A 461373-nucleotide genomic window follows, 5' to 3' on the forward strand; every position below is an offset into this window, starting at 1 on the left:
TCAGCATAAATTGAATTTCCAGTCGCATCATATCCTCTCCACTCATACATGTAATAAGAATAAATTGGCTTGTCATTTGTAATAACTTGTGCATAAGCCCCTGATAAACCCTGACCGTTAATTCCACCTGTAGAAATAAACCCAGCAAAATTTGTCATTTTATTAGCTAAGAATGAAGCATTTCCAGAAACATCCCAAGTAAAATCTTCTTTCTCAATCACTTTATAGCTTAAAGAAACTTCAAAACCTTTATTGATTAAGTTTCCTGGTAAGTTTTTGAAACGTGGAGATGGAGGACCTGGTTGCGTTGCAGCAGCAGGAACTGGGAAGATTAAGTCTTTAGTATCTTTTTGGAAATAATCAACTGTACCAGTCAATCTGTTATTGAATAATTCAAAATCAGCACCTACTCCATATGACTTAGTAGTTTCCCACTTCAAATCAGCATTTGCATTACTATCTACATTCAAACTTCCGTTTAGACCATAAGCACCTCTTGAAATAGCCGAGTTAGGTGCAAATTCTTGGTTACCTGTTTTACCAAAGTTTCCTCTAATTTTGAAATCATTTACAACTCCGTCTTTGTTTTCAACTACTTTATAGGCGATACCTGCAGATGGGAAATAATCGTATTTGTTATTAACTCCTAATTTAGTAGAACCATCAGAACGCAACGTTCCAGTAAGAATTAACTTATTGAATAGAGTAGCATTTACTCTTGCAAAATAAGACTGTAATTCTGATCTGTTTCTATAAGAATACATTCTGAATTCATTTTGAAGACCACCTTCAATATTGTCAATTAAATTAGTTTGAGCCTTATCATACCCTTTACCTATTGCAACATGTCCATCTGCAGTATAGTCATAATAAGAATAACCAACTAAAGCATCTAAATTAAAATTATCACTAAAGTCATTGTTATAATTCAATGTGTGCTCAAAAGTTTTATTAAATTTATTTTGAGAATTAATTGATGCTTGACCATACTTAATATCTGTAGATCCAGGAACTGACGCTTGTGCCACATTCTGAATATCCATAGTTGGTAACAATTGACTTTTTCTACTAGAAGTAGAACTTTCAATACCAAATAAGAATTGGTATTTCAATTTACTGTTAATTTTCCAAGTAGTATTGATGCTTCCTAAAAATTTATTAGTGTTTGTAAAATCTTTATACGAATTCAACAATTGAACTGGATTCAAATACGTATTACTAACTACATTATACGTACCGTCAGCTTTATAGATAGGTAAAGTTGGATTCCAGTACAAAGAAGTACCAATGATGTTTCCAATATAACCAGCATCGTTAGACAAGATAGTAGTATCATCTTTCAATGAAGCATACATAATTCTTTCTTCTACTTTCAACGCCCCTCCAAAGAAGTCATTTGAGTTATAAACTGTAGCTGAATACTTATCTAAACCTGTGTTTTTAACAATACCATCTGTATTACTTGCACCCAAAGAGATTCTTGTACTAGAATTCTCAGTTGATTTTGTAAAAGATAAATCGTGATTCATAGAAAAACCTTTTTGCAAAACAGCATCTTTCCAGTTGTAACTTCTTGATCCTTTATCATCACCTCCTGCAGCAACGAATTGCTCCGGAGTCATTACGTCAAAATCACCTGCCATTTTACTAAATGTCACAGAAGAACTGTATGCTAATTGTGGTACTTTAGATTTTCCTTTTTTAGTTGTAATCACAATTACCCCATTAGCTCCACGAGAACCGTAAATCGCTGTAGAAGAAGCATCTTTTAATACACTGATACTTTCAATATCATTTTGATTAACGAAATTCAAAGGGTTTCTTGCAGAAGAAGCACCTAATAAATTATCACCACCACCAGAAACGTTTCCTCCATCTAATGGCACACCATCAATAACGATAAGTGGTCCATTACCTGAACGAATAGAAGTATTTCCACGAACTCTAATTGCAACTCCACCTCCTGGCTCCCCACTTGATTGTGTTACTTGTACACCTGCTACTTTACCTCTCAATAATTGAGCAGGCGAAGGAGATGCTACATTGTCAAAATCTTTTGCTCCAATTTGATCAACTGCACCCGTTGCATCTTTCTTTCTAACTGAACCGTAGCCTATAACTACAACTTCTTTTAATTCAGCTGAGTCTTCTTTCAATACTACATTAACTGTGCTTTTTCCTGCTACATTTACCTCTTGAGTTTTAAGACCAATGTAACTAAAAACTAAAACTGCGTTTGAGCCAACATTCTTGATAGTAAATTTTCCATCGAAATCAGTTTGCGCTCCATTTGTTGTTCCTTTAACTAAGATAGAAGCCCCTGGAAGCGGACCGCTAGCATCAGATACAGTTCCAGACACATCTTGCGAATATGTCAAACTTGTACATAGCATCGTTAGAAACACCATCAAGCCTTTAATTAGACTATTTTTCATACGTAATAAATAAGTTGGTTAATAATTTGTTTTAATGGTTTGTTTAAATATTAAGTTCAAACATAATTATAATTTTATGATAATATTAAGATTTTACTAAACTATAACGTTTTCGTTGTGCCGAAAACGTTTTCGATTTTAAAATTAATACTTTAAAAAATTAATACTAAAATTATAATAAACATAAAAAAAAGGCAATAAAAAAACCATTATAGTATTATTTACGCTTTTACATCGAAAAATCATTGCGTTTTAATCAAAAAAAGAGCCTAATAAGAAAGAACATTGCGAATTATTTAAAGCAATGTCGTTTTTTGCTCTAAATCAACAATCTGAATTTGACTAAATAAATATACCTCAAAACATTTGGCTAAAAAAACCACATCTACTTTATTTTCCATTTCATAACTCTAACAAAATAGTAATCTAACAAAAACGCATTAACATAAAGATTTAGATGCACTAACAATATATTTTATGCAAATATCAATCTGATTTACATTGCATCAAGTTCACAAACACATTTAAAAATTTAGTTTGTTTATGCCATGCCTTGATTACAATCCATAAAAGGGAATAAAAAAGCCACGGATACAGCAATTAAATCTATTACAAACAGATTGAATCCCGTATTCGTGGCAAAAAAAAATTCTTTAACGTATTATTTTATGACAATGGTTTTATTGTCAGCACCAATTCCAACAATCTTTAACGATTTCCATTGTTTTGGCAACAATCCTTTATTGTATTTCAATCCAAGGTCTGTTTGTTCCACTCCACCAAAACCATAAATAACAGCTTGAAGCATCGCTCCAGCCCCCGTAGCAAAATATGGATTATTACTATTTGCTGATTCCGAAAACACACCAAAAGGCGGACGGCTATTTGGTAAATAGGATTTTACAAAATAACTATAGGCTTTTTCTCTATCTCCTAAACGGGCATACAGCACTGATAAAACTCCAGAAGCCATTGCAGGACCATCTTTTTTATCAATTTTTTCAGCGTAATATTCTAAATCTTTTTCAATTTGCTCTTTGTCTGTGATTACGTGTAAAGGATATGCTAACAAGTTCACATCAGCTTGTTTGATCATTTGCCCTTGGTATCCTTTATAATTTTGAGTAATCCCATTCTCTCGATGAATGACTAATTTCTCCGACACTTCAATCCATTTCGGGTTAATCGGTTCGTTCAAAATTGTTGCGGCTTTGATCGTGTTTTTCAAAGACTCAATAGCTGATGCATTTGTAAAGGCATTATCATCTATATGTTGTGCATATTCATCAGCACCAACTACATTTAAAATAGAGAAACTTCCATCCAGATTTTTAACTACACGACTTACCCAAAAATCTGCAGTTTCTTTTAGAACTGCCCATTCTTTTCTCAACCAAGATTTATCTTGTGTATAGCTGTAATAATTCCAAAAGGCGATTGAAACATCCGCCGTGATATGTTGTTCAAAAATTCCAGTCAAGGCCCAAGTTGGAGTTGCTTCTTCACCCGTATCATCAGACTCCCAAGGATACATCGCTCCTTTATATCCATAAATAAAGGCTTTTTGTTTTGCTTTTTGCAAACGATCTGAACGATAATCCAAACATGATTTTGCCATATCCGGTTGCAGTGCTAAAAGTGTTGGATACATCCATAGTTCGGTGTCCCAAAAAATATGTCCGTTATAACCTTGCGAGGACAATCCCATAGGGGCAATACTTTGTCTGGTTTCAGGACGGATGTACGAATATAAATTATACAATGCAAAACGAACGCGTTGCTGCGCATCCAGATCACCTTCAATTTGTATGTCGCCCGTATTCCATAACTCAGCCCATGCTTGTTTATGACGGTTTAATAATTTATCAATTCCTTCTTGTAAAGCATAAATGGGCTGTCTTTCGGATTCATTCAAAGGATCCGTAACATCTTTTGAAGTGCAAATTCCTCCTGCAACTGCAAAACGGTATTTTTTACCCTTAACTAATTTTTTAGTAAAACCAACTTCATTTCCCGTTTGCTTTAAGGTTTCGGATAGCCCGTCAAAAAGAAATGTAGTTGAAGCCGCTACCGTATATTTCCCAGTTAGCGTTTTAGCTGTTGTTCCAAAAACTGGCATTAAATATTGATTATCTTTCAAAACCCTAAACTGACTTTTAGCGTCTTTCAATTCGTCAGGAACAACCATATAATTGTTAGCCGTAATTTCTATATCCTTAGTAGGAATGATTTCGACAATTGCCATCGCTGAAAAAGGAATAGCTCTATTGGCTAAAATCGTGTAATTAATAGTCGCCAAATCTTTAAATGAAAATGAAGTGGTACTCGTCCCTTCTTTCATAGAAACTACTTGGCTCCAGTTATCAATATTGTCTGATTTGATTTCTTGATTATTTATATTCAAGTGCAGATTCAAAAACTCAATTCCTCGAACTATTCTACTGATTCCATTTTCGGGACTTCCGTCATAAACGCCATTCAGAATAATTTCTTTTGTTTTTAAAGGCGTATCGTCTGTAACAATTCCTATTTGACCGTTTGCCATGGCAACACCATAATAATTTTCCCTGGAATTTGCGAATAAGTGCCACTCATCTGATTTGCTTTGGCTAAAAACGACTGTAGTTAGTAAGAGCATAAACAACAAACTTTTAACTGTAGAAATCATAGTTTAATTTTTTAATAATATTTCCAAACTTATATATTTTTTAGGTAATAATATTGAATAGTTTCATAATGTATATCGAATACAAAACGAAAACGTTTTCGACTTATCAAAAACGTTTTCGATAACTCAATTATGTTTAATTTAAGAATATAATTCTATTTTTATGAAGATAATATAATAATTAAACCTTATTTTAATGAAGTTCACAAATAAAATACTTCCCTTTTATTTAGTATTTGGAGCCTCTTTATTCTTGTTTTCTTGTAAAAAAGAAGCGGAAATTGGAGTTATTACAATAGCTTCTTCCGAAAGTATAAAAACTGATTCCACGGTGCAATACAAAGAACCCTATAGACCACAATTTCATTTTTCTCCAGAAAAAAAATGGATGAATGATCCAAACGGAATGGTTTTCTACAAAGGAATTTATCATTTGTTTTACCAATATTATCCGGACGACATTGTGTGGGGACCGATGCATTGGGGACACGCGACAAGTATGAATTTAATCCATTGGACACATAAAAAAATCGCTTTGTTTCCTGACAAATTAGGAATGATATTTTCAGGAAGTGCCGTGGTAGATTTAAAAAACACTTCCGGCCTTGGGACAAAAGAAAACCCACCAATGATTGCCATTTTCACCTATCACGACATGGCTGGTGAAAAAGCGGGAAGAACAAACTATCAAACGCAAGGATTAGCATATAGTCTCGACGAAGGCGAGACTTGGGTAAAATATGATGGTAATCCAATTGTTAAAAACTCTGGTATGAAAGATTTTAGAGATCCTAAAGTATTCTGGAATACCGATAGCAATCTTTGGAATATGGTATTAGTCGCCGGCGATCACGCACAATTTTACACTTCCGAAAATTTAATCAGCTGGACTCTTGAAAGTGAATTTGGAAAAAATATAGGAGCACATGGCGGTGTATGGGAATGTCCCGACATTTTTAAATTAAAAGTTTCAGGTACCAATGAAGAAAAATGGGTTTTACTTATCAGCATCAATCCTGGCGCCCCAAATGGAGGTTCTGGAACACAATATTTCATTGGTGATTTTGATGGAAAAACTTTTAAAACAACTCAAAAAGACATCAAATGGATTGACAATGGCGCTGATAATTATGCTGGAGTCACATACAACAACACACCAGATAATAAACGAATATTCATAGGCTGGATGAGTAATTGGTCATATGCGAGAGACACGCCTACAAAGAACTGGAGAAGCGCTATGACATTGCCAAGAGAACTTTCACTGGCTAAAATTAATGATAATTATGTCCTAAAAAACATTCCTGTTAATCAATTCAAAAAGCAACAAGCTACAGCTTTTTCCAAAGATAAAATCACCTTAAAACCGAATCAAAAAACAACATTTGATTACAAATATTTGAATCAATCTCAAGTACAATTGAATGCCAAAAATGAAAATTTAAAATTAGTTTTTTCCAATGAAATTAAGGATTCTCTGGTTATCAATTACGATACGAAGCTAAAGACTTTTACTATTGATAGAACGCATTCCGGAATAGTAAACTTCGAAAAAAGTTTTGGAGAAAAAATTCACAACACCAAAATTCCAAACATTATAACTGAAACAATTGATTATCAAATCATAGTAGATTGGTCCTCAATTGAAATTTTTCTGAACGGTGGCGTATATAGTTTTACGGAACAAATTTTCCCTAGCAAACCGTACACCAAACTTAGCATTCAATCAAATGAAAATCAGGAAATTAAAAACCTTACCATTTCTAAAGTAAAGGGAATCTGGTAGAAAAATTCTTTACAACAACCAAAATAATTAACCAAAAAACAAACTAATGAATAACAAAAAAATACTTTATTGGTCCATTGTCGTTGCATTTGCAGGATTTTTATTTGGATTTGACACTGTAGTAATTTCGGGAGCCGATAAACAATTGCAGCAATTATGGGGTTCTTCTGATTTGTTTCATGGACTAGTAGTGATGTCATCCGCATTATGGGGAACGGTTATTGGCGCTATTTTTGGTGCGTTTCCAACGAATATTTTAGGTCGGAAAAAGACTTTAATAATTATAGGATTGCTATTTTTTGTTTCTTCCATTGGAACTGCATTCGCAAATGATCCTATTTTCTTTTCCATTTTTAGATTTCTTGGCGGAATTGGTATCGGGGCATCTACTATTGCGGCTCCAACCTATGTATCTGAAATTGCTCCTGCAAAAGACCGCGGAAAATTGGTTGCTTTATACCAATTCAATATTGTTTTTGGAATTTTAATCGCTTTTACATCTAACTATTATTTACAGGATATTGGAGAAAATGCCTGGCGTTGGATGTTAGGAATACAGGCTTTCCCATCCTTTTTATACACAATTCTGGTATTTGGAATCCCGGAAAGTCCGCGTTGGATTTTAGAATACAAGAAAGACAGAGCAAAAGCAGTCGCTATTTTGAAACAAATTAACAGTGACGCAGCAGTAGAAGCAGAAATTGCAGCTATCGAAAAAGAAACTACTCATGAAGGGAAAAACGAATCCATTTTCATGGCAAAATACAGAAAACCATTACTATTGGCTTTTTTTATTGCTTTTTTCAATCAGCTCTCCGGGATTAATGCTTTTCTGTATTACGCGCCTAGAATTTTTGAATTGGCAGGATTAGAAAAATCAGCATCTTTTTTGAGTAGTATCGGAATAGGAGTGATTAATTTGATATTTACCATGATTGGAATCTCGCTAATCGATAAGTATGGAAGAAAAACATTGATGTATTTAGGTTCTGTAGGATATATAATTTCTTTAGGATTAGTGACAACTGCCTTTTATTTTGAGTGGAAAGGAATGGCTGTTCCGTTATTTTTCTTTTTGTTTATAGCCTCTCACGCGATAGGACAAGGAGCCGTAATTTGGGTATTTATTTCTGAATTATTCCCAAATAAACTAAGAGCGGCCGGAACCTCTTTTGGGACTTCTGTTCATTGGGTTTTAGCTGCATTGATTCCTTCTTTTATTCCGTTTTTGTTTAAAGAAATTGGGACTACAACTGTTTTTGCCATATTCTGCATAATGATGGTTTTCCAATTGCTTTGGGTATTCACAAAAATGCCGGAAACTAAAGGAAGAACATTAGAAGAACTATCTGAAAGTCTATCAAAAAACGAATAACCATGACTAAAAACATAATCTGTTTCGGCGAAGTTTTGTTTGATGTTTTCCCAACGCATAAAAAAATTGGAGGAGCACCATTGAACGTGGCACTGCGCTTGGCATCACTTGGTATCAATGCCCAAATAATAAGTCGTGTAGGAAATGATGAAATTGGAAAAGAACTCCTTGCTTTTATTAAAAAAAACGGAGTTGATACCGATACGATTCAAATAGACGAAAGCTTATCAACTGGGCAAGTTATTGTTCAATTAAACGAGAAGGGTTCTGCTTCCTACACCATCAATTACCCTGTTGCCTGGGACAAAATCATTTGTATTCCGGAAGACGAAATCATGGTCAAAAAAGCGGATGCACTTGTTTTTGGAAGTCTTGTATGCCGAGATTCTGTTTCGCAAGAATCACTTTTAGAAATAATAAACTATGCAAAATACGCTGTTTTCGATGTTAATTTACGCGCTCCTTTTTACACAAAAGAAATACTGATTAATTTGATGATGCAGTCAGATTTTATAAAATTCAATGATGATGAATTATATGAAGTAAGTGCTTTTATGAGTTCTCCTTACCATTCATTAGAACAAAATATACTTTTTATCGCAGAACAGACAAATACAAAACACATCTGTGTGACTAAAGGAAGTCATGGGGCTGTTTTGTATTACAATGAAAAAATGTATTACAATAGTGGCTATAAAATTGATGTTGTTGATACTGTAGGCTCAGGAGATTCCTTTTTAGCAGGATTGCTAAGCGAGTTGCTTATTAATAGTGACCCTCAAAAAGCAATTGATTTTGCTTGTGCATTAGGGGCAATTGTAGCAAAAAACGAAGGAGCAAATCCAAAAATTTCCAGTAAAGAAATCAATGTATTTATGAATCCTATACAAAACCGATAATTTTCTAACATTAATTTCAAATAACTTAAAACAGTAAAAAACTATTAATACAAACAACCATGAAAGCTATTCTCTCATTATGCTTGTTTTCTGCTCTTACAATATTTTTCACTGAGAGCATATCTGCTCAGAACAATTTTGTAAAAACAAGTCAAAAAAACGATTCAAAATGGTGGAAAGAAGCTGTTGTGTACCAAGTATATCCTCGTAGTTTCAAAGACAGTGACGGCGATGGAGTTGGAGATTTAAAAGGAATCATTTCAAAATTAGATTATATAAAAAGCATAGGTATCGATGCAGTTTGGCTTAATCCAATTTATACTTCTCCTAATGATGACAACGGATACGACATTAGTAATTATAGAGAAATCATGACCGATTTTGGGACCATGAAAGACTTTGATCTTTTGCTAAAAGAAATGCATGAACGCGGAATCAAACTCATCATGGATTTAGTTGTAAATCACAGCAGCGATGAGCACGAATGGTTCAAACAATCCAGAAGTTCGAGAGACAATAAATACCGAGATTATTACCACTGGTGGCCTGCGGAGAAAGGAAAACCACCTTACAGATGGAGTTTTTTTGATGTTAATAGCGATGCTTGGAAATACGACGCACAAACTAACGCATATTATCTACATTATTTCTCTCAAAAACAACCCGATTTAAATTGGGAAAACCCAAAAGTAAGACAAGAAATATATGAAATGATGCGTTTTTGGCTTGACAAAGGGATTGATGGTTTTAGAATGGATGCTTTTCAGTTTGCTTCAAAAGATACTGCATGGCCAGAATTACCTAAAGGATATGAGAGCAATATCATAAAATACTACGGAGTTGGCCCACATCTACATGATTATTTACAGGAAATGAACCGCGAAGTTTTTAGTAAATATGATATTATGACCGTTGCCGAGGGTGCTGGAAGTACTCCCGAAGATGCAATGCTATTTGTAGATCCAGACCGAAAAGAATTAAACATGGCCTATCATTTTGAAAGTGTTGACATAGGCAAGCACATCAATAATTTTGGTCTCGTTAAGTATAAAGACATTTTTTCAAGGTATGACGAAACCTTTAAAGACAAAGGATGGCTGTCAATTTTTTTAGCCAATCACGATCAACCCCGAATGGTAAGTAAATTTGGTAATGACACTCCTAAATTCAGAGAAATTTCTTCAAAGATGCTTTCTACTTTTGTAATGACCATGCGTGGAACTCCCTATTATTATTATGGTGACGAATTAGGGATGACCAATATTCGCTTCGATTCCATAGAGGATTATCACGATGTGGATACCCGTAATAAATACATTAGCTTAAAAAATAAAGGAGGTGATTTGAAAGCATTTTTGGAAGGGCAAAAACAAACTTCAAGAGAGAATGGAAGAACACCATTTCAATGGGATACAACTAAAAATGCAGGATTCACAACAGGAAAACCTTGGTTGAAAGTAAATCCAAATTATAATCTAATAAATGCCGAAGTACAGGAAAAAGATCCGAATTCAACGTTAAACTATTTTAGAAAATTAGTTCAATTACGCAAGAAAGAACCTGTTTTTGTTTATGGGAAATATACGCTACTAGACAGAGAAAACCCTAATATATTTGCATACACTAGAGATGTAGAAGGCAAAAAAGTATTGGTTTTATTGAATTTCTCAGAGAAAGAATCTTCATTCAACATAGGAATTCCCATCACTAAATCTAAAATTATTTTGGATAATTATACGAATACTAAAAATTTAAAAAAGAATATTTTACGTCCATTTGAAGCGGTAATAATTGAGATAAAATAGAAATTAACCCTTCAAAACAGTGTCGAATTAACAAACTGTTTTTTGAAAATTGATTTACAATAAATAAATAAATTGTAAATTCGTTTTCAGGAAGCAGTTTTTTTGGCTTTCACAAATAGAGTATTGCACTATGAATAATCCCACTCTCAAAGAAATTGCCGCCCAATTGGGAATTTCAATAACCACAGTTTCAAAGTCACTAAAAGGATATTCAGACGTCAGTGAAAAAACAAAAAAATCAGTTATTGAACTTGCTCAAAAATTACATTACACTCCTAATAGTTTTGCAGTAAATCTTAGAACGAAAGAATCAAAAACTATAGGATTGATAATCCCTACACTTGTTCATGATTTTTTTTCGAGTGTAATAAAGGGAATTCTGGAAGAAGCTGAGAAGCGGGACTACATGGTTATCATTTTACAATCCAATGAAAAATTAGAGTTTGAAAAAAAACAAATTGATTTATTATTGAACAAAAGAGTAGATGGTATTTTGATGTCTTTGTCTAATGAAACTGGTGATTTTGAACATTTAAAATCGATTATTGCTAATAGGACTCCACTGGTACTTTTTGATAAAATTGCAAAGCTTGTGAACTGCTCAAAAGTAACCATTAATGACAAAAAAGCCGCATACGACGCGGTTTGCTATCTTATAAAAAGAGGATACAAAAAAATAGCTCATTTTAGAGGTTCGTATTTACCTCAAAATGCGATTGATCGGTTTTTAGGGTACAAAAAAGCACTTGAAGATAATGGTATTCCTTATGATTCCTCTCTTGTTTTTGTGTGTGACAACAATTTAGATTTTGAAGATGGTTATGAAAATGCAAAAAAAGTGATTAAGGAGCATCCAGAAATCGATGCTATTTTTGCTGTTACCGATTTAGTAGCCATTGGAATTATTAAATACTTCAATGAAACAGGGATTTCCATTCCGCAACAAATTGCAGTTTTAGGTTTCAGCAATTGGTTTATGTCTAGCGTTATATCACCAAAAATTTCAACAGTTGACCAACCTGGTTTTGAAATTGGAAGAAGGTCAGCGTCGATTCTATTTGATGAAATCTATCTTAAAAAGAAGAACTTACCTGTTGTTTTTCAGTCAATTGAATTAGAAACAAGCATAATTGAAAGGGAATCAACATAAAAAAAATGAATCCTACAATAAACAACCAACGCTTCTTTACTTAATTTAACGAATAAATATTAATTTGTTTATTTTGACAAAAAACTCAGAAATAAGATAAAAATTAATATCTTGGTAAAGAATATTTTAAGTTAGAGTCATTTTTTACCGACATAAATTAAACACATGAAGACTTAAAAGAAAGTCATTTCTAAAAATATTTTCCTAAAATTAAATACGTAGAAATTCAATTCATGAAAGATATTACTCTTAAAGAAATTGCGACAAAACTGGGAATTTCGATAACTACTGTTTCAAAAGCGCTAAAAAACTATCCGGATGTTAGTGAGACAACTAAGAGAGCGGTAATTGAGCTTGCTCAAAAACTACATTATACCCCTAATAGTTTTGCTGTAAATTTAAGAACAAAAGAATCAAAAACCATTGGTTTAATTATCCCTGAAGTAGTGCATCACTTTTTTTCAAATGTGGTAAATGCCATTATTAATGAAGCCGAAAAAAATGGATATTTGGTTATTATTTTACAGTCTAATGAAACGTTGGCTTTAGAAAAAAAACAGGTAGAATTGCTTATAAACAAGAGAGTGGATGGCATAATTATGTCGCTATCCAATGAATCCAATAACGATGATCATATTAAGGAAATAATGAATAGAAATATTCCTTTTGTGATGTTTGATAAAATTGCGAAGCTTTCTAAATGTTCAAAAGTTGTAATTGATGACCAAAAAGCCGCCTTTAATGCTGTCCAACACTTAATTGATAATGGTTGCAGGAAGATAGCTCATATTCGTGGTCCATTGAATCCTCAAAACGCTATAGACAGATACATTGGTTATAAAAAAGCGTTAGAAAAAAACAACATCCCTTTTGATAATAAATTAGTCTATACTTGTGAAACCGTAACTTTTGAGGAAGGTAGAGATTTTGCCAAGCAAATTATAAATGAACACCCTGACATCGATGGTGTTTTTGCAATTACAGACTTGGTTGCAGTAGGAACACTTGCTTATTTTAATGAAAATAAAATCAACGTACCTGAACAGGTAGCTGTAATTGGTTTTAGCAATTGGTTCATGTCGCAAGTGCTGACACCAAAATTAAGTACTGTGGATCAGCCAAGCCATGAAATGGGGATTGAATCTTTTAACTTATTATTGGAAGAAATGAATTGCCATAAAGAAGGAATTCCTTTCACTCCAAGAACTGTTGAATTAGAAACTAAGGTTATTGTTAGAGAATCGTCTATAAAATTTAAGTAAAATGGAGTTCTATAATATCCTTATTTTAGAAAATCAATATTCCTCTTTAATCCTTGAAACTTAGCTCTTTTAAGAGGAGAATTTTTAAAAACTGCTTTAAATGTTTCTTCGGATATTTCTATCCAGTCCTTTTTTGACATGGAAAGTAATTCTGGATTTGGATTAAATAAAGGTTCGCTATGCGCTTTTGAGAACTTGTTCCAAGGACAAACATCTTGACAAACATCGCATCCAAAAGCCCAATCATCAAATTTCCCTTTCATATCCTGAGGAATGTTTTCTTTTAATTCAATCGTGAAATAGGAAATGCATTTACTACCGTCAACCACATAAGGCGCAACTATGGCCTCGGTAGGACAAGCGTCAATACAGGCGGTACAAGTTCCGCAGTGATCAGTTGTGGGATTGTCATAGTCTAAATCTAAATCGATAATGAGTTCTGCAATAAAGTAAAAAGAACCTACTTTTTGCGTCAATAAATTACTGTTTTTGCCTATCCAACCCAAACCACTTTTGGCAGCCCACGCTTTATCAAGTACTGGTGCAGAATCTACAAAGGCTCGGCCAGAAACTTCTCCGATTGTTGATTGAATAGAGAATAAAAACTCTTTAAGTTTTTCCTTGATTACAAAATGATAATCCTGCCCGTAAGCATATTTTGAAATTTTATAAGAATCCGAGTTTTGAAGTTCTTCAGGATAATAATTTAGCAAAAGCGAAACTACACTTTTAGCATCATCGACCAATAAAGTTGGATTTAAACGCTTGTCAAAATGGTTTTCCATATAGGACATTTGGCCATTTCGGTTGTTCTTTAACCAGTTTTCTAAACGAGGCGCTTCTTGTTCCAAGAAACCAGCTTTTGATATTCCACATGATAAAAATCCGAGACGTTGCGCTTCGGATTTGATAAATTGCGTGTATGTAGACTTGTGGTTTATAATCAGAAAATAGAAGTTGAAAAATGAAATTTACTAGCCCTGATAGCAGCGGCATCTTCCTATTTAGAAAAACAAGGCTTTTCTGCCGTAGTTATTGTCAATTGGGAATACAGCGAATAGCAGGAAATGGCTCCAAAAAAATTAAAACAATCCTCCTTGAATGTTTGTATTTAATTTTCCTAAATGTTTATACGCTTTATCGGTAACTTCCCTACCTCGTGGCGTTCTCATGATAAATCCTTCCTGAATCAAAAACGGCTCATAAACTTCCTCGATTGTTTCGCTACTTTCTGATACTGCTGTCGCCAAAGTAGTTAAACCAACTGGTCCACCTTTGAATTTATCGATGATTGTGGTTAAGATTTTATTATCCATTTCATCCAGACCATGAGCGTCAACATTAAGCGCTTTTAAGGCATAACGAGCAATTTCTATATCAATATTACCGTTTCCTTTAATCTGGGCAAAATCACGTACACGACGCAACAATGCGTTAGCTATACGAGGTGTTCCCCTACTTCTACCTGCTATTTCTATGGCTGCTTCCATTGATATTGGCATTTTAAAGATAGTAGCACTTCTTTCCACAATTGTGGTCAGCAACTCTGTTGTATAATATTGTAAACGGGACGATATTCCAAAACGAGCTCTCATAGGAGCCGTTAGTAGACCAGACCGTGTAGTGGCACCAATTAATGTAAATGGATTTAGATTGATTTGGACCGTTCTTGCATTTGGTCCTGATTCAATCATAATGTCAATTTTGAAATCCTCCATAGCAGAATACAAATATTCTTCGACAATAGGACTCAAGCGGTGAATTTCATCAATAAACAATACATCTCTTTCCTCTAAATTAGTCAATAAACCCGCTAAATCACCAGGTTTATCCAATACAGGACCCGAAGTAATCTTGATTCCTACTTGAAGTTCATTAGCAAGAATATTAGCTAAAGTCGTTTTTCCTAAACCGGGAGGGCCATGAAAAAGCGTATGATCAAGTGCTTCATTACGCTGATTAGCAGCTTGCACAAAAACTTTTAGATTTTCTAATATTTGGTCTTGTCCTGCAAAATCATCAAAAGAAAGTGGTCTTAATTTTTTTTCAAGATCAAGTTCTTCCGAATTGTAACCGTTTGATGTTGGGTCTAAATTTTCATTCATGTAACAAAGATAGCAAAGCAATTTTGAATTATAAATTTTAAATTTTAAATGCTATCAAAATTAAAAAAGTATCTATGCAATAGTATAGTAAGAAGAGAAAACAATAATAAACGCCACAAAAAAAACCTCTGCTTTAGCAGAGGCTTTTCTTATTATCTTTAGTGGTGTAAAACTTCTTCACCTTCTTTCATTGGAACATTTTGAGGTACAAAATCCACATCGTGTGCTGGATTACTGTAGTCATAAGGCCAACGATAAACGTGAGGAATTTCACCTGGCCAGTTACCGTGCATGTGCTCAACCGGTGCAGTCCATTCTAATGTATTCGATTTCCATGGATTCATTACAGATTTTTTACCGTAGAAAATACTAACGAAAAAGTTGTATAAGAAAACCAATTGAAATGCTCCACCAATTAATGCAAATGTTGTAATCAAAACGTTTACGTTTTGTAAATCATCAAACAATGGAAAGTTTGTGTTTGTATAGTAACGTCTTGGTAATCCAGCTAATCCAATAAAGTGCATTGGAAAGAAAACACCATAAGCACAAATTGCAGTTACCCAAAAGTGCACATATCCAAGGTTCTTGTTTAACATTCTTCCGAACATTCTAGGGAACCAGTGGTAAATTCCAGCAAACATTCCGTAAAGAGCTGAAATACCCATTACTAAGTGAAAGTGAGCTACAACGAAATAAGTATCATGGACATTAATATCAAGTGTACTGTCTCCAAGAATAATTCCAGTTAAACCACCAGTAATAAATGTAGAAACTAAACCAATTGAAAACAACATAGCTGGATTCAATTGTAAGTTACCTTTCCAAAGTGTTGTAATGTAATTAAACGCTTTTACAGCTGAAGGGATAGCAATCAATAATGTTGTAAAAGTAAATACTGATCCCAAAAATGGATTCATACCCGAGATAAACATATGGTGACCCCAAACAATTGTTGATAAGAAAGCAATAGCCAAAATTGACATAATCATCGCTCTGTAACCAAAAATTGGTTTACGTGAATTTGTTGCAATAACTTCCGAAGTAATACCCAACGCAGGTAATAAAACGATATAAACTTCGGGGTGTCCTAAGAACCAAAACAAGTGTTCGAACAATACTGGTGAACCTCCTTGATAATGTAAAACTTCTCCAGCGATATAAATATCAGACAAGAAGAATGAAGTTCCGAAACTTCTATCAAATATCAACAATAATGCTGCAGATAAAAGAACAGGGAAGGAAACGATACCGATAATTGCAGTTACAAAGAAAGCCCAAATCGTAAGAGGCAATCTAGTCATAGTCATCCCTTTAGTTCTTAAATTAATTACTGTAACAACGTAATTCAAAGAACCCATCAAAGAAGATGCGATAAAGATAGCCATTGAAACTAACCATAATGTCATACCTAAACCTGAACCAGGAATAGCTTGTGGCAATGCACTCAAAGGCGGATAAATTGTCCATCCTGAAGAGGCAGGTCCTGCTTCAACAAAAAGGGAACTAACCATAATTATACTAGACAAAAAGAACAACCAGTATGATACCATGTTCATAAAACCAGATGCCATATCACGTGCTCCAATTTGAAGCGGTATCAATAAGTTACTAAAAGTACCACTCAAAGCGGCGGTTAATACAAAGAACACCATTATCGTTCCGTGTATCGTAACTAAAGCCAAATAAATATCATTTGTCATTACTCCGTTAGGAGCAAATTTATCACCAAGTAAAATATTGAAAATTTTAAATGATTCTTCTGGCCATGCTAATTGCATTCTAAATAGCATAGACATCCCTACTCCTATAATTCCCATAATAATACCAGTAATTAGGTATTGTTTGGCAATCATTTTATGATCAATACTAAAAATATATTTAGTAATAAAAGTGTCTTTATGGTGATGTTCGTGTTCGTGATCTATTGCGTGATCGTGACCTTCTGCTGACATATATGTTTACTTTAAATTTTTCTTGTTAATTATTTCATGGCCATTACGGCAACTGCTGCAGTATCTTTTGCTTTAGTAGAATCTGTACCAGTTGCTCCATCAGTAGCAGCAGGTTCAGCCATTGCAGCTTTTACTTCACTTACAATTGTAGCTTTATCTTTCAACCATGCTTTATAGTCTTCAGGTGTATCTACAATAATTTTCATTTGCATATTATAATGAGATGCTCCACAAATTTTATTACAAAGCAATAAGTAATCAAACGTGTAAGGATCTAGAGCAGTTTCACCCTTAGCAACTAAATCAATACTTTTCTTAGATCTAAGAGCATTAATATTAGCTACTTTTTCTACCATAAATGGCAATTCTCTATATTCTGCTGTTGTGTATATCGGTTCAAAAGCAAATTGCGTAACCATACCAGGAACACAGTTCATTTGTGCTCTAAAGTGAGGCATATAAGCTGAATGCAAAACATCTTGAGATCTCATTTTAAAAAGAATCTTTTTTCCTTTAGGGATATGTAATTCTGTAACAACAATATCATCTTGTGAATAAGGATCCGCTAAATCAACACCTACAGCGTTAGCTCCTTCTATAAATCTAACATTAGCTTTCCCTAATACATTATCATTACCTGAATATCTAGCTTTCCAGTTAAACTGTTGTGCATATAATTCAATAACTATAGTATCCTCGTCTTCATCAACAAACATAATATTTGTCCAAGCAAAAAGACCATAAAGAATCAAACCTGCTAAAACTACAGCCGGAATAACACTCCAAATAGCTTCTAACTTATTATTATCCGCGAAATAAAGTGCTTTTTGATCTTTTTTACCTCTGTATTTGAAAGCAAAATAATGCAATAACACTTGAGTTATAGCCTGTACTATAAAGATAAGAACCCATGTAATATTCATCAAATTATCTACTTCACCACCATGGGCTGAAGCTGGAGTATGAAGAACAAGAGGTCCCCATTTAAACAATCCGTAAATTGAAAAAATATAAATGAAAGCCAAAAACCCAAACATCAAATAACCTTGAACGTTATTGTCGTTATCTGTAGCTATTTCTGAACTATCTGAATTAGATCCAACTTGCGTCAGGTCGAATATTTTAGTCAATTGCCATAAAGCAACAGCTAATAAAACTAAAACTATAATTACCAACAAACTTGTCATCTGTTTTTTTCTTTAAATATTAATAATGAAAATGTTTACTTTCTTCAATGAAAGGATTTCTTTTTGCTAACAAAGGAGCTTTAGTTAACGCTGTGAAAACAACATAAATAAATAATCCTAAGAAGAAAAGAACTGATGCTATTTCAGGTATACCAATAAACCATCTGTCTCCTACAGTTCCCGGCATAATCATATTAAAGAAATCAATATAATGACCAGCTAGTATTACAATTCCTGCCATAACTAGTACCCAAGTAATTCTCTTGAAATCTGTATTAATTAATATTAATAAAGGGAATAAAAAGTTCATTACTACAGCACCAAAGAATGGAAGATTATACAATTCAATTCTAGTGATAAAGTATGTTACCTCTTCAGGAATGTTTGCATACCAAATCAACATGAATTGTGAGAACCATAAATACGTCCAGAAAACACTTAATCCAAACATGAATTTTGCTAAATCGTGAATATGACTTGTATTTACATGCTCTAAATATCCTCTAGATTTTAAATATAAAGTAATTAAAGCAATAGTCGTAATTCCACTAACAAAGAAGCTAGCAAATACATACCATCCAAATAATGTACTGAACCAGTGAGGATCAATAGACATTATCCAATCCCAAGACATTATAGATTCTGATACGATGAAGAAAACTAAAAACATCGCTGAAATATTAAAGTTTTTTTTGTAAAATGAGTTATCATTTGCTTCGTCCTGTGCCAAACAGTTCTTTCTTGAAAAATATTGATATAAACTCCAACCAGTCAAAAATATAGCAGCTCTAATAATCCAAAAAGGAAAATTTAAATAACCAGATTTATTAGCAATCAGTTTGTCACTAGCTACAACTTCCGGATCTAACCATATAAAAATGTGATTAAGATGCAAACCACATAATATTAGAATAACAAAAAAGATAACAGAACCAACCGGTAAATAAGAAGTTATACCTTGCATAACTCTAAATAATACAGGAGACCATCCAGCCTGAGCTACTTGTTGAATAGCATAAAATACTAAAACACCAAGAGAGACAAGCATAAAGAAAATACAAGCAACGTATAAAGCAGACCAAGGTTTGTTTTGTAGTTGGTGTAAAACATGATTCAAATGCTCAGTATGTTCAGCCTCTTCACTAACTTCATGACCTTCTTTTTTAACAGCTGCCTCAGCATGTACTGGTTCAGCATGCGTTGCTTCAGCAACTTTAGTTGTATCATCTGTTAGAGCAACAGCTTCATGAGATTCTTCCAATTTTTTCTCTTCGGTAGCTTCACTATGACCAGCAGCAGCTTCATGTGACGGTTCAGCGGCAGTACTCGCTTCATGTTTAGCTTCACCATGACCACCATGACTTTCGGCCGCAAGAAGCTTTTCAACTTCTTGAATATCTTTAGGTGCAGTTAAAAAACCATATCCAATTCCTAAAAGACCTACAGCCATTAAGATGAAAGAAAAAGTTTTTAATTTACTTGAAAATGTATACATATCTATTACGATCAGTTTGTTCAACAATTATAATTCGCTTTTTAGTTTTAGAACATAGTCAGTAACTAACCAACGTTCATGGGCACTCAATTGGTTAGCATGTGAACCCATTGAATTTAAACCATAAGTTATAACATGAAAAATACTTCCTTCAGTGATAACTCTATCTTTATAACTAGGAACACCCAGAAATTTTTCTCTTTCTACAAGCTTTCCTTTACCGTTTCCAGAAGCTCCATGGCAACTGATACAATATATTTCAAAAAGCTCTTTTCCTTTATCAGAATCTCTGCTTAAAGAATCTAAAGGAGATTTAAGATTTGCTTTTGCCAACTCATACCCTGCAGTAGAATTTTCATATTCGAAAGGTTCAAATCCTCTATTGATAGTTCCTGCAGCAGGAAGCTGACCTTCTTTACCATCTTTAAATGCATTTGATTCAGAATAGGTTTCATACCCAACTGATTCGTACATATTTGGAAAATATTGATAGTTTGGTGCCGCATTATTATGGCATGATGAAACTAAAATAGTTATACCAAATAAAAGTGTTATTTTATATACGCTTTTCATATCTATAATTAATGCTTATCTATTACTTTAACTTCTACAGCTCCTGTACTCTGGAAAAAAGAAATCAATTCTTCTTCGTTATCATTTACAGCAACTTCCATTAAAAAATGGTCATCTGTAGTTCTTACATCTGGATTTTCAGCTTCTTTGAAAGGCCATAATTTACTTCTCATATAAAAAGTAATAACCATTAAGTGAGCAGCAAAAAACACTGTAAGTTCAAACATAATTGGAACGAAAGCCGGCATGTTTTCAATATAACTAAAACTTGGCTTACCACCAATATCTTGTGGCCAATCTTGAATCATAATATAATTCATCATAGCTGTTGCTACTGAGATACCGACACAACCATAAAGGAAAGCACAAATAGCTAATCTTGTAGGTGCAATTCCCATAGCTTTATCCAAACCGTGTACTGGGAATGGAGTAAAAACTTCTTCAATATGATGATGAGCTGCTCTGGTTTTTTTAACCGCATCCATCAATATATCATCGTCATTATAAATGGCGTATATTACTTTATTACTCATGATGTGAATCTTTATTTGCTTCTCTTTCTCTTTTGTAATTATCTCCAGTTCCTTTCAAAATTGTTTTTACCTCTGCTTGTGCAATTACAGGGAATGTTCTTGAATACAGTAAGAACAATACAAAGAAGAAACCTATTGTTCCAATGAAAATTCCAATGTCAACAAATGTAGGTGAAAACATTGTCCAAGAAGATGGTAAATAATCTCTATGTAACGAAGTTACGATAATTACAAATCTCTCAAACCACATTCCAATATTTACAACTATCGAAATTATAAACGAGAACATGATACTTGTTCTTAATTTTTTAAACCACATGAATTGCGGAGAAAAAACATTACAAGTCATCATTGACCAATATGCCCACCAGTAAGGTCCAGTAGCTCTGTTTAAGAAAGCATATTGTTCGTACTCTACACCAGAATACCATGCAACAAATAATTCAGTTATGTAGGCAACCCCAACAATAGAACCAGTAATCATGATAACTATATTCATCAACTCAATGTGTTGAATCGTAATGTAAGCTTCTAGATTAGATACTTTTCTCATAATGATAAGCAAAGTATTAACCATCGCAAATCCTGAGAAAACTGCTCCAGCAACAAAGTACGGAGGGAAAATTGTAGTATGCCATCCTGGAATAACAGATGTAGCAAAGTCCATCGATACAATAGTATGCACAGAAAGTACAAGTGGAGTAGCTAAACCTGCAAGTACTAAAGATACTTCTTCAAAACGTTGCCAGTCTTTTGCTCTACCGCTCCATCCAAAACTTAATATAGAATACACTCTTTTGTTGAAAGGAGTAATAGCTCTATCACGTAACATCGCAAAATCAGGTAATAAACCAGTCCACCAGAATACTAATGAAACAGAAAGATATGTTGAAATTGCAAATACATCCCAAAGTAATGGTGAGTTAAAGTTTACCCAAAGAGAACCAAATTGATTCGGAATTGGTAAAACCCAATATGCTAACCATGGACGACCCATGTGGATGATTGGAAATAAACCTGCTTGAATAACCGAGAAAATTGTCATTGCTTCTGCAGAACGGTTAATCGCCATTCTCCAACGCTGACGGAAAAGTAATAATACCGCCGAAATAAGTGTTCCCGCGTGACCAATACCAACCCACCAAACAAAGTTCGTGATATCCCAAGCCCATCCTACAGTTTTATTTAATCCCCATGTTCCAATACCTGTAGATACGGTGTAAATTATACAGCCAAGTCCCCAAAGGAAGGCTATTAATGCGATTGAAAATACAATCCACCAATGTTTGTTTGCTTTACCTTCAACAGGCGCAGCTACATCTACAGTTACATCGTGATAAGATTTATCACCTATAACTAAGGGTTTTCTAATGGTTGCTTCGTAGTGAGACGACATAATCCTTTATATTGATTCTTAATTAATTATTTTTTGTACTAGGTATTTCTAACTTTAACGTGGTAAATCACATTTGGTTTTGTTCCAACATGCTCCAATAAATGATACATTCTTTCGTCAGCAGCTAATTTAGTCACTTCCGCTTCTTTATCATTTACATCTCCAAAAATCATTGCTCCAGTAGAACAAGCATTTGAACATGCAGTTTGGAATTCACCATCAACGATTGCTCTTCCTTCTCTTTTTGCTTTCAAAATCGTCGCTTGTGTCATTTGAATACACATTGAACATTTCTCCATAACTCCACGAGAACGAACATTAACATCTGGATTCAATACCATACGTCCTAAATCATCATTCATATGATAATCGAATTCACTGTTTTTGTTATACAAGAACCAGTTAAAACGACGCACTTTATATGGACAGTTGTTAGCGCAATAACGCGTTCCAACACATCTGTTATAAGCCATATGATTTTGACCTTGACGAGAGTGTGAAGTTGCAGCAACTGGACAAACTGTTTCACAAGGTGCATGATTACAATGTTGACACATTACAGGTTGAAAAGAAACTTGTGGATTATCTCCAGCTTTTTCCATTTCATTAAATGTAGATAATGAACTTGATAAACCTGCGATGTTTTCTTTTCTTTCGTTATCTCCTTCAAAAGTACTTTCAGAAGAATAATATCTATCAATACGCAACCAGTGCATATCACGACTTCTTCTAACTTCTGATTTTCCAACAACAGGAACGTTGTTTTCAGCATGACAAGCAATTACACAAGCACCACAACCGGTACAAGCATTCAAGTCAATAGAAAGATTAAAATGATGTCCAGTTGAACGATCAAATGAATCCCATAAATCAACTTTAGTTGCTTCAACTAGTTTGTGATCCAATGAAACCATTGGTTGCTCGTTCCAAACTTTAGCATCTTTTGTATTGAAAATCTCTAAAGAAGTTTCTTTTATAATATCACCTCTTCCCATCAATGTTTTCTGACCTTGAACACAAGCAAACTCATGTTCTCCTCCAGCTTTCGCCAATGTTACAGACTGTACATTATCAAAACCTTTATATAAAGAGTAGGCATTTAAACCCACCATCATTTCTTCTTTCAAAGCCGCTTTACGACCGTAACCTAATGCTAGACCAATAGTCCCAACAGCTTGTCCTGGTTGAACTATTACCGGAACATTTTCTAATTTAATTCCATCAGCAGTAGTAATAGTAGCATAACTTCCGTTTAATCCACCATTTGCAACGATTTCATTAGAAAGTTCGTATTTCTTAGCATCTGCATTCGAAACAGTAACATAATTATCCCAAGATACTCTTGTAATTGGATCTGGAAACTCTTGTAACCAAGGGTTATTCGCTTGCTGTCCATCTCCCATACCTGTTTTAGTATATAAAACAAGTTCTAATCCTTGAGAAGCTTTTGATTTTGCTAAAGCATTTGCAGCAGCACTATAATCAGCAGAACCCGCAGATACCGTTGGAATAACTCCGACATAAACACCATCATGTAACACTTTATTCCAAGAAGAACCAGTAATTATTGTTGATGCATTAGCCTTAATATAATCGTAGAATGTACCTGTAGATCCATTTAAAGACAACAAGACATCTTGAAATTGTTTTGTTGCAAAAAGAGGACGAATAGTAGGCTGAGTAATTCCGTAAGTTCCTTTTGTGACACTTACATCATTCCATGATTCTAAATAATGAGGAACAGCAGCTGCAATAGTACTTACTAAAGCAGTTTCATCTTCTTTCAAAGAAAATGCCGCTGATGTTTTTACTTTTTTAAGTCCTTCAACAAAAGAAGCACTATCCGCTAAAGTATACACTGGATTAACACCACTCATTATCAAAGTATGAACGCTTCCCGCTTTCATATCGTTAATTAATTGAGTAACTTTTGCATCAGATCCTTTTCTGATTTGTCTTACTCCTGAAGTACTGAAAGCTTCACTTGCCAACACTTGGTTGATAGCTAAAACTAACAATTGAGCATTTTTATCTTGAATACCAGATACTAAAACTCCTTTTGAACCAGCAGCTTTCAATTGTTGAGCCGCTTTTGTAACTTCTGCTTTAAATTTATCTTCTAAACTTACAGCAACAGAAGAACCAGTTACAATATTATATATGTGTACTAATGCTTGTTTTTGATTAGCAGTAGACATTGGCAAACGCTTATCAGCAGCAGCACCAGACAAAGTCATATTTGCTTCTAATTGGAAATGACGAGACATCTTTCCTGCTTTAGGTATTCTTCCTTTAGCATAACCTGAATCAAATCCTCCACCTTGCCAATCCCCAAGGAAATCAGCTCCAACAGAAACAATAAGTGACGCTTTAGAAAAATCATAATCAACCAAAGCTCTTTCTCCATAAACCGCCTCAAAAGCATCTAATGCTTCAGATTCAGATATCGCATCATAAACAACATGCTTAGCATTTGGATTTTTACCGATAAACTCAGTAATCAATTTTTCAGTAGACGGGCTCGCTAATGTATTTGTCAAAAATACTACTTGACCACCTTTTGCAGCAGCATCAGCTATACTTGACTTAACTTTAGAATCAACAGCAGTCCAAGTTGAATTTTTACCTTCAATTTTTGGTTCTTTCAAACGCATACTATCATATAAAGATAGAATAGACGCATGAATTCTTGCATTAGCACTAAACTTAGCTCCAGCAATAGTATTATTATCTATTTTAATAGGACGCCCTTCACGGGTTTTTACCAAAAGATTAGCAAAATCAAAACCGTCAAAAACAGAAGTTGCATAATAATCCGCAACTCCAGGAATGATTTGCTCCGGCTGAAGTACGTAAGGTATTGATTTGTTCACAGGACCCTCGCAAGCTGCAAGCGTAGCCGCTGCAGTACTAAAACCAACGTACTTTAAAAAATCACGACGTGATGTTGATGAAGATGACAAAGCGTCATTATTTCCTAAAAACTCATCAGTAGGAATTTCTTCAACAAATTCGTTATTTCTAAGCGCCTCAACAATAGAACTATTTTTGTCTAGTTCCTCAACACTTTTCCAGTATTTTTTGTTTGATGACATATATAAATATTAAAATCTTAATAATTTGATTAATAGTGGCATTTACCACATTCTAAACCTCCCATTTGCGCTGCAGTCAATTTGTCTACACCGTATTTCTTAGAAAGTTCTTCATGAATTTTAGTATAGTATTCATTACCCTCCATCTTAACATCCGTTTTTCTGTGGCAATCAATACACCAACCCATTGTTAATGGAGCAAATTGCTTTTGAATTTCATACTCTTGAACTGGACCATGACACGTTTGACATTCAATTCCTGCAACAGTTACGTGTTGAGAGTGATTAAAGTAAACAAAATCAGGTAAATTATGAATACGAACCCATTTTACAGGCTGTGTTTTTCCAGTATAACTTTGAGTTGTTTTATCCCAACCAACCGCAGTATATAATTTTTGGATTTGCTCATCATAGAATGCTTTGCTGTATTCCGGAGTTGCAGTAGTTTCAGCAACTTCAGCAATATTCTTATGACAGTTCATACAAACATTCAATGATGGAATTCCTCCGTTTTTACTTACCCTAGCAGCAGAGTGACAGTATTTACAGTTAATTTCATTGTCTCCAGCATGTATTCTGTGAGAGTAGTGAATTGGTTGAATCGGAGCGTAATCCTGATCAACACCTACCTGCATTAAAAATCCGTACACAAAATAAGCACTCGCCAAAAGCAAGAATATCGCCGTAACTAAAACCAAAAACTGATTTCTCGCAAATGCTTTCCATATAGGAGTTGTTGGCGTTTTAGGAGCCGTTTCTATACCGTTTGCTTTTGCAACTTTAGATAAAACCTTGTTTACCAAAAATAGCATTACAACCAGAATAACCATAACAAGCGCTAAAGCACCTAATATAATATTGTTTGAAATACCACTATCAACAGCAGGCTTACCAGGAACTTCAGCACCACCAGTTGTTGGAGCTGCAGCTTCAGCTTTAGGCTCCGAAGTGTAAGCAATGATGTTATCAATATCAGCATCTGATAATTGAGGAAAAGCAGACATTACCGCTTTATTGTTTTCTTCAAACACTTTAACAGCCTGAGCATCGCCAGATTTAATTAAGTCTGAACTATTACGAACCCACTTATGAAGCCAAGCAGCATCATATTTAGCAGACACACCTCTAAGAGCTGGACCTGTTGCTTTAGCATCAAGTTTGTGACATGCCGCACAGTTTGCGTTAAAAAGCTCTTTACCCTTTACTGGGTCTGCACTTTGAGAAGTAGCTGAAGCATCCGGAGCTGCAGCATCGGCCGCAGGAGTAGCTTCTTGAGCAAATGAAGTAAAGGAAATAGATAGCATCAAAGCTATGCTAAAAAATAATTTCCTTGAGATCGAATTATGGTTACCCACCTTTTTCATATAGTATAATGATTATCTACTAAAAATTGGCACAGTTTTTTCTAATTGCATTATAAAAACTGATCCTTTATTTAAAAACTTGGACAAAAATACGACTTAAGAACTATTCTCAAAACCTTAAAATAATCTTAATTTCAATTTATATTAATTCTAAATAACATTTAGTATTTGCTATCAGTCATTAAATATTACTTTTGCACAAAAACAATCACATTATGAGAATTTTAGCCCTTAGAAAAGCATTTTTTATGTCTCTGATCTTATTTATTTCCTATTGCAATGTAAACGCACAAGACGGAAACATCAGAGTAAATCAAGACTCAAAATTTGAACAATTATTAAATGAAAAGAGAAAAACAAATGTTTCAAACACTGTAAATGACTATTATAAAATTCAAATTTTCAGTGGAGATAGCGAAAAAGCTAAAAAAACATTAAATGATTTCAAACAAGAATTCAGAGATATAGATGGCACTATTGTTTTCTTTACACCAAATTACAAAGTTTATGTAGGTAATTTTAAAACACGAATCGAAGCAGAACGAAATCTAATCGAAATCAAAAAAAGATACAGTAATTTACATTTAATAAAGCCTAACAAATAAAAAAAAGACACCTAATCAGGTGTCTTTTTTTATTGTCCCAAAGTTACTTGGTAATACTTCTTAATAATATCTTTTTTATCTCCACTACTTTTATTACCATCCTTAAATTCTTTTAAAAGCTCCGGATAAGATGACAACATCACTTTCATCTCACTATTAGATAAAAAGGATGGCTGCCCTGTATAACAATCAATAAGCATAGGAATTGATGCATCACCGGCCGCAGAAGCAATTGCAACTCCAATCAATCCAAACATCGCTCCCATAGCAATCGCATTATTAGAATTATAAATTACATTTTCAATGTAATACTTACCACTAATAATTTCCGTCTTGGCATAATGTTTTGAACTTGCATATTTTGAAACATTAATGTAAAAATTTTCTCCATCGCTAAATCCATAATAATTCAGTTCTCCTGAATTGGTAGCTTTATTAAGCAAATAAAACTTTTCATTTTTGTTCGTGATTTCAAACTTAGTACCATCTAATGGTTTTCCATTTAAAACATCAGCATAAGTCAAATAAACACCTTTGATCGGAACATCTGCAATCATTTTAGTTTTAATACTCTGATTAGCATCAAAAACTAAAGCCGTTTTATCGGTATCACTTGTTTTTATATAGTTATTCAAACAATCCTGTAAAACTTTCTTCAATCGTTCATCGTGTTTACCGGTAACATCCATACCGTTACTTTCTGTTGAAGCCGTATACGAACCTACAATATAATCCACACCTTCTTTAGACTCTATTACATCAATTGCTAAAGTTGCGTATCCTGTTTCGGACATTGCTCTTGTAAGTTCAGAAACATACAGATCATTAATTCGGATAGAAATTTTAGACTTATTTTCTTGCTTTGGACAAATAACAGCGAGGTAATCCAAAAACTCTTCTGCCAAAGGTTTTTCAAAATTAGCTAATACTTTTCTATTAAAACCTCCTTTTTGAACGGTTCCAATATTTTCTTTAAACTGCCTTCCATCATGAACATTCTCAACATAAAAATTAAAGCCAACAGCATTATCTTTTTTATCTTTTAAAGATACTTTGTGGAATTCCGTTTTATTTTGAGAAAAGGCAACCGTGCTAACTACAACAAAAAATAACGCAAGTAATTTATTCATAAATAAAAAAATTTAGTTTGCTATAAAAATAAAAAAATCCCGAATGAATCGGGATTTTAATTTTAATATAATGAAATTTTATTTCAGTTTCTTTTTAACAGCAACTTCATGGTACGATTCAATAACATCTCTTTCTTCGATGTCGTTGTATCCTTTCACTTGAATACCACAATCGTAACCTTTGGCCACTTCTTTCACATCGTCTTTGAAACGTTTCAGTGCTAAAAGCTCTCCTGTAAAGACAACTACACCTTCTCTAATAATTCTCATTTTAGCGCTTCGGACAATTTTACCATCCATAACCATACATCCTGCAATTGAACCCACTTTCGAGATTTTGAATATCTCTCTAATTTCAGCTGTACCCAGAATTTCTTCTTTCATCTCTGGAGCTAGCATTCCTTCCATTGCATCTTTCAAGTCATCGATAGCAGCGTAAATAATAGAGTAGTAACGGATATCGATTTCCTCTTTATCAGCTAATTGTCTTGCATTTCCAGCAGGACGAACATTAAATCCAATAATAATTGCATCTGAAGCAGAAGCCAACATTACGTCAGTTTCAGTAATTGCTCCAACACCTTTATGGATAATATTAATTTGAATTTCTTCAGTAGATAATTTAGAGAACGAATCAGACAATGCTTCAACAGAACCATCCACATCTCCTTTAAGGATAATGTTCAATTCTTTAAATTGACCCAATGCAATTCTACGTCCAATTTCATCTAATGTAATATGACGTTGTGTACGTACGGATTGCTCACGCATCAATTGAGAACGTTTTGAAGCAATTTGTTTCGCTTCTTTTTCATCTTCAAAAATATTGAACTTATCACCCGCAGTTGCTGCTCCATCAAGACCTAGAACTGAAACCGGAGTCGAAGGACCCGCAACAGTTACTATATTCCCTCTTTCGTCATGCATGGCTTTAATTTTACCATGATGCTTACCAGCTAACATATAATCTCCAATTTTCAACGTTCCGTTTTGAACTAATATCGTGGAAACATATCCTTTTCCTTTATCTAGGAAAGCCTCGACAACAGTTCCAGAAGCCGCTTTATTTGGATTTGATTTCAAATCTAAAAGTTCTGCTTCTAGCAATACTTTTTCTAATAATTCTTTTACACCTGTTCCTACTTTCGCAGAAATGTCATGTGATTGAATTTTTCCACCCCAATCTTCAACAAGTAAATTCATACCTGCTAATCTTTCTTTTACTTTTTCAGGATTAGCATTTGGCTTATCAATTTTATTGATAGCAAATATGATAGGAACTCCAGCTGCTTGAGCATGGCTGATTGCTTCTTTAGTTTGCGGCATGATGTCATCATCAGCAGCAATTACAATAATAGCAATATCTGTAACTTGAGCACCACGCGCACGCATCGCAGTAAACGCTTCGTGACCTGGTGTATCTAAGAATGCAATTTTTTGTCCGTTATCTAAAGTTACTCCGTAGGCTCCAATATGCTGTGTAATTCCTCCAGACTCACCTGCGATTACGTTTTCTTTACGAATGTAATCCAGTAACGATGTTTTACCGTGATCGACGTGACCCATTACCGTTACAATTGGCGCTCTGAAAACTAAATCTTCCTCTCTGTCTTCAACAACTTGAATTGCTTCTTCGATGTCTACAGTGATAAATTCAACTTCATAACCAAATTCATCAGCAACAATAGTCAAGGTTTCTGCGTCAAGACGTTGGTTCATAGTAACCATGATTCCAAGTGACATACACGTTCCAATAACTTTAGTAATTGGCACATCCATCATGATTGCAATTTCACCTACAGTAACAAACTCAGTAACCTTAATAGTTTTACTGCCTTCGTCAATAGCTCTTTGCTCATCATCAGATTTCTGACGATGTGTATCTCTTTTATCTCTTCTATATTTAGCGGCTTTAGATTTACCACCTTTACCTTGCAGCTTCTCTAAAGTCTCTCTAATTTGATTTTTAACTTCTTCCTCAGTAGGCTCCACTTTTGCAACAATGGCAGGTCTGTTTCCTTTTACAAAACCAGGCCTAGCACTTCTGTTTGCATTGAATCCACCACCACCAGTATTAGGTGTAATCTTGTTAGGGTTTGGCGCACCAGGAACTCCCGGTGTTGCAGGCGGTCTAGGAGCACCCGGTTTAGGAGCAATCCTTTTACGCTTGTTTTTATTTGCATTGGCTGCAGCCGAACCTGGAGCACCCGGTTTATTCGGAGTGATTTTCGGTTCTTCTTTTTTCTTTTTCGGTTTGTTGAATTGAGATAAATCAATTATCTGACCCGTTAAAGTAGTTCCCGATAGTTTTTGATATTGCGTGGTGATGGTTTCATCAACAGGTGCTTCATCAACTTTAACTGCCTCGGTTTTTGCAACCACTTTTGGTTCAGCAGGAACTTCTTTAGGAGTTTCTGTTTTAACCTCTTTAATCCCAACAATAGGTTTTACCTCTTTTTTGTCTGAAACAGGTTTCTCAGTTGACAGTTTTTCAGCTAACGGTTTCTCAGGTGAAACTTCTTTCGAGACAGCTTTTACATCAGGCACATCAGCTACGAGAGCTTCTACTTTTTCAGCTACTTTTACAGGAGCAATAATTGACGGTTTTTTTGGATTAAGATCAATCTTACCTACTTGAACCGGACCAGCTATAACTGCTCTCGCTTTTATAACTTCTTGTTGTTTTAAGCGCTCTTCCTCAATTTTACGTTTGTCTTCGATTTCTTTCTCTCGTTCTAAACGTAAAGCTTCTTTTTCTTTTCTTTTCTCTTCCCCTACTTCTTTAGAAGCCTCCTTATTCCCTTTGTCACCTGCAAACTGACCGCACAAGACATTGTATACATCATCAGAAATTTTTGCGTTTGGATTTGCTTCAATAGCAATCCCCTTATCTTTTAGATAATCCACAGCTCTTTCTAAAGAAATATTCAATTCCCTTAAAACTTTGTTTATTCTAATAATTCTCTCTTCAGACATAAAACCTTTTTATTATTACCTTTTTTGTTATTCCTCACTTTACTCCCAACCCGATACCTATCGAGCAAGAATTTATTGTAAAGTGGCATGTTTATCGTTGAAGATACTTTTGACTAACTGTCAAATTCTTCTTTCAATATTCTCATTACATCTAGAATTGTTTCCTCTTCTAGGTCTGTTCTTCTTACTAAATCTTCCACATCTTGTTTTAAGATACTTTTTGCTGTATCCAAACCAATTTTTGCAAATTCTTCAATAACCCAGTCTTCAATTTCATCTGAAAACTCAGTTAATTCAACATCATCCTCATCAGCTGTAGCACCTGCGACATCTCCTTCACGAATAACGTCTAGCTCATAACCAGTCAATAAACCCGCTAATTTAATGTTGTGTCCACCACGACCAATTGCTTTTGAAACTTCTTCAAGCTTCAAGAAAACTTCTGCTCTTTTTGTCTCTTCATTTATTTTAATAGAAGACACTTTTGCAGGGCTTAATGCTCTAGTTATAAATAACTGAATGTTACTTGTATAATTGATAACGTCGATATTTTCGTTTCCTAATTCACGTACAATTCCATGAATACGAGATCCTTTCATACCCACACAAGCCCCAACAGGGTCAATTCTGTCATCATAAGAATCTACGGCTACTTTTGCTTTTTCACCAGGGATTCTTACCACTTTCTTAACCATGATTAAACCGTCAAATACTTCAGGAATTTCTTGTTCAAATAATTTTTCCAAAAACTTCTCAGAAGTTCTAGACATAATAATTTGAGGTTTATTTCCTTTTAATTCAACGCTTTCTATTATTCCTCTAACGTTATCTCCTTTACGGAAAAAGTCAGAAGGGATTTGTTTTTCTTTTGGTAGAATAATTTCATTTCCTTCATCATCAACCAAAATAACGACTCTTGGACGCACATGGTGTACTTCAGCAGTATAAATATCACCTATTAAATCTTTAAATTGTTTGTAAAGATTTGTGTTATCATGTTCATGGATTTTAGAAATCAAATTCTGACGCAAAGCTAAAATTGCTCTTCTTCCTAAATCAATTAATTTCACCTCTTCGGAAACTTCTTCGCCAATTTCGAAATCAGGCTCAATTTTTCTAGCTTCAGTCAAAGTGATTTCAAGATGATCAAAATCCAAATCTTCATCCGCAACGATTACTCTTCTCTGCCATATCTCCATATCTCCTTTATCAGGATTTATAATGATATCAAAATTATCATCTGAACCGTATTTTTTCTTCAATGCATTTCTAAATACATCTTCCAAAATTGCCATAAGCGTTACACGATCAATAAGTTTATCATCTTTAAACTCTGAGAATGAATCGATTAATGCTAAATTTTCCATGCGAATTCTTTAATTAAAATGTTACTGTAACAATTGCTTCTTTTATATCTGCGTAAGGTAATTTAAGTTCTTTTTGAACCGTTTCTTTCCCTTTCCCTATCTTTTTAGGCTCTCGTGCTTTCCAAGACAAAATTACAAAATCATCATTAGCATCGGCTAATTCTGCTTCAATAATTTCAACCGAAGTCTTCACAATCAATGTTCGGCCTATATTTTTCTTGTATTGTCTTATTAATTTCAATGGTGATCCAACTCCTACTGAAGCTACTTCCAGAGAGTAATCTTGTTCCTCTCTATCCAGATTACTATCTATGAATTTACTCACATCTATGCAATCTTGAAGTGCCACTCCATTATCACCGTCCAAAGTCACAATAACCTTGAAAGCATCAGTAATGATAAGGTCTATCAAAAAAATTGATGGCTTTTCTAACAAGCCTTCCGTCAACAACGTATTTACTTTTTCTTTAAATGTCATATTTTTATAAAAAGAGGGGACATTTAGTCCCCTCATTATCTAGATTTTAATAAATAACGGTGCAAATATAGTGTTTTTTTTTATAAACTAAAATAATCGATTGCTCTAAAATAATTTCTTATCTTTATAGGAGCATTAAAATAACAGTTTTTATCATAATTTAACACTTTATAATTATGAAACGAATTTTAGTCCCTACCGATTTTTCTGAATATTCCGAAAACGCTTTAAATGTGGCTGCCATAATTGCAAAAAAAATAATTGCATAATTTTTTGTTGCATTTATTGGAATTACCAAACCAAATAAACGAGGCAGTAACTGGCGGAAGCAACACACCCGTAGTAATGTTGTTTATAAAAAAAACAAACGAAACACTCCAGAAAATCAAGAAACAGCCCTATTTAAAAGGAATTTCAACAAACGCATCCGTGCTATTCGAAAGAGCTTTTACCGGTATTTTATCTTTTAATAAAAAAAATGAAATTGATTTAATTGTAATGGGTTCAAAGGGAACTTCAGGCATCGAAGAAGTACCTATTTGATCCAACACAGAAAAAGTAGTTCGACTGTCAGAAATCCCAGCATTGGTTATAAAAAAGAATATTCGTGACTTTAAATTCAACAACTTTGTGTTTGCTTCTGATTTTTCAAAAGAAATTAAAAAACCTTTCAAAAAAATGATAGAATTTGCAAAAATATTCAATGTAAATCTATACTTAGTTGTGATTTGCACACCCAACAGCTTCAAAACCAAAAAAATGTCCGAGGAGATAATGAAAAAATTCATCGCCTCTTTTGAAATCGAAAATTACTCTACACACATCTACAACGACGTTAATATAGAAAACGGAATCATTAATTTCACCAATAGCATTGATGCTGATTTAATAGGCCTTTGCATACATGGAAGAACAGGATTTGCTCATTTCTTCAACGGTAGCATCAGTGAAAACCTAGTCAACCACACCGTCAAACCGGTAATAACTTTCAAGATTTAATTAATCCAAAAGGAAAATTAAATAAAATGACTTAAATCCAACCTCTCGTTTATCAGAGGCATTTCTATAGAATAAATCCCAAAAAACAATCTGTTAAATTTATTGCATAAAAAAACCCCTCAGAAATGAGGGGTTTTACGTTGGTCTACAAGGACTCGAACCTTGAAAGACTGCACCAAAAACAGTTGTGTTACCATTACACCATAGACCAGCATTGCTGCTAAGCGAGTGCAAATTTAAAATAAATTTTAGTTTGCACAAACTTTTTTGGCATTTTTATCAAAAAAAATTTACTTAAAATTAAACTCAACTTCAAAAAACCACCAAAAACCCTTACAATCAATGTGTTATTGAAATGCAATACTTTTCCAGAAAATATTGTTAATGCTATCAAGGTTAAACAAAAAAACATTTTCTTTGTAACTCAAAATTAAATTAAATTTTAGTACATGGATAAAGCAGCATTCAATTTCAATAAATGGAATACAATTATTGGTTGGCTTACATTTGTAATAGCATTATTAACATACACTTTAACCGTTGAACCTACAATGAGTTTTTGGGATTGTGGCGAATACATAGCCACAGCAGCAAAACTTGAAGTAGGCCATCCTCCCGGAGCGCCTTTATACCAAATGATTGGTGCTTTTTTCGCCATGTTTGCCTCAGACAATACAAAAATTGCATTAATGGTAAACATGATGTCTGTGTTTTCAAGTGCATTTACCATTTTATTCTTATTTTGGTCTTCATCGATAGTGTTAAAAAAAATAGTTTCTCGATTTTCAGAGACAAGTAAAAACAATGACATTGTTATTCTTGGAAGTTCATTCGTAGGAGCTTTAGCCTATACTTTCTCAGATAGTTTTTGGTTCAATGCTGTAGAAGCCGAAGTATATGCTATGGCATCTTTATTTATTGCTTTATTATTTTGGTTAGGTTTACGATGGGAACAAGACATGGACAAGCCAAGAGGAAACAAATGGCTTTTAATCATATCTCTTGTTGTCGGGCTTTCTTTTGGAGTCCATTTCATGGCATTATTAACAATTCCAGCGATAGGTTTCCTTTATTTTTTCAAAAACTATAAAGTAGTTACTCTCAAAAATTTCATCATTGCAAATGTTGTTGTTATTGCCATTCTATTATTTATTTTCAAATTACTTCTTCCTTTGACTATGGGATTCTTCGGTAAAACCGAAGTTTTCATGGTCAACAATTTAGGATTACCATTTGACTCAGGAACCATGTTTGTTGCTTTAGTCTTAATTGCTTTCTTTTACTTTGGATTAAAATACACCAAACAAAAAGGTTTCGCATTCTACAATACTATAATCCTTTGCGTATTGTTTATTTTAATTGGTTTCTCTACATGGATGATGTTACCAATCAGAGCAAATGCCAATACCGTAATCAACGAAAATAAACCTTCGGATGCAGCTGAAGTTCTTGCCTACTACAACAGAGAACAATACGGTGTAAATCCTTTGTTTTATGGCCCTCAATACACCGAAGCTTTTGCTGGTTTAGACAAGAACAATCCTTACTTAAATAAAGCGCCCAATTACGAAAGAGATTATAAAACAGGGAAATATATTATTACGAATAACTTCAAAAATGCGGAGCAAAATACCGATAACAATCATAAAACTATTTTGCCAAGAATGTGGAGCGGTGAGCACATCGAGAACTACATGAATTTTACAAATCCGCCTCAATTCAGATTAAATCCTGATTATCCATATGAGGATGATTTAGCTAAATACGGTATCGATCCGAGTCAATTGAGCGAGGAAGATTTCAACAAGGCTATTGCTCAACTGAAAAATGAAACTGAAAAAATTGTTACTGAATTCAGGCAAGCTTACGCTCAAAATCAAATTGACAACGAAGGCTATGTTACGTTCCTGAAAAGCTATGGTGATTATTTAATTGTTGAAAAACCAACAACTGCTGACAATTTAGGATTCATGGTTGAATACCAGTTTGGTTATATGTACTGGAGATACTTGATGTGGAATTTTGTTGGTAGACAAAATGATGTTCAGGGAAAATACGACTATCTCGATGGGAACTGGCTTAGCGGTATATCATTTATAGACGAATTACACTTAGGAAGTCAAGCCAATCTTCCTTCGGATGTATTAAACAATAAAGGTCGAAATGTGTATTTCTTTCTGCCATTTATTCTCGGCTTAATCGGTTTAATGTATCACGCCAATAAAGACTTAAAAAGTTTCTATGTATTACTCGCCTTATTCCTTTTTACGGGAATAGCATTAAAAATTTACTTAAACGAAAGACCTTTCGAACCTAGAGAGAGAGATTACGCCTTAGTAGGTTCCTTTTATGTATTTGCCATTTGGATAGGCTTTGGTGTTTATGCATTATATGAAAGTGCCCAGAAATATCTAGCTCCAAAACTGGCAGGTCCTATTATAATTGCAGCCAGCTTACTAGCAGCTCCAGTTCTTATGGCTTCACAAAACTGGGATGATCACGACCGTTCCGGGAAATACACTGCAGTTGCAATGGCAAAAGCATATCTGGAATCATGTGATCCGGACGCTATTTTATTCACGATTGGTGATAATGATACGTTCCCGCTTTGGTACGCACAAGAGATTGAAAAAGTGAGAACGGATATCAAAATTGTAAACACAAGCCTTTTCATGACAGATTGGTATATCGATCAGATGAAAACTAAAACATACGAATCAGATGCTCTTCCTATTTCATTTACACACGATGAATATGTAGGTGATAAACTGGATTATGTAGCTCACATTCCAAAAGTTGAAAGCCGTTGGGACATAAAAGACTTTATCAATTTTATCAAAAATCCAAAATCAACTGTAGAAATGCAAAATGGACAAACAATCCATTTTTACCCTACAAATAAGATTCGAATTCCTGTTGATAAAAATACAATCATCAAAAATAAAGTAGTTAATCCTAAACACAATGATTCTATTGTACCCTACATTGACTTGGACATCAAAGGAAATGCATTGTACAAAAACAGATTAATGATGCTTGACATTGTTGCCAATAACAATTGGAAAAGACCAATCTATTTTAGCGGCGGCGCATTTGACAGTGAAGATTATATCTGGATGAAAGAATACCTTCAATTAGAAGGAATGGTTTACAAACTCGTTCCAATAAGAACCGCTTTGTCAAAAGATGCAAGTCCACTTGATATGGGACAAATAGATTCTGATAAAATGTATGCTAAAGTAATGAAATGGGATTGGGGCAATGGCGAAAATCCAAAAATTTATCATGACCCTGAAACTCGCAGAAATAGCATAACATACAGAACCAACCTTTCAAGATTAATGAATCAGTTAATTGTTGAAGGACAAAAAGATAAAGCAAAAAAAATTATCGATTTGGCAATGACAAAAATGCCTGTGGAATATTTCGACTATTATTCTTTAGTAGAACCTTTCGCTGGAGGATATTATAAAATCGATGAGAAATTAAAAGCACAACAATTGTTGGATAAATTAATTCTAAAATACAGAGAGAACCTTAATTATTATGGCAATCTAAAATCTTCTGAGCAAACTAGTATTGCCATTCCTATTATCACTGATATTGAGCGATACAGAAGTCTTTTGACCGTAATGAAAGAAAATGGCGATTTAGATTTTTATAATAAAAACAGAATCGTATTTAACACTTACATTAAAATGTTTGACCGCTTTGGACGCGAAAAAGAATAATTTTAAACAAAAAAGATCCTGATTAGAAAAGGTAGCGATATTGAAAAATGTCGCTATTTTTTTTTAATTTTAAAACTAAAAAATGAAATTTTACTGGATAAAGACAAATTGGCTTATAAAAAAGATATTCTCAAATTATACTTGGGATTTTCCAAATGCTGGAAACAGCAATACAGTCTACCTCACATTTGATGATGGACCTATTCCAGAAGTCACAGAATGGGTTTTGGATGAATTAAAAAAGTACAACGTAAAAGCTACTTTTTTTTGCATTGGAGACAATATTGATAAAAACCCTGAAATATTCAAAAAGGTAATTAGCGAAGGTCACTCTATAGGAAATCATACTTTTAATCATTTGAACGGATGGAAAACGCCAACAGAAACCTATATTGAGAACACAAAACGATGCAAAGAAACGATTCAAAAAAATAGTTCCTCTAATCTAAAATCTACTCTATTTCGTCCACCTTATGGGAAGATAAAAGCATCTCAATCTAAAAAAATTAGAAAACTGGGTTACAAAATAATTATGTGGGACGTACTTAGTGCTGATTTTGATCAAACTTTATCGCAGGAAAAATGCTTAGAAAATGTACTATCAAATCTAAGACCAGGAAGTGTAATTGTTTTCCACGACAGCATAAAAGCTTTCAAAAACTTAGCATACGTATTGCCTAAAACATTAGCTTATTTAAAAGAAAATAATTTTAATTGTGAGGTGTTGTAATGAAATACGTTACAATTGTTCTTGAACAATACTAATAATAGTGTTCGCATCTAATTCTCCGGATTGTCTCCATATCATTTGACCTTGTTTGTAAATCATCAACGTAGGCAAACCTTTAATGCGCAAAGCATCGGCTAATTCTTGATTCTTATCCACATCAATCTTTATGACTTTTGCTTTATCGCCAAGAGCGGCTGCTACATCTCTAATTACAGGATGCATTGAAACTGAAGGCTCATTCCATTCTGTGTAAAAGTCTATTAACACAGGTACTTGAGCATTTATAAGTTCTCCAAATTTTGACATAAAACCAAAAATTTAATTTTTAAATTCACTAAAAAGAGATATTTATTTTACAAATGTAGCATTTTAAACGAATTATGCCACATTAACACCTTTTTTTAGTTCGATGACCGTTATTTCCGGCATGATTCCTACTCTACCCGGATAGGCATGAAAGCCAAAACCTCTGTTTACATAAACGTATCGGCCTAGATTTTCGTACAAACCAGCCCATTGTTTGTAAACATACTGCGCCAGACTCCATTTGAAATAACCTGGTATTTCGATTCCAAATTGCATTCCGTGTGTATGACCCGAAAGCGTGAGGTGATAATGCTTCTCATCATGTTGCACAACATGCTCCCAATGCGAAGGATCATGACTCATCAAAATCTTGAAATCTTCTTTCTTTAAAGACCCCGCAGCTTTGTTCAAATCTCCAGCCTGTTTGAAGTTATGACCCCAGTTTTCGACACCAACCAATGCTATTTTGGCATCTCCTTTTTCGATAAAAGTATGCTCATTCAGTAATAAATTGAAACCAATTTCCCCATACAAACTTTTTATAGCTTTAAAATTATCCTCTTTTGCCGCTTCTGATGGCCAAGTTACATATTCGCCATAATCGTGATTCCCTAAAACGGAAAATTTCCCGTATTCATGTTTTTTAATTCTGTTAAAGGTTTCTATCCAGGGATGCATTTCTTTGGCATCTGTATTCACAATATCTCCAGTAAACAAAATCATATCTGAATTTTGTTCATTGACTAAATCTATTGCATAATTAATTTTCTCCGGATTATCAAAACTTCCGCTGTGAACATCTGATATTTGAGTAATGGTAAAACCATCAAAAGCATCTGGTAAATCCGGGAAAAATATACGCTGCTTGATGACTTTATAATTGTATTTGCCTATGGTCACTCCATATATTAAAGATAAAAAAGGAACAGCTGCGAGCCCAAGACCTACCTGGCTGATAAATTTTCTTCTTGAATTTAGAAAGTCTGTGTTTTTATCATAATTAGCAAAATAGTTAACCGTTCCGGCACCTAATCTAAAGATGTCTTCTCCCATTAATATCAATGTCAAAATTAATTTTGGAACATAAACAATAAGCAACAAACCCATGATAACCATCAATTGCCTGGTTTGCCCTGAGTTACGATCAAATTGCATCAAAGAATAAACGATATATACTAAAACCAATATGCTAATACCCTGAATTGAATACAATACTGGCTTTGATTTTATTAAAGTTTTTAATACTTGAAAAGTATAAAGCTCAATAATAAGAAGGATTAAGCACAAGAATACGATACGAAAGATCATTTTAAAAAATTTTTAACAAAATAACAAATTAAGAAATAATAATAAATTTTTATTAATCTAAATTTAACTAAAATATTCTACTTTCATCTTAAAAAGTTATCTAAAAAATAAAAAGGCTGAAATATCACTATTTCAGCTTCTTATAATATTTAAAAATTTAAATGTTGCAAAACAAGATTTATTTTAAAGTCATGTTAAATGAAAAAGTATCCACATTTATCTTTGTACCTGTATTTACTCGCTTTAACCACACTTCAACTGACTCGTTTTGAGCTAGTGTAACAGAACCACTTACGGGAAAAGCTTGCGTATACCCACTGTTTGTATCAATATACGTTTCTGTTGCTGGAAGCGGTGTAATTGTACTTCCATTTGAGCCAACTTTCACAAAATAAAACACATATGTTGCGTTTGTTCCCGAAGTTGATTCTATGAAGGCAATTGATGAGTTAACTTGAAATGAACGTGTCTTTTTCCCTTTATAAGTAAGTCTACCGGAAGTACTTGAACTAAATCTTAGTAGTTCATCGGATGTAGTAACGTTTGTACTGACCTTATAACCTACATTTTGAGTAGTTGCTACAGTTCTCGTAGAAACTGTGTTACTGGGATCGTATAAGTTCCCTATGGCTGATGCATCTATTTCCGTTGGAATACCTGAACATCTTACATTCCAATTATTATCAAAATTATAGCCTAAATAAGTTGCAGGAGTATACCCATTTACATATTTCCCTCCAGAGACCGTACCTGTAAAAACAACTGATTCCATTACTGCATCACCTGTTATAATTGGATTTGCACTAACATCTACTCCCACGGCTCCGCCATTTACTTCACAGAAACCACCTTGTTTTTGGATCAATGAAAATGTACCTGTAAACTTTTCAAAAATCCCTGCATTATTACCAAACCAAGCCGTATTACTCAAAAGTACTCGAGTATTATCAGTGTAAGTTATCCCTGTTACATTTGCTACATAATTAATCACGGAGAAAAACACTAAGCCAAAACCACTAATTGTACCTACATTAGCAGAGTTTGCAACAATAGAATCTCTGAAAATAAAACTTTGTGTATTTCCACTTGCTACCAAATTAAAAACAGAACTTCCTCCAGAAATAGTAAGAGTTTTAATGGTCCCTCCCGTAGCTCCTTCAAACAGAAATCCACTGGATTTAAATAAAACATCTTCATTTGCATCTAGCCCCACTAAGTAAGCATTGTTTAGATCAATAGGTAAATCAAAATTTATTATCCCATTGATTTCATAGTAAGTATCAGCACTCAATTTATACTTCAAATTACTTCCCGCTATTTTCTCCGCTGCTAGAACAGTAGCCAGAACATCAGTAGATTTAATTCTTTTATACTTTAATCTACCCGTTGTACCACTAATTATTACATTCCATGATGTTATAGTTGAATTGTAGTAGTAAAACGATTTTAAATCCGTATCATAAACCATTAAACCATCAGCAGGAGAAGCAATGATTAAGCGCTGTGCTGTAGTCATTCTTGGCGTAAGCATGCCCTGAGTGGTTGATGACACATCTAATACTGAACTTGCATGAGGTGCAATAGTTCCTATGCCTACTTGAGCAAACACATTTGCAGTTATTATCATGAAAAATAACACACAGGCTTGTAATACCTTTTTAGAAAAATAATTTTTTCTCATAATATAACGAATTAAAGATTAAATAAAAAGAACCTCATGAACTCAAAACTTGATGTACAAATTTATAAAAAATAACGTTTAAATACATAAATAATCGATTAAAAGCATTATTTCTATTAATACTTATGTATATTCTTATAATTTAACACACAGCATTAAACTTTAAAAAAAAGATTATTAACTATTTTCTTACAAAATAATTGTTCGTAGTTTGTCAAGAGTTAAAGAATTGATTTCAAAAAAACAGGTGAAATTTTTTGGAAACTAAAAAAAGAGCTCTTGTGTCAATCACAAGAAATATTTCACTCCTTTATCTCACAAGTTTTGTACTTTTGAAAACTTTACAAAACCACAATTATGTCACAACAAAAAAGACTTTTCCTTCTTGATGCCTATGCTTTAATCTTTAGAGGTTATTATGCTTTTATAAAAAATCCAAGAATCAACTCTAAAGGAATGGACACATCAGCCATTATGGGTTTCATGAATTCCTTAATGGATGTAATTAAAAGAGAAAAACCAGACCATTTAGCCGTTGCCTTTGATAATGGTGGAAGTCAATTGAGAAATGATATTTTTCCAGAATACAAAGCCCATCGCGACGCTACTCCCGAAGCTATTAAAATTGCGATTCCTTATATCCAAGATTTACTAAAAGCCATGCATATTCCTATTATAGAAGTAAAAGGATATGAAGCTGATGATTTAATTGGAACTATAGCTAAACAAGCAGAAAAACAGAATTACAAAGTCTTTATGGTTACGCCGGATAAGGATTTTGCACAACTGGTTTCTGAAAACATATTCATGTATAAACCTGCCCGAATGGGTAATGGAATTGAAATTTGGGGAATTCCAGAGGTTTTGGCAAAATTTGAAATCGAAAGACCAGACCAAGTAATCGACTTTCTTGGAATGATGGGTGACGCTGCCGATAATATTCCAGGACTTCCTGGCGTAGGCGAAGTAACGGCTAAGAAACTGTTGAAGGAATTTGGAACAATGGAAAATCTTTTGGCAAATACTGACAAGCTAAAGGGGAAAATGAAAGAAAACATTGAAGCCAACAAAGAAAAAGGATTATTATCTAAAACCTTAGCGACAATTTTACTGGATTGCCCTGTTATTTTTGACGTAGCCGATTACGAATTATCAACTCCAGATGTCGAAAAAACAGATGCACTTTTCAATGAGTTAGAGTTCAGAAGAATGGCGGAACAATTTGACGCCATATTCAAAAAAGGCGGAAGTACAACCGACAACAGCAATCCAGTTGACGAAACTAAACTTTATAAAAAACCACAACCAAAAAACGAAGAGCAGTTCGACCTTTTTGGAAGTGCCATCCAAGACGATTCTTCGGAAGAAACCCGTCATCAATACTACAATTCATTAGAAAACACCGAACATTCTTATCAGATTATTCAAGGGGATTTAGGACTACGATTGTTGTTGCAAAATTTACAAAAACAATCTTCAGTATGTTTTGATACAGAAACAACCGGACTTGATGCTTTGCACGCCGAACTAGTGGGAATATCATTTTCGTATGAAAAAGGAAAGGGATTCTATGTTCCATTTCCGGAAAATCAAGAAGAAGCACAAGCTTTAATTGAAAAATTCATTCCTTTTTTCGAAAATGAAAACATCGAAAAAATTGGTCAGAATTTAAAATATGATTTAAAAATTCTTTCTAATTATAACATTTCCGTAAAAGGGAAACTATTTGATACCATGATTGCACATTATCTGATTAATCCGGATATGCGTCATAATATGGATATTTTATCGGAAACATATTTGAAATATTCACCTCAATCCATTGAAACCTTAATTGGTAAAAAAGGAAAAAACCAAAAATCAATGCGCGACGTTGAATTGGAAGAAATAAAAGAATATGCCGTTGAAGATGCCGATGTAACCTTGCAACTTAAGGAAATATTCACCTTAGAATTGGATAAAACCGGAACCAAGAAACTTTTTGAGGAAATCGAAATTCCATTAGTAAAAGTTTTGGCTGATATGGAAAAAGAAGGAATTCGTGTTGATGTAGATTTCTTAAAATCACTGTCAAAAACATTAGACGATGACATTAAAATATTAGAAGCAAACATATTTGAAACTGCAGGAGAGAAATTCAACCTAGCTTCCCCGAAACAACTGGGTGATGTTTTATTCGATAAATTAAAAATTGGAGGCGTAAAACAAAAGAAAACCAAAACTGGTCAATATGCAACCGGAGAGGAAATCTTAAGCTATTTAGCTGCTGAAAACCCAATTGTAAAAGATATTCTGGATTGGAGGCAATTAGTAAAATTACAAAACACTTATGTCGAGGCTTTGCCAAACCAAGTAGACAAAATCACGCAGCGCATCCATACCGATTATATGCAAACCGTTGCAGCAACAGGTCGTTTGAGTTCGAATAATCCCAACTTACAAAACATCCCGATTCGTACGGAGCGAGGAAGACAGATTAGAAAAGCTTTTGTAGCCCGAGATGAAAACTACACGTTGGTTTCTGCGGATTATTCTCAAATAGAATTACGTGTAATTGCTGCATTAAGTGGTGAAGAAAACATGATTAAGGCATTCCAAAATCATGAAGACATTCACAAATCTACCGCTTCAAAAGTCTTTAATGTACCGCTGGAAGAAGTAACTCGCGAGCAACGAAGTCATGCTAAAACGGTAAACTTTGGAATTATATATGGGGTTTCGGCTTTTGGATTGAGTAATCAAACTAACTTATCTCGCAAAGAGAGCGCTGATTTAATTGAGGCCTATTACCAAACCTATCCAAGATTAAAATCCTACATTCAAGAACAAATAGATTTCGCGAGAGACAATGGTTATGTACAAACAATCCTAGGGCGTCGTCGTTATTTGAAAGATATTAATTCGCAAAACGCAATTGTTCGCGGTGGTGCAGAACGAAATGCAGTAAATGCACCAATTCAAGGAAGTGCTGCCGATATCATCAAAATTGCAATGATCAATATTCATGAAAAATTAATTTCGGAAAACTGGAAAAGCAAAATGTTGTTACAGGTTCATGATGAACTTGTGTTTGACGTACATAATGATGAACTAGAAAAAATCAAACCAATGATTAAACATGAAATGGAACATGCTTTCAAGTTAGAAGTTCCTTTAGATGTTGATTTAGGAGCTGGAAAAGATTGGCTGGAAGCGCATTAAAATTAATCTCACTCAAAAAAAATCTCTAATCATTCAAAAACGATTAGAGATTTTTTTTGCTGTATATAAAATGAGTTGCTACAATTTTCTTGTTGACTCTCTTTCTTTCAATTTTGTTTTAATGACAACCGTTTCATATGGAATATGCTCTTCTTTAGATTCTAATCTGTCAATAAGTAATTTAGCGGCCACTTCACCTATTTCTATTCCGTGCTGACTTACCGTAGTTAAACTTGGAGACAATCTACGGGAAGCTAGAATTCCATCGGCAAAACCAATGATAGAAATATCTTCCGGTACTTTATATCCTTTTTTAAGCGCAATACGCAAAGCCGCTACGGAGTCATTTTCCTCAAGAGCAAAGATTCCGTCTATTTTGTTATCAAATACTTTTTTAATTTTATCCTTTAAATCATCTTCAGAATCAGTTCTTAAAATAATATCATTATTGACAGCAATATTGTTATTCTCCAATGCTTTCAAATATCCATCGGCCCTTAATTTACCCACACTCAAATTATCAATGGAGGACAACAAAGCAATATGCTTACATCCTAAATCAATTAAATGCTGAGTTGAATTTAAAGCCGAATCAAAATCATCAACAATTACTTTATCACAATCAACGCCGTCTGCAATTCGATCAAACATAACAATAGGAGTTCCATCATTAATGATTGCGGAGAAATGCTCGTAATCCTGGTTTTTTTGAGCTTCTTCAGAAACAGAAACAATAAATCCATCAATGGTTCCATTACTTAACATCTCTAGAGTATGGGCTTCTTTTTCTGCTGATTCGTTAGAGATACACATAATAACATTGTATCCCTTTTCATCAGCGATTTTCTCGATACCGCTAAATACTTTGGCAAAAAAGGAATTCAGAATATTTGGAATAATAACACCAATGGTTTTGGTTTTTCTGTTCTTAAGATTCAAACCAATTACATTCGGTTTGTAATTTTTAAGTTTTGCGTATTCTTTAATTTTAACCTTTGTCTGTTCGCTAATCTCCGGACTATCGTTCAACGCTTTAGAAACTGTAGAAACAGAAACATTCAGTTCTTTAGCGATTTGTTTTAAAGTAGCTTTAGCTTTCATAAGGAGATATTTGAAGTAATTTTAATAATAAAAAAAGTAACAAGATATGAATAATTAGAATATTACCCACTTAAATGACAAAAATAGCCAATAAAATGTAAAATTTGCTCCTGAAAATTAGAAATGTACAATAATATTAAATCAAAACGACAGCATATTGAATTCAACTCAGGCAGAAGTGAGAAACACAAATTCAATCTTAGAACATTATTTTAAATATACATTTGATAATCAGAGTAAAAACGAGAAAAAAATATTCATTTAAGGTATTTGTATTTAAAATAATTAATTGTACTTTTGCAACCCCTTTATTGGGGATGGAATGTTTAATTAAAAATATATTATGGACGCATTAAGCTACAAGACACAATCAGCAAGCAAAGCCACCGTTACTAAAGAGTGGATTGTTGTAGATGCTGATGGTCACAACTTAGGTCGTCTTGCTTCAAAAGTCGCTATGATTTTGAGAGGTAAGTACAAGCCAAGTTACACACCACACGTGGACTGCGGTGATAACGTAATCGTTATCAACTCAGAAAAAATTAACCTTACAGGTAACAAAATGGATGAAAAAACATACATCCGTCACACAGGTTATCCAGGAGGTCAAAGAACTTTAACTGCTAAAGTATTGCAATCAAAAAACCCTGCATTACTAGTTGAAAAAGCAATAAAAGGGATGTTACCTAAAAATAAATTAGGTGCTGAACTTTTTAGAAATTTAAATGTTGTTGTAGGATCTGAGCACAAACAAGGCGCTCAAAAACCTAAAACAGTTAACCTTAACGATCTTAAGTAATGGGAGTTATTCACAAAATCGGTAGAAGAAAAACCGCTGTTGCACGTGTTTATGTTTCAGAAGGAACAGGAGTAATCACTGTAAACAAAAAAGCATTCGAAACGTACTTCCCAACTGCAACTTTACAGTACAAAGTATTACAACCTATGTCTATGACAGAAAATGTAAGCAACTTTGACGTAAAAGTTAACGTTTACGGTGGTGGTTCAACTGGTCAAGCAGAAGCTGTAAGAATGGCATTGGCACGCGTTATGTGTGAAGTAAATGCTGAAAACAGAGCTATCTTGAAACCAGAAGGTTTATTGACAAGAGATCCAAGAATGGTTGAACGTAAGAAATTCGGTCAGAAGAAAGCTCGTAAGAGATTCCAATTCTCTAAACGTTAATATTACCTGTCTTGTTCAAATGGGACAAGACATCGTTCATTTATTATTGAATTTAAAAAAACAGTTGTTGTTGCTCTCCTACTGAGGTAGGAAATAGTTTAGCATCTAAATGTATAAAGCCGGGAAACCGCCATTTATTCATTGCTAATCAACAGAACGTAAACTAGAACAAAATGGCAAACAAAGTAGAAGTAAAAGAATTACTAGAAGCAGGTGTTCACTTCGGACACATGACTAGAAAATGGGATCCAAACATGGCTCCTTACATTTATATGGAGCGTAATGGTATTCACATTATCAATCTATATAAAACTGCAGCAAAAATTGAAGAAGCGAATGACGCTTTGAAAAAAATCGCTGCATCAGGTAGAAAAATATTATTTGTTGCTACCAAAAAACAAGCAAAAGACATCGTTGCTGAAAAAGCAAAAGCTGCAAACATGCCTTACATCACTGAAAGATGGCCTGGTGGAATGCTAACTAACTTCGTAACTATCCGTAAAGCTGTTAAAAAAATGGCTACTATTGATAAAATGAAGAAAGATGGTACATTCATGACCCTTTCTAAAAAAGAGCGTTTGCAAGTAGATCGTCTTCGTGCTAAATTAGAGAAAAATTTAGGTTCAATCGCTGACATGTCTAGACTACCAGCTGCATTGTTCGTAGTTGATATCAAAGCGGAACACATCGCTATAAAAGAAGCTCAAAAATTAAACATTCCAGTTTTTGCAATGGTTGATACAAATTCTGATCCTCGTGAAGTAGAATATGTAATTCCTGCAAATGATGATGCTTCTAAATCAATTGATAAAATTTTATCTTTAGTTACAGCTGCAATTGTTGAAGGACTTTCTGATAGAGGTTCTGACAAAGAAACTGAAGCTACTGCTGAAGTTGTTGCTCCTGCTGCTGAAGCTGTAGAAGTAGCTCCTGCTGTAGAAGCTGCTGCTCCAACTGCAACTGAAGAATAAATAAACATTTAATTCCAAGTTTTAAATTCCTCTCCAAAAATAATTAGAAACAATATGTTGATAATTTAATAAAATTGGAAATTGGATTTAACACTTGGAATTTTTTACTTTTAACCTTAAAAAATAATACAACATGGCAACAATTACTGCTGCAGACGTAAATAAATTAAGACAAACTACAGGTGCCGGAATGATGGACTGTAAAAAGGCTTTAGTTGAAGCTGATGGAGATTTTGACAAAGCTATTCAAAACCTTAGAGAAAAAGGACAAAAAGTAGCTGCTAACCGTTCTGACAGAGAGTCTTCTGAAGGAGCTGCTGTTTCTTTTATCAATGCTGATAAAACTAAAGGAGCTATCATCACTTTAAACTGCGAAACAGATTTCGTAGGTAAAAATGAATCTTTCGTAACTTTAGCTAAAGAATTAGTTGAAAAAGCGATTAACTTCTCTTCTAAAGAAGAATTTTTAGCTTCAGATTTTAACGGAATGACTGTTGCTGAAAAATTGATCGAGCAAACTGGTGTTATCGGTGAAAAAATCGAAATCGGTGGTTTTGAAATTTTAGAAGGTGCTTTTGTTGGATCTTATGTTCACGTTAACAAAATTGCTGCATTAACTGCTATTTCTACTGCTGTAGCTAACGCAGAAGTTCTTACTAAAGATATCTCTATGCAAGTAGCATCAATGGGAGCTGATACATTATCTTACAAAGATTTTGATCCATCTTTCGTTGATTCTGAACTAGCTGCTCGTATTGCTATAATCGAAAAAGAAAATGAAGAAGCAAAACGTTTAGGAAAAACATTGAAAAATGTTCCTAAATACATTTCTTTCTCTCAATTAACTGAAGAAGTTTTAAAACAAGCTGAAGAGGATGCTAAAGCTGAATTAAAAGCTGAAGGTAAACCAGAACAAATTTGGGATAAAATTATCCCTGGAAAAGTTCAACGTTTCATCTCTGACAATACTACTTTAGATCAAGAGAAAGCCTTATTAGATCAAAACTTCATCAAAGATGACAGTAAAAAAGTTAGCGATTATGTTAAAGGATTCAACGTTGAGATTACAGGTTTCAAAAGAGTTACTTTAGGATAATTTATTGCGAGGAACGAAATCACATTAGTAAATTTCACAACTCGAATTTATATAAAATCCCATCTTATTTGAAAAAATGAGATGGGATTTTTCTTTTAAAAATAAAACCCTAAATTTGAATACTAATTATTTTTTATGTTTAAAACCAAAAAAGAACTTGTCTTTGTTATTCTAGCAGGAATCTTCATTACTAACGCCGTTACCGCAGAACTCATCGGTGGAAAACTGATACAAATAGGTCCATTTGTAATGAGCATCGGTATTTTACCTTGGCCTATCGTTTTCTTGACTACAGATTTAATCAATGAATATTTTGGAGAAAAAGGAGTAAAAAAACTGTCTTTAATCACTGCTGGTTTAATCGCCTATGCTTTTATCCTCCTTTTTTTAGCCATAAGTATTCCCGCAGCAAAAGGAATAAGTCCGGTAAACGATGACCAATTTTTTGCAGTTTTTGGACAAAGTATGTGGATCATCGTTGGAAGTATCACTGCATTTTTAGTTTCACAATTGATAGATGTAACTATTTTTTGGTTTTTCAAAAACCGTACAGGAAATAATAAAATTTGGCTTAGAGCAACGGGTTCCACTATAATTTCTCAATTATTCGATTCTTTTATTGTCCTTGGAATTGCTTTTTGGTTACCCGGTAAAATTAACTTTGATACTTTTATCACATCTGCATTGACAGGTTATACTTTTAAAATCGGAATTGCCATTCTCTTGACTCCATTAATTTATTTGGGTCATTATATTATCAAGAATTATTTAGCCTCTGAAAAAGAATAAAAAATGGAAGAAAAAATAAGATGTAAATGGTGCGTTGGAATTGATATTTACGAAAAATACCATGATGAAGAATGGGGAGTTCCAGTTTATGAGGATCAAAAATTATTTGAATTCTTAATCTTAGAAACTTTCCAAGCAGGATTAAGTTGGATTACAATCCTTAAAAAGAGAGAAAACTTTAAAGTAGCTTTTGATGATTTTGACTATAAAAAAGTGGCCCTTTATACCGAAGATAAAATTCAGGAATTACTTCAAGACGCTGGAATAATCCGCAATAAATTAAAGGTTCGCGCAGCCGTTTCTAATGCCGTTGCCTTTATGAAAGTACAAGAAGAATTTGGTAGTTTTTCCAAATACATTTGGGAATTTACTAATGGAAAACCCATTCAAAACAACCGACAATCCTTAAAAGAAGTTCCTGCAACTACTGCGCTCTCAGATGAAATCAGCAAAGATTTAAAAAAACGCGGATTCAAATTCGTAGGCTCTACGGTTGTTTATGCACACATGCAAGCCACTGGAATGGTTGATGATCACGTAGCTGATTGCTGGAAGAAAAGTTAGTTTCCAGTGAGATAGAATCGTAAAATTCGGAATATGAATATTATATACTTTTCAGAATTTTCATAAAATCAACTCTTTCTATTTCCCTGCAGCCCAAACTTTCAAGATGCGGATTATAAACTTGGCAATCCAGCAGTTTGTAATTTTCTTTTTTTAATTGGTTGACCAAAGCTATAAAAGCCACTTTGGAAGCGTTCGAAACTTTTGAAAACATACTTTCACCACAGAAAATATGACCCAAATCGATTCCGTATAAACCGCCAACCAAAACCTCATCTTGCCAGACTTCAATTGATTTTGCAATGCCTAATTCATGTAGTTTACAATAGGCTTCAATCATGTCATTGGTAATCCAAGTCCCATTTTGACCGTCTCGTTTTATGTTTTGACAATTCGAAATTACGTCCCTAAAATTTTGATTAAATGTAACCTTGAAAATATTTCTATTGAGGATGTTGCGCATACTCTTAGAAACAATCAATTCATCCAGAAACAAAACCATTCTAGGATTAGGTGACCACCATGTAATAGGTTCACCATCTTCAAACCATGGAAAAATCCCATTCCTATAAGCAAGCTGTAAACGCTCAGTCGACAAATCTCCTCCAAGAGCAAGAATACCTGTAGAATTAGTCTGAGAAACAGGTGGAAAGAATAATGCTGTAGTTAAATAATACATTCTTTATCAAAAAATAAAACCCGACAGTGTTTTGAATACCTGTCGGGTTTGTTTTACTATATCAATCGAAAATCAAATGATTAAAAAGGTAAATCGTCTGCTTCTTCTTCGTTTAAGTTAGTTGCTGGTGCAAATGCTTCAGCAGCTGGCATTGGAGGCATTTGCGCAGCAGAAGGAGCTTCAGCTTGCAATTTTCCAATTCTCCATCCTTGGATAGTATTAAAATAAACTGTTTCCCCTTGAGGATTTGTCCATTCTCTACCTCTTAAATTAATATCAATTTTTACAGGCTCTCCTACTTGAAAACCGTTCAATAAGTCACATTTGTCCTGAACAAACTGAACTAGAATATGTTGTGGATACTGCTCATCAGTTGTAACTACAACATCTCTTTTTTTGAAACCTCCAGATCCAACTTCCTTAGTTTGATCGATCATTTTAATTTTTCCTGTAACTTCCATCTTCTATGTTTTAATTGTTTTGCTCTATTTTTTTCTTTCCGCTAAAAGTACTTTCCATGCTGAAAACACATCATTACTATCTAAATATTTTTTAGCTTCAAGATGCACTTTTAATTCATCATCGGAGCTTAAAACTCCTTTTACCGCGAAATTTTGTTTTACAAATATACTAACTTCTTCTTTGGTAGGCAAGGCTTCAATATTGCCTAAAATTCCTAAATCGTTACCATCAAAAACAGGACTTCCTTTTATAAAATCAGGAATCGCATCCACTCCAATTCCTAATGTGGATAATGGTTTTGGCACTTCAAAAAGACCTTTATTCGATCTGGAATACCAGTTACCTCCTAATCTGGAAACTAAGTCTATTTTATGTTGATCAATCGCTCCGTTTTCGTCTAAAATAGATTCATCAATATGAATGCGCAAGACTTCACAAAGAATCAAATTCCCTGCGCCTCCTTCTGTTCCCAAAGGAATAATCTGAGTGACTTTACATTCAAATTGAACAGGTGATTCTTTTACTCTAAAAGGCTTTACAACCTCTGAAGCAATTGGCGTCAAGCCAGATTTTATAAACTCATCAACTCCATCAGCATATTCTGTGCTTGCCAGAGAAGTTTGCTGCACCATGTCATAATTCACCACATTAATCACTACTTCCCGAGTTGCTTCGGCATTGATTAACGTGTGTTTTATTGAATTATCACGAACGCGTCTTGCTGGTGAAAATATCAGAATCGGAGGATTCGCACTAAACACATTAAAGAAACTAAAAGGCGATACATTAGGAATTCCATTTATACCAATAGTACTGGCAAAAGCGATAGGCCTTGGCCCAACAGAACTTTGCAAATACCCTTGCAATTTTGATGTTTCGATACTTTTAGGATCAATAGTTATCATACGTTTTTAATTTATTTCTGAAAGATACAAAAATAGACAAATGAATTAAGTTTAAGAAGTAGTAACCCTAAATTACAATAAAATAAAAGGTATGATTTTTCCAAAAAAAATTCTTTCCCTAAAACTAAAATACAAAAGCATTTATTTCGTTATATTTATACCTCTAAATTATATTTATGCAGTTTTCTGAAAGAAGAAATACGACTCGTTGGGTTATTATTTTTGCATCCTTTTTTATCATTTCATTAATTCTCTGGAACACTTATACTTTTTTTCAAATCTTCAAAAATGAAGAACGTTTAAAAATGAACCTTTGGGCAAAAGCTCAAAAAACGCTCAATAATGCCGGTGAAAATACCGATGTAGAACTTCCGCTTCAGATTTTCAGTAACAATACTTCCATTCCTATTATCCTTACTGAGAATGACCGTATCATAAACACTGTAAACATTGACGATGCCATTGTAAAAAATGAGCTCAAAGCCAAGGATTTTTTATCCAAATTAAAAAGCGAAAATGAACCAATAGTCATTGAATATGTACCAGGGAAATTTCAAAATTTATATTACGGTAATTCCGCATTACTGAATAAACTGAAATATTATCCTGTTGCTTTAGTACTTATCATTGTGCTTTTTGGCGCGCTCGTTTACAATTTTTACAGAAGCACCAAAATGGCCACGCAGAATAAACTTTGGGCGGGAATGGCAAAAGAAACGGCACATCAGATAGGAACTCCGCTTTCTTCCTTGATTGGCTGGGTCGAACTCTTGAAATCTGAAAATGTGGACGAAAGCATCACTTTCGAAATTGAAAAAGACATTGAACGTTTACAAACCATAACAGATCGTTTTTCTAAAATAGGTTCGGAACCAAAATTAGAAAATAAAGACATCGTAGCAGAAACGCTGCAGTCTTACGACTATTTGCAATCCCGATTTTCTAAACAAATTGAGTTTTCATTCAAAGCACCAAAATCTCCTATCCTTGTTTCTTTGAATCCAACTTTACACAGTTGGACCATTGAAAATCTTGTCAAAAACGCCATCGATGCCATGAAAGGAAAAGGAAGATTAGCGCTAGAGATTCAGCAAGAAGGCGATTCAGTAAAAATAAACGTTACTGATACTGGAAGCGGTATTCAAAAAAGTCAGTTCAAAAGCATCTTTGAACCTGGATTTACAACTAAAAAACGCGGTTGGGGATTGGGTCTTTCATTGACTAAAAGAATCGTGGAAGAATACCATAAAGGAACCATCAAAGTGCTGAATTCCGAAATTGGAAAAGGAACAACGATGCAAGTCAGTTTCAAAAAAAGCAATTTAGTTTAACGGAGCACCAAACCAAGAAACTTTAGAAAACATCGTTTTTCTAACTATTTTAGACTTACTCAGATAATTTTTTACAAACAATGAGTGCTCTTCGGCTTGTGCCAAAGCTGCTCCAATTGATGATTTAATCGACGCTACATTAGATGCATTTTTATTACCAACTGCACCAACGCTGTAAATATCGTTCTGACATTTGGCTAGTTTTGCTCTTGGTATTTCAATCATACTACTAATTTCATCATCTGAGAAAGTAGGCTTGAACTTATTGTTTCTGTAATGAATAAAATCATTCAGTAACACAACAGCCTCATTCATATCATTCACAATAGCATTCAATTTTTCAATATTGTTATTTTGTCGCAAATAAGTCAATTGTTGCTTTTTACCTTCATAGCGTTCGAGAATCATAGCATTTTTCAAGCCGTTTTTCTCTATTCTTTCTGCCGAAGCAAATAATTGATCAGCTTCAGACAAGTCATTATATTTGGTGATTTCTTTCTCAAAATCAAAGAATTTCTTAGTTTTATTGATTTGGATTTTCCCTTCATAAAACTCACCATTGGTAATAGGATAATTCGAAAATTGCCATAAATAATCAAATGGAATGTGTGAAGCGATTATTTTAGCGGGCTCAGCCTTAAAATAATAGTTGTTTATTTTTTTAGAAAACCTCCCGTTATTGACATAACCAGAACCCCAAGTTGGATCAAATACATACCACTTTTTATCAATTTTTGCAGCTGTCCAAGCGTGAGCTAAATCACCTACTTTTCCGTTTTGCTTTGTATATCCATCAATTATATAGGATTGGATTCCTATTTTTTGCGAAAGCTCATTAAAAACAACAGCATAATGAATACAAACCCCTTTTCTGGTTCGCAATGTCTTTGCGATTTTTTCTTGTTCGGTTTCATTAAAATTTACGGCAAACATATTAGCAACATCATAGCTGATATTTGTTGCGGTCCAATAAAAAACAGCTCTAATTTTATCTGTTTCTGTTTTGAAATTACTATTGATATATTTGGCAATTGCATCGGTAGAAGTAGTTGAACTAGCAGGAATAACAGCCATTTTGGCATCAACCAAAGAATAACCTGTGTTGACCTGTCCAAAACCCAGAATCGAGATAAAGAAAAAGAGTACTAAATAAATATTTTTCATAATAATAATGTAGGCTCAAAAATTAAAAGGGGATAGGTTTTCACCTATCCCCTTTCTAAACTAAAATCATACCAATTTATTTTATATACAACTATTATAAATTGGTTTTTATGCTTTCTGCCAAAGCTTCAAATTCTTCTTTTGAGAGCGATACTTTATTTTGAAAACGCATTTCATCCATTTCATTCAAGGGAATCAAATGAACGTGAGCGTGGGGAACTTCTAGTCCTACAACTGCCATTCCGATTCTTTTACACGGAACCGTTTTTTCCAGAGCAACCGCTATTTTTTTAGAAAACTGCATCAGTCCGATATACAAATCATCTTCCATCTCAAAAATCTTATTTATTTCTTGTTTCGGAATACAAAGTGTGTGTCCTTTTGCATTTGGATTTACATCCAAAAAAGCAAGAAAATTCTCATCCTCTGCAATTTTGTAACACGGGATTTCTCCGTTTATAATTTTTGTAAATATACTTGACATTGTTGAATTGGTTAATTGTTTGAATCCGTTAAACCTTTAACTATTTAATCGCGAGAAATCTCTAAAATTTCAAATTTCAACACTCCGTTTGGAACCGTGATTTCTGCCACTTCTCCAACTGATTTCCCTAGTAAACCTTTACCAATTGGTGAGGTTACAGAGATTTTTCCGGTTTTCAAGTCGGCTTCACTTTCAGCTACCAGCGTGTATTTCATCTCCATTCCATTGGCTTGATTCTTGATTTTCACATTCGACAAAACCAACACTTTAGAAAGATCTAAATGGGATTCATCAATTAATCTGGCATTCGAATGTACTTCTTCAAGTTTAGCAATACGCATTTCCAGCATTCCTTGCGCTTCTTTGGCAGCATCGTATTCAGCATTCTCTGAAAGGTCACCTTTATCTCTTGCTTCGGCTATATCTGCAGATGCTTTTGGACGCATTACGCTTTTTAAATAATCTAATTCTTCTCTTAATTTCTTCAACCCTTCTGCGGTGTAATACGATACTGTACTCATAACTTCATCATTTATATAAATAGAAAAAATCCCATCAGGACGGGATTTCTTTCCACAAAGATACTATTATTATTTTTTCGTCTATAAATATATGTTAATCATATATAATTCAAAGTTAAATAAATTAAATTTGTTTCACTAATACTTTGACACTATTTTAAAATGAAAAAATACCTGCTGCTTTCCGTTATAATTCCTTTCTTTTTTTCGTGTAGTGATTCTGGTTTTGATAATACAAATCCATTTGTGCCTAATTATACTTTTACCGTAGATATTAATATGAATTTGCCAGCGTATTCTAATTTAAAATATCCCAGCAATGCAATTTATTACGCAGGAGTGGGCGCGCGCGGTATTATTGTTTTTAATACGGGAAGCGGTTACAATGCTTTTGATGCAGCTTGTCCCAATCAAGCTATAAGCACTTGTTCTACTATGACCATAGATGGAATAAATGCAGTTTGTGGATGTGACAGTAAAGAATACAGCTTATTTACCGGACAAGGAACTTTACAATATCCCATGAAACAATATCGAGTTCAAGTAAACGGGACGGCACTTAGAGTTTATAATTAAACAAAAAATCCTGACAGCGAGCCATCAGGATTTCATCCAATAACAAATAATTTAATTCTTTAAAACTTCAATGTCAAACCAGCAAGGAAGTTAATCCCTGCTTGTGGGTAGTAGTATGGGTATATATCATACATGTATCCGTTAGAAACGTATTTTTTATCTAAAAAATTATTCACTAAACCAGTCAACACAATTTCTTTGAAGATGGTTTTAGGTTTAAAAGTGTAGGCAATATTTAAATCATTTACAAAATAATCAGCCAGCTTAGCAGCCGGTAATTCAATGTTATTCATGTATTGTTCGCCCACAAATTTTTGCATCCATGAAACATGAAGATTCTCAACTGGTGTATAGACCAAAATATTTCCGGCAATAATCGATGGTGAATATGCAATATCAGTTGTCCCATAATTCTGTCCCTCTACTGCTAAATCAGTATTTTTATTAGCACTCAAGGTAAAATTAGGGCGAATAATCAATTGATCTGTCAATGCTATTGTAGCATCTACTTCCAGTCCTAAACGGTAACTTTTTTCACTGTTAGAACGTATCGGAGCGCCTACATCATCTAAACTTCCCGTCAAAATCAATTGATCTTTATAGGCCATATAATACACATTGGTATTGAATTGTACTTTTTCAGCAACATATCGCCAACCCAATTCAAAGTCATTTAACTTTTCTGGCTTTACGTTTCCGCCTTCATAATCAGTTCTGTTTGGTTCTCTGTTCGCTCTTGCATAGGAAAAATACAAAGCATTATTAGCATTGATGTCATACGTCAATCCTGTCTTTGGATTAAAAAAATTAAACGTATCATCAACCACATCTGCCTGAACCCCGTTCGCTTTATAATTTACCGTACGGTATTGTAAATCTCCAAATAAACTTAATTTCTCTGTGATTTGGTAATTAGCTTTGGCAAAAAAAGTTCCATCAGTTTTAACGGCATAATCATCATAATAACGATCTTCTAATTCGCTCTGTGAAGCAAATCGCGCCCAAATAACTTTCCCAAAATGGCTGCCTTCATACTTATTCCATCCGCCACCAAAAATCACATCCAGTTTTTCTTTCTTGTAATTTGCAGAAAATGTTGTTCCGTAGAAATCGTTATCCAACCATTTTTGACGAATCAAATCAGTTGTTGTAACGGGACCAACTGGCTGTAATCCATAATCGGCTAAATCAGCGTCTTCTTTGTAATTTTCATAAAACCCTTTTCCTTTTGTGTAATGCAACGCAAAATTAGTACTCCAGTTTTCTGATATTTTTTCGTTCCAATGCAATTGAGAGTGATCTTGTTGGTAATTATCGGTTTCATTGTCATAAAAACGAGCATTTCCTTGTTCGTCCGTAAAAGCTCCTGCTGAATTAAAAGTGCGATCATTGTTCAATGTTTCGCCGTCAATTCCGTTCCAAGATTGATATGTTTTCTCTTTTCCTCCAAACACCAAGGCTTTTATCAAAGTAGTTTTGCCTACATAGGTACCCTGAAGAAAATAGGATTTTAAATCAGATGCACCGCGGTCCACATACCCATCCGAATTTAAAGCAGACAAACGTCCCGCAATTTCGAAATGATCGTTCATCAAACCCGTACTGAATTTTACGGTGTGTTTTCGAGTATTGAAACTTCCAAAAGAGTTGGAGATTTCTCCAGTGCTTTCTTTGGCAAAATTATCAGTAAGCATGTTTAAACTAGCACCGAAAGCTCCTGCTCCGTTAGTAGAAGTTCCTACCCCGCGTTGCAATTGCAAACTCTCCAATGATGAGGCAAAATCAGGCATATTTACCCAATAGGTTCCATGACTTTCAGAATCATTGTAAGGGATTCCGTTAATGGTAACATTTACTCGCGTTGCATCGCTTCCACGAACGCGAATTCCGGTGTAACCCACACCATTTCCGGCATCAGAAGTGGTAACCACCGAAGGCAAATAATTCATCAAAATAGGAATGTCTTGTCCTAAGTTTCGGAATTTGATTTCCTTTTTGCCTAAATTGCTAAAACTCACTGGAGTTTTTGTAGTCACACGAACCGCTGAAACCAAAACTTCATCGAGTTGGTTTACTTTGGTAGTGTCTTTGACTTGTGAGAAAGTGAAAAGTGAAAAGTGAAAAGTGAAGAGTATGAAAAATACTCTAATTAATTTTTTTGAGTTCTCGGTCATCGACTCTTGACCAATTTTGTAAAATAAAGTATTCATCCGTAAAAAGATTACGAATAAAAGGGGGAATTATTCTTTTGTTAAATTAAAAAATGATTGTTTCCTATGACAAATAAAGTAGCGTGCACACTATTTGTTTGTCATTTTTTCCCTTGACAACATTACTTGTCCAGGTTCTTTGGGTATAATCTCAGCTCGTTATTTAGAGCACCCCTTTGAGACAGCGCAAAACTAATTATAAATTGTGAATTATAAATTATGAATTGGAATAAATTTTAAAAATCAGGTTTTCTGCGTGTTTTTTTAATTTCAGAAATGTTCTTTTTATCCTTTATTCGCTTTCTAATAACAGACTTGGGAATTTTAGTTGGTTTACGTTCTTTAGGAATAAGCAACGCATTTTTTACAAGGTCAAAAAATCGTTTAGTTACAATTTCTTTGTTCCTTAACTGACTTCTATCTTCGTCACAATTCAATATTAAAACTAAATCAGTCGTTAATCTTGAAGACAATTTGATTTCGACCAAAAGTTTTTCTTCTTCGGTTAAAGCCTGAGAATTTTTCAAATCAAAAGTCAAAACCACTTTAGAGGAAACTTTGTTTACATTTTGTCCGCCAGCACCACTGCTACGAACAGCTTTGAAACTTAACTCTGATATGATTTTTTGTTTTTCCAATTTTATTGAGGTTGATGCGCTGATTTTAATAAATCATTTACGCTTTTTACCGGATTGAATGTAATTAAAGGAACTTGCACAAATATGGTGATCCAGTTTGCCATGGCGCCATTCCATAAACCAGGTAGTTCATAGGATTTAATAGCTCTTCCAAATGTAGTTTTCTCCACAATAAAACCACTATTATGATCTACAAACTGAGTCAGATCAAACTTCTCTTTTTTATAGTTCTTGATTCCGCAAACTATATCTACAGGATTAAAATGCGTAGAAGCATTCAGTATTTCTCTTTGATTATCATCTGATAAATCTACTTGGGAACTCTCAACAATTTGTAACGAAATTAAACCTTTTTTGTCTTTTACCCAAAATGGGCCACCACCGGCTTCGCCTTCATTTTTAACCATTCCACAAACTCTAATAGGTCTATTTAAAATAGTTTTAATTTCGATTATTTTATCTTCAAAACTAAGCTTGTAAAAGCTGTTTGAGATACTAATATTTAGTTTTTCCTGCAAAAAAAGTAAAATTTCCAAACCGTTTTCCTGTTGAATTTCATCAGCATCTATTGCATGTAAATACTTAAATACCTGCTGTTGCAATTCTATTAAAATTCCTGCCAATGCTTTTTTATACAAAGCTATTTTGTCAATATTATTTTGGATAACGTTGTCAATATTTTTTATAAAAACAATATCGGAATCTAGATTGTTTAAGTTTTCTATCAAGGCTCCATGACCGCCCGGTCTAAAAAACAGCTTCCCATTTTCATCTCTAAAAGGGTTGTTTTCAAAATCTACTGCAAGAGTATCCGTATTCTCATTTTGACAAGAATAACTGGTATGTATTGCTATTCCTGATTTTTTTTCTAATTTACCTTTAATGGCATTAATCATCGTTTCAAACTGTGTCAAATGTAATTCTGACACCGTAAAATGCAAGTTTGATTTTGAATTTGAATTTGCATAATGAATACATTCATTGAGATGCTCTTCTACTGGTGTATAAATATGATTTTGATATCTATGAAAAGGAAGTACACCTTTGGGCTTGCCGGCAAAATTGAAATAATCTGGAGCCAAAAGTAATTTTATAAAATAATAATTTTTATAATCTCGATGAAGAAAATCAAAGTCAATAAATTCCTCTCTAAGTTTTTTATCAACTGCTTTAAAGAATGGAAATTTTTCTAAACCAACTATAAAAACAGGAAGTTCTGTTTCTTTTTTTCTATTTATATAAGCATTAATCGTTTCATTTTCGAGATCAAAATCCTTCAAAAAGGCTAGTAAAAACTTAAACATTCTTGTTGCTGCACCAGATGCGGGAACAAATTTCTCCAGTTTAAAATTTGACTTATTCTCATCAAAAAAAATTGCCTTTTCATGGAAATCAATTTCAGATAATTTTAAAATACCATTGAATAAAGTTGCAGGCCCAACCAGATTACTTTTTGTAATTCCATTTCTAAAAAAATCAAGTTGCTGTTGGATGTTTTTTAAAGGAACACCTTTTTCATAAATCTGAACAAAATCAAGCGAAGAAAGTCCCATTTCTTTGGCCTTTGTTAGATCATTGATAATGGCAACTGCTTTCTTCAGCCGTAATTTTTTATCTCCTGAAAGAATTACAAATGGTTTTTTATTATCGATTAAGGATTGTTTAAAATTTGCAAACACCGACTCTCTTTCGTCTGGACGATCTCTTAAATCATCTTTCTCCCATGGAATATCAATGTCCGTAAGAAAAAACAAGTCATACTCATGTTCACGAGCTGCTTGATCTAATAATGGATCACAGTAATTATAATATACTTCAGAAAAAACCTTCGTAACTAATAAATTAGTATCACAAAAAAGATATTTATTAGCAATTAAAGTGCTTTCATTTTCTAATTTAGTTTGCCCAAAAGCAATGGGAAGCATGTCATCAATGCTACAAATTTGTTTATCTAAATCCCATTTTTCTTGCAGATATTCACGTGCATATTCAGGAACCCATTTGGTTTTATAATATTCCGCAAGCTGTCTAGCCAATGTTGTTTTGCCAGTGCTTTCGGGACCAAATAAGGCTACTTTTATTATTTTTGTAGCTCCGTTTGAGAGCTGTCTGAGATTTTCTTCCATTCTAAATAGCCAAAAATGGCAACTATTGTAAATACTACGTATTGAAAACTGGTAAAAGTAAAACCTTTTGAAAAATATAATGGAATTGAAATTACATCTCCAATAATCCAAAATATCCAATTTTCTACTTTTCTTTTGGCCATGAGCCACATTCCTACAAAGAAAATTCCTGTGATAAATGTATCTACATAAGCATACCAAGTGGTGAATTTTCCGAAATAGTGATACACCGAAACCACAAAAGCGACCGTAAATATAAAAAGAATTATCGCAATACGTTTTTCTGAACTCGAAATTTTTGAAATTGGGAACTCAATTGTATCATCTTTTTTTCGGGTCCAATGATACCAACCATAAATACTCATAACAAAATAGTACCCGTTGATCATCATATCACCCCATAAAGTCCATTTCCAAAGCAAATAAACATATATAAATGTACTTACTAATCCCGTTGGAAAAACCAAAATATTGTCTTTTTTAGCGTACCAAACACTTAATAAACCAAAAATAACCGCCACAATTTCTAAAACTATGTCTAAGGTTGGGTAATCTCTATATTGAGAAAAAAAGTATTCTATCATTAGTCAATCTAAAATTATTGATTAAAAAAGTTTATGTCATTTTCAAAAGCAGTTCCTATTACAACTAAATCCGCTCCGGAATCATAAGCGTTTTGAATTCCTTGCAAATCTACAATTCCGCCTCCAACAAGTATTGGAATTTCAATATTTTGAGAAACTAATGCAATCATTTTTAATGGGACAGCTTGTTTAGCGCCACTTCCCGCTTCCAGATATATTAACTTATTGCCTAACATTTCGCCGGCTTGCGCCGTAGCCAATGCTAAATCAAGATTATTTCTATCTAAAGGTTTGGTTTTGCTCACTCTTTCTACGGCGGTTTCAGTCCCGCTTTCAATGAGTATATAGCCTGTAGAAATAATCTCAAGTTGGGTTTTCTTTAAAACAGGAGCTGCTTTTACCTGATGTTCAACTAAATAATCTGGATTGCGACCAGAGATTAACGACAAAAACAAAATCGCATCGGCTTTATCTGAAATCTGGGATGGGTTTCCGGGGAAAAGAACGATAGGTAAATTACAGTTTTGTTTAATTTTCACAATTAATTCATCTAAAATATCGTTTTCGACGTGGCTTCCACCAATAAAAATATGGCTTGCCGGTGAATGATTGATTTTTGAAATCAAAATGGATAAATTCTCCAAAACTACTTTATCAGGATCAAGAAGAATGGCGAGTAATTTTGTATTCTCGCTTTTTGCTTTTAAAATGTCTTTATAAATATTTGTCATACTTTTTACCGCAAATTCGCAAATTTGCGGTTTGTTTTTAATTTTCGAAAGCGTAAACTAATGTAAAATCCTCTATTTCTTCAAAATGAATATTGAAATCTTTAACTAAATTATTAAAATGAAGTTTGGCATTAGTTAGTTTAGCGTTAACATGAAACTCCTCAACACTTATGTGGTCTTTGAAACTGATTCCTTTTTCGTTTCTAATTTTGAAAATGGATTCTTTTGCTCCCCAAATAACCGTTAATTTCCTGATGTATTCTTCACAATCCATATCTAAAAATTGAAATTCGGAGTCACAGAATTTATCGGCGATTCGAGTGATTTTATGTCTTTGCAATTCGATATCAATACCTACGGTTTCGTCACTGATAATAATTGCCGAAAAATTATGGGAATGTGTTATCGAAATATATTTCTCTCCTTGTAAATGTGGCTTGCCGAATTGATCGTAATACAAATCTAAATCGGTATGTCCCGTTTCCTGCAATAACTTGCGAACACTAAGGAATGCTCGCTGATGCATTTCAGATTTCATTCCGTTTAGTCGGATGCGATTGTTATCGTTTAAAACGACTTGGTCGAATAATTCTGAATAGGATTCGGTTACTTTCCAAACGAGAATTTGAGTTCTAGAATTAATATGTATCGTTTTGTAAAGCGGCATCGTGTTCTGGTTTCGTTTTTTAGCCCCGGTAGCAGCGGCATCCTTTTTTCACGCTTTTTTGCGTGTAAAAAGATATAGCGAATAACGGGAAATAGCTCCAGAAACTGAAACAAGATCAGCTTCATGAAATTATTTAGTTAATGTTCAAAAGATTAGCGAATTAAACAATTCATAAATCTTCTAGAAAATAGTTAAATTCTAAAGTTATTACGTAAATTTGCAAAAAAATTTACAATACAAATATACTATAAATGAGTACATCGACTATGCCTTTTGTGGCTTTCAAAGTTAAAGACATTTCTCTAGCAGCTTGGGGAAGAAAAGAAATTGAACTAGCAGAAGCTGAAATGCCAGGTTTAATGGCGCTTCGTGCGGAATATAAAAACGAACAACCACTTGCTGGCGCTCGTATTGCTGGATGTTTGCACATGACAATCCAAACTGCAGTTTTGATTGAAACTTTAATAGCTCTTGGTGCTGAAGTGACTTGGAGTTCTTGTAACATTTTCTCTACTCAAGATCAGGCTGCTGCTGCGATTGCTGCTGCAGGAATTCAAGTTTATGCTTGGAAAGGTTTGAATGAGGAAGATTTTGACTGGTGTATCGAGCAAACGTTATTCTTTGGTGAAGATAGAAAACCATTGAACATGATTCTTGATGACGGTGGAGATTTAACGAATATGGTTATTGACCGTTACCCTGAATTAGTTGCTGGTATCAAAGGTTTATCTGAAGAGACTACAACAGGAGTTCACAGATTATACGAAAGAGTAAAAGCGGGAACATTGCCAATGCCGGCAATCAACGTGAATGACTCGGTTACTAAATCTAAATTTGACAACAAATACGGTTGTAAAGAATCTGCAGTTGATGCGGTTCGTCGTGCAACGGATGTTATGCTTGCTGCAAAAAGAGTAATCGTTTGTGGTTACGGTGACGTAGGTAAAGGAACTGCAGCTTCTTTTAGAGGTGCTGGTTCTATTGTTACCGTTACTGAAATTGACCCAATTTGTGCTTTACAAGCTGCAATGGACGGTTTTGAAGTAAAAAAATTAGATACAGTTATCGCAACTGCTGATATTATCATTACAACTACTGGAAATAAAGATATCGTTTTAGGTTCTCATTTCGAGAAAATGAAAGACAAAACTATCGTTTGTAACATCGGGCATTTTGATAACGAAATTGATATGGCTTGGTTGAACACAAACCACGGTGCATCAAAAGTAGAGATCAAACCTCAAGTTGATAAATACACGATCGCTGGAAACGACATCATCGTTTTGGCTGAAGGTCGTTTAGTAAACCTTGGTTGTGCTACAGGTCACCCAAGTTTTGTAATGAGTAACTCATTTACAAACCAAACTCTTGCTCAAATCGAATTGTGGAAAAACAGTGCAGCATATAACAATGACGTGTACATGTTACCAAAACACTTAGATGAGAAAGTAGCAATGTTACACTTAGCTAAATTAGGTGTTGAATTAGAGACTTTACGCACTGATCAAGCTGATTATATTGGTGTTCCAGTTGAAGGTCCATTCAAACCAGAATATTACAGATACTAGTCTAGAATTAGATTTTTAGATTATTGGATTTTTAGAACCCTTGCAGTCCTGAAGTTTCGGGAGCAAGGGTTTTTTGTTTTAGAGCATGACCCTTCGTAAAAACTACGGGTCGGGCTATAGGCTGTATCTTTTATTGCGATGCGCTTCATAAAAGGATGCCGCTGCTATCCCTCATGCTAACAAGCTGAATTTTTTTTAATAGAAAGCTTTTCCAATACACTTTACAAAAGTAAATTTAATATTGTAGTTTTACGTAAGTACAAAACTAAAAAAAACTATTATGACTCCCATAAAACCCTATTTAGTCATACTGTTGTCAATTGTTTTTCAAAGTATAGTAGCACAAGATAACGACAGAAGCGCATACCAAACTCAATTGTTTAAATTAGCAATAAAAACGAGCGAGAGTGGTGACTATCTGGAAGCAATAAGAACGTTTGCAATTAGTAACAATATTATTCCTAAAGCTGAAATCGCAGCGTTTGCAGTAAAAAAAGGAGATTCCTTAAAAGGGATACTACGACAAAACAAAATCAACGAACTAATTGGAAAATAGAAATGGATCCCCAAAGAAGGCAATTGGGCAATACGAGAAGATAATTTAGTTGGCAAAATGATCCAGATTACTGTAGAAGAAATTCAGTTTTTTGAATTATATAAGAATGCCAAAGAATGGAAACTAGTACAAACCGACAAGAACCGATTTTCAGAAAATCCAGAATCGTATTCCTTTACTGAATTTTTAAGTTCTAATAATGAAGTGTGGGATTATAATATTGATTCCAATACTGGAGAATTAATTGCAACCTATATTGGAGAAAAAATCGAAAACAATTACACTGAATTAGTTTGCGGAAATCAAAAACTTAACTATTTCAAGTTACAATAGTTCCAAACCTTCAACCCAACAAAAACCATTCGTTTTTTTACTCAAAAACAGTTTTTAAACTGCACTCACAAATAAAAATCACAAATCAATTAAAAACAAAAAAACCGTCTCGTTATTCAAACGAGACGGTTTTTTTAAATAATTGAGAAAATCAATTATGCTTCAACTTCGAATGGAAGTATAGAAACATATGATTTGTTATCTCTTTTCTTTTGGAAGAAAACAACTCCATCTACTCTTGCGTGTAGTGTGTGATCTTTACTAATGTAAACATTTGCACCTGGATTATGTTTTGAACCTCTTTGTCTTACGATGATGTTCCCAGCAATAGCAGCTTGACCACCAAATATCTTAACGCCTAAACGTTTTGATTCTGATTCTCTACCATTCTTAGAACTACCGACACCTTTCTTGTGAGCCATGACGTATTAGTTTTATATTTGTTAATAAATTAATTAAACAGCTTTACCACCGTTTAATTCATCTTGTAATTTTTTTAATTCATCCATTTTACCATCTGCAGCTAATTGTGCTTGTTGAGCCCAAGTAGTTGGATCTAAATGAGATAATTTAGATTCTGATGCTTCTAAAATCGCTTTTACCGCATCAGCGCTTGTTTTTGCTAATTTAGAGAATGTAGTAATACCAGCTTCAACTAATGCTTCTGCTGCTTTAGGACCAACTCCTTCAATTAATTTCAAATCATCAGCTTTTTTTGCTGCTTTTGGAGCTTTTGCTTCAGCAACTTTTTCAGCTTTTGGAGCTGCTTTTTTTGTACCTGATGCAGAAATACCTTCAATTACAATTTGAGTAAGATACTGTCTGTGACCGTTTCTCTTTTTGTATCCTTTTCTTCTTTTCTTTTTGAAAACGATAACTTTATCTCCTTTTAAGTGTTGTAACACTTTAGCTTCTACTGAAGCACCTTCTATAGCTGGGGCGCCTAAAGTGATAGTTCCGTTATCATCTAATAAAAGAACTTTGTCAAAAGAAACTTTTGAACCTTCTTCATTAGTCAAACGGTGAACATAAACCTTTAAGTCTTTGCTTACTTTGAACTGTTGCCCTGCTATCTCTACGATTGCATACATACTGAATTGTTTTAATAATTTTTAAGGTTGCAAATATACAATTAAATATTTAACCTGCAATTAGTAAAACAAAAAATATTCTTCATCTCTAATGTCCTGATTTCTCATGCTTTTGAAGCCAATTAAGAAAAAAATGAAATGAACAGTTGTTAAAGTTTTATTCTGTACTATTTTTGATGTAACAATAACCGTTTTTCCGTTACTTATAGAAAATAAAATTATTAATCCAATTATGAAAAAATCAATAATGGCCTTAAGTACAGCGCTCATGCTTGGTGGAGTAGCTTCGGCTCAAAAAGTAGTTTTCGAAGAATATAATTTAGATAATGGCATGCATGTCATTTTACATAACGACCCTTCTGCGCCTGTCGTTGTCACTTCCGTGATGTATCATGTAGGTTCCAAAGACGAAAAACCGGACAGAACAGGTTTTGCCCATTTCTTTGAACATTTATTATTTGAAGGAACTGAAAACATTAAACGTGGCGAATGGATGAAAATTGTAAGTTCAAATGGAGGAACAAACAATGCGAACACTTCCGATGACAGAACCTATTACTATGAAGTATTTCCTTCTAATAATTTAGAATTAGCCCTTTGGATGGAATCCGAAAGATTAATGCATCCTGTAATCAATCAAATTGGGGTTGACACTCAAAATGAGGTTGTGAAAGAAGAGAAAAGAACCAGTTTTGACAATCGTCCTTATGGAAACATCCTTACGGTTGTAAAAGAAAATATGTTCAAGAAACATCCGTATCGTTGGAACACCATTGGTTCAATGAAAGATTTAGACGCTGCAACCTTAGAAGAGTTTCAGGCATTTAATAAAAAATTCTACATTCCAAACAATGCTGTTTTAGTCGTTGCCGGTGATTTCGAAAAAAATCAGGCTAAAGAATGGATTCAGAAATATTTTGGACCAATAAAAAAAGGAGCTGATGTAACGAAACAAACTTTTATTGAAGAACCAATTACTCAAACGTTAAAAGCAACATATCAGGATGCTAACATCCAGATTCCAATGTTAGTGGCTTCATACAGAACACCGTCAATGAAAACTAGAGATGCAAGAGTTTTGGATTTCATTTCTTCTTATTTAAGTGATGGAAAAAGTTCTAAATTGTATAAAAAAATCGTTGACGAGAAAAAAATGGCATTACAAATAGGCGCCGTAGGTTTTAGTCAGGAAGATTATGGAATGTATATCTTGTATGGTTTACCAATGGGAGCAAATACAGCTGCTGATGTATTAAAAGAAATTGACGAAGAAATTGTAAAAATTCAAACAGAACTAATTTCGGAAAAAGATTTTCAAAAATTACAAAATAAGTTTGATAATAATTTCGTGAATGCCAATTCAAATGTAGAGGGAATTGCTGAAAATTTAGCAACCTATTATATGCTTTACGGCGATATCAATTTAATCAACACCGAGATAGAACTTTTACATTCTATTACTCGTGAAGAAATTAGAGACGTAGCAAAAAAATATTTGAATCCAAATCAACGATTACTTTTGGATTATATTCCTTCCACAGAACAGACTAAAAACTAAGACATTCTAAATCATGAAAAAAACAAATATATTATTATTCATTTTGTTGGTAACAGGAATTATGCAGGCACAAGATCGCACACAACCAAAACCTGGAGTTTCACCAGTAGTTAACATCAAAAAACCACAAACTTTTGTTATGTCAAATGGTTTGAAAGTTATGATTGTTGAAAATCACAAACTGCCAAAAGTTAGTTTCAGTCTTTCATTAGACAATGCTCCTTATGCCGAAGGCAATAAAAAAGGGGTTGATGAATTAACGAGCAGCATGATAGGAAATGGAAGTAAAAAATTAGCCAAAGATGCTTTCAATGAAGAGATTGATTTTCTGGGAGCTGACATTAATTTTAACTCACAAGGAGCTTACGCAAGCACTCTTTCTAAATATTCTAAACGAATACTAGAATTGATGGCTGAAGGAGCTTTACATCCAAATTTTACTCAAGAAGAATTCGAGAAAGAGAAAGCAAAATTACTGGAGGGACTTAAATCTCAAGAAAAAAGTGTTCCTGCCATTGCAAATAGAGTTGTTGATGCGCTTGCTTTTGGAAAAAACCACCCTTCTGGTGAGTATATGACCGAAGAAACGATTAAAAACGTAACTCTTGCTGATATTCAAGCTAATTATGCTAATTATTTTGTTCCCGAAAATGCTTATCTAGTGATTATTGGAGACATTAAATACAAAGAAGCAAAACCAATTATAGAGAAACTATTTGGATCGTGGGAAAAAAGAAGTACGCCAAAACTGACCTACGCTGCACCAGAAAATGTACCGTTCACTCAAATCAATTTTGTTGATGTTCCTAATGCCGTGCAATCAGAGATTTCATTAGTAAACACTGTGAATTTAAAGATGAGTGATCCTGATTTCTTCCCTGCTGTAATCGCAACTTCTATTCTTGGTGGTGACTTCAATAGTTACCTTAATATGAATCTAAGAGAAAAACACGCATGGACCTATGGTGCCAGTTCCGTAATAGGAAGTGGAAAATACGTAACTAAATTAAGATCGACTTCAGCGGTAAGAAACGTTGTTACAGACAGTGCGGTAGTTGAATTTATAAAAGAAATCAAAAAAATACGTACCGAAAAAGTAAGCGAGGAATTATTGAGTAACACTAAAGCAGGTTACATCGGACGATTTGTGATGCAGGTAGAAAAGCCGCAATCAATCGCACGATACGCCTTGAATATAGAGACCGAAGATCTTCCAAAAGATTTCTATGAAAACTATATCAAAACCATCAATGCCGTAACTGCCGATGATGTACTTCGTGCAGCCAACAAATATTTCCTTTTAGATAACAAACGAATTATTATTGCCGGAAAAGGATCTGAAGTAATCCCAGCTTTGGAAAAGCTAAAAATTCCAATGTTTTATTTTGACAAATACGGTAATCCATTGGAAAAACCAGTTTTCAAAAAAGATATTCCTGCTGGCGTAACTGCCAAAAGTGTAATCGATAATTACATCAAAGCTATTGGTGGAGAAAAAGCGGCTTCTGCTGTAAAAACAATTGCGATGAACGGAACTACAACAATTCCGCAAGCGCCTTCACCTTTAAATTTTACTACAAAAATTGATGCTAAAGGCAAACTAATGGTTGAATTAGCGATGGGAACCATGAGCTTGATGAAACAAGTGGTAAATGAAAAAGGAGCTTATGTAATGCAACAAGGACAACGCCAAAACATCGAAGGAACGACGCTAACTGACATGAAAGCAAGCGCAACAACTTTTGAAGAATTATTACTTTCTAAAAAAGAAGGGTTAGTATTAAGCGGTATCGAGACAATAAGTGGAAAAGAGGCCTATGCCGTAAAAAACGGAAAAACAACATTCTATTACGATGTGACTTCAGGATTAAAACTAGCTGAATCCAAAGTAATAGAACAAGGCGGTCAAACCATAACGCAAACTACAAATTACGGAGATTACAAGGATGTAAAAGGCGTTAAAATTCCTTTTAATATTATTCAAAATATAGGATTTGAATTGGATATTAAAATATCTGACGTAAAAATCAATGAAGGTGTTTCAGATGCTGATTTTCAATAATCAAAACTTGGATTAATAAACAAAGGCTGTCTTTTTAGACAGCCTTTGTTATTTTATACTCTTTAAATTTTTCAAACTAAACACTGAATACTACTTCTTAGCCGATAAATACACTCCGATTAAAATAATGAAAGCCCCAAAAAACTGAACTGGCGTCAGCATTTCATTGTCTAATAATCCCCAACAGAAAGCAACTACGGGAATCAAATATGTCACTGAAGTTGCAAAAACCGGTGAAGACATTTGGATTAGTTTAAAAAATAAAATATTCGCAATTCCGGTTCCTACAACCCCAAGAACCATTATAAACAAAACCGACTCCTGAACTTTCACATCCTGAACCACTTCAAAGAAACCGGAGAAAAACAAGATTATAAATGCTGGAAAAAACAACACCATAAAGTTCCCTGTCGTAATGCTCAACGGACTCAAATCGTGTAAATATTTCTTGATTAAATTCACATTGACGGCATAACATATTGACGCTATTAAAACTAAAAAAGCATAATAATAATTTTGTTCCGGATGATGAATAGCACCATTCAAAATCAACAAAGCACTTCCTATTAAACCAATTAAAATTCCAAAAATCTGATTTTTTTTGAATTGCAATCCAAAAACCAAAGCTCCTAAAATCAATGTATTCAAAGGAGTCAGAGAATTCAAAATAGAACTCACAGAACTATCAATTTCGGTTTGGGCAATAGCAAACAAATACGCTGGTATAAATGTCCCAAACAGAGAAGTTAAAGCAATGTATTTCCATTTGTACATCGGAATTTTAGACAAGCTTTTAAATCCTATCAACAATAAAAAAATAGCTGCAAAAATAATTCGCAACGATCCCAATTGTAAAGCTGTTAAACCAATAAGCCCTTTTTTTATTAATATAAATGAACTTCCCCAAACTAAGGCAAGAACCATCAAGTATACCCATTTTAACTGCTTCGATTCCATAAAGATAATTTTACCCCAAAATTGTAATTATTTTATGAATTAGTCCTTCTTTTTTTAATTAATTTTGCAGTTCAGAAACACGCTTTTAATCTTTAAAATTTATATGATAATGAATTTCAAAAAATCAATCGTAACGCTAGTACTCACAAGTGTTTTATTTGTAGGCTGTAAAGAAAAAGAAACGAATTTAGTTTCAAAAGAAACTGCTGAAACAGCATCTCCAAAAGTTAAAAAGGAAATTGCTGCCGCTAATCTTCAAACAGCGAGTTTCTCTGTAGAAGGAATGACATGTGCTGTAGGTTGTGCCAAAACGATTCAAGAAGATTTGACCGGACTGGATGGCGTTCAAAAAGCAACGGTAGATTTTGATACAAAATTAGCCACCGTAACGTTTGACAAAACGGTTCAAACTCCAGAAAAATTGACTAAAGTTGTTGAAGCCGCTGCAGATGGTAAAACATACAAAGTTTCGAATATGAAGTCGTAATTCAGACTTTTAAATTGTATAAAAAAAGCATTCGTTACTGGCGAATGCTTTTTTTGTGAAATATTATTTCCATTTCAAGGTTTCCATCAATCGCTGCATGTCATTTTTGATATAACTCGCGGCCGGCATAATAGAATCATAATTGGGTTTTGCATAAAAGTAAACGGAACCCGTCACAAAATGCTTCGTGCTGTCCGTAGCATAAAACTGTGAATTTGTAGCCGCATTTCCTTCAACCTGATAAAACATACCGTACACTTTTTTATCGGGATTCAAATAAGGCTGTTCCAGAATATCATCTGCTTTTATCACGTGTTCATAAGTCAGTTTTTGCGCATCACGCAACAGTTCATTAATGTTTTTCGTGACTGGCTTATAGGTTAGATAAATAGTCGCTTTCATTTTTGGATACGTAATCGTAAAACCACAATTCGTCTCTTTTTTGATAATAGCATCTGAATTCATTTCAAAAGCAAAAGGACATTCGTTCTCAAAATTTACATATTTGGCCTCAGGATAATCCAATCGCAAATAGCTTGATGGCTTTGGTATAACATCGTCTTTACAACTAAAACTCAACAATGATGTTATTACTATTCCTGAAAAAGCGATTATTTTTTTTAACATTTTTACTTATTCAATTGTTACTTTTATTTGCTTCACCCTTTTTTGGTCCACTGCTTCTATTGTAAACAGGCAGTTTTCGAATGAAATTTTTTGATTTTTTTTCGGAAAATTTCCCAAAATTTCAAGAATAAAACCAGCCAGTGTTTCGGCTTCCCCTTTTTTGACTTCGAATAATTCTTCATCAACATCAATAATTCGATAAAAATCCTTGAGGTTTATTTTTCCTTCAAAAAGGTAATTTCTATCGTCAATTTGGGAAAAATTAATGTTTTCGTCGTCAAATTCATCACTGATATCACCGACAATTTCTTCAATAACGTCTTCCAAAGATACCAACCCGGAAGTTCCTCCATATTCATCGACCACAATCGCGAGATGACTTTTCATGCTCTGAAAGTCTTTCAGTAAATTGTCCAGTTTTTTATTTTCCGGAACAAAGAAAGGTTCTCGTAACAACGATTTCCAGTCAAATTCATTTGTATTAATATGCGGCAGCAAATCTTTGACATACAAAACGCCTTCAATCTGATCTATATTGTCCCGATAAACCGGAATTCTGGAATATCCTTTTTCAATGATTTTGGGGCAAATAACAGAAAAGGATTCGTCTATTTCTAAAGCAAAAATATCTATTCTGGGACTCATCACTTGTCTTGTATCGGTATTTCCAAAGCTTACAATGCCTTCTAATATTTTTTGTTCTTCGGTAGAAGTTTCATCCGAAGCGGTCAATTCTAAGGCTTGTGATAATTGGTCAACGGAGAAATTTGATTTTTGCTTTCCTAATTTATTGTGCAAATAAATCGTGGCAGCGCGCATAGGCAAACTTATTGGCGAAAGCAATTTATCGAGAAAAGCAATTGGATATACAATCAGTTTGGCAAACTTTGTATTATTTCTGCTGGCATATACTTTTGGCAAGACCTGACCGAATAACAAAATTAAAAAGGTTGCAGTCACTACTTCCAGAATAAATTTTAAAAGTGGCGCTGTTACAGCAGAAAAAATAGTTTTCCCAACAACGGAAAACAATAATACTATGGAAATATTGATAAAATTATTAGCAACAAGAAGAGTTGCCACGAGCTTTTTTGGTTTTTCTAAAAGTTCCGAAATAATTTTTCCTTTGGAATTATTTTCTTGTATCGTTTCGTCGATGTCTTTTTGTGACAACGAAAACAAGGCTACTTCAGCACCTGAGATTAATGCGGAACAAAACAACAAAATGGCAATTCCTATAAAGCCAAATACTACATTAGCATCAATAGCATAAGAAAAAAATAAACTGGGCTCTGGGTCCAAATTAGTCAAGATTAATTAAACAATCAAAATGGCAAGTCATTAATAGGCAGGACATTATTTTCCGGGTCAAAATTAGTGTTTTTAGGAACATCAGCTGCAGGAATTTGTTTGTTGTTTTCACTGTCTTTTTTTGTTGTAAGAAAAGTGAATTCCGTTACCTGAATTTCAGTGGTGTGTTTTGTACTTCCATCCTCTGATTGCCATTGACGGGACTTAATGCGTCCTTCCACATATATTTTATCTCCTTTAGAAAGGTATTTTTCACAAAGTTCAGCCGCTTTATTACGTACTACCAAATTATGCCACTCCGTAGAAGTGATTTTTTCGTTGGTAGTTTTGTTGATATAGACTTCGTTTGTTGCCAGCTGAAATCTTCCTATACAATTGCCTCCATCAAAATAATGCATTTTGATGTCGTCACCAAGAAAACCAATTAGCATAACCTTATTTAATGTTCCGTTCATTTTAGAATTTGGTATTTTATCAAAGATACATTTTTTTAGAAACTCTATAAATCCTTTTCAATAAAATTATGAATCACAATTGGGAACGGAAAAGTCTTCAAAGTTTCAGCATCAATTCCGTTTTCAATAGTTCCTTTTATTTTTACTTTCCAAAACTTGATGTGTAAATGCTGGTGTGACAGCTTATGAATAATACTTTTCTCGTTGTATTCTAACATACTTACGATGGTATTATCCTTAAAATAATCCGCTTGAACAGCTTCGCTAACACAATCAAAATCTTCCTCTTTTTCAGTTTCCATCAAAGGAAATTCATATAAGTTGTGCCAAATCCCTTTGTCCGTTCTTTTCTGGATTATAGTATTGTTATTTTCATCTGCTGCGACCATATAATTAAAGTATCGGTTTCTAACTTTTAGTTTTTTGGATTTTATAGGCAACTGATCAACTTTATTTTTTTGCAAAGCAGCGCAACTTTCGTTGAAAACACAAATACCGCAATTCGGACTTTTAGGAACGCATTGCAAAGCACCAAACTCCATAATGGCTTGATTGAACGTTGCCGGGTTGTCTTTTGGCATCAGTTCGAAAGCTAAAGCAGCGAATTCTTTTTTGGCGGAAGCTTGAGCAATATCCGTATCGATATCAAAATAACGCGACAAAACACGGAATACATTTCCATCAACCACAGGAACGGCTTCATTATAAGAGAAAGAAGCAATGGCCGCTGCAGTATATTCTCCTACACCTTTTAATTTCAATAAGTCATTATAAGTCCCCGGAAAGATTCCCGATAAATCAAAAGCGATATGCTGTGCTGTTTTATGCAAATTTCTAGCTCTGGAATAATATCCCAGTCCTTGCCAAAGTTTCAAAACTTGCTCTTCATTGGCTTTAGCCAAATCAAAAACAGTAGGAAAAGCGGTTGTAAAAGATAAAAAATAAGGCATTCCTTGTGCAACACGCGTTTGTTGTAACATGATTTCAGAGAGCCAAATGGGGTACGGATTGGTAGTATTTCGCCAAGGTAAATCACGTTTATTTTGTAAATACCATTGTATTAGCGAGTTAGAAAAAATCATGTTTTAATTATTTGTTAGCAAAAGTAAAAGTTTATGTGATTAAAATTTAATGAATTAGCTTGAATAATTGTTTTTTAAATTCCTATATTTGCAAACTCAAAAAAATAGTACAACATTATAAATAGGAAAGAAAATGACGAAAGCAGATATCGTAGCAAAAATTTCAGAAAAATTAGGTCTTGAAAAAGGAGATGTACAGGCAACTGTAGAGACCTTTATGAATGAAGTAAAAAATTCATTAGAAACTGGAGACAATGTTTATTTAAGAGGTTTTGGAAGTTTTATAGTGAAGACTAGAGCTGAGAAAACAGGAAGAAATATTTCTAAGAATACAACAATAAAAATTCCTGCACACAACATTCCTGCATTCAAACCTGCAAAAGTTTTTGTAGAAGGAGTGAAAACAAATAACGAAGCAAAATAACAATATTAATTAATCATAAAATCTACAAGATATGCCAAGTGGTAAAAAAAGAAAGAGACATAAGGTAGCAACGCACAAACGCAAGAAAAGAGCGAGAGCTAACCGTCACAAGAAGAAAAAGTAGTTTTAAACTACTTTTTTCTTTTTAAACGTTCATTGAAATTGAAAATTAGTAATCAGCATTTCGTTTTTAGTATCCATTCAACTGCGAACTTAACACTGCAAACTGCCAGCTAATTTTCCCCGGGTTCAATACCTGTTAAAATATTGTTTAATCCATTTGTTCGCCTTGGCGAATAGATAAAAATGTACAGCGTGAATAAAGAATTAATCATTAGATCTAGTTCTGAAGCCGTAGATTTTGCCTTATTAAAAGATGGAAAACTAATTGAATTACACAAAGAAGAAGAAAAAAGCAACTTCCAGGTTGGTGATATTTTTATTGCCAAAATCAGGAAACCAGTTGCCGGACTTAACGCTGCTTTTGTAAATGTAGGCTTCGAAAAAGATGCCTTTTTACATTATCATGATTTAGGACCTAATTTAGCTTCCCAACTGAAATTCATAAAACTTGTAAGCGCAGGTAAATTAAAAGATTTCTCCCTAAAAAACTTTCAGTTTGAAAAAGAAATAGACAAAGATGGTACCATTACTGATGTTTTGAGTTCCAATCAATCTGTTTTAGTACAAGTCGTCAAAGAACCTATATCTACAAAAGGACCTAGAATTAGCGCTGAGCTTTCTCTTGCCGGAAGATTTATAGTTTTGGTTCCGTTTTCTGACCGCGTTTCTATTTCACAAAAAATAGAAGACAAAAAAGAGAAAGAACGCTTGAAACGATTAGTACAATCCATCAAACCAAAAGGATTTGGTGTTATTGTTCGCACAGTAGCCGAAGGCAAAAATACAGCCGAATTAGAAAAAGATTTGCAGAACCTGCTCAGCAGATGGACTGCAATGTGTAAAAAATTACCAACTGCTCATCATCCGTCCAAAGTATTAGGAGAACTCAACAGAGCTTCTTCGATATTAAGAGACGTTTTCAACGATACCTTCAGTGGTATTCAGATAGATGACGAAGAGTTGTACAACCAAACAAAGGATTATTTGCAAGAAATTGCACCATCCAAACAATCAATTGTTAAGTTTTATCAATCAAAAGACACACCTATTTTTGAGAAATACAACATAGAGAGACAAATCAAAACTTCTTTTGGAAAAACAGTATCCATGAGTAAAGGTGCGTATCTTATTATCGAACATACTGAAGCTTTGCACGTTATAGACGTAAACAGTGGAAACCGTTCTAATAAAGCCACCAACCAGGAAGATACCGCCATGGAAGTCAATATGATTGCTGCTGCCGAAATCGCAAGACAATTACGTCTTCGGGATATGGGCGGAATCATCGTAGTTGATTTTATCGATATGTCAAATCCTGAAAATCGTAAAGTGTTGTTCGATTTCTTGAAAGAAGAAATGAGCGATGATAAAGCTAAACACAAGATCTTACCTCCAAGCAAATTTGGATTAGTTCAAATTACAAGACAAAGAGTAAGACCTGAAGTAAATATTAAAACTAGAGAAGAAGATCCAAACAATGAAAGCGGCGAAATTGAAGCGCCAATTCAAATCATTGATAAAATTGCTTTTGATTTAGAAAGAGTATTAAAAAACCACAAAGATGTTGTGCTTAATGTACATCCTTTTGTGGCCGCATACCTTACCAAAGGTTTTCCATCATTACGTTCAAAATGGTTTCTTGAACATAAAAAATGGGTGAAAATTATACCTCGTGATGCTTACACGTATTTAGAATATCATTTCTACGACAAAAAAGAAAATGCTGTCATAGAATAAATCACAAACCGCCTTTCGTGAGATTGGCGGTTTTTTTGTGCGTCATTGCGAGATTTTTCGAAGCAATCTGTAATTTATAATTTATTTATTTTTATGAGCTATTTCCAGCTATCCGTTACAATCTTTTCTTTTTTTAAGAAAAAAAAGAAAAGGATTTCCACTGCTATCTGGGCTAGGGCATTCGTTCACAACATCACTTCCTTCTCTCGACAAAAAATCGCTTCATCAACTCAGAAGCTTCATTTGCCAAAACACCTTTCACAACCGTAGTTTTAGGATGCAATTGCGTTCCCATTTTTACAAAACCCCTATTTTCATCGCTGGCTCCATACACAATTTTCGAAATCTGACTCCAGTATAAAGCGCCGGCGCACATCTGGCAAGGTTCCAGTGTGACGTACAGTGTACAACCTATTAAATATTTCCCGCCAAGGTAATTCGCAGCAGCAGTAATAGATTGCATTTCGGCGTGGGCCGTAACGTCATGCAGTAATTCGGTTAAATTATGACTTCGAGCAATAACTTTATTATCAATGACAATTAGCGCTCCAACAGGAATTTCGCCTTTTTCAAAAGCCATTTCGGCTTCCTGCAAAGCTTTTTTCATGAAATATTCGTCGGTAAATGGGTTTATCATACAGCAAAAGTAAGGATTTGAAATAATTTTCGTTAGTTTTATAATCAGAAACGTAAAGTATGGTAAGGAAATATAAAATCACAATTTCAGAACCTTGTCAAGAGGATTGGAACAAAATGACTCCAAATGACCAAGGTCGTTTTTGTATGAGTTGCGCTAAAACTGTTGTAGATTTCACTGCAATGTTACCTGAAGAAGTGCAGCATTTTTTCATCCAAAATCAAAATCAGAATATCTGTGGTAGAATGAGAAAATCGCAATTAGATTCGATTACCATTCAAATCCCGAGTCGTGCACTTTATATTCAAACTCAGTATCACAAAATGTTTTTGTTAGCATTGTTTATCACAATGGGAACCACTTTGTTTAGTTGTGCCGATAAAAATGGAAACAAACAAAAAATTGATAAAGTAGAGATTATTAAGGATACAACTGAAATCAAAACCATGACAGTTGGAATGTTATTACCTCAAAAATCAAATGACTCTTTACACCAAGTCGTACTACCGCCACCACCAAAAATTAATCAGTTGAAATTTAAACAACCGAAAACTATTAAATGTGGAGAGGTAAAATATAAAAAAGAAGAAAAAACTATAAATGAAACTAATGACATATACGAAGATAATACTGTATATGGTGGCATGGGAATTAGCGTATATCCAGATTTTAAAGGGGGTGTTTCTAAGTTTTATTCTTTTATTAAAGACAATTTCAAAGTCCCTAAAAATGATAAAAATTTACAAGGTGAAATTATCGCTTCTTTTAGTATTGAAAAAGATGGAAATTTAAAAGAAGTTAAAATTATTAAAGAACTAGGAGTTACAAGTAGTGAGGAATTATCTAGAGTTTTAAAATCATCTCCAAAATGGTATCCTGGAGAAGAGAATGGTAAAAAAAGAAATTGTGAATTTCAATTATCACTTACAATTGTACCAGACACCATTAAAAAGTCTTTTTTTAGGACCAAAATTATAATGAAAGTTGACACTTTACAAATTAAACGAATTACCAAGTACGAAAACGACATGTTCTAACATTAAAAATGTAATTTTGTTTTTTTGCAAATAATGAAAAATAGCCTTCTCTCTACTATAAATAACCCAACCGATTTACGCTTGCTTGACGAAGCGCAACTTCCTCAAGTTGCCCAAGAATTACGCGATTTTATTATCGACATTGTGGCTGTAAAAGAAGGTCATCTTGGCGCAAGCTTAGGAGTCATCGAATTGACAATTGCCTTGCATTATGTTTTTGACACACCAAACGATTTATTGATTTGGGACGTAGGTCATCAAGCATACGGCCATAAAATACTGACCGGTAGAAGAGAAAATTTTCATACCAATCGTCAACTCGGCGGTATTTCCGGTTTCCCAAAAAGAAGTGAGAGTATTTACGATGCTTTTGGCGTAGGACACTCCTCTACTTCTATTTCGGCAGCCTTAGGAATGGCAATAGCTTCTAATTTGAAAGGCGATTTTAACAAACAACACATTGCGGTGATTGGAGACGCATCGATCGCTTCAGGAATGGCTTTTGAAGGACTAAATCACGCCGGAGTTACTGATGCTAATTTACTGGTGATTCTAAATGATAATGCTATCGGGATTGATCCAAGTGTAGGTGCTTTGAAACAATACCTCACTGCCGTAAAAGAAGGAAAAAATCCGAGGCAAAACAACATGATTAAATCATTGAATTTTGATTATTCAGGACCTATTGATGGTCATGATATTTTTGCCGTTATTAAAGAACTGAAACGTTTACAAAAAATAAAAGGGCCTAAATTCCTTCACATCATTACCACAAAAGGAAAAGGTCTTCAACAAGCCGAAGAGGATCAAGTAAAATACCATGCTCCTGGGAAATTTGACGCTTTAACAGGAGAAATTCACATTAAATCCGAAGAAAATTTACCTCCAAAATATCAGGATGTTTTTGGCTTAACCGTATTGGATTTGGCTAAAAGCAACGAAAAAATAATAGGAATCACACCTGCTATGCCGTCAGGAAGTTCGCTGAAATTTATGATGGATGCCTTTCCAAAACGTGCTTTTGACGTGGGAATCGCAGAACAGCACGCGGTAACTTTAGCCGCCGGAATGGCAACACAAGGAATGGTAGTTTATTGCAATATTTACTCGACATTTTTACAAAGAGCATACGACCAAATAATCCACGATGTGGCGCTACAAAATCTTCCAGTAATTTTTTGTTTGGACAGAGCAGGTTTAGTGGGAGAAGACGGAGCAACGCATCACGGTGTTTTCGATTTGGCTTATTTGCGTTGCATTCCTAACATGATTATTCATGCCCCAATAAATGAAATAGCGTTGCAAAATATTTTATATACTGCTCAATTAGGATTAAATCACCCTATAGCCATTCGCTATCCGAGAGGTCGCGGAGTCATTCAAGATTGGCAAACGAAACATCTTAGAAACTATGAAAAAATAGCAATTGGAAAAAGTATTTGCATAAAACAAGGTTCAAAAGTAGCCGTTTTATCCAATGGAACTATTGGCAACAACGTCTCTTTGGCTATAGCCAAAATAAAACATCCAGAAAATATTGCGCTTTATGATTTTTCATTTGTTAAACCGTTAGACGAAAATGCATTGCTCACTATTTTTACAGAATTCGCAACAATAATTACTATAGAAGACGGAACTGTAAAAGGCGGTTTTGGAAGTGCAATTCTCGAGTTTGCCTCAGAAAATAATTATACCTCAAAAATTACTGTTTTGGGTATTCCTGATGAGTTTATTGAACATGGAACTGTAGCTGAATTACAACAATATTGCAAAATTGACGTTAAAAGTCTTGAAATACTTTTTTCGAGTTATTAAAATAATTATTTTGCAACCTTAAACACAACTAGCCCAAAATGAAATTATTAACCTACACTTTCCTTTTACTAACATTTACAATCTCATTCAATTGTTTCTCTCAAGAAGTAAGAATCACACCGTTATCTGACACACTTAGACCAATAACAACGCTATCAACAGCAAATAGACCGCTGAAAGTAGCACTGAAAATTCAAACCTTGACACATTACCTTCCGTTATCCTATTGGAGCAAAAAAAACAGTTTAGGCTTTGACATCTCTGAAGTTGCCTTTGTTAACTGGAGTGCCGGAGGAACAAGTTCGATTTCAGGATTGTTTAAAGGAAAATTTCATCGAGTTTATGCCCGTAGTAATTACAACTGGTCAAATGAGTTAATCGTTAAATATGGCTTGAATAAACAAGACGGAATTGATATACGAAAAACAGAAGACGCAATACAATTAAACTCTACATTTGGCTATAGAAGAGATACTCTTTCAAATTGGTATCATTCGGCTAAATTCAATTTTAATACGCAATTCACAAACGGTTACGCCTATCCAAATACTGAAAAAGCAATCTCAAAACCCTTTGCACCTGCCTATATATTTATGGGTGTAGGCGCTGAAAATATCGATAAGGATAAAAAAAGAACATTTTACATCTCTCCGTTTACATTTAAAACTACCTTAGTTTTAGATCAAAAATTAGCAAATCAAGGTGCTTTTGGAGTTGCTAAAGCCACCTACGACTTGGATGGAAATCTGCTTACCGAAGGAGAAAGATCAAAAATGGAACTTGGATTCTTAGTTACCAATAAATACAAAAAAGAAATCTTCAAAAACATTAATCTGGAAAATCGTTTAAGCTTATATTCTGATTACATAAACCGTTTTGGAAATATAGATGTAGATTGCGACTTTCTAGTAGAGCTTGTGGTAAATCAATATGTGAAAGCAAATATTGGAGCCCATGTTATTTATGATGATGATATCAAATCTAAAAGAGAAATCGAAGGAATACAAGTAACAGAAGGCCCAAAAACACAAGTACGACAAGCCATTGGTGTTGGAATCGAATATATATTCTAAAAATTAATTCTTCTTTCTGCCATTAATAGTTTCAAACAATTCAAGTGCATTCCCGTCAGTCAAAAGCGATACATAATGACAAATGTGAAGTAATCTTCCATAAAGATTCTCTTTTTCCAAATGGTGTTTCTCAGGCAACATTTTCAGAATCAAAGAGTCGTAATTAGAAGCAGTTCCGTTGAATTTATTATTGAAAGCCGTTATGAATTTATCCAACAAAGTTTGAATAATTTGATAACCAACAATTTCTTTCTCGATGACTTCTCGGCTTTGATAAATGTTTTTAACACTGATTTTGATAATATCATCCATCTGTGCTTTGTACTTACTTTTATCCATGATAGCAAACGGGAATTTACCATCCATAATTAATGCTTCATTTTCGATAAAAACTTTCACTGCATCATTGATCAAACTACCAATTGCCAAAGCACGCAAATAACTTATTCGGTCTTCTTTGGTTTCTAAAGTCTTGTATTTTGAAGTATCAATGCTGTCTTTCACCAATTTTATCAAATATTCCAACGCAAAATCTTCGGAAACTAATCCTAAATTAATACCGTCTTCAAAATCAATAATGGTATAACAAATATCATCTGCAGCTTCGACTAAATATGCCAAAGGATGCCTTTCGAAACCAATATTGTCTCCCGATTTATTTGGAATCAAACCCATATCAGAAGCCACGTCTTGAAAAAAGTTTTTTTCAGTTTGAAAGAAACCATATTTTTTATCGGCTATGTCTTTTGTTGGTTTTTTAGGTAAACTTTCTTTTGGATATTTCATGAAAGCTCCTAGAGTTGCATACGAAATTCGAAGTCCACCTTCAATTCCGGGACGACTGGCCGTCAGTACCGAAAAACCATTCGCATTTCCTTCAAAATCAATTAAATCCTGCCATTCTTTTGACGTAAGCTGGTCTTTGTATTGTTGCCCTTTTCCAATGGAGAAATATTCGCCAATTGCTTTTTCACCGGAATGTCCAAAAGGTGGATTCCCAATATCGTGCGCCAAAGATGCCGCAGCAACTATAGCCCCAAAATCATTCATATGATAGCCATGAACTTCTTTCAGATGTGGATATTTTTCGATGATTTTTTTTCCTACCAATCGTCCTAAAGAACGCCCAACAACCGAAACTTCTAAACTGTGCGTCAATCTAGTATGCACAAAATCAGTTTTTGACAAGGGAATAACTTGTGTTTTATCCTGCAAACTTCTAAAAGCGGACGAGAAAATAATACGGTCATAATCAACTTCAAAACCCAAGCGGGTGTCGTCTTGTTCTACACGCAATCTTTTGCCTTTGTCGCCTTGTCGTCTTAGTGATAAAAGTTGTTCCCAGTTCATGATTTCTTTTTAAAATTTCTTTCCAAAGATAGAAGAAATAGACACATTATCAAGTGAAATAAAGTCAGGTATGGCTTTATTTATATGAAAAATATAAAGTATCTCATCCTATTAATACAATATCCTAAAAATAACAAATTAACAAACCTATCGAAAAAAACTTCAAAGGATTAGTGTTACTTTTGTACCGAATTTAAGTTCTTAATTTATTTCTTCATCAACCGATAAGGGTTTTACTTAACTGTAGATTAATAGGGAATCGTGTGTAAATCACGAACTGTCGCGCAACTGTAAGTAACACAAAAAGTTTTTATCTGAAAAAAGATCCACTGTATGCCAATGGCAAATGGGAAGGATGATAAAAATGTTACAAGTCAGGAGACCTGCCTTTTATCGAATTGACAATGCTTTCGCGATTTGAAGCAATAGTCAGGTATGGTGCGTTTTGAACACAATGAGCATGACTATTTATGCCTTATTGTGCATTTCTCTTTTGCAACGTATTCTCCTTTCTACTTTTCATTTCTAACGAGCATTCTGAAATGCATCAAGAGCTTTTAATTGATTTATTCATCATTTAAAAAGCAACAAAATGCTAACAAACAATCTTGGCTACCCGCGAATTGGTAGCAACAGAGAATTAAAAAAAGCCTGTGAATCGTACTGGGCAGGAAAAATTTCAGTAGACGAACTTTTGGCTGTAGGCGCAACTATCCGCAAGGAAAACTGGCAATTACAAGTCGAGGCTGGAATCGATTTAATCCCCTCTAACGACTTTTCGTTTTACGATCAAGTACTGGATTTATCACTCACATTAGGTGTTATTCCAAAGCGCTATCAAGAATTAGCAAAAACTAACTCCACTATCGATTTGTATTTTGCCATGGCAAGAGGTTCACAAAAAGATGGACAAGATGTCGTTGCTATGGAAATGACAAAATGGTTTGACACCAATTACCATTATATCGTACCCGAATTCACAAAAGATCAAGAATTCAAGTTATTCTCCGAAAAATTAATCAACGAGTTCAAAGAAGCCAATGCCTTAGGAATCCCAACAAAACCAGTTCTAATAGGTCCCGTTACTTATTTACTTCTTGGAAAAGAAAAGGAAACAGGTTTCCATAGAATTGATCTTATCGAAAAATTACTTCCAGTATATTTTGAAATTCTTCAAAAACTGGAGAATGAAAAAGTAGAGTGGATTCAATTTGACGAACCATTTTTAGCTTTGAATCTAACTGATAAAGAAAGAAGTGCCATCACTTATGTGTATACCGAAATCAATAAACGTTTCCCTAAAATCAAATTGATTCTTGCTAATTATTTTGATTGTTTTGGCGAAAATCTTGACACTGTTCTCGCCTTACCTGTTCATACGTTGCATTTAGACTTGGTGCGTTGTCATTCTCAATTGGATGACATTCTGGAATCAGGACAATTATCAGCCAATGTAAATCTTTCGCTTGGTGTTGTAGATGGAAGAAATATCTGGAAAAATGATTTCAAAAAATCTTTAGCTCTTATCAAAAAAGCAACAGACACACTTGGCGAAAACAGAATTCTAATTGCGCCATCGTGCTCTCTTATTCACTCGCCGTGTGATTTGGAATTAGAAACCAACAACGCAACACTAACTCCTGAAATTAAGCAATGGCTAGCTTTCGCCAAACAAAAAACAGAGGAAATAGTACTGCTTAAATATTTTGCTTCAAATGAAATAGATATCAGTAATTCTATCCGTTTTAAAGAAAACACGATTGCCAATGAAAACCGAAAAACATCAAAATTAATCCATAACGATGCGGTAAAAAATCGTGTTGCCAGCATTACAACCGGCGATGACCAAAGACAAAATCCATTTTCCATTCGTAGAGAAAAACAAATAGATGTATTGAATCTTCCTTTGTTTCCAACGACAACTATTGGTTCTTTCCCTCAAACTGCCGAAGTGCGCAGCTGGAGAGCAAAGTTTAAAAAAGGCGTATTAAATCAACAGCAATACGATGATTTACTCCAAAAAGAAACCGAAGAAACAATTCGCTTTCAAGAAGAAACTGGCATTGATGTTTTGGTTCATGGAGAATTTGAACGCAATGACATGGTGGAATATTTTGGAGAGCAACTCGATGGATTTACGTTTACCAAAAATGGCTGGGTACAAAGTTACGGCAGCCGTTGTGTGAAACCCCCAGTTATTTATGGCGATGTTTCGCGTCCAAATCCAATGACTGTAAAATGGTCTGCTTTTGCACAATCGCTTACACCAAAATGGGTAAAAGGAATGCTAACTGGCCCCGTAACTATTTTGCAATGGTCCTTTGTCCGTAACGATCAACCGCGTTCAGAAACCTGTACTCAAATTGCATTGGCGATTAGAGACGAAGTTGTTGATTTAGAAAATGCAGGAATTAAGATCATCCAAATTGATGAACCTGCTATTCGAGAAGGATTACCTTTACGTAAAGAAGAATGGGCAACCTATTTGGATTGGGCGGTAAAAGCGTTTAGAATTTCGGCAAGTGGCGTAAAAGATGACACCCAGATTCATACGCACATGTGTTACAGCGAATTCAACGATATCATCCAGAATATTGCCGACATGGATGCCGATGTGATCACCATAGAATGTTCGCGTTCGCAAATGGAATTACTGGATGCTTTCGCAGATTTCAATTATCCAAACGAAATAGGACCTGGCGTATATGATATTCACTCGCCTCGTGTACCTTCCAGTACCGAAATGGTGAAATTATTAGAAAAAGCTTCTGCAGTGATTCCTGTTCACCAACTTTGGGTAAACCCAGATTGTGGTTTAAAAACCCGCCATTGGGACGAAACCAAAAAGGCTTTAATCGAAATGGTAGCCGCTGCTCAAGAAATGAGAATTACAGTAAATAACATTGTAACGGTATAATTCAATTGAAAAAACCCAGTAGATTTAAAAATCTATTGGGTTTATTTTTAGAAAAAAAATAATATCAAACTACGATTTCATCAGATGGATCAAGGAATTTCTTTTTGGCAACAAACTCATGCTTTTTCACCACATACGTAACCGATAATGTATCGTGCCATCCTCGCTCAGCAATTAAAAATGAAAAAGGCTCAAAAGGAATTAATCTAGAAAGTGTTCGTATAATAATGCTTTTCATATTGGGTCTTGAACCATCATACTTTACAACCATTGTTTTCGTGAAATACTTCCCGAAGGTTCTGGAGAAATATATTTCAGTCAATCCGTAGTAAAAAAAGAGTAAAACTAATCCAAAAAAGAAACTTTCAACTGCGCTTAATGAGGAAACCCAATTTGACGCTGTATCACTTCGAGTCAAATCTCCAATTAAAATTATGGTCGTACCAATAGTGATTTCAATAATATAGATAATCAACACATCGATTATAAAATTCAGCAGACGTTGGCTTTTGGAAGCTAATAAATCATCTGTAACAGTAAATTTTTTATTTTCCATGATAGTGATTTTATAATGATAACTATCTCAAATATAATGAATTATTCTTATAGTTTTAATTCAAATATTCATTGTTTAACATTTAGATTAGCTGCTATTTCGGTATAAATTAATAAAAAACAAAAAAGAGCATTTGACAGTTCAAATGCTCTTTTAATTTTAAATTCTGAAATCTTTAACTCCCACACATTTCACATTCGTCTGGACCAGCATTTTTAGACAATTCTAGCATCGCTCTGTATTCATCGGCAGTCATTTCTACTGCTTCTGCAACTGCAGGAACAGCGATTGATTGCTCTTTGATTTCGATAGGCTCTGCTTTTTTATCATTATTCAGTGTAAATTTAATCGCATCCACCGCAGCTTTTGTTCTTAAATAATACATTCCTGTTTTCAATCCGGATTGCCAAGCGTAGAAATGCATCGATGTCAATTTAGAATAATTGGCATTTTGCATAAATAAGTTCAACGATTGTGATTGATCGACAAAATAACCACGCTGACGTGACATATCGATAATGTCTTTCATAGACATTTCCCAGACGGTTTTGTACAATTCTTTCAAGTCTTGCGGAATATTAAGCGCTTGGACTGAACCGTTATTACGCATTAATTCTTGTTTCAAGTTCTCGTTCCACAAACCGCGCTCCACTAAATCGTGCAATAAGTGTTTGTTTACCACAATAAATTCGCCCGAAAGTACTCTTCTCGTGTAAATATTAGAAGTATATGGTTCGAATGCTTCGTTGTTACCCAAGATTTGAGAAGTCGAAGCTGTTGGCATTGGAGCTACTAACAATGAGTTTCTCACTCCGTGTTCCATTACTTCTTTTCTCAATGAAGTCCAGTCCCAACGTCCTGATAATTCCTCATCTTTCAATCCCCAAAGGTTATATTGAAATTCTCCTTGTGAAATTGGCGAACCTTCAAAACTAGAATAAGGACCTTCTTCTTTGGCCATTTCCATTGATGCGGTTACGGCTGCAAAATATAAGGTTTCAAAAATTTCCTGATTCAGTTTTTTCGCCTCGTCGCTAGTAAACGGCAAACGCAACATGATGAAAGCATCCGCTAATCCTTGCACTCCAAGACCAATTGGTCTGTGGCGTTTATTAGAATTTTCTCCTTCTATCACCGGATAATAATTCCTGTCAATTACTTTATTTAAGTTTCTGGTTACTCGTTTGGTAACGGTATACAACAATTCATGATTGAATTTTTTGTTTTCCACAAACATTGGCAACGAAAGTGAAGCCAGGTTACAAACTGCAATTTCATCTTTAGAAGTGAATTCCATAATCTCAGTACACAAATTCGAAGAACGAATGGTACCCAGATTTTTTTGGTTTGATTTTCTGTTGGCTGCATCTTTGTACAACATGTAAGGAGTTCCCGTTTCAATTTGCGATTCCAGGATTTTCTCCCACAATTCATGCGCTTTGATGGTTTTTCTACCTTTTCCACGTTTCTCGTAATCAATGTACATTGCTTCAAATTCTTCTCCATACACATCATACAATCCCGGACATTCATTAGGACACATCAATGTCCAATAACTGTCTTCCTGCACACGTTTCATGAACAAATCCGAAGTCCACATGGCAAAGAACAAATCTCTAGCACGCATTTCTTCTTTTCCAGTATTCTTTTTCAAGTCTAGGAATTCAAAGATATCCGCATGCCAAGTTTCGATATAAATAGCAAAACTTCCTTTACGTTTTCCTCCACCTTGATCTACATATCTTGCGGTATCATTGAAAACTCTTAACATCGGAACAATTCCGTTAGACGTTCCGTTTGTTCCACGAATATAAGAACCAGTCGCTCTTACATTGTGAATAGAAAGCCCAATTCCACCCGCTGATTGCGAGATTTTAGCCGTTTGTTTCAACGTGTCATAAATCCCGTCAATACTATCGTCTTGCATCGCTAAAAGGAAACAAGAAGACATTTGAGGTTTTGGCGTACCTGCATTGAACAATGTAGGGGTTGCATGCGTAAAGAACTTTTTCGACATTAAGTCGTAAGTTTCAATCACCGATTTCAAATCGTCTAAGTGAATTCCAACAGAAACACGCATCAACATGTGTTGCGGACGCTCCACGATTTTACCGTTTATTTTTAGCAAATACGATCTTTCTAAGGTTTTAAAACCAAAATAATCGTAGTTGAAATCTCTGTTATATATAATATGGGAATCTAAAAATTCCGCGTTTTCCATAATCACTTTATGCACTTCCTCAGAAAGTAACGGTGCGTATTGACCGTTTCTTGGGTTTACATAATTGAACATATCATTCATCGTTTCCGAAAATGATTTTTTAGTATTCGAATGTAAATTTGAGATTGCAATACGAGCAGCTAACTGTGCATAATCCGGATGCGCAATAGTCATTGACGCAGCAGTTTCGGCAGCAAGATTATCCAACTCCGATGTCGACACACCATCATAAAGTCCTTCAATTACGCGCATTGCCACTTTCACGGCATCAACCAAATCATTCAAACCATAACATAGTTTTTTAATTCTATCCGTGATTTTGTCGAACATTACCGGCTCTTTGTGGCCATCTCTCTTAATTACATACATACTTTTGTTTGTTTTTTTTAAAACAGAAAATCCCTTCACTGTTTTTCGTTATTTGTAAATTATACTGAACTTATTTCAGCATCTTTTTTTGGAGCTATTCCAGCTATCCATTGCAATCTTTTTATTTTTTAAAGAAAAAAAATAAAAAGGATTTTCATTACTATCTGGGCTAATCAGCATCTGAAACATAAAAAAATCAGTAAATCATTTAAGATTTAAAAAATTAAAATGTTTCTTTAACACCAACACTTTTAGATAAATTAAAAGTTGATAAACCTTAATTCCTTACTGGTTTAAAAAAATCAAAAATCAGCGTCAAAAGATATTTTCTGAGCATCTTCATCGGTATTCATAACACCTGCTTTTTGATATTCGGCTACTTTCTTTTCAAAGAAGTTTGTTTTTCCTTGAAGTGAAATCATATCCATAAAATCAAACGGATTTGTAGTATTGTATTCTCTGTCGCAACCTAATTCAACCAATAATCTATCAGCAACAAATTCTAAATATTGCGTCATCAACACCGCATTCATTCCTATTAAACTTACAGGTAGCGATTCAGTGATAAATTCTCTTTCAATATTCAAAGCGTCCACAATAATACTTCTGATTCTTTCTTTTGGCACTTTGTTTACCAAGTGATGGTTGTGTAAATGCACTGCAAAATCGCAGTGAACACCTTCGTCTCGAGAAATCAATTCGTTAGAAAATGTCAATCCTGGCATTAATCCACGTTTTTTCAACCAATAAATAGAACAAAATGCTCCCGAAAAGAAAATTCCTTCGACCGCTGCAAAAGCAATCAAACGCTCTGCAAACGAATCAGATTCAATCCATTTTAATGCCCAGTCCGCTTTTTTCTTAATTGCCGGAAAAACTTCTAAAGCATTAAATAATTCATCTTTCTCAGCTTCATCTTTCACATATGTATCAATCAACAACGAATACGTTTCGCTATGAATGTTCTCCATCATAATTTGAAAACCGTAAAAGAATTTTGCTTCAGCATATTGCACTTCGTTCACAAAATTTTCAGCTAAATTCTCATTTACAATTCCGTCAGAAGCAGCAAAAAAAGCAAGAATGTGTTTAACAAAATAACGCTCATCGTCCGATAGTTTGTTATTCCAGTCATTTAAATCTTGTGACAAATCGATTTCTTCAGCAGTCCAGAAACTGGCTTCCATACTTTTATAAAATTCCCAAATATCATGGTGTTTGATTGGAAAAATCACGAAACGATTTTTATTCTCTTGTAAAATTGGTTCAAGTTGTGCCATTATAGTAGTTTGTTTTTTTTGAAATTTTAACGAAATAAATTCCGTTTTGAGAGTTACAAAGATTGCGAAATATTGATGAAATTAAAAGCCAAACTTATCCACAATAAGCCATAGTTTTTAACAAAAGGGGAAATTAAATAGATTTTTTATTCAAACCATAAAAAACTGTAAATCAGTTTATTAAAATTTAAAAAAAAGCATAAAGCACCGTAATATATAGGGTTTTAAAAATAGAAAACAAGGGTTTTTTATTCTATTTTGAATTATTTTTATGCTCCTCGGCAACTGTCTCGAGCTCCGCATACCAGTCCTCGCCAAACTTTCTAACCAACGCTTCTTTGACAAATTTATACACTGGCACTTCAAGTTCCTGACCTAAGGAACAGGCCGGATCACAAATATCCCATTTGTCATAATTAACGGCAGCAAACTCCGTGAAATCTTTCACACGAATAGGATATAAATGACAAGAAACAGGTTTTTTCCAGTCAATAACACCTTGATTATACGCTTGCTCGATTCCGCATAAAGCCGTTTTGCCGTCAAACATTACGTAAGCACAATCTTTATTGTCAATAAGTGGCGTTTCAAAATCACCATCAGTTCCTTTTGTCCAAGTTCCTTGCGCTTCAATGGCAGCAATTCCTTGTTTGCGTAAAAATGGTTTTACTTTAGGATAAATTTCTTCTAATATTTTAGTTTCCTCAACGCTCAATGGAGCTCCCGCATCGCCATCAACACAGCAAGCCCCTTTACAGGCTGACAAATTGCAAACAAAATCTTTTTCGAGTATGTCTTCTGAGACGATGGTTTTTCCTAATTGAAACATTATTTTGGGGTACTGAGATTATAAAGTACAAAGGTAGTCAAAGTAAGTTGTAATCTTTTAGATAAAAATCAACTTTAACTTTTTTAAAAACCAATGAAACAATCGACTTTTAAAGTATACTAACAAACTAATAGTAAGCAACATACAATCTCAACAAACAAAAAATCAATTGAAAATCAGTCTATAAAAAAATGCATCAGAATTGTTGTAATAAAATTTAATTTTTATCAAAAATCTACCGAAAAGTTTAACTTTGCAAACAAAAAAATTATGTTTGAAATCGATTTTAGAGAAATAATTACGGTTGGAATGGTACTTTTCGCTGTAATTGATATCGTGGGAACTATCCCTATCATTGTTGATCTAAGATCAAAACATGGACATATCGAATCCGAAAAAGCTTCGATAGTAGCCGGTATAATCATGATTGTTTTTCTTTTTGTGGGAGAGGAATTACTGAATTTAATAGGGATTGATGTAAACTCATTTGCCGTTGCCGGTTCCTTTGTATTATTCTTTCTGGCTTTGGAAATGATTTTAGGTATTCGGCTTTATCGTGATGAAGAAGCGAGTTCCGCATCTATTGTTCCTTTGGCGTTTCCTTTGATAGCCGGAGCAGGAACAATGACTACTTTACTCTCTTTACGTTCCCAGTTTTTTACCATAAATATTGTTATCGCAATAATTTTGAATATTATACTGGTATATATCGTTTTGAAATCATCCTCTAAAATTGAAAAAATACTAGGAGAAAATGGACTTGGCGTTATTAGAAAGACTTTTGGCGTAGTACTTCTTGCAATTGCTGTTAAATTATTCGCTGCGAATGTTAAAGGTTTGTTCGTCTAAAATAAATTTTCATAAATTTACCCCCTAAGATACCTTTAAAAGGTAATCTGATTTTTGAACCGACAAGTGTTTCTAAAAAAAAAATCTGTTTCTTTTATATCAAAAACAAAAATGTATTATGAAAATTTTCACTAACATCTTGGTGTTTTTAGCAATAGCGCTAATCATATTTAATGTTACTTTGTTGGATTTTAGAAATCCTTTTCAAGGAGATAGCGTAGTTGCTTTTATTGGAATTGCTGCTTCTTTCTGTGCCGTTTTGATTCTTCTGATTTTTAAAATGGCAAAAAAGATTGAAGAAAAATCAAATGACCAACTGTAATAATGTTTGATGTTCTCATAGTTGGCGGTGGCGTTTCTGGAATATCCTGCGCACTCGTTTTGGGTTCTGCAAAAAACAAATCCTTTGTCACTGACAAAAGTATTGGCGTTTTCACCCATCAAAAAGCATCATCTCTTCAAGAAGCTCTGTTTAATAATGCTTATGGAATCGCTCCAGGCAAATTAGGCTCTGAATTATTGAAGGAAAGCACGGAACATCTTTCAAAAGCTTATCCTCATATCACTCAAATTCCAGATGAAAAAGTACTGAAAATTGAAGGGCAATTTCCGGAATTCACAGTCATTACAAACAGGAATTCTTACCAAACAAAAACAATAGTCATAGGCATAGGCTCCGCAAATACTTTTGCAATTGATGGATTGATGCATTATGTAGAGCCTCATCAAAAATCCCTTCCCGAAAAACAACGAATCCAACTTAAAAATAACGACCACAAAGTCGCCGATGGAATTTATGTCATAGGAACTTTAGCAGGATGGAGAAGCCAGCTCGCCATTGCTTCAGGAAGCGGTGCCGCTGTTGCAACAGATATTCTCACCTTATGGAATAACGGCGTGCAAACTCATGCTCACGATAGTATCAGGTAGAAAAATGAATGGATCTTAATCGTTAAATTCTAAACTATTTATTATCTCGGTAATAGAATCTTGATCCAATTCAACTTTCTTTAAAATAGCTTTAATTCCTTCAATATCTTTCTTTTTCACACAAGTATCAAAATCATTATAAAGTACACTAACATACAAGCGTTCATTTACAGTCATTCCAAAATAAACATTTTTCATACTTAGTATTATTCCGGTTTATTTCTGATTCAAAACTCTTTTTATCATCGCATCTTCTTTCAATACAATCTCATAATAATAGCTTTCTCCATACAATTGTCGGGCAAATTCAGCAGTCAAATATCTTTTTACCAACGACTTGCTCTTTCCAAAATTCAAATCCAATCCGTTTCCGAAAATAAACTTTTGAAACGAATTAAAATACAAATCCGTTTCATTCATTTTAGTTTTAAATTGTTCGAAATTAAGTCCTTTAAAAGCGCTTCTGTTTTTATCTAATTGTTCGAAAACAAAATTACCCACGATTCCGGATTGCAATAAATAAGCCGTACTTTCATTTCCGTGCTCTACTTCTAAGGGTACAAAAACATCAGGAACAATTCCGCCACCGCCGTATACAATTTTACCTTTTTTAGTTTTGAATTTTAAAGTATCCGAAACTTTTATACTGTCTTTTTCATACAACTCCCCATTTCCAAAACGAGCTTCTGATTCTTTAAAATACGCATCATTTCCTTTCGAATATGGTTTTTGAATCGAGCGGCCCGTTGGCGTGTAATACCTGGCAATAGTCAATCGAACGGCTGAACCATCGGCAAAATCCATTTCTCGTTGAACCAATCCTTTTCCAAAAGAACGACGACCAACAATAGTTCCCCTATCATTATCCTGAATGGCGCCCGCTAGAATTTCACTTGCTGAAGCACTGTTTTCATTGATTAAAACAAATACGTTTCCGTTTTCAAAACTGCCTTTTGCAGTTGCAAATGTCTTGTCTATATTCCCGTTTTTATTTTTGGTAAAAACAATCAACTGCTTGTCTATCAATAATTCATCGGCAATAGCAATTGCTTCTTCCATATAACCGCCACCATTATCACGAACATCAATTACAAGTGATTTTGCACCTTGTTTTTTCAGTTTAGTTAAACCCGCCATAAACTCTCTATAGGTAGTTTCGGCAAATCTATTTATTTTTATATAGCCCGTTTTATTACTCAAAAGTAAAGCGACATCAACGCTTTTTAGAGGAATAACATCCCTTTTTATTTTTACTTTTAATTTTTTGCCTTCGGATTTTCTGTAGATAGTAAGCTCAATATCAGAACCTATTGTTCCTTTTAATTTAGAATATAGACTGTCACTTGGCAATTTTCGACCAAATAATTTTGTTTTATCAGCATACAAAATTCGATCGCCAGCTTTTATTCCAGCTTTTGCCGAAGGGCCGTTCTCAACTGGTTTTATCACCGCCACTGAATCATTGTACATGTAAAAATTTACGCCTATTCCCACGAAGTTTCCTTTCATGCTTTCTACCACTTCCAGCTGATCGCTTGGTGGAATATAAACAGAATGTGGGTCGAGTTGCGCCAGAATATTATCTACGGTAAGGTTTACAATAGAATCTGTATTGACATCATCGACATATTCATTGTCAATAAAATCAATCAGTTTATTGAGCTTGCTCCTAGAATTATTTCTGTCTGCGAAATCAACTGCATTAGGAAAATTCAACATTCCACCCAGCACAACACCCAGAGCGAGTGTTGAGAAAATAAGAATGGGCAAATATTTTACGTTATATTTCATACGAAGACAATAATTATTCTTCTAATACGGGGATATGTTCTACCTCTACTCCTGCTTTTATAAGGAACTGAATTCCTGAATCATCACGATAACCATTCTGATATACCACTCTTTTTATTCCGGATTGATGAATCAATTTGCTGCACTCTTTACAAGGCGATAGCGTAATATACAAAGTCGCTCCTTCACAGGATTGCGTAGATCGTGCCACTTTCAGAATCGCATTTGCTTCAGCATGTAAAACATCCCAACGCGTTAATCCTTCTTCATCTTCACAGCAATTTTCAAAACCGGATGGCGTTCCGTTATATCCGTCAGAGATTATCATTCTATCTCGCACAATAATCGCACCAACTTGTTTGCGTTTACAATAGGACAGTAAACTCCATTCTTTAGCAATTCTAAGATACGCTTTATCGTATTTATTTAATTTTTTTTCGTTCATTTTATCTAATCCAGATTTCACTTTCAACAATCAATGGTATCACTACTCCTATTATAAATGCCGACATTACCAATGTCCAATCACGTTTAGAAAATCTAAAAACGGTTTGAACAATATACGACAAAATCAAAACCACAAAAACCACTACAATCTGTGCCGCTTCGATTCCTAATGCAAATTCTGATAATGGTACTATTTTAGAAACAGCATCGCCTCCAAGAATCGATTTGAAATAATTTGAAAAACCCAATCCATGAATTATTCCAAAGAAAAGCGTGATGAAAAATACCAAATTTATACTTTCTTTCTTGCTTGATTTTCCCGCCGTAAAAAGATTAAACAACGCCGTTATCAATATGGTTATTGGAATTAATAATTCGACCACATTCACTTTAATTGCAATTATACCAAAAACAGAAAGCAATAAAGCCATGGTATGTCCAATGGTAAAAAGCGTCACCAGAAGCACAATTCTCTTCCAATCTTTAAAAGAGAAAGGAATCGCCAAGGCTATCAAAAATAAAACATGGTCATACGCATGAATATCTAAAACGTGTTTTAATCCAATTTGAAAGTAAATCCAAAATTCTGACATGGGTAATATATTAGGTTGATAAAGGGATTGTAAACTTACGATTAATTTTGAAAATGATTGATTTGATTATTTAAATAAATGCAATTCAAAAGAGATCAAATTCAAAGAAAAAATATAAAAAAATTAAAATCATTAATTTAAAAATAGATTTATCTTTGTAAGATAAAAAAAACAATAATTATGTCATTTTCAGATTTATTTGATAGCGAATTCAAACAAAGAAATAAAGGTCATTTTTCAGCTATTGTTCGTGTAGCACTTGCTGACGATAAGTTTGCTCCAGAAGAGAAACTATTTTTGGACAAACTGGCTGTTCGATTAGAAATTTCTCAAGCAGAATATGAAGAAATTTTAGAAAATCCATTAAAATATCCCATAAACCCTCCTTATTTACATGAGCAAAGACTGGAGCGTTTGTTTGATTTAGCGAGAATGGTTCATGTGGATCATCAGTTAGGTGACACACAAGAATTATTATTAAGAAAAATTGGAGTAGCACTAGGCTTTAATGCTGAAAATGTAGATTATATTATACATAAAGCACTTAAATTAGTAGATAGAAAAGTAGATTTAGATACTTTCCTTTTCGAAATGCAAAACATGAACAAGTAATTGTAGTAATTGTAAAGTATAAAAAAAGCTCTCAGATATCTGGGAGCTTTTTTATTAAACCTACGTTTTTAGTATTTACTTAATTTTGCTTTATGCATGAATTCTTCCGCTTTTTCGACCATGTTATAGCTTCCGCAAAAGAACGGCACTCTTTCATGTAATTCTGTCGGTTCAATTTCCATGATTCTGTTAAATCCATCCGAAGCTTTTCCTCCGGCTTGTTCAGCAATAAAAGCTAACGGATTGCATTCGTAGAGCAAACGTAATTTCCCTTTTGGTGCTTTGGAACTTGTAGGATATAAATAAATTCCGCCTTTAATCATATTTCTATGAATATCAGAGACCAAACTTCCAATATATCTTGAAGTATAAGGTCTGTCTCCTTCTTCTAACTGGCAATATTTTATATAATCTTTTACTCCTTGCGGAAAATGAACATAATTCCCTTCGTTAATGGAATAAATATGACCGTCAGTTGGGAATTGCATTTTTGGATGCGATAAATAAAAGGTTCCAATAGCCGGATTCAGCGTAAATCCATTCACTCCGTGTCCTGTTGTATACACTAACATTGTCGAGGTTCCGTAAATAACATATCCTGCCGCAACCTGATTGATTCCCGGTTGCAAAAAATCTTCAATGGTAACTGGAGTTCCTATTGGAGTAACTCTTCTATAAACCGAAAATATAGTTCCAACCGAAACATTGACATCAATATTTGATGAGCCGTCCAGCGGATCCATTAAAACCACATATTTGTTATTATGACTGTTGTCACTTCCTTCTACAGTGATAAAATCATCATTCTCTTCGGAAGCGATTCCACATACAATTTCACGATTGATTAAAGTTTGAATAAAAATTTCATTGGCATAAACGTCCAGTTTTTGCTGGTCTTCCCCTTGTATATTTTGTTCTCCGGCTGCCCCAACAATATCAACTAATCCTGCTTTGTTTACTTTATAATTGACTACTTTGGCAGCCAATCGGATGGAGTTAATGATTCGGGATAATTCGCCTGACGAATATTGAAAAGCATTTTGGTTTTCAATGATAAATTCTCCTAGTGTTTTGTTGCGTTCTTCCATTACGAAATCGATGTAGTTATTTTGAAGTCACAAATATCGTTTTTTTTGTGAAAACAATTTGAATACTATTTATTTAGTTTGACAGTATTGTATATTTGCTGAATAAAACACAAAATTAATACGTAAAAATGCAATTTTATTGCATTTTTGAATCATTAAAATAAAAATTTATGAATATTAGAAGAGGAAACCCGCAAGATATGCAAGCTGTTTTAGGTCTTATCCAAGAGTTGGCTGAATTTGAAAAGGAGCCAGATGCTGTTCTTGTAACTGTTGACGATTTAATTCGCGATGGTTTTGGCCCTGTTCCTCTATTTCATGTTTTTGTGGCCGAAGTGGAAGATGATATCGTGGGTATCGCATTGTGGTATTACCGTTTTTCAACTTGGAAAGGAAAAACAATTCATTTAGAAGATTTAGTGGTAAAAGACAAAATGCGTGGAACCGGACTTGGATATGCTTTATATTCTGAAATTATAAAACAGGGTAAAAAAGATCAGGTTCGAAGAGTGGAATGGAATGTATTGGACTGGAATACTCCAGCAATAGATTTCTATGAAAAATCAGGTGCGAAAGTGCTTAGAGATTGGTATGTAGTACAAATGGATGAAATAGGAATCAACCATTTTGTGGAGAATAAATTGAAATAAAGTAAAGAATAATTTTTGTTTAAAAATATGAGAGTATTCAAATTTGGAGGAGCTTCTGTAAAAGATGCCGCAGGAATTAAAAACGTATATGACGTTTTACAAAAAGTGGGTTACGAAGATGTATTGTTGGTTGTTTCTGCAATGGGGAAAACGACGAATGCACTAGAACGTGTCATAAAAAACTATTTCGACAAATCGGCGGAGTTAAATTCATCAGTACAAGAAGTAAAAAAATACCACAATCAAATTTTGATGGATTTATTTGAAGATGACAAAAACGAAGTTTTTGCAGCTGTAAACACTCAATTTGCTGATTTAGAATATTTCTTGACACATAATAAATCGCCCAATTATAATTTTGTTTACGATCAGATTGTAAGTTACGGTGAATTAATTTCGACAACTATTCTTAGTCATTTCATGAATTTCATGGGAATAAAAACACAATGGCTGGATGTTCGCAATTTCATAAAAACAGATGCAAATTATAGAGATGCAGAAGTAGACTGGGAATTGACACAGAAAAATATTGCCAAAAACGTAAAACGAAAAATCCTGAACATCACACAAGGATTCTTGGGTTCAGATGATAATAATTTCACCACTACTTTAGGTCGTGAAGGTTCTGATTATACTGCTGCAATTTTTGCCTATTGCTTAAATGCCGAAAGCGTAACAATCTGGAAAGATGTTCCAGGAGTAATGAATGCCGACCCAAGATATTTTGAAAATGCAAGTTTATTAAATCAAATTTCGTATCGTGAAGCCATTGAATTAGCTTTTTACGGAGCAACGGTTATTCACCCAAAAACGTTACAACCTTTACAGAAAAAGGAAATTCCTTTATATGTAAAATCGTTTATAAATCCATTATTAAAAGGAACAAGCGTTTCTAAAGGAGTGGATTTAGAACCTTATTTACCTTGTTTTATTGTCAAAAGAAACCAGCTTTTAATTTCGCTTTCGTCAATAGATTTCTCTTTCATCATGGAAGAAAACATCAGTGAGATTTTTGCGTTGTTTCACCAATTCAAAATAAAAGTAAACTTAATTCAGAATTCTGCCATTAGTTTTTCTGTATGTGTGGAAGATAAATTTGACAATTTTAAAGCGCTGAATGCCATTTTATCTAAAAAATTTAAAGTCGATTACGACGAAAATGTAACCTTATATACAATCCGACATTTCAACGATAAAGCAGCGCAAACTGTTGAAGAAAACAAAGTCGTTTTATTGAAACAAGTCAGCCGTGAAACCATGCAAGTGATCACCAAAGAAGTTTAAAAACTATTTCAATAGTATAAAAATGGGAGTCAATAAATTTGACTCCCATTTTTTTTTGCTGTTCCAGAGCATGAAATCAATAGCTCAAAACCAGAATATATGGACTTAACTATTCCCAGATTTTCTGATTGGCACATTATCGAATTATAAATACTACTTTTGATACTTTCGAGTTATAGTATTTATGTTGAAAAAATTACTTTTTTGGATTGTAATAGGCTGTTTTTCTGGGCTCCATGCTCAGGAAATTAATTCGCTGTACAAAATCAAAAAAATCCTTCCTTCCCGCGACACAATTTATATCGAAAAAGAAAGTATTAATTCCAGCTTTTTCAAACTGCTTGACGCCAATGGAAAATCTATCGACAGCACTTTATTTAAAATAAATTTCAAAAAGGGAACTCTGATTTTAAAGGAAAACAGCGCTTTTAACTCCGATTCACTTACAGTACAGTATCTTAAATTTCCTGAAATACTAACCAAAGAATACCGCATTTACGATCCCAGCAGAGTCGTCAGTAATGAAGCCGGAAATGGAAATTTGTATAAAATTGAAGAGAAAAATCTAAAGAAAAACGTGCCTTTTGAAGGTTTGAATACTTCAGGGAGCATTACTCGTGGCATAACCATAGGAAACAATCAAAATGCAGTTTTGAATTCTAATTTAGATTTACAAATCACAGGAAAGATTTCCGAAAAAGTAAGTTTGAGAGCCTCGATTCAAGACAGTAATATTCCATTGCAGGACGGCGGCTATTCACAAAAGCTGGATCAGTTTGACAATGTTTTTATGGAATTATTCAGTGACCAATGGAACATTCGAGCAGGAGATATTTTTTTGGAAAACAAGAAAACCCAATTCCTGAATTTCAACAAAAAGGTACAAGGACTGGCGACTAATTTCAACTTTGGAACCGAAGAAAACAAAACGAATGTATTTGCATCAGCGGCATTAGTTCGAGGACAATATGCCAAAAGCAATTTTGTGGGACAAGAAGGGAATCAAGGTCCTTATAAATTAAAAGGGCAAAATGGAGAATTATACGTTCTGGTTGTATCGGGTTCAGAGCGGGTTTATGTAAATGGAATTTTACTGAAACGTGGCGAAAACAACGATTATACAATAGACTACAATGCCGGTGAAATTGTATTTACGCCTCTTTTTACCATCACTTCCGAAATGCGTATTGCGATAGAATATCAATATTCCGACAGGAATTACACTCGCTTTGTGACGTATGCCGGCGCTACGCATGAAAATGAAAAATGGAGTTTTGGAGGCTATTTATATTCGGAAAATGACTTAAAAAATCAACCGCTACAACAAAATTTATCACAAGAACAAGCCCAGATATTAGTCAATTCAGGAGACAATCCTAATTTAATGACAGCGCCTTCTGCTTATGCTGATTCCTATTCAGAGAATAAAGTACTGTATAGAAAAACGATATTTAACGCCGTTGAAATTTTCGAATATTCAAATGACGCTCAACAGGAACTATTCAATGTCCGATTTACTCTTGTTGGAACCAATAATGGGAATTATATCGTGACAAATTCGGCAACAATTACCCGAGTTTATGAATATGTAGAGCCAATAAACGGTATTCCTCAAGGAAATTATGAACCCATAATTCAGCTCATCGCGCCAACAAAAATTCAAGTTGCCACCTTTTTGGGAAAATACAAACCTAGTGAAAAAACGGCTGTCGACTTTGAAATTGGCCTAAGCAATAATGACCAAAATTTATTTTCATCCATTGATGACGCCAACAATCAAGGCTTGGCAGGAAAAATCAATGCCAAGCAACGGCTTTTTTCAAGAAAATGGCAGGTAGATGCTTTTGCAAATTATCAATTCATTCAGAAAGATTTCAGATCAGTGGAACGACTGTACAATATAGAATTTGACAGAGATTGGAATTTAGGAACTGCGGCTGTTGGGAATCAGAGTTTATTAGTTTCCGGTTTGCAATTGGATTTAAATCCTAAACCAAAATCCACCAACAAAGGATTAGTAGTGTATCAATTTGAAAAACTTGATTTCTCTGAAAATTTTTCGGGCAGTAGGCATGTTGTAAATGGTTTGTTTCAAATAAAAAAATGGACTTTTCAAAACCAAGGGAGTTTCCTAAAAAGCGATGGCAGTATTTCATCGTCAAAATTTTTAAGAAACCAATCTCAAATGCGTTTTCATTTTGATAAAAATTGGGTTGGTTCCAGCTTACGATTAGAAGACAATCAAGAAAAAAACAAAGCAACCAATCAGTTTTCAGCTTTAAGCCAAAAATTTACGGAGTATGGTTTTTTTACCGGTCGTGGCGATAGCACTAAAGTTTTTGTAGAATTGGGGTATTTAAGAAGAAACAATGACAGCTTACAATCCCGAAGTGTCGGGAGTTTGATTCAGCGGGTAAATTCTTCCCAGACTTTGATGCTGAAATCTAAATTAATACAAACCAACAGAAGTGATTTGTCCCTTTTTGCCAATTACAGAATCTTGGATTTTGTGGATGCGACAAGAAAAAGAGAGCCTACGTTAAATTCCCGAATAGTGTATACAGATCGTTTTTTCAATCAATTAATCCAAAGTACAACGGTTTATGAAACGAATTCCGGAACCATTCCGCAACAAGAATTCACCTATCTCGAAGTTTCTGCAGGTCAAGGCGTCTATACTTGGAATGATTATAACGGCAATGGAATTCAGGAATTACAGGAGTTTGAAGTTGCTCCGTTTATCGATCAGGCAAAATTCATCAGAGTATTTTTACCCAACCGGATTTATATAAAAACACATCAAAATAAGTTCTCACAATCCGTGACCTTAAACCCGAATCAATGGCAAAATGAAAAAGGAATAAAAAAATTACTTTCCTATTTTTATAATCAAACCGCCTTTATAATCGATCGAAAAACGAGAAGTGACGGAGACAATTTTGAATTAAATCCGTTTAGCGGTTCTAGTGAAAATGTTTTGGGGCTGAATTCCAGTTTACGGAATAGTTTGTTTTACAATCGCGGAAAGCAGAACCATTCGATCACTTATTCTTATCTACAGAATAAAACCAAAAACTTATTATCAATAGGTTCGCAAGAAGCTACAAACAGTTCACATCAATTGCAGTATGGACATTTGTACCAAAAAAGCTGGTTATTCGGTTTTTTTGCTAAAACGATTCAAACCACTATTAAATCAGAGAATTTTTCAGAAAAAAATTATGCTATAAAAGGATATCAATTGGCGCCAAAAATCAGTTATTTATTCTCTAAAAATACCAGTTGGGATCTCTTTTATGAATTACAAAGCAAAGAAAACCAGATTGGAGTTTTCGAAACGTTGTTGCAAAACCGTTTTGGAACTGCCTTTTCTTATGCCAGTGATAAAAAAATAACGCTGAATGGAGAAGTTTCTTTTTACCAAAATAAATTTGAAGGAAATGAGTTTTCTTCGGTTGGATTTCAAATGCTCGAAGGATTACAAACCGGGCAGAACTTGACTTGGAGATTGCTTTTACAGAAAAATATCACCCAGTTTTTAGATATTAATTTCAATTATCAAGGAAGAAAAAGTGAAACGAGCCAAGCCATTCACACTGGAAATGTTCAATTAAGAGCTTATTTTTAATTGTTGAATTTGGAATAATTTCATTGAACGACTTTCTAAATATGATTATTTTTTATTATTTTTATTATATAAAATTTAAAATCAAATCATTATGAAAAAATTACTGTTGTTGTGTTTTGTAATTATTTTGTCAGTAAACTTGCAAGCACAAGAAACTGCAGCTGAAAAGAAAGCAACAAAATCTAAAACTGAAAAATTGGCAAAAGCCAAAAAAGAAAAAGCCGAAGCAGCAAAAGAGAAAGCAGCTACAGCTAAAAAAACAACTAAAGAGAAAGCGGAAACTGCAAAAGAAAAAGCAGCTACAGCAAAAGAAAAAACAACCAAAAGCAAAGCCGAAACTGCAAAAGATAAAGCTGCTACAGCTAAAAAAACAGCAAAAGAAAAAGCCGAAACTGCCAAAGAAAAAGCAACTACAGCTAAAGACAAAGCCGAAACTGCAAAAGATAAAGTAGTTAAAAACAAGGCTGAAACTACTAAAGATAAAGCAGCTACGACTAAAGAAAAAGCAACTGCATCTAAAGAAAAAGCTGAAACTGCTAAAGACAAAGCAGCAACAGCTAAAACAACTGTAAAAGAAAAAGCTTCAAGTGCAAAATCAATAAAAAAAATCAAGGAAACTAACGAAAAAGCACCTAAAGTAGCCGACAAAATAACAGGGGAATACAATGGTAAAAAAGTGTATACTGGTCCACGAGGAGGGAAATATTATATTAACTCAAACGGAAATAAAACCTATATACAAGAATAATTTTTATAGAAAATATATTTGAAAGGCTATCTTTTTTATAGATAGCCTTTATTTATTTTAGTCCATTGTTGCGTCCTGAAATAGTATTTGATAACTTAATAGTTTAGTAATATTTTGCAAATATAAAAAAGGCCTTAACTTATGTATCTTTCAACTATAAAAACATTTGATACAATTAGAAATGGATATAAAAACCGCCCCTAAAACTATTTTGATTGCACCTTTGAACTGGGGTTTAGGCCATGCCACCCGCTGCATACCAATCATCAGGGCTTTACAAGAAAACAACTACATCCCGGTAATTGCTTCAGATGGTATTGCTCTTGAATTATTACGAAAAGAGTTTCCTAACATACAAACACTGGAACTCCCATCCTACCAGATTGAATATGCTAAAAATGGCGCCAATTTTAAATGGAAATTAATAAAGAATGGTCCAAAAATGATCAGAGCCATTCTGGAAGAAAAAAAAACAATTCAAAATTGGGTTGAAAAATATGCAATAGACGGAATTATTTCGGATAACAGATTGGGCGTTTTCAGCAAGAAAATCCCATCTGTTTTTATCACGCATCAATTGAATGTGATGACTGGAAATACCACTTGGATCACCAGTAAAATACATCAATCTATCATAAAAAAATATACGGAATGCTGGGTTCCTGATCTAATAGGAACTCCAAATTTAACTGGTAAACTGGGGCATATTGATAATCCAAATCTCAAGACAAAATATATTGGTCCTTTGAGCAGACTCCAAAAGATACTATTGCCAAAAAAATATGACTTACTAGTGATTCTATCTGGTCCCGAACCTCAACGTGGTATGCTAGAAAAACATTTAAAAAAAGAAATCGTTAAATACAATGGCAATGTAATTTTCATTGAAGGAAATATCGAAAAGGAACAAAAAACTACCACAATTAGAAATGTAACGTATTACAACTTCATGAATTCAACCGAACTAGAACAGGCTTTTAATGAAAGTGAAATGGTTCTTTGCCGTTCGGGTTACACTACAATCATGGATTTAGCACAACTGAGAAAAAAAGCTTATTTCATACCAACGCCAGGTCAATATGAACAAGAATATTTAGCCAAAAAATTAAAGAAAGAAGGTTTGGTTCCGTATGCAACGCAAGAAGAATTTAAAATGGAAAACATCCTAGAGATTGAAGAATATAAAGGATTACCTAGATTAGATTCTAAAATTGAATGGACTAATTTATTTCAAGTTTTTGAAAAATAATCAAACTTTGATTTACAGAAATAAAAAAACCGATTCACAAGAATCGGTTTTTAAACTGTTTTAATCTTTGATTTTATGTTGTTTTTTTACTTGTTTTTGTTTTTTCAAGTGTGAAAGAAAATTCAGATCCTATGCCAAATGTACTGTCTACATAAATTTTCTCATCATGAGCTTCAATAATATGTTTTACAATGGATAAACCTAAACCTGAACCACCTTCGGTTCTTGCTCCGCTCTTGTCAACTCTGTAAAAACGCTCAAAAAGTCTTGGTATATTTTTTTTCTCAATTCCTTCACCATTATCCGTGATTCGAACGATTACCTTTTCATCTGTCAAATCTTCAATACTAACTTCGGTAGAACCTTTTACTTTTCCGTATTTGATTGAATTTACGACAAGATTCATCACTACTTGCTGAATCTTTTCCTGATCTCCAACCACCATAACGGGCCTATTGTACTTCATGTCAAACATCAACAGAATATCTTTCTTGGAAGCTTTCATTTCGAGCAAATCAAAGACATTTTGAACTAATTTAACAATATCAAACTCGGCAATTTCTAAGTTCAAATCCCCAATTTCAAGTTTAGAAATCATATCTAAATCTTGTACGATATAAATTAGTCTTTCTACTCCTTTTTCGGCACGTTCTAAATATTTTTTTCGGATTGTTTTATCACTCATGGCTCCGTCGAGCAGGGTTGACAAATACCCTTGAACCATAAATAGTGGTGTTTTGAGCTCATGAGAAACATTCCCTAGAAACTCTCTTCTATATTCTTCACGAACTTTTAAAGTTTCAATTTCTAACTTTTTATCGGTGGCAAACTTTTTCACTTCACGTGTTAGTGTTGCCATATCTGTAGTAATGGGTTGATTTCTAAAAGTACTTGACTCTAATAAAGAAACGTCATCGTATATTTTTTTTACTTTTTTATAGATAAAGCGCTCCACTCTATACTGTATAACCAGAAATGAAAATGCAGCAATCGCAATGGCAAATACCAAACAAAATCGATAGGAAAAAGTAAAAAATAAATAGGTAAGAAAACCAACTAATCCTGTAGAAAAAAGAGTAATGTAAAGCGCTGACTTTACGGCAAAACGATATGTTTTTTTAAAATTTATTGTCATTTATACTTCAAACTTATAGCCAACTCCTTTTATTGTTTTAAATAATTCTTCTCCAATTTTTTCTCTTAGTTTTCTGATGTGAACATCAATCGTTCTTCCTCCAACAACTACTTCATTTCCCCAAACTTTGTCCAAAATCTCATCACGTTTGAACACTTTACCAGGTTTTGAAGCTAGTAGGTAAAACAATTCAAATTCTTTTCGAGGCAATGCGATTTCAATATTATCTTTAACGATTTTATATTCTTCGCGATTTATTTCTATTCCACCTACATTAAGTGTTTCGCTGTTCTGTTCTTTTTCTTTTAATCGGCGTAATAATGCTTTTACTTTACTGACTAATAATTTAGGTTTAATTGGCTTTGTGATGTAATCATCCGCACCAGCGTCAAAGCCTGCAACTTGGGAATAATCTTCGCTTCTGGCTGTCAAAAAAGTGATAATTACATTACTGAGTTCTGGAATCTTTCTAATGTTTTCGCAAGCCTCCATTCCATCCATTTCAGGCATCATAACATCCATTATAATAAGGTCTGGCATTTCTTTTTTAGCTTTCGCCACTGCCTCTCTCCCATTTGCTGCCGTAACTATTTGATACCCCTCTTGAGAGAGATTATACCCTACAATTTCTAAGATATCCGGTTCATCATCTACTAATAGAATCTTTGTATTTTTTTTCTTCATAAAGTGCCAAAAATTGTTTTTTGAATTGTAAATGTAATAATAAATGGAGTATTCAGATGGTGTTAACCATAATTTAATATTGGAGTGATTTTAAGACCCAAAACAAAACATAACCATAACAAGTCAGTAACTTACATTTTACATTTCTGGTGTTACTTTGCAAAAAATTTAAACCAAATGAAATTCAAGTTACTATTTTTCACGTTATTACTTACAGCGATCTCTTACTCACAAAGTAAAGGTACTATTACTGGAACGTTAACAGACAAAGATGCTAATAATCAGTCATTACCTTTTGCTAACGTTCTTATTAAAGGAACAAATATAGGAACTAATACTGATATTGATGGTAAATATACCATAACAATACTACCTGGAAGTTATACTTTACAACTTAGTTTTGTAGGTTATGAATCTGTAGAGATTCCTGTGACAGTAGTTGCTGATGAAACAGTAACTATTAACAAAGCACTAGGTTCTGGAAGTTATACTCTGAAAGATGTTATTGTAAGAAACACAGCAAGTAGAGAAAAGGAAACAGCTCTTTTATTAGACCAAAAACAAGCAGTTGTAATTAAACAAAGTATTGGTGCTCAAGAAATGGCCCGTAAAGGAGTTAGCGATGTTGAGGAAGGTTTGACAAAAATTACCGGAATCACTAAAGTTGACGGAAGAGGTTTGTTCATTAGAGGTCTAGAAGACCGTTACAATAACTTATTGATAAACGATTTACAATCCCCCTCAAACAGCCCTTTCAAGAAAATTATCCCATTGGATTTATTCCCTACTGATGTTGTGGGAGTATTAAATATCTACAAAACATTTAATCCTAATATTTCTGGAGATTTTGCAGGAGCAACTGTTAATATTGAAACACCTCAACCAAAAAATATCACTAAACTGAATATTGGTTTTGGATATACAACTAACAATAATCTTCAAGATTTTTTACTTTCTAATGATGCAAATTCAACGAAAGGTTCTTTAGGACTTATTGGTAATGACAGAGCGCTTCCTGGTATTTTTGGATCAGTTCCAAGCGGGCAAAAACTTTCTCCTGCGGAATATGAAGATGGATTTGGTAAAAAATCATGGGATGTTAACAATACAAAAAGTCCTTTGAATTCTAGCATTGGATTCTTACATGCTCAAAAATTCAGTCTTGAAAAAGAAAGAAATATTAGTTATATAATGTCTTTCAATTTTGACAATAAATATTCTTACAGAGAAGGTGTCGATAGAACTTTCAATCTTGGACAAGGAAACTACGACAATAATTTGTACAATACGCAATACAGCTACCAAACTACTTTTTCTGGTTTAGCAGGTTTGAAATACAAAACAAACCGTTTTAACTTGAACTTCAACACGTTCTTGATTAAAGCAACTGAAAGCAAAATCCAAGATCAATTAGGATACACAAACAGTTTAGCAAATCAGACAAATAATCTTATTAGATTAAATCAATACGAAGAATCTAACTATTGGAACACGCAATTGTATGGGGATTATAAATTGACTGAAGATGGAAAACAGACCTTAAAAGCTGGAGGTTCTTATGTAAAAACTTCTTTTCAACAACCGGATAGAAAATTTATCACAGGTGTAAAACTAGATGACACCCAAATAAATATGTCTTATGGTGGTAATAACTTAAACCGTCAATTCCTTGATGTAAAAGGAAACTTCTATTACTCTTCACTTTTAGAATATAATTTGAAATTTGGAGATAAAGAAGATTCTAACAAATTATCTATTGGATACAACAGCTCGCTGAATGACATGGAATCTTCTTACCGTTTCTTTTCTGGAAGAAGAAATTTAGAGAAAAACTACACTGCTGATTTAAGTACTATAAGCCAAAACATCAACGAAGATATCAACAACGGAATTGTTTATGTTCAAGAAGAATCAAATGGAGATTATAAAGTAAAATTGAATCAGTTTGTTAATGCAGGTTACTTCAATTTGTTTATGAATCTTGGAGAAAAATGGGATTTGAATGCTGGTATTAGAGGCGAAAGTTCTACTCGTACCATAAAATACAGACAACAAGGAGATCCTTTTGGAAGTGCTTACCGCAAAAAGACAGATGACAAGCTTGACATTTTACCGTCTATAAACGCGAAACGAATTTTGAATGAAAATAGCAATTTGAGAGTATCATTGGCAAAAACAATAACTCGTCCAGTTGCGATGGAGTTGTTACCAATAAATTACATCAATGCCGATGGAACTTCAGAAAGTGGAAACCCAGATTTAAAAGACAGTGAAAACTATAATGTAGATTTCAAATATGAATTATTCCCTAACAACAAAGAATTGTTTGCTGTAGGTGTATTTGGAAAAATGATTAATGATCCAATTGAAAGAGTTTTCAAACCAACTGCAAATAGCGGTGGTCAAATCACAACTTTCAAAAACTCAGAGCAAGCGGTTATTTATGGTGCCGAAATAGAAATGCTTTTCCAATTGAGCAGAATAAGTAAATCTCTTTCTAATTTCTCTTTAGGTTTTAATACATCATTAATGAGTACTGATGTTAAAATTGACCTTAAAAAACAAGGGAATGAATTAGAAAACAGTACAAACCGTAAGCTGCAAGGTGCTTCTAGCTGGTTAATCAATTCTGATTTGAAGTATGATTTCATCCTTAATAAAGATTGGAAAAACTCAATGACATTAGTTTACAACGTTTATGGAGATCGTATTTTTGCTGTAGGTTCATCAGGAATTGATCATATCTACGAGAAATCTTTTAGTAAATTAGATTTTGTTTGGACTAACTCAATTTCAAAAAGTATCGAACTTAAATTTGGAGTAGACAACATCTTAAATCCAAGTTATAAAAAAGAGCTAGGAAGCAAAAGCACTTTAAACATTACAGAAGACTCTTTAATTTTAAGAGAATTCAAAAAAGGTGTCGGGTTCTCCTTTAACATAGGATATACGTTTTAAAAACAACAATAGAAAAGAGCCGTAATGGCTCTTTTTTTTTGTTTACATAAGTAACATAAACTTTACATCAAATTCATTGTTATATAATACTTTAATAACAATTACATAACTAAATTTCAGAAGCTCGGGAGTACTTTTGACATAAATAATTAACAAAAAAACTTATAATTTTAAAATCATTAAAAATGAAAAAATTAGTATTCAGTCTTGCATTATTGAGCTTGGTTTTTACAAGTTGTACTTCAAGTGATGACGATGTAGTAACAACTCCACCGACTGCAACGGGTGAAATCACAGGAGACATCACAGCAGCAAAAACATATACAAAAGGGGTTTATACTATCAAAGGTACCGTTAGAGTAAAAAGCGATGCTACTTTAACTTTTGAAGCTGGTTCAGTTATTACTGCTGATGTAGCTGATGGTGCTGATGCTTTATTAGTTGAGAAAGGCGGAAAATTAAATATTTCTGGAACTGCAGCAGAACCTGTTGTATTTACTGAAAAATCTAAAACTGCAGGTTCTTGGGGTGGAATAATCATGTTTGGTGATGCTCCTATCGTTTCTGGAAAAACAGCTGACGGAACTCCTATTACAACTGCAACTTCTGAAGACGGAACAAACATTGTTTACGGTGGTACAAATGCTGCTCATAATGGAGGTTCTTTGAAGTATGTACGAGTAGAATATGCAGGTAAAAAAATCCTTGACGGAAATTCTGAAATGAATGGTTTCTCATTCTATTCAGTAGGTTCAGGAACAGTATTAGAAAATCTAGTTTCTTACAAAGGAGCTGATGATGGTTTTGAATTTTACGGTGGAACTGTAAGTGCTAAAAACCTTATTTCTTACGGAAACACAGATGATTCTTTTGACTGGCAAGATGGATGGCAAGGTCAAGCAAATACTAACTGGTATGCTTATCAAACTGGAGCTGGAAATTTTGGAATGGAGATCGAAGCAAAAAGTGTAAACAATGCATTCTTCCCTAAAGTATCTAACATTACTTTAAGAAGAGCTGCTGGTACTGCAACTGAAGCTGGTAATCCACTTGAAATTGATGCAATCCAATTCAAAAAAGAAGGTAACGGAGAATACAGTAATGTAGTAATTTCAGGATACACAAATACTGCAACTTCAGGAACAACTACAACAAATGCTGTTGCCGTAAGAATACAAGATGCTGCAACAAATACTAATCAGGTTGTTAATGGTAAAATAAAAATGTTGAATGTAAAAATTGCAGACAGTAATACTACTCAATGGGGTGCTGGTGCAGCTTTCACAGTTTCATTTTTACCTGTAAACTTCACAACTAGTACAACAGCAACTGGAGCTGCATTGACTCCTGGAGCTTGGGCAATTGTTGATGGCGTTAATTTATTATCAAATTTGTAATAAACAATCCATTTGATTTATAGTAAACATCCTGAGTAATCAGGATGTTTTTTTTTGGTATGCTTTTTGAATTATTTTTTGTATATTTACTATTCAAAATAATCTGATGGCAAAAAACTACTTTTATATTATTACTGTATTGGTTCTTTTATTTTCTCTGAGTGTTAGCGCTCAGGAAACTAAACCGCAACCAAGAACACAAGAAACCGCTACTATAGAAGGTTTAAGCTTGTACCCGAACCCTGTAAGCAATGGCAAAGTTTACATTTCTACGAAAAACGACTTGGATAAAGAAATAATTATATTTGATGTTTTAGGAAAAAAAGTACTTCAAACAATGCTTAGTTCTAGAGAGCTAAATGTCTCTAATCTAACTTCAGGTGTCTATATCATAAAAATTAATGAAAAAGAGGCATCTGCGACCAGAAAATTAATTATAAGATAATCCGTCAACATTTAAATACAAAAGCTCCAATACTATTGGGGCTTTTTTTACGCAGAATTGGATTGGAATGGATTCCAAAAAACAGACTATTGCTGTTTTGCTAATGGGTTTCCCTTAAAAAATTTGATTACTTTTGTAAAAAAAATTCTTGATTACATCCTCCGATATATTTGCTATTTCCAGTCAAAAACAGTTTGAGAAAATCGCCTTGAAAGTGTTTCGTTTCCAATATGAAAACAACTTGGTCTATCAAGAATTTTGTGATTTTTTGAAAATAGATCCTCGCAAAGTAAAGTCTTTACAGCAGATTCCCTTTTTACCCATTCAGTTTTTTAAAAGTCACGAAGTGGTTTCGAACACCAATCCTATTCAGGAAACCTTTACCAGCAGTGGAACAACCGGAATGATTACCAGCAAACATTTAGTTACTGATGTTACTTTATATGAAGAAAGTTACCGCAAAGGATTTTCAGAATTTTATGGCAATATTGAAGATTATGTTGTTTTAGCCTTGCTTCCATCCTATCTAGAAAGGGAAGGGTCTTCCTTAATTTACATGGTCAAGGATTTAATTGAACTTTCCAATCATCCTGAAAGTGGTTTTTACCTCCACAATCACGACGAATTGATTGCCAAGCTTATCGCTTTAGATGAAGCCGGTCAAAATGTCATTTTGATTGGTGTTACTTTTGCTTTATTGGATTTAATTGAAAAACACCAGTTTCAATTGCAACATACCATTATCATGGAAACGGGCGGCATGAAAGGCAAGCGCAAAGAAATGATTCGGGAAGAATTGCACGAACAATTGTGTAAAGGTTTTGGAGTTTCGGCCATACATTCTGAATACGGAATGACCGAATTACTTTCGCAAGCGTATTCTTTAGGAAACGGCGTATTTGAATGCCCTTCGTGGATACAAGTCCTCGTTCGTGACACCGAAGATGCCTTGACCTATATACAAGACGGAAAAACGGGCGGAATCAACGTGATTGATTTGGCTAACATCAATTCCTGCTCGTTTATTGCTACGCAGGATTTGGGTAAAAAAAATCCCAACAACTCTTTCGAGGTATTGGGACGTTTTGATAATTCTGATATTCGAGGTTGTAATTTGATGGTTCTTTAAACCACTCTCACCACAAAATAGTTTTTCTTTCCACTTTGCAACAATATAAATTGATTGTTGATTAAATCTTTCGTCGAAAACTCAAAATCTTCAGCAACTTTTTCTCTATTTACTGAAATAGAATTAGCTGTCAAAGCGCGTCTTGCTTCTCCATTTGATTTTAAGAACCCTGTTTTTTCGTTTAGAACGTCAACAATATTGATTCCCGCTTCGATTTCGGTTCTGCTGATTTCCGCTTGAGGAACGCCATCAAAAACATCTAAGAAAGTCGCTTCATCCAATTGTTTCAAATCATCTGAAGTAGAATTCCCGAACAATATATTCGATGCTTTTATCGCATTTTCTAAATCTTCCGCTGAATGTACCATTACGGTAGTTTCTTCGGCCAAACGTTTTTGCAACAAACGTAAATGTGGCGCTTCTTTATGTTTTTCAGTTAAAACTTCGATTTCTTCTTTTGATAAAAAAGTAAAAATCTTAATGTATTTTTCTGCATCAACATCCGAAGTGTTCAACCAATATTGGTAAAATTTATAAGGAGATGTTCTAGCTGAATCCAACCAAATATTTCCACCTTCAGATTTTCCAAACTTGGTTCCGTCCGCTTTTGTAATCAATGGACAAGTTAATGCATACGCTTTACCACTGGCAATTCTACGAACTAATTCGGTTCCTGTGGTGATATTCCCCCATTGGTCGCTTCCTCCCATTTGCAACGTACAGTTTTTTTCTCTGTACAAATGCAAAAAGTCATATCCTTGAACCAATTGGTACGTAAACTCTGTAAATGACATTCCTTCGGCAGCTTCTGAAGACAAACGTTTCTTCACAGAATCTTTCGCCATCATATAATTTACGGTAATATGTTTTCCTACATCACGAATAAAATCCAGAAAAGAAAAGTTCTTCATCCAGTCATAATTATTCACTAATTCTGCTGCATTATCCGAATTAGAAGTAAAATCTAAGAAACGAGCCAATTGTCCTTTTATCGCTTCTTGATTGTGACGCAATGTTGGTTCGTCCAATAAATTTCTTTCATTCGATTTTCCGGATGGATCACCAATCATTCCTGTTGCACCACCTACTAACGCTAATGGCTTGTGTCCCGATAGTTGAAAATGTTTCAACAACATCACACCTACTAAATGTCCTATATGCAATGAATCGGCAGTTGGGTCAATTCCCACATACGCCACACGCATTTGTTCCATCAAATGTTCTTCTGTGCCGGGCATAACATCGTGGAGCATTCCTCTCCAAGTTACTTCTTCAATAAAATTCTTCATCTTTTTAATCAATTTACTTTCGTCAATTCAGCCTTTAAGGCTTCGTGTGCACAAAGATAAAATTTATTGCGGATTAGGTTATTTGTTTAATAGGTTATTCGAAAAAAATTATTCGTATTTTCGTACCATGATTTTAGTCACAGGAGGAACGGGTTTAGTAGGCGCACATCTATTGCTTCATTTAATTGAATCCCGAAGTATCGGGACAGAAAAAGTGCGTGCTATTTATCGAAGTGTCGCTTCTATAGAGAAAACTAAATCGCTCTTCGCTACTTATAAAAAAGAATCGTTGTTCGAGCAAATAGAATGGATTCAAGCAGACATTACTGAAGTTCCTTCGTTAGAAATCGCCTTTCAAAATATTGATACGGTTTATCATTGCGCCGCTTTGATTTCTTTTGACCCAAAAGATGAAGATATATTGCGAAAAACAAATATTGAAGGTACCGCGAATATTGTAAATTTCAGTATCGCTTATCAAATAAAAAAACTGTGTTTTGTAAGTTCTATTGCCACTTTAGGCGACTTACTGCCTCATGAAAAATTCATCACCGAAGAAACCGAATGGAATCCGGAAAAGTACCATAATGATTATGCCATTTCTAAATATGGTGCCGAAATGGAAATCTGGCGCGGACAGCAAGAAGGTTTAGATGTGATAATTGTAAATCCGGGTGTAATTCTTGGACCAGGTTTTAGAGAGCAAGGAAGTGGACAACTTTTTACGAAAGTAAGAAATGGATTGAAATTTTATACGTTGGGCTCAACCGGATTTGTTGCTGTTAGTGATGTTGTTCGAATCGCTCACCAATTAATGCAAAGCGAAATTAAGAATGAACGCTTTACCTTGATTGCAGAAAATAGTGTTTTTCGTGACATTCTGAATTCTATGGCCGATTCATTGGGTGTAAAACCACCTGAAATTCATGCAAAACCTTTTTTGATGGAGATGCTCTGGAGATTGGATTGGTTTGTTTCGAATGTTTTTCAACAGAAGAGAAGATTAACTCAAACAACTGCAAAAGCTTCATATGCAACAACTATATTTTCCAACCAAAAGATTAAAGACACTTTGAAAACTGATTTTATAAATATTCACCAATACATTAAAGAAATCTCTAATCTTTAAGCTCTTTTCTTAGTCTAATTTTTTAGTATCTCTACTGATTGCAGCTTCTTTTTGTTTTTTGTCAACAACAGGACTCTTCTTCTTTTTTTTCAATTTGATCAAAGAATCTACACTCTTTGTTTTAGCTAGTAATCGCTTGTTGATTTGCTCAAACATGCTTTTGTATTCATTATAATCAGATGCATAATAGACATTGCTTTTAGCAAATTGAACACTGTCAATTTTATATTTTTTAAAAATATAATCTCTGGAATTTATTTTAAAAGTATCCAAGGAAGCCGGATTTTGATTTCTTATGGCTTCCAAAATAGATAAATCATACATAATACTTACCATAACGTCTTTCTCTATAAGTCGTTCCGGCTTACTCACCACTTCTTCTTTACAGCTTACAAATAGTGTTATGATTGTTAAAAGTACTATGATTTTTCTCATTGATGAAATTTTTATCTTTCGAATAATAAACGTTTTCCTGCACGAATATCTTTTACTTTAAAAGCAGTATAAACTAATTGTCCGTTGACAAAAGTATGGGTAATCCTAGATTTAAAAGTAAAACCTTCAAATGGAGACCAACCACATTTAGCCAAAATATTTTCTTTTTTTACGCTCCAAGGCAAGCCTGAATTAACGATAACCAAATCCGCATAATAGCCTTCTTTGATAAAACCACGTTTTTCTATTTTGAAGATTTTAGCCGGATTATGGCACATTTTCTCCACAATTTTTTCAATGCTTATTTTTCCTTGATGATGCGCTTCAAACATAGCCACTACAGCATGTTGCACTAATGGTCCGCCGGAAGGTGCATTCAAATACGATTGTTTTTTTTCTTCTAATGTGTGTGGCGCGTGATCCGTTGCAACCACATCAATTCTGTCATCCAGTAAGGCTTCCCAAAGCACTTTTCTGTCATTAGCCGTTTTTACAGCTGGATTCCATTTTATCAGATTACCTTTAGTAGCATAATCATCATTGGTAAACCATAAATGATGTACACAAACTTCGGCAGTGATTTTCTTGTCTTCCAAAGGAATTTTGTTCGTAAACAAATCCATTTCTTTGGCAGTGGAAAGATGAAAAATATGCAAGCGAGCACCTGTTTTCTTAGCCAACGCAACCGCTTTGGAAGACGAAATATAACACGCTTCCTCGCTTCGGATAAGGTGATGAACCGTAACTGGAACATCCTCTCCAAACTCTGCTTTGTATTTCTCTAAATTGTTTTTGATAGTCGCTTCATCTTCACAATGCACCGCAATAAGCATGGGTGTACTTGAAAATATTTTCTCTAAAGTTGCTTCATTATCCACCAACATATTCCCTGTTGAGGAACCTAAAAATATTTTTATCCCGGCAACATTCTTTGGATTTGTTTTTAAAACTTCTTCCAAATTATCATTAGTTGCACCCATCATAAAAGAATAATTCGCATACGATTTTTGGGCAGCCAACTCGTATTTTTGTTCTAATATTTCTTGGGTAGCCGCATTTGGAACCGTGTTAGGCTGTTCAATGTAAGAAGTAATTCCTCCTGCAACGGCCGCTTTAGATTCTGATTCTATGTCTCCTTTATGCGTAAGTCCGGGCTCTCTAAAATGCACTTGATCATCAATTGCACCCGGAATTAAATAATTCCCTTCGGCATCAATGATTTTACATTGAGAGGATTTCGCACTAATGCTTTCTGCAATTTCAACAATTAAGTCATTTTCAATTAACACATCGCCCTCAAAAATTACCCCTTCATTTACTATTTTGGCATTCTTAATTAAAACCCTGTTCATCCTGTCTTTTTCTTATAATGTGTTGACTAATCTTTTTATTCTAAGTGCAATAACTCCAAAAACGGCTTCAACAATTATTGAATTACTCATTTTGGATTGCCCTTTTGTTCTATCGGTAAAAATGATGGGAACCTCAGCAATTTGAAATTTCTTGCAATACGTTCTGTATTTCATTTCAATTTGAAAAGCATATCCAACAAATTTTATTTTATCTAAATTGATCTCTTCGAGCACTTGTCTTTTGTAACAAACAAAACCTGCTGTGGCATCATGAATTTTCATCCCGGTAATCATTCGTACATAAACCGACGCAAAATACGACATCAAAACGCGGCTCAACGGCCAGTTTACCACATTTACACCAGTTACATAACGGGACCCAATCGCTAAATCAGCATCGCCAAAATGACACGCATTGTATAATTTCTCTAAATCATTTGGATTGTGGGAAAAATCAGCATCCATTTCAAAAACGAAATCATATTTATGTGCTAATGCCCATCTAAAACCATGAACATAAGCCGTTCCCAGACCCGATTTTTTCTCTCTTTTTTCCAAAAATAATCTCCCTCCAAATTCAGATTGAAGTAAAACGACCTTATCAGCAGTATGATCTGGCGAATTATCATCAATAATAAGAACATGAAAAGATTTATGTTGCGAAAACACCGATCGAATAATGCTTTCTATATTTTCAATTTCGTTATAGGTAGGAATTATAACAATACAATCATTCATATTTTTAACTAATTTCACCGCAAAAGTAAACTTTTTATGCCATTTCATCCTTAATAAAATTATAATAAAAAGAATGATATAAAAATTAGTAATTTTGCAACGTTATGATCGAAAATATACTTCATCCAAGAATAACTGACAGCAAAGACTGGGCAACCGTGCTTTTTGTTCTGTCATTTGCTATTATTGCTGTTACAAAATCTGTTTTCGAAAATAGATTTGGTGATTTCGCCAATTTAATTTTTTCCAATAAATACAACAAAGTTTACAGAGACAGCAGCCACTTAAAAAGCGGTTTCACCATCTCCTTGTTTTTTGTCCAAGTGATTTCAATAGCTTTCTTCATCCAAATTTCGTTAAGTTATTTTGGCTATGGCTTGAAGACAGATTGGATACTTTACATTCAAATTTTTACTTTCCTAACTTTCTTTATTTTATCTAAATATTTGATTGAGAAAATAATAGCCACATCATTCAATATTGAAGAATTTATGGAGCATTTTAACCTCCAAAAGGTGACTTACAGAACCTATATTGGACTAATCATACTGCCATTGAATATTATTTTGTTTTATTACGACTCATTTTCAAGAAATATTCCACTGCTAATTATCTCTACAATATTGATAATAAATATATTAACTTATTTGATTTCAATAAAAAACTATCAAAATATAATATTCGGTAAGTTGTTTTATTTTATTTTATATCTTTGCGCTCTTGAAATAGCACCCTATTATTTTATGTATTATTGGTTTACAAAAGGGAGTGCTTAGAAACCGTTAAATATGAAAGTGAAAACAATTTTGGTGTCACAGCCTGAGCCTAAAGTGGAGAATTCCCCTTACTTTGAACTTCAACAAAAGCATAAAGTAAAAATTGATTTCAGACCTTTTATTCATGTAGAAGGAGTTAATGCAAAAGAGATTAGACTTCAAAAAATCGATCTTAATCATTACACCGCAATTATTTTAACGAGTAAAAATGCCGTAGATCATTTTTTTAGAGTGGCTGATGAAATGCGTTATAAAGTTCCAGAAGGATTAAAATATTTCTGCCAATCAGAAGCTATTGCTTTTTACCTGCAAAAATACGTTGTGTATAGAAAACGTAAAATCTACGTGGGACCAAAGGATTTTGCTGATTTATCTCCGCTGATAAAAAAATACAAAGACGAAAAATTCTTACTACCTGCTTCAGACCAATTGAATGCCGATGCGCCGATAACGCTAAACGCGTTAAAAGTAGACTGGACTCCAGCTGTTTTTTACAGAACCGTAATGAGTGATTTATCTGATTTAGCCGATGTATATTATGATGTTTTGGCTTTCTTTAGCCCAACCGGAATAAAATCATTGTTTAAAAACTTCCCAGACTTCGAGCAAAACAATACTCGAATTGCCGTTTTTGGAAGTACTACTCAAAAAGAAGCATTGGATCACGGTTTGAGAGTGGATATTCTTGCACCAACACCGGCAACACCTTCAATGACAATGGCTTTGGAAAAATACATTATTGAAGCCAATAAAGGAAAATAAAGAAAATACTTTTTAGATACAATTAAAGCCATTCGTAATCCGAATGGTTTTTTTTATGGCGTAAATTATAAAAAAGGCGGGTTATTCTTTACACTAATCGTTTTTTACTTAAATTTGGTTTTCAATTCAAACTGAATTCTATATTTTAGTTTAAAATAATAACTCATGAAAATCAATTCCCTAATAGTAGAAATTGACGGTATCGATAAAGAAATTTTACGCGACCTGATGGAAGATGCCCGAAAACCAATTCTTCAAATCGCCAATAAAATAGGGATTTCAGGAGCGGCAATTCATCAACGCTTGCGAAAACTGGAACAATCCGGCGTTATTTCGGGATCCAAATTCACCGTAAACAATAAAATATTAGGCAACAATACGATGGCTTTTGTTGGGATTTATCTGGACAAAGCAGCCCGAAATCCAGAAGCAGTTCGTGATTTAAAGAAAATTCCCGAAGTTTTGGAATGCCATTACACTACTGGAAACTGGTCGATTCTGATAAAGATTATCTGTCGTGATAACGAACATTTAATGCATTTACTAAATACCAAAATTCAAGCGATAGAAGGCGTTTCCAGAACAGAAACCTTCATTTCCCTAGACCAGCAAATCGACAGACAGATTCAGTTATAGTCTTTTGGTTAATCGTTGATTTGGTTATTTGATAAAAAAAATCCGCCTTGTTTTCGCAAGACGGATTTTATATTTCCTTCAAAAAAGTGTTAATCTCTCCTACTTCCGCCCATATAAATGGAAACATAATACAACAGCGTAGCAATTGATCCCAAAGCAGCCACGACATACGTTCTGGCAGCCCATTTCAAGGAATCCTTCGCTCCCTCTTGTTCTTGTTGCGTCAGCATTCTTTTGTTTTCTAACCAAGCCAATGCACGATTACTCGCATCATATTCTACTGGTAAAGTAACAATCGAAAATAAAGTGGTTGCTGCAAAAATGATAATTCCTACCAATAGCAATTGTGGAAAAGTTTTCATCATCAAGATTCCGGCAAGCAAAATCCATTGCATATACGTTGATGCCACATTCACCACAGGAACTAATTTAGAACGCATCGTCAGCCATTGATACCCCACAGCGTGTTGAACGGCGTGACCACATTCGTGTGCCGCAACAGCAGCTGCAGCCGCATTGCGTTGGTTGTAAACCGCCTCACTTAGATTCACTGTTTTATCTGCTGGATTGTAATGATCCGTCAAACGTCCCGGCGTAGAGATCACTCTTACATCGCGAATTCCGTTATCGGCAAGCATTTTTTCGGCTATTTCAGCGCCTGACATTCCGTTTTGTAATTGTAATTTAGAATAATGTTCAAATTTACTTTTTAGTCTTGAACTAACTAACCAGCTGAAAAGCATAATTGCTCCGGCAAGAATCAAATAACCCATTCCCATATTTTTGTTTTTTAATTGTATTATTAAAGTTATAAAAGATTTATCAAAATCTGAACCAATTTTTTATTTTGTCAATTTGGCATTGGTGAAATGGAACACGGATAACGCAGATGAAACGGATTTACGCTGATTTTCATTTATTAAAATAAAAAAATCCAAATTCTAAAAATAGAATTTGGATTAATATGATTATTGCAATATTGGATATTTATCCCACCAAATTGATGATTTTCCCCGGAACAATTATCACCTTATTAGGCGTTCTTCCTTCTAATTGTTTGATGGTTCTTTCGTCTTTCATAACAATTTCCTCGATTTGTTCCTTGGTTAAATCCAAAGGTAAAACCATCGTGAAACGCATTTTTCCGTTGAAAGAAACGGGATATTCCTTTTCGCTCTCTACTAAATATTTAGCTTCAAAAACAGGAAAATCAACTGTCGCAATCGAACCTGTATTTCCTAATAACGACCATAATTCCTCGGCAATGTGTGGCGCGTAAGGAGAAATTACAATAGCTAAAGGCTCCAAGATTGCACGAGAATGACAGTTTTGAGTGGACAATTCATTCACACAAATCATAAACTGAGAAACTGATGTATTAAAAGAGAAACCTTCAATATCTTCCGCTACTTTTTTAATCGTTTTGTGTACTGATTTTAAGTTGTCTTTGGTTGGTGCGTCATTGGTAACAATCAAACCGTTGTCATCAAAATACAAACGACACAGTTTTTTCAAGAAACCAAAAACTCCCGAAATTCCAGCCGTGTTCCAAGGTTTTGCTTGTTCCAATGGTCCTAAGAACATTTCATACAAACGCAACGTATCAGCACCGTATTCATTACAAATATCATCCGGCGTTACCACATTGTATTTTGATTTCGACATTTTTTCGATTTCGCGACCAACAATGTATTTTCCGTTTTCTTCGGTGATGAATTCTGCATCAGCATAATCCTCTCTCCAACTTTTGAATCTTTCAATATCTAATTCATCTGAAGAATTAACCATTGATACATCAACATGAATAGGCTGTACTTTTTGTCCGTCAATTTTATTTTTAGAAACATATGTATTTGTTCCGTCTAATCTATAAACAAACGCACTCATTCCCAAAATCATACCCTGATTAATCAGTTTTTTGAATGGTTCTTCAGTAGGTGCAAAACCTTTGTCTTTTAAGAATTTGTTCCAAAAACGGGAATATAATAAATGTCCGGTTGCGTGTTCGCTTCCGCCAATGTATAAATCCACACTTTCCCAATATGCCAAAGCATCTTTGCTGGCAAATTCGTTTTCGTTATGCGCATCCATATAGCGCATCCAATACCAAGAACTTCCCGCCCAACCTGGCATCGTGTTCAATTCTAATGGAAATATTGTTTTATTGTCAACCAAATCCGTATTAACTACTTCATTCGTTTCCGTATTCCAAGCCCAAACCAAAGCGTTTCCTAAAGGTGGCAAACCTTCTTCAGTTGGTAAATATTTTTCTACTTCCGGCAAGATGATTGGCAAATGTTGCGCATCAATCATTTGCGGCAAGCCATTCACATAATATACAGGAAACGGCTCTCCCCAATAACGCTGGCGAGAGAAAACTGCATCACGCAAACGGTAATTTGTTTTTCCTTTTCCTTGGTTTAATTTTTCTAATTCTTCAATTACTTTTTGGGTTCCTTTTTTGTAATCTAATCCATTTAGAAAATCAGAATCAACTAATTGAAAACCCTCTTTGGCTCCAAAAGCAGCTTCGGATATATCTTTATCAAAAATGTTTTTGATTTCCTGCATTCCGTTTTGACCTTTGAAGAAATTCGCAAAAGCATAATCTCTTTCGTCGCCACAAGGAACCGCCATAACTGCGCCTGTTCCGTAACCCGCCAAAACATAATCACCAATCCAAACCGGAATTGGTTCTTTAGTAAACGGATGTTCTGCATACGCACCTGTGAAAACTCCAGAAATTGTTTTGACATCGGCCATACGTTCTCTTTCGGAACGTTTTGATGTTTTTTCAATATAGGCATCCACTTCTGCTTTTTGCTCCGCAGTTGTGATTTGTGAAACCAATTCGTGTTCCGGAGCCAATGTCATGAACGTAACTCCAAAAATAGTATCAGGTCTTGTAGTAAAAACATCTATATGTTGTTGCTCACTTTCGACTTTTGACTTTTGGCTTTCGACTTTAAAAGAAACAGTCGCTCCAACGGATTTTCCAATCCAGTTTCTTTGACTTTCTTTGATGCTTTCGCTCCAGTCAATATGATTTAATCCTTGTAACAAACGTTCTGCATAAGCCGAAATTCGCATGCTCCATTGCGTCATTTTCTTACGCACCACCGTAAAACCACCACGCTCCGAAACACCATTTACGATTTCGTCATTCGCTAAAACGGTTCCTAATCCCGGACACCAGTTCACCTCAGTCTCGGCTAAATACGTCAATCTGTATTGCAGCAAAATTTTCTCCTGCTGTTCTTTTGCGAAAGCGTTCCATTCATTTGCTGAAAAACATTCGATATTTTCATCACAAACGGCGTTGACATTCGCATTTCCTTCTGTTGAAAAAATTGAAACCAAAGTCGAAATATCTTCGGCTTTATCGCTGTTTTTATTGTACCAAGAATTGAATAATTGGATGAAAATCCATTGTGTATGTTTGTAATAATCCGGATTTGAAGTACGCACCTCTCTGCTCCAATCGAAAGAGAAACCAATTTTATCCAATTGCTTTCTATATCCCGCAATTTTATTCCCTTCTTTATCCGTTCCACCGTCAATATTTACCGAAGTCGTATCTTCCGGACGCTGACCCGTTTGAATGGCATATTGTTCCGCAGGCAATCCAAAACTGTCGTAGCCCATGGGGTGCAAAACGTTAAAACCTTGATGCCTTTTGTATCTTGAATACACATCAGAGGCAATATATCCCAGTGGATGTCCCACGTGTAATCCCGCTCCAGATGGATAAGGAAACATATCAAGTACGTAATATTTAGGTTTTGTTGAGTTGTTTTCGGCTTTAAACGTTGCGTTTTCTAACCAATATTTCTGCCATTTGGCCTCTATTTCGTTCGGATTGTACTTCATTCTACTTTCTTAATTATTTTTTTAATGGAGTCATGCTGTCGCACACTCAAGTCATATTATAGGATTCAAAGTAACTCTGTTACTAAGTTGCTGTATTATAATTGGAGAAATCATTATTTCAAGGTGCCAAATTTACGTTTATTGTACGAAAGTTAAAACTTTGAGCGTTATTAACTTTAAATAAAGAAATTCTTTATTATTTTTACCCAATAATTTCAATAAACTATGAGTTCTTCCTTTGATAAATTTCAAAAACGCAGATTAATTTCCTCTTATTTTTCAGTAGTGCTAAGTGTATTCTTAGTTTTATTTCTACTGGGCGTATTGGGTCTTTTTATTATAAATTCTAAAAAACTTGCGGACGATTTCAAAGAAAATATTGCCATGACCGTTTTTTTCAAGAACGAAGCGAATGACAGTATTTTGAAGGCTTTTGGAACTGAATTAAAATCGAGCCGTTTTACAAAATCATACGATTATGTAACTAAAGAAGCTGCTGCAAAACAACATACAGATATTATTGGAGAAGATTTTATGGAATTTCTTGGTGAAAACCCATTGCAAAACTCTTACGACATTCACTTGAAAGCTGATTATGTAATCAAGGACAGTATAGCAAAAATTGAAACCCGCTTGCGTAAAAACGCTATGGTTTCGGATATTGTGTATGACAAGCAATTAGTGAATTTAGTGAATGATAACATCAAAAAAGTAAGTATGTGGATTTTGGTTATCAGCGGATTCTTGGCCGTGATTGCCGTATTACTGATTAATAGTTCGTTGCGTTTATCCATACACTCCAACCGATTTATCATTAAAACCATGCAAATGGTAGGCGCAACCAAAGCCTTTATCAGAAAACCATTTGTGATGCGAAGCATAAAACTGGGAATGATTGGCGCAGGACTTGCCATCATTGCATTAATTGGTCTTTTAATTTACGTTCAAACTAATTTTCCAAATCTTGGTATACTTGACGATAAAGCTTTAATTGGATTGGTATTATTAGCTGTTTTAGGAGTTGGAATATTGATCACTTGGTTAAGCACATATTTTGCAACACAACGTTTCTTGAATTTAAGAACAGACGATTTATACTAATATTTATTCGTTGATTTGGTTATTTGTTTATTCGAATTCTCACCATTCACCTTTTAAATTAACACCATAAAATGAAAAATAACGAACAGCAATCCGAATTTCTTTTTGACAAAATAAATTATAAAATCCTATTAATTGGGATTGGAGTAATTGCCTTAGGATTTATTCTAATGGCTGGCGGAGGAAGTGATGACCCAAATGTTTTCAATGAAGATATCTTCAATTTCAGAAGAATTCGATTGGCGCCAACTACCGTTTTAATAGGTTTTGGAATTACCGTTTATGCCATTCTTAAGAATCCAAAAAAATAGTAAACAGTGACGAGTAATAAATTGCAGTATTAAGCAAACTCTATCAACTGAACACTAAAAACTGAACACCGATCACTATATAATGAATACATTACAAGCATTTTTAATTGCTGTTATCGAAGGATTAACAGAATATCTTCCTGTTTCTTCAACAGCCCACATGGTTTTTCTAAGTTCTTATTTTGGAATTCAAGATGATGATTTTGTGAAACTATTTCAGGTTTCTATTCAATTTGGAGCCATTTTGGCCGTTGTTGCTTTGTATTGGAAGAAATTTTTCGATTTCTCTTCAAAAAGTGTTGCCATCAACTTTTACATAAAACTAATTTATGCCGTAATTCCTGCATTGGTTTTAGGAAAATTATTCGATGATAAGATTGAAGCCGTTCTTGGAGATCCAATTCCAATTGCGATTGTATTAATTTTAGGTGGAATCGTTTTATTATTTATTGACAGTCGTTTTCAAAGTCCAACGGTTCTTAAAGAAGAAGACATCACCATTAAAAAAGCAGTAACCATCGGTTTTTGGCAATGTTTAGCAATGATGCCCGGAACAAGTCGTTCTGCCGCTTCCATAATTGGCGGTATGCAACAAGGACTAACGCGTCACGCGGCTGCGGAATTCTCTTTCTTTTTAGCAGTCCCAACCATGATGGCAGTAACGTGCTATTCTGTATTCTTGAAAACCTACGAAACATCTCAAATGAAAGGCTACGAATTGATCTTAAAATCAAACGAAAACATACAATTGTTCTTAATAGGAAATGTTGTTGCTTTTATTGTTGCCATTATAGCCATTAAATTCTTCATTGAAATTATCAAAAAATATGGTTTCAAACCTTGGGGATGGTACCGAATAATAGTAGGCGTTTTTTTATTGATCTACTTTTCATACTTAAAATAATTTCCATTGAAAACAGCCGAAGATTTCCAAAACGGACAAATTTTACTCATTGACAAACCTTTGAATTGGACTTCTTTTCAGGCGGTAAATAAAATGAAATGGGCTTTAATCAGTAAAGCTAATCTTCCAAAAAAATTCAAGATTGGTCACGCCGGAACTTTAGATCCCTTGGCAACCGGATTACTGTTAGTTTGTACCGGAAAATTCACCAAAAGAATTACGGAACTTCAAGGTCAAGCTAAAGAATATACCGGAACGTTTTATATTGGAGCCACAACGCCTTCGTATGATTTAGAAACCGAAATCGATCAGACTTTCCCAACGGAACATATTGACACAGCTTTAATTCACGAAACCATAAAGCAGTTTTTAGGGGAAATAGACCAAAAACCACCCATTTTCTCGGCCATAAAAAAAGACGGTGTTCGATTATACGAACATGCACGCGCCGGAGAAACCATAGAAATTGCGACTAGAAAAACAACGATTCAAGAATTTGAAATTACTCGAATCGCACTTCCGGAAATAGATTTCAGAGTGGTTTGCAGTAAAGGAACTTACATTCGTTCCTTGGCTTTTGATTTTGGAAAAGCTATGAATTCAGGTTCGCATTTAACGGCTTTGCGCCGAACAAAAATTGGAGATTATAACGTAGCTGATGCAATGGATGTTACTTTATTCGAACAAAGTCTTACTGAAGGATTGTAATCAAAAGCAAAAACACATGACAAATCCAATATTAAATTGAATTTGCGATGTGTTTTTTCTAAAGTTAAAGTAGTTTTAATCCATACTCTATTTGTCTACTAGGCTTGCGCCGATTGTTTAATAATTAGTTGCTTTTTTACCTCCAAATAGTAAATGTGACAAATAATCATAAAACTTTTCAAATCGATTTTTCATGATGATGTTTTTTAAGTTGTGAAACAAAATTTAAACACCAATAAAAAAAGTAAATTAACAATAGACCTGGTTGGCAGTCACCAAGTTACGATTTTTTTTTCGATACGCAAAAAAAATAAACAAAAAAATAAATTTAATTATTTGACCTCAACAAACATAGAACTTCAGGTCTCTTTTACATTAAAAATTTCACACCAAAACAATGATATCTTGCTCTATCCTGAAGTTTTTTTGGCAATTAAAAGACGCTTAAAGTTATGAAAGTTGCCAATTTTTAAATTCTATCGTTCCAAATCAAGCATCATGTTAACCAACTCATTTTGGGTACTAATTCCTTTATCATGCAAATACCATAATTGTAAGTTGGTTTTTGCAGTTTCATCTATAACTCCAAATTCCTTTTTATAATCCGTAATTAAATCTGTTGCTCCTTTGGGTCTAGGACCCCATTTTCCAAGAACACTTCCTGTTTCTTTATCTACAACAATCACCACTGGAATTGATTTGTTTTTATTGGTTAAAAACAAACTCATCAATTCGTCATTTTCATCACGCAGAACAATTCTCAATTCTATTTTACCGGTATCAATTGCCATTTTATTAATAATTGGTAACAGTTGGGCTGCATCACCGCACCAACCTTCTGAAATTACTAACCAAATGTATTCGCTTTTTAAATTCTTTAATTTCAGAATATTTTCATCGGTAATTTTCATCGTTTTATCCAAACGATTCATTCGGGTTTCATTTAACTCACTGTAATGTTTTAAATCATCAGATTGTTCGTTACCGGTTGACTTTCCTTCGAGCAATAAATCTGAAATTAGTTTTCTATACTCAGAATAGGAATGACTATTAAACAATGCTTTAGCTACTGGAATTTTCATAATGAATTATTTATTTTCACAAAGTTACCACAAAATTGGAGCATAAATATGACATATGTCACTTTCAATTCCGCAAAAAGAGTAATTTTATCACAAATAAAAAAGATGGATTTAAAAACAAAATCGATAGGATTAGTACTTTCCGGCGGTGGTTCTAAAGGGATAGCCCATGCTGGTGCGATTAAATTTTTAGAAGAACAAAACATTCGACCATCTCAAATGGCAGGAACAAGCGCAGGTTCAATTGTTGGTACCATGTATGCTTGGGGGAAAACTCCGGAAGAAATTCTGGAATTTTTCAAATCAATATACCTTTTTCACTGGAAGCATTTAACATTTAAAAAAGCAGGATTAATTGATTCTGAATCGTTCAAAACTTATTTTCATAGTATTTTTAAGGATGCCACATTAGGCGATTTAAAAATACCGATTCAAATTACGGCAACTGATATGGTTCGAGGAAAATTAAAAATATTTGGACAGGAAACAAAAATAATCGATGCCATTTTAGCTTCGTCTGCATTTCCCGGAATTTTATCTCCGTATGAAATTAAAGGAAAAATATATAGTGACGGCGGGATATTAAATCATTTTCCCACTGATATTTTACAAGGGCAATGCGATACATTAATAGGTGTTTATGTGAGTCCGATTCAAAAAATTGAAGCTAAAGATCTCAATTCTATCAAAGCAGTAACCACACGAGCCTTTGATATTCTTTCGGCAAATTCAAACCTGCATAAATTTAATATTTGCGATTGGGTTATTGAACCAAAGGATTTGTGTCTTTACAGCACCTTTGAAACCAATAAAGTGAAGATGGATGCCGTTTTCAACATTGGCTATGAAGCCGCAAAAAAAGCGTACGAAAAACTTAATTTATAAAATTTCAGCAACATTATTTTAAAAAAAAAGAATATTCTATATTTGCACCAATCAACTCAACACACACATGAAATACAAAAGAATTCTTCTAAAACTAAGTGGCGAAGCTTTAATGGGCGACCTGCAATACGGAATTGATCCAAAAAGATTAGCTGAATATGCTGACGAAATCAAGCAAATTCATGAAAAAGGAGTAGAAATAGCCATTGTAATAGGTGGTGGGAATATTTTTAGAGGAGTTGCTGGCGCAAGCGCAGGAATGGACAGAGTTCAAGGAGATTACATGGGAATGTTAGCCACTGTAATTAACGGAATGGCTTTGCAAGGCGCACTAGAAGAAAAAGGAATGAAAACACGCCTTCAAACGGCATTAAAAATGGAATCCATAGCAGAACCTTATATCAAAAGGAGAGCAGATCGTCACCTTGAAAAAGGAAGAATTGTAATTTTTGGAGCCGGAACTGGAAATCCATATTTCACAACGGATACAGCTGCTGTTTTGCGCGGTATTGAGATAAATGCCAATGTGATTTTAAAAGGAACTCGCGTGGATGGTGTTTATGATTGTGATCCAGAAAAAAATGCATCGGCTGTGAAATTCGATTTTATTTCCTTTGAAGATGTCCTTAAAAAAGGATTAAATGTAATGGATACGACTGCATTTACATTAAGTCAGGAAAATAAATTACCAATCGTTGTTTTCGACATGAATAAAGTAGGAAACTTATTGAAAATCTGCGAAGGCGAAAATATAGGAACCGTAGTAAATATATAAATAGACAAATTAGATTGTTAGACTTTTAGGTTGTCAGACAGTCTAAAGATCTAAAAATCTAAAAATCCAAAGATCTAAATTATGACTGAAGAAATTGAATTTATATTAGATAGTACTAAAGAATCTATGACAGGTTCTATTGCGCATTTAGAAAAAGAATTTTTGAATATTCGTGCAGGGAAAGCATCTCCAGCTATGCTTGGAAGTGTTTTTGTAGATTATTACGGATCTGCTACACCACTTTCACAAGTATCAAAAATTAGTGTTCCGGATGCCAGAACTATTACATTGCAACCTTTTGAAAAAAATATGCTGCAAGTAATTGAAAAAGCAATTATGGTTGCCAACATTGGTTTTAATCCAATGAATAACGGTGATGTAATTATCATTAGCGTTCCCGCATTAACTGAAGAAAGAAGACGCGATCTTGCTAAGCAAGCCAAAGTGGAAGCCGAAGATGCTAAAGTTGGAATTCGAAATGCAAGAAAAGATGCAAATACAGATATTAAAAAATTAGAAAAAGAAGGAACTTCCGAAGACATTTGTAAAAGTGCAGAAGAAGAAGTTCAAAACTTAACTAATACGTTTATTCGTAAAATTGATGAACTTTTAGTAGTGAAAGAAGCTGAAATTATGAAGGTGTAATTTCCTTTCAAACTATATTAAAAATCCGTCTCGTTAGTTTAACGAGACGGATTTTTTTATTGTTATTTTTGCAATACCAAAATGAGATTATACCCGTTTTGTAGTAAACCCTATTTATGAAGCAATTGTGTTTGTTATTCTTTTTTTTAACGCTTACGCTACAGGCGCAATTTCAGGTCAATGGAATTGTAAAAGAATCTACTACCAACAAACCGTTGCCGTTTGCCACGATTGCCACAAGTAACGGTCTAAATTCCATTTCCGATGTCGATGGGAAGTTTAGTATTGTAGCTCCAATTCCCTTTACAGCTTTTGATATTTCGTATATTGGTTTTACCAAAGCTAGGATTGCCATCGAAAAAAACAAAAATTATTATGTGGTTGTTCTTTCCCAAAAAACGGATAATTTGAATGAAGTGAAAATTTCAAATGAAAACCCAGCTTTGGCAATTATCAGAAAGACAATCGAAAACAAAGACAATAATAATCCACAAAAAAAGCTCCGCAGTTTTGAGTTTAAATCTTATAATAAACTCATTGTAACCGCAAATCCTGACTCTATTGACGGAAGAATCGATTCTGTTTTTGTACAAAAGTCTTTTGGAAAACAATTCTCAAAAATTGACTCGTCTGATTATAAATTTAAAGACATCATTAGTAAACAACATCTGTTTCAAACCGAGAAAGTATCACAATATCAATTTGCAAATAGTACATTAAAAGAAACAATATTAGCCACCAAAATGGCGGGTTTCAAACAACCTGTTTATGAAATCATTGCTTTTAACTTGCAGTCTTTCTCTATTTACGATTCCAGCTACGAGCTTTTTGAAACCAAATACAATAGTCCAATTGCAAATGATGCGCTAAACGATTACAACTACAAACTCTTGGATTCACTCCTCATTGACGGTAGAAATACCTATATGATTTACTTTAAAAACAAGAAAAAAAGAAAAGCATCAGGACTGGAAGGCGTACTTTATATTGACCAAAATAACTTTGCTGTCGCCAAAGCGGTAATGCGCATAAAAGGCGTTCTTGACATTAGCGGAATTCATGATTTTAAGTACATTCCAAGTGAAAAACTATGGTTCCCAACGGACAAAACGTTTAAAATTGTAAAAGGCAAGAATGATGACGATATAAAAATCCTTGGCGGAACGATCCAATTTGATGGCGATGTAGAACAAGATTTTAAAGAAAGAAAAAAGGTTGCCTCAGATTTCACCTACTTACTTTCGCACACGAATAATTTTGAAATTCAGTATAATACTCCAATACAAATTAAAAAATCGGCGATTTATATCGAAATCAAAGACGATGCAATTAACAAACCAGAAGGTTTTTGGAACACCTACAGAAAAGACAGTTTAGACAGCCGAAGCCAAAAAACGTATTTGGCTCTGGACAGTATTTCAGTTAAAAAACGAATTGAAAGCCGCATCCGTTTTGGACGAAAAATCATTAATGGATACTTACCTATTGGGAAATTCGATTTAGACTTACGTAAATTATTTAGTTATAATAATTACGAAGGATTTAGATTGGGAATTGGCGGAGTCACTAATGAACAATTTTCAAGAAAATTCAGAATCGAAGGCTACACCGCTTATGGAACAAAGGATGGTAATTTCAAATATAATTTAGGAATGGCAACTCGTGTAGGTAAATTTTCTAATTCGTGGATTGGCGTTTCCTATACTGATGATGTTCGGGAAATTGCAAGCACTGTGTTTACAATTGATAAAAAAGCATTCAAAATCTATAGTCCAAGACCTATAAATATCAGTACATTTTACAATTATGTGAGTTGGAAAACATTTATAGAAACCAAAATTATTCCAAAAACAGAAAGCTTCTGGGAACTTTCCCGTGCCGCAATAGAACCTAAATTCAATTACATATACAACCTAAACGAGAAATTATATACGAGCTATGTCATGACCACCGCGATGGTTTCTCTGCGTTGGAATCCATTCAGCGATTACATGCAAACGCCTACGGGACGAATTGAAGTAGAAAAACGCTTCCCAAAATTCACTTTTCAATACACACAAGCCCTGCCTAAGGTTATGCAAAATGATTTTGAGTTCAGCAAATTCGATTTCAAAACAGAGTATGAAAAAAAATATTTAAACGGTCAAAAAACAAGCTTACTTTTTGAAGCCGGTTATGCTCTTGGCGATGTGCCGCTGACACATTTGTACAATACTTCTCCAAATAATATTACCAAAGAAACTATTATGCAGAGAATTACTTTTGCAGGAAAAAACAGTTTTGAAACTATGTTTTTTAATGAATTTTTCTCCAGTCAATATGCTTATTTTCAATTCAAACATGGCTTTAACCGGGTAACATTATTAAAAAAAGTAAAACCTTCCTTAGTTCTTGTTTCAAGAATGGCTTGGGGAAATTTACAAAAACCCGAACAACATGTTGGATTGGATTACAAAACCTTGAACAAAGGTTATTTCGAATCTGGAATAGAACTGAACCAAATTTACAATGGATTGGGATTAGGCGGATTTTACCGTTACGGACCCAATCAACTGAGTAAATTTCAAGATAACATAGCGGTAAAAATAAGTTTCGTTCTTAATTTAGGAATTTAAAAAGCACTACAATTTCAGAAAAAGTAGCGCTTTTTATTAACTATACTTATGGTTTAATAATCAATACTGACGGCGTATTGTTAAGCCAAATACTTTGAGAATCAATCAGTTTTTTCCAACTGGCTAAACTAATAATCATCAAATCCTGATTTTCTAAAAACTTTTTTTTAATTGTTCTTTCCTGCATAATCATAATATGGTTTGGCGCTATTTGCTCTATAGAACGAATGGCTTCTTGGATTTCCCTGCTGTTCCGTTTTTGTCCAATGACATCCAAAACCGTAATTTGTGAACCATTATTATGAATTAATTTTTGGGCAAATTGAATCAAAAAAGCATCATCATCACTGAAAATAGGTATAAAAACCCGATTGATTTCCTCCAATTTTTTGTCGACAAGAATTCCGACAGGCATTTTACTTTTAGCAATAATCTGTCTTGTTCTTTCATCAAAAGGAGAGTTTTCAAACAACCCTTCTTTTCCGGTGAATTTATCAATCAAGCGATCCGGATTAATAATTCTGGTTGTAAAACCAAGCACTTTCCCCAGCAACGTTCCTTCGAAAATAGATTGTCCCAAACCTACCAGCAACAAGTCATATTCCCCGTGGTTGGCAGTATCCGTGATATCAGAATCAATATCATTTGAGGCTTTAAAAAGGGTTATTATTTTTTGATTCAAATTTTCCGATTCGGAGATAACCGGCAAAAATGTTTCTCTTTCGTAATCTTTGATGTCAAAGGAATGCATCTCTGAACTTAATGATAAATGCATTGCAGTAACCACCGTATTGCCACTTTGTTTTTTGACAAAACTATTAGCAACTTTCAATAGTGTTTTTCCTCTTTCGGGAGTCGAAAAAGAAATCAGCACCTTATACTTACTTTTATTACTAATTTCTTCCGGGACAATACTGTCTTTATTTTTGAAAATATAATTGATTAAATCCAAAGCCGGACCCGTCATAAACGTCGTCGCCAATGCCATAATAACCATCATGGTGAAAATTTCGGTGGACAAAACCCCTAAATCGTATCCAATATTCAGCACCACCAATTCCATTAAACCTCTTGTATTCATAAGTGTTCCAATGGACAGACTGTCTTTCCAGTTGTGTCCTACGAACTTTGCAGCAAGTGCGCTACCAAAAAACTTACCGATTACAGCAACGAGAATAATCAAACCGGTAATTTTCCATAAATGTGGATCATCAATCAATCCGATTTGAGTTCTTAAACCCGTAAAAACAAAGAACAAAGGAAGCAAAATCACCACTGAAACATCTTCAACCTTTTCGATAAAAATAGTACGGAATTTATTATTTTCCGGCATAATTGCTCCAGCCAAAAATGCGCCAAATAAGGCATGAATCCCAATTAATTCAGACACATAAGAAGACAATAATAATGTCAAAAAGAAAATAGCCACAACCGGTTTGTTGAGACTTTCTTTTGTAGCATTCAAATCGCCAACTCTTTTTAGGAAAGGCCGAACCAATTTTAGCATCAGAATCACATAAAACACTGCCAATGCAATAACATACAACGAACTGTTGAATGAACCTGCTTTTACAATAGCAATTACTGCTGCCAGAATACACCAAGCTGTAATATCATCGGCGGCGGCACAGGTAATTACAATTGCTCCTAATTTAGTTTTATGAATTCCGCGCTCCCTAACTATCCCCGCCAAAACCGGAAAAGCCGTAATACTCATCGCAATTCCCAAGAACAATCCGAAAGAAAGAAACTCCACACCAGGAGGTGCAAAAGAATGGTATATAAAATAAGCAAGTCCTAAACCTAAGGTAAACGGAATAATAATACTGGCATGACTAATAACCACAGCATCATGCGCTTTATTTTTAAGCACTTTTAAATCGAGTTCCATTCCAATAACAAACATGAAAAGAATTAACCCAATTTGGCTCAAAAACTGCAAATTGCCTAACGAATCTTTTGGAAACAACATTGCTGAAAATTCAGGGAAATACATCCCGATTAAAGAAGGACCCAAAACAATCCCCGCTATCATTTCCCCAATTACGGTTGGCTGCCCAATTCTCCTGCAAACCCATCCAAAAAATCGAGCTACTAAAATAATAGTGACAATTTGCGCCAAAAGAATGGCCAAAGGGTGTTGCAAATTGTGGCTCATAGCCGTTATAAAATCATTCCAATGTCCGTTTTCTTTTTGGTGAGGAACAATATTTTGACCAATTTCCAACATTTTCCCTTTCAGAATAATCCAATACATTAGGGCAGAAGATACTCCTATAATTATCAAATAAAAAAACGAATTTTTAATACTTCTCATGTAATCTTTTTTAAAATTATCAATGCTTTACGATGCAAATATGGGAAGTGATTTTTTGGAAATAAAGAGAAACACACGCTAATTTTCGTTGAATGTAACAAGATTGGAAAACTTTGTAACAAGTTAGATTTTCACTTTTATCAAAAAATCAGAACAATAGGTTTCGCTCAAAATTAATATCGTGAATTTCCCATCCTTTTCCTGATGACTGAGTGTGATTTCATTGTGGTTGAAAAATTTCACCGCTGTTATTGCGATGATTTCTTTTTTATTTACCCTGCAAAAATCAACATTAGGAAGTTGGCTTAAAAGCGAATCAAAATTTATGTTTTTTAAAATCAGAGAACTGCCATCAACCAGAAATACTTCTTTGTCTCTGCTGTCAACCACGGCGGTTTTAATGTATTGAATTTGGTTAAAATACAACAAAGCCTTCCCTTTATCGGTGTTCAAATGAATAAATTTCTTTGCGGATGCAACTGTATTGAACCGCTCCAAAGCCTTTGCAACAGCTTTTTGCAAACGCTCTTTTGTAACCGGCTTTGTAATATAATCGACAGCGTTTATATCAAATGCTTCGGCAGCGTAATCCTTGTATGCAGTAGTAAAAATAACCAATTTGTTTTGCAATAAACTCGCAAGAGTCAACCCGTCTATTCCCGGCATTTCGATATCTGAAATACACAAATCAAAATCGAGTTCCGGAAGTTCTGCCAATAATGTTTCAGGGTTATTGAATGCTTTTACGATTTCTAGTTCCGGAATTTGCTCACACAGCATTTTCAGGTACGTCAATCCCGGCAATTCATCGTCCAGCAGCAAGCATTTGAGTTTTGTATTCAAGAAGATTGATTTTTAAGTGCGCAATATAAATGTCGTTTTCGACAAATTTATCCAGTTTAAACTGATTTTTATAGATAATTTTCAAACGTTGTTCCAATGTGTTTGCTCCTATACCGCTTCGTTCTTTTTTTAATGCTTTTTTATCTGATATTTTGTTAGAAACCGTCAAATAAAAACAGTTCTCTTTGAATTCAAATAAAACCGAAATAAAAGCATCGGCACTTTGCAAATCAGCATGTTTAAAGGCATTTTCTATTAAATCTATCGAAATCAAAGGCGCCAAAAGTCGCTGTTCATAAAGCATTTCGCCTTCATTGATTTTAGTTTTTACTTTCAATTCAAATAGTGGACTAACTTTAATTTTATTGATTTCTATCAGGTTCAGCGCAAACTCGATTTCTTCTTTTGGAGAAACAAACTTTTTTTGGCTTTCATATAAAATGTAATCCAGCACATTCGCCAGTTTATCCAACGCAAAATAGGTTTGGTAGGCATGTGACTGAATTGAATTGAGAATATTTTTAAAAAGATGTGGATTTAGTTTGGATTCTAAGGTTTCCAACTGCAAATTATTGACTTTCATTTCCAGAAAATGAAACTTTTCCTCTGCTTTTTCTTTCGCCTTTCCCGATTGGATTAATCGATATACAAGATAACAAAGCACGACTATCAGCAACAGAATAACCGTTAGAAACATATAAACCATACCATTGTTTTCTTGAACTTGATTCATATTTTATGTTTAAAATGCTTTAGGAAGCAAAAATCATTTTTTCGTATTTAATGACTCGAAACGAATTTCAGTCCAATAATAGAGCTGATTAAAGTGGTGATGAAAAATATGCGCCAAAAATCAGCCGGTTCTTTAAACACAAAAATTCCAACAAGAACTGTACCCACTGCTCCAATTCCAGTCCAAACGGCATAGGCCGTTCCAATAGGCAATGTTTGTGTGGCTTTATAAAGCAAAACCATACTTATTGTCAAGCAAACCAAAAATCCACCCAACCATAATGCTGATGTCGTTCCTGAAGTTTCTTTGGCTTTGCCTAAACAAGTAGCGAAACCCACTTCAAAAAGACCGCCAATAATCAATAAAATCCAATTCATATTACTGTTTTAAAATTAACACCGAAGGAACTCCACTCAACCAATCACTGCGGGAATCAACTAGTTCTTTCCAACTTTCGAGACTAATCAGCATTAAATCCTGCTGCGCCAAAAATTCCTCTTTAATTATTTTATCGGTTATCAAAACTATATTATTTGGATATTTTTGTTCCAAAGAATCAATAGCACTATTCATTACAAAATTAGTCGTAAGATGTCCATTTACATCCAAAAGGACAATTTTAGAGTTATTATTGTATACTAATTTCTGAATATAATCAATCACAAAAGAATCTTCGGGAGTGAAAATAGGGATAAAAACATGGTTAACGTGCTGTAAATCTTTATCAATCAAAATCCCAATTGGCATTTTGGTTTTAGAAATAATCTGTCTGGTTCTTTCGTCAAAAGGAGAGTTTTCAAACAAGCCTTCTTTTCCTGTAAACTTATCAATCAAACGATCCGGATTGATTATTCTGGTTGTAAAACCGATTACTTTTCCAAGAATGGTACCTTCAAATATTGATTTTCCTAAACCTATCAGTAACAAATCATAATCGCCTTGATTGGCGACATCAGCAATCTCAGTTTCAATATCCATCGTTGCTTTAAAAATGGTGGTAATATCCTGTTTTAACAATTGGGATTCTTCAACAATAGGATAAAAACTATTTTTTTCTTTGTCTTCCAAATTAAAAGTATGCACCTCATCACTCAAAGACAAATGCATCACGGTAATACTGGAGGTGCTTTTCTGTTTTTTCATCAAACTATTGGCTAATCGCAATAAGGATTTTCCTTTTTCATTATTACCAAATGAAATTAAAATTCGGTATTTATTATGGTTTGTTGGTTCCAAAACTTCAACTCCATCTTTCGTTTTGAAGATGTAATTGATTAAATCCAACGCCGGTCCGGTCATAAAAGTAGTAACAAGCGCCATAATTACCATCATTGTAAACACTTCTGGAGTCAAAACTTTAAGCTCTAAACCAATGTTCAACACAATCAATTCCATCAAACCTCTAGTGTTCATCAAAGCGCCAATTGTTAAACTGTCACGCCAACTCTGACCAACAAATTTAGCTGCCAAGGCACTTCCTAAAAATTTCCCAACTACAGCTACCAAAATAATAAAACCAGTAACTTTCCATAAATACGGATCGTTTAGAAGGCCAATTTCTGTTTTCAAACCCGTGAATACGAAGAATAAAGGCAGTAAAAGTATCAACGCCACATCCTCTACTTTTTCTATGAATATGGTTCTGAATTTTGGAACATCAGGCATAATTGCTCCCGCCATAAACGCTCCAAATAAGGCATGAATCCCAATCACTTCGGTAGCATAAGACGAAATAATAAGCACCAGAAAAAAGATAGCCACAACCGGTTTGATAATAGTGTCTTTTGAACCATATAAATCTCCAATTCGCTTTAGAAATGGCTTTACAATATAAATCATGGCTATAACATAAAGCACTGCCAACATAATGATGTATAAAGAACTAACGAAAGTTCCTGCTTTGACAATGGCAATTACCACCGCCAAAATACACCAAGCCGTAATATCATCGGCAGCAGCACAAGTAATGACAATCGCACCCAGTTTCGTTTTATGAATTCCTCGTTCCTGCACGATTCTGGCCAAAACCGGAAATGCGGTGATACTCAACGCAATTCCCATAAACAAACTAAAGGAAAGGAATTTAACACCTTCAGGAGCAAATCGATTGTACACAAAATATGCTAGTCCTATTCCGAGAGCAAATGGAATTACGATACTCGCATGACTGATGACCACAGCTTCATTAGCTTTATTTTTCAATACTTTCAAATCGAGTTCCATTCCGATGACGAACATAAAAAGGATTAATCCTATCTGACTTAAAAATTTTAAATTCCCTAAGGACTCAACGGGAAATAAAGCTAGAGAAAATTCCGGAAAATACAATCCCAATAAAGACGGCCCGAGGACAATTCCAGCAATAATTTCCCCAATTACGGAGGGCTGACCAATTTTCTTGAAAATCCATCCAAAAACACGGGCAACAAGTATTATGGTTATAATTTGGGCCAAAAGAATAGCCAAAGGATCTTGAAAATTGTGTTGCATCGAAGTTAGAAAATCGCCCCAAGAACCCTTTCCGCTTTCAGGTGTAACTATTGTTTCTGCCACTTCTAAACGTTTCCCTTGGGTTATAATCCAATACATCAAAGCAGTAAAACCGCCTGTTATCACCAAATAAAAAACTGTGTTTTTATAATTCTTCATATACTATTTTATGTAAGCATTCTCAACTGTCAACCATGACGATGAGAATTCAAATGTATTAATTATATCTCAAAAAAATATTTAATTACAAATAAAATAAAGTTGCGTTAATATTGGCATTTACATCTAAAAAGTTTCCGTTAAAACAAATGATTTATAGCGGTTTTAACTACCTTTACTGCCGTTAAATAGGAAATATGATCAAGTGGTTTAGTTTAGGATTTTGGGAATTAATTGCCCGAATTGTCCTTAGAAATAGAATTTTAATGTTATCCATTATTGTTGTGATAACTGGGCTTTTAGCACTGCAATGGAAAAATATCCACTTCACTTTTACCGAAGCCAATTTATTACCGGATGATAATATTGTAAATATCGAATACAACGCCTTTTTGAATAAATTTGGTGAAGAAGGAAATCTGGTCATCATCGGTGTAAAAGACGACGCCATATTCACCCCAAAGGCCTATGCTTCTTGGAGTAAAATGATGAATACACTGAAAGGAGACAAAGCGGTTGATTTAGTAGTTTCGTTAAATGACTTAAAGAAATTACAAAAAAATGATTCGCTGGAAACCTTTGAACTGGTTCCCTTCGTGGACCAAAGCAAAACCGTTGACCCCGAGTATCTTCAGAAAATAAAAAAAGAACTTTTTAATGATTTGCCTTTTTACGAAGGATTACTATTCAATAAAAGATCTGGCAGCATACGCTCAGCCGTTTACATGGATAAGAAAATTGTAAACACGGCAGCCCGAAAAGATTTTGTCCTTGAAAAATTAGTTCCCGCGGTTGAAACATTCGAAAAAGAAACCGGAATCGACCTGCGTGTCTCAGGAATGCCGTATATCCGAACGCTGAATGCAAAAACCATTACTGATGAAATTAGCATCTTTATTGGAGCTTCATTATTAGTTACTTCACTGCTTTTCTTTTTCTTTTTTAGAAGCTTTAGAGCGACGTTAATATCATTGATTATTGTTATTATTGGCGTGATGTGGTCTTTTGGATTTTTAGGCTTATTGAATTACGAAATCACGGTTTTAACAGCTTTAGTTCCTTCTTTAATAATTGTTATTGGGATTCCGAATTGTATTTTCCTGACCAATAAATACCATCAGGAATATAAAATTCACCACAACAAAGCCAAAGCATTACAGCGTGTCACCACCAAAGTGGGAATGGCTACCTTAATGACGAATCTAACTACAGCCATCGGTTTTGCTACGTTTGTGGCGTCAAATAATCAATTATTATTAGAATTTGGTGTGGTGACTTCCATCAATATTATGGCACTTTTCTTTTTGTGCATCATTGTCATCCCTATTTTCCACAGTTATATTCCCGCTCCAAAAGAACGTCATATTGAACACTTGGACCGCAATTACGTAAAGGTTTTCATGGATTGGATTCTGCGAAATGTAAAATACAATCGCTTTTCAATTTATGTAGTTGCAATTCTTCTTTTAGTAATTAGCATTATCGGGATATATGAAATGCGAATTTCCGGCAGTTTGATTGAAGACATGCCTAAAAAAGAAGCGTTTTTTGAAGACATTGTTTTCTTCGAAAAAGAATTTGATGGTGTTATGCCACTCGAAATTATGATTGACACCAAACGTAAAAAAGGAGTCATGAAATTGTCTACGCTTAGGCGAATGGACGAACTGGAAGAAACCATTGACGAAATCCCGGAATTATCAAAGCCTATTTCGATTGTGAATTTGGTGAAATATTCGAAACAGGCGTATTACAACGGAAACCCCGAATATTACGATTTACCAAGTTCACAAGAACAGTCGTTTATTTTGTCGTATGCTAAAAATGCCACCAAAAACTCGAAAGACAATCTGATGAAAAGCTACGTAGATTCCACGGGACAATTTGCCCGAATCACGACTTTCATGCGCGATGAAAACGGCGATAATATTGCCAAAATTGAAGCCGAAATTCGAAAGAAAGCTGATAAAATTTTCCCGCCAGATCAATATAAAGTCACGATCACCGGAAAAGCTTTGGTTTTTCAAAAAGGAACCGGATACCTTCTGGACAATTTACTTTCGTCGCTGGCATTTGCCTTTTTCTTGACTGCGCTTTTGATTGGTTTTATGTTCCGTTCGTTCAAAATGGTTTTGGTTTCCATCATTCCAAATTTACTGCCGTTAATGCTAACAGCAGGAATTATGGGCTTTTTAGATATTCCGTTGAAACCGTCGACGATATTAGTTTTCGGAATTGCGTTTGGACTTTCGGTAGATGATACTGTGAGATTCCTTTCCCAATACCGTGAGGAATTAAAGAAAAATAACTGGAAAATCCGCAAATCGGTTTACGCCACATTTACAGATGCGGGCTTGAGCATGTTCTATACTTCTATCGTATTGTTCTTTGGATTTTCGGTGTTTATGTTGTCTAGTTTTGGTGGGACTATTGCCCTTGGAGGATTGATTTCGTTGACATTATTGTTCGGAATGCTATCAAATTTGATGTTACTACCAGCTTTGGTACTAACCTTGAATAAAACACTAGCCAACGAACAGGATTTTATAGAACCAAAAATTGACATCATCGAACCAAGTGATGCCGAAATTGACGATTTAGAAAAGAAAAAATTGGATAATTAAGATCTATTTCTCCGCCCGAAGCTTGAAGATATGACAATTTTTCTGTTTTTCACAAAAAACAAAAACGTTTTCTACTTACTCTTAATGAATATCTAGGTAATCAAATTAGGGTGATTTTATTTTATTTTCTACAAAAATTGATAAATTAAGACCTCAAAATTTACGAGATATTTAAAGAAAGTTGCCATTGGTAGGTAATTAAACAATAGTAAACCGCTGATTTCGTACTACTAAAAAATATAACTTATTTTTACAAGCATAGAAGAACCGAAAACTTATAATAGAGTAAAAAACTCCTGTGCTATTTGTATAATAGCAACAGTTATGTTTTTTTAAGTTCAAAATAATACTAAGACTGCAAAATATGACGCACCACATTTCTGAGGAACAAAAATTAGCCGTTTCTGATAATTACAGAAATTGGAAAAAATGGGGGCCGTACTTAGCCGAAAGACAATGGGGAACTGTTCGTGAAGACTACAGCCAAAATGGCGATGCTTGGGAATTCATAAACCACGATAGAGCTCGAAGTAACGCCTATAGATGGGGCGAAGAAGGAATTGGAGGTTTTTGTGATTCTCGTGAAATACTATGCTTGGCTCCTGCCTTTTGGAACGGAAAAGATCCTATACTCAAAGAACGTTTATTTGGTTTAACCAATAATCAAGGTAATCATGGAGAAGATGTAAAAGAACTGTACTTCCATCAAGTTTCAACACCATCTCACTCCTATAACAAATACCTTTATAAATATCCTCAAAACGAGTTTCCTTACGAGGATTTAATTGTAAAAAATCAACGCAGTCGGGAAGAAACAGAATTTGAATTATTAGATACGGATAGCTTTACTGATAATGCTTATTTTGATTGTTTTATCGAATATGCAAAAGCAAATGTTGATGATATCTTGATGCAAATTACCGTAATCAATAGAGGTGCAACAACCGCTACAATTCATGTACTTCCACATTTATGGTTTCGTAATTTCTGGAAACACAACGATAGACATCCCCGACCAAATATGGAGTCTGTAGCAAATAACACAATCCTTTCTACTAGTAGCCGAAACGGATCCTATTATTTTTATCACCTCGAAGGAGAACAACTCTTTTGTGAAAACGAAACCAACAACAAGCGCATATACAATGCTCCCAATGAGTATGATTTTGTAAAAGATGGAATCAATAACCACGTAATTAGCGATGAACCTACTGTAAACCCAGAAAAATTTGGAACCAAAGCTGCCATTTGGCATCAGTTTGATTTAAAACCTGGAGAAGAAAAAAGCGTAAAAATACGGTTGAGTAATGTGCCGCTAGAAAATCCTTTTACTGATTTTGATACCGTTATTGAAGCTAGAAAAAAGGAGTGTGAAACATTTTATAGCGAAATAATAAGCGCGGAAATTCCAAAAGAGCAACAAAAAATTGTAAAAGCTGCCTTTTCAGGATTGTTGTGGACCAAACAATTTTATTATTATGATGTATTCAAATGGCTTTATGGAGGGCCAGGAGAGACACCACCAAATCGCTCAGACAAACGAAATACCAGTTGGAAACATTTGACAAACCGACACGTAATTTCGATGCCTGATAAATGGGAATACCCATGGTATGCCGCTTGGGATCTTGCTTTTCACATGGCTTCGTTTGTTGAAATTGACCCTTATTTTGCTAAGCAGCAGCTCCTACTAGTATTACAAGAAAGCTATATGCATCCTAATGGCCAAATTCCCGCTTATGAATGGAATTTTAGTGATGTGAATCCGCCGGTTCACTCTTGGGCAGTATGGACTGTTTATGAAAAAGACTTAAAACGTACCGGTAAAACCGACACTGAATTTTTAGAAACTGCTTTCCAGAAACTCCTCGTGAATTTTACGTGGTGGGTCAATCAAAAAGACACCAGTGGAACAGATTTGTTTGAAGGTGGCTTTCTAGGATTAGACAACATTGGTGTTTTTGATCGCAACCATATGCCGGAAGGAATCAAAAAAATGCAACAAGCAGATGCTACGAGCTGGATGGCCATGTTTTCCTTAAACATGTTGCGTATGTCACTTGAATTAGCCAAAACCAATAAAATTTACGAAGAAATATCAGCTAAGTTTTTCAGGCATTTCCTTAATATTGCATGGGCAATGCATCACATAGGGAAAAAAGATCTTTCCTTGTGGGACGACCAAGACAATTTTTATTACGATGTTGTTGAAATGTCAGATGGCAGCACAGAACGCTTGAAAGTACGTTCGCTAGTAGGCGTAATTCCAATGTTTGCTGTAGAAATTATGCACAAAGAGCTATTCGAACAATTGAAAGATTTTCAAAAAAGAGCAAACGAAATTATAAGAACTCGTCCAGATTTAGCCTCATTAATATCAAACTTAGAAACTGCTAATAAAGATGGTAATTTTCTATTTTCGATTATGCGTGGTTTTAGACTAGAGCATCTTTTAATACGCTTACTGGACGAAAAGGAATTCCTATCGGATTATGGAATTCGATCCCTTTCTAAATATCATAAGGGCAACCCTTTTGTTTTTGGAAGAGAAGGACATCATAAAATTCAGTACGAACCTGGCGAAAGCAGGTCTGGCATGTTTGGCGGAAATTCTAATTGGCGTGGACCTATCTGGATGCCACTGAATTATATGATCATACAATCTCTACGCAAATATTACACTTTTTACGGACCTACTTATTTGTATGAGTTCCCAACTGGCTCCTCAAATAAACTTAACTTAAACGAAATTGCAAACGAGTTAACAAAAAGGCTAGTCAAACTTTTTGAACGAGATGAAAATGGAAAATACCAGTACCATGCTGATGATTCAAATCATGTTTTCTCTAATGAAGAACATTTTAAGGACCAGCATTTTTTCTATGAGTTTTTTGATGGAGACACCGGTAAAGGTTTAGGCGCTTCGCATCAAACCGGATGGACCGCTCTTATTGCTAATTTAATTCTAGAAATGGACAATAATCAATAAAAAACTATAATCAATTACTAAAATTCCCGTTTTTCAGAGCGGGAATTTTTTTATGATCTGGGTTTGTTAAGACCACGATCATATAGAACAATGCTTCCTGCAACAGAAACATTCAAACTTTTTTCGGATTTGAATTTTACGAGGTAATGACATTTTGCAATAGCAGCTTTCGATAGCCCATTATCCTCAGCACCTAGCAGATATACACAACGTCTTGGATGTTCAAAAGTTTCTAAATCAGTTGCGTTTTCATCTAATTCGACACCTACTAGGCGAGCGCCTTTGGGTAAATTTTTATAGAAATCTTCGAAAGTTTCATAATGAAAATAAGGGATTGACTTTACTGCATTATGCGTATCGCAAGCCTGCTTCGCGTAGCGATTGCCTATGGTAAAGATATAACTTGCACCAAGATTTTGTGCTGTGCGCCATAATACACCCAAGTTCTCAGGAGTTTTACCGTTTTGAATCCCAATACCAAAATACTCTGTTACAAAATTGTCGTTCATAGGGCAAAAATACAAACTGTTAGTAGGTTTGTCAAGTTTTTAAAATATTTATCCCTGCAGTCTTTTGTTCATCGTGTCGTTTTTTATTGGGACAGCTTCTAATTTTGCTTGAAAACCTAAAATTTCACCGCAACCTAGCCCTGATTACTTCACCTTGCTTTTATTTTTATAGGAGTTCAGTGAACTGCGTTTGTAGCGGCATCCTTTGTGTTTTTTCTTTAAAAACACAAAGATATAGCGGATAGCGGGAAATAGCTCCTGATTACCCTATTTCTTACAATGACTTTTCAAACAAATCATTTATATTTGCAGTTCAGTCACGAGACAATTTTTAATATCAATTATATACATAAAATGAGACATACAAAAGTTAAAGACTTACTAAACAGTACCACGACGCTTCATGAAGTAAATGCAAAAGGATGGGTGAGAACTTTTAGAAACAATCAATTTATTGCCTTAAACGATGGTTCGACCATTGATAATATACAATGTGTTGTCGATTTTGAGAACACGCCAGACGAGACTTTGAAGAGAATTACAACTGGAGCAGCTATATCTGTGACAGGAACTTTAGTAGAAAGTAAAGGTGCCGGACAGAAATTTGAAATCCAAGTGGCTAAACTGGAAATCCTTGGAGATTCAGATGCAGAGAAATTCCCGATACAACCAAAAAACAAACCGAGCTTGGATTTCTTGCGTGAAAATGCGCATTTAAGAGTTCGTACTAATATGTTTGGAGCGATAATGAGAGTACGTTCAGTATTATCGTATGCGGTTCACAGTTATTTTCAAGAAAAAGGTTTTGTGTATGTGAATACGCCAATCATAACAGGATCAGACGCAGAAGGCGCTGGTGAAATGTTTAAAGTTACTGCTTTGCCATTTGACGGAACGCCAAGAACCGAAGACGGAAAAGTGAATTACAAAGAAGATTTCTTCGGGAAAGAAACGAACTTAACGGTTTCAGGACAACTGGAAGGAGAAACTTTTGCGATGGCTTTGGGTCAGATTTATACTTTTGGACCAACCTTTAGAGCTGAAAACTCGAATACTTCGCGTCACCTTGCGGAATTTTGGATGATTGAGCCGGAAGTGGCTTTCAATGATTTGAATGACAATATGGACTTGGCTGAAGATTTTATTCAATATGTAATCAAATACACGATGGACAAATGTCCTGAAGATTTGAAATTCTTGGAAACACGATTATTGGACGAAGAGAAATCAAAACCAGTTGCGGAAAGAAGCGAAATGGCTTTGCTAGACAAATTAAACTTTGTTTTGGAAAACAATTTCAAACGAGTTTCCTATACGGAAGCAATTGACATTTTAAGAGAATGTACGCCAAATAAAAAGAAAAAATTCAACTATATCATCAACGAATGGGGTGCTGATTTACAGTCAGAACACGAGCGTTACTTGGTGGAAAAACACTTTAAATGTCCGGTAATCTTGTTTGATTACCCGGCAAATATCAAAGCATTTTACATGCGTTTGAACGAAGACGGAAAAACAGTTCGTGCCATGGATATCCTTTTTCCAGGAATTGGAGAAATCGTAGGTGGTTCTCAAAGAGAGGAACGTTTTGATGTTTTGGTTGAAAAAATGAAAGCCTTAGGAATTGATGAAGAAGAATTGTGGTGGTATCTTGATACTCGAAGATTCGGTTCAGCGGTTCACTCTGGCTTTGGACTTGGGTTCGAAAGATTGGTATTATTTGTAACAGGAATGACAAACATTCGTGACGTAATTCCTTTCCCAAGAACGCCAATGAATGCGGAATTCTAAAAATTTGTTTCAAGTTTAAAGTTTAAGGTTGTTGAAAGTTCAGCAACCTTAAACTTTAAACCTTAAACTTTTAAACAATAAAAATGCTAAAGCAATTCTTAAATTTAAAGTTATCACAGAAATTATCTCCACAGCAAATTCAGCTGATGAAGTTAATTCAATTGCCTACGCAAGCTTTCGAACAACGTTTATTGGAAGAAATGAACGAAAATCCAGCTTTGGAAGCCGGAAAAGATGAAGATGAGTATGAAAAGGACGAGTTCGAAAACGAAGATTATGACGATTATGATGATTCGGAATCAGACAGAATTGAAGCCGAAGACATCAATATTGACGAATATTTAAGCAACGACGAAACACCGGATTATAAAACACAGGCTAACAATTACAGCGATGACGACGATGATCGTGAAACGCCTTTTGCAGCGCCGGTTAGTTTCCACCAGGATTTAATCAATCAGTTGAATACGTTCATCCTAAATGATGAAGAGCGTGAAATTGCAGAATTTTTGGTAGGAAGTATTGATGACATGGGTTATATCCGCAGAAGCGTTCCTGATATGGTAGACGATATGGCGTTTACCCAAGGCATTTACACTGATGAAAAAATGGTGGAAAAAATGTTGCAGGTGATTCATGAACTGGAACCTTCAGGCGTGGGCGCACAAGATTTACAAGAATGTCTGTTGTTGCAACTAAAACACAAAACACCAACAGAATCCGTGGAATTAGCTACTGATATTATCGAAAATCAGTTTGATGCTTTTACCAAAAAACATTACGATAAACTGTTACAAAAATACAATGTTTCGAATGAGCAACTGAAAAAAGCCATTCACGAAATAGAAAAACTGAATCCAAAACCAGGCGGATCGTTTACCGGAAACAACAAAGTAACTGAAAATGTGGTTCCTGATTTCGCCATCAGAATTGTGGACGGCGAACTGGAACTGACCTTAAACGGACGAAATGCTCCTTCCCTGCACGTTTCCAAAGATTATCAGGAAATGATGCAAACCTATAAGGATTCCCGTGATAAATCAGCACAGCAAAAAGATGCGGTGCAGTTTATCAAACAAAAACTGGATTCAGCTAAATGGTTTATCGATGCGATACGCCAACGTCAGGAAACGCTTTTTGTAACCATGAATGCGATTATGCATTATCAGGAAGAATATTTCCTCGATGGAGATGAAACCAAATTGAAACCGATGATTCTGAAAGATATTGCTGATATGGTAGGTCTTGATATTTCTACAATTTCACGCGTAGCCAACAGTAAATATGTGGAAACGCCTTATGGGACGAAACTGATTAAAGAATTCTTCTCGGAAGCGATGAAAAATGATCAAGGCGAAGATGTTTCGACATTGGAAATCAAAAAAATTCTTCAGAACACCATTGAAGAAGAAGACAAGAAAAAACCACTTCCAGATGATCAATTGGCCGAAATTCTTAAAGAAAAAGGCTATCCAATTGCAAGAAGAACCATTGCAAAATACAGAGAACAACTTGATATTCCGGTAGCTAGAATGAGAAAAAAGATGTAATTTAGAATTTAAAAATACTAAAAAGGGGAAATTTGTTTAAAACAAGTTTCCCCTTTTTTATAAAATAACCCTTTCAAAGTTTAAACTTTGAAAGGGTTTCTTCTAAATAATATTTTACTACTCCTGATCTTTTTTCATAGCGTGATAATACGCGGCACGGCTCAAAGGCTCGTATTCTTCGGTTTCCCCTAACATGACGAGCTTGTCATTGTCAGTTTTACGGAAACTGTAATTCGCCAGATTTCCGGTGCGGGTACATACGGCATGCACTTTGGTCACATATTCGGCAGTGGCCATTAATGCGGGCATAGGACCAAAAGGATTTCCCTTGAAATCCATATCTAATCCAGCAACAATTACCCGGATTCCCTGATTAGCCAAATCATTACAAATTTTGACAATTTCATCATCAAAAAACTGTGCTTCATCAATGCCTACCACATCGCAACCCTGTGCCAAAATAGCAATATTTGCGGCAGCAGGAACGGGCGTGGAGCGAATTTCGTTAGCATCATGCGACACCACCATTTCATCATCATAACGCGTATCGATTGCCGGTTTAAAAATTTCTACTTTTTGCTTGGCAAATTGCGCTCTTTTCAAACGACGGATCAATTCTTCGGTTTTACCCGAAAACATGGAGCCACAAATGACTTCGATCCAACCAAATTGTTCTTTATGATTTACTGTATTTTCGAGAAACATTTTGTATTTTTCTGACTTAAAAAATGAATAGTTTTTATTACTTTGTAATGGATAAAACCGACTTAAAAATTTTATACTTTTACGTCGTTTCAAAAGTATAACATTTTTATTAAATCGGAGATTCGCGAGCTCTTATTTAAAAAATAAATAACGCGAGCAAAGGTTCCTTCTTCCTTATCCTAAACAAAAACTAGGAAGACATTTATAAAAAAGACCCGCCTAACACACTATAATTTCAAAAGTTATGAAAAAAAAATTGGAAGCCGATTTAATCAGCATTGCACACAGAGTATTACAACTAAAAAATAAATCTGACATCAATCAATTATATCTGGAAACGCAGAAATTATATGAAAAACTTTCTGTCTTACGATTTGTAGACGAACACTTTAGTGAGGCAAAACCAACTATTGGCGCAGCTGAAGTGGAACAAAAAATTGAATCTATTTTTGATAAAACAGAATCAGTTCAACCGGAAATTAAAGCTATAGTCGAAGAAACTATTACCGAAGAAATTGTTGAAACGCCTTTGGAACAACCAACAACTGTTGATGCATCTGAATCTGAAACAAGTAGTGTGGAAGAAGAGACTGTTGAAGCTCCTTTGGAAGAAACAACAGCAACTACTGATGAATCTGAAACGAGTATTGCGGAAGAAGAAACCGTTGAAACGCCTTTGGAAGAAACAATTTCTAATGAAGAAGTAACTGCGGAAGAAGAAGAACCAATTATTGAGGAAGAACCTATCATTGAGGAAGAAATAATTGCTGAGGAAGAAGAAACTTCAGAACCTGAAACAGTTCCATTCACTCCGGCTTTTGAATTATCACAAGAAGAGGAAGTAGAAACAGAACTGGAAGTACCAAAGAAAATGGAACCGGTACAAATTTCTTTCGAAGATTTATTGGGCGGAAATTACCATGACACACAGTTTGTAAAAGTGCAACAAATTGAAAATATTCCTACTGCAGTAGTAATCGAAACTCCAAAAGAAATTATTGCAGAGGAAGAAAAAGTAGTACCAGTCAAAGAGGAAGCCGTTGAGCCAAAAACAGTTTCGTTAAACGAAAAACTAGCCAAAGGAATCAATATCGATTTGAATGACCGCATTGCTTTTATAAAACACCTTTTTGGAAACAGCAGCGAAGACTACAACCGCGTTTTAAATCAACTAATCACGTTTGATACCTTCTACGAAACCAGAGATTTTATTCAGGAAATGGTAAAACCGGACTATAACAACTGGGAAGGAAAACAGGATTATGAAGAACGTTTTATGGATATTATAGAGAAAAAATTCTTGTAAATTTCCTTGAATTTTTTCTGAATATACATTTGAACAAATACAAATTTTCTATAAAATTTGTATTCAATTATTTTATCTATGTCAAAATTATACATCGTTCCTACGCCTATTGGCAATCTCGAAGACATGACTTTTCGAGCGATTCGGATTCTTAAGGAAGTCGATTTGATTCTCGCTGAAGATACGCGTACGAGTGGAAAACTGTTAAAGCATTTCGAAATTGGCACGCACATGTACAGCCATCATATGCACAACGAACACAAAACCGTAGAGAATTTAATTTCTCGTTTAAAAGCAGGAGAAAATATCGCCTTAATCTCAGATGCAGGAACGCCTGCCATTTCAGATCCCGGTTTTTTATTGACTAGAGCTTGTGTTGAAAATGGAGTTGAAGTTGAATGTTTGCCCGGTGCAACAGCATTTGTTCCGGCATTAGTCAACAGTGGTTTACCTAATGATAAATTTGTTTTCGAAGGGTTTTTGCCTGACAAAAAAGGGAAACAAACCCGTTATTTGGCCTTAGCCGAAGAAACGCGTACAATGATTTTATATGTTTCACCGCATAAATTAGTAAAAACTTTATCGGAATTCATTACTTATTTTGGTGAAGAGCGACCGATTTGTGTTTGTAGAGAATTATCAAAATTACACGAAGAAAATGTTCGAGGAACGGTACGAGAAGTTTTGACTCATTTTGAAAAAATAGCTCCGAGAGGAGAAATTGTTGTGGTTGTAGGTGGAAAACCAATAACCAAAGAACCTAAAAAATCTAAATTCTCAGCTGAAGAATAATAATGAAAAAGGAAAAAGTTATTGTAATTGGTGCGGGACTTTGTGGACTCTACACTGCTTTTTTACTTCAAAAAAAGGGGATAGAAGTTCTGATATTGGAGGCTAATACCAGAATTGGGGGCCGCATAAAAACCATAACCGGAACAACAGCTGTCACTATGGAAATGGGTGCGACTTGGTTTGGAAACCAACACCTGCATCTTCTGGAGGTACTTCAAACTTTAGAACTCCCTTATTTTAGACAACATACAAAGGGCTTTTCATTATTTGAAACGATGTCTTTTGTGCCGCCGCAAAAATTTGAAATCTCAGATTCCGAAGAACCTTCTTTTCGCATTGAAGGCGGAACTGCAACACTAATTGATAGATTAGTCTCTGAGATTGGTCTACAACATATCAAAACACAAACTAGAATAACGGGGATAAAAGAGGGAAATAACCAATTAATCGTAATAGATGCAGCAGGAAATACCTATTCAGCCGATAAAGTAATCAGCACTATTCCACCTAATTTGCTGGTAAACTCGGTGCTTTTTGAACCCAAATTACCCGACAATTTTACACAACTAGCCAAAAAAACGCATACTTGGATGGGCGAATCCATAAAATTTGCTATGGAATATAAAACTCCTTTTTGGAAACAGAATAACTATTCTGGAACATTATTCAGTCAATCTAGTATTATTCAGGAAATGTACGACCACAGCACCGCCGATAATTCCGGTTTTGCGCTGAAAGGATTCCTAAATGGTGGAACCGCAGTCCTTTCCTTAGAGGAACGTAAAGAAAAAGTGATTGCACAATTAACTACTTTCTTTGGGCCAGAGGCTACCGATTATGTATGCTATTATGAGAACGTTTGGAGGGAAGAACCACTTACATTTGAACCGTATGAGCAACTCGTATTAGCCCACCAAAACAACGGACATTCCCTTTTTAAAACACCGTTACTAAACGAAAAATTATATGTTTCCGGAGCTGAAACAGCCAATCAAAACCCTGGTTATATGGATGGCGCTATTTTTGCCGCGAAAACAATTGCCTCACAATTCTAAATAATGAAAATCAATATGACTATAGCCGCTTTCTTAGAGAAATTAAAACAAACACCTGAAGCGATAGTATTTTCAGAAACCATTGCTACTATCGAAGAAAACTACGACTTTACACCCACAGCATTTGAGAATGGTTTGCAACACAATGCAGCAGGAGAAAATTCAGGATCTTGCAAATTATTTTCGTTCGCCGAAATTCAAAACTTATCAGAAGCAGAAACACTAGCCTGTTTTGGAGCCTATTATTACGAAGATGTTTTACAAAATCCAAACGGAACAGATCATCAAAACATTAGGAATTTTATGAAAACCGGTTGGGATGGAATTGCCTTTTACGGAAGTGCTTTAGTGTTGAAATAAAAATTAAAATTCGCTGTCAGGTCGAGCGCAGTCGAGACAAATCAGTTAGTCTAGAATGTGCTCGACCCAACAAAATTCCTAACACAATTCTATAATACCAAATCACTATGCGTTGGACCTTAAAACCAAAACCTTCCGAGGAGACTGTACAACATTTGGCGAAAGCGTTGAATGTAGAAGATTTTGTGGCCACTTTATTAGTGCAACGCGGTATTGAAACATTTGAAGATGCCAGAAGGTTTTTTCGCCCGAGTTTAGAGGATTTGCACGATCCATATTTGATGAAAGATATGGAAAAAGCAGTAACCCGAATTGAAAAAGCGATTGAAAACGAGGAAAATATTCTTGTTTTTGGTGATTATGATGTCGATGGGACCACTGCAGTTTCACTAGTTTCTTCCTATTTAAAAACCTATTATCCGAACGTGGCGACCTACATTCCGGATCGTTATGATGAAGGCTATGGAATTTCATTTAAAGGAATTGACTTTGCTGATGACAATGGATTTTCACTTATAATTGCTTTAGATTGCGGTATAAAATCCATCGATCATGTGGCTTACGCCAAAGCAAGAAACATCGATTTTATCATTTGTGACCACCACAGACCGGGAGAATTTTTACCCGAAGCTGTTGCTATTCTCGACCCTAAACGAGACGATTGTACGTATCCTTATGATGAATTATGTGGTTGTGGAATAGGTTTCAAATTGATTCAGGCTTTGGGCCAAAACCGAAATGAAACTATCGATGATTTGATTCCATATTTAGATTTAGTTTCAGCTGCGATTGCTGCTGATATCGTTCCAATGACTGGAGAAAATCGGGTGCTGGCTTATTTTGGATTGCAAGTAATCAATTCTGACCCAAGACCAGGAATCAAAGCCATCATTCACCAAATAAAAAAACAAACTTTAGATATTACCGATGTTGTTTTCATCATCGCACCCAGAATAAACGCCGCTGGACGCATTAAACACGGCAATCATGCGGTCGAATTGTTAACCGAATTTAATTTTGAGCAAGCCCAACAATTTGCTTCTGAAATCGAGGCGTATAATTCAGAGCGAAAAGATTTAGACAAATTAATCACCAAAGAAGCATTAAAACAAATTGAGGAAAACAACGAAAAAGAACGTTTTACCTCTGTAGTTTTTCAAGAAGATTGGCACAAAGGCGTGATTGGAATTGTCGCTTCTCGATTGATTGAAACCTATTATCGTCCGACACTTGTTTTTACAAAAAGTGGCGATAGATATGCCGCTTCAGCACGTTCCGTAAAAGGGTTTGATGTCTATAATGCACTCGAAGCCTGTACCGAACATTTGGAACAATTTGGTGGTCACATGTATGCCGCAGGAATGACGTTGAAGGAAGAAAACTATCAAATCTTCAAAGAGGCTTTCGAACAAGAAGTAGAAAGAACCATTCATCCGGACATGTTGACACCAGAAATTGCAGTTGATGCCGAAATTGATTTTGCTGATATCACACCAAAATTAATCCGAATTCTGAAACAATTTGAACCGTACGGACCACAAAATATGACCCCAATTTTCCTAACTAAAAACATCAAAGACACTGGTTATGGAAAACCTATGGGGCAAGAAGATGAACATTTAAAACTTTTTGTCAAACAAAATAACTCCGAAGGCATCGCTGCAATTGGATTTAATTTGGGAAACAAAATGGAACTGACTACTCATCAAAAACCTTTTCAAACGGTGTATTGCATCGATGAAAACGAATGGAAAGGTAAATTAAGTTTGCAATTGCGATTGCGAGATATTAAAGAATGATTATATTGTTATGAAAAAAAACGATCCTTATTCGGCACTGCGTTATAAAGAATTTAATATTTTTTTACTATTACGTTTTGCCATGGTTTTTGGCTGGTCGATGCAGTTTATTGTCATTGAATGGGAAGTATATAGTTTGACCAAAAATCCGTTATCATTAGGAATCATCGGATTAATGGAAGTTATTCCAGCGATTTCGATGGCTTTATTTGCCGGTCACATTGTGGATCAAAAGGAGAAAAAAGGATTGCTTTTCAAATGTATTTTAGGGTTTTCAATCATCAGTTTGGGTTTGTTCTTATTCACGTGGCCCCCTTTCATCAAAGATTTTTCTACCCAAACTATTTTATATTCCATTTACTTTTTCGTCTTTTTAGGAGGATTGGTACGTGCTTTTCTTGGCCCGACGATATTTTCTCTTTTAGCGTTAATTGTTCCTAAAAAATTATATCCCAATGCTGCCACTTGGAGCAGTTCCGTTTGGCAAATAAGTTCGGTTTTAGGGCCAGCAGTAGCCGGTTTTTCTATCAATTGGATTGGTGTTCATTGGTCCATGTCCATCGTTTTGGGATGTTCACTTTTAGCTTTGATTGCTTTAACCCGTATAGCAACAAAACCTATTTTGAATCCAAAAATTGGTGAACCCATTATGGAAAGCTTGAAAGAAGGCGTGAAATTTGTTTTCAACAATAAGACGATTTTAGGCGCTTTATCGTTGGATATGATTGCCGTTCTTTTTGGTGGTGCCGTCGCGTTATTGCCCATTTTTGCACAGGATATTTTGAAAGTGGGACCGCAGGGATTTGGTGTTTTGAGAGCTGCCCCTGCTGTTGGTGCTTTTTTGATGCTGATTATTTCCGCATACATTCCTTTTACTAAAAATGCAGGTATGAAACTGCTGTCGGCTATTTTTGCGTTTGGGATTTGTATTATCGTTTTTGGACTTTCTTCTATTTTTTGGCTGTCTGTTGCCGCTTTATTTTTAAGTGGTGTTTTCGATGGAATTTCGGTGGTGATACGCCAAACTATTTTGCAATTGAAGACTCCTGATCACATGCGAGGCCGTGTTGCAGCCGTGAATTCTATATTTGTGGGTTCTTCCAATGAATTGGGTGCTTTTGAAAGCGGATTAACTGCTAAGCTGATGGGAACTGTTAGCGCAGTGGTCTTTGGCGGAAGCATGACACTGATTACCGTGTTTATTACCGGAGCCATATCGCCTACTTTTAGAAAACTGGACTTGCAAAAAGATGTTGAAGAACACGAAAAGAGCGAGTTATAAATAGTTTTTTTCTAGAAAAAACACTTCTTACTATCCTTCAGTAAATTAATCTCAAGATTACTTACCGACTTTTTTTATGTCTTTTTTATGTTTTATTATTTAGAATAAATATAAATAATACTTATATTTGCTTCAAATTGATGACACATGCAAGAAATAAAACAAATATATCATAACAATTTAGGCACTGCTTTTTACTGGAGAAAAGATAATGATGTAGTATTGGACAAAGTCCAACTTGTTTTTAGAGAAATGGGTTTTTATTTTACCAAACAAGAACTGCAACTATTTAAGCGATGTATTGAGGACAGCTATACCCAAAATAAATGCTGCGACGATTGTGAACTGAAAAACAAATGCCACAAATTTTTACTAAAAACACCTTGTTCCCAAATTGATTTGGCTGTTTCCATGGAAGAGTTAGATGCCGTAAAAGACTTGGTGGAAGGCACTTTGTTTAAAATAAATTTGGATGATTATTTGTTTGGAGAGGGAATGAATTAGGGATTTGCTAAATATCATTTAACCTTTTTTTTATAAACACAAACGAAATACTCTCACCTCTCTTGAAAGAAGCTTACAGCATAACAAATTTGAATGTATAATTGTGTCGAGTTTGTTCAACTAACTACTCTTTAATCTGATTGGTATTTTTCTCTTTGTAAACTTTGTACAAGCCAATCATTAAAAATAAAGCTCCAAGGATGATATTTCTATATGGTCCTTTATTAATTTCAAATGAAAAATCATCTAAGTTTACAGATAACAGCCCCATTAGTAGCAATATTGAGCCAAGTAAAAAAAAGAATTTAGATACTTTATTGTCAGTTTTCATAATTTAATTTTTATGATGATTTTAATACTTTTTAATCTCAAAATTCTCACCATCAAAAACGCCATAGGTAAAATATGATATCCAGTCACCTAGATTCACATACTCGGCATTTTCTCCTACGGTTACTTTCATAGGCAAATGACGGTGTCCGAAAATAAGGTAATTGTAGTGTTTGGTTTCTAATTTTCTTTTGGAATAAAGAATCAGCCATTCGTTGTCTTCGCCAAGAAAAGTTACATCTTCATCACCAGAAATCAGTTTGTTTTTTACGGAAAGATATTGCGCCAGTTTCACGCCAATATCAGGATGAAGCCATCTAAAAAGCCATTTGAAAAACGGATTTGTAAATATCTTTTTCATTCGTTTGTAACCTAAATCACCAGGACCTTTTCCGTCGCCGTGGCCAATAAGGAATGTTTTATCTCCAAAAGTATATTCTTGATTGTCATGAAACACGGAAATATTCAGTTCTTTCTGAAAATAATCTTCCATCCACAAGTCGTGATTTCCCACGAAGAAATAAACGGGGATTCCACTGTCTTGGATTTCAGCGAGTTTGCCTAAAACACGAATAAATCCTTTTGGGACTACGGTTTTGTATTCGAACCAAAAATCAAATAAATCACCCAACAGAAAAATAGCTTCGGCATCGCCTTTAACTTCGTCGAGCCATGCCACGAATTTTTGTTCTCGAGGAAAACTCAATTCGGCTGTTGGTGCGCCAAAATGTTGATCGGAGGCGAAATATACTTTTTTATTATGGGGTAATTGCATGAAGTTACAGTATGGATTTCATATTATCACTAGCAAACCATTCTGCAAAAGAAGATTCGGTTTCTTGTAATTTTAAGGAAAAAAGCGTGATTCCTTCCGGTAATCGGCTGATAATTCTTTGAGAAAAATCAACGACCATGTTTTCGCTTGTTGGTTGGTAATCTACCAAAATAACATGGTGTCCGCGGCTCATCAATTCATTTGCCAATTCGATATGCGGCGTCGTTCCGTTAAAAACTGTCGCATGGTCAAATTGATCTACAATTTCTTCTTTTACAATTTTCTTTAAATCCGTGAAGTCAATCACCATTCCAAATTTCACATTGGAACGATCTGTGATTGGTGTTCCAATTACCGTTACTGACAATTTATAACTATGTCCGTGAACATTTTTACATTTCCCGTCATAACCGTATAAGGCGTGACCGGTTTCGAAACTAAATTGTTTTGTAATTCTGATATTGCTCATCGGAGTTTAATTTTGATACAAATTTAGCAAATTGATATGAGAAATGGGATGTAAATGTGGGGCAAACGATTTTAAGGAATTAAAACCCGAGTAAGCATAAAAAATGTAATAGTTAAACCATTAAGAAATGAAGAAAAATTAAGTTAAGGTCTTAATGAACCTTAATTTTATAATGGAAAAAAAATAATTTGGATTACACTGAGGCCTATCCCTGATGATCCCGAAGCTTCGGGAGATATCCTTTTTATAAGGTGATTTTTCTTGACCTTATAAAAAGATATAGTGAACAGCAGGAAATAGATTCAGAATAAGTCCTGAAAAAATTATTTTTTGAATTGGGACAACGCTTTTCTGGTAAAATCAGACAACACCAATTTACCCGAAATAGCAGCGCGTTCTAACAACAATGTATCCCAATGTTGCGTTCCTTCCCACAAAACCTTTTTCATTTCCAGTAAAGCTTCGGGATTATAACTGGATAATTTAGCGCTGAAATCAGCTATTGCGGCATCCAGTTCTTCGAGGGTTTCAAAAGTATTGGCGTACAATCCTTTGGCTGCGGCCCAATCAGCAGTTTTCCATTCGTGAGCTGCAAGGGTCATTTCGGCCATTGCTGTCTTTCCGATTTTTTTAGAAACTACGGGCTCGATCACAAACGGACCAATTCCTATTGCCAATTCTGATAATTTTATTGAAGCGTTTTTTGTAGCTAAGGTATAATCACAGGCAGAAGCAATTCCTACTCCTCCGCCAACTGCTTTTCCGTGAACACGACCCACAATAAGCTTGGAACACGAACGCATTGCATTGATTAAATGCGCAAATCCAGAGAAAAAATGGGCTCCTGCGGCTTCATCCGAAACGGCCAAAAGTTCATCAAAAGAAGCGCCTGCACAAAAAGCTCCAGAGCCTTCGCTTTGTATAACAATCACCGAAACAGTTGGATTTGAACTCAAAACAGCGAACTCATTCGTTAAACGATCTAACAATTCTCTTGGAAAAGAATTGCTTGAAGGGTGACCAAATGAAAGGGTTGCGATTTTATTTTCAATTGTTGTGAAGAGCGAACCTGTTGGGTTTTCTGATACCATAGCGGGGATTTTGATGTAAAGTTAAAAAAAGTAAAGTAGGATTTGGCATTTTTTCAAATAGAATAGATTTGTATTTTGAAATTTGCTTTTTGGAAAATTTATATGTTATATTTGCGAACACGTTTGGGGGATTAGCTCATTTGGCTAGAGTATCCCGAAAGCTTTCGGGAGTGCGATTGGTTCGAAGTTCTTAATTACTTATAAATAATATTGGGGGATTAGCTCATTTGGCTAGAGTGCTTGCCTGGCAGGCAAGAGGTGACCGGTTCGAATCCGGTATTCTCCACAAATTGACAATCAAGCCTTACAGAGATGTAAGGCTTTTTTATTTTAAAGCCTATGTTTTATACTTATATCATTTTCTCTAAAACTTTAGACAAATATTACACTGGTTCTTGTGAAAATATTGAAAACAGACTTAATGATCATTTAAATAGCAGAAGTGCTTACACAAAAGTGGCTAAAGATTGGATAATGGTTTATTTTGAAAGTTTTGATTCACGCTCATTGGCTGTACAAAGAGAAATGGAAATCAAAAAGAAGAAAAGTAGAAAATATATTGAATTTTTAATATCAAAAGAATCATCTGAATAGAGTGTCCCGAAAGCATTCGGGAAGGTGATCGGTTCGAATCCGATATTCTCCACCAGTAAAATCAAGCCTTACAGAGATGTGAGGCTTTTTTATTTTGAAGCATATGTTTTATACTTATATCATTTTCTCTAATACTTTAGACAAATATTACACTGGTTCCTGTGAAAATATTGAAAATAGACTTAATGACCATTTAAATAGTAGAAGTACTTACACAAAAGTGGCTAAAGATTGGATAATGGTTTATTTTGAAAGTTTTGATTCACGCTCATTGGCTGTACAAAGAGAAATGGAAATCAAAAAGTAGAAAAGTAGAAAATATATTGAATTTTTAATATCAAAAGAATCATCTGAATAGAGTGTCCCGAAAGCGTTCGGGAAGGTGATCGGTTCGAATCCGATATTCTCCACAAACAAAAACCGTAAAATCTTTTAAGTAAGACTTTACGGTTTTTTTATTTTTATAATAAAAGACAACTATTTCGAATAATCTATTTTTCCAACGGTTCGCATCACACGGACAATTTTAGCTTTTCGTCTGTTGATATATGAAGAAGAACTAGTCGCCGAATACTTTCTTGGATTGGGTAAAATCGCTGCAATTCCTGCTGCCTGCATCGGCGTGAGGCTGGAAGCATCTTTTCGGTACCAATGTTCTGCAGCCGCTTGTGCCCCATAAACACCATTTCCCATTTCGATACTATTTAAATACACTTCCATGATGCGTTCTTTTCCCCAAATGATTTCAATGAGAACCGTAAAATAAGCTTCAAGTCCTTTTCTCAAATAACTTCGGCCTTGCCAAAGAAATACATTTTTGGCTGTTTGTTGTGATATGGTGCTTCCACCTTTTATTCTTCGGCCTCTTTCATTGCTTTTATATGCTTTTTGCATCGCGACAAAATCAAAACCATTGTGTTTCAAGAACGTTCCATCTTCGCTGGCGATTACGGCTTTTTGAAGATTCATAGAGATATTTTCAATTGGTTCCCAGTCGTGACTGAAAAAAACTTCTTTTCCGGCAGCTTTATTTTCAATGGCGCGAATCACCATTAAAGGCGTAAATGGAACCGGAACAAATTTAAAAAGTACCACAAAAAACAAAGAAAGTCCGAGGAACCATAAAAAAACTTTGAATAAAAAACGTGTTAGTTTGCTCATAAAAGAAGTCGGTTCTTTTTTAACGGGTTGTCTTGATTTTCTTGGTGTTATTTTCGTTGCCATTATACTAAATCTGCTAATTCTGTTCCAATTAAACTTCCTATTGCCACTCCCATTCCGCCCAATCGAACGCCACAATAGACATTATCGGACAGTTGTGAAACAATTGGATTCTTGCTGTTGCCAATACCCATAATCCCACTCCAACGGTGTGCAATTTGGAAATCCTGCTGAGGCAAAATTACTTCTTTTAATAATTGTTCCAATTTATTTTGGACGATTTCTGTTTGCCCAAATTCAGTTGTATTTTCAGTTTCAAAATCGAGGTTTCTTCCTCCACCCAATAATATTCTGTCGCCAATATTCCTGAAATAATAATAGCCTCTATCTAAGTGAAAAGTCCCTTTTATGTCTAAATTTTTAATCGGTTCTGTGATTAAAACCTGGGCTCTGGCAGGTTTTACCGCTCCATTTGTCAATGCATTGGCAAAACCATTGGTAGCAAAAAGTATTTTGTTAGTATTGAAACTGAAATCGCCAAGCGCCACTTCCACTCCATTTCCCTTGTCATAATAAGAAGTGACGGCTTGTTGGTTTAGAATTAAAATGTTTTTAGAAATCGCTTCTTTCAACAAAGCCTGCATCATATTTCCGGTATCTATTTGTGCTTCAAAAGGATTGAAAACTAAATATTCCTGTATCCCGCTGAACCCAAAACGGTCGACTTCTTTGGCAAAAACATCAGCTTTAAAAAGTGGTCTTAAAATTTCATTGATAAATGGTAATTTCCCAACACACTCACTATAACAACTTTCATCGTCTTTTAAAAACAACTCATATCCACCATACGGTTTGAAATCTATCGCGTCATCACCGAGTCTTTTTCGCAACAATTGCAAGCCTTTCCATCGTTTTTGAACAAGATGAATCACTTCTTCTTCCGAATGGGATTTTAAATCGTCTATGATTTCTGAAAGACTTCCAAAACACGCAAAACCAGCATTTTTAGTACTTGCTCCTTGCGGTAACAATCCTTTTTCTAACACTAGAATTTTGCTTTCCGGGAATCTTTCGCGCAAGCGTATAGCAGCATGCAAGCCTACAATACCACTTCCTACGATGGTATAATCGACATCAGTAAACCAGTTTTTCAACTCCCAATAACTCAAATCCATGTTAAAATATTTTTCATAAAATTAATAATTTTTTGGAGCTAATCCCGCTATCCGTTGCAAATAAATTTACTGAACTCCAATTAAAACAAAAGTAGTGTGAAGCAATCTTTTATTTTTTAAACAAAAAAAATAAAAGGATTTCTCCCGAAACTTCGGGACTATCGGGGCTAAAAAGCAAGTGTTAAAAACGAAAAAACATTAATTTAAATTGGCTAATTTTATAGCTAGAAAAAATCAAATATTGCAATGAAAAAAATACTGCTTATACCCTTATTAATGATGAGTTTAAATGCTATGGCACAAAATGTAATGACTCCGGAATTGCTCTGGAAATTAGGAAGAGTCACTCCTTTAGGTATTTCCAAAGATGAAAAGAATGTAGTTTATAAAGTCACCACTCCTTCGGTCCAAGAAAACAAATCGGGCTCAAAATTCTACACTTTGCCCGTAAATGGAGGAAATCCAACTGAAGTAAAAGATACTAAAGAATTATTAAAAGATAAAAATGTTTCTCCAGACGGGAAATATATCGTTTATAATGAAGAAGTAAAAATTGAAAAAGTTCACGGAAAAGATTTTTATCCGGAACTTGAAAAATCCGACGTTCAAATCTATGACGGCTTAAATTACCGTCATTGGGACACTTGGAACGAAGGTAAATACAATCATGTTTTTTACAAAGAAAACAAAGAAGGCGCAACGGGAATTGACATTCTGAAAGGCGAAAATTTTGACAGTCCACAAAAACCTTTTGGTGGAGACGAAGATTATATTTGGTCGCCGGACAGCAAAAGCATCCTTTACGTAAGCAAGAAAAAAGCAGGAACGGATTATGCTGTTTCTACCAACACCAATATCTTCGAATACAATCTGGAAACGGGAAAAACTAGCAACAGAACTGAGGAAAATTTAGGTTATGATACGGCTCCACAATTTTCTCCGATAGGAAATTTGACTTGGTTGCAAATGAAAAGAGATGGTTATGAAGCCGATAAAAACGACCTGTTGGTTAGTTTCAAAGGAATGAAAATGAACTTAACGGCGAATTGGGATGGAACCGTGGATCATTTTATTTGGAGTCCTGACGGAAAAAAAATCTATTTTGTAGCACCTATAGACGGAACCAAACAATTATTTGAAGTTAATTTTCCCGGTCTGACCAATCCCGAAGCTTCGGGAGCAATCACTGTTCGCCAAATCACCACTGGCGATTTTGATGTCAATGACTTAGTTGGCTTTTCCGGTGATAACATCATTGTAACGAGAACCGACATGAATCATGCGGCGGAAATTTTTTCTTATAATTTAAAGAAAAATACTTGGAAACAACTTTCGAATGTCAATACGGCAACCTATAATTCTTTGGCGCTAAGCAAAACTGAAAGAAGATATGTAACGACGACGGATGGCAAAAAAATGTTGGTTTGGGTCGTTCTTCCGCCTAATTTTGATGCCACAAAAAAATACCCAACACTTTTATACTGTCAAGGTGGACCACAATCTGCGTTGACACAATTTTATTCCTACCGATGGAATTTGCAACTGATGGCTGCTAACGGATATATTGTTGTGGCTCCAAACCGTCGCGGAATGCCGGGTCACGGGGTGGAATGGAATGAGCAAATCAGCAAAGACTGGGGTGGGCAAGTAATTGACGATTACCTTTCAGCGATTGATGATGTGGCGATGGAAAAATATGTTGATGCCAGCCGTTTAGGATGCGTTGGTGCGAGTTACGGTGGGTATTCCGTTTTCTATTTAGCGGGAATACACAACAACCGATTCAAAACGTTCATTGCCCACGATGGAGTTTTCAATACCCAAAGCATGTTTGGAACTACTGAGGAAGTTTTCTTTTCCAACTGGGATTTTGGTGGTGCATATTGGGAGAAAGACAATGTTGTAGCTCAAAAAGCCTACACGACTTTTAATCCAATGACTTTAGTAGAAAAATGGAACAAACCTATTTTAATTATTCAGGGCGGAAAAGATTTTCGTGTACCAATTGGACAAGGTCAAGAAGCCTTCCAAGCAGCACAATTACGTGGCATAAAAAGTAGATTCTTGTATTTTCCGGAAGAAAACCATTGGGTGTTGAAACCTCAAAATGCTCAGGTTTGGCAAGGTGAATTTTTTAAATGGCTGAAAGAAACCTTGTAAATTAAAACTTAAAGAAATAAAACCTCACTTTTCAGTGGGGTTTTTTGTTTGTATCAAAACATTTTGAATAACTTAACTTTAAACGCTTTTGTAATTTTTATCTTTGAAAAATGGACAGTAAAAAAAGTTATATTCCGATAAAAGTTTTCATAAGTTACCTGGTGCTGGCGTTACTTTTTGTAAGCGTCGGGTGGTTTTTATATACTGAAAACAAGAGTTTTTCTAAAACAGAAAAGAGAATTACGGAGGAAAGCAGCACTATTTTGAAAGTGAGCAATTTACTATCTAATATGCATAAAACGGAAAGTTTAGCCCGAATAGCTATTCAATCCGAATCAGAAGAGGATTTTAAAAATTACATCAACAAAACTGCGGCTTTAAAATCAGATATTGATTCTTTAAAAGTATTGGTTTCTACTCCCTATCAAATCACTTTATTAGATAGTGTTAAATATTTATTGTCCAAAAAAACTAAAAACATTCAGCAACTAAAAACGATAAAAAACAAAACCGAAGACGAAACTTCTGTAAAAAACGCTATTGATGATTTGACAAAAATGGAGTCTTCGTTGCGAAAACTTCAATTGGAAGATTTTGTAAAATACCCTTCTGAGATGGGACAATACCAGCGAAATGTACTTAAAAAGTATGTGGCTTATTTGAATCAAAACATTCCCGATGACAGCACCAATACATTAAGTAAAAAAGCTTCGGATTCTATTTTAATGGCTTCCAAAAATTTGCTGAATGACGTAAAAAAAGAAACCGCTAAAAAGAAACAATTATTAAATCAGGAAGAAAATAAACTACTGCAAAATGAACTTTCGATATCCGACCAATTAAGAAAAGTACTCAATATTATCGAACGCGAAATTATTAAAAACACTACCAAAAGCTATTCAGACCGAGAAAATTCACTAAAAAAAACAAACCAAATTGTTACCACAGCCGCAATAATTGGATTGTTACTGACCTTATTCTTTTTGATTATTATTTTAAATGATTACTCCAAAACCCAATCTTATAAAAAACAATTGGAGGTCGCAAATTCAAAAACTAAAAAACTCTTAACAAGCAGAGAACAACTTATTTCGACAGTAAGCCATGACTTAAAAACACCATTGAGTACCATTGTTGGTTACACGGAACTGCTGGGAAATTCTGATTTGGATACCAAACAATTGTATTTCACCAAAAATATCAAAAGCTCCTCCGATTACATTTCACAATTAGTACAGGACTTACTTGATTTCACTCAAATTGAAGCCGGAAAAATTACCATAGAAAAAATTCCTTTTTCATTATACGACATCATTAACGAAGTTGGGAACAGCATTCAATCCGTTTATACGCAAAAACAAATTGAATTGATTATTGAAATTAATCCTAATCTTAAAAAAAGAATCATTGGAGATCCATTTCGAATGAGGCAAATATTGTCTAACATCATTGGGAATGCTTTCAAATTTACGGAAAAAGGATTCATAAAAATTAGAGCCAAAATTCATTCAGAAACGAATACCATAATTATCCTAATTGAAGATTCCGGCATTGGAATAGAAGAAAAAAATCAACAATTAATTTTTGAAGAATTCATACAAGCCGATGAAAATATTGAAAAAAAATATGGCGGAACGGGTTTAGGGCTTACCATCTCTAAAAAAATGACAGCTATTTTAGGTGGTGAATTAAGTTTGAAAAGCGAATTGGGCAAGGGAAGTATTTTTCAGCTCCAAATTCCATTACAATTTGACGATGCGATTCAAAAAGAATCAAATAAATACCCATCAGAAGAAGTATTTACTGCAGTTATTATTGATGATGATGTGAGTTTATTAAAATTGACAACAGAAGTTTTAAAACAGCATCACTTCAATGCAATCCCATTTAACAATGCACACGAAGCGCTTCATTGGGTCAAAAATAACAGTTTTGATTTCATAATTACGGATATTCAAATGCCGGTTATGGACGGTTTTTTATTTTTAAAAGAACTCCAAAACACACCCAACTCCAATTATCAAAAACAACCCGTAATAGCGGTAACCGGAAAAAGTGATTTGGATTTAGAGACTTATAGAAAAGCCGGATTCACAACCGTTGTCAGAAAACCATATTCGCCCAAAACTTTACTTAAAATTATAAACGCAATTTTGAATAATGATGAAATTCCTATTGGATTAAAAAATAGAACTGATGCTAAAAAAACAGACAAGCCTTATTCTTTAAAAGCTTTAAAATCATTTTTGCCCAATGAAAAAGAAGCTTTAAATGAGGTTTTAGAATCGTTTATTACAAGCACCAAAGAAAATTTAGAAAATTTAAATCGGGCAGTTTCAGCAGAAAATTTTATTGAGATTAAAAATATCGCTCATAAAATGGGGCCAATGTTCAAGCAAATTCAAGCCAACGAAATCAGCACCATATTAGATCAATTAGAGCTGGACGATTTTATAATTGCAGTAATTAAAATTCATTCTGAGAACTTAAAAGATAAAATTGACAGTCTTTTTACTCTTTTGCAAAAGGAATTAGACTAATTAATATCGTAACGATTTAATTTATTATACAATGTTTTTCTGTTAATTTTAAGCAATTTTGCGGCTTCAGATTTGTTGTTATTCGTTTGATTTAAAGCATCAAGAATGGTTTCTTTCTCATTTTCAAACAAAGAAAAATCGGTTGTTTTTTTGTCTTCATTTTGAAAAAACTCCATAGGAAGTGCCGTTTTTTCAATAAAATCACCTTGCGATAAAAGCGTGGCTCTTTTAATACAATTTTGAAGTTCTCGAAGATTTCCCGGCCATCTGTAGTTTTGAAAAATAGTCATAACCTCCGAAGAAAATCCGATGACATTTTTATTTAATTCCTGATTTGATTTCTCAAGAAAAAAATCAGAAAAAATCATCAAATCTTCATTCCTCTCGACTAATGATGGAGAATGAATAGAGAATTCGTTGATTCTATGGTATAAATCTTCCCTGAAATCTCCATTTTTAACCGCTTCACGCAAATCTTCATTTGTAGCGGTAATGATTCTGATATCTACATCTATTTCTTTATTACTACCTACGGGTTTTATTTTTCTTTCCTGTAAAGCCCTCAAAAGCTGAATTTGATTTTCATAAGACAGATTCCCTATTTCATCCAGAAAAATAGTTCCTCCATTTGCCGCTTCAAAAAAACCAATTTTATCCTGAATTGCTCCAGTAAAAGATCCTTTAATATGACCAAAGAATTCACTCGCGGCTAATTCTTTTGGAATGGAACCACAGTCAACGGCAATGAAATTAGTGTTTTTTCTGGAACTGTTTTCGTGAATACTTTTTGCAATAACTTCTTTTCCAGTCCCGCTTTCGCCAATAATTAAAACTGACATATTTGTCGGGCTGACTAATTGGATGTATTCAGCAAGTTTTTGGGACGCTTTAGAAATCCCTTTAACAAATTCGCTGGTAGTTTTTTTTACATTTTGTTTTCCAATTCTTTGAGTAGTGACAATTTGATTTGGCTCCTTGTCATTTGAAATTTGCAAAGCATTGGTAATAACCAATAAAACTTCTTCAGGATTAAATGGTTTGGAAATATAATCCGCAGCACCATTTTTTATAGCTTTTACAGCCGTACTCACATCAGAATATCCCGTCATTAGTATTATGGGAATATTTGGATGAGTCAATTTTATTTCTGACATAAGCACAATTCCATCACAATCTGGAAGTCTTAAATCAGTAATGATTAAATCGAATTTATCACTCTTAATTTTGGATTTTGCTTCTTCTGCTGAAAAGACTGCCGTTACATCATACAATTTCTTTATTAGAAATTTTTCTAATAATTTACAAAAGGCAACATCATCTTCAATCAATAAAATCTTAGCCATTACATTTTAACTTTAAGGCTAAAATAAAGTTATTAAATTTGTATTCTCATAATTTTATGCAAAAAAAAGAGAGACTGTTACAAACAATCTCTCTTTTTAAAAACAAAACTCACCTAAATTATTTATTTATCCAGTTGCCATTAGCATCTGAATAAACAGTAGCTTTCTGGCCTCCAACTGTAATCTCTAATTTGTATTCTTTCTTTGCATTTATATATGCTTTTCCAAGAACTGCTCCCGGATGTGCAGTTTCTAATGCTTTTTTCACAGCGTCTGGAACTGTTTCTACTTCAGCATAACCTTCTTGAAATAATGAGGATTGAACTTGAAAATTCTGATTTGGAACTGTAGTCGCAAATGCTGATAAACTTCCCAAAATAATTGCTGCTGATACCATTAACTTTTTCATACTATTTGTTTTAATTGATTATTTTAATTTTAATTTTATTTTTATTTTTTAATCCATTTTCCATTTGCATCCGCAAAAAGATTTCCTTTTTTATCCCCAATAGTTACATCTAGTTTGTATTCTTTGGCAGCATTTATATATGCTTTGTCCAGAACAGCATCAGGATAAGCCGTTTTTAATGCCGCTTTTATTGCCTCAGGAACTTCTTCCAGTTTTACTTCAGAATATTCTTCTTGAATTGATGTTGTTTTGACTTCCTCATTAGTTGCAGGAATAGTGCTTGCAAATGTTGATAAACTTCCTAATAAAATTGCTGCTGATAAGATTAACTTTTTCATAGTATTTAAATTTTAATTATTTATTTGTTATTGTTACTTAAGACAAAGAAATAATTATACCAATCTTTTAAAGCAACACACCGCGACTTTAAAGTGCTAAAAAACAGCCCCTTAAAAATAACTATTGAATTAAAACACATGAAAGATGTATAAATACGGGGGGCAAAGTGTATAAAAATTACACACTTTGCCCCAGAATCAAAATTATAATAAACAAAAAAACCTTGCATCGCTGCAAGGTTTTGTATTAAATAAAGTATTTTTTATTCCGGATCATTCATTTTGAAAGTATCCATAAATGCCGTAGTGTACTCTCCTGCTATATAACGAGGATCGTCCATTAATTGTCTATGAAATGGAATTGTCGTTTTTATTCCTTCGATTACAAATTCATCTAAGGCTCTTCTCATTTTACTAATGGCTTCCTCACGAGATTGAGCTGTAGTAATAAGTTTTGCAATCATTGAATCGTAATTTGGCGGAATAGTATACCCTGAATACACATGAGTATCTAAACGAACTCCATGTCCACCTGGCATATGTAATGTTGTGATTTTTCCTGGAGACGGACGGAAATCATTATAAGGATCTTCTGCATTAATTCTGCATTCGATCGCATGTAATTGAGGCAAATAGTTTTTACCAGAAATAGGTACTCCAGCGGCAACCATAATTTGCTCACGTATCAAGTCATAATCAATAACCTGCTCCGTAATTGGGTGTTCTACTTGAATACGGGTATTCATTTCCATAAAGTAGAAATTACGGTGTTTATCCACCAAAAATTCTACCGTTCCAGCGCCTTCATATTTAATGTATTCTGCTGCTTTTACAGCTGCTTCACCCATCTTTTCACGCAATTCATCTGTCATGAACGGAGATGGAGTCTCTTCCGTTAATTTTTGATGACGTCTTTGTACTGAACAATCTCTTTCAGAAAGATGACAAGCTTTACCGTAAGAATCTCCTACTACTTGAATCTCAATGTGGCGAGGCTCTTCGATTAATTTCTCAAGATACATTCCATCATTTCCAAAAGCTGCTGCAGATTCCTGACGAGCACCTTCCCAAGCTTTTAACAATTCATCTTCTTTCCAAACGGCTCTCATTCCTTTTCCACCACCACCAGCAGTTGCTTTAAGCATTACTGGATAACCAAAATCTCTTGATAATTGTAAGGCTTGTTCGTATGATTCTAAAATTCCAACTGAACCAGGAACACAAGGAACACCTGCTTCAATCATCGTAGCTTTTGCGGAAGCTTTGTCTCCCATTCTATCAATCATCTCTGGAGAAGCTCCAATGAATTTGATACCATGTTCTTGACAAATTTTAGAAAATTTAGAATTTTCAGAAAGGAATCCGTATCCTGGATGTATTGCATCTGCATTAGTGATTTCGGCAGCGGCAATAATATTTGACATTTTTAAATAGGACAAGTTGCTTGGAGGTGGCCCAATACAAACCGCTTCGTCAGCAAACTTTACATGTAGACTTTCGGCATCAGCAGTAGAATAAACGGCTACTGTTTTTATACCCATTTCCTTGCATGTTCTAATTACGCGTAACGCAATTTCCCCTCTATTGGCAATCAATATTTTTTTAAACATCTTTTTTTGAAATTTTAAATGTAGAATTTTAAATCTTAAATTATTTCAAATAACGAAAACTCATCATTCAAAATTTATAATTTATTATGATGGATCTACTAAGAATAAAGGTTGGTCAAATTCTACTGGCGACATATCGTCAACCAATATTTTTACAATTTTACCAGAAACTTCAGATTCAATTTCATTAAATAATTTCATGGCTTCAATTACACAAAGTACGTCACCTTTAGAAATTGTTTTACCTACTTCAACAAACATTGGTTTATCTGGAGATGGTTTTCTATAAAAAGTTCCAATGATTGGAGATTTTATGGTGATATAGTGCGCATTTTCTACTACTGGAACTTCTGGAGCTGCTGCAACCGGAGCAATTTGTTGCGGTGCTGCTGCTTGTGGAAGTGTAGCTTGAGCTGGCATTTGTTGAACATACGTGGTCTCAGTTACATTCCCCTCTAAAGTTGTTCTGATGGTGATTTTTACATCATCCATCTCTAATTTAACTTCTGCAACTCCTGAATTTGCTACAAACTTGATTAGATTTTGAATTTCTTTTAAATCCATAATTATTTGTTTTTAGTTTAAATTTATTTTTTATCGTATGCCCATTTTAGATATATAGATCCCCAAGTGAATCCACCTCCAAAAGCAGCTAAAATTATCGTGTCTCCTTTTTTGAATAAATGTTCAAAATCATTAAGGACTAATGGTAAAGTCGCAGAAGTTGTGTTTCCGTATTTTTCAATATTCATCAGAACTTTAGAATCTTCTAAATTCATTCTATTTGCAGTTGCATCGATAATACGTTTGTTGGCTTGATGAGGAACTAACCAATCAACATTTTCATTTGTTAAATTATTTCTTTTCAGAATTAATTCACTTGAATCAGCCATATTAGTTACAGCATATTTAAATACCGTTTTTCCGTCTTGAATAATATTGTGTTTATTATCTCTTACCGTTTCAAGAGAAGAAGGAAGTAAAGAACCACCAGCATCAATTTTTAAAAAATCTCTTCCGATTCCATCACTGCGCAAGTATTCGTCTTGCAATCCTAATCCTTCATAATTAGGCTCAAACAATACTGCTCCAGCTCCGTCTCCAAAAATAATACAAGTTGATCTATCCGTATAATCTACGATAGAAGACATTTTATCAGCACCAATTAAGAGTACCTTCTTGTATCTTCCGGACTGAATATAAGCTGCTGCCGTTGACATTCCAAATAAGAAACTGGAACATGCTGCTTGCAAATCATATGCAAAAGCATTTAAAGCGCCTATTTCGGTTGCTACATATACACCTGTTGCAGCCACTGGCATATCTGGCGTTGCAGTTGCCATTATCAACAAGTCTATTTCTAGAGGATCAATATTAGCTTTAGCTAATAAATCTTGTGCAGCTTTTATGGCTAAAAAAGAAGTCCCTTTACCCTCTTCTTTGAGGATTCTTCTTTCTTTTATTCCTGTACGAGAGGTTATCCACTCGTCATTGGTCTCAACCATGGCCTCAAGAGCTTTGTTTGTCAAAACAAAGTCTGGAACATAGGCTCCAACAGCGGTTATTGCGGCTGTAATTGTATTCATTATATGCGATTATTTTTTGTCAAATGTTGCCATTTGAAAAATTTTTAAAAGACTTGAAAATTACAAAAAAAATTCCATTTTCATTGATTTAGAACTTCTTATTTAACGAAAATTATAAACAACAAAAAAACTCTCACGATGTGAGAGTTCGAATATCATTTACAAAAATGTATTAAGCAACAGCTACAGATTTATCTATAACAACTTGCCCTCTGTAATACATTTTACCTTCGTGCCAGTAAGCTCTATGGTATAAATGCGCTTCTCCTGTAATAGGACAAGTAGCAATCTGTGCTACAGTAGCTTTGTAATGTGTTCTTCTTTTATCTCTTCTTGTTTTGGAGATTTTTCTCTTAGGATGCGCCATTTTACTATATTATTTATCCGTTAATAGTTGCTTTAATTTGTCCCAACGCGGGTCAATATTTTCTTCTTGTTTATTCTCTTTTTTTTCTTCTTTTACTATCAGTTCATTCAGTTTAGTCAAAGCTTCGGTTTTCAAACTTCCATCTTTAACTCCGGGATGAACTCGTCTTAGAGGCACTGACAACACTATCATTTCATAGATATATTGTGCAATATCTACTTCAAACTCTCCATGAGGTAAAATCAACAATTCTTCATTGTCATTATTATAATCCTCGCCAAAACGAACAATTAATTTCATTTTGCTTTTAACTGGCAGGTCAAAATCTTCGCTTGTTAAATCACAAGGAACATTTACAACACCTTTATGCTTAAAACTTAACTCTAATAGCGTACTTTTTTTCTCTAAAACTACATTTACTTTGATATTTGAATCTTGATATTCATTATAATCAAAGATTTCAAAGAACGAATTATTTATTTGATACTCAAAATGATGTTTTCCTAGCTTTAATCCTATAAAAGGTATTAAAAATTCTTTTGTCTTCTTCATTTCAACAACATTTTGACCCTAAACTTCGGGAGTGCAAAGATATAAAATTATTGCAAATCTAATAATGTTATTCACTTTTTTTTGTTCACAACTGTTTTTCTTTTGTTTTCAATGGCTTCACACTAATTTCGGCATATTGATTTCTCGAATGATAAATATCAATTGCCAGATAAACAGCCTCTTTAAATGAGTTAAAATCAGCCACTCCCTTTCCCGCTATATCATAAGCCGTACCATGATCTGGCGACGTTCTTATTTTATTCAAACCAGCCGTATAATTCACTCCATTCCCAAAAGATAATGTTTTGAAAGGAATCAAACCCTGATCGTGATACGCCGCTATAATAGCATCATATTTTTCATACTGATTACTTCCAAAAAAACCATCAGCAGCAAAAGGACCAAACACTAAAGTTCCCTTGTCAAATATTTTTTTCAATGTTGGTTTTATAATCAAATCATCCTCAGTACCAATAACTCCTCCATCACCACAATGCGGATTCAATCCCAAAACAGCTATTTTTGGCTTATTAATGCTAAAATCCTGTATCAATGATTGCTTAACCGTTTCGATTTTTCTTTTAATCAATTCTTCCGTAAGATGAGAAGCGACTTCACTTAACGGAATATGATCCGTCAAGAGCCCAACTCTTAAATTATCCTGAACCATCAACATAAGTGCATTTCCTTCAAGTTCTTGATCTAAATAATCTGTATGCCCCGGAAATTTAAACTCTTCCGACTGGATATTGTACTTATTTATAGGCGCAGTCACCAATACATCTACAAGACCATCCTTTAAAGCTTTGGTAGCCGCAACAAATGATTTTATAGCATATTCTCCTGCCTTTGCATCATTTACTCCAAGATTTAAATCAACCCCTTCTCTCCAAAGATTGAGAACATTAATCTTTCCCGGAACAATTTGATCCAGTTTATCAATTCCATGTAATAAAGAAGCCGATTGAAAGCTTTTCTTCACAAAAGACAACAACTTAACATTAGCAAAGATAACAGGAGTACATAACTCTAAAATACGAGAATCCTCGAATGTTTTTAAAACAACCTCGCTTCCAATACCGTTCAAATCTCCTATAGAAATCCCAACGATTATATTTTCTGCTTTTTTCATCATGATCTAACGTTATTTATTGCTAATTTTGAAGTGCAAATTTAGTAAAATAAAACAAGAAATGTTTACAGGAATTATAGAAACCCTTGGTATCATCCAAGAAATAAAAAAAGAGAACAGCAATGTTCACATAACGATGAATTCATCGATTACCAGCGAACTGCAAATTGACCAAAGTGTTGCTCATAACGGAATTTGCCTTACTGTTGTTGCTATCAACGATACTTTTTATACCGTGACCGCCATAGATGAAACGATAAAAAAAACAAATTTAGCCGATTGGAAAGTTGGAGATAGCGTTAACTTAGAAAGAGCGATGAAACTTGGCGACAGACTTGACGGACACATCGTACAAGGACACGTTGACCAAACAGGAACCTGCATCACCGCTGAACAAACTAACGGAAGCTGGCTTTACACCTTTGAATACGATGAAAAACTAAACAATATCACTATCGAAAAAGGTTCAATTACAGTAAATGGCGTAAGTTTAACCGTTGTGAATTCTAACAAAAATCAGTTTAGCGTAGCCATAATCCCTTATACACATGAGCATACCAATTTCAAAAACTTCGAAGTTGGCACAAAAATAAACCTTGAATTTGATGTGATTGGCAAATACGTTTCCCGATTATACTCAAACAAATAGAATTTAACCCTATTAAAACAAAAACCCCAATTTAAATTGGGTTTTTTGTTTTTAACATATTACTATAAACGATATAAATTCCAAATAACAATGCAATTGCAATTATAACAACACTATTTTCATCAATAGACAATCCTGGTGGTGGTGGTTTACTTTTTTGCGTAGGCGTAGGAGGTCCAGACCCACCAGGTCCAGCAAAAACATCCATAATCCCAAAAAGGAAAATGATTAAAAAATAAAATTTATTTGACTTAATCTTCATCGGTATCAAAAATAGTAAATTTACTGAAATAAAAAAATCTATTAAAGCATTAAACAGAAAGTACTTATCCCCAATACACAAAGATACGTGTTTTAGTCCAATTTGGTTTTTAGTAAAAAAAGAAAAACCCCTCAATATCAGCAAATATGAGGGGTTTTTTGTGGTCCCACCTGGGCTCGAACCAGGGACCACCTGATTATGAGTCAGGTGCTCTAACCAGCTGAGCTATAGGACCGGTTAACAGTGTGCAATATTACCACTATTTTTCATTTGCTCCAAATATTTTTGACTTAGATTTTAATATAGTTCAATTATTAGCTTTTTTCAAAGAGAAACCAACTGAATATTAGAACACTACCCATTTATGGGCACTTAAATTATTTTATTTCTTGACACAATTCAATCAATACACCATTGGTACTTTTTGGATGCAAAAATGCAACTATCTTATTATCAGCCCCTTTTTTAGGAATTTCATTCAAGACTATAAAACCTTCCATTTTTAGGCGTGCTATTTCAGCTACAATATCTTCTACATCAAAAGCGATGTGATGAATTCCCTCTCCCTTTTTTTCCAGAAACTTAGCAATGGGACTATCCGGATTAGTTGCAGCTAGAAGTTCAATTTTATTGGGTCCATTCATAAAAAAAGAAGTTGTCACACCTTCGCTTTCTACATCTTCAAATTTATAAGCCGGGGCACCAAAGAGTTTTTCAAAAACTAAATTTGAAACCTCTAAGTCTTTAACCGCAATCCCTATATGTTCTATTTTTCTCATTTTTTTTACTATCAATTCAACGTTGGTTTTAAACTCAAGCAGTAATTCAGCCGTACTAAAATTTATTTGACGTAAATTTAAACATTAAAAACAAAAAAAGGAAGCATTCTAGAAAAGTAAGCGGAATTCAGTCGCTCATAATAATTCTATAAAAAATTTCGATTGCATGAATTATAATTGTTATTTTGTAGATTCTAATTATGATTTGATATGTTGAAAAACAATTTAAAATATACCTTCTTTCTATTGCTTTTAATTACTATTGGATGTGCAAAAAGAGGCTCCATCACTGGCGGTTTGAAAGATACCATTGCACCGGTTTTAAAAGTAAGCTTTCCTGAAAATTTTAGCAAAAATTTCAAAGGAAACGAAATTAAACTAGTTTTTGACGAGAACATTAAACTCAAAAATCTTAACAAGCAATTGATTATTTCACCTCCCATGAAATACGAACCATCAATTCTGCCTACTACTCCAAGCAAAACGATTACAATAAAAATCAAAGATACATTACAACCTAATACTACTTACAGCTTTAATTTTGGACAAAGCATCGCTGATAATAATGAAGGAAATCCATTCAATCAATTCAAATATGTATTTTCAACAGGAGATTATATTGATTCTTTAAGCCTTGGCGGAACTGTAAAAAGCGCTTATGACAAAGAAGTCGAATCATTCGTTTCGGTTATGCTGTATGACGTGAATGACGCTTTTAAAGACTCGGTAGTCTATAATGAGAATCCAAGATATGTGACTAATACATTAGACAGTCTGAAGACTTTTCGTTTTGAAAATTTAAAAGCCGGAAAATATCTTCTTGTAGCCATGAAAGACTACAACAGCAATAATAAATACAATCCAAAAACGGATAAAATAGGATTCAGTAAAGAATTTATCACCATCCCAAATGATACGCTTTACGAGTTAGAATTATTCAAGGAAACGCTCCCTTTTAAAACTTTCAAACCAAGTCAAGCTTCTGGAAACAGATTGTTATTAGGATACGAAGGCGTTGTAAATTCAGCTGCTGCCCGACCAAAATTAATATTGAGAAACAACACTGAAGTTCTTTCCAATATCATTACTAAATTCCCAAAAAAGGACTCCCTTCAGGTCTGGTATAAACCCATCAAAGTAGATTCGCTAAATTTAGCTGTAGCCAAAGATAAATATGAAGCCAATTTCACCTTTAAAATAAAAGACCAAAAAAAAGATACCTTAAGTATCTCTGCCTTACAAACTGGCAACTTAAAATTTCGTGAGCGTTTTACATTAGAAAGCTCAACTCCATTAATTCGCATTGAGAATTCTAAAATAAATTTAATCAACAATGCAAAAACTGCAGTGCCTTTTACCACTGAATACGACGAATTTAATCAGAAATTGTATTTTGACTTTAAAAAGGAAACCTCAGAAAATTACACTTTTGAACTTTTGCCTGGAGCGTTAACTGATTTTTTCGAAAAATCAAATGACACTTTAACATATAAATTAAGCACTAAAAGCACTGCTGATTACGGGAATCTTACCGTTGTATTAGAAAATATAAAAGAATTTCCTGTCATCGTAGAACTGACAAATATAAAAGGTGATGTGTTAGCGACTGAATACACTGAAAAAAACACCACACTAGAATTTAATTTAATCGAACCTGCGCTTTATACTTTACGTGCTATTTATGACACTAATAAAAACAAGGAATGGGATTCCGGTAACTATTTAGAAAAACGCCAGTCCGAGGAAGTGATCTATTTTTCCAAAGAAATCGATGTTCGATCCAATTGGGATGTAAATCAAATTTTTGACCTGAGTATTCCTTACACTCCCGAACCTAAAAAGAAAACAGACAAGAAAACTGATAAGAAAAACTAGAGTTAAATATTTTTTATTTCAAAAGAATCTCTGTCGTTCAAAAAACCTAATTTTTGTCTGGTTTCCAGCATTTTTTCTTTATCTAATACTACTAAAAAAGAACTTTCAGATTCTTCTGGCTCCAAGACATAATTCCCAAGAAAATCGACTGCTTGCGAGTGACCAATGTATTCGTAACCATTTGCATCAGTACCGATTCTATTGACCCCAATTGCATAACTCATGTTTTCTATCGCTCTGGCTTTCAACAAAGCATCCCAAGCATTCGTTCTGATTTTTGGCCAACTTGCCACATAAATTAACAAGTCATAATCCTCACTATTTCTGGAAAAAGCAGGAAATCGCAAATCATAACAAATCAACGGACAAATTTTCCAACCCAAATAGTCTACCACTATTTTTTGATTGCCACTTGTATAGACTTTGTCTTCTCCAGCCAAAGTAAATAAATGTCTTTTATCATAAAACTGAATTTCTCCGGAAGGAAATACAAATACTAATCGATTGTAAAAATTTCCATTTTCCTTTATAACTAAACTTCCCGTAATGGCACAATTACTTGCTTTCGCCAACGCTTTAAGCCAAGTTATTGTTTCGCCTTGCATTGTTTCAGCTACAGTCTCAGGGCTCATTGTGAAACCGCTCGTAAACATTTCCGGCAATACAATTAAATCAATATTTTCAGTAATTGAAATGATTTTCGCTTCGAAATAATCACGATTTGAATTTGGGTTTTCCCAAATTAAAGGAGCTTGAATTAGGGTGACTTGCATGATTTTATTTTTTATAAAAATAAGAAATATCACAATACCATAAGTTCATTATATTAGCAAAAACAACTTTATGAAAAAGATACTTCTTGTATGCACACTGTTATGCTCTATTTTTATTTTTGGCCAAGAAAAATCAGGTGCTAAACTATTTTGGAAAAACTTACAAAAGCAATGCGGAAAATCATTTGAAGGAGAGGTCAAAGAAGGGGCTGCCAATGATACTTTTCGAGATAAAAAACTAGTGATGCACGTTCGCAATTGCGATGAGAACACGATTCGGATTCCGTTTTTTGTAGGAGATGACAAATCGAGAACTTGGGTGTTAACCTATAAAAATGACCGTATTTTATTGAAACACGACCACCGCCACGAAGACGGTTCTGAAGATAAAGTGACACAATACGGTGGAACAACCTCTAACTCTGGTTCGTCTACGCTTCAGTTTTTTCCCGCAGATCAAGAAACCTGTGATTTAATTCCAAATGCATCTGCAAATGTCTGGTGGATCACTTTAGACGAAACTTCTTTTACTTATAACCTAAGACGCATCGGTTCAGACCGATTGTTTACCGTGAAATTTGACATTACAAAACCCGTTCCAACACCTTCCGCACCTTGGGGATGGAAAGACTAAACAAATGCTGAAACCTAACATTTAGTCATAAAAAAAACGCATTCAATTTAATGAATGCGTTTTTTTATTTTTAATCTTTCGGCCTTAGAGTTTGGACCTTAAGATTAGCTTATTATCCTTTCAAACTTGCTGACATATACTCTCTGTTCATTCGAGCAATATTTTCAAGAGAAATTCCTTTTGGACATTCTACTTCACAAGCTCCAGTGTTAGTACAGTTACCAAAACCTTCGGCATCCATTTGACTCACCATGTTTAAAACCCTGTCAGTAGCTTCAATTCGTCCTTGTGGTAATAAAGCATATTGTGATACTTTTGCAGCAACAAATAACATTGCCGATGAGTTTTTACAAGTAGCAACACAAGCTCCGCAACCAATACAAGCAGCAGCATCAAATGCATTATCAGCATCTTTCTTATTTACTGGAATTGTATTTGCATCAATTGTATTTCCTGATGTGTTTACAGATATAAATCCTCCAGCATGTTGAATTCTGTCAAAAGAACTTCTATCTACAACTAAATCTTTAATTACTGGAAAAGCTTTTGCTCTGAATGGCTCGATAAAAATAGTATCACCATCCTTGAACATTCTCATATGCAATTGACACGTTGTTACTCCTCTATCCGGTCCGTGAGCTTCACCATTGATGTATAAAGAACACATTCCGCAAATTCCTTCGCGACAATCGTGATCAAATGCAACTGGTTCATCCCCTTTCATGATTAGTCCGTCATTTAAAATGTCAAGCATTTCAAGAAACGACATGTCTGGTTCAATATGATCTATCGGATATTCAACTATTTTTCCTTCTGCAGCGGCATTTTTCTGACGCCATATTTTTAATGTAAGTTTCATATTTTTAGTTTGAAAGTCATAAAGTCGAAAGTCGAAAGTCGATTGACATTGAGCCATTTGACTTTAAGACGTTAGACATTAGACTATTATTTATAACTTCTTTGAACTAATTTCACGTTGTCAAATACCAACGGCTCTTTGTGTAAAACAGCTTCACTTGGTTTTCCAGTGTATTCCCATGCTGCTACGTAAGCGAAGTTCTCATCATCACGTTGCGCTTCACCTTCTGCAGTTTGGTATTCTTCACGGAAATGTCCTCCACATGATTCATTACGATGTAAGGCATCTTTAGCGAACAATTCTCCCAATTCAAGGAAATCGGCAACACGAGTCGCTTTTTCTAATTCTTGATTGAAACCTTTATCGGTTCCAGGAACTTTAACATCTTTGTAAAACTCTTCACGTAAAGCGGCAATTTCTAAAATTGCTTCATTAAGTCCTTTTTCATTACGAGCCATTCCAACTTTGTTCCACATAATTTTTCCTAATTTCTTATGGAAATAGTCAACAGAATGTGTTCCGTTATTGTTCATGAATTTATCAATCTGGTCTTTAACCGCTTTTTCAGCAGCTACGAACTCAGGTAAATCTGTAGAAATTGTTCCCATTTTAATATCTGGAGCTAAATAATCACCTATTGTATAAGGCAATACAAAATAGCCATCAGCTAAACCTTGCATCAAAGCCGAAGCCCCTAAACGGTTAGCTCCGTGATCTGAGAAATTTGATTCCCCGATAGAGAAACAACCCGGAATTGTAGTTTGCAAGTTATAATCAACCCAAGTACCACCCATTGTATAATGCACCGCAGGGTAAATCATCATTGGAGAAGTATAAGGATCCTCATCTACAATTTTATAATACATTTGGAACAAGTTCCCGTATTTACTTTTTACAAGTTCAGTACCTAATTTAGTTACTAATTTAGTGTCCTTAGTATCCAATCCTTTTACATAAGCTTGCTCATTTCCGTAACGTTGAATAGCTGCGGCAAAATCCAAATAAACTGCTTCTCCTGTTTTGTTTACTCCAAAACCAGCATCACATCTTTCTTTGGCAGCACGTGAAGCTACATCACGAGGTACTAAGTTACCAAAAGCAGGATACCTTCTTTCTAAGAAATAATCTCTTTCCGCTTCTGATAAATCGGTTGCTTTTTTCTTTCCTTCACGAATAGCTTGAGCATCTTCTAATTTTGCAGGAACCCAGATACGCCCATCATTACGCAATGATTCTGACATTAATGTCAATTTCGATTGGTGTTCTCCAGAAACTGGAATACAAGTTGGGTGAATTTGTGTGTAGCAAGGATTTGCGAAGAAAGCTCCTTTTTTGTGGATTTTCCAAGCTGCAGTAGCATTAGATCCCATTGCATTAGTTGACAAGAAGAAAACGTTTCCGTATCCTCCAGAAGCAATAACAACAGCATGAGCAGAGTGTCTTTCTATTTCACCGGTAACTAAGTTACGTGCGATAATTCCTCTTGCTTTTCCGTTTACGACTACTAAATCCAGCATTTCGTGACGGTTGTACATTTTTACTTTTCCACGACCTATTTGACGGTTCATTGCTGAGTAAGCACCCAAAAGCAATTGTTGGCCTGTTTGTCCCTGTGCATAAAAAGTACGAGAAACCAAAGTTCCTCCAAAAGAACGATTGTCTAACAATCCTCCATATTCACGAGCCAATGGAACACCTTGTGCCACACATTGGTCGATAATATTAGACGAAACTTCAGCCAAACGATGTACGTTAGCCTCACGAGCACGGTAATCTCCACCTTTTACAGTATCATAAAACAATCTGTGAACAGAGTCTCCGTCTCCTTTATAATTTTTTGCAGCGTTAATTCCCCCTTGTGCAGCAATTGAGTGTGCACGACGTGGTGAATCTTGAAAGCAAAAAGCTTTTACGTTATATCCTAATTCTGCTAAAGTTGCAGCAGCAGAACCTCCAGCAAGACCTGTACCAACTATAATTACATCTAAATTACGTTTGTTAGCAGGGTTTACTAAATTAATATGATCTTTATAATTTGTCCATTTGTCCGCAATTGGACCATTCGGAATTTTTGAATCTAATGCCATTATAATTGAATATTAATGATTGAAATGATGAAAAAGCGCAATAAAAATAAATCCGAAAGGAACCACATAAGCAAATCCTAATCCAAAATTTTTCAATCCTTTAGAATATTTATTATTAAATCCTACTGATTGAAAAGAAGAACTAAATCCATGGTTTAAGTGTACTGCTAACAATACAAAAGACAAGATATACAATCCTGTACGAACTGGACTTTCAAATTTCGCCACTAGCTCATGAAAATACCTTGTTTCATCCAATGGGCTAACATCTACATATTTGTACACCATTTCAGGAACCCAAAAATCGTAAAAATGCAATGCCAAAAAAGCTAAAATAACTGAACCGGAAATAATCATGTTTCTTGATGCCCAAGAAGAATTTGCCGCTCCATTATTCTTTGCATAAGCAATAGGTCGGGCACTTCTGTTTTTGAAATCCAAAACAAAACCCATGATAAAGTGAAAAACCACTCCTACAATCAAAATAGGTTGTATTACGAATTGAACTAATGGATTGTTTCCCATAAAATGAGAAATCGAATTAAAAGTGTCGGCACTAAAGACCGATGTCATATTGATAAAAAAATGCTGTGCTAGAAACAACATCAAAAAAAGTCCTGAAAGTGCCATAGCTACTTTTTTTGCTATTGACGATTTCAATAATGCAGATTTTGCCATAAGTTTTATATAATTTGTTTTAAAAAATTCTACAAAAATAAAGCAATTAGACAGTAACTACAACCTTTTCGCTGTTATTTATAATGATTTTAAAGTGTTTCACGCAAAATATCAAGAAATCCTTAAATATCAAACATAAATCCAAAAACACCCTGAAAATCAGTTAAACAAAAAAGAAAAAAATCTTAAATAATAGACCACGAAATTGACCGAAAACCAACCCCTAAATAGCTCAAAATTACTAATTCAATATTTTTTATTGTTCTTTATTTCTAAATCAACAAAAACATCTGGCGCCGTCAATTTATGTCCCTAAAATAATTGTATCAAGCCACTGCGTTTTTAACTTTACAAATTAAAAATTGAAGAATGAAAACAGGAATTGACGCTATCTCTTTTGATGTTGCAAAAATACATTTACCCATAAACACTTTGGCAAAAGCCAGAAATATCGAACCCGAAAAACTGGAAAAAGGACTGGGTTTAATCAAAATGACATTGCCAGACACTCATCAAGACACCGTAGTTTTTGGTGCCAATGCATTGACCAAATTAATTTCAGACAATAACATCAACCTTAACGAAATCTCCCGAATTTATGTAGGAACCGAAAGCGCCATTGACAGCTCAAAACCAATAAGCTCGTTTTTGATTGCATTGATGGAACAAAAATTCGGAGAAAACACTTTATCAGAATGCGATGTGGTCGATTTTACTTTTGCTTGTATTGGCGGAGTTGATGCCATGCAAAACTGTATTGATTTTGTAACATTGAATCCAACAAAAAAAGCAATTGTTGTCACTACTGATTTTGCAAAATACGATTTAAACTCTACCGGAGAATACACGCAAGGTGCTGGCGCTTTGGCTATGTTGATAACCTCAAACCCCAGAATTATTGCTTTCGAAAACAATTGGGCAACCAGCACAAAAGGAGTTTTTGACTTTTTTAAACCGTATCGAACGATTTCGAAAACATCAATTACAGGAAATGCAACTAACGAACCGTGGTTTGAAAATTTAGAAAGTGAAGTTGAAATCCACAAAGACCAACCGGTTTTTGATGGTCAATATTCGAATCAATGTTATATGGATCGAACTAGAGACGCTTATTTTTCATTCAAAAAATTAAAAAATACTAACGAAACTGTTTACGATTCCTGGAAAAGCATCGTCATGCACTTGCCTTATGCTTTTCAGGGACGTCGAATGTTGTCTGAAATTTATGCTTTGGACGCTTCCAATACAATTATTTCCGGTAATGAAGATGCTTCTGAATACCAAAATAAACTGAAAGAAATCAGCAAATCAGAAGCCTACAAAGAATTTGTAAATGAAAAATTAATGCCTGCAGAAATCGCTTCTTCTCTAATTGGAAACCTATACACAGGTTCTATTTTCATGGGATTACTATCAACTTTGGTTCATTTTTACGATACTGAAAAAGAAATAAGCGATAGTAAATTTGGCTTTCTGGCTTATGGAAGCGGTTCAAAATCAAAAGTTTTTGAAGGAACGATTCAACAAGACTGGAAATTAGCCATTGCTAACGTCAATCTTTTTGAAACATTAGAAGAAAGTTTCGAAATTGACTTTGAAACCTACAATAAACTACACAAAAAGGAACAAAAAACCAGCATTAAAACTCCAAAAAATGAATGGATTTTAGACCGAATTGAAAATGAAATTCCTAATTTAATTGGTGCTCGTTATTACAAATGGGTGGATTAATTTTATATTTCTAAAAAAAGCACCGACAATTCAAACTTGAACTTTCGGTGCTTTTTTTTTAAAGACAGTATTCCGCTAACTGAATTTTGCTATGTATTGCTGCACAATTAAATCCGTATTTTCGTTGCGCATTTTTTGCTCTAATTGGATTGGTGGCGAAGCGCGTTCCAAACAATTTTTAACGGCACAAGTTTCACAGGTAACCCCGACAACCTGTTTTTTAATCGAATCATTTTCGACAAACTTGAATTTTTTCTTCATTCCCGGTGTAATCAATATCCCTACAGAAATACTACGGATACAATCTACTTTAAACGGATCCGGCGTTGCTGATGAAAAAACAAGATATTCATTTTTGCTGTTTTCATAACTGGAAATTTGCGCATCAAAAAAATGGTTTTTCTTTTGCTTCAAAGATTCCTCAATCGTTCGTATGGAAACCCATCTTCGGCAGTAATGCTCATTCATTTCATTCGCATGCGGTTCCTGCTGGTTCGTGATATGCAATTCCTTTTTTATCTGATACGTATCCGTTCCTATTTGATGCGACAATCTCAGAAAGAAAAGATTCTTCAACTGAAAGTCTTTTGGCAAAATATTAGTCAACCTTTGATAGAACGATTCGGGCGAAACATTGAATCCGCTCATCAAAGCAATCATTTCCTGTGGTTTTGGATCTGTTTTAGACAAAAATAAATTCAGTTCATCTATCAGTCTTTGCCTTGGAATAAGTAACGCTCCGGCAAAATAAGAAGCGTAAAAATTATTCAGAACTTGGTCAAAATTATCAAACTTAATCCAGCTGAACGTATACAATCTTTCTGTGATTTCAAGGTAATTATACGCAATTTCTTTAGCTAAGATAAATGCCTTTTGAGGTTCATCAATATCTAAAGAAAGAAGTAACGTTTTACTCTTTGGCACAAAAATCGATCTCAAATCCCCTAATTGTTCTTGTTCAGAAAAAACGAGTTCTTTTATCGTATAACCATATTCTTCTATTAGTATCGCCGTAAGTTCTTCAATCGAAATTTTGGTCTCAATATTCACGTGAAAAGCTTTAGAAAACTGCAACACTTTCTGCTCTAAATCTTCAAAATAGTTCGTATGTGCTTCTTGGTACGAACGCAACGACGCCAAAAAGAAACTCTCTCTTGTCAAATTATAATGCTGTGCAATCTCAATGATCGTACTTATAAACGCATTGACTTTTGCAGGAGCGTTAGCAATAATGTCGATAAGATCGTTTTCCTGAATCCCAAAAATCTCCAGAGGTATCTCTTTTAGAATACCCGATTTTAGGATTTCTCCAATGGGCGCCAGATTATTATCCAGCTTCAACGATACCATATTATCATAGGAAATATCGAGTTTTTCGGCTAACAGAATGATTTTATCCGTTTTTGGATACTTTTTACCTTTTTCAATTTCGTTTAAATACGATTTTGAAAGGTCCGTGATTTTTGCCAAACCAAATAGTGACAGATTCTTATTGGTGCGAGCCTGCTTGAGTTTAAGCCCAAAAATCAACTTGATATAATCCTTTTCTATGTTCATATCTCAAAGATAAGCTAAAAAATATTTACGCCAAAAAAAATATTTTTCATTTTTAGCGTACGTTCGCTTGTTTTGTAAAAAACTTTTCGTAACATTGTCGTGTAAAACATATTAACCATGAAAGCAAATACCGAAACAACCGAAAAACCGTTGCAGTTTTCTAATGAAACGAAAGAGCATTATCCAGAAATTTTGACGGATGAAGCAATTAATTTTATTACAGAACTCCACGAGCGATTCAATGACAAAAGACTTTTGTTATTAGACGAAAGAAAAAAACAACAGGATTTATTTGATCAAGGTGCCTTACCCACTTTCCCTACTGAGACCAAAAGTGTCAGAGAAAGTAATTGGAAAGCGGCAACAACACCCGAGGATTTACTAGACCGAAGAGTCGAAATAACCGGACCGGTCGATAGAAAAATGGTGATTAATGCATTGAATTCAGGTGCAAAAACTTTCATGGCTGATTTTGAAGACAGCACTTCTCCTACATGGAGCAACTTAATGACGGGACAGCAAAACCTGAAAGATGCGGTGAATAAAACTATCACTCTTGAAGATACTATAAAGAATAAAAAATACAGTCTGAACGAAAAAACTGCTGTACTGCTTGTTCGTCCAAGAGGATTGCATTTGCCGGAAAAAAATATTTTGATCAACGGAGAACAAACTTCAGGATCGCTAATTGATTTTGGCTTGTATGCTTTTCATAATTACAAACAACTTATTGAAGATGGAACGGCGCCTTATTTTTACATTCCAAAACTGGAACATTATCTGGAAGCAAGATGGTGGAATGAAGTTTTCGAATTCACGCAGGAATATTTAGGCGTAAAAAACGGAACATTCAAAGCCACGGTTTTAATCGAAACAATAACTGCCAGTTTTCAATTGGACGAAATCATTTTTGAACTGAAAGAGCATATTGTAGGCCTTAATTGCGGGCGATGGGATTACATTTTTTCATACATCAAAAAACTAAGAAAGAACCCAGCTTTCATTGTTCCAAACAGAGATCAGGTAACGATGACTTCTCCATTTATGAGTGCGTATTCCCAACTGGTTATTCAGCGATGCCACAAACGAAATATTCACGCAATTGGTGGGATGGCGGCACAAATTCCGATAAAAAATAACGAAGAAACCAATAAAATTGCTTTCGACAAAGTAATAGCCGACAAAGAACGGGAAGTGAAAAATGGTCATGACGGAACTTGGGTCGCACATCCGGATTTAGTTTCGCTTGCCATGACAGTTTTTGATAAATACATGCCAACCAAAAACCAAATTCAGGTAAAAAGAGAAGACGTACACGTTACCGAAATTGATTTGCTCGAAACTCCAAAAGGAACCATTACCGAGGAAGGTGTTCGAAAAAACATCAGTATTTCAGTTTTATATATCGCTTCCTGGCTCAACGGACAAGGCGCCGCAGCGTTGCACAATTTAATGGAAGATGCAGCTACCGCAGAGATTTCGAGATCGCAATTGTGGCAATGGTTACAAAACGAAGTGATTTTGGACAATAAAAAAACATTAAATACAAATTATTATCATCGTATAGCGATGGAGGAATTTGAAAAAATCAGAAAGCTCGTGGGAGACGACAATCACGAAAAACAAAAATACAGATTAGCGGAACAATTATTAGATATTCTAGTTGTGAACGACAATTTTATCGAGTTTTTGACCATTCCTGGATACAAATACATTTAAAAAATTAATTACAATACCTATTAACAAACAACCAAAAAAAAGAAAAATGAAAACTACAGAAACAAGAATTCAAGAATTAGTTACCGACTGGATTACGAACCCAAGATGGAATGGCATTGAGCGTCCCTACACTGCTGAAGAAGTGGTGAAATTGCAAGGTTCTTATCAAATAGAGCACAGTGTAGCCAGAATTGGAGCGAATACTTTATGGAATAAACTAAATTCTCAGGATTTTGTAGCCGGACTTGGCGCGCTTACCGGAAACCAAGCCATTCAAGAAGTTGAAGCAGGATTAGATGCAATATATTTGAGCGGTTGGCAGGTTGCCGCTGATGCAAATGTAGCCGGAGAAATGTATCCTGACCAATCTTTATATCCTGCTAACAGCGTTCCATTGGTAGTAAAACGAATTAATAATGCGCTTTTGAGAGCAGATCAAATACAAGTGGTTAACGGAACTGCAGACAAAAAAGAATACTTAGTACCAATTGTGGCTGATGCCGAAGCTGGTTTTGGTGGAAACCTGAACGCTTTCGAATTAATGAAATCGATGATTGAAGCGGGAGCTGCTGGAGTTCACTTTGAAGACCAATTGAGTTCTGCTAAAAAATGTGGTCACTTAGGAGGAAAAGTATTAGTTCCTACGCAAGAAGCCATCAATAAATTGATTGCGGCACGTTTAGCAGCTGACGTAATGGGAACGCCAACAATTGTTGTTGCCCGAACTGATGCTGATGCAGCTAACTTATTGACTAGCGATATTGACCCAAGAGATGCTAAATTCATCACTGGCGAAAAAACGGGAGAAGGATTTTTCTATGTAAATTGTGGTGTGGAGCAAGGAATTGACAGAGGATTGAGTTATGCGCCTTACGCTGATTTAATTTGGATGGAAACTAGTAATCCGGATCTGGATTACGCAAGACAATTTGCTGAAGGAATTCACGCAAAATTCCCAGGAAAAATGTTGGCTTACAATTGTTCGCCTTCTTTCAACTGGGCTGCAAAATTATCAGTTGCTGAAATGGAAACATTCCGCGAAGATCTTGCAGCAATGGGATACAAATTTCAATTCATCACTTTAGCCGGATTCCACGCATTGAATACGAGTATGTTCGAATTGTCTAAAGCCTACAAAGAAAGAGGAATGGCAGGGTATTCTGAATTGCAGGAAAGAGAATTTGCTTTGCAAAAACACGGTTTCAAAGCGGTTAAACACCAAGGTTTTGTAGGGACTTCTTATTTTGATGCGGTACAAAATACCGTGACAATTGGAAAATCTTCTACAACTGCAATGAAAGATTCTACAGAAGTAGCTCAGTTTTAAATAAAGTAGCAACCAAAAAAAACACGATTTCAGATGGAATCGTGTTTTTTGTTTTTAAAATAAAAAGACTTTCTATTTTGATTCAATAATTTCAAGATCAGTAACCATTTTCTCTTTTCCTTTTTGAATACTGATTTTATTGATTGAAATTGGAAGGTAATATTTCCCATTTTTGGCTTCTTCCAATTTTAGTTTTTTGTCTTTATTTTTCCAATTATCCGCTACCGTTTTAGTCATTGAAAGATCGTAAATGTGTTTATTCAATCCTTTTGACGCTTTCACTTTCTGAGAATAAACGACTTCTTTTAAACTGTTTTCAATTTGCAAAAGCACTTCCGAATCCCCATTCGAATAAAACCAAATCTCTGCTTTTGGTTCTGAAGCCTTAGCCCAAGAACTCCAACTGTTTCCCCATTCTCTTGATTTTTTTATCTTTATTAATTCGAAAACATGAAGATTTTCAGCTACCACTTTATCGCTCAATTGTTGTACTTGCTCTAAATTGACTTTATAAATCGAACGACCGTGAGTTCCCACCACTAAATCTTTTGCTTTCTTTTGAATCACTAAATCGTGAACCGCAACGTTCGGAATTCCGTTCGAAAAATCATCCCAAGTTGTTCCTTTATTTAACGAAACGTACAGTCCGTTATCCGTTCCCAGATATAAAACATTCTCATTTACATTATCCTCCACAATCACATTCACAGGACTTGCAGGCAAATTATTGGCGATATTTTTCCAACTTTGACCAAAATCATCTGACATAAACACATAACTGGTGAAATCATCATTTCGATATCCGTTTAAAGTCGCATACACTCTTTCTTTCTTGTGCGCCGAAGCCACGACTCTGGAAACCCATCGATTTTGAGGTAAATTCCCCGAAATTTTGCTCCAAGTCGCACCACCGTCTTTCGATACATGAATCAATCCGTCATCACTTCCGGTGTAGAGTAAACCAAACTGCAAAGTACTTTCGCTAATAGCAGCGATTGTTCCAAAAGCAACATTTCCTTCCTTCGCTCCTTGTGTCAAATCAGGCGAAATCGCAGTCCAAGTTTGTCCTTGATTCATCGAACGGTGCAAAAAATTAGATCCCATATATAAAATATCCTGATTGTGTGAAGACAATAAAATAGGTGTTTGCCAATTGAATCGGAATGGTTTTTCGTCTTTTTTAGGCTTTGGCGAAATGTATTCTCGCTTGTTAGTTGCACGATCAATTCTGTAATAATTCCCAAATTGAAAACCAGTAAAAACAATATTTGGATTCCTTTTGTCGATTTGAGTTTGCATTCCGTCGCCTCCCATCAAATTTTCATAAGGATATTTTCCGGTTTGGTACCATTCTGAGGAATATTTATACGTACTTGGTCCAACCCAAACGCCATTATCCTGCATCCCGCCATAAATATTATACGGTTCTTGCTCATCTACATTCACTGCATAAAACTGACTTACGGAATGCGAATTACTTTTTACCCAATGCGCTCCATCATCATACGAAATATTCAAACCACCGTCATTTCCATTAATTAAATGCCCGGATTTATTTGGGTTTACCCAAACAACGTGATGATCTGCGTGAACATTTTCTTCGTTTATGGAAGTGAATGTTTTTCCGCCATCATTTGATTTGATAATCGGCACACCTGATAAATAAATTTTATTCACATCGTTCGGATCAACAGAAATGACGCTGAAATAATACCCGTACGAATAAAAGAAATCATCAATGAAATCCTTGTGGGTCTTCATCCAGTTTTTTCCTCCGTTACTTGATTTGTAAACTTCAGCTCCGATAACTTCTGTTTCGGCTAAACTATTTATCGCATCCAGAACTACTTTTGCCGCTTCATTAGGTTGCAAATAGCCGTTTTGAACCCAGTGTTTGATGTTTTCAGCTCTATATTTTTCGGTTAAGCCATAATTCTTTAGAATAGAATTCAAGCTTTTATTAGGTAATTTCAAGAATTCGTCTCCCGGCATAGAAAATGCAATTGGTAAAGAATTACTTTTTTTGGATTGCAACGGTCTTTTAAATTGGTTATCTAAAATGGCATACACGTTATTGTCATCATACACCGCTAAACCAATTCTTCCAACGCCTTCGCCAATAGGAAATCCGCTTTCAGCATTCGTAAAAAGTTTCCATGTCAATCCAGCATCTTCACTTTTATAAATTCCCGAAGTGGCGCCGCTTCCTATAAAATCCCACGCTTTTCTGTCTTTGCTCCAAGAAGCAGCATATTGAACTTTGAAATTTTTTGGCGAAACAGCCACATCTATAATCCCGGTTTCATCATCAATATAAAGTGTTTTACTCCAAGTTTTTCCGCCATTTATCGTTTTATAAATTCCTCGCTCTTCATTTTTCGAATACAAATGACCCACTGCACCTACAATAACTTCATCTGGATTTGATGAATTTATAAGTATTCTGCTGATATGGTGGCTGTCGTGTAATCCCATATTTTGCCAAGTCTTCCCTTTGTCTTCGGATTTCAAAATTCCAATTCCGGCGTAAGACGAACGGGACGAATTTACTTCGCCAGTTCCTACCCAAATCGTTCCTCGTTTCCAGTCTATCGCGATATCGCCTACATTTTGCGTAGGCGCCGCATCCATAACCGGCGAAAAACTCATCCCATTATTATTCGTGTACCAAAGTCCGCCCGAAGCATATCCTACATAAAACTCGGTTGGATTTTCCGGATTTACATCCACATCCACCACTCTGCCGCTCATCACCGTTGGCCCCACATTTTCGAAAGCAACATTCTGAAAAAGAGATTGATTTTCCATTTGTTTTTTGGATTCCAATGATTGCTGAATCGCTTCCGCAGAAACTTGTCCCCAAGAGACACTTTGGACTATGATGGCAGAAAAGAGTACTATTTTTTTCATAAAAACTGATTTGATTTGGAAAATTAATCATAAAAATAGTTATCTGAAAATTTTATACTGTAATTAACATCCGTTTCTCTCAAAGTTAGTATTTTTGAATATTCAATGTATAAAAACGAATTGTTATGAAATATCATCAAATTGACCGAGATTTATTTATAAAAAATAGAGAAAAATTCATGGCTCAGATGAAGCCAAAAAGTGTTGCCATCTTCAATTCTAATGATATTTATCCCGTTTCTGCAGATAGTACCTTGCCATTTGCACAACACCGCGACATATTTTATTTAAGCGGAGTCGATCAGGAAGAAAGTATTTTATTGCTTTTTCCGGATGCGCCTTACGAGCATCAAAGAGAAATGGTATTCTTGAAAGAAACCAGCGAACACATTGCAATTTGGGAAGGTGAAAAACTGACTAAAGAGCGTGCTTTTGAAGTAACAGGAATCAGAACCGTACATTGGTTGCAGGATTTTGAAAAAGTTTTGTTCGAAATGATGACTCATGCTGAAACAATTTACATCAATACTAATGAGCATTACCGTGCTACTGTAGAAACTGAAACGCGCGAAGCCCGTTTTGTAAAATGGTGGAAAGAGAAATATCCGGCACATGCTGTTGCAAAAAGTAACCCGATATTGCAACGCCTTCGTTCTGTAAAAGAAACCGAAGAATTGGATTTAATCCAAAAAGCCTGTAATATCACCGAACTTGGTTTTAGAAGATTATTGCCTTTCGTGAAACCAAATGTTACCGAATACGAAATCGAAGCCGAGTTGATTCACGAATTCATTCGCAACCGTTCTAGAGGTTTTGCTTACACGCCAATTATCGCTTCCGGAAACAATGCCAATGTATTGCATTACATCGAAAACAACCAACAATGTAAAGCCGGTGATTTGATTTTACTAGATGTCGCGGCTGAATATGCAAATTATTCTAGTGATATGACGCGTACCATTCCTGTTTCAGGAAAGTATACCACCAGACAAAAAGAAGTATACAATGCCGTTTTACGTGTGAAAAATGAAGCGACAAAAATGCTTACTACAGGAACACTTTGGAAACAATACCATATCGAAGTAGGTAAATTAATGACTTCTGAGTTGCTAGGTTTGGGTCTTATTGACAAAGCCGATGTGCAAAATGAAAACCCGGAATGGCCTGCTTATAAAAAATATTTCATGCACGGGACATCCCACCACATGGGATTAGACACGCACGATTACGGAATCCTGACTGAACCTATGCAAGCCAATATGGTGTTCACCGTTGAGCCTGGAATTTACATTCCTGCCGAAGGTTTCGGAATCCGTCTGGAGGACAATATCATCGTTCAGGAAAGCGGCGAACCGTTCAACATGATGCGCAACATCCCAATTGAAGTGGACGAAATCGAAGAGTTAATGAACAGTTAGTTCCATAAAACAGACAACCAAATCGGTTTACAGCAATGTGAACCGATTTTTTTTTGGGCGCAACCCAGCTTCCGAAAACTCCAGCTGCGTCGGGCTATTCGCTGCAAATGAAATTCACTGAACTCCTATGAAAATAAAAGTACTGTGAAGTAAGTCCTCGTCTCGTCAAAAAAGACGAGACTGTGGGCTTTCCACTGCTATCCCTTGCGCGCTTCAACGAGAAAATCTGTAATTCCAAAATTCATCTTAAAGCTGTAACTTTATAATCACCCTTCCGACATATTTAAAAAACTTAAAACATAAAAATCATGCAAGCACACGAAATAGACTACCACATTTACGGCGAGGAAATGCAATATGTGGAAATAGAACTGGACCCACAGGAAATTGTAATTGCCGAAGCGGGAAGTTTTATGATGATGGACAATAACATCCAAATGGAAACCATTTTTGGAGACGGTTCGGGACAGGAAAACGGATTGTTCGGTAAACTTTTAAGCGCCGGAAAAAGAGTGCTGACAGGCGAAAGTCTTTTTATGACTGCATTCATCAATCAAAACAATACCAAAAGCAAAGTTTCATTCGCTTCGCCTTATCCCGGGAAAATAATCCCAATTGACTTGACACAATTTGGCGGAAAATTCATTTGCCAGAAAGATTCTTTCCTTTGCGCTGCCAAAGGTGTTTCTGTGGGAATCGAATTCTCTAAAAAACTCGGTCGTGGATTGTTTGGTGGTGAAGGTTTTATCATGCAAAAAATAGAAGGTGACGGTATGGCGTTTGTTCATACCGGCGGAACATTAGCCAAAAAAGAATTAGCCGCAGGCGAAATCCTAAAAGTGGATACTGGTTGTATCGTAGGTTTTACCAAAGATGTCGATTATGATATTGAGTTTATTGGTGGCATCAAGAATTCTATTTTTGGTGGCGAAGGTCTGTTTTATGCCACACTTCGTGGTCCGGGAACAGTGTATGTACAATCCTTGCCTTTCAGCCGACTTGCGGACAGAATCATAGCATCTGCTCCAAGAGCTGGCGGAAACAGTCGCGACGAAGGAAGTTTATTGGGCGGATTAGGAAGTTTACTCGATGGCGATAGAAGATTTTAAATTTCATAAACGGCTTTCAGAAATGGGAGCCGTTTTATTAACCATTTAAGAAATATAAGCAAATGGAAGCAATACTTACATGAACTTATATTTCTTAAATGGTTAAAAAAATAAAATGTTACTTTTGTAGACTAATTTTTCATTTTGAAACAAATTCTCTTTAAAAACACCAACATCTCCTATTCCGATTCCGGGAAAGGAAGCGCTATTGTCTTACTTCATGGTTTCTTGGAAAACAAAGGCATGTGGGATTTTTATATTCCAGAATTTGCTAAAAAAAACCGCGTCATCACGATTGATTTATTGGGACATGGCGAAACGGAATGTTTGAGTTACTTGCAAACGATGGAAGATAATGCCGATGCAGTCCACGCAGTTTTATCGGAATTGCGCATCCGAAAAGCCATTTTTGTCGGGCACTCTATGGGCGGTTATGTTGCTTTGGCTTTCGCCGAATTGTATCCCGACACCATAAAAGGATTGGTTTTACTAAACTCGACCGCAAGAGCCGACAGCGAGGAACGAAAAACAAATCGGGATCGAGCTATTAAAGCGGTAAAACAATCTTTTATGAATTTTGTTTCACTTTCTATTGCAAACTTATTCAGCGAATCCAACAGAGAACGACTTTCATCAGAGATTGAAAACGTAAAAAAAGAAGCTTTAAAAACACCGCTTCAAGGAATCGTTGCGTCACTGGAAGGAATGAAAATACGACAAGATCGGGAAGTGTTGTTGCATCTTACACCCTATCCAAAATTATTGATTCTGGGCGAAAAAGATCCTGTTCTGAATTACGAGGAAACCAAAGAACAAATTGAAAACACAACGGTAAAATTAGTGACTTTTCCGGACGGACACATGAGCCACATTGAAAACCAAGACCAGTTATTGATTGTATTGTTGGCTTTTTTCAAAAGCATCTAAATCATTCCAGATTTCAAATACCCTTTTTCCACCAATTCGCTTTTGTCTTTCAAATGGTGCATTTTTCCTTCTTTCATCAACGCCAGTTTTGTGGAAACCTTAATCACATTTTCATAGTTATGATCTGTGATAATGATGCCTTTTACACTGGACATTGTAGTGATTAATTTATTAATTTTTTCAATCATTATGGGCGATAAACCATTGTAAGGCTCGTCCAGCAAAACAAATTTTGACGCATTATTCAGGATTAATTTAATTTCTAAATACCGTAATTCTCCACCAGATAAATGCTTTATTTTTTTATCCAACATCGATTGAATCATTTCATCAGCATAAAAATCCTGTAGCTTCTCTTTGGTAATAGACAATTGAATGGTCTTTTGTATCGAAAATGAATTTGGAATAAAATTATCTTGAGGCAAATAACTGATTTCGTTTAGCAACTCACTGGTTTTTGATTTTACTGCGCCATCAACTCGAACAAATTTAAAATCAGCAGCTACAATTCCAAAAATGATTTTCAACAAAGTAGATTTTCCAGAACCATTTCTTCCTAAAACGCCAATAATATCAGCGGTTTCACATTTCAAATACACATCGGAAACAATGATTTTCCCATCATACTGTTTTTGAACACTGTCTACTTCTAAAATGTTTTTAGTCATACGGATTTCAGTAGTATGTTAATAACTAAAATCAGCGCCAACGAAAAAACAAAATTCAGTAGAAAACCATACACGAATAACTGTATTTTTGAAATTCCATTATTGTAATAAAACAAGTATTCATTTTTAGCATTCACTTCTTTTATCAAAAGGCTAATGAAGAAACCAAAAATAATAAATACGTATTTGAAGGTTTCAAATCCTCCAAAAACCCATGCTAAAGCACTTATTGACACGTTTATCGTCAAAGTGCTTTTGTAAAACTCGAAGATGTTGGCTAATTTTCTGATTGGAAATTATGTTTAAATTATTTTCTCTTCAAAAGGAATACTTTGATCTAAAATTTCGCTTAATAAAAGAACCATTTGTTCTAAATAATTACTCAAAATTTCTTCATTTATAATCGAATTTACTTCTTTATCTTCTTTAAAATTAAACGGAAGAAAACCAGCTTTTAAATTCTTGAAAGAGATAATTCCGGCTTCAATTGGCTTTCCTTTTGCTTCATGTTCATACATGAAAGCATACGCCAAAACCTGAATGATTTTATCGCTTTTAATGTCTTCGGTTAATCGGTTCCAGGATTTCAGAGTGACGCTCGCTTTTTCTACTTTTCCGGTTTTGTAATCGATAATTCGAATGACTCCGTTGCGCTCTTCAATTCTATCTACATTTCCTTTTATCAATACCGGAAACGGCAAATTAGGATGATTTAAAGTTCTTCCAAAAGTTTGTTCTAAAGCTATAATTTTTATCGCATCACCATTTTTAATACTTTCTAATTCCACTTTCAGGAAATTCGAAACATTTCGTTTAGCTACTTCAAACGCCAATAAATTTCGACCCTTTTTGATTTCGCCTTCTTTGTAAACTAATTTGAATTGTTTTAAAACCTCAGCGTCAATTTGTTTGAAACAATTTAGAATATCACTTTCAGAAATAAATTTACCAATGAAAGGGTCGTACAAAACTTTTAGAGTTTCGTGGATAATGGTTCCCAAGGTATTCAAGGCAATGTTCTCCTCTACTTCTTCGACTTCGCTGATGCGTAAAATTTTCTGAAAATAAAACTGAATCGGATTCCTAATATAACTCGTCAATGCCGATGGAGAAAATCCTTTTTCAGAAATTTCTTTTAATCGTACCATCACACTTTCCGATTTGGGAATGACCATCGGTTGATACGCTGTTTCGGGTAAAACAGCATTAAATATTTCGTGAGTAAGCGTATGATTATTTTGCTTTTCGACTTCCAGCTGGGTGATGAATCGGCTTTTTTCACCCGCATCCAGACCTTCACTTTCGGTATTATACAGCAAGTAAATGTTTTTGGCGCGTTGCAACAAATGATAGAAATGATAGGTATAAATCGCATCTTTCTCTTTGAACGTCGGCAAACCCAGTTCGCGTTTCACATCATAGGGAATAAATGAGTTTTGCGATTTCCCGGCCGGAAATTTCCCTTCATTCATCGAAGTGACAATAATGGTGTCAAAATCCAAAACACGGCTTTCCAAGACTCCCATAATCTGTAAACCATTCAACGGTTCACCTTCAAAAGAAACTTCCGCTAAATCAATTACTTGTTTGTAAATGGCATAAAGCGTTTCTATTTTATCAATATGTTCGTGTTTGGAATAATAATTAATCAGTTTGTTAATGACTTTGAAAATGGCAAAAACAAAAGCTTTGGTTATTTTTTCTTCTTCATTATCGTTACTTAAATTTTCTTTTATGGTTTGCAATAATTTTGAAATGGTCTCTAAAACCGGTATCGATCCTTTTTCCCATTTTTGGAATAATAAAAGAAACAATTCACTCGGAATTACATTCAATTCCATCAATTTATGATGCGTAATAAAAGTATAATTATTTTGATTGATCGTGTGGACAAGCGTGCTAGTTTTTGCATACGGTTCCACCAAAGGATGCGTCAAAATATCCAGAACATCTTTGTAATACAACACATAGCTTTTAGCATTTCTGGATAATGCATTGGTGTGCATTTTGAATAATTTGGCAATCAAAATCTGCGCTGGATTATTCTTACTCGAATACCCCATCGTAATATTCAAGGCACCAACGCTTGAGGGTAACGAATATAAAAGTGGAACCAAAAGATTTTCCTCGCCCAGAACCACAGCCACTTTATCCAACTTGTCTTCAGTCCCGAGGCTTCGGGATTCATTGATGACATTCTCAATAATGCTTCCGGCTATTTTGGCCTGACCAATCGTTTTTGGTGTTCCAATAACTTGAATATTTTTTGTCTGCGAAAAATCATTTACAATCCATTCAAACGGATGCTGCTTATAATGTTTCCAACTTTCTTTGAAACGTCGTACAAACAGCCCTGCATCATGATACGGGTCATTTAGAAAGGTTTGGTCTACGTCCCAATAAATTTTGGCCTGATCAGAAGCGATAAGGTGCTGGATTATTTTTTCTTCGGCGGCATTCAATGCGTTAAAACCCGCAAATAGGAATTGTTTCCCTTGTACCGAATTCGAAAAATGATTTAGATTATTAACTGCTTCACGATAAATCAAACCTTGATATCCGATTCCTTTGTTGAGTAAATGTGTATAAAGGGATTGATAGTAATTGGGTAATAATTTCCAAAAATCAATATATTTTTCTAATAATGCCGTTTTGTTTTCGACTTCAATTCCCCACTTTTTAATATCCTCAATATCTTTCAGATAGGAAAGAACATGCGATGGTTCTAATAAATAGCGGTCAATCTCATTAAAGTCCTGTAGCAGTGTTTTCGCCCAATTGGCAAACAATTCAAAAGATTGTTGGTTTGCTTTATCGGTAATAGATAAATAGACTTCGTAGAATTCAAATAATAGTTCAATGGGATCTATGGTACGAATACCAGCAATATTTTGTACAAAATCTTCAATACTTATAATTTCTGGAGAAAGTATATTAGTTGAAACTTGATTTTTTAACGCTTCAATAAGAAATATTTTAGCTCGTTTGTTTGGTAAAACTACAATCGTATTGGAAAGATTGCCAAAATAATTTTCAATTAAAACTGCGGCTATTTTATCTAAAAAAGAAGTATTTGTCATTCTATAAAAATAAAAAAACGCCTCAATAAATCGAGGCGTTTTGATAAATATTTTAGAAAGAAATTATTCTTTGATCAAAGATATTTCAACTCTTCTGTTCATTGCTTTTCCTTTTGCAGTTTTGTTAGTTGCAATTGGTTTAGTTTCTCCAAAACCTGAAGATCTAAGTCTATCAGCAGCAATTCCGTTTTCAATTAAATAATTTTTAACTGCAGCAGCTCTGTTCTCAGATAAAGTTTGGTTAAGTTCATTACTACCATCACTATCACAGTGACCTTCGATCATGAATCTTGAATAAGGATATTCTTTTAAGATTGAAGTGATTGATTGTAAAACTGTGTAAGTACCTTTTTGGAAAGTAGATTTACCAGAATCAAACAAGATTATTTTACCATAGTTGTTTAAAGTTTTCATAACTTCTTCAGAAACTTCTGGACAACCTTGATTAGCAACAGTACCTCTTACATCTGGACATTTATCATCTTTGTCTAAAACACCATCTCCATCAGTATCTGGCCAAGGACAACCTGCGTTTTCTTTAGGACCTGCAACAGTTGGACATTTGTCATCTTTATCAGCTACTCCGTCTCCGTCAGTATCAGGACAACCTTTCAATGCAGCTAAACCAGCAACTTCTGGACAAGCATCATCTTTATCAGCAATTCCATCTCCGTCAGTATCAGGACATCCGTTCAATGCAGCTAAACCAGCAACTTCTGGACAAGCATCAGCACTATCTTGAATTCCGTCTCCATCCGTATCAGGACATCCGTTGAATTGTTTTAAACCAGCAACTTCTGGACAAGCATCATCTTTATCATAAATTCCATCTCCATCTGTATCTTTACCTCCAAATTTGAAGATAAGACCAGCTGAATGTTGAAAATGTGATGGAGCATCTGGAACTCCAGCTGCATCTTCTCTATCTCCAAAAGATTTTTTATATTTAGTAGCAAGTTCTAAACCTACATTTTCAGTAAACCAAAAAGTTAAACCAGCACCAGGATTTAAAGTTCCGTAGCTACTATCACCAAAGAAAGTATAACCTCCACCAACAGATAGAGAAGGATCAATAATTTTAGAACTAATCAAATTCATGAAACTATATTTAATAGTCGCATCTACACCATAATACATTAAATCTCCTGGATTAGACACTACATATCCACGAGAATCATGACCAACTGCAGTTGGAGCAAATTTCACATATTTATCAATTTTGTTCACGGAACCAGCAAGTCCAAAAGAGAAATTATCTCCTATGTATCTAGACACGCTTAAGTAAGATACTGATGGAAGGATATTCCAGTTGTCTTTTACTGCAAATGGTTGAGAGAAATGACGGTCAGCCCAATTATTTCCTCCACCAGCACTAGTCTTAGTGTCGATAGCATTAACCCCGAAAGAGATTGCCCATGGATTGTTACTGTCTTGTGCGTGAGAACTTAATCCCATGACCATCATTACAGCAACTAAAAGTTTGTTAAGATGTTTCATACTTAATTTTTTTAATTACAATTTAGTTAATTATAAACAAAAGTAATGCGTAAATTTTTAACTACAAAACTAAATGTTAAAAAAAACCTATAAAAACTGCCAAAAGTGGAAATTATATAACTTCAATTAAAAATTATATAACATTTAACATTCTACCAACTTCAACAAAAGCACTGATAGCCTTATCTAGATGCTCTATTGTATGTGCTGCAGATAACTGTACTCTAATTCTCGCTTTATCTTTAGGAACTACCGGAAAAAAGAAACCAATAACGTAAATCCCTTTTTTCAAGAGTTCATCTGCCATTTTTTGTGACAATTTTGCATCATACAACATAACTGGAACTATCGCAGAATCACCATCAATGATGTCAAAACCTGCGTTCTTCATTCCGTCTTTGAAATAATTAGTATTCGATTCTAATTTATCTCGTAATGAAGTATCCTTTTCTAATAATTCAAATACTTTTATGGATGCACCAACAATTGCTGGAGCAAGAGAATTTGAGAATAAATACGGTCTGGAGCGTTGGCGCAATATTTCGATAATTTCTTTTTTGGCCGTAGTATAGCCTCCCATTGCTCCACCAAGTGCTTTTCCTAATGTTCCAGTAATAATATCTACTCTTCCCATAACACCTTTTGCTTCAAGCGTTCCTTTCCCGGTTGCACCAATGAATCCTGCAGCATGACATTCATCTACCATCACCATAGCATCGTATTTATCTGCTAAATCACAAATTTTATCCAAAGGAGCTACAACGCCATCCATCGAGAAAACACCATCTGTAACAATTAATTTGAAACGAGTTCCAGCTTCAGTAGCTTTGATTAATTGTTGTTCTAAGTCTTCCATATTGCTATTTTCATAACGATAACGAGCCGCTTTACACAAACGAACTCCGTCTATAATGGAAGCGTGATTCAAACTATCTGAAATTATCGCATCATTTTCTCCTAATAAAGGTTCGAAAACTCCACCATTAGCATCAAAAGCTGCAGCGTAAAGAATAGTATCTTCGGTTCCGTAAAATTCAGAAATCTTTTTCTCCAATGTTTTGTGAATATCCTGAGTCCCACAAATAAAACGAACCGATGACATTCCGAAGCCATGTGTATCCAAAGCGTCTTTTGCTGCCTGAATCACTTCCGGGTGGGATGACAAACCAAGATAATTATTGGCACAAAAATTCAAAACAGTTTCTCCTGTAGAAATAGTAATTTCTGCTCCTTGTGGTGAAGTTATAATTCTTTCTTTTTTGAAAATTCCATTATCTTCAATAGTCTGTAATTCTACTTGAAGATGTTCTTTTATTTTTCCGTACATTTTTATATTTTTAAAAGTTCAATTTTGCGGATAACTCATTTTTAAGATTACAAATTTACTACATCGATTTCTTTTCCGATGTAAATAAGTGCTTTTTTTATCACTTTATAACCCATTAACTCAATTGCCGTTTGATAATTTTCCAATTGTTGTTGGTATTTCACATTGTGTGTACCTGTTTTATAATCCAATAACAAAACTTCTTTGTTTTTTGTCAAAACCATTCGGTCCGGCTTAATAGTTGCACCTTCTTTTTGAATAATAGTTTGCTCATTCAAAACGTCATTCCCTTCGGCAAAACAAATTTCTAATTCACTGTGATTAACAATTTCCTGAATCGTATTAAAAACAGTCTCTTTTTGACCAAAAGTTATCAATCCGCTTTCTATAGACTTTGTAATTGCCAAATCAACATCGTTTTTAGTTTTCACAAAAGATAAAATTTCATGAATAACATTACCATATTCAATAGCTTCCTGCTGATGCGTTCCCCACATTAATGCTTCTCGTTGCGCAATTTTTATATTCTTTGGATTCAGAATTTCAGTTACCAAAGGAATCGTTTTTGAAGTATCAACGTGCTCTTTCCCAACAGATAATTTCATCGAATTACCAAATTCATATTCCAATTGATTTTCGTCAAACCCAACTTTATTATCCAAATAATTAATAAAAAATGAACACATATTATTCTTTGGCAATTCCCCTTTACTGGATAAATTCATGTTCGAAATAACATATAATTGTTCTTCGGCTCTTGTCAAAGCCACATACAAAACATTGATGTTATCCAATAATTCTTCCTGCTTTTTTTGATTGTAAACCTCCGCAGCTTCTTCTCCAAATCCTTCAACCGCACTGCTGTTATCAATTAAAACCTTTGGCAAACCAAAATCCTGTTCTTCAGCATTGAGCCATAATTTATCTTTTGGTTTTCTAGTATAATCTTCTTCGGCAAAAGGAAAAATCACGACTGGAAATTCCAATCCTTTCGATTTATGAATCGTCATAATTCGAACGGCATTTGTCCCTTCCGGAGATGGAATACTAAATTTCTCCGCATTTTTATCCCAGAAATTCAAGAAATCCGAAATTCCTGCTTGATTGCGAATATCTCGCTCCAGAACAATATCCAAGAAATATTGAACGTAAGCATTACTTATTTTTGGATTTAGGAATTTCGAAATAATAACTTCAACCGCTTCATACAATGATTTTTTTCGAATGTTTTGAAACGAAAGCGAAACATCAAAACTCATTAACCACAATTCAAAATCAGTTTCCTGAAATAACGCCATGCCTTGAGCGATAAAATCATGAATAGGTAATTTATCCTGACTGTTTTGTGCTAAATATTGAAGAAAATTTGCTTTGGATTCCAAGTCAGAACTGTTTTTCAAATATTTCAATAAATGAATAATTAATCGAACTTCGGTGGCATTTTGAATCATCAAAGTTTCTGATGACAAAAGTGGAATTCCCTGCTCCGTCAAATAATTCGCAATCGCAATTCCTTGGCTTCGTTTTCGAGTCAGAATCACAATGTCTTTGTATTGAAACCCTTGTTTTAACGTTTTTTGAATCGTGTTTAAGGTTGCCAAAACATACAAATCGGTTTTATCCAAAGTTTCGTCGTCATCTTCCGAAGTTTCTACTTTTGGAATAAAAGAAATATTTACATAACCACCCGTTTTATCATTCGTTTTTTGATGACTATGATTTTCATACAAATCTTTATAATCCAAATGCTCGAATTCATTGGATAACAATTTAAAAAATTCATTGTTAAATTCGATTATCTGCGAATAAGAGCGGTAATTTTTATCTAAATGTTCGAGTCTTTTATCGGGATTATTGAACGGGTTTTGGTCTTTACTCAATTCAATAAATTGTTCCGCTTTTCCGCCACGCCATCTGTAAATGGATTGTTTTGGATCACCCACAATCATCAAAGTTCCTTTTACACCAAAATCATCCTGACCCGAAAGCGCATTATCTATCAGTGGAATCAGGTTCTGCCACTGCATTTCGGAAGTATCCTGAAATTCATCAATAAAAAAATGACGGTAGCGTTCACCCAATCGTTCATATATAAAAGGTGCCGGCTGATTCTGAATCTCCCTATGAATAATCGCATTAAATTCCGATATGGAAAGTACATTTTGTTCTTCCTGAATTTTGGCTAATTCATTACTAACCGTATTCAGCAATGACAAAGGCGTAATGTTTTTCAGGAACGCTTTATAGAAGTTTATCTTTTCGAAAGCAGTGTAAACTTTCGTCAGAATTTGTAAAAATTCAGGAATAAGATTTTCAATAATCGCTCGATCTTTTGCCGTTTTATTGATTGCAATATCATCAAACTCATGAAACATTTTATTCTTAGGATTAAATTTCCCTTGCTGAATACTATTAATATGATTTGGAAAAGTACCTCTAGAAAAAGATTTTATATCAATTCCATTTTTATCAATTAAGGTCAACGCTTCTTCTGCAAAAACAATCGTTTGCTTTTCTAAGTCTTTGCAGGCTTCTGCTAGTTTCTTTTTTATTTCGACAAACTCAGCGATGGATTTATCTTGAAAATGCGTGATTTCGTTTCTATTATTTTCATTTAAAACTAAGCGACCGGTTTCAAGAATTTCACGAGAAATATCCCAAGACTTATCATCGTCGGTTTTTTCCATCGTAAAATCGATGAGCAGCTTGGTTAACGTTTCATCTTCTCCGGCTTGCGCGATGATGGCATCGACGGCTTCTACCAACAAATTTTCAGTATCCAAAGTGACTTCAAACGTCATAGGTAAATTCAAATCGTGGGCAAAAGCCCGAATGACTTTATGTGTAAATTTATCGATGGTCGAAATATCGAAAGCGGCATAATTATGAATTATGTGCTTGATGATTTGCTGTGATTTGGTTTTGATTTCAATGATAGAAAGTTCGGTATCTATAGCCAAATCCTGCATTAAATCCTGCGCTTTTGCACTTGGTTGGTCCTTGGCAAATTCAGAAAGACTTCCTACGATTCGGGATTTCATTTCGTGTACCGCTTTGTTGGTAAACGTAATGGCGAGAATATTACGATAGGCATCATTTTTTGGTGCGACAAGGATAATTTTCAGGTATTCTTTGACAAGCGCATAGGTTTTTCCAGAGCCAGCCGATGCGTCGTAAATGGAGAATGAAGGTCTTTGCATTAAAATTTTTTAATTAACGATTTTTTATTTCTGATTTAGAATTAGCGTCCTAATTTCCCAAATCTCCTAGCCCTGATGGAAACGACATCCTTTTTATAAGGTGATTTTTCATCACTTTATAAAAAGATATAGTGAACAGCAGGAAATAGCTCCTAAAAACACATGTATTAATAGGTTACTTTTTAAAATTTGTTCCGAAACTTCGGGATAAAACTTAAAAGTAGTATTTTTGCAGCATGGAAACAAATAGACAGAAAAAAATAGGCGGGGTTATCCAAAAAGATTTGGTTGATATTCTGCAAGGTGAAGTGAGAAAAAACGGATTGGCTAATTTAATCATTTCGGTATCCAAGGTTACTGTGACTACAGATTTATCAGTAGCTACAGTGCATTTAAGCGTTTTCCCTCAGGACAAAGCAAAAGAAATTTTAGAGGCGGTTAAGTCTAATGCTAAAAACATTAAGCATGATTTATCACAACGTGTTCGTTTGCAATTAAGAAAAGTTCCAAATTTGGTTTTCTTTATTGACGACTCTTTAGATTACATTGAAAAAATTGACAATGCGCTAGCCAATAGAGATAATCCTATCGAAAATAGAGATCTTTTGGACAAACGCAGATTTCAATAAAATTTGAATTTCCCCCTTTACATAGCCAAACGCTACATTCTTAGCAATAGTAAAAATAATGCTATAAACATCATCAATCGCATTGCCAGCATGGGAATTATTGTTGGCGCGATGGCTTTGTTTGTAGTTTTATCTGTTTTTAGTGGGTTGAAAGTTTTTAGTCTTTCGTTTACGAATGACATTGATCCCGATCTAAAAATAAGCAGCACTCTAGGAAAATCTCTTTTGATTACTCCAAATCAGGAAAGCCAAATCAAAAAAATTGATGGCTTGGTTTCGTATACTAAAATTATTGAAGAGCGTGTTTTATTCACTTTTGACGGAAAACAAGAAGTTACGTACTTGAAAGGCGTTGATGCTAATTTCAAAAAAGTTAACGCAATAGAAACAAAGCTTTTCAACGGACAATGGTTGAAACCAAATACTTACCAAGTGGTTGTGGGTTATGGAATTTCCCAAAAATTCTCTATGGGATTGCTTGATTTTAATCGTCAATTAGAAGTTTTAGTTCCAAAACCCGGAAAAGGCGCTATCGAAAATCCGGAAGAAGCTTTTAACAAAACGGATCTATTTCCTGTTGGGATTTATGCCATTAGCGAAGATTTAGATTCGAAATATGTTTTTGCTGATTTAGGTTTAGCCCAAGAATTATTGGAATACAAAACCAATCAGGTTTCTGGGATTGAAATCAAGACGAAAACTGATGCTGATGAAACTGCAATTACAGAAGAACTTCAAACTATTTTCAACAATAAAATTACTGTAAAAAACAGGGCGCAACTCAACGAGGCTCTTTACAAAATGCTAAATACAGAGAATATTGCGGTGTATTTAATATTTACTCTGGTGATTGTTGTGGCACTTTTCAACCTGATTGGCGCACTGATAATGATGATTTTAGACAAAAAAGGAAACCTAAAAACCCTTTTTAATCTGGGAACTGAAATCAAGGATTTGCGAAAAATATTCTTGCTTCAAGGCACTTTACTGAGTGTTTTTGGCGGAATTATTGGCTTAGCTCTAGGAATCATAATCGTGTTGCTACAAGAATATTTTCAGCTGATTATGATTACTCCTACACTGGCTTATCCCGTGATTTTCTCTCTCGAAAACGTACTGATTGTTATGGGAACAATTGTCACACTTGGCTTTATTGCTTCCTTAATTGCAAGTAGTCGGGTGAGCAAGAAATTGTTGGATTAATTTTTTTAATTAAAAAGAATATTTACATTTACTTTCTTAAATTCTAAACGCTATGATAGTTTCTGTCTAGTTCTTCTTTATTTGTAAAATAATTAGGACACCTTTATTTATCTTTAAGTTCAGCTAATAAGTCTGGACTAATCTTCTCATTAATCCTAATTTATCATGACAGAAACAACATTAGAAAAAAACTTATTTTCTCGAATTTTCTCAACAGTAAAACAAGCTATCAAAGGAGATGAATCTTTTGATTACACCTCTGGAAGCATCAAAAAAGGAGTAATTCTCCTAGCCATTCCGATGGTATTAGAAATGCTTATGGAATCGGTTTTCGCTCTAGTCGATTTATATTTTGTTGGTCATTTAGAACAAAGCAGTTATGCTATTCAAGCAGTTGGTTTAACCGAATCAGTAATCACTATTGTTTATTCTATTGCTATCGGAATTAGCATGGCCGCCACTGCGGTTGTTGCTCGTAGAATTGGCGAAAAAGATCCTGTTGCTGCTGCAAAATCCGGAATGCAAGCCATCATTATTGCATTTGTTATCAATACAATAATTAGCATTTTTGGTTTTATTTACGCCAAAGATATTTTGTTATTTATGGGAGCCTCCGTTGAAGCTGCTGAATATGGAGTTAACTTCACTCGAATTATGATGGGCGGAAGTTTATGTATCATGCTTTTATTCCTTATAAACGGAATATTCCGTGGCGCAGGAAATGCTGCTATTGCCATGAAAAGTCTTTGGCTAGCTAACATTTGCAACATTATTTTATGTCCCATATTAATTAATGGATTTGGACCCATTCCCGCTTTTGGATTAATGGGTGCTGCAATGGCAACAACTATCGGAAGAAGTATTGGTGTTTTATACCAATTGTATCATTTATTTAATGGCAGAGGAATATTGAAAATTATACCTTCTTATTTTATCCCAGATTTGGAACAGATTAAAGCATTGGTAAAAATCGCTGCTCCTGGAGTATTGCAATTTGTTATTGCTTCCTGTAGTTGGATATTTTTGGCTCAATTGGTCGCCACAACCGGCGGAGATCATGGTTCGGCGGGATATCAAACGGCATTGCGCATCATGATGTTTTTTATTCTTCCAGCTTGGGGATTAAGCAATGCGGCTGCAACTTTGGTAGGTCAAAACTTAGGTGCTAAAAAAGTTGAACGTGCCGAAAAATCAGTTTTTACCACCGCAAAATACAATGTGATTTTTATGGCTATTATTACAGTTATTACACTGATTTTTTCCCGCTCTCTGATTTCATTTTTTACTAACGACCTGATTATTCAAAAGATTGCCGTTGAAGCATTACAAACCATGTGTTTGGGATATGTTTTTTACGGAATAGGAATGGTGCTAATTAATACATTCAATGGTGCCGGTGATACTTGGACTCCTACAATGATTAATTTTTTTGGATTCTGGTTGTTCCAAATTCCGTTGGCTTATTTATTATCCAAATATTATAAAATGGGACCAACAGGTGTTTTTATAGCGATTCCTATAGCCGAAACCGCAATTACTTTAGCAAGTATCGTTCTTTACAAAAGAGGAAAATGGAAACGTATAAAAGTATAATACAAAAGGCTTAGCAAATTTGTTAAGCCTTTTGTATTTTAAACAACCTCGTATCCCACATATGCTTCTTCGATTTCATTTAAAGCGGCGAACAACTCTTCAGGACGATCTAGTGTTACTAATTTTTGTTTGTGGGTTTTAAAAGAATGAATTCCTTTGAAATAATTGGTGTAATGAGGACGCGTTTCAACAATTCCTAATCGTTCGCCTTTCCATTCCATGGCCCAAGTCAAGTGATTTTTGACAGCTTCTACTCTATCTATAACAGTTGGTTTTGCTAAATGTTCTCCCGTTTTGAAATAATGTTTGATTTCGTCAAAAATCCAAGGATAACCAATGGCAGCACGACCAATCATAATTCCGTCGATGCCGTATTCATTTTTATATTGTAATGCTTTTTCTGGAGAATCGATATCTCCGTTACCGAAAATTGGCATTGTAATTCTAGGATTATTTTTTACTCGGGCAATGTGCGACCAGTCGGAATGACCTTTATACATTTGAGCACGAGTTCTGGCGTGTATGCTTAAAGCGGCTACACCAATGTCTTGCAAACGCTCCGCAACCTCATCAATATTAATCGAATTATCATCCCAACCCAACCGGGTTTTTACGGTTACCGGTAAATGCGTGCTATCAATAACAGCCTGAGTCAGACGAATCATTAAATCAACGTCTTTGAGAACTCCAGCACCAGCGCCTTTGCAAACCACTTTTTTAACAGGGCAACCAAAATTGATATCTATTATATCCGGGTTTACGGTTGAAACAATTTTGGAGGACATTGCCATAGCTTCTTCATCACCGCCAAAAATTTGAATTCCTACAGGGCGTTCGTAATCGAAGATGTCTAATTTCATTCTGCTTTTAATGGCGTCGCGAATTAATCCTTCAGAAGAAATAAATTCAGAATACATCATATCAGCTCCATGGGCTTTACACAATCTGCGGAAAGGCGGATCGCTCACATCTTCCATAGGTGCGAGAAGTAAAGGGAAATCAGGTAATATTATGTTGCCAATCTTGATCATCTTCATTTAATTTGGTGCAAAATTACGTTATTTAGATGAAAGGATAAAAGAAGAAAGAAGAAAGACTTAGTATTAAACCGATTAGTTTGCGAATTCGGGACTTTGAAACTGTTGAATTTAGCTTATATTTGCAGATTAATTGTCGCTGTTTGGCTATTGGGTGAGATTTGAGATTAAGAGGAGGACAGCCAGTGGCTGTCAGGTAATTTAAAATAAACTGGTATTTGCGTGAGGGATAGCAGTGTAAAGCCCACAGTCTCGTCTTTTTGGACGAGACGAGGACTTGAAACTAATAGCCCGACCCTTGCGGTCACGCCCAAAATAAATTTGATATAAACGGAAAATGAAACATATTAGAAATTTTTGCATTATTGCACATATTGACCACGGAAAAAGTACGCTTGCTGACAGACTTCTTGGCGCCACACAAACCGTTACCGCTCGTGAAGAAAAAGCGCAATTGCTTGATAACATGGACTTGGAGCGTGAACGTGGGATTACGATTAAGAGTCACGCGATTCAGATGGAATACACGTATAAAGGACAAGAATACATCCTGAATTTAATTGATACTCCGGGACACGTAGATTTTTCCTATGAGGTTTCTCGTTCGATTGCTGCTTGTGAAGGTGCGCTTTTGATTGTAGATGCAGCGCAAAGTATCCAAGCACAAACGATTTCAAATTTATATTTGGCCTTGGAGAATGACTTGGAAATTATTCCGGTTTTGAATAAAGTAGATTTACCAAGCGCCAATCCAGAGGAAGTGAGCGACGATATTATTGATTTACTTGGCTGTAAATTGGAAGATATTATTCACGCTTCAGGTAAAACTGGTTTTGGTGTAGAAAATATATTAGCAGCAATTATCGAAAAAATCCCTCCTCCATCAGGAAATATTGATGAGCCGTTACAGGCATTGATTTTTGACTCGCATTACAATCCATTTCGTGGAATTGAAGTTATTTTTCGTGTAAAAAACGGACAAATAAAAAAAGGCCAAAAGATTAAATTCATGGCTACCGGAAATGAATATTTTGCAGATGAAATTGGTACTTTGAAATTAAACCAAGTTCCTAAACAAGTTATTTCAGCTGGTGATGTTGGGTATTTGATTTCGGGAATTAAAGAAGCAAAAGAAGTAAAAGTGGGTGATACGCTAACCGATGCGAAAAACCCGACTACCAATATAATTACTGGTTTTGAAGATGTGAAGCCAATGGTTTTTGCGGGTATCTATCCTGTAGATACCGAAGATTATGAGGAGTTGAGAAACTCTATGGAAAAACTACAATTGAATGATGCTTCGTTGGTATTTTTACCAGAAAGCTCAGCAGCTTTGGGATTTGGTTTCCGTTGCGGATTCTTAGGAATGTTGCACATGGAAATTATTCAGGAGCGCTTGGAGAGAGAGTTCAACATGACTGTGATTACTACCGTTCCCAACGTTTCGTATTTAGCTTACACCAAAAAAGATCCTACAACGCCGCTTATCGTAAATAATCCTTCGGACTTGCCGGAGCCTTCTCGTTTAGACCATGTTGAAGAACCTTTTATAAAAGCAACTATTATTACTAAGTCTGATTATGTTGGAAATGTAATGAGTTTGTGTATCGAAAAACGTGGATTGATTACTAATCAAACGTACTTGACTACAGAACGTGTAGAATTAACTTTTGATATGCCGTTGGCAGAAATAGTATTTGACTTTTACGACCGTTTGAAAACCGTTTCTAAAGGATATGCTTCCTTTGATTATACGCCAATTGGGATGCGAACGTCAAATTTGGTTAAAGTAGATATCTTATTGAACGCTACCATTGTTGATGCTTTGTCCTCTTTGATGCACGCCGATAATGCTTATTCTATAGGGAAAAAAATGTGCGAGAAGTTGAAAGAATTGATTCCACGCCAACAATTTGACATCCCTGTTCAAGCTGCTATTGGAGTAAAAGTGATTTCCCGTGAAACGATAAAAGCATTACGTAAAGACGTTACCGCCAAATGTTATGGTGGAGATATTTCCCGTAAACGAAAACTATTGGAAAAACAGAAAAAAGGTAAAAAACGTATGAGACTGGTTGGAAATGTTGAAATTCCACAAGAAGCGTTTATGGCTGTTTTGAAGTTGAATGATTAAAAATATAATTATACGCTTTTATTATTTTTTTATAGTTTTGCTTGACGACAACTTATTATTACAATGATTAAAAAATTATTATTCATACTCACAATTCTCACATACTTTGCATGTGGGAATTTGTTGTATGGAAATAATACACATAAAATCAGTAACAATTTTAAGAATTATAAAGTAGAGCACGCAAAATCTTATGGGCTTTCTGCTCTAAATGATTTTGAAAATGATTTTGAACTTATCAGTTTTGACATTGAAGAAGATGTCGAATTTGGTGATGACTTAGAAAAATATACCAATTCGACAAGTTCTAATTTTGGTTTATTTTCTTATTCCAAAAATCAAAAAATCTACAATAAAACACTTTTTTGTATCCTACAAAAAAGTATTCCTTTATACGATCTTTTCTGTAACTGGAAGCTAAATTTAAGTTAATACAATATTCATAACTGTTTGCTATACAAGCAAAACATTATTGTTATTAACTTAATTTAGAATATAATGAATTTAACTTCATTGCGATTTGTGGAAGAGGCAACTCTTCACAAACTCTCGCATTTTCTACCTGCACAAAATCCGTTGAAAGACTTTGTGCATCACAATACATTACATGCTTTTCAGGATAAAGACTTCTTTACTGCCTTACAAGAATCATCTGAAATATTTGGTTATAAAACGTTTTTACCGCTTTCTGATTTCAGAAACAAGCTAAAAAACAACCAAATAAACTCAGAAATTCTAGATAAAATTATCTACCAGAAAAAAGGAGAAGACCACTTTTCAGCTTGGAAAGAAAATGTTTTGCATAAAAATTACGACGAAGCCATACATCCTAAGATTGGTAAAATTAGAAGTCTTTGGAAAGAAAAATATGCCATAAACTTAGACAAATCAACACACGGTATTCTTTTTAGAATCTTATGTAGTTATTTAGATCAAGGTATTTCTGTTTGGACATTTCCTGTTCATAAAGACGGGTTTTTAGCTTCCATAAAAGAATTAGATGAAAATGGTGTTTTTAGTATTTTTTCAACGGCAAGAGCTAAGAAATTACTAGAAGAAGACGCTTCCATTTATAAATTACTTCAAATTTTAGTTGGAGAAGGTTTGTATTTTGAAAATTATCTCTTTGATCAACAATTTTCTCATCCAGGTTGGAGTGGTATGATTGCAACTTTAGAAAGTAATCCCACTTCATTATTAGATGAAAGAAAAATAACTTTAAAAGAACTTATTACTTTCGAGTTACTTTTAGAAATTGACGCATTAGATAAAAAATTTGGTGAAAACTGGGAACCACTTATTTCTAAAATCACTTTTGATGCCGAAAATTTATTTTCTCAATCTGCCTATTCAGAATATTTTGAACTGCTTTCTATTTGGCAAGAAGCTTTTGAATGGACCTTTTACAACCAAGCCTTAACAGGTTTACAACATAAAACAGGTGTAAAAACCTCAGAAGAAAGCACAAAATTTCAAGCTTTCTTTTGTATGGACGATAGAGAATGTTCGTTTAGAAGACATATTGAAGCTTTAGAACCAAGTGCAAAAACTTTTGGGGTTGCTGCATTTTTTAATTTCGAATTTTTCTATCAACCTATAAATGGAAAATTCTTTACCAAATTATGTCCAGCACCTGTGACTCCAAAATTTTTAATTAAAGAGTTGCCAAGAAAAAAGAAAAAAGCAAAAGATTATCATTACCATAAGAAATCGCATTCTTTAGTATTCGGCTGGCTTATTTCTCAAACTTTAGGGTATACCTCAGCGTTTAAATTGTTTTTAAATATTTTCAAACCTAGTATGTCACCTGCTACTTCGGCTTCCTTCAAACATTTGAATAAAAAGTCGAAATTAGTAATAGAAAACACCAATCCAGAAGAAAAAATAGACGGTTTACAAGTAGGATTTTCTATTGAAGAAATGGCAAATCGTGTGGAAGGTATTTTAAAGACTATTGGTTTGGTAGAAAATTTTGCTCCAATAGTTTATGTAGTAGGCCACGGCGCTACTAGCGTGAACAATACTCATTTTGCTGGTTACGATTGTGGTGCATGTAGCGGAAGACCAAGTAGCGTAAACGCGAAAGTATTAAGCTTCGCTGCTAATCATGTAAAAGTTCGTGAAATTTTGGCTTCAAGATGTATTCTTATTCCAGCTGAAACTCAGTTTCTACCCGCTTTACACGATACAACTAGAGACGAAATTGTTTTTTACGATGAAGAATTACTTTCTGTAGTAAACACTTTTTCACATAAAGAAAACAGCAAAACGTTCACAAATGCACTAGCCAATAATGCCAAAGAACGCTCTAGAAGGTTTGACACTATTAATTCTAACGAAAGCATTTCAAAAGTACACGAGAAAATAAAAAATCGTTCGGTTTCACTATTTGAACCTCGACCTGAATTGAATCATGCGACAAATGCCATGTGTATTGTGGGAAGAAGAAGTGTTTCGGATCATGTATTTCTAGACAGACGTTCGTTCATGAATTCTTTTGATTATGAAGTAGACCCAAAAGGCGACTATTTAGCTGGAATTTTAAATGCCGTAGCTCCAGTTGGTGGTGGAATTAATTTAGAATATTACTTCTCTAGAGTTGACAATCATAAACTCGGGGCGGGCTCCAAATTACCTCATAATGTAATGGGATTAATTGGTGTAGCCAATGGAATTGATGGCGATTTACGACCAGGCTTACCTAGTCAAATGATTGAAATTCACGATCCATTACGCTTGTTAATTGTTGCAGAACATTTTCCTGAAATTGTAAAATATGCCATAACAAAAGTTCCCGCTACCTATGAATGGTTTATCAATAATTGGGTGAATTTGGTTGCCTTGCATCCAGAAACTAAAGAACTATATCGTTTTGTAAATGGTGAATTTATAAAATACCAACCCATTGCTTTTGATATTAAAACTATCGAAAATTCTTTGGAATATGCGATAACGAGTTCGGAAAATTTAAACATAACGCTACTAAAATAAGATGATGACAAATGAATTTTTATTAGTATTTATCATTATTCCTATTGTAGGATTTTTGATTAGTTTTTTCATTCCAGAAAAGAAAGAGTCTTGGTTATCTTGGACGGCATTTACAACGGTTTTTGTGCAGTTGTTAGTGTTGTGTGTTTTTATTTTCTATTGGATATTTAACGGCAGCAAAGATTTGAATTTATTCGAAGTATCGTTAGTCAAAACAAATGACTACGACTTCTTTATCGATTTTTATTTTGACAAAGTAACTGCGGTATATTTATTCATCGGTGCTTTATTAACCTCCATGATAACTACTTATAGTCGCTATTATTTACATCGAGAAAAAGGATACAAACGCTTTTTTATCACGGTTTTATTCTTCTTTTTTGGATATAATTTAGCCATTTTATCAGGGAATTTTGAAACCTTATTTATCGGTTGGGAAATTATCGGAATTTCATCATTTTTACTTATTGGTTTTTACAGAGAACGTTATTTACCTGTAAAAAATGCTTTCCGAGTATTTTCAATCTATAGAATTGGTGACGTGGGAATTATTTTAGCGATGTGGGCAAGTCATCATTTGTTTCATGAAAACATCACTTTTATCCGACTACACAATTACGAATTAGTCAACGAACATTTGCAAAATCACACCTTAATTGGTTCGTTTATCGCCTTATGTTTGGCGTGTGCAGCAGCAGTAAAATCGGCTCAAGTGCCCTTTTCTTCTTGGTTACCAAGAGCAATGGAAGGTCCTACTCCATCAAGTGCTATTTTTTATGGATCCCTTTCGGTGCATCTAGGTGCTTTTTTAATGTTACGTACGATGCCTTTTTGGGAACACCAAACGTCTATGCGAATTGCCATTGGCGTAATGGGATTAACCACAAGTATCATTACCACTTTAATTGCTAGAGTACAATCCTCCGTAAAAAGTCAAATTGCTTATAGCTCGATTTCTCAAATTGGATTGATATTTATTGAAATAGCTTTGGGATTCGAAACCTTAGCTTTATTTCATATTGCTGGAAATGCGTTTTTAAGAACCTATCAATTATTGGTTTCACCATCTGTGGTAAGTTATTTAATCCGAGAACAATTTTACAATTTCGTACCTAAACAAGTACGTAAAAGCATGATTCCTAAAAAATTAGAAAATGCTTTATATGTTTTGAGTTTAAACGAATTTCACTTGGAAAAAATCATTAGAATTTTCCTTTGGAATCCATTAAACACAATTGGTAACAAGTTAAACTTCTTAAACTTAAGAAAGTTATTCTTCTTGTTTTTGAGCACGTATTTAGTTGGAAGCATCACTTTGTATTACAAGAATTCAATTCCAAGTTATGTGACTAATTATTTACCTGAAGTTTTCGCTACCATCGGATTGGTATTCGTTTTCAAAGCCTTTTCAGAAAGAAAAAGTCCGTTTGTAGCTTGGTTACTAATTGTGTTTAACCATTTCTGGATTGTATTAGCCATTTTGTTTAACGAAAAGGTAAGTTATTACGAAATATCCTTATACATCACAGGAATTGTAATTGCGGGAACTATTGGTTACATCGCTTTATTGAAATTGAAAACAATGGAAAAGAGAATTTTATTAAGTCAACATTCTGGACACGTATATGAACATCCAAAATTTGCTTTCTTTTTCTTATTAGCAGCACTTGGCGTTACCGGTTTTCCAATTACTTCCACTTTTATTGGCGAAGATTTATTGTTTAGCCATATTGAAAGTCACCAAGTTGTACTAGCTTTTTTAGTAGCCACTAGTTTTGTGGTTTCTGGAATAGCCGGCGTTAGAATTTACACTAGACTTTTCTTAGGAACACACATTAAAACCTATCACGAATTACCTTATAAATCATCATAAAAAAAATATTTAAAAAATATGAACTCAAAAGTTAAAAAATATATCCCTGCAGACGGAATTGCAGGATTAAAAGAAAATTTCTCAGCAGATGCTATTTCTGGTTTTATTGTATTTTTATTAGCGCTTCCTTTAAGTTTAGGAATTGCAAAAGCCTCCGATTTTCCGCCTATTATGGGTTTAATTACCGCTATTATCGGTGGTTTGTTGGTGAGCTTAATTTCAGGTTCACGATTAACAATAAAAGGACCAGCAGCAGGATTAATTGTAATTGTAGCCGGAGCAGTAGCAGAATTTGGTCATGGTGATAATGTTTTAGGTTGGAAATTAGCTTTGGGCGCAATGGTTATTGCTGGTTTAGTTCAAATTCTGTTTGGCGTTTTAAAACTAGGAAAACTAGCCGATTTCTTTCCGCTTTCAGCCATTCATGGTATGTTAGCCGCCATTGGAATCATTATTATTGCCAAACAAATTCCAGTACTATTAAACGATAATCCAACACTTGCAAAAGGAAAAGGTCCGTTGGAATTACTAGCTAATATTCCGAATTTCATTATGAATTTAGATTATAAAGCTACTATTATTGGTGTTGTGAGTTTATCCATTATGCTAGGTTGGCCCTATATCAAAAACAAGTATATCAAAATGTTTCCAGCACCACTTGTAGTTTTATTATTTGCTATTCCAGCTGAGTTATATATGGATTTCGCACATACTGAACCTTCTTATTCTTTGGTAAAAATTGGAAATTTGGTAGATAATATTAATTTCAATGCTAGTTTTGCTGGTATTTCACAAACAGGAACTTTTATCAAATTCGTCATTATGTTTGCTTTGGTTGGAACGCTTGAAAGTTTATTAACCGTAAAAGCTATTGACTTAACGGATCCATTCAAAAGAAAATCGGACGCCAATAAAGATTTAATTGCGGTTGGAATAGGAAATGTTTTTGCTGCATTTTTAGGTGGTTTACCAATGATTGCTGAAGTAGCACGTAGTTCTTCAAATGTAAACAATGGTGGAAAAACACGTTGGGCGAATTTCTTTCATGGTTTTTTCATTTTAGCATTTTTATTAGTCGCTTCACCATTATTAGAAATGATTCCGAATGCCGCATTAGCAGCAATGTTAGTTACGGTTGGAATAAAATTAGCACATCCAAAAGAATTCATTCATACATTTGAAATAGGAAAAGAACAATTAGCTATATTTTTAGTGACAATTTTCTTTACTTTGTTTGAAGATTTATTAGTGGGTATTGCTGCCGGTATGGTTTTAAACATGATCATTCACTTATTACACGGAACTCCAATTTCATCATTTTTCAAAGCACCAACTGAAGTAGCTTTCGAAGGAAATGACTATTTAGTAACGATTAGTAAAGCTGCAATTTTTACTAATTTCTTAGGAATTAAAAGAAAATTAGAAGAAATCCCATACGGATTTAATGTTGCTATCGACTTGAAAAATACTAAGCTTGTAGACAATTCTGTTATGGAAAACTTAGAACATTTTGTTCATGATTATGAATCGAATGGAGGAAAAGTAACCATTGTAGGATTAGAAAATCATACTGCCTTTTCTGCACACCCAAAATCTTCAAGAAAAAATTTAAATTTTATAATTTAACAAATGAAAAAATATAGTCATTTCTTAGTAGCTCTCGTTGGGCTACTAGGAATTCTTTTGCCAAATAGTTCAAGCGCACAAGTAAAAACAAGTAATAACGATGTTTGGTTTCATTATGTTGGAAAAAACATGTTAAGCCAAAAGTTATCGTTTACATTAGAAGGTACTATGCGATATGCCAACGGGGTTTCAGAAAAGCAACAATATTTTGTGAGGCCATCTGTTGATTATCAATTTACTAAAAAATTCAATGGTAGTGTTGGTTATTCACATTACAACACCTATGTTTATGGAAGTCCGGCTTTAAACAAAACAGATGTTCCTGAAGATCATGTTTGGATTCAAGGAACGTTTGTTCACTCGAATGGGAAATTTAAATTCACGCATCGTTTAAGAGATGAAAATAGATTTGTTGGAATTGCAGTAAAAAATGGCACAGAGTATTCAATTGATCATTACAATTATAGAAACAGATTGAGATATATGTTCTTGATGAATTATACTTTAACTAAGAAAGAGGATAAAGTAAAATTATTCGGGATTCTAGGCGACGAAGCTTTTTTCAATATTGGTTCCAATGCTGGGAAAACTTTTTTTAATCAAAATAGAATTATTGGAGGTTTAGGCTATAATATTGATAAAAACCAACAAATTCAACTGAGCTATATCCATCAAAACATTTGGAATTACACCAATACGTTACAAGAAAGTAATCCAACCGTTAGAATATCCTACATAACAAACTTTAGTTTGTTTAAATAAATTTATATTTTGAAAACAGTAGTTTTTTGATCTAACAGGGTTACATATTTCACATTCAAAATATACAAAAATGATGGAAAATAATCGATCACCTTTTGTAAGCTATAAATTAATACTATTAGATTAAGAAGTATTTATAAAAACACCATCCTACTAATTTCTTATAAAACCCAACAACTTTCGTTATTGGGTTTTATATTTATATTTCACCCAATAATTTCATCACATCCTCCGCTTTAAACAATTGGGTTCCTTCGTTCATTGTAGCAGCTGTTCCGCACGCAACTCCCCAACGGATAACTTCTTTCAGACTTTTATTTTGCGAAAGTGCCCAAACCATTCCACCCACCATGCTGTCTCCGGCACCTACAGTACTTTTTTTGGCCACATTGGGAGCCGGAACAAACTCGTAAATATCTTTTGTAACCAATACTGCACCTTGTGGACCAAGTGAAACAACGACGATTTCGGCGCCACCTTTAGCTATTATTTGTTTTGCCGCTTCATTTACTTCACCCAGTTCCAATCGCTCTACGCCAATCAGTTTTGCGAGTTCACCAACATTTGGTTTGATCATATAAACACCATCTTCTAACGCTTTCTTTAGTGCTTCGCCAGACGTATCTACAATTAATTTAGCACTTGATTTTTTTGCTATTTCAGCAATTTTAGAATAAAAATCATCAGATAAACCTTCATTCAAACTGCCGCTGGCTACTAAAAATTTTGGATTAAAATTAGCTATCGTTTCTAATATTCTTTTGCTTTCTTCATCGGAAATTTTTCCACCGGTAAATCCAAAACGGTATTGAGAATTAGTATTGTCATCCACGGCAACAAAACTTTCTCTGGTCCAACTCTGAACGGCGACAGCTTCAAAGGCAATTCCTTCCTTAGCAACTAATTCTTCCAGCATTTTACCAGTAGGCCCGCCAGATGTAAAAACTGCTAATGAAGTTCCACTTAAACGAGAGATTGCCTTAGACACGTTGATTCCACCTCCACCAGCATCAAACCTCGGTTCCTCACATCTAATTTTCTGTTCTGGAACTAATCCTTTAAAATGAGTGCTTTTATCTAAAGCCGAGTTAACTGTTATAGTAACGATATCAAATGATTCCATTGTTGATGATTTTAATTACTTAAAGATGCGAAAAAAATGGCGAAAATTGATGCAATTCGAGGCGAACATTTCTTTGTATATTTGCAATCTCAAAACATTAAAAATAATGATCGAAGATAAAAGCCCACAACGTACAAGTATTGCTCAATTAGGAGAATTTGGATTGATAGACCATTTAACAAAAAACTTTGAAATCAATCAGCCTTCTACTCTAAAAGGGATTGGCGATGATGCTGCTGTTTTGGATTTCAAAGATAAAAAGGTAGTCGTTTCTACAGATTTACTGATTGAAGGTGTACATTTTGACTTGGCTTACATGCCTTTAAAACATTTGGGCTATAAAGCAGTTGTAGTCAATGTTTCAGATATTTGTGCGATGAACTCCAAACCAACACAAATCACGGTTTCTGTTGCGGTTTCCAATAGGTTTCCATTGGAAGCGTTGGATGAATTATTTGCCGGAATTACGCATGCAGCCCGTGAATATAATGTCGATGTTATAGGTGGTGATACGACTTCTTCCCAAAAAGGATTAATTATCAGCATTACTGCCATTGGCGAAGCAGATGAAGAAGAGATTGTGTATAGAAACGGTGCCAAAGAAACTGATTTATTAGTAGTTACCGGAGATATTGGTGCTGCTTACATGGGATTACAAGTTTTGGAACGTGAAAAGCAAGTTTTTCAAGTTAATCCAAATTCACAACCGGATTTAGATGCATATACGTATTTAATCGAACGTCAATTGAAGCCGGAAGCTCGTAAAGATGTTCGTACTTTATTACATGCTTTAGAAATAAAACCAACTTCAATGATTGATATATCTGATGGATTATCATCTGAAATTATGCATTTGTGCAAACAGTCCAAAGTGGGTTGTAATTTATATGAGGACAAATTACCTATCGATCCAACATTTATTAATGTTTGTGAAGAATTCAATATCGACAGTACAACAGTTGCCATAAACGGAGGAGAAGATTACGAATTGCTTTTCACCATTGCCATGGAAGATTTTGAAAAAATCAAAGCAAATCCAAATTTCACAATTATTGGCCATATGACACAAGAAAGTGAAGGTATTCATTTAGTTACTCGAGCGAATACCAAAATTGCTTTAAAAGCACGTGGTTGGAATGCTCTAACTCAATAAAACTTCATTAAACAACACAAAAAACGACACTTAATAGGTGTCGTTTTTTGTTTAAGAAAATTTAGAAAAGTAAACCTTTATTTTTTGCCTTTCGGACTAAGTCGATATCGCTACCTTCTTCTATCTTTAGTAGTTCTTTTAATTTTAGTTTTCTTCGATCTATGGCTCCTAATGAAATTGGAATGTATTGTGGAATGTCACTCAATTTAGTTCCCTTTGAAATATGAAATAAAATCTCCTTATCAAATTGATCAATCTCTATACTATCCTCCTCCGATTGGGCTAACATTTTTAAAACCGACTGACTATAATATTTTTCATTTTTTATAACTTTATCAAACGCAAAAAGTAATTCATCAAAGGTTAAATCATTTTTTATAACCAGCCCATTAGGGTTTATAGTTTTGATAATGGTTTTTATCTTTAATAATTCTGTATACATGGTAAGCAAAATTATTTTACATTTTGGCATGTATTCCGATATTAATCTTGCCAAATCCTCACCTGAATAAATATTTTTTTCTTCATAAGGCGGCATACTAATATCTAAAAAGGCAATGTCAAACAACAAAGCATCCGGATCTGTAATAATCCCATAAGCTGATTCGCAATCTTTAGCTTGCGTTATAAAAAACTCAAACTCTTCAGGATTATATCTAGTAATTGCATTTTTGTATCCCTCTATAATAAAAGGGTGGTCATCAACGATTAATATATTATTTTTTCTTATTGATTGCTCAATTATCATTTCTGTGTAAGTTTTTTTATTTATTCTATTGGGACTGTAATTGTTATAATTGTGCCTTCTCCTTTTTTCGATTTTATATCAACATCTCCGTCACATTCATTGGTTCGAAAAAGTATATTCTGCAAACCAATTCCTTTTTTAACTGTCTTAACATTGAAGCCGACTCCATCATCACTCATTATTAAAATCAGATGATCTTCTTCTTTTTTAAGTTCAATTTTAATATTATCTGCTTTAGCATACTTATTAACATTTTGAAGTACTTCCTGAAGAATTCGATATAAATTAATTTTGACTGAATTGCTTACTAATTCCCATTTTATACCTGAGTCAATAATTGAAACTAATTTTGAGTTAAATGCCTTTTTTTGGTCTTCAAATAAATTGTCAACAATAGCTACGAAGTTATTAATTAATTCTGATTTTTCTCTATTTAAATCATGAGAAATTTCACGGATATCCTGCTCAATACTTTTTAACTCTGTTAAGTAATTATTCCTTTTTTCAACAGCAGTTCCGTCATCAATTTTATTTAAGCTGTCTAAGTTAATTCGGACTCCAAACATCCTTCCTAAAACTCCATCGTGTAATTCCCGAGCAACCCTTTTTTTCTCCTTAATTCTAATCCCTTCAATGGTATTCTGTTGTGAAATCAATAAATTATAGATTTCCTCATTTGCATTTTGTTGTTGTTGTTTGAACTGTAACACTCTATTTTTAGCTTTCTGCGTTTTAATCACAAAAGTGAACAAACCCAACATTGCTAATCCACTGAAAATAAAAACTAAATTCCTATTTTGAACCTCCAGATTAGTATTCTCATCCTTTATTTCGTCCGTTTCATATTCTATACGAGAGAATTTTTCCCCCATATTTCGTTCCGCCTTTTGCAGACTGTCATTGATATGAATGTATTGCTTATTATAAATAGCTGCTTTTTTGGGTTCTATAACTGCCAATTGCTTAAGGGAAGCTAATACATTTCGGGAGTTTTTGGAACTCCGGGCCGTTGCAAGTGCTTCTTTGGAATACCGTATCCCTTTTAAAGTATCCCTTTTTGACGCAAAATATTCCGATAAATGGATTTTATTAGTAATAATTCCAGCTGTCAATTGCAAACTATCCCTCAGCTTAAGTGATTCATAAAACAGGTCGGGCAAACCCTCAGATTCTTTCAGTTTAAATTTCGAATACGCTAAATTATCCAAAATCATCGCATATAACGATGGCTTATCAATTAATAAATTTTTTTGTTCTAATCCTTGTCGAAAATAAGATATTGCCTGTTTGTGATTGTTCATGTTTTGATAAACAAAACCAAGATTGTTCAATGATGTAGCTTTCGACTGAAATACAGATGGTAATACATCATTATCTATACTAGCTAAGGCTTTACTGTGAAATTCTACAGCTCTATCATATTCTTCCCGTTCATTATATAAAACCCCTAAAAAGTTATAGCAATCGTATAGAATATCATTAGCCTTTTCCCCTTTTATAACACGTAAAGCATTAAATACAGCTATTTCGCTACGCGAAAAATCACTTTCACTGTATTGCAATAATGCTTTGTTCAATCGTGTTCTCGCTAAATTGTAATTATCGTGGCTATACATTTTTTCTGCTTTGGAATAGTATCGGAAAGCACTATCCGAAACAGCTTGAGCACCGTAATAATCCCCTAGATAAGTGTAAGCTTTAGCCATGTTTACACTGTCCTTACTACTTTTCGAATTTTCTAAAACAAGGTGTACTGTTTCTTTATACCCTTTCCAATCATTCATATTATAATACCGATTGGCTATCCTAAACAAATTTACCTTATTCATCGAATCGTTCGGCTGATTGATGATAATGGCAAACGCTTTTTGGTTGTATTCTTGCTTTTTAATGAGTGGCAGGATATCATCATTGGCTAACGAAAGATATGAAGTCAAACTATCCTTTGACAAAACTTCATCAAGATTTACTTTTGTTTTCTTGGTGCAACCAAAAAACACAAAAAATATAAAAAAAAATATGTAGTAAATTTTTTTCAATAGGTATTCTTGAATTTTACCAAAAATAGTAAAATAAACCTATTAACATAAAAAAGGCTATCAAAAATTTGATAGCCTTTTTTTTTAATGTACTAAATATTAATTTACTTAGTCAATTTTCTTATTTCCTCCTACTGATTGATTACCATTCAAATCAACTTTCTTATTTCCTCCTACTGATTGATTACCATTCAAATCAACTTTCTTATTTCCTCCTACTGATTGATTACCATTCAAATCAACTTTCTTATTTCCTCCAACTGATTGATTACCATTCAAGTCAACTTTCTTATTTCCTCCAACTGATTGATTACCATTCAGTTTTACAATTGTGTTATTATCACTTCTAAGTACTTTAGAATTCTCTGGAGTAGTAAAAGATGTTAATATCATTACTAAAGAGAATAATCCGATTGTTAAGATTGCTTTTTTCATAATTTGGGGTTTTATGTTTTTGTTTTGTTTTGTCTTATTTTTGGAACCACATTCACATGCGATTCTTGTGTAAAACTACAGAGGCAACTTCAAAAATTCTTACAAAAAAAGGGATTTATGGTAGAATGCACCCATTTGAGAGTGAATGGCCGTCAAATTAAAGCGGATGACTGTTTTTTAAATTTCCAGATAATTTCCATTGGAAAAATCAGAAATAATAAGGTCGATATTTACCTTGTATGATTTGGAGAAAGGCAGTTTCACAGCGCTGTTTTTAATACAACACACGGAATTCCCACTATGAATCCTAGAAATATAATTACGATTGACTATATAACTGTTATGAATTCTAATGAAAGGGAATGACAAGACACCCTCAAAATGTTTCAATGTTTTGAAAGCTGTTATCATTTCACCATTATTTAGGTAAATATCCGTAGAGTTATTATCGGCTTGGAAATAACAAATGTCTTTGGCAGCAATATATCTGTAATCACCATAGGATTTGATACACAGAATTAGAGATTGATCTTGATTTGGCGTTTCTTGTCTGAAAAAAACTGGAGGTTCTTTATCACCAACTAATGATTGTTCTAAAAAAATTTCTTTAGGAACAATTGATTTATTTAATTTTAAAACCGATTTTATAACATCGATTCGTGTCAGTGGTTTTATTAAATAATCGAAAACCTCATACTTTATAGCATCAAAAGCTAAATCTTTCCTAGCCGTTGTAATGATAATTTTAGGAATCACTTTTAAATACCGGTACAACTCATTAATTAGAGCCAGCGACAAATTACTGGCCGGATCAACGGGGTCAATTTCCAGAAAAACTATTTGTGGCCTATGTTCCAATATCAGATTTAAACCCTCTTCATAACTATTAGCCGATGCTACAAAATCGAGTTCTGAAAAACTATCAGCCATGGCTTTTGTTTTCAAAACACTTTCTTGATCGTCGTCAATAATAATGTACGAATATTCCATCAATGGTTTTTCCTGGAATTGTTAGGCATTAAATTATACGTCCAAAGCAAAATACACTTTAAATTATTAAGTAATAATGGTAGTTTTGGGAAACTAGTTAAACAAAAAAAACATATTTAACATTCTAAAAATAAGCATTTAACCTTTTTTACACATATGTTGTTAATATGTTTTTAACAAATGTTGACACATTGAGACGAAGTGCAAATATATCCGACGAAGTGCATTGTTTTGTTTTTATACCCGTTATAAAATAAGGCTATCTAATAAATCATCCCTAAAGAACATCTTGTTATAATTCAAAAAAAAATAATCTAAAAGGGATTTCGTACTTAATGAGAAACAACATCAAATTCTAGTCATATTTTAATGAATTAACAATCGAAAAGGGAATACTAGAATACTTTTATTACAAATTTGTCTTACTTTTATCCAAAAATTCAACCCATATGAAAAAAATATTTGTCTTAATTTGCTTAACTTCCTCATTATTAATTTTTAGCCAAGAAAAGGAAGAGCCCAATTTTAAGGAAAATGAATTAAAAGTAAATGCTGCATTTTTAGTGGCAGGTGTTTTAGAAATTACTTATGAACGACTTCTTACTGAGGATTCAGGAATAGGTATTTCTTTACTTTATGGAAAAAGAGAAGATGTCAATTCTTTTTATTATGTAACCCCATACTACCGAGCTTATTTTGGAAAAAAACCAGCTGCTGGATTTTTTGTAGAAGGATTTGGTATGCTAAATTCTGAGGTAGAAACTTACGCCTATCATGATGGTCAAAATTATAACCAGCATGAAAAAAGATACACTGATTTTGCCTTAGGTTTTGGTCTTGGATCTAAGTGGGTGCACAAACGTGGCTTTGTATTTGAAATCAACGCTGGAGTAGGGCGAAATTTATTTAACAATAACGTTTATGATGTTGTACCACGTGCTGGTATAACATTAGGTTACAGATTTTAAACAAAAAAGCTTCTCAAACGAGAAGCTTTTTTGTTTAAAATCTGTAACTAATTACATTTTCATCAACCAGTTTTTCATTGAAACCTCATTTTCGATAATGGATTTCAAGTCTGAAATAGCCACACGATCTTGTTTCATGGTATCTCTATGACGAATTGTTACCGTTTGATCTTCGATAGTTTGATGATCAACAGTAATACAAAACGGAGTTCCTAATGCATCTTGTCTTCTATAACGTCTTCCTACCGCATCTTTTTCATCATACGAAACATTGAAATCCCAACGCAAATCATCAATAATTTTATGTGCGATTTCTGGTAATCCGTCTTTTTTTACTAATGGTAAGATGGCTGCTTTTGTTGGAGCCAGAACTGAAGGTAATTTCAGTACTGTTCTTGTAGAACCATCTTCTAACGTTTCTTCTTTTAATGAAGTGGCGAAAACTGCCAAAAACATTCTGTCTAATCCTACTGAAGTTTCCACTACATAAGGAACATAATTCTGGTTCAATTCAGCATCAAAATACTGTAATTTTCTACCCGAGAATTGTTCATGTGCTTTTAAGTCAAAATCCGTTCTGGAGTGAATTCCTTCTAATTCTTTGAATCCAAACGGGAAATTAAATTCAATATCAGCAGCAGCATTCGCATAATGCGCTAATTTTTCATGATCGTGGAAACGATAATTTTCTCTTCCTAAACCAAGTGATAAATGCCATTTCAAACGAGCTTCTTTCCAGAATTCATAATGCTTCATTTCTTCGCCTGGACGCACAAAAAATTGCATTTCCATTTGTTCAAACTCCCGCATGCGGAAAATAAACTGTCTCGCAACGATTTCATTTCTAAACGCTTTTCCGGTTTGGGCAATTCCAAAAGGAACTTTCATTCGTCCTGATTTTTGAACATTTAAGAAATTGACAAAAATACCTTGAGCTGTTTCTGGACGCAAATATAAATCCATTGCTGAATCTGCTGAAGCACCAAGTTTTGTTCCAAACATCAAGTTGAATTGACGCACTTCGGTCCAGTTTCTTGAACCTGATTCCGGGCAAGCAATTTCTAATTCTTCGATTAATGCTTTTACATCTTCCAAGTCTTCGTTACCTAAAGAACGCGCCATTCTTTCGAGAATTTCTCTTTCTTTAGCTTTGTATTCCATAACACGAGTATTTGTCGTAACAAATTCCTGTTCGTTGAAAGCATCACCAAAACGAGCACGTGCTTTTTCGATTTCCTTGATTGCTTTTTGATTTAGCTTTTCGGCATAATCTTCAATCAAAACATCGGCTCTATATCTTCTTTTCGAATCTTTGTTGTCAATTAATGGATCGTTAAAAGCGTCAACGTGGCCAGATGCTTTCCAAGTGGTTGGGTGCATCAATATTGCCGCGTCAAGACCTACAATGTTATCGTTCATTTGAACCATTGCTTTCCACCAATATTCGCGTATGTTCTTTTTTAATTCTACTCCGTTTTGTGCATAATCATAGACTGCACTTAAACCATCGTATATTTCGCTTGACGGAAAAATAAATCCGTACTCTTTTGCGTGCGAAACTACATTCTTAAATAAATCTTCTTGTTTTGCCATAATGATGCAAAAATATAAAAAGTGAACTTAAAAAAAAGAAAATTGTTAAAGATTGAAGCATTGATTTGTCTATTTTTATAAATAAATCCCTGATTACATGTTTGAAAGCGTTATTAATCTCTTTTTTCCAAAAGTCTGTTCCGGCTGTAGCTCTTTTTTATTGTCCAATGAAAATGTAATTTGCACGGTTTGCCGACACGAAATTCCGCTGACGAATCATCATTTGAATCCAGAGAATGATGCTTTCAAAAAGTTTTATGGGCGAATTCCTGTAGTGCATACTTCGGCATTATTTTATTATCATAAAAAGGGAATCGTACAGGAGCTCATTCATAATTTGAAATACAAAGGGCATGAGGAAATAGGAACTATTCTTGGCGAATGGTACGCCGAAGATTTAAAAACCATCGATTTATTGCAATCTGTTGATGAAATTATTCCGGTTCCATTGCACCGAAGAAAATTAAAAGAAAGAGGTTACAATCAAGTCACCGCTTTTGGAACCGCACTTTCTTCGAGTTTAAACATCGATTACAATGATACTATTTTGGTTCGAAATGTGTACTCAAAAACACAATCCAAGAAAAACTTATTAGGAAGAACAGAGGGTATTGAAAGCACTTTTGATGTTTCCTTTACCAATAAAGATCACAATAAACATTTCCTTTTAATTGATGACGTTATTACAACAGGCGCTACACTGGAAGCTTGTTCCCGCGCTTTATTAAAAATTCCCGGCGCAAAAATCAGTATTGTTTGTATGGCAATGGCGCAATCGTAATTTAAAAATTTTGGTTCTAAAAACGGGTATTTAAAACAAAATGACAATTTAAAGCACCACCGTTTTTTAGCCCTGATTAATTCACGTAACTTTTACACTCATAGGAGTTCAGTGAACATCGTTTGTAGTGGAAATCCTTTTTATGCGCCTTTTCGGCGGATAAAAAGATTATAACAGAAAGCAGGACACGAGCGGAGTGAACTGACGCAGTAGATAGCTCCTGAAAACAAGCCTGTTACAACTCCAAAGAATATACTATCAATTAATTTAATGAAATTATAACGAAATAGAATTTCCGTTTCCAAAGTTTAATGTTTAAATTTGAATAAATATTTATAAATCATTAAACAATCATATTATGGCTTTTGAATTACCACAATTACCTTATGCGTATGACGCATTAGAACCTTATATTGATGCGCGCACGATGGAAATTCATCACACGAAACATCACAACGCTTACATTACCAACGTGAATGCTGCTATTGCAGGGACGGATATGGAAGGTAAGACGATTGAAAATATTCTGATTAATCTTGATATGAAAAACATGCCCGTTCGTAACAATGGTGGTGGTTTTTATAATCATAATTTATTTTGGACGGTTATGACACCAAACGGTGGCGGACTTCCAACTGGAGATTTATTGGCTGCGATTGAAGCTGCTTTTGGAACTTTTGAAGAGTTTAAAGCTAGTTTCAGCAAAGCTGGAGCAACACAATTTGGTTCTGGATGGGCTTGGCTTTGTGTTCATAAAGGAGGAAAAGTAGAAGTTTGCGGTACTCCAAACCAAGACAATCCATTAATGCCTGGTGTAGGTTGTGGCGGAACTCCTATTTTAGCGATGGATGTTTGGGAGCATGCTTACTATTTACATTATCAAAACAGAAGACCAGATTATATCGAAGCTTTTTTCAATGTAATTAACTGGACGGAAGTATCAAGAAGATTTGCTCTAGAGAAATAAAAAGAGCGTCAAGATTAAAGATTTCAAAAACTACTGTTGTTTTTTTGTCTTGTTTATTAAAACAAAAAGCGCCGATTTCAAAATTTTGAAATCGGCGCTTTTTGTTTATGTCATTTCTTCACTTTATTCCAATAAAAAAGGCGGAATCTCTTCCACCTTTTTTGCCCCAAATCTACCATAAACTTAACCTACTAATGTTATGGTGAGTCAAAATTATATTAGTTCTTCGTTGCCACCAAATAAATTAGATGAACAACTTAGAAAACCGATTAAAAACCCATAGACTCAATTATTAGTATGCTCTAGCGTCTTTTCCTTCATAGAAGTTCATGAATGCTCGGTTTACTACGCGGTTTCCTCCTGGCGTAGGATAATCTCCAGTAAAGTACCAATCGCCTAAATTTTTTGGACAAGCAATATGCAAATCTTCTACGGTTTGGAAAATAATTTTCACTTCGGCTTTTATCTCTGGAGAGCTCAACATTTGTGCAATTTTATCTGAAACCTCTTGAGGTTGAAAAGGTGCATATATTGCCGTTACGTAATTTACAACTTCACTGTCCTTGAAGTTTTCCTGTGCTTTACATTTCACATATACTTCGTCAACTATATGATATAAGTTTCTTTCTTTAAGCAATTCTAATGCTGCTTTGAAAGCTACTAAACCTTCAAGTTTAGCCATATCAATTCCGTAACAATCCGGATAACGTATTTGTGGTGCTGATGAAACAACAACTATTCGCTTTGGATTCAAACGATCCATCATTTTAATAATACTCATTTTCAAGGTCGTTCCTCGAACAATACTGTCATCAATAATAACTAAATTGTCTGTTGGTTTAATAACACCATACGTAACATCATATACGTGGGCTACTAAATCGTCACGACTACTATCCTCAGTAATAAAGGTTCTTAGTTTAGCATCTTTAATAGCTACTTTTTCGGTACGTATTTTTACCGACAGTAATTCTTGCAACGATTCCTTTGTTAAGGTATTTCTATTTTGCAGAATGTAATTGTTCTTTCTTTGATTCAAGAAATCTTGTGCTGCTTCCACTAATCCGTAAAACGATGTCTCCGCAGTATTTGGTATATAAGAGAAAACAGTATTGTCTGTGTCTTCGTCAATTGATTTTAAAACGGCAGGCAAAATAAGTTTTCCCAGTGTTTTTCTTTCTTGATATATTTCGGCGTCACTTCCTCTGGAGAAATAAATTCGTTCAAAAGAACATGCTTTTTTAACTGTGGGAGGCAAAATTTCCTTCATAGAAATCGTTCCATTCTTTTTAATAATCAAAGCATTTCCGGGCTCGATCTCTTGTACTTTTTCAAAAGGAACATTGAACACGGTTTGTATCACTGGTCGCTCCGAAGCTACTACCACTATTTCATCATCTTGATAAAAATAAGCGGGACGTATTCCTGCTGGATCTCTAAATACGAATGAATCCCCGTGACCTAATAGTCCTGCCATGGCATAACCACCATCTAAATTTTTAGAAGCTCGGGTCAAAATTTTAGCTACATCCAATCGCTCTGCAATAATGGGTGAAGCCTCTCTCTTAGTCAATCCTTCATTTTTACATTCTTGGTACAAATCAGTTACTGCATCGTCAAGAAAATGACCAATTTTTTCCATCACTGTAACCGTATCCGCCATTTCTTTTGGATGCTGCCCTAGTTCAACCAAACTTTGAAAAAGCTCTTTAACATTTGTCATGTTAAAATTTCCAGCCAAAATCAAGTTTCTGTGCATCCAGTTATTCTGACGTAAAAAAGGATGAACACTTTCAATGCTGTTTTTACCAAAAGTTCCATAACGAACATGTCCCAAAAACAATTCTCCTAAATATGGGATTTTTTGTTTTTGTAACGCCACATCATCTGCGTATTCCGGATGAGCGGCCATTTCCTCATTTATTCTGTCGTTTATTTGGGCAAAAACATCTTGAATGGGTTGCGCATGATTCGAACGAACTCTACTAATGTAACGTTCTCCTGGTTCCACATCTAATTTTATGCTTGCAAAACCAGCTCCGTCTTGACCGCGATTGTGCTGCTTTTCCATAAGAAGATACATTTTTTGTATTCCGTAGAAAGCAGTTCCGTATTTCTCTTTATAAAATTCAAGCGGTTTGAGTAGTCTAATTAAGGCTATACCACACTCGTGTTTTAAAGCATCGCTCATTGTAAGTTTGTTTGTGTTGTTGTGTTATTGTAAAAAATAAATTGAACTGATCTAAAAAAAATTGATAAATCAGATGTAATTCCCTGCTAATTTTATTTAACAAAAAAACCTCGTTTCCGAGGTTTCAGTGCATTATAATTCTATGTCGAATTGTGTCAGTGATTTGAATTGTTGTAATCTGGAAACAACTTCCTCTTTATCTAAATTAACCATCCTTTCTGTTCCAAATTTTTCCACACTAAATGAGGCTAAATTAGAACCGTATATAACAGCATTTTTCATGTTCTCAAAAGAGATGTTTTCACTCTGCGTTATAAATCCTGCAAATCCACCTGCAAAAGTATCTCCAGCTCCAGTTGGATCAAAAACTTCTTCTAATGGTAATGCTGGCGCAAAAAACACTTCTTTTTTATGAAATAAAAGCGCACCGTGCTCTCCTTTTTTTATCACTACGTATTCTGGTCCCATTTCATGAATTTTTGCTGCCGCTTTAACCAAAGAATATTCTCCGGAAAGTTGTCTTGCTTCTTCATCATTAATAGTGATTACATCTATACGTTTCATTACGTCAAGTAATTCCGGTAAAGCACAATCCATCCAAAAATTCATAGTATCTAAAACTACTAATTTTGGTTTGCTTTCCATTTGATCCAAAACACTGCTTTGTACTAATGGATGTAGGTTTCCTAACATCACTACATCGGCATTTTTAAAGTTTTGAGGTACTTTTGGTTGAAAATCACCCAAAACATTAAGTTCCGTTGCCAATGTATCTCTTGAATTCAAATCATTATGGTAAAGACCGCTCCAAAAAAACGTTTTCCCACCTTTAACAACTTCAAGGCCTGAAATATCAATATTTCTTGCTGTTAATAAATCTAAATATTCTTGTGGGAAATCATCGCCAACTACAGAAACTATGGCAGATTGTAAATTAAAAAAAGAAGCCGAAAGTCCTATATAAGGTGCAGCTCCACCCAAAATTTTATCAGTTTTGCCAAAAGGCGTTTCTATGGCATCAAAAGCAACGCTTCCAACAATCAATAATTTATTCATTTTCTGAGTTTCGAATTAAGGCGCAAAGATAGTTTATAAGTTGTAAAGTTGCAATGGTTTTGAATCTCAAAGTTTTCTTAAAAAAACACTATCTTTTTTAACCATAAAAGCATTCTAAATGAATGAATTAAGACTTTTCTTTTGTTTGATTGACGTAAAATTTTTAGTGCTTATTTAATTAAATTTGTGTCCTATTAAATTTGAATCATGAAAAAAATCATAACTCTATTAACGTTGTTTTGTTTATTGATTTCCTGCGAAAGAAAAGAACCAAACTTTTCTAAAGAAATGATTAAAAAGTTAAGTCATAGTAACGAAGTAAAAAAGAGCACCCCTATATTACCACTAGCCTCATCATCGTTTTTAGATTTATATGTCAAAACAAATAATAAAGAAATTCTTTTATGTAGTGTCGGAGAATTATTATTCCTCTACAATGGATATTATTCTCAAAAATTTGATTCATTTGATGACTTTTTAAATGCTGTTTTAAATCAGAGAGTTGTTTTAGACAAAAGATTGTTTAAAAAACCAACTTATTTGGAAAGTTTTAAACTAAACTCAAATGCAGAAAAAGAATATGCTCGTTTAGGTTTTAATAGTTTTTTGAAAAAGTATTCAAAAGAAACAGCTTCAAAAAGAATGGCTCTCAAACGCGAAATTATAAAAGAAGGAGAATACTCAACCATAGCATACATTTTATTCAAAAATGGATATGATTTAAGTTCAGATTGTTATTTAGGAATCGATTACATTAGAAAAAGAGAATAATCTTTTAAATAATCACAAAAGTTTCGCCTCTTCTTTTTCATAAAAAGCATCGACTGAAAGTTGCTTTTGCATCGAAGCCATAACGGCTAATTCATCACATCGTTCATTTTGAACATGATTGTTATGTCCTTTAATCCATTTAAAATTCACTTTATGTTTTCTATAGACCACTAAAAAACGTTTCCACAAGTCGGAATTTTTTCTGTCAACAAATCCTTTTTTTTCCCAACCTAAAACCCATTTTTTCTCTACTGAATCTACTACATATTTAGAATCCGAAACTACTAAAACTCTAGTGTTCGGATTTTTTAATTTTTCAAGACCTACAATTACTGCCAGCAACTCCATTCTATTATTAGTCGTACGACGAAAACCTTCATAGAACTCTTTCTTGTAAGGCTTTCCTACCCATTCCATCACTACTCCATAACCACCGTTTCCTGGATTTCCTTTGGCAGCGCCATCCGTATATATATGTACGTCGTGTTCCATTTTAGATTTTTAGACTTAGAGATTGTTAGGTTTTTGTAATACTATAATAGCTTTTATAACAATTTCTCGATTACCTCCGGAAAATATTTTTGTTCTAATTCATGTATTTTTCCGGCCACTTCTTCTGGTGTTTCATCGCCCGACAAGGCTACCTTTTTTTGAAAAATAATATTCCCTTCATCATAATTTTCATCAACAAAATGAATAGTTATTCCTGTTTCCACCTCTTTATTACCAACAATTGCTCTATGGATATACATACCATACATTCCTTTTCCGCCGTATTTTGGCAGTAATGCAGGATGAATGTTTATGATCTTATTAGGATAGACTGCAATGATATTTTCGGGAAATTTTAATAAAAATCCTGCTAAAACAATCAAATCAGGTTGGATTTTATTTATTTTATGTAATACAATTCCTTCAATTAGCTCTTCTTTTGAGAAAATAATGGATGGAACTCCATAGTTTTTTGCTCTTTCAATCACTTGAGCACTTTGGTTATTTGTAAACACCGCTTCGACAGTTCCAATTTCTGTTTTTGCAAAATACTTTATGATATTTTCAGCATTAGTACCCGATCCAGAAGCAAAAACCACAATTTTTTTCATAACCTATCAAATTTTAATTGCACAAAAAAAGGCATAAAAATCGAAAATAAATAACATTGCGACAGCTTTGTTAAAATAAATTTCATAAATTAGATGTCACATTTATTAACTAAATAGTTGTTTTAAAATAAAGTTTTTTATTTTTGCCAACAAATTAAATTCTAAAATTAAAGATTATGTCAGACATTGCATCAAGAGTAAAAGCGATTATCGTAGACAAATTAGGTGTTGACGAAAACGAAGTTGTAACAGAAGCAAGCTTCACTAATGATTTAGGAGCTGACTCATTAGACACTGTTGAGCTTATTATGGAATTCGAAAAAGAATTTGACATTCAAATTCCAGACGATCAAGCAGAAAACATCGCTACTGTAGGTCAAGCAATCTCTTATATCGAGGAAGCTAAAAAATAATAAAGTACACACCCGTCAGCAATCTTGCTTACGGGTGTTATTATTTTTTTTAAAAATTAAATTCGAGATTGAATTTCAATCAAAAACTATATTTATTGTAATACCCATGGCTCTTTCGTAATAGTAATACAGTAAAGAAAGCATGGGTTTTATTTGTTTAAAGATAACAAAAATAAAGAATTTATGGTATTAAGACGAGTTGTTGTAACAGGTTTAGGCGCTCTTACACCCATTGGAAATAACATTGAAGAGTATTGGAACGGACTTATTAACGGCGTTAGTGGAGCTGCTCCAATCACTTATTTTGACGCTTCAAAATTTAAAACTCAATTTGCATGCGAATTGAAAAATTTTAATGCTGAAGATTTCTTAGACAGAAAAGAGGCTAGAAAAATGGACCGATATGCACAATACGCAATGGTATCATCTGACGAAGCTGTAAATGATGCAGGTTTCAATTTTGAAAAATTAGATAAAGACAGAGTGGGCGTAATATGGGGATCTGGAATAGGCGGATTAGAAACTTTTCAAATAGAAGTTCTTAATTTTGCTGCTGGTGACGGTACCCCAAAATTTAATCCTTTCTTCATCCCTAAAATGATTGCTGATATCGCTGGGGGCCATATTTCAATAAAATATGGTTTTAGAGGACCTAATTTCACAACTGTTTCAGCTTGTGCGTCTTCTACAAATGCTATTATTGATGCTTTCAATTATATTAGATTAGGTCACGCAGATGCTATGGTAACCGGAGGATCTGAAGCTGCTGTAACTATAGCAGGTATGGGTGGATTTAACGCCATGCATGCCTTATCAACAAGAAATGACGATCCAAAAACAGCTTCCAGACCTATGGATCAAGACCGTGATGGATTTGTTTTAGGAGAAGGTGCTGGTGCTCTAGTCCTTGAAGAATACGAACATGCTATTGCTCGTGGAGCAAAAATATATTGCGAAATTGGCGGTGGCGGTATGTCAGCAGATGCCCACCATATTACTGCACCACATCCTGATGGATTAGGTGCTAAAAATGTAATGCTAAACTGCTTGAGAGACGCTGGTTTAAAACCAACCGATGTTGATGGAGTAAATATGCACGGAACTTCAACACCTTTAGGTGATATGGCAGAATCCAAAGCTATACTTCATGTTTTTGGCGATCACGCTTACACAATGAATCTAAATTCAACAAAATCCATGACGGGTCATTTACTTGGCGCAGCAGGTGCTGTTGAAACAATTTCTTCTATTCTTTCCATGAAACATGGAATTGTACCACCTACAATAAATCATTTTACAAATGATGAAAGCATTGATTCTAAATTAAATTTTACTTTCAACAAAGCTCAGAAAAGAGAAATGAATGTTGTTATGAGTAATACTTTTGGTTTTGGCGGTCACAATGCTTGTGTATTGGTAAAAAAATTAGAAATCTAATAATTATATATGCGTATAATCAGAAAAATATTTTCAAAATCCCGTTCTCCAGAAGACGGGATTTTTTTTGATTCTATTCAGAAAATCTTGGGTTTCGACCCAATAAACTTAGACAATTACAAGAAAGCCTTCACGCATCGTTCCTCAAATCGCATGGATGTTTTAGGAAATCCAATTAATTACGAACGATTAGAGTTTTTAGGTGACGCTATGTTAAGCTCCGTAATTGCAGCCCATTTATTTAGCAAAGCGCCCGCTGGAGACGAAGGTTATCTTACTAAAATGCGTTCAAAAATTGTAAGCAGAGAACATTTGAACGAATTAGGAAAAGACCTAAATTTAGTACAATACATAGAAAGCAAAGTGCCGATACAGCATTTTGGAGAAAACATACATGGTAATATCTTTGAGTCACTCGTAGGAGCAATTTATCTGGATAGAGGCTATGTATATTGTGAAAAATTCATTCAAAAAAGAGTTATAATTCCTTACGTAGATATCGCAAGACTCGAAGGAAAAGTAATTAGTTATAAAAGTTTGGTCATAGAATGGTGTCAAAAAGAAAAGAAAATATTTCATTATGACATTTTCGAAGATAACGCAATTGACGGGCAACGTTTGTTTGGCGTAAAACTAAGTATTGATGACAAAGTCATTGCAAGAGCAAGAGCAACTTCAAAAAAGAAAGCAGAAGAAAAAGCATCCCAACGTGCTTATTTTGCATTTCAAGAAAAAATGGACCGAAAATAATATCAATTTTCATAAAACTATATCGTTTTCGTTCATAAATTAACAAAAACATCTTATTTTGAGAGGTCTACGCTTCGATAGAAATACTATATTTACATCTTATTTTTTCATGAAATGGCAATTCATAAATTGGATCTTGGCGAATTTGACGAAATAGATTACTATCTCATCGCAATTCATACTTCTTTAGAAGACTATAGATTGGCTTATTTTATAAATCAAAAGCTGCCTATAAATTTGAGTAAAAGTAAAAATGAAATTCAAATTAATATAAAAGAAGGAGAAACAAATTTTTCGAGATTTTATTATAATGATGCCGAAAAAGAGGTCTCTTGGAATTTGATTCAAAATAAAAACGAAGTAATTCAATATAAGAAAGGAAGTACTCAAAATTTATTTTCAAATGTCACAATGGAAGTTTCAACAAAAGTTTTTTTACTTCCGGAATTTAAAAAAGTAGATTACTTTTTAAAAATAGAAAATAATGAAGATACTATGAATGTATCAAAAATACAGATACTATTAAATACCATAGATAACGTATCAACAGTTTATACGGTTGATACAAATCAAATAAAATCAAAAAACAATTTAATTTTTTAATACAAATGCTTACAAACAAAAAAACAAAAATTGTAGCCACACTTGGGCCCGCATGTAGTACAAGAGAAATCATAAAAGACATGATTGATGCCGGTGTAAATGTATTTAGAGTGAATTTTTCACATGCTGACTACAATGATGTAAAAGAAAAAATTAATATCATACGAGGTCTTAATGACGAATTTGGCTATACAACTGCAATCCTGGGTGATTTACAAGGACCTAAACTTCGTGTAGGAGTTATGGAGGAAGGTGTAGTAGTACATGACGGTGATTTAATTACATTTACTACTGCCGAAGACATTCTTGGAACAGCTAAGAAAGTATTCATGAAATACCAAAACTTTCCAAATGATGTAAATCCAGGAGAAAGAATTTTGCTTGATGATGGAAAACTTATCTTTGAAATCGTTGAAACTGATAAAAAATCAGAAGTTATAGCAAGAGTAATTCAAGGTGGTGAATTGAAATCTAAAAAAGGAGTAAATCTACCTAATACTAAAATTTCTCTTCCTGCAATGACTGAGAAAGATATAGCAGATGCTATTTTTGCTATTGGGCAAAATGTTGATTGGATTGCATTATCTTTTGTAAAAACACCAAGAGACTTACAAGATCTACAAGAATTAATTGCAGAACACTCCGACTATAAAATTCCAATCATTGCCAAAATAGAAATGCCAGAAGCATTAGAAAATATTGACAAAATTGTTGCGTATTGCGATGCTCTGATGGTTGCTCGTGGAGATTTAGGAGTTGAACTTCCTGCACACGAAGTACCTTTAGTTCAAAAAGAATTAATTCGCAGAGCTAAAACTGCAAGAATCCCCGTAATTGTTGCCACTCAAATGATGGAAACTATGATCACTAGCTTGACGCCAACACGTGCTGAAGTAAATGACGTAGCAAACTCAGTTATGGATGGTGCAGATGCAGTGATGCTTTCTGGAGAAACCGCTACAGGTAACTATCCAGTTCAAGTAATTCAAAAAATGACTCAAATTATTGAAGCAGTAGAAGATTCTCCGCTAATTCAAGTGCCACAAAACACACCACAGATCAAAACAAAACGTTTTATCACTAAAACAATTTGTCATCATGCAGCAACTATGGCTAACGTTATCAAGGCGAAAGCAATTTGTACTTTGACAAATAGTGGTTATACTGCTTTCCAAATTTCAGCTTGGAGACCTAATGCACATATTTTAGTATTTACTTCTAATAAAAGAATCCTTACCCAACTTAATTTATTATGGGGAGTAAAATCTTTCATGTACACTAAAGATGTAAGCACAGATGATACTGTAACTGACATAAACGAAATTGTAAAACAAAAAGGTTTTGTACAAAAAGGAGATTTTCTTATCAATTTAGCAGCAATGCCTATTAAAGATAAAGGAATGGTTAACACCTTAAGAGTGTCAGAAATAGAATAGTAAAAGCTATTTCATTAAATATTAAAAATCCGTCTCGTTAGATAAATGAGACGGATTTTTTTATTCATTAATTAATGTAAAACGATTTTCTTCTTAAAAAAATTTAAGATTATTTAAACAATCTTCTGCAAAATAAAATTTATATTTGAGCAACAAATAACCCTACAAATTATGAGTTTCAATTCTAAAAATCCATTTTTAAATAACAAAACTTTTTCTACTGCAGTTTCAAAAAATGACGAAGTACATCAAGCTACTATCATTGATTATAACAACGAGATGACTTTGTCTGGCACTATCAATAAAAGTTTAATCTTATTTTTACTTCTCACCGCTTCTGCAACTGTAATCTGGTGGCTGACTTTTAACGGAATGAATCCAATGGTTCCTGCAATTGGCGGTGCTGTTGTTGGATTAGTTTTAGTGCTTATTTCTGCTTTCAAACCACAATACTCTCCATATTTAGCTCCGGGATATGCTTTATTCGAAGGATTATTTATTGGCGGAATTTCGGCAATATTTGAAGCAATGTATCCTGGAATCGTAATTCAGGCAGTAGGGGCAACTTTTGTAACTTTTATGGTTTGTCTGGGATTGTATAAATATAAAATTGTAAAAGTAACAGAACAATTCAAATCAGTTGTTGTAGCTGCTACATTGGCTATTGCAACGTATTATCTTATATCTTGGGTGTTTTCTATGTTTACGAGTTTTGTTCCTGTGCATTATGGAAACTCAATGATGAGCATTGGAATCAGTATTTTTGTGATTGTTGTTGCCGCTTTAAATTTATTTTTAGATTTTGACCGAATAGAAAAAGGATCAGAACAAAAAATGCCAAAATACATGGAATGGTATGGTGCAATGGGATTGATGATTACGCTAGTTTGGTTGTATATCGAATTTTTAAGATTACTATCTAAATTAAATAGTAAAAACTAAAACCATTATAAAAAATTATAAAAGAGAAAACCTTTCCAAATTGGAAAGGTTTTCTCTTTTATGCGGCTTTCTCAAAAGCTATGTAATGACTTAACTGTCCTTTACTATTAAAAACAGGAAAACCTTTTATCAGACAAGCATAGACATCTCCATTTTTTTTATAATTCATTACTGTTTTCTCAAAAGGTTGCTGATCAATAATTGCTCTACGAATTTCATTTGAAGTAATTTGGTTAGTAGCCTCTCCTTGAAACATTTTTGGACTTTTGCCCAAAACTTCTGCTTCTACATACCCATTCATTTTTACTATATTGTGTGATGCAAAAACAATTTTTAATTTCGAATCAGTAACAATAATTACTTCCTCTTTGAGACTATTTTTTAAATCCCAATTATTCTTAATCCATTTATTTTGGGATGCAATTGCATTTAATTTATTTAAATCCAAAAAAAAGCTCTTTACTGCAGTCAAAAATTCATTGTGGAAATCCCAACACACAACAGGAGCAGTCTTTACACTTAAACCATTATGATGTAATGCAATAGCCTCTTCATATTGTCTAAAATTATTCATGGGTTCTTGATTTAAAAAATCAAATGTAATTTTATTTATAAAGATAAAACAACAATTTTCCGACTTTAACCATTGTTGAACGAACTAAAGCCCAATTAGAAATCAAATTTTAACTGAACCACAACAAACTTCTTCTCCTCCGTGTTTAAATTACTTAAGGAAATTCCAAGCAATCGGACGGAATCTTTCATTCGTTCCTGATACAATAGTTCTTTTACGACTTCAATTATTAAAGCTTTATCAGATATAAAATAAGGTAGGGTTTTACTGCGAGTTTGCTGAGAAAAATCACTGTATTTTATTTTCAAAGTAACGGTTTTACCAGCCACATTGTACCTTTTTAATCTTTTCTCCAATGCAGTTGCAATAACTTCCAATTTCTCTATCATAAAAATTTCAGAAGAAAGATTGACATCAAAAGTGTGTTCAGCAGCAACTGATTTAGTAATTCGGTTTGATTTTACTTCGCTGTTGTGAATTCCTCTTACCACATTGTAATAAAAGTTTCCTGATTTCCCAAAGTGTTTCTCTAGAAATTCCAATGTTTTGCTTTTTAATTCCACTCCGGTAAAAATTCCCAGTTGGTACATTTTTTCAGTGGTTACTTTTCCAACACCATGAAATTTTCGAATGGGTAATTCTTCCAAAAACGAAATAACTTCATCTGGATTGACCGTTTTTTGACCATTCGGTTTATTGTAATCACTAGCAATTTTAGCCACAAACTTATTCACTGATATTCCTGCCGAAGCTGTTAAACCCACTTCGTTGAAAATACGCTGTCTTATTTCTTGTGCCAATAAAGTAGCGCTTGGATTTCCTTTTTTATTATTGGTAACGTCTAAATAAGCCTCATCAAGTGACAATGGCTCAACCAAGTCCGTATATTCATAAAAAATCTTTTGGATTTTACTCGAAATCTCCTTGTATCTGTCAAAACGCGGTTTTACAAAAATGAGTTCTGGACAATTTTTTCTGGCCATGACACCACTAATAGCACTTCGCACTCCAAATTTTCTGGCTTCATAACTTGCTGCAGCCACCACACCACGATTTTCTGAGCCGCCAACAGCTATAGGCTTCCCACGCAATAATGGATTATCCATCTGCTCTACTGAAGCATAGAAAGCGTCCATGTCAACGTGTATGATTTTTCTATTTGGAATTAATTCCTGCATCTAACTGATTGAATATCCTATACTATTTTTGAAAGATTTAGTAACGCTAAAAATTATTTTTGATCTTCAACATGTAAATAATTCTCTACAACTACCGATTTATTTTTCTTTTCTGTTGGAAAAAAGAAGCTAATAGGTCTCGACTTGAAATGATTCCAAATGGAAACTGTAACAAATCGCAATTCGAATACTGAGATGGCTCTTGAACGAAATGCCAGTCCAAGCGAAAGACTAAAACTCACCATAAAGTTAACCAATCCTATAACACCAATACCAAAAATACCCCAAAATAACATGGAGTTACTTACTGCATAATTCGCACCGTATAATGCCAAAGCAAGGTTTCCGCTACCAAAAGTAATATGTCGAATATCAAGATTCAATCCTAAGAACAAGCCTATAGATGCTGTACTTCCCATGAATATTCCAAACCAGAAATTTGAAATAATCCCAGCCCATTTTTTTCTATATAATTTAGCTAATTTAATCGTCCTATCTTTCCCCAAACTCCTTTTCAGTAAAGGGTGTTCAGTAATTCGGAAATACACTTGATTGTGCTTATCCCTGTTTGCAATACTTCCTGAGATGATTCCTGATAAAAACAAAAATACTCCGGCAATAGCCGCATGAAATATGGATAAAGAATGAATAGGACTCAAATCAATAAGTAACCCTTCCCATTTAGTAGCAGCAATATTATACTGAAACGCATAATCAATACACCAGATTCCAAGTAGTGAAACTGGGAAAGCCATGATTACATTCCCCACAAAAGCGATAAACTGAGAACGAAATACACGTGCAAAAAGAATAGCAAAAGCTTTGTACTTTTCGGCGTCTTTTCCTTTTTTTATGACACCTTCCTCTAACGCTTTAATTAAAGCAGAAGCTGTCATCGCCGGTTGTTTTGTCGCCAGCGTAAAACCTAAAAGATAAATAGCAATAAAACCAAAAGCATAATTCATACTGTACAGAAAAGCATGCCCAAAAAAACTGGTATCAGCTTTAGAAAGTAACACTTTTATAATGCATAAAATCCCTACTATAAATCCTCCTCCTAAAGCCGTCCTAAACATCTTGAAATACTCCTGTTTACTCTCGGTGATATAATGTTCCCCGGTTTTAGCCGTATGTTGCGTTATTTCATAGGAAATGAGTTGGGTGCTTTCGCCAATGAACTTCCTAACATTATTCTTATAGCAATTGTACTTAATTAAGTGCAGAGCCAATAAAATTCCATTATTTTTTTTATCAGTCCCTTTTTCTATAATTAACAACGAAACTAAAAATTTAAGTCGCACTAATTGCTGTCTAATTTTCAATAAATTCTGATTTACACGAAGCGAAATCCCATATTTTGAACTGTTGTGAAATGCTTTCTCCACAAAGTCTTCACATTGCTTATGTAAAACTAATAACTGCGCATAGGACAAATCATCTGGCTTAATAAAATGATTTTCAGAATTCCTGATTCGGTCTTCAATCATGAATAATTCCTTTTCAAAAGCTGTAAAAGGACTTTCGTAATCATCAAATTCCGGCACCATTTTGATAACATCCGTTTCCAAGGCACGACCACTAATGCGTTGCGTGATTAAATCCATTCCAACTAATACTTCCGATAAAACTGAATTAGGTTCAACACTTTCGTAAATTGATTTGAATTTTAAAATTCCATATAATTCTTCCAATTGATTGGATGGAATTTTGTTGATCCAAATGGTATCATTGGCCCTATAAAAAACCTGATTCAGGATATATTCTAAAGTATCTTTTTGGGGTTGATACGGTAAAAATTTAGCGAATATTCTTTTTTTGACTTCAAATATAAAATCTACATCTTGCAGAATAGCCGCATCAGAAAGTATTTTATTGAATTTCTTGTCTTTTAGTATTTCTTTGAGATATATTGAGAATTGTTCCCTGCAAGAATCATTTTCATTAAAGAAGGAAATGATTTCTTGCAAATTGACCGTTTCCAGATTTTTTATTTTCAAAGGTCTTATCTGCCTAATTAATTCGATTAAAGGTTCTAAATTATCATCTGTTTCACGCCACGATTGGCTTTCTCCAAAAAACTTGATTAGTAGTGTTGCAGGTGTTGGCTTAGATTTTACTTTAAAAATTGGCATGTTTAAATTCATTCGGTTTTTGTAAAAATACAAATCGACGCAATAACTTCCATTAACTTATTCATAAAATAACTGTTAACTAGACGCAAACTATGCTTTATACATAATTAACGTATTAAATTTCGTTGCTACGAAAGCAAATTTAAGGTACAATATGATAGCCGCTTTTTATTATACGATTATGACAAAATATAGTAGAGCATTAAAAATAGAAATATTTGATACCTTTGAGTTTCTGAGTTAGTCCAGATAGAAGTGGAAATCTTCGATTGAGAAAAACTATTTTTTCTTTTTAAAAAGAGCGACCTAAGAAGCTCCTTTTTTAAAAATAGAAAAAAAGTTTTATGATTGAGAAATTGAAACGAATAGCTGGAAATTGCTATAAATAATACTTAGATACACTAAAATGATTGAAATAGAAAGAAAATTTTTGGTTACAGACGATTCGTTTAAGACAGCAGCTTTTGTTCAAAATCACATTGCACAAGGCTATTTAAGTTCGGCCCCAGAACGCACGGTGCGAGTACGTATAAAAGGCGAAAAAGGGTATTTGACCATAAAAGGAATTTCAAATGATTCCGGTATGTCCCGTTTTGAGTGGGAAAAAGAAATTCCTGTTACCGAAGCAAAGGAATTATTATTGTTATGTGAAAAAGGTGTTATTGACAAAACCCGTTTTGAGGTAAAACAAGGCAATCATGTTTTTGAGATTGATGAATTTTATGGTGAAAATGAAGGATTAATTGTCGCTGAAATTGAGCTTGGTTCTGAAACGGAATCTTTTGAAAAACCAAGTTGGCTAGGTAAAGAGGTAACAAACATTACCCGTTATTACAATGCTTATTTAAGCACTAATCCATACAAAAACTGGTAATTTAGTTACTTAAAACCGCTATTGTCACCTGCATTCCACCGCTGCTTTTATTGGAGGCAATATCCATAAATGCTCGTTTTGAAAGGTCGATTTCTCTTGATTTAACAAATGGTCCTCTATCAGTAATTTCAACAATCACAGACTTTCCATTTTTTTCATTGGTCACTTTTACTTTTGTACCAAAAGGAAGTTTTTTGTGTGCTGCAGTATATTTGTTATTGTCAAATTTCCTCCCGCTTGTAGTCCGTCTTCCATTAAATTTATCTGCATAATAGGATGCATGTGCTTCTTTTTTATAGATTTTAAATTTTCCTAATGAAGTAATTAAAGAATCTATTTTGTTTTCTTCCAATTCAATAGTTGCTTTACCTTTCTTAAGCGTATCTTTTTGGGTTGCTGCTTTTTGTTTTTCTAAGATTGAACTTTGGCTGCTGACTAAGCTAATAATTGCAAGTAAAAAAAATAATGTTATTGATTTTTTCATATATATTGTATTAGTTAAATCTATTTTACAAAAACCATACCTAGATAAAAAAAGCTCTATTTCTAGAGCTTTAATTGTTTTTTAAAACCAAATTTTCCATGGAATCCTACTTAAAATAAGCACTAATCCTAAACCATAAAAAATAGAGAAAGTTTTGAATTTTGATTCACTAGTTATTAATTTTTTATGCTTGGACCAACCAATTGTAATTAATGTTATGGCAATAATATTGATTAATGAATGCTCTAAAGCTAGCAATCTACTTTCAGTTGTTAATCCACCCATTCCTACTGCTTTTATCATATCTAATCCGTTAGGAGAGACGAAATATAAAATAAAACCAACTAGTAATTGAGTGTGTATGGCTATTAAAGCAAACAATGCAATTTTCCGGTCTTTTGAAGTAAAATCTTTTTTAGAAGACATCCCGATTAAGGAATTAACCACTGCAATTACTAATACTAAAAGTGCTAAATAAGCCCACCCCGAATGAAATTTTTGAATGAAATCGTACATAAATACTGTTTTTGTTTTAACAAATATAAGAAAAAAAGACATAAAAAAACCACGTCTTTCAACGTGGTTTTTAACATTAAATATTTGAATTTATTTTCCAAAAATATATCTCAAAGTAAACTGTGCTTGCCAAACATCAAAAGTTGAAGCATTTTTCTGGAAAGTATCTTTTATTAAAACTCTACTTCCATCAGCCTCTACTTGAGTTGCTAATTTATAAAAAGGAACATTAGCAGCCGTTGTATTATAATTTAAAACATTAGCATTTGTTACTCTTTGTGTAACACCCCAATCTTTATTAATGAAATTGGTAAAGTTCAATATATCAGCTCTAAATTGGAAATTGTTCTTTTTACCAGCAATAGTAATATAAAAATCTTGAGTTGCTGATAAGTCTAATCTATGCAACATAGGCAAAACTCCACCATTTCTTTCAACATACTGACCTCTCCTTGTAGAAAGATATTTATCTTGATTAATGTACTGGTCAAAAGCACTAACTTGCTGTGCTGGTGTATAAACTATAACGTTCCCTGCTGTAGTTCCTCTTAAAGCAGAATTTAAATCCGACGCTATTATACTCGAAAATTGAATATCTGATGCTTTCAATGGGACAAAAATTAAATCATTATTGTTTACTCTGTCACCATTCATGTCACCACCATAAGAATAAGAAAATGGCCCAGATTGTTCTCCAATATACCCTAAGTTGATAGAAGTCGCTGCTCCTACATTTTTACCATATTCAATTTTGTATCCTATGATACCAACCAATCTGTGTGGGGTGTTATTGTTAGATAATGCTAATGGTAAATTGTTATTACCATATACAGATCTAGCGCCAGTCCATGAACCAGAGGCAATAGAGCCAGGAGATAATAAATCATTAGCACTTGAATGTGTGTATGCGAAAGATCCCCAAAGTCCTTTTTTGTAAGGATATTCTAGTTTAAAAGTTGTAGAGTAAAAAGTTCCTCTGTCAGTATTTGTTAAAACAACTGCACTAGATACATTATCATTTATACGAACACCTGCATCGGTACGAGCGTATCTTGGTCTCTTATCAGGACCACTGAAAGTTCCAACCGGTGCATCAAAATTAGTATTGTAATAATGTATTGCATTGATGTTTCTTTGAAAAATCCCTTCGATTGTTCCTACAAAACCAAAAGGAAGTTTTTGATCAACTGCTATATTGGTTTTCCAAACTTGTGGAAATTTAAATTTTTTATCAGTAAATGCCAATTCAAACGTAGTAGGAAGAGTTGGAGTTTGTGGAATAAAATAATCATTAGGATTTGGAGTAAAGCCATACCCGCCTGAAGCTAGTGCTGCTCCACTTACGTCTACAAAACCTGTAAGGACACCATTATTTCCAATAGCATTAGACAAATAAACTGAAGGTGCTCTACCTGTAAATACACCACTACCTCCACGAAGTAATGTACTCGCATCACCTTTTAAGTCTAAGTTGAAACCAACTCTTGGTTCAAACAAATACTGAGTATCTGGCATGTCACCAGTATTAAATTTTTGTCCTTGTCCAAAAGATAAACCTGTAACTGCAGGATTTTCAAGAGCTGTATCAGCAAACCAAACTGCTGTTGCACGAAGTCCTACTGTTAATTTAAACCTGTCGCTCAATTTCATTTCATCTTGAGTGTATAAATCTAATTTATTAGATTTAAATATTTGCAATGGTTCTGCAGCACCTGGTAAAGCAGAATATCTGAATTGAAAACGTGCAGGAAGAGCAGTTGTTGATGGGATTCCTGCTGTGTTTGCAGATTGATTAGCAGCTGCATAAAAGTCAGTAAGTGAATTAAAAGTATAAACACCATTAGAACCTGAGAAAAACAAGTTACTTGATTTGAAATACTCAAAATTAGCTCCAAATAACAATGAATGCTTACCAATAGTTTTAGTCAAATTGTCTGTAAAGTGTAATGTAGAATATGAAAGTTTGTTTCCTTGAGTAAAGGGATCTAAACCTGCTGAAATAAAAGTATTTGAACCATTTAAGATATCAATTGTTGGAAACAAACCACCACCTTGTAAGGCTCTATCTTCAATTTGTTTGTCGTAACCAGCGATAAAATTATTGTACCAAGAATTGCTTAATTTACTATTCAATTCTAAAACAGCTGATCTAGTATTATCTAAAATAACATAACCACTATTCTTGAAAGACATTGCAAGCGGACTTGTTCTTCTATTTCCAAAACCTAATGAATTAGAGTTTGAAGTTAATTCATCCGAATTAGAGTCATGAAAAACGTAACGAGCAGTTAATTGATGATTGTCATTAATATTCCAGTCAAGTCTTGCAAGGAATTTTTTTGAAATTCTCTCCGCATCATAATTTTCCCAAGGACCGGTCGTATAATTGAACTTGTCTTGTAAAAAAGTAGAAAGTGTTTGCATTTGCGCAAAAGTAGGTGCAGAAACCTGAGCACTTGCTTGTGGAGAACCTGTAGATGTCCAAGTTGTAGCTGGGCTTATGTTCTCTAAAGTTTCAAAATTTCCAAAGAAAAATAATTTGTCTTTAATGATTGGCGCTCCTATTCTAGCTCCCCAAATTTTTTCTTCAAATTTCCCAGGAATGATTACGTTATCTCCAGCTTTAGTTCCAATAAAATCTTTTTTATTACTTCTGAATGAATTATAAACTGATCCTTCAACTTCATTTGTTCCACTTTTAGTAACTGCATTTATTCCTGATCCTAAAAATCCTGATTGACGCACATCATAAGGAGCAATACTAACTTGCAATTGTTCTATTGCATCTAAAGAAATAGCTGTTGAGCCTGTTCTACCTCCTGCTTGTGAATCACTACCTAAACCAAAACCATTGTTAAAAACAGATCCATCAATAGTAAAATTGTTTAATCTTGAATCCTGTCCTCCAAAAGTACCATTACTACCTGCATTAGCATTGTACTTTGTAATAGCATTTATTGAACGTGCACCTGTTACGGGTACAGCTGTGATTTCTCTGTTAGAAAATTGCTGAGAAGCTCCAGTTCTTCCTTTATTAAAATTTCCTTTCGATTTTGTAGAAACAATTACTTCGTTCAAAGCATTTGATTCTTCCTCTACAACAATATTCACAGTTAAATTATTCCCTAAAGGAGCATTAATTTCTGTAATTTCTGTAGTTTTATAGCCAACATAAGTTACTTTAACTGTATATGGACCACCTGGTCTAATTCCTTGAACAGCATACCCTCCATTACCATCTGTAGTTGAATAATATTTAGTCCCAGTTGGATTGTGTCGAACCTCAACTGAAGCACCTGGAAGGGTCTCTCCAGAATTTGATTTAACAGTACCAGACATAGCAGAACTAGTAACCTGCGAATGTCCTACAGCTGATAAAAAAATAATCAAAATAAAAATAATTCTTTTCATTTTTGCTTTTTTGTTTAGTTTAAAATATTTGGCAAAAATATAACATTTTTAAGTTAATAAGTTAACACAACGTTAAGAATGGCTTTAATTTTTAGGTGAACATTTCACTTAAAATATTTTTTATAAAATTTTAAGTGAATAATAAAATTTTCAATAACTATACATGCTTTTTATTGAATTATTCACATATAATTTTTAATAATCAACATTAAAAAAAATAACATGAATTTTAAAAAACTACTATAACAGAGCCACTTATCCATAAAAAAGCCCCGATCTAACTAAAATCAAGGCTTTTGAGACTTTTAAACTATTTAAAAGAGGAGTGAAATCGAAATCTCATGAAAAATTCATAAAATTTTAAGAATTAATTTCAAATATCAACACTACTTATTTAGCAAAAAATGATTTAGTAAAAAAGTTGTAGAACTATCATGATTTTTAACCGTTTTAGTATTAATTTCCTCCAAAATAGAATTAGCCAATTGTTTGCCCAATTCCACTCCCCACTGATCAAAACTAAAAATATTCCAGATAATTCCTTGTACAAAAATCTTGTGCTCATACAAAGCTATCAAAGAACCTAAAGTTTTGGGAGATAATTTTTGGATTAGAATAGTATTGGTAGGCTTATTCCCCGCAAAAACTTTAAACGGTAAAAGAAATTTAGCTTTGTCTTCTGAAATACCTTGTTTATCAAATTCAGCCTGAACTTGTTCTCCAGATTTTCCGTGCATTAAAGCTTCTGTCTGTGCAAAAAAGTTGGACATTAGTTTATCATGATGATCATTATCTCCATATAAAGGAGTCACAAAACCAATAAAATCTGCAGGAATTAATTTTGTTCCTTGGTGAATTAACTGAAAAAAAGCATGTTGCGCATTAGTTCCAGGCTCACCCCAAATAATAGTTCCCGTTTGATAATTTACTAACTTCCCATCTCGTCCAACACTTTTACCATTACTTTCCATAGTTCCTTGTTGCAAGTAAGGTGCTAATTTTTGTAAATATTGTGTGTACGGAATCAAGGCTTCACTTTCGGCACCAAAAAAATTATTGTACCAAACACTCAATAAAGCTAATATTACCGGCATATTTTTGTCGAAATCAGCCGTTTTGAAATGTTCGTCCATTTCATTCGCCCCTTCTAACAATTCATCAAAATTATCGTATCCAACTGCTAAACTTATCGTAAGTCCAACGGCACTCCACAAAGAGAATCTCCCCCCAACCCAATCCCACATAGGAAATACATTATCGGGGTTTATCCCAAACTCTGTTACTTTTTGGATATTGGTAGAAACCGCAACAAAATGCTTCGCTACATCTTCTTGAGTAGCTGATTCTAAAAACCATTTTCTGATAGTTTCAGAATTAGTCAAGGTTTCTTGCGTGGTAAACGTTTTAGAAACAATTACAAAGAGAGTCGTTTCTGGATTTAATTTTTTAATAATCTCATTTACATGATCGCCATCAACATTTGAAACAAAATGAACGTTTAGATGATTTTTATAAAATTGTAATGCTTCAACAGCCATAGCAGGACCTAAATCAGAACCTCCAATACCTATATTAACAACATCCGTAAAAGATTTTCCCGTGTAACCAGTTCTTTCACCGGAAGTAACTTCATTCGTAAATGCTTTTATTTTGCTTTTTACTTCATAAATTTCAGAAACTACATTATCGCCATCAACATTTATAATTGCTGATTCTCTGGCTCGTAATGCAGTATGAAGTACGGCTCTATTTTCGGTTTGATTGATTATTGCTCCATCAAAATAATCAGCTATAGCACTTTTAAGCCCTACTTCATCTGCTAATTGCAATAACAACTGAAGTGTTTCCTGAGTGATAATATTTTTTGAATAGTCAATTAAAAAATCATTCCATTTCAAATTGAATTTTTCAGTTCTGTTTGCGTCCAATTGAAATAATTCTTGCATAGAAGCTCTTTGCATTTCATTGTAATGCATTTCAAGTTTCTTCCAAGAGCTCGTTTCTGTAGGGTTTATTGTATTTAAAGCCATTTATTAGGTAGTTTGTAGTATTATTTTAATGTGGCAAAAATACTGAAATTACTTTTAATGCTAAATGAGTTTATGATTATATAACAATTTAGCAGGAAAAACACTAAATAGTAGTCATCCAATAAGCACATCAAGTGTTTCTATTTTTAAACTAAATATTTTTTTTAGTCAATTTATATTATAGAATTATAAATTAGCAACACTGTCTAATTGAAATTTTAACGGAGTTATTTGTTTAATAAAACGACTTTTATTATTCCCGGTCATAGGTTCGCCGGTTGGTAATTTTAACCTCAACGCATCAACCTGTACACCATTTTTCCAAAATCGATAACATACATGGGGACCAGTTGCTAAACCTGTACTTCCTACTAAACCAATAACCTGTCCTTGACTGACACGTTGTCCTCGTCTTACCAATATTTTAGACATGTGCAAGTATTGTGTTGAGTATGTTCCGTTGTGTTTCACTTTTACAAAATTCCCGTTTCCGGCAGTAAAACCACTTTGCTCCACAACTCCGCCTGCTGTTGCAGTAATAGGAGTACCGCGTGGCGCTGCATAATCCGTTCCTTTATGTGCTTTCCATCTGTGCTGAACAGGATGAAATCTACTCGTTGAAAATCGAGAGGATATTCTACTGAATTTTATTGGAGACTTAAGAAAGAAATTTTTCAAGGTTTTTCCATCTTCATCGTAATATTCTATTTTGTCTGAATCCGGATTTTGGGCAAAAGGAAATGCGTAAATAATTTTTCCTTTGTATTCAAAAAAGGAAGCCTCCAGTTCTTCTACTCCGTCATAAACACTATCATTTATGAATCGCTCCGTAAAAGTTATCGCAAAACGATCCCCTTTTTTGAGTTTCATAAAATCGATGGAATATGCGTAAATTTTAGAGATTTTACTCGCCAATGCTCCTTCAATCTTGGCATTGCCTAAGGTTTCTGACAATGATTCTTTCAAAACACCGCCAATGGTGCGACGTTTAATAGTAATGGGTTTTGTTTTTTTATAAACAACAATAGCCGTGTCGCGTAAATCAACTACATAATAGTTTAACGCATCTGGCTGATAGATAAAAACTTGTAAATCATTCTTCTTGTTTTTTGACCGAAGCATTGTAAAAGGCTTGTTTACCTTGATTGTTCTCACATCAAAAGTGTCTTTTACCTTAGCGATAATATCATATACTTCTCGCTCACCAATATTTTGCTCTTCTAGTAAAGTCCCAAAAGTATCTCCCTTTTGTATAGTATCTTGAATGACATTAAAATCAGAATATTTAAACCCAAACTCTATCTTTTTAACTGCTGGTTTTATAATTTCTTTTTCCAGAATCTCTTCAGATTTATTACAAGAAATCAAAGAAAATAATACTATAATTGCTAATAATACTTGTTTCAAACTATGTTTTTTTATTCAAATTATTTTTCTTCTCCCCATTGTGCTAACTCATCTGCCGACCATAATTCCGGAAAAAATATTCTACGTTGGTATTTTGGATGCATGTATTTTTTCCAGTCACTTCCTCCTGTCGCTTCACCATCACCTTTACCGCTCTGATCTATATATTTCTTTGCCGTATTTAAATGTTGCATTACCCAAGTAATATTCACTGTATGGTCATAATGACGCATGGCTAGTATTAACTCTGGATTTTTTTGATCTAAATCTGGAAGTTGTTTGAATTTTTGCCAAATATTTATGGTGTTATATTCTTCCATATGATTTAAGAACATCTTCTTATATTTTCTTTCGAATTCCTCCAATAGATACGATTTTTTACCGGTATGATAATCTTTTCCGGCTGCTTGCCAATACAAATGCTCTAACGCAAATTCATAAGGCGTATTTCTGTCTATTGAATCTCTATAACGGTGATCAATAAGATTTATTAGGTCTGTAGAAGAAAATTCTATTAAACGGTATTGCGCACTTTGAAAACCGCTGGCAGGGGTTAACGTATTTCTAAACTTCATGTATTGATCTACCTCCATTCCATCTCCCATAATACTGAAAGAAGTGGTTAGCATATCAAAATAGCGGCTGATTCTCATTAATCTTTCAGTAAAAAAATCAGTTTGAATATTTTCACAATAAGAAATCTGGCGCATTTCCCAAAGTATCATCTTAAATATCAATTCATTCACCTGATGATACATAATAAAAACCATTTCATCAGGAAGTGTAGTTCTTTGAATTTGCAGATTCAACAAAGCATCTGTTTGGATATAATCCCAATATGTAATTGGTTTTGACCATAATAATCCTTCCAGTTGCGTCTCTGTTTTTTGATTTATTGCTTGGTATTTAATTTCAATTTCTTTTAAAATCTCTTCTGAACTATCAATGTTATTCATTATTTATTTGTTTTAAAAGGATTTTTCAATCCTCTATATGCATCTATATCTGCTTTTATTGAACCTACTGCCAAGCTGGCTTTTATTCTGATAGGTAATTTATTATCATCATCTGAAATCCAAACGGTAAGACTTTCTTGTTCTTTAAAAACACGTCCTGATTGTACCAAAGGTCTAAAAACCATTGTTGATACCACTCCAAATTTAGTTGCAATGTTTTCACGACCAATAAACTTGAGTTTAAACTTTGTCGTTTCATCATCAAAAAACATATCAATCGCAACAGACTCTCCAATTCTTAACTTATCGATTCCAGGATAATTCCTTAGATAATAAAAGGTGGACAAAATGTCTTGTGTGTTCTTAGGAACGTAAATTGTTTTCTCTGTTTTATGTTTGTAATCTTTGACAAGAACTTTATTTGTAGATTGATTAAAAAAGCCTTCTTGGTTTTTAGTATACCCGCCTTCATTAATTTTTCGCACAAACTGGTAGGGGTTTCTGGTATCCTTATCAATATAACTTTCGTATAAATCGTCTACTTTAAAGAAAAATCGTGACATTCCGGTAGTATATCCTCTGCCTACAACATGAAACGTTTTTTTGTTATTTACTGTAGCATCTTTCACCTCTAATGTAGCGTAACCGGCATTTACTATTCCATAATGAATTCGAAATTTAAACCACTCCCCCACATCATAAGCATCCTCTTTTGGAGAATCAAAACTTACAGTCAATATCAATACAAAGAATAGTATTATTTTTTTCATCATTACTTTATTCGTCAATTTATTGACTCTAATAGCAAATTTTGTTCCAAATATATTAAAACAAAAAAACTCAGTCAAATAATGACTGAGTTTTTATGCTATTAACTAACCAAAAAACTATAAACTATGAAATTTATATGAAATCAGGAAGGAAACCACCCCTTCCCTTTTTGCGAGTGCAAAGGTAGCTAACAAATTCAGTTATTTTAGTGAAAAATAAAGTTTAACACAACATTTACAAAAAAACATGCTGTTCATCGGTTATTTTTTCACAATGTGTAAAAATAAGACGTTTCTATAGCGTTCCTCGCAATTGCTGTTCTCTCTCGATTGATTCAAATAGCGCTTTAAAGTTACCTGCACCAAATCCTTTGGCCCCCATTCTTTGTATAATTTCAAAAAACAAGGTTGGTCTGTCTTGTACCGGCTTTGTAAATATTTGCAGTAAATATCCTTCTTCATCGGCATCGACCATAATGGCCAGTTTTTCGATTTCGTTTAAATCTTCTTTCATCATTTTCATGTGCTCTCCCAATCGTTCTGGAATTGCTTCATAATATGTATGTGGAGGAGCAGATAAGAATTCGATTCCTCTTGCTTTCAATTGCGTTACCGTTTTGATAATATCATCTGTTGCAATAGCGATATGTTGAATTCCAGGTCCGCCATAAAAGTCCAAATATTCCTCGATTTGTGATTTTTTCTTTCCTTCGGCAGGTTCATTGATTGGAAATTTAATTCTACCGTTTCCATTAGACATTACTTTACTCATCAATGCCGAATATTCCGTATTGATTTGTTTGTCATCAAAAGAAAGGAAATTTACGAATCCCATTACTTCTTCATAAAACTTAACCCAAGTATTCATTTCGTTCCAACCCACATTTCCAACCATGTGGTCAATGTATTTTAATCCCGTTGGTTCCGGATTGTAATCGGATTTCCATTCCTTATATCCAGGTAAGAAAACACCCGTATAATTTTTTCGTTCCACAAAAATATGCACCGTTTCTCCGTAGGTATAAATTCCGGAACGTACCACTTCTCCAAATTCATCTTTCTCCACAGTAGGCTCCATAAAAGAACGGGCACCGCGTTTCATTGTCTCTTCGTAAGCACTGGTTGCATCTTCTACCCAAAGTGCCGCTACTTTCACTCCGTCACCATGTTTTCTCAAATGTTCATGAATTGGAGAATCCTGAGTTAATGGCGTGGTTAATACAATACGGATCTTATCTTGCTTCAGCACATACGATGTTCTGTCTCTTACTCCAGTTTCTAATCCGGCATACGCCAATGACTGGTAACCGAAAGCTGTTTTATAATAATGTGCGGATTGTTTTGCATTTCCTACGTAGAATTCTACATAATCGGTTCCTAATAACGGAAGGAAATCTTGCGCTCCTTCAAATATTTTTTCTAGTCCGTATTCTACTGATTTTATTTCTTTGCTCATTGTTATTTATTTTTTAATTCGCTACTTCTAGTTTTGGAACGCAAATGACACGGATAAAACAGATGTACACGGATTTATTAATTTTAAAAAAAAGTTATTATTTATTCTAAAGCCCTGCCCGTGATAAAAGTGAAAATCCTTTTTTGAGGTTTTTTTTAACCAAAAAAAAAGATTGTAATCTCGTCTTTTAGGACGAGACAGGAAATAGCTCCTTATTACTCTACCCAAGATTTATAATACTGTCCATCATCCAACCCCATGGCTTCTTCGGTGACCATAAGTGGACGAAATGTATCGACCATTACGGCTAATTCGTGAGTTTCTGTATGACCTATACTACGTTCCATGGCTCCCGGCGCGGGCCCGTGTGGAATGCCTTTTGGATGCAAAGTAATATGTCCTTGCTCGATATTGTTGCGACTCATAAAATCCCCATCTACATAATACAAAACCTCATCACTATCAATATTACTATGATTGTAAGGCGCTGGAATGGCTTTTGGGTGGTAATCGTACAGTCGCGGACAGAACGAACAAACGACGAATGTTGCCGTTTCGAAGGTTTGATGTACCGGTGGCGGCTGGTGCACACGACCTGTTATAGGCTCAAAATTGTGAATGCTGAATCCGTATGGAAAATTATATCCATCCCAACCCACAACATCAAAGGGATGCGTGGCGTAAACGACTTCATGCATCATTCCTTCTTTCTTGATTTTGATTAGAAAGTCTCCTTTTTCATCGTGCGTTTCTAATTCTGTTGGCAAAATGAAGTCGCGCTCGCAAAATGGAGAGTGTTCTAAATGTTGTCCTGATTCGTTTTTATATCTTTTTGGCGTATAAAAAGGGGCAAATGATTCGACATAGAAAAGTCTGTTTTCTGATGTTTCAAAGTCAATTTGGTAAATCATTCCGCGAGGAATAATCAAGTAATCACCATATTCGAAAGGAATATTTCCCATCATCGTGCGCAATTTCCCTTTTCCTTTATGGATGAAAATCATTTCATCAGCATCGGCATTTTTATAGAAATAGCTGCGCAATGATTGTCTTGGTGCAGCTAAGCCTATCGTACAATCTTTATTGACTAACATCGGTTTGCGGCTGTCTAGAAAATCATCTTCGGGCTTCAGCTCAAAGCCTTTTAGTAATAATGATTTTATGTTTTTTCCGATGGCAATTTTAGGCTCAACCGAATAGGATTTTAGAATTTCCTTTACTTGAGTTGGTCTGTGAACGTGATATAATAATGACGAATGACCGTGAAAACCTTCGGTTCCAAAAAGCTGTTCGTAGTATAAACCACCATTTGGTTTTTCAAATTGCGTATGTCTTTTTTGGGGAAAATTTCCCAATTTATGATATAAAGGCATGATTTTTTTTGCTTAAAAGTTAAAGTTTAAAAGTTTAAAGTTTTATCGAACTAAACTTATTTAATTAAATCAAAAAAAATGTAATCTATTCAGGATTCCTCTTGATGAGAAATTGTAGATATGCTAATAAACCGCTCCAAGTTGTTTTCATGATAACAAATATCGGAATTATTATTGAATTAAATTACAATTAAAACATAAACCCAATGCTAAACCAAGTAAATCCTTTTGCATTTTCTGGAGACCAGGAATGTTTTATTTCTATAGGCCCAATTCTTGTTTCTAAACCATAACCTACTGCATAACCTGAATATTTAGGGATTGAAATCCAATCTACCGTTTCGAAAATTCTGTCTCCAACATTAGCATAGTTTGCAGAAAAATTAAAATGATTGTTCTTATAAAACTCATAATCAATAGTTCCTGTTGATTTTATATAACTATTGGCCGCAATGCTCAAATAATCATACCCATAAAAATATTTAAAATTATTTATAGGATTATAACCGTAACCTCCCAAAATAAAATTGAAAAAAGAAACGCTTTCATTACCAAAGGAGAAACCAGCATCTGTATTAAATTTAACTGTAGCATTTTTAAAAAGTGTTGCCGCCACTCCAAAATCAGCTTTTGCAATGGAAAAAGGCTGAAAATCTCCTGTATAATTTGAAGAGACTAAATACGATTGTATGTCCCCTGAGAAATACCATCCTTTTTTAGGGAAATATTTATTATCGAAAGAATCAAATTTCATATAACCAAAAAGACTTAAGTAATTACTGTTGTCAATTACAGGGTCCGTATTCGCTAATGTCTCCGACTTTATTTTCAAATATTTTAATTCAATTCCTCCTCCAATTAAAAATTTCTGAACAAATAGCGATTGAAAATATGCCTGATTTGTCAAGTCGTGAAAATCAACATTGATTGCATTTATACCCAAAGCGCCTAAATCTAAACTGCTTATTTCTTTGGCTACGTTTCTATTAAATTGATTGAACTGCGACTTGAAGCCAAAACTCAAATTAAATCCATTCTCTATATAATAATCTAAATTATACCTGATATTATCTCCCAAAACGATATCCAGAGAAGTTCTGTCATTTTTAAAAAAAGTCTTTTTATGCGTCAGGTTAATCAAAACAGCACTCTTGAATAAATTGTCATAGTGCAGTCCAAATTTTAAATACGTTTTTGAAGGATTTTCTTTTAACGTTAAATTTAAATTATCCCCGTTTTTATTTTTATCTAATGAATAAGATATAGCACTGAAGTTTTGAGTTGCGTTGATATTATTTATTCCCTTCAACAAATCATCATAACAGGTTTTAACTCCTGGTTTAAACCTTAATTTACCTACCACATATTCTTTAGTATAATTATCTAATTCATTGCTATTGATGTCTACAATCTGCAAGCTGTCTGTTGCTAGTTTTAGACTTGGCTTCTTGTAGGGATTGGACTCATCAACCAGCAACTTTATTTGTTCATAAACGGAGAATGTGGCTTCTTCTCCTTTTCTAATGATTTCCTTTCCTTTATCGAAAGATACTACGCCATAATTTTTAATATCCGGCTTTATATAAACATCGGTTTCTTTTACATTTTTCTTCATCCTTTCAATAGATTGAAGATTTGTAATTTGAACCAAAATTCTCGTTGCATCTTTGAGTTGATTTCTGTCTAATAAATCGTCTTGAACATCAACTCCTATGATAATATCCGCGCCTAATTTTCGAACCTCCTCAATTGGATAATTATTAATGACACCACCATCCACCAGCAGTTTTCCGTCAATTTCCACAGGAGAAAATAAAGATGGAAATGCGGAACTGGCAATCATTGCTTGCGCCAAATTCCCTTTATTTAACAGCACTTCTTCTCCAGTTTCAATATTAGTTCCAATACACAAAAAAGGAATCGGAAGTTTATTGAAATCTTTGATATGCCTTACGTTTCTAGTAATCCTACTCAATAAATTATAATTGTACATTCCTTTAGACAATGCTTCCGGAATTCCAATTTTCATTTTATTAAACGGCAAAACGAGCGCGTATAATTCGTCATTTCTTTTTTCGTAAAAATTTTTTGAGGATCTGGGAATAAAATCGTTTAGTAATTCATTGAAATTTGTGGCTTGAAAAATAGAATCAATTTGACTGGCATTATAACCAGAAGCATAAAGACCACCTATAACGGCTCCCATACTTGTTCCGCCGATGTAATCAATCTTGACACCAGCTTCTTCCAACACTTTCAAAACTCCAATATGCGCAAATCCTTTTGCTCCGCCACCACTTAAAACTAAACCAATTTTTGGTTTCTTTTGCTCTTGCGAAAACACAGTCAAACTAGCAAAAACAAGGAGTAACAGCGCAATTTTCTTCATAAACAGCAATTTGGTAGTATTAGAATTTGGCCAGATCAGATAGTATTTGTCCAAATATCAGTAATCTAAATTAATCATTCATTTGTAGCCTTGTAAAATTCGGTAATTTTTTTGGCTTTAGACATACCTATAACGTCCGAAATTTCTTTTTCTGACGCTAATTTCAATCTTTTAACACTTTTAAAATGTTGAATCAGAGTCAACATGGTTTTTTCTCCAATACCCGGAATGGATTCTATCGAGGAATTCAGCGCTGCTTTACTCCTTTTATCTCTGTGATGCGTAATCCCAAAACGGTGCGCTTCGTTTCGCAATTGCTGGATTACTTTCAAAGTTTCTGATTTTTTATCTAAATATAAAGGAATAGAATCGCCAGGATAAAAGAGCTCTTCCAGTCTTTTGGCAATACCAATTATGGCTATTTTTCCTCTAAGACCCAATTCATCAATACTTTTTAATGCTGATGACAATTGTCCTTTTCCACCATCAATAATTATCAAATTGGGCAAAGGTTCATTTTCGTCCAGCAATCGTTTGTATCTTCTGTAAACGACTTCGGTCATTGACGCAAAATCATCCGGTCCTTCGACCGTTTTTATATTAAAATGGCGGTAGTCTTTCTTGCTTGGTTTCCCATCTTTAAAAACCACACAAGCTGCCACAGGATTTGTTCCCTGGATATTTGAGTTGTCAAAACATTCGATATGTCTTGGCTCAACCGGCAATCGTAAATCTTTTTGCATTTGAGCCATAATTCGTTTCGTATGGCGATCTGGATCTACAATTTGCAATTGTTTGAGTTGTTCGATTCGATAAAACTTAGCGTTTCGGATTGATAAATCCAAAATTTGCTTTTTATCTCCCAATTGAGGAACCGTGATTTTGATGTTTTCACCCAAATCCACGTGAAACGGAACAATAACTTCTCGAGACAATAATTGAAAACGCTCTCTCAATTCGATAATCGCCAATTCTAATAATTCTTCATCGGATTCGTCGAGTTTCTTTTTAATTTCCATCGTGTGCGATCGAATAATCGAACCGTGCGAAATTTGCAGGAAATTCACATAGGCCGCGCTTTCATCTGAAACAATCGAAAAGACATCGATGTTGGTGATTTTTGGATTTACAATCGTAGAACGTGATTGGTAGTTTTCCAGAACTTCTATTTTCTCTTTTATTTTTTGTGCTTCTTCAAAATGCATATCAGCGGCCAGATTGGTCATGACACGTTTGAAATCCTTCATACTTTCCTTGAAATTCCCTTTTAAAATTTCGCGAATCGCATCTACCTGTTTTTGGTAATTTTCTAAGGTTTCGTGACCTTCACAAGGCCCCATGCAATTCCCAATATGATATTCGAGACAAACCTTGAATTTCCCGCTTTCGATATTGCTTTTACTCAAATCATAGTTGCAAGTCCGTAGCGGATACAACTCTTTAATCAATTCTAAAATAGTGCTTACCGTTTTAAAACTGGTGTACGGTCCAAAATATTCCGAGCCGTCTTTGACCATTCTTCGTGTAGCAAAAATACGCGAGAAAGGTTCTTTCTTGATACACAACCACGGATAACTTTTATCATCTCGTAATAACACGTTGTAACGCGGCTGCAAGGTTTTTATCAGGTTATTTTCTAATAAAAGGGCATCGGTTTCCGTAGGAACCACAATATGTTTTATAGTGACAATTTTCTTTACGAGCACATTGGTTTTGGCCGTATCGTGAATTTTATTAAAATAAGAAGAGACTCGCTTTTTAAGATTTTTAGCCTTGCCCACATACAAAATTTTCCCTTCTTTGTCGTAATATTGGTATACGCCGGGATTATCAGGTAAGGTTTGGATTTGTAAGGCTAAAGATGTTGGATTCATGTAACAAAGTTAATCTCAAAAATCCCGAAATACAAATCTGATTTTTTAAAATAGCACTTTATTTTATCTCATTTTTTGAATATTCAATATTTTAATCATCATATGTAGACCGTTAGACCTGAAACGTTTTATTAATTGTAAACCATAATTTGCCTCGCAAATGTTTCCAATTATGTCAGCATTAATGACAAACAGTTGCGTATGGCATGAAAATCAAGCCAATCCTGAAAAATCATTAAAAGTGGGTATAGTATTAATTATTTTATTATCTTAATTTTATGAATTATTAATTTAAACCTTACTAATTTATGAAACAGCAAAACAGCAAAACAGCAAAACAACTTTTACTCTCAAGTTATTTATGATCAGTTGTGTTTTTCTATTTATCAATTGCAGCAAAGACAGTTATGAACCCATTGATGGGCATTCTGGAATAGATAAAAACAAAATTAGTTTCAAACAATTCAAGAATGAAACTACGCTAAGTTCCGTAGAACCACTATTGCAAATTAATTCCCCTACTGTAGCGACTGGAAAAACAAAAACGCAACTCTCCGAGTTCTTTATAGATACACTGGCTATTAAAAAACTGGTAAGCCAAAATCAATTAACCACCTATTCCTTTAGGATTTATCCCATTACAAAGATCCGTAATCCAAACGAAATTTATAATTTAGTATACCGTCGCGTAAATGGAAATTGGGAAAAATCAGTGTTTTATTTACTCAAAAAGCAAACCCCTAGCGTTGACCAGAAATTATTTGAAAAAATACAACGCATCTATGATAGTAAGTCCACAACAAATAAGACTTATAAAACAACATCACTCTGGGAATGTGCAATAGAGACCCCAATGGAACATTGTACACTTACAGGTGAATGCACAGCAATTTATTGTGATGATTGTTTTAGATGTGTTAGTACTGTAATATCTTATACAAATTGCTCTAGTGGGGGAAGTGATGGTGGAAACACAAGTGATCCTGGAACGGGAGGCACTTTTAGTAGTGGTGGAGGTACGGCAGACCCGTATGTATTTGACCCTAATCTATTTGACAATCCTGTTTATGACGACCCTAATTATATAAATGCAATCAAAAGATTTCATGTATGGACCAATTTAGGAGATGCCAGACAAGGTTTTTTTGCTAGTAGTCAAGTGAATATGAATTTCTTTAACGAAACAATTCAGTATCAGATTATTAATATGTGGTCGCCCACAAGTTATGTTTTCGCACAAGAAATGCGCATTAGAAAGTTCGATTATCCAATTATTTTTAATTCTGTAACTCCCTTTTTAATTGAAAAGGAAATCAATGATACACAACTTAACCCTTGTCTAAAAGGGATTATGGAGCAACTAAAAATGGCCACAAACTCAGATATAGCAAATGTAATGGCAAAACTGGATGCGACAAATGAGTATAATTTGACTATGAAAATGGGAACTATGACTAGACCTATAAATTATGCAGAAACAATTAAAGTCTCAAAAAATAACTACCAAACTACTGTTACGAAAGATACTTATACCTCGGCCTCAAAATTGTATAGAGCTACCATTTTATTACACGAAACAATACACGCATATATGCTAAGTGTGGTAGATGATTACAATACCTATCCAACCAATGCGCCGTTTACAGATTTTCCTGAATTATTCAAAATCTACGTAAGCAAAATCAATAACGTAGACAATGCAGAGATCGCCCAGCATGAAGATATGGCTAACAAATATGTTGATGCTATTGCATCTGCATTAGAAGAATATCAAACAAGCACCACCGGTATCCCAAGTTCTCTCGCTAACAAGCAAGTTTTTTTGGATATGGCTTGGAGTGGTTTGCAAAATACTGATGTGTTTGATGCCAAATTTCCACTAGGAAGTACAAACAGAACTAGAATATTAGCCAGAATTGTTGCGGAACTCAACGGTGTATATTCTCAAGGACAATATGCTGTTGGGCAACCATGTAATTAAATGAAACTCGAATTTTTCGATATATCATACTCATTTTCAACTATATAAAAAATAAATACAAATCAAATGAAACATATAAATTTTATATTCTTTGCTACAATTCTTATCTTAAGCTGTGCTTCTAGATCTGACAAAAGCATAGATGTACCCACTAATCCAATCAGTAAGATTAATGATACACTTAGAGAAAAATATACAGTAATCAATGATTTTTTAGAAACAAAAATTAAAGATCGTTCTAAAAAAATTATGATTCATAGCAAGAAAATCAATACTAATATGACTTTGAAAATTCTTAGACTAAATGAGATTTATGCTTTGGATTCAATAGACAGCAAAAAAAATTACGAAGATAAAACATTCTATAAAGAAGTAGACTGGGAAATAGCTAGAAAAAAATACAGTAAAAACTCAGTAGCAGAAATAGAAAATGCTACTTTTAGAGGAGGAGAATGTTGCTGGGTTACGGAGAATTTTAATTATAAAAATTTCATTTTTGAAGAATTAGATTTTGGAACACCAGCTTATGAAAAAAAGTACTTTTTTGGTTTAAATGATTATGGGTATGAGTTTGAAGGCTTTGATATTTCGGAACCTATATATTATCAAAACAAGGAATACCTTATTTTTACTTTTTCTCATGGAAGCGTATTTCCACCTTTAGAATATGCCACAAGGATTATTATTTATAAAAAGAAAAACGACAAATGGGTTCAAACGCATATAGGGGTGCCGAATTGGATAAGTTGATATTGGCTTTGGCGATCAAAAAAAATTAGAAACTATTTTAAGAATGTTTTTTTAACTAACAGCAATCTATAAATACAGGATTCAAGTCATGAATGCATATATAACTTTTAATGCTAATCTTGGGTGGAAAACAATGGAAAAATTTGCTGCCTTAATGAATAAAAATAAAGAAGGAAAATGGGAAAAAGATTTATATTATCATGACCCTAATTCTACCTGGTAAATAAATACTGGTTCCACAAAGTAAACCCTGAAAAACTGCACAAATGACTATGAATCTTTGCGCAGTTTTTAAGTTCTAATATATTAATGAAAGTGAACAAAGGTCAAGAAAATTTGTCTTTACCTTGAATTCTCAAGGCTAAATTTGCTGAAATCCTATAAATAAGTTAATCTCTAAAATCCCGAAATACAAATCAATGTCCTTGAAATCTTACTGAGGAAAATTTTATCGGAATTTTAGTTTCTAATTCGTTATTATCGTTATTTTTATCTTTTCAAGAACCTATGATAAAAACCAATACCACACCAATCGTAATTTTCGGCGAAAGCATTATTCCCGGCGAGAGCAAAACCATCAATGTCGAAATTGCCAGATTACACACCACTACAAAATTGAACATACCCGTTATTGTAAGACGATCTAAAATTGATGGTCCTGTCGTACTTTTTTCAGCAGGAATTCATGGAGATGAAATTAATGGTGTCGAAATCGTTCGGCAAATTATCAGCAAGAAAATAAACCGACCAAAAAAAGGCACAATCATTTGTATTCCTATCATAAACGTATACGGATTTGTCAATAAATCCAGAGAATTTCCTGATGGTAGGGATTTAAACCGGGTTTTCCCTGGCAGCAAAACAGGTTCTTTAGCCAGCAGGTTTGCCTTTCATATTTTAACGGAAATTATGCCAATTGTACAGTATGCCGTTGACTTTCATGCCGGTGGCGCCAGCCGTTTCAATGCGCCACAAATTCGACTTACCCAGAACAATGAGCCGTTAAAAATATTAGCCGATGTTTTTAATGCTCCGTTTACTTTATATTCCAAAAACATTTCAGGTTCTTTCAGAAGTTCCAGTGAAAAATTGAATGTAAAAATGCTGCTTTTTGAGGGTGGAAAATCACTGGATATTAATAATTCCGTAGCCGATGAAGGAGTTAATGGTGCAAAACGTCTCTTGTCTCACCTTGGCATGTTAGATCCAAAACATACGGTAATCAAACCAAAATCACCTTCAATCTATATTGAAAAATCGGGCTGGATCAGAGCCAAATGTTCCGGATTGTTGCACGATTATAATACTATTGGTAATTTTGTAAAAAAGGGAACAATTCTAGCTACCATAACAGATCCATACGGAAAGTTTGAGCGAAAAGTCAAAGCGCCAAATGATGGTTACGTAATCAACGCCAATCATTCCCCTATTGTTTACGAAGGCGATGCTATTTATCATTTGTCGAATGCTCTTGGAGAAGAAGGAGAATAAAATATTTAAAATGAACAAAACAGAGTTACGACAAAAATACAAAGCCTTACGAAATTCCCTTTCCGAAAATGAAATTGAAGAAATGAGTTTGGCTGTGGCCAATAAAATACTGACACTTCCTATTTGGGAGAAAACCTATTTCCATATTTTTCTTCCCATTACAGAACATCATGAAGTAAATACAGAATTTATTCTTCATTTATTATCCGGAAAAGACAAAGAAATTATTGTTTCCAAAGCTGATTTTGCCACCCGCAACATGACGCACTTCCTATTGACTGACAACACCCGAATCAAGAAAAATGAATACAATATCCCGGAACCTGTTGATGGAATAATAGTTCCTTCAAATAAAATTGATGTGGTTTTTGTACCGCTTTTGGCATTCGACAAAAAAGGGCATCGAGTGGGGTATGGCAAGGGTTTTTATGATAAATTTTTATCGGAATGCAAACCGGATGTAATCAAAATCGGGCTATCTTTCTTTGAACCTGAAGAATTGATTACCGATGTTTTTGAAGGCGATGTAAAACTGGACTATTGCGTGACGCCAAATTCAATTCATTCGTTTTAATTTGGAATGCGTACTTTCGCAACAGATAAAATCTAATCAAGTTATGAGAACATTTAAAAATTCAAGATTTGCTGTAAGCGTTATGGTTATTCTATTTGCAGTTTCATTTTCAAACTGTAGTATCCACACCGGAACCAGCAGATCAACTTATAAAGCTAAGAAACTTCCGCCAGGACAAGCTAAAAAAATATATGGAGGAAAAAGTGCTAAACGTTACGCACCCGGACAAAATAAAAATTAATAAAAAAGACCTGTTCAAATCATGAACAGGTCTTTTTTTATAATGTGAATAAGCTTAAATCTAATTGTGATGAAATGCTTTTTTGTTGAAAAAAATCAAGATTCCAACTCCTGTTGAAATAGCCATATCGGCAACATTGAAAATAGCGTTGAAAAAAGTAAATTCTTTTCCGCCCCAAATTGGTAACCAACTTGGTAAATTTCCATGCCAAAAAGGAAAGTAAAACATATCTACTACTTTTCCATGAAACCAAGTTCCATAAGGTTGATCTGAGAATAAAGTAGCTAATTGTTGTTGACTGTCGTCAAAAATAACACCGTAAAAAACAGAATCAATAATATTCCCGAAAGCGCCAACAAGAATTAATGAAATCGCGACAATTAAGTAATCCGAACTCTTCTTTTTCACTGAATCCCACAACCAATATCCAATTCCACCAACGGCTGCAATTCTAAAAAGAGTTAAAAATAATTTTCCATAAGCTCCCGGAATTTGAACTCCCCAAGCCATTCCCTCATTTTCTATGAACAAAATTTTGAACCATTTGAATACTTCAACCTCTTCACCTAAAATAAAATTAGTTTTAATATATATTTTGGAAACTTGATCAACAAGCAATAAGATAAAAATAAGGAGATACGCTTTTCGTAATGACATTTTATAAATTTTAATGGCGCAAAAATAACAATTTAATCAAAAAAAACGCTCCCAATGGAGCGTTAAATATTGTTTAACAAGAGATTTATCGTTGCAAATTCTTTGCCTCAATACTCATTGTTGCATGAGGAACGATTTTTAATCTGTCTTTCCCAATTAGTTTACCTGTAACTTTACAAACTCCGTACGTTTTGTTTTCTACGCGGAAGAGTGCATTTTTCAAATCACGAATGAATTTCTCCTGACGAATCGCCAATTGTGAGTTTGCTTCTTTAGACATTGTTTCGCTTCCTTCTTCAAAAGCTTTAAATGTCGGAGAAGTATCGTCAGTTCCGTTATTTAAGTCATTCATGTAAGCACTTTTTATCAAATCTAGATCTGCTTGTGCTTTTTGAATTTTATTCAGGATTATTTCTTTGAACTCTGCTAAATCAGCGTCAGAGTATTTTGTAGCTTCATCTATCATCTTTATATTATTTTGAAATTAATATCATTGTTTTTATATCGTCAAACTCAATTTCTGTACCGTTTTCTATTTCATCCACAAAAACCAAACCGCTGGTTAATGTTTCTGATTTTATGTACGCTTCATTTTTAAGAATCGCCTCTTCTAGAATTCCATTTCTTTTTAATTGAACTTTAATTTTATCGGTAACTTCAAATCCGGAATCTTTACGGATATTCTGGATTCTATTTACCAATTCTCTGGAAATTCCTTCTTGTTTTAATTCTTCAGAAATTGTAATGTCAAGCGCAACCGTTATTCCGTTTGAATTGGCTACTAACCAACCTTCAATATCCTGTGATGTTATTTCTACATCTTCTAAAGTTAAAGTTACGATATTTCCTGCAATAACAATATTCAAACTTCCTTTCTTGTCTAATTGACTAATTTGCTCTTTTGAAAGCCCTTGTATTTCCTTAGAAATCAAGCCCATATCCTTTCCAAAACGAGGTCCGAGCGCCTTAAAATTAGGTTTAATCTGTTTCACCAAAACACCAGAAGCATCGTCCAAAAGTACGATTTCTTTCACGTTTACCTCTGCTTTTATAAGGTCAGAAATGGCCTCAATTTCAGCTCTTTGATTGTCGTCAAGAACCGGAATCATTACCTTTTGCAACGGTTGGCGTACCTTTATCATTTCCCTTTTTCGGAGTGATAAAACCAATGATGAAATGGTTTGTGCTTTTTGCATTTTGCTCTCTAACATTTTATTAACATAGTTGTCAACCGAAATTGGAAACTCCGCCAAATGTACACTGTCATATTTTTCCGACTGTGTTGCTATAGTTAAATCTCTGTAAAGTTTGTCCATAAAGAACGGAGCGATTGGCGCACCCAGTTTACTTATGGTTAACAAACAAGTATATAAAGTTTGATAAGCCGCGATTTTGTCCTGTGCATATTCCCCTTTCCAGAAGCGTCTTCTGCACAAACGAACGTACCAGTTACTCAAGTTTTCCTGAACAAATTCTGAGATTGCACGAGCTGCTTTTGTTGGTTCATAATCTGCATAATAGCTATCAACATCTTTTATCAAAGTGTTCAATTCCGACATAATCCATTGGTCAATTTCCGGTCTTTCGTTTAACGGAATCTCCGCTTCTTCAAATTTAAAACCATCAATATTTGCATATAAACTAAAGAACGAATACGTGTTGTATAAAGTTCCAAAGAATTTACGGCGAACCTCAGCAATTCCTTCTAAGTCAAATTTCAAGTTGTCCCAAGGATTTGCATTCGATATCATATACCAACGCGTCGCATCAGGACCATATTCTTTTAAGGTTTCAAATGGATCTGCGGCATTCCCTAAACGTTTGGACATTTTTTGTCCGTTTTTGTCTAAAACCAATCCGTTTGAAACTACATTTTTGTAGGCCACTTTATCAAAAACTAATGTTCCAATGGCGTGCAACGTATAAAACCAACCACGCGTCTGATCCACTCCTTCTGCGATGAAATCAGCAGGAAAATCTTTGTTTTCGTCAATTTTATCTTTGTTTTCAAAAGGATAATGCCACTGCGCATAAGGCATGGAACCGGAATCAAACCAAACGTCAATCAAATCCGCTTCTCGCGTCATTGGCTTTCCAGAAGCAGAAACCAAAGTGATTTCATCGACTACATTTTTATGCAAATCAACTAAATCGTAATTGGACTCCGCCATATTTCCAATTTCAAAACCTTTGAAAGGATTGTTTTTTTGGAAACCTGCAGCGATAGATTTTTCAATTTCATTGTATAACTCTTCAACTGAACCTACTAAAATTTCTTCTTGTTTGTCCTCGGTTCTCCAAATTGGTAATGGAATTCCCCAGAATCTTGAACGGGATAAGTTCCAGTCATTCGCGTTTTTAAGCCAATTCCCAAAACGACCTTCTCCAGTCGCTTTTGGCTTCCAGTTGATGGTTTCGTTTAAGTCAAACATTCTGTCTTTAACTTCCGAGATTTTTATAAACCATGAATCCAAAGGATAGTATAAAATAGGTTTGTCTGTTCTCCAGCAATGTGGATAACTGTGAACATATTTCTCTACTTTAAACGCTCTGTTTTCTTCTTTTAATCGAATGGCGATTTCAACATCTACCGAACGTTCCGGCGCTTCACCTTCGTTATAATATTCATTTTTTACATATTTACCAGCATATTCCCCCACGTGCGAAGTGAATTTTCCTTGTAAATCTACTAACGGAACCGGAGTTCCATTTTCGTCAAGAACCAACATCGGCGGAACTTCAGGCGTAGCTTCTTTGGCTACTTTTGCATCATCAGCACCAAAAGTAGGCGAGGTATGTACAATTCCTGTTCCATCTTCGGTAGTTACAAAATCTCCTGAAATAACTCTAAAAGCATTTTCAGCATTTTGGTATGGAAGAACTAAAGGCATTAATTGTTCGTAACGAATGTCAACTAAATCAGCTCCTTTACATTCAGCCAAAACCTGATATGGAATCTTCTTGTCGCCTTCTTTGAAATTTTCAAAATCAGCAGGTTCAGCACTTTCGAAGAACCCTTTCCCGAATTGTTTTCCAACTAAATTCTTAGCCAAAATTAATGTTGCGGGACGAAATGTATATTGATTGAATGTTTTTACTAAAGCATATTCGATTTTTGGTCCCACAGTCAAAGCCGTATTACTTGGCAATGTCCAAGGTGTTGTCGTCCAAGCTAGGATAAAGATTTCGTCTAAATCCAAAGCTTCTAACTTATAATGCAGTAAATTGTTTGAACTGATGTAATCGTAAAACTTAGAAAACAACAACTCTTTATGCGCATCAATCACTTTAAATTGTGCCACAACTGTTGTGTCCGTAACATCACGGTAACTTCCAGGTTGGTTCACTTCATGTGACGATAATCCTGTTCCTGCTTTTGGAGAATAAGGTTGTATTGTGTAGCCTTTGTACATCAAATCCTTGTTGTAGATTTGTTTCAAAATCCACCAAACCGTTTCCATGTATTTGGATTTGTAGGTTACATACGGATCTTCCATATCGACCCAATATCCCATTTTTTCGGTCAAATCATTCCATACGTCCGTATAACGCATCACGGTTTTTTTACACGCTTCGTTATATTCTTGGATGGAAATGGTTTTTCCAATATCTTCTTTGGTGATTCCTAATGCTGCCTCGGTACCTAATTCCACAGGCAAACCGTGCGTATCCCAGCCCGCTTTACGCTTTACTTGGAACCCTTTTTGAGTTTTATATCTGCAAAAAATATCTTTAATTGCACGCGCCATTACGTGGTGAATTCCCGGTAATCCATTTGCCGAAGGCGGCCCTTCAAAAAACACGAATGGTGGGTTTCCTTCACGAGTGGTTACGCTTTTTTCGAATATATTTTCTTTCTTCCAAAAATCCAGAACTTCTGACGCCACAGTTGGTAAGTCAAGTCCTTTGTATTCAGTAAATTTTGTGCTCATTTTATCCTTTTCTAAATCAAGGTGCGAAAGTAATAAATTAAAGTCGAAAGTTGAAAGTCGTAGGTCGAAAGTTACGCTTTAAGCCAAAATCGATCTATTGGAATTTTGTCAAAGAGAGCATACACTTTTATTCATCTCCTTCTAATTCAAAAAAATCATTTACTGGTTTGCCAAACAATTTTGATAATTTCAATGCTAAAACTAAATCTCGACTGCGCTCGATTAGACAAGTTGCTAATTTTTGCGGGCACGGATTGCAAATCCGCGTAAGTGGGTTGAAACTGAATTTCGACTGCGCTCGATTAGATAAAAACGATACAAATTTAAGGAGGCACACTACAAGTTCGAGCGTAATCGAGAGCCAATGTGCCAACGCTTGGCGAGTTTTGGAATTAAGGAAACCTAAATTTTCGATTAAACACAGACTTTCCAAGTACAAAACCAACCTCAAATGAGGCCTAAAGCCCAAATCTTTTCAAACACTTGTTGCATAAAATTATTGCCTTAGAGTTCGTTTAATAGATAATGCAATTGCCTTTGCTAATAATGGTGGAACTGCATTTCCAATTTGCACCATTTGTTTAGATTTTGTTCCTTTAAAAATAAAACTATCGGGAAAAGATTGTAATCTTGCCATTTCTCTAACAGTTATAACTCTAGGCTCGATTGGATGAATATTTACACCACCATGATTTTCTTTTATTGTACAACTTGCTTCATTCCAAGGACATTTTTTCCAAGAATCTGAATATTTATCATACAAACTTTTACCTTCAGGAACTTTTGCCAATCTTTCTTTCATATCATCATTATGTTTTGTTCTAACGTGATTAAATTTCGGATTGTCTTTTAGTTTTACCAAATCTCCAATTGCTTCTTTTGTTGTTATGTATGAATCAGACTCCAAAAGTGGTGCTGGATGATAATTTTTTTTACCAATTCTATTTGCAATAAAAATTATTCGCTCTCTTTTTTGTGGTACGTAATAATCTGCTGAATTTAAAACAGTTACATTTACAACATAACCAAGTTTTCTTATATCAGCTTTTATTTTGTCTTCAACTTTTCCTTTTAACATTGAGCGTAAACCTTTTACATTTTCAGCAACAATAAATTCAGGTTGTAATTCTGCAATGATTTCTAACATATCTTTATACAAAGAATTTCTTTTGTCTTCAACGATTCTGTTTCCCGACATGCTAAATCCTTGACACGGGAAACCACCCGAAAGAACCGTTAGGTTCTGTCCGTTTAGTTTTTCTTTTACTGTGTTTATGAATTTGTCTTTTATTTCTCTTTGAGTAATATCGCCTTCAATTAATGGATGAGAGAAGTTTTCTCTGTATGTCATTCCTGCTTCTTTGAACCAATCTAATCCGCAAACCTGGTTAAAACCTGCCATTTCAAAACCTTTTGCCATTCCGCCTGCACCACAAAATAAATCTGCCGAAGTGAATTCATTTGGAGTTGTTCCATCCCAATCATCTGAAATGTCCATCCAATTTATTAAATCTGTTTTTTTAGATTTAGGATAAGTTATTTCTATTTCTTTCAATTTACCATTTTCGTAAATCGAAAGATTCAAGAAATATTGTAATTCACTTTCTGCAACTCGATGAACGCCACCAATTTTGTTGGATTTTAATTTTCCTGCATGAATATATCTTCTAACAGATTTTTGAGATAAATTAAGTCTTTCAGCGATATCTTCGATTCTTAATAGTTGTTTTGTTGTGTCCATATTTGTCCAATTTTGTCCAAATATAAAAATAAATAAATAATTTTAAAAATTTTTACTTATTTCTTGATTAAATTTGTTAATATCACACCAATAACAACCTACACAGCTTCCTCTGTATATATCGTCACCTGTCCAGACACTTGCTTTATAACCTAATTTTGTAGCATCAAATCTTTTTTTACTATATCTACATTTTTTACAATGTTCTTTTTTGCATTATTAGCAGCTTTAGATAATGGCTGAAATTGATCAATTTTTTGATTTTCAATTTGAAAATTATTGAAGTCGTCTCGATGTCCATCTTTGTGATCAACTTCTACGCTACTAATATCTAATATTGCGCATCTCATTTTTGTGATTTGTACTTTAATATCTGCTCTAATATTTTTCTTTATTTGATTTTTTGTATTTAAACCAAATAATTGTACAGAACAAATTGAGTTTTTATTTTTGTTTCTTACAACAATAAACTTTTGTGCCAATGAAGAATCACTTCTGCACCAATCTCCACCATTACCCATTTTAAGTTTTTCAAATTCACCTTTAAATTCCTCTACAGATACGATTCTTGATTGACCATTGATGTCTGGTTTAGCTAATTCAAAAAATAAATAAGGTTTACTGTTTTTTTTAAAAGGATTTTGATTGCTCATTTATAGAGAGTAAGTTGTTGAAATTGAATCTAAATTTTAATGAGTTTCTTGCAGAATGTACTTGAAATTCTCCTAACGAAAAATTATCTTGTCCATATTTTATTGTTACGCTACTTTTTTCAGTAAAATCGTTTGAGTAATCAATTAAGGTTGGATTAAATGTTATGTTTTCCAAATCAGTTTTTCCAACAAGTTTTGAACTTATATTTTTTTCGTTTAAGTACAATGACCATAAGAGAAAATCACATTCATTCAAAAATTTAACATACTCACTTAATAGTAAAGAAAGTTTTACTTTGTCTTTTACCAAAAGTCTAAATTTTTCTTCATCCATATTTCCATCATACCAACCTTTGCTTGAAAAATGTAAATCAAAAGTTTTTGGTGAAGGTTGTCCAACTTCAGGCGGACAAACTTTGAATGATTTTGATTTGTTCGTTTTTACAGATAATGTTGTATTGTTTTCAAGATAGAAGTCAATACCACTTTTACTATGTCCTCCACGTTCTCTTTTTTCTGTTCCAGAGTACATTGTTGGTTTTAGAGGAAATAATGTTGACTTATTAGTTGAATAATGTTTTTCAAATGCTTCTAAAATTATTTTGTCAGAATTGTTTTTTAATCTATCATTTTGCGTTCCCGAATCAAGTCCAAATACATTACATATAGCTAGTTCTGCTGTATCTCCAAGTAATGAATTATTTGTTTCTTTTTCAACTCTTAATAAAAGTGGAAAGTTTTCTCTATGTAAACGGATTTTATATCCTGTTCTATTTGTATGTAATTGTAATTCTAAAACGGTTTTACCTTTATATTTTATTGTGTTTGATTCAATCCATTCTGCCGCTGTTGGTTTTGTAAATGAAAAATTCTTGTATTCAAAAGTTAGTTCGGGTAGATTATCTCTTTTTATTATTTCATAGTTAAATGAATCTTCTTTCAGATAAATCCAACAATTAAAATCACTAACTAATGCGTAATCAACAATTATTGGCAACATTTCGTCAATATTATTTATGCAAAATTGTTTGAAATTTTTCTTGCTGATTTCTTCATCCGATAGATGTCCAAAAAAATGATTAAAAGTTTCATCGCCTGCTTGTCCAACGACTTTTGGAGCAAACATTTTTCCAGTTCCTTTAAACGTTCTTACAGAAAAAGTTTGGTTGTTTTCCAAAAGAAAATTATGAGGACATCTTTTAATAAATGGAGAAGTAAATTCTTTAGTATCAGCCAAATATTTGATTGGCTTTTTACCCCTGAACATCTTATTTATGATTTTAGATTCTAAGAAATTATCGAGTAAATTTTGATCAACTCTTTCTACAGAAATGGAATTATCAAGTTTGAATTTTATGCAAATTGCATATTGAAATGTAATGCCAAATGTTTCATTATTCATTTTACTTTTCTTTTTTCTTTAAAAAATACATATTTTATTGCTGATTTTCTGATCTGGATAATTTCACATAACTATTACATACACGCAAATCAATTGCGCATTTACACCCAAAACAAGGTGCTTTATCTTGCAAATCGCAGCATTTATTTCAGCTAATATACATACAAATAGTACAAAATGAGATACAAGTTTATTGTTTTTATATCATTTCTCTTAATGTTTTGCGTGAAGGATGGAAGCGGCATCCTTTTATGGAGTTTACGGAATAAAAGATACAGCGAACAGCCTGACCCGGAGTTTTTACGCAGGGGCACGCCCAAAAATTTAGGAGAAAACCTCTTTTAAAACATCTAATGATTTTGGTTTTTTAAAGCCATCCAAATGAAAACTGTAGTAATCTATTAGTATTCTCAAAACGATTTGTCTTTCAATGACATGAAATGTTTTTTGATTGTTATCGAATCTCAAATCGATCAGTTTTTTGAACAAATTACTTTCATGTTCCGTAAGCGAACTAATGGCATGAAAGGGCGTAAAAATACCTTCATTCATTTCGAAAAAAGGCATATCCATATCAGAAATATCAGGATAAAAACCCAAATATTTTGTGGTTTCCAATAATAAAATCAGATGAAAATTAGCAATTTCATCGTGATTGTCCAACCAATGCAATGCGGTTTCCAGAAAGGTAAAAAGATGCTCATTTGTTTCTTCTTCGTGAATGGAATGGTGCAGCATTTCTGAGATAAACATCACAATCGTACTCTTATAAATATCTGAATGAATCGAATGAAAAGCTGAGGCAATTTTTATTTCCTTGAAATTTTCTAAAGCCCCTTTATTTTTGTGAACCGCTTCAATTTCGAGAATGGTCAACGGCTGAAAATAGGCGATTTTCTGATTCGCTTTTCTGCTTGAAAAAGCATCGCGAACGAAATACGATTTCAAACCATGAGACAGCGTAAAGCATTTCACAATCAAGCTTTTTTCTTGAAATTTTAAAGACGAAAGAACGATGGCTTTGGTTTTTACGAGCACAATTTTAATTTAAAGATTGAAAAATTTAAAGATTGAAAAATTCATTCTTCTAAATTATCTGATTATCATTACTTTTTTAACTTTGGTTTCCACTCCGTCTTGTGCCGAAATAAAAATCATGTACACGCCGGAAGCAACTTTATATTTCCCAAAAGCAGTGGTATCCCATTCTATTGTCCCGCCTTCAGAAATGGTTTCATAAACTAAATTTCCTTCAATATCGGTGATTTTAATATTGGCTTTATCTAGTAATCCGGCAATTTTAACCGTTCCTTGGTATTCTGGCCGCACTGGATTTGGATACACAAAGGCATTACTTAAATCATCATTTGGCGCAGTCGCAGTTCCTTTGAAAGAAACTAACCCTTTAGCAGTAGCTATAAAAACTTCGCCCGTAGCGCTATTGATATCAATATCATTGATCACATTGCTGGGCAACGGCGAATTATTTATCGTAAAATGATATTTGGTTTCCTGACCGTTTGGTGAGACCAAAAACAAACCTGAATCAGCAGTGCCAATCCATTTATTATTTGCTCCATCCACAGCAATATCAGTAATAAATTGTTCGTACAAGAGCTCTTGTGCCAGATTATCCTCTAAAATAATAATGGGATTAGCTGTCATCTGGTCTTCTGTTTGAAAGCTGCCTACATTCGGCAAAACCCGCAATCCTTTTGTAGTTCCTATCCAAAGCTGGTTTCTATTATCCACTGCAACTACCTTCACATTTGAAATAGGTAAATTTCCGGTATCTGGTCCTGTTGTTATTTTTTTGAATACATTGCTACTTTCATTAAAACCAACAACCCCATTTTCACTCGTTGAAAGCCATTTCGTTCCATTTTTATCAATTGCAATTGTTCCAAAATTATTATCAATAGCCGAATCCAGGATATTTTCCATAGCATAACTTTGCCATTGGCCATTAGATTTAAATACTTTCAATCCGTTTTTTATTCGGCTGGTGGTAACCCAAAGATTTCCTGATTTGTCAAATGCCGTTCCGTTAACCCTGATATCTATATAAGTGGGACCCGCAAAGGTCAAAGACTCTAAGCCACTATTGGTTTGATTGTATAAAATTGTAGGGATATCATTTTCTATTTTTAGCAAACCAGAGAAAAAAGAACTTGCGTATACTTCGTTTTCATTGCTTGGATTAACCGTAATTCTGGTCATCGATTGTGCTCCTAAAACTTCTTCATAAGGAATATTCAACCATCCGGTTGCGCTAAATTTACTGATGCCGTATCTATCTAACGGATATGGATTGTAATCTACGGAATAATCTCCGTAAACCGTCCAAAGCGCACTTGTCGTGGCTTGAAGCGCAAATATATTGTTACGCGAAGGACCAATAGGTGTTATATTCTCAAAAGTTCCTGCCGAAGAAAGCGAAGCTGTAATCAATCCATCTTCTTTTGTTCCAATAAAAATAGCATTTCTAATTATAGTTGCACAGGTAAAACTTGGATTACTATCGGTAATTTGATTTGTATTTATTTGACGAACCAAAAACATCTGATTGTTGTAAATATAAATACTGTTTAAAGTCGTCACTATTAAATAATCCGCTGTTGCTCTCATATCCAGTGAAGGCTGAGAAAGGGCAATTAATCCTGCAAAGGAGTTGGAACCGGAATTAAATTTATGAATGTATCCCGCAGCATTAATGGCATACAAATCCGTACCAAAAGTCACTACACTTGACCAATTTCCAGTTGCAATAGTTTCCCATTGATTGTAATCGATTAAATTTTTATTAGAACTATTGGCTCTTCTTATACCGCTATTTGTAGCAGCATAAATAAATCCGTTAAAAAGTGCTGTTTGGTTCACAATGATTTCGGCTCCGTTGTCGCCAATAAAATAAGTGTCCCCAAATTGCATGGTAGCCAGATTAAATTGAACAATTCCAAAATCACAGGAGACATAGGCAATCCCTTCAAATTCCATGAAGTGATTGATTTTTTTTATATTCGGAGGAAGTTGTTTATTGATAATATCGACCACATTCAGCATACTTCCATCAGCTTCATTAATCACTATTATTAGTCCGTTTTCGTAACCAACAATTGTTTTATTGAATGTTACACTGTAGTATAGCGCCGAAATTGTTTGTCCGGAAAGCCCGTCAATAGTATTGGTAGTTTTAATTACGTTTGTTCCCAAATTCTTTGAAAATAACGCATTTTCGGAAGCTGCAAAGACAGCAGTTCCAGATTCTGATACATCTTTAATTTCATTGTAAGAGAAATAACCTTGCCACGTCAAGTTACTTTGAGCAAAACTCATTTGGATAAAAAGTAAAAGCAAAAAATATAAAACGCTCTTTTTCATTATATGCATCAATATTGGTTTACAAATATAGAACAAACGAAAGTCTTAGCATTTTGTTACGCAAAAAAAAGCCTTTCATCCAATTCCGAGCTTCGGAATGGTGAAAGGCTTTTTAAATTATAGTAAATCTGATTTATACCACTCCTTGAGCAAGCATAGCATCAGCTACTTTTACAAATCCGGCAATGTTAGCACCTTTCACATAGTTTACATAGCCTTCTTCATCAGTACCATATTTTTTACATTGATTGTGTATTCCAACCATGATTTCTTTTAATCTGGAATCCACTTCTTCGCTGGTCCAGTTTAAACGAATAGAGTTTTGAGTCATCTCTAATCCTGATGCTGCTACACCACCAGCATTTGCTGCTTTTCCTGGCGCAAAAAGTACTTTAGCTTTCAAGAATTGTTTGATTGCCTCTAATGTACATGGCATATTTGCTGCTTCTGTTACACAGATAACACCGTTTGCAATTAACTTTTTAGCATCTTCCTCGTTCAACTCATTTTGAGTAGCACAAGGTATTGCAACATCAACTTTTACTTCCCAAACGCTTTTTCCTTTGTGGAAAACTGCATTTGGATATTTTTCTAAATAAGCTTCGGCTCTATTATCTCCTCTTGCTCTCATTTCCAGCATAAAGTCAATTTTCTCACCAGAAATTCCTTCTTCATCATAAATATATCCATCAGGACCAGAAATAGTGACAACTTTTCCTCCAAGATCATTTACCTTTAAGGCTACACCCCAAGCAACGTTACCAAAACCAGAAATTGATACTCTTTTTCCTTTGATGTTTTGACCAATAGTATTCAGCATTTGTTCTGCAAAATAAACTACTCCGTAACCTGTTGCTTCCGGTCTGATTAAAGAACCTCCATAAGCCAATCCTTTTCCGGTTAAAACTCCGGTAAATTCATTTCTTATTCTCTTGTATTGACCAAATAAATATCCAATTTCTCTAGCTCCAACTCCGATATCCCCAGCAGGAACGTCTAGTTGTGGTCCAATGTGTCTGCACAATTCAGTCATGAAAGACTGGCAAAAACGCATTACTTCTCCATCAGATTTTCCTTGTGGATCAAAATCAGATCCTCCTTTTCCTCCACCCATTGGCAAAGTAGTCAAGCTATTTTTGAATACTTGTTCAAAAGCCAAAAATTTAAGCACGGATAAATTTACAGTATGGTGAAAACGAATTCCACCTTTGTAAGGTCCAATTGCTGAATTCATTTGAATTCTAAAACCTCTATTTACCTGAATTTCTCCTTTATCATCTACCCAAGGAACACGAAATATAATAGAACGCTCCGGCTCCGCTATTCTGAGAAGCAAATTTTTTCCGTCGTATTTTTTTTGCTCTGCAATAAATGGAATTACAGTCTCTGCAAATTCCCTAACAGCTTGAATAAATTCAGGTTCATTTGGATTCTTGGCCTCAACTTGAGCCATAAAATCATTTATTTTTAGTAACATAGATTATAAATAATTAATTAAGAAAACGATTTCGTTATAATTTACAAATATACATTTTATAAAAATATTCGGACTCTGTTTTTTTTAATTTCTAAATAGAATTATCTTTTTATTAAGCATTTTTAAACAATTGTGTTTATGATATCCTCATTTAAACCAAATGGCTACCACTTTCGTAAGTAAATAAGAATTTGTCTGCTTATTTTTAATTTCCATTTTATTTTTATATGTATATGATGTTTTTATATATTTGTCAAGATTAGAAAAACAACCCTAATGATTAAACAAGCAATCCTCTTTCTATTAATCTGTTTTGGATTTTCACCTAATGCAAGTGCACAGTTTGGTGGATTTTCACATGAAATAGGGGTAATAGCGGGACCTGTTGCTTTTCAATCTGATTATGGCGAACGTTATGATTTATCAACTAACGCGGGAAACACTGGATTCGGTATCGGAATTATTCATTACCTCAACTTTTCTTACAAAGCAGAATGTAACTGTTATACGCCAGAAACTTATTTTAACGACCATTTTAAACTAAGATCTGAACTCTCTTATAATAAAACCGAATTAAAGCATTTTGGACAATGGACTGAAGGCAAACCTTCGCTAGGAAAAGAGCAATTGAAAGCTATGACTGGAAGTACCGCCGTAACTAATATTGGGATGCAACTTGAATTTTTCCCATGGAGCATTCGTAATTTCACAGCAAGAACAGGAAGTTTGGGACCATTTGTCAGTCTTGGCGGACAATTTAGTTATTACAATGCCGAATCCTCATCAACACTGGGTCCATTAGGAACTCCTTTGACCACATTCCCTAAATATTTAACTCCTACAGACGGTCGGCCTTATGGGTTTTCTAATGAAGGAGGAACAGTTTGGTCCGTTGTTTCGAGTGTAGGAACCCGTTATAAATTAGCGCCTTTGTCGGATTTAATGATCGACTTACGGTTTCAATATTTTTTTTCGAACTGGGTCGATGGTTTAAATCCTAATCCAGAACTTTACAAAGAAAACAAAGCAAATGACTGGTTAGTTTGGTTCAATGTAGGTTACATTTATTACTTACAATAGCCATTTAAACAACCGTATATAAAAACAAAACCCCCAATCGTAATCCCGACACTTCGGGGATAGAATTGGGGGTTTGTTTTTTTCAATTTATACTAATGCTTGTTTCAAATCTTCGATTAAATCATCAGCATCTTCAATACCTACACTTAATCGAACCAAATCATCAGTAATTCCAACTTCCTTACGTTTGTCTTCCGGAATCGATGCGTGCGTCATCAAAGCCGGATGGTTTGCTAATGACTCTACTCCGCCTAAAGATTCAGCCAAAGTGAAAACTTTTAATTTTTCCAGAAAATCAATTGCGTCTTCTTTTTTACCGGAAACAAAAGTAAAGGAAACCATTCCTCCAAAACCGCTCATTTGTTTTTTAGCAATTTCATGATACGGATGGCTTGGTAATCCTGGGTAATAAACTGTTTTCACTTTTGGGTGATTGTTTAAAAACTCCACCACTTTTCCTCCATTTTCACAATGTCTTTCCACGCGCAAATGCAAGGTTTTAATTCCTCTAAGAACTAAGAAACTATCCATTGGTCCTAATGTTGCTCCTGTCGCAAATTGTTGAAAATGCAATTGTTCTCCAAGTGCTTCATCTTTTACAATCAAAGCCCCTGCAATAACATCAGAATGACCTCCCAAATATTTAGTCGCCGAATGCATTACAATATCAGCGCCTAAATCCAATGGTTTTTGCAAATAAGGCGTTGCAAAAGTATTATCAACTGCAAAAAGGATTTTATTTTCCTTAGTGATTTTTGCGATTTCTTGAATATCGGCAAGTTTCATCAAAGGGTTTGTTGGTGTTTCTACCCAAACCAGTTTTGTATTCTCGTTGATCAATGACTTGAATTTCTCGATGTCATTCATATCCACAAAATGGAATTTTATACCTGAATTTTTATAAATACGCGTAAACATTCTGTAGGTTCCGCCATATAAATCGTCCATCGCAATGATTTCGTCCCCGGATTTGAAAGAACGCAAAACACAATCCGTTGCCGCTAATCCTGATGAAAAAGCCAATCCTCGAGTTCCGTTTTCGATACTTGCCAAAGCGTTTTCGAGCGCGCTTCGAGTAGGATTTGCTGCCCTGCTGTACTCATAATCAGGATTTATAGGTTGTCCAGGACTAGTTTGTACAAAAGTTGATGTTTGATATACCGGAGGCATAACCGCTCCTGTGCTTGGGTCGTGGTGTTGTCCACCGTGAATGACTTTAGTATTGAATTTCATAAGTTTAATTTTTAATGCAAAATTGTTTCACAAATTTACCCTTTAATTTATTTTAACCAAGCTACAAGTAGGTACCTTTGTATTTAATTAACAATTTTGAGATGAAACACTTTATTATTTACACTTTACTGCTTTTTTCAGCTGCACAATGTTCAAACGAATTGGTTTTTGAAGAGGAATCTTTTCAGAAAAAAACCACGATGCCATGCAAAGAAAACTGTCCGTCGATTAGTGTAAAAATACCGGTTGCAAATGCCGTCCCGGTTGTTGCGGACAGCATTAATAAAAAAGTGTTTTCAGTAATGAAAGAGATTATTTATTTTGGCGAAAAACCTTATACAGCAACCGATTATAATGGTTTGTTAGCTTCCTTTATTGATTCCTACGAGAAACTTCAGAAAGAATTTCCCAATGATAAATTTGGTTGGGAAGCTGACATTGAAGGAAATGTAAAATACCTATCAGATGCTGTATTGAATATTGAGATTAAGCATTACACCTATACTGGCGGCGCTCATGGATACCAAGGTTTGCGCTCCCTGCTTTTTGACCCAAATACCGGAAAATCAATCTCGAATGAAGAATTATTTAATGATAAAGCAGCTTTCAAGGCTTTCGCCGAAAAAAAATTCAGGGCAAAATATAAAATCCCTACAAACAAATCCATCAATGCAACCGGATTGATGTTTGAGAAAGAAAAATTCCAGTTGCCCCAAAATATATTTTACACCGATAAAGGATTGCTGCTTTATTACAATTCCTATGAAGCCGCATCTTATGCTGACGGACCTAAAGAATTATTATTGCCATACACTGAAGTGAATGACTATTTAGCGGTTAAATAATAAATGGTCTTTAAAAAATGAAATGTTTTTTAAAGACCAAATAGTGTTTTTTAACGATTCCCTAGCCCCGATAGAAGCGGATATCCTTTTACTTTTTTCTTTAAAAAGGAAAAGATATAAGCGAATAGCGGGATAAAGCTCCCAATATTCATAGGTGTTAATTCTAAATAAATTTTCGCAGACTTATCATATTTCCAATGTGAAGCCCTTCATGAAAATTACTAAAAGCCATTGCATCCTCGGCAGTTCTTAAAACGTGATCGCCTGTTGATGTGGTATATTCCATGTATGTTTTGAAAATTTGATTATCATAATCCACTTTAGTTTGCTGAATAGTTTCAAACAATAACGATTTGATTTCGTCCACTTCGGCTTGAGTCACGATATGTTCCGGCTTGGTTCCCTTTTTGTATTTCTCGACTAATTCATCAGAAACCATCATAGGCAAACCAGAAAGTTTGTAAACTAATAGTTGTTGTGAGACGATAATGTGACCGATATTCCAAATCAAATTATTGCTAAATCCTTCCGGAATCGTGTTGAGTTGGTCAAGATTGTATCCCGATAGAAATTTTGAAACCATATTTCTGCTTGTAGCGCTAACGTCGAATAATTGATTCATTTTTTGTTTTTTTTTATAAAAATAATCATTTTTTGACTTATACAAACTTTCTAATACTCATAATTACGCCCATATGTAGTGCCTCATGATAGTTATTAAAAGATAAAGCACCTTCAATGTTTTTAATAGTTACACCTATTGAAGCAGTATATTCCTGATAGTTTTTAAAAAATTTATTATTAAAATCAGCTTCGGTTTGATGGATAGTTTCGAAAAGCAATGACCGGATTTCATCAACCTCAGCTTGTGTAACATCATGGCTTGGCTTGGTTCCGCCTTTGTATTTTTCGAATAATTCATCCGATATAATCATAGGCACTCCCGAAAATTTATAGACTAATCGTTGCTGCGTCACCACAATGTGAGCGATATTCCAAATCAGATTATTATTAAATCCCGGAGCCATTTTATTTAGCTGTTCCAACGTATAATTTTCCAGAAATTGTGACAACACTTTTCTACTTGCTTTGGCAATATCAAATGTTTGATGCATTTTTTTATTTTTTTGATAAAAATAATCATTTTCCGTGTCAAATGAATTTTCTTTGCACAAAGAAATCGCTATTTACATGGACATAATATACTATCTCGCTTCTTGCGACACCTGCAGAAAAATTATAAAATCATTACCGAAAGAACATGATTTTAAATTTCACGACATCAAACAAGATCCAATTACAGTTGCCGAATTAGAAAAAATGCGTGAGCTTTCAGGAAGTTACGAAGCGCTTTTCAGCAAAAAAGCACAGTTGTACAAATCGATGGATTTAAAGAATAAATCGTTAACTGAAGATGATTACAAAAAATACATTTTGGAACATTACACGTTTTTGAGTCGTCCAGTTTTCATCATCAAAGACAAAATTTATATTGGCAATACCCAACAAAATATGTTGCAGGTAATGAAAGCGTTGGTATAATGTCCAAAAGAAATCTTGCACTAATTGGCGCCACTCTAGTTTCCCTTATTTACGGTGTCACTTTTACCATTGCCAAAGATGTCATGCCGTTATATATTGATGCCTATGGTTTCATCTTGTTGCGCGTAGGCGGTTCAGTGATTTTGTTTTGGCTGGTTTGGCTTTTTATGCCAAAAGAGAAAATTGCACTGAATGATTTTCCTAGAATTATTGCCGCGGCTTTCTTTGGTGTGGCGTTTAATATGCTTACATTTTTCAAAGGATTAAGCCTTACTTCCCCTATTAGCGCAGCAGTAATCATGGTTTCGACACCCATGATTGTTTTGACGCTGTCGGCATTGATTATGAAGGAACGCATGCAAAAACGAATGGTTTTTGGGATTATCCTTGGTCTGATAGGAACAGCTTTTCTCATTTTGTACGGAAAATCCATTGGTAGCGCCACAAACGCCGGATTAGGAAATTTTCTAGTTTTGGTCAACGCCATTTCCTATGGATTTTATCTGATTATCGTTAAGAAATTAATGGACAAATACAATGCGTTTACGTTTGTAAAATGGATTTATTTATTCGGTTTTATTATGGTTTTGCCTTTTGGCTGGAGCCAATTTCAAACTGTGAACTGGGCTTTGGTTCCAATGGATATTTGCTGGAAAATAGGGTTTGTCGTGGTTTTTTCGACTTTCCTGACGTATTTGTTGAATTTGCTTTCAATGAAAGAATTAAAACCAACTACGGTTGCCGTTTTTATTTATTTACAACCTCTATTTGCTACCATTTTCGCAATTGGTTTAGGAAAAGACGAATTGAGTTTGGTGAAAATTGGTTCGGCAGTTTTGATATTTGTCGGCGTTTATTTGGTTACACAGAAGAAGAGTGTTTAGTAATCAGTGTTCAGTCGTTGATTTAGAATCTTCTAATTTCAATCTTTTTATAAGTCCAAAACTATTTATAAAAAAGCACTGAATACTAAAAACGGACCACTGAGCACTTTTTTATTATCTTTGACCTCTTTTAGAAAATTATATGATACAATCAATGACGGGTTTTGGTAAAGCGACTTTGCAATTACCAACCAAAAAAATCACGGTAGAAGTAAAATCTTTAAACAGTAAAGGTTTGGATTTGAATGTGAGAATGCCTTCGCTGTACCGCGAAATGGAATTGGGTTTACGCAACCAAATTGCACTAAAACTGGAAAGAGGAAAAGTAGATTTTTCTATTTTTATCGAAAGTACCGCGGAACAAACTTCTACGAAAGTGAACGTGCCAATTGTAAAAGCATATATCAATCAGTTAAGAGAAGTTTATGCTGATGCTGATGAAACTGAACTAATGAAAATGGCAGTTCGCATGCCGGACACCATGAAAATAGAACGCGATGAAATCGATGAAAACGACTGGGTACAAATCCAAACCGTTATCGAAGAAGCGTTGCAAAACATCTTGAACTTTAGAAAAGATGAAGGAATGTCACTTGAAAAAGAATTTCAATTGCGAATTGGCAATATTCGTCAATATATGACTGAAGCTTTAGCACTTGATCCAGAACGCGTTCAGGCTATAAAAGACCGTTTGCAAACTGCAATCTCAGAACTTAAAGTGAATGTAGATGAAAATCGTTTCGAGCAGGAATTAATTTATTACTTAGAGAAATTAGACATCACCGAAGAAAAAGTGCGTTTAACGAATCACCTGGATTATTTCCTAGAAACCATCAACGGAACCGAAGCTAACGGTAGAAAATTAGGTTTCATCACCCAAGAAATGGGACGTGAAATCAATACGATGGGCTCTAAATCCAATCACGCACAAATGCAAAAATTAGTCGTTCAGATGAAAGACGAATTGGAAAAAATAAAGGAGCAAGTATTAAACGTATTGTAATTATTAACCTGCAAAGTTATTTAACCTTGCAGGTTTATTAATTTTATAACATATCAACAAGGTTTTAGAAACCTTGCAGGAAAAGATAAACAGATACTGAAATAAATTCAGCATAAAATGAGCACAGGAGGAAAATTAATTGTTTTTTCGGCGCCTTCAGGGTCAGGGAAAACTACTATCGTTAGACATTTATTAAGTAAAGAAGATTTGAATCTTGAATTTTCTATTTCGGCAGCTTCCCGCGCACCAAGAGGCGAAGAAGTAAGTGGTAAAGACTATTATTTCATGTCTACCGAAGAATTTAAAAAACATATCAAAAACGAAGATTTCTTGGAATGGGAAGAAGTCTATCGCGATAATTTCTACGGAACCCTAAAAAGTGAAGTGGAACGTATTTGGGCCAAAGGAAAGAATGTGATTTTTGATATTGATGTATCTGGAGGATTGCGCATCAAACATAAATTCCCAAAAGAAACTTTAGCAGTTTTCGTGAAACCACCAAGCGTGGATGAACTAAAAAGACGATTAAAGGAACGCTCTACCGAAAGTGATGACAAAATCAACATGCGTATTGCAAAAGCTTCAGTTGAGTTGGCTACAGCGCCACAATTTGATGTGATTATTAAAAACTACGATTTGCCTATAGCTCTTGAAGAAGCATATCAATTGGTAAAGAATTTTGTTAAGGATTAAAAGATTGAAAAATTAAAGAATTGAAAAATTCAAAGTTATTTCTAATCTTTAAATCATTTAATTTTTAAATCTTTAAATTAATGAAAATAGGACTTTATTTCGGAACGTTTAATCCCATTCATGTTGGGCATCTTATTATTGCCAATCACATGGCGGAACATGCCGATTTAGATCAAATCTGGATGGTAGTTACGCCACACAACCCTTTGAAAAAAAAAAGCACTTTGCTCGATGATTACCACCGGTTGCAAATGGTGCATCTTGCCACCGAGGATTTTCCTAAAATAAAACCTTCGGATATTGAGTTTAAATTATCGCAACCTAATTATACGGTAAATACATTAGTCCATTTAGAAGAAAAATATCCAAATTATGAATTCTCCTTAATCATGGGCGAAGACAATTTAAAATCGTTGCACAAATGGAAAAACTACGAAGTGATTCTCGAAAACCATGATATTTATGTTTATCCTAGACTCGAGGCCAAAGGGCGAACAGGCGAAGCAATTTCAATTGAAACAGATAATATACTGTTTAAAGACCATCCAAAAATCCACATGATTGATGCTCCGGTTGTAGAAATATCGTCGACATTTATTCGGGAAAATATTAAAAAAGGAAAAAATGTGCAGCCTTTATTGCCTGCAAAAGTTTGGGAATACATTGATCACAATAATTTTTATAAGAAGTAATTATCCCAAAACCCTTTTCAATTCTACTTGAATATTTTCAAAAATCGTACTCAAATTATCGTTTTTACCAGATAATACAAACACTTCTGTACTTGGCATTTGCTTGCTGTTCCACAACAATTGGATTTTATTTTCTTCGATTAAATTTTTTGCATTTATATCCCAAACTACTCCTATTCCTGTATTTATCGAAATGATTTCGAGCATTTCATATTCGGATGGAATAATATAATTGGGAACCATCGACGGTCTTTTTTTATTAAAAACATGCAACCAAAACAACTTTATGTGCGGAATCTGCGCGTTGTGGCTGAACCATTTTTGGTCGTTTAACCAATTTTCGATAGCAGAGAAATCCTTTATTTTGATACTAGACTTCAACTCGGAAGCATCGATAGTATTGGAACCGACAATTACTTGTTTAATTTCCCCAACCTTTTTCTGAATCGTGTCAAACGTATCATATTGTTTGGTTACAATCGCAAAATCAAGTTTTTTAGAATCGACTAATTCAAAAAGTATGTCGTTTTCATGGAAGCTAAAATCGATAAAATCAAATTTGGAAACCAAAGCGCTTCCCAAACTTCGCATCAAATGCTTTGAGATTCCAATTGAAATTAATCGATTGGCATTAAAGGCTTTGGCACGAAAACCATTCTCCACGTTTTCCAGTCGGTCCAATGCTTCAATGATTAAATTATTGAGTAACTTAGCGTATTCCGTTGGTTCAACGCCTTTAGACTTTCGATTGAAAAGTTTATATCCTACATGCGCTTCCAACATTGATATTTGCTGACTAACAGCAGGTTGACTGATAAATAATTCTTTGGCAGCCAATGAAAAATTACCGTTTTTATAAACGGATTTAAAGGTTCGATACCATTCGAGATTAACCATGATATAAATATATTTATCACAAACATAATTTAAATTATTTTTACTAATAGCATATTCTCCGTAAATTTGTACAAACAAAATTAGAAATGAAGAAAATCGCATTATTTGCCATTATAGCATTAACCGCAAGTTGTATCACAGCAACTGCACAAAATAAAAAAGGTATGAAAAAAGTATTATTTGTTCTAACTAGTCATAGTGAATTAGGGAACACAGGAGAAAAAACAGGATTTTGGATTGAAGAATTTGCTGCTCCTTATTATGAGTTAGCAGATAAAGGAGTGATCATTGATATTGCATCGCCACAAGGAGGACAGCCACCAATAGACCCAAAAAGTTCAGATCCATCCTCGGCTACTGAAGACACTAAAAGATTTGACAAAGACACAGAATTACAAGCTAAACTTAGTAAAACACACAAACTAGCTGATGTTAAACAAGCTGATTATGATGCTGTTTTTTATCCTGGAGGTCATGGTCCATTATGGGATTTAACAACTGATGCATCTTCAAGTGCTTTAATTGAAGCTTTTTACACGAATAACAAACCTGTTGCTTTTGTATGTCATTCACCAGCAGTATTGAAAAACGTAAAAGTAAATGGGGAATTTTTAGTTAAAGGTAAAAAAGTAACTGGATTCTCTAATACCGAAGAAGAAGCGGTGGGATTGACCAATGTTGTTCCATTTTTACTAGAAGATGCGTTGCAGGCTAATGGTGCAACTTATTCAAAAATAGGAGATTGGCAGCCTTATGCAGTAGAAGATGGTTTATTGATTACAGGTCAAAATCCAGCTTCGTCTAAACTAGTTGCGGAAAAATTATTGAACCAATTGAATTCAAAAAAATAAGAAGATGTTAAATTTCGAATTATACAATCCTACCAATTTAGTTTTTGGAAAAGGGCAAATAGAAAAATTATCCACGCTAGTGCCTCAAGGAGCAAAAATACTTTTGGCGTATGGCGGTGGAAGTATTTTCAAAAATGGAATTCATGAGCAGGTTATCAACAATCTAAAAAGTTTTGAAATCGTAGAATTTGCAGGAATTGAACCAAATCCGCATTTTGAAACATTGATGAAAGCAGTTGCGATTATCAAGGAACATAATATTGATTTTATCCTTGCCGTTGGTGGAGGTTCTGTAATCGATGGAGTAAAATTCATTTCTGCAGCTGTAAACTTTGACGGAAACCCTATTGATATTCTTCAAAAACGAGTATTAACTAAAGATGTATCTAAAATTATTCCTTTTGGAACTATATTGACATTACCGGCAACAGGAAGTGAAATGAATTCTGGCGGAGTTGTCACTATTCAATCTACGCAAGAAAAATTATCCTTTGGTGGTAGCGCCTTGTTTCCAAAGTTTTCTATTTGCGATCCAACGGTAATTGAATCTTTGCCAAAAAGACAATTGCAAAACGGAGTTGTAGATGCCTACACCCATGTTTTAGAACAATATTTAACCTATCCGCACGAAGGATACCTTCAAGATAGAATTGCCGAAAGTATTTTACAAACCTTGATTCAAGTTGGCCCTGATGTTGTTGAAAATCCAAAAGATTATGCTTTAGCATCTAACTTTATGTGGAGTTGTACGATGGCGCTGAATGGCTTAATCCAGAAAGGAGTTCCTTCGGATTGGGCAACGCACATGATTGGACATGAATTAACTGCTTTATACGGAATTGATCATGCCAGAACTTTGGCTGTCGTAGGTCCAAATTTATACCGAGTGATGTTTGGAACCAAAAAAGGAAAATTGGCACAATACGGAAAACGTATTTTTAATTTAACTGGAACTGATGATGAAATTGCTAATGAAGCCATCAACAAAACAGTTGAATTTTTCCATACGATGGGAATGGACACTAAATTATCTGATTATACCAAAGATTTTGATAAAACGGCAGATTTTATAGTGGATCGTTTTAAAGAAAGAGGTTGGTTAGGTTTAGGAGAAAAACAAAATATTACTTTAGAAAAAGTAAAATCTATTGTTGAAATGAGTTATTAATTCAAATAACTAGATTACCGATTGAAGCATTTTAAATAAAAAGGCGTTCTCATTTTATATGGGAACGCCTTTTAAAATTCTAAACTATAACTAACTAATTCAATCCGCATTATTCTGTTAAATATTTAAACAATAAACAACAATAACGAAATAGTAATATTTATATTGTGTTAAAAAACAAAAAAATTAAAAAAATTTTTTGTCGCCCACAATTGCAGTATTTCCAAAACGTTTAAAATCAAAGTTCTTGTTCTAATTTTATTTGTATAATCAGTACTTTTTTAAGTACTTTTGATTAAATTCAATAAAAAATGGCTGAAAATATAAAATTCGCAGTAATAGGTGGTGGAAGTTGGGCGACAGCGATAGCAAAAATGTTATGCGTAAATCTTACCGAAATTTCATGGTACATGCGTAATGAAGCTGCTATAGAACACCTTAAAGCATACAAACACAATCCAAACTACTTGAGTTCAGTAGAATTCGACATCAATAAACTGAAACTGACCAGCGACATCAACGAAGCTGTTGCGTATGCAGATTACATCATTTTTGCTATTCCATCTGCTTTTTTAGATGGTGAATTAGACAAATTAACAGTTTCATTAAAAGATAAAATCATTTTTTCAGCAATTAAAGGAATTGTACCCGAAACAAGCTTAATTGTGGGCGAACATTTCCATGTAAAATATGACATTCCTTATTATAATATAGGTGTAATTACCGGTCCTTGCCATGCTGAAGAAGTTGCAATGGAACGCCTTTCTTACCTTACTATTGCATGCGGAGATCCTGACAAAGCTAAAACCGTAGCTAAAAATTTATCTGGAAATTATATCAAAACTAAAATTACAGACGACATTATAGGAACGGAATACGCAGCGATGCTAAAGAACATTTATGCAATTGCAGCGGGAATGGCTCATGGTCTTGGTTATGGCGATAATTTCCAGTCCGTATTGATGAGTAATGGGATTCGTGAGATGAAAAAATTCATCAAAAAAGTCCACAAAATGAAACGTAACATCAATGATTCTGCCTACTTAGGTGATTTATTGGTTACCGGTTATTCTATTTTCTCCAGAAATAGAATGTTTGGGAATATGATTGGCAAAGGCTACACCGTAAAATCAGCAATGATGGAAATGAGTATGGTTGCCGAAGGATATTATGCCGCAAAAAGCGCTTACAAACTTAATCAGGCGTATGGTGCCAAAACGCCAATTATAGATGCTGTTTACAGTATTTTATACGAAGGACAAGAAGCCAAAGCCGTGTTTAAAAAATTGACCGATAAACTGGATTAATTTAACTACCAGATTTAATAATCATAACACAATCACTTCATGAGCGAAAGATGGAAATACCAGATTAAAACTGGCGGAATTTGGGGTGTATTTATGACGGTTTTCAATGTGTTATTTGACATTAAAGAAATACCTTTTTCGGAACAGGTTGCTACGCCTAATTTTTATATTCGCGCAGCTGCTTATATCATTGTAGGCATATTTGTTTTAGGTTATTTTACCTGGAAATCAAAAGTTAAACAACAAAGCCGCTAAATCATTTTTATGAGTAAAAGATGGAAATATCAACTTAAATACGGATTAATTTGGGGACTACTAGTTTCTTTTATAACTGCTGCTTTTGATTTATACAGTATGACTTTTCAAGAGGTGTATTTATCTGAAAAAAACACAATCCGTACCGCATTATTCGTTCTGGCCGGAATATTTGTGGTAAGTTATTTTAGTTGGAAGAAGAAAATAAAGAGTGAAACTAATATGGACTTATCTCACGATAACGCCGTCAACAAATAAAATAGGTACTTCTTCAACTTCTGTTTCGTTGATGGAATTGGCTTTGAAAATAAACTTTTTATCGTATAATTTGTCTCCAATAAAGAAAGTTAGCATGAACTCATTGTTGAGTGCCAAAACACTTTTTTCAATCATTTCAATTTTGACTACTGAAACCGCTGGGACTTCGACAAAAGCGTGACGCAAAAGTGATGTTTTCTTCATTTCGCCATCAATAGTTCCAAAAGCTTTGGAAACTACCATAACACTTTCGATTAAGTAATCGCTATCATTTACTAAATAAGCATACCACACTTTTTCCATGAAATCGTCACTCCATTCTTGAACTACAGCAAGAAATACGTTTTCTACTTCGGGGATGATGATGTCTTTTTTCATATGTTAGTCTTAATGTCTAAGGTCGTAAAATCGTAAAGTCGAGGAAAATCTAAAACAGGTATTTCTTTCGACTTTACGACTTTATAACTTTTGACTAAATTGAGGATTTAAATTGCTCTAGGAAACGAACGTCATTTTCGTAGAACATACGGATATCGCCGATTTGATATAACAACATGGCAATTCTTTCGATTCCCATTCCAAATGCAAAACCGTTGTATTCATCAGGGTTGATGCCACAGTTTTTCAAAACGTTAGGATCTACCATTCCACATCCCATGATTTCTAACCAACCGGTTCCTTTGGTGATTCTATAATCGGTTTCTGTTTTAAGGCCCCAATAAATATCAACCTCAGCACTAGGCTCAGTAAACGGGAAATAGGATGGACGTAAACGGATTTTTGATTTTCCGAACATCTCTTTGGTGAAATATAAAAGCGTTTGTTTTAAGTCGGCAAAAGAAACGTCTTTGTCAATATATAATCCTTCCACTTGGTGAAAAATACAGTGTGAACGGGACGAAACTGCCTCATTACGAAAAACTCTTCCCGGAGAAATCGTACGAATAGGCGGTTTATTATTTTCCATGTAACGCACCTGAACGGATGATGTATGCGTACGCAACAAAATATCAGGATTTGTTTGAATGAAAAACGTGTCTTGCATGTCACGCGCCGGATGGTATTCCGGTAAGTTTAATGCAGTGAAATTATGCCAGTCATCTTCGATTTCCGGACCTTCAGAAACGTTAAAACCAATGTTTGAAAAGATATCAATAATTTGGTTTTTTACCAATGAAATAGGGTGGCGAGAACCAATAGTTATAGGTTCAGCCGAACGCGTCAAATCACCATAAAAACCTTTGATTTCTTCTTTACTTTCTAAAGCTTCCTGTATGGTTTTTACTTTGTCTTCGGCAGAAGTTTTAAGCAAATTGATTACCTGTCCGAATTCCTTTTTTTGGTCATTAGGAACGTTTTTAAATTCAGCAAAAAGGTCTTTTAAAAGTCCTTTGCTTCCCAGAAATTTAATTCGGAATGTTTCTAATTCTGCTGCGTTTTGCGTTGAGAAAGCTTGTGCTTCGCCAATATATTCTTTTATCTTATCTATCATTTTCATCCAATAATTGAGAGTGCAAATTTAGGGAATTTGTTCCAAGTATACTCTTTAAAGTTTAAAGTTTCCATTCTAAATTGTTAGATTACTTTTCACCGCTGTTCTGCTTCTATAATAAGCCATAAAAGTTCATTTAAGCTAGGTGTTTTTTACTGAACACTACTCTATCAGTTCTCTTTCCAGAAAATAATTTACAATAGCTTCTTTCATTAAAACCGACTGTTCTCCAGCTTTAAGCGGTGGTAATTCCTCTTTTACTTTGTAATGTGGCCAGCCTTCTTCATCAAAAAACTCAAATTCATAGAAACCATAAGGTTCTAATAACCTGCAAATCGCGATGTGCATCAGGTTTAATTTTTCGTCTTTTTTATATTCACTGTGTACTTTCCCAAGCTCTTGTACACCAATTAGATAAATAATAGCGTCGAGATCTAAATCCTCACCTTGAGAAAATTGATTGGAAAGTATATTTACAAGCTGTTCCCAGCGTTCTTTAAGTTGTGTGTCTCTTGACATATCTTTAATTATGAATTATAAATTATGAGTTATGAATCCATAATCTATAAAATTATTTTGCGCAAAGATAAGAACTTGAAAATTGGCAATGGTAAAGAACAATTCTTTTATATTTGCACTTTTATTTTTCTTAATTAAGTGTCATGGGATTTTTGGATATTATTTTGGGTGTATTACTCGCTTTTGCTTTGTATAAAGGCGTTAGAAATGGTCTTTTTGTAGAATTAGCTTCTTTGGTTTCGCTATTGGCAGGAATTTATTTTGCCATAAAATTTTCGTCATTTATCAAAGAAATCTTAGCTGGATTTGTCAAATGGAATCCCAATACAATTCAAGTAGTAGCCTTTGTATTGACATTTATCCTTGTAGTAATTGGAATATCACTTTTGGGGAAATTCCTCACCGGAATAGCTGATTTTGCCTTTTTAGGATGGTTGAATAAGATTGGTGGTGGCTTCTTTAGGGTCCTAAAAACAATTTTGATAATAGGAATTGTTTTCAAAGTTTTCGAAAAAATAAACTATCACAATTTTTTAGCCAAAAAAGAAACCTTAGACAAGTCCATTTTTTATAATCCAATCCAAAAAACAGCAGGATTCATGTATCCTTCGATAGAAAATTGGTATGATAAATTGAAGAAAAAGTAATCAGTATTAAATTAAAACTATTATTTTACTTCCTTAATCGCACTGCTTTCAATCCAGCCTTCAGTTCCATCTGTTAGTTGCACTTTTTTCCATTTTCCAATGATTTCCTCAACATACACTTTTGTTCCTTCGTGTAGCACAAATATTGGCTGACCGCCATTTCTGGGTTCGCTCTTTACATTGGCCATTTCCGCAAAAACAATAGCTGGTTTTTCAGTATCAAAATGACTTTTTTCAAAAATCGCTGACGAAACACTGATTAGAATTAGAAAAAAAAGCACAAACATTCCAAAAAAGAAAATCCTTTTTGATAGTGTAATTTGGGAAAAATAATACCCTACAAAAAACAACAGGAACGCCATTGCCAGTCCAATAGAAATCCATGCCCACGTATTGTAATGGTAGATTCCTGTAAAATCCCGAATCAGCTTTGCAAAACCTACTTTTGGGATTACTTTAATTTCATCGATAGTTCGTTTTTGAGCAAATTTCAAGTTGTTAATGGCATCGATATTATTTGGATTTAAAACTAATGCTTTTTCATAATTATAAATAGAAGGCGCTACTTTGTTCAACTTATAATACGTATTTCCTAAATTATAATACAATTCAGAAGAGTGTTTGCTTTCTGTCAAAACACTTTCATAAGCAGTAACCGCTTCCTTATATTTACCCTTTTGATAATATTTGTTTGCTTTTTCAAAGCCGTTTTGGGCAAAGAAAACTTGGGTTGTCAATACTAATATGTATAAAATATTTTTCATTGTAATGTTATAAGTTGTCGATAAACTATTCTTGTAAATCTACATGAGATTGCTTTGCCACGTGCCTCACAACTCCTTGAAATGACATTGGTGGTTAAGCTATCTGTTTTTCTAAATCTGAAATAATCACTACCGCTTTATCAAAATCCTTTTGTATAGTAACACTTGATGATGGTGCATATCGCGCGATTTCACAGTTTTCCGTAAGTGCAATAAAATCATTCACCGTTTCAGGATTCGCATTTCTTGACAACAACAATTCTTGAATATTATCCTTACTCATTTCTGAAGTTTCAATATGCAACTTGGCTTTCAAGAAATTATGCATTGCTTTCTCCAGCGCAATGTAAAACAGTTCTTTGTTGTTGATTTGTTTCTTGGCCTCTGATAAATATTTCTTCGCCAATCTATTATTCATTCGAATTCTGTTTCCGGTAATATCACCATCAATAGCTTCTTTTTTCTTTTTGAATAATACGATTAAAGGCAGCATTAAAAATGGGAAAAAGAACAATCCATAAAACAAATTAGACCCAAAGAAGTCTTTCTTATTCATCGTCAAAAGATTACTTTTTAACTGTATGAATTTGAACTGCTCTACTTTGTCTATTTTATTCTTGTTTGCACCAGAAGCTACGGTCGCATCAGTAGGCGAAGGACCATCGAGAACATTAATCATTATCTCTGGAGAACTTAGCGTTTTATACGTTCCTGAAACCAAATCAAAATACGTGAATTTTAATGGTTTTATAGGGTAATTCCCTTTATACTGCGGAACAATGGTATAACTATCTGAAATTTTTCCGGCCATTCCTGAAAGCGGCGTGTTGACCTGTTCAGCATGAACTGCATCATACATTTCCAAGGCATTTGGCGCTACCGGTTTTGGCAGACTGAATAATTTCAGATTCCCTTTTCCGGTTACACTAACTACTAAGTCCAGACTTTCTCCGTTTTTTAAATCGGTTTTCGTTGGTGTTACTTTGAAATCAAAATTTCCAACTGCGCCTGAAAAGTCGTCTGGTTTTCCTGCTTCGGGAAGTGGCTTAACATTTATGGTTTTCGCTCCTGCAGAAACTCTCTTGGTTCCTTCGGTGACAACCATTCGACCAAACATATCCCTACGATTAGACGGTAATTGAACATCAATATCTAATGACAACGGCTCTATAACCAGCTTTCCTGATTTTTGAGGATACAAAACTATTTTTTTAAGTACAATATAACGGTATTTCTCCCCTTTAAACATACCTTCTTCAGCAACAAACTGTTTTATATCAATATTTTGACTCCAAAAATCATTGTATTTTGGCTTATTGACTTCGTTCGAATTTGTGATTCCGATATTGTTAAAATACAACTTATAAACCACCGTGATGGGTTCGTTTATATAGGGATTTGTTTTAGAAATATCAGCAACTAAATAAAGATTACCATCTGCAGAAATTTGAGGGTCGTTAGGATCTCTAGGCTGTTCCGTTGCAGCGGTAACATTTATTTTTAAAGGTGATGTTTTATAAATTTGCCCGTTGTATTCGATTGCGGCTTGCTTGATAACCAATGTACCTTTTTGATTTGGTAAAAGAAAATAAGAATATATTTTCTCAAAAGAACTTCTTCCGTTCACCCAAGACTGACTCACTTGCTGGCTTGGACCAGCAATAATTCTAAATCCTTCAAAAGACGGTGGCACAAAATTATCCCCATCTACATTCATCATAAAATCGATACGAAGTCTCTCGTTTATACCTAGCGTCGCTTTACTCACTCTAGCCTCAAATTGCACTTGAGCACTAAGTAAATTGCACACCATTAAAACTAGTACTGCTATAAATCTTTTCATTTTCAAATTATCTAATTGAACTACCAATCTTTCTCCGTCTTAACTGGTTTTCCTTGTACTTTTTTGGCATTTACTTTATCCTGTACCTTCTTTTCTTCTTTATTCACTGCATTCAAAAGATTCTCTAAACGTTCTTTAGAAATTCCTCCTGGAGCTGGTTTTGGCTCTCCATTTTCATTCGGTTTAGGGTCTTTATTTTGTTTGTCTTTATCTCCCTTATCGTCTTTCTTATCTTTATCCTTATTGTCTTTTTTATCTTTTTCTCCGTCTTTCTTGTCGTCCTTCTTGTCTTTATCGCTCTTTTTGTCGTCTTTTTTATTATCGTCCTTTGGAGGATTTTCTTTCAGCATTTTTTTTGCCAAAGCATAATTATAACGTGTTTCTTCATCTTTCGGGTCGTTTCTCAAGGCATTTTTGTAAGCTTCAACCGCTTGCGTATAATCCTTTTCATTCATGAAAACATTTCCTAAATTATGAAAAGCACGGTGTTTCTGAGGTCTTGTTTTTGAATTCTTCAAGGCTTTAGCATACGCAAACTTGGCTTCCGAAGATTGTTTTTGCTTGTAAATACTATTTCCTAAATTGAAAGGCGCGGTTGCTTTATTTGGAAATTTTGAATCCGAAATCCTATAATTAGCTTCGGCATCTACAAATTTATTTTCAGCATATTCCTCGTTCGCTTTAGGCAATATTCTATCTTTCTGTTGTGCATTTGCAACAAAAGAAAAAAGCAATAACAGGTATAAAATTATGTTTTTCATTGTATTTTAAATGTAAGTGTCAAAGTATACTTAGTTTTTTTTGCTCCAATAATGGAATGCAACCCGATACTTTAACCTTTTTTATTCTCGTTAAATAAATTCAATTTGTTTACCCAACTTGTTTTTCTTTCCAAAAGGAAAATATCCAGAAATAAGAAAACAAAAGCAAAACCTAAAAACCATTGAAATTGAGATTGAAAATCAGCCATTTCTGTTGCTTCAAATTCTGTTTTTTGAATATTATTCAATGCATTCTTAATATATTCGAGCACTTCTTTAGTGTTGTTTCCGTTTACATAACCGCCTTTAGTCGCTTTAGCAATCGCCGTTAAACTTTCTGGAACCAGTTTCGTTATAACTACTTCATTATTGCCATCTCTTTTGAAACCTTCGACAATTCCATTTCTTTTCAATGGAATTGCACCTCCTTTTTCAGTTCCAACACCAATTGTAATGATTTTAATTCCAAGCTTATTGGCTTCTTCCGCCGCTTCTTCTGCACCTTCGTTATGGTCTTCACCATCAGAAATCATAATCAACAGCTTACTCGTTTTTTTATCATCAAAATAAGTTGACGATAATTTGATTGCCTCGTTGAATGACGTTCCTACGGAGGAAACCATATCTGTATTCATACTTTGCAAAAACATTTTTGCAACGCTATAATCCGTAGTAATAGGCAATACTGGGAAAGCGCTTCCTGCATACGCCACAATTCCTATTCTATCGCTCCCCAATTGATTGATAATTTGCGAAACAATTTGCTTGCTTTTGTCTAGACGATTTGGCGCTACATCTTCAGAAAGCATACTTTTGGATACATCCACTGCAAAAACAATGTCGATTCCTTCTCTCTTTACGGTTTCCATTTTGGTACCAATTTTTGGATTTACTAATCCAAGAATTAATCCGGTCAATGCCAAAAGCAATACTACTAATTTCAAAACTGGTTTAAAAACAGAACTTTCCGGGCTCAGTCTTTTTACCATTTCTAAATCGCCAAACTCGCGTTGTTTTTTTCTTTTCCAATATAAATTGAACAGAAAAACCAACACCACCAATGGCAGTATAAAGAGAAGATATAAATATTTTTTTTCGTCTAATTCCATTTTTTTACTTTTAGTCGCAGTTTTCAGTTACAGTTTTCAGTTTGCGACTGTCATTATATAAAGCTTTTAAAAACTGTATTTCGTAATCCTAATTCCAGCAACAATAAGAAACCGGCAAACCATACAAAAGACCTAAATTTCTCATCATAATCATAAAATTTTAATTCTTCAATTTCGGTAGTTTCTAATTTATTGATTGAAGCGTAAATCTCCGCTAGTTTGCTGTTACTCGTTGCTCTAAAATATTTTCCATCTGTCTTTTTAGCAATGCTCTTCATCAATTGCTCATCAATTTCCACTTTCATCATTTGGAATAAAAACTGCCCATTTGGCGCTACCGCATAAGGAAACATTGCCATTCCGTTTGTACCAATTCCTACTGTGTACACTTTAATTCCGTATTGTTTGGCAATATCAGATGCAGTTTCCGGCTCGATAAATCCGGCATTATTAACCCCATCTGTCAAAAGAATAATCACCTTGCTTTTTGCCTGACTGTCTTTCAATCTATTCACAGCAGTTGCTAATCCCATTCCAATTCCTGTTCCGTCCTGTAAAACAGTATCATATTTAATGCTGTTGATAGCATTAAGAATAACGGCTTTATCACTAGTTACCGGTGTTTTTGTGTACGCTTCAGAGGCATATACCACAAGTCCTATCCTGTCATTTGGTCTTTCATCAACAAAATCAGCCGCTACTCTTTTCAGTGCTTCCATTCTATTTGGTTTCAAATCTTTGGCCAGCATACTTCCGGAAACGTCAATTGCCATAACAATATCAATTCCTTTCGTCGTTTTAGTTTTATTACTCACATCGACCGTTCTTGGCCTTGCCATTGCTACAATCAAAGAGCATAAAGCCATAATTCTAAATACATTCAACATCGGCTTTAGCTTTGTCAAATACGAGTTAGAACCTTTAAATCCTTGTAACGAACTTATTTTTAACGTGGCTGATTGATGGTTCTTTTTCCGCAACAACCATACAATCGCTACTGGAATCAGCAGAAACAACCAAAAAAATTCTGGGTTTAAAAATGTTATTTTCTCCATTATTTACTTGCTTGTTTTAATTCGACAGAGTTCAAAACTCGTTCTGATATTTCGTTGCCATACTTATCTCCTTCTTCATGAAAAATTAAAATCTGTTGCAATCCGCCTTCTTGACTAAACAATATTGCCTCATAATACATTTTTGCAGTAGTCTTATTGTCACTATCAATTTGGGAGAACGTTCCATAGGCTTTCAATCCTTTGACTCCTTCATTAGTTTCAAAATCTTCTTGTTTTACAATCATGTTTTGAGCTCCTTGCGCTTCCAGTGATTGCAATGCACCATCCATTGATTTAGCCAAATCTATTTGGGTTTCTTGTTTGAATTTTAAAGTAGAAACCATAAGATAGAAAGGATCTAAGGCACTTCCATATGCAAAAGACTGCATTTCTTTAATCAAAGCCATTCCGTCTTTAGGAAGTGTTTTTGTCAAATCTACTCTCTTAAGCACTTTTGGTGTTTCTATGATAATTCCAGGATTTCCGTAATCACTTTTTACCCATTCTCCTTCCAATAATTCTTTGGTAGGATGACCAACGATATTGTCTTTCACATAACTAAATCCTTTGGTTACAATAAAAAAAGTAGTGGTCGCTGCCAATAAAAAAACAACTGAAGCTACGGCGGTTACGATGCGTTTGTTCCTTTGTTTGCGCAACTGAATTTGTATCTGTTTTTGTCTTTGCGCTTCATTCAACAACACATCTTCCTCAACTGGTACTTCTACAGGAATTGAATTGTCTAATGTCAGAATTGCTTTTTGAATCTTATTTCGGTCTTCTGTGATTTCAAAATCTAGTGGTTTTGACTTGGCAAATTTCACTAAATCGGCTTGTTTTAAAACACGCTCTAGATTTTCAATGATTTCCTGTGAAAGCGTCATTTTCTTTTTGACAGAAGCTGCTCTAAGACCCTGAATCAATTCTGAAGTCGTACTTTCCATTGCTGGAATTTCTATCGCTTCTTCAATATAGTTTCTAGCGATATCAGTCAACTCACTATAATACGCTTTTACTTCTCCTTTTTGCCAAAGTTCTTTTTTCTCTAAAGTATCCAACAAACTAGTCGCTTTCTCGATTGGCGTTTTATAAATTTCTTCTTGTAGTTTCTTTTCTTGGCGTTTTTTAATAAACCAATAAATAAACGCTCCAATACCCAGAATCAAAGCGACTATTAATAGGTATTTCCACCAGTCACCTATTGGGTTATCTGCTGGAGCAATATCCTTGATGTCGAACATTTTTTGTTTCAAAGTATCCACTTGAACATTCGCCACTTCAACCAAAAGCGAATCCGTCATAAACGGTTTGCTGTCGATAAAAATCTTGATACTTGGAACAACATATCTACCGGAATCAAATTGGGTTAAACCGTATTTTTTGATTAATTCATAACGACCATCCATTTTGACCGTATCAATAGGATACGACTGAATAACCTCTAAAGCTCCAAAGTTTTTTAGTTTTGGGAAAATGACTTTAGACGAAGTATCAACAGTAGTTTTTATAGACAGTTTAAATTCCGCACCAATTTTATTTTTAATCGTGTCAATACTTGTGACTACTTGCTTTTGTTGTGCAAAAACAGCCGTAGAAATCAGCAATAGTAGTAGGTATAATTGTTTTTTCATCTTTTATTATTGAACCCTTATCTCGATTTAAAGTAACTAAGCAATTTCGTCACATAACTTTCGTCAACTCTTGTGTTTACGACACCTGAACCTGATTTGCTGAATGTTTCTTTAAAATAGTTGACTTTATCGTGGTACTGTTTTTCATAATTCATTCGCACTGCTTTCGAACCGGTATTTATCAATTCGATTGCTCCGGTTTCGGCATCAAGCATAGAAACCATACCTAAGTCCGGCATTTTTTCTTCTCGAATATCGTACACGCGAATCCCAGTTATATCGTGTTTTTTAGAGGCTATTTTTAATGTTTGCTCGTAATCTTCCGACATGAAATCAGAAATTACAAACACAATCGCTTTCTTTTTTTGGGTTCCTGATAAAAATTTCAAGGCTTGAGCAACATCTGTTTTACGGCTTTTAGGCTGAAATTCTATCAATTCCCGAATGATTCGCAGTACGTGTGATCTTCCTTTTTTTGGCGGAATATACAATTCGATTTCATCCGAAAACAAAATTAAACCTATTTTATCATTGTTTTGAGTCGCCGAAAAAGCCATAGTTGCAGCAATTTCAGTCACGATATCCTTCTTGAATTGATTTTTTGAACCAAAACTTTCAGAACCTGAAATATCAACCATTAACATCATGGTCAATTCGCGTTCTTCCTCAAAAACCTTTACGTGCGCTTCGTTGTACCGTGCAGTTACATTCCAATCAATCGCACGAATATCGTCTCCGTACTGGTATTGACGCACTTCGCTGAACGTCATTCCACGCCCTTTGAAAGACGTATGATACTCTCCCGAAAAGATGTGATCGCTCAATCTTCGGGTTTTGATTTCTATTTTTCGTACTTTTTTTAAGAGGTCTTTTGTATCCATTTTTAATTTGTTTAAAGTTTAAAAGTTTAACGTTCCAAGTTTGGAATCCAACAACTTGAAACTTTAAACCTTAAACAAACTTTAAGGTACTTCTACTTCGTTTACAATTTTGTTAATGATATCTACTGAAGTAATGTTTTCAGCTTCGGCTTCGTAGGTAACTCCAATTCTATGACGCAACACATCATGAACTACCGCACGAACATCTTCTGGAATTACATAGCCGCGACGTTTGATAAAAGCGTAGCATTTTGCGGCATTCGCCAAATTGATACTTCCACGTGGCGACGCTCCAAAACTGATTAATGGTTTCAAATCAGCCAATTTATATTTCTCTGGATAACGCGTGGCAAAAATGATATCAAGTATGTATTTTTCTATTTTTTCATCCATGTAAACTTCACGAACTGCTTCTTGAGCGCGTAAAATTTGTTCCACTGAAACTACAGGATTTACTTTTTCATAACTTCCTTTCAGGTTTTGACGAATCACTAAACGCTCGTCTTCCATTTTTGGATAATCGATAACCGTTTTCAACATAAAACGATCGACTTGCGCTTCAGGTAACTGATAAGTACCTTCTTGCTCAATTGGATTTTGAGTAGCTAAAACTAAAAATGGTCTATCCAGTTTGAAAGTAGTATCGCCAATAGTCACTTGCTTTTCCTGCATGGCTTCCAGTAATGCCGATTGTACTTTGGCTGGGGCACGGTTAATCTCATCAGCAAGGACGAAATTAGCAAAAATTGGCCCTTTTTTTATCGAGAATTCATTTGACTTAATGTTGTAGATCATTGTTCCTACAACATCCGCTGGCAATAAATCTGGTGTAAATTGTATTCTGCTGAAAGATCCGTGTACAGCTTGCGAAAGAGTATTTATCGCTAATGTTTTTGCTAATCCGGGAACACCTTCCAATAAAATATGTCCTTGACCCAAAAGTCCAATTAACAAACGCTCCACCATGTGCTTTTGACCTACGATAACCTTGTTCATTTCCATTGTGAGAAGGTCTATAAAAGCACTCTCTCTTTCAATTTTTTCATTGATTGCCCTGATGTCTAAAGTCGCTGTATTTTCTTCCATTTTATTATTTTTAAAACCTTGAATTTAATGCCCTTGTTTTGATGGTGCAAATTGAATTTTTTTTTAGAAGTAAGATGTTAAAAAATGGTTAAAACTTCGACAAAAGCGCTAATTTTAAGGACTAATTATGATACAATTTTTATATTTTTAAGAACTTTGAAAAATATACTTTGAAATAGCAGAATTATGAATTTCAATAAAAAATAAAAACCATGAATAAAACAAAATTATCGCCTATTGTAGCGGGTGTCATGAATTGGGGGATATGGGATAAAAATCTCAATACCAAAGAAATGGAAAACATGATTAATGTATGCTTGGAAAACAAAATTACTACTTTCGATCATGCCGATATATATGGTGATTATACCACCGAATCTGATTTTGGAAAAGCCTTTGCCTCGAGTAAAATTGCCAGAGAAAAAATGCAATTAATATCCAAATGTGGTATCCAAATGGTCACGGAAAACCGCGTCAACACTATTAAACATTATGAATATTCAAAGGATTACATAATCTGGTCTGTTGAAAACTCCTTAAAAAATCTACACACCGATTATTTGGATGTTCTTTTACTACACAGACCCAGCCCATTAATGCAAGCCGATGAAATTGCCGAAGCGGTTTTGAAACTAAAATCAGATGGAAAAATTATTGATTTTGGACTTTCTAATTTCACTGCTACACAAACCGAATTGATTCGTCAAAAAACAGAAGTTTTGTACAATCAAGTACAATTTTCGGCCACTAATTTCGAGCCTATGATCGATGGAAGTTTTGATTATATGCAAGCGAACAACATTCGTCCGATGTCTTGGAATCCGCTGGGATCCGTTTTTAGAAAAGATATTCCACAAACCAGACGATTGAAAAAATTACTGGCGACCTTGGTTTCAAAATACCATTTTGGCTCTGATACGATTTTGCTTTCGTGGATTTTAAAACATCCGGCGCAAGTTATTCCTATTGCAGGAACGGTAAATGTAGCCCGAATTCAATCGTTGATGAAAGCTGTCGAATTAGAATTAGACAAAGAAGATTGGTTTGCCATTTGGACCGAAAGCATGGGGAATGATGTAGCCTAGGAATAGTGTTAAATACAGAAACTTTAGAATATAAAACAGAAAAAAAATCATGACTAAAACAGCGTTAGTGACCGGAGCAACCAGCGGAATTGGTAAAGCAACAGCACAAATATTAGCTAAAAACAACTATAAAATTATTCTTTGTGGACGCCGTGAGGACCGATTAATTGAACTAAAAAAAGAACTTTCAGTATTTACGGAAGTGCATACTTTATGCTTTGACGTTCGGGATAAAAAAGCGGTTTTTGAAAGTATCAATTCCATACCCGAAGCCTTTTCCACGATTGATGTTTTGATTAATAATGCCGGAAATGCCCATGGTTTAGATCCCATTCAAAACGGGGATTTAGACGATTGGGACGCCATGATTGACATCAATGTCAAAGGACTTTTATATGTTTCGAAAGCTGTAATACCACAAATGATTGAACAAAAATCAGGTCATATTATCAACATTGGTTCCATCGCCGGAAAAGAAGTATATCCAAACGGAAACGTATATTGTGCCTCCAAACATGCAGTTGACGCCTTGAACCAAGCCATGAGGATGGATTTGAATCCTTACGGAATTCGCGTGGGTGCAATTCATCCTGGTGCCGTAGAAACAGAATTCAGCGAAGTGCGTTTCAAAGGTGATGCAGACAGAGCCGCCAATGTTTACAAAGGTTTTGAACCATTACATCCAGAGGACATTGCTGATATTATTCACTTTGTAGTTTCCAGACCGTACCATGTAAATATTGCCGATTTGATGGTCTTGCCAACAGCACAAGCCGCAGCGACTATTTTAAAAAGAGATATTTAAATTGGATTTTTAGATTGTTGGATTTTTAGAAAGTTTAAGAATCCAACTGTCTAAAAAATATAATAATCAATAATGATGATCAACAAACGTATTCTCATCAAGAACCTGCTTGCTCACAATGATGAGAGTAGTTTTTATGATAAAAAGCGTCAGTTGAATTTACATACACGGGAAGGAAAAGCCAAGTTTTTAAAACACATTTGTGCACTGTCTAACTCGAATCCTACAAACAATTCCTATATCGTCGTGGGTGTTGAAGACCAGGACAATACTATCGTGGGCGATGATTTTTTTGACGACAGTCGGATTCAGAATTTAGTGAATGCCTATCTGGAGAATCCTCCGAAAATTCAGTACGAAAATGTGCCTTTCCCAAACTTGCCAAAAGATAAAGTTATCGGACTGGTAACGGTCAAGCCAAAAAGCAAAACTTCCCATTTCAAAAAAGGAATTCACACGATTCCTGCCAACAGTATTTTTATACGACGAGGCAGCAATACGATGCCGGTTGAAGGCGAAATTGAAAAAAATTACCAGAATACTGAAACCGTAATTGGCATCGAAAATAACTCCAGAAACAGCATCGAATACACACTCGATGGCGTGATTGATTTCATGAATTTTCGGCACAAGGATATGGCGCCTAAGTATAAAGTATTCAAAGAATTATTTGTGATATGCTGGGCAGGTATTGCCAAAAAATCTCGTGATAAAACGTATTTATCACGCGTAGATATCGAATTGATCAATGAACAAATCAAGCTGTTTTATTCGGCTCAAGATGTGGTCGAAATCACTTTTGATGAAGATACTTTTACCATTATAGAGTATGTTCCTTTAGGTTTGAATGATAAAACGAGCTACTATCCTTTAGAAAAACAAACGATTCATTTTCATGATAATGGCTATTACAAAATAGAAAGAGAGATGCTTTTTCAGCCACCGGAATTCAATAAAAAAATGTTATTTCATATTTACAATGCCAATATTGCTTTGCTAAACAAACTGCAAAAAGGACTTTCATTGTCCGAGCGGGAGCAAAAAGATTTAGAGAATTTACCTTCCACTTTTATGATTTGTTACCTCAACGGTTTTGAAGAAGCCAAGCAAAAACTGATTGATGCCAAAGTGCTTTTAAAACCTTTCATACCCATATATTTATCGTTTAAAGAAGCGTTGCGAATTTTGAGAAAAATGAAATATGATGTGCAGTAAGTACACTATTTCATTCCCTAATAAAATCCATTATATAGATGTTAATTTCTCTTTTTTGTCTTTTATTTCCTCTGTCATTCATGTCATTATGAATGGTATTCGGGAATTTAATGATTTTTATCCCAAACTTTTTCTGCTCTGCAACAGTAGGCAAAACTCCCTCATCAGCAGGTTGGTCGCTGGAACGAAGCGAGTAAATTTTAGGCTGAGAAGTTCTGGGTAATTCCATTCTGCGGTTGTCTAACGAAATTATTTTATCTACCAAATTTGGGTATTTATGAGCAAACAAAACCGTCATATCACCTCCATTAGAATGTCCAATTAAGTTTACATGTTTGAAATCTAATTCTGGTTTTATTTTTTTCAATTCATTCAGAACAAATAGGATATTCTCTGCTCCTCTTTCCCAATTTGATCGTCGCACAACTTGAGGAATTCCTGTCAAAGGCAACAAATCATCGGTTGGTAATTCATGCTGAATACTCAATACAAAATAGCCTTTGGATGCTAATTTTTTTGTTAAGTATGAATACGATTTATTTGCGCCCGGTTTATTTTCTCCATATCCGTGACTCACAATTACCAGCTGTTGATTTCTGATTTTTTCGTTTACAATAGGGGAATAAAACGCTACCGGAATTAATCTATTTCTGGAACTATCCAGCCAATTGGCGCTATCTGACTTGACCTCAAATTCTTGATTATCGACTTTGGTATTTATTGCTTTTTTATTAGACGTACAACTTAACACCACAAAACAGAACAATATTTGCAGGTATATTTTCATATGAATTTTGAGCATTTATCTGATTGAAAAAATGGTTTTAAAAAAGAAAGTATTGATTTATAATTCTAAATCAAAGCTAATAATTCTTTTAAAACCTCACAGATCATTTTAGCCAAAAGTAACGATAACGCAAGAAGTGCACTCATTTTCGAGAGATTTAATTTCTTGTAAAGTTAATCTTAAAAAACAAAAAAAAACATCACCAAAAACAGTGATATTTTGTTCATTGATTAAAACACCATTTCGAAGAAATTTCTACTGAAATTTAAATAAAAATTACAATCTTTAAAATACCGCTACTTTTAATTTATTAAAAAAAATAAGTTAAAAAAGCCTACTTAACCTCTCTTTTACTTAATTTTATGACTTGAAAATAGCATTAATTTTTAGCTGTTTTTATTCTAATAAAGAACATTCAGTACATGAGAACATTTGTTATAGGCGATATTCACGGTGGTTTGCGAGCATTACACCAAATTATGGAGAGAGCCAACGTTACTAAAAACGACACCTTGATTTTTCTGGGAGATTACGTTGATGGCTGGAGCCAATCCCCTCAGGTACTCGATTTTATAATTGATTTGAAAACCAAACAGAACTGTGTGTGCATACGCGGGAATCATGATGATTTATTGCTGGAATGGCTGGACGAAAGTAAAGACAATCTGTTGTGGTATAAACATGGTGGTGAAGCGACTGTTTTGGCCTACGAATCCGTTAGCGCAGAAACGAAGCAAAAGCATATTGAATTCTTGAAATCATTAGAAAATTTTCATCTGGATGAGCAACGTCGTCTGTTTGTTCATGCTGGTTTTACTAATATGAACGGTGTCGATTTTGAATATTTTCCGGGGCTTTTTTATTGGGACAGAACCTTATGGGAAACGGCTTTGGCATTAGATCGCACTTTAAAAAAGGATGATCTTTTCTATCCAAAACGTTTTACTTTATACAATGAAATTTATATTGGCCATACGCCTGTCACCCGAATAGGCGAAACAACCCCTATTCAAAAAGCAAATGTTTGGAATGTGGATACCGGCGCAGCTTTCAAAGGTCCATTAACGATTATGGATGTTGACACCAAGGAATTCTGGCAAAGTGAACCTCTGAACCAATTGTATTTTGATGAAAAGGGAAGAAATTAGATTTTATTGAACTACTTTTGCACCCACTTAAATAATTAAAAGTATGAAAAAGATTACCACATTAGTATTATTATTGACAGTTGGCTTGATTAATGCACAGGCTTTCAAAGGAAAAGGTGACGTTAAATTTGATGTTGGAGCCAACATTCAAAACGGAGGTTCTGGAATTCGTGTTTCTTCTGATTTTGGAGTTGGAGAAAACATGTCATTCGGATTTGTAACTTCTTATTTGTTATCTGTTTCTAATGATGATTTAGGAAATAAACCTGATTTTGGAGATAGAGTAGATGTTAAAGCACGTTTCAATGCAAACTTGGGGAATGTTTTTCAATTTGATCCAAAAATGGATGTTTACCCAGGATTAGATTTAGGTCTAAGAAATTTTGGTGCGCATTTAGGATTCCGTTATTTCTTTACGGAAGGTTTTGGTATTTTCACCGAAGCGGGAATTCCAATCGCAAGTTATAAAACAGATGCTGTAGGCTTTGACAAATTGAATAACCAATTTACGTTTAATATTGGCGCTTCTTTCAATTTGTAGAACAATTATCCACAACGTTTACGAAGAAATTTTAATAAAAAAAGGCAATTTGAATAGTTCAAATTGCCTTTTTTAGTTTATTGTATTTTATTACTACAAATCAAATTTGATTCCTTGTGCCAATGGCAAACTTGTCGTGTAATTGATAGTATTCGTTTGTCTTCTCATATATACTTTCCAAGCGTCAGAACCTGATTCTCTTCCGCCACCAGTTTCTTTTTCACCACCAAAAGCACCTCCAATTTCTGCACCGGAAGTTCCTATGTTTACGTTTGCGATTCCACAATCAGAACCTACTACTGATAGGAAAAGTTCTGCTTCACGCAAATTATTAGTCATAATAGCGGATGATAGTCCTTGCGCCACTCCGTTTTGAATTGCGATAGCATTCTCAACAGTTCCTGAATATTTCAATAAATATAAAACAGGCGCAAAAGTTTCATGTTGTACGATTTCGAAAGAATTCTCTGCTTCAGCGATTGCTGGTTTTACGTAGCAACCACTTTCAAATCCTTCACCAGAAAGTACGCCACCTTCCACGAGGATTTTCCCGCCTTCGGCAACAACTTTTTCTAATGCTTTATTGTACATTTCCACTGCATGCTTATCAATTACAGGACCTACATGATTGTTTTCATCCAAAGGATTTCCAATACGTAATTGTTTGTAAGCCGATACAATTGCATCTTTAACTTTATCATAAATACTTTCGTGAATAATCAAACGACGTGTTGATGTACAACGTTGTCCTGCCGTTCCTACTGCACCAAAAACAGCACCAATAACCGTCATTTTGATATCAGCATCCGGAGTTACAATGATGGCGTTGTTTCCGCCTAATTCCAATAATGATTTTCCAAGACGACCTGCAACTGCTTGCGCAACAATTTTCCCCATACGTGTAGAACCAGTTGCAGAAATCAATGGCACACGCTTGTCGTTAGTCATCATTTCACCCACTTTGTAATCTCCATTTATCAAACAGGAAATTCCTTCCGGAAGATTATTTTCTTTGATTACTTCGGCAATAATATTTTGGCAGGCAATTCCGCAAAGTGGTGTTTTTTCAGATGGTTTCCAAACACAAACATCGCCACAAATCCAGGCTAAAGCCGTGTTCCAAGCCCAAACAGCAACTGGAAAATTGAAGGCAGAAATGATTCCTACAACTCCCATTGGGTGGTATTGCTCATACATTCTGTGTCCAGGACGTTCGGAATGCATCGTTAATCCGTGTAATTGACGCGACAATCCAACTGCAAAATCACAGATGTCTATCATTTCCTGAACTTCGCCATATCCTTCTTGCAATGATTTCCCCATTTCGTAGGAAACTAATTTGCCTAAAGCTTCTTTGTTTTTACGTAATTTTTCACCAAACTGACGCACGATTTCACCACGTTGTGGCGCAGGCATTACTTTGAAAGTTTTAAAAGCCTCGGTAGCGGTTTGCATTACTTTTTCATAATCAGCAACCGTAGTTGTTTTTACAGTACCTATTAGCTGACCATCAACTGGCGAATAACTTTCAAGAATTTCCCCGTTTGAAAAATGGTTTATCCCGGTTGATGTTCCTTCATTTATGGCTTTTACACCCAATTGCGCCAATGCTTCTTTCATTCCAAATTGATCTGCTATTGTTATCATTGTAACTTTTTTATTAAAAATTGTTATATTTTTTTACAAATATATTGATTTAACGTGAAAAACTAAACATTGCTACTTTATATTTCAAGATTTTTAGCCCCGATAGTAGTGGCATCCTTTTGTAGTCTCGTTTTTTTACGAAACTACAAAAGATAGAACGAATAGCGGGATTAGCTCCTAAAACCACTATGAATCTAGTATTAAATTATTTTTTGGACACAAATCTCGGGTCGGTTTCCATTATGGTTCCGCATTTTCCGCAGGTTCTCAACTTTTCTGAATTATAAAAATGTTCAAAATGAGGTAGGAAATCATTCTCGATATTATGCAATTCAAAATAAACCTCGTGCAGCTTGTGATTGCAGTTATCGCAAAACCACAATAAACCATCAGTATATCCTTTTCCTGCTCTTTTTCGTTCGATAACAAGCCCTATTGAACCCTTTGAACGCACTGGAGAATGTGGAGTTTTAGCGGGATGAAGATACATATCGCCAGGAAGTAATTCCATTTCTTTGCGCTCACCGTCCTCTTGAACAATCACTTTTATGGAGCCTTCCAATTGATAAAACAATTCTTCGGTTTCGTTGTAATGATAATCTTTTCGAGCGTTTGGACCCGCAACCACCATAACGATATAATCACCGGATTCTGTGTATAAATTCTTGTTGCCAACGGGTGGTTTGAGCAGGTGACGGTTTTCGTCAATCCATTTATTGAGGTTGAAAGGTTTTGCTATTGCCATGATTTATATTTTAAATGTAAATTTATGAAATAATAAATTGTTATTTTTTTTCCTTAATCAAATAGATATAGACCGGAAAATGGTCACTAAATCCTATTTCGGTAGTGGAATGTCGCAACGGATAGCCTTTGTACTGTCCGCTGGTTTGTATTAAAAATGACTTGTTGTAAATTCCTGCTTTCCAAAATCGAAAGCTAGAATAATCCGTTTGCAGTAAGGTTTCGGAAACCATTATTTGGTCAAAAATATCCCAAGCATCCCGAAATGCGATGGTGCCAAATCCCTTTTTGGCCATTTCTTCGAATGGATTATAAATTCCAAACGGTAGCACATCAGACTTTTTTGCTTTGGCGCCAAGCCCAATTTTGACACTTTTATTATAAGGACCATCATTCAAATCACCCAACGTAATCACTTTTGCATTTGGATTGATTCGTTGTAACGAATCTATTATTTTTCGATTTAATGCGCCGGCGGCTTCTCGGGACGGACTTGATTTTTTTTCGCCGCCAGAACGTGACGGCCAGTGATTGACGATGATATTGATTTCCTCACCATCGAGAAATCCAGTTACCAAAAGCTGATCTCGTGTATAAACCCGATAATTCTTAGGACTTATTTGCAGGTCATCATCTGTTTTATCTTCGGAACTGGCTTTAGAATTTTCATTTGTATTTCCGCTTACTTTATAAATATACAACGGAATATTGCTGTAACTGGTGGGCTGAAATTTCTTTTTCTGATACAGGAGCGCCACATCTATTCCTCTTTTGTCAGGCGAATCAAAATGGATGATTCCGAAATCTTTCTCGATTAATTTGGGTTGTTTGACTAAATCTTCCAAAACGCCTCTGTTTTCTATTTCGCACCCGCCAATAAATGTAGGCGAATCGGTATTTTCAGCTGAACCTATTTCGAATAATATACGAGCTAAATTGCTTAATTTTTTTTCGTATTTATCATAGGTCCATCGCTGCAAACCTGTTGGCGTCCATTCTTCATCAAAAGTATCTGGATCATTTATGGTATCAAAAAGGTTTTCGAAATTATAAAACGCAACGGTATGAATAACGTATTTTTTCTGTTGAGCATTTGATTTTACCAACGGATAAAATAAAAAAAGAATAGGAATCCAATACGTAATTCTCATAAGTATTATTTATTTCCAGTCGGTGAATTAGATTCCATTTTAGAATCTGGCTATTGTAAAAATAGTCATTTGAACCTGAACTTAAAATTATTTTCTAATTGTCTATCTTTGTTTTTATCATTTAAAGACCATACCACTAGAATTTTTTCAGAAAAGCATTAAAGCATGAACATAAACCGATTTACTTTTACATTACGCTGTCCTGTTTTATATCAATTTCTAATGCTTATTTTTGTTTTACAATCTTTCAACAGCCAAGCCCAACACAACATGATTACACCGCCAAGTTTACAAAAAGGAGATACAGTAGCTATTTTGGCAACAGCCAGAAAAAATACAGATGACAACTTGAAACCCGCTATTGCTTTATTGAAAAGTTGGGGTTTAGAAGTAGTCATTGGAAATACAATAGGTTTAGACAACGACCAATTAGCTGGAACCGACGAACAGCGTGCCGCCGATTTTCAGCAGCAAATGGATAATACAAACATCAAAGCAATCTGGTGTGTAAAAGGTGGATACGGAACCGTACGAATGATTGATTTACTGGATTTTACTACGTTCAAAAAAAATCCAAAATGGATTGTTGGTTTCAGTGATGTGACCGTTTTACACAATCACTTGAACACAATGGGTTACAAATCCATTCACGGAATCATGCCGATAACCGCTCCTAGAGCAACTCCAGAGGCGATTGAAACAATGCGAATTGCTTTATTTGGTGAAAAATTGTCTTATGAAATAGATCCTTTCTTGATGAACAGACACGGAAAAGCTACCGGAGAATTAGTGGGCGGAAATTTATCGATTCTATATAGCTTGTTTGGTTCACCATCTGCGATTGATTGTGCTGATAAAATCTTGTTTATAGAAGATTTAGACGAATATTTGTATCATATTGACCGCATGATGATGAATTTAAAACGAAATGGTTGCCTGGAAAGCATCAAGGGAATTGTTGTGGGTTCCATGACAAAAATGAAGGACAATGATATTCCATGGGGTAAAAATGCTATTGAGATTATAGAGGATGTTACCAAAAATTATAATATTCCCGTCTTGTATAATTTCCCGGCCGGTCATATTCAAGACAATAGAGCATTGATTTTAGGGAACAAAGTGACTCTGAATGTCAATGAAAAATGCAGTACGCTGGTTTTTGAATAAATGCAATTTGATATTTGATTACAAAAGTTTAAAAACTTGAAACCTTAAACTTAAAATAAAATCTTTTAATGGCGGAACACAACGAGCTCGGAAAACTTGGAGAAGAAATGGCGGTTGAATTTCTACGGAAAGACGGCTACACGATTTTGCAAACCAACTGGACGTTCCAAAAAGCCGAAATAGACATTATTGCCCAAAAAGGAAATACACTAGCCATAGTTGAAGTCAAAACCCGTTCCTCATTAGAATTTGGCTTACCACAAGATTTTGTAAAACCAAAAAAAATCCAGCTTTTAGTAAAGGCTGTTGATGCGTTTATCAACGAAAGAAATTTGGATATTGAAGTCCGTTTTGACATTATAGCTATCCATAAAGAAGGAAAATCTTTTGTAATTGAGCATCTTATCGATGCTTTTTATCACTTTTAAACGTTTTTTCTTGATGTTATATTTGTAACAAATTGTTTTTTATTTATATTTGCGTCATATTTACACACTAACTACGCGTAAAATAACAACCAACTAAAAAAAATTACATCATGAAAACTGTTTCTTCCATTGTAGAAAACTACATCAAAACAAAGCCTTTTTTGCTAAATGCACTATCATTAGGCATCATTAATCTGACCTCATTATCCCGAAACATAATGACTGAATTAGAAAGTGAATTTGGCAAGGAAGTAAAACAAGGTGCGGTTGTTATGGCTTTAAAAAGACTAACAGAAGAACTAGATTTCAGATTAAATCATAAGATTAATAAAGTCATCAAAAACATTGGGGAAATCACCGTTCGTTCGGCCTTGACGGATTATACTTTTGCTGCATCCGATACTGTTTTAAATAAACAAGCAGATTTAATTGCAGATATCAATACGTTACCGGATATTTTTTACACTTCATCCAGAGGAGTGAACGAAACCAACATTGTGGTTAGTAACAGCATCAATCACTTAGTAGACAAGCATTTTGCTACTGAAAAACTGATTCAGAAATTAGACAATCTAGCTTCGATTACGGTAAAATTACCTAAAGAAAACATTGTCGTTCCTGGGATTTACTATTTCATTTTTCAACGTTTGGCTTGGGAAGGAATTATCATAAACGAAGTAATTTCGACTTCTAATGAGTTCACAATTTTAGTGAGTGAAGAACAAGTAGATGTTGCTTTTAAAGTAATTAAGGATTTGAAGAATTAGAAAATCATAAATCAACAAAGCTTTCAGCCTACTAAGACTGGAAGCTTTTTTATTTATTCCCCACCCAACAACTCCATCAATTCCAAAGCTGTTCTGGTATTTTTTACATTGTCAAAAGTCAACAAAAGTCGTAATCCAGCCGGGGTCTGTTTTTCTTTCATTTTGCATAAATTAGGATGTTTTTGCACAAATTGCAGTACTTTATGAAAACGATTCGATTGGTAATAATCGGATTGTTGATCCGAAATGAAATAACCAATCATCTTGCCTTGTTTCATCACTAATTTTTCGATTCCAATTCGGGTTGCAATCCATTTGATTCGAATACTATTCATCAACGCTTTGGCACGAGGAGGCATTGGACCAAAACGGTCAATCAATTTATTTTGGAAAACAATCAATTCTTCTTCATTTTTGACTGCGCCCAATTCATTGTACAAACTCAATCGTTCCGAAACATTATTGATATACTCATCAGAAAACAACAACTCAAAATCAGTATCGATTTGGAGGTCTTTGACGTATTCTTTGGTTTCCAAATTGTTTTCCTCCGGATATAAATCCTTGAATTCATTTTCTTTCAATTCGTCAATTGCTTCATTCATGATTTTTTGGTAGGTGTCAAAACCAATTTCGTTGATGAAACCACTTTGCTCACCGCCTAATAAATCTCCTGCACCACGAATCTCTAAATCTTTCATCGCAATATTAAATCCGCTACCCAATTCGCTGAATTGTTCCAATGCTTGAATTCTCTTTCTGGCGTCATCGGTCATCGCAGAATATGGCGGACAAATAAAATAACAGAATGCTTTCTTGTTGCTACGCCCTACTCTACCACGCATTTGATGTAAATCAGACAATCCGAAATTATTTGCATTATTGATAAAAATCGTATTTGCATTAGGAACGTCTAATCCGCTTTCGATAATGGTTGTTGCCACTAAAACATCAAATTCTCCATTCATGAAAGCCAACATCAATTCCTCGAGTTTTTTTCCATCCATCTGACCGTGACCAATTCCAACTCTGGCATTTGGAACCAAACGCTGAATCATTCCGGCTACTTCCTTGATGTTTTCTATTCGATTATTGATAAAGAAAACCTGTCCGTTACGCTGGATTTCATACGAAATCGCATCCCGAATCAATTCTTCACTAAAACCAACTACATTCGTCTCAATAGGATAACGATTGGGCGGAGGCGTTGTAATCACGGATAAATCCCGCGCAGCCATTAGTGAAAACTGCAATGTTCGCGGGATTGGCGTTGCAGTTAAAGTTAACGTATCGACATTCGCAGCAATGGTTTTGAGTTTGTCTTTTACGTTCACCCCAAATTTTTGCTCCTCATCCACAATCAACAATCCCAGATCTTTGAAAACCACATTTTTGTTAACCAATTGATGTGTTCCAATAACAATATCGAGTTTTCCTTCGGCCAATTGTTTTAGTGTTTCCGCTTTTTGTTTGGCGGTTCTAAAACGGTTTAAATAACCCACAGAAACGGGCATATCTTTCAATCGTTCTGTAAAAGTTCTATAATGTTGGTAGGCCAAAATAGTCGTAGGAACCAAAATCGCAACTTGTTTGCTGTTATCCACTGCCTTGAAAGCCGCACGAATGGCAACTTCGGTTTTCCCGAAACCTACATCCCCACAAACCAAGCGATCCATTGGGCGATCACTTTCCATATCGGCTTTTACCTCTGCCGTAGATTTGGTTTGGTCCGGCGTATCTTCATAAATGAACGAGCTTTCTAATTCGTTTTGTAAATAACTGTCGGGCGCAAACTGAAATCCTTTTTCGAGTCTTCTTTTGGCATACAACTGAATCAGGTTGAATGCAATATGTTTTACTCTAGCCTTGGTTTTTTGTTTTAAAATCTTCCAGGCATTCGAACCCAATTTGTAAATTTTGGGAGGTGTTCCGTCTTTTCCGTTATATTTAGAAATTTTGTGAAGCGAATGAATACTCACATACACAATATCATTATCGGCATAAACGAGCTTGATGGCTTCTTGCGTTTTGCCTTCAACCTGTATTTTTTGCAATCCTCCAAAACGTCCGATTCCGTGGTCGATGTGCGTCACATAATCTCCTACGGATAATGTCGTGAGTTCTTTTAAAGTAATATTCTGTTTTTTCGAATAGCCGTTTTTGATGCTGAATTTGTGGTAGCGTTCAAAAATTTGGTGGTCAGTGTAACAGGTTATTTGGTTTTCTTCGTCAATAAATCCCTGATACAAAGGCAAAACAACGGTATGATATTGCTTGCGGATATTCTCAGAATTGGCTTCATCCAATGTTTCAAAAATATCATGAAATCGTTTGGCTTGGGCATCATTCGAACAAAACAAATAATTTTTGTAGCCGTTGAAATGATTTTCGTTCAAATTATTCAATAACAAATCAAACTGCTTGTTGAACGACGGTTGTGGCTGAATGTGAAATTCGAATTTTTTGGTGGTTCTAAAAATAGGTTTTGAACTCAATTCCACAATCGAAAAATCCAACGCTCTTTTTATAAATGCTGCTTGATTCAAAAACAATTGTTCCGGCGACGAGCGTTTTATCTCCTGCGATAATTTTGCGAAAGCTTCCTCAGCTTTGCCAAATTGTTTGTCTAATTGTGATAAAAAATCTTCGGTGTTCTGAATAAAAATTACTGTTTTCTCCGAAATATAATCCAAGAAACTTTCTCGGTTTTCCTGAAAAACTTTGTTCTCGACATTTGGTATTATCGTTATTTTTTTTTGGGTTTCAATAGACAATTGCGTCGCAACATCAAACGTACGGATGCTCTCGACTTCATCTCCAAAAAACTCAATTCGGTACGGATTATCATTCGAAAATGAAAATACATCGACAATTCCTCCACGAACCGAAAATTCTCCAGGTTCCGTAATAAAATCGACTCTTTTGAATTCATATTCGAACAAAACTTCATTAATAAAATCAATAGAAATCTTGTCGCCAACAGCAACTTTGAGCGTGTTTTTGTCCAATTCTTTTCGGGTCACCACTTTCTCGAAAAGCGCTTCGGGATAGGTAACAATAATGGCCGGTTTCTTGCGGGAATTGATTCGGTTTAACACCTCGGCGCGAAGCAAAACATTCGCGTTGTCCGTATCTTCGATTTCGTACGGGCGACGAAATGAACCGGGATAAAATAGCACATCTTGCTCCCCAATCATTTGTTCCAAATCGTTCAAATAATACGCCGCTTCTTCTTTATTGTTTAAAACAACTAAAAAAGGAAGTTCGGATTTCTTGAAAACAGACCGAATTACAAATGAAAGTGCGGAACCCAAAAGTCCCGAAAGGTGCATTTTGACTTGGTTATTCTCTAATAAACGAGCAACAATTTGCTGGGTTTTAGGGGAATTATCGTAGGTATTGTATAAGGCTGTTTTACTCAACGCGTGGTAGATTTGGGTCGATGACTGGTGTGTTAGGAATAGCTCTTGTAGTGTCCATCATTTTCAATAAATCAGATTCTCCTTCCTCAAGCGGAATTTTACTTTTCTCCACAATTTTGTCCATTTGTCTTTGTAGTGATACCAATTCTTTGTTGATTTCTGACACTAACAACGTCACTTTTTTATCAGGAATATTATCCAAATGAATGAATAAATCCAGCAATCTAACTTTAGTAATCAACGTGGAAATCCTGCTTTTTATTTGAGGTTTGTTGTAATTATAAGGAATATTGTCGTTCAAAGCCATCACTTTTTTCGAAAGCGCTGTTGATTTTTGCTGAAAAGCTCCAATACTTTTTTTAGGTTTTTGCGCTAATTCAGCTAAAAACATACGCCATTCGTTCCAAGATGCAATGCTTTTTTCACCCGCTTCGGTTACTGGCTCATCATATAAAACCCAACCTTTCTGTATGTTTGCTAATATCACTTCTTTTTTTTGTATCTCTTTTTTGTTTTCAGCAATTCGTTTTTGATTGTCATCTTTACAAGAGAACAAAACAAAAACCAGAGAGAAGAAAACGGCTATTTTATATTTCATGTGCGTCAATTTATCATTTTTTAATGGATGAAAGTAATTCAAATACAGTTGTAATTTTTTTAAAAAAGAAGCAATTATGACCCTTTAAAAATTTCCATTAATTTAGGTACAAAGTTACAAAGTAAATTTACAATAATGAATTCCAGTATTGGAATAACAATCTAATATTCCTGAAGCTATTTTTTTGTTTAAAAAGTCATAAATTAAGAAATAAAACTCCTTTTTAGATACTTTTTTAAGAAATTTATACCTTTTTTTATCAAAATTGTGTTATTTACGAAAACGTTATCTTTGTTTTTCAAAACAGACAAAAATGAGTACAAAAATATTGATTATTGGCGCTTGCGGCCAAATAGGAACGGAGCTTACCCAAAAGTTGCGAAAAATACACGGAACCGAAAATGTAATCGCTTCGGATATACGAAAGCTAAATATTGATGTGGTGAATTCTGGTCCATTTGAAGTCGTGAACGCTTTGGATTTTAATCAAATTGAACATTTGGTCGAAGTACACCAAATTGACGAAGTGTATTTGATGGCTGCATTGTTATCGGCAACAGCCGAAAAAAACCCTGCATTTGCTTGGGACTTAAATATGAATTCGTTGTTTCACGTTTTGAATTTGGCGAAAGCCGGAAAAATAAAAAAAATATTCTGGCCCTCGAGTATTGCCGTTTTTGGACCAACAACTCCTAAAGAAAACACGCCACAATACACAATCATGGAACCGTCTACGGTCTACGGAATCAGTAAACAAGCAGGAGAAAGATGGTGCGAGTATTACCATAATATTTTTGGTGTAGATGTAAGAAGCATCCGTTATCCGGGTTTAATCAGTTGGTCATCGCCTCCTGGTGGAGGAACTACGGATTATGCAGTGGATATTTTTCACAAAGCACTTTCCGATAAAACATACGAATGTTTTTTATCCTCAGAAACTAAAATGCCGATGATGTATATGGACGATGCCATTGCTGCGACCATTCAAATTATGCAAGCGCCGGCTGACCAAATAAAAATTCACTCTTCGTACAACTTAGCTGCAATGAGCTTTACGCCAACGGAGATTGCTGCCGAAATCAAGAAACACATTCCTGAATTTACCATCACTTATGAGCCTGACTTCCGTCAAAAAATAGCCGACAGCTGGCCAGCAAGTATTGATGACGCTGAAGCCAGAAAAGACTGGAACTGGAAACATGAATTTGATTTGGAATCAATGACAAAAGACATGCTAGAGCATTTGAAATAGATCTATTGAATATAAAAAATGCCGCAAAATTGATGTTTTGCGGCTTTTTTTCATTCATTTTTTTTCTTTAATTAATGGTGCTTTTAGCTCTTAGTATTCGTTTTCCGATTGATTGTAGCTAATTATTAGCTTAATTGAATTAGAATTAGTTGCTGTTGTTGTATTCCTATTCAATCACGTACATTGGTTGCACTTGAATATAATCACAATCATTCTCTTTTTTAGTAACAAAGAACAATACATAATTACTCAAAAAATGCATTAAAGGATAACTAGATAATAATTGTTTTCTAGAGTCATAAAAAATTGATGATCGAATATATTTTTTAAGATCAAGGATAGTTAGAGGTTTAATATCTTTTATTGTTTGCTTCTGTTCAAAATAAAATGTTCCGCCACCCAACGAAATGCAGTCTTGAATTAAAAAAGCAGTTTTATTGTATTTTGAAGGGTATACATACTCATTGTCTAAATTGAAATATAAAGTATCCTTTTTTTCGTTTGGATTTGCAATCCAGTCTCCTTTTTTATTACGTCGTGGATAATAGGACTTATATTCTAAATATCTGGGTTGTATAAACTCATTATCATTAACAAAGTATATTACATATTTATTAAATAATGAATCTTGGAGCTTGTAATTGTCAACCAAATTATTGTGTCTGCCATCATAATAAAACTTTCGGTTTTCGATATACTCTTTCATAGAGAGTATTTTTTTGGGGCGAAGACCGGTTGTTAAATAGCCATTGCCTACGAAATAAATGTAGCCATTAGTATCAGTGTGTTTTATTTGCTCGTTGGTCGCTGTAGTCCATTCTGAGTATTTTTGGTTGGACAAGTTGGGTATAATGGTTGGGGAGATGGTATAGTATTTATCAATGCTAAAATACAATGTATCTTTTGTCTTTTCCTGCGCGTTTATTGAGATATAGCTAAATAATATACTAAGCGATATGATCATGAGCTGTTTCATTTTTTTCAAGTTTTAATTTGTACACGGACTGATCTTGCCAAGCTTATCTATCCTACTTCCCATGTTGTTAATCTCCTCTTTTTTTGCCTCTGATAATTTAACCCAAGCGTCAACATTGTTATCTTTTAGACCAACCCAAGCTAAAGCTTCATAAAATGCATCATTAGGCTCTTCCCCATAATAATTTATGTATGCATTATAGTCATTAGGCAACTGCATTTTGTGAAATTCTTTTAGCGCCTCTTTCATATTTGTGAGATACAATACCGCCATGTTATTGTGATGATATTGTTCGTTATAAGTATTATATGTCTTTAAAAAATCAGGAACACCCAGTGAATTATATAATACTGGAATCTTCCTGTAGATATCAGCATGAATGTACTCGTGTAGAATTGTTCTAGCAACTACTAAATTAGGATTTAAATTTGCCATTGAAGTACTAATTGTAATTACAATTATTTTATCAACAGGAGGAGCGGTTTGACCGTTGATTTCCTTATTGTTTTTTGCGGAAATTATAACGTCTTGTGAAACAATTTTAATATCAAATTCTGATTCTCCTTCAAAATTAGACAATAACGTTTTGACATACGAAGTGTCTTTTTTGTTTAAAAGATCATTTATACATTTAGCTTTTCCGTTTAACTCATCAGAATTAATTTTAAACTCTAATTCTTCATCGTCGTCAGGGTCAGGGTCACCACCACTGCCCAAAGAGTTCCAACTAATTGTTATTGGTACCTCTTTACCCATTTCGTTTAATGAAACAAAACTGCTTGGATCTTTGTAGTTGTTATATACTACCACCTCATCTAATTGACTTCCATCCACAGAACGACTTGTATGTTGAGTTGCTTTTTGCCCAGATTTAATTTTTTTTGCAGGTATTAAATCAACAACATACTTGTTATTTTTTAAACGATAGGCTCTAATAAAGTCACCATTTAATCGGGTCATAAGTACAATACCACTAAAAGTATCATTTGTAGATGAACTTTCTGCAAATTCATGATAAATCATCGACTCAATTTGGGATCCTACCCGCAAAAAAAGAGCACGACGGCGCTGCTGTTGTGCTTTTGTTTTTATAGGGATGACTGTCAATAACTCAGTGGTATTGGTTAGTTTTTCTTGGGTAATTTTATCGAAGTCAAAATCATTTTGCAAACCACTACTTTTAGCTGTTGTTCTTTGTTCATCATAGAGATTTTTAACGAAGGTTATCGCCTCGTTTTTTGAAACGGTTTCAATATTCGATTGTTGTTCAATTGCTATATCCTCTGTGCTACAAGACTGCATAAGACAAAGGGTAAAACTCATAAAAAGGAAAACAATTTTCCGCCTTATTTCATTTGTTTGTTTGTTTGTTTGTTTGTTTGTTTGTTTGTTTTCATAAAATAATTGGTTAATTAATATTTTATAAAAATAAGGTATAATTCACATTCTACAATACCCACTTTTGGTGATATTCTAAAAAAATTACACTCAGAAAAATACAAGATAGCAAGTGGAATCATAAGTTTGCCCCAGCAACAATGACTAGCGATATGTCTGAGCATTTGAGTGCCGAAAAAGCATAATGTTTTTATTTACATAGAATTCGGGTTTTAAAAAATTAGGGTGAAAATCTAGTTTTTTGAAACCCGAATTTTTTTAAAAATATTTTTTTTTAACTAAATTTGATAAAAACCTAAGCGCAATGAAACTAAAATCAAGTGAACCTTTTTGGTTGGTAAAAAACGGAATCATTAACTCCTATCCTTCTTTAAGAGAAAACTTGGATACAGAAATTCTAATCGTAGGAGGCGGAATAACCGGCAGTCTAATAGCGCATCAATGTATGGCAGATGGTTACAAAACCGTTCTGATTGATCGCAGAGAAATAGGTCACGGAAGTACATCAGCTACGACATCCATGTTACAGTATGAGATTGACGTGCCACTGCACCAACTTATTGATTTAATTGGCGAAAAAGCTGCTGTTGACAGTTACTGGGCATGCTATAAATCGATTGATGATTTGAAAAAAATAGTGAAGCAGGTAAAATCGGATTGTGGATTTGAGAAAAAGGAATCACTTTATTTTGCTGCTTTAAAAAAAGATGTTGTTTGGTTAAAAAAAGAATTTGAGGCTAGAAAAAAAATCGGAATGCCTGTAAAATGGCTCGAAGCCGATGAAATTGATAAAAAATTTCACATCAAACATTCTCATGGCGGAATCTTGTCGGAACAAGGCGGTAGCATAGATGCTTTCCAGTTAGCTCACGATATTCTAGCGTACAATCATAAAAAAGGGTTACAAGTTTTCGATAAAACCGATATCAAAAAAGTTACTTACAAACAAAATGGCGTCACCGTTCTAACAGAACATGGAACTACCATTACCGCTAAAAAGATAATTTACTGCAACGGTTTTGAAAGTACCGAAATCATTAAAGACAAATTTGTAAAATTACTTTCTACTTACGCCATTGTGGGAGAACGTTTTGAGGATGACCAATCATATCTTAACGACACGCTATTTTGGAATACGGCAGAGCCTTACATGTATATGCGAACCACAGATGACAACCGATTGCTTATTGGCGGAGAAGACGAAGATTTTGTAGACGCTGCAAAAAGAGATTCACTACTCAACGACAAGTCTGATAAGTTGACTAAATATCTGAAGAAAATTTTACCTGATTATGATTTCAGAATGGATTTTGTTTGGGCAGGTACTTTTGGCGAGACCAAAGACGGCCTACCTTACATTGGTAAACATCCCAATTTTCAAAGCGCTTATTTTGTTTTGGGCTTTGGCGGAAACGGCATCACATTTTCAGTTATTGGAATGGAACTCGTTTCTGAAATGTTGAAAAACAAGAAACATCCTTTATCAGAATATTTTAAATTTCGAAGGTAATTTCCTAGCTCCCATATTTCATTAAACTGCATAAAAAATGCCCCAAATAGTGTTTAACTTTTTGGGGCATCTTCATTTCAGGCTTTTCAAAATTACTTTATCTCATAGGTGTTATTTTCCTTTTTCAGATCGGCCATTAATCCACTTGGATCAATAGTTATTTTCTTGATGGAAGCTTTCGATTTAGCAATGTTGAATTCAAACGTTGGATACGCCCAAGCCCAATCATTCAAAACTGTTCTTTTTATAGCAGGATTTGGATTCTCTTTTTCGAAACTCATCATTCGCAATGGAATGTAAAAACTTTCTGTTGTACCATCTGTGTACTCCACTAATAAATCAATTGGCATTGGCATTCTGCCTATTCTTCCTAAAGTAACCATTGTTTTATCTGCATTTTCTTTTACGTCATTGATTGCATAATCAATAGTATTTGTGGTTTGTGTCCAATCCGTCAAATACCAATCCAAATTTGCACCGGAAATTCTTTCGGCAGATCTTTTGATATCATTTGGTGTAGGATGTTTGAATTTGAAATCGCTATAATACTTTTTTAAAGTTTTCATCAGATTTTCTTTTCCTATCAAATACATCAATTGTGTCAGGAAAAGCTCTCCTTTACTATATGAAGAAATGCTGTACACTCTATTTTCGTCAAAACGATCCGCATGTGTTCCTTGTGGTAATTCTTTTCCTGAATTTACCATTGAAAAATATCCAGCATACGCTCCCGTAAATGGGTTTTCTACTTTTTTATCGGCAATTTCATTCAGTCCAAAATCTTCTAAGAATGAGGTAAAACCTTCATCCATCCATCCGTGTTTTGATTCATTGGAAGCCAACACATGCTGGAACCAAGAATGCGCCATTTCGTGAGCGGTTACGCCTAATAATCCCTCAAAACTTCCTTGTCCTAAAATCAACGTACACATGGCATATTCCATTCCGCCATCACCACCTTGAATTACAGAATATTGTTTGTACGGATAATCGCCAACTGTTTTATTGTAAATTTCCATCAGCTGAACCGTTTTTGGTTGCAGATCTTTCCAGTTTTGTATAAATTTTGGATTGTTTTTGTACAAGAAATGAATATCAACTCCATTTGGGCCTTTGGCAATATCATGAATGTAATTTTTATCAGCTGCCCAAGTAAAATCATGAACCATTGGTGCATTAAAATGCCAAGTCAATGTTTTTGTTTTCTTTGGAACAGACACAACAACACCTTGGTCTTGGTAGCCATGACCAATTTCGTTTTTGTTTTGTAAATAACCGGTACCACCTAAAACATAATCTTTATCAATAGTAATATTTACGTCAAAATTTCCCCAAACGCCATGAAATTCTCTAGCGATATACGGATCGGCATGCCAACCTTCAAAATCAAATTCGGCAAGTTTTGGATACCATTGTGCCATTGATAATTCTACGCCTTCGGCATTATTTCTTCCTGAACGACGAATCTGAATAGGAACCTGACCGTCAAAATCTAATGTGAATGTAGTTTTTGAATTGGGTAAAATTGGCTTAGCCAAAGTTACTTCAAGGATAGTCCCAATCTCTTTTGCATTAGCAACTGCTCCGTCTTGTTTGAAATTAGAAATTCGCAAATAACCAATTTCATTTGGTTTCAAATTTTTAATGCGACTTTCTTTGACTTCTTTATCACCAACTTTTACTTTGGCGACCATTCTTCCGTCTGGATCTTTGATGCTTTGGATTCTTGCATCCATTTCGCTTCCGGGCTGAAAAGCATTATTAAATAGGTGATAATATACTTTTCTCAAAGTATCAGGAGAATTATTGGTGTAAACCAATTCCTGTTTTCCTTTGTATTGGTATGTTTTTACATCCATGGAAACATCCATTTTGTAATCGACATGCTGTTGCCAATATGAAGTGTTTTGGGCAAAAACAGTTCCGAAACTCAAAGTGACAAAAGAGAATAAAAGTAGTTTTTTCATATGTGATTTAAATAAAAATGGAAGGACAAATTGTCCTTCCATATAATGAATTGTTTAAATATTATTTAGACATTTTTTCTGCCATCAGTAAAGCGTTGTATGCATTTACTATTTTTCCTGATTTAGAAAGAGTAGTAAAAGAACGCGTATCATTTGCTTTTCCACCAACAATAACATCTGTTGAAATTGCAATTCCTGAATCCATCAAAATATGCTTCACTTGTTTAGCAGATAATTTTGGATAATATGAACGAATTAATGCGGCAACTCCAGCAGCATTTGGCGCAGCCATTGAAGTTCCTTGTAAATATTTATAAGTATTGTTTGGAGTTGTTGCGTAGATTTTTACTCCAGGAGCAAATACGTCAACATTAATTTTTCCAATGTTAGAAAAACGAGCCACAACTTTATTTCCGTATTCAAAATTCAAAGCACCAATTGTGATTAAATTGTCAGCAAACTCCTTCACTTTATCTTCAGAATCATTAGGGAAATTTTCTGCATAGTCAATATCCTTAGCGTCATTACCCGCTGCGTGAACGATTAATACATCTTTTTTCTCAGCATATTTTATAGCATCATAAACCCATTGCTTGTGTGGAGAGAAGCTTTTTCCAAAACTTCCGTTGATTACTTTGGCACCATTATCAACAGCGTAACGAATTCCAAGTGCAATATCTTTATCGTACTCATCACCATCTGGCACTGCACGAACGGTAAGAATCTGAACGTTGTTTGCAACACCATCCCCACCTAATACGTTGTTTCTGCTTTGAGCAACAATTCCGGCAACGTGCGTTCCATGAAGAATTTCGTTCTTGTCTGGTCCCATCACATTATTGTTTCCGTATTTAGTATCGGTTATATCATTTGGATTATCTCCTACCACTTTACGGTAATCTGTTTTCAGATTGTCGCCATTTATAAGTGCAACCTGATCGTCTAATTGTTTTTGAACAGCAACTTTTAAATCCGCTAATGGCAATCCATAAGAAAGCATTTGTTGCATAGCCGCTTTACTTTTTTGTATTTCCGGTTCTTGTGAAACAATTGCATTTACCTCTTCGACTGTATAAACTGGTTTTCCGAAATGTTTTACTAGTACAGCATCACCTGCAGTAATACTTTCTAACATTTGCTCTGAACGCGTTTTCCCTGCAGCAGCTTCAGCCACTTTTTTATCATTCAATGCTTTCGCCTCTTGATAAGTAGCATCATCTACTAAAGTTTTGTCTTTAATGATTCTTTCGTATTCCAAGTTTTCTTTGGTGCTGTCTCCAAGAAAATTCCATCCGTGAATATCATCGATAAATCCGTTTTTGTCATCGTCAATTCCGTTTCCGGCAATTTCTTTCTTATTAGTCCAAAGTACCGATTTCAGATCTTCGTGTTCGATATCCACACCAGAATCTACAATTCCAACAATAACTGGAACGCCTGTTTTACCTTTCAATAATTCAGCATACGCCTTGTCAACACTCATACCAGGAATGGTATCCGTGACAATATCTAGATGACTCCATCTTTTCAAGTCATTTTCAGCAATTGGTGCCTTTTTTTTAATATTTAAAGGTGCACTTATGGCAACTAGTTCAGCCTTAGACGTATTTGAAACTTGTTTTGAAGCGCCACATCCCACTAATGCTAAAAGTGCAAAAGCAGAAATGTAAATGGGTTTAATGGTATTCATTGAAAATGTTTTTGTTGATTTTTAAATATTTGTCTAAAATAATTTTTTTTGTTACAAAAGGCGTTATGATTAACACTATGTTAAGATTTGTTCGCAAGTAAAAACTTCTGCCAAGCGAACGCCTTTTTCGGTTTTCTGTACGGTTATTATTTCATTATGTGCATCATGTTCCAAGAACAAATAATAATTATTATCTGCCGCAGCATTCATGAATTTTTCTTTTTCTGGCATTGTCAATAAAGGTCTGGTATCATATCCCATTACATACGGAATTGGAATATGTCCGGCTGTTGCCAATAAATCAGCACAAAAAACTATTGTTTTGTCCTTGTATTGAATGTGCGGAATCATTTGCTTTTCGGTATGTCCATCAGCAAAGAAAATGCCAAAACCCAATTCCGATTTTTCTAAAAAATCTCCTTCGGGTCTTTGGATAAAATTCAGCTGCCCGCTTTCCTGCATCGGCAAAATATTTTCCGACAAAAACGATGCTTTCTCTCTTGGATTTGGCTTTGTCGCCCATTCCCAATGATTTTCGTTAGACCAGAATTTAGCGTTTTTAAACGCAGGTTCGTATCCTGTTTTGTCAGCGTTCCATTGTACGCTTCCACCACAATGGTCAAAATGCAAATGCGTCATAAAAACATCGGTAATATCATCGCGATGAAAACCATATTTAGCCAACGATTTATCCATGGAATGTATTCCCCAAAGCGAGTAATACCCGAAAAACTTCTCAGATTGCTTGTTTCCCATTCCGGTATCAATCAAAATTAATCGGTTGCCATCTTCAATCAATAAACAGCGCGCCGCAATATCAATCAGGTTATTTTCATCGGCAGGATTGGTTTTGTTCCAAATGGTTTTTGGCACCACGCCAAACATTGCGCCACCATCCAATTTAAAATTGCCTGTTTCTATGGGATATAATTTCATGATTTTTCTTTTTTTCGAGAGGAAACAAAGTTAAGGAATTCAAACGCTTTTACTGATCGCAAATAGCTTTTTTCTATTTTTGCATTAGTTATAATAATGTTATCAATTATGGAAAAAGCTTTTTATACACTATCTTTGTGCTTAATTTAGACAAAATCAATATAAGCTATGATAAAAGTTTCTGACACAGCAAGAAAAAAAATCATCGATTTAATGCAAGATGATGGTTTTGACGCTGCAATCGACTACGTAAGAGTGGGTGTAAAAAGCGGCGGATGTTCTGGATTGTCTTATGATTTAAAATTTGATAAAACAAAAAGCGAAGACGATAAAATTTTTGTAGACAACGATATCACTATTGCTGTTGAGAAAAAATCTTTTCTATACTTAGCCGGAACAATATTAGAATTCTCAGGAGGAATAAATGGTAAAGGATTTGTTTTCAACAATCCAAATGCCAATAGAACTTGTGGTTGCGGGGAGAGTTTCTCTCTTTAATTTAAAGATTGAAAAATTTAAAAATTAAAAGATTAATGATAGTATGACAAAATCATTTGAAGAATTTGATTTCCATAAAAAAGGTATTGTCTTAACTAAATTAGTTATTGAATTATTAAATAGTAAATCCTTGGAAAAAGAATTTGGTTTTAAGGACCAAATAAAAAGAGCAGTAGTTTCAATTACAAATAACATTGCCGAAGGTTCAGAATACAACAGTAATAGACAATTTACAAGATATTTAAAAATCTCCAAAGGCAGTTGTGCCGAGGTTAGAAATATGTTGATATTATCCAGAAAGTTAGGTTTTTGCAATCACGAAGAAATTCAAAAAAGTTATAATTTGACTATTGAAATTTCTTAAAACCTTTCTAATTTTATTAAATATTTAGATACAAATAATAAAGTTTAATATTCAATTTTTGAATCTTTAAATCTTTAAATCTTTAAATCAGAATGAGCAAATATACAGAAGACGATTTAAAAATCGAACTCGAAACTAAAGAATACGAATACGGATTTTACACCGAATTAGAATCGGAAACGTTTCCTATCGGTTTAAATGAAGATATCGTTCGCGCTATTTCGCACAAAAAAGGAGAGCCACAATGGATGACCGATTGGCGTCTGGAGGCTTTTCGTGCTTGGGAGCAAATGACAGAGCCAGAATGGGCAAATGTTCATTATACTAAACCTGATTTTCAGGCTATTTCCTATTATTCAGCTCCAAAAGCTGTAGATCCTAATAAAACTTTGGACGATGTGGATCCTGAACTTTTAGAAATGTATAAAAAGTTAGGTATCTCTGTCGATGAGCAAAAAATGATGAATAATGTAGCAATGGATATCGTTGTCGATTCGGTTTCAGTAGCGACTACATTCAAGAAAACATTAGGCGAAAAAGGAATAATCTTTATGAGTATTTCTGAAGCCATCAAAGAACATCCAGAATTAGTTCGTAAATATTTAGGAACAGTTGTACCGCAAAAAGACAACTTTTATGCGGCGCTAAACTCAGCAGTTTTCTCTGATGGTTCGTTCTGTTATATTCCAAAAGGCGTTCGTTGCCCAATGGAACTTTCAACTTATTTTAGAATCAATCAAGCAGGAACAGGACAATTCGAAAGAACATTATTAGTTGCTGACGAAGGCAGTTATGTAAGCTACCTTGAAGGTTGTACCGCACCAAGTCGTGATGAAAATCAATTGCACGCAGCTGTAGTGGAACTAATCGCATTGGACGATGCCGAAATCAAATATTCAACCGTACAAAACTGGTATCCTGGAAACAAAGAGGGAAAAGGTGGTGTTTTCAATTTTGTGACCAAAAGAGGAATCTGCGAGAAAAACGCAAAAATTTCTTGGACACAAGTAGAAACCGGTTCTGCGATAACTTGGAAGTATCCTTCCGTTATTTTAAAAGGAGACAATTCAACAGGCGAATTTTATTCGATTGCGGTTACCAATAATTTCCAACAAGCCGATACAGGAACCAAAATGGTCCATTTAGGTAAAAACACTAAATCGACTATTATTTCCAAAGGAATTTCTGCTGGAAGATCACAAAACAGTTATAGAGGTTTAGTCCGAATTTCACCAAATGCAGATAACGCCAGAAACTTTTCACAATGTGATTCCTTATTAATGGGGAACAATTGTGGCGCGCATACTTTCCCTTATATCGAAAGTAAAAATCCATCGGCAAAAATAGAACATGAAGCTACGACAAGTAAAATTGGCGAAGACCAAGTTTTCTATTGCAACCAACGAGGAATTCCAACTGAAAAAGCTATTGCTTTAATCGTAAACGGTTTCAGTAAAGATGTATTGAATAAGTTGCCAATGGAATTCGCTGTAGAAGCACAAAAATTATTAGAAATTTCGTTAGAAGGAAGTGTAGGGTAAAAATTTGTTTAAAGTTTAAGGTTTAAAGTTGAGCAACTTATGATTAACTTTAAACCTTAAACAAAAATGAATGGCGACAATAACTAGGTTTGAAGATTTAGAAATTTGGAAAGAGGCTAGACGACTGGCTAAAGAAATTCATATTATTTCTGTAGAATCAGATTTAAAAAATGATTTCAGATTTAAAGATCAGATAAAAGCATCATCAGGCTCAATAATGGATAATATTGCTGAAGGTTTTGAGAGAAACGGAAATTTAGAATTTAGACAGTTTTTGTGTATCGCAAAAGGATCCGCTGGAGAAACAAGGTCGCAATTATACCGCATTTTAGATTACAATTATATCAATGAAGAAAAGTTTGAAATTTTAAAAACTGACTTCGAAAATTTAAGTGGAAAAATAAACAATTTTATATCATATTTAAACAAAAAAGATTTTAAAGGCACCAAGTTTCAGTAAACACGAGAACTTTAAACTTTAAACTTTAAACAAAGAAAACATGTTAAGTATAAAAAATTTACACGCCTCGATTGGGGACAAAGAAATATTAAAAGGAATTAACCTTGAAGTAAAAGCAGGAGAAATTCACGCGATTATGGGACCAAACGGTGCTGGGAAAAGTACCCTTGCGTCTATCATTGCAGGAAACGAAAACTACGAAGTAACCGGAGGCGAAATCTCTTTAGACGGAGAAGACCTTTCGGAATTGGCACCAGAAGAAAGAGCGCATAAAGGTGTTTTTCTTTCGTTCCAATATCCGGTTGAAATTCCGGGAGTTTCAGTTACTAACTTCATGAGAACTGCCATCAACGAAACGCGTAAAGCAAACGGTCAGGAAGAAATGCCTGCAAACGAAATGCTGAAAGTGATTCGTGAAAAATCAGAATTATTAGAAATTGACCGTAAATTTTTGTCTCGTTCGCTAAACGAAGGTTTTTCTGGTGGAGAGAAAAAACGTAACGAAATTTTCCAAATGGCAATGTTGGAACCAAAATTGGCTATTCTTGATGAAACCGATTCTGGATTGGATATTGATGCGTTACGAATTGTTGCCAATGGTGTTAACAAACTAAAAAGCGACAAAAACGCCATCGTAGTAATTACACACTACCAACGTTTATTGGATTATATCGTTCCTGATTTCGTTCACGTATTATACAACGGAAAAATTGTAAAATCCGGTGGAAAAGAACTAGCGCACGAACTGGAAGAAAAAGGATACGATTGGATTAAACAAGAACAAGAAGCTTAAAATTTTGTTTGAAGTTTAAAGTTTAAAGTTGCCTCGAGATAACTTTAAACTTTTAAACCTTAAACTTTAAACAATATAAAAATGGAATTAAAAGAAAAATTACTATCGTCTTTTATGGCTTTCGAAGAGCGCGTCGATGTTCACTCTGAACTTCATGACGTGAGAACTGCCGCCATAAAAAACTTTGAAAATAAAGGTTTCCCAACCAAAAAAGACGAAGCTTGGAAATATACTTCGCTAAATGCCATCTTAAAAAATGACTTTACCGTTTTTCCAAAACAAGAAAATGCAGTTGAATTCAACCACGTAAAAAAATACTTTTTACACGAAATAGACACCTATAAAGTAGTGTTTATTGATGGCGTTTTTAGTTCGCATTTATCGTCAACCACACACGAAGGAATTGATGTTTGCTTGATGTCATCGGCATTGACCAAACCAAAATACAAAATGGTTATTGATACTTATTTTAACCAAATTGCCAACAAAGACGAAAGTCTGACTTCCTTGAATACAGCTTTTGCTATTGAAGGAGCGTATATCAACATTCCAAAAAGTAAAGTAGCAGATAAGCCTATTGAAATCATGTATTTCTCTACAGGAAACGAAGCGGCTCTTTTGGTTCAACCAAGAAACTTAGTGGTTGTGGGTGAAAATTCACATGTTCAAATTATTGAGCGTCATCAAAGTTTAAACGAAAATCCTGTGTTAACGAATTCTGTTACCGAGATTTTTGCTCAAAAACGTGCTATCGTTGATTATTACAAAATCCAAAACGATACGCTTGAAGCGAATTTAATAGATAACACCTACGTTTCTCAACAAAAAGAAAGTCACGTTTCGGTTCATACCTTCTCTTTTGGAGGAAACTTAACGAGAAACAACTTGAACTTTTATCACTTTGGAGAACGATTAACAAGCACGTTAAACGGAATCACGATTATTGGCGAAAAACAACACGTAGATCATTATACTTTGGTTAAACATGCGGCTCCAAATTGCGAAAGTTTCCAAGATTATAAAGGAATTTACGCTGATCGTTCTACGGGAGTTTTCAACGGAAAAGTCTATGTGGAAAAAGACGCTCAAAAAACAAATGCGTTCCAAAAAAGTAACAATATTTTATTGAGCGACAAAGCGACAATAAATGCAAAACCGCAATTAGAAATTTTTGCCGATGACGTAAAATGTTCTCACGGTTGTACCGTTGGACAATTAGACGAAACAGCAATGTTCTACATGCAACAACGCGGAATCCCTAAAAAAGAAGCCAAGGCACTTTTGATGTATGCATTCTCGAATGCCGTTATCGAAAACATAAAAATACCAGAATTAAAACAACGCATCACCAAAATTATCGCCACAAAATTAGGGGTGAAATTGGGATTTGATTTGTAGTGTTTTAAACACTCGGTTCACAAAGATTTACGCAAAGGGCACAAAGTTTTCACTAAACTTTGTGCCCTTTGCGGTTAATTTTTTAGTCTCTTACTGCAAGAATAAATATTATAATTCCTATAAAAAACAATACAAGACCTCCCAAAAAACAAAATGTATTTATTATTGAGTAACCTAGATTAGTAGAATAACCTAAACCTATTAAAAACCAACCTCCAATTATCATTAAAACTGATTGTAAAATTTTATTTTTTATCATAAGAATTATTTCTTCACACTTTCAATAATCCCTTTCAACATTCCATTAAAATCAAAATTAGGATCTTCTTTTAAACCCATTCGAACAATCACTAAATCAAGTGACGGAATAATTGCCACCATTTGCCCCTGAAAACCGCTGCAATAATACATATCTCTCGGAACATCACGGAATGATCCGCCGGCATTAAGCCAAAAATGTCCGCCATATCTTCCCTCAGATCTATTGGTAGGAGTTGCGGTATATTTCGCCCAATTTTCATTGAAAATTTGTTCCCCGTTCCAATTCCCTTTGTGCAAATACAACAACCCAAATTTTGACCAATCTCTCGTTGTAGCCCAACCGTAGGAGGAACCGACATAATTTCCAGCCATATCTGTTTCGATAACCATAGAATTCATTCCTATTTTATCAATCAAAGCACTGTACCAAAAATCTAGATATTCTTGATGTGTTTTGAACTGTTTTCGCAAAATCCCAGAAAGTAAATTCGTGGTTCCTGAAGAATAATTCCACCGCATATTGGGTTTATATTCAGCCGGTTTTTCTAATTGCGAGCGAGTCATATCTGGGGCCTGAAAAAGCATTTTGGAAACATCAGAAATAGTAGTGTAATCTTCTACCCATTGTAAACCAGAGTTCATGTGGAGCAAATCACTTGTGGTTATCAATTTTCGGCTGTCATTTTTCCATTCTGCAATAGGAGCTGGATCGTCAATATCAAATTTTCTTTGTTTCTCCAAAATTCCAAACATGGCGCTCGTTATGCTTTTGGTCATGGACCAACCTAAAATTCTACTGTTTTTAGTAAATCCCGTATCGTATTTTTCGGCAATGATTTTGTCTTTATAAATTACTAATAAGGAACGCGTTCTCTTTTTCAATTCTCCTTTCACGTCAAAAGCATTGGCTACAGCCGCATTCAATTTAGTATAATCAACGTTGCTAAAAACCGTGTCTTTAGGTTCGTTATTTCCATACGGAAAAGGTAAATTGTTCTTCAATTTTGTTCTTTTAGGAACCAAATACGGTTTTGACACATCAAAATCATCATTGATTAAAGTCACTCCCAAACCTTCACGGTAAATTGCTTTTCTTTCTTTTAAACCATAAACCGAAGCCACAGCAAACTTTCCGGCATCTTCGATTCTGTTTTTGGCCAAATCAATCATGTCGATATCATTGTCGCCCTTCTCAATCATTTCCTGCGAGCGATTATCAATAAAATGTCCCGAGGCGATACTTTTGGCTGAAAAGCCAGAAATTAAGTCCAGTTTTGGATAAGTAGTGAACCCAACATAAAAGATTCCGATAAAAGAAGCAAAACCAACGAACTTGAAGAATTTTTTCATAGAGAATTAATTTCAAGCAATTTAATAAAAAAGAACCACATTTTTGAAACACTTAGTAATACTGAAAATGATTTTTCTGCAAACAACTATTTTTTATTTAAACCATTAAGAAATTAAGTTTCATTAAGAATTAATACTTAATTTTTCTTAATTTCTTAATGGTTAAATTTATAAAGATAAATTGTTTCATAAAATCTTCCGATTTACCAAAAAGTAAGATTTGAAGTCGTATTATATTTTTCTAAATCGTAAATAGTAATAACTTTTATTAACAAGTGTTTGCCAAAAATTAATTCCAATTTCACTACTTTTGTATTTAGAAAAATTCTAAATAATGAAAGACTAATTCCAAATTAGTTTCTCTAAAAAAATGTAGAATACTGGCAATCTATTTGACCCATAAAAACATTAAAAAAACAAGCCGACAAAATGTTAGACATTAATAAAATTAGAGCCGACTTCCCTATTCTTTCACAAAAAGTAAACGGGAAACCATTGGTTTATTTCGACAACGGAGCCACTTCGCAAAAACCACAAGTGGTGATTGATGCGATTTCAAAATACTATCAGGAAATCAACGCTAATATTCACCGTGGCGTTCACACCTTAAGTCAATTAGCAACTGATGCATACGAGATTTCACGCGGGAAACTTCAAAACCATATCAATGCAAAATTTGCTCATGAAGTGCTTTTTACTTCGGGAACAACGCATGGAATTAATTTAGTTACTAATGGATTTGCTTCGATTTTGAAACCAGGCGATGAAGTTTTAGTTTCGGCATTGGAACACCACAGCAATATTGTGCCTTGGCAAATGTTGTGCGAGAAAACGGGAGCGACTTTGCGTGTGATTCCAATGAATCTTGATGGCGAACTGATTATGTCTGAGTATGACAAATTACTTTCGGATAAAACTAAAGTTGTTACCGTAAATCATATTTCGAATGCTCTGGGAACGGTCAATCCAATTAAATATATGATTGACAAAGCACATGAAGTTGGAGCAGCGATTTTGATTGATGGAGCGCAAGCTGTTCCGCATTTGAAACCAGATGTTCAGGAATTAGATTGTGATTTTTATGTTTTTTCAGGACATAAAATATGTGGGCCAACAGGAACCGGAATTTTATACGGAAAAGAAGCGTGGTTGAATAAATTACCGCCGTATCAAGGTGGAGGTGAAATGATCAAAGAAGTGACTTTCGAGAAAACTACTTATGCTGAATTGCCTCATAAATTTGAAGCCGGAACACCAAATATTGCTGGTGGAATTGTGCTGGGAACTGCCGTTGATTATATGAATGAAGTTGGTTTTGACAACATTCAACAACAAGAAAAAGAATTACTGGAATACGGAACGAAACGATTATTGGAAATTGAAGGTTTAAAGATTTTTGGCACCGCCAAAGAAAAAACTTCCGTAATTTCGTTTAACATTGAAGGTATTCATCCGTACGATATTGGCACCATAATTGACAAATTAGGAATAGCAGTACGAACAGGCCATCATTGCGCCCAACCAATTATGAATTTTTTTAATATTCCGGGAACTATACGAGCATCATTTGCTTTTTATAATACCAAAGAAGAAATTGATGTTATGGTTGAAGCTATTAAAAAAGCGCAACTCATGTTGTCCTAAAAAAATTAAAATATCAACACATGAAAACTCTATCCTTATTATTTCTGACTATTTTTCTGGGCAACGGTTGCGATAGCGCCAAAGCGCAAGATATTGAAACCGCTGTTATCGAATACACAGCTAACACCAGAGGTTTTTATCAAAAAATAACAGTGAAAAATCAGATGCTGACGGTTTCAAAAGACAGAGACGGAAATGATAAGCCGGTACCAACAAAAATTTCGGATGCAGACTGGAAAGAGTTAGTAGATTGTTTTAAAAAGGTGGAATTGGATAGTTTAGCCAAATTAAAAGCACCAACCGAAAAACGTTTTCATGACGGTGCAGCTATCGCGAATTTGAAAATCACCCTCAAGGATAAAACCTATGAAACGGATAGTTTTGATCATGGTTTTCCACCAAATGAAATTAAGAAATTCGTGAATACGATAACTTTATTAGCTAAAGAAAAAAACTGAAAATAAATTCAGCATAGTATGAAAATTAAAGAAATACAAGAAGAAATTGTTGACGAGTTCTCCATGTTTGACGACTGGATGGAGCGTTATGAATACATTATCGAATTAGGAAAAAAACTTCCGTTAATCAAAGAAGAATTCAAAACCGAAAACAATCTGATTAAAGGCTGCCAGTCGAAAGTGTGGTTGCAAGGAGAACAAACGGATGACAAAATTGTTTTCACTGCCGATAGTGATGCCATTTTGACCAAAGGAATTATTGCGATATTAATTCGTACTTTTTCCAATCAAAAAGCATCAGATATTCTAGAAGCCGATATGAATTTTATTGACGAAATAGGTCTAAAAGAACATTTATCACCAACTCGCGCCAACGGATTGGTATCGATGATAAAAAACATAAAAATGTATGCATTGGCGTTCAATACGCAGAATTAATTATACAAGCTTATGAAAAAAACAGTAGTCCTATCTCTAATACTAATTTGCACTTCTATTTACTCTCAGGTCAACGCTCCCGAAGCATTTTCTAGGATAAAGTTTATTTACGAACAAAAGTCAAATTTCAATATCTTGAATAAAATACTGTATGCAGATACGCTGCTCATGAAAACTACATTTCCCAAACTTGCATTTATTAAAGTTGAAAATCCAGAAGATCACTCAAAAATAGTTGCTTCTATCGACATGCATAACCTTAGTAACGTAGATAAAAATAAATTAGCAAGTGAACTGTACCATAACACACATACTATTAATGGTGTATTTGATGTCAAAAAAAACAAAACAACCCTTACTTTTAATAGAGGAAGTTCCGCTCTTTCCAAAACATTTAAAGAAAATTTTAGAAAAAGCAGTCCTCCATTTGCATTCAAAATTTTTGTTGACTACAATAAAAAAATAATAGATACGAACTATCCTAATACCTCCTATTCAGATTTTTTTAGTGATGTTAAAAAGGAAATAAAATTTATTGATTCAAACAAAGAATCTGGCACCTTTTCCTATAACACGAATATCGGTTTACACACTGATGTTGTTGAATTAAACACCGCACATCATCCTAAGGTTACAACTAACATTATTTTTACAAATAATACGTATGGAGTGAATAAAGTTATAAGCTTATTTGACACAACTACATTGATATCGGTTATTTACGAATAATAAAAATTAAATATTAAAAAAATGGAACAAGAAATAGACACCACCGAGTTAGGAGAATCAATCGTAAAAATATTAAAAACTATATACGATCCGGAGATTCCTGTAGATATTTACGAATTAGGATTAATTTATGACGTGATGGTCAATACTGATTACGAAGTAAAAATCCTGATGACACTTACCTCTCCAAACTGCCCGGTTGCAGAAAGCTTACCAAGAGAAGTGGAAGAAAAAGTAAAATCGATTGCAAATGTAAAAGATGCTGAAGTAGAAATTACTTTTGATCCGCCTTGGAGCAAAGATTTAATGAGCGAAGAAGCAAAATTAGAATTGGGAATGTTGTAAAATTTGTTTCAGGTTTAAAGTTTAAGGTTATGCAACTTTAAACTTTAAACCTTTTAAACTTTTCAAAATGGAAGAAATTATAAATAAAGTTGCGAATAGTGTTTTGGAAGTTTTCGATCTCGAAGATTATTATCCAAAGGGGATTCGTACGCAAATCGATATTTCGCAATGGCTGTTGGAAGGTTTTTTATTGAAAGAAAAAGACTTTAGAGAGGAATTGAAAAATCATGATTGGTCACAATACCAAGATCAATATGTTGCGATTCATTGCAGTACCGATGCTATTGTTCCGGCTTGGGCTTCAATTTTGGTAGCCATTCAACTAGCGCCATTTGCGAAGAAAATCATCAATGGAACTTTGGAAGATTTAGACGCTTCTTTGTATGAAGAATTATTGCCTAAAATTGACTATTCGGTTTATGAAAATAAGCCTGTTATTATAAAAGGATGCTCCAGAAAACCGGTTCCGATGCGGGCTTACGTATTAGCAGCGCATTACTTGCAACCTTTTGCACGAAGTATAATGTATGGCGAAGCATGTTCTGCCGTTCCATTGTATAAAGTGGCTAAATAAGGTTTTTATCGATGAAATTTGCTTTTCGACAATTTTTTTTTACAATTTAGATACGAAATTTACCTTTGCATCTAAATCTAAAAATAATGAAAAAAATACTATTTAGTTTATTATTCGTTTCCGCACTTAGTGTTGCACAAGTAAATGAAAAAGAAAATTTAAAGAAAACAGAAGCTGCTGCTTCAAAACTAGGTGAAGAAAAACCCGACGGTTGGGCAAAAGTTGGAACATTCTCTTTAATAGGAAATCAATCTACTTTTAATAACTGGCTAGCAGGTGGTCAAAGTAATATTGCAGCTAATTTGTTAGTGAACTATGATTTCAATTATAAAAAAGGAACTATTAACTGGGATAATAAAGTTATTGTAGGCTATGGTTTAGCAAAAATTAAAAATGCTGATACTCAAAAAACAGATGATAGATTACTATATAATTCATTACTAGGAAAGAAAGCATCTGGTTATTGGTATTATTCTGCTTTTTTTAATTTTAACACTCAAATGGATACTGGTTTAGATCCAGCGACACAAACCAATAAAATTTCTCACTTCTTTTCTCCAGCTTACTTTCAACTAGGACCTGGTATGATGTGGAAAAAAAGGGATACATTTAAATTTAATATTGCTCCCGCAACATCAAGACTTATTGTTGTTCATAGTCATTTTACAACAGCGGCAGCATTAGCTTTATCAGGTAACACAACATCATTTGGGGTAGAGCAAGGCGAGAATTCAAGATACGAATTTGGAGCTGCTTTAAGCGGATATTATAAATTCAATGTTATGAAGAATGTATCTGTAGAAAATATTGCTAATTTATACTCTAATTACTTAGATACACCTAAAAATGTTGATATTGATTATCAAGTTAATGTGGTTATGACAATCAATAAATACTTATCGACTAATTTTACTTTTCAAACCATTTATGATGACAATGCGTTCCAAGGTTTTCAAACCCGTCAAAACATAGGTTTAGGCGTAAACTACGGTTTCTAAAAAAATACATTTTTATAAAAGAGACCTTTAGAATTTTCTAAAGGTCTTTTTTTGTTCTGTAGTGTCTCTGTACTCTGGTGCTCGTTTGCAACGAGTACCTACTTACTGCTGTAAACTAAATAAAGCGTTTGCAACGCGGCCAATCTAAACAGATTACCATAAAGGTTCGACATTTACATTACAAAAAACAGTATTATCTTCTTCATAATTTCTATAACTACTGTTTACATAATCTCTTTCATGAAAAACAATTTCGGCTTCAACAGGATTATAATGCATATAGTTTAGACGCTGTTCTATTTTTTCCAAAGTATCCAATATAAAGGGATGAAAACCATCTTGCCATACTTTATAATTTTTAGCTCTTCCTGATTTTTGAGCTTCGAAACTAAATTTCCGTAACAGCCATTCTCGCCTGCTCTCAGGGTGTTCTTTTATTGCTTGTACCAGTTTTTTTGAGGTGAATTTTTTAAAATCCCGAATAACATTTTGCAACTCTCCATCAAATGCTGTTACAATTAAATGAATATGACTAGTCATATATACATAAGCATGCACACTCAATCCTTTTTCCTTGATACAATAATTTAAGGATTCATCTAAAATAGTACAATAATTAGTTCGTACAAATAAATCTACCCAGTCTACAACTGTTATAGTAATAAATGTAGGCACTGTACTATCGATAACTTTTTAATTCTCAGACATTTTTTTCAAATATTGATTTTAAGAAACGCTACTATAAAACAGTCGTATAGTTATTTAAAGGTACTCCGGTTTTAGCGATCCGCGTTGCAAACGCTATAATTTGTTTCTTAATTTAAGTAGGTACTCGTCGCAGACGAGCACCAGAGAATGTGGACAAACGAGCGCTAGTGGGGAGATCCGCGTTGCAAACGCTATAATTTGTTTCTTAATTTAAGTAGGTACTCGTCGCAGACGAGCACCAGAGAATGTGGACAAACGAGCGCTAGTGGGGGTCATTTAATCGATTGGACTTTCAGTTATAAATTCTAAAAATTCTTTTCCAAAGGTTGTTGTTCTCGGAGTCATTAAACCTGAGCCTGTCATTGTGGTATGTAAACCGCTAGTTTTATGTAAACCTGCTCGTGACAAATCATCCCAAATCAAATCATACAATTCTCTTTTTCCATTTAATTCAGGATATGCTTCTTCCAAAACATTTGATAAACCGGCAGCCATATAATTCGGCAAACTCTTTCCATTTTTCTTAAACCAATTTTCGGGATTGTCAAATAATTTCAGGATTTTAATGTGCCAAACTGTGAAAGTCGATATAAAGTTCAGAAAGATTTGCACTTCAGTTATGTTTGGATTTTCTTCAACGGCGCTATTCAAAATTACGTTTTTGAAATATTGTATTTTCTCTTTTTCGCTTGTTCGAAGTGCTAGCTGTGTGGTTTGCAAAACAACGTCTATAAAAACATCATTATTTGATAATTTAATCAAATCAAGTTCTTCTTTCTGTTCAAGTTGTTTTAGTTTTTCGCCTACTTCAATCATCCATTCATTTCTCCTTTTTTCTAATGGAGGAGTGACTAATAATTGTAAAAGCTCTGACGCTGTCGCGCCAACAACAGGAATAGAACCAAGAACTGCTTTTGCAACACCATATGCAATGTCATCTTTTGTTTCTTTTTTCATTTCTAGGTTTCTTTATGATTGAGCATGACGTTATGCCACTTTGAGATGGCTGGAAGTTCGTAACCGCTCAATTTTCGGCTTAACGAAAACTTGATGCGGAACGATTATTCCACTAAATTCCAGCTAGCTCAAAATGGCGGTTGGGCGACGTAGTTTTATTCTCTATTATTGAATAATTTATTGTCAGTAGTTACAATTTTCGAAAGTAAAAATTCTTCAAGTCCTGTACATTCAAATTTCGATTCGTCAGGGACTGCAACTGTCAAGACAAATCTAGGATTAGTTTTCCACGTATGTTTAGTTTTACAATTCTTATTCTCATCATATTCAAAATAACTTCCAAATCTATAGCCAAAATGATTTGATTTTCCGATATAAGCTACTTCAAGATTTTCATCTAAAAAGAAATAGACTCCAGCTTTACCATTATTTAGCCATTCTTTTGGCCATTTACTTTCAACATTTAGTTGAGCTTCTTTTTCTGGATTTAAATCATATAATCCACTTATAATAAATCTTTCTAATTTTGGATTTCTATAATTTTCTTCATAGAATTCGACCAATTCCAACGCTTCCTTTTTGCTTGCCATAACTTGTTATTTTATTTAATTTTTTAGTAGAATCACGGTACCATGTCGCCCAACATGTATATACCCGCTAAAAAATAGCGCTTATACCTCTCATTTTGGGTGGATACATGCTACTGCATAGCGTATTACTTTCAAATATACACCTTAATAATTATCTTACAAATTATCAAATAGACTTTTAATTTCTTAATTATTGTTATCGCTACTCCGCATGAAGGATGGCAGCTGCAATCTTTTATGTAGTCCCGAAGATTCGGGACTACATAAAAGATTGCAGCATACAGCCTGACGCAGCTGTAACGCAGAGGAAGCTGGGACATGCCCAAAAAAAATCCCTCTTGAAAATATCAAAAGGGATTCTGTTGCTACACTAACGCTGTTCTCGACTGCGCTCGAACTGGCAGTTGTGTACTCTATAAATTGAAAATTATTCGTTTTCTTCTTCGTCTTTATCTTCTTTTTCCACCGCGTCTTTATAATCCGGATATAAAAACTTATTGTACGGAAAGCGTGTGATGTGAATTTGTCTTACGGCTTCGTAAACGCGTTCTCTGAATTCCTCAAAATTTTCTTTCTCGGTAGCCGAAATAAACAACGCATTTTGCTCTCCTACTCGACTCATCCAAGTCGCTTTCCATTCTTCCAGCGTGTAATGTCTTGGCGTTTTTTCGGTCATTAAATCATCTTCGTCAATAGTCAAATGCTTGTAGGCATCGATTTTGTTGAAAACCATTATTACCGGTTTGTCATTTGCCTTGATGTCCAATAACGTTTGGTTTACGGATGCAATATGATCTTCAAATTCCGGATGCGAAATATCAACAACGTGCAATAACAAATCCGCTTCGCGAACCTCATCCAGCGTACTTTTGAAAGAATCAACCAGTTGCGTTGGCAATTTTCTGATAAATCCTACGGTATCCGAAAGCAGGAAAGGCAGGTTTTTGATAACTACTTTTCGAACGGTGGTGTCCAATGTTGCAAAAAGTTTGTTCTCTACAAAAACGTCACTTTTCCCAACGGCATTCATCAAAGTCGATTTCCCCACATTAGTGTACCCAACCAAAGCCACGCGTACCATGGAACCGCGATTGCCTCTTTGCGTTCCCATTTGTTTGTCGATTGCTTTAATTTTATCTTTCAATAAAGCGATTCGGTCACGAACAATACGTCTGTCGGTTTCAATCTCTGTTTCTCCAGGTCCACGCATTCCAATTCCCCCTTTTTGGCGTTCAAGGTGTGTCCAAAGTCCCGATAATCTAGGCAACATATAGATACATTGTGCTAATTCTACCTGCGTTCTTGCATACGAAGTTTCAGCACGTTGCGCAAAAATATCTAGGATAAGGTGCGTTCTATCCAGAATTTTACATTCTGTAATGATTTTAGATATATTTTTTTGCTGTGAAGGCGATAACTCATCATCAAATACCAAAGTTGAAATATCATTTTCTTTTACAAAAAGATGAATCTCTTCAATTTTTCCAGTTCCTACAAAAGTCTTAGGATTTGGACGTTCCATTTTTTGCGAAAAACGTTTCACCACTTGGCCTCCTGCGGTAAAAGTCAAAAACTCCAATTCGTCAAGATATTCGTTTAGTTTCTCTTCACTTTGGTTTTGAGTCACAATACCAACTATAGCCGTTTTTTCGAAATTTATTACTTCTTTTTCTAACATATTTTTGAATAAGTTACAAATTTAATGATTTGTAAGGGACTTATTGAGTTCTGGGTTTATAAAAAAATCATAACGTGTGAATAATGATAGTATTTTGGTCGAACGACATATTAGACCAAACAAGCCCCGAAAGAAATTAGCGAATTAGCGGTTATTTTAAAATCTAGTACGGCTGCCTTGCTTACTTTAGGAGTTCCATTGAATTTTTAATTATTTTTACACCAATCTAATCAAATTTGAATGAATCGGTTTTTGAATATACTTCTTGCGTTAATGTTTCCTGTTTTTCTTTTTGCCCAAAATAATTCTGAACAATTATTGCAGGAATTAGATCAAACAGTTGCTGATTACAAATTGTATTCGGATAAAAAAGAGATTCAAATCAATAAACTCAAAGAACTGCTGCTTTCTACTTCGTCCGATATTCAAAAATATGATGTTTACGGAAAGTTGTATGCGGAATATAAATCGTATCAATCCGATTCAGCGTTGATTTACGCTCGAAAAAGTTTTCAAATAGCCGAAAAACTAAATGACATTCAAAAACTAAATCATGCCCGATTAAATCTAGCTTCCATCATGGGAACTTTAGGAATGTACAAGGAAGCGACCGATATTCTTAATCGAATCAACATCAATACTTCACCAGAACTAAAAGGCTATTATTTCACCGTAAATAGCGTCGTTTATGGTTATATGTCTGATTATGCGGCTTCACTTCAGGAAAAAAAGAAGTATATTGTTTTAACAAAAAAGTACCGTGATTCTTCTTTAAATTATTACAAACCGCAATCAAGCGCCTATATTATGGCGAAGTCCAGTACGCTTCTTGATGCCGGAAAACACAAGGAAACACTGGCTTTATTGCTGAACTATTTCCCAAAAATTGCTAACAACAGTGATGATCGAGCGGTTATTGCCTACATTATTTCACAGGCCTATCGCCAAAAAAAAGACTTTAATCAGGAGAAAAAATGGTTGACCATTTCGGCTATTTCCGATTTGCAATTGGCCAAAAAAGAATATATTTCGTTGCGTTCGTTGGCTTTTCTAATGTATGAAAACGGGGATATTGATCGCGCTTACAAATACATAAAACGCTCGCTTGAAGATGCTCTTTTTTGTAATGCGCGCTTACGAACCTATGAAATATCGAAGATGCTGCCCATTATCAACGAGGCGTATCAAAAACAAAATGAAACCAATCGGTTTCAGTTGGTACTGTTTTTAATAAGTGCGAGTATCTTATCCGTGTTCTTGTTGGCGGTGCTTTTTTTACTTTTTAAGCAAATGAAAAAATTGTCCAAAGCAAAGCAGGATTTAAGTTTGGCCAACAGCAAGCTTTCGGAATTAAATACTGAATTGAATACTTTCAATGAAAAGTTAAACGAGACGAATTATACGCTGACTGAAGCCAATCTTTTGAAAGAAATATACATTGGTCGCTACATGGACCAGTGTTCAGACTACATAGGAAAATTGGACGAATACCGCCGAAAATTGAATGTCATGGCAACAACAGGAAAAATGAATGACCTGATTAGTGCAGTAAAGTCAAAACAATTTGTCGAAAATGAACTTGCTGCATTTCTCACGAATTTCGACAAGACGTTCCTGCAACTCTTTCCTAATTTCATACCGGAATTCAGCGCTTTGTTGATTGATGAAGAAGCCATACAATTGAAAGAAGGCGAACTGCTGAATACGGAACTGCGAATCTTTGCACTGATTCGTTTGGGTATTAAGGACAGCGCAAAAATTTCTACTTTCCTTCGGTATTCGGTATCTACAATTTACAATTACCGTTCCCAACTCAAAAACAAAGCAGCAGGTCCACGAGAAGATTTTGAAGCTAACGTAATGCGGATTGGAACCAATTTAAAATAGAAAAATACTGTTTTTCAAATAGGTTTTTGGGATTAAAACAATCTCAATGACCACTTTTTTATTATAAATCTACCACTTTTTTTAAATACTAAATTCACATAATAAACAGTTATTCAGTATCTTGCGTTTTATAAATTGAAACTCAATCTACTTTTTTAGAATGATGAAAATATGTAGTGTGTAAAGCGTTTACTTTTACCTTTTCGAAATATGGAAAACTTTGGGTTTTTCAATAAATCGATTTCGTGAAAATCAGAATCTATTACCAAACCTGAAAAATTAATTTATCAAATTCTATTTAAAAAATGAAGCAATTTCTTTTCACAGCCCTAATGTGGCTCACGTTTTTTAGCCCTGCAAAATCGCAGCAGTTAAAATCACCAAATGGAAAATTTGTAATGGAGTTCTCCTTACAAAACGACGGAACTCCAAGTTACAGTTTGAACTACAAAAATAAAGCAGTAGTAAAGCCAAGTAAATTGGGTCTTGAGTTAAAAAATGATAAAAAATCGTTGCTAAATGACTTTACTGTTATTGATACCAAAGCAACAACTTTTGATGAAAACTGGAAACCAGTTTGGGGAGAAGTAGCCTCCATTCGCAACCATTATAACGAATTGGCAGTAACCTTAAATCAAAAAGAAACCGACAGACAAATTGTGATTCGTTTCCGTTTGTTTGATGATGGTCTTGGATTTCGTTATGAATTCCCTTCACAAAAAAACCTTACTTATTTTGTAATCAAAGAAGAAAGAACACAATTTGCGATGACAGGTGATCATACCGCATTTTGGATTCCTGGGGATTATGATACCCAAGAATACGATTATACAACTTCAAAATTATCAGAAATCAGAGGATTGGCTGAAAAAGCAAAAACGGCAAATGTCTCGCAAACTTCTTTTTCTTTGACAGGAGTTCAAACTTCGCTAATGCTAAAAACAGCGGACGGATTGTATATCAATTTACACGAAGCAGCATTAATCGATTATTCTTGCATGCATTTGAATCTGGATGATAAAACTATGGTTTTCGAATCTTGGTTGACACCAGATGCAAAAGGAGACAAAGGATACATGCAGGCTCCAAATCATTCGCCTTGGCGTACCATAATTGTGAGTGACGATGCCAGAGAAATTCTGGCTTCAAAAATGACCTTAAACTTAAATGACCCTAACAAAATTGAAGATACATCATGGATAAAACCGGTTAAATACGTAGGTGTTTGGTGGGAAATGATTACTGGAAAAAGTTCTTGGGCGTATACGGATGAATTTCCTACGGTACAACTTGGCGTTACTGATTTTTCAAAAGCGAAGCCTAATGGAAAACACGGTGCCAATAACGCCAATGTAAAAAAATACATTGATTTTGCAGCTAAACACGGTTTTGATGCGGTTTTAGTCGAAGGCTGGAATGAAGGTTGGGAAGATTGGTTTGGTCACTCCAAAGATTATGTTTTTGATTTCCTGACTCCCTATCCGGATTTTGATGTCAAAGGTTTACATGAATATGCCAAATCAAAAGGCGTTAAAATGATGATGCACCATGAAACTTCAGGTTCAGTTCGTAATTACGAGCGTCATTTGGATAAAGCGTACCAATTCATGAAAGACAATGGTTATGATGCTGTAAAAAGTGGTTATGTAGGTTCTATCATTGAAAACGGTGGAAATCATTACAACCAATTTATGAATAACCACTATCAATATGCAATAGAAAAAGCAGCCGACTATAAAATTATGTTGAATGCGCACGAGGCAGTTCGCCCAACAGGGATTGCAAGAACATACCCTAATTTAATAGGTAACGAAGCTGCAAGAGGAACAGAATATCAATCTTTTGGTGGTTCTAAACCAAATCACGTGACGGTATTGCCTTTTACACGTTTAGTAGGTGGACCGATGGATTATACTCCTGGGATTTTTGAAATGGATTTGAGTAAAATGAATAAGGACAACAACTCCCATGTAAATAGCACACTTGCAAATCAATTGGCTTTGTATGTAACCATGTACAGCCCACTGCAAATGGCAGCTGATACTCCAGAAAACTACGACCGTTTTCCAGATGCTTTCCAGTTTATCAAAGATGTAGCAATAGATTGGTCTGACAGTAAATACCTTGAAGCGGAACCAGGTCAATATGTTACTGTTGCGCGTAAAGCAAAAGTGACGAACAACTGGTTCATCGGTAATGTAAATGGCGAAACTTCTCGCACCTCAACCATCAAATTTGATTTCTTGGAAAAAGGAAAAAAATATGAGGCAACGATTTATGCTGATGCAAAAGATGCTCATTATAAAACCAATCCGCAAGCGTATACGATTCGTAAAATGAAAGTAACGAACCAATCGAAACTATCACAACTCAGTGCTCCGGGTGGAGGTTATGCTATAAGCATCATTGAAATCAAAAAGTAACTAACTATAAAAGGCTGTCTAATATAGGCAGCCTTTTTATTTTGGTATTATAAAATCCTGCAAGGTTTCCAAAACCTTGTAGGTATCATTTTTATTAGATTTATATACCTACAAGGTCAAAAAAAACCTTGCAGGAAAACCAGTTTATCTCAAATTAATGAGATTCAATTAATTCTAAAATAATAATCGAATTCAGATAAAAAGTAACTAACTATAAAAGGCTGTCCAAGTAGACAGCCTTTTTTGATTTTATAATAGCGTAGAACTAATTTACTTTAATCAGTTTTACATCGAAAATAAGAACAGAACCTCCTGGAATTGGTCCGCTACCATTGCTTCCATACCCTAAATGAGAAGGAATTAAAAGAACTCCGTTTCCGCCTTCTTTAAAATACGGAATCCCTTCTGTCCATCCTTTTATAACTTGATTCAAACCAAAAGTAAGGCCTCCCGGTTTACCTCCGTCAAATACTGATCCATCCGTAAAATATCCTTTGTAGGTCACCGTTACATTAGATGAAGCTGTTGGTTGAGCGCCAGATCCCGCTTCATTAATAACATAATACAAACCTGAATCGGTTTTCGTTGCTGTTAAATTATTTTTGGCAATGTAATCCACGATTTCTTTTTCGTTTTGAACCGTGTAATCAACAGGTTTAGATGCTTCTTTATCTGATAAACAAGAAACAAATAATAAAGAAATTAGGGCTAATAAGGTAGATTTCATAATTTAATTTAAATGTTAGGGCTGCAAATATAGTAATTCAAGTAAAGCCTTTTATGAAAATCATTTTTCACCAAAAACCTGAACATCATCTACTTGAAAAGCGCCATCCAAAGCCAGATTTTTGCCAGAACCAGTATATTTAAAAGCAATATTGATTTTACCTTTGTACGACGATAAATCTACCGCGCCACTTCCTACAAATTGATACCAAGGTGTGGCTTGTTTAGGTAAATTAACCACTAATGGAGTCCAAGTTGCGGCAGCAAAATTTAATCCATCAAAATTACTGGAAACATAAACTTCAAGAGAATTTAAAGGGGAATCGACATCTAAATGATGCTGAGCGCTTCTAAAAGTAAGGACTTCTTTAGTATGAACATCCATGTCAATTTTTGGCGAAATCAACCAGGCAATATTCGAAACGACTTTGGTTCCGCTAATGGCAAACTCGGCATACCCGTTTCCGGAAAAAACTGTTCCTTTCCAGAAAAGTGTTCCTTTTTGGACCATGTTTGCCCAGCCAGGAAGACTTAAATTCGACTTATCGACAACTTTTTCAAAATCTTGGGAGAAAAATGGAACTGCTCTTGTTCCGGTCATCACCACATCTTTTTCGGAACGCGGCAACAATTGGTAATCACTTCCATATTTCGTCAAAATTCCTCTCACTTTTCCGCTTCCATTGGGAACTATTTTAGTTGCAAAATCAGAAAAACTGCTCGTCCTAAAATAGACTTGATTCCCTAATTTATCTATTAGACCCCAATTCGTCGCTCCGCCCACATTATTGGTTTCCTCAAAATAATGGCGCCCAATTGCCAAAGCTGAAAACTGAACATCAGACAATTCAACCAAAGTATTCAAATTGGAATCATTCAACAATTCCGACATGGTTAACGAGCGAACTAAAGTCTCTTCCTTTACATTCGTACACGACGCATTCAACACTTTTTTATACTCATTTTGCGAAAGTCGCCCTACTCCGCCTTCATTATAGGAATTCACAAAAATACTCCCGATACGCATTCCACCGAATGAAATATCCGTGTATTGGTCTTTCAATTTTATGTATACTTTGTTACCCAACCTATAGTCAATATACAGGTTTGTAGCATCCACAGGAACGCTAAATCCACTGGCTGGCGTTGTGGCTGTTGCCAAAGTCTGAAAGGAAATCGACTTGAAAAAATTCCCCGATTCATCGCTGGAAACCACATACGCCTCAATGATATCATCATATTTGTATTGGGTTACAATGGCATTCGCAGTAGCATGAACTTCGCTCACTGATTTGTTTGTCACCAAATCCGGTTGCGTACAAACTAGTTTTGGAGCCACAACCTCATCTGTCACGCAACTGCCAAATGTAATTGTCAACAGTAAAAATAGAACCGATTTGTAAAATGTTGATTTCATATGCTTTAATTTATAGATTGATATAAAGGTTTACGAAATACGTTCTGCCGTATCCGTAGAAATATTTTGGTCCAAAAGAAGGCGTACCGCTGGAAACATCCTGATTAATTTGTCTGAAATTCGCGTTTCTGGCTTGTTCGTAACCACCCGTTTTATAGGTAACATCAAGCACATTATTAATGCTGGCAAAAATCCCGACATTTTTTCCAAAAATGCGCCATGATTTTCCACCCACAAGATTGAGCAACATCATTGGATCAAATTCTTCTTGTTTTAATAATACTGCGGCTCTTTCCTCCGTCGCCTCTGGAAAATTGAAACCGCTTGCTGGATTTTTATAAAATATTTCGGTTCTGGAAATTGGTGAGATATCAATATAACTGTTGGTGAGGTAATTTACATTGGCGCTAATCCACCAATATTTTGGATCTCGATATTCAATTCCCAATGAATACGCTCGCTGTGGCATTCCCGCCTGTTTGTAATTTTTGAGTGAGGCTGTTCCAAAATCAAAAACCGGACTGGTGTTTTCCAATGAAGCTTCGGCATCGTTTGTCAACGTCACATGTGGATTACTGTCATACGTATATTCCCCAAAAGCCGCTGAAAAAGTAGTTTTAAATGTTTGCGTCAATTGGTACTCCAAACTGAATTCGGCACCCATATTCTTCTTGTTTAATTGCGTTAATGTTTGGCTCACAAAAGCATCTGTATTTAAATAACCGGAGCCATCATCAAAAATTCCTTCGGCGTAAAAAAAGGAAATTTGAGTTGCGTTTTTAATCAGGGAATAATAAGCTGTCAGTCGGGCTTTCAGTTTTGGAGAGCGATAGACATAACTCGCATCCAAACTGCTGATGTTCTCACTTTCGATTCCGTTAACAATTGCATTATTCAATCGGGAATTCGCAAACGTATTTTTCAAAGAAGGTGCTTTGGTCAAATGTGCCGCATTAAAAGTCACCAACTGTTTGCCAGAAATTTTCAAATTGAATCCGGCTTTAAAGCCAAAATTTTCAAACGCCACTTTCTCACTTTTCCCGAAGGAATTGTTTTCATAAATTCCATTTTTGTATAAACCTTCCCGTTGATAAGTAGCGCTTGAAAAATTTTGCGCCAGATAAAAATCCACTTTGTTGTAGGTAAATTTAAATTGGGTAAACGCTTCTACTGTATTGGCGAAATAATTATAATTGTATCCGTATGTATCGCCAACGACTACTTGACGGTCTGGATTATTGAGATCCGATTGCGATTGATTTCCGCTATAAAAAGCATCGATATCTTCAAAATAAGAACCGCCAAGCAAATCCAACAATTTTTGTGAATTATGCGATTTTAGTTTTTTAAAAGATGCTCCGGCATTCATGAAAATATTTTCTGATAGTTGCGCGCTCAAATTTGTTGTGGCCACCGCCGTTTCATCCTCTACTTGATCTTCATACAAAACATACTTGCTTTTTGTGGGTTTGTAGCCCGTAATTGTTCCATTGGAATCCAAAATTGGATTTTGATTGGCTTGGTATAATGCTGTCCAATCAATTTGAGAATGGGCTAAAAATTCCGTTTTGCTTTTCTCTGCATTTTCATAATCCGGAGTGAATGCTCCCGAAAATTCTCCGTTGTCCGGCGCATAAAGCGAGCTGTAATAACTGGGCATCTTTCTGTAATACGTTGGGTCCGGACTATTGGCATTTTGATAATCGATGTTGCTGTTGGCAATTTTACCAAATTGATACATCACACTCGAATTCAGGTTGGTTTTATCATTGATTTTAAAATAGTGATTCAGCATTATCGTAGGTTCTTTAATGGTTTTGATGCGGGCATTCCTTTTTTGACCGTCCTGAAAACCCCAATAGGAATTGTATTTTACGTTTGTCAATTGCGTAACTTCGGCAGTGTTTGGAGAGTTTTTGGCTCTGGAATTAGGTGTATAAAGCGCGGTTAGATTCAACGAATGCTTCTCATTTAATTTTTTTTCGAGGCTTATAAAAAAGGAATTCGCATCATAATTTGTCCCTTCGAAATATCCTTCCTGCGCCCAGCGCTTTCCTGCCGAAACTACAAAAGCCCAACCGCGGGAATTCATGCCAGAAGCATGTGTTGCCATTGTGCGCCAACTGTAATTGGTATTGGTTGATGAAAAGGAAATTCGGGAACCCGGTCTGTAAATGGAAGCCCTCGTATTGATTTCCTGTGTTCCTAAAATCCCGCCAAAAGTATAATCCGAAGGGGATGTTCCCAGGGTAAATTCCTGATTGCGGAGCGCGTCATTCAATCCGCCCCATTCGCCCCATTGTGGTCTTCCGTCATAAATTTTATTCATGGAAACGCCATTAATCATCATCGTGGAATGTTCACTGTCTAATCCCCGAACTCTAAAACGAGCTTGTCCCCAATTGAACGCAGCGGCTTGCAGAAAAGCATCGCGGGAGGATTGTAAAAGTCCGGAAGTACTTTCGGAACTGCTGTTGTCCTCGCCAAAATCGCTTTCGATAAGTGTGATAATGCTGTTTTGTTGTTCTGTGGATTGATCTTCTTCTAAAGTTATGGTTCCTAAATCCAGCATTTGTCCCTCCGTAATTTCGACAGGATATAAGCCGTCTTTGAAGCCCTGACTATGAATAAGTAACAAAATATTTCCTGTGGGAACGGAATCAAAACTAAAATTACCATCCTCTTTAGTGAGTTGCATTAAAGTCGTATTTTGAACACTGACGACGACAAAACCTAATGGATTTTGTGTTTTTGAGTCCACGATTTTACCAAAAAATCCTGTGTTATTCTGTGCTATAGTACATCCTATTTGAAACATAAAAAAAAACCCGAGGTAAAATTTATTCATATATTCAAATTTTGATGATGGTTTACATTGACTAAAATTAAGATTAAGCGAATTTTTATTCCTAACAAAAAGTTCAACCGTCGAAAGGAATTTCAACGGCTGAACAAAAAGCATAGAAAGCGTCATCCGAAATTGGACAACAACTTGAAAATAATTAAAAATGAATTTTGGAAAAATGGGACGTAAATCCCAATGGGAATGATTATAGAAGAGTGGTATTTGAAATTTTTTATTCTTTATTAATTCCTTATTGAAGGAATTATAATATTAAATATACAAAAAAATAATATACAATTAATTTTAAATAAAAAATTTCTTATAAATATAAAAAGTAGTCTTTAGCCCCGATGGCAGTAAGTATCCTTTCCAGTCCTGAGCTTTTTCAGGACTGGAAAGATACTGCGAACAGCGGGAGAATTTGTTTTTATGGAAACGAAATCTAGTGCTCCTAAAAATTTATAGTTACTCGATTGCTTTGATTCGGGACACCATTATGGCGATTAGAATCCCAAAAACGCCAATGAAAGCGAATGAAAATCTAAGGCTTGACAGCTCCGCTATGTAACCTATGATTGGCGGACCCATCAAAAAACCCAGAAAACTGACGCTGGAAACCGTCGTCAAGGCTACGCTTGGCGATACATTTGGAGTTTTTCCGGCCACACTGTAAACTGTAGGAACTATGGTGGAAACTCCCAAACCAACAAACATAAACGCGATGGTTGCGGGAATGACAAACGGGAAGAATACGGCTGTAAAAAGTCCGGCTGATATCATGATTCCGCTGATTTGCAAGACGGTTTTTCGACCAAATTTACCTATCAGACCGTCTCCTAAGAATCTTCCGCCGGCCATCATAATCATAAAGGAAGTGTACCCCAAAATCACTAATGGTCCGGGCGCCTTGATGACATCTTTGAAATAAACGCCGCTCCAGTCGAACATGACTCCTTCGCTGGCCATGCAACAAAACCCGATTATCCCCAACCAAATCAGCGCACTGTCCGGTTTTGAGAATAATTTTTTCTTTTCGGTTTGTACAGTTTCTTTGGCTTTTATTAAAAACTTATAGTTGAACCCCATCATCAAAAATACGATTCCGGCCACAATGAGAAAGTGAATGTACGGTGTTAACTCAAAAGCCAGCATTCCTAATCCTACTAATGCTCCCATGAATCCGGCAAAACTCCACATCCCATGAAAAGAGGACATGATGGTTTTTTTGAAAAGTACTTCGGTGTAAACGCCTTGTGTGTTTACGGCAATATTAGATAGATTTCCAAAAATTCCGAAAACGAATAATCCCAATGACAATTGCCAAGCGGCAACAGCCAAACCTAAATTTGTCATGCTAAAAACATATAGTGAAAGGGCAAATATCAAGATTTTGTGACTGCCAAAACGGGTGACTAATTTTCCGGAAAAAGGCATTATCACTAATTGGCCTAATGGCAAAGCGAATAAAATACTTCCTAAATCGCCTTCGCTCAAATCCAATGCGGTTTTGATATCCGGGATTCGGCTAGCCCAAGTGGCAAAACACAAACCCATCCCAAAGTAGAACATAGAAACTGCCCAACGAATTCGGTTCAGATAAGAAACCTTAGCTTCAGTGTATGTTTTCTTGAGTTTGGCTTTCGTTTTTGACCTTCCCAAAAAGTTTAAATCTATCAAAGTGATTTATTTTAGCATTAAGGGGGCAAAATTACAAAAAGCAATCATTGGTTGTGTCAAAACAACACATTTGAGGAAAAATACAACGTTATTGTTTATAAAAAGTAATTAGTGCAAATTCGCTACTTTTTTAAAAAAGTCTAAAAAATTAGCGAATTCGCGGTATAATTTAAAGGTCAATTACTTTTTTCTGCTCGCTGCTTTGGATTGCAGCTTCAATAATTTGCATCACATGAACACCATCTTGTGCCGTCACCGGTTCTATTGCATCCTGTGTAATTGAATTATAAACACCATCAAAAAAGTCATAATAATTCCCCTGAAGTGTTGGGATATATTCTTTTATAATTTCACCATTAATTTCCGTGTGTAAAAGCCCTTTTTTATCTGAAGATTCAGTTCCCCAAGCATCCAAGTTGGGTTTTTTTCCTAGTTTTAATTCGTCTTCCTGAACATCACCACGAGGTTTTAGGAACGAGCCTTTCTTACCATGAACAACAAAGGCTGGAATCGCTTCCCGAACAAAAAACCCTGCTTTGAGTCGGACACGGAAATTGGAATAATACAGTAAAATATCAATGTAATCATCTACCAAAGAATGCTCTCGTGTGATGCGAATATCCGCAAAAACGGACTGTGGCAATCCAAACAAACACAATGCTTGATCAATTAAATGTGGTCCTAAATCCTTCAGAATTCCAGCACCGGAATTGGCCGTTTCTTTGTGTTGTTTCGGACTTAAAATAGGATTGTAGCGGTCGAAATGGAATTCGGCTTCCACGATGTCACCTAATACTTTCTCAGAAATAATTTTCTGGACTGTTTTGAAATCACTGTCCCATCTTCTGTTTTGGAAAACGGCCAGTTTCAATACTTTTTCTTTGGCCAAAGCCGCTAATTCCTCCGCTTGGGCAACCGTTGTGGTAAAAGCTTTTTCGACAATGGCATGTTTTCCAGCAAGAAGGACTTTTTTGGCAAATTCATAATGAGTTTCCACGGGCGTATTTACGACTACCAAATCGACATCATCTTCTAGCAACTCTTCTATTGTTGCATAACTTTTCACTTCAGGAAAATCCTGGTGAATTAATTTTTTACTTCGTTCCCAAGAACCAAGTAGTTCAAATCCGGGATGAAAATTTAAAAAAGGAGCATGAAATACTTTTCCGGACATTCCGTAGGAAAGCAAAGCAGTTTTTATTTTTTGCATGGTATTATTTTTATTGAGCCTATCTCAGTTCACTTGACTATTAAATGAAGTCCCATTTCTAAAATGGTTTTTATACTTCAATTTTTAAAAAAGAAAGACGCTACTATTTAGATTTTAGCTCTTTCGTATTGTTTTGGCCATTCGATTTCCGCATTTAAATCATGTGCAAATGTCAATCCCAAATTCGGATTTCTAAGGGATTCTCTAGCAAATAACACTAAATCCGCTTTTCCTGAGGCGACAATTTCCTCGGCTTGAGCAGCTTCTGTAATCAAACCTACTGCTCCAGTCAGGATTCCAGTATCATTTTTTATACTTTCCGCAAAAGGAACTTGATAATTTGGTCCCAACGGAATTTGTTGGTGCGACACTAATCCTCCTGAAGAAACATCGATTAAATCCACCCCTTTTTCTTTTAATATTTTCGACAGCTGTACAGATTCTTCAGCATTCCATCCGCCTTCTGCCCAGTCTGTAGCTGAAATTCTAACGAATAAAGGCAGGTTTTCCGGCCATTCTGATTGAACTGCATCCACAACTTCGAGTGTTAAACGGATTCGGTTTTCGAAACTTCCTCCGTATACATCGGTTCTAAAATTAGACAAAGGCGAAAGAAACTGATGCAACAAATAACCATGTGCGGCGTGAATTTCCATTACCTGAAAACCTGCTTGAACGGCTCTTTTTGTGGCTGATTTGAAGTCGGAAATTACTTTTACAATTCCTGCTTCATCTAATGCAACAGGAGCGTTTTCAGTATGATGATACGCAACTGCACTTGGCGCCACGGTATCCCAGCCTCCTTGTGTTGCATCTAGTTTTCTACCTCCGTTCCAGGGTGATGCGGAACTTGCTTTTCTTCCGGCATGCGCCAGTTGGATTCCTGGAACCGATTTCTGACTGATGATAAATTGATTAATCTGCTGCATTTTTTCGATTTGCTCGTCTTTCCAAAGTCCCAAATCCTCGGGAGAAATTCGACCTTCGGGAGAAACTGAAGTCGCTTCCTGGATGATTAATCCTGCTCCACCACTGGCGCGACTTCCAAGATGTACGAGATGCCAATCATTGGCAAACCCATCTTGGGCAGAATATTGGCACATTGGTGAAATGGCAATTCTATTTTTTAGCGTGATGCTTTTTATTGGAAGAGGAGAAAATAATTTTGAAGACATGTCTTTATTTTAAAAGTGAAAGAAACAAGAAATACTCATTTCAAAAAAGTAAAGTTAAGATTCACAACTCAAACTGAGAATTCAATTTACATTAATTAACAAACTTTTAAAATGGTATGGAACAATTATTGTAAAATAAACAAATAGAAAACCTTACTTTTGTGAGTTAAAAATTTAAATTAATAAGAGGATTAGATTGCTTCGTTCCTCGCAATGACAAATAAATGGACATAGTTATCAAGCTTTCTCAATTTTTATTGAGCTTATCATTACTGATTATACTTCACGAATTAGGACATTTCATTCCTGCTAAACTGTTTAAAACCAGAGTCGAAAAATTCTACTTATTTTTTGATGTTAAATATTCCCTTATCAAAAAGAAAATTGGCGAAACTGAATACGGTATCGGCTGGTTGCCTTTGGGCGGCTATGTGAAAATTTCCGGAATGATTGACGAAAGTATGGACAAGGAACAAATGGCTTTGCCACCGCAACCATGGGAATTTCGTTCTAAACCGGCTTGGCAACGTTTGATTATTATGTTGGGAGGCGTTACCGTGAATTTCATTTTGGCTTTTATCATTTACATAGGAATGGCATTTGCTTATGGTGATACTTATATTGCTAATGAAGATTTGAAAGATGGTCTTTTGATTGAGAATCCAGCAATGAATAAAGTAGGTTTTCAAACCGGAGATAAAATCATTGCTATTGATGGTGAAAAAATCATCAAGTTTGACAATGAGATAAATATCAAAATCATCATGGCCAAAGAAGTTTTGATTGAAAGAAATGGAATAGAGCAAACTATAAAAATACCGGTTGATTTTGTGGATCAATTGTCTAAGTTAGAAAAAGGCACTTTAGTCTCGATTAGAAAACCATTTGCCATAACTTCAATTTCTGAAGGATCTTTGAATACTAATTTACAGCCAAAAGATATTATTTTATCTTTAAATGGAGTACCAACCAAGTATTATGATCAAGTGACTTCCGTTTTAGAAAAAAATAAAAACAAAACTATTTCGGCTGTTGTTTTAAGAGATGAAAAACAAGTTCCGTTGCAAGTTATTGTTTCTAAAGATGCAAAATTAGGAATTGGTATCGGAAGCTTAGGAATGGAATCATTAAAGAAACTGGGCTACTATAAAATCAGCAAACAAGAATTTAGTTTCATAGAATCTATTCCGGTTGGGATTACTAAAGGAAAAGATCAATTACTAGGATACGGAAAACAATTGAAAATGATTTTTAGTCCAAGCACTGGTGCTTACAAACAAGTAGGTGGTTTTAAAGCAATATTTGATATTTTCCCTAATACTTGGAGCTGGGAAGTTTTCTGGAACATCACTGCTTTGTTATCGATTATGCTTGGTGTAATGAACTTATTGCCTATTCCAGCACTTGATGGTGGGCACGTAATGTTTTTATTATATGAAATCATCAGCGGTAAAAAACCTAGCGATAAATTCTTAGAGAATGCGCAAATGGTTGGTTTCGTATTACTTATAACACTATTACTATTTGCTAACGGAAACGACATTTACAAGTCAATTGTAGGGAAATAAAAAAAAATAAAAAAAGTTCGTTTTTTATTTGCAAAAACCAAATGATAGCCTATCTTTGCACCGCTTTACAAGTGAAACACACTTCACCAATAAGCAACCAAAAACGTTCATTCAGTATCAGAATAAAAATATACAGTTTCCTTCTTAGCTCAGTTGGTTAGAGCATCTGACTGTTAATCAGAGGGTCCTTGGTTCGAGCCCAAGAGAGGGAGCTTTAAAAGCCTGACAGCAATGTCAGGCTTTTTTTATGTTCAAAAATTATCGGAGGCTTCCCGATTTTTCCACAATTGAAATCTTAAAAAATTTGTTTAACGCAATTATGGATGGGATTTTCTATTTTACCATTTCGGTAACAATCTTTTTTGCTTCATTTGAATTACCCCAGCTTGCAATTTCATGCAAAACAGGCATCAAACTTTTTCCTGAATTAGATAAGGTATATTCTACTCTTTGAGGACTTTCTTTAAACTCTTTTCTTTCGATTAAACCCAATGTTTCTAATTCTTTTAATTCATTAGAAAGCACCTTGTTTGAAATAGCAGGCATTAATTGGTTTAGTTTCCCGAACCGCAATGAACTTTCGCCAATACAATTCAATATTATAGGCTTCCATTTACCTCCAAAAATAGACATGGCTCTTGTTACGGGACAATCATAAGGGTTTTCTATATATCTCATATAATTTCTAGTAACCTACGGGTTACCGGTATTTAATTTGTTGGTTACAAATATACACTAATGGTTGTAAATTTGTAAAAAACTATAAAAACAAGAAACATGAAAAAGATTGTATTCCTTCTGACCGTATTTTTATCTATAAGTAATTTAAATGCACAAACAGGAACAGAGGATATCGTTAAAGATTGGGAAAGAGCCAAAGCATATACTAAAGAGTATCTGGATGCAATGCCTGAAAGTGGCTATTCCTTTAAACCAACAAAAGAAATGCGTTCTTTTTCAGGTCAGGTTTTACACTTGAGCGATGCCATATATGGTTTCTTAGGTGCTGCTACCGATGAAAAGCCGCCAGTAGGTTTTGGAGATTTAGAAAAATCTGCTGATGAGAATAAAGCAAGTGTAACCGCCAAAGTAATGGCTGCCTATGATTTTGCTATTAATACCATCAAAAAATATCCTAATAGTAAACTTGGGGAACAAATTAAACTTTTCGGTACATTTGACTTGAGCAGAGCACAAGTACTAAACAAGTGTTTTGAACATCAAACTCATCATAGAGCACAAACTACTGTTTATTTACGATTGGTAGGCGCTACTCCTCCAGCTGAAAAATTGTTTTAATAAATTTATAAAATGAAAAAATTAATATTAGCATTTTTAATACATGTAGTTTTTTGCTCCAGTGTATTTGCACAAAAACCGTTGCGTCATTTCATGCAAAGCAAAGACGAACAAATAAATACCATTCCCTATGGAAATAATCCACTGGCGGGACATTATGTACAATCAAAAGATGCCAAAATTTATTATGAAGTATATGGCAAAGGACAACCCATTGTACTATTACATGGTGGATTGTTTGGTTCAACCGTAGAAATGGCAAAAATCATAGACAGTCTTTCCGTACGTTTTCAGGTAATAGCAGTTTCTACTCGTGGGCATGGTAAATCGGAAATCGGAACCGAACCATTGACATTAGAACAAAGAGCAAATGATGTATTGGCTGTAATCCGTAAAGTAACCCCAGAAAAAGTAATGATTCTAGGGTTTAGTGATGGCGGATTTACCGCTTATAAATTTGGCTCGATGTATCCTGATGAAGTTAAAAAAATGATTGTGATAGGCGCGGGTGTTTTATATCCCGGATTAAGGGATTTTAGTTTCAACTTTAATCAAGCGATGGAAATGGATTCTGAATTTTGGGCACAACAACGCGACTTAATGCCAGAACCGAATCGATTGAAAGAGGTGTTTCAGCAAATCGCGACTTGTTATAGCCAACTTACCGTAGGAGCTGAATTACTAAGTTCTATACAATGTCCCGTTTTAGTGATGGCGGGCGACCGAGATGAGGGCAACTCGGTTCAAAACGTACTCAATGCCGCATTGCTGATTCCAAATCACCAGTTAGCGATTATTCCAAATGCTGGTCATCCTGCTTTTATTGTAAATTTTAACGCCACTTGGGCAAGTATCGCTCCGTTTATAAAAGAAAACTAAATCCGTTGAACGTGAAAAAAGTAATTTTATACTGCGTCCTTCTTTTAAATATAACGATGGCTTTTGCTCAAAAATTTACTTGGCAGAATAAGGAATTTGAAGCGGTGAATACCAAAGTAGCAATCGTGAATATGGACGGTGTTCAAGTCTTAAAAGTGGAGCGTGATTTAATTGCTTTTCCTTTTGATGAAAAAAATATTGACGCCTCAACTGATGGTCCTACTTACGTTAAATTAACGAATGTTGACATCGAGAACGGAACGATTGAAGTTAAAATGTTAAGTCGAATCATGGAAAATTCCCCTTTTCCTGCTGCGCGGGGATTTATAGGAGTAGCTTACAGAGTAAATCCAGAAAATAAAAATTTTGATGCCATTTACCTTCGTCCAAGTAATGGGAGAGCCGACGATCAATTGAGGCGCAACCACACCATTCAGTATTTTTCCTATCCGGGAAATACGTTTAGCCGATTGAGAAAAGAAGCAAATGGTTTGTATGAAACTTATGCAGACATTGGCCTTAATGAATGGATTGATGTACGTATTGAATTTCAGGATGAAAAGGCGGTTTTATATATTAATAACCAAAAATCACCTAGCTTTATCGTTACAAAAATGCTGGGAACTTCTAAAAAAGGTAGTATTGCGCTTTGGGTTGAAATAGGAACAATAGGATATTTTAAAGATTTAAAAGTAACGAAGAAATAATTGATTCATGAATCTGATAATTTTTGGATAAAAACCTGACCGCAATTTCGGGCTTTCTATGCCAAGCTATCCCAACAAATAAAAGGTGTTATTTTTCTTTTTCTATTTATTAAATTTCGATATTTACCTATTAAAATAAATAAATGATGATCCGTAGAAGATTTATTGGTTCCGCAGCTTTATTTGGAGTTGCAGGTATTATGGGCTTTGCAATGCGTCCAAAGAAAAAATTCTTGTTGCACCATGTATTTTTTTGGCTAAAGAACCCTAAATCAGAGGCGGATAAACAGCAATTGATTTCTGGTTTGAAAACCTTAGCGGCAATTCCAACGATTCGTAAAATTCATGTAGGAGTCATAGCTTCGACAGAGAAGCGTGAGGTTGTAGACACTTCTTGGAGTGTTTCAGAACTCATGTTTTTTGATGATGAAGCCGGCCAAAAAATATACCAAGACCATGCAATTCATCAGGATTTTATAAAGAACTGTTCTCATTTGTGGGAAAAGGTCGTGGTTTATGATGCTATAGATGTATAAATATTGAAGGAGTTGGCTGTTGCCAATTCATTCAAAATATAAATAAAATAGGGGTTTCAAGAACAAATCTTGAAACCCCTATTTTATACACACCACTTTAAGGTAACTACGGAATCAATCGGTCCGTGCGAAGTTGCTCAAACAAATCGTAAAAGGAATCTTCCGTTCTTTGAAAAACAGGGAATCCGAGTTTACGACTTTTAGACATATCAGTCATCACCTCTATGGGACGTCCTAAGTCAAGATCCGTATGCCAAGGAGAAGCCAATTTATCTAAATCAGACTCTTCAAGAGCATGTTTTGTAGCCATATTTTTCCAGACCGGAGCTTCCTGAATCATTTGTTCCTCAAGAGGGTGAATCGTACCATCAAAACCTATTGCCTCAATCCCGAATGATTCCGCTATTTTTTTCCAAAGCCATTTCCAACGAAAAAAATCTCCATTGACCACATTGAATGCTTCGTTACGAGCCGCTGCAGTAGTGGAAGCCCATATTAAATGTTCCGCCAGAACTCTGGCATCCGTAACGTCCGAAAGTCCATTCCATTGTGCTGCAGAACCAGGCCACTGAAATGGTTTACCTGTTTCTTTACAAATGCTGGCATACACGGCGAGCGTGGTACCAAGATTCATTAAGTTGCCTACTGCTTTTCCTATAACCGTATGCGGGCGGTGGATGCTCCATGTAAAACCATCTCGAGCTGCAGCGGCATAAACCTCATCTTCCTGAGCATAATAAAAATTCTCTAAATCTAGACGTGGTTGCTCTTCTCTAAGTGGTGTTTCAGGCAAAAATCCTTCTTTGGCGTAAGCCTCAAACGGTCCAAGATAATGTTTCAGTCCCGTAACAAGTGCTACGTGTTGCACTGATTTTTTTGGAGATAATGCTTCGAAAAGATTTCTGATCATCAAACTATTTACCCGAATATTTTCGGCTTCAGAATCCTGACGCATCCAAGTTGTAATGTAAATGTGAGTGGGAGAAATGTCTTTTAAAGCTATTTTTAAATGCTCCAAATCCAAAAGGTCCGCAGCAACTGGCTGAAGGTTTTCTATATCTTTTCGTGGGTTTCTTGCTAAACCAAAAGTCGTCCAGCCTTTAGCAATAAGTTTTTCTGCGAGATTACTTCCTGTGATTCCGGTTGCTCCAACAACTAGTGCTATATTTTCCATATTTCTGTTTTAAAATTTTATCAAGTACAAAATTCTAAAACATTCCATGGATCATAAAGGACATACGTCACAGATAATTTGTGACCTATATCACATCAATGCGACAAACGGCTCAAAGTTTCTCTTGAAATTCCCAGATACGATGCTATTAAAGTTTTAGGAATGCGGTGAATCAAATCCGGATATAATTGGATAAATTGCATGTATCGTTCTTCTGAATTCTTGCTCATCAACGATAGTATTCGGTTTTGAAGCGCAATATTACCGGCGGTCATTTTTTGCAAAAAGAAGAATTCCATTTTCTGTAATTCAGCACACAATTTTTCTCTGTTTTCAAGAGTAATATAATAGGTTTGCGCGTCTTCTAAACAGTCAATATTGAGTGTGGCATTCTGGTTATTATAAAAACCTTGGTTATCCGTTATCCACCAGTCTTCCATGGCAAATTGCAGAATATGACTCTTACCCGATTTGTCGATATAAAAAGATTTCAACAGTCCTTTTACAACAAAATGGACATAAGGAACAGGACTATCCTGCTGCACAATGTATTGATGTTTTTTATATTTACCTACGGAAAAGTGAGACAGCACCAATCGAAATTCATCATCATTTAATGGTACTATTTTCTCAATTTGTCTTCTTAAAATTTCTTCCATGCCTCCTTTTGTTAATACCCGGATAAAATTACAATTAAAAAGGGACGATTAGAATCTATTGCCAATCTTGAATACAAAAATTAAAAAATCATACGACAAATACAGACAAACAACAAGTTGAGTTTAGTGCCATTTTTAGAACTCTGTTCTGTTTTTAGAAATATGAAGAACCGCTCTACCTCTAAATTATCTCGATTATTTTAGATTAGTACAGCTGCGAATCATGTGCATTCAGTAGCATCCATTTTTTATCACTGTTGAGTTTAAAAGTACCAATGTGTTCCTTGTTCCATTCGTTCGGACCTATCAACGAAAGAAAGTTTACGCCCTCAGCATCTCTGTACAAATGATAGATTTCACCAATAACGGGTTCAAATGAAAATTTAGCGCTATACACTAATTCATTCCATTCGTATTCCTGCATCAGTTTTTCATATTGCAGTTTCAGTTCATTAAATTTATTCCCTAGCTCTTTATTCACATTATCAATTCCTCTGCTTTTCCAGGAAACCACGTCATCAACTCTAATCACCGGTGCTCCAACTCCAGTTGCGTAAGGCAAAACATTGGCATTATATCCTGCTTCGACTGTGTAAACAACATTATCTGGTTTTTTATTTTCCATTTACTTTTTCTTTTATTTTAAGATAATTAACTACCCGCGGGTAATTAATTAATACCGACTGGTTTCATGTATAATTTTTTAAAGATGAATTCGAAATATTTATTCGTTCAAAAGTATTCTTTGATTCCCAAATTTTACTCAAAACAAAAACCGATTTACAAATTTTAAAAAACGAATATTTTGTTTAAATATTTTGATGCGAAGTTAAACAAAAAAAAAATATAAATCCTCCACAGAATTTAACTCGTAGACGGCAATAATTAATTTAGTTTTTGGAGTATATTGTCACCGCAAAAAAATATTTTTTTTCAATGTGTCGAAATAACACAATTATTTTTTACATTTGGAAACTACAAAAACGCTATTAGACTGATAAATAAACCATCATGAAATCAAAAATCTTTCTCCTCCCGTCTTTATTGTTACTAGCTGTATCATTGAAGGCGCAATCCAAATGGACCGAAACCACTAAAGACTCTCATTCTATTGTTCAAAATAAAGGAGGTCAAACATTAGGCTATTCGCCAAAATCAGGAATTAAAATCATACAAGTTGACGGTTTGGCTTTTAAAGACCTCAACAAAAATGGGAAGTTAGATATTTATGAAGACTGGAGAAAACCGGTAGCGGAACGTGCCAAAGATCTTGCCTCTAAAATGTCGGTAGAACAAATGGCTGGGTTAATGCTATATAGTGGGCATCAGGCTATTCCTGCAGCCGAAGCAGGAATGTTTTCCGGAACCTATAATGAAAAACCATTTTCTAAAAGTAGTGCTAAATCATCTGATTTATCTGACCAGCAAATTGCATTTTTAACCAAAGACAATTTACGTCATGTACTTATAACTTCTGTTGAAAGTCCAACTGTTGCTGCAACTTGGAATAACAATATACAAGCTTTAGTCGAAGGTATTGGAATGGGAATTCCTTCTAACAACAGTTCTGACCCAAGAAACGGAGCCAATAAAGATGCTGAATACAATGCGGGTTCCGGAGGAGCTATCTCACAATGGCCAGAAGAATTAGGTCTAGCCGCTACTTTTGATGCTGCTATCACGGAACAATTTGGCGCTATTGCTGCCAAAGAATATAGAGCGATGGGAATCACCACAGCGCTGTCGCCACAAATTGATTTGGCAACAGAACCAAGGTGGAATCGTTTTGTGGGTACTTTTGGCGAAGACCCAAAACTGGCGACAGCTATGGCAAGAGCGTATGTAGATGGATTTCAAACGTCACCAAAATCGATTACTGCTTATGAAGGATGGGGAAATCAAAGTGTTAACGCAATGATTAAACACTGGCCAAGTGGTGGTCCGGAAGAAGGAGGTCGAGATGGACATTTTGCTTACGGGAAATTTGCCGTGTATCCTGGAAATAATTTCGAAACCCATTTGAAACCCTTTACCGAAGGCGCTTTTCAATTAAAAGGAGCTACTAAAAAAGCGTCTGCAGTGATGCCGTATTACACGATTTCGTATGGTCAGGACAAAAAATATGGTGAAAATGTGGGTAACGGATTCAGTAAATACATCATTACGGACTTACTAAGAAACCAATATGGTTATGATGGAGTTGTTTGCACGGATTGGCTCATTACTGCAGATGAAGGAGCTAAACCAGATGTCTTTTCAGGAAAATCTTGGGGTGTTGAAAAATTAAGTGTAGCCGAAAGACATTATAAAGTTCTGATGGCAGGAGTGGATCAATTTGGTGGAAATAATGATATTAATCCAGTGCTTGAAGCATACCAAATGGGAATAAAAGAACACGGTGAACCATTCATGCGCAAGCGTTTTGAGCAATCAGCCGTTCGTTTGCTTTTGAATATATTCCGAGTGGGATTATTCGAAAATTCCTATTTAGATCCTAATGAGACTAAAGCTATTGTAGGAAAACCAGAATTTATGAAAGCTGGATACGATGCGCAATTGAAGTCAGTCGTAATGATTAAAAACCAAAATAAAACGTTGCCAATTGCAAAAGGGAAGACGGTTTATATTCCAAAGAGAATTACTCCTGCAGGAATCAACTTTTTTGGACAGCCATCACCTGAAAAAATTGAATATCCGGTTAATTTAGAATTGATTAAAAAATATTACACCGTAACGGAAGATCCTACTAAAGCAGATTTTGCGATTGTATTTATCAAAAGCCCGATAAGTGGCGGATACAGCAGAGCCGACAGAGAAGCCGGCGGAAATGGATATGTACCAATCAGTTTACAATTAAAAGATTATACCGCAGTTGATGCCAGAGCGCAAAGTATTGCTGCCGGTGATCCTGTGATTGACCCAACGATTACCAATCGTTCTTATTTGAATAAAACGTCAAAATCAAATTCATATCCGGATTTAAATACTATTCTGGAAACGAAAAAAGCAATGAATGGAAAGCCGGTTTTAGTTACTGTGAATATTTCTAATCCAATGGTTTTTGCGGAATTTGAAAAAGACGTTGACGCCATCGTGGGAGAATTTGGCGTACAAGTAGAAGCTTTGCTAGATATTGTTTCAGGTAAAACAGAACCTTCTGGATTACTTCCTTTACAAATGCCGTTGAATATGTCAACCGTTGAAAAACAACTGGAAGACGTTCCTCACGACATGATTCCGTATACAGATTCTTCTGGAAATGTTTATGATTTTGGTTTTGGATTAAACTGGAAAGGGATAATCAAAGACGCCAGAACTGCCAAATACAGCGTTAAGAAGTAAATAAATTACATTTAAACCACCTAGATTTTTAGGTGGTTTTTTTATGCTCAATTCCAAATTTTGATTTGAAATCTGATAATCAAAACAGAACTCCAATCGCATTGTTTTGTTAATTATACGCAAAATTAGAGACTTATTTGTCTTGTTAAATCCTCTTTTAGTACCTTTAAAAAAGATTTATGTCTTACAAAGACTCAAAAACCAAACTCATGAAAAAAATCACATTAGTTTCACTTTCAATTATATCCTTTCTTTCTTTCAGTTGTGAAGCTCAGGTAAAATCCAATGACATTGCTCTTAAAGACGAAGTAAAAAACTATACACTCGAAACCGTGGCCTCCGATATTGCTATCCCTTGGGGTATGACTTGGTTGCCAGACGGAGCTCTATTAGTTACTGAAAAAAGTGGTGTTTTATATCACGTCAAAAACGGAGCAAAAACCGAAATAAAAAATGTTCCCAAAGTATATTCTCGTGGACAAGGCGGATTGCTAGACATCGTTTTACATCCTAATTATGCTAAAAATGGCTGGATTTATATGTCTTTTGCTTCAGATGAAGGTGAAGGAACCGGCGGTCACACAAAACTCATTCGAGCCAAATTAGTAGACGGAAGTCTCACACAAATTGAATCCCTTTACAAAGCAACCCCCAATACTACTAAAGGACAGCATTTTGGTTCCCGAATTGTGTTTGACAACGATGGCTATTTGTATTTCTCTATTGGAGAACGTGGAGAGCATTTTGTAAATCCACAAGACACTAAACGCGATGGCGGGAAAATATACCGATTAAATGATGATGGAAGTATTCCTAAAGACAATCCTTTTGTAGGTCAGACCGGAGCAAAAGAAGCGATTTATACCTACGGGAATCGCAATCCGCAAGGAATTGCAAAAAACCCATTAACAGGGGAAATTTGGGCACATGAACACGGCCCTCAAGGTGGAGATGAAATCAACATCATAAAAAAAGGGGCTAATTACGGATGGCCTGTAGTTACTTATGGTATCGATTATGACGGAACAACAATTAGTAAAGAAAACGACAAACCCGGCATTGAAAAACCTATTTATTACTGGTTACCGTCTATCGCGCCAAGCGGAATGACTTTTGTAACCAGCGATAAATATCCAGACTGGAAAGGACATTTACTGGTAGGTTCTTTAAAATTCCAATACCTTGAATTGCTAGAGTTGAAAGGCAATGAAGTGGTTGGCAGACAAAAAATTGCTACTGATATTGGTCGTGTACGTAATGTGGTACAAGGTCCGGATGGTTATATTTATATGGGCGTGGAGGGAAAAGGAATCGTAAAAATTATACCGAACTAAGAAATGTTGACAACGAAATTATTTTTAGGATTTGGAGTGTTTGTATTGGGAAGCTTCTCTTTCGAAAACCCATTTTCCGCAGACAACTATATTGACTTGAATACTGAAACCGCAGTTGTTTCAAAACTGCAGTCACCCGGAAAAGAAATTTATGCCGATTTTTGCATGCAATGTCATGGTGCAAATGGCAAAGGAGACACTAAGAACTTCCCTCCTCTTGACGGTTCTGACTGGTTGAAAACCAAAAGAAATCAAAGTATTGCTGCGGTAAAATTTGGACAAAGTGGCGAAATTGTTGTCAATAAAATGAAGTATAATAGCAGCATGCCGGCAATGGGACTTACGGATCAGGAAGTGGCTGATGTGATGAATTACATCATGACTTCTTGGAGCAATAAACAAACGAAAGTTGTAACCGAGAAAGAGGTCGCTGCCATAAAAAAATAAAATTTAGGCTTAGGATTGGTATCTAAAAAACATACGCTACAGAAAAACCTCCATAATAAGTGACGGGATTTCCCGGATAAAAATAGCGTGGAGCGGCAGTGCCAAAACCAACTGCGTTAGGCAAAATATTAGCCGCATATTTGGTATCCAAAGCATTATTAATTCCAGCATTCAACTCTGTTTTCAAGATTTTAAGAATCGTAAAAACATAGGTCGTTTTAATACCCAGCAAGGAATACCGTGCACTGTATTTTGCATTGGAATCGTTCAACGGAATTTTACCCATCGTTCGGAAAGAGGTGTTGACACTAAACCCACTTTTTGTGTTTAAATCTACCCCAAAATTGAATTGTTTTTCGGGAACGCCAGTCAATTGGTTTCCCGAATAATCAGCATCACCATCCAAGAATTCTTTGAATTTAAAGTTATTCACCGCTCCTGAAAAATAAGGTATGATTTGAAATTGTGTTAGTTCCAAAAGTTTGTAATCAACCAAGAATTCCAATCCCGTATGGGAACTGCTGCCTGCATTAATCCCTACAAATTGGTCATCGGCGGTGCGTCGTGCCACTAGTGAATTTTCAATTTGTGTGGTATAAAAAGTTACTTCGGTGTATACTTTATTTTTAAGCCAATTCCCTTTGAAACCCAATTCATAATTCCAACCTATTTCTGGTTTCAAATCGGTGTTTATTTGACCTTCGGGAGTTAACGTTTCAGCAACTGATGGAACCGAAAATCCTTTGCTGACGGACGTAAATATATTTTTCCCATTGCTTACTTTATAGGATAAACCAACTCTTGGCGACCAAACATTTCCAAAAGTGAATGGCATTTTTTTACTGCCGGAATTATTTCCGAAAACATCTTCTAGCGAATATTTAGTTGTGTTTAATGCCAGACCGGTTTCCAGATGCAACTTTTCTGAAATCCAAAGTTCCGTTTGTAAAAAGTAGTTAGTATAATTTCGATTTTGTTTGATTGCGCTGAATTCATCACCTTGAATACTTCCTTGACCCGGTTGCGATTGGTATAAATTTCGATACAAAGTATAATCGTATTTTTCCATTAATAATTCGGTACCAAAACTTAGTTCAAACGGCAAAGAAAACAAATGGTCTTTATAATTGGCATTGGAACGAAAACCTGCAGCACTTGTTTTTTCATCCAAAATATCAAACGGTCTGGGTTCGTAAGCATCTTTAAAATTAGAAAAAACACTGGTTTGCATGGACCATTTTTCAGAAAATTGATGATTGTATCCTAATCCGAACATGAATTTATCATACGACTCATAACCTTGTGCGGCTGCCCAAGTAGCGGCTGCTTTCTCTGGATTATTTTTTAAATCCATCTCATTGATAGAACTTGGGATATAAGCTTTCAATCGAGTGAACGTTCCCAAAAATGATAAATCACCTTTGGAACCAATTTTTTGTTTGCCGTGCAGGTTAAATGATTTTCTGTTGTAGGAACTATTGGCTCTGAAACCATCACTTTGTAAGTCTGTAAAGCTAGTAAATACATTCGTTTTGGAATCGCTGTAACCTGCCGAAAGTCGTTGTTGCAACAACCCAAAACTCCCAAAAGTGACTGTTGATTTTCCAAATGATTCCAATAATGGAGTTTCTCTTGAAAACAGCTGAATCACGCCGCCCAAACCGGATCCAAAACTAGTGGAATTTGGTCCTTTTATGATTTCTATTTTTTCAATTACTGCCAAATCAATGTCATCAATCGTAGTTTCGCCTTCGCCGGAAGTTAGTGGAATCCCGTCAAAATAAGCTTTTATCTTATTGGTTCCATACTGAGATCGCGCACCAATGCCACGAATCGTAATCCTGTTAGTGTTCAAAGCACCTTGTTGCATGGTCACACCGGGAATTTTGTTTAGAACCGGAGTCAATATAATTCCGTCACTTTTATTAATGTCGGCGGTAGTAATCACTGAAACGGATGCCGCAACATTTTGAAGTGCATTTTTGATCGGTGAACCTTTCAACGTGACTTCTGAAAGAGCTATAGTGTCTTTTTTTATTTGTCCAAAAATAGCAGTCGCACAACATATAAAAAAAAGAAAAGTAAGGGGGATTTTGAACAATTGTTTGCGTATTTGAATGAGTAAAACGTTTATAAAGTTAGGGTTTTCTTTTTATTTCCAAAAGCTATTCTGAAATTGTGATCAAAGAAAACTGTTTTTTTTATTATAATCACGACCTGACAATTAACTGAAATAGATTTCGTTTGAATATTGAATTAGAAGAAATTTGAAACTAAAACCTGTAAATTATGTAATAAATAGGCGTTAAAACACAATTCTAAATGATTTCTCGCTTCTAAAATACTTTATCTTTACAATAAAAAATTAGAATTAATATATGAAAAAATCAGCTATTGCATTACTTGCACTTCCATTACTGCTAATGAATATTTCCTGTGAGAAAGGAAAAGCAGCAGATGGTATATCCGGTACAGAAAAATCAGATACTGTAAAAACGGTTACTGAACAAAAAACGCCAACTCTGACAATAGATACTGTTGATTTTAACAAAAGAATGATTGCTTTAAGCAACAATGACACAACCGGAAGATGGCCCGTAAAAGCGCCTTATCCTTTGCCGGGAGCGTTATTACCATACAATCGAATTATTGCGTATTACGGAAATTTATACTCTACCCGAATGGGAATATTGGGTGAAATCCCTAGAAAAGAAATGTTAGCAAAATTGCAAGGCGAAGTAGCCAAATGGCAGGCAGCTGATTCTACTGTAAAAGCAATTCCTGCTTTGCATTACATTGCTGTCACGGCTCAAGGTGCTCCGGGAAAAAATAATATGCACCGCTTGCGAATGCCTTTTAAACAAATTGACACTGTGATTAGCTGGGCAAAACCCATCAATGCATTAGTATTTTTAGATATTCAAGTAGGTCACAGTTCGGTGAAAGCTGAAGTGGCGGAATTAGAAAAATACCTTTCTATGCCAAATGTACACCTTGGAATTGACCCTGAATTTTCGATGAAAAACGGAGAACGTCCAGGTTCTAAAATTGGGCATTTTACGGCATCGGATATTAACGACGCGATTGACATTTTAGCCAATATTGTACGAAAAAACAAACTGACTCCAAAAGTGTTAGTAATACACCGTTTTACGCAAGGAATGGTAAAAAATTATAAAGAAATCAAAACCGTTCCCGAAGTTCAAATCGTAATGGATATGGATGGTTTTGGAAGTAAAGTATTAAAAAAAGACTCTTACGTAAGTTATATTTATAGAGAACCCGTGCAATTTGCCGGTTTTAAATTATTTTATAAAAATGACAATAAAAACGACTGGAAAATGTACAGTCCTGAAGAATTAGTGAAATTTACTCCAAAACCGATTTATATTCAGTACCAATAATTTACCATTGAATTCATGAAAAATATTCTTTATTCCGTTTTCGTTGGACTATTTTTAATGGTAAGCTGCCAATCAGAACCTCGTAAAACAGTTCAAGAAGTTCCACTTGTTGTTGCTCCAGCAAAAGTTGTTGCGCCAAAAAAAGTAGCTGCTGATGCCGCTGCCATTCTTTCGAAAAAAGAAGTTCCCATTTTATGTTATCATAATATTAAAGAATTGAAAGCGGGTGATGGTGAAATGACAAAAACATATACGGTTTCACCAGCAAATTTTGCACAGCAAATGAAAGCCTTATCTGATGCCGGTTATCATAGTATTCTACCCAATCAATTACACGAATATCTCGTATATGACGTACCGTTGCCTTCAAATCCAGTAATGATTACCTTTGACGATACGCGGGAAGAACAATTCAGTATTGGCGCAGCCGAAATGAAAAAATACGGTTTCAAAGGCCTGTTTTTTATTATGACTGTTTCTATTAATCGTCCCGGATATATGAGCAAAGAGCAAATCAAAAACTTATCTGACGACGGGCATGTGGTAGGTGCGCATACTTGGGATCATCACATGGTTACAAAATATGCTGGCGACGACTGGAATACACAATTGGTAAAACCAAAAATAAAACTGGAGGAAATCATAGGAAAACCGGTAACGGATTTTGCGTATCCGTTTGGTTTATGGAATACGGCTGCAATTCCTGAAATTAAGAAAAGTGGTTATGAAATGGCGTATATCTTGTCAACCAAAAGAGATCCTGTAGATCCATTATATACCATTAGGCGTATTATTGTTTCCGGAACTTGGTCTACTGAAGGGATGATGAAATCTATTAATTCCTCATTCAATAAGTCTGAGTGATACTGTGTCAAGTTCTCGTGTAATAACGATCGACTAAAAATTTGCGATGCTAAATTGAAAAAAAGCAACAGATTAAATTGAGTTTCAAAGATTAAATTCTAAGAATCGGTTTAATCTGTAGCAAAAAATTTTAGAAGCTAAAGAGAGAGATGTCGTTAAGGATTTTTTAAAACTGATTATTGAATTATTAATGGCCTACTTCTTTTTTTGAAATTTTTCGAAAATAAATATTGGTTGATCATAGTTAATTGGTACATCAGTAGTAAAAAAAACTAGTCCCAATACACTACTCTGTACTCCTGTACCTAATAGTAATTTGTCCTCTTTCATTAACAGAGCGATTGGCTTACTTAAACCTAAACCTCCGTACGATTTGTAATAATAAGCACCCAACAAAGTATCACCAACTATTTTACCTCTTACATATCCTGAGTCTTTCATTGTTTTATGTCCATAAAATATTTCATATTTTCCAATAAAATAATTATCTCCTGTTGTGAGTGATAAGTAGGCTGTATCTCGTCCATTAATTGCTCTAAAAGAATGTTGTTTTTCTTCCACTTTTCTATTGTTACAAGCAATCATAAATGTAATTAGCAGCAACATAATTAACAGATTCATTAGCTTCATAATCTTTTTTTTGGGATTTTTTATATTGAGTATATCCTTTGAATTTTTCATGTTAAGATTTCTTATTTGATCTAGTCTATTTACAAATTACACTTAGTTTTTTTTAAAAACTGGCTGTTGAAGTGTTCGTCAAACGATTGTTCTAAAAAGCACAAACTATTCTAAAAATGTCTGAGCTCCTAAAAATAAATATTAATTTTATATAGATCAGGTTTACAGTTATAAACAACTTAAAAAAAGCACTATTACATTCCAAAGAATACGATAGTGCTTTTTTATTTATAATGAAACTTTTGTTATCTCGGAGACAACCAACCCTCAGGATTGTTATAAGTTGTATTCTGGAGAATTAGGAATTTAATGATTGTTTTTCCTGTTTCACCATTAGTTCTTACTTTCCCCAAAGTTTGCTTTATACTTACTTTATCACCTTTGCTTACATTTACTGAACTTAAATTCTGGTACACTGTGAAGTAATCTCCGTGTTGTATCATTACCGCTTTGTTTACGGGTGACAATACAATAACACTGGTTACTTCTCCACCAAAAACAGCTCTGGCACTTGCGCCTTTATCTGTGGTGATTTCCACACCGCTATTGTGTACAGTTATCGTATTAAATAAAGGATGCGTTTGGTTTCCGTATCCTAGTGATACATATCCTTTTTCAACCGGATAAGGCAATCTTCCTCTGTTGGCTCTAAAATTATCTGCAATAATTTTTGATTCAGGTGTCAACTCAATTTTGGACGATGATACGGCAGCTTTTGAAACAGGTGCACTTGGATTGGCTTTCGCTTTTTCTAAGGCCGCTTTTCTATTGGCTGCAGCAATTGCTTCCCGAATCAATTTATTGATTTGTCTGTCAATAGTTCTATATTCCTGCTGTTTTTTCTTGATTTCTTGAGCTATCTTCTTTTTGTCTTTTTGGATAACGTTTACTAACTTCAATTGCTCTTTTTTCTCTTTTTCAAGTGATAAGCGCTCTTTTTCATTTTCAGCAATCAGTTTTTGTTTTGCTGTTTTTTGTACATTCAATTTTTGATTGAAATCAGTAAGCTTATTAGATTTCGTTTTTATTTCTTCACCCTGCATTTTGCGGTAACCAGTATATTGTTTCATATACTGCGCTCTTTTGTAGGCCTGTAAAAAGTTTTCAGATGACAATAAAAACATCGCTCTACTTTCCGATGAACGACTTTTATACGATTTGACAATCATTTCGGCATAATCCTCCTTAAGTTCTGCCAATTCTTTCTTCAATTTATTAATCTGAACTTGATTAATATACATGTCATTACTCAGCAATTTGGTTTGCTTTTCAGTCGTGTTTATTAATTTTTCTTTAAGCTTTATTTTAGTGCTTTGAATAACCACGACGTTGACAGCAGATTTTTCTTTTTTCTTTACAGATTGTAATAACTTCTCATTTTCTCTAATTTCTTTTTGAATTTGAGCTTTACGTTCTTCTAATTTTTCTTGTTGGGATTCCTGACTCCACAGTAATGAAGTCATACAGATAAAAATTAGGCTTAGGAGAAATTTTGGCATATCGAAAAAATATTTTTGCTAATTTACTTAATTATAATTCTTTTGTACCCATTTGGAACACTATAAGGAAAAGAAAGTTCTTCATTGAAAGTTACCGAGTTGTATTCCAGATTAATTTCGGTGTTTCCTTTCTTCTGAAACGTATTGATTAAAACGCTTGTAGGCAATATCGCCTCGTTATATACTTTGTTGTCAGCGTATGCTACTTTGATCATTCGTTCTTCCGCTGTTTGGGTAATTTCTTGTTTTTGAACTAAAAATTTATCGGTATCCAAAAAGAATGATTTTTTCGTGTTTTTATTCGATGTATCATCTAATCGATACGTTTGTTCCAATAACGTTTCTAAATATTTTCCTTTGGTCAAATCATCAATGGCTTGACCTAATAACATGTTCTGAATTTTATTGTAATCTAAATCCGTTCCGAGCCATTGGCTTAAGCTACTGAAATCACCTTCAAAATATTTTCCATTTATCTTTTCATAATAGCTCACTGTTTTAGGAGTAATCAATGCTTTTGCCATTGTAATCCCCAGAAAACGAATACTTACCAAGATCTGTTCATCTTTTTTGATTTTGATTTCAGCGGTAACATTTTGCGTTTGTTTGTCATCGGCATAGCGGGCGCTTGACTTAATATATAATGTAGAAAATTCATTTTTATTGTTGTAATGATTTTCTATTATTTTTTTGGCTGACATTTGTTCTGCCGCTGCAACAGGCACATTACTGGCCGAAATGGCAATGGCCTTCGATTTACAAGACACCATGAAAAGAGCTATTAATACTACTATTGCTATTTTTTTCATTATTTTTTTTCTTTTAATAATTGATTGGCTTTAGAAAAATACATTTCTTTTTTCTTGAAATCTCCTAAACCGTTGTATGCTTCTCCCAACTGAATGTTGAAGTTTATTTCTAATGCTTTGTCCTCTACTAAATAATCCAAGCCCATTTCCAGCATATCCTTTGCTTTTTTAAATTGTTGCAATTGATTATTTGCCATACCCGAATAGTAATAAAACTGGGGCTGTGTAGGGAAAGTATCCACCATTGCCGACGCTTTTTTGGCCACTAATTCAAATTGCTTTGTTTCTGTATACGTTTGCAGCAAAAGCAAGTTGGTTTCTATATCATCTCCTGAACCGTTTTTTAATGCTTGTTCATAATACTTAATCGCTTTTGCCCATTGCTTTTTCGTATGGTAAAACTTTCCTATTTCCTTACCTACATTAACTTCTTTGTCATTATCGAAATATGAAATCGCTTTTTCTAAATCAGTTGTGTATTGAGGATTTTTATCTGCAAAAATCAAAAACTCATTCAGTATTCTGTGCTTTATTTTAGCATCAATTTTATTACTGGCCAAAACCACATTCATCGCGTTTATTGCTTTTGGTGCGTCATTACTATCCAAATAATTTTTGAATAGCGTTACTTGAGCCCATTCAGAATTTGGCAAGGCTTTTTCCAGTTTTTTGACAATTTCAAAAGCTTTTTCTTCCTCATTATTTTTAGAATACAAAACTATCAAGCTTATATAATTAGACTCTTCTTTTGGGTTCTTTTCAATTTGCTCTAACAAATTTGAAGTTTCCATATTTTGAAATTTCCCTTCCGATAAAATCTGGCTTTTGTACAAATCCCGTCTGTCCGTTTTTCCAAATGTTTCGTTTAACTCGTTAATTAAATCCAACGCTTTGTCAAACTGTTTTGTTCCCATATAAAGCGATGTCAGGTCTTCTTTATACTTCTCTTCAAATTCTATCAATTTGTTGATCACAATTATTGCCTGGTTATAATCGCTCGTTTCATAACTCACATCATACATTCCTACCCAGAACCATTTGTTTTTGGGATCAATTTGTGTGGCTTTTTCAAATGAAGAATAGGCATTTTTATATTCCTTTAATGCTAAATAGTTTTTTCCTAATTCATAATAAACAGCTGCATCATTTGGTTTAATCTTAACGCATTTATCTAAAGCTACAACCGCCTTGTCATAATTTTCGATTCCTTTTTGAAGCAATGATTCATAAAAAAATTCCTGAAACTGATCTGTATCGAGCTTAATCTCTTCAGGTTCCGTTTGTGCTAATAGCAAAGCTGAATTGCATTGCAAAACCAGAAATAAAAGTATTAAAGCGCTTTTTTTCATTCTATTTTTTAATCCTAAATCCTAATTATACATACAAGAATCGAACCATTTTATTCTAAAACCGAATAGTCTCCAATACTTATGCTTGTAAAGTTACCATCAAAACTGGCATGATTCCCAATCATTGCATTATCTAAATTCGCGTTTTTTATATGAGAGTGCGTTTGTACCAAGCTGTTTTTAATACTACTGTTTATTACATGACATCCTTTTCCTAAAGAAACATTAGGTCCAACTGTTGCGTTTATCAACACTACATCTTCCCCAATATAACATGGCGGAATAATTGTGGAATTTTCTAACTTGACATCAAAATCTACCAAATGTGCCCCGTCATTGTGCAAGAAACCTAACATTCTGGAATTCGTTTCCACAGTAACGTCTTTGTTTCCACAATCCATCCACTCATCAACTGTACCGGGAACAAATTTCATGCCTTTGGCCATCATTTGCTTGATTCCATCGTTAATTTGATATTCTCCGCCATGAATAATATTATTATCTAATACTAATTGCAATTCATTTTTTAAAACCGCTACATCTTTAAAATAGTAAATTCCAATAACAGCTAGATCCGAAACAAATTCTTTTGGCTTCTCCACAAGTTCGACTATTTCATTCGCTTCATTTAAATTGATTACACCAAAAGCTTCTGGATGATCTACTTGTTTTACCCAAATAACACTATCGGCATTTTGGTCTAAATCGAAATCGGCACGAATTAAAGTATCGGCATAAGCAATAACTGCTGGTCCGCTCAAAGAATCTTTGGCACACATAATGGCGTGACCGGTTCCCAGCGCTTCATTTTGATAATAAATAGTTCCTTTAGCGCCTAATTTTTGTGCGATAGCAAGTAATTCCTCTTCAACTTTTTTGCCAAAACTTTCATGAATAATAAAGGCTACTTCTTCAATATCTTGATTCAACACTCCTGCAATATCTTCCACCAAACGATGAACGATTGGTTTTCCGGCGATAGGAATTAATGGTTTAGGAATGGTTAATGTATGTGGGCGAAGACGTGAGCCACGACCGGCCATTGGGACAATTATTTTCATGTTTTTTTATATTAAAGGATTTAAAAATTTAAAAGATTAGAATTAAAAATCTTTAAATTATTAAATCTTTGAATTATTAAATTAATTTATTTCACTCCAGTACTTCCAAAACCGCCTTCTCCTCTGGATGTTTCTGTTAGTTCCTGCACTTCAATCCACTCGGCACGTTCATGTTTTGCAATGATAAGTTGTGCAATGCGCTCTCCGTTTTCGATAACGAAATCTTCGTTGGATAAATTTACTAAAATCACACCTATTTCGCCACGATAATCTGCATCTACTGTTCCTGGAGAATTGAGCACAGTAATTCCTTTTTTGGCAGCCAGACCACTTCTTGGACGCACTTGTGCTTCGTAACCTATTGGTAATTCTATGAAAAGACCTGTTTTTACAATGGTTCTTTCCAGTGGTTTAAGATATATCGATGCTGTTAAATTCGCTCGTAAGTCCATTCCTGCAGAAGCTATGGTTTCATAGTTTGGCAAGGCATGTTGTGATTTGTTGATTATATTTATTGTCATTGCTTTTTATTTATAATATGTTGTAGGGATAATCGCGACTTGTCCCTATTTTTTTCGGTTCAAAATTTTGGTTAATAATTCTTTTTCGTTGTGGTATATGAAATACATGAATCCGAGTAATAATGTGATTCCGACATAATAATTTTCTCTAAAGCCATAAAATGAAACTGCCGAAAATACTATTGATATCAACAGATACATGGCAATTTTATTGGTGTCATATGGAATGGGATAATATTTATTTCCGAAATAGTAGGAAATAAACATCATGCTCCCATAGGCTGCAATCGTAGCAATTGCAGAGCCGTAATAGCTCATTGTTGGGATTAGCAAGTAATTTAACGCTAGTGTAATTATAGCGCCAATAATGGAAATATAAGCTCCAATATGAGTTTTATCTATAAGTTTATACCAAACGGAAAGATTGGTGTAAATACCTAAGAAAAAGTTGGCCAGAATAATCAGCGGCACTACTTTCATGGCTTCCCAATAGGACTCATCCCGAATCATGATAATTTTTAGAATATCCGCAAAAACGATGACAGACAGTAATATAAAAGACCCAAAAATGACAAAATATTTGGTAATTGTAGCATACGTTTGTGGTGCATCCTGGCTGTCCGAGTGGCTGAAAAAGAAAGGCTCAATTCCTAACGTATACGCCGTACGGTACAAAACCATGAACAAACCAAGCTTGTAACAAGCGGAATATACTCCTACTTCGGCAGCGGCAATATCCGGTGGCAATAAATAGCCCAATAAAATTTTGTCGAATTGTTCGTTGATGGCAAATGCGATTCCGGCAACCATAATTGGCATTCCGTACTGCATCATGCGTTTCCACAGGGAATAATCAAAATGCCATTTGAGTTTAAAATAATTGGGTGACAGCAGTATAAATGTAAGTAAGCTGGCAACAATATTGGACACAAAAATATAGCCAATCTGAAAATCTTCCAGGTATAAAGAACGTAAAATACTGTCAGGATTTGATTCTGCAATCGTGGGTAAATAACTCAAAAAGAAAAGGTTCAAAAACAGATTTACGGCTACATTTCCTATTTTGATTATGGCATATTTTACGGGTTGCTGATTGACTCTTAATTTAGAGAATGGAACAATCACCAAGGCATCAAGCACTAAAATCCAAATGGTGTAGCTGATGTACTGTTGGTCAATTTCGGCCCAACTCGATATCGTATTTCGAAACAATAAGGATATGAATAAGAACGCAATGGAAGTCCAAAAAATGGAAACGGAGGTTGTTTCTACTACTGAATTCTTGTTGGTTTCTTTGTTATAAAACCTGAAAAAAGCGGTTTCCATTCCGTAAGAAAGAATGACATTGAAAAAAATCATTCCGGCAAAAATAATGGAAACCTTCCCATATTCCGCTTTTGGGAGTAAATCTGTGTATAAAGGCACCAATAAAAAACTGAACATTCGCGGCACAACCGTTGCTAATCCGTAAATGGCGGTCTGTTTAAAAAGATTTTTATATAATCCCAAAATGGTGTTTTTATTAAAATTAAGGAAACAAAAATAACTAATTCTTTGGTTTAAACCGATGATGTGAATGTTTGTTTTGAAAGAGAAAAATTAATTACAAAAGCTTTTCAATTGCAAAAAATTATCGCAAGGGTTTTTCTTGGACATTCGCTATTTTATAAAAAAGGGTTTTACCGTCTTCCATATATTCCAAAACTGCTTCGTTGGGTTTCAAATCAAATTTAGGTTTTTGAATTACCGGCGCTTTATTACCATATTCTTTAGCAGGATTTTTATCCATAATCAAATCTTCTTTTTTATTGCTTTGTAAAAAAGAAGATTCAAAGTCTTTTGGAGAGATTTCTTGAACCGAAGATACTTGATTGTGAAAGTAAATTTTTTCTAGTTTAATATTTGCTGACAGCGGTTTTTTGAATTCAATATAAAAATTTGTTGCAACGCTATCGATACCATCTTTCATTTTCTGATAAAACGCAGATTGTATTTCTTGAGGAAATTCCGTTTGAAATTCTTTTTTCATAGCACAAAATGTCAGGCTCATTGCAATGCTAAATAAGAGAAAAATTATTTTATATCCTTTCATACTTTTCTATTTAACTTAATCCATCTTCGTTTAAAATTTTAAGGAAATGAAATCCTTTAGGCACGTATCCCTGGTTGTAATAAAAACGGTGTGCAGTATAATTGCCCGTAAAAGCGTCTAAAACAATCATAGTACATCCGAGTTCTTTGGCTTTGGCATCGACATAATCCGTTAGCATTTTGCCAATTCCTTTTTTACGATGTTCTGGATGTACAATAAAATTATCAATTTCTAAATACTTTCCTGACCAGAGTTTAGTTCCAGACCACAATCCGGAGAGTCCAACACACACATCACCCTCAAAAACAGCGATTTGCTTGTAGTTGTTTGGGATCATATCATCAAGATAGGTATTGTATTTCTCTACACTGAAATTGGTATATAAATATTGCATTACTGGGTATTGCGCCAGCATTTCTTGTTTAGTGGTAAGTTCTTTGAGTTGTAATTTCATTCTTCTAAGTATTGTTTTAGACTATAAAATTAAACAAAAAAAGAGCCAACATTGTTGGCTCTTAGAATATATTTTGAATCAATAATATATTACCCATTCAATGCTTCAGCGCCACCAACAATCTCTAAGATTTCATTAGTAATAGAAGCTTGACGTGCTTTATTATAAGTCAACTTCAATTGATTTCTCAATTCCGTTGCGTTATCAGTTGCTTTGTGCATTGCAGTCATACGCGCTCCGTGCTCTGAAGCAAATGAATCACGAATTCCTTTATACAATTGTGTTTTTAATGATTTTGGAATCAAAGTCAATACGATTTCTTCTTTTGAAGGTTCAAAGATATAATCTCCAGTCGAAGCTGTAAGATCTGATTTAATTGGTGCTAATGGCAAAAATTGTTCTGTTTGAACGATTTGTGTAGCAGCATTTTTAAATTGGTTGTAAATCAACTCAATCTTATCGTATTCACCAGAAATGAATTTTTCCGTTAACAAATCAGCAATTTTAGCTACATTGTCAAAAGTAAGATCATCAAAAACAGTACTATGATTTGCAACTACAGACAGCGTCTTGCTCAAAACATCATTTCCTTTTTTACCTATGGCAAAAACATCTACTTGTTTTCCTGCATAAAATTCAGCACGGTTTTTGGCTTCTTTTATGGCATTTGTATTAAAAGCTCCAGCTAAACCTCTATTAGAAGTTACTACAACTAATAATACCTTTTTAATATCACGTTGTGTGGTATATTCTCCACCCGCATCACCTTCAAGGGTAGCAGAAAGATTTTGCAATAATTCCGTTAATTTTTCGGCATAAGGGCGCATTGCTGTGATTGCATCTTGTGCTTTCTTTAGCTTTGCTGCAGAAACCATTTTCATTGCCGATGTAATTTGCATCGTCGATGAAACGGAAGTAATTCTATTACGGATTTCCTTTAAATTTGCCATTTTTTTGTAAGTATGAAGATTTAAGTATTAAGTATTAAGTACCCAGAAAATCCTGATACTTAATACTTATCACTTAGTACTTTTTAGTTATATTTTGCTGATAATTCTTTTGCTACAGTTTCGATTACATCAGTAATTTCGTCTGTTAATTTCCCTGCTTTCAAGGCATCAAGAGTAGCTCTGTGTTTGTTGTTTAAGAATTCCAAGAAATCTTTCTCAAATTCTCTTACTTTGTTCACAGGAACATTTCTCAATAAGTTTTTTGAACCAGCATAGATAATCGCAACTTGATCTTCAACTGTATAAGGATCATTCAAACCTTGTTTCAAGATTTCAACGTTTCTTTTTCCTTTTTCAATTACGTTTAAAGTAACAGCATCTAGATCAGAACCAAATTTAGCAAACGCTTCCAATTCACGGAATTGTGCTTGATCCAGTTTCAAAGTACCTGCTACTTTTTTCATTGATTTAATTTGTGCATTACCTCCAACACGAGATACCGAAATACCAACGTTAATTGCCGGACGAACCCCAGAGTTAAACAAATCTCCATCTAAGAAAATTTGACCATCAGTAATCGAAATTACGTTTGTTGGGATATATGCAGAAACGTCACCAGCTTGAGTTTCAATAATAGGAAGGGCAGTCAATGAACCACCACCTTTTACAATTGATTTCAATGAATCTGGTAAGTCATTCATGTTTTTAGCAATTCCATCATCAGCAATTACTTTACAAGCACGCTCTAATAAACGGCTGTGTAAGTAAAAAACGTCTCCAGGATACGCCTCACGTCCCGGTGGTCTTCTTAATAAAAGAGAAACCTCACGGTATGCAACAGCTTGTTTAGATAAATCATCATAAACAATTAAAGCTGGACGACCTGAATCTCTAAAATATTCTCCAATTGCAGCACCTGCGAAAGGAGCATATACTTGCATAGGAGCTGGATCAGAAGCGTTCGCTGCAACAATAATGGTGTAAGCCATTGCACCTTTTTCTTCTAACATTTTAGCAATTCCTGCTACAGTCGAAGCTTTTTGTCCAATAGCTACATAGATACAAAATACTGGTTTCCCAGCATCGTAAAATTCTTTTTGATTTAAGATAGTATCGATACAAACAGTTGATTTACCTGTTTGACGGTCACCAATAACTAGCTCGCGTTGTCCACGACCTACTGGAATCATTGCATCTACTGCTTTGATACCTGTTTGCAATGGCTCAGTAACGGGCTGACGGAAGATAACTCCAGGAGCTTTTCTTTCTAAAGGCATCTCGTATAAATCTCCACCGATTGGTCCTTTTCCATCAATTGGAAAACCAAGAGTGTTTACTACACGACCTACCATTTGTTCTCCTACTTTAAGAGAAGCAATACGTTGTGTTCTTTTTGCAGTCGATCCTTCTTTAATTCCTGTAGATGGTCCTAAAAGTACCACACCTACATTGTCTTCTTCAAGGTTCAATACAATAGCTTCAAGTCCGTTTTCAAATTCAACTAACTCACCATATTGCACATTTGAAAGCCCGTAAATACGAGCTATACCGTCTCCAACTTGAAGTACGGTTCCTACTTCTTCTAGTGTAGCACCAGATTCAAAACCTTCTACTTGCTTTCTTAATATTGCTGAAATTTCAGCAGGTTTAATTTCCGCCATAATAATTATTTTTACCTATTTTTTTATATTGATTTAGAATATAAATCAACTAAATCTTTTAAACCATTAACATTACTGTAATCAATTTTTTCTATGTCACTACTAGATACAGAACTTCCGATGTACTCTTTTAACTTAGTGAAAAACTTCTCTTCTTTACCTTTTTTAATAAGGATTTGAAAACCTTTTTCCTGTGATGGTATTTTAATTACATACGAATTTGAAGGTATGTCTTGATAAATACTCATCTTATCTGTAATTTGTACTTCTTTAAAATATTTCCATGAAGCTGTAGCTAGAGAAATTCCAGCCATGGCACCTAAATCAAGAGCAGAATTATCTTTTGGTGCAGCAACCTCTTCAACTTTTACCAATAAAGCTCTATACTTTGTCTCTGACTTATCATCATTAACGATACTAAAAAGTACATTCTCTTTTGCTTTATAACTGTAATATCTTAGATCACCTTTTTCGTTTTTCGCTAAAACTTTTAATAATTTCCCAACACCATCTAAATCTACCATGCCGTTAGAAGAATTAGCGATTGCAATTTTTTCAAAATCAATTGAAAGTGTTCCTTCTAATTTGTCTCCTTTTTGATCAATTACATACCCTTTTTTATCATAAATATTAGATGAATTTAATTTAGCTGCATCAAGTTTAGCCATTTTATCAGCTTGTCTTGCCTCTAAAAGTACTTCCGCCTCCATCAAAGTCATGTATTTTTGCCCATTCAAATAGGTTATATCAACTAATTCTTTTACAAAACTTTCAGACGAAGCCAAATCCGCATTATTGATTTTTGCAGTTGGAACATAAGTAAAAGTTTTATCAGATTCAACTAATGCTACTACCATTTTACCGCCTGTCTCAACAGCTTGAACTAGTACTCTACCACTTAAAGATGCGATTTCAACATTTAAAACAGGATATGGCGAATTATTTTGTTTCATAGAAACATCATATTTAGCTACCACTTTTGACATGAACTCTTTGTTTTGTTCTTTGCTATACTTATCTGTAAATGCATCTGCAGGAACAACACCAGAAAAAATCAATTTGTCTTTACGAAAAACTTGATAGTTCATTGTCGCTAAGTCTTTTTCCAATCCCTTAGCAGATTCCTTCAATTTTTCAATCTCTGCTGAAATACTTGGACGCTCTTCAGCAAAAAAAGCATCAAGATTCTCTACACCGTTAGTCGTTAAAATATTGTACTTTTTAGCAAGGATTTCTGCAACAGCTTTTTTATAATTCAATGTAAAAGACATTAAAGCAAAATCTACTTCTGTAGTTTTTGTACCATCTAAATTTGTAACAACTAACCAACTTTTAGAATTTTGAGCATCAATTTTATGTGTCTTCAAAGTTGCAATGATAGCATTGGCATTATTAATTGAAGTATATTTAAATTGCGTGCCTGCTTTGTCTTTTTCAACTTTCGCTACAGCAACATTATCAAATAAAATCTGATCATCATCTTCTTTTATTTTCTGACCAAAAGAAAATATCGATGTACTTAAAATAAGTAAAAATAGAATTTTTTTCATTGCTAGATTTTAGTTGATTAACTCTCTTTTTAATACTTGTAATCTATTGGCAACTGAAGCGTTGTATTGCTTGTCCCCTATTCTCAAAATAAAACCTCCAATGATTGCAGGGTCTACTATATTTTCTAACGTTATTTTCTTATCTGAAAGTGTTGCTACTTTCGCTAAAACTTGCGCTTCTAAAGCTGCATCCATAGGAACAGCTGTAGTCACTCGTGCTAACTCAATACCATTTTCTAAGTCAGATAATTTACCATATTCAGTAGCAATTGCATCTAATATTTCGAATCTTTTGTTTTCAAATAACAAATGAAACAACCCTTGAGTTACAACATTGATACCTGCAAAAACTTCTAACAATGCATTTTCTTTCACCGCTACTTTAATGGTAGGGTTCTGAATAAAAGTACTCAATTCTAAATTCCCATTAATAGTGGTAGCGATAGTTTTCATATCACTGCTTACTGCTTCAGCAACATTTTTTGAGTTTGCTAAGTCCAAAATTGCTTTTGCATAACGAATTGCTGCTCTTGTACTTGCCATAATTAGTTCAATTTAACGTCACCTAACATATTCTCAATCAATTTAGTTTGAGCTTCTTTGTTAGATAATTCATCTTTTAATACTTTTTCAGCAATACTCAATGACAAAGATGAAACTTGTGATTTCAATTCAGCCATAGCCGCATTTTTTTCTGCTAAGATAGCTGTTTTAGCTTGCTCAATCATTCTTGCGCCTTCTGCTTGTGCATCAGCTTTAGAATCAGCGATCATTTTTTCTCTCATTTCACGCGCTTCTTTCAATAAAGAGTCACGTTCTAATCTTGCTTCCTGAAGAATACGTTCGTTTTCGGCAGTAAGATTTTGCATTTCTCTACGAGCAGTTTCTGCTGAAGACAACGCTTCATTGATTGAATCTTCTCTACCTTTTACTGCGCCAAGAATTGGTTTCCAAGCGAATTTTCTTAAAAGGATAAAGAAAACTATAAAGATAATAGAGGTCCAAAAAATTAAACTCTCTGGTGCTGTAAAATTCATATATTTATATTTAAAAAGTTTGTTTAGGAATAAAAACTTCCTGATACCAACCGTATCAGGAAGTTTTAGATTTTAATTATTTTGCGATTAACGCAACAACTACTGCGAAAAGTGCAACACCTTCAATAAGTGCAGCAGCAATAATCATAGCAGTCTGGATTTTTCCAGCAGCCTCAGGTTGACGAGCAATAGCGTCCATTGCAGAACCACCAATTTTTCCAATACCTAGACCTGCACCAATAACAGCTAATCCAGCTCCGATTCCAGCTAATACCATAATACTAAATTTAATATAGTTAATAATTAATAAAACACATTTTAATGATGATCATGCTCTGCTACAGCCTGACCAATAAACAATGCTGTCAACAACGTGAAGACATAAGCCTGCAACGCAGCAACCAACATTTCAAGTACACTCATAAACAATACGAAAGCTCCAGAAATAGGCGCCACCGCTACTGTTTTGAATATAAAAATCAATGAGACTAAACTCAAGATGATAATATGTCCTGCAGTAATATTCGCGAATAAACGAATCATTAATGCAAAAGGTTTTGTCAACATTCCGATAATTTCAACAGGAATCATAATAGGATATAACGCTTTAGGAACTGGAGGCATAAAAATATGTTTCCAATAATCTTTGTTGGCACTGAAAGAAGTTACAATAAAAGTAATCAATGCTAATACAAATGTAAAGAAGATATTTCCGGTAAGATTTGAACTGAAAGGGAAAAAAGGAATCAATCCAATAAGGTTGTTAATCCAGATAAAGAAAAATATAGTCAATAAATACGGCATGTATTTCGCGTATTTTTTTGTTCCAATATTAGGTATAGCGATTTCATCTCTAACGAATATTACTAATGGCTCTAGAAATCCAGCGATTCCTTTTGGCGCCAATTTATTTTTGTTGTAAGAACGAGCTACGGCAAGAAACAAAAAGAACAATACAAGAGCTGACATCAACATTGAGAAAACATTCTTAGTGATTGAAAAATCAAGTGGTCTGGCGTCAAAAGCAAAAGCACCGTTTTTTCTTTGGTCTTCCGTTAAGGTTTCAAATTTATCTGCGTAAAAAATAACCTCATTGAAACGAACTAAACTTTGACCGTTCACATCAACAACATGATGTCCTTCATTATCATGGTGAAATTGTTCAGAAGAGAAAATTTCCAATCCATTGTTTGTCCACAATATTACAGGAAGATAAAAAGTAATAGGATGACCATCATAATCCGCAATGTGAAATTCATGAGAATCACCAATGTGATCATTAATCAATTCCGTGGCATTGAATTCTTTTTCAGCAGAATGACCTGTTTCTCCGTGTGCTTCTGCAACAGGAGCAGCGTTTTCAGTGTGATTTTGAAGACTATCCGCGGTTGGATTTGCGAAAGTAACCAACGGCATACACGCTAGAAAAGTAACTAACAGGAATTGAAGTGATTTTTTTGAAATTACCATTATTAATTGTGTATCTGATTTTACGTTTTTAAAATTTTTTGCAAAGGTACATATTTAATTCAAAATTGAAAATTATAATGATGATTTTAAAAAATGAATTTTACAATCGTATTGCATTATTTTCAAGCAACTTATCTTTTATTTATTAATCGTACCGAAAAAACTGTTTCAAAAAGCAAAAATAGAAAATAAGGGATGAAAAAAGCCGCTATATCCAAATTAGTTTCCCGACCTTCTGATTGAATCAATGGAATCAAAAAAACAACAGCCGCCATCATTTTCACAAAAGTGGTCCCCAGAAACGCAAAACCAGTGAAATCCGGAAAATTAGCATTTACAAAAAGTAATAATACATATACTAAAAGTGTAGTTACAAATAGGAAAAGGTAAATACTCCATGTGGCATAAAAGAAATTATGATCTTGACTGATTGCGGCTGTGCCATAATATTGAGCAAAAAATAAAAGTAGTGTGAAGGGTACTAAATACTTCAGAAACGAGAAAAATTTGATCATTCGTTATTATTATTAATATTTTTAACTTGGCGAATTACATTATAAAGTGCTATAAAAACAGACAATAACGATAATATAATAGTGTAAAAAGAAGAGGATTCGTCTGAATATTTTTCATCCAGCCACATCCCAAAATAAGTAAATGCGAAAATGACAACTCCCATTTGGAACGGAATGCCCAAAAATACCAACCATTTATTGAAATTGTTTTTATTTGGAGTTTGACTGTCCATTATTCAAGTTTTGATTTTTTACATTTGTATTCATTGTGCAAGAAGCACTAAAATCAGCTCCTGGCTCCACAGATAATTTTCCTGTGGTAACTTCTCCATGAATGCTGGCCTTTGATTTTACATTCAACACTTCGGTTACTTGAATTTTTCCATCAAATTTCCCTTCAATATCTGCATTTTTACACACAATATCACCGGTAACGCTTCCAGCTGGGCCAATTACAATTTTCCCGCCAGACTGAAAATTACCTATCAAGTTTCCGTCTAATCTAAAATCCGCATGCGAAATAATATCACCTTTTATAGTAGTACCTTCAACAATTCTATTGGTTTTACCCAAAAGATCGGTATATGATTTTTGCTTTTTATCAAACATATTTATGGATTTTTTGGCGCTAAATAAGTGTCCATGTTTTTCTTGATTTGAATCACTTTGTAGTTCTCACCCGAAACCACAATAGCAGTATCGACCAATTTATATTTCACGTTATCTTTCAATACAAATACAATGTCTTTAGCATAAAGTTCTGATTTCATTCCGTGAATGGTGATGAAATTTTCTTTTTCAGTATAAATATCATAGGAATAATATAGTTTCTGAGGGCTTTCTGCAGCAACTAACATTTTGATTTTCTCCTCTATTGCTTTTGTGTTTTTATCCTCTCGGGAGCCTACTCGATATAAAATTTTCCAATTATTTGAATCTGTTGCATTCAACTCCATTTTCTCTAAAAACGGAATTTGACTCATCAGGATTTCTTGTGCCTTTTTACCTTCTTCGCTGTTCGGATAATTGTCCGCTACTCCTTGTAATGCATTTTTGTAAGCCGTTAGTCCTTTCAGTTTTCCAATGGTATTTGCTTTAAGCAGTTCGAATTTTGATACAATTTCATCTCCCGAAAACTGATTAATCAAAGCGTCTGAGTTCTCTAAAACCGTTACAAATTGTTCTTGTTGGTATAATTTATACCATTTAGTATAGGCACTTTCCGGTGTATCATTTACTGAAGCCACATTGGAGCTTGTGTTGTTCATAATTTGCGCATAACGAGAATCCGGATATTGAGCTGATATTCTTTTTTTCATCGCTTCTGCTTTGCTTGCATCGGTGATTTGGTACAATTTATACAAATTATACATCGATGGCAGCACCAGTTTTTCCTCAGGATTGTTGTTTAATAATTGTTCCAGTTTAGCGATGGCCAAATTATTTTCTTTGAATTTTTCTTTATAAATAATTCCTAATTGGTAATACGCAAAATTACGTTCTTTACCAATGCTGTCTATATCCGTTTGTGCTATTGGAAGTTGTTTCAAATAAAAATCAATAGTGTATTGCTCCACAATTTTCTCCGTTGTTGATACATCCTCAAGAGTTTCTTTGTCATCACTCAAAGGATCTACCGATGTTGGCTTTCCAGTACTGGATGAGATTCTCCAATTGCCATTTGGAGTTCTGTCGCCCCACGTTTTTTTGAATTCTATTTTTCCAAAAGCTACGGTTGTAGGATTATAAAAATAGAAAACACTACCTACTTGTTGTGAAGAAACATTGGGAATAGCCGGCGGCATCAACGCCGATTTTTTGGCCGGTTTTCCCGGTTCCTGATTAGAAGCCGGATCAATAGAATTAGTTGTACTATTTCGTTCTATATTTTCTAGTTTTTCTTTTCGTTTTTCATCTAAAACTCTCTTGATTTCATCTTGCTCTTTTAATTTGACGATGTATTTTTCGAAATAAGCTATTTTATCACTCGCATTCAATGCAACCACATTCAAAATACTGTCATTTCTTTTGGCAAGAGCCTCATACAAAATCACTTCATCTAGATTAGTTCTAATTTTTTTTATTTTATTATGCTCTCTCGTTTTGTCGTTGAGTTTTACCAATGTACTGTCATAATATTTTGCAGCAGCAGGATATTCAGCATTTCTAAAATACATATTTCCTAAATTTCGGTAATTTGAAGCTACTAAATAAGAATCTTTTGAATCTGTTCTTAAGGATAAATTGTAAAAATCCAACGCTTTCTTCTGGTCGTTTTTCTGATCATAAAAAACTGCCATCTGATGAAAAATTAAATCTTTATACGGGCGGTTTTCTCTGTCTTTTGCCAGTTTATCAAATGTTTTTATAAAAGAATTAAAATCACCGTTTTCATAATCAAACAATTCCGCTTTTTTAGCATGCGCCTGAATGACAAATTTTCTATCCGCTTTTCGGTTCATGTCAATCACTGATTGATACGAAGCAACAGCACTGTCCTTATATCCTAATTGCTGGTACAATTGTCCCAAAACAAAACGATATCGTGCTCTTTCCTGATTTACCTTGGTAAACGCTATGGCTAGTTTTAGTTTAGCAACCGCACTGTCTTTTTCTTCTAAATTTAAAAAAGACTCTGATAGAAGCGCATTAGCATCCGCAAAAACTTGTTTTTTTACTTCGTGATCTTCTAATAATTTACTTATATTTTTTATTACTAAAGCATCATTTCCTAAGCGCATGTTTGTTTTTTCACGCCAAATTTTAGCCTCATAAATCTTGCTGCTGTTGGGATATTTATATAAAATATAATTGAATGCGTCGAGTGCGGGAACAAATCGTTGGTCATAATAACGGGATTTTCCAAGCATCAGGTACGCTTCGTCAATTTGAGTGTTTTTCTCTCTACCGCCAATGTTCATGGAATGTTTTTGAATGGCTTTAGTCGCTTTAGCTTCTGCCAATTCAAAATTCGTATTTTTAGGTTTTGTTGTGGAAGTGAAGTCTTCTACAATTTGCATTTTTTCTATTGGCAGACGTTTCCAGAAATCGTCATCACTGTTGGATTTTATTTCCTTAACTCCTTTGTCCAAACCTACTTGACCGTTGTACAAAATATTATACTTTGTACTCAAGGCGTGGGAATTTCTGGCCATAAAGGTGTCTTTCTTAGTAGAACAGGCCACTAAAAAACCGAAAAATAAGAGGAAAAATAACTGTTTGAATCTATTGACTTTCAATGGAAAACGTTTTTATCAATTAACTTTTAAAAATACATTTTAGTATACTGACTTGTAAAAATACGTTTCTTTTTGATATCGTGAAAATTATCGGGGTTTATTTGAGTCTCATGTGCGCGTGAGGGATGTAGCGGAAATCCTTTTTTATTCTTTTTTTCAAGAATAAAAAGATTGAGAGTGAAAGCCCGACCCGGATTTTTTTCCGGGTCACGCCCAAATTAAACTTTATGGATTTGAAGACTAAAAATAAACCGCAAACTCGATAATTACATAGACTTATTAGACTATATAATTAGCGAATTTGCGGTTGAATTATTTTATGTTTAAACCGCAAAAAACAGCTCTAATTCCTTTAAGGTTTCCTCAGAAGTTTGAATGTCTTTGACCACTTCGCCTTTATGCAGCGCGACAATCCTGTCACTTACCTCAACGGTGTGCAACAAATCGTGGCTGGAAACCAGTACTGTAACATCCGGATTATCAGCTAAATCCTTGATTATTTTTTTTAATCGAAATTGTGTGGTTGGGTCTAAATTAGCAAACGGTTCGTCCAGAATAATCACTTCCGGATTTCCAATTAAGGTGGCGATGATGCCCACTTTTTTCTGGTTTCCTTTGGATAAATCGCGTAAATATTTCTTATTTTTAAGGATTTCTCCGTTGAAAAATTCTTCGTGTGTAGCCAATAAAGCATCAACATCGGCTTTGTTTTGTCCGCGTAAATCGCCTATGAAATAAAAATATTCTTCGGGAGTTAAGTAACCTATTAAGAAGCTTTCGTCCAAGAAAGAAGCGGTGAATGGTTTCCAGTTTTCGCTGGTGTTTACTTGAACGTCATTGTTGATGATATTCCCTGTTGATGGCTGAATTAAATCCAATAAAAGGCTGAAAAAAGTAGTTTTTCCTGCTCCGTTATTCCCCACTAACCCAAAGCTTTCGCCTTTTTTTATTTCTAAAGTATCTATTTTTAATACGGTTGTTCCGTTATATGTTTTCGAAAGGTTGTTTACTTGTATCATTTTTTAAAGTTTAATCGGTTGACTAGTTATTTGGTTATTTAGGCAAAAGCTTTTGAAAAATTGAAAATATTTATTTAAACCATTAAGTTATTAAGTAAAATTAAGGCTTGATGAATATTTCTATTTGAATCGTTTCCCTTTTGTAAGTCTAAAACAGGACTTAAAGCTTTTGTCTTGTTGGTTACATTAATTGTTATTTATCCTTTTTGTTTATAAGCCGCAATGGTTGCGTATTTCTCTGATTTATAGATTTTTTCAATCAAGGAAAATGCTTTCTCTTTGAACGCAAATCCAATTACTCCTACCCCTGCTACTAGCGCTAAGCCTATGTTTGGGTTTCCAAATTTTGAACCCAACCAATACAGTAAAACCGGCAATCCTAATTGCGGAATTGAGATGAGCATGGTTTTTACATTGAATGCTTTTTTGTCACCAAAAGCACCTTTACCGGAACTCAAATCGATTGGTGTTTTAGTGTATGCACCACCCAGTAAAACCAAATGAGAATTGACTCCGATATTATAAATCGCTCCTACAACAATGGTTAAATAAACATGAACTCCAAAATAAAGATAGAATGATGCAATTGTTGTGGTCACAATTGTAGCAATCACCATAAGCCACCATTTAGAACTCAAATAGCCTTTGTAAGGAATGTTTTGCGTCATCATTAACGGATAATAAGCACTATCCCAGCTGGGTACAAATTGTCCGAAAGTGATAAGGAATCCACCCGAAACGAAAATCCCGGCAAAAATGTGCATTGTAGGATTGTTGTATACTGCAATCGCATTAGTAAAGAAAAGAAAACCATAAAAAAGGAACATAACGCTCAATCCCACAGTGGTTTTAGATCGTTTGTTTCTTTTGATTAATTTAATGTCATTTTTCAAAAAGGTTCCGATGGTTCCAAATTGGTTTAACCAAGTCAGCTCCTCTGTTTTGGCTTCATCGTGTTTGTTAGACAATCCCGCATCCAGATATAAATTCTTTTTGAAATACTGAAAAGTAACATAATACATCGCGATTAATCCCAAAACGGGAATGGCAAAAGCCCAATACGTATTGAAAATGGCATTAAAAAATGGCGCTGTAATTTCCGTGATATCAAAGAGTCCGTAGTAGTGTAATGCTCCTAAAACAGCGGATATTGCTAAGAAAACGGCAAATAAATTGTCCTTATTACTCAGTAGAATATTTAAAAAATTGTTGATATATAGCAAAGAAAAGATGGCAGTGTACCAAAGCACTACGGAAAGCACATCATAGCCTTCGATGATTAAAACAACACAAAATGGAATCAGGAAAAAGGCGTGTACCAAATTGAAGAAGGATAAAACAGTTTTTCCTAGTGAGAAATGAACAATTGTCGATTTTTTTATGGGAAAAATTAACATCGGACGAATGTTCATCACCGGGATTTTTTGCAACAGTAATCGGATGATTAAATCCATCAATACATAATATATCATGAATTGATTTACAGTAACAATTGGATCCAGATTCATTTTCTTTAGAATATAAAAGGCTCCGACTCCTAATGCCAAGAAGATTAAAATGAAATAAACGGCGACAAAACCCATCAGGATTTTCAAAGCCAAATTAGTTGCGAAGGAAGCTGACCTAAAAAAAGCTTTCCATTCGAGATAAAGGAATTTTTGAATCATAGTTTGGTTATTTTGGTTTTGTAATATGTAGTCAAAATAAGAAAACGTTACAGATTTTCTAATTTATATTCCGGGTAGGTTTGTTCTAGATAGGTTTGTGCTGTGGAAGGGATTATTTTAAAAATGATGATAAGTGCTGTGTCCTTCATTCATTTTTACTTTTACAAAAATTGGTTTGCTCCTTTTTTGTCATGCTGAGGAACGAAGCATCTCAACTATAACTAGCAAACAAATCATCAAAAAAACCCAATTCAGGATTCATTGTTTTTATTAGTGTAATTTTCTTGTCTTTCTTCCAGCCTTTTATTTCTTTTTCTTTGGCAATTGCTAGTTGTATCCACGTAAATTTTTCGAAATATAACAAAAAATGAACATTATATTTGGCTGTAAACGAGTTTGGATTTAAAGCTTGCTTGTGCTGCTGTAATCGTATCTTTAAATTATTTGTGACTCCTGTATAAAAAACTGTTTTAGCTTTGTTAGTTAAGATGTACATATAACGGGTATGATAACCTTCTTGATATTCAATCATGTTTTTTATTTTTAAAATAAAATTCAAGTTTGTAGAGATGCTTCGTTGCTCAGCATGACAAATTACTAGGTTGATAATCTGAGTTCTGTATTTAATTTCATTTTCAAAAAATTAGTTCAGTTGGTATTGCTTTCTAATTTTCGCTACAATTTTAGTGTTAATATGTAAACCCGTGATACTAAATAAAACGCCTAAAACCCAAACACAAATAAACGGTGTCACCAAGAGATGATTCTGTTGGATTTCCTCTTTGAATCCATTAGCCAAGTTAATTCCAAATTGAGGAAACACTATCACACTGATATAAAAATTCTGACCGTTAATTGCCAAGAAACGTTTCCCATTTATTTTTTGATTTTTAATCCAACTGTACATAAATGGAATCGATAATGACAGAAGTAACAGATTTAACCGAAAAATAAATTCATGCGGCTTATCGAAGTAAAAAGATACTTGATAAACTAAAAACACCAAGAGAATACTTCCTATCATTTTTGGGAACTTTAAAAACTCAACTATCATTTTTCGTTGAATTCGATTGTATTCTTTTCGAAGAATCTCGGTTCTTTCTTTTTCTATACCTTTAAAACCGTTGCGACCAAAATGATTTTCAGCATACTGTTTTACTTGATGAAAAGTAAGTTCCGGATCTTTCTCCCAAATTTCCTCCATACTAGTAACCATGTGATCCGTAAGCTCCACTTGTAATTCATACCATTTGATATCAAAAGATTTGACATAATTGGATACATATTCTATTTGTTCGGTGGTTAGTTTCATGGTTTGGTAAAGGATAATTTTTTTTCAAATTCAAAATGCTTCATCGCTAATCGTGAGCTAAATAAAAGATGGAGTAACATTATAGAACCCGTAAAAACTAATATAATTTGGCTTATTGTACCAGATGGAGTGTTAATAAAACAAAAGGGATAAATCCAAGAAATGTATATAGCAACTCTATTTTTATGTTGAGAATAAAAAGATGTGTTTATTCTTGAATTCCAAATTCTAATTGTATTAATAATCAATAATAAATATCCTGTAATGAACACAAATCGAGCCCCAACTTGAAAATAATAAGTAAGTAACTTTACATTATAAATTGTTGAAAGAACTAAAAAAGTAGATAGAAAAATTAGACTTATCAAAAAGCTAACAAACAATTGTTTTTTTATTGCACTTACCTTCTTATCTAAAACTATTTTGGGATATTTAACGTTTAGTCCTGTGTATATTGAATATGAAGGTTTTAATTCTTTAGACCATTTATCTATTGCTATTTTAAAATTGTCATCAAAAGAAAGTGTATTTTCATCCATCAACACTTGTACTTCCGTGGCAATATGATCTAAAACCTCCAGCTTAATGTCATCGTATACTATACCATTTAAAACTAAGGTCTCCTCTATCTGGGCGATTTGTTCGGTGGTTAATTTCATCTTCAAAAAATTAAAATTCTAATTTTGGACTTGGGTTCACTAAACTCTGCATGTTTCGAATGAAATCTTCGAGTTCTGAGAGTCGGTTTACGGTTTCTTTCTGACCACTTTCTGTAAGCTTATAATATTTTCGCATGCGGTTATCCACTTTTTCAATTTCTACATCCAGCAAACCTTCGGCTTCCAGTTTGTGCAAGGCCGGATACAAAGCGCCTTCGGTTATGTTCAGCTCGCCTTGGGTAATGAGCTTAACTTTCTGGGTGATTTCATAGCCGTACATCTTGCCGTTTTCTTCCAGCAATTTCATGATAATCGTATTCAGACTTCCTTTGTATAATTGAGAATTTTTCATGATTCAATCGGTGCAAGTTTGGTGGTATTTCTTATTTCAAAAATCAAATATACATAAGATTCTTATACATAATAGTTTTAGGTATATAAATTTTCAATACTTTTGATTTTTAGAAACCTAATGTGTTTCCTATCTTTGTAAAAAAATAATCACATGCCATCTTTTTTAAAACTAATAATAAAAGAAGTAAAACGCGAAACCAAAGACGCTGTTTCCGTACTTTTTAACGTACCTGAGGAATTAAAAGCGAATTACACTTTTGTTGCCGGTCAATATATCAATCTAAAATTAACCTTGGACGGTGAAGAAATTCGTCGTGCATATTCTATATGTTCAGCTCCTGACAGCGGGGAATTGCGCATTGCTGTAAAAGCAGTGAAAAACGGTGCTTTCTCTCAATTTGCTAATACAAAACTCAAAGCTGGAGATGTTCTTGAAGTGGGAAAACCGGAAGGGAAATTCACTTTTGAACCACAAGTTGGCCGACAAAAAAACTACGCAGCTTTTGTAGCTGGAAGCGGAATCACACCGGTACTTTCTATCTTAAAATCAGTATTGAAAAATGAGCCTAAAAGTTCTTTTGTATTGGTTTATGGTAACAAAACGCCTGAAGAAACTATCTTTCACCAAGAATTACACGATTTACAATTGCAATACGTAGAGCGTCTTTTTGTACATTATGTTTTCAGTCAAGCCAAAGTAGAACATGCTTTGTTTGGTCGAATTGAAAAATCGACGGTGAATTTTGTCTTGAATAACAAACACAAGGAATTGGAATTTGATAAGTTCTATTTATGCGGTCCCGAAGAAATGATTAATACAGTTTCTGGAGTTTTAAAAGAACATAATATTAAAGAAGCAGCAATAAAATTTGAATTGTTTTCTTCTTCTACCAAAGAAAATAAAATAGAGCAATCATTAGGCGGCCATTCTAAAATCACCATTATGGTGGATGACGAGGAAACGACTTTCGAAATGTCACAAAAACAAACCGTTCTTGATGCCGCTTTAAAACAAGGCATTGATGCTCCGTATTCTTGCCAAGGTGGAATTTGCAGCAGCTGTCTGGCTCGCGTAACCTCTGGAACTGCCGAAATGACTAAAAACTCCATCCTAACCGATAAAGAAATCGCCGATGGTTTGATTCTTACATGTCAAGCGCATCCTACCTCTGAAACTATTTATGTAGATTATGATGATGTTTAGGAAATAGTATAAATGATACTGAAAACTTCTCTGAAAAGGGAAGTTTTTTTGTTTTAAGAAGGTTTTGGTTTGTACTATATTAGCAGAATAATAGTACAGTGAAATTTACGCTGTTTTTGAATCCTATGAGGTAACACCTCATATATATTTACTTTGATAATCTTTTACAAAAAATATGAAAATTAAAAAAATTGAAATTGAACAACTAATAACTCAAAAGTTAATACTTAAACCTTTTACAATTTCATTTTGTCAAAATATTTTAAACAATGATTTTAGTGATTTAGAAAAATGGAACTATCAAAAAGGAAAAAGTTGGCCAGACAGTGATGTTTTAGAAACATTACCTAGAATTATTAATAATCTAACTAAAGTAGGTTCTCCAACGGGTTATGAATCTTGGATGATAATCAAAAAAGATACCTTGGAAATAATTGGAGATTTAGGATTTAAAGGATTTAACAATAAAGAGGAAAATATTGATATAGGATATGGCATAATTAAAGAGGAAAGACGAAAAGGTTTCGCAGAAGAAGCAGTAAGAGAAATAATAAAATGGGCTTTCTCAAATAAAATAATAAAAGAAATTACTGCAAATTGTTTAACCGAAAATAGTAGTTCGATAAATCTTCTCAGTAAATTTAATTTTACACAAATAAGAATAGAAAATGATATGATATATTGGAATTTAATTAACAAGAATTATAAAAAAAACTAACTAAAATTACCTCTAAGGACAGTTTTACTTTATTTGATTTTAGACTTGATTTGAAGTTGTCTCATCCTTGTATATTAAGTAATCGATAAATTTAGTCTCACCTTTTCCTAAGCTGCAAGAAACTGGAAAACATTAAGTTTTCAGGTAAAGTATTTCAAATGTCACCAAATTTTGTTGTTAGAAAAGCAATTAAAACTATTACCAGAATTACGTTGTACCACGCCTTAAATTACTTAATGTTCAAAAGAATTTTTTTTATTCTTAAAACTATTGTTTCTGGCAAAATAGTTCGCATCACCTCCTCATAACCTTCTACTTTTTTATTTCCATACACCGAAGTGGGTAATTTAGGAAATAGGTTTCTATCAGAAACTAATGCATTTTCAATAGGTTGATTAAAGGGAGAAAATCCCGCAAACGGATGCGTAGCACCCCAAAGAGTAATGACTTTTACACCGAACATAGCCGCAATATGCGCATTACCGGAATCCATCGAAAGCATCACATCCAGATTACTGATGAGCTGCAATTCTTGTTGCAATTTGAGTTGCCCCGCCATATTGAGGACGTTTTCTTTATTAGCGGAAAGTGAATTTAAAAGTTCAATTTCCTTTTTTCCACCGCCAAAAAGTAAAATGGTATTGGTTGTATCCAAAGCCAATTTGTTAATCACTTCCTGCATTAAATCCAATGGATACACTTTAGAATCGTATTGCGCAAAAGGAGCGATTCCAATTAGTTTCTGATAATTTGTTCCAATTAACGTTAAAATTTCCGGACTCAAAACTGCTTTTTCAGGAAATAAATTCCCGACACCGCGGGAGGGTAAATCTATAGTAAAACCGAGTTGTTCAAATACTTTCACATGTCTTTCAAACATCGTTGGCAGTTGCTGGAACACTTTATTTTCGGGTTGCGTCAATGCTTTTTTTTCTGCTCTTCCCTTATCAACCGAAGCGACTTTTTTTCCGCTTAAAGCAAAAAGGTTTCGGATGATTTTAGAACGCAACACGTTGTGTAAGTCGGCAAAAGCATCGATGTTTAAACGTTTTAAATGTTGGAACAAACGCAACAATCCAAGAAATCCTTTGTGCCTATCTTTTTCATCGAAAGCAAAAAAAGAAAGATTGGGAATTCCTTCAAAAAAAGGTTTGAAAAACGGTCTGGAAATAACCGTGATTTTAACTTGTGGATACTGGCTTACAAAAGCCCGTAAAACAGGAACCGTCATGGCGACATCTCCCATTGCGGAAAGTCTCATGACGGCTATATGTTTAATAGTGGTTGACAATAAATTATTGTTTAAAAACCATTAAGGTATTAAGGTTCATTAAGTTTCTCTTAATTTTCTTAATACCTTAATGGTTCAAAATATCTTTTTTACTTCTTGTTTTGGTACAAAACAGGATTCAAATCATCATCGTTGTACATTTTCATTTGCTTGTACACTTTCATGAATTTATCTCCATTTTCGATGTCTGTCAACAAATCATCAATGGCCAAAGACAAGTCTGTTCTTTGTTCCAATAAAATATTCAATTTTGCCTGACATTTATCTCTGTGCTCTTGTGAAGCTTCGGCACGAGTAGCTTCTTCTTGCATGTGATAAATTTTCAATGCTAAAATAGACAATCGGTCAAAAGCCCAAGCCGGACTTTCTGAATTAATTTTTGCATGGTCTTTTACTACAACATGACTGTATTTCTGAAGAAAATAACTGTCAATATATTCCACCATATCCGTGCGTTCTTGATTAGAAGCATCGATTCTTCTTTTCAAAGTCAAAGCAGCTATAGGATCAATATTTGGGTCACGAATAATATCTTCAAAATGCCATTGAACGGTATCAATCCAGTTTTTATGATACAACAAATGTTCAAATTTATCTTTTGGGAAAGGGTTATTAATCGGTTGGTCAACATTGTCAAACTGATGATAATCTTTAATACTTTGTTCGAATACGGAGTACGCTAATTTTGAAAACATATCTTTATATTTTAAAGGACAAAGATACTTTTTTATACTTTTATAGATTATAAAAATATTTATAAGTTTAACAGCAAAAATAAAAACATGCAAATTCACTATTTATCAGAAGACAATAGCATCCTAAATCATTTTTTGGGACAAATACGAAATGTAAATGTTCACAATGACAGCATGCGTTTCCGAAGAAATATTGAACGTATTGGTGAAATAATGGCGTATGAATTAAGTAAAAAATTACAGTACAAAATTGTCGAAATCCAAACACCATTAGGTATAAAAACAACCACTGAGATTAAGGATAAATTGGTTTTATGTTCCATTTTACGTGCTGGATTACCCTTACATTTAGGCTTTTTGAATTATTTTGATAATGCCGAAAATGGTTTCATATCCGCCTTTAGACACCATCCTAACAATGATGATTACTTTGATATACTTGTGCAATACCAAGCTATTGCTGATATAAATGAAAAAAATCTAATATTAGTTGATCCTATGCTTGCTACCGGTCAATCTATTGTTGCTGTTTTCAACAAATTAATGGAAAGAGGTACACCTAAAGAGATTCACATTGCCGTTGTTATTGCCGCACCAGAAGGAATCGACTATCTTGAAAAACATTTGCCGGAAAACTGTCATCTTTGGGTGGCTGCTTTGGACGAAAAGCTAAATGAGCATAGTTACATAGTTCCAGGATTGGGAGATGCAGGAGATTTAGCGTACGGTGAAAAATTATAATTGGGAGAAAAAAGCAAAAAGACTACAGGCAGTCAGCACATACATCACTAATTCCTGATTTAATTTTTCTTGAGGAATTTCAATGTGACTGGTTGCCATTATGGCCAAAGGCGCAAATGTAAAAAGCAACAAATCATTACTTTTATTGGCCGAAATTAGAAAAATCACTACTCCAATAAAGAAAGACGCGATGATTTTTTTGAAAGAGGTATGTAACAATTGTGGTCTGTTTGATAATGTGGCAAACATAGAAACTAGGAAAAACAAAGCGATTGTGGCATAGATTGACAAAGCGCCATTTTGATAATTATTTGTGAAATAGTTGATTTCAAAATTAATTTGTACACTATTAATAATGTATTCAACGACATTCAAATCGAAAACTGTTGCGTAAATCATAAACAGAATTACAACAATAAAAAAAGCGATAAAAGGTAATATCCAGTTTCTATAATCTCTGGAAACATGGAAAATTATGGATATAAAAACCAACACGATGAAAATTATACTCCAAAAATGAAATAATGCAGCCAGAAAAATCCATAATGACGCATCAAATATTTTTTCTTTAGAGGCTTTCAGGGATTGCAATGAAATCAATCGGCGAAGCGCCAATAGAATAAAGAAATTAGATAAAATCAGGTTTAAATTATCTAATGCTGAAGGGAAAAAAAGCAGCAATAAAAAGTAAAAAAAAACCGTGTAACTACTGTCTTTACTCAATCCGTTTTTCTTTACAACAAAATTCGTGATAAAAACAGATGCCAATAAAACACAAAATAGCATTCCCTTTTTTAAAATTAATAAAAAGGAATTCATCCAGGATAAATCTTGAAATTGGTATATAGAAAAGAAAACCAGCATTAAAATTACGACCAATGAAAAATTTAATGGTGTAGATTTTCTAAAAACACTTGTTATCATAAGGATATTTTATACTTTTGTGTTCGTAAATATAATACTTGTTTAAAAAGTAAACCCTGCAAGTTCAAAAAGATTCTTCTAAATAAGAACTTTTAATTACCAGAGTTCCTCAAAAACAATTAATAAAATTAATTTTATACATTATGAAAGCATTTTTCGAAGGAATACAATACTTATTTGTAAATATTTTATTTGCTCCTCTAGACTTTTTACGTTCATTAGAGCTGTCATCTTGGTTTGCGGCTAATACAATCAATTGGATTTTCATGATTATTTGTGCTTCGGCAATGGTATACTGGATCAAACAATTGAAAATTTTTGAAGATGCTGGAACTGAGAAGCAAGATACTACCGCTCACTCTTTCTTAAAATAAGAATTAAAAAAAAGTGAACGATAATTGGAAACTATTTTAAGTCGTTTCCAATATCTTTTCTAAAATACATCTTATCAAAATGTAGTCTATCTATGTTTTGGTAAGATTTTTTTATGGCCTCTTCGAAATCATTCCCATACGAAGTTACAGTTAAAACCCTTCCTCCGTTTGAAACTACGTTTCCATTTTCTAATTTTGTTCCTGCGTGAAAAACAATAGAATCCTCAATAGTTTCTAATCCTGAAATTACTTTTCCTTTTTCAAAATTTTCTGGATATCCACCAGAAACAACCATAATGGTAGTCGCACTTCTTTCGTCAATTTCCAGATTGATTTCGTCCAGTTTTTCATTGGCTACAGCCAAAAATAATTCTACTAAATCTGTTTTCAGTCTTGGGATAACCACTTCGGTTTCCGGATCGCCCATTCTCACATTGTATTCAATTACGATTGGCTCGTTTTTCACATTAATCAATCCAATGAAAACAAATCCTTTGTACGGAATTCCGTCTTTTTGAAAACCATCAATTGTAGGTTTTACAATGCGGGTTTCTATTTTTTCCATCAAAACAGCATCAACATAAGGAACTGGAGAAACTGCTCCCATTCCGCCTGTATTTAATCCCGTATCGCCTTCGCCAATACGTTTGTAATCTTTAGCCGTTGGCAATATTTTATAGTTTTTTCCATCCGTAAGAACGAAACAGCTTAATTCAATTCCGTCAAGAAATTCTTCGATAACGACTTTTGAACTCGCATCACCAAATTTTTGATGCACCAACATGTTTCTTAATTCTTCTTTGGCTTCTGCCAAATCCTGAATAATTAACACCCCTTTTCCAGCAGCTAAACCATCAGCTTTCAAAACATACGGCGGTTGCAATGTTTCCAGAAATTCACATCCTTTTTCTACTGTTTCAGCAGTAAAACTATCGTAAGCAGCGGTTGGAATGTTATGTTTGATTAGAAATTCTTTTGCAAATTCTTTACTTCCTTCCAGTTGCGCACCAATTTTTGATGGACCGATAACAGGAATATGACTTAATGCGGCATCGTTTAAAAAGAAATCATAAATCCCTTTTACTAAAGGATCTTCTGGTCCTACGACAACCATTTCTACTTTTTCCTGGATAACAAACGTCTTTATACCCTCAAAATCAGTTGGACTGATAGCAACATTAGTAGCTATAGAAGCAGTTCCAGCATTTCCTGGCGCTACAAAAAGTGTATCACAAAGCGGACTTTGAATCATTTTCCATGCAAAAGCATGTTCTCTTCCGCCCGAACCCAGTAGTAAAATTGTCATGTGTAGTTGTGTTTAGTTGTCGTGCAAAAATAATTGCTTTTGAACTTAAAAAATAATTAATTTTCAAAAAGTTGTTGGTTCTCCATCATTAGTTGTTGGTAAATATTATTTTTGGTAAAATATACCTTTAAAATGTTTCGACTATTCGACTTATCGCTGCAGATAAATGGCTTCCAAATGAAGGAAGCTAAAGCCGAATTGCGGAAAATAGTAGCATTTTCTGAAAAAGAACATGACCTTTTCCTTCAAAATAAAAAATTAGAAATTGTCCATTTTCATTTGCAAAATAATGCTTTCTATAAAGATTTAGTGGGAATGACAACTTTTACAAACTGGGAAGAGTTACCCGTTTTGAATAAGAAAAACTTACAAAAACCATTACTTGAAAGGCTTTCGGAAGGCTATTCCGCTAAAAACAGTTACATCAATAAAACGTCCGGCTCCAGCGGAACTCCGTTTATTTTTGCCAAGGACAAATATTGTCATGCCTTGACTTGGGTTTCAAACATTTACCGTTTTGGTTGGTATGAAATTGATTTTAATACTTCCTATCAAGCACGTTTTTATGGTATTCCGATGGATTTTATCGGAAACAAAAAGGAACGTTTCAAGGATTTTTTGAGCCATCGATTTCGGTTCTCCATTTTTGATTTATCGGATGAAATTTTAGAAGGATTTTTGAATCATTTTAGAACTAAAAAATTTGATTACATCAATGGTTATACGAGTTCCATTGTTTTATTTGCTAAATTTTTACAAAAGAGAAATATCATATTAACTACAGTTTGTCCCACTTTGAAAGTATGCATGGTAACTTCTGAAATGCTTTTTGAAGAAGACAAACTCCTTTTAGAAAAACAATTTGGTATTCCTATTGTCAATGAATACGGCGCTTCGGAACTGGATTTGATTGCTTTTCAAAATAAGGCAGGAGAATGGCAAGTCAATTCGGAAACGTTGTTTGTGGAAATTTTGGATGATAATAATAAAGCGGTTCCAAATGGTACTTCTGGGCGTATCGTCATAACTTCTTTGTTCAATAAAGCGCATCCGTTCATACGCTATGATATTGGCGATATTGGAATTCTGGATGAAAAAAGTACATTACAAAAACCGATTCTCAAAAAATTAATAGGGCGAACCAATGATGTTGCCATTTTACCCAGCGGGAAAAAATCACCTGGACTCACCTTTTATTATGTGACAAAAAGCATCATCGAAGACGACGGAAACGTAAAAGAATTTGTGATAAAACAAACCAAAATAGATACTTTTGAAATTGAATATGTGAGCGAAACCGAATTAAATTTGGCACAAATTGAAAAAATAGAAAAGGCGATAGCTTTATATTTGGAACCCAATTTAAAATTTAGTTTTCTTAGAAAAAAATCTTTAGAAAGAAGTAACAGAGGAAAATTGAAGCAATTTAAATCAATGATTTAACGTAAAGTGGTTTTATGATTAATTGTGTGAATAAAAATCCTGTCATACACAGTATCGAAAGAACTGTATTATACCCATGAAACTTCCTGTAAACGGCAAAATTGTGTTTTAGAAGCTCATATTTAGAAGCCGAAATTGAGTTTTCTCTAATTCTATATAAAGCTAAACTTTCCGGAACAGGTTGAGCGGTTTTTATTTTCTTGAGAATAATAAGCCAGTGTATCCAATCTTGGCGTTTTCGAAAAGAAGAAATGGTGATTTTCCCAAAGTAGTTTACATCGTAGATTCCCGTTAGATTCCCGACATAATTACAAAAAAACAACTGACGATAAGAGAGATTCCTTGGTGACTCTATTTTTCTGTTAAGCGATTCTCCCGCTTCATTAATGCATTCGTAAAAGGAAAAAGTAAACGGTAAGTTAAGTTTTTTGAGAAAATCAATTTGTAGTTCTAATTTGAGTGGTTTCCACAAATCGTCTGCATCTAAAAAGGCTATATATTTTCCCATTGCCTTGTCTATAGCAGTATTTCTGGCAATTCCGGTTCCCGAGTTTGTATCGAGTTGAAAAAGTTGAATTCTATTATCTTGACTGGAAATTTCTTTTATTATTGAAACCGTTTCATCAGAAGAACAATCATCTACGATAATCATTTCCCAGTTTTTGTAGGTTTGATTCTGTACGGACAAGATTGTTTTTGCGATAAATTTTTCGCAGTTAAAGGATGGTGTTATTATGGATACAAGAGGTTTTTCCATTCTAATAGGCTTTTTCTTCTCCTTTAAAAATATTGATAACAGTTTGGAAAATTATTTTTAAATCTAAAATTAAGGACCAATTTTCAATATAAAAAACATCAAATTTTATTCTGTTAATCATATCTTCTTCTGTCTCAATTTCACCACGAAAACCACTCACCTGCGCTAATCCAGTAATTCCTGGTTTAACATAATGGCGTACCATATATTTTTTCACTTTATTACCATAGGCTTTATTTTGAGCCCAAAGATGTGGACGCGGCCCCACAACTGACATATCACCTAGTAAAACATTTAGAAATTGAGGCATTTCGTCTAAACTTGTTTTTCTCATAAACTTCCCTATTTTAGTAACACGCGGATCGTTTTTCGAGGCTTCTTTTTCTGTTGTTTTATTGATTTTCATAGAACGAAATTTATAACAGAAAAATTCATTTTCATCAATTCCAGGTCTTCCTTGTTTGAAAAAAACCGGACCTCTGGATTCTAACTTTATTAAAATTGCTAATAATGGAATGAGCCAAGATAAGAGTAATATAATAATTATACTGGAGAAAACAATGTCAAAAACTCTTTTAAATATCATTGTAGCAGGCTCATGAAGCATGGTTTTTTTTAAAGAAAGTACTGGGAAAAATTCGTAGTAGTCAATTTTCAAATTTTTAGAAAAAATCTCTTTTGTATCCGGTATGAATTTTATCGTTTTATTGTTTTCATCGGCAAAATCAATTAAATCTTTCAAATGCTCATTGGAAATTTCATTTAATGAGCAATAAATTTCATCTACACAATTTTCAATTACAAAGGGTTTTAAATCCGCCAATTTCCCTTTAATATTTTGATTTGTTTTATTATCTGAAAAATAACCTAAAAAACGATAGCCATAATCTTTTCTGGCTTCGAAAAGATTTTTTAATTCTATTGCCTCAGGAGTATATCCAATAATGACAGCGCTCCTATAATTACTTCCGGTTATTATCCTATATTTTTTTAAATAGTAAAACAATAAAAATTTTGAAATAGTAATTAGTAACATTACAAAGGAGATAAACGTGGCAATCACCATTCCGTTAAAAACAACTTGCTTTGAAAATGGAAAAAAAGCAATAGTTATTAAAAAAAATAGAACTCCTTGTTTTACTAGTTTTGATATTATTTCAAGCGGAGTTGTAAAGCGATATATTCCGTAGAATCTTATAAAAAAAGCAACTACACTCCATCCAACTAGCTGATAAATAATAAATTGCTCAATCTTAAAATTAAGGTCTTTGAAAAAGAAAAAACCAAGAATCATAATAACGATTAGATCTATTGAAATACTAATGGGTCTAATGTACTTTGAATATCTTCCTGTTTGAGATGCACTCATAATTAACGAATATAACCTGTTTGGTTTTTTATCGGTTTTAAAAAATTCCCTGTTACTATTTCAATTAAATAGTAACAGGTAATACCTGTCATTCCTGATAGTTTTACTTTCGTTTGCTAACATATCATCTGTTTTTACTTTTGGTAGCAAGTGAAAATTGCAAAATACAACGAACAAAAAAATGACTAGAATTCACTTTATTGGATTTACTGTTCGTTTGTTTTTTTAACCTCTTGAAATAGCTACGCAAAATTTAGTACTGTAAATATGTTACTATTTTTTTATTTTCAGTTACATTCAAAGTATATTAAAACTATACATTACAAACATTAAATAAATTCATTTACTTAATATAACTGGAAAAATCTTTATGCTCTTCTTTAGAAAGTTCCTCTTTAGATAAGGATTTAAAATAATCATAAGTGATTTTCATTCCTTCAGCACGACCTATTTTGGCTTCCCAACCAAGCAGTTCTTTTGCCTTAGTAATATCAGGCTGACGCTGTAAAGGATCATTTATTGGCAATGGATGGTATACTACTTTTTGATTGGTACCTGTCAGTTTTATAATTTCATCTGCAAAATCCTTGATGGTGATTTCATCAGGGTTTCCAATATTTACCGGATACACATAATCAGAATGTAATAATCTAAAAATACCTTCTACCTGATCATCTACATAGCAAAACGAACGGGTTTGCATTCCGTCTCCAAAAATAGTTAAGTCTTCCCCACGAATTGCCTGACCTATAAAAGCTGGAATAACACGACCGTCGTTGAGCCTCATTCTAGGTCCATAAGTATTGAAAATTCTAACTATTCTTGTTTCTACACCATGAAACGTATGGTACGCCATCGTTATGGATTCTTGAAAACGTTTTGCTTCGTCATAAACACCTCTTGGACCTATGGTATTTACGTTTCCATAATATTCTTCCGTTTGTGGATGAACCAATGGATCTCCATATACTTCAGAAGTAGATGCAATAAGAATTCTAGCCTTTTTAACACGTGCCAAACCTAATAGATTATGCGTTCCTAGAGAACCCACTTTTAAGGTTTGTATCGGGATTTTCAAATAATCTATTGGACTTGCAGGCGAAGCAAAATGAAGAATATAGTCTAGTTGACCCGGAACATGAACAAATTTTGTAATATCGTGATGATAAAATTCAAAATTCTCCAGTTTGAACAAATGTTCTATGTTTTTTAAATCTCCTGTAATGAGATTATCCATTCCAATAACAAAATAACCTTCTTTAATAAAACGGTCACAAAGATGTGATCCTAAAAATCCAGCTGCTCCGGTGATAAGTATTCTTTTCATATAGATTTTGTAATTTAGGTAGTATTCAAGTAATTTATTAAAAAGCGAATAGATTACTTCAATAACACAACTCTCTTTGACTCCATAAAGAGGTTTCTGTCAAAAATAAACTTATCATTAGGATTGTGAAAGAAATATGTACAAAATATTTTTTTCTCATCCGTTTATACTTAATTATTAGTGAAGCATTTCACATTATTCAATTTTTTCTAAAACAAATACGTTGTTGAAATAAGCCGTTTTATCAATAGGCAATAATAGACTGAACAAAACACCAAAAAAGTTAAAAAAGATGATAAAAGGAATTAGAAAAACCTGTCTTAAGTTCTTATTTTCAGGGAGTATATTCTTTATGTAATTTAAATTGAATTGAAAAATAACTTCAATATAATTTCCTGTTTTAAAGTTTTCAATCACCTTGAAACCATTTTTTTGATACAAATATTTTAAAGCAGGTGTCGTATACCTCGCAAAATCATAGGGCATTTCATGTTCCTCCCACATAAAAGGAGTCGTTATTAAAGCCTTTCCGTTTTTCTTTAAAACTCTATTAAATTCCTTTAGTAATTCGTCGATATTAAAGACATGTTCTAAGACCTCGGTGCACAAAAGAGAATCGAATCGTTCATTTTCAAATGGAATTACTTTTCCATCATAAAACTCATCTACTTCATTGTAATTCTGTTCCCTTCCTTCAATTTTATAATCTACACCAATATATTCCTTAACGTTTACAAACAATTTTTTGTAAGGCTTCGTTCCACAACCAAAATCCAATAAAGAGCCATTAAGTTTATGAGCATTATTTTTTATGGCACTTCGAATTGATTTTCGAATCAGAAAATTGTAATTAATGAAAAACCCAATAATTCCGGGATGAAATTTTTCTTTCTTAATCTTTTGTATGATGAACTCTTTATACATTAAATTTTGTTTAATATTATTCCAAATAAATAGATTCTAGTTCATAAATATTTTTTTTAATATTATAGTTTTCAGAATACGAATTAAAAGCATTTTTTGATAATTTATCTAATAATTCTTTATCCGTCAACAATTTTAAAATTTTACTTTTAAAACCTTTTTTACCCTCATTTTCAATAACAAATCCATTATAATTATCTTTAATCAAATCTTTATTTCCATCACAATTAGTAACTACACAAGCTTTAGATAATGCTAAACTTTCAATAATAGAATAAGGCATTCCCTCATATCTGGACGTCGAAATATAAAATTTAGATTGATTAATTATATGAAATACATCGGTTCTTTCTGTCCAATTTAAAAGCGTTACATCATTGCTCATATCTAACTCCTGAATCAACTTTTTAACTGACGCTAACTGACCTGATACCGGTCCAACTCCCATTACGATTAAATGAATTTTAGTTTCTTTATTAACTTCATGCAACACCCGTATCATTTGCTCAATATTTTTTTGATATGATGGTCTACCAACTGTACAAATGTAATCTTCAGGCCACGTTTTAGTAATGGTTAAGGGCTGTATTTTAGTTATGGGTTCGATACAATTATTAAAAACTATCGCATTTTCTGGTTTATAGCCAACGTCCTCTATACCACGTTTTTTTTCGGAAGCTGATGTCGCTAAAAGTAGACTATTCGCATTAGCAAGAACCTTCTCAATACTCAAAAAAAGGCTTCTTTTTAAACTATTTTGAGTACTTAAATACGAAAAAGCGTGAGGCGTATAAATTACTTTTATTCCTAATAATTTTCCCGTAATTCGACCTACAATACCACCTTTAGCACTGTGAGCATGTATTAGATTTGGCTTTTCTTTTTTTAGAATTTTATACGTCTGAAATAATGATTTAATATCATTCCTTATTGAAATATCTCTAAAAATAGAAACTTTATATTCTTTTACTTTATTCCCATTTTTATCAAAAAAAGGTTTTTCAGTGTCTTTAGTTCCATGAATAACAATGTTTTCAAACGAATCAGTATTTAAATTTTCTAAAATAAGTCTCAAATACACATCGACTCCACCTATAGAATGCAATAAATGAACTATCTTTTTTTTTGCCATTTTTTTGATGTAAAAGAACGAAAGTCATTCGTAATTCTTGGATCATTTAATAATATAAATCAAATGTATCACAAATTTAATAATTACAAAGGATTGATGTAAATTATCTCATTAGTATCTATTTTAAAATATATTCCTACTAAATATAACTACCATTAAATTTCTTTGAATAAAAAAAATAACGATATTTGCAGAAATTTTGATTGCTATCATTTAAAATAAATTCAAATGAAAAAAACGTTTATGATTGCGACTATAGTTGCCTTATTTTCATTGTCTTGTGGAAACAAGAAGGAGGAAAAGACACAGCAAGATGCTATAGAAGAGGTTGCGCCTAAAGCGTCTAATGAAGTGAAAGTTGAACTAACTGACTTTGACCGTTACGAAGGGAAAATAGTTCACGCATCAACGGGGCAATGGTATTTAATAAAAGAAGGTGCCCGTTGGAGAACAAATTCAATTCCTGCGACTGATGATTATCTTAAAACACTGCCTCCAGGTCCTGACTATGTAGTTGAGAATGTGCCAATAGAGACCCTAAAACAGTTTCCTGAGGTTGGAGAAATTCTTCCAAAACTGGAATTCAAAAAAGATGTAATTAAGACCGCTAAATAAGCGGTTTTTTTGTTATTCTAAAAAAATATTATCCCCAACCTGCTTGCTTTTTTGTTGAAGCCAATAACTGGCAAATATAGAAATCCATAATCCGCTAAAAACAATTCCATCAAAACGAAGTAGGAAATCATCGGTAAGGTTTGAAATGAAAAACAAAAAAAAGAAAGAAAGTACAACTGCATTTTTTGTCATAATTCCCAAATAAGCGATAAATCCAATATAAAACAAGGCTACAATTGGTCCCAATATTCCAAACTTCAATAAATAATCTAAAAATTGATTGTGTGTTGGAAACTCATATTTTGCAAGAAATATTTGATTTGTTACTTTAAAATACTTTACTAATTCTATCTTCCCATCCGATGCACCCACTCCAAAAGGAAGGTTTTTAAGAGATAATTCCCATGCTGATTTCCAGATGGACAATCGGGTTACAAAAGAACTGTAAACCGCAATTTCGGGATGATCAATCTCGTCTAATTTCCCTACCTTATCCATATTCGAAAAAATCTGAGTCGAATACTTTTCTTTCATGTAAGGATTCTTTTGTAGGAACAAAAATAAAACCGAACCAATCAAAACTAGTGTAATTAAAGCTCTTTTGAAGATAACTTTAAAGCTATAACTTTTCGAAATTTGGAAATAAGCAACAATGATAAAACCAAACAAAGTTGCTAGTAATGCCATTCTGGTATTTACATACAATACAAAAAAGAAGGAAAGAATAAAAAGCGCTAAATCTCTAATTTTAGACCATTTACTATATTTTTTTTTTGAAGTTTCAAACAAAAAATAAAGAGTAGAAAAAGCGACAAAAGCCAAATGCATATTGAGCGCAGGGGCATGAATGCCAATACTATCCGAAAACACATAACCCATTTCCCAAAGATGAATTCCATTGAGATATTTAAAAAAATGCTCCGGATACAACACTATAAAATGCACAAAAAATAATACCATAACAAGTGTTGTACCAATACAATAGGCTTTCAATATTTTAAGAAATTGGATTCGTTGATAATTTCCAATTATAAATATTGGAAAAAAAAGTAATGAAAGACTTTTTTCGAGTGATTTTAAACCGAGAGCATAAGAATCATTATTTCCAAAAAATAACATTTCCATCAAAAACGGAGCTGCTATTAATATCATAATTGGTAGTTGATGCTTTGAAATCTTTATTTTTTTTACAAACAACAAATTGAAAACAACAAAAAATATCAAAAAAACTGCACACAGTTTTCTAAAGATTAATGTAATAGCGATTAAAAACAAAAATAAATTAAATACTTTGTCGAATGTCTTTTCTGAAATGCTCATAATACAATGCAAAATATATTAAAGGAAAAAGGCCTATTTTATGTCTAATGGAAGTACCTAAATCTGGTTCAAATATACCTTGAACTATAAAATAAGCAAACAAAATTAGTAATATCCACAACTCTAATTGATATTGTTTTCTATTTTTTAAACATCGTGAAAACCGAACAAATAAAATATAAAAAATCAATAATTGCCAAATTACAAAGGCCAATACTTGAGGAGATAAAATGTGTTTAATTGCTTCAACTATAGGAACATTTACTGCCATAAAACCATAGACAATACCAAATGCTTCACCATACCAGGTGTCTTGTGCTATTGGCGATACAATTGCCGTATTTATATTGTTTTTATTGATATTATTAATGACATAATTTTCCCTTGTTAGTTTAGAAATATATTCTCCTCTTACAACCCCATGACTCAATGATAAAAAAATAGCAATCAGTAATCCATAAAAAATAGTAGAAAATGTTTTATTCTCAAATTTGATGTACGACAATATATACATTCCTATTGCAAATATTGGCAGCAATATATAATAGGGCCTGAAAAACGAAAAACAAGCAATTAAAATCAATGAAAAAATGATTTTAAATCTTGGCTTTTTATTGGATTGAAATATAAAAGGAATGGTACAAAACATTAAAAATGTTATAAATTCCTTAGTTGGCATAGACATGTATATAGCCGTGAGAAGGAAAGCTACATACACCAAACCATTTTTTACATTCAACTTATGGAAGTTTGATGGAACTCCAATTTTATATAATATGTAGGTTACTATAGGAAATTGAATTAGGGCAATGACAAAAAAAGGAAGTTGTCGCAGACCCGTAAGTTTATAAAACATAATGGCAAAAGGATAGCTACCAAACCAGCCTATTTCGTGGTGCTTGTCAAATACTATTATTACTGTATCGTTAAAATATCTTTCTGGTAAAATATAAGGCGTCAAAAAGGCTATAATTAAATTGCAAAAAAACAACCCTATAAATACTGCCTTATTTTTTTTTACTAGTGTTTGCATCTTTGCTTTTTATAGAAAAATCGTACTCAATATGTGAATAATTATATTAAAATAGGTGTTATTTCTCCTTATTTATTTTAATGGAATACAATTAATAATTTATCTTTCTTATAAACAATTATTGCTGTGATTATATTCCAAAAAAGTAAACTTGAAACAAAAGCAATTGCTGCTCCAGTCATTGAATATACTGGGATTAATATAATATTTAGAATTAAGTTGAGTACTACCGCAAAAATTAAGACGATTTGGAAAATACTTTGTCTTCCTGTCATATTCAAATATATAGCTGATACTCCAAAAAAAGAAGCAAACAACTGACCCACCATTAAAATCAAAAGTGCCTGTTTGCTTTGTGTATAATTTTCTCCAAAGAAATATAAAATATTTTCGGAAAACAAACAAACAAATAAAACAACCGGTACTGTTAGCAAAACAATCATTCTGGCACTTTGTTGCAATGCCTTTGATAGTTCTTTTTTATTATTGTCCGTGTAAAGTTGTGCGATTTTTAAAGAAACAGAAATATACACTGAATTATTAATCATAAACAAAATAGAAACTAACTTCATTACAATTGCATAATAGGCTACCGTTTCATCTCCTTTAAATTTTTTCAAAAAAACCACGTCGAAAGTCATCATCAAGAAAATAGCTAAATTGCTAATAGCCATCGGATACGATTTGTGAGCAATAGAGGAATACGTGAAAGTATTCGTTTCATTTTGAAGTATTATATCGTCTTTATGTTTTTTGAAGAGTTTAAAAATAATAATCGTTGTTATAATTGCAAGTGCAACAAAACCTATCAAAAAAGTATCTAACAAATAGGCTTCCTGGTGATAATAAAACAAAATAATTGCTCCAAAAATAACAGAAACATACTTAAAAGTATTTCTAAATAATTCAGCAATATAAATTTTATCTAATGCTCGAATTGTTTCAGTATTAAACAAGGTTATCGAATAAAAGAACAAAGCAAAAATTGCCTTAGCCATCAAAACATAAGTGCTTTTATCGTTGAAAAATAAATCAATTCTATTTTGACCTATGACAAAAAAAATAATCAGTACCAGTAAACACAAAACAAAAATGAGTAAAACAATTTTTTTATAAATCGTCTTTAATTTTTGAATTTCATTTCTGCTTTTTAAAATTCCAGTAAAATATAATATGGATTGATCTGTGCCGAGAACACAAATACTGCTTAAAACTAACAAAACCATTCTTATAAAGTCAAATTGACCAATGATTTTTGGGTCGTAATTATGCGTTAAAAACAACGAAAACCCAAAAAGAGTAACGACACCTATAATTCTTAAAAACATCGTTTTTAAACTCTGTGAAACAACTGGATTTTTTTTTATTTTATTAAAACCAATATTGATTTTTTTCAAGATTTCAAGAATTTTATTGGTCGAATTAATTAAATTTCAATTCTATTTAGCTTTAAAAAACAAAGTAAAAGTAATTAAATCATTTTAGATTTTCTCATTTGATTTTTATAATAACTTGAAAATAAATGAATTAAAACAAATAAAAGCAAAAATAAAATTGGAAAAACGAATTTTAATTTTCCATTGACTGAATTCGTATTTTCAATATTTAATGTTGCACTATTGTCTTTTATAATTTTATCTAATCCAACCAATTGTACTCTATGAATTCCTTGTTCATTAATTAACGCCTCTTTAGTTTTGATAACATCGTTAAGCTGCGTATTTTCATTATAATAGACCAGTTTATCACTTTTTTGAGTACCATTTACCATATTAGAAAAACCATTCAAAACACTATTTATTTGTGAAATAATTGTGTCATTCTGGATTATTTTTATTCGAATATTTTTTACCGTTTCATTTTGGACTTTTTTATAATAATCCATTTCGTTTAAATAGATTAAAATAGGTTGAACAGTTTCAGTATTAATTATTTGGTTTTTGGTTTTGAAAGTAATTGTATGTAAGGTGTAATTCTTACTCGTCAAATCATCTTCAAGGACTTTCTTTATATCACCATCTTCAGCCATCAACTTGATTAATTCAAAGTTCTCCGTCTTATTCTCAATGAATCTATAAACGTCTGTTACTGGTTTTATTTTGATTTTTAGAATTTCTTTAGGCTTTTTTATACCTAGAACTTCTTTAATAAAAATCGTATCTCCTTCTTGGATTTTTGATTCGATTAAATCGATTTTTGAATATAAATAATCCGTGCTTCCAAAATTTGGAGTTACAATGATTTCATGATTGTAGGTTTTGTTCGTTGAATCTAAAAACATTCCTACTCCAAAACCAAGTACAAACAAAATCAAAATCACTACCGCATTTTTTACAAAAAACTGAATACAGTTAAATAAAAACGTATTAATATTTTGAAAAAAAATTCCTATTTTTTTAGAAATTTGCGTTAAATCAATCTCTTGATCCTCTTGGTTATTGGGTTGGTTTTTGTTCATCCTATATTTTTATTTTACGTTGAAAATTTGTTCCAATATTTTAATGGTAATCAAATAAGTAGGTTTTACACCCGTAGTTCCAAGTCCGCCTGAAGCTAATGTACTTCCAGTTTCCAACGGATTATCTGATGCATAATACGCATATCTCACTTTGATGTCATGAGGAACACTCTTTCTGATTTTTGAAGCCGATTGAATGGCTTTTTGATAGTAAGAACCTTCCATTTCCAATCCTATGACTCCCCAAGTTGATTCGTAGAAAAATTTCAATAACTCTCTGTTTTGTAATGAAGTTCCCAAAACAGTAACCATTGGTCCGGCAAAAACAGCAATGTCATTTCCTTCAAACATATCGGCAGTCAATTCATTTTCGAAAAAATAATTATCCGCCGTTCCTTCATTGATGTGTGCATTCGGAATCATAATATCCCCTTTTCCACCTTCCAGAATTCCCGCTTTCCCCATGATAGAAACTGATTCCACATTAAGCAAGGTAGCTTTTTTATACGGTTTCAATAATTCATCAATGGTTTCATACGCTTGTTCCCCAAAAGCATAATCCATAACAATCAAAACCGGTTTTTTATCTCCGGAATTTGCCTTTGGAAATGATGTTTTTGACCAATCGATTTTGGCGGTATCAAAAATCTGAACATCGATATTTGTTCCTGATGTATCCGGTAACGAAATCATTCCGTGTTTCAAAGCTACTTCTTCAACCTGATTACGAACTTCGTTTGCACCCGATTTGCTTAGTTCTTCGTAAATAAAGAAATCCGATTTGCCTTTAAACTTCGTTTTTAAAACCTCGGTGGCAAAAATAGAATTCATCACACTGTGCATGTTGGCACTAATTACGTGAATTGGACGGTCTAAAAGTTGGTTTTCTTTCAAAACCTCCTTGATATTAGTTGCCCAAATTTCGCCGTGAATATGATGTCCCAATCGCTCTCTCAAAATAGGACTGAAAGTGATTGTTCTCTTATTATCATCTACAATTTCTTCAATGGCCAGTTTTCCTAACCAAAAAATAACGTGCAAAAAACGATCTGGCGCTGCCGTTGAACCAAAAGCATCATAAATATCCAATACTTCCTCAAACGTTCTTCCCAGAATATTCGCAGCATGTGAAATGGCTTTTTCTTTTTCTATTTGAGTCAGCTTTTTCTTTTGAGAAACCGCTTGTTCCAGTTTGAACCAATCACGAGAAACTTCGCCTGCGTCATCCAGTAAAACTCTATTTCTAATTTTGTGTGACTCGATAAAAATAAACGTCAAATGCGTCAAAATATCATAAATATCGGAGCGTCCGCGGGTAATTTCCACATTCATTTGCTCCTCATCGATACGGTAACAATTGCGTCGTCTTTTTGGTGGAACAATAGCTTGAAAATGAGATTTTGAATAGCCTTCTTCCGAAGTTAAATTGATAAATCTACATTCTTCAATTCCTACAGGAAGTCTTTCTATTACATACAAAAGTCCATTTAATTCTACTTTTTCATCTGCAATATTTCCATATATTTCTGGGCTTAATGCCAATAATGCTTCTCTCAATGTATCTCCGGAAACTCCCATTGGTTTATAAAATCCTCTATTGAAAAGATGACGCATGGTGATGTACATTTTTTCAATTGCTGCTGATGATTCCTGCGCTCTGGAGCGTGATATATTTTTTGTTTCTTTCATTTTCTACTTATTTTCTAACCTGCAAAGGTAACTCTTTTATTTATTTTTTAATAAATCCACTATATTTCTGTCATTTGAGAGTCTCGGGATTTTATTTTGACCTCCCAGTTTACCAATTGATTTCATATACTCTTGAAAACCGTTTTTAACGACTTTGGTGACAACGACTTTTTGCAATACTTTGCCCACTATCAAATCATCATAATATATGTTTTGTTTTCGCATGGCGTTGTCCAGCGCTTCCGCAAAAGATACGCTTTCTTCCGGTTCGTTTTCAAATTCTATGAACCATTCGTGATACGGCAATCCTTCTGCCGGTGTGATTTGTGGCGCAACGGTAAATTCATTAATGCGTATATCCGTTCCAAGAATTGCTTCTTGCAACGCACTTTCCACTTCTTTACCAATCACATGTTCACCAAAAGCCGAAATATAATGTTTGATTCTTCCCGAGACAATTATTCGGTACGGTTCTAAACTGGTAAACTGAACGGTATCGCCAATATTATAGCCCCAAAGTCCTGCATTGGTAGAAATTATCAAAACATAATTCACTCCCAATTCCACTTCGCCAATCGTATAACGTCTTGGTCCCGAACCGTCGGGATCAGTATAGAATTCGTCCGATTTTATAAATTCATAAAAAATTCCGGAGTTCAAAAGCAACAACATTCCCTTTTCTTTTTGAGAATCCTGATAGGCAAAAAATCCTTCCGAAGCAGGAAATAATTCAATACTGTCTACTTTACGTCCAATAAGATTTTCAAATTTGGCACGATACGGTTCATAATTTACACCGCCATAAATAAACAAATTGAAGTTCTTGAAGATTTCGCCAACCGGCTTCCCTCCTTTTTGATGCAATTTCTCAAAATACATTTGTACCCAAGAAGGAATCCCGGAAATCACAGCCATATTTTCGTTGAAAGTTTCCTCTACAATCGCATTAACTTTGGTTTCCCAATCTTCAATACAATTCGTTTCCCAAGAAGGCATTCTGTTTTTTTGAAGGTATTTTGGAACAAAATGCGCCACAATTCCAGACAATCGGCCTAATTTGACTCCATTTTTTTCTTCTAATATGGGGCTTCCTTGCAAGAAAATCATTTTACCGTCAACAAAATCAGCATTTCCAGTTTCATGAATGTAATGTAGAATCGCATTTCGAGCCGCTTCAATATGATATGGCATTGATTCCTTAGTCAACGGAATATATTTGGCTCCAGAAGTAGTTCCGGAAGTCTTGGCAAAATAAAGCGGTTTTCCTTTCCAAAGGATGTTTTCCTGACCTTTTACCACCTTATCAACATACGGTTTCAACGCCTCATAATCCCGAACTGGAACTTGTTTTGCAAAATCCTGTTCGTTTTTTATTTGGTCAAAATGATGGTCGATACCAAATTGTGTTTGCTTTGCGTCTTTGATTAATTTTTGCAAAACCTTCTTTTGAGTTTCAATAGGATTATTGGCCCAAAGTTGTGTTTTCTTGTATATTTTTTGTGCAAATATTTTGGCTGCAATTGATTTTATTGACATTTTAATTTTTGTTCTTTAAAAGATAAAAATTTGTTTTTTTACTCTTTTTTTGATTTTTTAGAAAGCGAATTTTTCTCTTCTTTTGCTACTTGTTTCCGCAATTCCAGTTCTTGTTTGGAAGGCGATAAATCAACTGGTGTATTAATTTCATCTGCTGCTTCCAGTATAGAGTCTTTATTGAATTTTGCATATTCTAACTCTCCTGTCAACACTTTCTGAATCGACTGTATGTAAGCTTCATTTCTTTTTAAGGCTTTTGACAAAGAATCTGATTTTAAAGCTAATTCCATTGCTTCCTTCTTTAATTTTGAAGAAGAATAACCTGGTATAAATTCTCGTAAAGGAGTAAAAGCAATAATAAATGTAGTGACAAATATGATGATTATGGCTCCTAATGACGCTACGATAAATACATTCATCAGGGTAAGTTTCAAAGAAAATGTCTCTTCAAAAGTATCTTCGTTAAGTATTATTAAACGTCGTTTATTGAATAAATTTTCTTTGAGTTTGCGCCGTTTTAGTCGTTTTTTTGACATACTTGTTTATTATTGAACAAATATAACAATTATTGTCGTTGATTGTATTCACTTGTTTTTGTTCACTTTTTTTAACCTAAATTTATTTTTAATAAATTTTTAACGCTTTTGAAACCAAATAAATGTGCCAAAATGAGTTTCCGTTAAGTAATTCTATATACCTTTGCCTTTAAAGTTATTACAAATTTGCTTCGGCAATAAATTATTCAATCATGGGAAGATTAGGTGTTACAGAAATCCTCGTTATATTAGCGATTGTTTTATTACTTTTTGGTGGTAAAAAAATCCCGGAACTTATGAAAGGTTTAGGAAGCGGAATCAAAGAATTCAAAAATGCAGCTAAAGACGGTCAGCCAGCTGATAAAAAAGAAGAAGAAACAAAATAAAAAAAAGGCTTTTCAATTATGAAAAGCCTTTTTTTATGGTTTAAATTATCATCGTCAATTGAATACGCTTTCTATCCTCATCCACTTCAGTGACTTTTACCTGAACATGTTGGTGTAATTTTACCACTTCATTCACATCACTTACAAAACCTGCTTTAAGTTGGGAAATGTGAACCAAACCACTTTCTTTGACTCCAATATCCACAAAACAACCAAAATTGGTAATGTTATTCACAATTCCCGGTAAAACCATTCCTGATTTAACATCTTTTATCGTTTTTACATTCGGGTCAAATTCAAAAATTTTAGCTGATTTTCTTGGGTCTAAACCTGGTTTCTCTAATTCTTTGATAATATCTTTCAATCCCAATAAACCTATTTCAGGTGTAATGTAATTTTCTGGTTTTATCAAAGCTGTTTTTTCTTTATTGGCAATCAAGTCATTCACCGTCAATTTCAAGTCTTTTGCCATTTTTTCAACGATTCCATACGCTTCGGGATGAACCGCTGAATTATCCAACGGGTTTTTTGCATTCGAAATTCGGATAAAAGCAACCCCTTGCTGATACGCTTTTTCACCCAAACGAGGTACTTTTTTAAGTTGTTTTCGATCTATAAAAGGACCGTTTTCTGAGCGGTATTGTACTATGTTTTCAGCCAGCTTCTCTCCTATTCCGCTCACATAACTCAATAAATGTTTACTCGCCGTGTTGATATTTACTCCAACTGAATTTACGCAACGAATCACCGTACTGTCTAATTCTTCTTTTAATTTATTTTGATCCACGTCATGTTGGTATTGGCCTACGCCAATGGCTTTTGGGTCAATTTTTACCAATTCGGCTAAAGGATCACTCAATCGTCTTCCGATAGAAACAGAACCTCGAACCGTGACATCATAATTAGGAAATTCATCTCTCGCAATTTTTGAAGCTGAATACACCGAAGCACCCGCCTCAGAAACGATAAAAACCTGAACCGGTTTATCAAAAGCTATTTTCTTAATAAAGAATTCGGTTTCTCGTGAAGCCGTTCCGTTTCCTATTGAAATCGCATCAATTTTATACGAATTGACCATCGAACGAATTTTTTTCATCGCCATGGCTTCCTCTTTTTGAGGCGCATGCGGATAAATGGTTTCGTTATACAATAAATCCCCTTTTTCGTCTAGACAAACAATTTTACAACCGCTTCTAAAACCTGGATCAATCGCCAGAATTCGTTTTTCACCCAAAGGCGGTGCTAATAATAACTGTCCCAAATTATTCGCAAAAACCTGAATCGAATTGGCATCAGCCTTAGCTTTTGCTTCTTGCAAAGCTTCATTTGAAATGGCAGGATTCAACAATCGTTTGTAACTGTCCTCGATAGCTAATTGAACATGTGGTGTGGTTTTATTTTGACCTTTTAAAACTAAAGCATCAATAATATCATACGCTTCATCAATATCTACTTCTACTTTAAACTTGATAAAACCTTCATTTTCAGCTCGAAGCATCGCTAATAATCTGTGCGAAGGTGCTTTAGTCAACGGTTCAGACCATTCAAAATATTGGTTGAATTTCTGTGCTGCTTCGTCGTCTTTCTTGGTTTTTACTACTTTGGTGGTAATGGTGGCTTTGCGTTCGTACAATCGTCGGAGTTGTTTTCGAACATAAATATTTTCATTAATCCATTCGGCAATAATGTCTCTTGCTCCTTGCAAAGCTGCTTCTTCATTGATGATATTTTCATTCAAATATTGTGTTGAAATGAAATCGACATCATCATTATTTTGACCCATAATGATTTTAGCCAATGGTTCTAATCCGTTTTCACGGGCAGCATCGGCTTTAGTTTTTTTCTTCTTTTTGAATGGCAGATAAAAATCTTCCAATTCCTGTAAATCAAAGCTCTGTTGGATTTTTTTTTCTAATTCTGGTGTAAGCGCATTTTGTTCCTGAATCGATTTTAAAATCGCTTCTTTGCGTTTTACCACCACTTCATACTCCTTTTGAAATTTAGCAATTTGCTCAATAAAAACTTCGTCCAAATTACCAGTTTTATCTTTTCGATACCTCGAAATAAAAGGAATCGTACAATCCTCTTGTAATAATTGAACGGTATTTTGAATGTTAATTGCTGTAGTTTGAACAGACTTAGCTATAAATTGTATGTTAGTCATTTTAAATTTAAGATTATAAAATCATATTGCTAAAATAGTATCTTTGAGTCAAAACTCCTTATTTATGTCTTTTTTATTATGGTATTTTCCGCTTATTAATTTAGTTGCGTTTTCAACAACAGGAGTAGACAAATGGCTCGCCGTAAAGCAAAAATGGAGAATTTCAGAACGTAATTTATTGTTTACAAGTATTCTGGGCGGAACAATTGGTTCCGGGTTAGCGATGCTTTTTTTTAAACATAAAACCTCAAAAATATCTTTTTTATGGAAGTTTTTTATAATTGGTATAATCCAAGTTTTTTTGGTGTATTTCTATGTTATAAAATCTAAATAATTACTTCTGTTGATTACTTCAAAAGTAGCATCCGGATATGCTTTTGCGAAAGCGGCAGGAATCTTAGCTTTTCTGGTTTCATTCCACTTAAACTCAAATCCCGCCAGTTCTTCTCCCTTTTCTTCAAGCCAATCTAATTCTTGCTGATCGTAAGTGCGCCAGAAATAATTATTGGTTTTTGTTTTTAGGTAATTTTGCTTTTTAACGCGTTCTACTGCCAAGTAATTTTCCCATAAATCACCTACATCTGTTCTGGAATCCAATCGGTTGAAATTATTAATGATGCCGTTTCTAATCCCATTATCATAAAAATACCAACGGCTGGATTTCACAATTTCCTTTCGAAGATTACGACTGAAACCTTCTACTTTGAAGATAATAAACACTTTAGAAAGTAAATCTAAATAATTAGCAACGGTATTTTTAGACATTTGCAACTGATTTGCTAATTCCTGCAACGAAACTTCTTTTCCTAACTGGTAGGCTATCAAACGCAACAAATCATAAATTTTATCTGAATGTTTAATTCCTTCGAAAACCAAAATATCTTTCAGTAAATAGGAATTAATAATTTCATATAAATACTCTTTTTTATGCTCCCAATCCGAATATTGAATCAGTTCCGGATAACTTCCAAAAAGTAATCTTTCCTCTAATTTTTCAGTAGTTTGTTTGTAGTTTTCATATTGGAAATATTCCATTTGTGCCAATGGAAAAAGATACAACGTGTTTTTTCGTCCTACTAGTGGTTCTCCAAGAGTATTATTTAAATCAAATATGGAAGAACCTGTTGCAATGATTTTGATTCCCTCAATAGAATCAACAATCAATTTTAAAATAAGTCCAATATCAGGAATAGTTTGGGCTTCGTCTATAACCAGTAAATCAATATTGAGTAATAATCGCTTGTAATTTGCTACGGAACGTTCTTTAAGTAAATTAGCATCATTGATATCTTCTCCGTTCAGTTGCAAATAACTTCCGTCAGGAATTGTTTGAAGATAATTTTTTAGTATTTCAGTTTTTCCAACACGACGTGCGCCTAGTAAAATCAATACTTTATTAGGAAGTACTTTTTTAGTAAAATCTTGAAATAGCGCTCTTTTTAAATAATTTTCCATTCTATTTGATTTAGAAATCTAAACCAAATATAATCAAAAAATAGTAATTCGGTCAACACACTGACTGAATTTACATTAATTCAGTCAGTGTGTTGACCGAATTAATGTAAATTCAGTCAATAAAAAGATTCTAACAAGAAATTTTATCTACTCTAGTTTGGTGTCTTCCTCCTTCAAATTCAGTATTTAAAAACGCTTCTACCATTTCTACTGCTTGTGGAATTGAAGTAAAACGAGCAGGAATACTAATAATATTTGCATCATTATGTTGACGAGCCAAAACCGCAATTTCTTTCATCCAGCATAAAGCAGCGCGAACTTTAGATTGTTTATTCACTGTCATAGAAATTCCGTTTCCACTACCGCAGATAACTATTCCAAAATCAGCTTTTCCTTCAGTAACATCCGTGGCAACTGGATGACCAAAATCAGGATAATCAACACTGTCTGCTGAATCTGTTCCGTAATTAGTTACCTCATGCCCTTTTGCTTTAAGCATCTCAACAATTGCTTTTTTGTAATCTGGTCCTGCGTGATCGTTTCCTATGGAGATTTTCATCTTGTATATATTAAGTTGTGTGGTGCAAATTTAAATAAAGAAATCTAGTTTTACAGAATTTAAATTTCGCTTCTTTAATTGATTATTACAATTAATAAAAGTCAGTAAAAATAAAAGTTAACAATAGATTTCATAACTGTCAGATTACTATTTAATTAGCGGTTATCAACAATTCTAATAATTTTATAAATAGCTGTGAATCAATGTAGATTTTATATTTAAAATGTTAAAAATTTACATTGTTAATAGCAAAACGCAATCACTTGATATTCAGTTAACTTTAAATTAACATAGAATGTTCATAACTTTAGATAGAATATTAGAAGTTTTTTATGGTTGTAACAAAAAAATAAGTAATCCAAAACACACATTAAAAATCCAAATTTAGTTTGTTGAATTTTTAGAATAGTTATCAATATTAAAAAGTAGTTTATCAACAAAATTTAAAAAAGTACTTATTTACAAAATGAATTCTTTTTAGATTATTAACCATTGTTAATTAAAATTAGAAAAGACTTTAAAACGAAGACTTTAGTATAAAATAACTATGTTGATAAGTCAGTATAACATCTTTTAACTTGATTTCAACACATTTTAAAATAAATTTATTGCAACTATTAACACACTATAATAACAACCAAGAAAGAATTTAAATTTAATTTTTCTTTTTGTTTATTTAAATATATGTTGACAACTTTGAAAAAATTAAAGTCAAAAAATTGATTTCAATTTCAAACAATTTTCAAATTGTTGTTTAGGTTGTCTAATAATTCCTGAACTTTTTCAAAATCGTTGAAATGAATTTTGAGTTTGATACCGCCGTATGCAAAACTGCCAAAAGGATCAATGGAAACCAAAGTTTCGTTTTCAAAAAAATAGTTAATCTCTTCCTGCTCCAGCAAATGCTTTATAATTACAATTTCATGCGAATAATTGAAAATTGCAATGGTTTGAAATTCTTCCATTTTAATTGTTTTTATAAAGATACAACTATTCTTTAAAGTTATATTTTCTTTAAAACTGTGCACTCTGTACTAATAACAGTTAAGTATTTTGTAATTTTAAACTTTTAAGAAAAGATATATGAGTAAAAGATTAAGAAAGCCGATAAAAAAAGAGAAAGACTACTCTGATAAAATATTAAAATTATTATCGCAAAGTGCTAATAAAGCATTCAATTATAAACAAATAGGAGCAAAGCTGGAACTCGACGATACCCAAAGCAGGAACCAAATTATAAAAGATTTGAAGATTCTGGCTTCTCAAAATAAAATTATAGAATCTGAACCTGGAAAATATTTAGTAAAAGCAATAAGCAAAGACTATTACGAAGGTAAAATTGACATGACAGGACGTAAAACAGCTTATTTTGTTTGCCCTGAAATGGAAGAAGATGTTTTTATTCCTACTAATAATTTGAACCACGCTTTAGACAAAGATATTGTCAAAGTTTATGTTTACAATCGAAGAAAAGGGAAAAGACCTGAAGGTGAAGTGATTGAAGTTATTGAAAGACATAAAACTGACTTTGTTGGTGTAATTGACATTCAAGCTAATTTTGCTTTTGTTTCTACTGCAAATCCAAAAATGTACACTGATATTTTTATTCCAAAGGATAAAATAGGCGAGGCAGAGCAAGGCGATGTAGTTTTGGTTCACATCGAAGATTGGCCAGCCAGAGCGGATAGTCCTTTTGGTTCCGTAATAAAAGTTTTAGGGAAACCAGGAGAACACGATACAGAAATCCATGCCATTCTTGCTGAATACGGATTACCGTCAGAGTTTCCTATTGAAGTAGAAACGTTTGCACAAAAAATTGATACTTCGATAGAAGAAAGTGAAATTGCCAAACGTCGCGATATGCGCGATACGTTGACATTTACGATAGATCCAAAAGATGCGAAGGATTTTGATGATGCTTTATCATTTAAAAAATTAGAAAACGGTAATTACGAAATTGGTATTCACATTGCCGATGTTTCGTATTATCTTCAGGAAGGAACAATCCTGGATGATGAAGCGTATCAAAGAGCAACTTCGGTTTATTTAGTGGATAGAGTAGTGCCCATGTTACCGGAAGTATTATCAAATTTTGCTTGTTCTTTACGTCCAAATGAAGAAAAATATACATTTTCGGCTATATTCGAAATCACAGAAACCTCTCAGGTTGTAAACCAATGGTTTGGAAGAACAGTAATTTACTCCGATCAACGTTTTGCTTACGAGGAAGCGCAATACATTATAGAAACGAAGGACGATGTGATTCCGGAAGAAATTTCTATAACAGGTAGTTCGTATAAAGTTTCTCCAGAAATCGTTGCTGCGACGCTTAAAATGGATGAATTAGCTAAAATTTTCAGAAAAAGAAGAATGGCTGACGGAGCGATTTCTTTTGATAAAGTGGAAGTAAAATTCAATTTAGATGAAGCTGGAGAGCCACAAGGCGTTTATTTTAAAGTTTCAAAAGATGCTAATCATCTGATTGAAGAATTCATGCTTTTGGCCAATAAAAAAGTAGCAGAATACATTGGAAAACAAAAGAAAACTTTCATTTACAGAATCCACGATGAACCAAATGAAGATAAACTAATTGCCATGCAAACGGTGATTGCCAAGTTTGGTTACAAAATTGATTTCCGTAACAAAGGCGATATTTCAAAATCATTGAATGCGTTAATGGAAGAAGTGAATGGTAAAAAAGAACAGAATTTAATTGATACTCTTGCAATTAGAAGTATGAGTAAAGCCAAATATTCTACGGATAACATAGGACATTACGGTTTAGCTTTTGATTATTATTCCCATTTTACCTCACCAATTCGTCGTTATCCGGATGTTATGGTGCATCGATTATTACAACATTATTTAGATGGAGGAAAATCAGTTGATGAAGAAACTTATGAAACAAAATGTTTGCATTCGTCAACAATGGAAGGTTTAGCAACTAATGCTGAAAGGGATTCTATCAAATACATGCAAGTAAAATACATGCAAGATCATCAGGATCAAGAATTTTTAGGTGTAATTTCTGGTGTGACGGAATGGGGAATTTATGTAGAAATTATTGAGAATAAATGTGAGGGAATGTGTAGAATACGTGATATAAAAGACGATTATTACACCTTTGATGAAAAACAATATGCACTAACCGGCGCAACATCTGGTAAATTATTACAATTAGGAGATGAAATTTACGTTAAAGTAAAAAATGCTGATTTAGTTAAAAAACAACTGGATTTTAATTTTTTAAGAAGAATTGGAGAACCGTTAAAATAAAAAAATGAAAAAATTAGTGATTATTGCCTTTGTATTTTTAAGTCAAATGACAAATGCACAAGTAACCCGAAACTTAGGAGATTTTGATGAAGTAAAAGTATTTGATAAAATCAATGTAAAATTAATTCCAGCTTCAGAAAACAAAATAGTTATAACTGGAGACCGAGCAGATGAAGTGGAAACTGTAAACAAAAATGGCGAATTGAAAATCAGAATGCCATTTCCACAATTATTATCAGGTGATGCTATTACAATAAAACTATATTTTAAAAATATTGAAAGTATTAGTGCCAGCGAGGGAAGCTATGTTTCAAGTGATACTGATTTCAAACAAACAATGTTGGATTTGAATGCAAAATCAGGAGCAGAGATTAACATTGAAATAGATGTTGATAAAGTGAATGTAAAAGCCAGTGCAGGTGGAATAATTGATGTTTCTGGTAAAGCTACAAATCAAGATGTTGTTATTACATCAGGCGGAATTTTAAAAGCAATTGATTTACATACTACACAAACAACAATAAGCGTTGCTGCAGGAGGAAAATCTGAAATTCATGCAACTACATTGGTTGATGCAAAAGTGAAAGCGGGAGGCTCTATTTTTATCTACGGAAAACCAAAACAGATCAACAAGGAAGTTTTCATTGGCGGTACTATTTTAGAAAAAAATTAGTACTTTGGTTTAGATTTTATGGTAATAAATTTAAATTTTTAATGATAAACGATATTTTATCTGGTATTCCTTGGGGAATTTTCTTGAGTTTTATGATTGGTCCTGTTTTTTTTATTTTACTGGAAACAAGTATTATAAAAGGATTTAGAGCTGCTTTAGTATTTGATTTAGGGGTAGTTTCAGGAGATATTGTTTTTATTGGAATTGCTTATTTAGGAAGTTATAGGTTGATTCAAAGTTTAAAAGATCAACCGGCACTTTTTATTTTTGGAGGTGTATTGATGTTAGTTTATGGTATAATTTCCTTCATACAATTAAAAAAAGAAGAAAAAATAAACACTGATATTATTGACAGGGAAATAGTAAAAAAAAACTATCTAAGCCTTTTTATAAAAGGGTTTTTGTTGAACATTATCAATATTGGTGTTCTTGGTTTTTGGCTTGCTATTATTATCTCAGTGGGACCAAAACTAGAAATGCAAACCTCTAGAATGATGACTTTTTTTATATCGGTAATTGTTTCTTATTTGTTTATTGATTGTATCAAAATACTTTTGGCTAAGCAATTAAAAACAAAACTAACACCGGTAAACATTCTTAAAATTAAGAAAGGAATAAGTATTGTAATGATGGTTTTTGGGATGGTTTTAATCACTCAAGGTTGGTTCCCAGAAGAAAAAGCAATGGTTAAAAAAGCATTTGACAAAATAGATAATTAATAATATTTTTATAAAATAGTAAAAGCCTTGACTCTAATTGGTTTAGATTCAGGGCTTTTTTTTATTTAAACATTTAAGTCATTTAAGTTTTTAGTTACTAAATTATCAATTAAAATTATTTTTAAACCATTAAGGAATTAAGTTTCATTAAGAATTAACACTTAATTTTTCTTAACTCCTTAATTTTTTTAATCAAACAAATTTGGTTCCCGGAAGAAAGAAAAATGGTTTTTACTCACGGCATTTTATTTAACATTATAAGTTATTCAAGTATTATTTAAAACCATTAAGGAATTAAGTGTCATTAAGACTTTGTACTTAATTTTTCTTAATTCCTTAATGGTTTAAATTAGAAATTTTTAATTATTTATTAAAATGTGACATAAAAAAAACCTCCAAATTGCTTTGAAGGTTTTAGAGGTATCTCCCGAAGCTTCAGGACGGATTCGAACTATAACTTTACTTAATTTTTCTCAAAAATTAGACATAAAAAAACCTCCAAATTGCTTTGAAGGTTTTAGAGGTATCTCCCGAAGCTTCAGGACGGATTCGAACTATAACTTTACTTAATTTTTCTCAAAAATTAGACAAAAAAAAAACCTCCAAATTGCTTTGAAGGTTTTAGAGGCATCGTCCGGATTCGAACCGGAGTAGGAGCTTTTGCAGAGCCCAGCCTAGCCGCTCGGCCACGACGCCATGGTTAAACGGATGGCAAAAGTACTTAAAAAGTTTAAAGTTTAAAAGCTTAAAGTTTAAAAGTTTCAAAAAATATTTTTTTATCCTTTTAAAACATTTCTTATTTAACTTCTATATTCTTCCATTTCTATAGTAACTGCTTCAACATCACCACCAATAGGAGGATTGAGTTTAGAAACTGCAACAATAATTCTGGAAACCTCAGGAATTTCCTCAAAAATACGAGTTATGATTCGGTGTGCCACATGTTCTAGTAAGTCTGAACGAATGGCCATTTCTTCTACAACAATGCGATTTAAAAGCACATAATCCACCGTATCTTTCAAATCATCTGAGATACTGGATTTCCTCAAATCAGTCTTCACTTCTAAATTTACGACATAGTCAGACCCAATTTTTCCCTCTTCGATTAAACAACCATGGTAGGAGTAGGTTCTAATATTTTTAAGTTTTATGATTCCCATTATTATATTTTTTGTTTATGGTGTAAAGTTTAAAGTGGAATTACTAACTTTTCATAGGTTTATATGGAAACAGTAAACATTAAACCTTAAACTTTTTTACCTTTGCTAAAATAAAACAAAAAAATGTCAACTGAAGAAAAATCACTCCATTTTATAGAACAAATCATTGAAGACAGTTTATCAAACGGTTTTCCCCAAGATAAATTACGTTTCCGTTTTCCACCTGAACCTAATGGTTATTTGCATATTGGCCATGCCAAATCGATTTGCTTGAATTTTGGTTTGGGATTAAAGTACAATGCACCAGTTAACTTACGTTTTGACGATACAAATCCTGCTAAAGAAGAGCAGGAATACGTAGATGCCATAAAAGAAGATTTACAATGGTTGGGCTTTAATTGGGCCGAAGAACGATATGCATCTGATTACTTCCAACAATTGTACGATTGGGCCGTAAAAATGATTAAAAATGGTAAGGCTTACATTGACAGTCAATCTTCAGAAGACATGGCTGCGCAAAAAGGTACGCCTACACAACCTGGAGTTGATGGACCTTATAGAAACCGTTCTATTGAAGAAAATCTTGCTTTGTTCGAAGGAATGAAAAATGGAGATTTTGAAGAAGGAAGCCATGTTTTGCGTGCTAAAATTGATATGACTTCGACTAATATGTTGATGCGTGATCCATTGATGTATCGTGTTTTACACCGTCATCATCACAGAACCGGAAACGATTGGAAAATCTATCCAATGTATGATTTTGCACATGGCGAAAGTGATTATATCGAGCAAATTTCACATTCTATCTGTACGTTAGAATTTGTTATGCATAGAGAGTTATATAACTGGTTTTTGGACCAAATTTATGATGACTCAAAAGTAAAACCACATCAATATGAATTTGCGCGTTTGAACTTGAATTACACTGTAATGAGCAAGCGAAAACTGTTGCAACTAGTTCAGGAGAATATAGTAAATGGCTGGGATGATCCTAGAATGCCAACAATTTCAGGATTGCGTAGGAGAGGTTATACAGCGAATTCTATTCGTAAATTTTGTGATATTATTGGTGTTGCCAAAAGAGAAAATATAATTGATTTTTCACTTTTGGAATTTTGCTTGCGCGAAGATTTGAATAAAACGGCTCCAAGAGTTATGGCGGTTTTAGATCCAATAAAATTAGTCATCACGAATTATCCTGATGATAAAGAAGAATGGTTAGAAGCTGAAAATAACCAGGAAGACGAAAGTGCAGGATTTAGAAAAGTACCTTTTTCAAAAGAATTATTTATTGAAAGAGAAGACTTTTTAGAAGATGCTCCTGCAAAGTTTTTCCGATTGAGTTTAGGCAGAGAAGTACGTCTTAAAAATGCGTATATCATTAAAGGAGAAAGTGTTATAAAAGATGCTGCAGGAACTATTACGGAGATTCATGTAACGTATGATGAAGACAGTAGAAGTGGAAGTGGGAGCGAAGCCAGTCAACGTAAAGTGGCCGGAACCTTGCATTGGGTTTCTATTCAACATGCTTTAGAAGCTGAAGTTCGTTTGTACGATCGTTTGTTTATTGATGAAGCGCCAGACAGTCATAAAGAGAAAAATTTCTTAGAATTTATGAATCCATGTTCGTTACAAATTGTAAAAGGATTTGTAGAACCAAGTTTGGCAACGGTAAAATCTGGAGAGAAATTCCAGTTTCAACGTTTGGGTTATTTCAATGTGGATAAAGATATGGCTGAAGGCAAAATTGTCTTTAATAAAACGGTTGGATTGAAAGATGCTTGGGAAGAAAAAGGCAAAAAAGAAGAAAATTTATTGATGAATACTCAAAAAGAAATCAATAAATATGTAAAAGAAAAGGACGAAAACAATTCCAATTTGATTCTAAATAACATTGTTGATAACATCAAAAGTATTGATAATTACAGTTTAATTATTCAGACAATTGTCAAAAGCATTAAAAATGATAACAACTCGCTGTTGTTTTCTAATTTGATTTTACATCATTCAGATAAAGTGCAAGTAAAAGATATCGAAGAAGAAGCTTTGACAAAATTATACACCATGTCATTAAAAAGTCAAATGGCAGCGGTTAGAATTTTAGCGATTGAAAATTTGCAAAATGATTTGAATAATTTTAGCCTTTTTGAAACACAACTTTCAGAATTAAAAACGAACGAGAAAAACGAAAAAGTGTTACAATTATTAAACGATCTTAAAATATAATTCAAAATATTAGTTATAGATTTTATCAATTAAAAGCTCTCTTTTTAGAGGGCTTTTTTTATTATTGTAATTTCTTATAAAAAAAGCTTTTTTAATAATTATTTCCAATTAAAAACAAGACTCATAAATTGATTTTAAGACAGTTTTTTAAAATAAATGAGAATCAATATAGAATTCAAATAAATATGCAACAGCTCGCTTTTATTCGCTTTTTGTCTTATAAAATTACACTTTAACGAGTTGTTAACGGGTAGTTGTTAATAAATCCGTATCTTTATGAAACAAACTTTTAAAATTAACAATCATGTCGAATAATACAGGAAATACATTATTGGCTCTTTTGACTGGAGCAGCTATTGGAGCTGGAATTGGAATTTTATTTGCTCCGGATAAAGGTTCTAAAACAAGAGGAAAAATTAAAGATGGTTTTGATGATGCTAAAAACGAATTAAAAAATAAATTAGACAATGCATCTTTTGAATTGAAAGATAAATTCACAAGTGCAAAATATGACTTAGAAGGAACTTACGAAGAACTAGTTTCAAATATGAGTCACAAGACCGAAGATGTAATTTCTTTCTTAGAAGAAAAATTAGCGGAGTTAAAACGACAAAATGCAAAGCTTCAGAAATAGTCTTGATTCATCGGTCTAACAAATCTTAAAACTAAATACATGGCTTTTGAAGAATTAAAAGAAAATACGGAGGATATTCAGGAACAAATACAAGGGTATATCCAGAGCAATGTGGCTTATTATAAATTATGGGGTTTCAAAGTAGCAATGAAATCTACGACCATGATTTTAAAGTTCACGTTGATATTTTTGTGTTTTAGTATGGTTTTACTGTTTTGTTCAATAGCAGGAGCAATGGCAATTGGTAAATATTTAGATAGTTATCCATTGGGATTTTTAATAATTGGAGGAATATATCTATTGATAACCAGTCTATTATTTTTAATAAAAGATAAAATTGTAGAAGGACCAATATTAGAGAAATTTTCAGAAATATTTTTTAACGACTAAATCATGGAAACCAAAAAATATTCTTCGTATGCTCAAATCGACAGAGAACTAGAAATTTTAAAAATTGAAAAAGAACTCAGTTATCAAAAATTGGTTTTTGGAGTAAAGAAAACGAAAGAAAGCTTTACACCTCAAAACATCGTAAGTGACTTAATAGGTTCGTATAGTTCCGTTATTCCTTATGGAGCAATCGTTTCGACGGCAGCACCATTTATACTTAATAAAGCAATACCGTTTATAAAAAATTGGTTTGCAAAAAGAAAAAGAGGCAATTAAGCCTCTTTTTTTATGAATTCAAGTAAATTATTCTTCTGTTTCCGGTGTTTCTGGAGCTTCTGGTCTTTCAGGTATTTCTATGTCTTTTTCTCTTCTGGAAGTTCCTTTTCCATTTCTCTTTTTCATCAATTCACCCACTTGATTGGAAGCACTGAAGGACGCAATCATATTGTTGAGCATATCACTTCCAGCTTGCGGAGAATTAGGCAATAAAATCAAATTTGAATTAGCATCAGCACCAATAGCTTGTAAAGTATCATAATGTTGTGTAACTACGATTAATGCTGAAGCTTCCTGAGAATTTATCCCAACTCTGTTCAAAACATCTACACTTTCTACTAAACCTTTTGCAATTTCTCTTCTTTGGTTTGCAATACCTTGTCCTTGTAAACGCTTGCTTTCCGCTTCAGCTTCGGCTTTTGCTACAATTCTAATTCTTGATGCTTCTGCTTCAAATTCAGCTACCGTTTTTTCTCTATCAGCAGCATTAATTCTATTCATGGCATTTTTCACTTGAATATCAGGATCAATATCCGTTACTAAAGTGTTGATAATAGTGTATCCATAAGTAGTCATGGCTTCATTCAATTCTCTTTTTACCGCAATGGCAATATCATCTTTTCTTTCAAAAACATCATCTAGTTTTAATTTTGGAACTTCGGCACGAACGACATCAAATACATAAGAAGTAATTTGATCGTGTGGATATTCCAGTTTATAGAAAGCATCATAAACAGTCTCTTTAATAACCATAAATTGAACGGAAACTTTTAGTTTCACAAAAACGTTGTCTTTGGTTTTTGTTTCAATGATAACATCTAATTGTTGGATTTTTAGATTTACTCGTCCTGCAATTCTATCTATTAAAGGAATTTTCAAATGCAAACCAGATTGTCTGATACTTAAAAATTTTCCAAATCGCTCAACAACAACAGCCGTTTGTTGTTTTACCGTAAAAAACGATGACAGTAAAATAAAGAACCCAAAGACTAGTAGGATAATTAATGCAATATTCATAATGTTTTTTGTTTTTAGTTATAAATTATCTCACAATTTACAAAAAAACTTTAGGTTTGTCTTTGTAAATTTCAATTATATGAGAAAGATAACGCTTACTTTATTTTTTATTTTCATTTCAATAACAGCCTTTTCGCAATATAAATACAGGGATTCAAATAGGATAGGAATCAGTTTTGGAGTCAATCAATTTACCTTGAACACTGATAATTTCCAGACAAAACCTGATTTGGGTTGGAATGCGGGGCTTTCTATGCGAGGAAATTTCTATAATAATTGGGACATGGTGTATAACATTCAATTTAGCGAGAATAATTTTTCTGTTGCAACAAACACTTTTACTTTGGCAAAGGAAGACGTTAATTATAAATTGGCGTCAGCTCAAGTGTCTTTACAAGTAAGTTATAAACTTGTTGAAAATCATTTGAGTATTGAGTTTGGACCCATTGTTCAAGTAAATGGAAAATTAAATATTGATAATACAGATGAAAACAATGTCATTTCTGGTACAACGTTGCTAGCCAAAGATATTAGGGAGATTTCAAATTTTAATTTTTATCCAACGGTTGGAATCACGTTTGGTGTTCGTCATTTCAGAGCTAATGTTTCCTATCAATATGGAGTCAATAACATGCTTGAAAACTTGAACAATAAGAATTTGGGAGTTAATTTCAAAGGAAATCCTGGAATTCTAAACGGGAATTTGATTATTTATTTGTAACTAATCACATAAGAATATAAGGTAGAAGGCTCAAAATTCACTAAATTAAATGTAGTGAACTTTGAGTCTTCGTGATGATCTATGTTTAAAAACTATAAAGTAGCTATTGCTTTTTGAATTCTCTTAATCGTTTCGTCTTTTCCAATTACTTCAACAATATCAAATAGGTGAGGACCTTTCAGCGCGCCAACCAAACTCAAACGAAATGGTTGCATTACTTTTCCCATTCCAATTTCGTTTTTCGTCATCCAGTCTTTTACAATCGTTTCGATATTCATAGAACTAAAATCGGTAATTTCTTCTACAACAGAAATTAATTCCTGCATTAATGCGGGAGTTTCTTCCTTCCAGTTTTTGCTGGCTTTTTCATCATACGCTGTTGGAGCCATAAAAAAGAAATCACTCATTTCCCAAAATTCAGAAACAAAATGCGCACGTTCTTTGATTAAGGAAACCACTTTTGTTAAGACACTTTCATCAACAGAAAACCCTTTTTCTGCCAAAATAGGAGCATAGGCTTTCGCCAAAGTTGCATCTTCCTGCTTGATTAAATATTGGTGATTGAACCATTTGTTTTTTTCAGGATCAAATTTAGCCCCGGATTTATGAACTCTGTTCAAGTCAAATGCTGCAACTAATTCTTCCAGCGAGAATAATTCTTTATCGGTTCCGTCATTCCAACCTAATAAGGCTAAAAAGTTGATTACGGCTTCCGGGAAAAATCCTTTTTCTCTATAACCTGATGAAACGCCTTCTGCGGTTTTCCAATCCAATGGAAATACAGGAAATCCCATTTTGTCACCATCACGTTTGGATAATTTTCCGTTTCCAACAGGTTTCATAATCAATGGTAAATGTGCAAATTCTGGTGCTTCCCAACCAAATGCTCTGTACAATAAAACGTGCAATGGCATTGATGGCAACCATTCTTCACCACGAATTACTTGAGACGTTTCCATTAAATGATCATCCACAATATTAGCCAAATGATACGTTGGCATCCCGTCACTTTTAAACAATACTTTATCGTCTAAAAGATTCGTTTCAAACTTTACATCACCACGAATAATGTCATGCAAATGAAGCGTTTCATTCACCGGAGTTTTAAAACGGATGACATAATGTTCGCCATCAGCAATTCTTTTAGCAGTTTCGTCTGCAGAAATCACTAGCGAAGTGTCCAGTTTTTCTCTGTTGGTATGATTGTAAATAAATGTTTTTCCTTGTTCTTCTGCTAATTTTCTTGCTGCATCTAAAGCTTCGGCTGTATCAAAAGCATAATACGCATTCCCGGAATTGATTAATTCAGCAGCATATTGTTGGTACAAATCTTTTCTTTCGCTTTGACGGTATGGACCAAATTTTTCGTTTTTACCAATAGTCTCATCTGGCGCAATTCCTAACCATTCCAGTGCTTCCATGATATATTCTTCGGCACCTGGAACAAAACGATTTTGGTCGGTATCTTCAATCCTCAAGAAGAAAACACCATTGTTTTTTTTGGCAAACAAATAATTGAATAGTGCGGTACGAACGCCGCCAATATGTAAAGGTCCAGTTGGACTTGGTGCAAAACGCACCCGAACTTGTTTAGACATTGCTATAAATTTTTTGCGAAGATACAAATTCGATTTCTCTTGTTATTATCTGAAAATGAGATAATGTAAGATTAATGAGTTTGATTATTTTTAACATTTCTTTATTCATATAAATTATTACTTTTATTGGTTATAAAAAACAAAGTATAAATTTTGGAAAATCAGCAATTTATTTATCAAAAACTAGAAGCTTTCATCAGGAAGTTTTACATCAACGAATTGATTCGGGGAACTATTTTCTTTATCGGTTTAGGATTGTTGTATTTCCTATTTACGCTTTTTGTTGAATATTTTCTTTGGCTTAAGCCAATGGGAAGAACCATTTTATTTTGGACTTTCATTGGAGTAGAAGTGTATCTGTTGTTCCGTTTTATTTTGTTTCCAATTTTTAAATTATTCAAACTTCAAAAAGGAATCGATTACAATCAGGCTTCGGCAATTATTGGAAATCATTTTACGGAAGTGAGTGATAAACTGACTAACTTTTTACAATTATCAAATCCGAACGAGCATCAAATAAAATCGGAATTATTAGCCGCTTCGATTGAACAAAAAGCCAATGCGTTGCAACCAATTCCTTTTGGTAACGCTATAAACTATAATGTTAACAGGAAATATTTTCCTTTGGCTTTAATTCCAATTTTGTTATTTGCTTTTTTTTATTTCTCAGGAAACAGCAATATGATTTCTCAAAGTTTGAATAGAGTAGTGCACTTCAATTCGACTTTTTTGCCACCTGCTCCATTTAAATTTGTAGTTCTTAATTCTAATTTACAAACTGAACAAGGAAAGGATTTTATTCTTCGCATTAAAACCGAAGGAAAGATAGTTCCTGAGAACGCGATGATTTTTATTGATGATGAAAGTTATTTTATGGAATCAACAAAAGCGGGAGAGTTTCAATTTAAGATGGCAAAGCCTTCAGAAAATATTTTGTTTCACGTGGAGGGAAATGCTATTTCTTCTCCGGATTATGAATTGAAAGTGATAACTGTTCCATCGATTGCTAATTTTGAAATGCAGTTGAATTTTCCTTCGTATTTGAATAAAAAATCAGAAACTATCAAAGGAACAGGAAATGCAATCATTCCGGAAGGAACGAGTGTGACTTGGAAAATGAATACACAAGCGACAGAAAATGTAGTGTGGATGGATGGAATCTCGAAAGCTACTTTTTCGAAAACAGAAAACACCTTTGTTTTATCAAAAAATATAGTTCAAAATACAGATTATCAAATTCTTACTTCAAATGAGAAGATAAAAAACTACGAAAAACTCAATTATCAGCTTACTATTGTCAAAGATCAGTTCCCAACCATCAATGTAAACAATGCACCGGACAGTTTGAGGGTTGCTAAGAACTATGTTTTAGGTCAAATCTCAGATGATAATGGTTTGTCTAAACTTCAGATTGTTTATTACGAAAGAGAGAAACCACAAACTGCTAAACGTGGAACAATTGCTATTAAGAAAAGTGCTTTTGATCAATTCGTGTTTTCGTTTCCAAGTAATCTTCCGGTAGAGCAAGGCGTGTCTTATGATTATTATTTTGAAGTTTTTGATAACGATGCAATCCATAATTTCAAAAGTACAAAGTCTTCTGTTTTCTCGAATCGTGTTTCGACAGATGAAGAAAAAGAAGATCAAATTTTGCAGCAGCAAAATGACAATATCAATAGTTTAGAGAAGTCTTTAAAAAATCAGGATAAGCAAATTTCTGAAATGGAGAAGTTGCAAAAAACTGGAAAAGAAAAAGAAAATCTGGATTTCAAAGATCAGCATAAAGTAAATGATTTCATCAAGCGCCAAATGAAACAAGATGAGATGATGAAAGAATTTACTAAAAAAATGAACGATAATTTGGAGCAATTCAAAACCGATAAAAAGGATGAGTTGAAAGAAGAGCTTCAAAAACGAATGGACAAAGCGGAAAAGGAATTGGAGAAAAACCAGAAACTTTTAGATGAATTGAAAGAACTGAATGATAAAATTCAGAATGAAGAGTTGTTGACTAAGTTGGATAAATTTAAGCAAAACAGTAAAAACCAAACTAAGAATTTAGAACAATTAGTAGAGTTGACAAAGAGGTTTTATGTAGAAAAGAAAGCGGAACAATTAGGAGACAAATTGAACAAGCTTTCTGAGAAACAAGATAAGTTATCTAATGATGAAAAGGAAAACAAACTAGACAAGCAAGAAGATATTAATACTGAGTTTGACAAAATCCAAGAAGATTTAAATGATTTGGATAAAGAAAACAAGGAATTAAAATCACCTTTGGATTTACCTAAAGACGATGCTAAAGAAAAAAGTATTGACGAAGATTTAAAGAAAGCCTCTGAAGAATTGAAGAAGGACAAAAAAGATAAAGCTAAGCCAAATCAAAAAAGCGCATTTAAAAAGATGAAAGAGATGGCGCAAAAAATGGAGCTAACTTTGGAGCAAGGTGAGATGGAACAGCTGGAGGAAGATGTTGCCATGTTAAGACAAATCTTGGACAACCTATTAGCATTTTCTTTGTCCCAAGAAGACTTGATGAACCAATTTAAAAAGCATAAATCAGGATCTCCGGCGTTCAATAAAAACATCAAATTCCAACAGGATTTAAAACAACAGTTCAAGCATGTTGATGATAGTTTGTTTGCGATGTCGTTGCGCAATCCTAAAATTGCGGAGGATATTACTAAAGAAATTGGCAATGTAGTTTACAACGTAGATAAGTCTTTGTCCAGTTTAACAGATGCTCAAGTTCCAAAAGGTTTGTCGCATCAACAATACACCATTTCTGCGGCTAACAAATTAGCAGATTTCCTAAGTGATATGCTTAACAATATGCAAATGCAAATGTCAGGAATGGGTTCTGGTAAACCGAAACCGGGTCAAGGACAAGGAATGCAATTGCCGGATATTATTAAAAAACAAGAAGGTCTTGGCGAGAAAATGAAAGATGGAATGAAGAAAGGCGAGAAGCCTGGCGAAGGTCAAAAGGGACAAAACGGTAAACAAGGAAAACCTGGTGAATCAGGTCAAGAGGGTGAGGGTGGCGAAGGAGATGCACGAGCTATAATGGAAATTTATAAAGAGCAAAAACAATTACGTGAAGCATTACAAAACGAATTGAACAAACAAGGATTGGGTGGAAATGGACAAAGCGCTTTGGAACAAATGAAGCAAATTGAAAAGCAATTATTGAACAAAGGATTTAAGAACGAAACACTTCAAAAGATACTGAATGTAAAACAGGAATTATTGAAATTGAATTCCGCTATTCAGCAACAAGGAGAGGAAAATAAACGCCAATCTGAAACTAATAAAAAGGAGTTTAATAATCAATCTAATGCGCTGCCAGCTGCTTTATTAGATTATTTAAATAGCATAGAAATATTAAATAGACAATCCTTACCTTTGCGCTCGAATTTTAATCAAAAGGTTCAAGAATATTTTAATAAAAAATGATCAATTTTAATTACGAAACCGACTTTAATTTAGACAACGAAGAAGCTACAGCTGCTTGGTTAGGAAATGTTATTACCTCGGAAAATAAGAAAGAAGGAGAGATAAATTATATCTTTTGTGACGACGAGTATCTTCATAAAATCAATGTTGAGTATCTCAATCACGATACATTAACAGACATTATCAGCTTTGATTATTCTATGGGTAATGAATTGCATGGAGATATTTTTGTTTCTATCGAAAGAGTAAAAGACAATGCTACTGACTTTAATGTTTCTTTTGAAGACGAATTAAAGCGAGTATTGGTTCACGGCATTTTACATTATTGTGGCTACAAGGACAAAGGTGAAGCCGAAGAGCTTTTAATGCGTTCTAAAGAAGATGAAAAAATCGCTATGTTTCACGTGGAACAATAGTGTCTTTCAAATTTTCAAATCAAAAGTGTTTCACGTGGAACATATAGAGTTGGTTTGAAAATAGGTTCGCAATGTTTCACGTGGAACAAAATATATAGATTTCAAAATTACAATCCTGAAAAAGGATTAAATTATAAAAGAAGATGTTTCTAAATGAATATGATGTAATCGTTGTGGGTGCAGGGCATGCAGGTTCAGAAGCTGCAGCTGCTGCCGCAAATTTGGGTTCAAAAACTTTATTGGTAACAATGAGTTTGCAGAATATTGCCCAGATGTCATGCAACCCAGCGATGGGCGGAATAGCCAAAGGACAAATTGTGCGTGAGATTGATGCGCTTGGAGGATACTCGGGAATTGTTTCTGACAGAACTGCAATCCAATTCAAGATGTTGAACAAATCCAAAGGTCCTGCCATGTGGTCGCCGCGTGTTCAAAGTGACCGTATGCGTTTTGCTGAGGAGTGGAGAATGATGTTGGAAGGAACGCCAAATCTTGATTTCTATCAAGAGATGGTTAAAGGTTTGATAATTGAAAATGGAAAAATAAAAGGAATCCGAACTTCTCTTGGAGTTGAAATTCGATCTAAATCGGTTGTGTTGACCAATGGAACTTTCCTGAATGGTTTGATACATATTGGTGAAAAACAATTTGGAGGAGGAAGAGCAGGCGAGAGTGCTGCACATGGAATCACCGAAGATTTAGTTGCTGCAGGTTTTGAATCGGGTCGAATGAAAACGGGAACTCCTCCTAGAGTAGATGGACGTTCTTTGGATTATTCTAAAATGAACGAGGAAAAAGGAGATGCTAAACCGGATAAGTTTTCCTATTCGGATGTTACTTCTCCGTTGGTTCATCAGCGGTCTTGCCACATGACGTACACGTCTCTTGATGTTCATGATATTTTGAGAGAAGGTTTTGATCGTTCGCCAATGTTTAACGGGAGAATAAAAAGTCTTGGACCAAGATATTGTCCTTCGATTGAAGATAAAATTAATCGTTTTGCAGATAAAGAAAGACACCAATTATTTGTGGAGCCTGAAGGATGGAATACGTGCGAGGTTTATGTAAATGGATTTTCCACATCGCTTCCTGAGGATATTCAATTTAAAGCGTTGAGTTCTGTTGCGGGATTTGAGAAAGTGAAATTCTTTCGCCCGGGTTATGCAATCGAATATGATTATTTCCCGCCGACACAATTGAAACATACTTTGGAAACAAAATTAGTTGAAGGTTTGTATTTCGCCGGACAAATTAACGGTACTACCGGATATGAAGAAGCGGCTTCCCAAGGATTGATGGCTGGGATAAATGCGCATTTAAAAGTGCATGAAAAAGCGCCATTAATTTTAAAAAGGGACGAAGCATACATCGGAGTTTTGATTGATGATTTAATCACGAAAGGAACTGAGGAACCGTATCGAATGTTTACGTCTCGTGCAGAATACAGAACGTTGTTGCGTCAGGATAATGCCGATTTCAGATTGACGCCGATGTCTCATGAAATAGGTTTGGCTTCAGAAGCGCGTTTGCGTAGAATGGAACACAAATTAAAAGAATCTGAAAAGATGGTAGCTTTCTTCAAAGAAACGAGCGTTTCGGTTGCAGAAGCAAATCCTATTTTAGAATCAAAAGATACGGCGCTGATTACACAAGGGGATAAAATGTTTAAAGTGTTTTCTCGTCCGCAAATTGATTTGGAAGATATCATGAAATTTGATAAGGTTGCAGCTTATGTTGCAGAAAATGATTTGGACCAAGAAATTTTGGAACAAGCGGAAATTCAAGTGAAGTATTCTGGTTATATCGAAAAAGAAAGAAACAATGCTGATAAGTTGCTTCGATTGGAAGATGTGAAAATTCCAGAAAATTTTGATTATGAAAAAATCAAATCAATGTCGATTGAAGCAAAACAAAAATTAAGCAAGATTCGTCCGGTAACTATTTCTCAAGCATCAAGAATCAGTGGCGTTTCGCCAAGTGATGTTTCGGTGTTGTTGATTTATATGGGACGATAAGATTTGATATGTATGATTAACGATTTTTGATTTAAATCTGCAATCAACTGTTCCACGTGAAACTACGCTGTGAAGCCTTGCTATAATTGAAGAATCATAAAAATAAATATTTCAACCCTGAAAGCATCCGTTGGTGTTTTCAGGGTTTAGTTTAAAATTAAAATATAAAAGCACTATTAATTAATGGACATTTCAAACCGACAGCCTTTTTTAACCGTTAAAGATTATTCTGTTTCTCAGGAAATTTTCGATTTATATCATGATGAGAAATTGGACATGCTGATTACGACTCCACAACCCAGCTTAGAGAATTTAGGAAAGTACTACGAAAGCGTTGATTATATTTCGCACACAGATAGTAAACGATCTTTGTTTGAAAAAGCATATCATTTTGTAAAAAGCATTGCGCTTAAAAACAAATTGAATTTAATCAATTCGTTGCAACCGAATAAAGGAAGCATTTTAGACATTGGTGCTGGAACAGGAGATTTTTTGTCTGTTGCCAAAGAAAATGGTTGGCATACGATAGGAGTAGAGCCAAGTGAAAAAGCAAAAGCTATTGCAAAAAAGAAAGGCGTTTCATTTGTTTGGGAAACCAGTGAATTAGACAATCATTCTTTTGATGTGATTTCGATGTGGCATGTTTTGGAACACGTTCCAAATTTGGAAAATCAAATCAAAGAATTGAAACGATTATTAAAACCAAACGGAACTTTAATTATTGCCGTTCCAAATTTCAAATCTTTCGACGCAAAACATTACGGAAAGTTTTGGGCTGCTTATGATGTGCCGATTCATTTTTGGCATTTTTCTAAAACAGCTATAAAAATGCTTTTCGAAAAAGAAGAAATGAAATTGGTAAAAATACTTCCTATGAAATTCGACTCTTTTTACGTGAGCCTGCTTTCGGAAAAATACAAAACGGGCAAAATGAATTATATAAAAGCCTTTTTCATCGGTTTGCAGTCGAATTGGAAAGCGAAGAACAATTTCGAGTATTCTTCACACATTTACATCTTAAAAAACAACTAAAAATCATTTTAAGCGCATTTAAGGATAGTTTTTAATGAAATCGAGGGTGATTGTCGGATTTTTAAATTAATTCCTTTAGTTAAAAGATATGAAAGCCGCTTTTAATAGTCGTAAATTATTCATTCATCAATCATAATAAGAAAATCTTATATCATAAAAAAGTAGCATTTTTTAAACTTTATGTCAATGCTGTCTATTTTTTTATATTTTTGTCACCAATACTTAAAAATTAGAAATTAACCAAAATGAAATCGAAGATTCAAGAATACCAAAAAATAAATATTAAAAACATGAGTAAAAAAGCATTATTAATTATCGCACTTTCAATTTCACTTGTTGCTTGTAACAAACCAGCCGAAGCAGCTAAAGAAGTAAAAACAGCTTACGTAGACACTTCTGAATTAATGAAAGAATATACAGAGGCAAAAGACCTTGAAGCAAAATATAAAACTAAAGCAGAAGAAAAAGGAAGACAACTAGAAGCTGAAATTAATCGTTTCAAACAAGAAGCTGCAAATTTTCAAACTCAAGCACAAGCAAACGGTCAAGCGTGGGCACAACAAAAAGGTGCTGAATTACAAAAGAAAGAACAACAATTAAGTTACGCACAACAAGCGTTGTCTCAGGAATTGCAAGTTGAAAGCGGAAAAGAAATGGATTCTTTAGTAAGCGGCGTGAAAAAATTCATCAAAGCGTACGGTAAAGAAAAAGGATATGCGTACATCTACGGAACAGGTGACGCGGCTTCAATTCTATACGCTGAAGATAAATTTGATATCACAAAAGAAATTATCAAAGCCTTGAACGACAAATACAAAGCACCTGCTAAGACAGAAGAAAAAGCAGAAGCTAAAAAATAATTTTTTTATATTAATTCAAAAAATTGCCTTCGTCTAGCTTTAGATTGAAGGCATTTTTTTTGAAGCTATTTACTTCGTCAGTTCGCTTCGCTCGTGTCCCGCTATCCGCTGTAATCTCTCGTTTAGCAAGTGTTTTTTCTAACCCATAAAAGGAGCTTCCGTTGGTCGCTCTTTTCTAGCCAGAAAAAAATCACTTTCTAAATTTCGAGTATTTCCGCTATTATCTGGGCTAAAAAACATTGGAATTATTAACATAAAATGTTTTCCAATATTAAAATAGTATTCCTAATTTTCAATACTTTAGCTTTATATATACACGCCTAATGCAAACCATTTCAGAAGCCGCCGCTTATACCTTACGATTCATCAATCAAACCCATCGATCCGTTTTCCTTACCGGGAAAGCAGGAACGGGAAAAACCACACTTTTACGTGAAATTATTCAAACCACGCACAAGAACACAGTTGTTGTGGCGCCAACGGGAATTGCCGCTTTAAATGCTGGTGGTGTAACGATTCACTCGATGTTTCAGTTGCCGTTTGGAGGATTTATTCCGGATAATTCATCGCCTCAATTTTCCGAAAGCACCAAATTTGAAACCAAAGCAACCCTGCGCAGGCATTTCAAAATGAGCGGTTTGAAGAAATCAGTGATTCGCAATATGGAGTTGTTAATTATAGATGAAGTCAGTATGCTTCGCGCTGATTTGCTGGACGCTATGGATTATATGATGCAAACCGTCCGAAAAAAAAACACTGCTTTTGGTGGCGTTCAAGTCTTGTATATTGGCGATTTATTGCAGTTGCCACCAGTAATTCGGGACGAAGAATGGCGAACGCTGAAAACCTATTACAAAGGAAAATTCTTTTTTCATTCGCACGTAGTACAGCAACATCCGCCTTTATACATTGAATTGTCTAAGATTTTTCGCCAGACTGATGATACGTTTATTTCGGTTTTGAATAATCTGCGCAACAATCAGATTTCGCAGCAAGACATTCAAACTTTAAACCAATACGTAAAACCAGATTTTGATTTAAAAGCAAACAAAGGATATATCACATTAACTACGCACAACAACAAAGCCGATACGATGAATGCGCAGGCTTTGGAAGATCTTGAAGGAAAGTTAGTGGTTTATAAACCTGAAATAACAGGAGATTTTCCGGATAAGATTTTCCCCGTGGAACAACAACTGCAGTTGAAAGTGGGTGCGCAAATCATGTTTGTAAAAAACGATTTGTCGTTTGATAAGCATTATTTCAACGGAAAAATGGGCGTTATCAAATCGCTTTCGAGTCAGGAAATTCTGGTTCACTTCCCGGAAGAAAACAAAACTATAGAAGTCGAAAAATACGAATGGCAAAACATTCGCTACAAAGTAGATGAAACTACCAAAGAAATTGAAGAAGAGGTTTTAGGGACTTTTGTGCATTATCCCATCAAATTAGCATGGGCAATTACGGTTCATAAAAGCCAGGGATTGACATTTGATAAAGCTGCGCTTGATGTTTCGCAAGTTTTCCTACCCGGACAGGCTTATGTCGCATTATCGCGTTTACGCTCGTTAGAAGGGCTTATTTTGCTTTCTCCGTTGCGCATGAATGGCATTTCAAACGATCAGGATGTGATGGATTATTCGTTGAACAAAGCTTCAGATTCGTTTTTAGAGAATGCCTTGCATTTTGAAACCAAAAATTTCATCCATAACTATCTGATAAACACGTTCGATTGGAATGATTTGGCCCAGGAATGGCGCAATCATAAATTCAGTTACAACGAAAAATCAGAAATATCGGAGAAATCCAAACATGCGGTTTGGGCCAGAAAACAGACGGAAGTCATTGAACAGCTTTTGGATCCATCCAAAAAATTCATATCACAATTGAATAAGCTTTTTGGTCAGGAAACTGTCGATTTGAATCATGTTTCGGAACGTATTCAAGCCGCTTTCAGTTATTTCTTGAAACCAATGGATGATTTGGTTTTTGAAATTCTTTGGAAAATAGAAGAAGTAAAACGCATCAAAAAAGTAAAAGCGTTTTACGATGAATTAATTGTGCTGGAAGAATTGCAAACCAAGGCCGTTCTGCGCTTAATGAAGGCCAAATTATTGATAGAAACCGTTGTTGCAGGAGAAACCATTTCGAAAGAGAAATTGACGTCCTCAGAAATAAAAAAATACATCAGCCGTAAAACGGAAGCCATACAAAATCAGTTTAAAGAATTAAATATTACGTTGATTGAAGATGAAAAAGACGTGGAGCGTTATACTTCGAAAAAATCAAAAACAGCAGTACCTAAAAAATCAACAGTTCAGGAAACCTACGAATTGTGGGTCGAAAAGAAATCAATAGAAGATATTGCTACAATCAGAGTGTTGACGAAACAAACGATTTACTCGCATTTTGTGAAGTTGATACAAACCAAAGCGGTATCCATTTCGGAAGTTTTACCGGAGGATAAAATGCAGGATTTAGCAGCTGCTTTTGCTGGATACAGAGAAGAATCACTGAATACCTTGATGGAAAAACACGGTCATAAATTCTCTTGGGAAGAAGCGAGAATGTACAAAGCAAGTTTGAATTAAAAACCAGAAAGTGTTAAAACTAAAAAACCCTATTCGGTATGAATAGGGTTTTTGTTTTATAGTGATTGAATTAATATCCAAGCCTCTGGATTGTGCTTTTCATTGATTTCTTTTTTTGCTTTTTCTGCTTCAGCAAATGTGGCGTAACTGCCGTATAAAACTGGAAAATAACCGTTTCTGTTAGGAGCGATGCGTTTTGCATCATAACCTAAACGAGTTAGAATTCGCAATGTTTTGATGGCATTTTTTTCTTCGCGGTACACTCCAGCCATAATGTGATATGGCATTTTCATTTCCTTGTCAGATTTTAAAGTAAGCGTCACGGCAGGAACTGGACTTTCGATGAAGAAAGTGGCTTGCTGAATTTTATTTTGAACTTGTTTTTGAACGGCAGTTTCAACAAGAATCGTTTCTGAGGCGATTTGGTTTTGATACATTGGATAGCCCACACTTCCTGCAAGACCTAATCCTAATACAAAAATAGCAGCGTATTTTAAATATGGATTTGCTGTTCTTGTCTCAGGAACCATAGTGATGGTTGCTTTTTCTTCGATTGCTTCTACTTCTTTTTCGAAGATTTCTCTTTTTACAAGCGGTGAAACAAAAGGAGCCAAACCAAAAGAACTAGTTAAATAATTCGTTTGATCATACGGAGTGAAAACAATGTTTTTATCTGCGTTCAAACGAAGATCACCTACATTTTTTATTGAAATAAGTTCGTTTTCTTCAAATGCTTTTTTCCAATTAAATACCTCGTATTGAATTTTACTTACGGCATATTCATAAGAAGTTTTTTCTGCTAAAGCGATATGATTGGCTAATAAACCATCATTGTTTTTCAGATTTGCATTGAAAGCAATCATTTTTTTGGGTGGAGAAAATGAATTTGTACTTTCGTTTAGTTTTGCCGATTGAATTTGGGTCAAAAAAGCTCCGAAACCAGGAATGGTTACACATTGATAACGGTATAAAAGCTGCGCGATGTATAGTTCGATTTTCATACTTACAAAGTTATACAACGAAAATAGTTATCAAAATTTTATTCACAATTTTTATTAACAATCCGCATAAAAATTTATACATTTCACGCTCAAATAATTAGCATGAAAGAGCAGGATTTATTTTATTTATTGGCATTGCAAAGAATAGAAGGCGTGGGCGACATAATGGCCAAAAAACTGCTGACTCATTTTGGAACTGCAGAAGCTATTTTTAATACAAAAGCATCGCAACTTGCTGCTATTGATGGGGTAGGCTCTGTTTTGCTGAAAAATTTAAGAGACAAATCCGTTTTCGAAAAAGCAACTCAAGAACTGGAGTTTATAAAAGCAAATGAAATCAATTCGGTTTATTTTCAGGACGAAGACTATCCGGAACGGTTGAAACATTGTATTGACGGACCACTTTTATTATTCACCTCTGGAAATATCAATTTAAAAAACAGAAAAATAATCAGCATTGTAGGAACGCGCCAAATTACTTCGTACGGAACTGAATTTTGCAGAAAATTGATTGAAGATTTAGCTCCACTTGATCCTATAATCGTAAGTGGTTTTGCCTATGGTGTTGATATTGTCGCACACCAACTGGCGATGGAACATAATTTACAGACGATAGGCGTAGTGGCGCATGGGTTGAACCAAATTTACCCAAAAACCCATAAAAAATACGTTGCTAAAGTCGAGCAAAATGGTGGTTTTATGACCGAGTTTTGGAGTTCCTCTAATCCGGATAAAGAGAATTTTGTGCGAAGAAACCGAATTGTCGCAGGAATGTCTGAAGCGACAATTGTAATTGAATCAGCGGATAGAGGCGGATCGTTAATCACGGCAAATATGGCAAATGATTACAACCGTGATGTTTTTGCGGTTCCGGGACGTGTTACTGATAAGTACAGTCAGGGCTGCAATAACCTGATAAAAACCCAAAAAGCAAATGTCTTGACCAGTGCCGCGGATTTGATTTATATTTTGAATTGGGATATTCAAAAAGAAGTAAAACCGGTACAAAAACAATTGTTTGTAAGCTTAGACGATGACGAGCAAAAAGTATACGATTACCTGTTAAAAACTGGAAAAGAACTGATGGATATCATTGCCTTGCGCTGTGATTTCCCTATTTATAAAATATCAGGAATGTTGTTGAATATGGAGTTGAAAGGCGTGATTAGGCCTTTACCGGGGAAATTGTTTGAGGCGATATAAAATAATGACCCTTTCTAGTTGGAATAGGAACGGTCATTATTTATTTTTAAACTAAATATCTTCAAAGCCTAATTTTTCTCTCACTTTCGATAGAAAGTTAGGTAGCATAATTTTATTTTTCTATCTGAAAAACGGGACCTACTTAATAGAAAAAAAAGATATCATAAATAAAATATATGTTTTCATGATTAATAGTTTTATTCAATCTCAAAACCTGATTCAACATGAATATATTCAGTTTTTCTATGATTATTTTTAACTAAAAGAACTACATAGTCATTAAAATATTCCCAAAGCATGTAATCATTTAATTTTTGTTTTTTGTTTTTATTATAAAACTTTGAAGAGCGTATAAATTTTTTAAGGGAGAGTATTTCTTTTGGATTTAGATTATTTATGACTCTAACTTCTTCAAAGAAAAAAGACCCATTGCTACCTCCACTACTATCATCTAGATAAAAATGATGTGGGATTTCAGCATGTGTATTTATATACTTATTATCATAATTAAAAAAAAGTGTGTCTTTTGATTTTTCTTGAGCCTTTAGAGAGTTAAGAAAAAAGAGCGATAATATAACTAAAATATGTGTTTTCATAAATCAAATAGTTTTATAATAATTAGTTAAGGGCAAGGAACAGTTCTGCTAAAACCATCAACTCTCTTAGATAGTGCTTCTATTGCTGCTTTTTTTTCTGCGGGTAAATCGGCCCAGGCTTTAACATTATTTTCTCTTAGACCGCTCCAAGCCAGCGCTTCATAAAAAGCATCGCTTGGTGCTTCTCCATAGTAATTGATATATTTATTATAATCATCTATAAGAGCAGTTTTATGAAATCCTTTTAAAGCTTCTTTCATACTATTGAGATATAATTCTGCTATGGTGCCGTGTTGATTTCCATATTTTTCATACGTGTTTTTAAAATCCAATCTTTCTGTCTATTAACTAAAAAGGGATTTCTATAAACGCGATTTGATTTTAACATATAAGTCATTTAAGCTTTCATGAAATAGTAATAAAACTATAAAAAACTTAAATGACTTATATGTTTTAAAAATAGATTGTTACACCTCAAATCCTAGTTTTTCGCGCACTTTGGCGAGTACTCCATTGGCCACAGCCGAAGCTTTTCCTGCACCAATCTTTAAAAGTGCATCTACTTCGGGAAGGTTATTCATATAGTAATTGTATTTTTCTCTTTCGGTTTTGAAAGTCTCTGTAATCAATTCAAATAAAGCTTGTTTAGCATGTCCGTAACCGTAATTTCCACCAAGGTAATTGGCTTTCATAGCCGCGATTTGTTCTTCGCTTGCCAATAAAGTATAAATAGCAAAAGCATTGCAGGTATCTGGATTTTTAGGTTCTTCCAACGGCGTGCTGTCGGTTTCAATACTCATCACTTGTTTGCGTAAGGCTTTGTCATCCAGGAATATGTTGATAATATTATTGGCTGATTTACTCATTTTTCCGCCATTGGTTCCTGGAATCAACATGCTGTCTTCCTGAATTTTGGCCTCCGGAAGTACGAACGTTTCTCCCATTTGGTGGTTGAAACGTGACGCTACATCACGAGTGATTTCAAGGTGTTGCAATTGGTCTTTTCCTACGGGAACAAACTCTGCGTCGTATAATAAAATATCGGCTGCCATTAGCATTGGATACGAAAACAAACCAGCGTTTACATCTTCCAGTCTGTCGGCTTTGTCTTTGAAAGAATGCGCTAATGTCAAGCGCTGAAAAGGAAAAAAACAACTCAAATACCAGGATAATTCCGCTGTTTGAGGCACATCAGATTGTCTGTAAAAAACAACTTTATCCACATTCAAACCACACGCCAGCCACGCGGCAGCAGTACTGTAGGTATTGGTTCGTAAGGTTTCACCGTTTTTTATTTGTGTTATCGAATGTAAATCAGCAATGAAAAGAAAGGATTCGTTTTCAGGTTTATTTGATAATGCTATTGCGGGAATGATTGCGCCAAGTAAGTTTCCTAAATGTGGTGTTCCGGTACTTTGAACGCCTGTAAGTATTTTTGCCATTATTTCTTTTTTCTTAACCGCAAAGTTCGCAAAGATTTTCGCAAAGTTTGCAACGATTGTAAAGTTTTTCTAATAGGTAGATTTCCAAAGTAAATTCTTTTATTATTATTCGCCTACGATTTCTTACTTTTGAACCTATGAGAGGATTAAAAATTATTTTTTGGGTACTGTGGCGTATTTGGTTTTATATTTTGATGGCCATTCCCATATTGGTGATGTTTCCTTTTTTGGTATTGTCTATTTTGACGGAAAGCGGTTATCCTTATTTTTTTATGATGGCTCGAATTTGGGCAAAATTTATTCTTTTTGGGATGGGATTTTATTATAAAATAGATAAAAGCCAAGAAATGGAATACCAAAAAAGTTATATGATTGTTGCCAACCATACTTCTATGGCCGATATTATGCTGATGCTTGCCCTGACTAGAAATCCGTTTGTTTTTGTGGGTAAAAAAGAACTCTCAAAAATTCCTTTGTTCGGGTTTTTCTATAAAAGAACCTGTATTCTAGTGGACAGAAGCTCTTCAAAAAGTAGAATGGAAGTTTTTAACCGCGCTCAAAAAAGAATTAATCAAGGATTGAGTATTTGTATTTTCCCCGAAGGTGGCGTTCCGGATGATGAATCGGTGCTGTTAGATACTTTCAAAGACGGTGCTTTCCGATTGGCGATAGAACACGAAATTCCTATTGTTCCCATTACTTTTGCCGATAATAAAAAAAGATTTTCCTATACTTTTTTCAGCGGAAGTCCGGGAATTATGCGTGTAAAAATGCATACACATGTAGAAACTTTAGGAAAAACGGGTGTTGATCGCAAAGAAATTCGGGATGAAGTACGCGATATAATATACAACCAACTTATAGCTTTCGATTCTGAACCAATTAAAAGCTATAACTAATACCGGAATACAAACCGATAAATAGCGGTTTAAAGTCACCAGAGTTGTTCGAAAAGGTATTCAGTTGATATTTAACCATAGGCTCCACATTAATTTGGAATGATTTTATAATCTGGTATTTAAATCCTAACCCCACATTAGTACTGAAATGAACTTGATTTAGGTTTTTTGCTTCTCCTAATTTTACATTGGTTTCTGAGGAAACTAACGATATTTTATTCTGACTGAGAAACAAAGTACTTACACCTCCAATAACGTTAATGCCAAATTTTTTATCCAAAACAGCATAGGAAACCTCTAAAGGGACTTCATAATATCCCATTTTTTGATTGATGGCACCTGTATTGGTTTTTTGTAGGTCTTTTTCGAAAGTGATTAAACCGCTCATAGCAGATTGGTTTTTAATCTCAATTAATGCATTTGAAGAATAATTAATATTTGCCAGATTATTATTGGCCAAACCGGTTGAGTAGACTACGTTATTCGTGTTGTACCCTAACGAGAGCTTGTTAATTCCGCTTCGTAAGGCTACTTTTTTAGAAACAGCATAATTTACCCCAACACCAAAACTTAAGCTGTTATCGCCCGTTTTTTGATTTTCTGAAAATTGAGGATCAATGGCAGAACCACCTGAATTTGAATTCAGATATACAGCAGCAATGTTTGGCGTAATTTGCCATTTGTTTTTTTGATTGAGAACCACAACTTCTTTTTCTTCTCCTTTTTTCTTTTTAAGGATTTCTTCTAATTCATTTCGAGTTTCAGTAGTATTTAATGGTTGTTTTTTTGAATCTGCTGCAGCAATTTTAGCATTTTCACCCTCTTTTAAACTACTTTTTTCGAGTGTTTGATTTTGTGGAATATTTTCAAACCGGTTTTGGGTTTTTGTATTGTTTTTTTCAGCAATAACAGCCGTAGTTTTTAGGTTGTCAGTATTTGCTGTTGTTTGTTTTAGCGGTGAATTATTTTTTTGGAAATAAACAACAGAACCGTTTTGATTCTTCTCTTTGTTCGAATTGATTTTAAATCTATCAGAAGATATAATTTCTTTTTCATCTGTTTTTCCTGTTTTAATTTTGTTAACTACGACCTGAGGAATTGTTTTCACTTCTAAAGGATTACGCTCTTTTTTTGTTTTATCAAGAGTAGAATCCTTTCCTTTAAACGAATTTTTTAAAACTTTCGTGTCTATAACGACATCATTTTTTATTTCAATTTTGTTGTTTATGACGGTGTTCAATGCAAAAAAACCTAAAAGGAAAGCCGCGGCTATCCCAGAAGATTTTATCCAAAAAGGAATCACTTTTCGATCCTCTTCTTTTTCTTTTAAAGAGGCTTGGATGTTTATCCAAACATGTTTACTTGGCTCTGATTCAAAATCTTTGAATCGCTCTTGAAACAATCGGTCTATATTCTTTTTGTCGTTCATTGTGCCAATGAATTTATTTTGATTTTTGTATGATGATCAATTTTTTCTTTCAAAATCGCTCTGGCTCTGGCAAGATTTGACTTTGTTGTTCCTGTACTGATTTTAAGCATTTCGGAAACTTCTTTATGAGAATATCCATCAAGTACATAGAGACTGAAAACTAATCTATACTGGTCTGGTAACTCTTGAATGATTTGCATTAGATACTCGATAGAAATATTTTCGTCTTCAATTTCGACTTCTTCCTCAGGAATATTGTCGTTTATGACCTCCATATATCTAACGCCTCTGAATTTTTGAAGGGCATTGTTAATTATTATTCTCTTTGCCCATCCTTCAAAAGAACCTTTAAAATTATACTGCTCAATTTTATCAAAAATGATCAAAAACCCATCCTGTAGATTGTCTTCGGCATCTGCATAATCACTGGAATATTTTAAACACACCCCAAAGAATTTTTTAGAAAACAATTGATACAATTGCTCTTGTGCCTTGGGGCAGTTTTTTTTACATTGATTAATTATTTGATCTAATACCACAGTTTTTTCAGTCATTAATTAATCACTGGAATTTCAACTTCTTCAAATATATTTTGACCATTGGCATCCTTACCTTTATAAAATTTAAAAATATAAGAACCGGTATTGGTTACATAAAAATTGAAAGAAACCTCGGATGGTGCTGGAATTTGTTGTGTACACACTTGATTAGTATTCACTCCCGTTTGAATTCCTATGGTTCTTATATTTAAATTTTTATCATAATATATCCCTTGGAAAAAATGACATTCGGAAGGTCTTGTATACTTTAATTTTATCTCATAGGTGTTCCCTAATATAAATTTTTCGGGTAAAGTATAGCTATCTACAGGTAGCACTTCAAAGCTGTGATTGGGTTGATCATCGTCAATACTACAGCCCGTCAGGGATAATAAAAAGAGGGTGAGTAAAACAATTTTTTTCATCTTTACTAATTTAAAAGTTAATACTATTCCGTCAGTTTAAAAAGTTTTATTGACGGTTTTCTTAATAGATGAAATTTTTTTAAAAGGTTGCGTTATAAATTAAAAAAACCCGAGAATATCGGGTTTTAGTTTTTATGCTTCTGCCAATTCTTTTATTCTGGCTTTAATTTTTTCTTCAAGTTCATCCGCTAGTTCCGGATTGTCTTTTATTAAAGATTTAACAGCATCACGGCCTTGTCCTAATTTGGTTTCACCATAACTGAACCAAGATCCCGCTTTTTTGATGATTTCAAATTCTACTGCAAGATCTAAAATCTCTCCTGTTTTTGAAATTCCTTCACCATACATGATGTCAAATTCAGCAATTTTAAATGGCGGAGCAACTTTGTTTTTCACCACTTTTACTTTGGTTCTGTTTCCAAGGACATTATCGCCATCTTTAATTTGTGTGGAACGACGGATATCTAAACGAACCGAAGCGTAAAACTTCAATGCATTTCCTCCAGTTGTAGTTTCTGGATTTCCAAACATTACACCGATTTTCTCTCTTAATTGGTTAATAAAGAAAACAGTACAATTTGTTTTACTGATGGTTCCTGTTAATTTACGCAATGCTTGAGACATTAAACGAGCGTGAAGACCCATTTTAGAATCTCCCATTTCTCCTTCAATTTCACTTTTTGGAGTTAATGCGGCAACCGAGTCAATTACTACTATGTCAATCGCTCCTGAACGAATTAAGTTCTCCGCAATTTCTAAAGCCTGTTCTCCGTTGTCTGGTTGCGATATGATTAAGTTTTCGATATCTACCCCTAATTTCTCTGCGTAATTTCTATCGAAAGCATGTTCCGCATCAATAAAAGCAGCAATTCCACCTGCTTTTTGAGCTTCGGCAATAGCATGAAGTGTTAAGGTTGTTTTTCCAGAAGATTCCGGACCGTATATTTCAATAATTCTACCTCTTGGATACCCGCCAACGCCTAATGCTAAATCGATTCCTAAAGATCCTGATGAGATAGTTTCCACTTCTTCAATGGCTTTATCTCCCATTTTCATCACCGTTCCTTTTCCATACGTTTTGTCAAGTTTGTCAAGCGTAAGTTGTAGCGCTTTTAATTTGGATTCTTTCTCTGTACTCATCTTCTCTTTTACCTTTTCTTTCATCTATTTGTATTATTTTATAACTCTAAGAAACTGACAGGATGACTAATTATCCTGAAAATTTCATTTGTGTGCGAACATTTATTTTCGTAAAAATACTTCTTTTTTTAATGTAAATTTTCTCTTTCAAGAATATTTTAAATCTAATTTTCAATAAAAAATAAGTTGATTATTTGTGTTATAGGAACAAGGCCTTCAATTCAGTTGCTTCATGAGGATTTAATTTTCCTGCTAAAACTAGACTTAGTTGTTTGCGTCTCAATGCGGCATCAAAACGTTGTTTTTCCAGCTCAGTTTCCGGAACTATTTGTGGCACTTCTACAGGTCTTCCGGTATCATCAACCGCAACAAAAGTATAAATTGCTTCGTTGGCTTTGGTTTTGTTGCCAGACTCTCTGTCTTCTACCCAAATGTCAATAAAAATTTCCATAGAACTTTTAAACGATCTTGAAACTTTTGCTTCAACAGTAACAACACTTCCCAGCGGAATGGCTCTGTTAAAGGCAACGTGATTTACCGAAGCTGTAACTACAATTCTTCTGGAGTGTCTTCGTGCCGCAATACTCGCAGCGCGATCCATACGGGCCAATAATTCGCCACCAAAAAGATTATTCAAAGGATTGGTCTCACTTGGTAAAACCAAATCAGTTAATAT

At 34.3% G+C, this 461373-nt stretch carries 409 protein-coding genes, 5 tRNA genes and 1 riboswitch (2 of these 415 cut by a window edge); of the genes, 183 read left to right on the forward strand and 231 right to left on the reverse strand.

The window, feature by feature from the left end; genetic code table 11:
- Positions 1–2435 carry the 5' portion of a SusC/RagA family TonB-linked outer membrane protein gene (locus ACXX80_RS03390; protein WP_458552001.1) on the reverse strand. The gene continues 538 nt to the left of window position 1, outside the view, so only the first 2435 of its 2973 coding nucleotides appear in the window; its start codon is at positions 2433–2435; its stop codon lies off the left edge, out of view.
- Positions 2436–3096: 661 nt separating this feature from the next.
- Positions 3097–5103 carry a kojibiose hydrolase gene (locus tag ACXX80_RS03395; protein ID WP_458552002.1) on the reverse strand — a complete coding sequence of 669 codons (2007 nt, stop codon included), beginning with the start codon at positions 5101–5103 and terminating at the stop codon, positions 3097–3099.
- Positions 5104–5299: 196 nt separating this feature from the next.
- Here ACXX80_RS03395 and ACXX80_RS03400 point away from each other — a divergent pair, with 196 nt between their 5' ends.
- The 6 genes from ACXX80_RS03400 to ACXX80_RS03425 all read left to right on the forward strand — a co-directional run bounded on the left by ACXX80_RS03400 (position 5300) and on the right by ACXX80_RS03425 (position 13380).
- Positions 5300–6889, forward strand: coding sequence for a glycoside hydrolase family 32 protein (locus ACXX80_RS03400; RefSeq protein WP_458552003.1), 1590 nt, complete (start codon positions 5300–5302; stop codon positions 6887–6889).
- A 46-nt stretch (positions 6890–6935) separates the two neighbouring features.
- Positions 6936–8264, forward strand: coding sequence for a sugar porter family MFS transporter (locus ACXX80_RS03405; protein ID WP_417990527.1), 1329 nt, complete (start codon positions 6936–6938; stop codon positions 8262–8264).
- Positions 8265–8266: 2 nt separating this feature from the next.
- Positions 8267–9163 (forward strand): carbohydrate kinase family protein, encoded by an 897-nt coding sequence (locus ACXX80_RS03410; protein WP_458552004.1) that lies wholly within the window; start codon positions 8267–8269, stop codon positions 9161–9163.
- A 59-nt stretch (positions 9164–9222) separates the two neighbouring features.
- Complete coding sequence (locus tag ACXX80_RS03415; protein WP_458552006.1) at positions 9223–10968, forward strand: glycoside hydrolase family 13 protein; 1746 nt, start codon at positions 9223–9225, stop codon at positions 10966–10968.
- Between the two features lie 130 nt (positions 10969–11098).
- Positions 11099–12118 (forward strand): LacI family DNA-binding transcriptional regulator, encoded by a 1020-nt coding sequence (locus tag ACXX80_RS03420; protein ID WP_417990530.1) that lies wholly within the window; start codon positions 11099–11101, stop codon positions 12116–12118.
- Between the two features lie 233 nt (positions 12119–12351).
- The gene (locus ACXX80_RS03425; RefSeq protein WP_417950643.1) at positions 12352–13380 is read left to right on the forward strand and encodes a LacI family DNA-binding transcriptional regulator; all 1029 of its coding nucleotides are present in this window, start codon (positions 12352–12354) and stop codon (positions 13378–13380) included.
- Between the two features lie 20 nt (positions 13381–13400).
- Here the strand turns inward: ACXX80_RS03425 and queG are convergent, their stop codons facing one another.
- The 10 genes from queG to ACXX80_RS03475 all read right to left on the reverse strand — a co-directional run bounded on the left by queG (position 13401) and on the right by ACXX80_RS03475 (position 27083).
- Positions 13401–14324, reverse strand: coding sequence for a tRNA epoxyqueuosine(34) reductase QueG (gene queG / locus ACXX80_RS03430; RefSeq protein WP_458554071.1), 924 nt, complete (start codon positions 14322–14324; stop codon positions 13401–13403).
- Positions 14325–14462: 138 nt separating this feature from the next.
- Positions 14463–15485 (reverse strand): Holliday junction branch migration DNA helicase RuvB, encoded by a 1023-nt coding sequence (gene ruvB, locus ACXX80_RS03435; RefSeq protein WP_458552008.1) that lies wholly within the window; start codon positions 15483–15485, stop codon positions 14463–14465.
- A 158-nt stretch (positions 15486–15643) separates the two neighbouring features.
- Entirely contained in the window at positions 15644–17440 is a 1797-nt protein-coding gene (locus tag ACXX80_RS03440) for a cytochrome c oxidase subunit I (protein ID WP_417950644.1), read from the reverse strand.
- A gap of 29 nt (positions 17441–17469) precedes the next feature.
- The gene (locus ACXX80_RS03445) at positions 17470–18627 is read right to left on the reverse strand and encodes a cytochrome c oxidase subunit II (RefSeq protein ID WP_458552010.1); all 1158 of its coding nucleotides are present in this window, start codon (positions 18625–18627) and stop codon (positions 17470–17472) included.
- Positions 18628–18646: 19 nt separating this feature from the next.
- Positions 18647–20122, reverse strand: a complete 1476-nt coding sequence (locus tag ACXX80_RS03450) for a quinol:cytochrome C oxidoreductase (RefSeq protein WP_458552012.1) — start codon at positions 20120–20122, stop codon at positions 18647–18649.
- A gap of 27 nt (positions 20123–20149) precedes the next feature.
- Positions 20150–20695, reverse strand: a complete 546-nt coding sequence (locus tag ACXX80_RS03455; protein ID WP_458552014.1) for a c-type cytochrome — start codon at positions 20693–20695, stop codon at positions 20150–20152.
- 8 nt (positions 20696–20703) lie between these two features.
- Positions 20704–21228 (reverse strand): DUF3341 domain-containing protein, encoded by a 525-nt coding sequence (locus ACXX80_RS03460; protein ID WP_091165797.1) that lies wholly within the window; start codon positions 21226–21228, stop codon positions 20704–20706.
- Positions 21221–22624 (reverse strand): NrfD/PsrC family molybdoenzyme membrane anchor subunit, encoded by a 1404-nt coding sequence (gene nrfD, locus ACXX80_RS03465; RefSeq protein ID WP_099714288.1) that lies wholly within the window; start codon positions 22622–22624, stop codon positions 21221–21223. The genes ACXX80_RS03460 and nrfD overlap by 8 nt, the downstream gene beginning before the upstream one ends.
- Before the next feature lie 38 nt (positions 22625–22662).
- Complete coding sequence (locus ACXX80_RS03470; protein ID WP_458552016.1) at positions 22663–25719, reverse strand: TAT-variant-translocated molybdopterin oxidoreductase; 3057 nt, start codon at positions 25717–25719, stop codon at positions 22663–22665.
- 29 nt (positions 25720–25748) lie between these two features.
- Entirely contained in the window at positions 25749–27083 is a 1335-nt protein-coding gene (locus ACXX80_RS03475; protein ID WP_458552018.1) for a c-type cytochrome, read from the reverse strand.
- A gap of 215 nt (positions 27084–27298) precedes the next feature.
- On the opposite strand from ACXX80_RS03475, the gene ACXX80_RS03480 reads away from it, so the two are divergent.
- Positions 27299–27688 (forward strand): SPOR domain-containing protein, encoded by a 390-nt coding sequence (locus ACXX80_RS03480; protein ID WP_458552020.1) that lies wholly within the window; start codon positions 27299–27301, stop codon positions 27686–27688.
- 29 nt (positions 27689–27717) lie between these two features.
- On the opposite strand, the gene ACXX80_RS03485 is transcribed toward ACXX80_RS03480, so the two are convergent.
- The 4 genes from ACXX80_RS03485 to rimP form a co-directional block, all read right to left on the reverse strand.
- Complete coding sequence (locus ACXX80_RS03485; protein ID WP_458552022.1) at positions 27718–28818, reverse strand: DUF6563 family protein; 1101 nt, start codon at positions 28816–28818, stop codon at positions 27718–27720.
- 78 nt (positions 28819–28896) lie between these two features.
- Positions 28897–31794 carry a translation initiation factor IF-2 gene (gene infB, locus ACXX80_RS03490; RefSeq protein WP_458552024.1) on the reverse strand — a complete coding sequence of 966 codons (2898 nt, stop codon included), beginning with the start codon at positions 31792–31794 and terminating at the stop codon, positions 28897–28899.
- Between the two features lie 113 nt (positions 31795–31907).
- A complete protein-coding gene (gene nusA, locus ACXX80_RS03495) occupies positions 31908–33161 on the reverse strand; it encodes a transcription termination factor NusA (protein WP_039108733.1) in 1254 nt (417 codons plus the stop codon).
- 13 nt (positions 33162–33174) lie between these two features.
- On the reverse strand, positions 33175–33639 hold the full coding sequence (rimP, locus tag ACXX80_RS03500; RefSeq protein WP_417963773.1) for a ribosome assembly cofactor RimP: 465 nt from the start codon (positions 33637–33639) through the stop codon (positions 33175–33177).
- Between the two features lie 176 nt (positions 33640–33815).
- Here rimP and ACXX80_RS03505 point away from each other — a divergent pair, with 176 nt between their 5' ends.
- The 3 genes from ACXX80_RS03505 to ACXX80_RS03515 all read left to right on the forward strand — a co-directional run bounded on the left by ACXX80_RS03505 (position 33816) and on the right by ACXX80_RS03515 (position 34638).
- Positions 33816–33908 (forward strand): universal stress protein, encoded by a 93-nt coding sequence (locus ACXX80_RS03505; protein ID WP_417963775.1) that lies wholly within the window; start codon positions 33816–33818, stop codon positions 33906–33908.
- Positions 33901–34182, forward strand: coding sequence for a universal stress protein (locus tag ACXX80_RS03510; RefSeq protein ID WP_458552027.1), 282 nt, complete (start codon positions 33901–33903; stop codon positions 34180–34182). Before ACXX80_RS03505 ends, ACXX80_RS03510 begins: the two co-directional genes overlap by 8 nt.
- 135 nt (positions 34183–34317) lie before the next feature.
- Positions 34318–34638, forward strand: coding sequence for a universal stress protein (locus ACXX80_RS03515; RefSeq protein WP_458552029.1), 321 nt, complete (start codon positions 34318–34320; stop codon positions 34636–34638).
- 140 nt (positions 34639–34778) lie between these two features.
- Here ACXX80_RS03515 and ACXX80_RS03520 read toward each other — a convergent pair.
- Positions 34779–34849: transfer RNA gene (locus tag ACXX80_RS03520), tRNA-Gln, on the reverse strand.
- Between the two features lie 238 nt (positions 34850–35087).
- Here ACXX80_RS03520 and ACXX80_RS03525 point away from each other — a divergent pair.
- On the forward strand, positions 35088–38369 hold the full coding sequence (locus ACXX80_RS03525) for a glycosyltransferase family 117 protein (RefSeq protein ID WP_458552031.1): 3282 nt from the start codon (positions 35088–35090) through the stop codon (positions 38367–38369).
- A gap of 82 nt (positions 38370–38451) precedes the next feature.
- Positions 38452–39099 carry a polysaccharide deacetylase family protein gene (locus ACXX80_RS03530; protein ID WP_458552033.1) on the forward strand — a complete coding sequence of 216 codons (648 nt, stop codon included), beginning with the start codon at positions 38452–38454 and terminating at the stop codon, positions 39097–39099.
- A gap of 9 nt (positions 39100–39108) precedes the next feature.
- On the opposite strand, the gene ACXX80_RS03535 is transcribed toward ACXX80_RS03530, so the two are convergent.
- The 3 genes from ACXX80_RS03535 to ACXX80_RS03545 all read right to left on the reverse strand — a co-directional run bounded on the left by ACXX80_RS03535 (position 39109) and on the right by ACXX80_RS03545 (position 42394).
- Positions 39109–39405: a thioredoxin family protein gene (locus ACXX80_RS03535; RefSeq protein ID WP_099714276.1), complete on the reverse strand. Its 297-nt coding sequence runs from the start codon at positions 39403–39405 to the stop codon at positions 39109–39111.
- 72 nt (positions 39406–39477) lie between these two features.
- Entirely contained in the window at positions 39478–40713 is a 1236-nt protein-coding gene (locus ACXX80_RS03540; protein WP_458552036.1) for a metallophosphoesterase, read from the reverse strand.
- Positions 40714–40891: 178 nt separating this feature from the next.
- Complete coding sequence (locus tag ACXX80_RS03545) at positions 40892–42394, reverse strand: phage tail-like protein (protein ID WP_458552037.1); 1503 nt, start codon at positions 42392–42394, stop codon at positions 40892–40894.
- A gap of 357 nt (positions 42395–42751) precedes the next feature.
- Between ACXX80_RS03545 and polA the strand changes: the two genes are divergently transcribed.
- On the forward strand, positions 42752–45595 hold the full coding sequence (gene polA / locus ACXX80_RS03550) for a DNA polymerase I (RefSeq protein ID WP_458552039.1): 2844 nt from the start codon (positions 42752–42754) through the stop codon (positions 45593–45595).
- 78 nt (positions 45596–45673) lie between these two features.
- Here the strand turns inward: polA and ACXX80_RS03555 are convergent, their stop codons facing one another.
- Positions 45674–46696: a LacI family DNA-binding transcriptional regulator gene (locus ACXX80_RS03555; RefSeq protein WP_458552041.1), complete on the reverse strand. Its 1023-nt coding sequence runs from the start codon at positions 46694–46696 to the stop codon at positions 45674–45676.
- A 343-nt stretch (positions 46697–47039) separates the two neighbouring features.
- On the opposite strand from ACXX80_RS03555, the gene rplM reads away from it, so the two are divergent.
- The 6 genes from rplM to ACXX80_RS03585 all read left to right on the forward strand — a co-directional run bounded on the left by rplM (position 47040) and on the right by ACXX80_RS03585 (position 51301).
- On the forward strand, positions 47040–47495 hold the full coding sequence (gene rplM, locus ACXX80_RS03560) for a 50S ribosomal protein L13 (RefSeq protein ID WP_035669714.1): 456 nt from the start codon (positions 47040–47042) through the stop codon (positions 47493–47495).
- Complete coding sequence (gene rpsI / locus ACXX80_RS03565) at positions 47495–47881, forward strand: 30S ribosomal protein S9 (RefSeq protein WP_066080508.1); 387 nt, start codon at positions 47495–47497, stop codon at positions 47879–47881. The genes rplM and rpsI overlap by 1 nt, the downstream gene beginning before the upstream one ends.
- Before the next feature lie 173 nt (positions 47882–48054).
- A complete protein-coding gene (gene rpsB / locus ACXX80_RS03570) occupies positions 48055–48852 on the forward strand; it encodes a 30S ribosomal protein S2 (RefSeq protein WP_417979929.1) in 798 nt (265 codons plus the stop codon).
- Between the two features lie 133 nt (positions 48853–48985).
- Positions 48986–49948: a translation elongation factor Ts gene (gene tsf, locus ACXX80_RS03575; protein ID WP_458552044.1), complete on the forward strand. Its 963-nt coding sequence runs from the start codon at positions 48986–48988 to the stop codon at positions 49946–49948.
- Positions 49949–50083: 135 nt separating this feature from the next.
- Complete coding sequence (locus tag ACXX80_RS03580; RefSeq protein WP_417952840.1) at positions 50084–50737, forward strand: queuosine precursor transporter; 654 nt, start codon at positions 50084–50086, stop codon at positions 50735–50737.
- 3 nt (positions 50738–50740) lie between these two features.
- Complete coding sequence (locus tag ACXX80_RS03585) at positions 50741–51301, forward strand: DNA-3-methyladenine glycosylase I (protein ID WP_458552045.1); 561 nt, start codon at positions 50741–50743, stop codon at positions 51299–51301.
- Between the two features lie 40 nt (positions 51302–51341).
- On the opposite strand, the gene aat is transcribed toward ACXX80_RS03585, so the two are convergent.
- From aat to ACXX80_RS03600, 3 genes are all read right to left on the reverse strand, one after another.
- Positions 51342–51980 (reverse strand): leucyl/phenylalanyl-tRNA--protein transferase, encoded by a 639-nt coding sequence (gene aat, locus ACXX80_RS03590; protein ID WP_458552047.1) that lies wholly within the window; start codon positions 51978–51980, stop codon positions 51342–51344.
- Between the two features lie 80 nt (positions 51981–52060).
- Complete coding sequence (locus ACXX80_RS03595; RefSeq protein ID WP_099714265.1) at positions 52061–52441, reverse strand: DUF3127 domain-containing protein; 381 nt, start codon at positions 52439–52441, stop codon at positions 52061–52063.
- 24 nt (positions 52442–52465) lie between these two features.
- Entirely contained in the window at positions 52466–53347 is an 882-nt protein-coding gene (locus tag ACXX80_RS03600) for a flavin reductase family protein (RefSeq protein WP_458552049.1), read from the reverse strand.
- Between the two features lie 176 nt (positions 53348–53523).
- Here ACXX80_RS03600 and ACXX80_RS03605 point away from each other — a divergent pair, with 176 nt between their 5' ends.
- Positions 53524–54678: a sensor histidine kinase gene (locus ACXX80_RS03605; protein WP_458552051.1), complete on the forward strand. Its 1155-nt coding sequence runs from the start codon at positions 53524–53526 to the stop codon at positions 54676–54678.
- Here the strand turns inward: ACXX80_RS03605 and ACXX80_RS03610 are convergent.
- The 3 genes from ACXX80_RS03610 to greA form a co-directional block, all read right to left on the reverse strand.
- Positions 54670–55842 carry a transglutaminase domain-containing protein gene (locus tag ACXX80_RS03610; RefSeq protein ID WP_458552053.1) on the reverse strand — a complete coding sequence of 391 codons (1173 nt, stop codon included), beginning with the start codon at positions 55840–55842 and terminating at the stop codon, positions 54670–54672. The two genes, ACXX80_RS03605 and ACXX80_RS03610, sit on opposite strands and share 9 nt — an antisense overlap.
- A gap of 94 nt (positions 55843–55936) precedes the next feature.
- Positions 55937–56326: an HIT family protein gene (locus tag ACXX80_RS03615; protein ID WP_458552055.1), complete on the reverse strand. Its 390-nt coding sequence runs from the start codon at positions 56324–56326 to the stop codon at positions 55937–55939.
- Between the two features lie 44 nt (positions 56327–56370).
- Positions 56371–56847, reverse strand: a complete 477-nt coding sequence (gene greA, locus ACXX80_RS03620) for a transcription elongation factor GreA (RefSeq protein ID WP_458552056.1) — start codon at positions 56845–56847, stop codon at positions 56371–56373.
- 162 nt (positions 56848–57009) lie between these two features.
- Between greA and ACXX80_RS03625 the strand changes: the two genes are divergently transcribed.
- The gene (locus tag ACXX80_RS03625) at positions 57010–57423 is read left to right on the forward strand and encodes a Rieske (2Fe-2S) protein (RefSeq protein ID WP_458552057.1); all 414 of its coding nucleotides are present in this window, start codon (positions 57010–57012) and stop codon (positions 57421–57423) included.
- 59 nt (positions 57424–57482) lie between these two features.
- Here the strand turns inward: ACXX80_RS03625 and ACXX80_RS03630 are convergent, their stop codons facing one another.
- The 6 genes from ACXX80_RS03630 to ACXX80_RS03655 form a co-directional block, all read right to left on the reverse strand.
- On the reverse strand, positions 57483–59633 hold the full coding sequence (locus ACXX80_RS03630) for a TonB-dependent receptor (protein ID WP_458552058.1): 2151 nt from the start codon (positions 59631–59633) through the stop codon (positions 57483–57485).
- A gap of 236 nt (positions 59634–59869) precedes the next feature.
- A complete protein-coding gene (gene arfB / locus ACXX80_RS03635; protein ID WP_458552059.1) occupies positions 59870–60271 on the reverse strand; it encodes an alternative ribosome rescue aminoacyl-tRNA hydrolase ArfB in 402 nt (133 codons plus the stop codon).
- Between the two features lie 2 nt (positions 60272–60273).
- The gene (locus ACXX80_RS03640; RefSeq protein ID WP_458552060.1) at positions 60274–62397 is read right to left on the reverse strand and encodes a DUF4301 family protein; all 2124 of its coding nucleotides are present in this window, start codon (positions 62395–62397) and stop codon (positions 60274–60276) included.
- The gene (gene pnuC / locus ACXX80_RS03645; RefSeq protein ID WP_417950671.1) at positions 62352–62981 is read right to left on the reverse strand and encodes a nicotinamide riboside transporter PnuC; all 630 of its coding nucleotides are present in this window, start codon (positions 62979–62981) and stop codon (positions 62352–62354) included. Before pnuC ends, ACXX80_RS03640 begins: the two co-directional genes overlap by 46 nt.
- Positions 62982–62995: 14 nt before the next feature.
- On the reverse strand, positions 62996–63712 hold the full coding sequence (locus ACXX80_RS03650) for a phosphoglycerol geranylgeranyltransferase (protein ID WP_458552061.1): 717 nt from the start codon (positions 63710–63712) through the stop codon (positions 62996–62998).
- Between the two features lie 37 nt (positions 63713–63749).
- Positions 63750–64379: a 4'-phosphopantetheinyl transferase family protein gene (locus ACXX80_RS03655; RefSeq protein ID WP_458552062.1), complete on the reverse strand. Its 630-nt coding sequence runs from the start codon at positions 64377–64379 to the stop codon at positions 63750–63752.
- A gap of 251 nt (positions 64380–64630) precedes the next feature.
- On the opposite strand from ACXX80_RS03655, the gene ahcY reads away from it, so the two are divergent.
- The 3 genes from ahcY (at position 64631) to ACXX80_RS03670 (ending at position 66836) form a co-directional block, all read left to right on the forward strand.
- Positions 64631–65947 carry an adenosylhomocysteinase gene (gene ahcY, locus ACXX80_RS03660; RefSeq protein WP_458552063.1) on the forward strand — a complete coding sequence of 439 codons (1317 nt, stop codon included), beginning with the start codon at positions 64631–64633 and terminating at the stop codon, positions 65945–65947.
- Positions 65948–66227: 280 nt separating this feature from the next.
- Positions 66228–66503, forward strand: a complete 276-nt coding sequence (locus ACXX80_RS03665) for a hypothetical protein (RefSeq protein ID WP_458552064.1) — start codon at positions 66228–66230, stop codon at positions 66501–66503.
- A gap of 57 nt (positions 66504–66560) precedes the next feature.
- Entirely contained in the window at positions 66561–66836 is a 276-nt protein-coding gene (locus tag ACXX80_RS03670; protein ID WP_458552066.1) for a hypothetical protein, read from the forward strand.
- Between the two features lie 155 nt (positions 66837–66991).
- Here the strand turns inward: ACXX80_RS03670 and rpmA are convergent, their stop codons facing one another.
- Both rpmA and rplU read right to left on the reverse strand, forming a co-directional pair.
- The gene (rpmA, locus tag ACXX80_RS03675) at positions 66992–67258 is read right to left on the reverse strand and encodes a 50S ribosomal protein L27 (protein WP_086453627.1); all 267 of its coding nucleotides are present in this window, start codon (positions 67256–67258) and stop codon (positions 66992–66994) included.
- Positions 67259–67291: 33 nt separating this feature from the next.
- Entirely contained in the window at positions 67292–67927 is a 636-nt protein-coding gene (gene rplU, locus ACXX80_RS03680) for a 50S ribosomal protein L21 (RefSeq protein ID WP_282743419.1), read from the reverse strand.
- 232 nt (positions 67928–68159) lie between these two features.
- Between rplU and ACXX80_RS03685 the strand changes: the two genes are divergently transcribed.
- The gene (locus ACXX80_RS03685; protein WP_458552067.1) at positions 68160–69485 is read left to right on the forward strand and encodes a M16 family metallopeptidase; all 1326 of its coding nucleotides are present in this window, start codon (positions 68160–68162) and stop codon (positions 69483–69485) included.
- A gap of 13 nt (positions 69486–69498) precedes the next feature.
- Entirely contained in the window at positions 69499–71547 is a 2049-nt protein-coding gene (locus ACXX80_RS03690; RefSeq protein ID WP_458552068.1) for a M16 family metallopeptidase, read from the forward strand.
- Positions 71548–71637: 90 nt separating this feature from the next.
- Here the strand turns inward: ACXX80_RS03690 and ACXX80_RS03695 are convergent, their stop codons facing one another.
- Positions 71638–72504, reverse strand: a complete 867-nt coding sequence (locus ACXX80_RS03695) for a DMT family transporter (protein ID WP_458552069.1) — start codon at positions 72502–72504, stop codon at positions 71638–71640.
- 109 nt (positions 72505–72613) lie between these two features.
- On the opposite strand from ACXX80_RS03695, the gene ACXX80_RS03700 reads away from it, so the two are divergent.
- Entirely contained in the window at positions 72614–72991 is a 378-nt protein-coding gene (locus tag ACXX80_RS03700; protein WP_417990564.1) for a heavy-metal-associated domain-containing protein, read from the forward strand.
- A 63-nt stretch (positions 72992–73054) separates the two neighbouring features.
- On the opposite strand, the gene gldD is transcribed toward ACXX80_RS03700, so the two are convergent.
- Genes gldD through mutY form a run of 4 tightly spaced genes read right to left on the reverse strand, consistent with a single transcriptional unit; the run spans position 73055 to position 76466 of the window.
- A complete protein-coding gene (gldD, locus tag ACXX80_RS03705; protein WP_458552071.1) occupies positions 73055–73618 on the reverse strand; it encodes a gliding motility lipoprotein GldD in 564 nt (187 codons plus the stop codon).
- A gap of 6 nt (positions 73619–73624) precedes the next feature.
- Positions 73625–74920, reverse strand: a complete 1296-nt coding sequence (locus ACXX80_RS03710; protein ID WP_458552072.1) for a gliding motility-associated protein GldE — start codon at positions 74918–74920, stop codon at positions 73625–73627.
- Positions 74921–74943: 23 nt separating this feature from the next.
- On the reverse strand, positions 74944–75384 hold the full coding sequence (locus tag ACXX80_RS03715) for a single-stranded DNA-binding protein (RefSeq protein WP_315209334.1): 441 nt from the start codon (positions 75382–75384) through the stop codon (positions 74944–74946).
- A 44-nt stretch (positions 75385–75428) separates the two neighbouring features.
- On the reverse strand, positions 75429–76466 hold the full coding sequence (gene mutY / locus ACXX80_RS03720; protein ID WP_458552073.1) for an A/G-specific adenine glycosylase: 1038 nt from the start codon (positions 76464–76466) through the stop codon (positions 75429–75431).
- Positions 76467–76599: 133 nt separating this feature from the next.
- Here mutY and ACXX80_RS03725 point away from each other — a divergent pair, with 133 nt between their 5' ends.
- A complete protein-coding gene (locus ACXX80_RS03725; protein WP_066080765.1) occupies positions 76600–76890 on the forward strand; it encodes an HU family DNA-binding protein in 291 nt (96 codons plus the stop codon).
- A gap of 315 nt (positions 76891–77205) precedes the next feature.
- A complete protein-coding gene (locus ACXX80_RS03730) occupies positions 77206–78750 on the forward strand; it encodes an Rne/Rng family ribonuclease (RefSeq protein ID WP_113634220.1) in 1545 nt (514 codons plus the stop codon).
- 193 nt (positions 78751–78943) lie between these two features.
- Here ACXX80_RS03730 and ACXX80_RS03735 read toward each other — a convergent pair whose 3' ends face one another.
- Entirely contained in the window at positions 78944–79387 is a 444-nt protein-coding gene (locus tag ACXX80_RS03735) for a nucleoside deaminase (protein ID WP_113634079.1), read from the reverse strand.
- Positions 79388–79446: 59 nt separating this feature from the next.
- On the opposite strand from ACXX80_RS03735, the gene ACXX80_RS03740 reads away from it, so the two are divergent.
- The 3 genes from ACXX80_RS03740 to ACXX80_RS03750 are packed head-to-tail and all read left to right on the forward strand — an operon-like array spanning position 79447 to position 83312.
- A complete protein-coding gene (locus ACXX80_RS03740; protein ID WP_458552074.1) occupies positions 79447–80424 on the forward strand; it encodes an energy transducer TonB in 978 nt (325 codons plus the stop codon).
- A 33-nt stretch (positions 80425–80457) separates the two neighbouring features.
- Positions 80458–82239 carry a 1-deoxy-D-xylulose-5-phosphate synthase gene (locus tag ACXX80_RS03745; RefSeq protein ID WP_458552075.1) on the forward strand — a complete coding sequence of 594 codons (1782 nt, stop codon included), beginning with the start codon at positions 80458–80460 and terminating at the stop codon, positions 82237–82239.
- Positions 82240–82277: 38 nt separating this feature from the next.
- Positions 82278–83312, forward strand: coding sequence for a DUF3078 domain-containing protein (locus ACXX80_RS03750; RefSeq protein WP_458552076.1), 1035 nt, complete (start codon positions 82278–82280; stop codon positions 83310–83312).
- A gap of 3 nt (positions 83313–83315) precedes the next feature.
- Here the strand turns inward: ACXX80_RS03750 and ACXX80_RS03755 are convergent, their stop codons facing one another.
- The gene (locus tag ACXX80_RS03755; RefSeq protein WP_458552078.1) at positions 83316–84662 is read right to left on the reverse strand and encodes a deoxyguanosinetriphosphate triphosphohydrolase; all 1347 of its coding nucleotides are present in this window, start codon (positions 84660–84662) and stop codon (positions 83316–83318) included.
- 211 nt (positions 84663–84873) lie between these two features.
- A riboswitch (cobalamin riboswitch) is annotated at positions 84874–85067 on the forward strand.
- A 187-nt stretch (positions 85068–85254) separates the two neighbouring features.
- Here ACXX80_RS03755 and metE point away from each other — a divergent pair.
- Positions 85255–87579 carry a 5-methyltetrahydropteroyltriglutamate--homocysteine S-methyltransferase gene (gene metE / locus ACXX80_RS03760; RefSeq protein ID WP_458552079.1) on the forward strand — a complete coding sequence of 775 codons (2325 nt, stop codon included), beginning with the start codon at positions 85255–85257 and terminating at the stop codon, positions 87577–87579.
- 64 nt (positions 87580–87643) lie between these two features.
- Here the strand turns inward: metE and ACXX80_RS03765 are convergent, their stop codons facing one another.
- The 4 genes from ACXX80_RS03765 to ACXX80_RS03780 form a co-directional block, all read right to left on the reverse strand.
- Positions 87644–88135 (reverse strand): RDD family protein, encoded by a 492-nt coding sequence (locus ACXX80_RS03765; RefSeq protein ID WP_458552081.1) that lies wholly within the window; start codon positions 88133–88135, stop codon positions 87644–87646.
- 175 nt (positions 88136–88310) lie between these two features.
- A complete protein-coding gene (locus ACXX80_RS03770; protein ID WP_458552082.1) occupies positions 88311–90725 on the reverse strand; it encodes a ribonucleoside-diphosphate reductase subunit alpha in 2415 nt (804 codons plus the stop codon).
- Positions 90726–91027: 302 nt separating this feature from the next.
- Positions 91028–92005, reverse strand: a complete 978-nt coding sequence (locus ACXX80_RS03775; RefSeq protein WP_417979958.1) for a ribonucleotide-diphosphate reductase subunit beta — start codon at positions 92003–92005, stop codon at positions 91028–91030.
- 253 nt (positions 92006–92258) lie between these two features.
- Positions 92259–92834: a DUF3109 family protein gene (locus tag ACXX80_RS03780; protein ID WP_458552083.1), complete on the reverse strand. Its 576-nt coding sequence runs from the start codon at positions 92832–92834 to the stop codon at positions 92259–92261.
- 270 nt (positions 92835–93104) lie between these two features.
- Between ACXX80_RS03780 and ACXX80_RS03785 the strand changes: the two genes are divergently transcribed.
- From ACXX80_RS03785 to ACXX80_RS03795, 3 genes are all read left to right on the forward strand, one after another.
- Entirely contained in the window at positions 93105–93683 is a 579-nt protein-coding gene (locus ACXX80_RS03785; RefSeq protein ID WP_417950694.1) for a MarC family protein, read from the forward strand.
- Positions 93684–93801: 118 nt separating this feature from the next.
- A complete protein-coding gene (locus tag ACXX80_RS03790; protein WP_099714232.1) occupies positions 93802–94005 on the forward strand; it encodes a hypothetical protein in 204 nt (67 codons plus the stop codon).
- Between the two features lie 2 nt (positions 94006–94007).
- Entirely contained in the window at positions 94008–94613 is a 606-nt protein-coding gene (locus tag ACXX80_RS03795) for an FAD-dependent oxidoreductase (protein WP_458552085.1), read from the forward strand.
- 15 nt (positions 94614–94628) lie between these two features.
- On the opposite strand, the gene ACXX80_RS03800 is transcribed toward ACXX80_RS03795, so the two are convergent.
- From ACXX80_RS03800 to ACXX80_RS03815, 4 genes are read right to left on the reverse strand one after another with little or no spacing between them, the layout of a single operon-like run.
- Positions 94629–94811, reverse strand: a complete 183-nt coding sequence (locus ACXX80_RS03800; RefSeq protein ID WP_458552086.1) for a hypothetical protein — start codon at positions 94809–94811, stop codon at positions 94629–94631.
- Between the two features lie 18 nt (positions 94812–94829).
- Complete coding sequence (locus ACXX80_RS03805; protein WP_458552087.1) at positions 94830–96404, reverse strand: S41 family peptidase; 1575 nt, start codon at positions 96402–96404, stop codon at positions 94830–94832.
- Between the two features lie 13 nt (positions 96405–96417).
- Positions 96418–96849, reverse strand: coding sequence for a deoxycytidylate deaminase (locus tag ACXX80_RS03810; protein ID WP_417962871.1), 432 nt, complete (start codon positions 96847–96849; stop codon positions 96418–96420).
- A gap of 1 nt (position 96850) precedes the next feature.
- Positions 96851–97444, reverse strand: a complete 594-nt coding sequence (locus ACXX80_RS03815) for a HupE/UreJ family protein (RefSeq protein ID WP_417990578.1) — start codon at positions 97442–97444, stop codon at positions 96851–96853.
- Between the two features lie 180 nt (positions 97445–97624).
- Here ACXX80_RS03815 and ACXX80_RS03820 point away from each other — a divergent pair, with 180 nt between their 5' ends.
- Positions 97625–98056, forward strand: a complete 432-nt coding sequence (locus ACXX80_RS03820) for a TerB family tellurite resistance protein (protein ID WP_099714226.1) — start codon at positions 97625–97627, stop codon at positions 98054–98056.
- 68 nt (positions 98057–98124) lie between these two features.
- Here ACXX80_RS03820 and fbp read toward each other — a convergent pair whose 3' ends face one another.
- Positions 98125–99144, reverse strand: a complete 1020-nt coding sequence (gene fbp / locus ACXX80_RS03825) for a class 1 fructose-bisphosphatase (RefSeq protein WP_099714225.1) — start codon at positions 99142–99144, stop codon at positions 98125–98127.
- Positions 99145–99314: 170 nt separating this feature from the next.
- Between fbp and ACXX80_RS03830 the strand changes: the two genes are divergently transcribed.
- From ACXX80_RS03830 to ACXX80_RS03850, 5 genes are all read left to right on the forward strand, one after another.
- Positions 99315–99794, forward strand: a complete 480-nt coding sequence (locus ACXX80_RS03830) for a GNAT family N-acetyltransferase (RefSeq protein ID WP_458552090.1) — start codon at positions 99315–99317, stop codon at positions 99792–99794.
- Positions 99795–99821: 27 nt separating this feature from the next.
- Complete coding sequence (locus tag ACXX80_RS03835) at positions 99822–101078, forward strand: aspartate kinase (protein WP_458552092.1); 1257 nt, start codon at positions 99822–99824, stop codon at positions 101076–101078.
- A 184-nt stretch (positions 101079–101262) separates the two neighbouring features.
- A complete protein-coding gene (locus ACXX80_RS03840) occupies positions 101263–104706 on the forward strand; it encodes a DUF8818 domain-containing protein (RefSeq protein WP_458552094.1) in 3444 nt (1147 codons plus the stop codon).
- A 91-nt stretch (positions 104707–104797) separates the two neighbouring features.
- The gene (locus ACXX80_RS03845) at positions 104798–105454 is read left to right on the forward strand and encodes a hypothetical protein (RefSeq protein WP_458552096.1); all 657 of its coding nucleotides are present in this window, start codon (positions 104798–104800) and stop codon (positions 105452–105454) included.
- A 181-nt stretch (positions 105455–105635) separates the two neighbouring features.
- Complete coding sequence (locus ACXX80_RS03850) at positions 105636–106703, forward strand: glycosyltransferase (protein ID WP_458552097.1); 1068 nt, start codon at positions 105636–105638, stop codon at positions 106701–106703.
- Positions 106704–106776: 73 nt separating this feature from the next.
- Here the strand turns inward: ACXX80_RS03850 and ACXX80_RS03855 are convergent, their stop codons facing one another.
- Entirely contained in the window at positions 106777–107838 is a 1062-nt protein-coding gene (locus ACXX80_RS03855) for a sensor histidine kinase (RefSeq protein WP_458552098.1), read from the reverse strand.
- Positions 107839–108522 carry a response regulator transcription factor gene (locus ACXX80_RS03860; RefSeq protein ID WP_315209432.1) on the reverse strand — a complete coding sequence of 228 codons (684 nt, stop codon included), beginning with the start codon at positions 108520–108522 and terminating at the stop codon, positions 107839–107841.
- 177 nt (positions 108523–108699) lie between these two features.
- Here ACXX80_RS03860 and ACXX80_RS03865 point away from each other — a divergent pair, with 177 nt between their 5' ends.
- The 4 genes from ACXX80_RS03865 to ACXX80_RS03880 all read left to right on the forward strand — a co-directional run bounded on the left by ACXX80_RS03865 (position 108700) and on the right by ACXX80_RS03880 (position 114451).
- On the forward strand, positions 108700–111480 hold the full coding sequence (locus ACXX80_RS03865) for a TonB-dependent receptor (protein ID WP_458552099.1): 2781 nt from the start codon (positions 108700–108702) through the stop codon (positions 111478–111480).
- Between the two features lie 185 nt (positions 111481–111665).
- Positions 111666–112877 carry a beta-helix domain-containing protein gene (locus ACXX80_RS03870; RefSeq protein ID WP_458552100.1) on the forward strand — a complete coding sequence of 404 codons (1212 nt, stop codon included), beginning with the start codon at positions 111666–111668 and terminating at the stop codon, positions 112875–112877.
- A gap of 106 nt (positions 112878–112983) precedes the next feature.
- Complete coding sequence (locus ACXX80_RS03875; protein WP_417990587.1) at positions 112984–113322, forward strand: T9SS type A sorting domain-containing protein; 339 nt, start codon at positions 112984–112986, stop codon at positions 113320–113322.
- Between the two features lie 148 nt (positions 113323–113470).
- Entirely contained in the window at positions 113471–114451 is a 981-nt protein-coding gene (locus tag ACXX80_RS03880; protein WP_458552101.1) for a LuxE/PaaK family acyltransferase, read from the forward strand.
- Here the strand turns inward: ACXX80_RS03880 and tyrS are convergent.
- Positions 114448–115740: a tyrosine--tRNA ligase gene (gene tyrS / locus ACXX80_RS03885; RefSeq protein WP_458552102.1), complete on the reverse strand. Its 1293-nt coding sequence runs from the start codon at positions 115738–115740 to the stop codon at positions 114448–114450. The two genes, ACXX80_RS03880 and tyrS, sit on opposite strands and share 4 nt — an antisense overlap.
- A gap of 127 nt (positions 115741–115867) precedes the next feature.
- On the opposite strand from tyrS, the gene ACXX80_RS03890 reads away from it, so the two are divergent.
- Positions 115868–116869 (forward strand): NAD-dependent epimerase/dehydratase family protein, encoded by a 1002-nt coding sequence (locus tag ACXX80_RS03890; RefSeq protein ID WP_458552103.1) that lies wholly within the window; start codon positions 115868–115870, stop codon positions 116867–116869.
- A gap of 9 nt (positions 116870–116878) precedes the next feature.
- On the opposite strand, the gene ACXX80_RS03895 is transcribed toward ACXX80_RS03890, so the two are convergent.
- Genes ACXX80_RS03895 through ACXX80_RS03905 form a run of 3 tightly spaced genes read right to left on the reverse strand, consistent with a single transcriptional unit; the run spans position 116879 to position 119394 of the window.
- Positions 116879–117304 (reverse strand): DUF4296 domain-containing protein, encoded by a 426-nt coding sequence (locus tag ACXX80_RS03895; protein ID WP_458552104.1) that lies wholly within the window; start codon positions 117302–117304, stop codon positions 116879–116881.
- Positions 117305–117315: 11 nt separating this feature from the next.
- Positions 117316–118656 (reverse strand): dihydroorotase, encoded by a 1341-nt coding sequence (locus ACXX80_RS03900; RefSeq protein WP_458552105.1) that lies wholly within the window; start codon positions 118654–118656, stop codon positions 117316–117318.
- A 12-nt stretch (positions 118657–118668) separates the two neighbouring features.
- Positions 118669–119394: a polyprenol monophosphomannose synthase gene (locus ACXX80_RS03905; protein ID WP_458552106.1), complete on the reverse strand. Its 726-nt coding sequence runs from the start codon at positions 119392–119394 to the stop codon at positions 118669–118671.
- 104 nt (positions 119395–119498) lie between these two features.
- Between ACXX80_RS03905 and ACXX80_RS03910 the strand changes: the two genes are divergently transcribed.
- The 3 genes from ACXX80_RS03910 to ACXX80_RS03920 all read left to right on the forward strand — a co-directional run bounded on the left by ACXX80_RS03910 (position 119499) and on the right by ACXX80_RS03920 (position 121568).
- The gene (locus tag ACXX80_RS03910) at positions 119499–120170 is read left to right on the forward strand and encodes a DUF4271 domain-containing protein (RefSeq protein WP_458552107.1); all 672 of its coding nucleotides are present in this window, start codon (positions 119499–119501) and stop codon (positions 120168–120170) included.
- A gap of 12 nt (positions 120171–120182) precedes the next feature.
- Positions 120183–120932 (forward strand): uroporphyrinogen-III synthase, encoded by a 750-nt coding sequence (locus ACXX80_RS03915; protein ID WP_113634110.1) that lies wholly within the window; start codon positions 120183–120185, stop codon positions 120930–120932.
- A gap of 165 nt (positions 120933–121097) precedes the next feature.
- Positions 121098–121568 (forward strand): Lrp/AsnC ligand binding domain-containing protein, encoded by a 471-nt coding sequence (locus tag ACXX80_RS03920; protein WP_458552108.1) that lies wholly within the window; start codon positions 121098–121100, stop codon positions 121566–121568.
- An 89-nt stretch (positions 121569–121657) separates the two neighbouring features.
- On the opposite strand, the gene ACXX80_RS03925 is transcribed toward ACXX80_RS03920, so the two are convergent.
- Together ACXX80_RS03925 and leuS are read right to left on the reverse strand one after the other, a co-directional pair.
- Entirely contained in the window at positions 121658–122347 is a 690-nt protein-coding gene (locus tag ACXX80_RS03925) for a zinc metallopeptidase (RefSeq protein ID WP_458552109.1), read from the reverse strand.
- A gap of 208 nt (positions 122348–122555) precedes the next feature.
- On the reverse strand, positions 122556–125438 hold the full coding sequence (gene leuS, locus ACXX80_RS03930; RefSeq protein WP_458552110.1) for a leucine--tRNA ligase: 2883 nt from the start codon (positions 125436–125438) through the stop codon (positions 122556–122558).
- A gap of 225 nt (positions 125439–125663) precedes the next feature.
- Between leuS and ACXX80_RS03935 the strand changes: the two genes are divergently transcribed.
- From ACXX80_RS03935 to truB, 4 genes are all read left to right on the forward strand, one after another.
- Positions 125664–126539: a cell division protein FtsX gene (locus tag ACXX80_RS03935; RefSeq protein WP_458552111.1), complete on the forward strand. Its 876-nt coding sequence runs from the start codon at positions 125664–125666 to the stop codon at positions 126537–126539.
- Between the two features lie 71 nt (positions 126540–126610).
- Entirely contained in the window at positions 126611–126850 is a 240-nt protein-coding gene (locus ACXX80_RS03940) for a DUF3098 domain-containing protein (protein ID WP_315209469.1), read from the forward strand.
- Positions 126851–126932: 82 nt separating this feature from the next.
- Positions 126933–127754 (forward strand): undecaprenyl-diphosphate phosphatase, encoded by an 822-nt coding sequence (locus ACXX80_RS03945; RefSeq protein WP_458552112.1) that lies wholly within the window; start codon positions 126933–126935, stop codon positions 127752–127754.
- Positions 127755–127760: 6 nt separating this feature from the next.
- A complete protein-coding gene (truB, locus tag ACXX80_RS03950; RefSeq protein WP_458552113.1) occupies positions 127761–128462 on the forward strand; it encodes a tRNA pseudouridine(55) synthase TruB in 702 nt (233 codons plus the stop codon).
- 476 nt (positions 128463–128938) lie between these two features.
- On the opposite strand, the gene ACXX80_RS03955 is transcribed toward truB, so the two are convergent.
- The gene (locus ACXX80_RS03955; protein WP_458552114.1) at positions 128939–129544 is read right to left on the reverse strand and encodes a thioredoxin family protein; all 606 of its coding nucleotides are present in this window, start codon (positions 129542–129544) and stop codon (positions 128939–128941) included.
- Positions 129545–129649: 105 nt separating this feature from the next.
- Here ACXX80_RS03955 and ACXX80_RS03960 point away from each other — a divergent pair, with 105 nt between their 5' ends.
- The 4 genes from ACXX80_RS03960 to ACXX80_RS03975 all read left to right on the forward strand — a co-directional run bounded on the left by ACXX80_RS03960 (position 129650) and on the right by ACXX80_RS03975 (position 134464).
- Positions 129650–130429 carry a patatin-like phospholipase family protein gene (locus ACXX80_RS03960; protein ID WP_315209479.1) on the forward strand — a complete coding sequence of 260 codons (780 nt, stop codon included), beginning with the start codon at positions 129650–129652 and terminating at the stop codon, positions 130427–130429.
- 67 nt (positions 130430–130496) lie between these two features.
- On the forward strand, positions 130497–131204 hold the full coding sequence (gene pyrH / locus ACXX80_RS03965) for a UMP kinase (RefSeq protein WP_315209481.1): 708 nt from the start codon (positions 130497–130499) through the stop codon (positions 131202–131204).
- 81 nt (positions 131205–131285) lie between these two features.
- Positions 131286–131849: a ribosome recycling factor gene (gene frr / locus ACXX80_RS03970; protein WP_113634119.1), complete on the forward strand. Its 564-nt coding sequence runs from the start codon at positions 131286–131288 to the stop codon at positions 131847–131849.
- Positions 131850–131965: 116 nt separating this feature from the next.
- On the forward strand, positions 131966–134464 hold the full coding sequence (locus tag ACXX80_RS03975) for a DUF5686 family protein (RefSeq protein ID WP_458552115.1): 2499 nt from the start codon (positions 131966–131968) through the stop codon (positions 134462–134464).
- A gap of 46 nt (positions 134465–134510) precedes the next feature.
- Here ACXX80_RS03975 and ACXX80_RS03980 read toward each other — a convergent pair whose 3' ends face one another.
- The 5 genes from ACXX80_RS03980 to ACXX80_RS04000 all read right to left on the reverse strand — a co-directional run bounded on the left by ACXX80_RS03980 (position 134511) and on the right by ACXX80_RS04000 (position 141006).
- Positions 134511–136781, reverse strand: coding sequence for a cation:proton antiporter (locus tag ACXX80_RS03980; protein WP_458552116.1), 2271 nt, complete (start codon positions 136779–136781; stop codon positions 134511–134513).
- Between the two features lie 123 nt (positions 136782–136904).
- Complete coding sequence (locus tag ACXX80_RS03985; protein ID WP_458552117.1) at positions 136905–137624, reverse strand: LytR/AlgR family response regulator transcription factor; 720 nt, start codon at positions 137622–137624, stop codon at positions 136905–136907.
- Positions 137587–138330: a sensor histidine kinase gene (locus ACXX80_RS03990; RefSeq protein ID WP_458554072.1), complete on the reverse strand. Its 744-nt coding sequence runs from the start codon at positions 138328–138330 to the stop codon at positions 137587–137589. Before ACXX80_RS03990 ends, ACXX80_RS03985 begins: the two co-directional genes overlap by 38 nt.
- 74 nt (positions 138331–138404) lie before the next feature.
- Complete coding sequence (locus ACXX80_RS03995) at positions 138405–138734, reverse strand: DMT family transporter (protein ID WP_417990602.1); 330 nt, start codon at positions 138732–138734, stop codon at positions 138405–138407.
- 1 nt (position 138735) lies between these two features.
- Entirely contained in the window at positions 138736–141006 is a 2271-nt protein-coding gene (locus tag ACXX80_RS04000; RefSeq protein WP_458552118.1) for a cation:proton antiporter, read from the reverse strand.
- A gap of 197 nt (positions 141007–141203) precedes the next feature.
- Here ACXX80_RS04000 and ACXX80_RS04005 point away from each other — a divergent pair, with 197 nt between their 5' ends.
- Together ACXX80_RS04005 and ACXX80_RS04010 are read left to right on the forward strand one after the other, a co-directional pair.
- Positions 141204–143630, forward strand: a complete 2427-nt coding sequence (locus ACXX80_RS04005) for an efflux RND transporter permease subunit (RefSeq protein WP_458552119.1) — start codon at positions 141204–141206, stop codon at positions 143628–143630.
- 364 nt (positions 143631–143994) lie between these two features.
- On the forward strand, positions 143995–146619 hold the full coding sequence (locus ACXX80_RS04010; protein ID WP_458552120.1) for an MGH1-like glycoside hydrolase domain-containing protein: 2625 nt from the start codon (positions 143995–143997) through the stop codon (positions 146617–146619).
- Between the two features lie 50 nt (positions 146620–146669).
- Here ACXX80_RS04010 and ACXX80_RS04015 read toward each other — a convergent pair whose 3' ends face one another.
- Positions 146670–147128, reverse strand: coding sequence for an RNA methyltransferase (locus tag ACXX80_RS04015; protein ID WP_113634124.1), 459 nt, complete (start codon positions 147126–147128; stop codon positions 146670–146672).
- Positions 147129–147482: 354 nt separating this feature from the next.
- Between ACXX80_RS04015 and asnS the strand changes: the two genes are divergently transcribed.
- Together asnS and rpoN are read left to right on the forward strand one after the other, a co-directional pair.
- The gene (gene asnS / locus ACXX80_RS04020; protein ID WP_113634125.1) at positions 147483–148919 is read left to right on the forward strand and encodes an asparagine--tRNA ligase; all 1437 of its coding nucleotides are present in this window, start codon (positions 147483–147485) and stop codon (positions 148917–148919) included.
- Between the two features lie 83 nt (positions 148920–149002).
- Entirely contained in the window at positions 149003–150469 is a 1467-nt protein-coding gene (gene rpoN, locus ACXX80_RS04025) for an RNA polymerase factor sigma-54 (RefSeq protein WP_458552121.1), read from the forward strand.
- Between the two features lie 117 nt (positions 150470–150586).
- On the opposite strand, the gene ACXX80_RS04030 is transcribed toward rpoN, so the two are convergent.
- Entirely contained in the window at positions 150587–151174 is a 588-nt protein-coding gene (locus ACXX80_RS04030; protein ID WP_315209505.1) for a thymidine kinase, read from the reverse strand.
- A 244-nt stretch (positions 151175–151418) separates the two neighbouring features.
- Between ACXX80_RS04030 and ACXX80_RS04035 the strand changes: the two genes are divergently transcribed.
- The 7 genes from ACXX80_RS04035 (at position 151419) to ACXX80_RS04065 (ending at position 158272) form a co-directional block, all read left to right on the forward strand.
- Positions 151419–152480: a DUF8457 domain-containing protein gene (locus ACXX80_RS04035; RefSeq protein WP_458552122.1), complete on the forward strand. Its 1062-nt coding sequence runs from the start codon at positions 151419–151421 to the stop codon at positions 152478–152480.
- A gap of 78 nt (positions 152481–152558) precedes the next feature.
- Entirely contained in the window at positions 152559–153272 is a 714-nt protein-coding gene (gene rsmI, locus ACXX80_RS04040; RefSeq protein ID WP_315209508.1) for a 16S rRNA (cytidine(1402)-2'-O)-methyltransferase, read from the forward strand.
- A gap of 2 nt (positions 153273–153274) precedes the next feature.
- On the forward strand, positions 153275–154327 hold the full coding sequence (locus tag ACXX80_RS04045; RefSeq protein ID WP_458552123.1) for a flavin monoamine oxidase family protein: 1053 nt from the start codon (positions 153275–153277) through the stop codon (positions 154325–154327).
- A 15-nt stretch (positions 154328–154342) separates the two neighbouring features.
- Positions 154343–154687, forward strand: a complete 345-nt coding sequence (locus tag ACXX80_RS04050) for a HopJ type III effector protein (protein WP_315209683.1) — start codon at positions 154343–154345, stop codon at positions 154685–154687.
- A 107-nt stretch (positions 154688–154794) separates the two neighbouring features.
- Entirely contained in the window at positions 154795–156486 is a 1692-nt protein-coding gene (gene recJ / locus ACXX80_RS04055; RefSeq protein ID WP_458552124.1) for a single-stranded-DNA-specific exonuclease RecJ, read from the forward strand.
- Positions 156487–156496: 10 nt separating this feature from the next.
- Positions 156497–157768 carry an MFS transporter gene (locus ACXX80_RS04060; protein ID WP_458552125.1) on the forward strand — a complete coding sequence of 424 codons (1272 nt, stop codon included), beginning with the start codon at positions 156497–156499 and terminating at the stop codon, positions 157766–157768.
- Between the two features lie 147 nt (positions 157769–157915).
- Positions 157916–158272 carry a hypothetical protein gene (locus tag ACXX80_RS04065; RefSeq protein WP_458552126.1) on the forward strand — a complete coding sequence of 119 codons (357 nt, stop codon included), beginning with the start codon at positions 157916–157918 and terminating at the stop codon, positions 158270–158272.
- Between the two features lie 124 nt (positions 158273–158396).
- Here the strand turns inward: ACXX80_RS04065 and ACXX80_RS04070 are convergent, their stop codons facing one another.
- The 4 genes from ACXX80_RS04070 to ACXX80_RS04085 all read right to left on the reverse strand — a co-directional run bounded on the left by ACXX80_RS04070 (position 158397) and on the right by ACXX80_RS04085 (position 160937).
- Positions 158397–158603 (reverse strand): hypothetical protein, encoded by a 207-nt coding sequence (locus tag ACXX80_RS04070; protein ID WP_458552127.1) that lies wholly within the window; start codon positions 158601–158603, stop codon positions 158397–158399.
- A 21-nt stretch (positions 158604–158624) separates the two neighbouring features.
- On the reverse strand, positions 158625–159377 hold the full coding sequence (locus ACXX80_RS04075; RefSeq protein ID WP_458552128.1) for a UDP-2,3-diacylglucosamine diphosphatase: 753 nt from the start codon (positions 159375–159377) through the stop codon (positions 158625–158627).
- Between the two features lie 4 nt (positions 159378–159381).
- Entirely contained in the window at positions 159382–159846 is a 465-nt protein-coding gene (locus tag ACXX80_RS04080; protein ID WP_099714184.1) for a 6-pyruvoyl trahydropterin synthase family protein, read from the reverse strand.
- Positions 159847–160169: 323 nt separating this feature from the next.
- The gene (locus ACXX80_RS04085) at positions 160170–160937 is read right to left on the reverse strand and encodes an enoyl-CoA hydratase/isomerase family protein (RefSeq protein ID WP_458552129.1); all 768 of its coding nucleotides are present in this window, start codon (positions 160935–160937) and stop codon (positions 160170–160172) included.
- Between the two features lie 212 nt (positions 160938–161149).
- On the opposite strand from ACXX80_RS04085, the gene ACXX80_RS04090 reads away from it, so the two are divergent.
- From ACXX80_RS04090 to ACXX80_RS04100, 3 genes are all read left to right on the forward strand, one after another.
- Positions 161150–161223, forward strand: a tRNA-Ala gene (locus tag ACXX80_RS04090).
- A gap of 53 nt (positions 161224–161276) precedes the next feature.
- Positions 161277–161531 (forward strand): GIY-YIG nuclease family protein, encoded by a 255-nt coding sequence (locus ACXX80_RS04095; RefSeq protein ID WP_458552130.1) that lies wholly within the window; start codon positions 161277–161279, stop codon positions 161529–161531.
- A gap of 103 nt (positions 161532–161634) precedes the next feature.
- Complete coding sequence (locus tag ACXX80_RS04100; RefSeq protein WP_458552131.1) at positions 161635–161838, forward strand: GIY-YIG nuclease family protein; 204 nt, start codon at positions 161635–161637, stop codon at positions 161836–161838.
- 170 nt (positions 161839–162008) lie between these two features.
- Here ACXX80_RS04100 and mtgA read toward each other — a convergent pair whose 3' ends face one another.
- Entirely contained in the window at positions 162009–162755 is a 747-nt protein-coding gene (mtgA, locus tag ACXX80_RS04105; protein WP_458552132.1) for a monofunctional biosynthetic peptidoglycan transglycosylase, read from the reverse strand.
- Positions 162755–163867, reverse strand: coding sequence for an NAD(P)/FAD-dependent oxidoreductase (locus ACXX80_RS04110; RefSeq protein WP_458552133.1), 1113 nt, complete (start codon positions 163865–163867; stop codon positions 162755–162757). The genes mtgA and ACXX80_RS04110 overlap by 1 nt, the downstream gene beginning before the upstream one ends.
- Before the next feature lie 246 nt (positions 163868–164113).
- Here ACXX80_RS04110 and ACXX80_RS04115 point away from each other — a divergent pair, with 246 nt between their 5' ends.
- Both ACXX80_RS04115 and ACXX80_RS04120 read left to right on the forward strand, forming a co-directional pair.
- The gene (locus ACXX80_RS04115) at positions 164114–166027 is read left to right on the forward strand and encodes a S9 family peptidase (protein WP_458552134.1); all 1914 of its coding nucleotides are present in this window, start codon (positions 164114–164116) and stop codon (positions 166025–166027) included.
- 110 nt (positions 166028–166137) lie between these two features.
- Positions 166138–168567 (forward strand): hybrid sensor histidine kinase/response regulator, encoded by a 2430-nt coding sequence (locus ACXX80_RS04120; protein ID WP_458552135.1) that lies wholly within the window; start codon positions 166138–166140, stop codon positions 168565–168567.
- Here the strand turns inward: ACXX80_RS04120 and ACXX80_RS04125 are convergent.
- From ACXX80_RS04125 to pdxA, 9 genes are all read right to left on the reverse strand, one after another.
- Positions 168564–169910 (reverse strand): sigma-54-dependent transcriptional regulator, encoded by a 1347-nt coding sequence (locus tag ACXX80_RS04125; RefSeq protein WP_458552136.1) that lies wholly within the window; start codon positions 169908–169910, stop codon positions 168564–168566. The genes ACXX80_RS04120 and ACXX80_RS04125 overlap by 4 nt on opposite strands.
- A gap of 118 nt (positions 169911–170028) precedes the next feature.
- On the reverse strand, positions 170029–170319 hold the full coding sequence (locus tag ACXX80_RS04130) for a hypothetical protein (RefSeq protein ID WP_458552137.1): 291 nt from the start codon (positions 170317–170319) through the stop codon (positions 170029–170031).
- A 41-nt stretch (positions 170320–170360) separates the two neighbouring features.
- The gene (locus ACXX80_RS04135; protein WP_458552138.1) at positions 170361–170657 is read right to left on the reverse strand and encodes a hypothetical protein; all 297 of its coding nucleotides are present in this window, start codon (positions 170655–170657) and stop codon (positions 170361–170363) included.
- A gap of 263 nt (positions 170658–170920) precedes the next feature.
- Positions 170921–172267 (reverse strand): acetyl-CoA carboxylase biotin carboxylase subunit, encoded by a 1347-nt coding sequence (gene accC, locus ACXX80_RS04140; protein ID WP_417950741.1) that lies wholly within the window; start codon positions 172265–172267, stop codon positions 170921–170923.
- A gap of 84 nt (positions 172268–172351) precedes the next feature.
- Complete coding sequence (accB, locus tag ACXX80_RS04145) at positions 172352–172831, reverse strand: acetyl-CoA carboxylase biotin carboxyl carrier protein (protein ID WP_099714177.1); 480 nt, start codon at positions 172829–172831, stop codon at positions 172352–172354.
- A gap of 23 nt (positions 172832–172854) precedes the next feature.
- Complete coding sequence (locus ACXX80_RS04150) at positions 172855–173853, reverse strand: beta-ketoacyl-ACP synthase III (protein ID WP_315209555.1); 999 nt, start codon at positions 173851–173853, stop codon at positions 172855–172857.
- A 172-nt stretch (positions 173854–174025) separates the two neighbouring features.
- Positions 174026–174220 (reverse strand): 50S ribosomal protein L32, encoded by a 195-nt coding sequence (gene rpmF / locus ACXX80_RS04155; protein WP_007137315.1) that lies wholly within the window; start codon positions 174218–174220, stop codon positions 174026–174028.
- A gap of 9 nt (positions 174221–174229) precedes the next feature.
- A complete protein-coding gene (locus ACXX80_RS04160) occupies positions 174230–174772 on the reverse strand; it encodes a YceD family protein (RefSeq protein ID WP_458552139.1) in 543 nt (180 codons plus the stop codon).
- A gap of 85 nt (positions 174773–174857) precedes the next feature.
- Positions 174858–175907 carry a 4-hydroxythreonine-4-phosphate dehydrogenase PdxA gene (gene pdxA / locus ACXX80_RS04165; RefSeq protein ID WP_458552140.1) on the reverse strand — a complete coding sequence of 350 codons (1050 nt, stop codon included), beginning with the start codon at positions 175905–175907 and terminating at the stop codon, positions 174858–174860.
- A gap of 58 nt (positions 175908–175965) precedes the next feature.
- Here pdxA and ACXX80_RS04170 point away from each other — a divergent pair, with 58 nt between their 5' ends.
- Entirely contained in the window at positions 175966–176553 is a 588-nt protein-coding gene (locus ACXX80_RS04170; protein WP_458552141.1) for a riboflavin synthase, read from the forward strand.
- A 31-nt stretch (positions 176554–176584) separates the two neighbouring features.
- Here ACXX80_RS04170 and ACXX80_RS04175 read toward each other — a convergent pair whose 3' ends face one another.
- The 3 genes from ACXX80_RS04175 to mce all read right to left on the reverse strand — a co-directional run bounded on the left by ACXX80_RS04175 (position 176585) and on the right by mce (position 177594).
- Positions 176585–176815 carry an Fjoh_0651 family PID-CTERM protein gene (locus tag ACXX80_RS04175; RefSeq protein ID WP_458552142.1) on the reverse strand — a complete coding sequence of 77 codons (231 nt, stop codon included), beginning with the start codon at positions 176813–176815 and terminating at the stop codon, positions 176585–176587.
- A gap of 161 nt (positions 176816–176976) precedes the next feature.
- Positions 176977–177050: transfer RNA gene (locus ACXX80_RS04180), tRNA-Ile, on the reverse strand.
- A gap of 142 nt (positions 177051–177192) precedes the next feature.
- On the reverse strand, positions 177193–177594 hold the full coding sequence (mce, locus tag ACXX80_RS04185) for a methylmalonyl-CoA epimerase (protein ID WP_458552143.1): 402 nt from the start codon (positions 177592–177594) through the stop codon (positions 177193–177195).
- A gap of 210 nt (positions 177595–177804) precedes the next feature.
- Here mce and ACXX80_RS04190 point away from each other — a divergent pair, with 210 nt between their 5' ends.
- On the forward strand, positions 177805–179469 hold the full coding sequence (locus tag ACXX80_RS04190) for an Ig-like domain-containing domain (RefSeq protein ID WP_458552144.1): 1665 nt from the start codon (positions 177805–177807) through the stop codon (positions 179467–179469).
- Between the two features lie 2 nt (positions 179470–179471).
- Here ACXX80_RS04190 and ACXX80_RS04195 read toward each other — a convergent pair whose 3' ends face one another.
- Entirely contained in the window at positions 179472–180242 is a 771-nt protein-coding gene (locus ACXX80_RS04195; protein ID WP_458552145.1) for an amidohydrolase, read from the reverse strand.
- A 70-nt stretch (positions 180243–180312) separates the two neighbouring features.
- Here ACXX80_RS04195 and ACXX80_RS04200 point away from each other — a divergent pair, with 70 nt between their 5' ends.
- Positions 180313–180876 (forward strand): hypothetical protein, encoded by a 564-nt coding sequence (locus ACXX80_RS04200; RefSeq protein WP_458552146.1) that lies wholly within the window; start codon positions 180313–180315, stop codon positions 180874–180876.
- Positions 180877–180988: 112 nt separating this feature from the next.
- Here the strand turns inward: ACXX80_RS04200 and ACXX80_RS04205 are convergent, their stop codons facing one another.
- From ACXX80_RS04205 to ACXX80_RS04215, 3 genes are all read right to left on the reverse strand, one after another.
- Entirely contained in the window at positions 180989–181735 is a 747-nt protein-coding gene (locus ACXX80_RS04205; RefSeq protein ID WP_458552147.1) for a succinate dehydrogenase/fumarate reductase iron-sulfur subunit, read from the reverse strand.
- An 86-nt stretch (positions 181736–181821) separates the two neighbouring features.
- Positions 181822–183822 carry a fumarate reductase/succinate dehydrogenase flavoprotein subunit gene (locus ACXX80_RS04210; RefSeq protein ID WP_458552148.1) on the reverse strand — a complete coding sequence of 667 codons (2001 nt, stop codon included), beginning with the start codon at positions 183820–183822 and terminating at the stop codon, positions 181822–181824.
- A gap of 12 nt (positions 183823–183834) precedes the next feature.
- A complete protein-coding gene (locus ACXX80_RS04215; protein WP_458552149.1) occupies positions 183835–184500 on the reverse strand; it encodes a succinate dehydrogenase cytochrome b subunit in 666 nt (221 codons plus the stop codon).
- A 369-nt stretch (positions 184501–184869) separates the two neighbouring features.
- On the opposite strand from ACXX80_RS04215, the gene ACXX80_RS04220 reads away from it, so the two are divergent.
- Complete coding sequence (locus ACXX80_RS04220) at positions 184870–186231, forward strand: hydroxymethylglutaryl-CoA synthase family protein (protein WP_458552150.1); 1362 nt, start codon at positions 184870–184872, stop codon at positions 186229–186231.
- A 75-nt stretch (positions 186232–186306) separates the two neighbouring features.
- Here the strand turns inward: ACXX80_RS04220 and ACXX80_RS04225 are convergent, their stop codons facing one another.
- Positions 186307–187788: a helix-turn-helix domain-containing protein gene (locus ACXX80_RS04225; protein ID WP_458552151.1), complete on the reverse strand. Its 1482-nt coding sequence runs from the start codon at positions 187786–187788 to the stop codon at positions 186307–186309.
- A 117-nt stretch (positions 187789–187905) separates the two neighbouring features.
- On the opposite strand from ACXX80_RS04225, the gene aceB reads away from it, so the two are divergent.
- Positions 187906–189507 (forward strand): malate synthase A, encoded by a 1602-nt coding sequence (gene aceB, locus ACXX80_RS04230; RefSeq protein ID WP_458552152.1) that lies wholly within the window; start codon positions 187906–187908, stop codon positions 189505–189507.
- 46 nt (positions 189508–189553) lie between these two features.
- Positions 189554–190834: an isocitrate lyase gene (aceA, locus tag ACXX80_RS04235; RefSeq protein WP_131990435.1), complete on the forward strand. Its 1281-nt coding sequence runs from the start codon at positions 189554–189556 to the stop codon at positions 190832–190834.
- A gap of 72 nt (positions 190835–190906) precedes the next feature.
- On the opposite strand, the gene ACXX80_RS04240 is transcribed toward aceA, so the two are convergent.
- On the reverse strand, positions 190907–193744 hold the full coding sequence (locus ACXX80_RS04240) for a WD40/YVTN/BNR-like repeat-containing protein (protein ID WP_458552153.1): 2838 nt from the start codon (positions 193742–193744) through the stop codon (positions 190907–190909).
- 125 nt (positions 193745–193869) lie between these two features.
- Here ACXX80_RS04240 and ACXX80_RS04245 point away from each other — a divergent pair, with 125 nt between their 5' ends.
- The 3 genes from ACXX80_RS04245 to ACXX80_RS04255 all read left to right on the forward strand — a co-directional run bounded on the left by ACXX80_RS04245 (position 193870) and on the right by ACXX80_RS04255 (position 197198).
- Complete coding sequence (locus ACXX80_RS04245; RefSeq protein ID WP_458552154.1) at positions 193870–195162, forward strand: aminopeptidase P family protein; 1293 nt, start codon at positions 193870–193872, stop codon at positions 195160–195162.
- A 308-nt stretch (positions 195163–195470) separates the two neighbouring features.
- Entirely contained in the window at positions 195471–196271 is an 801-nt protein-coding gene (locus ACXX80_RS04250) for a TIGR00266 family protein (RefSeq protein WP_338646977.1), read from the forward strand.
- A gap of 144 nt (positions 196272–196415) precedes the next feature.
- Entirely contained in the window at positions 196416–197198 is a 783-nt protein-coding gene (locus tag ACXX80_RS04255; protein ID WP_458552155.1) for an alpha/beta fold hydrolase, read from the forward strand.
- On the opposite strand, the gene ACXX80_RS04260 is transcribed toward ACXX80_RS04255, so the two are convergent.
- The 5 genes from ACXX80_RS04260 to ACXX80_RS04280 form a co-directional block, all read right to left on the reverse strand.
- Positions 197195–197866, reverse strand: coding sequence for an ATP-binding cassette domain-containing protein (locus ACXX80_RS04260; RefSeq protein ID WP_458552156.1), 672 nt, complete (start codon positions 197864–197866; stop codon positions 197195–197197). The genes ACXX80_RS04255 and ACXX80_RS04260 overlap by 4 nt on opposite strands.
- Before the next feature lie 302 nt (positions 197867–198168).
- A complete protein-coding gene (locus ACXX80_RS04265) occupies positions 198169–200946 on the reverse strand; it encodes a PD-(D/E)XK nuclease family protein (RefSeq protein WP_458552157.1) in 2778 nt (925 codons plus the stop codon).
- A 63-nt stretch (positions 200947–201009) separates the two neighbouring features.
- Entirely contained in the window at positions 201010–202443 is a 1434-nt protein-coding gene (locus ACXX80_RS04270; protein WP_458552158.1) for an OmpA family protein, read from the reverse strand.
- Positions 202444–202576: 133 nt separating this feature from the next.
- Positions 202577–203770 (reverse strand): glycine C-acetyltransferase, encoded by a 1194-nt coding sequence (kbl, locus tag ACXX80_RS04275; RefSeq protein WP_458552159.1) that lies wholly within the window; start codon positions 203768–203770, stop codon positions 202577–202579.
- Between the two features lie 47 nt (positions 203771–203817).
- Complete coding sequence (locus ACXX80_RS04280; protein WP_458552160.1) at positions 203818–206970, reverse strand: UvrD-helicase domain-containing protein; 3153 nt, start codon at positions 206968–206970, stop codon at positions 203818–203820.
- Positions 206971–207206: 236 nt separating this feature from the next.
- Between ACXX80_RS04280 and rbfA the strand changes: the two genes are divergently transcribed.
- The 3 genes from rbfA (at position 207207) to ACXX80_RS04295 (ending at position 210395) form a co-directional block, all read left to right on the forward strand.
- The gene (gene rbfA, locus ACXX80_RS04285) at positions 207207–207599 is read left to right on the forward strand and encodes a 30S ribosome-binding factor RbfA (RefSeq protein WP_099714149.1); all 393 of its coding nucleotides are present in this window, start codon (positions 207207–207209) and stop codon (positions 207597–207599) included.
- Between the two features lie 3 nt (positions 207600–207602).
- Positions 207603–208802, forward strand: a complete 1200-nt coding sequence (locus ACXX80_RS04290; RefSeq protein ID WP_458552161.1) for an ABC transporter permease — start codon at positions 207603–207605, stop codon at positions 208800–208802.
- Between the two features lie 165 nt (positions 208803–208967).
- Positions 208968–210395: an MATE family efflux transporter gene (locus tag ACXX80_RS04295; protein ID WP_458552162.1), complete on the forward strand. Its 1428-nt coding sequence runs from the start codon at positions 208968–208970 to the stop codon at positions 210393–210395.
- A gap of 38 nt (positions 210396–210433) precedes the next feature.
- On the opposite strand, the gene dusB is transcribed toward ACXX80_RS04295, so the two are convergent.
- Positions 210434–211426, reverse strand: coding sequence for a tRNA dihydrouridine synthase DusB (dusB, locus tag ACXX80_RS04300; protein WP_458552163.1), 993 nt, complete (start codon positions 211424–211426; stop codon positions 210434–210436).
- A gap of 343 nt (positions 211427–211769) precedes the next feature.
- On the opposite strand from dusB, the gene lepA reads away from it, so the two are divergent.
- The 6 genes from lepA (at position 211770) to ACXX80_RS04330 (ending at position 220818) form a co-directional block, all read left to right on the forward strand.
- Entirely contained in the window at positions 211770–213566 is a 1797-nt protein-coding gene (gene lepA / locus ACXX80_RS04305; protein WP_458552164.1) for a translation elongation factor 4, read from the forward strand.
- A 63-nt stretch (positions 213567–213629) separates the two neighbouring features.
- The gene (locus tag ACXX80_RS04310; RefSeq protein ID WP_458552165.1) at positions 213630–213998 is read left to right on the forward strand and encodes a hypothetical protein; all 369 of its coding nucleotides are present in this window, start codon (positions 213630–213632) and stop codon (positions 213996–213998) included.
- A 66-nt stretch (positions 213999–214064) separates the two neighbouring features.
- The gene (locus ACXX80_RS04315; RefSeq protein ID WP_458552166.1) at positions 214065–216557 is read left to right on the forward strand and encodes a YbcC family protein; all 2493 of its coding nucleotides are present in this window, start codon (positions 214065–214067) and stop codon (positions 216555–216557) included.
- 4 nt (positions 216558–216561) lie between these two features.
- Positions 216562–218430, forward strand: coding sequence for a proton-conducting transporter transmembrane domain-containing protein (locus tag ACXX80_RS04320; protein ID WP_458552167.1), 1869 nt, complete (start codon positions 216562–216564; stop codon positions 218428–218430).
- Between the two features lie 18 nt (positions 218431–218448).
- Complete coding sequence (locus ACXX80_RS04325) at positions 218449–220056, forward strand: SulP family inorganic anion transporter (RefSeq protein WP_458552168.1); 1608 nt, start codon at positions 218449–218451, stop codon at positions 220054–220056.
- A 3-nt stretch (positions 220057–220059) separates the two neighbouring features.
- A complete protein-coding gene (locus ACXX80_RS04330) occupies positions 220060–220818 on the forward strand; it encodes a DUF2490 domain-containing protein (RefSeq protein WP_458552169.1) in 759 nt (252 codons plus the stop codon).
- 199 nt (positions 220819–221017) lie between these two features.
- On the opposite strand, the gene ACXX80_RS04335 is transcribed toward ACXX80_RS04330, so the two are convergent.
- Positions 221018–221941, reverse strand: a complete 924-nt coding sequence (locus tag ACXX80_RS04335) for a 1-phosphofructokinase family hexose kinase (RefSeq protein WP_458552170.1) — start codon at positions 221939–221941, stop codon at positions 221018–221020.
- A gap of 106 nt (positions 221942–222047) precedes the next feature.
- Here ACXX80_RS04335 and thiL point away from each other — a divergent pair, with 106 nt between their 5' ends.
- Entirely contained in the window at positions 222048–223094 is a 1047-nt protein-coding gene (thiL, locus tag ACXX80_RS04340; protein WP_458552171.1) for a thiamine-phosphate kinase, read from the forward strand.
- A 61-nt stretch (positions 223095–223155) separates the two neighbouring features.
- On the opposite strand, the gene ACXX80_RS04345 is transcribed toward thiL, so the two are convergent.
- From ACXX80_RS04345 to ACXX80_RS04360, 4 genes are all read right to left on the reverse strand, one after another.
- Entirely contained in the window at positions 223156–223842 is a 687-nt protein-coding gene (locus ACXX80_RS04345) for a response regulator (RefSeq protein ID WP_458552172.1), read from the reverse strand.
- Positions 223843–223862: 20 nt separating this feature from the next.
- Complete coding sequence (locus ACXX80_RS04350; RefSeq protein ID WP_458552173.1) at positions 223863–225881, reverse strand: tetratricopeptide repeat-containing sensor histidine kinase; 2019 nt, start codon at positions 225879–225881, stop codon at positions 223863–223865.
- Positions 225882–225989: 108 nt separating this feature from the next.
- Positions 225990–226274, reverse strand: a complete 285-nt coding sequence (locus ACXX80_RS04355) for a 3-oxoacyl-ACP reductase (RefSeq protein WP_458552174.1) — start codon at positions 226272–226274, stop codon at positions 225990–225992.
- 219 nt (positions 226275–226493) lie between these two features.
- Positions 226494–227306, reverse strand: coding sequence for a LytR/AlgR family response regulator transcription factor (locus ACXX80_RS04360; protein WP_458552175.1), 813 nt, complete (start codon positions 227304–227306; stop codon positions 226494–226496).
- 449 nt (positions 227307–227755) lie between these two features.
- Between ACXX80_RS04360 and ACXX80_RS04365 the strand changes: the two genes are divergently transcribed.
- Positions 227756–228274 carry a DUF3575 domain-containing protein gene (locus tag ACXX80_RS04365; RefSeq protein WP_458552176.1) on the forward strand — a complete coding sequence of 173 codons (519 nt, stop codon included), beginning with the start codon at positions 227756–227758 and terminating at the stop codon, positions 228272–228274.
- Positions 228275–228325: 51 nt separating this feature from the next.
- Here the strand turns inward: ACXX80_RS04365 and ACXX80_RS04370 are convergent, their stop codons facing one another.
- Positions 228326–229867 (reverse strand): glycine--tRNA ligase, encoded by a 1542-nt coding sequence (locus ACXX80_RS04370; RefSeq protein ID WP_458552177.1) that lies wholly within the window; start codon positions 229865–229867, stop codon positions 228326–228328.
- 97 nt (positions 229868–229964) lie between these two features.
- Here ACXX80_RS04370 and ACXX80_RS04375 point away from each other — a divergent pair, with 97 nt between their 5' ends.
- Positions 229965–230648: a ComF family protein gene (locus ACXX80_RS04375; protein WP_458552178.1), complete on the forward strand. Its 684-nt coding sequence runs from the start codon at positions 229965–229967 to the stop codon at positions 230646–230648.
- 358 nt (positions 230649–231006) lie between these two features.
- A complete protein-coding gene (locus ACXX80_RS04380) occupies positions 231007–231615 on the forward strand; it encodes a superoxide dismutase (protein ID WP_417952896.1) in 609 nt (202 codons plus the stop codon).
- A gap of 292 nt (positions 231616–231907) precedes the next feature.
- Here ACXX80_RS04380 and ACXX80_RS04385 read toward each other — a convergent pair whose 3' ends face one another.
- Complete coding sequence (locus tag ACXX80_RS04385) at positions 231908–233806, reverse strand: amidophosphoribosyltransferase (RefSeq protein ID WP_458552179.1); 1899 nt, start codon at positions 233804–233806, stop codon at positions 231908–231910.
- Positions 233807–233938: 132 nt separating this feature from the next.
- Positions 233939–234862 (reverse strand): PfkB family carbohydrate kinase, encoded by a 924-nt coding sequence (locus ACXX80_RS04390; RefSeq protein WP_099714134.1) that lies wholly within the window; start codon positions 234860–234862, stop codon positions 233939–233941.
- 207 nt (positions 234863–235069) lie between these two features.
- Here ACXX80_RS04390 and ACXX80_RS04395 point away from each other — a divergent pair, with 207 nt between their 5' ends.
- The gene (locus tag ACXX80_RS04395; protein WP_458552180.1) at positions 235070–235633 is read left to right on the forward strand and encodes a hypothetical protein; all 564 of its coding nucleotides are present in this window, start codon (positions 235070–235072) and stop codon (positions 235631–235633) included.
- 12 nt (positions 235634–235645) lie between these two features.
- On the opposite strand, the gene rnhA is transcribed toward ACXX80_RS04395, so the two are convergent.
- Together rnhA and purN are read right to left on the reverse strand one after the other, a co-directional pair.
- Positions 235646–236125 carry a ribonuclease HI gene (gene rnhA, locus ACXX80_RS04400; protein ID WP_417950784.1) on the reverse strand — a complete coding sequence of 160 codons (480 nt, stop codon included), beginning with the start codon at positions 236123–236125 and terminating at the stop codon, positions 235646–235648.
- Positions 236126–236178: 53 nt separating this feature from the next.
- Positions 236179–236736, reverse strand: coding sequence for a phosphoribosylglycinamide formyltransferase (purN, locus tag ACXX80_RS04405; protein ID WP_458552181.1), 558 nt, complete (start codon positions 236734–236736; stop codon positions 236179–236181).
- A gap of 176 nt (positions 236737–236912) precedes the next feature.
- On the opposite strand from purN, the gene ACXX80_RS04410 reads away from it, so the two are divergent.
- The 6 genes from ACXX80_RS04410 (at position 236913) to ACXX80_RS04435 (ending at position 242317) form a co-directional block, all read left to right on the forward strand.
- Positions 236913–237149: an acyl carrier protein gene (locus tag ACXX80_RS04410; protein WP_007137004.1), complete on the forward strand. Its 237-nt coding sequence runs from the start codon at positions 236913–236915 to the stop codon at positions 237147–237149.
- 183 nt (positions 237150–237332) lie between these two features.
- A complete protein-coding gene (fabF, locus tag ACXX80_RS04415) occupies positions 237333–238586 on the forward strand; it encodes a beta-ketoacyl-ACP synthase II (protein ID WP_458552182.1) in 1254 nt (417 codons plus the stop codon).
- Between the two features lie 9 nt (positions 238587–238595).
- Positions 238596–239336: a ribonuclease III family protein gene (locus ACXX80_RS04420; protein WP_417990655.1), complete on the forward strand. Its 741-nt coding sequence runs from the start codon at positions 238596–238598 to the stop codon at positions 239334–239336.
- A gap of 114 nt (positions 239337–239450) precedes the next feature.
- Entirely contained in the window at positions 239451–239939 is a 489-nt protein-coding gene (locus ACXX80_RS04425) for an IPExxxVDY family protein (protein WP_315206194.1), read from the forward strand.
- Positions 239940–239944: 5 nt separating this feature from the next.
- Positions 239945–241375, forward strand: a complete 1431-nt coding sequence (gene pyk, locus ACXX80_RS04430) for a pyruvate kinase (protein ID WP_315206191.1) — start codon at positions 239945–239947, stop codon at positions 241373–241375.
- A gap of 171 nt (positions 241376–241546) precedes the next feature.
- Positions 241547–242317, forward strand: a complete 771-nt coding sequence (locus ACXX80_RS04435; RefSeq protein WP_315206188.1) for a Bax inhibitor-1/YccA family protein — start codon at positions 241547–241549, stop codon at positions 242315–242317.
- A gap of 58 nt (positions 242318–242375) precedes the next feature.
- On the opposite strand, the gene ACXX80_RS04440 is transcribed toward ACXX80_RS04435, so the two are convergent.
- The 3 genes from ACXX80_RS04440 to ACXX80_RS04450 all read right to left on the reverse strand — a co-directional run bounded on the left by ACXX80_RS04440 (position 242376) and on the right by ACXX80_RS04450 (position 246213).
- Positions 242376–242891, reverse strand: coding sequence for a PAS domain-containing protein (locus ACXX80_RS04440; RefSeq protein ID WP_315206185.1), 516 nt, complete (start codon positions 242889–242891; stop codon positions 242376–242378).
- A 95-nt stretch (positions 242892–242986) separates the two neighbouring features.
- Complete coding sequence (dinB, locus tag ACXX80_RS04445; protein ID WP_417950791.1) at positions 242987–244069, reverse strand: DNA polymerase IV; 1083 nt, start codon at positions 244067–244069, stop codon at positions 242987–242989.
- Positions 244070–244122: 53 nt separating this feature from the next.
- Positions 244123–246213 (reverse strand): transporter-like protein, encoded by a 2091-nt coding sequence (locus ACXX80_RS04450; protein ID WP_458552183.1) that lies wholly within the window; start codon positions 246211–246213, stop codon positions 244123–244125.
- A gap of 394 nt (positions 246214–246607) precedes the next feature.
- Here ACXX80_RS04450 and ACXX80_RS04455 point away from each other — a divergent pair, with 394 nt between their 5' ends.
- Positions 246608–247075 carry a CYTH domain-containing protein gene (locus ACXX80_RS04455; RefSeq protein WP_458552184.1) on the forward strand — a complete coding sequence of 156 codons (468 nt, stop codon included), beginning with the start codon at positions 246608–246610 and terminating at the stop codon, positions 247073–247075.
- 1 nt (position 247076) lies between these two features.
- Here the strand turns inward: ACXX80_RS04455 and ACXX80_RS04460 are convergent, their stop codons facing one another.
- The 11 genes from ACXX80_RS04460 to uvrC all read right to left on the reverse strand — a co-directional run bounded on the left by ACXX80_RS04460 (position 247077) and on the right by uvrC (position 263741).
- On the reverse strand, positions 247077–247559 hold the full coding sequence (locus ACXX80_RS04460) for a septal ring lytic transglycosylase RlpA family protein (RefSeq protein WP_099714122.1): 483 nt from the start codon (positions 247557–247559) through the stop codon (positions 247077–247079).
- Between the two features lie 81 nt (positions 247560–247640).
- On the reverse strand, positions 247641–248075 hold the full coding sequence (locus tag ACXX80_RS04465) for a hypothetical protein (protein WP_458552185.1): 435 nt from the start codon (positions 248073–248075) through the stop codon (positions 247641–247643).
- A 90-nt stretch (positions 248076–248165) separates the two neighbouring features.
- A complete protein-coding gene (locus ACXX80_RS04470; RefSeq protein ID WP_458552186.1) occupies positions 248166–251486 on the reverse strand; it encodes a TonB-dependent receptor in 3321 nt (1106 codons plus the stop codon).
- Positions 251487–251872: 386 nt separating this feature from the next.
- The gene (gene pgi / locus ACXX80_RS04475) at positions 251873–253516 is read right to left on the reverse strand and encodes a glucose-6-phosphate isomerase (protein ID WP_458552187.1); all 1644 of its coding nucleotides are present in this window, start codon (positions 253514–253516) and stop codon (positions 251873–251875) included.
- Positions 253517–253702: 186 nt separating this feature from the next.
- Positions 253703–254923: a M23 family metallopeptidase gene (locus ACXX80_RS04480; RefSeq protein ID WP_458552188.1), complete on the reverse strand. Its 1221-nt coding sequence runs from the start codon at positions 254921–254923 to the stop codon at positions 253703–253705.
- Between the two features lie 20 nt (positions 254924–254943).
- Positions 254944–255879: a tryptophan 2,3-dioxygenase family protein gene (locus ACXX80_RS04485; protein ID WP_458552189.1), complete on the reverse strand. Its 936-nt coding sequence runs from the start codon at positions 255877–255879 to the stop codon at positions 254944–254946.
- A complete protein-coding gene (locus ACXX80_RS04490; RefSeq protein WP_458552190.1) occupies positions 255879–256649 on the reverse strand; it encodes a DUF3108 domain-containing protein in 771 nt (256 codons plus the stop codon). Before ACXX80_RS04490 ends, ACXX80_RS04485 begins: the two co-directional genes overlap by 1 nt.
- A 295-nt stretch (positions 256650–256944) precedes the next feature.
- Positions 256945–258105, reverse strand: coding sequence for a 4-hydroxyphenylpyruvate dioxygenase (gene hppD, locus ACXX80_RS04495; protein ID WP_458552191.1), 1161 nt, complete (start codon positions 258103–258105; stop codon positions 256945–256947).
- Positions 258106–258320: 215 nt separating this feature from the next.
- On the reverse strand, positions 258321–259478 hold the full coding sequence (locus tag ACXX80_RS04500) for a homogentisate 1,2-dioxygenase (RefSeq protein ID WP_458552192.1): 1158 nt from the start codon (positions 259476–259478) through the stop codon (positions 258321–258323).
- A gap of 190 nt (positions 259479–259668) precedes the next feature.
- A complete protein-coding gene (locus ACXX80_RS04505; protein WP_458552193.1) occupies positions 259669–261867 on the reverse strand; it encodes a patatin-like phospholipase family protein in 2199 nt (732 codons plus the stop codon).
- Positions 261868–261941: 74 nt separating this feature from the next.
- Positions 261942–263741, reverse strand: coding sequence for an excinuclease ABC subunit UvrC (uvrC, locus tag ACXX80_RS04510; RefSeq protein ID WP_458552194.1), 1800 nt, complete (start codon positions 263739–263741; stop codon positions 261942–261944).
- 361 nt (positions 263742–264102) lie between these two features.
- Between uvrC and ACXX80_RS04515 the strand changes: the two genes are divergently transcribed.
- The 6 genes from ACXX80_RS04515 (at position 264103) to ACXX80_RS04540 (ending at position 268778) form a co-directional block, all read left to right on the forward strand.
- A complete protein-coding gene (locus ACXX80_RS04515) occupies positions 264103–265722 on the forward strand; it encodes a hypothetical protein (RefSeq protein WP_458552195.1) in 1620 nt (539 codons plus the stop codon).
- Positions 265723–265788: 66 nt separating this feature from the next.
- Positions 265789–266472 (forward strand): hypothetical protein, encoded by a 684-nt coding sequence (locus tag ACXX80_RS04520; protein ID WP_458552196.1) that lies wholly within the window; start codon positions 265789–265791, stop codon positions 266470–266472.
- Between the two features lie 88 nt (positions 266473–266560).
- Positions 266561–266695, forward strand: a complete 135-nt coding sequence (locus ACXX80_RS04525) for a hypothetical protein (protein ID WP_458552197.1) — start codon at positions 266561–266563, stop codon at positions 266693–266695.
- Positions 266696–266979: 284 nt separating this feature from the next.
- A complete protein-coding gene (locus tag ACXX80_RS04530; protein WP_315206143.1) occupies positions 266980–267963 on the forward strand; it encodes a succinylglutamate desuccinylase/aspartoacylase family protein in 984 nt (327 codons plus the stop codon).
- Between the two features lie 10 nt (positions 267964–267973).
- On the forward strand, positions 267974–268537 hold the full coding sequence (locus ACXX80_RS04535; protein ID WP_458552198.1) for a 5-formyltetrahydrofolate cyclo-ligase: 564 nt from the start codon (positions 267974–267976) through the stop codon (positions 268535–268537).
- Positions 268538–268580: 43 nt separating this feature from the next.
- A complete protein-coding gene (locus tag ACXX80_RS04540; protein WP_131990566.1) occupies positions 268581–268778 on the forward strand; it encodes a hypothetical protein in 198 nt (65 codons plus the stop codon).
- Positions 268779–268838: 60 nt separating this feature from the next.
- Here the strand turns inward: ACXX80_RS04540 and ACXX80_RS04545 are convergent, their stop codons facing one another.
- From ACXX80_RS04545 to gdhA, 9 genes are all read right to left on the reverse strand, one after another.
- Positions 268839–269435 carry a lipoprotein signal peptidase gene (locus ACXX80_RS04545; protein WP_458552199.1) on the reverse strand — a complete coding sequence of 199 codons (597 nt, stop codon included), beginning with the start codon at positions 269433–269435 and terminating at the stop codon, positions 268839–268841.
- An 85-nt stretch (positions 269436–269520) separates the two neighbouring features.
- On the reverse strand, positions 269521–269901 hold the full coding sequence (locus ACXX80_RS04550; protein ID WP_458552200.1) for a TraR/DksA family transcriptional regulator: 381 nt from the start codon (positions 269899–269901) through the stop codon (positions 269521–269523).
- A 7-nt stretch (positions 269902–269908) separates the two neighbouring features.
- The gene (gene ileS, locus ACXX80_RS04555; protein ID WP_458552201.1) at positions 269909–273367 is read right to left on the reverse strand and encodes an isoleucine--tRNA ligase; all 3459 of its coding nucleotides are present in this window, start codon (positions 273365–273367) and stop codon (positions 269909–269911) included.
- A gap of 496 nt (positions 273368–273863) precedes the next feature.
- Positions 273864–275108 carry a DNA cytosine methyltransferase gene (locus ACXX80_RS04560; RefSeq protein ID WP_458552202.1) on the reverse strand — a complete coding sequence of 415 codons (1245 nt, stop codon included), beginning with the start codon at positions 275106–275108 and terminating at the stop codon, positions 273864–273866.
- Positions 275109–275260: 152 nt separating this feature from the next.
- Positions 275261–275761, reverse strand: a complete 501-nt coding sequence (locus ACXX80_RS04565; RefSeq protein ID WP_458552203.1) for an NlaIII/IceA1 family type II restriction endonuclease — start codon at positions 275759–275761, stop codon at positions 275261–275263.
- The gene (locus tag ACXX80_RS04570) at positions 275739–277163 is read right to left on the reverse strand and encodes a hypothetical protein (protein ID WP_458552204.1); all 1425 of its coding nucleotides are present in this window, start codon (positions 277161–277163) and stop codon (positions 275739–275741) included. The genes ACXX80_RS04565 and ACXX80_RS04570 overlap by 23 nt, the downstream gene beginning before the upstream one ends.
- A 324-nt stretch (positions 277164–277487) precedes the next feature.
- Positions 277488–278201, reverse strand: coding sequence for a DNA repair protein RecO (recO, locus tag ACXX80_RS04575; RefSeq protein WP_458552205.1), 714 nt, complete (start codon positions 278199–278201; stop codon positions 277488–277490).
- 54 nt (positions 278202–278255) lie between these two features.
- On the reverse strand, positions 278256–280544 hold the full coding sequence (gene porZ / locus ACXX80_RS04580) for a type IX secretion system anionic LPS delivery protein PorZ (protein WP_458552206.1): 2289 nt from the start codon (positions 280542–280544) through the stop codon (positions 278256–278258).
- 133 nt (positions 280545–280677) lie between these two features.
- Positions 280678–282021 (reverse strand): NADP-specific glutamate dehydrogenase, encoded by a 1344-nt coding sequence (gdhA, locus tag ACXX80_RS04585; protein WP_458552207.1) that lies wholly within the window; start codon positions 282019–282021, stop codon positions 280678–280680.
- A 276-nt stretch (positions 282022–282297) separates the two neighbouring features.
- Between gdhA and ACXX80_RS04590 the strand changes: the two genes are divergently transcribed.
- The gene (locus ACXX80_RS04590) at positions 282298–283101 is read left to right on the forward strand and encodes a THC0290_0291 family protein (protein ID WP_458552208.1); all 804 of its coding nucleotides are present in this window, start codon (positions 282298–282300) and stop codon (positions 283099–283101) included.
- Between the two features lie 87 nt (positions 283102–283188).
- On the opposite strand, the gene ACXX80_RS04595 is transcribed toward ACXX80_RS04590, so the two are convergent.
- On the reverse strand, positions 283189–284334 hold the full coding sequence (locus tag ACXX80_RS04595; RefSeq protein WP_315206112.1) for a cystathionine gamma-synthase: 1146 nt from the start codon (positions 284332–284334) through the stop codon (positions 283189–283191).
- A 101-nt stretch (positions 284335–284435) separates the two neighbouring features.
- On the opposite strand from ACXX80_RS04595, the gene ACXX80_RS04600 reads away from it, so the two are divergent.
- A complete protein-coding gene (locus ACXX80_RS04600; protein ID WP_458552209.1) occupies positions 284436–285179 on the forward strand; it encodes a DUF3298 and DUF4163 domain-containing protein in 744 nt (247 codons plus the stop codon).
- Between the two features lie 163 nt (positions 285180–285342).
- On the opposite strand, the gene ACXX80_RS04605 is transcribed toward ACXX80_RS04600, so the two are convergent.
- Both ACXX80_RS04605 and ACXX80_RS04610 read right to left on the reverse strand, forming a co-directional pair.
- Complete coding sequence (locus ACXX80_RS04605) at positions 285343–285801, reverse strand: DinB family protein (RefSeq protein WP_458552210.1); 459 nt, start codon at positions 285799–285801, stop codon at positions 285343–285345.
- A gap of 37 nt (positions 285802–285838) precedes the next feature.
- Positions 285839–286294, reverse strand: a complete 456-nt coding sequence (locus ACXX80_RS04610) for a DinB family protein (protein ID WP_458552211.1) — start codon at positions 286292–286294, stop codon at positions 285839–285841.
- A gap of 76 nt (positions 286295–286370) precedes the next feature.
- Here ACXX80_RS04610 and ACXX80_RS04615 point away from each other — a divergent pair, with 76 nt between their 5' ends.
- The 5 genes from ACXX80_RS04615 (at position 286371) to nadD (ending at position 289993) form a co-directional block, all read left to right on the forward strand.
- A complete protein-coding gene (locus tag ACXX80_RS04615; RefSeq protein ID WP_091166548.1) occupies positions 286371–286721 on the forward strand; it encodes an arsenate reductase family protein in 351 nt (116 codons plus the stop codon).
- The gene (locus ACXX80_RS04620; protein ID WP_458552212.1) at positions 286721–287605 is read left to right on the forward strand and encodes a DMT family transporter; all 885 of its coding nucleotides are present in this window, start codon (positions 286721–286723) and stop codon (positions 287603–287605) included. Before ACXX80_RS04615 ends, ACXX80_RS04620 begins: the two co-directional genes overlap by 1 nt.
- Positions 287606–287747: 142 nt before the next feature.
- Positions 287748–288608: a YicC/YloC family endoribonuclease gene (locus ACXX80_RS04625; protein ID WP_132066362.1), complete on the forward strand. Its 861-nt coding sequence runs from the start codon at positions 287748–287750 to the stop codon at positions 288606–288608.
- A 117-nt stretch (positions 288609–288725) separates the two neighbouring features.
- Complete coding sequence (gmk, locus tag ACXX80_RS04630; protein WP_458552213.1) at positions 288726–289301, forward strand: guanylate kinase; 576 nt, start codon at positions 288726–288728, stop codon at positions 289299–289301.
- Between the two features lie 80 nt (positions 289302–289381).
- Positions 289382–289993: a nicotinate (nicotinamide) nucleotide adenylyltransferase gene (gene nadD, locus ACXX80_RS04635; protein ID WP_458552214.1), complete on the forward strand. Its 612-nt coding sequence runs from the start codon at positions 289382–289384 to the stop codon at positions 289991–289993.
- Here the strand turns inward: nadD and ACXX80_RS04640 are convergent, their stop codons facing one another.
- The gene (locus ACXX80_RS04640; RefSeq protein WP_458552215.1) at positions 289994–290968 is read right to left on the reverse strand and encodes a LysR family transcriptional regulator; all 975 of its coding nucleotides are present in this window, start codon (positions 290966–290968) and stop codon (positions 289994–289996) included. It abuts the gene before it with no gap.
- A gap of 8 nt (positions 290969–290976) precedes the next feature.
- Between ACXX80_RS04640 and ACXX80_RS04645 the strand changes: the two genes are divergently transcribed.
- The 5 genes from ACXX80_RS04645 to ACXX80_RS04665 all read left to right on the forward strand — a co-directional run bounded on the left by ACXX80_RS04645 (position 290977) and on the right by ACXX80_RS04665 (position 294729).
- The gene (locus ACXX80_RS04645; RefSeq protein ID WP_458552216.1) at positions 290977–291741 is read left to right on the forward strand and encodes a type 1 glutamine amidotransferase domain-containing protein; all 765 of its coding nucleotides are present in this window, start codon (positions 290977–290979) and stop codon (positions 291739–291741) included.
- 4 nt (positions 291742–291745) lie between these two features.
- Positions 291746–292909: an iron-containing alcohol dehydrogenase gene (locus ACXX80_RS04650; protein WP_458552217.1), complete on the forward strand. Its 1164-nt coding sequence runs from the start codon at positions 291746–291748 to the stop codon at positions 292907–292909.
- 311 nt (positions 292910–293220) lie between these two features.
- Positions 293221–294216 carry an NAD(P)H-dependent glycerol-3-phosphate dehydrogenase gene (locus ACXX80_RS04655; RefSeq protein ID WP_458552218.1) on the forward strand — a complete coding sequence of 332 codons (996 nt, stop codon included), beginning with the start codon at positions 293221–293223 and terminating at the stop codon, positions 294214–294216.
- A 39-nt stretch (positions 294217–294255) separates the two neighbouring features.
- Positions 294256–294471 carry a hypothetical protein gene (locus ACXX80_RS04660; RefSeq protein WP_315206073.1) on the forward strand — a complete coding sequence of 72 codons (216 nt, stop codon included), beginning with the start codon at positions 294256–294258 and terminating at the stop codon, positions 294469–294471.
- Positions 294472–294480: 9 nt separating this feature from the next.
- Positions 294481–294729: a hypothetical protein gene (locus ACXX80_RS04665; protein ID WP_417980066.1), complete on the forward strand. Its 249-nt coding sequence runs from the start codon at positions 294481–294483 to the stop codon at positions 294727–294729.
- Here ACXX80_RS04665 and ACXX80_RS04670 read toward each other — a convergent pair.
- The 3 genes from ACXX80_RS04670 to ACXX80_RS04680 form a co-directional block, all read right to left on the reverse strand.
- Positions 294700–295107, reverse strand: coding sequence for a hypothetical protein (locus tag ACXX80_RS04670; protein ID WP_417980067.1), 408 nt, complete (start codon positions 295105–295107; stop codon positions 294700–294702). The genes ACXX80_RS04665 and ACXX80_RS04670 overlap by 30 nt on opposite strands.
- A 94-nt stretch (positions 295108–295201) precedes the next feature.
- Positions 295202–296221, reverse strand: coding sequence for a phenylalanine--tRNA ligase subunit alpha (gene pheS, locus ACXX80_RS04675; RefSeq protein WP_099716240.1), 1020 nt, complete (start codon positions 296219–296221; stop codon positions 295202–295204).
- A gap of 162 nt (positions 296222–296383) precedes the next feature.
- On the reverse strand, positions 296384–296740 hold the full coding sequence (locus ACXX80_RS04680; protein WP_099714087.1) for a hypothetical protein: 357 nt from the start codon (positions 296738–296740) through the stop codon (positions 296384–296386).
- A gap of 143 nt (positions 296741–296883) precedes the next feature.
- On the opposite strand from ACXX80_RS04680, the gene ACXX80_RS04685 reads away from it, so the two are divergent.
- Positions 296884–297387, forward strand: coding sequence for a CvpA family protein (locus tag ACXX80_RS04685; RefSeq protein ID WP_458552219.1), 504 nt, complete (start codon positions 296884–296886; stop codon positions 297385–297387).
- Between the two features lie 20 nt (positions 297388–297407).
- Here ACXX80_RS04685 and ACXX80_RS04690 read toward each other — a convergent pair whose 3' ends face one another.
- The 8 genes from ACXX80_RS04690 to ACXX80_RS04725 form a co-directional block, all read right to left on the reverse strand.
- Complete coding sequence (locus ACXX80_RS04690; protein ID WP_458552220.1) at positions 297408–298151, reverse strand: tetratricopeptide repeat protein; 744 nt, start codon at positions 298149–298151, stop codon at positions 297408–297410.
- 94 nt (positions 298152–298245) lie between these two features.
- The gene (locus ACXX80_RS04695; protein ID WP_458552221.1) at positions 298246–299994 is read right to left on the reverse strand and encodes a BatD family protein; all 1749 of its coding nucleotides are present in this window, start codon (positions 299992–299994) and stop codon (positions 298246–298248) included.
- Between the two features lie 20 nt (positions 299995–300014).
- Positions 300015–300755, reverse strand: a complete 741-nt coding sequence (locus ACXX80_RS04700; protein WP_458552222.1) for a tetratricopeptide repeat protein — start codon at positions 300753–300755, stop codon at positions 300015–300017.
- Between the two features lie 71 nt (positions 300756–300826).
- Entirely contained in the window at positions 300827–301864 is a 1038-nt protein-coding gene (locus ACXX80_RS04705) for a VWA domain-containing protein (protein ID WP_458552223.1), read from the reverse strand.
- 53 nt (positions 301865–301917) lie between these two features.
- The gene (locus ACXX80_RS04710) at positions 301918–302919 is read right to left on the reverse strand and encodes a vWA domain-containing protein (protein ID WP_458552224.1); all 1002 of its coding nucleotides are present in this window, start codon (positions 302917–302919) and stop codon (positions 301918–301920) included.
- Positions 302919–304550 (reverse strand): hypothetical protein, encoded by a 1632-nt coding sequence (locus ACXX80_RS04715; RefSeq protein WP_458552225.1) that lies wholly within the window; start codon positions 304548–304550, stop codon positions 302919–302921. The genes ACXX80_RS04710 and ACXX80_RS04715 overlap by 1 nt, the downstream gene beginning before the upstream one ends.
- A gap of 17 nt (positions 304551–304567) precedes the next feature.
- The gene (locus ACXX80_RS04720) at positions 304568–305431 is read right to left on the reverse strand and encodes a DUF58 domain-containing protein (protein ID WP_458552226.1); all 864 of its coding nucleotides are present in this window, start codon (positions 305429–305431) and stop codon (positions 304568–304570) included.
- 81 nt (positions 305432–305512) lie between these two features.
- Positions 305513–306517 carry an AAA family ATPase gene (locus ACXX80_RS04725; protein WP_282714165.1) on the reverse strand — a complete coding sequence of 335 codons (1005 nt, stop codon included), beginning with the start codon at positions 306515–306517 and terminating at the stop codon, positions 305513–305515.
- A 212-nt stretch (positions 306518–306729) separates the two neighbouring features.
- Here ACXX80_RS04725 and ACXX80_RS04730 point away from each other — a divergent pair, with 212 nt between their 5' ends.
- From ACXX80_RS04730 to ACXX80_RS04740, 3 genes are all read left to right on the forward strand, one after another.
- Positions 306730–307602 carry an aldo/keto reductase gene (locus tag ACXX80_RS04730; RefSeq protein WP_458552227.1) on the forward strand — a complete coding sequence of 291 codons (873 nt, stop codon included), beginning with the start codon at positions 306730–306732 and terminating at the stop codon, positions 307600–307602.
- Positions 307603–307651: 49 nt separating this feature from the next.
- Positions 307652–308407 (forward strand): SDR family NAD(P)-dependent oxidoreductase, encoded by a 756-nt coding sequence (locus tag ACXX80_RS04735; protein ID WP_458552228.1) that lies wholly within the window; start codon positions 307652–307654, stop codon positions 308405–308407.
- 75 nt (positions 308408–308482) lie between these two features.
- On the forward strand, positions 308483–309622 hold the full coding sequence (locus ACXX80_RS04740) for an ATP-binding protein (RefSeq protein ID WP_458554073.1): 1140 nt from the start codon (positions 308483–308485) through the stop codon (positions 309620–309622).
- 10 nt (positions 309623–309632) lie between these two features.
- Here ACXX80_RS04740 and ACXX80_RS04745 read toward each other — a convergent pair whose 3' ends face one another.
- Entirely contained in the window at positions 309633–310409 is a 777-nt protein-coding gene (locus tag ACXX80_RS04745) for an alpha/beta fold hydrolase (RefSeq protein WP_458552229.1), read from the reverse strand.
- 422 nt (positions 310410–310831) lie between these two features.
- On the opposite strand from ACXX80_RS04745, the gene ACXX80_RS04750 reads away from it, so the two are divergent.
- Together ACXX80_RS04750 and ACXX80_RS04755 are read left to right on the forward strand one after the other, a co-directional pair.
- On the forward strand, positions 310832–311557 hold the full coding sequence (locus ACXX80_RS04750) for a metallophosphoesterase family protein (protein ID WP_458552230.1): 726 nt from the start codon (positions 310832–310834) through the stop codon (positions 311555–311557).
- Positions 311558–311600: 43 nt separating this feature from the next.
- Positions 311601–312098, forward strand: coding sequence for a DUF6646 family protein (locus ACXX80_RS04755; RefSeq protein ID WP_458552231.1), 498 nt, complete (start codon positions 311601–311603; stop codon positions 312096–312098).
- A gap of 93 nt (positions 312099–312191) precedes the next feature.
- Here ACXX80_RS04755 and amaB read toward each other — a convergent pair whose 3' ends face one another.
- The 3 genes from amaB to ACXX80_RS04770 form a co-directional block, all read right to left on the reverse strand.
- The gene (amaB, locus tag ACXX80_RS04760; protein WP_458552232.1) at positions 312192–313745 is read right to left on the reverse strand and encodes an L-piperidine-6-carboxylate dehydrogenase; all 1554 of its coding nucleotides are present in this window, start codon (positions 313743–313745) and stop codon (positions 312192–312194) included.
- A gap of 205 nt (positions 313746–313950) precedes the next feature.
- Positions 313951–314490, reverse strand: a complete 540-nt coding sequence (locus tag ACXX80_RS04765; protein WP_458552233.1) for a 3-hydroxyanthranilate 3,4-dioxygenase — start codon at positions 314488–314490, stop codon at positions 313951–313953.
- Between the two features lie 40 nt (positions 314491–314530).
- Positions 314531–315640 (reverse strand): endonuclease/exonuclease/phosphatase family protein, encoded by a 1110-nt coding sequence (locus ACXX80_RS04770; protein WP_458552234.1) that lies wholly within the window; start codon positions 315638–315640, stop codon positions 314531–314533.
- Between the two features lie 270 nt (positions 315641–315910).
- Between ACXX80_RS04770 and ACXX80_RS04775 the strand changes: the two genes are divergently transcribed.
- The 3 genes from ACXX80_RS04775 to ACXX80_RS04785 all read left to right on the forward strand — a co-directional run bounded on the left by ACXX80_RS04775 (position 315911) and on the right by ACXX80_RS04785 (position 318002).
- On the forward strand, positions 315911–316807 hold the full coding sequence (locus tag ACXX80_RS04775; RefSeq protein WP_458554074.1) for a S66 peptidase family protein: 897 nt from the start codon (positions 315911–315913) through the stop codon (positions 316805–316807).
- 68 nt (positions 316808–316875) lie between these two features.
- The gene (locus tag ACXX80_RS04780) at positions 316876–317235 is read left to right on the forward strand and encodes a YraN family protein (RefSeq protein WP_458552235.1); all 360 of its coding nucleotides are present in this window, start codon (positions 316876–316878) and stop codon (positions 317233–317235) included.
- 110 nt (positions 317236–317345) lie between these two features.
- Entirely contained in the window at positions 317346–318002 is a 657-nt protein-coding gene (locus ACXX80_RS04785; protein ID WP_315206009.1) for an aspartate kinase, read from the forward strand.
- A gap of 53 nt (positions 318003–318055) precedes the next feature.
- Here the strand turns inward: ACXX80_RS04785 and mfd are convergent, their stop codons facing one another.
- Together mfd and ACXX80_RS04795 are read right to left on the reverse strand one after the other, a co-directional pair.
- Positions 318056–321424: a transcription-repair coupling factor gene (mfd, locus tag ACXX80_RS04790; RefSeq protein WP_458552236.1), complete on the reverse strand. Its 3369-nt coding sequence runs from the start codon at positions 321422–321424 to the stop codon at positions 318056–318058.
- A complete protein-coding gene (locus ACXX80_RS04795) occupies positions 321417–322022 on the reverse strand; it encodes a hypothetical protein (RefSeq protein WP_458552237.1) in 606 nt (201 codons plus the stop codon). The genes mfd and ACXX80_RS04795 overlap by 8 nt, the downstream gene beginning before the upstream one ends.
- Positions 322023–322335: 313 nt before the next feature.
- Here ACXX80_RS04795 and ACXX80_RS04800 point away from each other — a divergent pair, with 313 nt between their 5' ends.
- Entirely contained in the window at positions 322336–323274 is a 939-nt protein-coding gene (locus ACXX80_RS04800) for an L-threonine 3-dehydrogenase (protein WP_458552238.1), read from the forward strand.
- Between the two features lie 166 nt (positions 323275–323440).
- On the opposite strand, the gene ACXX80_RS04805 is transcribed toward ACXX80_RS04800, so the two are convergent.
- Entirely contained in the window at positions 323441–324250 is an 810-nt protein-coding gene (locus ACXX80_RS04805; RefSeq protein WP_458552239.1) for a hypothetical protein, read from the reverse strand.
- Positions 324251–324262: 12 nt separating this feature from the next.
- Positions 324263–325573, reverse strand: a complete 1311-nt coding sequence (locus tag ACXX80_RS04810) for a hypothetical protein (protein ID WP_458552240.1) — start codon at positions 325571–325573, stop codon at positions 324263–324265.
- Between the two features lie 379 nt (positions 325574–325952).
- Between ACXX80_RS04810 and ACXX80_RS04815 the strand changes: the two genes are divergently transcribed.
- Entirely contained in the window at positions 325953–327158 is a 1206-nt protein-coding gene (locus ACXX80_RS04815) for an NAD(P)/FAD-dependent oxidoreductase (protein WP_458552241.1), read from the forward strand.
- A 92-nt stretch (positions 327159–327250) separates the two neighbouring features.
- Here ACXX80_RS04815 and ACXX80_RS04820 read toward each other — a convergent pair whose 3' ends face one another.
- The 3 genes from ACXX80_RS04820 to ACXX80_RS04830 all read right to left on the reverse strand — a co-directional run bounded on the left by ACXX80_RS04820 (position 327251) and on the right by ACXX80_RS04830 (position 331751).
- Positions 327251–329125, reverse strand: a complete 1875-nt coding sequence (locus ACXX80_RS04820) for a M1 family metallopeptidase (protein WP_458552242.1) — start codon at positions 329123–329125, stop codon at positions 327251–327253.
- A 61-nt stretch (positions 329126–329186) separates the two neighbouring features.
- Positions 329187–330815 carry a S8 family peptidase gene (locus tag ACXX80_RS04825; protein ID WP_458552243.1) on the reverse strand — a complete coding sequence of 543 codons (1629 nt, stop codon included), beginning with the start codon at positions 330813–330815 and terminating at the stop codon, positions 329187–329189.
- Between the two features lie 75 nt (positions 330816–330890).
- A complete protein-coding gene (locus ACXX80_RS04830; RefSeq protein ID WP_458552244.1) occupies positions 330891–331751 on the reverse strand; it encodes an MBL fold metallo-hydrolase in 861 nt (286 codons plus the stop codon).
- Positions 331752–331919: 168 nt separating this feature from the next.
- Between ACXX80_RS04830 and ACXX80_RS04835 the strand changes: the two genes are divergently transcribed.
- The 6 genes from ACXX80_RS04835 to sufD all read left to right on the forward strand — a co-directional run bounded on the left by ACXX80_RS04835 (position 331920) and on the right by sufD (position 336805).
- A complete protein-coding gene (locus ACXX80_RS04835; RefSeq protein ID WP_196852436.1) occupies positions 331920–332249 on the forward strand; it encodes a HesB/IscA family protein in 330 nt (109 codons plus the stop codon).
- A gap of 43 nt (positions 332250–332292) precedes the next feature.
- On the forward strand, positions 332293–332613 hold the full coding sequence (locus tag ACXX80_RS04840; RefSeq protein WP_458552245.1) for a four helix bundle protein: 321 nt from the start codon (positions 332293–332295) through the stop codon (positions 332611–332613).
- Between the two features lie 92 nt (positions 332614–332705).
- Positions 332706–334154, forward strand: coding sequence for a Fe-S cluster assembly protein SufB (gene sufB, locus ACXX80_RS04845; protein WP_315205970.1), 1449 nt, complete (start codon positions 332706–332708; stop codon positions 334152–334154).
- A gap of 70 nt (positions 334155–334224) precedes the next feature.
- Positions 334225–334614 carry a four helix bundle protein gene (locus tag ACXX80_RS04850; RefSeq protein ID WP_458552246.1) on the forward strand — a complete coding sequence of 130 codons (390 nt, stop codon included), beginning with the start codon at positions 334225–334227 and terminating at the stop codon, positions 334612–334614.
- 40 nt (positions 334615–334654) lie between these two features.
- Complete coding sequence (gene sufC, locus ACXX80_RS04855; RefSeq protein ID WP_114753486.1) at positions 334655–335407, forward strand: Fe-S cluster assembly ATPase SufC; 753 nt, start codon at positions 334655–334657, stop codon at positions 335405–335407.
- Between the two features lie 81 nt (positions 335408–335488).
- Complete coding sequence (sufD, locus tag ACXX80_RS04860) at positions 335489–336805, forward strand: Fe-S cluster assembly protein SufD (protein WP_458552247.1); 1317 nt, start codon at positions 335489–335491, stop codon at positions 336803–336805.
- 264 nt (positions 336806–337069) lie between these two features.
- Here the strand turns inward: sufD and ACXX80_RS04865 are convergent, their stop codons facing one another.
- Entirely contained in the window at positions 337070–338416 is a 1347-nt protein-coding gene (locus ACXX80_RS04865; protein ID WP_458552248.1) for a serine hydrolase domain-containing protein, read from the reverse strand.
- A 429-nt stretch (positions 338417–338845) separates the two neighbouring features.
- On the opposite strand from ACXX80_RS04865, the gene ACXX80_RS04870 reads away from it, so the two are divergent.
- From ACXX80_RS04870 to ACXX80_RS04900, 7 genes are all read left to right on the forward strand, one after another.
- On the forward strand, positions 338846–340060 hold the full coding sequence (locus ACXX80_RS04870; RefSeq protein ID WP_091166392.1) for an aminotransferase class V-fold PLP-dependent enzyme: 1215 nt from the start codon (positions 338846–338848) through the stop codon (positions 340058–340060).
- A gap of 20 nt (positions 340061–340080) precedes the next feature.
- On the forward strand, positions 340081–340518 hold the full coding sequence (locus tag ACXX80_RS04875) for a hypothetical protein (RefSeq protein ID WP_458552249.1): 438 nt from the start codon (positions 340081–340083) through the stop codon (positions 340516–340518).
- An 18-nt stretch (positions 340519–340536) separates the two neighbouring features.
- On the forward strand, positions 340537–340956 hold the full coding sequence (locus tag ACXX80_RS04880) for a SufE family protein (RefSeq protein WP_282711128.1): 420 nt from the start codon (positions 340537–340539) through the stop codon (positions 340954–340956).
- Between the two features lie 135 nt (positions 340957–341091).
- Positions 341092–341685 carry a hypothetical protein gene (locus tag ACXX80_RS04885; protein ID WP_458552250.1) on the forward strand — a complete coding sequence of 198 codons (594 nt, stop codon included), beginning with the start codon at positions 341092–341094 and terminating at the stop codon, positions 341683–341685.
- 21 nt (positions 341686–341706) lie between these two features.
- The gene (locus ACXX80_RS04890) at positions 341707–342030 is read left to right on the forward strand and encodes an SUF system Fe-S cluster assembly protein (protein WP_131908033.1); all 324 of its coding nucleotides are present in this window, start codon (positions 341707–341709) and stop codon (positions 342028–342030) included.
- A gap of 67 nt (positions 342031–342097) precedes the next feature.
- The gene (locus tag ACXX80_RS04895; protein WP_458552251.1) at positions 342098–342604 is read left to right on the forward strand and encodes a DUF2480 family protein; all 507 of its coding nucleotides are present in this window, start codon (positions 342098–342100) and stop codon (positions 342602–342604) included.
- A gap of 86 nt (positions 342605–342690) precedes the next feature.
- The gene (locus ACXX80_RS04900; RefSeq protein ID WP_458552252.1) at positions 342691–343602 is read left to right on the forward strand and encodes a DUF3078 domain-containing protein; all 912 of its coding nucleotides are present in this window, start codon (positions 342691–342693) and stop codon (positions 343600–343602) included.
- Positions 343603–343755: 153 nt separating this feature from the next.
- Here the strand turns inward: ACXX80_RS04900 and ACXX80_RS04905 are convergent, their stop codons facing one another.
- From ACXX80_RS04905 to hflX, 4 genes are all read right to left on the reverse strand, one after another.
- Complete coding sequence (locus ACXX80_RS04905) at positions 343756–344277, reverse strand: REP-associated tyrosine transposase (protein WP_458552253.1); 522 nt, start codon at positions 344275–344277, stop codon at positions 343756–343758.
- A 309-nt stretch (positions 344278–344586) separates the two neighbouring features.
- On the reverse strand, positions 344587–345267 hold the full coding sequence (locus tag ACXX80_RS04910; RefSeq protein ID WP_458552254.1) for a hypothetical protein: 681 nt from the start codon (positions 345265–345267) through the stop codon (positions 344587–344589).
- Between the two features lie 155 nt (positions 345268–345422).
- A complete protein-coding gene (locus ACXX80_RS04915) occupies positions 345423–345857 on the reverse strand; it encodes a GIY-YIG nuclease family protein (protein ID WP_165152203.1) in 435 nt (144 codons plus the stop codon).
- Between the two features lie 427 nt (positions 345858–346284).
- Positions 346285–347535, reverse strand: a complete 1251-nt coding sequence (hflX, locus tag ACXX80_RS04920; RefSeq protein WP_091166402.1) for a GTPase HflX — start codon at positions 347533–347535, stop codon at positions 346285–346287.
- A gap of 240 nt (positions 347536–347775) precedes the next feature.
- Here hflX and susR point away from each other — a divergent pair, with 240 nt between their 5' ends.
- Together susR and ACXX80_RS04930 are read left to right on the forward strand one after the other, a co-directional pair.
- A complete protein-coding gene (gene susR / locus ACXX80_RS04925; protein ID WP_458552255.1) occupies positions 347776–349422 on the forward strand; it encodes a SusR family glycan utilization regulator in 1647 nt (548 codons plus the stop codon).
- Between the two features lie 305 nt (positions 349423–349727).
- Positions 349728–351845, forward strand: coding sequence for a glycoside hydrolase family 97 protein (locus ACXX80_RS04930; protein WP_458552256.1), 2118 nt, complete (start codon positions 349728–349730; stop codon positions 351843–351845).
- A gap of 265 nt (positions 351846–352110) precedes the next feature.
- Here the strand turns inward: ACXX80_RS04930 and ACXX80_RS04935 are convergent, their stop codons facing one another.
- The 6 genes from ACXX80_RS04935 to ACXX80_RS04960 form a co-directional block, all read right to left on the reverse strand.
- On the reverse strand, positions 352111–352572 hold the full coding sequence (locus ACXX80_RS04935) for an FKBP-type peptidyl-prolyl cis-trans isomerase (protein WP_458552257.1): 462 nt from the start codon (positions 352570–352572) through the stop codon (positions 352111–352113).
- Positions 352573–352632: 60 nt separating this feature from the next.
- The gene (locus ACXX80_RS04940) at positions 352633–353988 is read right to left on the reverse strand and encodes a DUF5689 domain-containing protein (RefSeq protein ID WP_458552258.1); all 1356 of its coding nucleotides are present in this window, start codon (positions 353986–353988) and stop codon (positions 352633–352635) included.
- 10 nt (positions 353989–353998) lie between these two features.
- Entirely contained in the window at positions 353999–356836 is a 2838-nt protein-coding gene (locus ACXX80_RS04945) for a carboxypeptidase-like regulatory domain-containing protein (protein WP_458552259.1), read from the reverse strand.
- A gap of 462 nt (positions 356837–357298) precedes the next feature.
- The gene (locus ACXX80_RS04950) at positions 357299–358510 is read right to left on the reverse strand and encodes an MFS transporter (protein WP_417990718.1); all 1212 of its coding nucleotides are present in this window, start codon (positions 358508–358510) and stop codon (positions 357299–357301) included.
- A gap of 169 nt (positions 358511–358679) precedes the next feature.
- Positions 358680–359720, reverse strand: a complete 1041-nt coding sequence (locus ACXX80_RS04955) for a Gfo/Idh/MocA family oxidoreductase (protein ID WP_458552260.1) — start codon at positions 359718–359720, stop codon at positions 358680–358682.
- A gap of 107 nt (positions 359721–359827) precedes the next feature.
- Positions 359828–360895, reverse strand: a complete 1068-nt coding sequence (locus ACXX80_RS04960; protein ID WP_458552261.1) for an NADH:flavin oxidoreductase/NADH oxidase — start codon at positions 360893–360895, stop codon at positions 359828–359830.
- A gap of 224 nt (positions 360896–361119) precedes the next feature.
- Between ACXX80_RS04960 and rseP the strand changes: the two genes are divergently transcribed.
- Positions 361120–362463, forward strand: a complete 1344-nt coding sequence (gene rseP, locus ACXX80_RS04965; protein WP_417980110.1) for an RIP metalloprotease RseP — start codon at positions 361120–361122, stop codon at positions 362461–362463.
- A gap of 138 nt (positions 362464–362601) precedes the next feature.
- A tRNA-Asn gene (locus ACXX80_RS04970) sits at positions 362602–362675 on the forward strand.
- A gap of 121 nt (positions 362676–362796) precedes the next feature.
- Here the strand turns inward: ACXX80_RS04970 and ACXX80_RS04975 are convergent.
- Entirely contained in the window at positions 362797–363141 is a 345-nt protein-coding gene (locus tag ACXX80_RS04975; RefSeq protein WP_165152212.1) for a winged helix-turn-helix transcriptional regulator, read from the reverse strand.
- A gap of 99 nt (positions 363142–363240) precedes the next feature.
- On the opposite strand from ACXX80_RS04975, the gene ACXX80_RS04980 reads away from it, so the two are divergent.
- From ACXX80_RS04980 to ACXX80_RS04995, 4 genes are all read left to right on the forward strand, one after another.
- Positions 363241–363762, forward strand: a complete 522-nt coding sequence (locus ACXX80_RS04980) for a DinB family protein (protein WP_458552262.1) — start codon at positions 363241–363243, stop codon at positions 363760–363762.
- A 12-nt stretch (positions 363763–363774) separates the two neighbouring features.
- Positions 363775–364641 (forward strand): alpha/beta fold hydrolase, encoded by an 867-nt coding sequence (locus ACXX80_RS04985; RefSeq protein WP_458552263.1) that lies wholly within the window; start codon positions 363775–363777, stop codon positions 364639–364641.
- Between the two features lie 11 nt (positions 364642–364652).
- Positions 364653–365348 (forward strand): hypothetical protein, encoded by a 696-nt coding sequence (locus tag ACXX80_RS04990; RefSeq protein ID WP_458552264.1) that lies wholly within the window; start codon positions 364653–364655, stop codon positions 365346–365348.
- A 146-nt stretch (positions 365349–365494) separates the two neighbouring features.
- Positions 365495–365884, forward strand: a complete 390-nt coding sequence (locus tag ACXX80_RS04995; protein WP_458552265.1) for a Dabb family protein — start codon at positions 365495–365497, stop codon at positions 365882–365884.
- Between the two features lie 106 nt (positions 365885–365990).
- Here ACXX80_RS04995 and ACXX80_RS05000 read toward each other — a convergent pair whose 3' ends face one another.
- From ACXX80_RS05000 to ACXX80_RS05010, 3 genes are all read right to left on the reverse strand, one after another.
- Complete coding sequence (locus ACXX80_RS05000) at positions 365991–367058, reverse strand: SDR family oxidoreductase (protein WP_458552266.1); 1068 nt, start codon at positions 367056–367058, stop codon at positions 365991–365993.
- Between the two features lie 95 nt (positions 367059–367153).
- A complete protein-coding gene (locus tag ACXX80_RS05005) occupies positions 367154–367717 on the reverse strand; it encodes a Crp/Fnr family transcriptional regulator (RefSeq protein WP_458552267.1) in 564 nt (187 codons plus the stop codon).
- A gap of 205 nt (positions 367718–367922) precedes the next feature.
- The gene (locus ACXX80_RS05010) at positions 367923–368342 is read right to left on the reverse strand and encodes a DUF2452 domain-containing protein (protein ID WP_395379064.1); all 420 of its coding nucleotides are present in this window, start codon (positions 368340–368342) and stop codon (positions 367923–367925) included.
- Positions 368343–368728: 386 nt separating this feature from the next.
- Here ACXX80_RS05010 and ACXX80_RS05015 point away from each other — a divergent pair, with 386 nt between their 5' ends.
- From ACXX80_RS05015 to ACXX80_RS05025, 3 genes are all read left to right on the forward strand, one after another.
- Positions 368729–371059 carry a glycoside hydrolase family 3 protein gene (locus ACXX80_RS05015; protein WP_458552268.1) on the forward strand — a complete coding sequence of 777 codons (2331 nt, stop codon included), beginning with the start codon at positions 368729–368731 and terminating at the stop codon, positions 371057–371059.
- Positions 371060–371268: 209 nt separating this feature from the next.
- Positions 371269–372393, forward strand: coding sequence for a PQQ-dependent sugar dehydrogenase (locus ACXX80_RS05020; protein WP_458552269.1), 1125 nt, complete (start codon positions 371269–371271; stop codon positions 372391–372393).
- A gap of 3 nt (positions 372394–372396) precedes the next feature.
- Complete coding sequence (locus ACXX80_RS05025) at positions 372397–372840, forward strand: c-type cytochrome (protein ID WP_458552270.1); 444 nt, start codon at positions 372397–372399, stop codon at positions 372838–372840.
- A gap of 22 nt (positions 372841–372862) precedes the next feature.
- Here ACXX80_RS05025 and ACXX80_RS05030 read toward each other — a convergent pair whose 3' ends face one another.
- Complete coding sequence (locus ACXX80_RS05030) at positions 372863–374941, reverse strand: TonB-dependent receptor family protein (protein ID WP_458552271.1); 2079 nt, start codon at positions 374939–374941, stop codon at positions 372863–372865.
- Positions 374942–375218: 277 nt separating this feature from the next.
- On the opposite strand from ACXX80_RS05030, the gene ACXX80_RS05035 reads away from it, so the two are divergent.
- Entirely contained in the window at positions 375219–376244 is a 1026-nt protein-coding gene (locus ACXX80_RS05035; protein ID WP_458552272.1) for a hypothetical protein, read from the forward strand.
- A 15-nt stretch (positions 376245–376259) separates the two neighbouring features.
- The gene (locus ACXX80_RS05040) at positions 376260–377108 is read left to right on the forward strand and encodes a polysaccharide deacetylase family protein (RefSeq protein ID WP_458552273.1); all 849 of its coding nucleotides are present in this window, start codon (positions 376260–376262) and stop codon (positions 377106–377108) included.
- 195 nt (positions 377109–377303) lie between these two features.
- On the opposite strand, the gene ACXX80_RS05045 is transcribed toward ACXX80_RS05040, so the two are convergent.
- The 26 genes from ACXX80_RS05045 to ACXX80_RS05170 all read right to left on the reverse strand — a co-directional run bounded on the left by ACXX80_RS05045 (position 377304) and on the right by ACXX80_RS05170 (position 401005).
- Positions 377304–377789 carry a hypothetical protein gene (locus tag ACXX80_RS05045; protein ID WP_458552274.1) on the reverse strand — a complete coding sequence of 162 codons (486 nt, stop codon included), beginning with the start codon at positions 377787–377789 and terminating at the stop codon, positions 377304–377306.
- A 245-nt stretch (positions 377790–378034) separates the two neighbouring features.
- Positions 378035–379252 (reverse strand): murein hydrolase activator EnvC family protein, encoded by a 1218-nt coding sequence (locus ACXX80_RS05050; protein WP_417980127.1) that lies wholly within the window; start codon positions 379250–379252, stop codon positions 378035–378037.
- A 59-nt stretch (positions 379253–379311) separates the two neighbouring features.
- A complete protein-coding gene (gene lolB1 / locus ACXX80_RS05055) occupies positions 379312–380097 on the reverse strand; it encodes a lipoprotein insertase outer membrane protein LolB1 (protein ID WP_417980128.1) in 786 nt (261 codons plus the stop codon).
- The gene (locus tag ACXX80_RS05060; RefSeq protein ID WP_458552275.1) at positions 380097–381446 is read right to left on the reverse strand and encodes a tetratricopeptide repeat protein; all 1350 of its coding nucleotides are present in this window, start codon (positions 381444–381446) and stop codon (positions 380097–380099) included. Before ACXX80_RS05060 ends, lolB1 begins: the two co-directional genes overlap by 1 nt.
- A 50-nt stretch (positions 381447–381496) precedes the next feature.
- A complete protein-coding gene (locus ACXX80_RS05065; RefSeq protein ID WP_458552276.1) occupies positions 381497–382507 on the reverse strand; it encodes a sugar phosphate nucleotidyltransferase in 1011 nt (336 codons plus the stop codon).
- An 86-nt stretch (positions 382508–382593) separates the two neighbouring features.
- The gene (dut, locus tag ACXX80_RS05070) at positions 382594–383028 is read right to left on the reverse strand and encodes a dUTP diphosphatase (RefSeq protein WP_417950891.1); all 435 of its coding nucleotides are present in this window, start codon (positions 383026–383028) and stop codon (positions 382594–382596) included.
- Between the two features lie 45 nt (positions 383029–383073).
- Positions 383074–384537, reverse strand: coding sequence for a lipopolysaccharide biosynthesis protein (locus ACXX80_RS05075; protein ID WP_458552277.1), 1464 nt, complete (start codon positions 384535–384537; stop codon positions 383074–383076).
- Positions 384538–384658: 121 nt separating this feature from the next.
- Positions 384659–385057 carry a hypothetical protein gene (locus ACXX80_RS05080; RefSeq protein WP_458552278.1) on the reverse strand — a complete coding sequence of 133 codons (399 nt, stop codon included), beginning with the start codon at positions 385055–385057 and terminating at the stop codon, positions 384659–384661.
- A 73-nt stretch (positions 385058–385130) separates the two neighbouring features.
- The gene (locus ACXX80_RS05085) at positions 385131–385574 is read right to left on the reverse strand and encodes a GNAT family N-acetyltransferase (RefSeq protein WP_458552279.1); all 444 of its coding nucleotides are present in this window, start codon (positions 385572–385574) and stop codon (positions 385131–385133) included.
- 89 nt (positions 385575–385663) lie between these two features.
- Complete coding sequence (gene atpG, locus ACXX80_RS05090; protein WP_458552280.1) at positions 385664–386524, reverse strand: ATP synthase F1 subunit gamma; 861 nt, start codon at positions 386522–386524, stop codon at positions 385664–385666.
- Positions 386525–386607: 83 nt separating this feature from the next.
- Positions 386608–388185, reverse strand: coding sequence for a F0F1 ATP synthase subunit alpha (atpA, locus tag ACXX80_RS05095; protein ID WP_458552281.1), 1578 nt, complete (start codon positions 388183–388185; stop codon positions 386608–386610).
- 23 nt (positions 388186–388208) lie between these two features.
- Positions 388209–389735, reverse strand: a complete 1527-nt coding sequence (locus ACXX80_RS05100; RefSeq protein WP_458552282.1) for a hypothetical protein — start codon at positions 389733–389735, stop codon at positions 388209–388211.
- Positions 389736–389744: 9 nt separating this feature from the next.
- The gene (gene atpH, locus ACXX80_RS05105) at positions 389745–390278 is read right to left on the reverse strand and encodes an ATP synthase F1 subunit delta (protein ID WP_458552283.1); all 534 of its coding nucleotides are present in this window, start codon (positions 390276–390278) and stop codon (positions 389745–389747) included.
- A 2-nt stretch (positions 390279–390280) separates the two neighbouring features.
- Positions 390281–390772 carry a F0F1 ATP synthase subunit B gene (locus ACXX80_RS05110; RefSeq protein WP_458552284.1) on the reverse strand — a complete coding sequence of 164 codons (492 nt, stop codon included), beginning with the start codon at positions 390770–390772 and terminating at the stop codon, positions 390281–390283.
- A 76-nt stretch (positions 390773–390848) separates the two neighbouring features.
- Positions 390849–391049 (reverse strand): ATP synthase F0 subunit C, encoded by a 201-nt coding sequence (atpE, locus tag ACXX80_RS05115; RefSeq protein WP_031453874.1) that lies wholly within the window; start codon positions 391047–391049, stop codon positions 390849–390851.
- A 41-nt stretch (positions 391050–391090) separates the two neighbouring features.
- On the reverse strand, positions 391091–392242 hold the full coding sequence (gene atpB / locus ACXX80_RS05120) for a F0F1 ATP synthase subunit A (RefSeq protein ID WP_458552285.1): 1152 nt from the start codon (positions 392240–392242) through the stop codon (positions 391091–391093).
- Between the two features lie 131 nt (positions 392243–392373).
- Positions 392374–392757: a hypothetical protein gene (locus ACXX80_RS05125; protein WP_458552286.1), complete on the reverse strand. Its 384-nt coding sequence runs from the start codon at positions 392755–392757 to the stop codon at positions 392374–392376.
- Entirely contained in the window at positions 392754–392990 is a 237-nt protein-coding gene (locus tag ACXX80_RS05130) for an AtpZ/AtpI family protein (protein ID WP_458552287.1), read from the reverse strand. Before ACXX80_RS05130 ends, ACXX80_RS05125 begins: the two co-directional genes overlap by 4 nt.
- The gene (locus ACXX80_RS05135; RefSeq protein ID WP_458552288.1) at positions 392968–393366 is read right to left on the reverse strand and encodes a bactofilin family protein; all 399 of its coding nucleotides are present in this window, start codon (positions 393364–393366) and stop codon (positions 392968–392970) included. Before ACXX80_RS05135 ends, ACXX80_RS05130 begins: the two co-directional genes overlap by 23 nt.
- Positions 393367–393368: 2 nt before the next feature.
- Positions 393369–395942: a type IX secretion system periplasmic lipoprotein PorW/SprE gene (gene porW, locus ACXX80_RS05140; RefSeq protein ID WP_458554075.1), complete on the reverse strand. Its 2574-nt coding sequence runs from the start codon at positions 395940–395942 to the stop codon at positions 393369–393371.
- Positions 395943–396319: 377 nt separating this feature from the next.
- Entirely contained in the window at positions 396320–397015 is a 696-nt protein-coding gene (locus ACXX80_RS05145; protein ID WP_458552289.1) for an ABC transporter ATP-binding protein, read from the reverse strand.
- A 197-nt stretch (positions 397016–397212) separates the two neighbouring features.
- A complete protein-coding gene (locus tag ACXX80_RS05150; RefSeq protein ID WP_458552290.1) occupies positions 397213–398682 on the reverse strand; it encodes a DUF5687 family protein in 1470 nt (489 codons plus the stop codon).
- A 211-nt stretch (positions 398683–398893) separates the two neighbouring features.
- The gene (locus ACXX80_RS05155) at positions 398894–399214 is read right to left on the reverse strand and encodes a GIY-YIG nuclease family protein (RefSeq protein ID WP_458552291.1); all 321 of its coding nucleotides are present in this window, start codon (positions 399212–399214) and stop codon (positions 398894–398896) included.
- 111 nt (positions 399215–399325) lie between these two features.
- Positions 399326–399994: a hypothetical protein gene (locus ACXX80_RS05160; RefSeq protein ID WP_458552292.1), complete on the reverse strand. Its 669-nt coding sequence runs from the start codon at positions 399992–399994 to the stop codon at positions 399326–399328.
- A complete protein-coding gene (locus ACXX80_RS05165; protein ID WP_458552293.1) occupies positions 399991–400653 on the reverse strand; it encodes a hypothetical protein in 663 nt (220 codons plus the stop codon). The genes ACXX80_RS05160 and ACXX80_RS05165 overlap by 4 nt, the downstream gene beginning before the upstream one ends.
- A gap of 10 nt (positions 400654–400663) precedes the next feature.
- Positions 400664–401005 carry a PadR family transcriptional regulator gene (locus ACXX80_RS05170; RefSeq protein WP_091259149.1) on the reverse strand — a complete coding sequence of 114 codons (342 nt, stop codon included), beginning with the start codon at positions 401003–401005 and terminating at the stop codon, positions 400664–400666.
- A 153-nt stretch (positions 401006–401158) separates the two neighbouring features.
- Between ACXX80_RS05170 and ACXX80_RS05175 the strand changes: the two genes are divergently transcribed.
- Together ACXX80_RS05175 and ACXX80_RS05180 are read left to right on the forward strand one after the other, a co-directional pair.
- Positions 401159–402211 (forward strand): 2Fe-2S iron-sulfur cluster-binding protein, encoded by a 1053-nt coding sequence (locus ACXX80_RS05175; RefSeq protein ID WP_458552294.1) that lies wholly within the window; start codon positions 401159–401161, stop codon positions 402209–402211.
- 175 nt (positions 402212–402386) lie between these two features.
- Positions 402387–402929, forward strand: coding sequence for a GNAT family N-acetyltransferase (locus ACXX80_RS05180; protein WP_458552295.1), 543 nt, complete (start codon positions 402387–402389; stop codon positions 402927–402929).
- Positions 402930–403158: 229 nt separating this feature from the next.
- On the opposite strand, the gene ACXX80_RS05185 is transcribed toward ACXX80_RS05180, so the two are convergent.
- Positions 403159–404190, reverse strand: a complete 1032-nt coding sequence (locus tag ACXX80_RS05185) for a glycosyltransferase family 9 protein (protein WP_458552296.1) — start codon at positions 404188–404190, stop codon at positions 403159–403161.
- 119 nt (positions 404191–404309) lie between these two features.
- On the reverse strand, positions 404310–404915 hold the full coding sequence (locus tag ACXX80_RS05190; protein ID WP_458552297.1) for a DUF4254 domain-containing protein: 606 nt from the start codon (positions 404913–404915) through the stop codon (positions 404310–404312).
- An 87-nt stretch (positions 404916–405002) separates the two neighbouring features.
- Between ACXX80_RS05190 and upp the strand changes: the two genes are divergently transcribed.
- Positions 405003–405656 carry a uracil phosphoribosyltransferase gene (gene upp, locus ACXX80_RS05195; RefSeq protein ID WP_458552298.1) on the forward strand — a complete coding sequence of 218 codons (654 nt, stop codon included), beginning with the start codon at positions 405003–405005 and terminating at the stop codon, positions 405654–405656.
- Here the strand turns inward: upp and ACXX80_RS05200 are convergent.
- Entirely contained in the window at positions 405651–406580 is a 930-nt protein-coding gene (locus tag ACXX80_RS05200; protein WP_458552299.1) for a DUF6427 family protein, read from the reverse strand. The two genes, upp and ACXX80_RS05200, sit on opposite strands and share 6 nt — an antisense overlap.
- 143 nt (positions 406581–406723) lie before the next feature.
- On the opposite strand from ACXX80_RS05200, the gene ACXX80_RS05205 reads away from it, so the two are divergent.
- Positions 406724–406954: a DUF6341 family protein gene (locus ACXX80_RS05205; protein WP_099713975.1), complete on the forward strand. Its 231-nt coding sequence runs from the start codon at positions 406724–406726 to the stop codon at positions 406952–406954.
- A 31-nt stretch (positions 406955–406985) separates the two neighbouring features.
- Here the strand turns inward: ACXX80_RS05205 and purD are convergent, their stop codons facing one another.
- On the reverse strand, positions 406986–408260 hold the full coding sequence (purD, locus tag ACXX80_RS05210; protein WP_458552300.1) for a phosphoribosylamine--glycine ligase: 1275 nt from the start codon (positions 408258–408260) through the stop codon (positions 406986–406988).
- Between the two features lie 132 nt (positions 408261–408392).
- Here purD and ACXX80_RS05215 point away from each other — a divergent pair, with 132 nt between their 5' ends.
- Positions 408393–409703 carry a phenylacetate--CoA ligase family protein gene (locus tag ACXX80_RS05215; protein ID WP_458552301.1) on the forward strand — a complete coding sequence of 437 codons (1311 nt, stop codon included), beginning with the start codon at positions 408393–408395 and terminating at the stop codon, positions 409701–409703.
- On the opposite strand, the gene ACXX80_RS05220 is transcribed toward ACXX80_RS05215, so the two are convergent.
- The 5 genes from ACXX80_RS05220 to ACXX80_RS05240 all read right to left on the reverse strand — a co-directional run bounded on the left by ACXX80_RS05220 (position 409687) and on the right by ACXX80_RS05240 (position 415212).
- Positions 409687–410460, reverse strand: a complete 774-nt coding sequence (locus tag ACXX80_RS05220) for a glycosyltransferase family 2 protein (protein WP_458552302.1) — start codon at positions 410458–410460, stop codon at positions 409687–409689. The genes ACXX80_RS05215 and ACXX80_RS05220 overlap by 17 nt on opposite strands.
- A gap of 1 nt (position 410461) precedes the next feature.
- The gene (locus ACXX80_RS05225) at positions 410462–411829 is read right to left on the reverse strand and encodes an undecaprenyl-phosphate glucose phosphotransferase (protein ID WP_458552303.1); all 1368 of its coding nucleotides are present in this window, start codon (positions 411827–411829) and stop codon (positions 410462–410464) included.
- A 343-nt stretch (positions 411830–412172) separates the two neighbouring features.
- Positions 412173–413156 (reverse strand): UDP-glucuronic acid decarboxylase family protein, encoded by a 984-nt coding sequence (locus ACXX80_RS05230; RefSeq protein WP_458552304.1) that lies wholly within the window; start codon positions 413154–413156, stop codon positions 412173–412175.
- Positions 413157–413351: 195 nt separating this feature from the next.
- Positions 413352–414080 (reverse strand): class I SAM-dependent methyltransferase, encoded by a 729-nt coding sequence (locus tag ACXX80_RS05235; RefSeq protein WP_458552305.1) that lies wholly within the window; start codon positions 414078–414080, stop codon positions 413352–413354.
- Positions 414081–414096: 16 nt separating this feature from the next.
- Entirely contained in the window at positions 414097–415212 is a 1116-nt protein-coding gene (locus ACXX80_RS05240; RefSeq protein ID WP_458552306.1) for a glycosyltransferase, read from the reverse strand.
- 228 nt (positions 415213–415440) lie between these two features.
- Between ACXX80_RS05240 and ACXX80_RS05245 the strand changes: the two genes are divergently transcribed.
- Positions 415441–415827, forward strand: coding sequence for a hypothetical protein (locus tag ACXX80_RS05245; protein ID WP_458552307.1), 387 nt, complete (start codon positions 415441–415443; stop codon positions 415825–415827).
- A gap of 12 nt (positions 415828–415839) precedes the next feature.
- Here the strand turns inward: ACXX80_RS05245 and ACXX80_RS05250 are convergent, their stop codons facing one another.
- From ACXX80_RS05250 to ACXX80_RS05280, 7 genes are all read right to left on the reverse strand, one after another.
- The gene (locus ACXX80_RS05250; RefSeq protein WP_458552308.1) at positions 415840–416979 is read right to left on the reverse strand and encodes an O-antigen ligase family protein; all 1140 of its coding nucleotides are present in this window, start codon (positions 416977–416979) and stop codon (positions 415840–415842) included.
- A 130-nt stretch (positions 416980–417109) separates the two neighbouring features.
- A complete protein-coding gene (locus tag ACXX80_RS05255; RefSeq protein ID WP_458552309.1) occupies positions 417110–418180 on the reverse strand; it encodes a hypothetical protein in 1071 nt (356 codons plus the stop codon).
- 77 nt (positions 418181–418257) lie between these two features.
- Complete coding sequence (locus tag ACXX80_RS05260) at positions 418258–419577, reverse strand: lipopolysaccharide biosynthesis protein (RefSeq protein ID WP_458552310.1); 1320 nt, start codon at positions 419575–419577, stop codon at positions 418258–418260.
- 74 nt (positions 419578–419651) lie between these two features.
- Positions 419652–420638: a hypothetical protein gene (locus tag ACXX80_RS05265; RefSeq protein ID WP_458552311.1), complete on the reverse strand. Its 987-nt coding sequence runs from the start codon at positions 420636–420638 to the stop codon at positions 419652–419654.
- A 9-nt stretch (positions 420639–420647) separates the two neighbouring features.
- Positions 420648–422327, reverse strand: coding sequence for a DUF6909 family protein (locus tag ACXX80_RS05270; RefSeq protein ID WP_458552312.1), 1680 nt, complete (start codon positions 422325–422327; stop codon positions 420648–420650).
- A gap of 36 nt (positions 422328–422363) precedes the next feature.
- Positions 422364–423863 (reverse strand): GH3 family acyl-acid amido synthetase, encoded by a 1500-nt coding sequence (locus ACXX80_RS05275; RefSeq protein ID WP_458552313.1) that lies wholly within the window; start codon positions 423861–423863, stop codon positions 422364–422366.
- Between the two features lie 38 nt (positions 423864–423901).
- Entirely contained in the window at positions 423902–424399 is a 498-nt protein-coding gene (locus ACXX80_RS05280) for a peptidase (RefSeq protein WP_458552314.1), read from the reverse strand.
- A 212-nt stretch (positions 424400–424611) separates the two neighbouring features.
- On the opposite strand from ACXX80_RS05280, the gene tatA reads away from it, so the two are divergent.
- Positions 424612–424785, forward strand: a complete 174-nt coding sequence (gene tatA, locus ACXX80_RS05285) for a twin-arginine translocase TatA/TatE family subunit (protein ID WP_066075957.1) — start codon at positions 424612–424614, stop codon at positions 424783–424785.
- A gap of 40 nt (positions 424786–424825) precedes the next feature.
- On the opposite strand, the gene ACXX80_RS05290 is transcribed toward tatA, so the two are convergent.
- A complete protein-coding gene (locus tag ACXX80_RS05290; protein ID WP_458552315.1) occupies positions 424826–426949 on the reverse strand; it encodes a Tex family protein in 2124 nt (707 codons plus the stop codon).
- Between the two features lie 64 nt (positions 426950–427013).
- On the opposite strand from ACXX80_RS05290, the gene ACXX80_RS05295 reads away from it, so the two are divergent.
- Positions 427014–427283: a DUF1294 domain-containing protein gene (locus ACXX80_RS05295; protein ID WP_417980160.1), complete on the forward strand. Its 270-nt coding sequence runs from the start codon at positions 427014–427016 to the stop codon at positions 427281–427283.
- Here the strand turns inward: ACXX80_RS05295 and ACXX80_RS05300 are convergent.
- The 3 genes from ACXX80_RS05300 to ACXX80_RS05310 all read right to left on the reverse strand — a co-directional run bounded on the left by ACXX80_RS05300 (position 427262) and on the right by ACXX80_RS05310 (position 429928).
- Positions 427262–428404, reverse strand: coding sequence for an ATP-binding protein (locus tag ACXX80_RS05300; RefSeq protein WP_458552316.1), 1143 nt, complete (start codon positions 428402–428404; stop codon positions 427262–427264). The genes ACXX80_RS05295 and ACXX80_RS05300 overlap by 22 nt on opposite strands.
- Positions 428405–428534: 130 nt before the next feature.
- Positions 428535–428963, reverse strand: a complete 429-nt coding sequence (gene rpiB / locus ACXX80_RS05305; RefSeq protein ID WP_417950928.1) for a ribose 5-phosphate isomerase B — start codon at positions 428961–428963, stop codon at positions 428535–428537.
- 731 nt (positions 428964–429694) lie between these two features.
- A complete protein-coding gene (locus ACXX80_RS05310; protein WP_315205704.1) occupies positions 429695–429928 on the reverse strand; it encodes a DUF2007 domain-containing protein in 234 nt (77 codons plus the stop codon).
- 118 nt (positions 429929–430046) lie between these two features.
- On the opposite strand from ACXX80_RS05310, the gene rnr reads away from it, so the two are divergent.
- Genes rnr through ACXX80_RS05325 form a run of 3 tightly spaced genes read left to right on the forward strand, consistent with a single transcriptional unit; the run spans position 430047 to position 433631 of the window.
- Positions 430047–432239, forward strand: a complete 2193-nt coding sequence (rnr, locus tag ACXX80_RS05315) for a ribonuclease R (protein WP_458552317.1) — start codon at positions 430047–430049, stop codon at positions 432237–432239.
- A 4-nt stretch (positions 432240–432243) separates the two neighbouring features.
- The gene (locus ACXX80_RS05320) at positions 432244–432912 is read left to right on the forward strand and encodes a head GIN domain-containing protein (RefSeq protein ID WP_417980163.1); all 669 of its coding nucleotides are present in this window, start codon (positions 432244–432246) and stop codon (positions 432910–432912) included.
- A 41-nt stretch (positions 432913–432953) separates the two neighbouring features.
- Positions 432954–433631, forward strand: a complete 678-nt coding sequence (locus ACXX80_RS05325) for a LysE family translocator (protein WP_315205696.1) — start codon at positions 432954–432956, stop codon at positions 433629–433631.
- A gap of 625 nt (positions 433632–434256) precedes the next feature.
- Here the strand turns inward: ACXX80_RS05325 and ACXX80_RS05330 are convergent.
- Positions 434257–434327: transfer RNA gene (locus tag ACXX80_RS05330), tRNA-Cys, on the reverse strand.
- Positions 434328–434431: 104 nt separating this feature from the next.
- Positions 434432–434791, reverse strand: a complete 360-nt coding sequence (gene folB / locus ACXX80_RS05335) for a dihydroneopterin aldolase (protein ID WP_315205694.1) — start codon at positions 434789–434791, stop codon at positions 434432–434434.
- Positions 434792–434914: 123 nt separating this feature from the next.
- Between folB and ACXX80_RS05340 the strand changes: the two genes are divergently transcribed.
- The 4 genes from ACXX80_RS05340 (at position 434915) to ACXX80_RS05355 (ending at position 438317) form a co-directional block, all read left to right on the forward strand.
- Positions 434915–437017, forward strand: a complete 2103-nt coding sequence (locus ACXX80_RS05340; protein ID WP_458552318.1) for a glutamine--tRNA ligase/YqeY domain fusion protein — start codon at positions 434915–434917, stop codon at positions 437015–437017.
- Between the two features lie 304 nt (positions 437018–437321).
- The gene (locus tag ACXX80_RS05345) at positions 437322–437651 is read left to right on the forward strand and encodes a YtxH domain-containing protein (protein ID WP_458552319.1); all 330 of its coding nucleotides are present in this window, start codon (positions 437322–437324) and stop codon (positions 437649–437651) included.
- A 39-nt stretch (positions 437652–437690) separates the two neighbouring features.
- Entirely contained in the window at positions 437691–438041 is a 351-nt protein-coding gene (locus tag ACXX80_RS05350) for a competence protein (protein WP_315205686.1), read from the forward strand.
- 3 nt (positions 438042–438044) lie between these two features.
- Positions 438045–438317 (forward strand): DUF6327 family protein, encoded by a 273-nt coding sequence (locus ACXX80_RS05355; protein WP_165152257.1) that lies wholly within the window; start codon positions 438045–438047, stop codon positions 438315–438317.
- 27 nt (positions 438318–438344) lie between these two features.
- Here ACXX80_RS05355 and ACXX80_RS05360 read toward each other — a convergent pair whose 3' ends face one another.
- Positions 438345–439334 carry an SPFH domain-containing protein gene (locus ACXX80_RS05360; protein WP_113664700.1) on the reverse strand — a complete coding sequence of 330 codons (990 nt, stop codon included), beginning with the start codon at positions 439332–439334 and terminating at the stop codon, positions 438345–438347.
- Between the two features lie 79 nt (positions 439335–439413).
- On the opposite strand from ACXX80_RS05360, the gene ACXX80_RS05365 reads away from it, so the two are divergent.
- The gene (locus tag ACXX80_RS05365) at positions 439414–440055 is read left to right on the forward strand and encodes an outer membrane beta-barrel protein (RefSeq protein ID WP_458552320.1); all 642 of its coding nucleotides are present in this window, start codon (positions 439414–439416) and stop codon (positions 440053–440055) included.
- 92 nt (positions 440056–440147) lie between these two features.
- On the opposite strand, the gene gltX is transcribed toward ACXX80_RS05365, so the two are convergent.
- Complete coding sequence (gene gltX, locus ACXX80_RS05370) at positions 440148–441653, reverse strand: glutamate--tRNA ligase (protein WP_458552321.1); 1506 nt, start codon at positions 441651–441653, stop codon at positions 440148–440150.
- Between the two features lie 309 nt (positions 441654–441962).
- Here gltX and ACXX80_RS05375 point away from each other — a divergent pair, with 309 nt between their 5' ends.
- From ACXX80_RS05375 to ACXX80_RS05400, 6 genes are all read left to right on the forward strand, one after another.
- Complete coding sequence (locus tag ACXX80_RS05375; RefSeq protein WP_458554076.1) at positions 441963–445109, forward strand: hypothetical protein; 3147 nt, start codon at positions 441963–441965, stop codon at positions 445107–445109.
- Positions 445106–445525, forward strand: coding sequence for an rRNA maturation RNase YbeY (gene ybeY, locus ACXX80_RS05380; protein ID WP_458552322.1), 420 nt, complete (start codon positions 445106–445108; stop codon positions 445523–445525). Before ACXX80_RS05375 ends, ybeY begins: the two co-directional genes overlap by 4 nt.
- A 143-nt stretch (positions 445526–445668) precedes the next feature.
- The gene (gene mnmG / locus ACXX80_RS05385; RefSeq protein WP_458552323.1) at positions 445669–447540 is read left to right on the forward strand and encodes a tRNA uridine-5-carboxymethylaminomethyl(34) synthesis enzyme MnmG; all 1872 of its coding nucleotides are present in this window, start codon (positions 445669–445671) and stop codon (positions 447538–447540) included.
- Between the two features lie 183 nt (positions 447541–447723).
- Complete coding sequence (locus ACXX80_RS05390) at positions 447724–448572, forward strand: class I SAM-dependent methyltransferase (protein WP_458552324.1); 849 nt, start codon at positions 447724–447726, stop codon at positions 448570–448572.
- A gap of 245 nt (positions 448573–448817) precedes the next feature.
- Positions 448818–449432, forward strand: a complete 615-nt coding sequence (locus ACXX80_RS05395; protein WP_315205664.1) for an OmpH/Skp family outer membrane protein — start codon at positions 448818–448820, stop codon at positions 449430–449432.
- A 323-nt stretch (positions 449433–449755) separates the two neighbouring features.
- Positions 449756–452023 carry a helix-turn-helix domain-containing protein gene (locus tag ACXX80_RS05400; RefSeq protein ID WP_458552325.1) on the forward strand — a complete coding sequence of 756 codons (2268 nt, stop codon included), beginning with the start codon at positions 449756–449758 and terminating at the stop codon, positions 452021–452023.
- 56 nt (positions 452024–452079) lie between these two features.
- Here ACXX80_RS05400 and ACXX80_RS05405 read toward each other — a convergent pair whose 3' ends face one another.
- Positions 452080–453024, reverse strand: a complete 945-nt coding sequence (locus ACXX80_RS05405) for an HU domain-containing protein (RefSeq protein ID WP_458552326.1) — start codon at positions 453022–453024, stop codon at positions 452080–452082.
- 102 nt (positions 453025–453126) lie between these two features.
- Here ACXX80_RS05405 and dprA point away from each other — a divergent pair, with 102 nt between their 5' ends.
- Positions 453127–454227 (forward strand): DNA-processing protein DprA, encoded by a 1101-nt coding sequence (dprA, locus tag ACXX80_RS05410; protein WP_458552327.1) that lies wholly within the window; start codon positions 453127–453129, stop codon positions 454225–454227.
- A gap of 197 nt (positions 454228–454424) precedes the next feature.
- On the opposite strand, the gene ACXX80_RS05415 is transcribed toward dprA, so the two are convergent.
- From ACXX80_RS05415 to trpS, 3 genes are all read right to left on the reverse strand, one after another.
- On the reverse strand, positions 454425–454823 hold the full coding sequence (locus ACXX80_RS05415) for a hypothetical protein (protein ID WP_417962322.1): 399 nt from the start codon (positions 454821–454823) through the stop codon (positions 454425–454427).
- Between the two features lie 26 nt (positions 454824–454849).
- Positions 454850–455155 carry a hypothetical protein gene (locus tag ACXX80_RS05420; RefSeq protein ID WP_458552328.1) on the reverse strand — a complete coding sequence of 102 codons (306 nt, stop codon included), beginning with the start codon at positions 455153–455155 and terminating at the stop codon, positions 454850–454852.
- 135 nt (positions 455156–455290) lie between these two features.
- Positions 455291–456265 (reverse strand): tryptophan--tRNA ligase, encoded by a 975-nt coding sequence (trpS, locus tag ACXX80_RS05425; protein WP_458552329.1) that lies wholly within the window; start codon positions 456263–456265, stop codon positions 455291–455293.
- Positions 456266–456402: 137 nt separating this feature from the next.
- On the opposite strand from trpS, the gene ACXX80_RS05430 reads away from it, so the two are divergent.
- Positions 456403–457164, forward strand: a complete 762-nt coding sequence (locus tag ACXX80_RS05430; protein ID WP_458552330.1) for a lysophospholipid acyltransferase family protein — start codon at positions 456403–456405, stop codon at positions 457162–457164.
- On the opposite strand, the gene ACXX80_RS05435 is transcribed toward ACXX80_RS05430, so the two are convergent.
- The 5 genes from ACXX80_RS05435 to ACXX80_RS05455 all read right to left on the reverse strand — a co-directional run.
- Positions 457148–458593: a hypothetical protein gene (locus ACXX80_RS05435; RefSeq protein ID WP_458552331.1), complete on the reverse strand. Its 1446-nt coding sequence runs from the start codon at positions 458591–458593 to the stop codon at positions 457148–457150. The genes ACXX80_RS05430 and ACXX80_RS05435 overlap by 17 nt on opposite strands.
- The gene (locus ACXX80_RS05440; protein WP_458554077.1) at positions 458590–459132 is read right to left on the reverse strand and encodes an RNA polymerase sigma factor; all 543 of its coding nucleotides are present in this window, start codon (positions 459130–459132) and stop codon (positions 458590–458592) included. The genes ACXX80_RS05435 and ACXX80_RS05440 overlap by 4 nt, the downstream gene beginning before the upstream one ends.
- A gap of 14 nt (positions 459133–459146) precedes the next feature.
- A complete protein-coding gene (locus tag ACXX80_RS05445) occupies positions 459147–459557 on the reverse strand; it encodes a hypothetical protein (protein ID WP_458552332.1) in 411 nt (136 codons plus the stop codon).
- A gap of 132 nt (positions 459558–459689) precedes the next feature.
- A complete protein-coding gene (gene recA / locus ACXX80_RS05450; RefSeq protein ID WP_099716226.1) occupies positions 459690–460697 on the reverse strand; it encodes a recombinase RecA in 1008 nt (335 codons plus the stop codon).
- A gap of 199 nt (positions 460698–460896) precedes the next feature.
- Positions 460897–461373, reverse strand: the 3' portion of a protein-coding gene (locus ACXX80_RS05455) for an acyl-CoA thioesterase (RefSeq protein ID WP_282714026.1). The gene runs 33 nt beyond the window's last position; 477 of the gene's 510 nt are visible here — the last part of the coding sequence; its start codon lies beyond the right edge, outside the window; its stop codon occupies positions 460897–460899.

Source organism: Flavobacterium sp. GNP002 (genome assembly GCF_054343795.1).

Coding starts and splice junctions, on each gene's coding strand:
- ACXX80_RS03395 (WP_458552002.1), bottom strand. CDS start 5,103: ATGATTTCTACAGTTAAAAGTTTGTTGTTTATGCTCTTACTAACTACA.
- ACXX80_RS03400 (WP_458552003.1), top strand. CDS start 5,300: ATGAAGTTCACAAATAAAATACTTCCCTTTTATTTAGTATTTGGAGCC.
- ACXX80_RS03405 (WP_417990527.1), top strand. CDS start 6,936: ATGAATAACAAAAAAATACTTTATTGGTCCATTGTCGTTGCATTTGCA.
- ACXX80_RS03410 (WP_458552004.1), top strand. CDS start 8,267: ATGACTAAAAACATAATCTGTTTCGGCGAAGTTTTGTTTGATGTTTTC.
- ACXX80_RS03415 (WP_458552006.1), top strand. CDS start 9,223: ATGAAAGCTATTCTCTCATTATGCTTGTTTTCTGCTCTTACAATATTT.
- ACXX80_RS03420 (WP_417990530.1), top strand. CDS start 11,099: ATGAATAATCCCACTCTCAAAGAAATTGCCGCCCAATTGGGAATTTCA.
- ACXX80_RS03425 (WP_417950643.1), top strand. CDS start 12,352: ATGAAAGATATTACTCTTAAAGAAATTGCGACAAAACTGGGAATTTCG.
- ruvB (WP_458552008.1), bottom strand. CDS start 15,485: ATGAATGAAAATTTAGACCCAACATCAAACGGTTACAATTCGGAAGAA.
- ACXX80_RS03440 (WP_417950644.1), bottom strand. CDS start 17,440: ATGTCAGCAGAAGGTCACGATCACGCAATAGATCACGAACACGAACAT.
- ACXX80_RS03445 (WP_458552010.1), bottom strand. CDS start 18,627: ATGACAAGTTTGTTGGTAATTATAGTTTTAGTTTTATTAGCTGTTGCT.
- ACXX80_RS03450 (WP_458552012.1), bottom strand. CDS start 20,122: ATGTATACATTTTCAAGTAAATTAAAAACTTTTTCTTTCATCTTAATG.
- ACXX80_RS03455 (WP_458552014.1), bottom strand. CDS start 20,695: ATGAAAAGCGTATATAAAATAACACTTTTATTTGGTATAACTATTTTA.
- ACXX80_RS03460 (WP_091165797.1), bottom strand. CDS start 21,228: ATGAGTAATAAAGTAATATACGCCATTTATAATGACGATGATATATTG.
- nrfD (WP_099714288.1), bottom strand. CDS start 22,624: ATGTCGTCTCACTACGAAGCAACCATTAGAAAACCCTTAGTTATAGGT.
- ACXX80_RS03470 (WP_458552016.1), bottom strand. CDS start 25,719: ATGTCATCAAACAAAAAATACTGGAAAAGTGTTGAGGAACTAGACAAA.
- ACXX80_RS03475 (WP_458552018.1), bottom strand. CDS start 27,083: ATGAAAAAGGTGGGTAACCATAATTCGATCTCAAGGAAATTATTTTTT.
- ACXX80_RS03480 (WP_458552020.1), top strand. CDS start 27,299: ATGAGAATTTTAGCCCTTAGAAAAGCATTTTTTATGTCTCTGATCTTA.
- ACXX80_RS03485 (WP_458552022.1), bottom strand. CDS start 28,818: ATGAATAAATTACTTGCGTTATTTTTTGTTGTAGTTAGCACGGTTGCC.
- infB (WP_458552024.1), bottom strand. CDS start 31,794: ATGTCTGAAGAGAGAATTATTAGAATAAACAAAGTTTTAAGGGAATTG.
- nusA (WP_039108733.1), bottom strand. CDS start 33,161: ATGGAAAATTTAGCATTAATCGATTCATTCTCAGAGTTTAAAGATGAT.
- rimP (WP_417963773.1), bottom strand. CDS start 33,639: ATGACATTTAAAGAAAAAGTAAATACGTTGTTGACGGAAGGCTTGTTA.
- ACXX80_RS03505 (WP_417963775.1), top strand. CDS start 33,816: ATGAAACGAATTTTAGTCCCTACCGATTTTTCTGAATATTCCGAAAAC.
- ACXX80_RS03515 (WP_458552029.1), top strand. CDS start 34,318: ATGATAGAATTTGCAAAAATATTCAATGTAAATCTATACTTAGTTGTG.
- ACXX80_RS03525 (WP_458552031.1), top strand. CDS start 35,088: ATGGATAAAGCAGCATTCAATTTCAATAAATGGAATACAATTATTGGT.
- ACXX80_RS03530 (WP_458552033.1), top strand. CDS start 38,452: ATGAAATTTTACTGGATAAAGACAAATTGGCTTATAAAAAAGATATTC.
- ACXX80_RS03535 (WP_099714276.1), bottom strand. CDS start 39,405: ATGTCAAAATTTGGAGAACTTATAAATGCTCAAGTACCTGTGTTAATA.
- ACXX80_RS03540 (WP_458552036.1), bottom strand. CDS start 40,713: ATGATCTTTCGTATCGTATTCTTGTGCTTAATCCTTCTTATTATTGAG.
- ACXX80_RS03545 (WP_458552037.1), bottom strand. CDS start 42,394: ATGAGAAAAAATTATTTTTCTAAAAAGGTATTACAAGCCTGTGTGTTA.
- polA (WP_458552039.1), top strand. CDS start 42,752: ATGTCACAACAAAAAAGACTTTTCCTTCTTGATGCCTATGCTTTAATC.
- ACXX80_RS03555 (WP_458552041.1), bottom strand. CDS start 46,696: ATGAAAGCTAAAGCTACTTTAAAACAAATCGCTAAAGAACTGAATGTT.
- rplM (WP_035669714.1), top strand. CDS start 47,040: ATGGACGCATTAAGCTACAAGACACAATCAGCAAGCAAAGCCACCGTT.
- rpsI (WP_066080508.1), top strand. CDS start 47,495: ATGGGAGTTATTCACAAAATCGGTAGAAGAAAAACCGCTGTTGCACGT.
- rpsB (WP_417979929.1), top strand. CDS start 48,055: ATGGCAAACAAAGTAGAAGTAAAAGAATTACTAGAAGCAGGTGTTCAC.
- tsf (WP_458552044.1), top strand. CDS start 48,986: ATGGCAACAATTACTGCTGCAGACGTAAATAAATTAAGACAAACTACA.
- ACXX80_RS03580 (WP_417952840.1), top strand. CDS start 50,084: ATGTTTAAAACCAAAAAAGAACTTGTCTTTGTTATTCTAGCAGGAATC.
- ACXX80_RS03585 (WP_458552045.1), top strand. CDS start 50,741: ATGGAAGAAAAAATAAGATGTAAATGGTGCGTTGGAATTGATATTTAC.
- aat (WP_458552047.1), bottom strand. CDS start 51,980: ATGTATTATTTAACTACAGCATTATTCTTTCCACCTGTTTCTCAGACT.
- ACXX80_RS03595 (WP_099714265.1), bottom strand. CDS start 52,441: ATGGAAGTTACAGGAAAAATTAAAATGATCGATCAAACTAAGGAAGTT.
- ACXX80_RS03600 (WP_458552049.1), bottom strand. CDS start 53,347: ATGATAACTATTGATCCTAAAAGTATCGAAACATCAAAATTGCAAGGG.
- ACXX80_RS03605 (WP_458552051.1), top strand. CDS start 53,524: ATGCAGTTTTCTGAAAGAAGAAATACGACTCGTTGGGTTATTATTTTT.
- ACXX80_RS03610 (WP_458552053.1), bottom strand. CDS start 55,842: ATGAAAAATATTTATTTAGTACTCTTTTTCTTTATCTCGATTCTGGGT.
- ACXX80_RS03615 (WP_458552055.1), bottom strand. CDS start 56,326: ATGTCAAGTATATTTACAAAAATTATAAACGGAGAAATCCCGTGTTAC.
- greA (WP_458552056.1), bottom strand. CDS start 56,847: ATGAGTACAGTATCGTATTACACCGCAGAAGGGTTGAAGAAATTAAGA.
- ACXX80_RS03625 (WP_458552057.1), top strand. CDS start 57,010: ATGAAAAAATACCTGCTGCTTTCCGTTATAATTCCTTTCTTTTTTTCG.
- ACXX80_RS03630 (WP_458552058.1), bottom strand. CDS start 59,633: ATGAATACTTTATTTTACAAAATTGGTCAAGAGTCGATGACCGAGAAC.
- ACXX80_RS03640 (WP_458552060.1), bottom strand. CDS start 62,397: ATGGAAGAAAATCTCAGACAGCTCTCAAACGGAGCTACAAAAATAATA.
- pnuC (WP_417950671.1), bottom strand. CDS start 62,981: ATGATAGAATACTTTTTTTCTCAATATAGAGATTACCCAACCTTAGAC.
- ACXX80_RS03650 (WP_458552061.1), bottom strand. CDS start 63,712: ATGACAAATATTTATAAAGACATTTTAAAAGCAAAAAGCGAGAATACA.
- ACXX80_RS03655 (WP_458552062.1), bottom strand. CDS start 64,379: ATGCCGCTTTACAAAACGATACATATTAATTCTAGAACTCAAATTCTC.
- ahcY (WP_458552063.1), top strand. CDS start 64,631: ATGAGTACATCGACTATGCCTTTTGTGGCTTTCAAAGTTAAAGACATT.
- ACXX80_RS03665 (WP_458552064.1), top strand. CDS start 66,228: ATGACTCCCATAAAACCCTATTTAGTCATACTGTTGTCAATTGTTTTT.
- ACXX80_RS03670 (WP_458552066.1), top strand. CDS start 66,561: ATGATCCAGATTACTGTAGAAGAAATTCAGTTTTTTGAATTATATAAG.
- rpmA (WP_086453627.1), bottom strand. CDS start 67,258: ATGGCTCACAAGAAAGGTGTCGGTAGTTCTAAGAATGGTAGAGAATCA.
- rplU (WP_282743419.1), bottom strand. CDS start 67,927: ATGTATGCAATCGTAGAGATAGCAGGGCAACAGTTCAAAGTAAGCAAA.
- ACXX80_RS03685 (WP_458552067.1), top strand. CDS start 68,160: ATGAAAAAATCAATAATGGCCTTAAGTACAGCGCTCATGCTTGGTGGA.
- ACXX80_RS03690 (WP_458552068.1), top strand. CDS start 69,499: ATGAAAAAAACAAATATATTATTATTCATTTTGTTGGTAACAGGAATT.
- ACXX80_RS03695 (WP_458552069.1), bottom strand. CDS start 72,504: ATGGAATCGAAGCAGTTAAAATGGGTATACTTGATGGTTCTTGCCTTA.
- ACXX80_RS03700 (WP_417990564.1), top strand. CDS start 72,614: ATGAATTTCAAAAAATCAATCGTAACGCTAGTACTCACAAGTGTTTTA.
- gldD (WP_458552071.1), bottom strand. CDS start 73,618: ATGTTAAAAAAAATAATCGCTTTTTCAGGAATAGTAATAACATCATTG.
- ACXX80_RS03715 (WP_315209334.1), bottom strand. CDS start 75,384: ATGAACGGAACATTAAATAAGGTTATGCTAATTGGTTTTCTTGGTGAC.
- mutY (WP_458552073.1), bottom strand. CDS start 76,466: ATGATTTTTTCTAACTCGCTAATACAATGGTATTTACAAAATAAACGT.
- ACXX80_RS03725 (WP_066080765.1), top strand. CDS start 76,600: ATGACGAAAGCAGATATCGTAGCAAAAATTTCAGAAAAATTAGGTCTT.
- ACXX80_RS03735 (WP_113634079.1), bottom strand. CDS start 79,387: ATGATAAACCCATTTACCGACGAATATTTCATGAAAAAAGCTTTGCAG.
- ACXX80_RS03740 (WP_458552074.1), top strand. CDS start 79,447: ATGGTAAGGAAATATAAAATCACAATTTCAGAACCTTGTCAAGAGGAT.
- ACXX80_RS03745 (WP_458552075.1), top strand. CDS start 80,458: ATGAAAAATAGCCTTCTCTCTACTATAAATAACCCAACCGATTTACGC.
- ACXX80_RS03750 (WP_458552076.1), top strand. CDS start 82,278: ATGAAATTATTAACCTACACTTTCCTTTTACTAACATTTACAATCTCA.
- ACXX80_RS03755 (WP_458552078.1), bottom strand. CDS start 84,662: ATGAACTGGGAACAACTTTTATCACTAAGACGACAAGGCGACAAAGGC.
- metE (WP_458552079.1), top strand. CDS start 85,255: ATGCTAACAAACAATCTTGGCTACCCGCGAATTGGTAGCAACAGAGAA.
- ACXX80_RS03765 (WP_458552081.1), bottom strand. CDS start 88,135: ATGGAAAATAAAAAATTTACTGTTACAGATGATTTATTAGCTTCCAAA.
- ACXX80_RS03770 (WP_458552082.1), bottom strand. CDS start 90,725: ATGTATGTAATTAAGAGAGATGGCCACAAAGAGCCGGTAATGTTCGAC.
- ACXX80_RS03775 (WP_417979958.1), bottom strand. CDS start 92,005: ATGGCACAACTTGAACCAATTTTACAAGAGAATAAAAATCGTTTCGTG.
- ACXX80_RS03780 (WP_458552083.1), bottom strand. CDS start 92,834: ATGTTTCAATTAGGAAAAACCATCGTCTCAGAAGACATACTCGAAAAA.
- ACXX80_RS03785 (WP_417950694.1), top strand. CDS start 93,105: ATGTTTGAAATCGATTTTAGAGAAATAATTACGGTTGGAATGGTACTT.
- ACXX80_RS03790 (WP_099714232.1), top strand. CDS start 93,802: ATGAAAATTTTCACTAACATCTTGGTGTTTTTAGCAATAGCGCTAATC.
- ACXX80_RS03795 (WP_458552085.1), top strand. CDS start 94,008: ATGTTTGATGTTCTCATAGTTGGCGGTGGCGTTTCTGGAATATCCTGC.
- ACXX80_RS03800 (WP_458552086.1), bottom strand. CDS start 94,811: ATGAAAAATGTTTATTTTGGAATGACTGTAAATGAACGCTTGTATGTT.
- ACXX80_RS03805 (WP_458552087.1), bottom strand. CDS start 96,404: ATGAAATATAACGTAAAATATTTGCCCATTCTTATTTTCTCAACACTC.
- ACXX80_RS03810 (WP_417962871.1), bottom strand. CDS start 96,849: ATGAACGAAAAAAAATTAAATAAATACGATAAAGCGTATCTTAGAATT.
- ACXX80_RS03815 (WP_417990578.1), bottom strand. CDS start 97,444: ATGTCAGAATTTTGGATTTACTTTCAAATTGGATTAAAACACGTTTTA.
- ACXX80_RS03820 (WP_099714226.1), top strand. CDS start 97,625: ATGTCATTTTCAGATTTATTTGATAGCGAATTCAAACAAAGAAATAAA.
- fbp (WP_099714225.1), bottom strand. CDS start 99,144: ATGGAAGAACGCAACAAAACACTAGGAGAATTTATCATTGAAAACCAA.
- ACXX80_RS03830 (WP_458552090.1), top strand. CDS start 99,315: ATGAATATTAGAAGAGGAAACCCGCAAGATATGCAAGCTGTTTTAGGT.
- ACXX80_RS03835 (WP_458552092.1), top strand. CDS start 99,822: ATGAGAGTATTCAAATTTGGAGGAGCTTCTGTAAAAGATGCCGCAGGA.
- ACXX80_RS03840 (WP_458552094.1), top strand. CDS start 101,263: ATGTTGAAAAAATTACTTTTTTGGATTGTAATAGGCTGTTTTTCTGGG.
- ACXX80_RS03845 (WP_458552096.1), top strand. CDS start 104,798: ATGAAAAAATTACTGTTGTTGTGTTTTGTAATTATTTTGTCAGTAAAC.
- ACXX80_RS03850 (WP_458552097.1), top strand. CDS start 105,636: ATGGATATAAAAACCGCCCCTAAAACTATTTTGATTGCACCTTTGAAC.
- ACXX80_RS03855 (WP_458552098.1), bottom strand. CDS start 107,838: ATGACAATAAATTTTAAAAAAACATATCGTTTTGCCGTAAAGTCAGCG.
- ACXX80_RS03860 (WP_315209432.1), bottom strand. CDS start 108,522: ATGAAGAAAAAAAATACAAAGATTCTATTAGTAGATGATGAACCGGAT.
- ACXX80_RS03865 (WP_458552099.1), top strand. CDS start 108,700: ATGAAATTCAAGTTACTATTTTTCACGTTATTACTTACAGCGATCTCT.
- ACXX80_RS03870 (WP_458552100.1), top strand. CDS start 111,666: ATGAAAAAATTAGTATTCAGTCTTGCATTATTGAGCTTGGTTTTTACA.
- ACXX80_RS03875 (WP_417990587.1), top strand. CDS start 112,984: ATGGCAAAAAACTACTTTTATATTATTACTGTATTGGTTCTTTTATTT.
- tyrS (WP_458552102.1), bottom strand. CDS start 115,740: ATGAAGAATTTTATTGAAGAAGTAACTTGGAGAGGAATGCTCCACGAT.
- ACXX80_RS03890 (WP_458552103.1), top strand. CDS start 115,868: ATGATTTTAGTCACAGGAGGAACGGGTTTAGTAGGCGCACATCTATTG.
- ACXX80_RS03895 (WP_458552104.1), bottom strand. CDS start 117,304: ATGAGAAAAATCATAGTACTTTTAACAATCATAACACTATTTGTAAGC.
- ACXX80_RS03900 (WP_458552105.1), bottom strand. CDS start 118,656: ATGAACAGGGTTTTAATTAAGAATGCCAAAATAGTAAATGAAGGGGTA.
- ACXX80_RS03905 (WP_458552106.1), bottom strand. CDS start 119,394: ATGAATGATTGTATTGTTATAATTCCTACCTATAACGAAATTGAAAAT.
- ACXX80_RS03910 (WP_458552107.1), top strand. CDS start 119,499: ATGATCGAAAATATACTTCATCCAAGAATAACTGACAGCAAAGACTGG.
- ACXX80_RS03915 (WP_113634110.1), top strand. CDS start 120,183: ATGAAAGTGAAAACAATTTTGGTGTCACAGCCTGAGCCTAAAGTGGAG.
- ACXX80_RS03920 (WP_458552108.1), top strand. CDS start 121,098: ATGAAAATCAATTCCCTAATAGTAGAAATTGACGGTATCGATAAAGAA.
- ACXX80_RS03925 (WP_458552109.1), bottom strand. CDS start 122,347: ATGGGAATGGGTTATTTGATTCTTGCCGGAGCAATTATGCTTTTCAGC.
- leuS (WP_458552110.1), bottom strand. CDS start 125,438: ATGAAGTACAATCCGAACGAAATAGAGGCCAAATGGCAGAAATATTGG.
- ACXX80_RS03935 (WP_458552111.1), top strand. CDS start 125,664: ATGAGTTCTTCCTTTGATAAATTTCAAAAACGCAGATTAATTTCCTCT.
- ACXX80_RS03940 (WP_315209469.1), top strand. CDS start 126,611: ATGAAAAATAACGAACAGCAATCCGAATTTCTTTTTGACAAAATAAAT.
- ACXX80_RS03945 (WP_458552112.1), top strand. CDS start 126,933: ATGAATACATTACAAGCATTTTTAATTGCTGTTATCGAAGGATTAACA.
- ACXX80_RS03955 (WP_458552114.1), bottom strand. CDS start 129,544: ATGAAAATTCCAGTAGCTAAAGCATTGTTTAATAGTCATTCCTATTCT.
- ACXX80_RS03960 (WP_315209479.1), top strand. CDS start 129,650: ATGGATTTAAAAACAAAATCGATAGGATTAGTACTTTCCGGCGGTGGT.
- pyrH (WP_315209481.1), top strand. CDS start 130,497: ATGAAATACAAAAGAATTCTTCTAAAACTAAGTGGCGAAGCTTTAATG.
- frr (WP_113634119.1), top strand. CDS start 131,286: ATGACTGAAGAAATTGAATTTATATTAGATAGTACTAAAGAATCTATG.
- ACXX80_RS03975 (WP_458552115.1), top strand. CDS start 131,966: ATGAAGCAATTGTGTTTGTTATTCTTTTTTTTAACGCTTACGCTACAG.
- ACXX80_RS03980 (WP_458552116.1), bottom strand. CDS start 136,781: ATGAGAAGTATTAAAAATTCGTTTTTTTATTTGATAATTATAGGAGTA.
- ACXX80_RS03990 (WP_458554072.1), bottom strand. CDS start 138,330: ATGGTTTATATGTTTCTAACGGTTATTCTGTTGCTGATAGTCGTGCTT.
- ACXX80_RS03995 (WP_417990602.1), bottom strand. CDS start 138,734: ATGAATTGGATTTTATTGATTATTGGCGGTCTTTTTGAAGTGGGTTTC.
- ACXX80_RS04000 (WP_458552118.1), bottom strand. CDS start 141,006: ATGAAGAATTATAAAAACACAGTTTTTTATTTGGTGATAACAGGCGGT.
- ACXX80_RS04005 (WP_458552119.1), top strand. CDS start 141,204: ATGATCAAGTGGTTTAGTTTAGGATTTTGGGAATTAATTGCCCGAATT.
- ACXX80_RS04010 (WP_458552120.1), top strand. CDS start 143,995: ATGACGCACCACATTTCTGAGGAACAAAAATTAGCCGTTTCTGATAAT.
- ACXX80_RS04015 (WP_113634124.1), bottom strand. CDS start 147,128: ATGAACGACAATTTTGTAACAGAGTATTTTGGTATTGGGATTCAAAAC.
- asnS (WP_113634125.1), top strand. CDS start 147,483: ATGAGACATACAAAAGTTAAAGACTTACTAAACAGTACCACGACGCTT.
- rpoN (WP_458552121.1), top strand. CDS start 149,003: ATGCTAAAGCAATTCTTAAATTTAAAGTTATCACAGAAATTATCTCCA.
- ACXX80_RS04030 (WP_315209505.1), bottom strand. CDS start 151,174: ATGTTTCTCGAAAATACAGTAAATCATAAAGAACAATTTGGTTGGATC.
- ACXX80_RS04035 (WP_458552122.1), top strand. CDS start 151,419: ATGAAAAAAAAATTGGAAGCCGATTTAATCAGCATTGCACACAGAGTA.
- rsmI (WP_315209508.1), top strand. CDS start 152,559: ATGTCAAAATTATACATCGTTCCTACGCCTATTGGCAATCTCGAAGAC.
- ACXX80_RS04045 (WP_458552123.1), top strand. CDS start 153,275: ATGAAAAAGGAAAAAGTTATTGTAATTGGTGCGGGACTTTGTGGACTC.
- ACXX80_RS04050 (WP_315209683.1), top strand. CDS start 154,343: ATGACTATAGCCGCTTTCTTAGAGAAATTAAAACAAACACCTGAAGCG.
- recJ (WP_458552124.1), top strand. CDS start 154,795: ATGCGTTGGACCTTAAAACCAAAACCTTCCGAGGAGACTGTACAACAT.
- ACXX80_RS04060 (WP_458552125.1), top strand. CDS start 156,497: ATGAAAAAAAACGATCCTTATTCGGCACTGCGTTATAAAGAATTTAAT.
- ACXX80_RS04065 (WP_458552126.1), top strand. CDS start 157,916: ATGCAAGAAATAAAACAAATATATCATAACAATTTAGGCACTGCTTTT.
- ACXX80_RS04070 (WP_458552127.1), bottom strand. CDS start 158,603: ATGAAAACTGACAATAAAGTATCTAAATTCTTTTTTTTACTTGGCTCA.
- ACXX80_RS04075 (WP_458552128.1), bottom strand. CDS start 159,377: ATGCAATTACCCCATAATAAAAAAGTATATTTCGCCTCCGATCAACAT.
- ACXX80_RS04080 (WP_099714184.1), bottom strand. CDS start 159,846: ATGAGCAATATCAGAATTACAAAACAATTTAGTTTCGAAACCGGTCAC.
- ACXX80_RS04085 (WP_458552129.1), bottom strand. CDS start 160,937: ATGGTATCAGAAAACCCAACAGGTTCGCTCTTCACAACAATTGAAAAT.
- ACXX80_RS04095 (WP_458552130.1), top strand. CDS start 161,277: ATGTTTTATACTTATATCATTTTCTCTAAAACTTTAGACAAATATTAC.
- ACXX80_RS04100 (WP_458552131.1), top strand. CDS start 161,635: ATGTTTTATACTTATATCATTTTCTCTAATACTTTAGACAAATATTAC.
- mtgA (WP_458552132.1), bottom strand. CDS start 162,755: ATGGCAACGAAAATAACACCAAGAAAATCAAGACAACCCGTTAAAAAA.
- ACXX80_RS04110 (WP_458552133.1), bottom strand. CDS start 163,867: ATGGATTTGAGTTATTGGGAGTTGAAAAACTGGTTTACTGATGTCGAT.
- ACXX80_RS04115 (WP_458552134.1), top strand. CDS start 164,114: ATGAAAAAAATACTGCTTATACCCTTATTAATGATGAGTTTAAATGCT.
- ACXX80_RS04120 (WP_458552135.1), top strand. CDS start 166,138: ATGGACAGTAAAAAAAGTTATATTCCGATAAAAGTTTTCATAAGTTAC.
- ACXX80_RS04125 (WP_458552136.1), bottom strand. CDS start 169,910: ATGGCTAAGATTTTATTGATTGAAGATGATGTTGCCTTTTGTAAATTA.
- ACXX80_RS04130 (WP_458552137.1), bottom strand. CDS start 170,319: ATGAAAAAGTTAATGGTATCAGCAGCAATTATTTTGGGAAGTTTATCA.
- ACXX80_RS04135 (WP_458552138.1), bottom strand. CDS start 170,657: ATGAAAAAGTTAATCTTATCAGCAGCAATTTTATTAGGAAGTTTATCA.
- accC (WP_417950741.1), bottom strand. CDS start 172,267: ATGTTTAAAAAAATATTGATTGCCAATAGAGGGGAAATTGCGTTACGC.
- accB (WP_099714177.1), bottom strand. CDS start 172,831: ATGGATTTAAAAGAAATTCAAAATCTAATCAAGTTTGTAGCAAATTCA.
- ACXX80_RS04150 (WP_315209555.1), bottom strand. CDS start 173,853: ATGAATACAATTACAGCCGCAATAACCGCTGTTGGAGCCTATGTTCCA.
- rpmF (WP_007137315.1), bottom strand. CDS start 174,220: ATGGCGCATCCTAAGAGAAAAATCTCCAAAACAAGAAGAGATAAAAGA.
- ACXX80_RS04160 (WP_458552139.1), bottom strand. CDS start 174,772: ATGAAGAAGACAAAAGAATTTTTAATACCTTTTATAGGATTAAAGCTA.
- pdxA (WP_458552140.1), bottom strand. CDS start 175,907: ATGATGAAAAAAGCAGAAAATATAATCGTTGGGATTTCTATAGGAGAT.
- ACXX80_RS04170 (WP_458552141.1), top strand. CDS start 175,966: ATGTTTACAGGAATTATAGAAACCCTTGGTATCATCCAAGAAATAAAA.
- ACXX80_RS04175 (WP_458552142.1), bottom strand. CDS start 176,815: ATGAAGATTAAGTCAAATAAATTTTATTTTTTAATCATTTTCCTTTTT.
- mce (WP_458552143.1), bottom strand. CDS start 177,594: ATGAGAAAAATAGAACATATAGGGATTGCGGTTAAAGACTTAGAGGTT.
- ACXX80_RS04190 (WP_458552144.1), top strand. CDS start 177,805: ATGTTGAAAAACAATTTAAAATATACCTTCTTTCTATTGCTTTTAATT.
- ACXX80_RS04195 (WP_458552145.1), bottom strand. CDS start 180,242: ATGCAAGTCACCCTAATTCAAGCTCCTTTAATTTGGGAAAACCCAAAT.
- ACXX80_RS04200 (WP_458552146.1), top strand. CDS start 180,313: ATGAAAAAGATACTTCTTGTATGCACACTGTTATGCTCTATTTTTATT.
- ACXX80_RS04205 (WP_458552147.1), bottom strand. CDS start 181,735: ATGAAACTTACATTAAAAATATGGCGTCAGAAAAATGCCGCTGCAGAA.
- ACXX80_RS04210 (WP_458552148.1), bottom strand. CDS start 183,822: ATGGCATTAGATTCAAAAATTCCGAATGGTCCAATTGCGGACAAATGG.
- ACXX80_RS04215 (WP_458552149.1), bottom strand. CDS start 184,500: ATGGCAAAATCTGCATTATTGAAATCGTCAATAGCAAAAAAAGTAGCT.
- ACXX80_RS04220 (WP_458552150.1), top strand. CDS start 184,870: ATGAAAACAGGAATTGACGCTATCTCTTTTGATGTTGCAAAAATACAT.
- ACXX80_RS04225 (WP_458552151.1), bottom strand. CDS start 187,788: ATGAACATAGAAAAGGATTATATCAAGTTGATTTTTGGGCTTAAACTC.
- aceB (WP_458552152.1), top strand. CDS start 187,906: ATGAAAGCAAATACCGAAACAACCGAAAAACCGTTGCAGTTTTCTAAT.
- aceA (WP_131990435.1), top strand. CDS start 189,554: ATGAAAACTACAGAAACAAGAATTCAAGAATTAGTTACCGACTGGATT.
- ACXX80_RS04240 (WP_458552153.1), bottom strand. CDS start 193,744: ATGAAAAAAATAGTACTCTTTTCTGCCATCATAGTCCAAAGTGTCTCT.
- ACXX80_RS04245 (WP_458552154.1), top strand. CDS start 193,870: ATGAAATATCATCAAATTGACCGAGATTTATTTATAAAAAATAGAGAA.
- ACXX80_RS04250 (WP_338646977.1), top strand. CDS start 195,471: ATGCAAGCACACGAAATAGACTACCACATTTACGGCGAGGAAATGCAA.
- ACXX80_RS04260 (WP_458552156.1), bottom strand. CDS start 197,866: ATGACTAAAAACATTTTAGAAGTAGACAGTGTTCAAAAACAGTATGAT.
- ACXX80_RS04265 (WP_458552157.1), bottom strand. CDS start 200,946: ATGACAAATACTTCTTTTTTAGATAAAATAGCCGCAGTTTTAATTGAA.
- ACXX80_RS04270 (WP_458552158.1), bottom strand. CDS start 202,443: ATGAAACATCTTAACAAACTTTTAGTTGCTGTAATGATGGTCATGGGA.
- kbl (WP_458552159.1), bottom strand. CDS start 203,770: ATGTACGGAAAAATAAAAGAACATCTTCAAGTAGAATTACAGACTATT.
- ACXX80_RS04280 (WP_458552160.1), bottom strand. CDS start 206,970: ATGCAAAGACCTTCATTCTCCATTTACGACGCATCGGCTGGCTCTGGA.
- rbfA (WP_099714149.1), top strand. CDS start 207,207: ATGGAAACAAATAGACAGAAAAAAATAGGCGGGGTTATCCAAAAAGAT.
- ACXX80_RS04295 (WP_458552162.1), top strand. CDS start 208,968: ATGACAGAAACAACATTAGAAAAAAACTTATTTTCTCGAATTTTCTCA.
- dusB (WP_458552163.1), bottom strand. CDS start 211,426: ATGATCAAGATTGGCAACATAATATTACCTGATTTCCCTTTACTTCTC.
- lepA (WP_458552164.1), top strand. CDS start 211,770: ATGAAACATATTAGAAATTTTTGCATTATTGCACATATTGACCACGGA.
- ACXX80_RS04310 (WP_458552165.1), top strand. CDS start 213,630: ATGATTAAAAAATTATTATTCATACTCACAATTCTCACATACTTTGCA.
- ACXX80_RS04315 (WP_458552166.1), top strand. CDS start 214,065: ATGAATTTAACTTCATTGCGATTTGTGGAAGAGGCAACTCTTCACAAA.
- ACXX80_RS04320 (WP_458552167.1), top strand. CDS start 216,562: ATGACAAATGAATTTTTATTAGTATTTATCATTATTCCTATTGTAGGA.
- ACXX80_RS04325 (WP_458552168.1), top strand. CDS start 218,449: ATGAACTCAAAAGTTAAAAAATATATCCCTGCAGACGGAATTGCAGGA.
- ACXX80_RS04330 (WP_458552169.1), top strand. CDS start 220,060: ATGAAAAAATATAGTCATTTCTTAGTAGCTCTCGTTGGGCTACTAGGA.
- ACXX80_RS04335 (WP_458552170.1), bottom strand. CDS start 221,941: ATGGAATCATTTGATATCGTTACTATAACAGTTAACTCGGCTTTAGAT.
- thiL (WP_458552171.1), top strand. CDS start 222,048: ATGATCGAAGATAAAAGCCCACAACGTACAAGTATTGCTCAATTAGGA.
- ACXX80_RS04345 (WP_458552172.1), bottom strand. CDS start 223,842: ATGATAATTGAGCAATCAATAAGAAAAAATAATATATTAATCGTTGAT.
- ACXX80_RS04355 (WP_458552174.1), bottom strand. CDS start 226,274: ATGATATTAACATCTTTTACTACTCCAGAGAATTCTAAAGTACTTAGA.
- ACXX80_RS04360 (WP_458552175.1), bottom strand. CDS start 227,306: ATGGAATATTCGTACATTATTATTGACGACGATCAAGAAAGTGTTTTG.
- ACXX80_RS04365 (WP_458552176.1), top strand. CDS start 227,756: ATGAAAAAAATATTTGTCTTAATTTGCTTAACTTCCTCATTATTAATT.
- ACXX80_RS04370 (WP_458552177.1), bottom strand. CDS start 229,867: ATGGCAAAACAAGAAGATTTATTTAAGAATGTAGTTTCGCACGCAAAA.
- ACXX80_RS04375 (WP_458552178.1), top strand. CDS start 229,965: ATGTTTGAAAGCGTTATTAATCTCTTTTTTCCAAAAGTCTGTTCCGGC.
- ACXX80_RS04380 (WP_417952896.1), top strand. CDS start 231,007: ATGGCTTTTGAATTACCACAATTACCTTATGCGTATGACGCATTAGAA.
- ACXX80_RS04385 (WP_458552179.1), bottom strand. CDS start 233,806: ATGAGCGATGCTTTAAAACACGAGTGTGGTATAGCCTTAATTAGACTA.
- ACXX80_RS04390 (WP_099714134.1), bottom strand. CDS start 234,862: ATGAATAAATTATTGATTGTTGGAAGCGTTGCTTTTGATGCCATAGAA.
- ACXX80_RS04395 (WP_458552180.1), top strand. CDS start 235,070: ATGAAAAAAATCATAACTCTATTAACGTTGTTTTGTTTATTGATTTCC.
- rnhA (WP_417950784.1), bottom strand. CDS start 236,125: ATGGAACACGACGTACATATATATACGGATGGCGCTGCCAAAGGAAAT.
- purN (WP_458552181.1), bottom strand. CDS start 236,736: ATGAAAAAAATTGTGGTTTTTGCTTCTGGATCGGGTACTAATGCTGAA.
- ACXX80_RS04410 (WP_007137004.1), top strand. CDS start 236,913: ATGTCAGACATTGCATCAAGAGTAAAAGCGATTATCGTAGACAAATTA.
- fabF (WP_458552182.1), top strand. CDS start 237,333: ATGGTATTAAGACGAGTTGTTGTAACAGGTTTAGGCGCTCTTACACCC.
- ACXX80_RS04420 (WP_417990655.1), top strand. CDS start 238,596: ATGCGTATAATCAGAAAAATATTTTCAAAATCCCGTTCTCCAGAAGAC.
- ACXX80_RS04425 (WP_315206194.1), top strand. CDS start 239,451: ATGGCAATTCATAAATTGGATCTTGGCGAATTTGACGAAATAGATTAC.
- pyk (WP_315206191.1), top strand. CDS start 239,945: ATGCTTACAAACAAAAAAACAAAAATTGTAGCCACACTTGGGCCCGCA.
- ACXX80_RS04435 (WP_315206188.1), top strand. CDS start 241,547: ATGAGTTTCAATTCTAAAAATCCATTTTTAAATAACAAAACTTTTTCT.
- ACXX80_RS04440 (WP_315206185.1), bottom strand. CDS start 242,891: ATGAATAATTTTAGACAATATGAAGAGGCTATTGCATTACATCATAAT.
- dinB (WP_417950791.1), bottom strand. CDS start 244,069: ATGCAGGAATTAATTCCAAATAGAAAAATCATACACGTTGACATGGAC.
- ACXX80_RS04450 (WP_458552183.1), bottom strand. CDS start 246,213: ATGAATTTAAACATGCCAATTTTTAAAGTAAAATCTAAGCCAACACCT.
- ACXX80_RS04455 (WP_458552184.1), top strand. CDS start 246,608: ATGATTGAAATAGAAAGAAAATTTTTGGTTACAGACGATTCGTTTAAG.
- ACXX80_RS04460 (WP_099714122.1), bottom strand. CDS start 247,559: ATGAAAAAATCAATAACATTATTTTTTTTACTTGCAATTATTAGCTTA.
- ACXX80_RS04465 (WP_458552185.1), bottom strand. CDS start 248,075: ATGTACGATTTCATTCAAAAATTTCATTCGGGGTGGGCTTATTTAGCA.
- ACXX80_RS04470 (WP_458552186.1), bottom strand. CDS start 251,486: ATGAAAAGAATTATTTTTATTTTGATTATTTTTTTATCAGCTGTAGGA.
- pgi (WP_458552187.1), bottom strand. CDS start 253,516: ATGGCTTTAAATACAATAAACCCTACAGAAACGAGCTCTTGGAAGAAA.
- ACXX80_RS04485 (WP_458552189.1), bottom strand. CDS start 255,879: ATGAATAACATTGATAGTTCAGAAGAGATTTTAAAAGAAATTGAAATT.
- ACXX80_RS04490 (WP_458552190.1), bottom strand. CDS start 256,649: ATGAAAAAAATAATACTATTCTTTGTATTGATATTGACTGTAAGTTTT.
- hppD (WP_458552191.1), bottom strand. CDS start 258,105: ATGAGCAAAGAAATAAAATCAGTAGAATACGGACTAGAAAAAATATTT.
- ACXX80_RS04500 (WP_458552192.1), bottom strand. CDS start 259,478: ATGCCTTTATATCATAAATTGGGAAATTTTCCCCAAAAAAGACATACG.
- ACXX80_RS04505 (WP_458552193.1), bottom strand. CDS start 261,867: ATGAAGAAAATTGCGCTGTTACTCCTTGTTTTTGCTAGTTTGACTGTG.
- uvrC (WP_458552194.1), bottom strand. CDS start 263,741: ATGAATCCAACATCTTTAGCCTTACAAATCCAAACCTTACCTGATAAT.
- ACXX80_RS04515 (WP_458552195.1), top strand. CDS start 264,103: ATGATCAGTTGTGTTTTTCTATTTATCAATTGCAGCAAAGACAGTTAT.
- ACXX80_RS04520 (WP_458552196.1), top strand. CDS start 265,789: ATGAAACATATAAATTTTATATTCTTTGCTACAATTCTTATCTTAAGC.
- ACXX80_RS04525 (WP_458552197.1), top strand. CDS start 266,561: ATGAATGCATATATAACTTTTAATGCTAATCTTGGGTGGAAAACAATG.
- ACXX80_RS04530 (WP_315206143.1), top strand. CDS start 266,980: ATGATAAAAACCAATACCACACCAATCGTAATTTTCGGCGAAAGCATT.
- ACXX80_RS04535 (WP_458552198.1), top strand. CDS start 267,974: ATGAACAAAACAGAGTTACGACAAAAATACAAAGCCTTACGAAATTCC.
- ACXX80_RS04540 (WP_131990566.1), top strand. CDS start 268,581: ATGAGAACATTTAAAAATTCAAGATTTGCTGTAAGCGTTATGGTTATT.
- ACXX80_RS04545 (WP_458552199.1), bottom strand. CDS start 269,435: ATGTCATTACGAAAAGCGTATCTCCTTATTTTTATCTTATTGCTTGTT.
- ACXX80_RS04550 (WP_458552200.1), bottom strand. CDS start 269,901: ATGATAGATGAAGCTACAAAATACTCTGACGCTGATTTAGCAGAGTTC.
- ileS (WP_458552201.1), bottom strand. CDS start 273,367: ATGAGCACAAAATTTACTGAATACAAAGGACTTGACTTACCAACTGTG.
- ACXX80_RS04560 (WP_458552202.1), bottom strand. CDS start 275,108: ATGGACACAACAAAACAACTATTAAGAATCGAAGATATCGCTGAAAGA.
- ACXX80_RS04565 (WP_458552203.1), bottom strand. CDS start 275,761: ATGAGCAATCAAAATCCTTTTAAAAAAAACAGTAAACCTTATTTATTT.
- ACXX80_RS04570 (WP_458552204.1), bottom strand. CDS start 277,163: ATGAATAATGAAACATTTGGCATTACATTTCAATATGCAATTTGCATA.
- porZ (WP_458552206.1), bottom strand. CDS start 280,544: ATGAAAAAGAGCGTTTTATATTTTTTGCTTTTACTTTTTATCCAAATG.
- gdhA (WP_458552207.1), bottom strand. CDS start 282,021: ATGTTACTAAAAATAAATGATTTTATGGCTCAAGTTGAGGCCAAGAAT.
- ACXX80_RS04590 (WP_458552208.1), top strand. CDS start 282,298: ATGATTAAACAAGCAATCCTCTTTCTATTAATCTGTTTTGGATTTTCA.
- ACXX80_RS04595 (WP_315206112.1), bottom strand. CDS start 284,334: ATGAAATTCAATACTAAAGTCATTCACGGTGGACAACACCACGACCCA.
- ACXX80_RS04600 (WP_458552209.1), top strand. CDS start 284,436: ATGAAACACTTTATTATTTACACTTTACTGCTTTTTTCAGCTGCACAA.
- ACXX80_RS04605 (WP_458552210.1), bottom strand. CDS start 285,801: ATGAATCAATTATTCGACGTTAGCGCTACAAGCAGAAATATGGTTTCA.
- ACXX80_RS04610 (WP_458552211.1), bottom strand. CDS start 286,294: ATGCATCAAACATTTGATATTGCCAAAGCAAGTAGAAAAGTGTTGTCA.
- ACXX80_RS04615 (WP_091166548.1), top strand. CDS start 286,371: ATGGACATAATATACTATCTCGCTTCTTGCGACACCTGCAGAAAAATT.
- ACXX80_RS04620 (WP_458552212.1), top strand. CDS start 286,721: ATGTCCAAAAGAAATCTTGCACTAATTGGCGCCACTCTAGTTTCCCTT.
- ACXX80_RS04625 (WP_132066362.1), top strand. CDS start 287,748: ATGATACAATCAATGACGGGTTTTGGTAAAGCGACTTTGCAATTACCA.
- gmk (WP_458552213.1), top strand. CDS start 288,726: ATGAGCACAGGAGGAAAATTAATTGTTTTTTCGGCGCCTTCAGGGTCA.
- nadD (WP_458552214.1), top strand. CDS start 289,382: ATGAAAATAGGACTTTATTTCGGAACGTTTAATCCCATTCATGTTGGG.
- ACXX80_RS04645 (WP_458552216.1), top strand. CDS start 290,977: ATGAAGAAAATCGCATTATTTGCCATTATAGCATTAACCGCAAGTTGT.
- ACXX80_RS04650 (WP_458552217.1), top strand. CDS start 291,746: ATGTTAAATTTCGAATTATACAATCCTACCAATTTAGTTTTTGGAAAA.
- ACXX80_RS04655 (WP_458552218.1), top strand. CDS start 293,221: ATGGCTGAAAATATAAAATTCGCAGTAATAGGTGGTGGAAGTTGGGCG.
- ACXX80_RS04660 (WP_315206073.1), top strand. CDS start 294,256: ATGAGCGAAAGATGGAAATACCAGATTAAAACTGGCGGAATTTGGGGT.
- ACXX80_RS04665 (WP_417980066.1), top strand. CDS start 294,481: ATGAGTAAAAGATGGAAATATCAACTTAAATACGGATTAATTTGGGGA.
- ACXX80_RS04670 (WP_417980067.1), bottom strand. CDS start 295,107: ATGAAAAAAGACATCATCATCCCCGAAGTAGAAAACGTATTTCTTGCT.
- pheS (WP_099716240.1), bottom strand. CDS start 296,221: ATGATAGATAAGATAAAAGAATATATTGGCGAAGCACAAGCTTTCTCA.
- ACXX80_RS04680 (WP_099714087.1), bottom strand. CDS start 296,740: ATGTCAAGAGACACACAACTTAAAGAACGCTGGGAACAGCTTGTAAAT.
- ACXX80_RS04685 (WP_458552219.1), top strand. CDS start 296,884: ATGGGATTTTTGGATATTATTTTGGGTGTATTACTCGCTTTTGCTTTG.
- ACXX80_RS04690 (WP_458552220.1), bottom strand. CDS start 298,151: ATGAAAAATATTTTATACATATTAGTATTGACAACCCAAGTTTTCTTT.
- ACXX80_RS04695 (WP_458552221.1), bottom strand. CDS start 299,994: ATGAAAAGATTTATAGCAGTACTAGTTTTAATGGTGTGCAATTTACTT.
- ACXX80_RS04700 (WP_458552222.1), bottom strand. CDS start 300,755: ATGAAAAACATAATTTTATACCTGTTATTGCTTTTTTCTTTTGTTGCA.
- ACXX80_RS04705 (WP_458552223.1), bottom strand. CDS start 301,864: ATGGAATTAGACGAAAAAAAATATTTATATCTTCTCTTTATACTGCCA.
- ACXX80_RS04710 (WP_458552224.1), bottom strand. CDS start 302,919: ATGGAGAAAATAACATTTTTAAACCCAGAATTTTTTTGGTTGTTTCTG.
- ACXX80_RS04715 (WP_458552225.1), bottom strand. CDS start 304,550: ATGAAAAAACAATTATACCTACTACTATTGCTGATTTCTACGGCTGTT.
- ACXX80_RS04720 (WP_458552226.1), bottom strand. CDS start 305,431: ATGGATACAAAAGACCTCTTAAAAAAAGTACGAAAAATAGAAATCAAA.
- ACXX80_RS04725 (WP_282714165.1), bottom strand. CDS start 306,517: ATGGAAGAAAATACAGCGACTTTAGACATCAGGGCAATCAATGAAAAA.
- ACXX80_RS04730 (WP_458552227.1), top strand. CDS start 306,730: ATGAATAAAACAAAATTATCGCCTATTGTAGCGGGTGTCATGAATTGG.
- ACXX80_RS04735 (WP_458552228.1), top strand. CDS start 307,652: ATGACTAAAACAGCGTTAGTGACCGGAGCAACCAGCGGAATTGGTAAA.
- ACXX80_RS04740 (WP_458554073.1), top strand. CDS start 308,483: ATGATCAACAAACGTATTCTCATCAAGAACCTGCTTGCTCACAATGAT.
- ACXX80_RS04745 (WP_458552229.1), bottom strand. CDS start 310,409: ATGAAAATATACCTGCAAATATTGTTCTGTTTTGTGGTGTTAAGTTGT.
- ACXX80_RS04750 (WP_458552230.1), top strand. CDS start 310,832: ATGAGAACATTTGTTATAGGCGATATTCACGGTGGTTTGCGAGCATTA.
- ACXX80_RS04755 (WP_458552231.1), top strand. CDS start 311,601: ATGAAAAAGATTACCACATTAGTATTATTATTGACAGTTGGCTTGATT.
- amaB (WP_458552232.1), bottom strand. CDS start 313,745: ATGATAACAATAGCAGATCAATTTGGAATGAAAGAAGCATTGGCGCAA.
- ACXX80_RS04765 (WP_458552233.1), bottom strand. CDS start 314,490: ATGGCAATAGCAAAACCTTTCAACCTCAATAAATGGATTGACGAAAAC.
- ACXX80_RS04770 (WP_458552234.1), bottom strand. CDS start 315,640: ATGAGAATTACGTATTGGATTCCTATTCTTTTTTTATTTTATCCGTTG.
- ACXX80_RS04775 (WP_458554074.1), top strand. CDS start 315,911: ATGATTACACCGCCAAGTTTACAAAAAGGAGATACAGTAGCTATTTTG.
- ACXX80_RS04780 (WP_458552235.1), top strand. CDS start 316,876: ATGGCGGAACACAACGAGCTCGGAAAACTTGGAGAAGAAATGGCGGTT.
- ACXX80_RS04785 (WP_315206009.1), top strand. CDS start 317,346: ATGAAAACTGTTTCTTCCATTGTAGAAAACTACATCAAAACAAAGCCT.
- ACXX80_RS04795 (WP_458552237.1), bottom strand. CDS start 322,022: ATGAAATATAAAATAGCCGTTTTCTTCTCTCTGGTTTTTGTTTTGTTC.
- ACXX80_RS04800 (WP_458552238.1), top strand. CDS start 322,336: ATGAGTACAAAAATATTGATTATTGGCGCTTGCGGCCAAATAGGAACG.
- ACXX80_RS04805 (WP_458552239.1), bottom strand. CDS start 324,250: ATGAAACAGCTCATGATCATATCGCTTAGTATATTATTTAGCTATATC.
- ACXX80_RS04810 (WP_458552240.1), bottom strand. CDS start 325,573: ATGAGTTTTACCCTTTGTCTTATGCAGTCTTGTAGCACAGAGGATATA.
- ACXX80_RS04815 (WP_458552241.1), top strand. CDS start 325,953: ATGAAACTAAAATCAAGTGAACCTTTTTGGTTGGTAAAAAACGGAATC.
- ACXX80_RS04820 (WP_458552242.1), bottom strand. CDS start 329,125: ATGAAAAAACTACTTTTATTCTCTTTTGTCACTTTGAGTTTCGGAACT.
- ACXX80_RS04825 (WP_458552243.1), bottom strand. CDS start 330,815: ATGAATACCATTAAACCCATTTACATTTCTGCTTTTGCACTTTTAGCA.
- ACXX80_RS04830 (WP_458552244.1), bottom strand. CDS start 331,751: ATGAAATTATATCCCATAGAAACAGGCAATTTTAAATTGGATGGTGGC.
- ACXX80_RS04835 (WP_196852436.1), top strand. CDS start 331,920: ATGATAAAAGTTTCTGACACAGCAAGAAAAAAAATCATCGATTTAATG.
- ACXX80_RS04840 (WP_458552245.1), top strand. CDS start 332,293: ATGACAAAATCATTTGAAGAATTTGATTTCCATAAAAAAGGTATTGTC.
- sufB (WP_315205970.1), top strand. CDS start 332,706: ATGAGCAAATATACAGAAGACGATTTAAAAATCGAACTCGAAACTAAA.
- ACXX80_RS04850 (WP_458552246.1), top strand. CDS start 334,225: ATGGCGACAATAACTAGGTTTGAAGATTTAGAAATTTGGAAAGAGGCT.
- sufC (WP_114753486.1), top strand. CDS start 334,655: ATGTTAAGTATAAAAAATTTACACGCCTCGATTGGGGACAAAGAAATA.
- sufD (WP_458552247.1), top strand. CDS start 335,489: ATGGAATTAAAAGAAAAATTACTATCGTCTTTTATGGCTTTCGAAGAG.
- ACXX80_RS04865 (WP_458552248.1), bottom strand. CDS start 338,416: ATGAAAAAATTCTTCAAGTTCGTTGGTTTTGCTTCTTTTATCGGAATC.
- ACXX80_RS04870 (WP_091166392.1), top strand. CDS start 338,846: ATGTTAGACATTAATAAAATTAGAGCCGACTTCCCTATTCTTTCACAA.
- ACXX80_RS04875 (WP_458552249.1), top strand. CDS start 340,081: ATGAAAACTCTATCCTTATTATTTCTGACTATTTTTCTGGGCAACGGT.
- ACXX80_RS04880 (WP_282711128.1), top strand. CDS start 340,537: ATGAAAATTAAAGAAATACAAGAAGAAATTGTTGACGAGTTCTCCATG.
- ACXX80_RS04890 (WP_131908033.1), top strand. CDS start 341,707: ATGGAACAAGAAATAGACACCACCGAGTTAGGAGAATCAATCGTAAAA.
- ACXX80_RS04895 (WP_458552251.1), top strand. CDS start 342,098: ATGGAAGAAATTATAAATAAAGTTGCGAATAGTGTTTTGGAAGTTTTC.
- ACXX80_RS04900 (WP_458552252.1), top strand. CDS start 342,691: ATGAAAAAAATACTATTTAGTTTATTATTCGTTTCCGCACTTAGTGTT.
- ACXX80_RS04910 (WP_458552254.1), bottom strand. CDS start 345,267: ATGAAAAAAGAAACAAAAGATGACATTGCATATGGTGTTGCAAAAGCA.
- ACXX80_RS04915 (WP_165152203.1), bottom strand. CDS start 345,857: ATGGCAAGCAAAAAGGAAGCGTTGGAATTGGTCGAATTCTATGAAGAA.
- hflX (WP_091166402.1), bottom strand. CDS start 347,535: ATGTTAGAAAAAGAAGTAATAAATTTCGAAAAAACGGCTATAGTTGGT.
- susR (WP_458552255.1), top strand. CDS start 347,776: ATGAATCGGTTTTTGAATATACTTCTTGCGTTAATGTTTCCTGTTTTT.
- ACXX80_RS04930 (WP_458552256.1), top strand. CDS start 349,728: ATGAAGCAATTTCTTTTCACAGCCCTAATGTGGCTCACGTTTTTTAGC.
- ACXX80_RS04935 (WP_458552257.1), bottom strand. CDS start 352,572: ATGAAATCTACCTTATTAGCCCTAATTTCTTTATTATTTGTTTCTTGT.
- ACXX80_RS04940 (WP_458552258.1), bottom strand. CDS start 353,988: ATGAAATCAACATTTTACAAATCGGTTCTATTTTTACTGTTGACAATT.
- ACXX80_RS04945 (WP_458552259.1), bottom strand. CDS start 356,836: ATGAATAAATTTTACCTCGGGTTTTTTTTTATGTTTCAAATAGGATGT.
- ACXX80_RS04955 (WP_458552260.1), bottom strand. CDS start 359,720: ATGCAAAAAATAAAAACTGCTTTGCTTTCCTACGGAATGTCCGGAAAA.
- ACXX80_RS04960 (WP_458552261.1), bottom strand. CDS start 360,895: ATGTCTTCAAAATTATTTTCTCCTCTTCCAATAAAAAGCATCACGCTA.
- rseP (WP_417980110.1), top strand. CDS start 361,120: ATGGACATAGTTATCAAGCTTTCTCAATTTTTATTGAGCTTATCATTA.
- ACXX80_RS04975 (WP_165152212.1), bottom strand. CDS start 363,141: ATGAGATATATAGAAAACCCTTATGATTGTCCCGTAACAAGAGCCATG.
- ACXX80_RS04980 (WP_458552262.1), top strand. CDS start 363,241: ATGAAAAAGATTGTATTCCTTCTGACCGTATTTTTATCTATAAGTAAT.
- ACXX80_RS04985 (WP_458552263.1), top strand. CDS start 363,775: ATGAAAAAATTAATATTAGCATTTTTAATACATGTAGTTTTTTGCTCC.
- ACXX80_RS04995 (WP_458552265.1), top strand. CDS start 365,495: ATGATCCGTAGAAGATTTATTGGTTCCGCAGCTTTATTTGGAGTTGCA.
- ACXX80_RS05000 (WP_458552266.1), bottom strand. CDS start 367,058: ATGGAAAATATAGCACTAGTTGTTGGAGCAACCGGAATCACAGGAAGT.
- ACXX80_RS05005 (WP_458552267.1), bottom strand. CDS start 367,717: ATGGAAGAAATTTTAAGAAGACAAATTGAGAAAATAGTACCATTAAAT.
- ACXX80_RS05010 (WP_395379064.1), bottom strand. CDS start 368,342: ATGGAAAATAAAAAACCAGATAATGTTGTTTACACAGTCGAAGCAGGA.
- ACXX80_RS05015 (WP_458552268.1), top strand. CDS start 368,729: ATGAAATCAAAAATCTTTCTCCTCCCGTCTTTATTGTTACTAGCTGTA.
- ACXX80_RS05020 (WP_458552269.1), top strand. CDS start 371,269: ATGAAAAAAATCACATTAGTTTCACTTTCAATTATATCCTTTCTTTCT.
- ACXX80_RS05025 (WP_458552270.1), top strand. CDS start 372,397: ATGTTGACAACGAAATTATTTTTAGGATTTGGAGTGTTTGTATTGGGA.
- ACXX80_RS05035 (WP_458552272.1), top strand. CDS start 375,219: ATGAAAAAATCAGCTATTGCATTACTTGCACTTCCATTACTGCTAATG.
- ACXX80_RS05040 (WP_458552273.1), top strand. CDS start 376,260: ATGAAAAATATTCTTTATTCCGTTTTCGTTGGACTATTTTTAATGGTA.
- ACXX80_RS05045 (WP_458552274.1), bottom strand. CDS start 377,789: ATGAAAAATTCAAAGGATATACTCAATATAAAAAATCCCAAAAAAAAG.
- ACXX80_RS05050 (WP_417980127.1), bottom strand. CDS start 379,252: ATGACTTCATTACTGTGGAGTCAGGAATCCCAACAAGAAAAATTAGAA.
- lolB1 (WP_417980128.1), bottom strand. CDS start 380,097: ATGAAAAAAATAGCAATAGTAGTATTAATAGCTCTTTTCATGGTGTCT.
- ACXX80_RS05060 (WP_458552275.1), bottom strand. CDS start 381,446: ATGAAAAAAAGCGCTTTAATACTTTTATTTCTGGTTTTGCAATGCAAT.
- ACXX80_RS05065 (WP_458552276.1), bottom strand. CDS start 382,507: ATGAAAATAATTGTCCCAATGGCCGGTCGTGGCTCACGTCTTCGCCCA.
- dut (WP_417950891.1), bottom strand. CDS start 383,028: ATGACAATAAATATAATCAACAAATCACAACATGCCTTGCCAAACTAT.
- ACXX80_RS05080 (WP_458552278.1), bottom strand. CDS start 385,057: ATGAAAAAAGAATTTCAAACGGAATTTCCTCAAGAAATACAATCTGCG.
- ACXX80_RS05085 (WP_458552279.1), bottom strand. CDS start 385,574: ATGAAATTACAACTCAAAGAACTTACCACTAAACAAGAAATGCTGGCG.
- atpG (WP_458552280.1), bottom strand. CDS start 386,524: ATGGCAAATTTAAAGGAAATCCGTAATAGAATTACTTCCGTTTCATCG.
- atpA (WP_458552281.1), bottom strand. CDS start 388,185: ATGGCGGAAATTAAACCTGCTGAAATTTCAGCAATATTAAGAAAGCAA.
- ACXX80_RS05100 (WP_458552282.1), bottom strand. CDS start 389,735: ATGAAAAAAATTCTATTTTTACTTATTTTAAGTACATCGATATTTTCT.
- atpH (WP_458552283.1), bottom strand. CDS start 390,278: ATGGCAAGTACAAGAGCAGCAATTCGTTATGCAAAAGCAATTTTGGAC.
- ACXX80_RS05110 (WP_458552284.1), bottom strand. CDS start 390,772: ATGAATTTTACAGCACCAGAGAGTTTAATTTTTTGGACCTCTATTATC.
- atpE (WP_031453874.1), bottom strand. CDS start 391,049: ATGGTATTAGCTGGAATCGGAGCTGGATTAGCTGTTATTGGTGCAGGT.
- atpB (WP_458552285.1), bottom strand. CDS start 392,242: ATGGTAATTTCAAAAAAATCACTTCAATTCCTGTTAGTTACTTTTCTA.
- ACXX80_RS05125 (WP_458552286.1), bottom strand. CDS start 392,757: ATGATCAAATTTTTCTCGTTTCTGAAGTATTTAGTACCCTTCACACTA.
- ACXX80_RS05130 (WP_458552287.1), bottom strand. CDS start 392,990: ATGGACAGTCAAACTCCAAATAAAAACAATTTCAATAAATGGTTGGTA.
- ACXX80_RS05135 (WP_458552288.1), bottom strand. CDS start 393,366: ATGTTTGATAAAAAGCAAAAATCATATACCGATCTTTTGGGTAAAACC.
- ACXX80_RS05145 (WP_458552289.1), bottom strand. CDS start 397,015: ATGATACAAGTAAACAACCTTTCGAAAACATATAACGGAACAACCGTA.
- ACXX80_RS05150 (WP_458552290.1), bottom strand. CDS start 398,682: ATGATTCAAAAATTCCTTTATCTCGAATGGAAAGCTTTTTTTAGGTCA.
- ACXX80_RS05155 (WP_458552291.1), bottom strand. CDS start 399,214: ATGATTGAATATCAAGAAGGTTATCATACCCGTTATATGTACATCTTA.
- ACXX80_RS05160 (WP_458552292.1), bottom strand. CDS start 399,994: ATGAAACTAACCACCGAACAAATAGAATATGTATCCAATTATGTCAAA.
- ACXX80_RS05165 (WP_458552293.1), bottom strand. CDS start 400,653: ATGAAATTAACCACCGAACAAATCGCCCAGATAGAGGAGACCTTAGTT.
- ACXX80_RS05170 (WP_091259149.1), bottom strand. CDS start 401,005: ATGAAAAATTCTCAATTATACAAAGGAAGTCTGAATACGATTATCATG.
- ACXX80_RS05175 (WP_458552294.1), top strand. CDS start 401,159: ATGCCATCTTTTTTAAAACTAATAATAAAAGAAGTAAAACGCGAAACC.
- ACXX80_RS05180 (WP_458552295.1), top strand. CDS start 402,387: ATGAAAATTAAAAAAATTGAAATTGAACAACTAATAACTCAAAAGTTA.
- ACXX80_RS05185 (WP_458552296.1), bottom strand. CDS start 404,190: ATGAGACTTTCCGCAATGGGAGATGTCGCCATGACGGTTCCTGTTTTA.
- ACXX80_RS05190 (WP_458552297.1), bottom strand. CDS start 404,915: ATGTTTTCAAAATTAGCGTACTCCGTATTCGAACAAAGTATTAAAGAT.
- upp (WP_458552298.1), top strand. CDS start 405,003: ATGCAAATTCACTATTTATCAGAAGACAATAGCATCCTAAATCATTTT.
- ACXX80_RS05200 (WP_458552299.1), bottom strand. CDS start 406,580: ATGATAACAAGTGTTTTTAGAAAATCTACACCATTAAATTTTTCATTG.
- ACXX80_RS05205 (WP_099713975.1), top strand. CDS start 406,724: ATGAAAGCATTTTTCGAAGGAATACAATACTTATTTGTAAATATTTTA.
- purD (WP_458552300.1), bottom strand. CDS start 408,260: ATGACAATTTTACTACTGGGTTCGGGCGGAAGAGAACATGCTTTTGCA.
- ACXX80_RS05215 (WP_458552301.1), top strand. CDS start 408,393: ATGTTTCGACTATTCGACTTATCGCTGCAGATAAATGGCTTCCAAATG.
- ACXX80_RS05220 (WP_458552302.1), bottom strand. CDS start 410,460: ATGGAAAAACCTCTTGTATCCATAATAACACCATCCTTTAACTGCGAA.
- ACXX80_RS05225 (WP_458552303.1), bottom strand. CDS start 411,829: ATGAGTGCATCTCAAACAGGAAGATATTCAAAGTACATTAGACCCATT.
- ACXX80_RS05230 (WP_458552304.1), bottom strand. CDS start 413,156: ATGAAAAGAATACTTATCACCGGAGCAGCTGGATTTTTAGGATCACAT.
- ACXX80_RS05235 (WP_458552305.1), bottom strand. CDS start 414,080: ATGTATAAAGAGTTCATCATACAAAAGATTAAGAAAGAAAAATTTCAT.
- ACXX80_RS05240 (WP_458552306.1), bottom strand. CDS start 415,212: ATGGCAAAAAAAAAGATAGTTCATTTATTGCATTCTATAGGTGGAGTC.
- ACXX80_RS05245 (WP_458552307.1), top strand. CDS start 415,441: ATGAAAAAAACGTTTATGATTGCGACTATAGTTGCCTTATTTTCATTG.
- ACXX80_RS05250 (WP_458552308.1), bottom strand. CDS start 416,979: ATGATATTAATAGCAGCTCCGTTTTTGATGGAAATGTTATTTTTTGGA.
- ACXX80_RS05255 (WP_458552309.1), bottom strand. CDS start 418,180: ATGCAAACACTAGTAAAAAAAAATAAGGCAGTATTTATAGGGTTGTTT.
- ACXX80_RS05265 (WP_458552311.1), bottom strand. CDS start 420,638: ATGAACAAAAACCAACCCAATAACCAAGAGGATCAAGAGATTGATTTA.
- ACXX80_RS05270 (WP_458552312.1), bottom strand. CDS start 422,327: ATGAAAGAAACAAAAAATATATCACGCTCCAGAGCGCAGGAATCATCA.
- ACXX80_RS05275 (WP_458552313.1), bottom strand. CDS start 423,863: ATGTCAATAAAATCAATTGCAGCCAAAATATTTGCACAAAAAATATAC.
- ACXX80_RS05280 (WP_458552314.1), bottom strand. CDS start 424,399: ATGTCAAAAAAACGACTAAAACGGCGCAAACTCAAAGAAAATTTATTC.
- tatA (WP_066075957.1), top strand. CDS start 424,612: ATGGGAAGATTAGGTGTTACAGAAATCCTCGTTATATTAGCGATTGTT.
- ACXX80_RS05290 (WP_458552315.1), bottom strand. CDS start 426,949: ATGACTAACATACAATTTATAGCTAAGTCTGTTCAAACTACAGCAATT.
- ACXX80_RS05295 (WP_417980160.1), top strand. CDS start 427,014: ATGTCTTTTTTATTATGGTATTTTCCGCTTATTAATTTAGTTGCGTTT.
- ACXX80_RS05300 (WP_458552316.1), bottom strand. CDS start 428,404: ATGGAAAATTATTTAAAAAGAGCGCTATTTCAAGATTTTACTAAAAAA.
- rpiB (WP_417950928.1), bottom strand. CDS start 428,963: ATGAAAATCTCCATAGGAAACGATCACGCAGGACCAGATTACAAAAAA.
- ACXX80_RS05310 (WP_315205704.1), bottom strand. CDS start 429,928: ATGGAAGAATTTCAAACCATTGCAATTTTCAATTATTCGCATGAAATT.
- rnr (WP_458552317.1), top strand. CDS start 430,047: ATGAGTAAAAGATTAAGAAAGCCGATAAAAAAAGAGAAAGACTACTCT.
- ACXX80_RS05320 (WP_417980163.1), top strand. CDS start 432,244: ATGAAAAAATTAGTGATTATTGCCTTTGTATTTTTAAGTCAAATGACA.
- ACXX80_RS05325 (WP_315205696.1), top strand. CDS start 432,954: ATGATAAACGATATTTTATCTGGTATTCCTTGGGGAATTTTCTTGAGT.
- folB (WP_315205694.1), bottom strand. CDS start 434,791: ATGGGAATCATAAAACTTAAAAATATTAGAACCTACTCCTACCATGGT.
- ACXX80_RS05340 (WP_458552318.1), top strand. CDS start 434,915: ATGTCAACTGAAGAAAAATCACTCCATTTTATAGAACAAATCATTGAA.
- ACXX80_RS05345 (WP_458552319.1), top strand. CDS start 437,322: ATGTCGAATAATACAGGAAATACATTATTGGCTCTTTTGACTGGAGCA.
- ACXX80_RS05350 (WP_315205686.1), top strand. CDS start 437,691: ATGGCTTTTGAAGAATTAAAAGAAAATACGGAGGATATTCAGGAACAA.
- ACXX80_RS05355 (WP_165152257.1), top strand. CDS start 438,045: ATGGAAACCAAAAAATATTCTTCGTATGCTCAAATCGACAGAGAACTA.
- ACXX80_RS05360 (WP_113664700.1), bottom strand. CDS start 439,334: ATGAATATTGCATTAATTATCCTACTAGTCTTTGGGTTCTTTATTTTA.
- ACXX80_RS05365 (WP_458552320.1), top strand. CDS start 439,414: ATGAGAAAGATAACGCTTACTTTATTTTTTATTTTCATTTCAATAACA.
- gltX (WP_458552321.1), bottom strand. CDS start 441,653: ATGTCTAAACAAGTTCGGGTGCGTTTTGCACCAAGTCCAACTGGACCT.
- ACXX80_RS05375 (WP_458554076.1), top strand. CDS start 441,963: ATGGGAAGAACCATTTTATTTTGGACTTTCATTGGAGTAGAAGTGTAT.
- ybeY (WP_458552322.1), top strand. CDS start 445,106: ATGATCAATTTTAATTACGAAACCGACTTTAATTTAGACAACGAAGAA.
- mnmG (WP_458552323.1), top strand. CDS start 445,669: ATGTTTCTAAATGAATATGATGTAATCGTTGTGGGTGCAGGGCATGCA.
- ACXX80_RS05390 (WP_458552324.1), top strand. CDS start 447,724: ATGGACATTTCAAACCGACAGCCTTTTTTAACCGTTAAAGATTATTCT.
- ACXX80_RS05395 (WP_315205664.1), top strand. CDS start 448,818: ATGAAATCGAAGATTCAAGAATACCAAAAAATAAATATTAAAAACATG.
- ACXX80_RS05400 (WP_458552325.1), top strand. CDS start 449,756: ATGCAAACCATTTCAGAAGCCGCCGCTTATACCTTACGATTCATCAAT.
- ACXX80_RS05405 (WP_458552326.1), bottom strand. CDS start 453,024: ATGAAAATCGAACTATACATCGCGCAGCTTTTATACCGTTATCAATGT.
- dprA (WP_458552327.1), top strand. CDS start 453,127: ATGAAAGAGCAGGATTTATTTTATTTATTGGCATTGCAAAGAATAGAA.
- ACXX80_RS05415 (WP_417962322.1), bottom strand. CDS start 454,823: ATGAAAACACATATTTTAGTTATATTATCGCTCTTTTTTCTTAACTCT.
- trpS (WP_458552329.1), bottom strand. CDS start 456,265: ATGGCAAAAATACTTACAGGCGTTCAAAGTACCGGAACACCACATTTA.
- ACXX80_RS05430 (WP_458552330.1), top strand. CDS start 456,403: ATGAGAGGATTAAAAATTATTTTTTGGGTACTGTGGCGTATTTGGTTT.
- ACXX80_RS05435 (WP_458552331.1), bottom strand. CDS start 458,593: ATGAACGACAAAAAGAATATAGACCGATTGTTTCAAGAGCGATTCAAA.
- ACXX80_RS05445 (WP_458552332.1), bottom strand. CDS start 459,557: ATGAAAAAAATTGTTTTACTCACCCTCTTTTTATTATCCCTGACGGGC.
- recA (WP_099716226.1), bottom strand. CDS start 460,697: ATGAGTACAGAGAAAGAATCCAAATTAAAAGCGCTACAACTTACGCTT.